Consider the following 461,373-nt stretch of genomic DNA (forward strand, 5'->3'; position numbering starts at 1 on the left):
ATAGGAATCCAGATGATTACCGCCTATCTTCAGGACAACCTCCATCGTACTGAAAAGTCCTGATGAAATTAATATGAATAAAACTAATTTCTTCATTTTTTGCCTCACTTAACATATCATTACAAAATTGCAGGAGTATCGCATGTTTGGATTCTTAGGTCTTAATCCATTGATGAAGCAGAGCGATCTCCTGCCATTTGCTCATATCCTCATATAGAAAATCTGGACTTTGACTTTTCAACATATCATAGGATGCAAAGCCCGTTGCCACGCCAATACTGACAACTCCGATTTTTTTAGCGCATTGAATATCGTAGATACTGTCACCTACGATAAAGATATTATCTTTATCAAATCTTACTCCAAAATATTTTTCCGCTTCGATGATGCTCGCCTCTGCTGCATCCCATTTCTCTCCATATGCGTCACCGAAGCCGCCCACTGAAAAATAATCACATAACCCAACGGATTGAAGTTTTATCTCCGCTCCACTTTTAAGATTACTCGTTAATAATCCGCTGAAACAGTCATTGCTATTTTGAAGGAATTGAAGCAGCTCTTTAATTCCAGGCAAGATTCGTTTATTTACATTATGATCCAGAATTTCTTTCAGGTTTTTGGTATAGAGTAATTTGATATTTTCAAGATCTTCCATGTTCAAGCCATTACTCGATAGGATTCGATCCAAAATGACCGAATCCATTGCATGACCGATTCCAGCCTTGGTAAAAGCGTCCTCAATTCCATACAACTTGTGAAAGGTTTCATTCAGTGCTCTCGTTCCGTCAGCACCACAGTGCATCAAGGTACCATCCAGGTCCCATAAAATCAATTTTTTCTTTTTTGAACTCATTATTACTAACCGCCGAATTTCAAATCTAAAATGGATGAGATTCTATCGAGCAACACTACAGCGCAGGACAGAATGCTAAAATAGAAGGCGGTGAATAACTCACCGCCAGATTTAACATATAATTTAGGAACGTACTAATTGAGGATTTCATATTGCTGGGCAATATCTCCAATTTCTTCTGCTGTCGCACTTATGCTGACAACAAACTCCATCTTGTACTTTTGGGAGAGCTCATCCAGCCGTCTAAGAAATTCGGGCAGGTCAGCAATTGTTACATCAGCATGTTTCAATATGCTGTCTATAAAAATCACTTCTATATCATGATCTGAGCTGATAATTCCATATAGGAATCCGATATATTCATCGCTGTTAGTTATGTGCTCATATTCCTCCATGCATACAACTCGGATCTTATACTTCAAGTCATACATGAGCCTATGATTCTTATTGATAAAAACTACGCTGCCTTCACTCTTTGCAACACGATCATTGGCCAGCTGTATCATACTCTTTGTTTTACCGCTGCCTTTATGACCGATCAATAACTTAACCACATTAATCGCCCCCTCATTATTTATTTGTTTGATTTCATTATACACTAAGTAATATGACCGGGCAAGACGAGAACGTCATTTACCCTTTATTTTTTAATCTTAGTTGACCACAGGCGGCATCAATGTCGCTGCCCAGCTCTCTTCTCACGGTAGCTTGTATGCTTCGTCTTTCAAGAATCTGGCGGAACCGTTCAGCCTCAATCCGCTCGGAACCAGCCAATCCTGTCTCAGCAACACGGTTTAAGGGAATCAAGTTTACATGACAGTTGATCCCCCTCAGCTTGGATGCCAGTTCCTCTGCGCAGCCATCACTGTCATTCAAATCTTTGATCAGAGCATACTCGAAAGTGATTCTCCGACCAGTCATTTCGATATGGCTGACACATGCTTTCAGCAATTCGGCCATTGGATACCTCCTGCTGATGGGCATGATCCTATTTCTAATAGCATCATTGGGTGCGTGAAGGGAAACTGCTAAATTAACCTGAGGAAAATCCTTTGCAAAATCAAGCATCTCAGGCACCAGACCGCAAGTTGATACGGTGATACTTCTCATTCCTATGAACAGCCCATCCTTATCATGGACATTGATTAAAAAATCAGACAGATTTTTATAATTATCAAAGGGTTCTCCTGTACCCATCACCACGATATTACCGACCTTTTCTTCGGTATCTTTTTCGATTTCAAGAATCTGATCTGTCATTTCTCCGGCTGTGAGATTACGCTGCAATCCATTCATCGCGGAAGCGCAGAAACCACATTTCATTCGACAGCCTGCCTGAGAGGAAATACAAACTGTGTTGCCAAATTTATATTTCATGAACACACTCTCAATTGAGTTTCCATCAGCAAATCCAAAAAGATATTTTCTTGTGCCATCCTTTTGAGAGTTCTGAACCTTTACAATATGAAGTTGGTTTAACTCTGCATCTGCTTTTAGCTTTTCTCTCAGTTCCTTGGACAAGTCTGTCATTTGGTCAAAACTTTCAACGCCTTTATGGATCCAGCTGAAGATTTGCCTAGCACGAAACTTTTTTTCACCAAGCCCTTCCAGATAGGATTCAAGTTCTTTTTTTGTCAAGCTTTTAATATCAGTTTTCATAAATCTCCTGTGAACTCCATCCGGTTGCAGCTTAGTCTACGGCAGACCTTTCCATGATTAATTTTACAATATCACGGCTGTACCTAAATTTTTCCGGTGCATCATCCGCATTGACCGCAATCAGTGGTATCGCTCGCTCGTGAAGGGATCCATTGGAACGAAAACCATCCAGTTCCAGTTCTTCACCTTCAAAATCCGCAAAGGTATATCCTTCTGCTGCGAAAACAACATAATCACCAATCATATCCTCCGGTAGGTTATATCGCTTCATGGCCTCTGCCCTGGGACTAATCATATCAATATAGGGTTCCGCTTCAAGAAATTTTATCAACCTCTCTTCTTCACTGTTCGAAGCTCCCGAAGAGCTCCCTGCGGGTTCCTGATTCAGAAAGAGGAATTGCATCCCGATTTCTATCACAGCTCCCTTCTTGCTTGGTTGATCATAATGGGGTGTTTTACACATTGCGTTAAATCCCTTGCTGCGAAGTTTCTTTTGCAGGTTGATTAAATGTGGTTTCCCATTGATTCCAAAGCCGCCGGTGATATAAATCTCCCGATCAGGGTCTAAATCATAAATTTTGCCGAGCCAATCATCGATCTTTTTCATCTGAAGAGTTGCTTCCGGTGTGTCAGGTGCAAAATTTCTCATCATATAGTCGTTTGTTGTACAGTAGATCATGTCTATGGTATTTTTTTTAATCAGCTTGTAACATGCTTCCAAGATCCAGGTCGCTGCCTCCAGACTACCTGGCTGCGGCGGTGCCTGCATGTCCAAAAACCTTACAAGAATGTCTTTTGTGTTTTCCAAACAGATTCCAAAATCTACATTTCTTCCCAAACTTTCTCCAACCTCACTTCTTGCAGACAAGAGTGCTGTGGAAGCACCTTTGTTCCTCATAAAATCAAATACAGTCTGTGATTCAATAAAGTGATATTGGGACTTTCTTAGCTCTTCTCTTGGATTTAAATCCCCTGTTCTCTGTTCCGGATTGATCAGTACACTGCCTGTTATTCTGTGCTCACAGGGAAATTTGCCTGTGAGTATTGATGCGTGATTGACATTGTATATTGTAGGAACGGCTGCTTTTACGCATTTACAGAATCCGTTCTTTGCAATGCGATATATATTGGGCGTTCTTTCCAGGGAGATATACTCCAATGAACAGCCCTCAATCACGATAATCAGAAGTTTTTTCATTTCTGAATATCCCCTTTTCTCCATGTGTTTCATGTAAAAAATCCAATTTATCATGGATTTATTTGGATCAATATAACACAAAACCATATTGAACGCAATTTAATCTAAAGATGTTTTTCCAGGAATATTGTATACTTGATTCAAATCCGCATCTACTTACCATGCCCCCTGCCGATTGTGCAATGCTCAAACGGATCTTCCAGACCGATCATCAGCCACCCAAGGTGACATCCTGGACCTGATACCAATCCAACGCTTTAAAAAATTGCTCTGGTACGAAGTCCGGCCACAGCTCGTCCAGCACATACATATCGGCGTAAACAGACTGTATCGGAAGAAAGCCGCTTAGCCTGCGCCTGCCTCCCCAGCGAATAATTAAGTCCATTCTGGAAATATCCTTTGATGCCAATCCGCCTTGATGATTCAAATCCCATTCCCAGCCATAGTTTACGAGAAAATTGACTTTGATACTGCCTTCTCCGAATTTAACCCGATTGGTAAATGGGATCAATTCTTCAGGAAAACAAGGCGAGTCAGCATTTCCCACCACCAGAAGCTCCGCATCCCTGTCTGCAAGATCCATTACCGCATCTACACAGGCCTTCTGAAACGCTTCCTTCTGGACGGCTGGTCTCTTTGTGTTGTCGGTTGTAAACCCGTAGAGAGTAAGTTCTTTTACCCCCAAATCCCGGCACAGTTCATAAAGTTGGAATCCAGGGCTGACACCATAGTGGTATCCATCCTTTTTTTCCATTCCTTTTCCTACTGCCCATCTACGGTTACCGTCAGGTATTACACCGATATGGTCGGGAATTCTTTTAAATTTCATTCCCTTTTGCCCCCCGATTTCTGTCATATCTCTAATGGTACACGTCACCCCCTTTCTGCACAATTTCTCTTATATTATTTTCTGGGTTTTGCTCGTTCATACTGCTTGGGCCAAGAAACATCACAATTCAGCTCATGTGCCGCATAAAAAGGCCAGTATGGATTTCTTAGCAGCTCACGCCCCAGATAGACAAGTTCTCCTTTTCCCTCCTGCAGTATACTCTCGGCTTCTTCTGCTTTTGTAATCAATCCGCCGCAGCTAGTCGGAAGGGAGGTAAGTCTTTTTATTTTCTCTGCATGTGAGGTCTGATACCCAGGATAGGTTTTCGGAACAACTGCAACAACCCCGCCGGTACTTACATTGACCGCGTCAATTCCCTTATGCTTCACCAGATTCAGCATTGCCGCCAGATCTTCCGCTTTATTGCCTCCCTCCTGATAATCCTCTGCACTGATACGAACCTCAATCGGTTTTTCAGCAGACCATACCTCACGAACCGCATCCAAAACTTCCCCCAAGAAACGTACCCTATTCTCATAGCTGCCACCGTACTCATCGGTCCTTTTATTGGTTAGCGGAGACAGAAACTCACTGAGCAGGTAGCCATGCGCAGCATGGATCTGAATCAGGTCAAATCCAGCTTTATCCGCCCGTATTGCCGCATTTTTGAATTCCATTACCGTATTAGCAATATCCTGCTTCGTCATCTCTCTTGGTACCGTTCCTCCCTCCTCGTAGGGAATAGGGGAGGGTGCTTCAATCTGCATACCCTTGGCTTCGCACTTCCTTCCGCCATGATTGATCTGAATTGCTGCCATTGCGCCTCCATCGTGGATAGCTGACACAATTCTAGACAAGCCTTCGATATGAGAATCATCCCATATTCCCAAATCGTTTGAGGTCAATCTGCCTTCGGGCGCTATTCCTGTTGCCTCTACTGTAATCAGGCCTGACCCCCCTACCGCTCTTGATCCGTAGTGTACCACATGCCAATCGGTAACCAGGCCAGTTTCAGGTGCGCAATACATACACATTGGCGGCATGACAATCCGGTTTTTGAAGGTTAGGTTTTTGATTTGATACTCGGTAAAGAGCTTTTTCATAATGAGTCATTCCCCCTTTACGTTTTAATATATTATAGCCAGTTTAGCGGGTTTGTAACAAATTTTCTGACATTAATCTATCTCTATTTCTGTAACAGTTCCTTTCGTTATGAAAGTCCGCTGTGTTTTCGTGAATTCGGAAGTCTATATTATTTTGACACAGGTTCATCGTGATTTGTTCCCTGTATAAAGACTTAGTGTAAAATTAGGACGGGAAAAATAAAGGAAATAAAAAAATAAGAGTGGCCTCATATGTTATGATGTTAATAACCACAAAAACAAATAACGGAGGCACTCTTATGAACAATAGTATAACTGAAATTGCAGAATTAATCATCAGGAGTTTTGAGGAAAACTTCGAAAAGATGTTGATGGAAAAGAAGGATATCTCCGAATTTGTAATTGAGACTAAGAAAATACTGGACCAAGTAGGAACGATTCTAGCGAAGGAAGCGCTGGAAATGATGGATTCTCTTGTGAAAGGAGATTCTCGTCGAAAGCAGAACTGGTATGTTCATGAGAAGGCTGCACCCAACACCCTTGCGACCATATTTGGTGAGGTTCATTATCATAGAACGTACTACAAGCATAAAACCGAAACGGAATATCGATATTTATCGGATGAACTGATGGGAATCGACTCCTACGACAAAATGGATGTTGCCTTGAAATCCAGACTGATTGAAGAAGCGATTGATACCCCGTACGCAAGAAGTGGCAGGAAAGCTGCCGAGACACTACAGATTTCAAGCCAGAGTGTTATGAACGCCATAAGGGAACTAGGCCCGGTCAGGAATAACGAAGTGAAAATTTCAAGATCAAAAGAAACGCCTACAATTCTCTACATTGAAGCTGACGAAGATCACGTTGCGCTTCAGGCTGGCGGCTGTTCAGAACCAAAGCTTGTGTATGTGCATGAAGGCAGGACACAGGTCGGAAAAGAAAGGTGGAAACTGCAGAACCCGAGATATTTCGGTGGAATGTACAGGAATCAGAAGAACTCTGGAACGAAGTAGCAGATTACATTGATACCGCCTATGACTATGATAAGATTGAAAAAATATATTTGTCCGGGGATGGAGCAAGCTGGATAAAGTCAGGAGCAACCATAATCAACAAAAGTATTTTCGTACTTGACCGATACCACCTGCACAAGGCGGTAAAAACAGCAGGAGCGCATATTGAAAACGCTGAGAGGGAAATATGGAGAGCCCTTAAAAGAGAAGACAAAGAATACCTAAAGGTCGTATTTGAAACCATCCTGGATGCAGCAGAAACAGAGACAAAGGCACAATCGGTGAAAGAAGCAAAGACCTATATCATGAATCATTGGGAAAACATTAAGTATCACTATTCCAAGGATTATTCGGGCTGCAGTGCCGAAGGGCACATTAGCCATATCTATTCAGATCGGCTCAGTTCCAGGCCGCTGGGATGGAGCCTTGAGGGAGTCGATCAGATGGCAAGACTCCGAGTCTTTGCTGAAAACGGAGGTAATCTATTCGATCTGGCGCTAAGAAAGAAACAAGAACGAATCAGAGAGACAAGAGCCATTGAACTGGACTTAAAATTATGCAGAAAAAAGATACGAAAAGTCAGTGGAGAGACAATCGATAACCTGCCTGCTCTAAATTCAGGAAAGCGCACTCAACTGGCATTAGCATTACGAGGACTCAGGGGAATTTAATACAAGGTTTTAACAATGGGGAAACTCCAGCTTTATTTTTCCCGTCCTAACTTGACGCGATCGTATAAAGATTCCACCTTGAACAGTTCCAAAAAACGTGTTAGAATACCGGTAAAGAATAAAAGACAGTTCGAAATCCATCCTGTCTCTAAACAAAACTAGGAGTTGCTAATTTGCCGATAAAATCAAGCGCTTCAGAGCGCTTTTTTTTTACATCTGGGGACAATTTCCCATCAGATGAAATGGAGAGTGCAAAGGGGGCCTCCCTGCCCATAAAGTAGCGTGCTCAGGCTGCTTGCAACGTTTGATCGGATGGTTCTTCGCTTCTTTTATGTATGAATGAAAGGAGCATTTTTTATGCCTGGAATCAAATTTTTAACAACAAAACAAATTACCATTTCCGCTATCGTTATCGCGGCATACATTGCCGTAATGTTTACCACTCAAAGTTTTGCCTTCGGCCAATATCAGATTAGAATTGCCACGAGTATCTACGCTCTGGCAGCCATTTATCCATTTTTGATTCTGCCCATGGGGCTGGCTAACTTTTTAAGCAATACTTTGATGGGAGGCCTTGGCCTCCCTGATATGATCGGGGGATTCATTGCAGGAATTCTTACAGCTGGGAGCTGCTGGTATATGAAAAAGATCAGCGTTTATCTTGTCGCCCTTCCAATTCTGCTCGTCCCCACTCTTTTGGTTCCAATCTGGCTGTCTTATCTGCTTCAGGTGCCTTATCAAGTACTTGTTATAAGCATCGGACTAGGCCAGATTCTTCCTGCTGTAACAGGGGTTTTCATCGTAAAATATTTAGAAAAACCGCTGACAAGACTCACCAATTAACTAGAATAAATCGGTGCCCAAGAAACTAGACATTCAAAACAATGAAAGGAAATCAGAATGAATCAGATTAACGGGATTACACTTTTAGGAAATCAGAAGGTTGACTACCAGTTCTCCTACACTCCCGAAATACTGGAGACCTTTGAAAATAAGCATCAGGACAATAACTACTTCGTGAAATTCAATTGTCCGGAATTCACAAGTCTTTGCCCCATAACCGGACAGCCCGATTTTGCAGTCATTTACATCTCCTATATTCCTGATGTTCTGATGGTGGAAAGCAAATCCTTGAAACTATATCTTTTCAGCTTCAGAAATCATGGAGACTTTCATGAGGACTGTATGAATATAATTATGAAGGATCTCATCAAGCTGATGGATCCCAAGTATATCGAGGTATGGGGGAAATTCACCCCCCGCGGAGGGATCTCTATCGACCCATACTGCAATTATGGCCGAAAAGGTACCGAATGGGAGACCCTTGCGAAAAATCGGCTGTATCAGCACGATATGTACCCTGAGAAGGTCGATAACAGGTAAATCAGAAGAGGCATACAGTTAAGCTTGAGAAGGCTCCGGAGAGGTTCCGGAGCCTTCTCCGATTCGAATCAGTTTCTTAATAGTGGTCTGTACAGCGAAACAATCAGCCGCTGATGGTTTTAATTATTTATTTCCGCTGCATGCTGTAAATATGGTACCGATTCGACTCTTCAGGTCAAAGTATCCATGATTCATTAATACGATTGGATCTACTTTCAGTCCGTCAGGCTTTTCGCCAGACAAACAATCCTCCTTTGCATAGACCGCAACGATCTCCCCAAGGAACATGGTGAAATCAAAGATAGGGATGGTTTGAGTTACTTTGCAAAGGTAATTTACCGGACAGGCACAGATCATGGGTGCAGTTCCCGCTTCGTCATAGAAGGATTCGAAAACCTGAGACTTATCGGCTTGGTTTCCCGAGACTGTGCCGCAATAATCCGTTTTTTCAACCTGATCAGAGGATGGAATATTCACCGAAAAAAATCCGCTTTCCAACACTCCCTTTGTCGTGCAATGGGAGTTTTTCAGTGAAATATAGAGAACCGGTTTCTGGCTGACAACACCGTATGCTCCGATTGTTGCGTAGTTTGGCTTGCCATCAACAATTGCACCAGCCAGGACAGCGATATAAGGGCCAAAAGGTATGTTTGAGATCTTTTTTTTCATGATATTTTTTCCTTTCTGTTGATATAATTGTTGCAACATTAAGGAAATTATAGATGAGATTATTAAAAAGAAATAGACTTTTTCTTATCATTCAGTTATCATATAGATAGAGTATGCCCCTCAAGGCGTACTCTCTTTTTGTTTTGCATGATTTCATAAGGAATAGGATTTTGTGCTTCTGACTATTTGCCTTCAAATTTGATCGTCGGAGCAAAGCGAGCGGTCCCCTCCGGAGAATTGAATAAAAAGCGCCGTGCCTGTGTGTGAACCCGGCGGAAACCGTCCGAGCAAAGCGAGCAGCCCTTCCTGAGAATTGAATAAAAAGCGCCGTGTCTGTGTGTGTACCCGGTGGAAACCGTCGGAGCCACATGGATACTGTGAGCGACCGTGTTTCCTAGGGAACACACCTGACAGGCGCTTAACCTTTTTATTAAATTCTTTCTACATCAATCCCCGTCTTATGTCCATTCAGATCATAAACAGTAAGCTCCGCGGCCGCCTCAATCAGATCCACAGCGAGGGTTTCCTTCATGATGTAATCCTTATGCTCTGCCAGCGCAGCCTGAACCTCTTCATCCGCCTGATAAGCAATCTTGATCTGATCCATCATTTCAAAATCCTTCTGTTTTCTCAGCTGCTGAACCTTGGAGATCATCTCTCTGGCCAGACCTTCAGAAACCAGCTCCGGCGTTATAGTAGTATCCAGAATCGTAAAGATATTGTTTTCCATGGATACCGTGAAGCCTTCCTTAGCCGAAATTTGAATATCGATAAAGTCTCTCGCAATGGTGGTGTCTTCTCCGTCGATGCTTATGACAGCCTCGCCGTTTTTCTCCATCTGTTCTACGACGAGCAGCGGATCTGCCTTGGCGAGGGCTCCTCCAAAGGCTTTAATCTTCGCTCCAAGAGCAGGACCGGCAACCTTGAAGTTTGGCTTTAAGCCGAAGTTCATATATTGATCTAGCTGCTTCTCAAAAACAACCTCTTTCACATTCAGTTCTTCCGTGATCAGGTCCATCATATCGCCGATGAGGCTTTCATATTTGCCGTCCACAAGAATCTTTTGAAGCGGCTGTCTGACCTTGATTCTTTCTTTTTCTCTTGCACCTCGTCCAAGTCCAACCAAGGTTCTCACAAGATCCATTCTGGCTTCGACGTTTTCATCGATATATTCCTCTTTCGCCACTGGATAGAAGGAAAGATGAACTGATTCTTCACCTGTGAGCTTTTGATACATCTCATCGGTTATAAACGGAGCAAAAGGAGCAGCCAGCTGCGCCAGACCCACAAGAACTTCATAGGTGGTTGCGTAAACTGCCTTCTTATCATCGGTGAGTTCTTCTCCCCAGAACCGTCTTCTGGCTCTGCGGATATACCAGTTGGAAAGATCCTCATTGACGAAGTCCTGAATCTTTCTGACGGACTTCATATGATCATATCGGTTCATTTCCTCTGTGACATCCTTGACCAGACCATTGAATTTGGATAAAATCCAGCGATCCAGCTCCGGTCTTTGACTGTAGTCAATTGCAAATCCCTTCGGATTGATCTCATCCTGATTGGAATAAAGTACGAAGAAATTATATACATTTTTCAAAGTTCCAAAAAACTTGCTTACAACTTCGATCAATCCGTCTTCGTCAAATTTTGTCGGTGACCAAGCGGGTGATACGTACAGCAGGTACCATCTGGTTGCATCTGCGCCGTATTTGTCAAAGAGCTGGAAGGGATCAACGGTGTTGCCCTTTGTCTTGGACATTTTTTTGCCTTCTTTGTCAAGAATCAGGTCGTTGACAAGAACATTGCGGTATGGCGCTTTGCCCTTAATAAAGGTTGAAATCGCCAGCAGGGAATAGAACCAGCCTCTTGTCTGATCGATTCCCTCACAGATAAAGTCTGCAGGGAAAAGTTCCTCATCAAATTTCTCCTTGTTTTCAAAAGGATAGTGATGCTGAGCGAACGGCATTGCTCCGCTGTCAAACCAGCAGTCCATAACCTCAGGGATTCTGGACATGGTGCTTCCGCATTTTTCGCACTTGATATGAACATCATCCACGTAAGGACGATGTAGCTCAATGCTCTCGTCTATGGTCTCGATGGCCTTTTCTACCAGTTCTGCTCTGGAGCCGATGGATTCTAGATGGCCGCATTCGCATTTCCAGATATTGATTGGCGTTCCCCAGTATCTGTTTCTTGAAATGGCCCAGTCATTGACGTTTTCCAGCCAGTTGCCGAAACGCTTTTCCCCCACGAAATCCGGGAACCAGTTCACTTCATTATTATTTGCCACAAGCTGATCTTTCAGCTTCGTCATTTCAATGTACCAGCTGGGCTTTGCATAATAGATCAGAGGAGTTCCGCATCTCCAGCAATGGGGATAGTTATGCTCCATCTTCTCCTTAGCATAGATCTTGTCCTCGGATGCCAGCCACTTGATGATGTCCACATCAAGATTGGGGTCGAGAACAAATCTGCCCGCCCATGGAGTTTCTGTATAGTTTCCCTGCTCATCCACAGGATTTGGTACAGGAAGATCATATCTTCTGCCTGTATTGTAGTCGTCTTCTCCGAAGGCAGGAGCGGTATGAACGATACCAGTACCGTCTTCAATGGTGACATAGTCAGCACAGGTCACGAAAAAAGCCTTTTTATCCACCTGAATAAAGGGCATGAGTTGTTCATATTCGATGTGCTCCAGTTCTTTTCCCTTCATTTCCGCAAGGATCTGATAGGATTCTGCACCCAGCACTTTATCTGCCAGAGCCTTTGCAAGATAGTACACCTTGCCTTCTTGCTCTGCTTTAATATAGTCGATATCCGCACCCACGGTCAGGGCAACATTTGATGCCAGCGTCCATGGAGTTGTGGTCCATGCAAGGAAGTACTCATTGGCATCCTTGCGCTTGAACTTGGCAACAACCGTATTTGTTTTTACTTCCTTATATCCCAAGGCCACTTCATGGGAAGCAAGTCCCGTTCCGCAGCGCGGACAATAAGGAAGAATTTTATGTCCTTCATAGATTAAGCCGGCCTTGAAAAATTCTTTTAAAATCCACCAGCCGCTTTCAATGTAATTGTTGTCCAGTGTAATATACGGATTGTCAAGATCGATGATATAACCCATGCGCTTCGTCATTTCCCGCCACTGGCGTTCATAGGTAAATACCGATTCCTTGCACTTCAGATTGAATTCTTTGATTCCGTACTTTTCAATGTCCTGCTTTCCAGACATCGAAAGTTGTTTCTCCACTTCTATCTCAACGGGAAGTCCGTGGGTGTCCCAGCCGGCCTTTCTCTTGACTTCAAATCCCTGCATGGTCTTGTAACGGCATACGGAGTCCTTCAGTGTTCTTGCGATCACATGGTGGATTCCAGGCCTTCCGTTGGCGGTTGGAGGTCCTTCATAAAATACAAATGAAGGTTTTCCTTTTCTGGTCGATACACATTTGCCCAGCAGATCTTCTTTTTCCCACTGGTCTGCCTGCTCATTCTGTAGATGAGCAATGGCTTTTTCCGATAAATTTTCAAACATTCTGCATCATCCTTCTTTACCCTCCTTTGACAAGGTCCAACACGGTTTGCAAAGGCAAATTTGCCCACTGACGTTGCCTTTTTTCCCTGGCTTTAGCCAGAATGGAAAAACGGACAGCGTAGCAAGCATAGCTTGCGTAGGAGGCACTGCCGTTGTTAGCTTTTCGTTGGAATAGGATCACTATGCCAGCGAAAAGCTGCCTAGTCATTGAAAAAATTTGCCGTCTGCAAACTCATTCAGTTGACTTGGGAACCTGAGCGGATGAAATTGGAGCACCGGCAAGGCAACGGCTTTGCCTCCGACTCGCTTCGCTCCCTGCTGTCTGTTTTGCCGATCCAAGCAAGCTTGGGGCAAAAAGACCGCAGGACGCAGCGTTACTGGGCGTAACGCAAGGGCGAGAACGTTGCAGGCGCTCAAATTTCGCGTGTTGTACTTTGTCAAAGAAGGGTATATATCAATAATCATTAACCTATTAAATCTTTAACCCTTTCATTTTAATCTCTTTCTTCATATTATGTCAAGAAAATATACAATTCAATCAGTTTCATTGTACTGATTGTAACGATTGCGAGCTTTTGATCTCAGACTTTACAAACCAGAACTGGAATTAAAGATCGAAGAAGTCGGATTTTTTTCTGATCCGGCTCATGATGTCATAGATTACATCGGTACGATAGCCGAGTGAAGAAAGTCTCCTGCCAATTTTCGCAATGGTTTTATCATCGATTTCCCTGGGGATGTTTTCTCCGCCTTCATCAAAGCTTTCTCCGTTACTGCCGGAATTGATGAGTTCTGCTGCTGCATAAAATGAACTCTTTGCATGCAGAATTTTCTGCGCCTCTTTCATTGCTGCTTCTTTTTCTGCATCCTTGCCGAAGCCTTCCTTAACGATTTCTTGTATCAAGGCGGGGTCAAGTCCCTTATCTTTGAGCTCCGCGGCAACGCGTCCAGGACCGCGACCTTTGCCCATTGCGTACCGAAGATAATTTTCACAATAACGGAAATCATCAAGGTAACCAAGTTCTATCAATTCTGCGATCGCAACATCGATTTCCTCCCTGTCAAAGTCTCTTGAAGCTAGATGCTGTCTAACTTCATGAACACTTCTGTCCCTCCGGTTTAAAAACAGCAATGCTGTATCGCGGCAATCAAAGGAACTGATTTTCTGGCTTCCGTTATTCTCCTTATTTTTTTCAATCCTCTTTCTTTCAATACTCATGTTGTCAGATATCCCTTTCGACTGTCACAATGCAGTTAGAACTTTATTCCCATTTTAAAAGATGAGCTGATCTCCCACTCCCGCTGGAATACAGCGGCTGCCCAGCCTCAGTTTGAGTCCGCAGATACCTTCCATGCCAGTGCAGTGTACCGGTATGACATACTCCATCTCTTCTGCAGCAATCTGATCCAGGATTTGATTTAAATCATCACCCTTCGTATGATACAGATGCATACCTGCCAGCAGTCCAAGGATCTTTTCGCCTGGGAACAGCTCCTTTGCATAGGAAATACATGGAATCACACCGGTATGGCTGCATCCAGAAAAAATAAAAATCCCCCTACCGGTTTCTCGATCCCCTTTTAATCGTATTGCCAGAAACTGCTCGTGATTCATCTCATCCGGTCTTAATTCGCCATCCTGCCCTTTGATATAAAATTGCTCTGTGGGAGTGAAAACATCTGTCTTAGGTATGGTTCCGGAGATTACGATGTCATTTGTCAGCCAAAGGGGTCCCTCTGTAAGGATTAATCTACCTTGCAGCATTTTCTTTTCCTCTTCTGTCCAGCGTATCCCACAGCTTTCTTCATCCAGCTTTCCATCCTCCATACCATATGTAGCTCCAAAAGCTTCCTTATGGATATAAATTGGTGCATTTTTATTCAATTTGCAGAAGGATGGTATCCCGCCTGTATGATCGTAATGACCGTGACTGATGACCGCCGCGTCTGCTTGTGTAAGGTCAATCTTTAATTTATCTGCATTATCAAGATATAACTGAGAACCTCCCATATCAAAAACCAGCGTCTTCTCATCCGTCTCAATATAGACTGCCAGCCCATGCTCTGCCATGCATTCCGTATGATTGGTTCTGTTTTCACTTAGTATTTGGATTCTCATCTATAACTCTCCTTCTTTTTTTGCCATGGATGGCATGCTTAGGCCTACAACACCGATGATGATCAATACCGTACACAGAATATGATAGAATTCCAATGGTTCTCCTAAAACGATCACACCCGCTACAATGGAAATCGCTGTGGAAAGATTTCCGAATATCGTCGCTTTTACCGCCTCCATATGAGCAAGCATGTAGGCCATAAGCATAGCTGAAATCAAGGTGGACGGAATCCCCAGATACAATGTCGCCAATATAAAGTCCGAATGGGTCAGGGGATCAAAGTAGCTTCCCAGCGTTCCATTCTTAAGACCAAATAAAATCATTGCAAGATTAAACAGGATACAGCCTCCGGCTGTGATAAAAAAAGTGATTTCAAACGGTTGATAGATCTTTCTCACATATCTCATCATCACATTGCTGATTGCCATAAAAATGCTCGCCAGAAACAGTATGACAAGACCGATCAGATTGACAGTAAGGTCTGTGGATCCCAGCACAAACATCAGGATAACAGCTGCCACTGAAAGGCAGACAAAGATATTCTGCTTCCAACTCGTACTCTCCTTCAAAAAAAAGCCTGCAATGATCTTTGCCAAAATCGGTATGATCGCAAAAAGAATCCCGCTTTCAATAGAAGTTGCAAACAAAAGTCCTATGGTCTGTAAAATCATGAAGCCAACATAAAATCCGGCGGTCAAAGCAAGCTTGATACGTGGCTTCTCCTTCAGATTAATTTTGACAACCCCGAAGAGAACAACAACTAAGGCCGCAAGAAATGCAAAATTAAATCGGTAGGTCAAGGTTTCCAGAGGCGTTGCTATGGAAACGCAGGTTTTTACTCCAATAAATGAGAATCCGACGATAAAGGAAAATAGTACGGCGCTGCCATAGACCTTGATATTTCCAGGCGTTTGTCCCTGCTCTCCTTCTGCTGCCTTCCTCTTTTCGGTTTTAATTGAAATTGACTTCTTGCTCATTATAATACTACTGCCTTTCTTTTAATAACTGCTTGATCTTACAGGTCAATATTTTTGTTCCTTCTGCCTGATTTTACAGGACAAGGTTTGTTCATTCTGCTTCATTTTATGGAATGTGACAGTTCGCTTTCGATATCATTCCTGGATCGTTTCAAGGTCGTTGATCTGGAGCCAGAATAATTGTCTGGGATATGGCATTACCGCTTTTACAGCAATATGCAGCCTTGATCTCGGAAGAAATCTCATTGAAACCAATGATGTATGAACATTTGCGATCCGCGTCTTCTTGCTGGTGCCGCACTTCCTGAAGAAGCGTTTCTTTCGTTGCAACAGAAAAGGTACGCAATCCTTCCGAAAGACCTGTCCCCAAATATTTCACATAGGCTTCCTTCCTGACCCAGATCTCGTAAAAGCCCGAAAGGCCATTTTGAAGTACATATTGATATTCTTCCTCGGTAAAGAAGCGTGCTGCAATTCCTTCAAAGTTTTTTCTGTGGCGGATGACTTCCAAGTCAAAGCCCACTTCTTCCTCTGCCATCAGACAGCTCCACCAGTTTCCAGAATGACTGACAGAAAAAAAGATATCGTTGCGCCCTTCAAAATAGGGTTTGCCCCTGGAGTCCCGCAAAACAGTGATTTTTTCCCGTTCAGCCGATGCTAGAACAAGCCCTGCCCTGCAAATGAAATCCTTAAGGGCCAGAACAGCCATATGATTACTATATTCCGTGGAAGGGAAACGGTTTTCAGTATTTTCCGTATCTTTATTTGTTTCATCGATAGGATACAAGTACAAATGCATGTTCTACCTCTTATGATCTGATGTTATTAGAATGAATCATACAAAATTAGGAATGATTCAATATCCCCTAATTATACACGGATTTCCTCTTATTTTACAGTACATTTCAATATTATGCCACGTTCAACCAAAAGAAAAAGAGCTGTTTCCCCTCGCGCTATGAGAGAAACAGCTCCACTATTCAATTTAATACTATTCTCAATTAATTGGATAGACAACTACGTTGTCTATCCGCGGCGTTGCCGTTTTGCCGCAGCTTTAGCTGCAATGGCAAAACGGACAGCGTAGGGAGCTTCGCTCCCATAGGAGGCAAAGCCGTTGCCGAGGAAAACAGTATCGTATTGTTTTCAAATAATTCTATGTTTTATTTGAAAACAGTATAAGAGATTATGAGGCATTTATGCACTTTTTTCAAGGCGATCACCGCTGATGCTCTGTGCTCTGATGGATTCTTCCGAAGGAACCCACAAAGTTCCTTTCTTCTCCTTGTATTTACCTACAATCCAAAGGATAAAGAACATTGGCACACCAAGAACTGCTGTAAGCCGTGCAGTGTCATCAAAGAACTGAGCGATGATGACGATGATGCACAGAATTGCCGCGATATAGCTGCCCACTGGATAGAAAGGAGCTTTGAACTTCAAATTCGTAAGGTCGAAGCCTCTTTTCACAAGCTGCTTTCTGAAGTTGATATGGCTCACACAGATGCCGATCCAGGCAAATAGTACCGTGATAGCACTTGCAGATACCAGTAGGACATAAACCTTGTCCGGGCTGATAAACTTGCTCAGGAATGCTGCGCCGCCCATACATCCCGTAAGGATAAGTGCAGGCACCGGGACGCCTCTCTTATTGACGTTTGCGAAGATCTTCGGTGCTTTTCCCTCCTTAGCCATAGCAAATACCATTCGGCTGGATGCGTATAAACCTGCATTGGCACAGGACAGCGTTGAGGTCAGTACAACAAAGTTCATTAACGTTGCCGCTGCAGGAATGCCAATCTTTGAAAACACAAGAGTGAATGGACTGATTTCCACGGTTCCCTCTTGCCACGGAATTAACGCTGCAACCATGAAGGTTGAACCTATATAAAAGATTGCAATACGAACGAACACTGTCTTGACTGCTTTGGGGATCGTCTTTTCTGGATTTTCACCTTCTCCGGCTGCAATTCCAACAATTTCAGTACCTAGGTAGCAAAATACTGCTGTAAAGGAAACAACCAGTGCTGCGCTGATTCCTTTGGGGAACAGTCCGCCTTCAGAGCCCACAAAGTTTGAGAATCCAATTGGGCCTTCTCCTCCCATTACGCCGGTCATCATTCCAATGCCAACAATCAGAAAGGACACAACTGCGATAACTTTGATGGATGCAAACCAAAATTCCGCTTCTCCATAAGCTTTTGCAGACATCAAATTCAGCCCCAGAACAATAACAACAAAAATGATACTCCAAATCCAGCTCGGGACATCGGGGAACCAGTATTTCATAATGAGTGCCGAAGCTACGACTTCAATTCCTACAACCACAGCCCAACTGAACCAGTAACACCAACCAATGGAAAATCCAAAAGAGGGGCTGACATACAGGCTACTGTATGTTTGAAAGGAACCTGCACATGGCAGATAGGTCGCCATTTCTCCGAGACTCATAATGATAAAATAGATCATTACTGCCACGAACAGATAGGCGGCAACAAGACCGCCGGGTCCTGCTTGATTTAATGCATAACCGGTAGACAGAAACAATGCTGTTCCAATCGATCCGCCGATGGCAATCATGGTCAGGTGCCTCTGCTTCAAGTTTCGTTTCAACTGACCCTGACCAACTTGCTTTTCTTCCATCCTATTATCCTCCTGAAAAATTAAGATATTGATTACGCCTCTTTTATAGAGCAAGAACTTTGCCATAATATTTCATGAGAATAAAAATGTCGTAATACTTTTTCAGAATTCACAGAAAGCTTTGAAAAATCAAAAGGATTGGACCAGTGAAAAAGCAGGATATCCAAAAGGAAGTAATGTAAATAAAGAAAACCCGCAATTCTGCGAGCGTTAGGAATGAAAAATTGTGCTGACTCAATGCAATATTCTTCAAATTTCTCTGGAATAGGCCTCTCCGAACATCAGCAATTCCCGTTCCTGATCTGTAATTCTTTCTCTCCTGTAGATCACCATCGAGGAGACGAGAAAGATGATCCCCAGCACGATCCAAGAAAGGACAAGTGCCCATTCATAAGGCCAAAGGAGGGAGTTGGGGCTAAAGGGCGTGTACCAAAACAGAAAAAACAGAGCGGTAACCACAGCGCCAATTCCAACCAGCTTTCCTTTTTTTACGGTATAATGTTTCCTCAGCCCCGGTTCTTTTTTTCTGATCCGCAAGTAGGAAATCGAAACCATCAGATAAACGATAACGGTTCCAAAGGCTGCCGCATCCACTAGCCATACCAGTGCATTTTCACCTAAGAGAGGAGAAAAACAGCAGATTATACCTACAAAAACAATGGAAACCACCGGGGTCTGAAAGCGAGGATGCACCCACCCGAAAAAATTGGGAAGCATTTTCGATCTTCCCATAGCAAAGAGCATTCGAGATGCACCCACGATAAAACCGTTCCAACTTGTAATAATTCCGCAGATTCCTCCGATAATCAGAAGTTTTGAAATACTTGCAGACTCATAGGCAAACGCCGCTGAATCAGCAGCAGGTATCAGTAGCAGTCCCCGAAGTTCCGGTGGAGAAGATACCGAGGTTCCAAGTATGATAAGGATATACCAGGCACTTGCACATGAAATAGAAAAGATCAGTACCTTGGCAATATCCCGCAAAGGCATATTCATTTCTTCTGCTGACTTTGAAACTATATCAAAGCCCAGATACATGGACGGGGCCATGAGAAGAACCACACCGATGCCTTTCCAATTTGTGATGGCCGGAGTCATAAAGCGAATGTCTCCAAATGAAATGCCCCCTAAAACGTAGATCATACCGATTACGATCATAACAAGAACAAGCAAAATCTGAAATACCGCTACCGGTTTCACTCCCATGATATTTAGGGCAGTAAGAATTACTGCACCAATCATTCCGACGGCAGACCAAGACAAGTACACGTCAAAGCCGGCAACACTCCAAAGCAATCCCAGCTTGGACATCGGATGAAGATAATCAAATGCTGTAGACAGAGCGATCCCCTCCCACGCTGCAACGCTGATATAAGCGAAGGATATGGTCCAACCGGTAATCCATGACCCCACATAGCCCAAACCTCGATAGGAAAACGCCAGTTCTCCTCCGGCAAGAGGAAATGCAGAAGTAAGCTCTGCATATGTCAATCCAACGAAGATGCACAGTACTCCACCGATCAAAAACGCGGCCATAGCCCCAAGAACGCCAGCTGCTTCAATCCATTGCACAGGAAGCATAATCCAGCCCCAGCCAACCATGGTTCCGAAGGCCATGGCGAAAATTTCCACTCTTCCAAGGGATCGCTTCAGGATTTGACGCTGTGACTTTCCATGCCGCTCATTCTTCATTTGATGAACCCGTACGATCCGGATGTTCTTTGATTCCATACTCCGAAATCTTATTGAATAAATGCCGCGTACTGATATCTAGTTCTTTTGCAGTCTTTGTTATATTAAAGAGGTTTTTCTTCAGCGCATTTTGAATATATTTTGATTCAACCCCTCTCCGGATATCTTTCAAGGAACGATTTCCTTCAAACAGTTCCTCCAGCTCCCCTGATTCACTTCGATAAACCAAATTGGAAATGCTGTCAGCACTGATTTTTCCATCATCAGATAGGACTGCCATTCTCTCAATCATGTTTTTCAATTCACGAATATTACCGGGATAATGGTACCGCATCAGAAACGATGATACCTCATCATCCATCGTAATCTTTTCCAGTCCAAGGGAAATTCGAACCTTATTAAGAAAGTAACGGATCAGTTCCGGCAGGTCTTCTTTCCGCTGTCTAAGAGGCGGAATCTGGATAATGATGGTACTCAGGCGATAGAAAAGGTCTTCACGAAAACGTCCTTCTTTGATCTCCTTTTCCAAATCCTTGTTCGTTGCAGAGATCAATCGGAAATCCACCTTAATATCGGTATTACTGCCGATTCGATTGACTGTTTTTGTTTCGATTGCTCTGAGAAGCTTTGCCTGTGTGGATGGCGGCACATCTCCGATTTCATCTAAAAAAAGAGAACCCGCCTCCGCTGCCTCAAACCGGCCAATCCGTGTGGATGCTGCCCCTGTAAAGGAACCTTTTTCATGACCAAACAGCTCTGATTCCAATAGGCTATCTGAAAAAGTATGACAATTGGTCGCATAAAAATGGTTTTTACTGCGATTGCTTCCTCTGTGGATATATTGAGCAATAACTTCCTTGCCGGATCCCGATTCCCCTAACAAAAGAATATTCGCATCGCTCTTTGCTGCCTTCGCTGCTATATTCAGAACGTCTGCAAACACTCTGCTCTTAGTATTCAGCATATATTCCCCTGAAAGTGAGTCAGATTGAGAAGCTTCCTTATTCTGAATTTGCGAAAGCTTTTTGATATTTTGAATTTCTCTCAGAAGATCTTCCGGATCACTTCCCTTGATCACATATGTAAACGCTCCCTGCTTCATGGCTTTTACTGCGTTTTCTATGGTGCCATATGCTGTGAGAATGATAAAATTCATATCGGGCCTTACAGCCTTCACCGCTTTCAGTAAAGCGCTACCATCCATTTCCGGCATGATCAAATCAGAAACAATCAGATCAAAATCTTCTGATTTCAGCAGTTCCAAAACCTCTTTAGCCCGAATACATTGGGTTACATGATATCCCTCAGCCTGCAGTACCATTGCAAGAACATCGCAATGAGCTGCTTCATCATCCACAACTAAAATTTTAAGATTTTCATCCATTACGAGTACCTCCGTCAGAGGGAAGCTTTATAGTGAAGGAAGTCCCCTTGCCGATCTCGCTTTCCACACTGATGCTTCCATTTAATTTACTGATTTCATTATATACAATATACAGGCCAAGTCCACCGCCGCTGTGATTTTCTTTTGTAGAAAAGAACGGATTAAAAATATTCGCCCTGATCTCTTCTGGAATGCCTCTTCCAGTATCGGTGATCATCACCGTTACTGCATCCTTTTCCTGACTGCAGTCTATACTGATTCGTCCGCCATTTTCCATGGCGTCCATGGCATTGATAATGATATTAATCAAGATCATTTCTAAGGATTCTAACACAGCGTAGATTACGATCTCTTCCTTGCAATTCAGTTCAATCTCAATATTATTCTTGATCAGTGTATGCTCTTCAAAATCCAGAATGGAGTGGATTGCCTGTCTCAGATTGATTTCTTTCCAGGTCTCATTGGACATCCGGGAAAAGCGAAGGAGATTATCAATAATATCATTGGACCTGTCTACAGCAGTTTCCATCATACGAATTGCCTTGCCCTTTAATTCTTCATCATTTCCGGAACTTTTTTTAAGCAGATGGCAGTAATTGCGGATCAGACCCAAAGGGTTCCTGATTTCATGGGCAACACCTGCCGCAAGCTGCCCCACCGCAGTCATCTTGTTATCCTGAAGCATTTGGCGATAGAGCGCACGCACCTCCGTAACATCATTCATCATCAGCAGTACCCTAGTCATCCTGTCAGCAAAATCCTGCATAGGAAAGGTAAACACCTCGAAGATACCATCTCTGATCTCGATTTCACCCTTACCGTTAGCACCGGTTGAAAACGTATCATTGATCAATCTACTCATGGTTTCAAACGAATGCTCATGAGTCCCAAAAATTGAATTCAGCTCCTGGCCGATAAGATGATATCGCTTTCGATTTAGATAACGGCACACCGCTTCATTTAAATTGATGATCGTGTAGTCGGAACCAACCTCAATCATGAACATGGTGAGGCTGTTGTAGGTAGTCTGAAGATCGTTCTTGCTCTCTGTGATCATATCCATTCTTTCTTTCATTTCAAAGTACATGATACGATAGGATTCATAGACGATATAAGCAAGACATATGAAGGTAATAACAAAAATGAATATTACAATTTCAACTTTTTGAGAGTAATCCGGTTTGAGACCGGAGCGAGAGTAATTGTAATATAATAGAATGGATATCGATAGGATAAGAAATAAAACAAACCCTGCCCTGGCCTTCATTTCTTCTGAATTCTTTCCAGAATTCTGCGATAGCCATCAGCGCCGTAGGTAAGACATTTATTGATACGGCTTATGGTTGCCGTGCTTGCTTTTGTAATTTCTTCAATTTCATTATAGGTCTTATGCTCATGAAGCAGCTTTGCTACATGCCAACGCTGAGAAATTGCATGAATCTCGTTGATTGTGCAGATATCTTCGAAAAATCGATAGCAATCTTCCTCCGATTCCAGTGCAAGGATCGCCTGGAAGAGCTCGTCAATTTCCTCGTTTTTAAATCTGGATTCATAACTCATTTTTATAATCTCTCCCTTCCCAATGGGACATTTTCTAGTAAAGCACCGACTATTCTCGAACCAAAGCAATCAGAGATGTATTTTATGAATCAATCAATTACTTTAGTACTTTATCACTTTACAGCACAATTATAACATTATCGTATTTACTTGACAACAGCATTTTTTTCCATTAATATCTAATCATAAAAGGGAGTAGTTTTAAGTTTATTGATCAACAACCGACACGCGCGTGTCTGGTCATAAGCCCGCTAGGTAACAAGACTTTTAACATAATTTACAGCTTTTTGCGAATGTTATGTTTAAGGTCTTTTTTTTATCGAGAAAATTCACGATCTCATTATATATCAATAGACATGAATATGCAAAGAGTCAATCATACGAACATAACGGAGGTATATGAAAAATGTTTGAGCAGCAGAAAATTCAAGATGTATTCAAGGAAGTAGATGTAGAACCAAATATAGGCCTGAGCGACAAGGAAGCAAAAGAACGCCTGGAGAAGAACGGTCCCAACGCATTTCAGGAAAAGAAAGCAAAAACGAAGCTGCAAATGTTCCTGTCACAGCTTCGCGATCCAATGATTTATATCCTGTTTGGCGCCGTAGTGATTTCTTTATTTTTGAAAGAAGTCAGCGACGCGGTTATCATTCTGGCCGTCATCCTTTTAAATGCAGTGATAGGAATGGTTCAGGAATCCAAAGCAGAGAAATCTCTTGAAGCATTGAAAAAACTCTCCAGTCCCACAGCTCTTGTCAGAAGAAATGGCGTTCCTATTGAGGTTCCGGCAGCTGATCTTGTTCCTGGAGATATCGTACTCCTGGAAGCTGGCCGAATTATTCCTGCCGATCTGAGGCTCATCAACACCGTCAATATGAAGGTTGAAGAATCTGCCCTGACAGGAGAATCAGTTCCGGTACAAAAAGATGCTGAATTCATTGCCAAAGGTGAAGTCACTCTGGGTGACCGACTCAATATGGCCTACCTGTCAACCAGTGTTGCTTATGGAAGAGGGGAAGGCGTCGTTGTTAAAACCGGTATGGAGACGGAGATCGGAAAAATCGCCAAGATGATCAGTGAAAGCGTTGATGAAATGACACCCCTCCAGAAACGTCTGGGAGATCTGGGCAAACTGCTTGGTATCCTTGCGGTAGTTCTGTGCGTTACCCTGTTTGTGGTAGCTCTTGTTCAGGGCCGAGATATTATGGAAATGCTCCTGACTGCCATTTCACTGGCCGTTGCGGCAATTCCTGAAGGTCTGCCTGCTGTGGTTACCATCGTGCTGGCACTTGGTGTACAGCGCATGGTCAAGGTTCATACGATTGTAAGGAAACTTCCCGCAGTAGAAACATTGGGCTCTGTCAGCATTGTCTGTTCCGACAAAACCGGCACCTTAACCCAGAATAAAATGACCGTTACAAAGGTCTATGTTGATGATACTTTAAAGCAGGTCGATGGACTGAATTATGATACTGACAAACTGTTCATCGATGGATTTGTACTTTGCACGGATGCTTCCATCGAAGGAAACTCCAGACTTGGCGACCCAACGGAGCTTGCCCTTCTCGATATGGGGCTTTTCTACGGAATCAATAAAAAATCTCTGGAGGCATCGGATCCTCGCATCAATGAACTTGCCTTTGACTCTGACAGAAAAATGATGACGACAGTCCATAAAGCTTCTTCCGGAAAGGTGATTGCCTATACAAAGGGGGCCATGGACAGAATTATCAACAATTGCAATGAAATCATGATAAATGGAACCATTCGCCCGATTACTGACGAGGACAAAGTAAAAATTCAAGCAGCTGCAAAGGAAATGGCTTCCATGGCGCTGCGCGTTCTCGCTCTGGCCATCAAACTGGAAGATGACTCTGCTACAGAATCAAACCTCGTCTTTGCAGGTCTTGTAGGAATGATCGATCCGCCAAGACCGGAAGCAAAGGATGCAGTTACAATTTTCAAGGGTGCATCTGTGACAACCATTATGATCACAGGAGATCATATCGATACCGCCTATGCCATCGCCAAGGAGCTAGGTATTGTAGAAAGAGAAGATCAGTGCATCACAGGGGATACGCTGAACCATATGTCTCAGGAGCAGCTAAACACCGCGGTACCGAATCTCAGAGTATTCGCTAGAGTATCGCCGGAAAACAAAGTCATGATTGTGAACGCCTTCCGGTCTCACGGACATATTGTTTCCATGACCGGTGATGGGGTAAACGATGCTCCCTCCCTGAAGGCCGCTGACATTGGTGTTGCAATGGGAATCACAGGGACTGACGTTGCCAAGGGCGCTGCGGACATGGTTCTGACCGATGATAATTTCGCAACCATTCAGAAAGCCATTGAAGAAGGGCGAAACATCTACAATAATATTAAAAAGTCGGTATTGTTCCTGCTTTCCTCCAACCTGGGTGAAATCATTACTATGTTTGTTGCGATCATTGCAGGCTTAGCATCACCGCTGAAAGCGATCCATATTCTCTGGGTCAACCTGATCACAGACTCACTTCCCGGTTTGGCTCTGGGCGTCGATACGGGCGATCCGGATATCATGAAGCAGGCTCCAAGAGATCCAAAGGAAAGTCTCTTTGCGAACGGAGGACTCGCAATTACAATATTCTTTGGCTGTGTCATCGGTGGAATCACTTTGGGCGCATTTCTGGCAACGCCGATAGCAATGCTTCTGGATGCAGGTCAGTCGATCACTCTGGCAAATCTGAAAGCTGTGATGGCAGATGAAAGCATATATGTACAATGTCAGACTTACGCATTCACAACTCTTGCGGTATCGCAGCTGTTTAACGCTATCGGCATGAGAAATCTGAACCGTTCCGTCTTCCGCTTCAATCATCTGGAAAACAAAATGATGATTATTGCGTTCGTCATTGGAATACTGCTCCAGGTAGCAGTAACGGAAATCGATGTACTCATCGAGGTATTTGGAACGATGGAACTGAGCATCAGGGAATGGCTCTCACTGATCGCACTATCCACAGCACCCATTTGGTTCCACGAACTGTTCGTTCTCATTAAGTTTATAAAGAAAAAAGCAGCTTAATGGTGAACCACCTAATAAATAAAAAAATACTTTGAAACTATAAAAAAAGATGCTCATCACAACTGCCTGTGCAGCGTTTGAGCATCTTTTTTGGCGATTTATTTAGGGGAAACACTGGTTAAAATTCAGGAGCTAACTCCGGTTAAAGCAGTGCTTCAGTTATGTTCACGCCGCTGCGTGTTAAGCCGATAAAAAGGCTGATCACTTGCAACAGCGCTGCAGACTAAGCTTGTCCTCTTTTTAGATATCATTGTTACAGTTGACGCAGAGCGTCTACAAGCGCGGTTTTTTCCTTCGCTTTTGCATCCTTTGTTTTGATGATTCTAGCTGGCACACCTGCCACAACGGCATTTTCCGGTACATCTTCTATAACGACGGCTCCTGCTGCTACGACAGCACCTTTTCCCACACGGATTCCTTCCAGAACCACTGCATTGGCTCCAATGACAACTTCATCCTCTACGATGACCGGCAGTGCACTGGGCGGCTCAATGACCCCCGCAAGGACGCAGCCTGCACCAATATGGCAGTTCTTCCCCACAGTAGCTCTTCCTCCCAGGACCACGTTCATATCGATCATGGTGCCGTCGCCGATTTCCGCTCCGATGTTGATGACTGCTCCCATCATGATTACTACATGCTCTCCGATTTTCACATGCTCTCTGATGATGGCGCCGGGTTCAATTCTTGCATTCATATTTTTTACATCAAGCAGCGGTATCGCCGAATTTCTGCGATCATTTTCCACGACGATATCTTCTATTTCTTCCGCATACTGTTCCAACACCGGCTTGATATCAGACCATTCTCCAAAGATGATCCTGTCATTGCTGCCGAATACTCTGCAGTTTTCGAAAGGGAGAGGGTTCCGTTCCTTTATATAAACCTTAACAGGAGTTTTTTTCTCTGCGTTGCTGATATACTGAATAATTTCTTTTGCATTCATTCTGTCACCTCTTTTTTAAATAACACGTCATTCATATCGTATAAGTCGGGGTTCTGACCTGCAGCAAATTTTGCTGCCTGAACCGCTCCCGTGGCGAAGATCTGCCTGGAGTGAGCCTGATGAGTAATCTCAAGGATTTCATCCTCACCCGCAAATAGGACGGTATGCTCTCCTGCAATGGTTCCTCCCCTTACAGAGTGAATTCCGATTTCATCACCCCGCTTGCCAAAACCCTCTCTGCCGTATTTCTTTTCATACTCCCTGCCTTCTTCCACTGCCTGCAAGAGCATTTTTGCTGTTCCGCTTGGCGAATCCAGCTTCATTTTATGATGTTTTTCTATAATTTCGATATCGAAAACATCCCTTAAAACCGGCGTGATCTGCCGGAGTACCTGTTGAAACACAGTGATGCCCAATGAAAAGTTCGCTGTATAAACGACCGGTACCGTTTGAGACAATTGTTCAATTTCCTTAATCTGCTCCGCAGAGTATCCTGTGGTCGCAAATACCACCGGAGTATGATTTTTCTCTGCGTAGGATACGATCATATCAAGATTGGAGGGATGGCTGAAATCGATGATAACGTCAAGCTTACCGCCTATTTGGCCGAGTTCACTGTTATATTCAGGACTGACGATTCCCGCGCATTCCACTCCACTGGTTTTTTCGATTGTTTCCTTGACAAGACGGCCCATTCTGCCATATCCCACAAGCCCAATTTTTAATGTTTCCTGTCTGTCTTTTTCCATTCCCATTTCCTTTTCTATACTAGACCGCCGTCAGCAATCTTTTCTGGTCATAAAGAATCTGCATTGTTTTAATCAGATATGCTCTTGCATCTTCATCCATTTCGTAAAGAGGCAGGCGATATTTTCCGACACCCATATCCATCACATTCATGGCTTCTTTGATTGGGATCGGATTTGTCTCAATGAACAGCGCATTGATGAAATCCAAATATTTCAGCTGGATTTCCTTTGCAAGACTCACATCACCCTCAAGATATGCAGTCACAAGTCGATGCATCTCACTGGGAATGATGTTTGCAGCTACAGAGATGACACCAGCGCCACCAACTGACATCAAAGGCACGATCATATCGTCATTTCCGGAATAAAGCGCAAAGTTTTCATCTGCAAGCCTTGCGATTTTTGCTACGAAGGAAATATCCCCGCTTGCTTCTTTTATCCCTGCAATATTCTTATGCTGACTGAGCTCTTTCAATGCCTCGTAACTAAGGCTGCAGCCTGTTCTTCCCGGAACATTATATAAGATTACCGGGATGGAAACCGCATCTGCGATTTCAGTGAAATGATGGATCATACCGGCCTTGTTAGTCTTATTATAATAGGGGGTGATGACCAAGAGGCCGTCAGCTCCCATCTTCTCGTATTTGATGCTCTGCTCTTTGGCAACCAGCGTATTATTGGAGCCGCTTCCCACGATGATAGGAATTCTTTTCTCGGCGGCCTCGATGGAAACCTCTACAATCTTATCTCTTTCGGTAACCGTAAGAGCCGGAGTTTCCGCAGTAGTTCCCAAAATGCAGATCCCGTCGGTACCTTCTTCGATATGCCAGTGAATCAATTCACGGATCTTATCGTAATTCACGCTTCCGTCTTCGTGAAAGGGCGTAATTAACGCTACTATCGATCCTCTAATCATAGGTATTTCTCCCTTCTATTCTTCAAAACACCCCTGCCCGACCTTCACAGCCGGACCGGTCATCATAACTTCATCATCATTCCTTTGATTGATATGCAGTGTACCAAGTGGGAGCCGCACGTCAGTTTCCCTGCTGCATTTCCCTTCCAAAGCACCGATCACAACACTGGCACAGGCACCGGTTCCGCAGGCATAGGTCATTCCTGCTCCCCGTTCATAAGTCATAAGTTTCAATGTTTTCTCATCGATGACCTGAACCATATTGACATTGGTTTTTTCGGTGAAAATAGGATGTTCACAGAGATCCTTGCCCAATCGCTCCAGATCCTCTTCTTCCAGATCCTCAAGCCATACAACGGTGTGAATGGTTCCCATAAAGCAGCTGCTTACTGTAATCTGTCTATTTTCTAGTGAGATGTTCTGTTTCAGGAACGTTTCTTTCTCTGTTTTGATCCCGCAGCGCTCTGGATCAAAATCTGGTTTTCCCATATTGATTTCAACCAGAAAAGGATCCCGGCAGACCACTTTGACTCCCATGATTCCTGCCAGCGTAACCACTTCATACTCCTCGTCAAGGCATAGACCTTCATCGAAGCAAAACTTGGCAAAACACCGAATCCCGTTCCCGCACATGGGAGCACGGCTCCCATCACTGTTATAGTAAACCATCTCCATTGGATTTGTTTTGACGATGATCAATCCGTCAGCTCCAATCCCCAAGGTTCTGTGGCAAATCTGCATCGCCAGCGCCGGATAGTCCCGATCACCTGCGGTCTTTTCTGAAAGTATGATAAAGTCGTTGCCGCAGCCGTGATACTTGGTAAAAGCAATCATGACTAGAGACCAAAGGCTTCGCACAAAGCGATAACTGCTTTTATTTTTTCATCTCTGTTCACGGTCACAGAAATCGAAATTTCAGAAGTTGTGATCTGATAATACATGATGCCTTCCTGTGCAAGAATGGAAAAAACCTTACTGGCTACGCCTGTTGCTGTTGCCATTCCCACACCTACCAAGGACAGAATGGAAAGGTTCGGCTGCTTCTCAATGGTAATTTCGCTCAGCAGTTCATGACTTTCAATTGCACGGTCCAGATCCTTGGATTGAGCATCTGTGCAGCTGAAGGAAACGGTGCATGTATTGTCTGCTGAAGTCTGCTTTGAGATCATATCCACATTGATATGCAGGTCAGCTAGAAGCTGAAACAGCTTGGCGATAGCAACACCGTCATTGGCAATCCCTCTCAGTGAATAGATCGAACAATCGTCCGATATACTGATACCGGTAACCGGCATGTCTTCAATATAAATGCTATCATTCATAACGTAAGTTCCCTTTCTTTCATTACCTTCCAAAGATTTACCAATATATACTTTCACATTATATTTTTTAGCGATTTCAACGCTTCTGGTTTCCAGTATGCCAGCACCTGTAGATGCCAGCTCCATCATTTCGTCGTAAGTAATCTGATCCAGCTTTTTTGCTTTCGGATATATTTTGGGGTCCGCTGTAAAAATCGCATCTACGTCGGAGTAGATCTCACAATCCCAACCCAGCTGAGCCGCTATGGCTACCGCAGTGATATCAGAGCCGCCCCGGCCCAAAGTGGTAATATCGCCGCCTTCGCTGATGCCCTGAAAACCTGTGAGCACCACGACCTTGCCTTCTCTCAGAAACTGTTCGGTACGCTCCGTATTGATTTCCTTGATCTTTGCTTTTGAGTGATGATCTGTCGTAATAAATCCGGATTGAAATCCGGTCATCGATACAGCCGGAACACCGAGGTTTTGTAGCGCAATGGCCAGAAGTGCTACGGTTTTTTGTTCCCCAGTAGCAAGCAGTGCATCCAGCTCTCTTTTGGGAATCTCGCTTCCTGCTTCATGGGCTAGGGCAATCAATTCATCTGTGGTGCCTCCCATGGCACTTGCAACAATTACGATTCCGTCACCCTCTTTTCGGAAGGATGCAATATGTTTTGCAACTGCACGAATTTTCTCTATACTATCCAGGCTAGTTCCGCCATATTTTTGGACTACGTTCATATGATAACCTCCTCGTTTGCTTCTAAACGCAACTGATCACTGTAGCTTTCTCTTTTTATCACGATTCGAGCCTTGCCGTCCTTGACGAAAACCACTGCCGGCCGGCTGATTCGGTTATAGTTGTTTGCCATGGAATAACCGTATGCCCCGGTTCCGTATACGATAAGCAGGTCTCCCGTTTCTGCTTTTGGGAGCATTGCATCTTCAATCAGGATGTCCCCTGATTCGCAGCATTTTCCTGCTACAGTATATCGATACTCTTTTTCACGATCCATTTTTTCTGCAAGATCACAGTCGTATCTGGCATCATACAGGGCAACTCTGATGTTGTCCGTCATTCCGCCGTCCACAAAAAGATATTCCTTATTGGGGGTTTTCTTCATAAAGCCTACCTGATAGATGGTATTTCCTGCTTCGGCAACGATGGATCTTCCCGGTTCAATCATGATCTTTTTCAGGTGCAGGTCATATTTTAGAAGCTCTTCTTCGCACTTCTTTATGATCCTGCTGCATACCTCCTGTACTTCATTGGGTTGATCCTCTTCGGTATAGCGAACACCAAATCCGCCGCCGAAATCAAGGCATTCTATTTCTATTTTATGATCTCTATTCAACTTTTTGATATATTTAATTAAGCGCTCAATCACCGCATCATATGCTCTCAAATCAAAGATCTGCGAACCGATATGGGCATGAAATCCTGTAAAGGTTGTAAATTTGCTGTTTTTCACAAGATCAAGCATTTTCAAAATAGTCTCTTCATCATGAAACATAACACCGAATTTGGAATCAAGATTCCCCGTAATGATATACTTATGGGTATGAGCCGTAATTCCCGGGTTAATCCTGATCATAACCTCTGTACTGCACCCTTTTGAATCTGCCAGCGTCACAACTCGTTCGCACTCCATAAGGCTATCCAGCACGATGGTTTTGCAGCCTAAGTCCAAAGCGAGCTTTATTTCTTCGTCCGTTTTATTATTTCCGTGGAAATAAATCCTCTCCATTGGAAATCCGGCCTGCTTCGCCATATAAAGCTCCCCACCGCTAACAACGTCAAGACTGAGCCCATTTTGGTCCAGCATCTGTAGTAACGCTTTACAGGTAAATGCTTTTGATGCATAGATAACTTCTGTCTCGAATTGATCAGATCGAAAATAGGTTTTATAATCAGACATCTGTTGATCCAATTCCTTCTCATCATATACAAACAGCGGTGTTCCGCACGCTTTTGCCAGATCCGGGACCGATATGCCCCCTATTTCAAGAATTCTGTCTTTACCATTTCTTGCTTCACTCATTTTGACACCTCACGATTGCTTCCTTTGCTTTAAAGTATGTTTTATATAATAGGAACGACAATACACAATTTCCTATATTTTACTTTATTTTACTGGTTATGTATTATGAAAACCGCTCCAGCGGCTTTTTTAATTGAAAATAATAAAAAAGCCAGTAAGCTCCCTTACTGACTCAAATAGCAACAACGCACACCAAAAGCGGCAATGATGTATTTAACTATCGTCATTAAGGATAGCGCGCCTACCACATCGTAGACAGTTTCATGGCTGTTTACCATGAACCCACCCAGCTATTATGCCTAATACCCGGGTTCGGCGAAGGCTGCCTCTGATATGGATCTTCGCCTGCCGGCTACCCATATCTTCTTCTACTTCGCGACCTCTATCAACATTAATTACTTAAGTTTACTCTATAATAACCGAGATTGCAAGATTTTTTTTCATAACTTTTTAAATTAGGAGATCGCTTTTATAGCTAGGTTTGTTTGGCTGTATGAACAACGTGGCTGTGAATCGCAACATTTTGCCTATTTTTCTTGTTATGGGTTGACGAATTTACAATCCTCATCTATAGTTTCAATCAGAAGAGTGTTTCCTTTTTTAATGCAGCACTCTCCTTGGATCAGTACCCATTCGCCTTACCCTGACAGAAATGAGGAATCATAATGATTGAACAGTTAAAAAAATACAGGCGGGATCTGCACCAAATCCCCGAACTGGGCTTTGAGGTCCACAAAACAAGGCAGTATATTGTCGATCATTTAAAACAATACGATTGTGAAATCACAGAGGTCTGCGGCGGTGTCTGCGCGTTCTTTCAATCCAATACAGAACAGGACAGCGGTGCCTCACAGAAAAGTGCCATTGCCCTGCGCAGCGACATGGATGCACTGCCGGTTGCAGAAAAAACCGGTGCCGCGTATTGCTCCCTTCATGAAGGATCCATGCATGCATGCGGCCATGACGGGCATATGGCCATGCTGCTTGCAATGGCTGATGAGCTAAGCAGAATCATCCAGTCCCTTCCCCACAATGTACTGCTGATCTTTCAGCCTGCGGAAGAAACCACGGGTGGCGCAGGAGACATGGTTGCAGCCGGAATTCTATCAAAATATAATGTTAAGCGTATCTATGGATTCCATCTGTGGCCAATGCTTGAAAAGCACCGAATCGGCTCCAGAGCAAAGGAGTTTATGGCTAAATCCAGTGAAATAGACATTAGAATACATGGAAAGAGCGCGCATTGTGCTTATCCTGAGCAGGGAATTGATGCGCTTGCTATTGGCTGTGAATTGATCAACGAGCTATACCAGATGGAAAAAACGGAGTTGTCTTCAGAAGAATTCCGTCTCTTGAAGTTCGGTAAAATGATCAGCGGCACTGTCAGAAATGCAATTGCTGCCGAAACGGTGCTCGAAGGTACGCTCCGTTGTTTCAGCGAGGATACAGGTTCTTTCTTATCCAGCAGAATGATAGAAACTTCTGCTATGCTGGAAAAAAAATATGGATGCAAAATTGATTTCCACCGAACCGACGGCCATCCCCCTGTCATCAATGACACGCCGTTATTTGAAGAAGCAAAAGAACTGCTCGCGGAGTTTGGCTTCCACACGTTTGAAGTTCCCTTTATGCTCGCTGAGGATTTTTCCTTTTATCAGAGAGCAGTTCCCGGTCTGTTCCTTTTTCTTGGAACAGGCACAAATATACCGCTTCACAACAACCTGTTTGACTTTGATGAGGAAGTGCTGCAAACCGGCGTAAATGCATACCTAAAAATTCTTAAGGAAGTTTATATAGGTAAATGATTTATGAATCAATTGTAATATCTTCAAAGACGACAGGTATGAGCTCTTTCATTTTTTCTAATAAGGGAATGGTAATTTCTCTCATTTGTGGATGTGCACGTTTTGAAGTTCTCAATGAAAAAAAATGTCTCCATTCCCTTAAATTCATAGATACTATAATTTCGGTTTTAAGACTATTGGGTAATACGCATCTCGCCTCTTCTGGCTTTGCTCCTAATTGAATTAATGAGTTATATGTATTCTCAATTTGATGCATTGTACCAACCCATAGCTCATACTTTTCAAATTCATCTACCCAGTAGTAAGGTTTAATAAATGTCAGCTCATTTCCAAATTTATCGTTATGATAATTACAATATCTGGTACTTTCTTGACTATAACTGGCTATACGGTGCCTTACAATTTCATGACTAATACCTCGATCACAAATAATCCTAACAGAAATTTTTTCATGTTCAATAACAGACTCATGCCCGCTCCTCAAAATTTTAGAAATAAATCCTTCTGCTGAATCTATAACAATTTTTTCTTCACTCTTATAACAGACTCGCCCTATCTTTTCAATAGATCTTAAGATCTTTTTTCCATCTATTTCATCCAAAATTTCAAAACTAGCTTCAATGATTTTCAACTTAGTTATCCTCCTCTCTCTTATCTCTCAGCAGAGGCAACTCAAAAATATAGCAGATATCTCCCGGTTCAGAATAGTTATCGTAGTTATATATTAATGCCGGAGCATAACACGCTTGAACATTACCATTACTAATTGCAGCCATAGCCACCCCAATCGTAGAGATCTTATTATTTAGTGGCACGATTAGCACATTGGTGTCCTCAAGACCCTCCAATTTTTTCAATATAGCTTCAGAAGTTTCAAATGGATCATTGCATTTTACCTCAAAACAATCCAAATCGACATAATTAGTCGCCATTTGTTCAACAAGCCTTGCATAATGCTCATTAGCTTCTCGATCTTTTTGAGTGGTGGCATTATCCGATCTGCCAAATCCTAATGAAATAGAATTTGGTTCTAAAGTATTTATGATACCAGTGGCTCGTTCATATTCATATCCTACGATGAGAATCAAATGTGTTTTTCGTGCTGGCAAAATATTTCCTGCATACCCCAAAACAGAACGTATTTCCAAAATTCCCTTACTTAACCATTTATTCTTCATTTTATCATTCGAACTGTACTCTCGTGCATTAATGTATGCGCATTGAATATTAGCTAATGGGAAGATAAGTCGAAGTAAACGCACTGTAATTAGCAACGATTCATGAGTAAATGTCGTAATATCTAACAATATGGAGTTTACTTTTTTCTTTTCCGAAATGGTTAACAACGCATTTTTTATTTGATCCGCCGTATAAATGGGATCGGAATGAAGAAGTTCAACAAAAGTACCCCTTTCACCTATGATTCCTTCCATTTTTTCACTATTAGAAGTAATGTGATCAAGACAATCTTTATTATAAAACACCAATGCCGTCGTAAATCTTTCTATATCAATATTCTGTATAAAAGATAAACAACGCAGTTCGAAGCTACTACAGCCTATAAATAAATCAAAAGGCTGACTTAATCTTTGTTCTATTTCAGTTACTTTATATTGATATACCATTATTGAACCTCTTTTTCTACATATCTAACGAATTAGCCATTGGCTCATCGTTAGGCGTAAATAAGTTAAGTTGAACATATTCCATCTCTTGTAATGCGCCACTTCGCTCAATTCGGGCTAGCAAACTTTGTGGATTTCGAATTCCCTCTTGCAGAACAGCGTTTTTTATGAATAAGTACCCCGAAAATCCGGTAGGGTCTAGGTTCCATATGGGTGCTAATCGCTTATTCATGATGTACAATTTTGTTCTCCCACCACTTCTTCTGTTTTTTCTACCGATTGTTGATCGATGAAAAAAACCGAAATTTACACCAATGTCTAAAATTCTTTCTACGTCCTCAGTTAGATTATCCGATATTGCTATAGAGAATACCCTTCTTTCTGAACGTTCCGAAAGAAGAATTTGTCTAAACAATCCACCTAACCCCTGAACCAAATTGGACAATCTTTCTAGATCCTCTTTAGGAATTGCACTTTCGTGACCTTCCTTCTTATATCTTTCAAGCTCAATAAACAGAAAGTTCTCAGCTTCATCTCGCACTACTCGGTTTTGAATCGAAGGGGAAATTGATTCTACTTTTCTGTTTGTATCAATTGCCAATTCTTTTGAATACATTATATGTGCCGGTTCTAGAAAATATCTAACAATACCAGAGGATAAATGTACAAGCTGATCAAATCCAGAATAACTATATGTTGAACTTGATTTGCTTTTCCCTGCTAGACTTTTAATATAATCAGGTCTTGCATATCTGTAAGCATCATCATCTCTGTAATAGCCTTTTCCATTACCGTCGTCATATTTTTTTCTGTAATCAGTAGCGATAGTTTCAACCTTTTTTTCTTGCTCCTCATCAACAGGAAAAAAGAGCTCTGGCTTTACATTAATATTATAAAGAGCTAGGCGTCTAGCAACAATGCTTTGTATTCTTTCTTTGTAATTTGACTTTCCACTGTTTGCAGTATACACTGTTGCCATATCAATTTCTGTAAAATCGTGTGGTGAGTCTATTGTTGATCCTGTAACTGTGTAATAATTTTTATAATCATATTGAGAAGAAACCTTTAAACTGATTCTTCCACTAGTTCTAGTCGCAATCCAAGAGTTTAAAATTCTTGTTTGAACATCAGTCAAAAAATGAGCATCATCAATCAATAAGTAGATAGTTCCTTTTGGAAATCCAATAATTGAAGATAAACTTGAAAGTAATGGAACTAGAAAATCTTGATAATCATAAAGCGGACCATCATACATTGGTAAATGAGTATCAAAAGCTAACTTCTTTGTATACATAGATGCTTTTGAATAAGCACTATTCATATAACATTTAATTTGGCTTAATATTTCAAATGTGCTATTTATTTCACCTGACTCCCAAGTAATATCACAATCAGTTAATGGCGAAAGAACATATTTGCAGTATTGAATCAAACTTGTTTTATCGATGCTCTCGACAGCTTTAAGACTTTTCAAAAGGCTATCGAACACTTCTGTTGCAATTTGAGATACCATAAGATGTTCATTAAAGATCTCGCTGGCGTGGCGTTCGTCAAGACGTTTAAGTTCAGTCTTAACCAAACTCCAATTTTTTATAGGTATATATATACCTATAAAAGGTAGCTCTGAAAACACACAATCCTCTACCAGACATTGACAATCAGCTTGTAAATATCTAAACATCATACTTTTACCTACCCCACGGGGGCCGGTAAGAAACACATGACCCGGATCAATCACTTTAGGGAAGTCAGTAAAAACATCTACAAAAAGAGAGACGGTTGTCTGTGCATCTAGATTTTCAGGAGTAGTTATTTGAAATGGATTCTTTGCAGTTTCTTTAGCACAAATCATAACTATAACCTCCATCCTTTTCCTTTTAAAAACTCTTTAACTTTTTCTCCAGTGTTCTGGTTGCAATCAATTACTATTTCATTAGTAGGATATCCATCTTCCTTTAGAGAATAAGTAATGACCTCTGATTGAGTTAAATCAAATTCGGATTCTATTTCAATGCGAACCTTAATTTCTGTCAGGGGCAAGTATGGCGCCAAAAACCGCATACAATATCGCCGTTCTTGCTCCATCTTCTTTGTTCTGTAAAATATTTCATCAATTAGAAGTATTGACTGGTTTTCCTTAGTATATTCATTTGTAACTGCATTTGAATCTACGTAGTATTCTAAAGATAAATAACAAGTCTTATTAACTTCATTATTAAAAATATTTACTGCATGTAGGCACTTTGAATAAGCATGATATATTATACTCTCTTTAGGTATAGATTCTAAATCAAATGCTGTTTTGTCATATCTCGAAGAATCATCCGCAAGTTCGTCGCCAAACCGAAGCAATGCGGCAAGAACCGGTTCTCGTATTACCTTATTAAACCAAGTCCCATCAATACGAAGGCCTGCTCTAGAAATTGTATCTTTATCACCGTTAATATTACCGCTATGTACTTGCGCTATTTTCAAGATAATTCTTTGCGTGACAGTGTCAGGAATGATGTCTTTCGCAACATCCCTAAATATAGTTTGAAAACTCTTTTCATGACCTTTTCGTCCAAATATATTTCCAATATCATGAATTTGTATTGCACATAGCAATACAAATATTTCACTCGGGGATGGGCGATCAAATCTAAATTTTTTTATTATTTCAATTACTTTTTCGATAACTTTTTCAACATGTCCAGTTCCATGCTGATTTAGATAAATCACAGGGTCTTGCTGCACTACATCTTCTAATTGTTTTATCTGATCGCAAATATCACACTCAGAAGACCCACTTAATGCGCATAATTGATCGTTAATCCCTTGCTTCCACTCGTTTACTGATTGAAGTAATGCTCCGCTTTCAACATTCTTATGATATGGAATGAGAGCATTTTTCAAATCCAAATATTTCTCAGGATAAGATTTTTCTCCCTTCTCAGGATAATAAGCTGGAAATAAATATTCATCTTGGCTTTTCAACCACTCCTCTATATTTTTATAATCCTCTATTTTTAAAACTATCTCATCCATTTCGATATTCTCCATTCATAATCATACTGAATATTACCTTGGCAAGTAACGGAGGAACTGCATTTCCAACTTGTTGTTGTTGAAATCCAAGAGAACCTTTAAACTCATAGGAATCAGGAAATGACTGTATCCTCGCAGCCTCCCTTACAGACAAGCCTCTGTTTTCCCATGGGTGTATTAACATTGCTTTTCTATAGTTTCCAATGGTTATAGCAGGTTCATTAGAATTAAGTCTATGATAAATCCCTTGATGACATCTATTTCTGTCAGAGTAGTTCCCCATTAGTGATTCGGGGATGTCTTTCCAGTTGCCTCCTTGAGGGATATAGGAATATCGCTCTATTATATGCAGAGCATTTTTTGTTACAAGATGTCCTGAACAACCGCTCAAATTATTACGAAGTAACGAAGCATACTCTGATACTTCCTTACATTTATATTGCATGTAATCATTGTTAGCACCATTTGATAATTTAGGTAAATCATAAATCGCTTCCTGAACATTAACTGATACATCAGTGATAGGATGAGGTGAATTAAGTTTATAGCCGTGTTTTGATGCAATTAAAAAAAATCGCATTCTACGTTGTGGCACTCCATAATCTGCAGCATTTAATATATACCAAACAGTTGTATAATTTTTATTTTCAAAATCCGTGACAAGCTTATGTAAAAACAATTTGTTTTCAGTGTTAACAAAACCATAAACATTTTCAAATACAACCCAATCAGGCTTCCAGAGATCAACAATCCTAAGAAATTCGTCTAGCAACCAGTTTGATGGATTCTCCCTATTACGAGTCCGTTGATTAGATGATGAAAAGCCTTGGCAGGGGGGGCCTCCAAATAATATTGTCCGATCATCATTATTGGAAGACTCTATATTGATACTACGAATGTTTTTTATATCATCAATAATTACTTTGGTATGTGGGTGGTTAAAAGTATATGTTGCTGCCGCGTACAATTCCTTTTCAACAGCTAAAGCGACTTTCACCCCTGCCATTTGTGCACCTAGCGACAAACCACCTGCGCCTGCAAATAAATCCACTCCGATAAAATTTGATTTAGAACTATTCATTTTTTCTCCTCCAGAACTCAAGTTTTACAGATCAAATTCCTTATCGTGTCTTGTCAGGAGCAATTTATACCATAAGCCTTATTACTCAAGCTAGAACTTTCGGATTTTCTTAATTAGCTTCATCTACAAAGTGATCATGAAATCCATCTAATTATGATCAAAAGTTCACTTGCAGTACATCCCTCCAGTCTGGTTCTGTCCTTGTCCCTGTGGTTCCCGCGTTATAGAATATCCTCACTGGGTAACTGTATCAAAATAAGATATCATTTCATTGGAAATATTAAGAGTTTCATTTATCACAATATTTTTACAATTTTTCTTGTGTCTTCGCTCGTGCAAAGACACCCTGTTATTATTTCAGCAGTGCAACCGCGGCTTCAAGCTGCCGGTCCACAGTATTCTCATCCGAACCTTCGTCCGGTGCATCTTCGGCCAAAGCCTCAACAACCACGTCCGGCGTTATCCCTACTTTGTGGATGACACTTCCATTTGGGGAAAAGTACTGCATGATGGTCAGTTTTACCGCATCTCCATTGGAAAGCTTCTCAATACTCTGGATGATTCCTTTTCCGTAAGTGGTGGTTCCGACGATTTTCCCACCGCTGTGATCTTTAATTGCTGCAGTGACGATTTCGGAAGCGCTGGCTGTGCCGCCATTCACCAATACTACATAAGGCAATGCTGTAGCTCCCGCATTTGATTTATAATAGCTCTTATTACCCTCTCGATCCTCAGTATAGGTCACAATGCCTTCGTTAAGCAGCATATCCGCCACATCCACGCTGACATCCACAAGGCCTCCTCCATTATCTCTCAGATCGAGAACGAAACCTTTGACGCCTTTGACCTCAAGATCCCTGAGATGTTCTTTAAACTCATCCGCAGTTTTCTCTTCGAAGGAACTGATCCGGATATAGCCTATATTATCATCCAACACCTCTGAACGAACCGTTTTCATCACGATGTTGGCACGAGTTATTTTAAAGTTAAGTTCCTTGCCAGCCCTAAGCACTACAATGTCAACTTTTGTACCGGGCTTTCCGCGCATTGCAGCTACCGCCTGGTCAATACTGGAGCCGTCGTAAAGATCTTCTCCTACGCCAATGATTTTATCTCCTGATTTGATCCCTGCCTGATCTGCAGGAGAGCCATCGATGGGAGCAACAACGTTGATCAGACCCTTATCATCAGGTGCGATGGTGACGCCAATTCCCTGATATTCGCCTGTGGTGGAGATCATGATTTCTTTGTATTCTTCTGCTGTAAGATAGGAAGAATACGGATCTCCGATTCCCCAAAACAGGCCTTTGTACATGCCTTCTTTTAGCTTTTCTTCATCTACAGGCACGTAATATCGCTTCTGTATGTACTGCTCCAGCTCTGCGAGTTCGCCATATTTCTGTTTCATCTGTCTGTAATTGTTGTACTCATCTTTTGTAATAGGCATATATCCGCCGGAGGAGTATCCGACAAAGAATATCGCGCCTCCGGATGCCAGTGCTCCAGCAAGCACTGCAATTACAATTACAAAGATTAAGTTTCGCCTTTTCATCATGAACATAGTAACCGTCCTCCATGGAAGTACTTTTATTTTAATATGTAATTCCCTTTAATACAAACTGTATTTTTGATTCACCATTCCATTCATTAATATCCGGATATCCCACAAGATCAAGAAGTGTGCCGGCAAGGAGCTGATCACAGTATGACTGCGCACTCTGAAAGAGGATGCATGGCAGCCCTCTTCCTACTGCACCTGTTCCTGAGAAACGCACATGCTGCTTCTCGCTTCCCATAAAGCTTACTTTGCTCGGCTGAATCCCTTTGACGCGAAACAGCGGTCTCTCATTCTCGCATCCGAAGGGGGCGAGCTTTTCCAGTTCCAGAGCCAATCTCATATCGATCTGCCTGCCGTCAATGTCCACATCAACTGAGAGTTCCTCATCAAATAGATTCTCATTTTCCTGTAGGATCATTTGAACTTCATGGTTCAGTGCTTCCCTGAGTGTCGGCAGATGACCGGATTGCATTAAAAATCCACAGGCACCTGAATGTCCTCCGAATTTTAGAAAAAGGCTCTCATTTTTTTTCAACAGATCATAGAGATTCAATGAACTGATGCTTCTCCCTGTTCCTTTGAGAAACCCATCTCCTCCTGATTCAGTAACGATAATTGTCGGTCTGCCGTATTCCTCTTTGATCTTGCCGGCAACGATACCGGCGATACCCTCATGGATCCCATCGGGATCAATGACATAAAACAGGTCTTCCGTCAACTTTTCTGTTATAAGTTCCTTGCATTTTTGAAAGGCTTCTTCCTGTATTCGTTTCCGTTCTTTATTATTTTTGATCATTTCTGCTGTATGCAAAGCAATAGCAGACTCGTCTTTTGAGATCAAAAGCTCCACACCGATCCTCGCGTCCATCATTCTGCCAGCAGCATTCAGGTGTGGTACTATAATATATGCGATGTTTTCTGATTTTATCTTATCAGATGTTAATCCTACATCATGAATCAATTTTCTAAGCCCCGGCCTTTTACCTGCTCGGATCACATCCAGTCCATATTTTGTCAGGGTTCGATTTTCATCGACCAAAGGTACGATATCCCCGATGGTAGCGATGGCAACTAAGTCCAGAACTTCCGTCAGCACCGACTTGGGCAATTTTGCTTTTCGTTGTATGCCTTGGGCCAGTTTGAATGCCACGCCACAGCCCGCCAGCTGTTTGAAGGGATAGGAGCAGTCCACCTGTTTAGGATTGATCAGAATGCAGTCAGCCGGCCTGTCATTAATATTATGATGGTCCGTAACGATAAAATCTATTCCCATCCCTTTCCCGTATTCCACTTCATCATAGGAAACGCTGCCACAGTCTACGGTGACAATCAGTTCTCCTCCATCGTTTTTTATTTGGTCAATGGCATCCTGATTCAGACCATAGCCTTCGTCAAATCGAGAGGGAATGTAGTAGGTCAGATTGGTCGTTAGTTGAGACAGCACTTGCATCAGGAGGCTGACAGAGGTCACGCCATCAGCATCATAATCTCCGTAAATACAAATCCTTTTGCCTTGATTGATTGCAGACAACAGGAAATCCACCCCTGCTTCCAAATTTTTCAGCAGGAATGGATCATAGGTAAGACTTGGCTTTACGGCAAGGAATTCCATCAATTCATTTTCGTCTGTGATTCCTCTATTTCTTAAAATCTCAAGGATAATTGGATGAATGCCGTTCATATTACAACCAATTCCTTGGGTTTTGATATTCTCCGTTGACACGAACCTCAAAGTGAATATGCGGACCGGTTGATTGTCCCGTAGATCCAACCAATGCGATGGCCTGACCTTTGGCTACCACATCTCCGGTGCTTACCAGCAGCTTGCTGTTGTGGGCATACAGTGTAACGATACCGCCCCCGTGATCGATCATCACTAGATTACCGTAACTGTTGTTCCAGCCGGCTTTTATGACGGTTCCGTCATTGGCTGCAAGAACATTGGTTCCTGCTGCTGCTCCGATATCCATACCGGTATGTAATTTATTTACTTTAAGAATCGGATGCATCCGATACCCAAATTCCGATGTAACCCTGGTGCTGCTTTGTGACGGCCAGGCGAATACGCCTCCGACGAAGGCCTGATTTCCCTGGAGTTTTCTGATTTCTGCCACCAAGCGATCCGCTTCTGCATTGAGTTCATCCAGCGACTCCTCAAGTGCGTCATTGTCACTTTCCACCTGAGCTTTTAAGCTTGCCACCTCACCTCTGGATACTTGGAGGGCAGACTGCTTGTCCGCTTCTTTTTGCTTCTCCGAAAGAAGCTGTGCCTGAAGAGTTTCCAGCTGTTTTTTCTGGAGTTCTATTTTTTGATGCTGCTCCTCCATGAGTTTCAGGATATCCACATCATTGTCAAAGATACGCTGAACCATATCCATATTGGTCATAAAATCAGTGATGTCATCAGAACCCAGCAGGATCTGAATCATCCCCACATCACCGTTTTTATACATGGCCCGCAGTCTCTTTTCAAGACTTTCGTTTTGCTGCGCCATCTCCTGCTCAACCTGCTGAAGGTTCGCTTTCACCGAAGAGATATTCTTTTCGGTTTTATTAATGTCGCCCTGAATACCAGAAATCTCTTTCTCCGCTTCGTTGATCTGGCTCTCTAGCTGCTTGATTTGACTGTTCAACTGTTTTTCTTTGTTCTTGCCATTTTTAAGCTCTGATTTCGTCTGGTTGATCTTTTTATTGATATCATTCAGATTCTGCTGCTCATCAGCATAGGTCATCCCAATGGTGATTGCAGAAGCGGTTAATGCAAATGTTATTACATACGAAACCAATCTCTTCACTATGTACTTCCCCCTTTTTAACGTACTACAAATCCTCTTACGTACTATAAATCTACTCTTACGTGTCTAAAAATCTTCTCATAGAAATGATGCTTCCACAAGCACCGATGCTGATGCCCAGTGCCGTAAAAATCCAAATCAGCCTTACCGCAAGGAAAGCTCCCGGTACCATTGTTGTTGAAAGGATCACAAAGATCGTCGGCCCCAGAAGTTCCATGGTTTTATAATAGATCAGGCTGACAATCCCAACAGAGATTGCTGCCGACAGAATGCCGATGAGAATCCCTTCAATCAGAAACGGCCCCCGAATGAACCAGTTGGTAGCCCCTACGTATTTCATGATGCTGATTTCCCGTTCCCTTGCAAGCACTGTCAGTTTGATGGTATTGGAAACAACAACAACTGAGATGATGACCAGAAAGATTATAATGATCATTGCACCAAACTGAATAAAGCGCGTCACCTTCATCAACTGATCGACAGTATCTTTATAGTATTTAATATCTTCAATCCCATCAAAGGTTTTTACCTTTGCAACAACTGCATCAGCTGCTTCCAACCTTGATACTTTAATCAGAATTGAATTGGGAAGCGGGTTATTTTCCAGCCCATCCAACAGATAGGCGTTGTCTCCCCACTTTACTTTCCAGTTTGCCATAGCTTCTTCATCGGACAAGTAAACAGCTTCTGTTACGCCGTCTGTACTGTTCAGCGATGCGATGATTGCGGAAGCCTGCTCAAATGTCGTTTCGTCCATCAAATAAACTTGAATGGTATCAAACTGCTTCTTGGCACTTTCAGAAGCCATATTTACATTTACTACCAAAATGAAAAAGAGACCTAAGATCAATAACATAGCGGTAATGGAAAACATGGATGCAAAACTCATTGCTCTGTTTCTGAATGCTTGCTTAAAGGCCTGTTTAAAGGCGTATCCCCAACTATTTAACATGGCTGCCAAACACACCTCCCGCCGGTAAACAGGAAAGCAGCCGCTCGTCCTCATATGCCCCGTAACTTCCACTGGCATCATCACGAACAATGCGTCCCTTATCGATCGCTATAACACGCTTACCCATTTTATCAACAATATCCTTTGCATGGGTCACCATCACAATGGTGGTTCCGCGCAGATTTATCTGTTCCAATAGCCTCATGATTTCCCATGCTGTATCCGGATCGAGATTTCCGGTGGGTTCATCCGCAATGAGCACAGTGGGATTATTTACAATTGCACGTGCAATCGCCACTCTCTGCTGTTCTCCTGCAGAAAGCTCGTGAGGATATTTACTTGCCTTCGAACTGATGCCCACCAGGCTGAGAACCTGAGGCACCTGCCTGCGTATAGAACGCTGGCTCATATGTACGATTTCCATTGCAAAGGCGACATTTTCAAAGACCGTTTTTTTCGGCAGTAAGCGGAAATCCTGGAATACAATGCCTGTACTGCGCCGAAGTTTTGGGATATGTCTGTTTGCAAGATTGGTGATTTCCATACCATTCATTATAATGCTGCCTTTATCTGCATTGATTTCCTTCAAAATCAGTCGAATAAAGGTGGATTTCCCGGCCCCGCTGGGTCCTACCAAAAAAACGAAATCACCCTTGTTTATTTTTACACTCACGTCCTGAATGCCGATATTTGTTCCATAGGACTTTGTCACATTATCAAAAGCTATCATTTTTCTCTGAGTCCTTTCCCGTTATGTATCTTTTTTTGCTTGAAATGACCGATTTTGCAGTGCAAATCGCCATGTCCCCTGCCAATCCATGCTTCCTCAAAATTATACACAAACTTACATAATATTATAATACATAACGGGATAATATTGAATACTTTCTTACATTACAAGTTCATTACAATTCCGATGTAATTTTTTCCTGTTTTCCAGCATTTTGCAGATTTTTATTCCTTTCCGGAAACTTAAAGCAGCGTTGGTCTAATGGAAGGCGCACAGCTGGCTTAGGAATTTTTCTGTGCGGCAAGAAAGCCGCGTCTCCTCAATGAAACCATGGCGCACCAGCTGCTTCCTATAGTTTTATCTTTGATACAATTTCTTGAAACGGTTCCTTTAATATTTTCTTTACATCATTCAGCGTAAAGGGGATCTTGCAGTTATATTCCGCCGCATAGATGCTTTCCGCATTGATCATCGGAACAACAACCGGATCTTTCAGCTTTAGAAAATCCCACATCTGGTTTCGGTTCACACCTCGATTCAGCTTATTGACTACATATAGTATTTCCATTTGCCTAAGTTCGAGAGCTCTTATTCTGCAAAGTGTTTCATAACCCTTCAACATCTTCGACGGAAGAGGATCAATCACCGTAATAATCTGATCCATACTATGAAGCAATGCAAAGTCCTCTTCTCCTGCACCCGAGAAATCGCATAGAATGATATCTCCCTTTGCATGACAAACCAGCCGCAGCTTTTGTTCGAAGTTCAGAAGAACCCCTTCTTCTTCCGGAGCGTTGAGGATCCAGTTTATGCCCTCGTCCATGTTCCGCGCTCCCCGAACAGCCCGGTTTTCTTCCAAAGCTTTGTAGAAGTGAAAATAAGGTCTTCCCGCAAAACGCCTGTCCATTCCGTAGGAATCAAACAGAGTACCCATACCCAATTCAACCACTGCTGGTTCATGCTTTCCAGTGTTGGCAAGATATCTGGCGAGGCAGCCCGTTAGAAAGCTTACGCCAGCCCCGCCTGAAATGCCAATCATTCCGATTTTTAGCTTATCCATCGCTGCATAACGTTCTTCCTCCTCCGCTTCTCTTGAGAGAATGCGTTTCAAACTGGCAACGGAATCTGTCTTTAAGTTAAATTCATTCAACGTGCTGCGTTCCTCCCTCCGTACATCTGCATTGAACTGATGCATTGAACTAAACCATCATTTTCTTTCTCTGTGTTTCCAGTATATAAATATTTATAATATATGTCAATATTTAACATTTGTTTGCAAAAAAATAAAACCCTTCGCCACAGCATTGCTGCGGCTTGCGGGCATTACTAAATGGATAAAAATTCAGGGGCTAACAAGGAGACGAAATCCCTTCCGCGAACTTCGCCTATTTGGGACACAATGTTCCAATCGATGCTAACCCCATGATTTACCAGCAGCACTTTTACTCTTGGTACTGCACTTTGAGCTCGATTTGATCCGGCAGGAATCCAAGGTCTGTTTCGGCTACCTGTATCGGATAGGTCAACACCTGGGTCAGTGCGGTTCCCGGCTGTGGGTCTCTAAACACTGTATAGACGCTCAGTGTTTTTATTCCATCCTCCTCTGAAACAGTCATCTTATCGATGGCAATCTCATAACCGGAGGTGGGTTTTTCCCCTCTCGTAGCAATCACATAGATCTTGTCATCGACAACACAGGCCAGCGCTCTTTCAAGCCCTCGATACTCTGGGATGACTTGACTGGCAATCTGTTGAGGGATATCTGTATCCCCTAAAATCTTGTAGCTCACCTTATCATCACCTTCAAAAATAAACATCCCTGCCACGATTGCGGCAACTGCAACTATAATAACAGCAAATAGAATTGACATTTTTCCGCTTGGTTTACGCATCTTCTTTATTGCGCCTGATTTACTCACAATCAAAACTCCCTCCTGCCATAAATTTTTATTAAAATCTATTCAAAGAGGGAGCTTAATATTCGTACTATTTTTTTCTCTGCCGTAGGAAACACTGATTTTCAGAAGGTGCTTTCATTAGTTAGCGACAAGAATGATCAATGTTTTTTACAGGCTTTTCACTGCTGAGACGATATCTGCCGCCGTCAGGCCGTATTTAACAAGAAGCTCGGCAGGCTTCCCAGATTCCCCAAAGGAATCCTGAAGTCCTACAAAGGCTATTTTCGTCGGGGCGTTTTGAACAACCACCTCGGCAACTGCAGAGCCTAGCCCTCCCAGTACGGTATGCTCTTCCGCAGTCACGATACCCTTTGTCTCTTTCGCAGCTTTGATAATGATGTCCTTGTCAATGGGTTTAATGGTGTGAATATCGATGACTCGCAGGCTGATTCCTTCTTTTTCGAGGGTTTCAGCTGCAATCAGGGCTTCATTCACCATAATACCGGTAGCAATCACTGTATAATCACTGCCATCTTTAACACAATTGCCTTTGCCGATCTGAATATCGCTGTCCGCCTCATACAGACCGGGCACCGCTGCTCTTCCGAGTCTTACATAAACGGGTCCATCTAACTCTGCTGCTTGCTGAATCAGAAGCTTAGCAGACATACCGTCTGATGGGCTGATTACCGTCATTCCCGGAATCGTACGCATCAAAGCAAGGTCTTCAATGGACTGATGGCTTCCGCCGTCTTCCCCTACAGTTACACCTGCATGCGTTGCACAAATCTTCACATTCGCCTTTGTATAACCAATGGAGTTTCTGATAATTTCAAAAGCTCTTCCTGCTGCAAACATCGCAAAGGTGCTCGCAAAGACAGTTTTTCCTGAATGAGCGATACCCGCTGCTACTCCATAGAGATTCTGCTCTGAAATACCCATATTGAAAAAGCGCTCCGGATACTTACCTGCAAACACTGCCGTCATTGTCGATTTTGAAAGGTCCGCATCAAGAACCACGATATTTTGATTTTTTTCACCAAGCTCAGCGAGAACTTCTCCATAAGCCTGTCTGGTAGCCATTTTTTCTGACATTACCACTCACCTCCCAGTTCTTCCACTGCTTGTTTGGCCTCTGCTTCACTCGGGGCTTTGCCATGCCAGCCGGCCTTGCCTTCCATATAGGATACGCCTTTTCCCTTAAGTGTCTTTGCAACGATCACGGTAGGTTTGCCCTTTTGTGCACGGGCTTCCTCGAAAGCTTCTGCGATCTCTTTCAGAGAATGTCCGTCAACATGAATCACATGAAAGCCGAAGCTTTTAAATTTCTCATCTACAGGATTTACTGTGATAACTTCTTCATTTTTTCCGTCTATCTGAAGACCGTTCCAGTCCACGATTGCAACGAGATTATCCAGCTTATAATGTGCCGCTGCCATAGCAGCTTCCCAAATAATTCCTTCCTGCAGCTCACCGTCACCTAATAATGCAAAGATTCTTCCTGGATTTTTATCGAGCTTATTTGCGATTGCCATCCCAACAGAAGATGAAAAACCTTGACCAAGAGATCCTGTCGACATTTCAACTCCGGGAACCTTTTTCATATCAGGGTGTCCCTGAAGGATGGAGCCGAATTTACGGAAACCGCTGAGCTCCTCAGTTGGGAAATATCCTCTATGTGCAAGTGTAGCATAGAGAACAGGCGAAGCATGGCCCTTTGAAAGTACAAATTTGTCCCGGCCGTATTTTTTGGGTTCTGCTGGATCGACATTCATTTCATGAAAGTAGAGCACTGTCATGATATCTGCTGCGGAGAGGGAACCACCTGGATGCCCGGAATTCGCATGAAATGTTTGTTTGATTATATCAACCCTGATATCCCGTGCGACCTTCTCCAATTGTTGGTAGTCGATATTCATTCTCATTTTCCTCCTTTTAATTTGCTGAGTAGGACCTTTATCATGAAAAGCGGCAAAGCCGCCATTCTTTTATATCTGCTTGGCTGCTGAATGAATCGATAAAGCCATTCCAGCCCATGGTTCCGATAAAATTCCGGCGCTCGTTTCAGGGTTCCCGCCCAAACGTCAAGACTGCCGCCCACACCGATGGCAGCTTTCACATTCAGCTGATTTCTATGGGTGAATACAAATTTCTCCTGTTTGGGAGATCCCAGTGCTGCACAAAGAAAATCTGCACCTGAGGCGTTGATTTTGCTGATCAGCTCCTGTTCATCGGCTTCTTTGAAGTAGCCGTGATGGACTCCAGCAATCTTTAGATTTGTATATTTCTCCTTGATTTTTTCAGCAGCGAGCTCTGCAATTCCCGGAGCACCCCCATCTCCCGGTTTGCTGCCCAGGAAAAAGACTGACTGTCCTGTTTCCTCCAAATATTCTAAGATGGAGCTTAGAAAATCAATCCCTGTAACGCGCTCAGAAAGAGGCATACCCATGATTCTGGATGCATAAACCAAGCCGATTCCATCAGGGATAACCAGATCTGCCTGTTCAATGATCTCTTTCAGTTCTTTGTCTTTTGTTGCATTTACGATAATTTCTGAGTTTGGCGTAACGATTTGACTGCAGCCCGCCGAGCTCATGAGCTTGCGGAAGATTTCCATGGCCGCAGGGTATTCCACCATATCCACCGGTATATTCAAAATTTTGATTCGTCTGTTACTTGGCATCCTTACCATTCCTCTTCATCATTTTATTCTATAAAAATATTTACTTATTTATTAGTTTTTTTATTAATTCTTCGTTGGTATCCAGCTTTTGTATGAGCAGCTCAATTCTCTTTTTTACCTTATTTCTAATGGCCTGAGCATTGGCGACTGTCTTTTCAAACTCTTCCAGAAAGAACTCACTTTTGAAGTCATACATTGAGCACATGGCCTTCATATCCATAGAATGCATAAAAGAGTTGATCTTAGGATCGTAGGAAACTGCGATCATCGGAACATCCATGATCGCTGCATGTATCAGCGCATGAAGGCGAACGCCCACCAATACATCCATATTCCCGATAATGCTCAACATCTCGTTGGTCAGATACTTATGCTTGATGCAAAATACTTCCCTGCCAAGTCTTCTTTCCAGTTCCTCGATCACAGCCATGTCTTCAGAAAAATGAAAGGGGATTAAGACAATTTGCGCCCGATGCTCGTCGATGAGTCTCCGTATAGAAATACAAAGTTCATCTACAAAGTTACTGTTAATCTTCTTTTCTCTGATGGCAAAGCCCACAGTAAGTCTGCCATCCTCGGCACTGAAACCTTCCTCCTTCAGAATGTTTCTGCCCAAAGACAGATCTGCTTTCTTCACCCGGAGAACTGGATCAGCCGTAACATGAACTAGGTCAGCTTTAACGCCAATCTCAATCAGCAGCTCTTTTGATGCCTCATCTCTCACAACAATTCCGTCGGCATGTTTCAAGGTAGCTGCAGTGAGACTTCGATTTATTTTTGATAAAATCGGCCCGATTCCCTGACTATAGATAAAGACCTTTTTACGGAAGAAAAAAGCTGCCCACATAATCATTAAATAATAGAGTATGCTCTTTTTACTTGTTACATCCTGCAAGAGGCTGCCTCCTCCGCTGATCAGCAGATCGCATTTTCGCACCGCATTCAGAATGGAGGATATCGATTTTCGATTTACGGAATTCACACCGTATTTCTGGACAGTGGATTCCGGATTCCGGGAAAGCACCGTGATATCAATATCATTTAGTTTGCTGCGAAGATTGTCCACCACCGCCTGGAGGATGGACTCATCTCCGATATTGTTAAATCCGTAATATCCGGAAATCAGTATTCGAACCATTTAAAACGTCTGCCTTTCCAGCTTCTTATAGAGCCTGTGTCCTATTTCAAAAACAATGATTCCAACGATGCCGATAAAAATACCAAACAGCAGTGAATAGCCTGTTCTCGCTAAGCCCAAGTAGAGCGGACTTCTAATATGCATAAAGGTATTTGCAGGCGAAGTCATACCGATGACAGCGGCTAGTCCGAACAATATAGGCCAGAGCTTAAATCGCCGTACGGAGACATATACAAACATCATTACCGAAGGGAACGCAAACAGAAATTCCTTGTTTCTTGGCCGTGCAATGAGATGATCTTCCAGCATGTTTCTAAAGAGCATTTCCAGATTGGACACCTCAACGGAGGATTCGTTCCCGGTCCTGCTGATATAGTAATAACCAAGGATGAGCAAGCAGCTACCCAGCAATACCATCCAAACCTTGATACTCGCGTTCATCATATCACGAAGATCAAGATATTCCAAGGATCCCGGGTGCTTCTTGCTTCCTCCGAAACCGTAATATGCCAGGTATGCAGCCGCAAAGAAAGCCAGTGGCAGCAGCTGTGCTGCTTTTACCCCGCGGAAGATATCGATTTCAAGAAGATAATTAATGGATGAGATCGGAGCTGCAGTCATGATACCACCGATGACAGAAATGGCAATTCCGATGAACAGCGTTGCAATTCCCAGCCCTGCAAGCTTGACCAAAGGGGTTTCCTTGTCTAATTGCTCTGTATATTCTCTGCTTTGCTTTACGATATAAGCGATTGCCAAGCAGGGGAAAATAACTGCCGCGGCAAAGGATGTGATTAATTCCGCATAGCTTGGGAGCACAAGGAACGCTCCGGAAGCGCCCAGAGCACCTAAAACCAGCAGTGACAATTTTACTCTTCTTCTCATTGGAAATATTGTTTGAAGCAGTAGAATTGCAGCAGCTACGCAGCCGTAGGCAATTGCCAGCTTGAGAATTCGGCTGACCTGATAATCATCCATCACCGATGCCTTGTCCCCAAACTGAATCCCGTGCTCGTTCAGTCTTTCCTCCAGATTAGAGAACATGGTTCTATATTCTTCCGGGTCTGTTACATAGACATGCTGATCTCTAAATTCCTTAATAGGCTTATAGTATATGAGACGAATGTTCCGTTCCACGACAGCGCGGAACAGTGTGTTTTCAATTTCCTTCGCCCCTTCATATCCGTAGTACTGATATCGGTTCTGAATGTAATCCCAGACACTAAAGATACGAACTGCATCATATCCCGTCTTTTTTACGGTTTCATCCACCCCGAACTGCAGGATGTTCTGACGTTGGGTGGTATTTTCAATGAGCCCCAGCGTAACATTGTTTTCCTCCAGATAATTTTTCACGGTATCGATTCCATCATCATAACCAATGATACTCTCCCCGCCCACAATCATATATTCAGGAGCAACTCCCATTTTCTTATAGCTATTGATCACTGCTCTTTCATAATCCGCATCATTCCAACCTTCGTAGCTGGCAGTTCTGGGAATAATGTCCATTCCAGCTGCCTTTACAATATCCAGCTTTGAGGGCAGAATTCCAAGATTGAGATACATCAGCTTAGAACTGATGATTTCATCCTTCTCAGTAAAGCCTTTCTTACTGATGCTGCTCATATACTTATATTTTTCCGTATAAAGGGTTTCTTTAGCCGTGCCGTCGAGCACGATAAGCCCCCCGTTATCACTTTCATAAGCAAAATATTTTTCTGCCTGATAACGGTCGCTGACAGCATTTGTAACAAAATCAAAGGCTTCTTTTGATGCCGCTTCTATCAAAACGTCATATTCGTCAAACCCATTATCCTTCAGTTCTTCAATAAAACCCTCCGGATATTTTGCTTCCCAATCCGCTTCCTTCATGATTTGGTACATGATCTCTGCACTGACAGGCATATCTGTATTTTCCATCAAGCTGACCATGTTTTCCTCAGCTAGTCCCACTTTTGTGATGCCCATACCTTTAAATTCTTCGAGCCACCAGGATACATCATGATCTGATTGCTTCGCCATCGCTTCAACTTCATTATAATCTAATACAATATCATACGTTTTGTTTTGACTTTCTACTGAAATTCTACCCCCGATTGCAACAAACGAAACAAGAACGGCAAGTGCGACAATAAGCAGCAAGACCTTGTTTTCCCTGATTAATAATTTCATCCCCTGTGTTTTCCTTCCTAAAATTATGTATGTATTCAATGTTAATACACCGGTTGGTCAGCCGATGCTATAACATTGTACCTTTTTTTTCTCTTATAGTAAATAGGATGAGAACAAACAGAGAATTTTAATAAAAAATTACTAAAAATCTCAAAAAGCCTCCGGTTTTTCTCTAAAACCGGAGGCTTTTCTACAAATAATTTGATGCTTCAATTCTATTGGATTCTAATTTTTTGACCAGGGTAGATTAAATCAGGAGTTAAGAGATGATTGATCTCAGCAAGCTCCTTCCATGTCCAGTTGTATTTCAGTGCAATTTTCCAGAGGACATCGCCCGGAACAACGGTGTAATAAGCGGAACTCATTGACAAAGTTCCTGCATCCGCAGGAGCCTGTATGATTGACAACCCAGTGCCTTCTCCTGCTTCTTTGTATCCGCTGCTGCTCAGGGATTTGGGGATCACGAATTCATCTGCAAGCTTCCACGTTTCCCAGTTTTCCGGATCAGCCTTCTGCATTGAAGTAACCTTGATCCCATCCTTAGAAACGGTCACAAGGTTGACGGTCTGCTGATCTTCGTCATCGTGATACGAGTCTGTGAAATACTTTGATCGATCAAGATAGTCATAGTATTTATTGCCCACTGTACCTCCGGTAATATAGGTCGTGCCTTCACCGAGAGGAACCTTTTGATCGTTTTTGACCGTGCCTCTGATATAAATATGATCGTGACCGTTCAAAAACAAATCCACCTTCATATCGTCGATGGCATCGATGAGATACGGCCGTACTTCCATGGGATCATGGTTTGAGGTATAAGGACCTGCATGGGCAACCATGATTCTCCACTTTTTATTTGATTGTTCAAAGCATGCTTTCGCCCAATCCAGCTGCTTTTGCAGGATTTCAGGCTTTTCCGCAGGAGGGGTTACTTCGGTGTTAATGATTACAAAACATGCATCACCGTATTCCATTGCGCCAATGGTGTTGTCAAATGAGGTTCCCGCATCTCCACCCGGCAGATTAAAACGCCCTGCAAAGTTTATGAAGTTCCAGTCGCCCTTCATTTCATGGTTGCCAGGTATGGTAATGCTGGGGTATTTTGAGAAGTAGTCACCCATAACTTCGAAGCATGCATCCCATTCACTTGATTTATATCCGTCCTGCGTGATGTCTCCCGCAGTAAGAAAGAATTCCATCTTTTCGAGCTTTGTCAGTGCAAAATCCATTGACTTCTGGAACGATTCATAGTCTTCCGTGCTGACAGACTGCGGATCTGAGACGAACAGGAAGGAGAAAGCATCAGCAGCCTTGTCAGACGGGGCCTTGAATTCCTTCTCCGGGCTCATAAACGTCTTGCCATCACCGACAGAGTAAACATAAATTGCATCGGGCTTTAGATCTTCGAGCGTCACTTGATGGGTATTTTTTTCCTTCCACCCCTTGGTGACAGCAGTCAGAAAGCTCTTACCCTCTTTTGACGTCCATTCAGACGAGCCTTTTATTTTATATTTAATTACAGTTGCATCAATTTCCGGAACTGTCAGCCAGCTAAAGCGCAGCGATCCCTGTTCAGAGCCTACTGTCATCGTTATCTGAGAAGGTTCTCCAAGAATTCTGCCATCATCTACATAAACCGAGACAGGGAATTCGCTGTAATAAGGGTAAGTAACTGTACCTGCGGCTGTTTCAGCCTTAATATAATAATAAACATATTCGGCTTTATCTGTGGGAAGCTGCGCTGTATACCTCCCATCTGTCGCCAGGTTCATTTTAACATGGTCTGTAAACTTCGTTCCATCAGGGTCGTAACCGTAATACAGGCTGACGGAGTTTACTGTTTCGGGTGATAACACCTTGGCCGCAATCATTGTTTTCTCATGAAGCTTGGCTGTATTCATCGGCGAGCTGATGATGTTTGTTGACTTTACCACATAATTAGCTGCAATACTGGTAACTTCAGAGGAAAAACCTTTCAGCATGGGATAGCCGCCGGTTGCAGTGGTTTTCCAATCCCAAACATTGCTGAAATCCCATCCCAGATCAAGGTAAGTCTCTTTGCTGCAGATCTTTTCTGTAGAAGCAGGTTCAAAATATACGCGGTTTGGCCTTTCAACGGGACCGTTTCCGATCATTTGCGTTCCTTCCCATGCATAATTGTTGTTGATATTAATCCCGCTTTCATCGTTAAGCTGGCCCACAATACGATCCGTATCTCTGACACCGGTTATCACCGACTGTGCTGCGACGCAGTTTTCAAGACGGTCTCCCGCATTAAAAGATCCAACGATTCCACCTGCCATTCCGTTTGAAGCATTGGATGTGACTGTTCCCAGTGCAAAGCATTTGCCGATATAACCTCCGCCGTCCTGTATTCCTGCAATTCCGCCTACGTCGTAGGGTGCAATAATATCAGCATTGATAAAGCAGTTTTCTACTCTGCCCATTACAGGTCCTTCCCCCTCTTTTACCTTACCTGCAACAGCACCGCCGGTATGAGAGTTGGATAGATTATCGACAACGATTTTGCCCGTTACAACACAGTTTGTAATGGTACCATAGTTAACGCCTGTCAGTCCTCCGACATTTTGCTGTCCAATGATGTCACAATTGATTAGAGCAAGGTTTTTAATATATGCAGGCTGGTTTTCATTTCCGATATAACCGAAGAGGCCTACATATTTTTTAGGGTAATGTACTTTTAGGTTTTTAATCATATGAAATTGACCATCAAAAGTTCCAATAAAGCCTGCTTCTTTTTCAGAAGCGATGGGAATGAAATCCTCAAAAGCTGACATGTCAATATCCGTTGTCAGAACATAGTGGCCGTCACGTGGCGCCCCATCTTTCCAATCACCTGACATATACATGATATGCTCGGGTTTGCTGACCTCGTATACGTTCTTTACAGCATTATACAAAGGTGCTTCAAAGGCAATTCCCGGTTTGCTGTCTGCACTTGTGTCTGCGGCAAATACCGGAAAAGAACTGAGAGAAAAAAGCATTAAAGAAGTCAGAACTGCGCTGATGACTTTTTTCACTTGCATATTTTTTCCTCCTTAATAAATAACACGGTGAAGCGCGGCATTCGGCCGTCCTTTACCGTCCCTAAGCTGAGGCTGATAGCATGCATGCGCAAAAAGTAATTACTTAACGCAATCACTTTTCAATGGGAGTTTCTGACGAGTAGAATGAATGTTTTTAAATGGGATAAGAATTCATTATTTTTTCACACGATTCGACGAATCGGCGATTTTTTGTGCTTGTTCATATCAGCTCCGCAGGCCTAAAACGTGCTGTTTGACTGCACAAATCGTTGATACAAAATTACTGTAAACGTTTACGAAACTTTTCAATATTACCTTACATCAATTCATTAGTGATGTCAAGGAATTTGTCTGAGGGGATTATTCAGAAGCGTTGTTCAAATAAAAAGGGCAATCGCGTGTTTATTTCACACACAATTGCCCGACCTAACATAAATGTTTCATGTGACAAGGAACCGTACATTCCTTACACTCTATTGTATTGTATAGGAACCTCTGACCATAACGTATGCTTCTGTCAAAGCCAAAAGGCCCCTCCCGTCGTTTCGAGGTATGAGCAACAGATGATTTAGGCCGATGCGCTGGCCGGTCATCAAATCAGCTCCTCCGGTAACATCAGAGACACCGTTGGCGCCATTATCAATGGCGGTGGCTTCTCCGCTTCGCAGAATGATCTCGGTACCTTCTCCGCCGATCATTTTCTGCCCTTCAATCAATTGAACTGCTTTATATGTCCCCGAGGATACACCTGTGTTTTTCAGCTGTGCAATTTGACTATCTACATAACTTTTTGTGACCACCGGATCACCTTCCGATCCCGGAGAATCTGCGGCGGCTGCCGCATATACCGTCAAGGCAAACACTGAAACAATGATAACCAACCCTGCTACAACTCTCTTCATCTGTTCCTCCTAAAAATCTATCATCCCTAAACTGATTGTGAGCGCTTCATTTACTTCTGCTATGATATCTTCATCGACTTTTCCGATTCTTTCTTTGAGCCGTTTTTTATCAATGGTTCTGAGTTGTTCTGTCAGCACGACCGAGTCTTTGTTTAAACCGTGACCCAACGCACCAATTTCAACATGTGTAGGCAACTTTGCCTTGTTTATCTGGGAGGTAACCGCCGCTACAATAACTGTAGGGCTGTATTTATTTCCAATATCATTCTGCACAATAAGAACCGGCCTTACTCCACCTTGTTCTGAGCCAATGACGGGACTTAGGTCTGCAAAAAAAATATCACCTTTCTTAACGATCAAGTCATTCACTCTCCACTAAATATTTTTCATAGCTTTCAAGATCTCTCCTGTCCTGATCAAGTCCTTCTTCGGAAAGACTGGCATTCAGAGTTCCCATTTCTTGATATCCAGCCGTGATTTCGCTGATTCGCTCCATCGAAAAGCTGTTTCTCATAGTTGTAAAATCAAACATTTGCTCACCTCATACATTTTCTGCAACATCCATTTTCCATAACAAAGAGTACTATTTTTATTATAATTCCTGATGAGTCAATGTGTCAAATGCCTTATTTCTCCATTGGTTCGTGGGTATCTAAAATGCTTTTGATCGCCAGTGCCGACATATCAGCTATATCTGTAGCGATTAAACCATACTCTCCCATTCGGTCCGAAGCAAGATCTCCAGCCAACCCATGGAGATAAACTCCAGCCACAGCGGCTGATTCACTGTCGAGACCCTGGCCTGTGAGAGCGGCAATGATGCCTGACAGCACATCTCCGCTGCCTCCCGTGGCCATTCCGGGATTTCCTGTAGTATTAATATATGTTTTGCCCTCCGGTGTTGCCACAACACTTCCGGCACCTTTCAGCACCGTTACCGATCCAGTGCGTGAAGCCAATTCCATGGCGGACCTCAGCCTGTCCTCATTGATCTCAGCCGCTTTCCGTTCCAATAACCGGGCTGCTTCCCCCGGGTGGGGGGTAAGGATCAATTTGGCCCGAGCCTCCTTCATGATCTCAAGTTCTCCTTTTAGGAGGTTCAAACCGTCTGCATCGAGCACCACAGGCTTATCGGTAGCTCGTAATATTTTTTTAATCAGTACACCATCCTTCGCATCAACTCCCAACCCCGGACCGATGACAATTGCCGTATATTGCATCAAGTCCTCAAGTAAACGCTCTCTGGATAAGCAGGTGGCCTCCGGTACTCCGATCTGCAGGATGGGAAAAAGCTCTTCTGGAACAGAGACTCTTACAAGGCCCGCGCCGGTTCTAAGAGCTGCTCTTGCGCATAATACTGCTGCTCCTGCCATGCCCTTTGATCCTGCATAGATCAAAATTTTTCCGCAATCACCCTTATGTATATCCCTATCACGTTTCTTAATGAGAGTATTGACATAAGACTTAGTAATTAAACCATTATTTTTCATTTTTCTCACCCCAATTCAAAATAAAATAGATTCATTCTTAAATCTCATGATAGAATTCCCCGGTAGTTCCTTTTATAACCATGCATTTCTTTATCCCTGTAGAAGAACAGCCGCGGCAGACAGCATTTTCGGACTGAATCACTCCCGAAAGAACACTGCCCCGCCGCGGCTGTTTTAAATCTGATTCCATGAGACTCATGGTTAAATCCCCAAAATAAATGATGCCAGTGCAAAATATGTCACTACGGATACCATATCCGTCAAAGATGCGATCATGGGGCTGGCCATCAGCGCAGGGTCGATTCCCACTTTTTTCGCAAAGATAGGAAGCATGCTGCCGATGGTTTTTGCCGCAATGACAATCAGCATCATCGATCCGCAGACGGTCGCTGCAATCATCGTACTCTGTCCGTCCATCCAGAAGATTCTGGCGAAGTTCAGTGCACTGAGCACCAGACCGATGAGAAAACTAACCCGCAGTTCTTTCCATAGAACACCGAGCGCATCGCTGGTCTCCACATCTCCTAAAGCAAGGCCGCGAATGACAAGAGTAGCGGATTGCGACCCGGAATTTCCTCCTGTACCCATCAGCATGGGCATGTAGGTTACCAATACGATGACCTTGGAAAGGCCTTCTTGGAAATTGGAGATGATGCTTCCCGTAATCACATAGGAACACATCAGAACAAACAACCAAGGCAGACGATTTCTCACGTGATGCCAAACACTCATATCCAGATATTCCTCGGTGGAAACAGCCATACCGGCCATTTTATGGAAGTCCTCCGTAGCCTCTTCATCGATGACATCCAAAATGTCGTCTACGGTGATGATTCCCACAAGCCTGTGCTCATTGTCTACAACAGGAATCGCCAGGAAACCGTATTTTTTAAATGCATCGGATACATCCTCCTGATCATCCAGCACATTCACATAGATAATATCTTCATGCATCAGATTGCCTACTTGAACCTCATCATCAGAAACAACCAGAGTTCTGAGGGATACGATGCCCAAAAGTCGTCTTCCTTCATCCTTGATATAACAGGTGTAGACCGTTTCCCGATCCATCCCTTCTTTTTTGATGTAAGAAAGGGCTTCCGCTACGGTCATATTTTTTCTAAGACTGATGTAATCCGGCGTCATCAGACTGCCGGCACTGGTTTCCGGGTAATTCAAAAACGTGTTGATGAGCCTACGCTCTTCTTTCGTAGACTTTTCAAGAATTTTATCCACTACATTTGCAGGCAGTTCTTCCAGCACGTCGATCATATCGTCGAAGGCAAGCTCGTCGATGATATGCTCTACTTCCCTGTCGGTGATAACCGATATAATTTCAATTTGATCGTCGATAGGAAGGTACGCAAATACCTCCGCAGAAACGTCTTTTGGCAGTGTTCGAAACAGGATAATCGCTTTTTCGATTCCCAACTCCTCGATAACCTCTTCCAGAATTTCTGCGATATCAACGGTATTATTCTTTAAAATTTCATCTCTTGCTCTGCTGTATTTTTTCGCGTCTAACAGTTCAAGAATGGTCTGGATGATTCCATCCATTACAGATTCGTTCTCCATGGGACTTACCTCCTTTATTCGCTTCGTTGATTTGAGTACAAATCAGTGTCACTGCAGGAAAATGTCAGGTCCCAGCCTAACCGTTATGTAGCATTTCGGAGAACTGCCTTAAAGGCACTTGAAAGCAACGGTGAAAGCAAGGACTTTACTATTTTCAATTATGATATTCATCCGCTCGTGACTCGGTCCTAAATCCATTACTTTCACTCCTTTTCAGATAATTTTGTGCGATGCCGCCGCTGCAGACTCTTCCCCCTGCTCAGCAGGTCCAAGATACTGCAAAATAAAATAATGGTTAGTTTTCTACACTAACCATTAAATTATAACTTATTTTTATTTTATTTTGCAAGCGTTTTAAAAATAAAATCAGATGACCATGATCCTATACTTCTAAAACAGCACCTGTATTGGCAGAGGTGACCAATTTTGCGTATCTTGCCAGATATCCTGATTTCACTTTGGGCTCAGGCTTTACATATTGGGCTCTTCTTGTTTCTATCTCCTCGTCGGACAGTTCGACGGCAAGCTTTCTGCCCGGGATGTCAATGTGAATGATATCTCCATCTTTCAGCAGACCAATCAACCCTCCACTCATAGCTTCCGGTGAAACGTGACCAATGGATGCTCCTCTGGATGCACCTGAGAATCTTCCGTCAGTAATCAGGGCAACGTCTTTGTCTAGACCCATACCCGCGATGGAGGATGTAGGCGAAAGCATTTCTCTCATACCCGGTCCACCCTTGGGTCCCTCATATCGGATCACGATGATGTCACCCTTCTTGATCTTTTTATCCCAGATTGCGGCAGAAGCTTCTTCTTCGGAATTAAAAACTACCGCAGGTCCGGAGTGGGCAAGCATTTCTTCGGCTACAGCGGATTCTTTTACCACTGCACCGTCAGGAGCAAGATTTCCTCTCAACACCGCAAGTCCGCCCCTGTTTCTGTAGGGTTCATCGATGGGCTTAATCACGCTGTAATCCGCAACGGGAGTGACTGAAATATTTTCGCCGATGGTTTTTCCGGTAACCGTGATACAGTCCTTGATAATCAGATCTTTTTTTGTAAGCTCATTCATAAGTGCAGGAATTCCTCCCGCTCTATGAAGATCTTCAATATGATGATGCCCGCTGGGGCTCAGTTTTGCGATATAAGGGGTCTTTTCGCTGATCTGGTCAAAGAGTTCCAGATTCAGCTTAATTCCCGCCTCATGAGCAATTGCAGGCAGATGAAGCACTGTATTGGTGGAACCTGCCATAGCCATGTCGACAGTGATGGCGTTGCGGAAAGCATCCACGGTCAGAATATCTCTCGGCTTAATGTCCTTCTCTACCATCTCCATGATTTTCACACCTGCCATCTTTGCCATTCTGACTCTTTCGCCAGTATCAGCCAGTGCAGTGCCGTTATACGGAAGGCCCATTCCAAGGACCTCAGTGAGGCAGTTCATGCTGTTTGCCGTAAACAAACCGGAGCAGGAACCACAGCCCGGACAGGCGTTGAGTGCAACCTCTTCCAGTTCATCCTCAGTGCAATCACCATTGCGATACGCACCGATCTTTTCCATAATACTGTTAAAATCCAGTACGTTCCCATTGGAATATCCGGCTCTCATGGCACCGCCGCTAATGACAACAGCAGGGATATTCAGCCTTGCTGCGGCCATCAGCATACCCGGAACAATCTTGTCGCAGTTGGGAATCAACACAAGACCGTCAAAAGCATGTCCCTTTGCCATGGCCTCAATGGAGTCAGCAACCAATTCTCTGCTAGCTAAGGGATATTTCATTCCGTCATGCCCCATAGCGATGCCGTCGCAAATTCCGATAGATGGGAATTCAACAGGTGTACCTCCTGCCAGAGAAACGCCCTTTTTTGCGGCCTCAGCAATCCGATCCAGATGCATATGCCCCGGCACGATTTCATTTTGGGAATTGACGATCCCGATCAGAGGCCGATCTATTTCTTCACGAATATATCCCATTCCATAAAATAGCGTACGCACTGACGCGCCGGAAGGGCCGCTCTTAATCTTGTCACTGTTCATTTCTGTTACCTCCATTCATAGCAACAGGCTGACGTCCACAATTCTCGTCTGATACGCATCGTTTTCAAAGAGAGCACCAGTCAACCCATTCTATATAGATTTAATGTCTTATTATCTGACAAATCCGAATAAATTAATGGATCTATTATACATGAAATTGCCAATGTGGTCAAAAGGTTTTCCATTGAGAATAACTATGCTGAATTTTGATAACTATGTTGCTTTTTGATGAATTTTTTGATTTTTCAGTTTATTAGGTGTAGAATATCTTGGAAGTTCTTTACGATTAAACGGAGGTGAGTAAATTTGAAAAGAAAGATTTTATGTTTTTCCCTAGCTGCTCTATTGGTATTCGGAAGTGTTGGCTTTGCATTTGCGGATACGGTCTATACTGTCAAAGACGGTGATGCTTTGTGGAAAATAGCAAAAAAGTATGAGACGACCTGGCAGGCATTAGCAGAATACAATAAGCTTGCGGATCCAAATCTGATTTACACAAATCAGAACATAACAATACCAGGCAATGTGCAAAAGCAGGAGCCAACTCCGGCAACAGCTCCCGCTCCAGTTACTGCAGAACCGATTTCTGCCCCAGTGCAGGCAGAACCAAAGGTTCAGATTCCGGCTCAAGTTCAGTCTGACTATGACAAACTACTTGCTGCTGTAGATCACCAGTATGCTTACAACATCGCACTGGAGTTGTCAACAAATCCGAAATACTGGTCTTCCAGTATCGGAACCAGAACAGCAGGCAGCGATGCAGAGCATAAGGCGGCAGATTACCTTCTTTCTGAAATGAAGAAGCTTGGTCTTACCGACACGGAAAAAGTAGCCACAGATGTGACCAAGTGGCAGTTCAACGGCGCTTCCCTCTCGCTTGCAGGTGACAGCAAGATCATTCAGCCCCACTCCTATGCTACAGCTGCTACTCCAAAAGACGGAATTACCGCAGAGATCGTCTATGTGGAAAAAGGAACTATGCACGATTATGACGGCATTGATGTGAAGGGTAAAATCGTTCTCATTGATTTGGATCAAAGAGCAGATTGGTGGATTACCTATCCAATGCTCGAAGCTGAGTTTCAAGGCGCTGCCGCTATCCTAAGTGCAAATGTAGGCGGTTTTGCTCAGGTTAGCAAGGATGCCCTCAATTCTCAGGATATCTGCGGACCTACCAGTATTCCCTGTGTCAGCATCAATGTGAATGATTCCGATTACATAAAAGCGAAGCTGGGAAAAGGTCCGGTGAACGCTACACTCAAGGTGGATAACGAAGTATCCGCAGGCGGTACTTCCTATAATATTATGGGAAAAATCAAAGGCAAAAGCTCCGAGCAGCAGATCGTGATTGGCGGACACTACGATATGTATTTCAAGGGCTTCCAGGATGACAGCTGTGCCGTCGGCCTTGTCCTTGCTATGGCTAAGGCGATGAAGGACAGTGGCTACGTTCCGGATAACGACATCGTATTCGTCATTCATGGCGCCGAGGAATGGGGTACCACTTACAGCTTGTTTGACTGGACAACCGGGGCATGGAATATGATTAACAAGGCTCACCCAGAGTGGGTTGGGAAAACCCTGGCATTCATCAACTTTGAGCTTCCTGCTTATGAATTTGCCGATTATACCAGCGTTTATTCCGCTCCGGAGATGTATCGGATGATTGATTACTACGTAAATGAGTATCCGCTTTCACCGAACCCAGTTAACTGCTTCCCAGCAGGAGTTAAAACTGCCGGGTATCAGACTTATACTTACTCCGATGATTTCTCCTATTATGCAGCCGGTGTGCCTTCCACGGTAAATGGCTTCCTGCTCCAGGAGGATATGGAAACTGTATTTCCATTCTATGTGGATCGTTACCACACTCAATTTGATGATCCATCAACGTATAACAAGGATGTAATGGAGTTCAACATCAAGTTCTACGGTGCACTCGTTTCTTATATTGACAAGACACCAGCGCTCTATCTCGATTACACATCACAGTATGACAGACTGCTCGCTGCCTTTGACGAAGAATTCTGCAAAGCAGCAGGCGGAGATTCCGAAGCTTATCTGTCAGCACTGAACGAACTGAAAACAGCAGCCGAAGCAGCGACAAAGAAGATCTTGGATCTCAATAAGGAATATAACAGTGCGGTCATCTCCGGTGCAGACCCATTGAAAATAAGTCAGCTTGCTTCGGAAGCGAAAGCGCTAAATAAGAAAAATCTTAAGGCGTTCAAATTTGCACAGGATCAGTTCCTTGGACTGATGTATGAGCGACCTGTCGTGCCTCACGAAGCGCCTCAGGAAAACATTCAGCTGATGCAGTCAATCATCGATTGTCTGAATAAGGGTGACGCAGTAACAGCAGCAGACGAATATGCTTGGCAGGTAAATAATATCCTTGAGTGGTACAGTATGTATTTCAGCCCTGAAGTCATCGCTCAGCAGAATGATATGTTCTGGGGCAAGGACAATCAGGATAACCTTTATTGGGGTACCGGAAGGAATTTCATACCAGCGAATGTTGAAGCAGCAACCAGAGGTCTCATGGAGAAGTACGATACAGCAGGTGCAGACTTCTCAGCGGAGATCGGCGTTTATCAGAAGGCCATCGATGCTCAGAACCTTATCTACAGAGAGAAACTTGTCAAAGAAACCGCAGCGATGCGCGATCTTGCAAAAATGCTGAAATAATCAGTACTACTCTAAACTAAGGCTCAATTAGTTGGCACCTTGAGGTCTGAAGCCTTGAAAACGATTGCTTCTCTTAAAACCAAATTACTGCGAGGTGGGGAATTCCCACCTCGTTTTATTGTTTCTTAAAATCAAATTGTTCAAGAATACTAAAGTTCCTGTATAAGAAACCGATAATATTATATTACCCATTATTCATGCTGGTTCAGTTAACATACTCCAGATATAATCTATGAATTGAGCAGAAAGTGATGAAGATGTACAGAAAAATGTCTGTAAAAAATTGGTTTTACCGTTTCGATAAAATAATTAACAGGATACCGATTCTAATTGCAATAAGAAAAGGTCTCACCTATATGATACCTTTACTTTTATTGGGCTCCTTTGCTCTATTGATTAATAGTCTCCCCATACCCTTCTACCAGAGTTTTATGGCTCAAAGTTTGGGAGAAGACTGGGGGCTGCTTCTAACAGTGATTCATGACAGCACCTTTGGAATGATGTCTCTTTTCATGGTGATCTGCATCAGTTATTCCTACGCCAATGAGATCGGGCTAAAAAAAAATACCAGCCCAATCATAACTGCGTCAGTATCCCTCGCATCCTATCTTGCAATCAGTGAAATCAGTATCGAAAATTTTCATATTTCAAGTTTCGGTGCCTCGGGTATTTTTATGGCGATCGTGGTATCTGCCAGTTCCTCCGTTCTCTTTCTGAAATTTTCATCGCTCAATGCATTCAAATTGAAAGCCTATACGAATGGGGCAGATGCGGTTTTCAAGCAAGCGCTTTCTTCCATCTTTCCCGCCGCCGTAACCGTTGGAATCTTTGCTGCTATAAATGTCACTTTATCCAATGTCTTTCACATTGCCAGTATACAGGAGTTTTTATCCACATATTTCAGTACGCTTTTTACGAGAATTGAATCGCCTTTCCTTAGTGGTTTACTATTCGTCATTTTAATTCATCTCTTTTGGTTTTTCGGAATGCACGGCAGCAATATATTGGAGCCGGTGACCCAAGCGGTTTTTCAACCTGGAGTTGAGGTCAACCAAAGACTTATAGAAGCCGGACTAACACCCGATATTGTTTTTACCAAGACTTTTATTGATTCCTTTATTCTGATGGGCGGATGCGGAACTGCTATTTGTCTTGTAACCGCAATCCTCCTAGCCGGTAAATATAAAAACCAAAGAGAGCTGGCGAAACTGTCCGCACTCCCTCTGTTGTTTAATATCAATGAACTGGTGGTCTTTGGGCTGCCAATTGTTTTGAATCCGATTTTTCTGGTTCCCTTTCTTTGCGTGCCTGTTCTTTTGACCTTTACGGCATTCTTTGCTGTCTATTATGGTTTTGTACCGTACACAATTCACGCGGTTGAATGGACAACCCCGATCCTGCTGAGCGGATATATGGCGACACAGTCTATCAGCGGCAGTATCCTTCAGCTGTTCAACTTCGTTCTGGGAACTGCTTGTTACATCCCCTTTGTGAGACTGTCAGAAATGGCATCACAAGAACAGATCAAGCTCAATCTGAAAAAGGTCTATTCCGTATATAAGGAAAATGAAGAGCGAGGTTATCCCCCTGCTCTTTTATCCAGACATGACGAGATTGGTAATCTGTCCAGATTTCTGGCTTCTGATCTCGCAGATGATCTAAAGAATGAAAATTTAAAGCTCTATTATCAGCCTCAAACTGATTACAATGGAAAAATTTTTGGAGTGGAAGCGCTGCTCCGCTGGAATCATCCAGTCTATGGTTATATCTACCCGCCATTGATCATCGCTTTAGCAGAGGAATCCAGCATCATCGACAATCTGGGACGATGGATCTTCAACAAAGCTCTTGAGGATCTCGGCAAACTTAGAAATGCCGGTTACAGTGAAATCTCTCTGTCGGTGAACGTTTCCGCAGTCCAGCTTGAAAATGAAACCTTAATCTCATGGCTGAAAAACAAAATAGAAATGAATCAATTGCCCTTCCACTCAGTAAAAATCGAAATCACAGAGCAAATCGCCTTGGCTGGCAGCCACAAGATAATGGACCAAATTGACTCCATAAAGCAGCTTGGAATCAAGCTTGCCATGGATGACTTCGGTATGGGACACAGCTCTTTGAAATACTTGAAAGAGTATGAATTTGATACCATCAAGCTTGATGGAAGTTTAATCCGCGAGGTGGTTAGCAACAGCAACTGCAGGAATATCATCTCATCTATTGTTTATCTTTGCAACTCTTTAGACTGCTCTATCATTGCAGAATACGTAGAAGCAGAAGATCAGAAAAATATTCTCTACCAGCTGGGATGCGAAAAATACCAAGGGTACCTATACAGTGAACCCCTTCCCTATGAAGCACTGGTACAATATCTTATCAGCAACACCGGGAAGAAACGCTGACAGAGTTCAGCAAGTTCTAGTCTGTTATAAAGGTTCTATGTCAATTATTTAGTGGTTTTACATCAATCAAAAGGCCCGTCTGATTACGCCTGCTGCGTATTCAAACGGGCTTTTCTGACTTTATTATATTTTATACAAAACCAAAGAGAGAAGGAAGCCATAAGGACAAGCCCGGGACATATGTGGTTATAATTAATGTGGGAATCCAGGCAAAAGCGATATAATACATTGTCGGTTTCATCATCTCGTTAATGGGAGCATTTCCAATCCGGGAACCGAGATAAAGGAACGGTGCAGTCGGCGGTGTAACACAGCCAAGACCCAGGTTTACCCCCATGATTGCAGCAAAATGAACAGGATTAACGCCAAGCTTCATTACCACCGGCAACAAAATCGGTGTACAGAGCAAAATTGCGCTGGTATCGTCCATAAGCATCCCGATGATGATCAGGAACAGGTTGACAAACAGAATTAAAACAAAGGTATTGTCTGTAACAGAAGTCATTGCCTTTAAAATCATCTGCGGAACATCTTCCATTATGTAGAGTCTCGATAACATCATAACCGATAACAGCATGATCATGACAACTCCAGCTGTGGTTCCTGCAGTGACCAGAGCCGACTTGAAGCTTTCCTTGTTTAAGCCCTTGTAGAACCAAATTCCGACTGGGATTGTATAAATAACGGATACTGCCGCAGCTTCCGTAGGAGTCAGAAATCCGCCATAAATACCGCCTAGTATTATGATGGGAGCAACCATTGCCGGCAGCGCACGGGAAGTTCTCTTGCCCAGAGTTTTTAAATATACTTCCGGAGGCATTGGATCTCTCAATTTGATATCCTGATTCTTACGAAGCAGCCAAAAGGTTGTACCGCTGAGGAGAATCACTAGGATAATACCGGGAATCACAGTAGCCAGGAAACAAGCCAGAACAGATTGACCGCCAATAAACGCATAGACAATCATATTCAGGCTGGGCGGAATCAACAGGCCAAGTAACGAAGCACTTGAAATTAACGCTGCGGATACACCTCTGGGATAGCCAGCGGCTGCCATTCTGGGAAGCATAATCGTTCCGATGCAGGACAAGGTAGCAAAACCACTTCCCGAAATTGCTCCGAAGAGTGCACAAGATATAACCATAACGGCACCAAGACCGCCTTTGACCCGACCTACAAACATTTCAACCCAATTGATCAAGCCTTCTCCGATTCCGCTTCTCTCCATTAAATTTCCTGCTAGAATAAAAAGCGGAATAGCCACTAGAATCAGCGAACTGACTTTACTGAACCCATATGGCAACAAAAAGGTATAGTCATAGCCGCCGCCCACTACAATAACTAGAGTAGAAGCAAAAAAGGCAAAGGGAATCGGAACTCCCAGCAGCAAGATTACGATGAGTACTATGACTGCAATTGCTACAAGCATTTCGTTACACCCCCTTGATATCGTCTGCCGGCGGGTCTTTTGAAATTGTCTTGGTGATGTACTTGCCGACAAAAGCTTTTGCTTCATCATATAGATATACCAAATTATAAAAGGTTGCTATAACAAGACCAAACAACAGTGATGACTGAGAAATCGTAACAGGAATTCTCCACACAGGAGTTTTTGTCCCCATGACGATGGTCCATTGAAACAGCTGCAAAGCCCATAGGAGAAAAACAAATCCCAATATGAGCGAAAGTGTGTTGCGAATTAATGCCAGCAGGGCTTTATAAAATCCCTCAGGCATCATAACGACGATGACATCCGCCTTGATATGACTGTTTTCATAGCTTCCATATGCTGTACCCATCATATATAACCAAAAGGCACAAATGATAAGTATTTCTTCATATCCTAAAAAATTAATATTCAGAGCCCTGGTAATTACCGCTGCAAAGGTGATAATTGTCACAAGGCAGGACGATACAACCAGCCCGCCGCGAAGAAACTTTGCAAGTCCTCTCCAAAAAGCTGTTTGTTCCAAATGATTCATTGATAGCCTCCTTTCTCGCAAAGACTCACCAAAGGGAAGGTCCGGCCTTCCCTTTGTCTTTTATCAGGATTGTTGCTGAAAGTTGATCTTTTCATAAAGCCTGATACTGTCTGCTGAGAAGAATTATTATTGTGCGCTTTCCAGTTTTTCGACTTCAGCTTTCATACCATCCATCAGTTCTTTGCCCAGAAGTTCTTCCATCTTGGGCCATGATTTCTCACGAACGAAGTTTGCGTATGTATCGACCTCTTCCGGAGTAAATTCAACAACCTTTACACCGTAATCATCAGCCAGCTTTTTCTTATAATTTTCTTCATTTTCCTGTGCCAGGTCAAAACTCTTTACGCTCTGCTCCTGAAATACTTTGACTACTGTCTCCGCATCTTCCGGAGTCAGTTTTGCAAGCGTCTTTTCACTGACAACATAACTGGTTGCTTCTGCATGGATGTAGTTTACATACATAAATTTGATAACCTGCCCAACCCAAGCATAGTTGATATTCGGTGTTCCGCCAACCCAGCCGTCTACTACCTTTGTTTGAATGGCTGTAGGAACTTCTGCGTAAGGAACGGTGATTGGGTTAAATCCCAAATCTTCCTGTGCAACACGGAAGGTTGCCATTGCAGGGCTTCTAGTTTTAACTTTTTTATTTGTTCCCGGTGTAGTCATGGCATTGGGTTCAGACACAAACGCCATCCCTATGAATCCTTCCAGTACAGTACCAAGGAATTTGACTCCGTTTTGTTCCGTCAGGCCTCCGATTACACCGGAAAGGTATGAATCGGGCGCATAAAGGATTTTTGCTTCGTCAAAGCTCTTTGCATAATATGGTACATAAGCAGCTCCCAGTCTGGCATCTAGAGCATCAGGTATTGTGATCTGTCCCAGATCAATGGTTCCTCTTACGATTTCTTCATAGACGGTTTCATAGCCTCCCAGCTGGCTTGCCGGAAAGTATTCAATTTCAACTCGTCCATCAGTTCTTTCCTTTACGAGTTCGCAGGCTTCTTCATTCAGCCCTGTCGCAATATGCTCCAGAGGCGCATCGGATGCCAATCTCAAAACGATGGGCTCGCCGGAACCTTCGCTTCCTGACACATCTCCTCCGCCACTGCCTCCTTTACTTCCTCCGCAGCCTGTAAAGCCAGTAAGCACTAATGCCAAAATCAAGAGCATTACAATCCATTTTTTGTTCTTCATCTTTTTCTCTCCTCCTATAAAATAAATCCATAAAGCGTTTTGCCGATTCAGCTCTTTATCTGAAAGAAAAAATAGTAATCTTTTAAATAAAAAAAAATCAGCTTATGAATTTAAGCTAATATTACGATTATTCTGAAAATTTCGCAATACTTCAAGCCCATGCTTAAGATTGCTTTAAACGAAATTTAAACTTACCCTAAAAAAGGAGGAGAAAATTTTAAATAGATTTAAGCCTATTTCAAAATTTAGATTGTAACTCTACTATAGATCTCTCTCATAACGATCCCGATACAAGACGATTTTTTCCCTTGTTTTTTGGTCGGCAGGGAACGCCAGGCTCCCCCCTGCAAAGACAAGGGTATTGGCAGCCAATGCGAGAACAGCACAATAGCTAACACTAGAGCTAGTATTAGCAAAGGTTACTGCCAGTACAAGAATCCCGGTAAGTACCCCGCAAGCCGCAGCTTTTCCATTGGACCTTTTCCAAAAAAGCGCTCCGGCAACGGGTATAAAGATTTGCGCCGTACCACTCATTCCAATGGTGCCTGTATTGATGATCATTACAGGATTATTGAGCAACAAAATATAGGCTGCAGCAGATATGATCAAAACAGCCCATTTCCCCACTGAAGTAAGCTTTTTCTCCGAGATATCCTTATTGATATAGCGTTTATGTACATCGATGGTATAAATGGCTGCAACAGCATGTATCTGGGAATTGGCGGTAGAAAGTGCCGCTGCTGCCACACCGCAAAAAAGCAAAGCACACAGAACCTCATCACCATATTTCAGAAGCATGATGGGAATGATTGCATCTGACTGATATGCATCTGGAATCAACAGAATTCCTGCACTGCCCGCCAGCATCGTACCCACACATTGAATCGCAGCAATGGTGATGAACAGCGGTATCATATTGAAGATTCTCTTATTTTCTGCCGAATAAAATCGAATCCACATAGGAGGTCCCATCAATGCCCCGATGGGAACGGTGACGAACATGCTAATCCAAAGAAGCGCTCCCGCATCTCCCTTGGGACCTGGAAGCACCACATTTTTTTCGTTGATTGCAGTAATGGTTTGAAATACATATTCTGCACCGCCCGCTTTATTCACGAGGAAAAATCCGATAAATATCATGGAAAGAAACAGACAAGTGCCATAAAAAATATCCGTCAGAGCCACAGCCCGAAGGCCTCCCGCCCAAAGGTAAATAATGATGATCAAATAGAATATCAAACCCGATATTCTCCATGGAATCATGCCGTCTGATGCAACCTCAATAATATATGCGCCGCCGGAAAGTTGAATCTGCAGATATGGTATTGTAAAAAGGATCATAACGGCAGTAACGATAAAGCTTAACGGTTTATACTCATAGATATCCTGAAAGAAGTCAGTTGGCGTGATATATCCGTTTTCTTTTCCGTAAAACCAGACTCTTTTTCCAATCACCATGAAAAGGATACCAAACAAGGCATCCCATCCGATAGCAGTCATGTAAACAGGCCCCATCTCATAAAAATATCCACCGGCGCCGAGAAAGGCAAAAGCACTCATCCAGGTGGAATAAACTGTAAAAATCAGCATTACAGCAGGCATCTTTCTACTTTGCAGGAAGAAATCTTCAATGGTGGGCACGGACTTATTCCTAGCTAGCTCAGCAAAGATCAGCGGAATAAAAGTGAACACAAACACGATCATTAAAACAGGGGTAGATGCTTGCATAACGATACCTTTCCGAAATTTTCAGAATTATTTTACTTTATTATAGCATGGCTTTCCATTATAATAAAGTAGATCTAGACAGGCGTATCACCCATGGATTTTGAGCTTAGAAACTGGATATATCTGTTATTGAATCATCAGTGTATGCGCTGTAATTGCAGGAGGGCAGATTTTGTACTTACCCAGTTTGATCTTTACATTTATCATACTGACCCTTTTGATGTCTTTTGTCTATTTTTATATGTTTGCAAGAAGTCAGGAACGTTACATCAGATATTGGGGGTTATGCTGGGTGGCTTATTCCTTAAGCCTGCTTCTGTTAATTCTGTCCATCAACAAGAACATACCCGAACTTTTGGAAATCCGAAAGATATTTGATTTGGCCAACATTTTATTTTTGCTATTCGGAGCATATGCCTTCATGCATACACAGATTCCTACCTACTGGTATCGTTTTTCTCTTTACCTTACCATGTGGCTGCTGCTTGGAGTCTATTACGACTTTGATCATCTTTCAATCTACCTTCCCATGTCTATGTATCAGACCATCGTCACAGCAATGATCAGTTTCATCGTATACAAATACTGGTCCATTCCTCCCTTTGAAAAAGGGCTTTCTATCAGCGTCTTTATTCTATGGGGTGCCGGAAAGGCCGTCCTGTCGATCTTTGAAACCTTTTATCAGGATCTTTCGACCCTTTATCTGACAGAAATTATTTTCTCTAATATATTGAACTTCTCCATTTTTATTATTTATCTTCAAAAGACAAAAGACGAGGTAAAAATGGCGGATCGCCTTTATCGGATCATTGCAGAAAATGCAACGGACGTTATTTTTTATTACGCGCTAAAGCCTCAGCCTGTATTTACTTATGTTTCCCCTTCCGTTGAAACCTTAACTGGCTATACGCCCGAAGAGTTTTACCAAAATCCCAGATTTTATTTTGAAATTGTGTCGCCGGATCACTTTGATGAGGTACGATCTATTTTTGACGGCAGCCTGTCTCCAAATCGGGAAAACATATTTTTGATCAATCATAAAAATGATTCCGTATTCTGGGGAGAATTCAATATTTCCGTGATACGAAAAGAGGGCATCCCCATTGCCGTTGAAGGCATTATACGGGACGTCACTCGAATGAAAAATGCAGAGATTCAGCTTAAATCCGCCAAGCAGTCCCGCGATCTGCTGCTCTCGTACATATCACACGAACTAAAAACTCCCATCACCGCAATTTTGGGTTATATCAATGCACTCAATGACGGTACCATCTCCGATCCTGACGAAAAAACATCGGCTATGGAAATCATTTCTTCAAAGGCTCTGCTGCTGGAGCACCTGATTGCAGACCTGTTCCAGCTATCCAAGCTGGAGAGCAATCAGTTCTCATTTAATTTTATGCATCTTTCCGCACTTGATTTTTCTAGGCAGATGATAGAGCAGCATCTGCTGGATATGAAATCTGCCGAAATCAAACCTTTAATCCATACGGACATTCCTGCCCTTCAGGGTAAAAACATCATTGCAGATCCAAAGCGAATTGATCAGGTCTTCTCAAATATAATCTACAATGCAATTAAATATACGAAACCCAAGGATAAGATTAAAATCACCTTTGGTACGGATCCTTTTGCTAGAAATTATATTGTTACCATTACAGACAGCGGAGCCGGAATCCCCAAAGAGGACCTTCCTTATATCTTTGATCGTTTCTTTAAAGCTCACACACCGACCCGTTCAGGGATACAGCTTGGCAGCGGGCTAGGACTTACCATATCAAAGGAAATCATCAATGCACACAAAGGTTCCATATCTGTAAAAAGCCATCCTGGCAAAGGAAGTACGTTTACATTTTCTATCCCTCTTTATTATGATTAACGAAAGGAGCCAAACCCATGGCTGGCGAAAAAATATTAATTGTTGACGATGAAAAACCCATCAACGATCTGATCCGTTCCTATATAACCAGAGAGGGCTTTATCCCATTTTCCGCCTACAACGGTGCAGAAGCTCTTGTTCTCATTCAATCTGAAAAACCGGATTTAATCATCCTCGATATTATGCTTCCCGATATCGAGGGAATTGATCTTTGCCTTGAAATCAGGAAGACAAATAACAGTCCCATCTTGTTTTTAAGCTGTAAATCAGAGGAAATCGACAAGATTATAGCGCTTTCTGTAGGCGGGGATGATTATATCTCTAAGCCTTTTCTTCCAGGCGAGCTTATCGCAAGGATCAAAGCGCATCTGCGAAGGCAAAAGACATCCATAAATGCAATGTCGGCTCCTAAAGAAGAAATACATGAATTTTTGGGTCTTGTAGTGAATATGCAAACAAGAGAGGTACATGCAAACGGACAGCATACAAATCTCACGGCAAAAGAATTTGATATTTTGAAATTACTTATTGAGAATCCAAAAAGAATTTTTACAGCGGATCAAATTTTCGAGTTGATATGGAAGACAAACAGTCTGGGCAACGATGCAAGAACTGTTATGGTCTACATCAGTACGCTTCGAAAGAAACTGGAAATCAGCCCGGAAGGAACAAAATATATTCTGAGCATAAGAGGTGTCGGCTATAAGTTTAACCACAAATTGCTGGAATCGCGTTAAGTTACAGGATAAGGTGCTCTTGCAATGTCGGATAAGATGATCAAGATCTGCAGGAATACGATCATCTTGGGCTCCTGCCCCAGTTCTCCCTGTAGGCAAGGTAAATAACAATGCAAAGGTACAACCACCAAAAGATCATGTACGCATAAAGAAACGGCAATCCAAATATAAATGGCCTCGCCATCTTGCCAACAATCAGAATCCCTGGAAATTCTATGGCGCAAAATCCGATCAGAATCATCATCCATATTATTTTCATTCTTCTCGTTATTTTGCTTTTCAAAATACCTTGCCTCCAAGAGAAAAGTCGTTTCACTTTCTATTCCATCACGATCAATCCGTTCTTAAACATTATGCAATGATCGCTTTCTCATTACAATAGATTTTACTCGAGTTTTTGATATTATTTTAGTCGCAATGCTGCGATTCATAACCAGTCAAGGTAAAGGGCTATGAAGCGTATCTTTTATTTGACGGGCAAATGCCGCAGCTCTCTCTTCTATTCCTTCTATTTTCAGCAAGCTGCCCGGATCATTAGCGGTTTCAAGCATAGCAAAACGACTGGGCAGTATAAATGTTTTGTTCATATTCAGTCCGCTGATCAGCTGCTGTGCCACGATATCCCCGCCACTGTATCCTGAGACAATCAAGCCAAAGAGATATTTATCATAAAAGCTCGTCATCTTTAGAAGAGCGGTAAGACGATTAATAAAAGCTGCCAGGTTGGCACTGATGGCATCGTTGTAATTTGGGCAGATCATAACTAATGCATCGCATTCCAAAATGGCGGGATAGACCTGTTCAACGATTACACCGCCATAAATACAGTTTCCCGATTCACCGAAGTATTTGCAGGTCTTATACGGACAACCGATACAATCCATAACCGCACCATTTTTCAGTGATACTTCGGTGATAGAGCAGTCTTTCAGATGGTGCTCAACAAGCTTCCATAAATCCAAAGTATTGGATCTGGAGTAATTGCCTGCATGGAGAATAAGGATGTTCGGTTTATCAGGTTTAGGCGGATTAAAATCAGCAATCTTATTTACCAGCTCCCTGCCGGAATACATATACGCTTCCAAATGATCTAATTCCAGATTTCGAGCGGCTACATTGAAGTTCCTTAGTGATCCTGTTCCCTCGACCAGTGCCTTGCCAGGAAAAGTGCAGCCTGACTGGTTGGCACTAAAGGCCAGTTCCCTTCCCACCGATTTGGTAAACAGCTCGGTACTGCCATCGAGGATGATCCCTCCCACGCTTCCTTCAAAACAGTTGCGTTCCTGCCTGATTCTCTTTAAAATTCCATAATACTCAAGGTTTATCCCCGATTCTCCCAGCGAAATGGCAAACAGGATTTTTTTCTGCTTGAGCGTTCGAAACTCCTCTGCTGTTGTAATGGTTTCATAGGTATATCCCTGAAGGCTATATTCTAAAATAGCGTCCAGCCGCTTTGTTTTGCTCTTTTCACTGCAGTAGGGTCTAATCAATGTTATATCAGCCATCTTATCTCCTCCATGATGTCACTTTGTATCAGACGATTTTTTCCAGTTCCTGGTACGCAAATAGGATCCTCTGATACAGCAATTCAGGAAGAGGCAGAAGCTCTGGTACGGGACCGACCTCGGTCATACGATTTCTACAGCCCAAAAAGACATCGCCCCAGCAGATTGAGCTGTAATGCCACTCTCCTCGCAGTGTGAGCAGAAGAGAAATTGCTCCGGAGGAGAGTGCAGGTGCAATATATGGTTTAAAGCCTATTTCACGAACCCTCAGATTTGCTTCCACAGTCAATCTGGTAAGCTCCTTCGACAGCTCATCATCGTAATTCTCGATACTGTTTGCGATAACCAAATCCTTTCCATGGGGACCAAACGCGCGGCCATCTGTCAAAAATGTATGAAACTTGGTTTCCCGCTTGGCGTAATAGGCGGCTCTGCTGTTCATAACACCCAGTCCGTATCCTTGGATTTGCGACGGATGCATTCCTCTGTTATCAAATAGGCCTGCTTCATCCGTGTTGCTCTCTATATATGCGACTTTGCACAGAGGATCTACCGGATCAGAAACCACCGCAAAAATTCCGCGAAAGCCTTTGATTCTTGCCAGCCTTGCATATTCTCTGATGATTTCTCGGTTTGCAGTAAATTGAGCCATCCGCACATCTTCAATACCGGAATCAAGAGCAGGAACCGATCTTGAAGCGCAGAATACGAAGAGATCGCAATCAAACAAGTCCTCTTTCTCAAACACGATCACTTCCGGCAGCGAATTTTGGCTATCTGGATAGCCAATCTGGTTCATTTCATATTCATAACGGATTGTGATATCACCCGGGCTATAAATACCAATCTGGGAAATCACATCACTCCCCAGCAGCTTTAACCCTGTCAGCAGCGTCCCGCCAACATCTCCCAGACCAACTAGATTGATCCGATATTTGCCTTTAGGAGAAAACAACGGTGCACTGCTGAACGCACCATGGTGCTTCTTTGATTCCTTTTTTAGATTCTCTAAATGATACAGCATTATAATTCCTTTCCCCATGGAGACTCTGACTAATTCCGTATACGAATTCCATGTGCAGACTTCATTCAATCAGCGATTCCCTACCGATTGACGATAAGATTTTCGAGGCGTTTGAGATGTTCCATATCACTAGCGATATAGGCCGATGGTGCAAGATTCATATCGTAGTTCATATGCTCACCCTTGTCCGGATATCTGGGAAACGCAACCGCTTCACTTAGTCTGTTTAGTGTCAGGTTTCGTTCGAACACTTGCTGGTACTCCTCCTCTAGTACCGTAAGGAGCTGGGCAGCATTTTCCAAGCATGTCATAGAAAAATAAAACAGCGCTTCCTTTGAGGCATTCATTAAAAAGCCGGGTGCAGCATAGGGAAGAATCAGATTGACCGAAGGGATCAATCCCGCATTGCTTCTGCATTCTCTTCCAAAACCGTCTCCTCCGATAAAGGGATATAGGCTTGATTCATCAAACCACGCACCAAGGCTAGGCATGAAATAAACGCTCTCAACGCTTCTACCCTGAAGGGTCATCAAATCTTTGCCCCTGCCTGACAAAAGTCCCACGATAATCTTCTCAACCTCGACTCCCTCTTCTTTAAAAATCGGGTCGAGCTCCTTGATTCGATAACCCTTATGAAGAAGATCATCCACCAGAATGACTGGTCTTTGAAAAGATCTGATGGTTCTGACCTGGGTGCTTAGGGGGGAGTAATTTGGAAATTCCTTAATTTTAAAACCTCTAATCCCAGGTTCAAACACTTTCTCCGTATGAAGTGATTTTGTAACGGTATTGGGAACCGCCAATCCGTGCAAGACCTTACCAAAGGGAACGCACATCGATTTTCCGAGCTTCCTTCCTGCAGGTGTTGTAAAAAGTTCTCCTTGTTCCCGATTGACAGCAGTGATTCGATCCACGATTCTATGATTTGTCATCCCAGCGTCAAAGGACAGCACCAGATTGCCGGGGAAAAGGCGGGTGACCGCTCCCTGCAGCTTTCTATGGGCATTTTCCGCAGCCTCCAGCACTCTTCTTCTGTGATGAAACGGCTCTTTCAGTATGGTTTCGATATCCCGAAATAATGCTACCGGAAACTTCATATCAACTGCAAAAACAGGTTCCCCCATCTGTCCTCCGATCTCTTGAAACCCCTGACGTTTCAAGAGATCGGAAATATCTGATTCAGTTCCTCCCAGATGATCGTGATAGATCGCATAGGTAAAATCATTTTTTAAGCAGTACGCAAGTGCCTCTGTCAGTACCAGCTGCTCTGGATTTTTTACCGGTGCATCGCTGCAAGCAGCGATACCAGCCAAAACAATGATTTTTCCCGAAGTAATTCTTCGGATGACTGTAGCCAGGTTGAGATCTCCAAATTCACTGTAAAGATCGGCCATACCAATTTCGTGGAACACTGCCGCAGCAATGGGAAGTCCTTCACGTTCGCCATCTCTCAAAATGACGCAGCTCGTATCTTTCCGCTGCAGATATGACCTAATTTTGACTTTGTCCTTCCGATCAGAAAACGCTGTGCTTAGAAGTTCCTCCACAGGAAGTCTATCGTCCTTGGAACGGATTTCAGGTTCAATCCTTCTGGCGGAAAATACCTGCTTAAATTTGGGTTCTCGCAGATACAAGCTGTTTTCATAAATGTAGCTTTGGGCTAAAGGGTCAATTTGATTGGAAATGTCCCTGTTTCTATCAATATTTTCTCTGATTCTTGAGGAACTGATCTCATCCAGTTCCACGGGAAGTCCCAATTCGATCACTGATCCACTGATCATAGAATATCGGTCTGCTGATCCATCCTCCAGTGGTTTCCGCTCCATACTTCCATCGGAACCGGGGCGTGGAAAAACGATATGATGGAAACTGTGAACCGAGTCTGGTGAAGGCTCCGCGAGATAGGATGATGCATTTTCAATAACATCGCTTCCTACAACGAGATAGATTTCCTTTTGAGGAAACAAAGCCCGCAGCCGAATTAGATCGTGCGGATTTCCGATGTTCACCGGAATATGGTCTGGAAATAGGTAGACATTTGTTTCTTCTGCCACCGACATACTCACAATCTGCCTTCTGATCAGCTTGGGCTGAGTTTTTTTCGACCAGGAGAACTCATCCACCGCAAGATATACAGAAAATCCTCGCTTTTTTATTTCCTCTACGATCCCCTTATGCCCTTTGGAAAACGGATCAAAGCTTCCGGGAAGGAAGGCGATCCTCTCCTCTGTTGCAAGGTCCCAGCATCCCTTATGAAACTGATAATCAGAAAGGAAACGATAAATATGATTTAAAGCCGAAGCATTTCCAAAAAAGGTCAGTTCCGTTTCCTCTCTCTCCATAAGCAATGTAAGCAGCTTTTTATAGAGTACGGAAAACAGATCAAATTTATCATCTATCGTCAGACTTTGTGCTCCAAAAACCTGTTGCCCGATGACCAAAAACGCCTCCTGGCTCACCGCATCACGATAATCAGAAAGCCCTTTCAGAAGAAGTCCAATCATTGTCTCCCTTCTCTTTCGGAAACATTCTTCACTTTCCTGAAATCGATCTCTATAAGCCGGATAATTTTGAAGCATCACGCCAACAGTATCCAAAGTGACAGAGCAAACCCTGTCGCTGTTGCTCCAGAGCAATTTCTTAAAATCCAAAATCAACTCGTCCAGCTCAAAGGGATGCAAATAAAGCGCCAGTTGACCAAGATATTCGGGAATGTATTTAGAAAATTCATATGCGCCTATCTCCAAACCTTTGCTGAGCTCCACCGCAATCTCATTTCGCTGGGTCAAGTTTAAATGAGGAATGACAGTAAGCAGCGCACTGCCAGCGCTATGACGTACAGCAACCCGCTCACTGACCTTGATGAGATTGGAGAAATGAGCAGCAATTTGCAGAAGAAGACCTTCTCCAGCATCCTGAATCTGGTCCAGAAGGAGTTCAATATTAACGTGTTTAATGACCCACGGCGTTGCCGCTTTCAAATTTTCAAGAAAGATGCGGGAAGCTGTACCGGCACCATTCTTGAGCCCATCTATTTTGGGGGAACCCGCTTTCTCATCCGTTAACATTCCTCCGCACAAACCAATGTTTTCCGATATTTTGTATTTAAGAAATTCAATGCTCTCACCGCTCTCATTCACAGCAATCTTCAACACATTTTTGATTGAAGCAGCCCCCTCCTCTTCCAAGCAGTCCATAACAGCTGAGAGGCTGCGGATTACTCTAAATGCGGAAATCTGAACTTCAATTTCATCACATTCCGCCATCCGAACTGCGTAATTCAACAGCATTCTTTTATCCTCCGCAGTGCAGAATTCAAGAGGCAATGCCAACGCTGAATCCAGCAGTACAAATGCAGCCGGATCATTTTCTCTTCCTCGATAGAGTCGAAGGACAGCATCCAGATAACTTCTGCAATCCCCTTTGCAGCGCTCCAAAACTGAAGTGATAATCAGCTTTAAGGTAAACCAAAGCCACCTTCTGTGTTGTTCGGTCACCTTATGATCCGGATTGACTACTAGATCCAGATATTTTTCCCACAGTTCCAGGCTCGTCAAATTGTCTGGCTCCTGCCGAACGCCTTCCGGAAGTTCCTTCCGGTATTCTTCATCAAAATTTACGATGATGTTGCCCATAAGGTCAGCGCACTGTCTTCTGATATCGCCTTCCCTATGCATCAGCAGTTCATAGAGCAGAGCCATGGATTTCAGCTTTTGCTTCTGGGTCATATACGTAAAGTATTCATGTATGATGTTAATGTAGGCCCGCATGTTCTTCCAGTTTTTTTCACTGCGCGCTGCTTCCAGCAGATTCCCAAAGGCAGTCTCGCTGTTCAGTTTATGCATTACCATGATGTTGTGCTGGATGGCAAGATGTTTCAGCCTCTGCAGTACCTCCTCGGGCTCTAAAAGCACCGCATCTTTAACGACTGTTTTTTCTCCTTCCTGAGCGAAAAGATCGGTTTGAATCCCCATTCCCACCATAAAAGCTTCAAAGTCATGAAGTTTTGCATACACCTTTTCATAACGGTATTTTTTCATAGCATCAACATGATCCAATTTATTTAAAATAACATCGAACGACTCAGCCAAACTATAAAAACAAACCTCTTCCGCATGATTGCTGTCCCTTACACTCTTAACCCTAAAATCTGCATAGATCAAAATGAGCGATTCCACAGAAAGATTCTCCAGCTCCAGATCCCATGTTGAATGGTTGGCAGCGATGTGACCCATTGCGGGCATATGATTTTTCTTAAAATATCGATCCGTATAATAATAATGGAGATATGGTATCCTTCCGGATTCTTCAGGTCTGCAGCCAAATTTTCCGATGTCGTGTCCTAATGCTGCGCCGGACAAAAGTGCAAGATCCACCGGAAGCCCTTCACGCAGCAGCTGTTTGCCGATATACATAGACACATGGTGAACCCCTGCAATATGCGCCAGAGTTTGAAACGGTGTAATCTCTGAAGCGATCCTCATAAACTCATATACATGCTGATCGCCAAAAATCTGAAGCAGCCTATAATATTCCCCCGCGGTTTCCGTTTCATCGACTTCCTTGGTTGTTAAAAAAGCAATGTGCATCAGCGGGTCAAAGGGACGGTTCCGTGCCTCATATTCCAGCAGATATCTTAGCACTCTCAGGTAGAAGATCCTTCCCGGTTCAAAAGATCCCGGGGAAACCGGCATACTGCTTTCAGGGAACATCTGATTGAGTGTATGCGTAAAGATATAGTTAAGCCAGCCTTGTTCAGGCATCGGCGAAAGCACGCAAAGAATCTTTTCACACGCCTCCAGCACAGCTTTGCAGCTAACCCTGTCTGCTTTTGCCAACTGAATGATTTGATTTTTCCAGTCTCCTTCACGTAGGAGCTGCTGCATTTCCTTTTTGGTCATTCCTGCGGTTTTCAGGAATTTTCGGTCTGTCAGCCTTTCTATCAATGCGTCATAAATATCCCGCGTCTGTTTTCTCTCCATTGCTGCCCTCCGATCATTCAGAACACGGCTACCAAAAAGTGCCGCGTATGCGATACCGAATACTGTATACGATTATTATGCCGCCTGTCAAATAGATTTACAACAGCAACAGCTTAAGCAATTTTAAGACAATTCTGCGAACTCATCAGGAAAAAAACAGGAGAAGTTACCCCTTTTTCAAAAGTTTTTTTTTATTTTTCTGCATCCATCATCCGACACTTTTACAGATTATGTAAGTTGCTTCTTTTGTTTCTTAATAACTCGTTAAAAGTAGTTCATGTAAAACGTCTTAGGCATTGAAATCTCAACGATACTATAAAAGTTTAAACCATGTATACATAATACTTAAAACGCTTGATTTTCGAGGTCTTACAAATAATTACAATTTTGAATTGTCACAAGATTTAAACTTATTTTTTCGTGTTGACAAGGTTATTTGGGTTAGAATATGATGACATTATAAAGATTCGCAATATATTTTTCTGCGATTTGCATAACCGGCAAGGTGCTTGCGAAATTTTTCCAAGTGTGACTGCCAATTTTTTTCATCATCTAGTATTCAGTCAGAAATTTTTTGAGAATAAAACGCGTTTTATAGATATTTCAAACCCGAAAGAGAAGGTAAATAGGAGGTTTTATTATGAATCAGGAAGGATACAATCCTTATATAGCGGCGCAGACTCAATTTGACCGTGTTGCCGATCTCATTGATCTGGACCCCTCTGTCCGTCAATTACTGCGGCAGCCGAGCCGTGAAGTCCATTTTACGATTCCCGTAAAAATGGATGACGGTACAACAAAAGTATTTAACGGTTACAGAATCCAACACAATGCTGCTCGCGGACCGGCAAAAGGAGGTATCCGATTCCATCCTCAGGAAACAGCCGACACCGTGAGAGCGCTCTCCATGTGGATGACCTGGAAATGCGCCGTTGTTGATATTCCCCTTGGAGGCGGCAAAGGCGGCGTTATCTGTGATCCTCATAACCTTTCCAAGGGAGAGCAGGAAAGACTCTGCCGCGGTTATGTTCGTCAGATTGCGAGCCTTATGGGTCCGGTTCAGGACGTTCCAGCACCAGATGTTATGACCAACGGTCAGCATATGCTTTGGATGCTGGACGAGTATGAAGCGATCCACGGCGGTCACTATCCAGGCGCCATCACCGGAAAACCCGTTGGTCTGGGCGGTTCTTTGGGCCGAACTGAAGCAACTGGTTACGGCGTAATTTATTCTCTTAGAGAGGCATTGAAAGCCCTTGACATCCAGCCTGCTTCTACTACAGCAAGCATTCAGGGCTTTGGAAATGTAGCTGAGTATGCTGCAAGACTTTACTCCACAATGGGAGGCACTGTAATTGCGATCTCCTGTTGGGATCAGCATGACGGCAAATCATACACATTCCGTAATTTAAATGGTCTTGATATCGAAGCAATGATATCCATCAAGGATTCTTTCGGTACGATCAATAAAGAAAAAGCGATTGGTCTTGGCTGTGAAATTCTTGAAGGAAGTGAATGGATCGCACAGGATGTTGATATCCTCCTGCCCTGCGCTTTAGAAAATCAAATTACTGTGGATTCCTTTGCTAAAATCAGTAAAAAGGTAAAGGTGATTTGTGAAGGCGCCAACGGTCCTACCGCTCCGGATGCAGATGCACTGATTCAGGAACGAAACATCTTCCTTGTACCTGATTTCCTTGCCAATGCCGGCGGTGTTACCTGCAGTTATTTCGAGCAGGTTCAGTGCAATATGAACTATTTCTGGCCAAAGGACGAAGTGCTTGAAAAGCTGGATTCCAAGATGACATCCGCGTTCCAGGCCGTTTACAAACTGTCTCGGGAAAAAGATATCTATATGCGCAATGCCGCTTATGTAATCGCAATTAATCGTGTCGCAGAGGCCGTCAAGCTCCGCGGCTGGGTATAATAAATAAAGTTCAGCAAGTGTTATGACCGGTTAAGGCTGTCTCAATGCAGATTCAAATGCTTCGAGACAGCCTATGGCTGTTTTTGATTCAGAATAAGATATCATTCCAGATTAGGGTTTCTCCGGGGCGTGTCTGAAAACTGATTTTCCGGGGTTGCCAAGCCACTTCTTTGACACAGGAGGAAAAAGTATGAGAAATGATCCACAAGAAATCTCCGTTGATTTCCTGCGGGAGCGGGCAAAAGAGTTGGAATGCCTGTACCGGGTTGACGAAGCCCTCAACGGTGATTCCCTGCCGACAATTCTAACTGAAATATGCAGGGTTATGCCGAGAGGCTTTTGTAATGTACGAGCATGTACCGTGGTAATCACACTAGACGAGTGTGTCTATTCTTTCACTGAACCTTCCGATATCTGCGCTAGTTCAATTCGTTCAGATATTGTTGTAGGTGGCCGCGTTCGCGGCAGTATCGAAGCCCGATATGAAGAATATGCCCTGAATACCCCCGTTTCCTCCTTTCTCGTACAAGAGGAAAAGCTTCTGAATGCTGTGGCTAGTAAGATTTCTAATAAAATATGTGTCCATGAAATGGAGCCCAACGAAACCAGAAGCAATTGGGAAGCAATTGTGCTCTTTCTTCAAAATACAGATCCTACTATGCTCCTTCATGTTTGCGAGAAGATGCTCACACTACTGGCTAAGACAGACCAATCCTTTATCATTGAGATCTTCCGAGAAATGAATTGGACCGAATACGACTATAAAGGGGAAATTAATTTTCCGAGGGGCGATATCCCTGCAATGGATGTTATTCTTCTGAGCAACAGTGTTTTTCATGTTGCAAAGACCTGCTTAAAGGATGATGAGATATTCGATTATATCAACCTGTGGATTTACCAGGGAAAGACCTATGAATTAATCAAACTGGTTGACAGAAAGGACTCTGATGTAAAAGATATTTCAAAAGCGTTGATTCAGTACCTTAAAGCGGTTCGCTCCACCGAAATGTCAAGCAAAGCGACGAAGCGCTGGCTGATCGTTGAGCTTGTGAGAAGATTCCTGACAGATCATGCTAAGATGATTGAAAATGCGAGACGTAATCTCAGTGTTGAAGATTTCTGCGAGCTTCTTGACACAGTGATCTGTTCTCCCAAAAGCGCAGGAAAAATTGGAGGAAAAGCCACCGGTTTTTTCCTGGCAAATAAAATAATCGAAGCACATCTGAAACAGGACCCCGGGTACGCAAACATCAAGAAGCTTCGTACTTGGTATATAGCTTCCGATGAGCTGGAAAGTCTGCTCCATAATAATTATCTCGATGAGCTTAACGAACATAAATACCGGGATATTCTCGAAATAAGAATCAGCTATCCCAAGGTGGTTCACTCTATTAAAAATGCACGGATGTCCCCTTATATTCTCACAGAGCTGAACCATATTCTTGACCAGTGCGAAGACAGGCCTCTGATCATTCGATCCTCCAGCCTGTTAGAGGATCAGCGAAACACAGCTTTTTCCGGAAAATACAAAAGTCTGTTTTTGACTAATACAGGAACCAAGGCAGAGCGAATGAAGGGCTTGATCGAGTGCGTTCTGGAAGTATACGCCTCCATGTTCAGCCCTGATTCCATCCAATATCGAAAAGAGCACGGACTTCTGGACAGTGCAGAGCAAATGGGAATCATGATACAAGAGGTTGTAGGACGGAGGGTCGGACCTTATTACTTTCCTCTCTTCGCAGGGGTGGGTTTCAGTAACAATGAATATCGTTGGTCTCACCGGCTCAAGCGTGAAGATGGTCTGCTGAGAATGGTTATGGGCCTTGGTACTCGTGCGGTTGACCGTGTTGGAGATGATTTTCCAATTCTGATTTCTCCCGGTCAGCCCAAGCTGAGAGTCAACCATGTTCTTCAAGAGCTGAAAAAGTATTCTCCGCAGATGATGGATGTCCTGGATATGGAGAATAATCGTTTTGTTTCGGTACCAATTGCCGATATCATGAAGGAGTATGGAAACGAAATACCAAACCTCAGCCAAACAGTGTCGGTATTGAAAGACGATTTTATTACAGAATATAACCGACTGCTCACCGATTCTGAAAAAGATCAGTACGTGGTGACTTTTGACGGTTTAATCGACAAAACGCCTGCGATATCTCAGCTAAAATCAATTATGTCACTCCTGGAAGATAAACTGGGATATGCTGTAGATATTGAATTTGCCAGCGATGGTGAAAATCTCTATATTTTGCAGTGTCGTCCTCAAAGTAAAAACCGAAACAATCTTCCTGTCGCTATACCCGCCAATATCTCTCCCCAAAATACCATCTTTACCGCCGATAAATATATCTCGAACGGAAGAGTTACTGGTATTAAGACGGTGGTATATATTGACCCGGAAGAATACGGCAAGTTAGAACGTCACCAGGACTTGATCCGCGTAGGCAGTGCAGTCAGTGAATTGAACCATATCTTGTATCGTAGAAGCTTCATTCTTATGGGACCGGGCCGCTGGGGCAGCCGGGGAGATATCAAGCTTGGAGTACAGGTAACATATTCAGACATCTGCAACGCATCCATGCTGATCGAAGTTGCTCAGAAGAAGTCAAGATATCAGCCCGAGCTCTCCTTCGGAACACACTTTTTCCAGGATCTCGTAGAGGCGGATATCAAGTATCTGCCGCTGTATCCTGAAGATGACGATGTATTGTTCAATAAAAACTTCTTCCATAAAAACACAAACTCTTTGGATACAATGCTTCCTTCTTTTGCGGATTTATCCGATGTAGTCAAAGTGATCAACATCTCTGAAAACTATTTCAGAAAAGAGCTGGTGGTCCTGATGAATGCTGATTTGGAAAAAGCAGTCGCTTATCTGGAGCATCCTCAAAAGCCGGACAGAAAGCATTCAGACACCTACTTCGATGAATATGAACGCACCGGAGGCAAAGATGACGATGGATGGAAATGGCGTCACTATATGGCAGAAAAAATAGCTGCATCACTGGATTTCAAAACATATTCCATCAAGGGAGTCTACCTTTTCGGGAGCACCGGATCCTGTACTGCAAAACATAACAGTGACATCGATTTACTGATCCATTTCGTTGGATCATCTGAACAAAAGGAACGCCTTGATGTACTCCTTCGGGGCTGGAGCAACGCGTTATCGGAAATCAACTACCTGAAGACCGGATATCAATCCGACGGCTTACTGGACGTTCATTATGTAACTGATCGGGATATTGAAAAAGGCGATTCCTATGCGATAAAAATTAACTCTGTATATGATCCGGCAATCCCCTTGCGTGTTCTTGCGGATTAATAGAATTGCGCCTTGAAGGTGATCCTGAAATTACGTTCATCATACCCCCCCTTCCACTATATGATATAGAGAAGGGGGGGTTTTGCTGTTACAAACTCCCCTTCCCAATGACAACGGAAATATTCTCTGAATTTTTGGAATTATTGGATTTTAGTCTTTTTTAAATTCTTTCTCCCAGCCGTCACTATTGTTTTCCATTTTATTACATACACATTTATGGCGCAAAAAAATCTATGTAAATTTATTACATAGATCCAGCTGTTTGCACTCAAAATAAAAGTTGTTAATATTTCAACATTTTCTTGAAAAAGTTGCCCAATTACTCTCATCAACCAGAGTGATGTATACAAAATACTCCTCTGAAACTGTTGATTTCAGGCGTTTTCAGAATATTGGAACTTTGCCAAAACAACGATTTTTAGATGTTTCTTTGTTGACTACATTTTATCGTTATGTTAATGTATGGGTGAAAAGAAAACTTACTTTTTATTACAGTTTAAAAATTATAAATAGGAAAGAGGAGTAAAAAAATGTCAATTAATGTACAAAAGTATTTAGACGACGTTAAGAAGAGAAATCCTGGCGAAGCTGAATTCCATCAGGCAGTTGAAGAAGTTCTTGAGTCTATCGCTCCTGTACTGGAAAAGAATCCTCAATATGTTGAAGCAGGTATCGTAGAAAGACTCCTGGAGCCTGAAAGACAGATCATGTTCAGAGTTCCTTGGGTAGATGACAACGGTAAGGTTCAGGTAAACAGAGGTTTCAGAGTTCAGTTCAACAGTGCCATTGGGCCTTACAAAGGCGGACTTCGTTTCCATCCTTCCGTATACCTTGGCATTATTAAATTCTTGGGCTTCGAGCAGATCTTCAAGAATTCCCTCACAACTCTTCCTATCGGCGGCGGCAAAGGCGGTTCCGATTTTGATCCAAAAGGAAAGTCTGATGCCGAAGTTATGAGATTCTGCCAAAGCTTTATGACTGAGCTTTGCAAGCACATTGGTGCTGATACCGACGTTCCTGCTGGAGACATCGGCGTTGGCGGAAGAGAAATCGGCTTCATGTATGGACAGTACAGAAGAATCAGAAATGAATTCACCGGCGTTCTGACAGGAAAAGGAATCGGCTGGGGCGGATCATTAGCAAGAACAGAAGCAACCGGTTACGGATTGATTTACTTTACTAGAGAAATGCTGAAGGCAAACGGAAAGAGCTTCGAAGGACAGAGAGTTGTTATCTCCGGTTCCGGTAACGTTGCGATCTACGCCTGCCAGAAGGCACAGTCCTATGGCGCTAAGGTAGTTGTTGTTTCCGATTCCAACGGTTATGTCGTTGACGAAGACGGAATCGACGTTGCTACCGTTCAGAGACTGAAGGAAGTTGAAAGAGCAAGAATCAGCGAATATGTTAAGACAAGACCCAATGCAAAATATGTTGCAGGCGGAAGTGTTTGGGATGTTAAGTGCGATATCGCTCTTCCCTGTTCTACTCAGAATGACATCAACGAAGAAACAGCTAAGACATTGGTTGCCAACGGATGCTATGCAGTTGGAGAAGGCGCGAATATGCCTTGCACAAACGAAGCTGTTAAGTACTTCTTATCCAAGGGCGTTCTTGTAGGACCTGCAAAAGCAGCAAACGCTGGCGGAGTTGCTACATCTGCTCTTGAAATGTCTCAGAACAGCCAGAGGCTGGAATGGACATTCGAAGAAGTTGATGCCAGACTCGACCGCATCATGACAAGCATCTTTAAGGCTTGTGACGACGCTTCCAAAGAATACGGCCTGAATAATAACTATGTAGCTGGCGCTAACATCGCTGGTTTTATGAAGGTTGCCAAAGCTATGCTCGCTCAAGGTGTTATCTAAAATACAATTGATCGAGTATCAATGAAAATCCAAAACAAGAAATATTAAAAGGGCAGGAAACCTGCCCTTTTTCTTTTGATTCTGCTATTTGTATCTTTATGAAGATTGGTTCGAAAGCTTACATATCAAAATTTCGAAAAAGAATTTCTCCCATGCTGCACATTGCTCTTCCTCTCCCATGTTTCTTTGCCCTGTAAAGCATCTTGTCGACGTCAACAAGCAAGTCCGTACATTGAAGCTGTCCGCCTACGGGTTCCACATGGATCACTCCTGCACTGAACGTGACTGGTATTTCAACCACATCTGCGAAAAAGGACTCCAGTTCATAATGGATGCGCTTTAAAATTTGAAGTGACTGCCTTTGATCCGTCTCAAAAAAAATAAAGACAAACTCTTCACCGCCAAATCTGCCGAGCAGATCATCTTTTCGGATGTGACTGCGTGAGATGTCAGAAAACACCTCCAAAACCTTATCACCCATAAGATGTCCGTATTGGTCATTGAGTAGTTTGAAGTGATCAAAATCAATCATGCATACCGTTGCACCACCAGTATTTTTTTTTGCTTGCGATAATTCCTTCAACGCTGCCATTAATGTTGCTTTATTCATAGTTCCGGTAGCATGATCCAGCGAAAGCTTTGCTTTGAGGTCGTTGACCTGCCGATGCAGACCTGTCAGTTCAACGAAGGAAAGTGCCGCATATTCTTCATTGAACCATGTTATCTGGGATCCAATTAACTGAAACCGTTTGCTGATACATTCCCTTTCATGAATAAAAGAATATTGGATTACATTATCAGCTACCCTTTCGTTGTGTAAGATTTGTCTTGTTATGTTTCTTAATCCACAGTCCAGGCAATCTTCTTTCTCGCCGCATCGGTCTCTTCCAAACTCCAGCATTCTACAGCGAAATGCTTCACCAAAAGAGCGGTATGACACATCACGTATTTCCATGTGAAGGCTTTGGAACATCTGATTGTTTGCCAGAATCAAATCCATATCCTTATTCACGACAACCTGAGGAATCGCCGAATTTTGAAATAGCTTATAAAAGAACATACTCTCACTCATAATTGATTCCAATCTATCGAAGCTTTCTCCCCTGCCGCATCAGCAGTTGGTTGTATTATAATGTATTCAATTGGCATAATTTGCCCATAATAAACATTACTCTATTTCCTTGTATTATATAACACGTATTTCTTGTTGTAAATAACAAGTAATACTTTTTACTATTTACAATTTTAGCTTGTTAAAATGAGAGCGGAGGTGTACAGATGGAAAATTTAAAAAAGCTCCGAGCAAAGGTCGGCATTAGCCAGCAAAAGCTAGCGGGTGAACTGGGGCTCACTCAACAGAGTATCCACAGTTACGAGAATGGTGTGTATGAGCCGGATATAGCTACACTCAAACTGCTTGCAGCATATTTTGACACTTCCGTCGACTACCTGATCGGAAACACAGATATCCGGCGCAGAATCGAAAAGTCAGACAGATTTGAATTGAATTCTGAGGAAGCAGAACTTATTAAAAAATACAGAGCTCTGTCAAAAAAACACAGAAAGAGCCTGCAGCTCATCCTTGACAGTCTCCTGTGATTTGGTATTCTTTCATGACATTGACATGACACATGACATATTAATAAAACAAATTAAATCCATTGATCTCAATAAAAATCCCACTTCATTACTATGAAATGAAGTGGGATTTCATCTTTTGCAGCCCATGCTTCCTATTTTAAAAATGCTTTTATCAGAAAGCGATTCTATTTATTAGAAGCTTAGACAATCATTCTTGATATCGATGGTAATGTCCTCTCCTGTATGAATCTCTCCCTTGATTAGTTTGGAAGCAATTTCTGTCTCAATATGCTTTTGCAAATATCTCTTCACCGGCCGAGCACCATAGGCAGGAGAATACGCTTCTCTTGCAATATACCGTTTGGTGGAATCTGTTAGAATAACTCTGATTTCTCTGTCCTTCAGCTTCTCTTGAATATGAACCATGGAGATGTCAATAATCTTCATAATCTCTGCTTCCGTCAGCGGAGAGAAAATCACAACATCGTCAATACGATTCAGAAATTCCGGTCTGAAGTGTCGTTTCATTTCATTTTCAACACGTTCTTTGACCTCTTCGGAGATTGTGCCGTCCTGTGAAATATTCTCAATGAGGTACGGGCTGCCAATGTTTGAGGTCATGATCACGATGGTGTTTTTAAAATCTACAGTTCTTCCCTGATTATCCGTCAGCCTGCCGTCATCAAGAAGCTGAAGCAGGATATTGAACACATCTGGATGAGCCTTTTCTATTTCATCAAAAAGAATGACGCTGTACGGCCTTCGCCTAACTGCCTCCGTAAGCTGACCGCCCTCATCGTAACCCACATAACCGGGAGGCGCTCCTACAAGACGCGAAACAGAGTGTTTCTCCATATATTCAGACATATCGATCCGAATCATGTTTTTCTCCGAGTCAAAAAGCGCCTCCGACAGTGCCTTTGCAAGCTCCGTTTTCCCTACTCCAGTGGGGCCCAGGAAAATAAAGGAACCGATTGGTCTGTTGGCATCTTTCAAGCCAGCTCTCGCCCGCAGAACTGCCTCAGAGACAGCGGTAACTGCATCCTCCTGCCCGATTACCCTTTGATGCAGCACTTCTCCCAAGCGGAGAAGTTTTTCCTTTTCTGCTTCAACCAGCTTGCTGACAGGAATCCCAGTCCACTTGGAGACAACCTCAGCGATCTCCTCTTCCGTGACCTCTTCTTTCAGCAGCCGTTTCTCCTTCGCTCCTTCGTTAAGCTCCATTTCCTCTGCCAACCGTTTTTCAAGTTCCGGAAGGGTTCCGTATTTCAGCTTTGCAAGCTTTTCCAGATCATATTTCCGTTCCGCATCTTCAATTTGAAGCTTCACATCCTCAATCTGCTGCTTGGTACCCTTCAAATCCGTGATCGACTTCTTTTCATTTTCCCACTGTGCCCTCATGGCTGAGTTTTCTTCCTTCAGCTCTGAAAGTTCTCTCTCAATATGCTCCAATCTGGCTTTTGAGCTACTGTCTGTCTCCTTACCAAGGGCCTGTTTTTCAATTTCCAGCTGCATAATCTTTCGCGCAATCTCATCCAACTCTGCAGGCATACTGTCAATTTCTGTGCGGATTTTCGAAGCCGCCTCATCCATAAGATCAATTGCCTTATCCGGCAGGAAACGATCACTGATATATCGATCTGAAAGCGTGGCGCAAGCAATGAGTGCATTGTCCGTTATTCTGACACCATGATGGATTTCAAAGCGCTCCTTTAGCCCACGCAAAATCGATATGGTATCTTCCACCGTAGGCTGATCCACCAGAATCTTTTGAAATCTGCGTTCCAACGCTGCATCTTTTTCTATATTCTTCCGATATTCATCCAAGGTTGTAGCCCCAATACAATGAAGCTCTCCCCTGGCCAATTTGGGCTTTAGCAGATTTCCTGCATCCATGGAGCCTTCCGCTTTGCCTGCACCTACGATATTGTGTATCTCATCGATAAACAGGATAATTCTTCCTTCAGATTTCTCAATCTCATTCAGAACCGACTTCAACCGCTCTTCAAACTCTCCTCTGAATTTGGCCCCTGCAATAAGCGCCCCCATATCAAGCGCATAGATCGTCTTATCCTTCAGCCCTTCCGGTACATCTCCGTTTAAAATTCTCTGAGCAAGCCCCTCGACAACTGCAGTTTTACCCACACCAGGCTCGCCGATGAGCACCGGATTATTTTTGGTTCTTCTGGACAAAATCTGTATGGTATGACGGATTTCAGAGTCCCTGCCTATGACAGGATCCAGCTTCCCTTGAGCGGCCAGTTCAACCAAGTCTCTTCCGTATTTATTCAGAGCCTCGTAATTATCCTCCGGGTTTTGACTTGTAACTCTCTGATTTCCTCGAACTTTGGACAATGCCTGCAGAAATCCCTCTTTGGTAATATTGTACTTTCTGAAGATACGGCTGGATGGAGTATTCTTTTCTTCCAGAAGTGCAAGATACAAATGTTCTACGCTGGTATACTCGTCCTTAAAATCAGATGCGATCTTCTCTGCCCGGAGCAGCAGCTGATTTAATCTTCTGGACGAATACATATTATCGTTTCCACCCTGAACCTTTGGCAGTCGATCCAACTCCCCCTGAAGCTCAGAGGCGATTTCTCCGCTGTTTGCTTCCATTAAGTTGATCAGTTTCGGAATTAATCCATCCTGCTGCAGCATCAACGCCAGATGCAGATGTTCACCGTCCAGCTGCTGATGGCCTTCCTGTACCCCTATATTTTGGCAGTCCATTACAGCTGACTGCGCATTCTGTGTAAATCTCTCGAAATTCATTAAAACACCCCCTCGTTATTTTTAGCATCGGCCCACAAAGTATAACAAGATTATCAAAGGCAAACCTCACTGATTCAGGAATGTTGCACCTTGTTAAGCAATGCGCTATCATTTCTTTCATTATATACCACCAGTCATCGGATTTAAACATAAAAATTAGCACTCTCATCATAAGAGTGCTAACATGTGTATTTTTTTCTGATCAGCAGAAGCCTACTTCACTAGGCCAATCCATAGATACTAAATACGAACCTTAAAACAAAACCTACTGCAGGAACCAAGACCTTTTCTGTAACATCAAACATCATCAGCAGAAGCAATATTACAAACCCATTATTATAAAGCTGATAATAAAACGATCTTTTTCGGAGATCAAAAACTTCTGTTATGATACCGAAACCATCAAGGGGCGGCACTGGGAGCAAGTTGAACAGCATCAACACGATATTGATCATAATAATATTATAGATCAATTCAACGACAACACTACCCATATAAGTTCCCATAAATGCTGGATTCCATATTATCATCAATTTAAACACACCTGCAAAAAGGATTGCAAGTATAAAATTCATTGTGACCCCTGCCAGATCTACGATAACACCATCTCTTCTCATATTTTTAAAGTTCATCGGATTTACCTGTACCGGTCTTCCCCAACCAAACCCGATAAAAATCAGCGCAATAAACCCAAAGGGATCTACGTGGGCAATCGGGTTGACGGTGACTCTGCCCTGCAGCTTAGGAGTTTGATCTCCTAAGGCATATGCTGCCGCAGCATGGGCGAATTCATGAAAGGAAAGGCCAATCAGAATTGCAGGCAAAAGATACAGTTTCGCCATGAACCAGCTCGTGGGGTTATCGAATTGTCCACTCATAAATGACTGATATGCCATGTAGAGAAGAAAAAACACCGCTAGTGGGTTGCTACGTATTAATCTCAAGTCATTTCTCCTTTTGTTTTATGATTGATCAGCGCTATTCATCGTTTTTGCGTGAATATGGTTCACAAATTGCCTTGCCGATCTTCCGGATCTGCCGGTCTGCCGAGCATCCCAGCGAATTGCTTCCTCTGTTAATGATGCTTCACTAATAGATAACCCTTCTTGAAGAGCCAACCCTTTAACGATTTCAAGATATTCTTTCTTATCCGGCGATGTGTAGGTGATCACCAGTCCAAATCGGTCGGCAAGCGAGAGCCGCTCCTGCATTCCGTCGTTTCCATGAACCTCGCCGTTGTCCCCTCTGTCCCACCAGGTCTCTTTAATGATATTTCTCCTGTTGGAGGTTACATAAATCAGTATATTAGAAGGTTGAGCCTCTACACCCCCATCAATAACGGATTTAAAGTGCTTATAGCCTAGTTCCGTTTCATCAAAGGAAAGGTCATCGATAAAAATAATAAATTTGCAACCTCGATCTGCTGCCATTTCAATGATGCGATAAAGATGATCCACATTGTTTTTATTCAGTGAAATCAACTTCAATTTGTCACCGGCAAATCGATTTAGAAGTGCTTTTACGCAAGAGGATTTTCCTGTTCCGCGATCACCGCTCAGCAATACGTTATTTGCTTTGTAGTTTTTAATAAAGAACTCCGTATTTTCAATGAGTGCATCCTTCTGCCTCTCGTATCCCACTAGCTGTTCGAACGTAATTTTGTCGTAATTTCTTACACCAACAAGACCCTCATCCCAGACAAATGCCTGATAGCTTTCAAAGATACCACAGCCATACTTTTCATAATACTGCCGAAGGCCATCAACAGTTGCTTGCGGATCTTTAAGTTCCAGCGCGTTCTTTAATAGATTACGGTTCGTACCCGGTCTGCTCTTTCCCATCATCTTCATGGTACAAACTCCAGTGTCCGAGTCCAAAAAGATCTTTCCAACCCTTTCCCATTCAAGTTGATAAAGTTTCTTTAGCACATCGGTTTCACGGAGAGCCAACGCGCGAATATTCTGGTCATTGTGACCTTTTTCCGATAATAAGCTAAAGCGGTTCTCGCTTTCAGCGATCAATCTGCAAATATAATTTTGCCAGTATGTGCCTTCTATCCCTGCATCATCTGCAGTTTCAAGAAGGCCTCTCTGAATCTGATAGTATTCGGACTCCATGTAAGAAATATATTCATGGTAATCGAATTCATTAAATATTTTAACCGCTGCCTGAACTAGCATATCGCTTCTGATGTTATTATATAAAATCAGGGTGTCCAGATTTATTTTACTCATTCTTAACTCCTTTCGCCCAAGCTTCTGCAAGCTCAGGCAACCTGTCCTTTATTCCAATATTTTATCACATAATCCACTTACTTAAAATAATATGATAGTAAAATTTGAACGAGAGGTGATTTTTAAGTTATGGTTCACAATAATTGTATGAGCCCTAAATTCCCACAAGCGCCCAGCCTCCCAACAGAATATGTATGTGTAGAGGTATATACGGTAAAATCCGGTGATACCCTATATTCCATTTCGCAAAAATACGGGGTTTCCGTAGCAATGCTAATGGAGGCGAATCAAATACTTAACCCTTACAATCTGAGATACGGCCAGAAAATCTGCATTCCGGGAAGACGATCTGATAGCGGCTACCATGGCCAGAATCCAGAAATGACATCCCCTGAGAACATGACAATTCCCATGCCGGAAATGTGCCTTGATGACATGACCATGCCGGAGATGACTTGTCCCTCACAGCCACCAATGACCATGCCGGAGATGACTTGTCCCTCACAGCCGCCTATGACCATGCCGGAGATGACTTGTCCCTCACAGCCGCCTATGATGCTTCCGGAAATGGAAATTGAACTGGAAATTGAAATTCCGGCACCTTGCCCTGCTTGTCCGGAACCTATCACGTGTCCTGCACCGGCACCGTGTCCGCCATGCCCCGCTCCGCCAGCTTGCCCAACTTGCCCGGCGCCAACACCTTGTCCGCCTTGTCCGGCACCGGCTCCGGCACCTGCGCCAAGACCAACTCCGGCTCCGGCTCCAAAACCAACACCGGCTCCGAAGCCAACACCACCCCCGACTCCAAAACCGACTCCGGCTCCAAAGCCAACACCGACTCCGGCTCCGGCTCCGGCTCCAAGACCAACACCAACTCCAGCACCGACTCCAGCACCTGCGCCAAGACCAACTCCGGCTCCGGCTCCAAAACCGACCCCACCTCCGGCGCCAACTCCAAAACCGACTCCGAAGCCGACTCCGAAGCCGACACCCGCTCCTGCGCCTATGCCAACACCGGTTTGCGACGGTATGGTATATACGATCCAGGCGGGAGATACTTTTTACATGCTCGCAAAACGATATAACATACTGCTTGAAGATATCCTCTATGCCAATCCGGGAGTCAATCCCTATAACCTGCAAATAGGGCAGCAGGTATGTATCCCGACTCATTTGGCATTACCGGAACAACATAACGGTGTATGCAATGGTATCATTCATACAGTCCGGCCCGGAGATACCCTCTACATGCTGGCGAAGCAATATAAATTAACTCTAGATGAGATCATGAACGCTAACCCCCAGGTTGACTGTTACATGCTGCAAGTAGGCATGAAGCTTTGCATTCCAACAGCGAGAGGCCAAAGTGCCGCTCTTCCGACGCGGAATCCTGCTTTGCCACTACGAAATCCTGGATTACCGCTAAGAAATTACGCTATCCCTACATCATCCATGCCCGGTGCTCCAACAATGCCTGGAACAGGAACTCCTGCCATACCGTCAATGCCATCGATGCCCTCTATGCCGACAACCCCGATGACACCTACGATGCCATCCATGCCGAATATGCCGATGAGGCCGACTCCATTTATGCCGAATACACCGACGTCACCGGCTGGCCCGAATATGCCGGGGACTCCAACCACTCCTATGACTCCAACGATGCCGAATATGCCGAACATGGGACCAGCGATGCCGAATATGCCAAACATGCCGAACATGGGGCCGGCGATGCCGAATATGCCAAACATGCCGGCAGCACCAACGACTCCAGCGATGCCGAATATGCCTGGAATGGGTATGCCTTCCATGCCTTCTATGCCAACCACTCCCAGCACACCGACAGCGCCCAGACCCACAATGCCAACAGTGCCAACAATTCCCACACCAAATATGCCAAATCAAATGCCGATGCAGCAGCCATCCAGAGTGCCGGAAGCAGCTCCTGCATGCGCTGGAACAATCCATACGGTTGCAGCGGGAGATACGCTTTATATGTTAGCACGAACTTACAATGTCACATTGGATGCATTGATGAAGGCGAATCCCACTTTGGATCCCTACAATCTGCGAATTGGAATGCAGCTTTGCATCCCTGCCCAGGAAGACGGGACGAACAACAATAATAATAACAACAATATGAATGGAACCCCTGGCAACATGGGATATACAGCAGGCGGAAACCGTGTATATGCCACACAGCGCGGCGACACGCTTACAAGGATTCTGGATCGGTACGAAATTTCATTCGGCGCCCTTCAAAGCAGCAATCCGAATGTTGATTTTTCCGGACCCCTTGAAAATATGACCCTTACCATCCCTAGCGAGGATCATTACAAAACCTGCCCGATGGCCGGGGCCTATATCGTAAAAACCGGTGATTCCTTAGATTCTATAAGCAAGAAATTGCTCGTTATTACAGACGGCTTGCTGATATCAAATCCAACGTTGACCATTGAGGATTTCAGCATACCAGGAACGAAGGTTTGCATCCCAAGCTGATAAAATAGCCAGAGCATTCATAATAATGATACTCTGGCTTCTTTTTTAATTGATCATCCTATTTCTTCCTCAGAAGATCGTTATCGGTACAATGGATATGCGGAGCACAGTTCCTGAACAATACTCTTCGCTTTTTCAGTTGAAGCAGCGTCGCCTGGGTTGTTGAGAAGCAGACCAATGGCTTCTACAACCTTGGTGATTTCCTGTTCTTTAAAACCGCGGGTTGTCATCGCTGGTGTTCCCAGTCGAACCCCGCTGGTGACAAAAGGACCATTGGGATCATTTGGAATCGTGTTCTTATTTGTTGTAATTCCGGCTTCATCAAGTAATTTTTCCGCCTCTTTTCCAGTAATATTTTTATTGGAAAGATTCAGCAGGACAAGATGATTGTCGGTTCCTCCGGATACGAGCTTGAAGTCTCTCGCAAGAAGTTCTTCCGCCATCTTTTGCGCATTCAGCAGAACCTGCTTCTGGTAAGCAACAAATTCCTGGGTGGAAGCCTCCTTGAAGCACACGGCCTTTCCTGCAATAACATGCATTAAAGGGCCTCCCTGAATCCCTGGGAAGATTGCCTTATCGATGAGTTTTCCGTACTCTTCCTTACCGAGAATCGCTCCGCCTCTTGGTCCTCGCAATGTTTTGTGCGTCGTTGTAGTAACTACATGGGCATGCTGCACAGGATTGGGATGGAAGCCTGCTGCAACCAGTCCGGCAAAATGCGCCATATCAACCATAAGCAATGCGCCCACTTCATCTGCGATTTCCCTGAACTTATCGGCTTCTATGATTCTCGGATAGGCGCTGGCACCTGCTACGATCATCTTGGGTTTATTTTCGATCGCCAGCTTCCTTACCGCATCAAAATCAATTCTTTCTGTTTCAGAATCCACTTTATATGGAACAAAATTAAAATATTTTCCAGACATGTTTACAGGACTTCCATGAGTAAGATGTCCTCCATTGGATAGATCCATGCCTAATACGGTATCTCCGGGCTCTAACAACGAAAAGTATACCGCAATGTTAGCACTGGAGCCTGAGTGGGGTTGAACATTGGCATATTCCGCTTTAAAAAGTTCCTTTGCACGTTCAATGGCTAAATTCTCTGCCTCGTCGACGTGTTCGCAGCCTCCGTAATATCTCTTTCCCGGATAGCCTTCCGCATATTTATTTGTCAGCGCACTTCCGCATGCTTCCATAACTGCGCTGCTAGTAAAATTCTCTGATGCAATCAGCTCGATTTTATTCTCCTGCCTGGCCATTTCCCTACGGATCACAGCACTTATTTCAGGATCAACTTTATCCATATTATTAAAATACATTTGCGTTCCCCTTTCGTCATAATGGTATCATTATATAGAAAATTTCTATAATTATCAAGTTTTTTTATCGTTATTCGATTTAAAAAGAAAGATCAGAAAAGCTTTTAATCACCTCGACCAGGCAATCGTTATACAATAAAAAACTGCGGCTTTCGCCGCAGTTCATTCTCTGAAAATGCCTCACCGGTAAGGATGGTGAATGAGGCATCTTCTTTATGGAAAACTCCTCCGTTTTAATGGGCCATAAAACGGGTGAGAAACTCCTTTGTTCTTTCTTCCCTCGGTCTTGTAAACAATACTTCCGGCCGTTCATCTTCAACAATAATGCCTTGATCCATAAATACAGTTCTTGTCGATACATCCCGGGCAAAAGCCATTTCGTGTGTTACGATAATCATTGTCAGCCCTTCCTTAGCAAGCGCTCGCATAACATCCAAAACCTCTCCTACCATTTCCGGATCCAAGGCGCTGGTAGGCTCATCAAAAAGTAATACTTCAGGCTCCATTGACAATGCTCTGGCAATGGCTACTCTCTGCTGCTGCCCTCCAGACAGTTGATGAGGCTTTGCATTGATGTAAGGAGCCATTCCCACCTTCATAAGGTACTTGATGGAGCGTGCTCTCGCCTCATTCTTTGGCAGTTTTAATATCTTTCGAAGTCCAAGCATGCAGTTATCTAAAACGGTCAGGTTGGAGAAGAGATTAAACTGCTGGAACACCATTCCGACCTTTGACCGATAGTCCGCAGTATGGGCTCCTGTAGCAGGTATGTGCTTTCCTCTGTGCAGTACAAGTCCGCTGCTCGGCGTCTCAAGCATATTGATACACCTCAGGAGGGTTGACTTCCCTGAACCGGAAGCTCCAATGATGCAGATCACATCTCTTGGATAAGTTTTAAAGTCGATGTCTAACAAAACCAGGTTATCACCGAATTTTTTTCCCAGATGCTGAATTTCCAGAATTGGTTCACTTTCCGAAAAATGATCGGCACATCTTCCTTTGTTGAAATCTTCATGATTTTCTATCGCTTCCATATTCATTTCATCTCCTTCTTTCAAAGCCTTTTTTCATGTCAATGACTGCCGAGCCGTTGCCGTAGGTATCATCCATAAAATCGGTAACCAACTGATAACTTCTCGGTCCCTGGAGTTTTTTCTCCATCAGTCTGAGCAGCCTTGACAGCGTAAATGTCATGAACAGATAAATCACACATGCGATGAGGAACGGCTCGAAGAACCGCCAATAAGTTCCCGTTACAGATTTGGTTGTAAAAAACAGCTCACTGCATGCAATTACATTGAGTACAGAGGTATCTTTAATATTGATAATTAGATTGTTTCCGATCTGTGGCAAAATGTTCAGCAAGGCTTGAGGAAGTATGATGTTGACCATCGTTGCTGTATGGCGAAACCCCAAAGCCTTTGCGGCCTCAATCTGTCCGTTGCTGACGGACATGATCCCGCCACGCACCGTTTCTGCCATATATGCGCCGGTATTGACCGACACAACGATATAGCCGGCCAAAATGGGATTCAGATTGAGCCCAAACAAAGCGTCTGAACCGTAATAAACCACCATAGCCTGAACCATCATAGGTGTCCCGCGGAACACTTCCACATACACCGCCAGAAGAATATTGACAATTTTCAAAGTGATTCGTTTCCATAAGGGATCTGATTTCCCCATTTCAATGGTCTGAATCATGCCGACCACAAACCCTATGATGCAACCGATCAAGGTACTGATGACAGCGATTTGAAGGGTAAGGACTGCGCCTTTTGCAAAAGCAGAACCATATTGATCCAGGAACAGCACGATCCATTCCCATGAATTTTGTGGTGCTGAAGGGCCCATACATTCAACACTCCTTTCGTAATGCAAAGCAGAGATCATTTTGTATGCTAAGAAAGCACTGATTTAATGGATTGTGTGTACAGAATAAATCAGCGTTTCCAAAAGTTTTAGTTTGATAAAGGCTGTACCGCAGCAGCTTGCGCCATCATAGCCTCCCTGTCTTCAGGGGTAATTTTTGATACGAAAGAATTCACTTCGTCAAGCAATGCAGTATTTCCTTTTTTGATTCCGATTCCCATGTCGACATCTCCCGGTTCTACCGCAAAATCCCCCTCAGAAAGATCTAAGATCACGAGGTCCGGATTGGACAACTGTGCAGAAACTGCTGTCGGCATATCGACGACAACAGCGTCGGATTTTCCCGATGTTACGGAAAGAACAACAGCTGTTACGTCAGCAAGAGCAGGTGTTATTTCAGCACCAGCTATCTGCGGAAGCATGTCATACCAGTTAGTGCTCATCTGCGTCGTTACTTTTGCACCAGCTAGATCCGCCAAAGAATGAGCGTTTTCATACGGATTTCCTTTCATCGTGATTGCTACGATATCCGCACTATAATATACATCAGAAAAATCAATCGACAGTTTTCTCTCATCCGTCATGCACATGCCTGCAACGATTGCATCGATTTTATCTGTCTGAAGTGCAGGAATCAATCCATCCCACTCAGTTTTATGTATTTGAAGTTCGTAACCCAGTTCCTCCGCTAGTTTTTTTGCGACGATTACGTCATACCCGTTTGCGTATTGTCCCGACGCCCCAAAAATGGGTACGGCACCGTTGGAATCATCGGACTGTGTCCAGTCAAAGGGTGCATAGTTGCATTCCATACCCACTCTCAGTACCTTTTGAACGTCCACATCTTCTTGTTCCCCTCCACTGCCTGATCCAGAGGTTCCACATGCAATCAGCCCAAAACAGACCGCTGCTGTTAAGAAAATCAATAAAATAATAGAAATTGCTTTTTTCATGGCTGCTACCTTCTTTCATCCTCATTCCTTTTATTTGACGCAGGGCAATGTCGAATCCATTCCGTTTCAACATTTAACAGTGTGTCACTGAACTAAAAAAAAAAGACGCCAACCCGTATTACGGCTGACATCTTTGTCAATAATATTGAATTCATTATAGGGATTCTCTGTTGACTTGTCAATACTTTTCTGAATATTTTGTCTTTTACAGCCCATGCTGTTATCTAAGCCTTGAATTATAAGAGATCGGAAAGCAATCTGGAAACAGACTCTTTAAACTTAATCATCACCGGCCTGCTTCGGTAGAGATGCTTGGTTAATTCATGAGAGTGCATCATATCCGTTTCAAAGATTGCTTCCAGCTTGTAAACCTCTGCTGCATCATAGATAAATGCATTGGCTTCAAAATTTAGTTTGAAGCTTCTAATATCAAAATTTGCTGAACCAATGGAAGCAATCTCTCCGTCTACACAAACGGTTTTCGCATGTAGAAAGCCATTGTCATAAATATAAATTTTCGCACCCAGATTCAGAAGGATCCCCACATATGAATAGGTGGCCCAGTAAACAAACATGTGATCCGGCATGCACGGGATCATGATTCTTACATCCACACCGGACAGTACAGCCATTTTCAGGCTTTCAAGAATGCTGGCATCTGGCACAAAATATGGAGTTTGGATGTATATGTTTTTCTTCGCCGAAGATATCATCTTCAGATATCCCTGCTTAATTTCTTCCTTCGACGAATCAGGACCGCACGAAACAATCTGAATTCCTGTAGTTCCCGCTTGAAAGGGCTCATCATAATAAGCTTGTGAGAGCACCAGTTTCTCCTTGGATGCAAATCTCCAGTCAAGAATGAATCTTGCATTCATATCCTGCACACAAGAGCCCATGAGACGCAAATGAGTGTCTCTCCAGAAACCAAACTTCTTCTTTTTTCCTACATATTCATTTCCTACATTAAAGCCGCCCAAATAACCCACTGCACCATCAATTACGACTAATTTCCTGTGGTTTCTGTAATTCAGCTTAAGGTTCAGATATTTGAACATGGGTGGGAAGAAGTAAGCATACTGCCCACCCGCCTCCTTGAAAGGTTCCAGGTGTTTTTTCGAAATTTGACGACTTCCCATTGCATCAATCAAAAATCTCACTTCGACTCCTTCTCTTGCCTTAGCAGTAAGTGCATCGATGAGGAGACGGCCCATGCTATCATTCTTCACGATAAAATACATGATGTTGATGGATTGCTTTGCATTTCGAATATCCTTCAGCAGGCTTGCAAACTTGTGATTCCCATCAGTCAGCACCGTGATCTTGTTGTCCTGTGTAAAAAATGACTCGCTGTAACTTTGATGGAGCCTGATCATATCCTGCCATTTCTTGGATTCGGGATTTGAAAACACAAATTCACTACGCTTGATGGCTGTGATTTGCTCATTTAAAGACGCATTAATGATTGCTTCCTCATATTTTGTCATCCTGAAGATTCTCTGCCGTGCGATATTTTGTGAAAACAAAAAATAAAAAATAATCCCTGCCGCAGGAACGAGAAACAGAATCATGATCCAGGCCAGAGTAGCAGAGGGGTTTTTCCTTTCCAAAAATATAATCGTCAGTGCGATAATAAAATTGATCAGGAAAAGCCCCGTTATTAATGCAGACATATCTAAAAATGCAATGGAGAACATAAAGCCTCAACTCTTCCGTATGGTTTGCTAAAACCTGATTGGATTCATTAAGTTTATAGAAATATTACCGAATTCTGTTCGAAAAGATTCAGACGATCTTACTAGTCGGAGCGACTAAATAGTAATCAGAGCGTCCAGCTTTTCTTCGAGAACGTTTTGTGGCAATGCTCCGGAAATACGCTCCTTTACCTCACCATCTTTAATGAAGAATAGAGTAGGGATGCTCATTACTTTATTTGCAATTGCCAGCTTGCGCTGCTCGTCTATATTGATTTTGCAGATTTTTGCCTTGCCTTCATATTTTGCGGCCAATTCTTCAATAACAGGTCCAATCATTTTGCAGGGACCACACCAGTCTGCATAAAAATCAACAAGAACAGGAACCTCAGCTCCCATCACTTCACTTTCATAGGTCTCGTCCGTTAGATATACAATGTCCTTCATAAAATACCTCCATATTAATACCATTACTGGCAGGATGAACAAATTGATGCAATTATAATCTCGGCCTAGCAGGGAGAATCCTCTTACAGCCTGGGTTCAGCGGGAGCAATTCGTTTTATGATCGTCACCGAATATTCCGGTTTAAAGCTCCGCCTGTACCTTACATTAACGGCAATGGATACAGCAAGGAGAAAAAACGCAAGAATAACAGTGAAACCGCCTCCGTTCATACCCGGAAATAGCATTCCTCCAAGGAGCAAACCTGCAAAAAATGATGCTACAGGCAACACGTAACCCACAAGAAACTCTTTGATTGAAAACTTCTTGATTACGTTCACATCCACCATGTCTCCCTTTTGGGCTCCCACAGGATTGAACGCATCTACGATGGAACCTGGATGCATATGCTTATTGCAGGAACCGCATCCGGAACACTTTTTATGCTTATAAAGCATCACCTTTGCCGTGCTCTGGTCAATAACATCCAGAACATCCGCCATTTTTTTCATAAGATTTTCCTCGTTACTTTTACCAGAGCCGCAAAAAAACTTACGGCAGTTATAACTTATCTTGATCCTTATTTTATTAATTATACCACTGGCGAGGGCGGATAAACAATGTTTTTCATCTATTGAACATATCCTGCCTGCGCCTCTGTATGTTCTCCATTAATGGAAAATCTCAAGATTATCACAACCAATTTGTGAAAAAGGGATATACAGGTTTGTGTCATAGGAATTTCCATACTCATTGATCTTTGTGATGGGGATATAAATTTCATCAGAGGATAAATTGAAACCTTCGATCTTATCATAGATCTCTTGAGCGATATCTTCATTGATTCCTTCTTCATATGCTTCCTTGATCACCTGAAGCACCAGTGGTTTATAATCAAATCCTTCCCGAAATACATCTTTCAATTTCAACGGTTCCAAAGTGTCAGCATCATAGCAGGAGTAATCCATCTCCTGGGCAAACTGTTCCATCACATAGAAATTCATGCTGCTCGTGACGTTGATATAATTCCCATATTGATAACTGCCTACATAGATTTCGCAGGAGCCTTCTTTGTCGTCATTGCCATTTAACTTCGCTAGAGCTTTGTAAGATGCATTAATTTTCTCCAGTTCCCGCGGATCGGTTTCGCGCATATCTCTTAGTTTTTTCTGCATCCCTTCCGGCAATGATGCAGAGTATCTCCAGGAACGAGATACACTGACATTTCCCACCTTGAATGATTCATTACCAGAGACTTCGTTCACTCTGCCCTTGCCAATCAGCGATTTAACAGTCGGTTCTGAAGAAACGTAAAGCTCTTTCTCTGAACCTTCTTCATAGAAACGCTTGGCAAAAGAGAGCACATTTCCCAGATCGCTATAGTTAATGACAGTTGTAGCAGCAGCACATTGTGTATCAAACTGCGGAGTTCGATAGTCAAACACAAGAGTTAATCCAAAGGGATAGACGCCGAATTTCTGATCTCCTGAAAGGCCTTTGAACGCTTCAACCATCTTTATGTTTCCGCTGAGCATCCTTGGAGAATAGCCCTCCGAATCTGCGCCTGATTCCGAAAGGTAGCCGCTCATATAATGATTGATCCTTTCAGATGGATCAACGTTGTCACAGAACAGATCAGCCAGTTTAAACTCTTCACCGGTGTTAAGATCAAAATTCAGAGTTTCCATTTCTGAAACATACCGTGCAGTCTCATAAAATGCTTTGTCATTGGAATTCCCTTGGTTTCCCTCTGGCTGCCAGACAGCACTTTTTTCAAGCATAACCGATAAAATGTTGTTGAAATTTCCCAAAGTGCTTGCATAAATTTGTTCTGAGGCTACGGTATATCCATCCGGCACGCGAATCTTGACTCCCCGGTACGGAGGCAGATCCTGAATTCGAAGCTGATCATAAACCGATTTAATTTTGTCATTGATCTTCTTTTGCACTTCAAGATCTTTTAAACCGCTTATCCTCAGGTACGTATAGTCAAATTCCTTGCCGTCCCCTTCCTTTACTTCATCGATGGTCAGAGGATTGTTCACGATATAATTGATCATTAGCGGAGCATTGATTCCTGTGGAAGGAACCGTCCGTTCCCAGCTTTTTTCTCCCTCTTGCCGCGTGGTTTCCGGCCTCCCCCCGCAGCCCCAAAAGGCAGAGGCGAGGCATATGCTCAACAAAATAACTCCTGCAGCTCTCCTAATTTTTACCCAATCGAACATATCCGGCCTCCTCAGCAGTTCTCTGCCCCTCCTCACCAAGGATCCATTTGAGCAGCTTTCTGGCATTACTTCCTTTCGGCTCATCAGCCCGGAGTACTGCGTAATATGCAGTGCGCACAGGATAGCGCCCGTCACTTATGGTCGTCTTATCGGGATATACTCCATCTACTTCAAGCAGCTTTACGTTCTTATTCTGCCACATATCGGTCACATAATAATAATAGGAATATCCGATAGCTTCTTCTTCATTGTTGTAAACCGCTACCTGATCGACGAGCATTCCCATCTCTGCTACAACTTGTTCCATGGGCGGACTCATGAGTTTCTCTCCATCCATGACAAGATCCAGCATGCCAGTCTGACTGCCTGAGTTTTCCGGCCTCTGATAAGCGATAATCTCTTTGCTGCCGCCGCCGACCTCGCTCCAGCTAGTTATTCTCCCCGTATAAATATCTTTAATTTGCTGGAGAGTAAGCCCTTTGACCGGATTCTCCGAATTTGTCAAAAATACGAAGCCTTCGCTAACTACAGGCACAACATCAAGCTCAACATTTTTCTCCCGCGCGTAGGAAAGTTCCTCTTCCGATGGGGATGTGACAAAGATAATATCAGCCTTTCCATCAATGAGATTGACATATGCTTCATGGGTTTTATTATGTTCAATATATTGTCTCGCCTCTTCCAGGTCCACACCCATAACTGCCGCAGCAAAAGCTTCGGAAAGCGGTATGGTGGCGGTAGAGCCATCTACTCTGGGATAATCCTTGGCCGCGAGATGAAGCCGACCCTTTTCCAGAAATCCAAAAGCATCTCCGATTCCCCCTTGGCCACAGCTGCTTATCATAGTCGCTGTCAACGCTGTCAACAGCAGACTTATGATCAATTTTCTAACATTCATCCTCAATTCCCCCTTTGATTCCACGAACAGCCATCTTTTCCCCTTATTCTCTTCAGGGTTTTTTCCAAGCTGTATACTTTACTGCTACATTCTACCATTTATAGATATTTGAAGTCAAAGGAAACTAGGCGCCAGTGACAACGAACATCTCTATGATCTACAAAACGGGCAGACTTGGGAAAAATCAAAGCAAGCTCCGGAAAACCGGAGCTTGAAACATTTGTTCATATTCATAGATAACACTTCAACCCAATCTCTGGGAAAAGATGTCTCCACAGAAATTGTTTTAGGTTGTACTTACAGCCATTTGGAATCGCCGGACTGATTCTCGTAACCCGGATGATTGTCAAAACGGACAACACCTACCTGGACTTTTCCCTCCACCGCTTCCGTTACCCTGGCATGTCCGATGGTTCCAAAACCACCGCATAGCTCGATCAAAATGACACCGTCCTCATCAGCAAGTTTTTTTGCTTCTTCACAGGCCATGTCATAACCTGAAACACCGACCATGATCATCAATCCCTGTCCGAGATCCATTTCCATCCTTCTCGCTTCAGTGATACTTGCACTTACAAACATAAAAACTACTTTTCTCATAAATTCTTCCCTCTTTCCTTCTTAAGCGGTGATTGGCATCGATCGATAAAGCATAGCACCACCTTGTCAACCGATATGACCATGAATCAACGATATATGCCGTATGGCAGCGTGACAGATTTATTTATCTCTGTCTTGACCGGGACTTTTCCTTTTTAACGAAATGAAAATACCAACGGTACAGACACAGGTAAACACGATGAATGAAATGTGCATTGTCTGAATCAGCAATCCCGGATCTGCTTCTGCAAGGGTAACTTCCCCCATCTGTTTCGCAACAATAAAGGTTACGACCGCCATGCTCAGGCTGTGTCCTATGGATCTCATGGTCGCCAGGATAGATGAAGCCACACCATAATCCTGCTTTTCGACACAAGCCATAACCGCATTGGTGTTTGGCGATGAAAAGAATGCAAATCCAATTCCCACAACGACCAGATTCAGTATAATCAAGGGGAAAGGATATTGTCCAGAAATGAAAATAAAGGAAAACAAGCCAAGGGCACAAAGTCCCATCCCCAGTGAAGCCAGTTTGAACGGAGAGATTCGATCCGACAGCCTCCCTGCATATGGTGATAAAATTGCCATCATTAACGGCTGGCTGATGAGTATCAGCCCCGAAATCTGAGAATCAAAGCCCATTACAACCTGCAGATAGATGGACAATAGATATCCCAGTGCAAAGGTTGCTCCATAGTTTAAAAGTGCGGCAAGGTTTGAAAAGGTGTAACCAATATTACTGGCAAAAAGCCTCACCTCTACTATGGGTGATTTGACTTTTAATTCATGCAATACAAAGAGCACAAACAATACAATTCCTACCACAATGAGAAATTTGGCATAAGAAAGCGTCGAAACTGCCGACAGTCCAAACATAATTAGGGTGATCATTCCAATATAGAGGATATTGCCTAGTATGTCAAACTCCTGATCTTCACATTGTGGTTTTGTTGCCGGGAGTTTTTTCGCTGCGATTAAGAAGACGATCAAGCTGACAATAGCGGTCAGGATAAAGATCGACCGCCATCCAAAATAATGATTCAAAAAACCGCCGACCACAGGCCCAGCAGAAAGCCCAATATAGGTGGATGCAATAGAATACCCCAGAACCTTTCCTCTTTTTTCCGAAGAAAAAGCGCTGATCAGAACCGCTGTATTGGTACTGAAGATCATTGCCGCTCCAATTCCCTGAACGATTCGCAGCGTCAAAAGCATTTGAATGGAATTAACAAAAGCTGAGCCTGCAGAACAGAGCGCAAAAATTAATATCCCTGCAACGAGGATCCGCTTCCGTCCCGTTAGATCAGCCAATCGACCGAAGGGAACCGCCAGTACAGCTGCAGCCAGAATATATCCTGTCACAATGTAGCCGATCAATGTAGCACTGGCTTGAAACTCACTTCCCATAGCCGGTATGGAAAGATTCAATGCACTGCCAGTAAAGGTCGTGATGAATGCAGTAATAACGACAACTAAAATCGTTGCTAGCTGCGTGTTCTTTGCTGTGATTTCTTTTTTCATTTTACTTCGTCCTTTATGATGTCATCGGCGGACTAACATGCCGTACTCGTATAACGTTCTTATCGTGACGAAATACAGACTCCGCTTATATAGTATATGACCTTTTGAACGAATAAATCAAGTAAATAAAGGACAATTTCTCAATGTCGCAGGAGAAATTTGCTCCTATTCAGAGGTTTACTCCCATCGACGCTGAACAGGCACAAAAAACGACATCAGCAGCCGTAGCCGCAAACAAAACAGCCTGCCCCTTTGGGCAAGCCGTTTTGCTTTTATGATAAGACAAGTTTCTTATCGTTCCATTTTTATTTATGATCATGCTTTGATTGTGACATCTTTTATTTATGATAGTGCACATGCAGCAGTTCATGGGTTCTGTCTTTCAGGAGCGTGTTATAAAGGTCCGGAATTACAGGGTTTTCATCTGCATGGCGAAGCTGAGTCTGCTTATCGGATGCATAGATAGATTCCGCTCTCAGTCTTTTGGTATTTCGCAGTCCGAAAGGCTGACCGGCACCGCCGATACAACCACCGGGGCAGGCCATCACTTCAATGAAGTGGTAGAAAGCTTCTCCGGCTTCCATCTTTCGAATCAGCTGTTCCGCATTGCCCAGCCCGCTGACCACCGCAATCTTTAAGACGGTTTCTCCGTCCTCTAGAGGAAGGTCAAACTCCTTGATTCCTTCCATTCCTCTGGCTCCGCAGAACTTGACATTATTGATGCTGGCATGGCTCTTATCTTTGATGACCTTTCTAATTACAGCTTCGGTTACTCCCCCGGTTACGCCGAAGATCAACCCAGCTCCGCTGTACATTCCAAAGGGCATATCAAGGGCTTCGGGTTCAAGCTCTTTAAATACTATTCCCGATTCGTAAATCATATCTGCAAGTCCTTTTGTCGTTAGTACGATATCAACATCCTTGCTTCCTTCTGTTACAAATTCAGCACGGCCTGCTTCCGCTTTCTTTGCTGTGCAAGGCATAACGGATACAACGATGGTTTCTTTTTCGTCATCCTGGTACTTATCTTTTGCATACGCTTTGATGACAGAACCAAACATCTGCTGAGGGGACTTACAAGTTGAAACCTGGGGCATTAGTTCAGGGTGCTTTTCCTCAACATAACTGACCCATGCCGGACAGCAGGAAGTAAACAACGGAAGTTTTGCGCCGCTCTCCAGCTTACCCAAAAACTCATTGGTTTCTTCAATGACGGTTAGATCCGCTGAAAATGAGGTGTCATAAATCTCATCGAAACCAATTTTTCTCATGGCAGCAACGATCAGAGGCATAACATTCTCTCCCTTGCTGATTCCAAATTCCTCTCCCAGAGCAACCCGGACTGCCGGAGCGATTTGCGCTACAACTCGTTTCTTATCATCATAAATTGCCTTCCATACAGAAGGTACGTCGTTTTTAATAGTAACCGCTCCTGTTGGGCACACAGCTGCGCACTGACCGCAGTTGACGCATTCTGTTTCAGCAAGCGGCATATCAAAGGCAGGACATACTTTTAATTCATAGCCGCGAAGAGCAAAATCGATGGCTCCCACGTTTTGGGTTTCGTTGCACATACGGACACAGTCGCCGCACTGAATGCACTTATTGGGATCTCTCGTAATGGAAGGACTGGAATTGTCAATTTTATATTCGTCTTTCCATGCCTTATCCGTTTTATCAAACTTAATCTCTTCAATACCGAACCGAATTGCAAGATCCTGAAGCTTACAAGTGGTATTTCTTGGACAGGTAGTACATTCTCTATTATGAGATGCAAGATACAGCCTTAAAATGTTCTTTCTATACTTTTTCAATCTGGGAGTATTGGTTTTAATCTCCATACCGTTTTTCGGCGGTGTGGAACAAGCTGTTATAATATTTCCTCGCTGATCCTCAACCATGCACATTCTACAGGAGCCGTATACCGACAGTTCAGAGTAATAGCACAGAGTCGGCAAATCAATTCCCGCTTTTCGAACCACACTGAGAATATTCTTTTCTCCGGAAAAGGGAACCCGTTCACCGTTAATCACCATAAATTTATTTGCAGTAGTCACTTTGTTCACCTTCCTCTCTTAATTCTCAACGATTGCCTTAAATGGGCAGGAGTCAATACATCTTTTACACTTAATACAAGTAGCCAAATTTATTAGATACGGTTTTTTACGCTCCCCTGTAATGGCATTTACCGGACAGACGGTCTGACATTTTGAACAGCCTTTGCACTTATCCGCATCAATAACAATCCGTTTTAGGCCTTGGCAGCTCCCTGTGGGACAATACTTGTCGATCACATGAGCTTCGTATTCATCTTTAAACTCTCTGATGGTGCTCACTACCGGCGATGCTGCCGTTTTACCCAGTCCGCAGAGAGCCGTATTTGTAATGGTATCTGCAAGATCCAGGAGCAAGTCGATCTGGTCGATGCTGCCCCTGCCGTTTACGATATCATCCAGGATTTCATTCATTACATGAGTACCTTCTCTGCAGGGAACACATTTTCCACAGGATTCATGCTCGGTGAAATTCATGAAGAATTTCGCAATGCTAACCATGCAGGTGTCCTCATCCATTACCACAAGCCCGCCTGATCCAATCATTGCGCCGGCTTTTGTCAGCGAATCGAAATCAAGACTCATATCCAGGTGCTTCTCCGTTAGGCAGCCGCCGGAAGGTCCGCCGATCTGAACCGCTTTAAAGGATTTTCCATTTCTAACACCTCCGCCGATATCGAAGATAACTGTTCGGAGAGGTGTTCCCATAGGAACTTCAATTAATCCTGTATTGTTTACATTTCCAGTAAGTGCAAACGCCTTCGTTCCAGGGCTTTTCTCGATCCCGATCTTTCGATAACCCTCTGCTCCATTGAGAATAATATAGGATACATGAGCAAAGGTTTCTACATTATTCAAGACGGTGGGCTTTCCAAAAAGTCCCTGCTCAACCGTACGCGGCGGTTTGACACGAGGCATCCCTCTATTGCCCTCAATAGATGCCGTAAGTGCACTTCCTTCTCCGCAGACAAATGCTCCCGCCCCCAAGTTAATTCTGATTGAGAAATTGAAACCGCTGTTAAGGATGTCTTCTCCCAGGTAACCAGCTTTTTCTGCCTGTGCGATCGCCACCTGTAATCTGTGGACTGCGAGGGGATACTCTGCACGGACATAGATATATCCGACCTGCGCTCCGGTAGCAATTCCGGCAATAATCATGCCTTCCAGCATCTTATGGGGATCACCTTCCATAACGCTACGATCCATAAATGCACCCGGATCACCCTCGTCACCGTTACAAACAATATACTTTACCGGCTCTTTCTGACTTTTTACCTGTACCCATTTTTTACCTGTTGGGAAACCGCCGCCGCCTCTGCCCCTCAGTCCTGACTTTTCAATTTCCCTGCAAATCTGATCTCCGTCCATTTCAAAAAGTGCTTTTTTAAGAGCCTGATATCCTCCCGCAGATACATAATCCTCAATATTCTCCGGATTGATGATTCCGCAGTTTTTGAGCGCGATTCTAGTCTGCTTTTCTAAGAAGTACCGTCCTGATTCGGGTATCAAATACTCTTCAACAGGCTTACCACCAATCAGATGCTCCCGGACAACACGCTCCACCTTATCTGAAGTCAGATGCACATATCTGATTAAAGCACCATTCTCATCAATTACATCGACAATGGGTTCCAGATAGCAGCTTCCGATACAGCCGGAGATGGTTACTTCCGCATTCAAGTTGTTTTCTTCGATATATTTTTTGAATTTTGCTTCCGCCTTTTTTGCTCCAGAGGCGATACCGCAGCTACCCTGTCCAACTACTATTTTCATATTACGCCTCCTTTGCTTCTTTCTCTCTGATCTGATTCAAAATATCCAAGACCTTCTCTTTTGTAAGGTTTCCGTAGGTTTCCTCCCACGAGGCATTCTGGATCATCATAACAGGTGCAAGACTGCAGCATCCAAGACATGCCACATTGTTAAGTGTAAATAGTCCGTCCTCTGTCGTATCTCCATCCGCAATATGCAATTCATCGCAAATCGCGGCTTCAATTTCCTGTGAACCGCTGACGTGGCACGCTGTCCCCTGACACAGCATGATGAGATTTTTGCCGATAGGTTGTAATCTGAATTGGGTGTAGAAAGTCGCTACACCATATATCTTTGCCTGTGTATTGCCTGTTCTTTTGGATATGTAAGCGATGACTTCCCTGGGCAAATACCCGTAAATATTCTGAGCCTGTTGAAGGATCACAATCAGGTTTCCCTGCATGTCCTTGACCTTTTCGATAAACAAATCCAGCTCAGTAAAGTCGAACCCGCTCTGACATCCGCAAGCACATTGGCTTCCAGTATCTTGTAAATTCATAGTATTCCTCCTTATCGTTTTCGAGTTCACAGAATCATAACCGTTAATTATTTGACGAGTAAATTATATCTGTTGGCAGCAAAATTGTAAATAAGAAAATAATCACAAAACGTTTAATTTTGAGTATTTTTTTGTAATACCGGTTACATGTACAGCAAACAAATACATTTTTTAGTTTGAGTCGTTTAACTCCATATCCTTCCATTTGTGAATATAATGTCAAATCGATCTATTCCTGTGATCATTTAGACGAAATTAATCGCTTCCAGTTTTTAACACGTGCTCCCGCGAGATCCTAGCAAGGCCTTCTGAATCACTGAATTTCAAGGTGCAATAAAATACCGGCATAGAAGCAGCTGCTCCCATGCCGGTAACCCTTTTCTTTGTTCTTCATTTGTCTATTTGTTTGCAAGTTCTTATAGGCAAATAGATTTACCACCGCAACATAATCTTATCTTATCTTATTTTTAATAAAAAATAGCATCGAAAGATTTAAAGCGGGAGAATATTCTTTCCGAACTCATTATTAACCACCTGTGCCACACAATTGTAAACAGCAGATGCTCCGCAGATAATGCCAACCCAACCTGCCGCACTCTTGATAGCATGGCTACCTGCAAAATCACCGACAGCAAGCATGAAAAAGAGAACCGTCAGGGTAAAGAACACAAACTGTGTTGCACGGTTATGCTTCAGGGTTCCAATAAACATAAATGCTGAGAAGATTCCCCATAATAAAAGATAGTAGCCCATGCTCTTATCATCTGCAGCTGTCATAACTTTCGCAGGGTTGAGCCAAATTACGATCAGCGACAGCCAGAAAAAGCCGTATGCGGTAAAAGCGGTTGCTCCAAAGGTATTATTCTTAAAGAACTCCATAATTCCCGCAATGATTTGTGCCGAGCCGCCAAGTGCAAATCCCATGGCCACAATTACAATGGAAAGCGGAATGAGATCTGCATTATGTAAGTTCAGCAGAATGGTCGTCATTCCAAAACCGAGAAGACCAAGGGGTGATGGATTAGCGATGTTTGACAGATTTTTTCCAGTACTCATAAATTCCTCCAAATGAATGATAATTTTTGAAGTAAGCCGTGCAAATTCAGGGCATTGTTCTCCAAAAGTCAACTACAAACAGATTACACATTAACATAAATAGACGAAATTTGCAAACATATATTAAATAAGAAGGAATTTTATTTTATCAAGACGAATGAATCGAATTTTGTAAACAATTATCTGCTTTCTCTTTCTTTATTATTTTGTAAACGAAACGCTATAAATAAAAAGAAGCCGTACACTAATTCTTCACATTAGCACAACAGCCTCTTTTCACAGACTTATTTTAGTCTTCTCCCTAAGGAAGCTCTGATTTGATAGAGTGTGCGCAGATGGTCGTAAAATTAGCCGATCAGAGGCGCACACGGAATGAATGAGCGTTTCCTAATGAAACAGCAGGAAATATCCCAGAACAAGAATCCCCAAAACAATCCGGTACCAGCCGAATACCTTGAAGTCATTCCGCTTAATATAACCCATGAGGAATCTTATCGCAAGGATGGAAACCACAAAGGCTACTACCATTCCAACAAGCAGAATCATCAATTCTTCACCGGTAAAGTCAAATCCAAACTTTACAAGCTTCAACGCACTGGCACCAAACATGACGGGAATAGACAGAAAGAATGAATATTCTGCTGCAATAGAGCGGGATGTTCCAAGCAGAATCCCTCCTAGTATGGTTGCACCAGAACGGGATGTACCCGGTATCAATGACAATACTTGAAAGACTCCGATCATAAGAGCAGTTTTATAGCTTAGCTCCTTAAAGTTCTCTATCCTGGCTCTTCTTCTCCTATTGCGGTTTTCGATTACAATAAAAAGTACACCATACAGAATCAGTGTGACTGCTACGGTTTGATAATTATAAAGATGTGCGTCAAGCCAATCATCCAGCGGAATTCCGATCAATGCTGCCGGAAGCATACCAATAATAACTTTATACCAGATGGACATGGTGTCCTTTTTCTGCTGCAGGGATTTACTCGGTGAAAGGGGGTTCAATTTATGAAAATACAACAGGACTACTGCCATGATAGCGCCTAGCTGTATGACAACCCGAAACATCTCCATGAACTCCGGTGACGCTTTTAATCTAATAAATTCTTCTACAAGAATCATATGTCCTGTGCTGCTGATAGGAAGCCACTCCGTGATCCCTTCCACAATTCCAAGTAATGCTGCCTTTAATAATTCCTGAAACAAGTTCTTTTACCTCCGTTAAATATGTTTGTAAATTCTAGATAAGCTCCAGACAATCTACGTTCAATTGATATGTGACATCCTTCCTTTCAACGATCACCGAGATTTCCCTTCTCAGCTTCTCATCTGCCAGAATTTGAGTGATCAGTTCTCTGGTGGGATTCACTGCATAGGGGTTTCCCACCAGCTTTAGCATGGAAAAGTCTCCTGCTGTATCGCCATAAGCATAGCATGCTGCTAGATTCAGACTGTGTTTCTCGGTCATTTCGAGCACCGCTTTGTGCTTGCTTTTTGAATCCCACATGGGCAGAATTGAGCCGCTGTACGCACCGTCAGCGCCAATCTCATAAACGGTACCTCGATAGTCATCCATCCCATATAAGGCTGACATTTCAGAGACCAGCTCTATTGGTGAACCGGAAATTGCGATAACGGTATGGCCCTGATCTTTATGCCATTTAATTCTGTCCCGTGAATAAGTGTAAACCCGCTCACCTTTTTGTTCAATGACTTTTTTTGCAATATGCTGAATATGGTACGGGTTTGTAAGTTTTACCGTCTCAGTATAGATATCCACCATTTTCTGCAGATAAAGGTCATAGTCCCCCAGTCGCTTATTCCATTGACGAAAGGCGGGTTCCACATCCCGATACCACTTGCTGTTGTCAATCAACTCGTACCGGATCATCTTCTTAAACATTTCACTAATGAGGCCTTCTCTTAAAATTGTTCCGTCAATATCAAAGAAAGCCGCTATATTACCCATAGATTTCCCTCCTTCGTCAATTGCTCCATTTACTTTTCCCCTTTTCAGATAAAAACAACGCTAGATCTGAAAATAGAATCAGCTCCAATAGATTCTGGCACCAAAGGGAACCAGCCCAAGTTTGGAAAGTTTAATATGCTGAACCCCAAAAGGTATTCCAACTATTGTAATACAGAAAAGCACCCCGACCACAAGGTGTGCAATGGCCAATTCCCATCCTAAAAGTACGATCCAGATTACGTTGAAGATCAAACCTCCCGCGCCGAAATATCCAATATCAACATCCCTTCCAAAGGGCCATAGAACAAACCCTGCAATCTTGAAACATTGCAGTCCGAAAGGAATGCCAATCAAGGTTACACACAAGAGTAATCCTGCGATTAGCCACACAATCGCCCCTAATATGCCTCCAAAAACCAGCCAGATAACATTACCGATGATATTCATTAATAGTTCCTCCAAAGATTCTTTCCTTCAGCCTTGAACCTATTATAACGTATCTTCTAGGAAATTTCGATGCTGAAAACACACTTTTCCATGCGCAAAGGTACCTTTTATCAATAATTACAATGATTTTTTGACATTGAAAAAGCTGCACCAGCACTGTGCAGCTTGATTTTGTGTCAATTTTATGATTAATACTTTTCTTTTCCGAACAGTTTGGTTTCTATGCCCTTGTTATAGATGTTCCTGCTGAAACCGGAAACTGACCATTCTTATTGTATTCCTTCTGTGAACCTCAAATAGCTCACTTCCTTTGACAATCTGACGTTCGCCGCAGTTTGACATAATAACCTCAAGATTTTCCAGACCGTCTTCATCCTCTGCATATCCGGTTATTGTTACCCAATGCCAATTATCTTCTTTCAAGGAGTGAGCTCGATGAAACAGGATCAAGAGCGCTATGGGGTGTCCTTCATCAATACATTCCTTCATGTAAGCTACAGCGTCTTCAGTCTTATTGAACTTCAGACAGTAAACCGGCTCCAGATAGATTCCATGCTCTGCACAGAATTTAACGAATTGATTTCCAAACTTGCGTACATAGGGGTATCCCATCACGCCCGGCGTCATATACCGATACATTTTCTCCATGGCACTGAGATACTCCCCTTGGCTGAAGCTCTCTCGGTTGCCATCATATACAGAATTCATAGCCGAAAAATTCGATGCATAATATGCTGCCAGGTTTGCTCCACTTGTGCAGCCGCAACCCGCCCTTTGTTTCATAATTTCCGTAAACCACTCTTGGTTTCCGCCATATCCAACCATTGATTCTTCATGAAAAACAACGGGAAATTTTAATTCTTTTATTTTCATAACAAGCTCTTCTCTTCCAAATTTTTTATCGCCCATCTTTTCACTAATTATAACATAGAACGACAATTTTCCGCAAATTTTCATCGGTCCATTTTATGTATATTTTCCTGATCACCGAGCAAAACTAGAGGTCATCAGAAGGAGGTTCATGATATGGCAGAGAGATTCACAGTAAACGCAAAAATTTCCAAAATCAAGAAGGATCACGAGGGGAATATTTCCGATGTCATGCTTGAAAATGGAACAATTCTCCCCATCAATCACGCAATCCTACAGGCAAAAGAAGGTCTGATAGACGGTGTCATAGCCATACGTGGCAAGGATGGCGGCGAGTTTCTTCGCACAGATCCAAACTCCTATCCCGTCGACAATCTTCTGGATCTGCCTACGTTTCGCTGATATCTATCTAAAACGAAAGCGGCTGCAAGTAAATGAAGCCGCTTTTTTGTATACAATTGAAAAAAATCTCAAAGTACTATCGGATGAAGTTGGTCATAACCCATGGTTCTTTCTCCGGCATCATCTGATTTGCTGTTTTTATTGATTTCAGCATCCAAGCCATATTATCTCCAAGCGTACGCATGATTTGCAGTCCTTCCAGATCTTTGCGGACATCGTCTGGAGTAAACCCATGCACCATATTCCAATACTGAGAAGAAACCAGCGGCATACGAGATATGGTAAAGTACTTATTCAGCCTGTCGAAAGCAGCGGTAGCACCGCCTCTTCTGCAACTGACAACTGCTGCTGCCGGTTTATTGGAGAACTTATGGGAGCTGGAGAAAAAGACACGGTCAAGCAGGGCGCAAAGAGCCCCGTTGGGTCCTGCATAATATACTGGTGATCCGATGATAATTCCGTTGGCTGCAATCATACGCCCAGTCAATTCATTGCAGATATCATCGTCAAAGGTACATCGCCCAAGTTCTTCACAGCGTCCGCAAGCAATGCATCCGTGAACTGGTTTTCTACCGATATGGAAGATTTCCGTTTCAATTCCTTGCTTCTGCAGCGCGCCAGCCACCTCTGACAGCGCAGTAAAGGTACAGCCTTCTTTATTGGGGCTGCCGTTCACTAATAATACTTTCATTTTTTTTCCTCCTATGGTTTGTTTCTTGCATCATGGTTTGTTTCTTGCACCATGGTGCTTCATAACTTCTTTATTTGATTCTATTGATTTCTAGCTTCTTCCGCAAGTGCCATTCCATAGTCAATCAATTCCTGGGGAGAAACCAGTCCTTTTTCCAATGCCACATAAAGATCCATTTGCTCCATTCCCTCAAACTGTATCACTGCAGTGTAGAAATAGTCCTTGTCCGGAAAATAATACAGGGATTTGCTGGTTTCGAAAATAGAATATGAGTCTTTTCGTTTTCCTTCCTTATCTACGTTGGTCGGGTCACCGGCCTTCGCCGTTTCTGGTTCCGGTATGAGCTTAAATTGTTTTTTCCCTTTTGTCTCCTGGATATCCTCCAGCATTTCTTTCATCGTGGGAAACTTCTGCTGATTCAAGATATACCAATTATTCTGATACCTAAAATATACCTCTTCATTCTCAAGCCACAGCGGAATTTCCTTTCTCTCAGTATAATCCCTATTATAGAAATAGAAAGTGTAATCCGGTTGGGAATTCATTGCACTATCGTTAGATATTTTCTCAGCGGTATTGATGGCATCCTTTATTTCACTCTGATAATCATATAACACCATCGGGTTTTGAGAACTGCCGGTGCCCGGATCGGCTTCCAATCTGAATTCACTGCTTTTTACAATGTGATTTGTCAAAAAGTCGAGTTGATCCCAGGAGCCTCCATTGATCAATGCACTTGGATAAAAGAATACATAGGGTGCAGTGAAAACCGCAAGTGCCAATGCCAGCAACTTTTTATTTCTCTGCTCGATATCCATCATCCCTTGAAATACCAGCTTTAAATTGCCGAAGTAGATCAGAATTCCAGTAACCGCCGTCGCAAAGGTTACAAAGAGAATCGCATACCAGTTGTCAAATGGGTTCCACGAAACAGCATTCAGGTACTCGTACCAAACACCGGATCCAGTCGTTGAAAGGAATAAGATTCCGGCACCGATGAAATCAGCTCCAAAACCGATCATCCAGATTTTTAGAATGCTTTTTTTATAGATACCCTTGAGGTTTGTGAGCTTTAAAACTCTGGCGCTAATCAATAAAACCAAACTGTCAATGATGAAATTGACTGGAAGGATAATGATCCACGCAATGGGAAAAACAATTAAAAACCAGATAGGGAACATGACATTATATAGTTTGATATCCTTTTGCATATTAATCTCCTTTTTATCCCTTATAACCCCTACCTTATTAACGGAATGCCTTATGCTTGTAACGATAAGCCAATTGTACATTTCTTCGGAACAGCTTATAGGGCAAATCAACACCGGTAAGAAGCGGCAATATCTTTTTTTTATATTCGTGCTCACTCATATCCAGAAGGGTGTCGAATCGAAAGAGCTCCATCAGTTCTTTTTGACGGTCTTTCGCCAGAGTATTTCCCGTTTGGAGAGGTGCGGCCATATGCTTTCTATTCCAAGGGCAAGCTTCCTGACAGATATCACATTCAAAGAAATAGTTATCCTTCATCTCATGGATAGCCTCTGGAAAATCCTCTTCTTCCAGTAGATTGGACAAACATTTCGACCGGTCAAGCCTTCCCCGTGAAACAGCATGAGTCGGACAGCTGTCTTCACAAAAGCTGCAGCTCCCGCAGCAAGCTTCCTGCATCGGGTAAGTCTCAGACAGGTCCGCATTGGTGATGATTCCACCAAGGGCCTGAAAACTCCCGTACTTCTTGTTGATCAAAAGGGTGTTTTTCCCAAGCCATCCTAAACCAGCCTTAATCGCTGCAGGTTTTAAAGGAACACAATCCTTCTCCAAAACTCCATCGTAGATGATTGCTTTAAAGCCATTGGAGATCAGATAATCCCGAAGGGGATTTAGCGGCTCTACCACATTGAAATAAAACCCTGACAAAGTAAGCCTGCTCATATTGCCATGAAGCTCCAGGTCCAGATCCGGCAGTCGAAAGCCACCAATATAAACGCTTGTGACAATGAGACATTTGGCTTCCGGCATCAGGTCTTTCGGCTGTCTTCCTTTATAAATTTCCTCCGGCTGCAGTGGTTTTGCATCAATGAAGCGTATTTCGTTTAATCCGTTACTCCTGGAAATATCCTCCAGAGCTTCTTTCATTTGTCCCAACGTTTCTTTACTGTCTTTACTGCCATCTAAATTCTTTCTGGATTCCTCCACAATTCTCACCCCTTATCAGAAAGTGTACTACGGCCTGCCATGCTGACACGGCACCCCAGCCTGACATAGCCCGCAGCCCAGAATATAGTCTCCCCGTTCAATATCCTGCGGCCAGAGGTTTTCACCGAAGAATTCCTCATAAGCATCGCACAGATCCTTGTCATGGCCTTCTTGTGCGATTGCATTTGTTGGACAGCGACGCATACAAGCCCCACAGCTGCCATCCTTATAAAATAAGCACCATTCATAAGGACTCAGATATGCTCTTTCGGTAGGGTTCAAATTACCTTCAACGATTAAACTCGTGAAGCGAACTGCCTTGCCTTTCTCGGTAATCAAACCTTCCGACAAGCCAAAGGTACCAAGCCCGCTAATGTAAGCAATGTGGCGGTGTGACCATTTGGAAGCAATTCCAAGATGGCTGGTTCTAACAGTTGAAAATTCAGGGAGCAGATCGATGGATACGCTTCGAATTCCCAAATCCTCCAGCCGCTTTGTAAGCTTACCGTTAAACTCCTTCATTAACGGTTCCCATTCGCCCCTTGAAACAATCCATTCTCTAGCAGGCACCGTGGTTTCCCTTGCCTGTGCTGCTTTTGTTTCCATGGTCTGAGGAAATGCCATAGAAACTACGCTCAAGCTGCTCTGTAGTATCGATTCGGGGTATTTCAGTTGAAATGCTTCCTTTGGGCTCCAGTGGAACGATCCAATGTGCTGCTTCAAAAATTCGAAATAGGGATCATCCCCTCTGGCAAAGCCTATCAAAGGGCGATCCCACATAGGTTTTCCGGGTCTTTTTAAGGTTGAAAAATTATTCTTCTCAAGTCGATCATATACTTCTTGGATCGTATCTTCCATCATAAGATTGTCCATAAGTAGCTCCTTTCGCCTTCGCTCTCTCATCATTATAAAATATTCCTGCGCAAATGAAAAGAGGCTCCGATTCTTTCTGAATAAGAAGCCCTTCTCTGCATATAAACTTTCAACTTTCACATACACCCGGAATGCCGTACTTGACGCTACCATATGTATTTTCTGATTGTAATAAGCTTATCCTCAAGATTTTCTTTCTGCTTAATCATATTACCAGCATACTGCTCCATTACCTCTTGCTCTTGAATATCGAACCATTCCGAGTCGTCATAGTCGTCATCATTGTCCGCAACTGCAGTCTTTACGGTTGGCTCCTCTGGCAAAGGCTCTACCTTAGCATGCTTCGAGCTCCAGACTTCTTCCCGACTCATGTCTTTTTCATCTCGCGAATCATCCCATTCATCCCGTTTCCGGTTATTCCATCCATCTTCAGAATCATTCCAATCATCCTCTTCTTGATCGTCCCAGCCAGTCTTTTCTCGGCCGTTCCAGTCATCCTCTTCCTGATCGTCGTCCCAAAACCCAGTCCCTTTTGTGTCAACAGATCGAATGGGATATTCAATGGGGAATTCAATGGGGAATTCAATAAAAGCATTGGCGAGGTTATCGGTTTGATGATCAGAGATGGATTCTTTTAGCCTGATCTCGAAGATATATTTTGCATCGGGATCAAGATGATTAAGCGTAAAGTTCCCATCCTGATCTGTTTGCACGCGGATAACCTCATCTAATTTGTTCTTTTGTAGTTGATCTTCCGATCCATCCTCTGCATGAGATACTCCAGCTTCTGTTACAGGCACCACTTTACGAATACTGATTTCAGCAGATTTCACCGCCTCACCTTTATGATTGATTATTGTACCCTGCATGCCATCCCTCCTCTATTTCCCTGTCAAGAATTGATTCAACTATATTTATATGCGTGTTGTTCGGGAAACGTGAGTATGGAATGTTAATGCCGCCTTATTTTTTTGCGCGAACAAAAAGAATCAGAAGGTTCATGAATAAAAAGGAAATGAGGATCATCATTAGTACCGCAATATGCTGAAGCTGCTGCGCATAGCAACCAAGTGGGGAAGTATCGAAGATTCTGCCGAGTACTTCTGTCTCTTTCCATTTTGTAACGGTCTGAATCATTCCAAGAAATTGAAACAGGATCAGCAAAGCAGCAGAAGCCATTAGAAAAGACTTTCCTGCAAGCTTGCTCAGAAACCGTCTTTGCATCCGCATCAGCTCCCTCAAATACTGATGCGCAAAAAGTGCTTTTAACTCTTCCAAATCAGACATCCATTCCCTACTGATCCGTTTCAGCAGGAGCACACAAATTCCGGTACAACTGATTCTCAATGCCGTTATCATAAGTTCCCCCAGCAATCCCATGATTTTATGAAATGAGAAGAACGTGTAGCTTCCCTCCGATTCTGTCAATGATTTATATAAATATTTCGCCTGGATTTCATCTCCTGCTTGTTCCGCTTTCATTAAAAAAGAGGCCGGATCTTTTTCATCTGCAGCTGATACAGGAATATAGATCCTGGCTACAGGTTCCGTACTTTTGATTCCCCCTGAATCCTCAATTACCCCGATAACCGTAAAATGCTCCCTTTTCAGTGTGAGTTCATTGCCGCAGATATCTGTACTCCCAAACAAATTCACTGCGGCAGTTCGATTTAAGACAGCGAGACGCCGTTTTTCTTTCTGATCCTTTTCCGTGAAGAAAGAACCGCTGACCATCTGATAACCAGTAAGGAAAGGGTAGGAAGCATTTGTTGCATTCAAAATCACAGACGAACTGTTGTTCAATGTCTTGACGGAAACTTCTGACTCGATTTCATAAGAGATGAGAAGTGGATCTCCATTTCGTTTTTCAAGTTGATCCCCACTCAACCTTGCAGTATTCGCAGCAACTGGTGCAACCAGAATCAAGTGGTCCCAGTTCTCTTTTCTTACGAAGCCTGGCAGAATAAGCAATACAATGAGCATGCCTAAAGCAGACAGCCATAAAAGCCGTATGCCGTCAATCTTTAAAGAAATCGCCTTCATTTTCCAGAACCACCGTATCCCCTTCCTTTAGCTCCTTGTCACATTGAACAACAATGGGTTCAAAAAAGGTGATCCCTTCTGTGACTACAGTATCATCAGTATCATTATCACCGATGTAAACCCTTAGCTTTGAAACATAAAATTCCTTGCCTAGCAACCCCTTGCGCTGTTTGATCTGATAAAGAAAGTATCCGCTGCTATCCCGGTTAAGGGCTCCGTTTGGAACTAAAATCCGGGCTTCTGGACTCTCTTTTTCAAATACCACATCAAAGGAGTCGCCATCCTTGATTGCCTCACTTCCAAGATGTGCTCCCTTATTAAGAGCCTCTTCAAGAACAAGTCCGGTATCAACCTCTGAGCTGTCATCAACTCCTGATTTCTGCTGCATCTCAGGAATTTGTATACGAACTTTCTTCTTATCTGCTTCTGAGGAAACATCAAGCACAGTTCCCATAAACTCCAGAGAAGCGTTCCCAACTTTGCAGCTGTCTCCCTTTTCAATAAAATCATTCTCAAGAGGGATGGCGCACTCGATACCAAATGTCAAAGGGGTACCATAATTTCCCACCTTTTCTCCTTGATTCACTCGCTGTCCTTTCTGAACGAGCAGATCGGTCACAACACAATCTTCCGGTGCAAGTACCGTCAACGCAGCTTCATTCTTCACATCTGTCAGATCCCTCAGAAGCTTTTCTCGCTTTGAATAGAGGTCTTTTCTGCTCCTATCCTCCTTCTCATATTCGCTTTTTGAGATTGCTCCTGCTTCGTATAGCGTTTTTAGCTTTTCACAAGCTTCTTCAGCCTCTGCAAGCTCAGAATCCACCTGCTGGATTTCATATTCTTTTTCGCGTGCAGCTGTTACTTCCGTATCGGAAAAAGACAGCCGCAGAAGGGGTTGGTCTTTGACAACAGATTGTCCTTTCTCAACCAGAATTTGTTCAACGAAACCAGCTGAACCTGCATACAGTTCCCCTTTTGTACTCCACCCAGCAATTCCTTTTACGTTTTCGACCTTATGGAGTCTCCCTTTAACCGGAGAATCGGCGCTGACTGTAGGAAGGCTGTACTGATAAATTGTCTTTGACAAGAAAGTAAAAACAAGGAGCAGTGCGATCAGAAATGCACCAACGTTTTTTATATTCATTCTCTGTTTCAATGCGGATTTGTATCCTTTCTTCATTCATGATCTTTGCGAGCGATCTGTTCCTTTTCTCTAAAATGTACCATATTGTAATATCATGCAAGCTATTTACTGGACGACAGCTCAATCCCCCGTTCTAAATCCTTCTGCCCCAAAGCGAGAAACCAAAGCGGCACAAGCATATAAACCGTTGATGCTGCAAAAATCAAACCGACATTTTCTGCTGGAAGATAGGACAGGAACACGGAAAGCGGCTGTCTGTAATATTCTTTGAGAAAGATAATCACCTGCTCTACCACGTTCCAGTACTCAATAAACACCAACATCACTAAAGCTGCCATGCCAGACTTCATCTGAGGAAGTACGATGGACCAAAATACCCTCAACGATCCCGCACCGTCAATTCCGGCCGCTTCCAGACAATCCTTTGGGAGCTTTTTCATGCTCTGTCGCAGAAGAAAGGTACCAAACGGAGAAAAGATGCCAGGCAGAATAATAGCCAGATAGCTTCCATTCAGTCTCATCTGTTCCGCCATGATATAGTTTGGCACAAGGACAGCCTGCAATGGCATCAGCATGATGATAATATAGATCAGGAAGACCTTTTCCTTATGCCGCCATTTCCAGACAGTGAAGCCGTAGGCAGCTGCCACCGAAACCAGTAGATTGCCCAGAACAACGGGTACCGTTATCTTGATCGAGTTGAGAAGAAGCATCAGAAACACAGGTTGTATTACTAGAACATTCTGATACTGCTCCAGCGTAATTCTACTTGGAATCAAAGGAATCTGGATGTATTTCTCCCTGATACCGTTTATAATGTCAAACACAGACAGCTGTGTTGTATAATGAGCAACGATATCATTCATCGGCATGAGAGAACCGACCACTGTGATCAGAAGCGGCATTGCAGACAGCACCCCCAGAACTGCTAAAACCGTCGTTAAAATCAGATCGGTGCACTTCTGTTTTTTCATTCCTCACCCCCCCTTTCCAAGCGCAGCAAAAGCAGTACCGCCATGGTGATCGTCATAACAAGGATACAAGTGGCAGCAGACAGTTTTTGATAGTTCAGTGAATAGAACATATTGTTCATAAAGTGCTGCAGCATGTAGATACTTTCATGGGGATAATTGCCTGTGATCAGGTAAATCTCTTTAAAGACCTTAAAGGAGTTGATGACGGACATGATGGCAGTAAGCACCAAAGTTGGAGACAGCCCGGGTAGCGTGATCTGTAAAAAGGTGGTCACTGGCCCGGAACCATCCACAGAAGCCGCCTCATACTGTTCCCTTGGGATATTGTGGAGCCCTGCAAGAAATAAAACCATATTATATCCGAGATTCTTCCAAACGAAGATCAGCAGAAACACATACCTTACAGCTGAGGTTTCAAGCCATCTGACCCTGCCGAACCCCAAAGAAATCAATATGCCGTTGAGGTAACCGTCATCCAGGAATAAAGCCTTCCAGAAGAAAATTGTCGAACCGGAGGGAATCACAAGCGGGATCAGGAAAAGAAGAACAAACAGTTCTTTTCGTCTACCGTTTCTTAAGATCAGGATCGCCACAAGCAATGACAAAAGCATTCCCAGCGGTACGCTCATCCCGATGAAAGCAATGGTATTCTTTAGACCTAATAAATATGCTTTATTATGAAACAGACCCGTAAAGTTATCAATTCCTGCAAAATTCCCGCGGGCCGGGCTGTCAGTGAACGCAAACCACAAGGACACCATAAAAGGCCATAAATAGAACAGCAGCACCCCTCCGAAACTTACCAGCAAAAACAACAGTCCTGTATCGTACTTTTTCCGCTTCGTTTCATTCATTGCCCTACTCATTTAGATATAGTTCTACCTTTTTCTGCAGCGCTTCTGCCACCTCTCCGGAAGAACTGCTCCCATCAAAGAACCTGCTGGTTTCCTTATGGATCATCTCTTTAACGGTGTCATCCTGAATCGGCCAATAGTTTAATGCGTCAGAAAGGGACTCTACTGTATCAGCATACCGTTTTACCAGTTTTTCCTGCTCTGCTGTCAATGATTTAGCCTCAGAGGATGCTTCATTGCCATAATTGCTTGTGATAATTTTTAATGCAAGTTCTTCACGGGCAGCGTTATTGACTGGAAGCCCTATGATCATCATCTGCGGATCACTCTGTATCTCTTCGCTCAGCAGGTATTTTAGGAACGCCCATGCAAGGGCTTTATTCGAGGAATTTGAATTAATCCCTAACGCATTGAAATACTGAATGCTCTTATTTCCGTTATGCCCCGATAGCAGCCCGAGGATCTTATCATTTTGTTCGTCACCGGGGGTAATTCCTCCACCAAAACTAAAAGACTGAAAACCGTCTTTGACCCGTTCTTCTCTCAGAACTTCTTCTCTTAGGGAATTGTTTGACTTTGATTTGAAAAAGAATTTTTCGTTCCGCATCTTCTCAATGACACTCATATCAAACGGAACCCCCGAATCACCTGTTTCAAGTTGATCCGCCGACGTACCAGGGCGAAGATATCCATCCGCACCGTATTGTTTTACGGATTCCAGCAAAGAAGCAAACCTGCCGTCATTGAGATTGACCTTGCGGTTTTCAAAGTCAATGTACTCATTATAATCACAGCGCATCAACTCTTCCAGCATGACCTGGTCTGCGGGCATGCCAAGCATTCTAACCGGATCAGATGAATCAGAATTCTCTTGCAGAAAAGAATCTTTCTCAATTTGGAATAACTCATGATAAGAAATTTTATCTGCCGCGGCTTTTAACCTGCTTTCATCATCTCCGTGAAGGAGAGAGCTGTCGTATGCAATATAATCAAACCGATAATCCAGCGGCATTAAGTACTGGCCACCTTTATACTTCATCGCTTCGATAATATTGCTCCGATAATCCTCTTTTGCAAAATCCTTGTCCGCATCCATGTAATTCTGTAAATTTTCCAGAAGTCCACTGTCTGCATACTTGTAGAAAGGCAGGATATCCATTACAAGAAGATCCGGACCGCCTCCGCCCATCAATTCGGTATTGATCTTCCCTATGTAATCTGCTGTTTGCTGGGAATTATCCTCATCGGATCCCATTACGATTGCAATTGTTGAATTCGAATCCTCAGAGGTCTTAATCTCCGGCATTTTCCCAAAAGTTTCCACATTGATCTTTGTCCCTGGATGTTTTTCTTCAAATCCTTTCGCGGCTTTCTCAAAAAAGTCTTTATATATCATCGGATCATAGCAGGAAACTGTAATTTCTCCCGACAGCTCTTCTTCCAGCAGCTGTTCAACAGAAGCCACCTTTGACTGACCACATCCGGCAAGAGAAAATATCAGCACGAAGATGCAACTCAATGCAATTCTTTTTTTCATAACAACCTCCATCACAAAATGTTTATACTGGAGATCTTACGCTATGATTCTGTATCCTTTCTGAATCCTATCTGTAGTTTATCTGAAGCAAGGAAGTTCCATTTTAAAAACCACATCTGTCCCTTCATTTTGAAGTTCGAAGGGTACCTCTAATGTATCAAGGATTCTTTTTACAATGGTGAGTCCCAAGCCGCTGCGCCCTTCCCCCCTACTTCTGGCCTTATCCGCACGGAAAAAAGGATCAAACAGTCTTTGCTTGATTTCATCATCAATGGCAGCATTGGTATTCTTGACAATAACTCGGCAGGTTTCAGAAGTGGTTTCTGACAGCCCTGAACAGTCCTGTTCAGGTCCTGCCGCAGACCGCTCCCAACTGATAAATATCTGCTCTCCCTCAGGGGAATTTTGAATTGCATTCATCATAACATTGGAGATCACATTGGAAAACATGACTCTGTCTGTGAAACAGCTGGCAGTCGCTGGGACATCTACCATAATGCTCTGTCCCTTTTTCTCTGCCAGAGGTTCATATTCAGGAAGTAAGCTGCTGATCACATGCAATATGGCAACTTCCTCTCTTTGGGGAAGCAGGCTTTGATCTGACAGGGTTACGATCTTTAGGATTGCTGTAATAATTCTATTCTGGGTATTCATCATATTAAGACATTCCCGTAAATACTTAGGGTGGTTTTTATAATCCCCTATTCCGGCAAGCATCCCTTCCAGCAAGGCGGAAGCTGCTGCTATGGGAGTCTTCAGCTCATGGGAAGCTGCAGAAAAAAAATATCTCTGATTTTCCTCCATCTCTTTCTCGCGTCTGATCTCATTCTCCAATTCTGAAATTGTCAGTTTCAGTTTTTCATACATACGATGAACATCCTTTGCAAGCTGCCCAACTTCATCGCTTCTATGATCAGGGTGAGAAACAGTTTCCAGATTGGCCATTCTTGTTGCATCTTCTGCAAGGCGCTTAATGGGGCGCGTGATGCCTCTGGCCAAAAATACAGCTCCCAAAACGCTGAAGCAAAGAAGCAATGCCGTAACCATGAAAACCTTTCCTGCAAAGGTTTTTTTAAGATCTGCACGTTCTGTGCTGTCCGACATGCGCAGCAGGAGATCATCGTCAAGGTTCATAACCATGCTGGTGCCATAAATAGTAGCTGATGCCCCAGAAGTCGCCCCGCTGTTATCCTTTTTGATATCGATTCGTGTGTTACTGCCAGCACTTTCGCGAATGACGCCCTCAGCAGAGTCCAGCGAAGTACCGAAAAGTACAGAGGGTTCCGCGTCAAGGGGTTCTTTCTGTGTCGTCGTATAGACCACAGTACCTTCCTTTGTCTCGATACGGAACGAGTAGGATTGGTTTTTATCGTGAAAGGAATCAGCAATCTTTACAATCTTTTCCATGCTTCCTTCCTCGAGCACACTGGTCTTCAGTGGTTCAAATACTGCAGTGTACTGACGAATCTGAAGATAATTATAGTAATCGATAAACTGCTGCGCAAAGACAGCTGCCGCAACCAAGATTGTTATGACAAGAAAAGCAAGCGTATATAAAAATACCTTTCCAAAAATCCCGATTCGAACCATGCTCACTGCTCTCCTTTCAAACGATAGCCTACACCCCTGACGGTCTTGATAATATTTTCCGGCAGCTTGCCTCTAAGGTTCTTGATATGAGTATGCACAGTCCGTTCATCACCGCCGTAATCATAACCCCATAGCTTTGTTAAAAGAGATTCATGAGAGATGACCCTTCCGTTGCTGCTGGCTAACATATTCAGAATTTCAAACTCTTTCAGAGTAAGAGGTACTTCTGCTCCATCGTAGTACGCTTTGAATTCATCTATATTCAAAGCCAATTTACCGATGCAGATTTCTTTTTGAAGCAAGCCGCATCTCCTTAAAATCGCCTCAACTCTTTTAAGCATAATGTTCATAGAAAATGGCTTGACAACATAATCATCTGCTTCATTCTGAAAAGCAGTAAGCTGGCTTCGTTCGTCTGACATTGCCGTCATCATCATCACCGGCGAATTGCTGATTTTTCTATATTCTTTTAGAATCTCCTGCCCGCTTATTCCGGGGAGCAGGATATCCAGAATCAACAGATGATAATTCTTATTGAAAATCATCTCAAATGCCGTATCTCCATCCCTCGCAGTATCTACAAAATAGCCCTCATTCATCAGAAAAGATTTTAACGTCTCACAAATATGTTCATCATCTTCAACAACCATAATTTGTATATCCATGACAATCACCCCCGTTTATGGTAGCACAGGAATCTGTAGATTTGCTGAAAATCAGATGAATTCTTACAAAAAAGTGGCAACAGCACTCGGTCAGGGCCTAGGAAACAAAAAAATACTGCTGCCATACAGCCATCTTAGCCTGTATGCAGCAGGTTTCATTTTAAAAAATAAATAATACCTCTATGCTCCGTAATAGATATCTGAAAATTCTATTACGGTTGCATTAATCAGTTGCTCACTTGGTTTTTCCATAACATAGGTCTGTTGTGCCAACGTTCTAATATTTGTCGTAGGAAATAAAAGAGAAAAGGTACTTCCCACTCCGACCATACTATCAAGTTTAATCTCTCCCTCCATTAAAGAGACAAGCATCTTAACAAGATAGAGTCCAATACCGGTACTCTCTGTATATTTTCCGAGCATTTTTTCTCCTCGACCAAATCGTTCAAAGATATAATCTTTTTTGTCACTAGGAATTCCAATTCCGCTGTCTTTCACTTGAATGCAGATATTTTCTCTCCCTTTTAAATCAACTTGAAATACCCTTACCTCAATGGTCTTGCCCTCTGGCGTATATTTCACCGCGTTTGACAGTAAATTGAGGAGAATTCTTTCATAAATTTCAACATCTAGCTCCATGATTGCCTGCTCCATGGCGGAAGAAAAGGTCAGCCGTATTCTTTTCCGCTCGGCAAAAACACTGATTGACTCGGTAATCATTCTCGTTATTTGAACCAGATCAACATCCTTTTTATTGAGTCGAAAATATCCCGAGTTGACTCTGGTATTGTCCAAGATGTTATTCACAAGCTTCAATTGCTGATAAGTATTCTGTCTTATTTTATTAATATATTTTGTCACCTTGTCCGTAAGGTCATTCTTGCACATGATTTCCAGTGCCTGGATAGAAGAAGTGATAACAGACAGTGGTGTCTTAAGCTCATGGGACATCAAAAGAAGAAACTCATCCTTCATTTCAATCATCTTAGACAATTCGTCATTTTTCTCTTCAATCTCCATTCTCTTCACGACGTGATCTGTCACTTCGTTCATCATACATAGAATATAACGGACAATTCCTTCATCGTAGACTGGGGTAAAAATGCAATTCCAATAATGGTCCCCGTAAGGGGTAGTGGTTTTAATTTCTTCCCACCGCTGGATTGCACCGGTTTCCGACATGATTTTCCACTGACGCTCCAAATTGCTTCCGTTGTAGTCTGGAGCGATCTCCTTCATACACAAACCCAAAACATCGGTTTTATGGTATTTCTCATCAATAAATGCAAGAAATTTCTTACTTCCCTTCAGCAAGCGAAAATCAGGACAGCTGTAAAGCCCAATGCAAATATCATTTTCTTCCATTAGGTTTTCAACGAAAGACTTATCCGCATCAAGCATATAATTCAGTTTTCTTCTAATAGAGTATACTTTTTGACCGGATTCTAGTAAAAGATAAAAAATAGTGACCTCAATGGCCTCACTATACTTAGTTAACAGAAAAGCGTTCATAGATCCTTCCTGCTCCAATGCAGAAAGGTCAAAGCTGCTTCCCAGCAGCGCTTTGAGAACAATAGAGATGCCTTTTTGATCGATGTCTGATTTTGTATATCCCGTCATTTCAGTGAAGGCTTCCCCAAAACCACAGATCAAACCACCGTCAGCCAATAAATATGCGCCGCTTTTCATTCCGGAAGAACGAATACCATTTACCATCAGAATCAATTACCTCCAAAAATAAATTGATTGTCAAAGGCAACGGAAACTGACATGCCTTTCCGACAAAAAAAGGCAATACTTCTTCAAGTATCACCTCGTTGACTTATTCAAGCTATAAATTTCAGATCGATTCAAGCAACAAGTTATATTATTGGAAGAAATACAATTGTAATACATCGAATATTTTGAATCTAAATTGGAGACCGGAGTACTCTGCAGACAAAAATCTCGACGAGATCTGGGTCAAACTGTGTACCTTTGTTTCTCAGGAGCTCATCTACAGCCTGAGCCTGACTCAAGGTCTCCCTGTATGACCTCAGATTCGTCATAGCATCATAGGAATCTGCAACAGCAATAATTCTGGATATGAGCGGTATCTCGTCCGCCTTCAATCCTCTAGGATATCCCATCCCGTCATATCTCTCATGGTGATGCAGAACATACTTTGCAGTCTCAGCCATTTCAAATGAAGTACATAAAATCCGATATCCTATCTCCGGATGCCTCATTATCTCATTCCACTCAGCTGTAGTAAGCGGCTCGGTTTTTTCAAGGATCTGTTCTCGAATTGCGATTTTTCCTATATCATGAAATAGTCCACTCACTTCTAGATGATTGAGCTCAGTCTCCGGCATCCCCATTGCATTCCCCATCAGTTTGCATAGCTCACTAACCCGGTTGGCATGGTTCAGATCCTTTGTTCTTCTACCCACATGAGTATATAAAGTTTTATCAATGATATCTACGATCTCTTTGGAACCGTCGATCATTTTATAATCATACATATAGTTTCACGCCTTCTCATTAACGATTCTCTTGTTTTTCAATACCCCTAGAATTAACATGATGGAAGCTAGCATCGCTGCCATCACAAAGCATAAAGATAACTGTTCTGCACCCAAGAATAAAAATGCGATAGCAAAACTAGTTAATAGCAACAGAATGATGCGTGCTTTACGCTTATAAACTTTCTTTTCTAACTGATCAAGCCGCTTGTTAGAGTCTTCAACAGGTGCAAGGCTAAAAACGATTGTAAACGCTAATGCCAAAACAATTAACACAGAATATCTGTTCCAAGGCAGCAATTTCATACTAAACAGCACGAACAGCGTCAGCGGAATCGATAAGAGGTAACAAGAAAGTGGGCTGTTAGTGTGGTATCCCCCCGCGTATGACCGTATAGGATAGTATACGGTCAAAAAAACCACACTTTGCCAAAACATCCCTACAGCCAGTCCAATAACTACAGTTGTGAGAATGTTTAGTAGAAACATGATCCCCTGTCTAATCCCAAACTCATAAAGATCCTTGTCATCCTGCGGTACTGTCCCGTTGTTGATCAGTGAATTTACAATTTTCTCTGAAACATTGGTTATCATTAGAATTTCCGCAGTTTTTCTGCGCCTTTCGGTAATTCAGGCTGATGTGCCCAAGCCATGCATGTAATGCCTACATTTGTAGCAGTAACCAGCAGTGCAAGAGCTGCGATCATCCCAGAAAATTTAACCATTAAATTCTTCATAGCGTATCCTCCTTTCCAAACAAACGTAACTTTAGCGTTTATGCTATTAATTTACCACAAAAAAAGCATCGTGCCGCGTCATGTCGAAATTGATATGGCTTGATGTAGAAAACTAAGATTTACTTAACCAAGATTTTAGTTAACATACAGTAAAAGGGATACGCAAAAAATATTGTCAGCGTAATGAATATCCATGGTTCCATCATACTTTTGGATGGTTTTTTTGATGCTATCTAAACCAATGCCATGGTTCTCATTGTCCGCTTTCGTCGTCAAAAGCTTGCCGTTGGACCCCTTAATTTCACCTTTATAAGGATTCTCAACCTGAATCAGTAATCGGCCCTTGTCAAGTCTGATTTTAACGTTAAGGTATCTGTTTTCGCCAACTCTTGCGGCTGCTTCAATGGCGTTGTCCAGCAGATTCCCCAGAATAATCGTCAGATCAAATGAGGGAATTCCGATCGAATCATCTGGAATTCTAAGTTCAAGCGTAGTTCTGATTCCTCTTTGCTCTGCATCTTGAAATTTAAAGTTAATGATACTGTCAATCACGGTATTGCCGGAAGTGGCAAGGTTTTGCTTCGCACCTAAATCCTCCATTATGTTCTCAATATAGTCCAGCACCGCGCCGTTTTTTCCCTCTTCAGTCAAGGTTTGAATGGAGAACATATGGTTTTTTAAATCGTGCCTTATGGTGCTGGTAGTCTGAACAGCAGTTTTAATCAACTCAAACTGCTTCTCATAATATTTGTTTTGCTCCAAAGCCAACATGCTCTGCATTTTTTCAGACATCGCTGCGGTAATGGCGTCATAGAGATAAAACGCTGCAAAATTAATGAGAAACAATAGCACAACTCCCGCAAAGATATGTCCAGAGTGAAGCCCCTCAGCGTAAAACAACAGCAAATGAAGATACAGAGAGGCCATTGGAATCAATATAATGCAAAGCCAGTTTGAGTTGGGTACCGATTCTCCTTTCCTGATGTTTTTGAAATTCCCTAAAATGAGCGCAGCTACAAAAGATAATAATCTGCACACGATCAAACCGTAGATAGAAACAGATGCATTTTCCTTTAGTGGAGAAAAAGCAGAGCTTTCAAATGGTAAAATTCCTATAAATTCTATTAGTAACAAAATTAAATAGGTCAGTAATGCAGACAGTACTCTTTTTTTAATTGTAGCTTCATAATTGAAGGTTAGGAAAAAGAATGCAACAATATTAAAGAGGATAAGGACAGCAGGTATATTCACGGTAAAATAGGTAATGGTTATCAAGGCACCATATGTAATATAGGATAGTCTCTCAATTTTTTTGCTGGTTCTATTTACATCAAAAAATACCTTCATCAGTTTATAAATCGTATAAACTAAAAAGATATTCGTCGTAAGGTAGACCCACTGGTACAAGCTAAATTGCATTACAGTACGCCCTCCTTTTCAAATTTCAATTGCATTTCTCTAATCATTTTTCTCCTAGCCTGACTGATCGGGAGCACCTCCATGTTAGACATGGTTACCTCGGAATAAAGAAATCTCTTCACGTAAGTATAATTCACAATATAGGATTTATGAATATACATGAAGTGATATTTCGCAACCTGCTCGTATACATCATCCAGTTTTCCATAAAACACTTCCTCGTCATCGCAGGTAACCATTTTTACCTCACGGTTATTGCTCTCAAAATACAGGATGTCACCTACCGGTTTTCGATATGTCTCGTGGCCCTTGCGAAATACAAAAATACCGCCTAATTTATTAGACAGTTTCATGCCAAGCCGTGTATCTTTGATAATGTCTTCTTCTGAAACTGGCTTCTGTAGGAAATGCATAGGTCTAACATCAAAAAGATCTCTGAAATAGGTATCTTTTCCGGATACGTAGACGATCTGCATCGTCTGGTTGTCCAACTCTTCCCTGATTCTCCTTCCCACCTCAACTCCATTAATCAGCTTCAATTCGATATCTAAAAAAAGGAGATCAAAGCCTTCCCCACATTCCACAAATCGGATCAGCTCTTCACCCGAATAGAAAACTTGTGTCTCGATTCTTTCATTGTTTTCTGCTGCATACTTTAAAATAACGTTTTCAATCTGCGAACAAATCACTTGTTCATCATCACATATTGCGACTCTAAACACGCAATTCTCACCCCCTATTCTGCTAAACTATAAGAAACGTGCGGTTGACAGAAATCATCATAATGTTACACCTCTCTCGAATATACACTGATTCAAAAATTATAACAAGTCATTTTTTGTCGAAAAATTGCTAACATAAAAATTTTCTTCCTTACTTGATCCCTTATTTCGACATACAATCGAAATAAAAGAGGAAGAATTCCCTGCATGATGCTGGAATTCTTCCTTGCTTCGATTGGATCTATTACGTTTGTCCTCAATACTTATCAAACTCGTCATCCGCTAATATAATTCTTGGACGAGTGATTTCTTCATTGATTGATGAGGCTGTGCTGGCAGGAGCTGTCAGCCTCATTGTTTTTCTGTCGCCAAGGATTGATGCTTCTTCCCTCAGGTTGAATTTTGCAATCATCTCCTTGAGAAGCTCGGCCTGTCCAGAAAGTTCTTCACTGGAAGCTGCGCTTTCTTCTGCCGTAGCTGCTGTGCTCTGCACCACCTGTGAGACAAGGTTAAGTCCTGCATTGATCTGCGAAATACCGGTTGCCTGTTCATTGGAGGATTCTGAAATATCCGATATAATAACGGCAGTTTTTTGAATGCTTTCAACAATCTCTACCAAGGCTGCGGCGGTTTGATTCGCAATATCGGTGCCTTTGGATGATTTTTCTTTTGAATTACGAATCATTTCCGTTGTCTCTCTTGCCGCTTGTGCGCTGCGGCTTGCCAGATTCCTGACTTCTTCTGCCACAACGGCAAAACCTTTTCCATGCTGACCGGCTCTGGCTGCTTCAACTGCAGCATTGAGTGCCAAAATATTGGTCTGGAACGCTATATCATCAATCACTTTAATGATTCTGGAGATATTATTTGAGGATTCATTAATCTCTTCCATTGCAGACAGCATTTCTCCCATCTGGCGACTTCCAGTTTCAGCATTATTCATGGCCGACTGCGCTAGTTCATTTGCATTTACTGCGTTAGCGGCATTATTTTTTGTAATGGCTGATACTTCTGCGATAGAAGCAGTCAACTCCTCTACGCTGCTAGCTTGTTCGGAAGCTCCTTGAGACAGAATCTGGCTGCCGTTTGCCACTTGCTTTGATCCTTCCGCCACCTGCTCTGACGCTTGATTGATATTAAGAAACACCAAATTCAGAGACGTAATGATATTGACAAGAGATTCCTTGATTGAAACAAAGTCGCCCTCATAGCTGCCTATGATTTCCACATTCAGATTCCCCGAACTGATGGAAGCAAGAACCGACGAAATCTCATCCACATATTTTTTCAAATTTTCAATTGTCGAGTTCAATGCAGTTTTGATTTGCTCATGCTCTCCTTGATACGCTCCTTGCATTGAGACATTCAGATTCCCGCCAGCCATTTCCTCAAGTACTGCCAACGCCTCCTGCACCGGTTCTGTAACCGCATCCAAAGTTTGATTGACTCCTTCAATGACCTTGGCATACTCTCCGCTAAATTTCGCAGCGTCGCCTCGCAGCTTTAAATCGCCTTCTACTGCCGCTGCAGATAATACAGTTGTTTCATCTACCAGAGCTTTGATATTCTCCATCATCATAATCAAAGTCGGCACTAGGGTATCATTTTCGCTGCGCTTCCCTATTGCTTTTAATTCCCCAAGATCACTTAAATCCCCTTTGGATACTTGATCGATAACAGAGATTGAACTTAGTAGACTTTCTCTCATTAGGTTCAGTGATTCTGCAATCTTTGCGTAGATCCCGTAATAGCTGCCCTCTACCGATCTTGAAAAGTCGTTCAGGCTCATCTGTTCGAGGACTTCACTTGCTTCTTCCAAACCTCTTAAACCCTGGATACAAGAATTGATGCTGATTTTTATTTCATTAAAATCACCATAATATGACTCAGTAATTTCTTCCGGAATTTCTCCGACCCCGATTTTTTGTATATATTCGGCAGCCATATACAGCGGGTTCACAACCGCGTCTAGCGTCTGGTTAATTCCTTCCACAATTCTGGCAAAATCGCCACCGTGGGCGGAAGCGTCAGCACGTACAGAAAGCTTTCCTCCAACTGCAGCGTTGGAAAGCATTGAAGTGTCATCAATCAAGCGCCTAACTGCTGCGATACAAGTATTTAAGCTCTCTTTAATCTCATCGAAATCCCCCTTGTATTCTGCAGTGATCTCAGGAGGGATATCACCTCTGCTGATCTGTTTCATATAATCTGCAGCAACGGAAAGGGGCTGCACCACAGCATCAAGCGTCTCGTTGAACCCCTGAATAATTTGCTTGTAGATTCCTTGAAATTTTTCTTCCTCGCCCCGGAGGCTAAGATTACCTTGCGCAGCCGCACTGGTTAAGGCAGCAGTTTCATTTGACAGGTCATTCAAAGTATCAATCACCGAACACATACTGATGCCCAAAATGTCCTTTTCTGATCTAGGTGCTATATTCTGAGGCAGTATCCCTCCAGCAATCAGCTCCGCAGCTTTGGCCTGCTGTTTGACATTATCAATCATTACACCAAAGGATTCATATAAATCACCTATTTCATCCTTGAGGTTTGTCCGTACATCAACGTCCACATCTCCAAGAACCAGCTTGTCCGCCACTTTTTTCAGTTCAATGATAGGAATAGAAATCCGCCTGCTAAAGATCAAAGCGACGATGACACCGATCAGTACGACTGCCGCAGACAATGCGATTAATGTAAATCTGAGGGATTGAATTCCCTTGAGAGCTACGCTTTCATAGCTTCCCACCCCTAGTGTCCACTGAGTGCTCGGAATGGGTGATAATGCGGTAAAACGATCTTCTCCATTAAGCTCATATTTGGCCATACCTGTATTTCCCAGTCCAACTTTTTCAAGTGCAATTCCGAAGTTTTTTAAAGATCCGTCGGATTCAATTTCACCCAATGCATTTCTCGCTTCCAATACAAATGCAGGATCAGGGTGGGCATAAAAGGTGCTATCTGGGCCAAGTATAAAATAGTAGACTTCTTCATCGCTTACCAAATTAAATATTTCCAGCAGTTTGCTGCCGTCTCTCCGTCCAATCAGCGCTCCTACAACCTGCTCACCATCAAAGATCGGTGCAGCTTCCATTAATACTGGTTTTCCGGTTACTTTGCTGACAATTACGTCAGAAATGCTGTTTTTTCCCGCCAGAGCCTGTTTTATGTATTCTCTGTCTGATAGATCAGAGACATCATTTCCTTTGATATAATGGGCCATACCATCAGGAGTAACAATAGCCATATCCAAATAACCCAGTGTGTCAATCTTTGAGATCAGTTCATTTGTCTGCGATTCCCAATCCATCGTAACAATTTGTGTTTTTTCCGCTTCACTTGACAGCACAGCCAGATCTCTTTCAATCATCAAGCTGATACGATTTGCATTTTCTTTTGCACGCTGCATAGTTGATTTTTCCGTTTCACTCAATAAAGCACTTGAGCTTGTACGAATGGAAACCACACTCAGAATAAGAGATACCGCGATGAGTAAGCCCGCAAGGATCAAAGCAATTTTTTTTGTCAGATTCATTTTCATGTCAGTTCGCCTTTCTTTACATGTTAGTATCTATAATAAGCCTTTTAGGCATTTCAGACTGTATTGAGTTATATATACCACATGATGTTATAAATGAAACCTGAGCTCTCATCTTATTTTATTAGAATTGATTTCCAAAAATTTCACAGAATTTGACCTTTAGTTATTCATTTTCAGTTCATCCCTTCAAAGGCAGTTTAAACCAAAATATAGCTCCGCCTTCCTTTCGGTTTGCAGCTCCGAGTTTTCCCTTATGCGCTTTAATGATTGACATACATATTGATAATCCAATACCCATACCCCTTGAAGAATCAGAACTTCGATCTCCATTAGGAATATAGCTTTCAAACAAGTAGGGAAAATCCTCCTCATTGATCCCTTCTCCTTCATCAATCACTTCGAAAGCGGCATAGTGATTTTCCTTTCTGACGCTGACTTCAACGGATGAGTCCGCCGACGAATGTTTGAACGCATTTTCAATTAAATTAAGAAGGACCTGTTCAATCAAGGTTCCATCCATGGGAACGATCAGCAATTCATTAGGAATTTTGACCGATATCTTCCGTTCAGGAAATCTCTTTCTTATCTGGCTGATCGTATCAGCCACAACTTCCTCCGCCACTTCCGAAGTTTTCGTAACAGTCATAGTTCCCTCATTAATCCTGGTCACTGACAAGAGGTTTTCAACCATCCTGATCAGCCATTGAGAATCTTCCTTGATATTTAAAATTAAATGATCGTGTGTTTGTTTATCCAGGTTTTCACCACTTTCCAAAATCGTGGAGCTAGCACCGAGGATTCCTGTCAGCGGAGTTCTTAGATCATGAGAAATTGCACGTAGAAGATTGCTCCTGCTCTTCTCTTTTTCGGTTTCGATTAGGATTTCCCTTTGATCATCCGACAAATACTGTCGTTCCAAAGCCATTGCTACTTGAGAGCCAAGCATTCTCAGGAACAGACGGTTGTTTTGATCAAGTTTCCCTTTTGTGCATGAAACACCAATAACACCAAGAACCTTTGCTTGTGAAATAATTGGAATATAATGACCGGCAGCACCGATCAGTGTATCCGTACCGGAACCAGCACGTTTCTTATTCTGAAACACCCAATGGGCAACAGCTCTTTCATCGTCATTTTTCAGTAAATCAATGTCAAGGTCTGTCGCTGACCCCATAAAAAATCCTTCCGACTCTTGCACAGGATCTTGTGTATAAAATACGACCGCACGATCATAAATATTTGTTATATATTCGTTAGTCAGTGCTACAATATTCTCTAATCCTCTGGTCACAAGAAACTTTTTATTAATTTCATAAAGGATTTTCGTACGATGTTCTCTTTCAACGGAAAGCCGCATCTGCGATTTGATCCTTACCGTTAGCGTACTTGTAATGAACGCTGCCAGAAACATAATTAAAAAGGTGATTGGATAGCCTGGCTGGATTGCATTAAACGTATAGTATGGAACAGTAAAGAAGAAGTTGAATAATAGAACACTTAGTATTGAGGCGGTTATGCCAAAAATATGGCCGATCGTAATTCTCGCAATAATTAAAACCGAAAGAATATATACCATTATTATATTCTGGTCTCCGATATCTGCCGCCTGCAGCCCCATGGAAAGTAAAGTCGCCATGATGAGTATTCCAGTTGTCTTAATCAGGTCAGACCATGAAAAGTACAGATTTCCCGTTATTTTAATTCGATTTTTCTGATGATACATTTTCTGTGGAATATCCGGAATGATATGAACCTCGATGTCTGGCAACAGAGAAAGCAGTTTATCCTCCAGGTCTATCTCGAATAGAGTTTTTATTGTTTTCTTTTTTCTGACTTTCCCAATCACAAGATTCGTAATTCCTGAGATTTTTGCATATTCCGCAATGGTATCGGCTACGTCGTGACCATTCAGCCGAACGGTCTCCGCCCCCAACCTTTTTGCCAGATCCAGGTTTACCTGAATCTCTTTTTCATCGCTTTTTGCTTTACTATCTACGTATACAGCAACCCATGGGGCATGAAAAGCTTCCGCTGTTCTTGCAGTCCACCGGATCGATCGATCTGATGCTACTGATGCATTGATACAAACCAGAAGCTTTGTGCTGATAATTTTTTCCTGAATTTTTTTTTCATTCCGGTTATCCTCACTGATCCGGTCAGCAACCTTTCTCATTGCAATTTCACGTAAAAGCCGTAAGTTTTCTTTCGAAAAAAAGACCCGCAGCGCGGTTTCAGCTCTTGTCGCACGATAAATTTTCCCATCTTCAAACCTTTTAATCAATTCATCCGGGGAAAAGTCTATTATTTCGACTGTATCCGCCTCGTCAAAAATATAATCTGGAATCGTTTCCCGTACAGCAACTTTGGTAATCTTCTGCACAACATCGTTCAAGCTTTCGATATGCTGTATATTCACTGTTGTATAAACATCGATTCCGGCATTTAGAAGCTCTTCAATATCCTGATAACGTTTCTTGTTCCGTGTACCAGGCGCATTGGTATGGGCAAGTTCATCTACCAGAATCAGATCCGGTTTTCTTTTCAGTGCTGCATCCAGATCAAATTCCTTCAACAGAAGATTTTTATACTTAATTTCCATTGGTGGCAGTGTGGACAAGCCATCCATCATCTGCATCGTTTCAGGCCGGGTATGCGGTTCGATATAACCCACTAGAACATCAATGCCGCTATTCATTTTTTCGTGTGCGTCATCCAGCATGGAATATGTCTTGCCAACTCCCGCTGCATATCCAAGAAAAATCTTCAGTCTTCCTTTTTTCTTATTTTCTCTGAAACGAATTTTTTCCAAAATTGTATCCGGATTCGGACGATGTCCATCTTGATCAAACACTCCCTATTCACCACCTTTAATACGTATTACTATGATAAGTTTAGAGATGACCGTCCAGCATTAAATTCACTTTCAATACATTGACAGAAGGTTCTCCCCAAAATCCCAGAAATCTACCTTTCGTACATTCCTTAACAACAGCTCGTACGTCGGATTCCTTAATCCCCCTTTCTCTTGCGATACGAGGAATTTGATATTCGGCGGCTGCCGGCGAAATGTTCGGATCACAACCGCTTCCGGATGCAGTAACAAGATCTGCGGGAATGTCAGACTGATTCTTCGGATCAATCGAACGCCACCATTCAGTTCGTTCCTTAACAAGCTTCGCTTGCTCCTTGCTTGCGGGAGAAAGATTCGTTGTTCCCATCGGTCTGCCAATCAGATATTCGGGTTTGGTAAATTCCTGTCCGATCAGCACAGAACCATATTCTTTTGAAGTATCGTCGTTCAGTGTTACTTTCAGGATACTTCCGTCAGCTTTTTCACGAAATGCTGTTTGTGCGATTCCAGTAATCAACCCAGGGTATATTACTCCGCAAATCAATGTGAAAAGCAGGAAGCTCAGCAGCGCCGGTTTTAATGTTTTTATCAATAGACTCATTTTATTCACCTCACACAAGACCAGAGACGGTCAAAAGGATATCAATCAGTTTGATTGCGAAAAACGGGGCAATGAAACCACCGAATCCGTAGATCAGCATATTTCTTTTCAGCAGGTTTCCAGCCGACATTTCGTGATACTTGACACCTTTCAGCGCGAGCGGAATCAGTGCGATAATAATCAGGCCGTTATATATGATTGCGGAAAGGATTGCACTCATTGTGCTGGTCAGCCCCATAAAATTCAATGCAGCGAGCTGCGGATAAATGTTAAAAAACAACACAGGAATGATGGCAAAATACTTGGCCACGTCATTTGCGACGCTGAACGTAGTAAGGGCCCCGCGCGTCATAAGCAGTTGTTTACCAATCCGTACAATATCGATTAACTTTGTTGGACTGGAATCAAGATCCACCATATTCCCAGCCTCCTTTGCCGCCTGAGTTCCGGTGTTCATGGCAACTGCAACGTCTGCTTGTGCCAATGCGGGAGCATCATTCGTTCCATCTCCGGTCATTGCAACCAAATGTCCCTTCGTCTGGTAATCGCGAATGAGTTCTAGTTTTGCTTCTGGCGTTGCTTCTGCCAGAAAGTCATCCACTCCTGCTTCTGCGGCAATTGCTGCAGCGGTCATAGGGTTATCTCCAGTGATCATGATGGTTTTGATTCCCATTTTCCGTAAATCGTCAAAACGTTCTTTTACACCATTCTTAACGATATCTTTCAAATAGATTACACCCAAAACGGTTTTGTTTTTTATGACCACCAGCGGTGTACCGCCTTCTTTTGCCACTTTCTTCACAATCTTTTCGCATTCCTCAGGATAAAATCCTCCGTTGTCGTTCACGTATGCTTTCACCGCTTCGGCTGCACCTTTGCGGATTTCATTCCCCTGATAATCGATACCGCTCATTCTGGTTTTCGCTGTAAACTCGACAAAGGTCGCACCAAGCTTCGAAAGATCCCTTCCTCTCAGCCCGAATCTTCCTTTTGCAAGAATTACGACACTCCGTCCCTCGGGGGTTTCGTCTGCAAGAGAGGAAAGCTGAGCAGCGTCTGCCAAATCTGACTCAGATATTCCATCAAGCGGAATAAATTCGCTTGCCTGCCTGTTTCCCAGCGTAATCGTACCCGTTTTGTCAAGCAATAGAACATCAACATCCCCTGCTGCCTCGATGGCACGACCACTCATTGCTAAGACATTCGCCTGATTAAGCCTGCTCATTCCTGCAATACCAATGGATGATAGCAGCGCTCCTATCGTAGTCGGGGCAAGGCAAACCAGTAACGCAATTACATTTGTAACTGAAATTGCCGCTCCCGCTCCCATTTGTTTACTTACGAAACTGGAGAACGGAAGCAGAGTTGCCGTAACCACAAGGAATATGATTGTCAAAGCCACAAGAAGGATTTGAAGAGCAATTTCGTTAGGAGTCTTTTTTCTGGAAGCACCCTCAACCATTGCAATCATTTTATCAAGGAAACTTTCTCCGGCTTCTGCAGTGATTCTGATTACAAGCCAGTCGGAGACTAAGGTAGTTCCGCCGGTTACAGCACTCCTGTCGCCTCCCGATTCCCTGATGACCGGTGCTGATTCTCCAGTTATCGCACTTTCATCAACAGAGGCGGCGCCTTCAATCACTTCCCCGTCCATAGGGATCTGTTCATCCGATTTTACATAAACGAGATCTCCCGTTTTTAAGCTGCTGGAAGAAATCTCAACGTAGTCATTCAAATTTTCTGCGGATTTTAATTTCCTTGCTTTTACGTCTTTCCTCGCACTCCTGAGGCTGTTTGCCTGGGCTCTGCCCCTGCCTTCAGCAATTGCTTCGGCAAAGTTGGCAAATAAAACTGTAAACCAAAGAATCAGAGCGATTGCAAGGGTGTATCCCTGACTTTCATCCTTGATTCCTATAAACGCCAGAAAATAAAGCACAGTTGTAAGGATCGCTCCAATATACACCACAAGCATGACAGGGTTTTTCACCTGAATGCGGGGGGATAGTTTGACAAGGGATTGCTTGAGCGCATCTATCATAATCTCATAATTTTTTTCATTCTTTTTCATATCATTTCACCTCAATTCAAGGTTGTAAAGTAATCTGCTATCGGTCCAAGTGCCAACGCCGGCAAGAAGCTCAAAGCGGCAATGATGATAATAATACCAATCAATAGCGAGACAAACATAAGGTTGCTAGTAGACAATGTCCCTTCACTTACAGCAACGCTCTTTTTACCCGCCAGACTTCCCGCCAGATAAATTACCGCAATTAAAGGAATATATCGTACAAGAAGCATAATGATTCCCCCTGTAACATTTGTAAAAACAGTATTCGCGTTGAACCCTCCAAAGGCGCTGCCGTTGTTGTTCCCTAAGGAAGAGAACGCGTAAAGAATTTCTGAAAATCCGTGCGCTCCCGTATTCGTCAGCCAGCTTGCAGCTTCGGGTACTAATACGGCTGCTGCTGTACCGAACAATGTCATGAGCGGCGGTACAAGCACAATCAAGCAAACCATTTTCATATCATAAGGCTCAATCTTCTTTCCTAAATATTCCGGTGTTCTCCCAACCATTAGTCCTGCAATAAATACTGTCAGGATTACAAATGCAATCATCCCATATAATCCGCTTCCGACACCGCCAAATACGATTTCTCCAAGCTGCATCAGGAACATTGGAATCATTCCACCAAGCGGAGTAAAGCTGTCATGCATTGAATTTACTGAACCATTTGACGCTGCAGTCGTTGCTACGCTCCAAAGGGCCGAGGTTCCGATCCCGTGTACAACCTCTTTCCCTTCCATGTTTCCTGCTGCCATGACTCCGTCAAACAGCGGTGCCGTAAACTGTTCACATACGATCGCACCTGCAAGTGCTGCAATAAATAAAACAATCATTGCAATGTAGACTGCCCTTCCCTGCCGGTGGTCCTTCACCGCTTTCCCAAAGGATACACAGAGAGCTGCGGGGATGATCAGAATTGCAAGAAGCTCAAGGAGATTTGAAAACGCCGTCGGGTTTTCTAAAGGAAATGCGGAATTCATTCCGAAAAATCCTCCACCGTTGGTGCCGAGCTGTTTGATGGCAATCTGACTTGCTGCCGGGCCCAGCAGAATCGTCTGGGACACTCCGCTTTCATAGCTTATCACTTGATGATAAGGTGCCAGAGTTTGGACCACTCCCTGTGAAACAAGCAATATCGCCAGCACAAGCGAAAGCGGAATAAGGACATATAATGTTGACCGTGTCAGGTCTACCCAGAAGTTACCGATTGTTTTTTCTTGTTTCACTACAAAACCTCTGATCAGTACAAACAAAACCGCAATTCCGATTGCAGCAGATAAAAAATTCTGGACGGTCAAACCAATGCTTTGTGTTAAATAGGATAGCGTTACTTCTCCTGCATACGCCTGCCAGTTTGTGTTCGAAACAAAGCTAGCTGCAGTGTTAAATGCCAGATCCCAGTCTACCTCCTCCAAATGTTCCGGATTCAAGGGTAAATAGTTTTGCAGCATTTGGATTCCGAAAACAAACACAAGGCAGATGATACTGAACAAAACTACCGCAGCGGTGTATTCCCGCGGCTTCATTTCGTATCTGTCACGAATCCCCAACACTCTATAAATCCCGTTTTCAACAGGTGCCAGTACCGGAGTCAGAAAAACTTTTTGTCCAGTCATGACCCGATAGATATAAGTCCCCAGCGGAACGGAAAGTGTAATCAGCAACAAAAGATAAATTGTCATCTGGATGATAATTAAACTCATAGATTCTCACCTCTAAACAAAACATAAAATAAATAAACCAGCAAACCCACTGCTAGGCAGGCTGAAACCGCTAGAATAAAATTCACAAATGATCACTCCATTTCTTTTTTTCATTCTGATAAAGATCATATTTCTATTTACAACTTGAATATATAACTTAATAGATTAATAGGGTATAAAGGAAAATGCTTATTGCATTAAGATTGTATAAAGATCTGGAAATGTAACCATTTATTAAATTGTAATTCAAGGAACCTCTCTCGAGTAAAAAGGCAAGTCAACAAGCTTATTACTCCAATAAAAAAGAACCATTTCTGGTTCCTTTTTATTACATATTAAGTTCAAACAAATTTAATTCGAACAAATTTGTTATATATTTCCCAATAGGCATCCATCCCTGTCACAGAACGATGCAGATAAAGTATTCTTTGCCCTCGTCAGATATTTTCTGAAGAGACCGCTGAACCTTGAATCGGATGTGATCAGGCACATTGGTCAGCTTATTCTCCATCTGCTCTGACACCATTTCATGCAGTGATTTTCCGAAGAGATTCGTTTCCCATATCTTTGCAGGATTGTTTTCAAATTCGGTGAGCAGGTAACGAATCAAATCCTCGCTTTGCTTTTCGCTCCCCACAACTGGTGATACTTCTGTGGTAATGTCTGTTTTAATAATGTGCAGTGAAGGTGCTTTCGCTTTCAGTCTGACGCCGAATTTATTGCCCTGTTTAAAGATCTCTGGTTCCTCTAAAACCATTTCGGAAAGCTTGGGCTGTACGATGCCGTATCCCGAATCATCAACCTGAACCATTGCATCTTTCAACTTATCATAAGATTTCTTCGCCTGAGCGAATTCCTTTATCAGTCCAAAGAACTGATAATCATTGGCCACTTCCTGACCAGTTAGCTCTTGAATCACTTTATAGAAGAGCCCTTCAACTGGGACAACTTCAACCTCAATATCTCCGGTACCCAGATCCATATTGTTTACTGCGATGGCCTGCACTACATCACCGTCTTCCAGACCGGCAATTGTGCTCTGGATATCTCTAATATTATCAAATGTCTTGCTCCAGTCCTTGATATTCTGAATTAAAGTTGCTTTAATCCAGTGCTCGTTCGGCAAGCCATCAATAAATCCGGGAAGTCGGAATTTGATTTGTGCCGCAGGGAATTCAAACAGTGTTTCGCTCAGAATCTGATTCAGCACCTTAGTGCTCATTCGTGCGCAGTTTGCAGCGATAACCGGGACTTCGTATTTTTCTTCCATGAGACATTTCAGCTCTCTCGTATCTTCCGCATCAGGATCCAATGCGTTTAATACAATGACAAAGGGTTTTTTCAGTTCCTTCAGTTCCCTGACGACTCGCTCTTCTGCTGGGATGTAGCTGTCTCGGTCGATTTCTCCAATCGACCCATCTGTCGTAACAACAATACCTATGGTAGAATGATCAGCAATAACTTTTCTGGTGCCAATTTCCGCGGCTTCTTCGAATGGAATCTGTCTTTCCTGCCAAGGCGTGCTTACCATCCTTGCTTTTCCGTTCTCCTGATGGCCCAACGCATTCTTAACCATATAGCCGACACAGTCAACCATTCGCACCTTAAAGTTGATATTACCCGGAAGCTCAATTGATACCGCCTCAGCAGGAACAAACTTCGGTTCGGTAGTCGTTATGGTTTTTCCCGCTCCACTCTGGGGAAGCTCATCTACGACCCGCTCTTTCACATAGGTGTTTGTCACATTTGGGATCACAAGCAAATCCATAAATCGTTTGATAAAAGTTGATTTCCCTGTCCTTACCGGTCCTACAACCCCTACATAGATGTCGCCCTGAGTCCTCTCAGCTATGCTTTCATATATATTTAGGTTTTCCAATGCACTAACCTCCTCTACCTTTCATTCTACTCATTGGCAGTAAAAATCTACAAATCACAGATTTGTGATTTTCTTGTATCAGTCCTCCATCCGCCAGCTGCGCAGACTGGGCGGGCTAATATCTGTACAATATATTAGAGGAAGTATTTCTTTATTCATAATTTTTTCAGCTAGTACTACAGATCTTATAAAAATAGAGAAACGCCTCTCTTCGATTCAATAGAATCGTCAAAAGGCGCCTCTAAAAATGTTTTTAATGGTACAGCAAGTTACATTGCTTTAAACCATTTCTGAACCAGAGATTACATCTCATTTACCGGATAGAAAATCTCGGTCCATTTCTCGAAGCCATCAGCAGCTCTTTCATAATTATGACTGTTGATTGCTTCCTGCATGGCTTCATAGTACCATTTGCCCTTCTGCAAATCCTTAAATTGAATTGCATCCGGAAGGATATTTTCCTCTTGCACGCTGCGTTCCAATACATTATTGACCAAAGTTACAAATTCCGCTCTTGTAATGTACTGATCCGGTTTGAAAGTGCCGTCTTCATATCCTTTTACCCATCCCTTCGCTGCTGCGGAGAGGATATACTTTTCAGCCCAGTGTCCGCTGACATCTGAGAACTTAACATCACCAGGCTCGGACAGTGCGTCAAATCTTGATGCAACCGTCGCCAGTTCTGCCTTTGTCATAAATGCTCCAGGTCTGAAACTTCCGTCAGCATAACCTGTGAGAACCTGACCGTTTGACAGGGTCCCAATATGCTTGACTGACCATCTGCTTTCTGCCACATCGCTGTAATCTTCTTCGGTTGTTCGGATCGTTTCTCTGTAAGTCGGATCCAATAGTCTGAAGAATACGGCTGCAACTTCTTCTCTGGTGATATTCCCTTGTGGTCTTACCGTCTCATCGGGATAACCTTGAATGTAAGCATAATGATCAACCATGTTCAGGAGCGGCCCTCCGGGTACTTCTTCGTCTGTAATGGTAGTGGTGTTATCCTTATCTCCACCGCCAGAACTTCTTCTTGTAACATTCAGAGTGCCCTTTGCATACAAGATATCATAGTTGGATGTCACATTTGTCTCTCCATCCATGATTACCGCATCTTTTGCGATATTATCAGAAGTTCCTCTAGATGTCTGAGTTCCGATCACAGTAACGCTTATGATATTATCTCCTGCAGCAACTGTTCCTTTCGTCACGCTGTACCCACTGTCGGTTAGAGGCGTCCCATCGTATCTCTTGCTCTTGCTGTTGGCTGTAATTGTTATCTCTCTCGGGTTAATCCTGATCATCGCGCTTCCCGTTACCGACTTGTATCCCGGTTTGGTTACTGTGTACGTTACGGTTCCTTCCCCTACGTTCGTCATGGAGTTTTCCACATCGTACGTTACCGTTGCTCCTGACGGTGCACTCACTTTGATTCCGTGCCCCGTTCCGTCGTATACGCCTTCGTATCCTTCTGAACTTACTTCCTGATCCATGTTCAGCTGGTTGATCACCAAGCTTCCCTTGACATAGGTGATTTCATAATTGGAGGTGTTTTCTCCGATTTCTGCCTCTCCTACTGTCGTTTCGTAAGTTCCAGATTCTGTCTGCGCTTCCGATACGGTTGCACTTGTGATGCTCTGTCCTTCTGCCAGTGTTCCTGCTGTGATTTCATAGCCCGGTGCTGCTACGTTCAGCGGCGCTCCGGTCCAGTCAAGCACTGCACTCTTTGCAGTTAAGGTGATCGGTCTTGGGTTAATGATAACAGTTCCTGTTCCCGTTCTTTCAACATAATTCGGATTTAACACTTTTACATAAACGATTTTTTCTGCTGTCACAGATGTGAACGTTGGTAAAATCTCACTCCAGTCCGTTTCATTCTGGCTGTACAAGATTGTATTGCCATTCTCAGGAAGACTGCCTACAGTGATACTATATGCCTTAGCATCGTATACGTTGTTGTAGTTTTTGACATTGAGCTCTGCTCCTGTTCCTGCTGCGATGCTCAGATTTGCTTCGATGTAGCTCAGTGTGTAATTGCCGGCCCTGAAGCTTCCGTTGTCCTTAAGCGCCAGGCTTCCCTGGTTGATCTTGTATGTCCCGACATCTTCTCCTGCTTCTCTTTCAAGTTCGCCTGTGAAGGTCAAACCTTCCACACTGCTTGTGTAAGTCAGTTCAGGATCGGCTGCTCCGTAGGCTTTGCTCTTTGCATCTGCCGTTACGGTCACAGTTGCCGGGGTGATCGTCAGGTTTGCTTCCACATACGTTACCGTATAGTTTGCTCCTGCACTCAGGCTTCCCTGGTTGATCTTGTATGTCCCGACATCTTCTCCTGCTTCTCTTTCAAGTTCGCCTGTGAAGGTCAAACCTTCCACACTGCTTGTGTAAGTCAGTTCAGGATCGGCTGCTCCGTAGGCTTTGCTCTTTGCATCTGCCGTTACGGTCACAGTTGCCGGGGTGATCGTCAGGTTTGCTTCCACATACGTTACCGTATAGTTTGCTCCTGCACTCAGGCTTCCTGGTTGATCTTGTATGTCCCGACATCTTCTCCTGCTTCTCTTTCAAGCTCGCCTGTGAAGGTCAAACCTTCCACACTGCTTGTGTAAGTCAGTTCAGGATCGGCTGCTCCGTAGGCTTTGCTCTTTGCATCTGCCGTTACGGTCACAGTTGCCGGGGTGATCGTCAGGTTTGCTTCCACATACGTTACCGTATAGTTTGCTCCTGCACTCAGGCTTCCCTGGTTGATCTTGTATGTCCCGACATCTTCTCCTGCTTCTCTTTCAAGCTCGCCTGTGAAGGTCAAACCTTCCACACTGCTTGTGTAAGTCAGTTCAGGATCGGCTGCTCCGTAGGCTTTGCTCTTTGCATCTGCCGTTACGGTCACAGTTGCCGGGGTGATCGTCAGGTTTGCTTCCACATACGTTACCGTATAGTTTGCTCCTGCACTCAGGCTTCCTGGTTGATCTTGTATGTCCCGACATCTTCTCCTGCTTCTCTTTCAAGCTCGCCTGTGAAGGTCAAACCTTCCACACTGCTTGTGTAAGTCAGTTCAGGGTCGGCTGCTCCGTAGGCTTTGCTCTTTGCATCTGCCGTTACGGTCACAGTTGCCGGGGTGATCGTCAGGTTTGCTTCCACATACGTTACCGTATAGTTTGCTCCTGCACTCAGGCTTCCCTGGTTGATCTTGTATGTCCCGACATCTTCTCCTGCTTCTCTTTCAAGCTCGCCTGTGAAGGTCAAACCTTCCACACTGCTTGTGTAAGTCAGTTCAGGATCGGCTGCTCCGTAGGCTTTGCTCTTTGCATCTGCCGTTACGGTCACAGTTGCCGGGGTGATCGTCAGGTTTGCTTCCACATACGTTACCGTATAGTTTGCTCCTGCACTCAGGCTTCCCTGGTTGATCTTGTATGTCCCGACATCTTCTCCTGCTTCTCTTTCAAGCTCGCCTGTGAAGGTCAAACCTTCCACACTGCTTGTGTAAGTCAGTTCAGGGTCGGCTGCTCCGTAGGCTTTGCTCTTTGCATCTGCCGTTACGGTCACAGTGGCCGGGGTGATCGTCAGGTTTGCTTCCACATACGTTACCGTATAGTTTGCTCCTGCACTCAGGCTTCCCTGGTTGATCTTGTATGTCCCGACATCTTCTCCTGCTTCTCTTTCAAGTTCGCCTGTGAAGGTCAAACCTTCCACACTGCTTGTGTAAGTCAGTTCAGGATCGGCTGCTCCGTAGGCTTTGCTCTTTGCATCTGCCGTTACGGTCACAGTTGCCGGGGTGATCGTCAGGTTTGCTTCCACATACGTTACCGTATAGTTTGCTCCTGCACTCAGGCTTCCCTGGTTGATCTTGTATGTCCCGACATCTTCTCCTGCTTCTCTTTCAAGTTCGCCTGTGAAGGTCAAACCTTCCACACTGCTTGTGTAAGTCAGTTCAGGATCGGCTGCTCCGTAGGCTTTGCTCTTTGCATCTGCCGTTACGGTCACAGTTGCCGGGGTGATCGTCAGGTTTGCTTCCACATACGTTACCGTATAGTTTGCTCCTGCACTCAGGCTTCCCTGGTTGATCTTGTATGTCCCGACATCTTCTCCTGCTTCTCTTTCAAGCTCGCCTGTGAAGGTCAAACCTTCCACACTGCTTGTGTAAGTCAGTTCAGGATCGGCTGCTCCGTAGGCTTTGCTCTTTGCATCTGCCGTTACGGTCACAGTTGCCGGGGTGATCGTCAGGTTTGCTTCCACATACGTTACCGTATAGTTTGCTCCTGCACTCAGGCTTCCTGGTTGATCTTGTATGTCCCGACATCTTCTCCTGCTTCTCTTTCAAGCTCGCCTGTGAAGGTCAAACCTTCCACACTGCTTGTGTAAGTCAGTTCAGGATCGGCTGCTCCGTAGGCTTTGCTCTTTGCATCTGCCGTTACGGTCACAGTTGCCGGGGTGATCGTCAGGTTTGCTTCCACATACGTTACCGTATAGTTTGCTCCTGCACTCAGGCTTCCCTGGTTGATCTTGTATGTCCCGACATCTTCTCCTGCTTCTCTTTCAAGCTCGCCTGTGAAGGTCAAACCTTCCACACTGCTTGTGTAAGTCAGTTCAGGATCGGCTGCTCCGTAGGCTTTGCTCTTTGCATCTGCCGTTACGGTCACAGTTGCCGGGGTGATCGTCAGGTTTGCTTCCACATACGTTACCGTATAGTTTGCTCCTGCACTCAGGCTTCCCTGGTTGATCTTGTATGTCCCGACATCTTCTCCTGCTTCTCTTTCAAGCTCGCCTGTGAAGGTCAAACCTTCCACACTGCTTGTGTAAGTCAGTTCAGGATCGGCTGCTCCGTAGGCTTTGCTCTTTGCATCTGCCGTTACGGCCACAGTGGCCGGGGTGATCGTCAGGTTTGCTTCCACATACGTTACCGTATAGTTTGCTCCTGCACTCAGGCTTCCCTGGTTGATCTTGTATGTCCCGACATCTTCTCCTGCTTCTCTTTCAAGCTCGCCTGTGAAGGTCAAACCTTCCACACTGCTTGTGTAAGTCAGTTCAGGATCGGCTGCTCCGTAGGCTTTGCTCTTTGCATCTGCCGTTACGGTCACAGTTGCCGGGGTGATCGTCAGGTTTGCTTCCACATACGTTACCGTATAGTTTGCTCCTGCACTCAGGCTTCCCTGGTTGATCTTGTATGTCCCGACATCTTCTCCTGCTTCTCTTTCAAGTTCGCCTGTGAAGGTCAAACCTTCCACACTGCTTGTGTAAGTCAGTTCAGGATCGGCTGCTCCGTAGGCTTTGCTCTTTGCATCTGCCGTTACGGTCACAGTTGCCGGGGTGATCGTCAGGTTTGCTTCCACATACGTTACCGTATAGTTTGCTCCTGCACTCAGGCTTCCCTGGTTGATCTTGTATGTCCCGACATCTTCTCCTGCTTCTCTTTCAAGTTCGCCTGTGAAGGTCAAACCTTCCACACTGCTTGTGTAAGTCAGTTCAGGATCGGCTGCTCCGTAGGCTTTGCTCTTTGCATCTGCCGTTACGGTCACAGGAGCTGGTGTAATTTTCACCGTCTCACTTCCGGTCACGGTGGTGTAGCCAGGTTTGGCGATCTGATAATAAACGGTATACTCGCCCACGTTCTTGTAAGTCGGTGCAGTTACATCATATGTTCCTTCAACCGTTCCATACTTGATCGCGGCTCCGGTTGACATTACTGTAATGCCATGGCTGGATCCATCGTATACGCCTTCATAACCTGAAGAACTGTAGCTTAAAGTACCTTTCGTTACTGTCAGGGTTCCAAGGGTTTCGGTGAACGTGTAGTTCCCCTTGTCGGCTCCTGCTGTTGTCACGGTGTTGTTTGAGTTTCCAACTATCGTCTGTGTTCCTGTTGCCGTTGCGGTAACAGTATCACCTACGATGATTCCGCCCAGTGTCACGGTGCTGTTTGTCAGCGGTGTTCCGTCATATACCTTGCTTGCACTTCCCGTTTCTACAGTTGCTGCCTTTGGTGTAATTGTAACCGTTCTGCTTCCTGTTATGGAAGCATATCCCGGTTTGGTGATCTGATAGTAAACGGTGTACACACCTACGTTCTTGTAAGTCGGTGCTGTAGTACCATACGTTCCTTCAATCGTACCGTACCTGATCTCTACTCCGGTTGACGTTACTGTGATGCCATGGCTGGATCCATCGTATACGCCTTGATATCCGGATGCACTATAGCTGATTGCACCTGTAACTGTAACTGTAACTGTCGCCGGCACTGATTTGACAATTGACTCCTGGCCGCTTATCTCAACAGTAGCCACCGCGCGATACGTAAATGTATATGTCCCTGGTGCGATTGCTGTGAAATTAACCTTTCCGTCAGTAATGCTTACCGATGCTCCTGAAGGACCTGTAATCGCTGATAAATCTTCAATTCGAAGATCTGTTACGGCTCCTCCGCCCTCAGTTATCTTTGCGTTCACATCATTTGACAAAACATTAATATATGCAGTCTCACCTACTGAAGTTGTTGCTGTATCTGCAACAGCAATCGGAGCAAGCGGCACCACGGGTTTTGGAAATATTGTCGATCCCGTTGTACCTGTTTCGTTCAACGTGTACGTATATGTTGCGCTAACATTGGTATAAGCCGAGCCATAAGTTCCCTCATTTGCGATCACGCGATAAGTGATCAGGTTTGGATCATTCTCAGGCCCAGTACTGATATTGTTTACTGTAATTGTAGTTGTTCCATCTGGATTCACTGTTACAGTAGCTGTGGTAGGTCTTACACTGCCAGGCACTACAGTAAAGCCTGCCGGAACAATGTCCGTCACGGTTCCAGTCGCTCTGGCGTTAATGTCATTTGCGATACTGGAATAGGCATTCTTGATAGCATCTGCTGCTCCAGCAACCTGAGAGATGGATGTATACTGAGAAGAATATGCAGTCCTGTCGGTAGCCTTCGTATATACAACGGCTCCAAAAATTCCTGTATTACTCCTAGTGTAATATCCATCGTCAGCCAATAGGGCGTCTGCGCACTTCATGTCTGCAGAGCCAGATCCATATCCTATCAGCAGGCCAACCGTATATACTATATTACCGGCATCCTGCAATGCCTTTCCTGCCACAACTGCCTCGTTAAATTCATTATTGTTGGTGGAACTACCACTACCGCCCGAGTCGGCATTTCCATTACCCCATCCTCCGGAAGTAATTCGGTAAGTCGGCACACCATCCGTCATGAAGATAACATAACTATCAGCACTACGTCCGCTGACATGGTCACCATTACTGTTTCTGACATCTGAAACTGCTTTTGCAGCCATGAATCCGGCTTCAGTATTGGTTCCCCCATCAGGACGCAAGCTGCTGATTATGCTTTTTGCTGTTGAAGCAACATCAGTATAATACTTATGGCCATTGTTGCTGCCAATGCTATCCTTCCAGCCTGCACTGCCTGCAAATCGATATACGCTAGCTAATTCAGAAAACTTAACAATGGAGACTCTGACATTATTGGCGTTTCCAGCAGCCGTGTTTTTCGCCATAACACTGTCAATAAAAGTATTAGCAGCATCTATGGTCATCTGCATTCTGGTTCTGCCATTACTTGTGTCACCCATACTTCCAGATACGTCGAATACTAAAGTAATATCGACCGGCTTAACCGTTTCAATTTCATCGCCTGCCAGTTCTAAGGTTATATCATAATTGCGATCTAAACCCGGAACAGGCGTAGCTGTCTTCCTTACTGTAACACCATCACTAGCGTCTGCAAATGCATTTGCAGGGACAAGACTAATGCACATTATCATAACCAGAAAAAGTGCTAAGGCTTTTTTGGGTTTCATAAATATCCCTCCTTTATCTTATCCCTATTTACAAATCAGACTGTTCCTCAGATGTGCTCTCAGGAATGGCAACCACGAAACCTTCTAACGGCTTGTATTCCAGTATGATAGAGGTCTGCTCTTCGTTCAGTGTGATGCTGTTAACGTCGCTTGCAATCTCGAACCAATCTTCCGTCAGAACGTATTGTTCAAGGTCGACCACTTGTCCGATTTCCAGCCCTTCCACCGTCTGTACCTCATCTACCTGCTGATTGCCAACATTCAATCGATGTGTTATTGTCAGCACAGCTGCTGTCGGTTCCACAACGATCGCTGGTTCGGTAACCACCTCTTCCTCGATCACCGGAATCTCAACTACTGGGGGAAGCTCCTCTTCAGCAGGTGGAAGTGGCTCCTCTACGGATTCGGCTGCTTTGTAAATAAATGTAATCAGGTTTTCATCCCGCACTAAAGTAATGTTCTTTGTGGATTCATCAACCGAATAACCTTCAATTACAACAGCATCTTCACTTACTTCATCACCGACCATCTGGTCCGTCACCACTTTGTCCTGTAACAGTTTTTCTCCTGCTGCCGTTTCATATTCGACCACATATGCAGTCAAATCCGACTCCGCCGGTACTTGTTCAGGATCTTCAGATGGTTCAACAGCTGGCTCCTCCACAGAAGGATCTTCAGATGGTTCAACAGCTGGCGCCTCCACGGAAGGGTCTTCAGATGGATCGACAGCTGGCTCCTCAACGGAAGGATCTACTGACGGTTCGCCAATAGGACTTTCTGAGGGTTTACCTGCTTGATCGATTACTGGTTCGTCCGTAGAAACTTCCTCCATTGAGGTTGGCTCCCTTGGGTTGTCCTCAGTCGCGTAAACCGATACTGGCATGGAGTAGCTGGCTATTATCGATACGGTAACCAAGGCCATTACGAATAGCTTCGATCTTTTCTTACAATTAAAAAAAGCCATTCTTTCATTTCTCCTTTCATTAAAATAATAAGTAGGAATGAAATATATGGCAGTCGGACGGCCATGGCAACCCGATTCGGATTGCTTTAGACTCCTGACTTTGCGTCCCCGTTTTTCAACGGGTTTGCCGTTTCAATATTCTCCTCTTTTATAGAAACCATCAATATATGCTGCTGCATATACATTCGGTTACTACCATGTAGAGTTCATTTAATTTGTACAGATTATATTTAACATGAGGCTATTATCACATGGACCGGTCACAAAGTAGTCATAAATTCATAATTTTTACCAGTTTTTTTGTATTCTTGTGACCAGAGCCATTGAAATCTTCCACGGAATATTTTCATTAGCATCAAAATTGCGAATTCTTCTTGTTTCTATAAATAAAAAACCACATCTTCCATCTCTGATTCAGTACATGAGAATGAAATATGTGGCAGCTGGACCGCCATGGTAATTTAATATACTGTAGGCTCCAAGCTTTGCGTCACCCACTTTCAAGGGGTTTGCCTTTTCAATATTACATTGTGTTAAATTGTCTCCAAACTAGATATCCGTCAAGGCATTGATGTAATTTAGTACTCATACACCTTATTAAAGTCTGTAGAATTTTTAGTCATTGAAACTTTTGGATTTTTTTTGATTACCTGAACATCATAGGTGGTATCGATGATGATCCATTCTTTATTTTTTTGATCATAAACCTCATTCCATGCATGATACCCAACCGCATTTTTCGGTGCATAGCCTTTCACAAGCTTTGCTGGTGTACCCTGGCTTCTCAGCATTGCTGCATATAGGGAAGAAAAGTCGTAGCAGATTCCCTTTTTTTCTGCTAACGTCTGATCGATTATAGGAACATATCCGCTGGGTAGTTTGGATAGCTTGTCATAATCGTAGGCATTGTTATTGACCATGAAATCCCAGAGTACCTTTGCTTTTTTTTCAACCCCATCAATATCCTTCGTCAATTCAACGGCCTTCTTCACTGCTTTCGAATCAATATTCCAGTCGATGTTCTGTGTCGATGTCAGATAGACAGATTCAGGATTTGATATTTTGACATTAAAATCTTCTGCTGCAATCAGTTTATATGAATTTCCCGAAGTATTCTTATAGAGACTTACCTTGTACTTCCCGTTTCCGAGTTGCAAAGGAAAGCTCTCCGTTTTTCCCACACTGTTAATATCATATGTATATTTCTTATCGTCTTTCTGAATAATGACTTTGGTCTTACCTCCACCATCATAGGTGATATGTACCACACCGCTGCCCAGATCCTTACTGTCAAAATATTCTGCTCCGTAAACTGCCGATGTTCCGGCAAAAATCCCTATTATGACCAGCGCCGTTGCTAGCATTAATCTAACTCTCATCTACGTCTCCCTCTTTAAACTCTATCTCTTAAAGCCGCAGACTACTTTCCACTAACTCCAGCAGTTGAATTCCTGCCCATCCTCACCCTGATTGCTGGAGACTGCCTCCATCATCAACTTGATCATTTCCAGTTCACTTCTAAACCGCTGAGTCTTCTCCCCTTCCGTCCAAGAAATCGTTCCTTGCCACGTGGAATGTTGTTGAAACTGGATTTGTATCGTAAAAGTAGCCTTACAATCTTCTTTTTTTATTTCTTCCATTTAAGAGTACCCCCTATTAGATTCTATGCTTCCATTGCCAGCCATCAAACATATACTACTGCTTATAAACATTCATCATTATTATGGTACGGCTCAGTCACAATTTGGTCATATACTCCATTATAGAAGGTAATTATTAAAATAATATTAATATTTATTTCTGATGATCTTTCAATCCGAAACCCTGCTGTTTAAAATCTCACCGATGATGCTAATCATCTCAAGTTCACTTCGAAATCTCTTTGTTTTGTCTTCTGACATCCATGTTATAGTTCCCTGCCAGGTGGAATTCTGTCGAAACTGAACATGCAGGATCAGGGATGCTTGCTTTCCCATCATTTCTTCATGGGTAACATTTCTGATTCCTTGGGGTACCTTTTTTGCTTTTTGTCCCTTGTGATCATCAAATGTTCTGATTTCGTGGGTTGCTTGAGGGAATTCCACATAGTCAAAGAAATCATCAAGTCTTCCCAACAACTGTCTTATACCCTGAAACTCCAAATTAAACCCATAATACTCATTATATAAGACCCCAGAAAAGTTATAAGGTTCGGCCTGTTCAACGATCATCTTGAATCGTGCAATACTGCTGGATACAATCTTATTTTCAAACTGAAACATATTGCTCCTCCAATTCGATAGGCTCAAGCGTTTGTAGCTGTCCGTAAACCTCTACCGCATCATCGATTCCGCTGCAATTTATTTTCTTGACAAGCCTGTCCAGCACCATGTTGCTGTTTTCGTAGGTTAGGTTGGAAAGCATCAAAAGAAATTGTGTTCTCCCATATCTTGCCACCACATCATCCTTACGCAACGCATACACGATGGAATTCTTGAGTTTTTCAAAGGTCGTATCCAGATTATTTTTAGGAAGACTTTTCCGATCTTTACCGGTGACAGTTAATAGGGCAATAAAAATAGATTTACCAGACCGTAATGAAGCTCTCGCTTCCAGCTGATAGATCATTTTAAACTCTTCATAATTACAATAAATAGCTCCATTTATATCAGCCACTTCCTTCAGGTCATCTTTGATCATGGAGATATCCTGCGCAGATGCATCCCCCTTATCCACTGCCATATGATACAGCTTTGTGATCTGATCCGAAGGCCTTACCCCCAGCTCATCATAATACAACTTGTTCACGTAGTTGTAATGCTCAATGGCCTTTCCATGGTTTTTGGATTGAATCAGAGCTTGGATCAATAAAGCATGGTTCGTCTCCACAAAGGGATCTATGGATATGGCTCTACGGCACAATTCTTCCACCGCACTGCAATCTCCCTCATCCAAAAGAATGGTACTGTACCGCTGAACTGCTTCCATATAAATACGCTGATAATAGACCGCTTGGGGGAGAATCCATTCCTTATAAGCTGATTGCGGCATAAATCCGCCTTTATAGAGGCGAATGATTTTTTCCAGATGCATTTTCTGGGTTACTAAATCAAGACTGTTTTGCTGTAGTGCCTTATAAGATTCTTCCAGTAAGTCTGCATCCACAATACATAAAAAGCTCTTGTTCCAGGCATAAGCTCCGTGTTTGAATACGATGGTATCCATATCCTTCAATCCTAGGGAATTCCTTAATGCAACCCTGAGACGGTATGCAAGATTTTTCAGCGCATTTGCAGGATCATCAACTTCATCGTCCTCCCACAAAACCTGAATTTGTCCATCCATGGATATTTCATTATGACGATTAACCATAATGTACTCCAAGAGACTCCAAACCTGCTTCCCTCTGATACGATCACCTGACAGTATCTGATCTCCGTATCGAAGGCAAAAATCTCCGAGCATTTGAATTTCTAGTTCCTGATTTCTATGTAATTCAACGCTAGTTTCCATAAACCGCTCCCTGAATAACAAATACGACAAATAAAATGTATTAATTAGTGACTATTTACTGAATATGGATTTGTATGTAAGATGATAATATTATCTATCATTTTTTGTTAAAAATCAATTGAATTTTGGCGATTTCATACATTCTGATCCCAAATATTTCTACAGGAAACGACAGCGGGAAATAAAAACTTGTTTATTCTTGTCTTTTTTCTTATAATGCTAGTATAGACGGGACGTTGCTTAATAAGTAACAGGCTATATTGGAACGGAGTGCGTAAAGTGAGAAAACCGTCAACCCGGCTCATTATTACCAGATGTTGATCATCCATGCTAAGCTGATTCCTGCCACCTGATAAATACAATGGAGGGTTAAACCATGCAATTCTCATATCGGGATCTTGCAATTTTCTGCGAACAGATATCCATGATGATACAGTCAGGCATCATGCTTCATTCAGGAATGCAGATGATAGCCGACGATACCTCAAATACAAGAAAAAGGACCATTTATCAGCACGTATCTGATCATCTTGCAGAAGGCGAAATGCTGCATAATGCATTGAAGAGTACAGATGCTTTTCCTGATTATATGATCTCTATGACAGAAATAGGAGCCAGATCCGGAAAACTGGAGTCAGTCATGAATGCGCTGGCTGCATATTATGATCGCCAGCATGCCATGAGGGAAAATATTAAGAGTGCTGTATTTTATCCCCTTATACTTATTACCATGATGCTTATGGTTCTTATTTTTTTATCAGCAAAAGTTCTTCCGGTCTTTGAGCAAGTATTCAAAAGTTTGGGCACACAACTGTCCCCAGGTGCAGCATACATCATGAAAGCTGGAGCTATGTTCAATAACTATTCCGTCTTACTGGCCATGATCTTGATTACTTTGGCTTTCGCAGGGTTTTTCTTTTCTAGGACGGAATCCGGCAAAGCACTACTTCCAATTTTATTGATGGGCAAGAAGATTTCCGAGAAATTTTCACTTGCTGCATTTACTTCCTCCATGGCACTTATGCTTTCCAGCGGTCTTGACCTGGATCTTTCGATCCAATTGTCTGAAAAGGCCGTCTCGAATAAAGCAATCGAAGAAAAAATACGAAAGGCTCGTACCATAATGGAAACGCAGCCAGTCTCTATAGTAGACGCCATGCAGCACGCGGATTTGTTCTCAAGCACAATGACCGGACTGCTGTCAACCGGCTATCAGTCCGGTGCTCTCGATACTGCCATGGAATACATCGCAGGTCTTTACGAGGAAGAATATGAGTCAGCTTTGATGCGAAAAGTTTCCTTAATTGAGCCAGTCTCCATCTTTGTTCTTTCCGTACTGATCGGTTCCATATTGGTTTCTGTCATGTTTCCCCTTTTGGGCGTGCTCTCCACCATTGGGTAAGAACGCTAGGAGAAGAGAATTATGGTTCGAGAATCAAATACAAAACAACGTTATCACAAAGACGGAAGAGTTCTTGTTAACAAAACAAGCAGTCAAAGCTTCTTACGAGGGTTGGTTCTGCCTGTGACTTTGTTTCTGTTGCTCTTTCTGTTTTTATTGTTTGGAATTCAAAATATTGCCACCGGATCTGACCGGGAAAGCTTAAAAATTCTTAAGGATGCCGTTGTTCGGGCAACGATCCAGTGCTATGCAATTGAAGGAATGTATCCACCGGATGTCGCGTATCTGGAAAATAAGTATGGCATCGTCTACGATCATAATCGCTATATTGTTCATTATGAGATCTTTGCCGGAAATATTCTGCCCGACATTACCGTCGTTGATATTGGCAGATGATAGGAGACACTATCGATGAAATTTAACTTAAATAAAGAACATGTATCCTTAGATTTCCTCTTTATTCTGGCGCTTCTTTGCCTTTTTTCCTTTGGATCCCTTATGGCAGTTGTCATGGGCGCAAATACTTATATGAAAATAAAGGATGCTTCTGATTCAGCTTTCGAGCTGCGAACCCCTTTGTCTTATATTAGTATGAAAGTTAGGCAGCACGACGAGATCAACTCTGTAGCCGTCGTCCAAAAGGAAGGAATCAATACTCTTGTTTTGGAGGGTCTGGACGGAGAGGAGCTCTGTCAAACATGGATCTATGAATACCAAGGAAACCTCTGTGAAGTATATCTGGAAAAAGATACTGCTTTTAAACTTGAGGATGGCATGGCGATTCTTCCCAGTCATGGGTTAACGCTTGAAATGTTAAATGGGATCCTTACGGTTGAGGCAGAAGATCATAACGGAAAAACCCAGCGTCTTACCCTTTCGCTGCGGACATTCCAGCAAGGGGATCTATCATGAGAACAAAAGGAATTTCAAGATCTCAGCTTTTTCTCATCGAACTGATTGTAGTCGTTTTGTTTTTTTCATTGGCCGCTGCAATGGTCATGATGGCGTTTGGGAAAGCCCATGAATTATCTGCCGGTTCTGAAGCACTCAATGGAGCGATATCAGCCATCCAGAGTACTGCCGAAACAGACAAAGGAAAACAACCGGAAGAAGTGTCACAAGGTACCGAATCAGCCTACTATGATAAAAGTTGGAAGAAGACTGATCCTGCGAGTGCTGAATACCTATTAAATACTGAAGTAAAGCTTGAAGCTCGGCCTGCAGGTTTTATGGCGGTATACCGTTATGCAGCCAGCTATGCATCTGAAAACACAAATACGATAATATACAAGCTTGAAATGAAAAAATATTATTCCGGCTCATCGTACACCATTTCTGCGGGAGAGGTGAATTGATATGGAAAAGAGATTTAAGATGGGCGTGGGCCTTGGTGGCCCGTCCATCATCATGATTTTTGTTGTATTGAGTCTGACAACGTTAGGTGCTCTTGCGCTGATGACCGCTCATGCAGATTGGAACCTTACGAAACGAACTGCTGACAGTGTTACCGCATATTATTCGGCAGACAGCAAGGCGGAAGAACTCCTTGCGGAAACTGATTTTGACCTTAAATCCGGTTTACCGGTAAAAGATACTTTTATTCTACCTGTTCAGGAAGGGCAAGATCTTCTCTTGAAGCTGAAGTTCAGTGGAGTAAATTATTCTATCGTCGCCAGAAAACTGACCATAACCTCCCAGTGGGATTACGACCAATTCAATGTTCAGTTCAATGACCAAGTGGCCGAATAAAGTATGGTGATGTAGGCACGATGATATGACTGTCATTACTTACACAATAACTCAATGACTTGGAAAGAAGGTGCTCCTTTTGGAACTCAAAAAAATATTGGAAGACGCAGTTAAAGATCACGCCTCGGATATTTTCGTAGTAGGCGGCAAGGCGTTGTCTTATCGTACCAACGGAAGTATCGTATCCATCGGCGAAAAGCTTCTCCCGCCGGATACGGAGGAGATCCTTCAACAGATTTATGGATTTGCGGGCAGAGATATTAGTACCCTAGAAAGAGATCATGACGATGACTTCTCTTTTTCACTTACAAATGTAGGCCGGTTCCGCGTGAACGCATTTATGCAAAGGGGTTCCAAGGCAGCGGTTCTCAAAGTGGTTCTGTTCCAACTTCCTGATTCGGAAGTTTTGAGGATACCAAAGCAGGTCATTGATCTTTACGAGCGGACAAAAGGGTTTATCCTTGTAACCGGTCCAACGGGCAGTGGAAAGTCTACAACGCTGGCCTGTCTCATCGACAAAATTAATAAAAACAGGGAAGCCCATATTATCACCCTAGAAGATCCACTTGAGTTCCTGCATAAACACGATAGGAGTATTGTGTCGCAGCGAGAGATTTACATGGATACGCCCAGCTACGAAAGAGGGCTCCGTGCTGCGCTAAGAGAAGCACCCAATGTAATCCTTCTGGGCGAGATGCGAGACTTTGAAACCATATCCATTGCAATGTCTGCCGCAGAGACAGGTCAGCTCGTATTCTCCACCCTTCATACCGTCGGTGCTGCAAATACCATTGACCGTATTGTCGATGTATTTCCTGCAAACCAACAAAAGCAGGTACGGATTCAAATCTCCATGGTGCTGCAGGCGGTTATTTCACAGCAGTTGATCCCCTCTACCAAGGGAAATCTTGTTCCTGCCTTTGAAATCATGATCTGCAATAACGCCATCAGAACGATGATCCGTGAGTCAAAGACTTACCAAATCGACAGCACGATCTATTCCTCCGGCGACACAGGAATGGTTAGCATGGATACCAGTATTTTTAATTTATACAGCGAAGGCTTGATTACTGCGGAAAATGCATTGGCGCACAGCCTGAACCCCGATGCGATGAAAAAGAAGCTAGGGATGAAATAAAACTGAAATGGCGAAAGCAAGCTTCTCTATTTCGCTCCTGTATCAAAAGAAACCGGCCGTATGCAGTGTTGCCCTACTGCATACCGTGCCGGTTTTTCATCATTATCAGAAAGGATTAAAGGACTCCACATTGGTATCTTAGACGCTAGGGCTATTCCACTGTTTCTGTGATTCCAAAGAGATTGAAAGTTTTTCCTTCCGTAATTTTCACAGGAATGATTTGTCCAACCATATCCTCCGTACCCTTAAAATGAACAAGCTTACCGGATTCTGTCCTACCGGTAAGGATTTGGGGATTGGTTTTGCTGGGTCCCTCGACGAGTACACCTTCAACCTTTCCTTCATAGGTCTTGTTGATTTCTCCCGTTATTTCGTTGAGCTGATCAACAAGACGGTTAAACCGCTCATGTTTTTCCGCTTCCGGCACCTGATCCGTATAGTTTTCGGCAGGAGTCCCTTTTCTGATGGAATAAAGGAACGTGAATGCAGAATCAAACCGTACTCTGCGAATGAGATCCATTGTCTCCTCAAAATCTTCGCTAGTCTCCCCCGGAAAGCCTACAATAATATCTGTCGTGATGGCTATATCAGGAACCGCAGCTCTTAATTTTTCTACCAACAGAAGATAATCTTCCTTTGTGTACTTACGGTTCATCCTTTTTAAAACTGCGGAACTGCCCGATTGCACCGGCAAATGAATGTAATTAGCAAGACTCTTGCAATCCCGAAACGCTGCGATGAGCTTGTCAGATAGATCTTTCGGATGAGAGGTCATAAATCGGATACGATCAATTCCTTCGATCTCATTAAGCTGATAAATCAAATCAGCAAAATCGGCAGAAAAATCGCTTCCGTTCCCATAGGAGTTAACATTTTGACCCAGGAGTGTAATTTCTCTCACACCGGAAGCAGCAAGGCTCCGAGCTTCAGCTACAATCTCCTCAGGCCTTCGGCTTCGCTCTCTTCCTCTGGTAAAAGGCACGATGCAGTAGGTACAGAAATTGTTGCAGCCGTACATAATATTGACAAAGGCTTTGAATGGATACATTCGCTTTGCAGGGAGACCCTCGATGATCTCCCCTCCGTCTTCCCAAATATCAACGATCTTACTTCTTTCGTTCAAAACATTGGTCAATAGTTTCGGAAACTCATGAAGATTGTGGGTTCCAAAGATAAGATCCACCCAGGGATATTTTGTTTTCAGGGTATCGATGATATGCTGCTGCTGCATCATGCAGCCGCAGACAGCAACGACCACATCCGGTCGTTCCTCTTTCACCTTTTTTAATTGACCAAGTGTTCCAAAGAATCGCTTATCTGCATTTTCTCTCACACTGCATGTATTAATAATCGCAACATCTGCTGCCCTCTTATTTTCATTCTCTATATATCCCATTTCCGCAAGCATTCCGGCAAGAGTCTCGGAGTCATGCTCATTCATCTGACAACCAAAGGTCTGAATATGGAAGCTTTTATTTAAATTTGTGTGTTTTTCCATGATATCCTCTTTTGTATTCATACGTATTTTACAGAATGGCTCTAACGCTGATCAAAAGTCAACAGCACTGGCATGTTTCTTTGCCCTTTCAATCCGTGTTTATCTTGTCAGCCAATGCTAAGATTATACAATAGAAATACAGCAAGCGCCACAAATTTCACCTATTTTCGAACAAACGGAAGAAATCAGTTCAGAAGAATATCATTGACGGATTCCATGGAAAGCATTAAACTGTTAATACCCTCCTTTGACAAAGGAGGGTATTATACAATAGGACGAATCCTATCAATACAAATAGTGAAACGAGATTACAAATTTTAAAGGAGGGATTTCATGAACGCAGAGCAGATAAAGCATTATCTCGATCTCAACCATGAGGACAATATCAGAAAAGCAAAAGAGAATTTGAAGGGCGTTATTAAGGAAACACCTCTAATTTACAGTGATTTTTACAGTAAGGAACATAAATGTAATGTCTATATTAAGCCGGAAAACTTTCAGATCACCGGCTCCTTTAAAATCAGAGGCGCTTATAATAAAATCGCGAACCTGACGGAGGAAGAATGCAGCAAAGGAATTATTTGTTCCTCGGCAGGGAATCACGCACAGGGGGTAGCCTTCTCAGCGCAGCGGCGCAATATCAAGTCTACCATTGTTATGCCCAACGTTACACCTTTATTAAAAATCGAAGCAACGAAAGGCTACGGTTCCGAAGTGGTGATTCACGGAGACGTATATGACGAATCCTACAGCAAAGCTATGGAACTGGCCGAGGAACACGGTTACACCTTTGTTCATCCCTTTGATGACTACGACGTTCTCTGTGGTCAGGGGACCATCGGTTTGGAAATTCTTGAAGAACTGGAGCACGTGGATGAAGTGCTGGTTCCCATCGGCGGCGGCGGACTGATCAGTGGCATCGCCCTTGCAATCAAAGCCGTGAAGCCTGAGGTTAAGGTGATTGGAGTCGTTCCGGTAGGCGCTATGTCAATGAAAATTTCTGTGGATGAAGGCCGGATTACAAGACTTGCCTCCGTCAAAACCAGTGCAGAGGGTGTTGCCGTAAGACAGCCCGGAGAGCTGACCTTTGAAATCGCCAGAAAATATGTGGATGAAATCATTACTGTTTCCGAAAAGGATATCATGGAAGCCGTTTTGATCACACTTGAAAAGCACAAGATGATCGCAGAAACCGCCGGAGTGGTTCCTCTTGCAGGTTTAAGAAAACGTGCTGCCTCAGGGAAAAACATCGTTTGCCTTATCAGCGGAGGCAACATTGACGTAGTTACCATATCTTCAATTATCAATCAGGGTATGATCAGCAGAGGCCGAATCATGTGCTTCTCTGTGGAGCTGCCGGACAAGCCGGGTCAGCTCGTTAAGGTTGCCCAGATACTAGCAGAACACAGCGCAAATGTTATCGAGCTCGTGCACAATCAGTTTAAAGCGCTGGATCGCTATTCCAACAAGGTCGTGTTAGAAGTCACAGTGGAGACCAATGGTCATTCCCATATCAAGCAGATCATTGAAGCACTTGAAGACAATAATTTCACAATCGGCCGGGTTTATTAACCAATCGTAATGGTGCATAAATCATGATCAGATTTCTTGGGTGAACTCATAAAGAGATTCTCCGGTCTGTGTCATGATTTTTTTATTCCTGCTTTAGCTTATTTGTTGATTCTCCGCTAAGAATCATGTCAATATAATAATAGAATTTTTCACAAAACCCATTGCAAATTCATACTATATATAAACTTATGAAAAAGGAGGAGAAAACAAAATGGCTAAATCATTATTTAAACTGATAGTGAGCGCTTCCGCAAATATTGATACCTTTACGAAACCTGCTCCTGTAGAATATTTTTATCGTTTAAATCCCGCAAACAGAACTAGTGGTACACTGACGATCCCTGCGGCATCGTTTACCAACAGCACTGGCGGAGCTGTTACGTCAATCACAAAAGCAACTACTGACGATGGTTATTACCAGTTGTTTATCAACGGTGTTTTACAGCAAACCGCTATGTATACGATCGCATCAACCCAAGTAGTCATCACACAGACATCACTTGTTCCCACCAGTGCACCAATCACGCTTGCTGTTAATAACTTTGCACCAACTTCCACCGCTGTCATAACGGTGACGACGTAAACACACATCGATAAGTTTCAAAGCTTAATATAGAAGGCTGCCTGACGTTTTTCGTCAAGCAGCCTTTATTACTTCATACTTAGCTTACTTTCTTATTAGAGATTTTCCTGTATTTTCTCTATTTCAGCTGTGATCAAATCAATATCGGGATGCTTTTCTGCATACTCAACAAGCTTCCTCAGAATCCATTTTTTGCATATCTGAAACACCCCATTCTTAAGTGAACAGGGAAGATCTTTAATCCTTTGTTTAGCAGTGTCTGGTTCCTCGCCGATCAACCAGTGTGCACTGGCCAAATAGATCTGTATCCTATCATTGGTGCCGGAACCAAAACTCGTATCACTAAGACAATTCTCAAATGATTTTAATGCCTCCGAGAAATTTCCTCGCCAGAATTTATATAAACCAACGATAAAATCCCTGAATTCGCTTCTTTCTTCGAAATAGCTGCCAAACATAATCCACCGGTCAGAATACAAATCCGCCATTCTTTCTGGCTCATCATCCAGTAACAGTGTGATGATGCGATTGCAGGCCGCCTCATGGAATGGGTCCCTCAAAATGGTCTGCAAATAAGCAAAGAACGCCTCTCTTGACTTCCCTGAAGCTGCAAACCGATCCCCTGTTTCTAAATGGTATTCCGGCGATTCATCGGCGTTCACTACAAAGTCTGCCTCTTTGTTGATGCAGCTTCGACTGTCCTTTATAGGGATTCGATCCAGCCATTGTTCTAATTGCTTCATCATCTTTCTCGACCAAAATAAGAGAGTCAGGGGTTCCGGTAATGCAATCCCCGTAAGGGATACCAACTCATCGACGCCTTCTGTTCCATAGAAGAGATCCCGCTCCGCCAGTTCTTTGAGGATTTCCTCTTTTTCTTGTTCGGCTTTCCCATTCAGCAGAAGTACCAATAATCTTTTCGCCTCTTCTATCCTTCCCATCCACAAAAACTGATCCAAAATTCCTTCTGTTATCTCCTGTTCCTGGGGTGTCAGGGGTTCTCCGCAGCTATGTTTGAATTGATGTTCAGTATGATGATCTTCATGGTCTTGTTCTGAATTGCAAACCGTACGAAGTTCAGTGGTTTGCGTGAGGCATTGATAAATTCTGCGGAGTGCGGTCTTTACTGATATTTCTACCGATCCATCCGCCTCGATTTCTGAAAGTTTACAGCTTGCCGCTTCCCATTCCCCTTCATATAGATATGTCTCCAATTCCTGCTGTAAAATTGGAACATGGAATCTTTGTTCCATACGAATTGAATCAAGATAGCGTTTTGCTTCCACATGATTCCCAAGAGCCTTCAGACAGGAAGCCTTAATGAATGCTGTCTCGCCGGAATCAAGATACGTCTCCGCATCATCAAGACACTTTAAGACTTTAGAATATTGATGATAACGGAAAAGTACATCCATCAATATCAACATAGAATCCAGCTCTTTCTTTGAAGCCGCCTCATCATAAATCTGTTCGAATCCTTCTTCATCCCCATATTGAAGCAGCAGTTCACCTATTTTTCGTAGTGCAAACTCTTTTTTAAAACCCATATGAAACATTTGATAATAGCATATTGCTGCTTTTCCCCTATTCATTAGTTTCTCATGAAGCCACCCCAAATGCTCCAGGATGACAGGTTTGTCTATCTCAGTTCCAACTGTCTTCAAACTTCTGCTATGAAAAAGACTTAATCCTCTCTCGTACTCCATGATTGCTTCCTGATATTCTCCCCGCTGTTTTCGCAGTTCTCCCCGCAGAATCACTAAATCCAAATAAGCAGGGTACGTGCGAATTCCCTCTTCGATCATTTCATCAGCTTTAGGATTCTCCTCCGTAAGATAGCACCATACAAGGCATTTATAAAGATGGGGGGCATAAAAATAATCCGAAAGGACAGTTTCTCTCGCCGCCTCCAGATAATGGGCAGCTTCTTCCGTCTGACCTTGATTCATCAGCACAATGCCGGTTCGATAGAGAAGGTAATGGCTTTGTGGGTTTTCCTCCAGATCTTTTGAAAGGAGCAGTGCTCTTTCCGCATCAAATAAAGGGTAATCAAATTCCGTAGATCCATTTTTATCTTCTCTGACTTTTTCTATTCTCAGATTAGAGTCTCTCCTGTTTCCTATGATCTCATCGGGGATATATTCATAGGAACGTCCTTGGTATCGGTATTCCTGCCGATTTCGTACCAACCGCAGGGAATCCACCGGCGATACAATCCCATTGCTTTGTGCATACGGCTCAACATAAACCAGATATTCTTCCGCATTGGGGTTATCCAGCATCGAATAAAGCTGATTCCAATGTTCATCCGACAGTCTCTCATCGGTCTGTAGGAAGAATACCCACCGACCCGAAGCCTGCTCCATACAAAAGTTCTTGATTTCGCTGCGGTTTTTATTCCATTGGACCGAATACACCGTAATTCCAGCATTCCTGCTCAGCTCTACGGTTCGGTCTGTCGACCCCAAATCAATCAATATGATTTCCTCTGCACGCCCCCTAATCCAGCTTAAATAGTCACGAATCCCCGCTTCCTCATTATGAACCACTGCGCAAATGCTCAGATTGACTTTGTTTTTCATTTCTGACCTCCAAGCAGATAGGATAATTCCCCAAGGGGTTCAAGAATCTTCTCGTTCTCTATGTCAAACTGCAGTGCTTCCTGATAAATGGTCAGCGCCTCATCATAGCGCCCCAAACGATATAGGACTAAGCCGTAGTTCTCTAGTAATTTTAATTCTTCGCTTTCCAATTTCAATTCTTGCCGGGCTTTCATCATTTGATATCCTTTTTGGAAATACATTTCTGCCAGCTCTATTTCTTCCAGTTCAAGGAGGGGAACCCCCACGTCGTTGTATCGCTTAGGTTGATCGGGTTCCATCAGAAGACGTTCCAGCCTGCGTTCCAGCATATCTTCCATCCTGCTTCTACTGGGACGATCTCCCTCACCATCTAATATGATCATCCGTGTGCCTCTTTCCTCAGCTTGTGGCTCACTCATTTGCTCACCCCCCTTGTTGCTTCCGATTCATATTCGTCTTGAATCCTCTTCAGGGATCCGCGCGCGTCTTCAAAATGAACTACCACACTCTGGCAGACGATATATAAACTTTGAAAAAAGTCGTGATGAATTTTAAAGATTTCCATCATCTTTTCTCCCGTATCAATGAATCCCAAATGGTTCATATGATAGTAGCTTGAAAACACCACCTGCTGACAGAAGCTGCGGCATAGGGTGTCATCTATAAATCTCTGGTAAATCTCCATGTTTTTTTGATAAGCAGATTCCAAAACCTGCCTGCTTCCCTCATCTGCTTTTTCCGCAATTCGCAATATCCGGCAACAATCAAGCTTCCCCTTGTTCGCCAGCTGCGCCAACTCACGAAACATCAGGATATAAGAATCAATGCTCTGAATGAGCCGTATCAAGTTTTCCTTCTTCTCACTCCGATTCAACAAGGCTCTTTTCTCTGCGATTAGCCCGTAAACCGGATAGGGCAAGGGAGTGTTGCAGAACGTATCAATCACCTCAGAAAGTGTTTTGCAAACCGTTCCATGGATTTTGGCGCCTCCTTCCGTCGCATTGATCATTGTTTTTTCGGGGTGTGCAGCAATCTTCCGCTCAAGCCCAATTCGAAAGTCCTTCCAGAGTTTTGTAGAAGGGATCATACTGCCGTCATTTCCCTCGACTGATACGATTGGCATCGCTTGGAGTTGTTCCTTGCTCTTCCTCCCTTTTTCCTCGTTATACACCGCTCCCCTGCTGTGTGTGATGCCATCTGCACCGTAAGCATAATCCTGGCCCACAAAAACGATGGGATCTGCTCCCAGGAGTACAGCGAGTTCAAATGCCAGGTGAGAGACGTTTGCGCCTGCATCAATTGCACTGCCATCTCCTAAATAACCATTGATCCATTGATTGATTGCCTCTGCATTGCGAAAAACTGGAATTTTTTCACCGGGGAATGAAGGAAATACCCGCTTGTCGACGAGGCCAAGACAGATCAGTGCCATATCACTTGGATAAGACACGTCCTTAAAGTGATAGAAATAGGTATATTTGGTCCGTTCGACGATTGTTAGAATATCTGGCTTAATCTTGTTTTTCAAAAGAGGCAGAATCGCAGATTCCGCGCATAGGATCAGACCTTTCCCATCAATGCGATGCAATTCATCAATGTTCTTGTCCAGAGATGGTCCGTTTGCAACAATAAATGCCGGAATTCCTTTGTATTTTTCTCTCAGGCATTCGATACTCGGAGTTTCAATGATTGTACGGCTGTTTGCAAGCAGGTTAAATAAACCAACAAGATTATCATAATGATCGTTTCCAATGTAGAAAACAAACAATGCCAGCCTGGAAAACACAAAATTATTGATCCTCTGGTACACCGATTTAAAATTACGGTTTGCAGCATGGGTAAATGCAAGGACTGGAGAAGTGCAGCTGACAAATACGATGCTGAAAAAAAGCTCATCAAATACACCGGAAAAATCCTCGATATCACCCACTAAAAGAATGAGTCTCCCTGTGCTAAAAAGGGGCTCAAAATCAAAATAATGAAGCATTGCCTTTAACAGATATAGATTTTGTTCGAAGAGAATAACCACCGTGTGAGGCTGTTTTTTTTCAAACAATTCGAAGAGGGGATATCCGAAGCCAGAGCCAAAGAGAAAAATCCCACCGGCCCCTTTCACAGGAAGGTTCCTGCACCATTTTTCCGCTTCTTCCCGTGGGCGCTCACTGTTGATCAGAAAGCTTCTTCCCTCCTCATGATATCTGCAAACCGGGTAACCCTCCGAGTTCCAGCTGATCTCGACCTTTTCCCATACTTCCGTTTCGTCAAGTGCTTCCATCCGTTTCCGAAAGCCGGGAGCCAGGTACCCGAGATTTTTTTTGTACTGTTCCTGTCGTTCACCCTCACGGGCAATCTTTATTTCCATTAATCTGGGCCAACTCCTTTACTGCAGGACAAAGAACAAATTCCATCAAATCTGTCATTCCAATCATGTCCTGATGATTGATTCTATTAAGGAGCTCCTGCAGAATAGATACGATTCTGCTGAAATCCTTTCCCGACGTGCAGGAGCACCAATTCAATTCAAACAACTGCTCAAGGTCTTCCATGCTGCAATCAAACAGTTCCAGTCCAAGAGAATCATTTCCGTTTCGGAAAGCTGAGACAGCGGCAAGTGCTGTGCGATCATACCGGTCAAAAACATGATCGAAGGGTTCATTTGAATTCATCAGCTTCACCTTCTCTGTCAAACAACTCCATCCAATTACTCATTTGGTAGGCTTCTAAATTTTTGATTGTATAATAGACCATAGCCTGCATGCTTCCATCGAAGTTCTCAATAACCTCATCTTTTTCCTTGATCTCATCCTCTGACCAGAGGAGTCCCGCAAGCCTCTCAGATGCTATTCGGATCTCCCGAAAGATTTTTCTTGTGTCTGATAGCTTCACGGCCAGCGCAATAGTCGCTGCCGTACGTTCCTTCATTTCTTGTGACAGCTCCACAGTGGTGCCACTGACTTTCAATCGTTTCATTGGAATACCTCGTTATACTCCTCTACTGCGCGGTTGAATTCCTTCATTGTACCAATATCGATCCAATACTCTCTGATCGGAAATACAGCAAGCGGTGCTTCTTCCTGAAGCATATTTTTCAGCAACTGATCCATATCATAGTATTGATTCTTTGGAATTCTCTCGATGACTTCAGGATTGATCGTATAAATCCCTGCATTTACAAGGCTGGAATAAACCGGCTTTTCTTCAAATCCGATCAGCCTGTCTCTGCTTGCCTTTATCACACCATAAGGGACCTGATAGTCATAACTCCTTACCGCAACGGTAGCGTGAACCTGATGCATCTCATGAAAGTTGAGCATTTGATCCATACTTAATTTTGTCAGGATGTCGCCGTTCATAACCAGGATTGGTTTATCCGTTCTGACAGGGAGCAGACTCAATGCTCCCGCAGTACCAAGCATGACTTCTTCCTGGATGTACCGTATTTCCACACCCCACTTGGTTCCGTCACCGAAGTAACCCTGGATTTGTTCCGCCTTATAATGAACGGACACGCAAAAACGGCGAAACCCCTGTTCGATCAGATTGATCAGCATTGTTTCCAGAATAGGTTTTCCGCCTATATTCAACATCGGCTTTGGACAATGCTCGGTCAGAGGACTCAGCCTCTTTCCCAGACCCCCTGCCATAATGAGCACCCAATGATCGAACTTCTCCGGCTGAATCAGATCATCAAGCCGCTCAATTCCGATCACGATCCCCGAATCATCCACCACAGGCAAATGTCTCAGTTTATTAATTTTTAATATCTGTAAAACACTTTTTTTATTTTTCATAGCCGGAATGGTAACCGGCCTTTGATTCATTATTTCTATTACAGAGCGGTTTAACCCGATTCCCTTCAGTAAACCTCTACGAATATCCCCATCCGTTACGGTACCCAGCAGTTTTTGCTCACGGTCAACAACAAAAGCGATTTGCATTCCGTTTTTGTCTATCATCTCTATCGTCTTCTGAATTTCAGTGTCGGCAGGGATTAATATTTTCTTCCACTCATCCATATCTCTTGCAGCTCCTTGGAATCCCTCAAAGAGTGCCCTTTCAAGGCCAAGATCCCTACTTACATAATATTGATCCCGCCGCGATTTGGTGACCCTTCAGAGAATCTGCTGAGTCTGGCGCATTAATCCGTCTGCATAATCCAATATTTGTCTGAAGTCGTGATAAAAGATTCTGTCGGCTAGAAACTCCATGAGTTCAAAGTCTTCCTCGGAATCGATATCCAATACCGCTGTGTCTCTCATCAGAATTACATCAAAGGTTCCATCCAGCGGGGAATCCTTTAGCCGGTTCATAAGGGAATCTCTTCGGTAGCAGTAAATAGACGCATTCATGTCATATACAGCTGGAGCCTGCTGCCGAATAGTAAACGCTCGCTCAAAAATCCGCCCTGCTTTCCCCTCTCGTATTTCCACCATATTAAAGTAGGGATTTCGTCTGGACGGAACCACGGAAAATACTACGTCAGTGATAAAACCAGCTTCAGCATTAGCATCATTGGCAATATCAACGTCAGCTTCAGCCCTACAAAAGATTTTTTCGATGGCGTTCTCCATATCCTCAAGGGTTCTAAGCGGGGATGTGATATCCAGATCCAGGATCAAATCATAACGCAGATTCCTCTCTTTTTCCATCTGGAGTGCAGCATGCCTGATCACGGAAACCTTCGATGCCGTATCCTGTGACAAGTCCTCAGGCCGATGAATACAAGCCAGTTCAAACCTGTCCGCAAGCCTCAACAGTTCCTCACTGTCGCTGCTCACGCAGATATCGATGTGATCGTTTGCGTGGGCTTCCCGATATAATAAAGCCGCCGATATCGTATAAAGAACCAGCGGTTTTCCGATGAATGGTTTTATGTTTTTGTTCTTGACTCCTTTTGATCCGGCTCTGCCGCAAATGGTGATTAATAGCTTCATGGCAACTCCTTTCCCAGCGCCAACCCAAGTATCCTCAAAGACGCTTCAACATTATTCAGGGGCTTCTTTTCAAGAATATGATCCAGAAAAAACTTCATCTCTCTATCATAGAGATCATCCATCGTCTCTTGAAAGGAGATGTCCGTAAGGATTTTCGGTGTCTCTGACTGAATCCCTCGAAACGAAACGGTATGGGAAATCAAATCGCCTGTTATGTTTCCTCCCCTTGTGAAAAGTTCGATTTCTCTTCTGGGAGCCCTACCGAAGTAGTCAAGATGCAGTTCCACCGCCAACGCTCCATAATCGGCAATATAAAAGGCAGCATCCTCACTGTCAATCTCCAAATGAGAATACTTACCGCGCATACAGAAGACATGCTTTGGGAAGCCAAAAATCATCGTAAGATAATCCCATTCGTGAATCAAATCTAGGGCTACCCCTCCCCCCAATTCTTTTTTTGCACTGTAACAGCCACGATAATCCGTTTCAGGACGCCAATCCGGCAGATAACTGGAACAGATCACCCTTGCACAATAGATTTGCTCCTCAATGGCTGCGTTTTTGAGTGTGCGGATCACCTCCGAGTAACGAAATGGTCCCGCTACATAATAAATGCCGTCAATCCCCAGATTTAAGTCTGATACACGCTCATTCACGTCGGTAAAGACAGGCTTCTCGATGAACATATGCTTGGTTCTGCCTGCCATTGCAGCGATGGTGCTGTAGTGAAGCGATGAGGGATTTGTTATAAATGTGATGTCGTAATCCTGATCCAGCAGTGCAGGATCATTGACTTGCTTCGCAAGCAGCCGATCCAATTGCTGTGCAGAAATGCTCTCATACTTTGATTGCCCTGAGATTTCATTTCTCAATGCATGGATTTCAACGGACAGCTTTCTCTCTTCACAAAGTCGTAAAAGATTGGCAAGATGCTTCCTTCCTATGGAGCCAAGACCGCAAAAGCAAACTTTCATAACATAATCACCTCGATTCATGCTAAATGATTTTTCTTCAGCCTTTGCATATTTCTTTGTCTCATCGAATGACCCTGGCAGGAACCCCCACCGCAGTACATCCATCTGGGAGATCAGAAATTACCACAGCCCCCGCACCGATCATCACATTGCTTCCAATTGAAATCCCTTGTATCACCTTCGCTCCCGTTCCCAGCATACTGCCAGAGCCGATTCGTACGTTTCCCGCGGTTGCGGCTCCCGATGCTACGTGAACAAAGTCACCGATCCGGTTATCATGTTCTACGATCGCACCGGTATTGATCAGCGTCTGCTTTCCGATGAAGGAATCTGCATTGATGATTGCTCCCGCCATTACAATAGATCCCGCCCCCATAACCACACCGGTTCCGATCTGCACACTGGGATGAACTACTGTATCATAGTCAACATCGGGGTAACTTTCAAAAATCCGCTTCCGTGCAAGATTATTCCCAGCTGCATTGACGAATCGGATCTCTTTCGTCGTGCGAAAATCGTTAATTCTCTGAAGCGTTCCAAGGATAGGATAAGTCCTAAGGCTTTTTCTGTCATCATTGTCATCCAAAAACCCTATGATACTAAGCTCCTCCCCACTTCGGATTCTGCACAACAGAGCATCCAGCACCACTCTGGCATTTCCGCCGGTTCCGATGATTATGATCCTCTTCATTCCAATTCCTCGATTCTTTTATACCATCCGTTTATACAACCGTTTGCACGCTCGTTTATATCAATCCCTCAATCCTGTTGATCAATTTCAGCGTTTCTGCATCCTCCTCAAAGGTATATCGTTCCAAACTCGAATCTCCTTCCATTTTTCGTAAGAAGGCTTCAATTTCTTCCAAATAGGCATTTTCAATAATAAACTCTGCATAGCCCGGTTTCGTCTCTGCATTCAGATACGTATCAACTCGTTCCATTCTTTGATTTTGAAGATTAAAGGTAACCAGACTGTCTGGTGTTCCTCTCCACTGAATCAATAAATCCTCAGAATACACCGTGAGTGCCCTGATTGCTTTTCTTGAGACGATATCGGTCAACAGAACGCCTTTGCTTCCATTCTCATGCAGCATTACGATCATATAATTGTCCGGATAGTCCACCGGCAGTGAGGACAGATGATCTTTCCATACCATGATTTCTTTTACCGCTCCGAAGGTTTTGAGAATCCATGGCAGCTCAATTGCCAGAATTTCACGACAGCCGTTTGTTTTGCTGCTCCATGCAAAAAATTCGCGCTTCTGATCCCATGGATGCCAGTCAGGTAAATATTGGCCCACATGATAATGATAATTTAGCTTGTTCTGGTGCTGCGTTACGAGCTTCTGAATCAGTTCGATTTCCTTACGGTAAAGCTGGGTAGAGGACAGGTATAGTGTTTTCCCGCTCATCCTAGACTCTTTCAGGATCTCGTCGTACCGGTTGGGAAGCAGATTGATTTCACTGAAAATATGAAGCCCGCGCACCGCGCACTCCATGATGATATTCCCATGACTTTCGGGAGAAGTACATACAAAAGCAGCATCTGGACTTTCTTCTGTCAACGCGGTCTCTAAATCCGCATACACCTTGATATGGTATTCCTCTTCCGCCCGCTTCCTCCGCCCCTCATCCGACTCAACCGCACTAACTTTTATCTGCGTATAATTTTTTACGAGCAGCTCAGTCCGCCTTCTGCCCATTGATCCCATTCCAATGACAATTACCTTCATTCCCTGCATGTTACTCCTTTTCAGCTTTCAGTCGCGCTTTCCCGTGACTGCAATAAGTTCATCCTCTTCAAAGTCTCTGGATGCGATCTGTCCGATTACTTCGTACCACAGCATTGGTGAGATTCCGTCCGCCGGTCGCTTCACGGTTAGATTCTCTGCGGAGAAACGTTCTCCCTTCCTGATCTGTCTTGCAGCTACAATACTTTTTCTGGCAATCCTGCGGTTTTCCCGTTCAGAGTCCGTCACCTGCTTTCGTCCGTTCCCCAGAGCTTTTTCCACGTTTCTGATGCAGCTTATCATGATGCGAAATTCGTCGGGCTCCATGCTTGCCTTATGATCCGGGCCTTCCATATTTCGATCCAGGGTAAGATGCTTTTCGATGACGGCGGCCCCCAATGCTGCAGCAGCTATTGGGATTTCCATTCCCAGCGTATGGTCTGAAAAGCCTGCGGGCATTTCAAAGGTTTCCCGCAAGGAAATCATGGCGAGAAGATTCACATCCTGCATCGGTGTGGGATACTGCGTATTGCAGTGAAGGACTGTGATATCCTTACAACCCTTGCTGTTTAAAATATCAATTGCCGCTCTGATTTCTGCTGTCTCACTCATGCCTGTAGATAGCACAATGGGGCAGGAGTGCTGTGCAATCACCTCCAGAAGCGGCAGGTTGGTGATTTCTCCCGAAGGAATCTTCATTCGGTCAACTCCAATAGAATAGAGGTATTCTGCGCTTTCAATATCAAAGGGAGCTGACAAAAATCCAATTCCTTTTTCTGCGCAATATTGTTTTAAATCAAGAAAGCATTCAAAAGGAAGTTCAAGTTTCTTGACCAGATCAAGCATCGTCTCGCCGGGATGCTTTGCGTCCTTTTGGTATTCAGCCTTATCCGCACATGCAGAAGCAAGACTTTTGCTGCGAAAGGTCTGAAACTTTACATAATCAGCGCCAGCTTCTGCAGCTGCGTCAATCAGCTTTCGTGCAAGATCCATCCTTCCATTGTGATTCACGCCCGCTTCCGCAATAATCAGCGTCTTCAAAGCCACATCTTCCTCCTTCAGCAATTCCATAATATTGTTTTGAATCCCGCTTGAATTTCTTGCTGTGAATCTCCCCTCCCGATTTTCACTCCTGCGCAGGCAGATCGAAAAACTTTTTTTTGACCAAGGATTTATAATCTGGAATCGACTTCAAAATGGCTGTAATCTGCTGAGCACTGTCTCCCAGTCCGTATGGATTTACTGCGTCTGTACAGTCCATTTCAAAGGCCAGACCAATGGCTTTTTCAATTTCGCGCCGTTCTGGCTTGCAGCAGATAACGGAAGATGCGAAAAGCCTGCCCTTCTGCCGATCCCCGATGTTAACGGTAGGAATCTGAAAGGAAGGTGTTTCATAAACACCGCTGGAAGAATTTCCAACCACCATATCAGCTTGCGACATCAGGCTTAGATAAAGCAAATCTCCAAGGTCAGGGAAAACGGAAACATTGGATCTAGAAGACGAAAAGTCCTCAAGCAGGCGAATGAGTTCACGGCTGCCGGGATCTGCATTGGGCTTTGTAAAAATCAGTCCCACATCTGGTCCTAGTTCATGAAGCACAGTCAGCAGTTCCCAAAATTGTCTGCCGGGCTCCTGCTCCTCCAGCGTGGCTGGATGGAAGGTGATCAACAAGTTTTTGGATCGAAACGTAAGGCGCAATTTCTCCTCCAGCTCCCTCCTACCCATAAGCTCCATGCTTTTGATCCTGTCAATACCAGGACTTCCCACATGGAAGATGTATTCCGGGTTTTCACCAAGCTGCCTCACGCGCTTCCATGAGAATTCATTTGTAACGAAATGAAGTTGCGCCATCTTCGTTATGCTATGCCTGATGGCATCGTCGAATGCGCCTTCTGTAAGATCGCCTCCCGCAATATGTGCAATCGGAACTCTGGCAATCATTGCCGCCTGCGCGGCAGATAGAATCTCAAAACGATCTCCCAGTAGAATCACCAGATCGGGTTCAAGCTCCTGAAATGCTTCTGCAAACCCTATGATACCAAGCCCCATGGATTTTGAGGTGCCAATGGGCGTATCGCTGGAAAGCAGCATTTCCACCTTTCGGTCGATCCGAAACCCATCACCCTCGATTCTCCGGTAAGTCAATCCGAACTCAGGAGACAGATGCATTCCTGCTGCAACGAGCTGGAGCTGAAATGACGCCTCTGCGCGGAGCTTCTTCAGTAATGGTACAAATAGGCCATATTCCGCTCTGGTGCCTGTTACAATGCAAAGTTTGCGTCTCATATCTCATACCTTCCAAGATGATATAGCTTGAGGTGCTCCAGATCAGTAAACCAGCGCACAGTTTCTTCTAGTCCTCTGCGAAACCCCTCTCTTCCCCCATATTCTGGCTTCCACCCAAACAGTCGAACCGCCTTGGAGATATCTGCATAAAGCCGTGTTACTTCGCTTTTTTCCGGTCTAAAGCGAGCGGAATCCGACTGGATTTCAACCGATACGCCCATGATCTGCCCAATCATTTCAGCCGTTTCTCCAATGGAGATTTCAAATCCGCTGCCGATATTAACCACTTCTCCGATTGCATGATCTGACTCCGCAACCTGAATAAAGCCTCGCACGGTATCCTTAACGAAATTAAAGTCTCTTGTAGGTGATAATGCTCCCAGATTAATCTTCTGGCTTCCCTGAGCAAGCTGTGTTATGATGGCGGGGATCACTGCCCGAGCTGACTGCCTCGGTCCATAGGTATTGAAAGGACGGATGACCGCCACCGGAGTGGAAAAGGAATCGTAAAAAGACAGGGCAAGCTGATCAGCTCCTATCTTGCTTGCAGCATAGGGGGACTGACCCCGCAGAGGATGATCCTCTGGTATGGGCACATATCTTGCACTGCCATACACCTCGCTTGTGGAAGTATGAATGACTCGTGCAGCCTCCCACTGGCGGGCGGCCTGCAGAACATTGAGCGTACCAGTAATGTTGGTCTCTATATAAGACGCCGGCGATTCATAGGAGTAAGGAATGGCAATCAGTGCCGCAAGATGAAATACGACATCACATCCCTTCATTGCTTCCTTTACCCGATACGAATCCCTGATATCTCCGCTTACCATTCTTATTTCATTTCTGATCTTATTGGAAATAGAATCAAGCCATCCTGCGGTATTCAAAGAATTGTATAAAACAAAAGCTGTGACACAAGCCCCTCGGCGAACCAGTTCTTCGGTCAAATGGGATCCGATAAATCCGTCAGCTCCAGTGATCAGAATTTTTTTTCCTTCCAAGTTCATTTGATCCCCTCCAATGCAAATCATCTTATCAAGGAAGCACCGACTCCTTCCGCGCTTCCTTATATCTTTAATTCATTTTATGTTTTGCTTTGACTGTTATAGAACTCTGCCCAAAAGGAAATGATGATTCTTATGATATAAAAAAACCGCGGCAAGGGAAGTTTTCACAACCTACTTGCAGCGGTGTATTGACGCATCATCTATCGTTTATATCAGCCAATTTCAATTTCTACAAACAGCAACTCGTATTAAAAGTGCTCTTCTGTCTCATGTTTTTTCTGTCTCGTCATTAGGTTTTTTACAGCCTCTCTGGCATCTGCTCCACCATTGATGACATTGTAAATCTGCTCGGTAATCGGCATTTCAATGCCTTCCTTTTGAGCCAGCTGGTAGGCAGCTTCAGTAGTATAAATCCCCTCTACTACCATCCCAACCTTTTGGGTAGCTTCCTCAGGCACCATCCCTTCACCGATCATGATTCCGCACCGCCTGTTCCGGCTATGCATACTGGTGCAAGTTACGATCAGATCGCCGATTCCGGTCAGACCAGAAAAGGTTCCTAAGTTCGCTCCAAGCTTTACGCCAAGCCTTGCAATTTCAGTGATACCTCTCGTCATGAGAGCGGCCTTCGCATTGTCCCCGTAGCCCATCCCATCAGAGATTCCAGCACCAAGGGCAATGATATTTTTCAAGGCTCCGCCCAGCTCGACGCCTATTACGTCAGAGTTCGTATAGACTCTCAGGCTGTCAGTCATAAAGATATCTTGGATATATTCCGCAACCTCAAGTTCTTCAGAAGCTGCGACCAACGTAGTCGGCATACCTCGTCCGACCTCTTCCGCATGAGACGGGCCGGAAAGAACCACATACCTTGCATTAGGCAGCTTTTCACCGGCGATTTCAGATAAACGCATCAGGGTCTTTTGCTCAATCCCTTTTGCTACATTAACAATAACCATTTCAGGCTTCAGAAACGGTAGTGCGTTTTCCAGCGCACTTCTAAAGTGCTGCGCCGGTGCAGAGAATAAAACCACGTCCGCCCCGTTTAATGCGTCTTCTGTGGTATATGAAATCTGTACACCTTCCGGGAGCTTTACTTCAGGAAGATATCTAACGTTTTCTTTCTTTTCTTCCAGATCCTTTAGATGTTGTGCGTTGACGTCCCATATTTTAACAATATGCCCGTTGCCGCTGAGACTGACGGCCAGAGCGGTACCCCAGCTTCCTGCCCCGATGACAGCAATCCTGTTGCTCATTTCGTTTCCTCCTGTTTCTTCTGGAAATTCCGATTGAATGGAAGTATGTTCCTATAATCAGCGTTTCCCTAGATTGATTTTCGGTTCCTGACCTTTGATCAGCCTTTTGATATTTGTCCGATGCTTAAAGATTACAATGGCCGCCATGACAGCAGTTGGAATCATATAATCGTGATCGAAATACCACGCTGCAAAGGGAAGCAGAGCCGCAGCAACGATAGATCCTACAGATACACGCTTAGAAACAATTAGAAAGATCAGCGCCGCTGCTGCCTCAATAAAACCAAGCATAGGATCTAGTGTTACGAGAACACCGAAGGCTGTGGCAATTCCTTTTCCGCCGCGAAAACCGAAAGCCATAGGCCAAATATGCCCGATAAAGGCCGCCATTCCGCATGCCATTGCCAAATTTTGGCCTCCTATGTATCTTCCGATGGCAACAGCAGCAACACCCTTTAAAATGTCAATGATCAAGGTTGCTACTGCATACTTTTTCCCCAGAACCCGCAATACATTGGTGGTCCCGGCATTTCCGCTGCCCTCTTTCCGAATATCGATACCCTTCATTTTACCAATGAGAATGGCCGGAGAAATGTTGCCGATAAAATAACATACGATTACAGCAACTGCAAATATGAGATTATTCAAAGCTCTCCTCTCCTTTTTCACGAAATACAAATTTTACAGAGGTACCTTCAAAACCGAATGCCTCACGGATCTTGTTTTCCAAATATCTTGCATAGGAGAAATGCATCAGCTCCCGGTCGTTGATCTTAAACGAGAAGAGCGGCGGTTTTACTCCTACCTGAGTCGCATAGTAAATCTTGAGTCTCTTACCCTTGTCGGAAGGGGGCTGTTTCATCATGGTCGCATCTGCAATCAAGCTGTTGAGCTGTCCTGTAGGAATTCTCAATGCGCGTTTTTCCGATACGTATTTTACCATATCGATGACATTGTTCAGCCTCTGCTTTTGCAGCACGGAAATGAATACAGATGGGGCATAGGACATAAATGTCAATTCCTTCGCAAGGTCCTGCTGATACTCTTTCATGGTGTTGGTTTCCTTTTCAATAAGATCCCACTTATTCACCACCACAATAATTCCTTTTCCTGCTTCGTGAGCGATACCGGCAATTTTCTTATCCTGGTCCGTTACACCTTCTGCTGCATCGATCATCAGAAGGCAGACGTCACAGCGTTCGATGGCAGCAATCGCCCTTATCACACTGTATTTTTCGATATCTCCCGTAACCTTGCTCTTTCTTCTGATACCAGCAGTATCGATCAGAATATATTGATCTTCCCCCCGTTGGAACGGAGTATCAATAGAATCTCTGGTGGTTCCTGCAATGTCACTGACGATAACTCGCTCTTCTCCCAGCAATGCATTGATCAAAGATGATTTCCCTACATTGGGTTTTCCGATGACCGCGATCTTTGTCGTATCGTCATCTTCATCGGCTTCTTCCTTGGGTAGTTTTTCGATGATCAATTCCAATACATCCCCAAGATTAAGCATATTGACAGCTGAAATCGCTATTGGCTCACCCAGTCCCAGTTCATAGAAATCGTAAAAATCCTCCGGCAGCTTTGATGAATCTACCTTGTTAACGATCAGTATGACTTCCTTTCCGGTTCTCATCAGCATGCTTGCCACTTCTCTGTCGGAAGAGGTCAGTCCGTCCTTGCCATCAACCATAAATAAAATGACATCAGCGGTATCCATGGCAATTTCCGCCTGGATTCGCATCTGCGACAGGATCACATCCGTCGTATCCGGCTCAATACCGCCGGTATCGATGAGCGCAAAATGATGGCCTTGCCACTCGGCTTCAGCATAGATCCGATCTCTGGTCACGCCGGGCGTATCCTCAACGATAGATACTCTTCTTCCGACGATCTTATTAAAAAATGTCGATTTGCCGACGTTCGGTCTGCCGACTACGGCAACAATTGGTTTTGACATTATATTATCTCCTATTCAAATGGATATGTTAGAATGAGTATATTAGACGATTTATTCAAAAATTGCTTCCGCAAATTCTGCCGGGTCAAATACCTTCAGGTCGTCCATTCCTTCTCCAACACCAATAAATTTTACAGGCATCTGGAATTCATCGGATATGGTAATGACAATACCGCCCTTTGCGGTTCCATCCAGTTTCGTCAAGACAATTCCCGTAATCTCTGTAATCTCACCAAACTCTTTTGCCTGTGATACTGCATTTTTTCCTGTAGCAGCATCCAACACTAAAAGTGTTTCCCTGTATGCGTCCGGGTATTCCCGTTCAATGATTTTATTCATTTTCTCAAGCTCGGTCATGAGGTTTTTCTTGGTCTGGAGTCTTCCCGCGGTATCGCAAATTAAGACGTCGGTCTTTCTTGCTTTCGCAGCTTGGATTGCATCGAAGATAACGGCAGATGGATCTGCTCCCTCTTGATGTCGTATTACATTTACCCCAATACGATTTCCCCAAACCTCTAGTTGCTCGCCTGCGGCAGCACGGAAGGTATCCGCTGCTGCCAAGAGCACTGATTTTCCTTCTTTTTTGCATTGGTTCGCAATTTTGGCAATGGATGTGGTCTTGCCGCCTCCATTCACGCCAATTACCAAAATGACCAGTGGGGATTCCTGACTCAGCATATGTTCTTCCCCCTTATCAATCAGCTCTTTCACAATCGCCTTGATACGGGCTTTTACTCCTTCAGGATCCCTGATGTTCATCTTCTTAATATCTTCTCTCAATTGAGCCGTAATCTTCATGGTAGTTTCCATGCCGATGTCTGAAGTGATCAATACCTCTTCAAGCTCATCCAGCATATCTTCATCGATTTCCGGCCTCATGAATATCACATCTTCTATTTTTTCCTGAAGTCTTCCGAAAAAAGATTTTTTTATTCCAAAAGCCATATTATATTCCTTTCAACTGTAATATTTACTTTTCATTGCAAATCAACCTATGAGGAACTCATCTCCCAGCCTCAATGAAATAATTCTCGAGATCCCCTGCTCCGGCATGGTTACACCATACAAAACATCGGCATATTCCATGGTCGCCTTCTGATGGGTAACAAGAGCAAACTGAATCTCATCAAAGTTCTTTAGATAGCTCGCAAAACGGTCTATATTAGCGTCATCCAGAGCTGCCTCAACCTCGTCCAAAATACAGAAAGGAGTAGGCTTGGCTCTGAGTACAGCAAACATTAATGCAATTGCTGTCATGGTCTTTTCCCCGCCGGACATTAGATTGATATTTTGAAGCTTTTTCCCAGGGGGCTGAGCAACAATTTCAATACCGCATTCCAGGGGATTATTTTCATCCTCCAGCCGAAGCTCTGCGGCACCTCCTCCGAAAAGTTCCTGAAATGCTTTTTCGAAATTCAGCACAATCTTGTCGAAGCTCTCTTTGAAACTCTGCTTGATGGTCTTATCCATATCATCAATTATCTGCTTCAGCGAGTTCATGGCACCCAGAATATCGCTTCTCTGCTCACTCAGGAAGTCATACCGCTCGCTGACCGATTCAAATTCCTTGATGGCGCCAACGTTGACTTCTCCAAGATCCTTGATTCTGCTTTTAATCTCACGGGTCTCCTTCACCGCTGCGGCAAGATTGAAGTCCTTCTTTCTGAATTCGATGGCCTGCAAATAAGATACTTCAAACTCTTCCCAAAGCTTGTCCTTATACGTATCCAGCTGGGTGTCGTATTTTGCCTGCTTAATTTCAAGGTCGTATTTCTGATTCTGATATCCAGCTAAAATCTGATCCATCTCGTCTTTCTTTTTCGTAATCTCGTCGAGATGCTTTGTAACAGAAGCCTTTTCCTCCTGAATTTCCCGAAGATACCGTTCCATATCAAGCTTTTCCTGTTCCCTGGCTCGGATTCCGCTTTCCAATCCGTTGTCGCCTTCCAGAAGACTTGATTTTTCTGCCTCCAGCGTCAGAATCGTTTCCTCTTTACTGTATCTTTCCTCTTTTATTTCTTTTTTATAGTCCTCGATGCGTGAAAGCAGCTGATCCACATGATTCTTCCGGCTCTCTGCTGTTCCCACTGCAATCTTGGCTCTGGTAATCTCTTCATTCACTTCATCCAAAGATGATTTTTTCAGCTCGAAGTTTTGAAGCCCCGTATCAGTGATCTTTTCAATTTCAACGATGTCTTCACTCGCTTGCTGTACCGTTGTTCTAATTTCATTGATCATTGACTCAGACGCACTTTTTTCACTGTCTATGTTATTCAGTTCTCTCCTGCTTTTTTCCTCTGCCAGTTCCAGCTCGGAAAGCTGCCCAGACATAGCCGCAGCTGAATTTTCCTTGCTCAGAAGCTCCAGCTCTTTTTCCCTGTGCTCAAGATCAAGCCTTTGCAGCGTATCCTGTCCTGAAGCAATTGCAGCCCGCAGCTCGTCTAATTCATTGCTGCCCCGGTTCTTTGACAGCTCCATGCTGTTAAGTTTCTCTCCCAGCTGCTTGATCTCAGCCTTTCTTTCCAGCAGGTTAGCAGTATTGTTTCGGAAGGTTCCTCCCGTAATAGCTCCACCGGAGTTGATTACTTCGCCCTCCAGCGTTACAAAGCGAAGACCGCCGCCTCCAGCATTTTTTGAAAGCCGTACAGCATGATCCAGCGTATCTACGATGATTACCCTTCCCAAAAGGTATTCCATGACTTTCCTGTACTTTTCATCAAACTTGATGCACTGTACACCGAAACCCTTGAAGCCCTCCGAATTTTTCAGCCTCTGATCATAGCTTGGACTGGAATCTCGCATACTTTTGATCGGCAGGAAGGTTAGCCTGCCTGCTTTATTTGCCTTCAGTGCCCCGATAGCGGCCTGCGCGCTGTGATCGTCTTCACAGACGATATTTTGTAGAGCTGCACCCAATGCAGTCTCAATTGCTGTTTCAAAACCCTGAGGAACCTCGATGAGTTCAGCCACAACTCCGTTGATACCAGAGAGCTTGGATTTCATAATGAATTTTACAGCATTATTATATCCCTCATAGGAGCTTTCCATTTCTTCGATCATTTTTTTCCTGGTAGAAATCTGGCCGATGGAAATTCTCAGCTCTTCCAGTTCTTTTGCGAGACTCTTTTCCCTGAGGATTCTTTCATTATGGCTGCGGATGTGATCATGCCGCTGTTCGGTAGCCTTTTGAAATTCATCCTTTCGTACAGCCAGCTCCTGGACAGCTCGAAGATGACGTTCTGCCAGACCATTGCGCATCGCCTCAGCTGATTCTCTGTCTGCAAGAACTTGCTCTCTTCGTTTTTCCAGCGTCCCTTGCAGACTGAGCAGACTGTTAATCTCACTGTTTTTACTGCTGATGCTGCTGTGAAGCTCATAAATCCTATTTTTCTGCTGATCGATGGCGGCTGCATCAGTATTGATGGCGGCTGACAACTCTGCCTGCTTCATAAGTCGCTGGTCAAGGTCGTTTTTAAGAATGGATAATTCTTCATAAAGCTTGTCCTTGTCAGCTTGAAGTGTTGTCTCTGATTCAGCTTCCTTCTCCAGTTTGCTGTCAATGACTGAGATTTCATCCTTCAGCCTGTCGATATCCTTGTCAATTGTAGCCAGTTTCTCTCGATTCAGCTGGTTTTGATTCACAAGTTCATTAATCTTTTCAACACTAATAAGAAGCTTATCTCTTGTTTCGTTTCCAAGTCTTCCAAGCTCCTCATTTCTATTTCTATATTCCGTCAGTTCCGTATCAATGGAGGCTTTATCCTCCTTCATTTCCTCAATCTGGCTTGCAAGTTCTGCAAGATCATCTTTTATGTATTCATTCTTCAGCTCAATATTCTCAATATTTTTCAGCGTGACATTAATTTCAAGTTCCTTGTATCTATCACGGAGAATCAAATATTCCTTCGCTTTTTCACTGTCATTCTTAAGCTTGCCGATCCGGGATTCGATCTCTGAAATAATATCATTGACACGTTCCAAATTACCGGCAGATGCTTCCAGCTTTCGCTCCGATTCCATTTTCTTTGTTCGATATTTCACAATTCCGGCGGCTTCCTCAAAGATTTCTCTTCTGCTTTCCGGCTTGTTGCTTACAATGTCAGCTATTTTTCCCTGACCGATAAGCGAATAGCCATCCACTCCGATCCCGGTGTCCATAATCAGCTCTCTGATATCCCTGAGCCTGCAATGATTGTTATTGATGGAATATTCGCTTTCACCTGATCGGTACATTCTTCTGGTAATAGCCACCTCAGCGTAATCGATGGGAAGAATCCCCTTACTGTTATCAATGACCAAAGTGACTTCTGCCATCCCGCGGGACTTTCTGCTTGCAGTTCCCGCAAAGATGACCTCTTCCATTTTTCCGCCTCTTAGCATTTTGGGGCTCTGCTCACCGAGAACCCATCGAATTGCATCAGAGATATTGCTCTTGCCGCTTCCATTGGGACCTACAATACAGGTGATCCCCTCATGAAATTCTATACTGACAGGATCGGCAAAGGACTTGAATCCATGCATGTCGATTCTCTTAAAGTACAATATCTCCACCTCGTTCCAATGCTTGTTTTGCAGCGTGCTGCTCTGCCTCTTTCTTGCTCCGTCCGGATCCGCTGCCGATGACACTGCCCTGGAAGATTAAATTGGCGTAGAAGGTCTTATCGTGATCAGGACCTTCTTCTTTGTCGATGACATAATTGATTTCTGCCTCACCATTGGCCTGGAGTTTCTCTTGAATGGCGGTTTTGTAGTCCATATGAAGCTTACCGGATACAGCATCCTCAATGAGACCGGAAAGCATGCGAATCACATAATTTTTCACGGTATCCCAGCCGCCGTCCAAATAAACCGCTCCAATGACTGCTTCCATTGCATCAGCCAAGATGGAGTTGCGCTGCCTTCCTCCGCTGTTTTCTTCCCCTCTGCCAAGTTGAAGGTAATTGCCAATGCCCACATGCATTCCGCAGGAAGCCAGAGAGCGCTCGCAGACGATTACTGCTCTCAGCTTAGTTAATTCTCCCTCCTCAACATGTTCCAGTCTCCGGTAGAGATGATCGCTGATCACTGCATCCAGAATGGCATCACCAAGAAACTCCAAACGCTCATTATTTCCGGTTTGAACAGCTCTGCCCTCATTCAAGTAAGAGCTATGTGTCAAAGCATTTTTCAAGAGATTGATATTCTTAAACTCATATTGAATTATCTTTTGAAATTCCAACTCATTCACTGATTATTATTTCCTCCAATTCAAGTACTGAATTTTGTATCATCTGAACCACATTGGTTTCCGCATAAGGAATTCCCTTAAGGATTGTATTTTTAACTGCGTTGGCATTGGAAGATCCGTGCATCTTTACCACTGCACCCTTAACACCAAGAATTGGAGCCCCACCGTATTCAGAGTAGTCAAACTCTGATTTCAGCTCTTTGAGCTTACCAGCCAGCAGCAATGCTCCTACCTTTGACAACATACCGTCCGTAAACTTGTTTTTAATCAGCTTTAGAATATTCCAGGCAAGTCCCTCTGTAAGTTTCAGAATAACGTTGCCAACAAATCCATCGCAAACCACTACATCACATGCGCCCTTGGGAATATCTCTCGCTTCAACGTTGCCGATAAAATTGAGACTGCTTTTAGTAAGTAGCTCGTAGGTGGCTTTTAACACCGTAGTTCCTTTCGTCTCTTCCGTTCCGATGTTGACCAGACCAACCGCAGGCTTTTTGATATTGAGCACTTTCTCCATATAGATACTTCCCATAGCAGCAAATTCAAGCAGATTGTTGGGTTTGCACTCTGCATTTGCACCCGAATCCACGAGCAGTGATACACCTTTACCCAAAATAGGATAAGTGCTTGCGATGGCCGGTCTGTCAATACCCTGGATTCTGCCCAGAATAAATAATCCCGCCGCCATAATTGCTCCTGTGTTTCCTGCGGAAATGAAAAGATCCGCGTCTCCACTCTTGACCAGGTTAATCCCTTTTACCATGGACGAGTCAGTTTTCGTGCGTACCGCTTTTACAGGCGCATCTTCGTTTGTAATGACCTCACTGGCATGTACCACTGTGATTTGCTCTTTGTTGTATTTATATTTTGTCAGTTCGCTGATTATCTTCGTTTCGTCTCCCACAAGAATGATTTCATGCAATGTCTGAGCCGAAGCTTCTACCGCACCCTTTACGATTTCCGCAGGCGCGTTGTCACCGCCCATACCATCTACTACGATTTTCACTGGGAAAAACCTCCTTAGTTTTCTTTTATAAAAAGTGGCGTAGCCACTTGTTCCAGCAGTTTCTGCTTGATAACGAATGTACACATAGGGACATTTTCCTCGTTATACTATTAGTTAAAATATAACACATTATACCTGTGAATGCAATTCTTACGCAAATATGGATCGCGTCAAGTTAGGACGGGAAAAATAAAGCTGGAGTTTCCCCATTGTTAAAACCTTGTATTAAATTCCCCTGAGTCCTCGTAATGCTAATGCCAGTTGAGTGCGCTTTCCTGAATTTAGAGCAGGCAGGTTATCGATTGTCTCTCCACTGACTTTTCGTATCTTTTTTCTGCATAATTTTAAGTCCAGTTCAATGGCTCTTGTCTCTCTGATTCGTTCTTGTTTCTTTCTTAGCGCCAGATCGAATAGATTACCTCCGTTTTCAGCAAAGACTCGGAGTCTTGCCATCTGATCGACTCCCTCAAGGCTCCATCCCAGCGGCCTGGAACTGAGCCGATCTGAATAGATATGGCTAATGTGCCCTTCGGCACTGCAGCCCGAATAATCCTTGGAATAGTGATACTTAATGTTTTCCCAATGATTCATGATATAGGTCTTTGCTTCTTTCACCGATTGTGCCTTTGTCTCTGTTTCTGCTGCATCCAGGATGGTTTCAAATACGACCTTTAGGTATTCTTTGTCTTCTCTTTTAGGGCTCTCCATATTTCCCTCTCAGCGTTTTCAATATGCGCTCCTGCTGTTTTTACCGCCTTGTGCAGGTGGTATCGGTCAAGTACGAAAATACTTTTGTTGATTATGGTTGCTCCTGACTTTATCCAGCTTGCTCCATCCCCGGACAAATATATTTTTTCAATCTTATCATAGTCATAGGCGGTATCAATGTAATCTGCTACTTCGTTCCAGAGTTCTTCTGATTCCTGTACATTCCACCGAAATATCTCGGGTTCTGCAGTTTCCACCTTTCTTTTCCGACCTGTGTCCTGCCTTCATGCACATACACAAGCTTTGGTTCTGAACAGCCGCCAGCCTGAAGCGCAACGTGATCTTCGTCAGCTTCAATGTAGAGAATTGTAGGCGTTTCTTTTGATCTTGAAATTTTCACTTCGTTATTCCTGACCGGGCCTAGTTCCCTTATGGCGTTCATAACACTCTGGCTTGAAATCTGTAGTGTCTCGGCAGCTTTCCTGCCACTTCTTGCGTACGGGGTATCAATCGCTTCTTCAATCAGTCTGGATTTCAAGGCAACATCCATTTTGTCGTAGGAGTCGATTCCCATCAGTTCATCCGATAAATATCGATATTCCGTTTCGGTTTTATGCTTGTAGTACGTTCTATGATAATGAACCTCACCAAATATGGTCGCAAGGGTGTTGGGTGCACCTTCTCATGAACATACCAGTTCTGCTTTCGACGAGAATCTCCTTTCACAAGAGAATCCATCATTTCCAGCGCTTCCTTCGCTAGAATCGTTCCTACTTGGTCCAGTATTTTCTTAGTCTCAATTACAAATTCGGAGATATCCTTCTTTTCCATCAACATCTTTTCGAAGTTTTCCTCAAAACTCCTGATGATTAATTCTGCAATTTCAGTTATACTATTGTTCATAAGAGTGCCTCCGTTATTTGTTTTTGTGGTTATTAACATCATAACATATGAGGCCACTCTTATTTTTTTATTTCCTTTATTTTTCCCGTCCTAATTTTACACTAAGGCAAATATGTCGGTATGCTCTGCAAAAAAAAGAGGTCAAAGTTGATAAAGCCCCCAAGCCATTGATTCTTTCTACTGTTTGGGCTTTTGATTTCCAAACCATTGATTTCATCCGGCCTGAGAGCTCCTATAACTGACAATTTAATATTTTATGTCTTTCCTGATCAAGGTTCAGGTTCAGCCGATACCAAATACCAGGAAGGCACCGCCCAGAATGATATAAGCTGCAATCAGCTCTGCACCCTCCAGCCAGTTTACTTTATGATCCATGAAAACCGTGGCAGCAATCACGATGCTGATGATGATTCCCAGCAGTTCCATGGGTGTATAGACATACTCCATGGTATTTCCAAGCAAAGCGCTCAAGATTACCATCAGCGGCGTTACAAACATTGCGATCTGCATACTGGAGCCAACTGCAATTTCAATACTGATGTTCAGCTTTCCTTTGACTGCCATCATGATTGCAGAGGCGTGTTCGGCAACGTTACCCAAAAGTGGAATTAAAATAATACCGATAAAGGCTTCCCCAAGGCCGAACTGTTCCGCTGCACCTTCCACGGTATGAACCAGGATTTCACTCATCACAGCAACACAAACGGTAGCTCCAATCATAACAGAAAGACTTTTTTTGAACGACCACTCGGGAGCTTCCTTTTCGCCATCCTCATCCTCGTCCTCATCATCAAAGATATCTCGATGCGTAATCAGTGAAAAGATTAATCCCAGTAAGTAAAGTACGATCATAATGACAGCCAGAGCCAGACTAAAATTCGAAAGAGAGTGCTCTGTGATCCCTCCGCCTCCCGAATATTTGAAAAAAAATGGAACAACGATACTGAATGCAGCAAAACCCAGCAAGGTAAAGTTATTGTGCGTAATATTTTTATTAAAAGGTAAAAACTTGTATTTTAAGCCTCCAATAAAAATACTCATGCCCATTACAAGAAGAATGTTTCCCAAAATCGACCCAGCCAGGCTGGCAAGAACCAGCGAATACATTCCTGCTTGAACAGCAAAGCCGCAGATTAGAAGCTCGGGTACATTGCCCATCGTAGCATTTAAAAAGCCCCCTATTTTCGGCCCGGTGTAAAGGCTGATCTGTTCGGTGGAATCTCCAAGTACCGCAGCCAAAGGAACAATTCCAAAACAACAAAATAAAAATACAAGTCCGTCGTTCAGCTGCAGCCCGAAGCGTGCGACAAGTGTAATCGGGATGAAAATCAGCAGCCAATACATATACTTCATATCATGCAAATCTCCTTTCACAAGATTTACCCTCCTTTATTTGCCTTTGCAAACCGTGTTGGACCTTGTCAAAGGAAGGTACCGTAGCCATAGTATTCCTTTCTGATTTAATTTGCAATAAGTTACCCTGAATAATACATTATACAATACAACAACAACCCAAATGTATTCAGAATACATCCAAGATATAATCAAACAAAAAGACTGCCAAACAGGCAGTCGATTTTTAACCAATGTTATTTTTGTTCCATCTTTTACTTTTAAAACGGCATGGGAGGCAGTCGTTACCTATTCTTCTGAAAGTGCCTCCAGCTTTAAAATAGATACTTCATAGGCCGTTTTGACCCACGTATTACCATCGTTATCCCTTTTTCGATACTCACGGCTTTGGATTCTTCCTGTAATTGAAATTTTTGTTCCAACGGAGAGATTGCTGGCATAGCCAGCATTTCTTCCCCACGCAATACAGGGTATATAGTCCGATTTGTTATACATCCGGTTGACCGCAAGCATAATATCGCAGATTTCTCTTCCCAGAGGGGAGATACGTCCAATGGGTTTCTTGCAGATAAATCCTTCCAGAATGATCCTATTTTCGTGCTCTAGCCTCAGACTTTCATCACAGCGCTTAAAATCCCTGGCAAAAATAACAACGTTAAGTTTATTTCTCCCATCCTGCTCTTCATTATAGGTCCTGATCTGTCCCAGGATCTCAACAAAATCTCCCGGTTGAAATTCCAGATTCCAAATAAGCCTTTCGGACACAATGATCTGAATGACATCCTGATAGCCGCTCTTTCTGTCAACACCCACAGAAAAGCTGTAAAATGTTTCCCCATAAGATTTATGGCTAATGGCAGGCGGAGACAAAACAACTCCAATCAACAATGCGCAGTTCGTCTCCAGTCCCTTTTCTTCCATGCCCTCCATCGCTTTTCCCCCTTTATCCATCCTTGTTTCCTTATCGTGCATCCGCAGCATCGGTTAGCTGATGCTAAATGTTGATAAACACTTTCAGTCCCTACAGTTTATTCAACAACAATTCCGATATTACTCTTTTTTCAGGGATAGAGGGGCAATGATTAAATCAGGATGTACTATTTCTCCTCTTTGCCAGGCAGAGCCAAGTCCTTAATCACTTCTCCCGCAAGGATCAAACCCGCTACAGAAGGTACAAATGCAACACTGCCGGGAACCTGTCTCCGGATCGTGCATTTTCTTGCCGTGTCAGGCGGACAAATACAATGGTTTTTACAACTGTTGCTTTCATCTTCAATTGGAGTAAGGGGCGGCTCCTTTGAATAGACTACTTTCAAATGTTTAATTCCTCTCCTTCGCAGTTCCGTGCGCATTACTTTTGCAAGCGGACACATAGAAGTCTTCGAGAGATCTGCAACTTCCAATTTTGTGGGGTCCAGCTTATTTCCTGCACCCATACAACTGATAATCGGTACTCCCAACTCCATAGCTTTCTGGATCAGAACCAGTTTCGACGAAACGGTATCGATTGCATCTATAATATAGTCATACACACTAAGATCGTAATCATCCACGTTATCAGCACCATAAAATGTCTCATGAGCTTCAACCTGAGCCTTGGGATTAATCTCAAGAATACGCTCTTTCATGACCTCGACCTTCTTCTTTCCAACTGTCTTCCTGGTCGCGATGAGCTGCCTATTGATGTTGGTAAGACAGACTTTGTCATCGTCAAAAAGATCTATAGCGCCGATGCCGCTTCTCACCAAGGCTTCCGCAGCAAATGTACCTACACCGCCAACACCGAATACAGCAATTCGTGCATTCTGCAGTCGATCCATCCCCTCCGCTCCTAAGAGCAGCTCTGTTCTTGAAAATTCATTTAACAAAAAAAATCCTCCTTCTTTTGCACTACAACATCCACTTCGTTGCCGAAGTGGATGTTGATTATTATTAGATTAAGGAGCAGATAATGAAATTATTCTATTTTTATTTTCTACGCCAACTGCAATTATAACCCATCTTTCATAAAATTTCGAGTCATAATATTTGTATCTGTTTTATTTCCATCTACCGCAGCATTGGATTACCCATACTGCAGTTGTTTGACTTGTATCACACATGTATCAGGCTTTACTCGCTAAACAATGGAGTTGAGAGATATCGCTCTCCTGTGTCAGGCAGAATAACTACAATAGTTTTTCCAGCATTCTCCGGTCTCTTTGCAACCTCTGTCGCTGCATAAACTGCTGCGCCAGAGGAGATACCTACAAGCAGCCCTTCTGTCTTAGACAGAATTCTTCCGGTTTCGAAAGCGGCTTCATTTTCCACAGTGATGATTTCATCATATATAGACGTATTCAGCACATCAGGTACAAAGCCAGCGCCGATCCCTTGAATCTTGTGGGGTCCCGGTGTTCCTTTTGAAAGGACCGGTGACGCAGCAGGCTCAACAGCGATGATCTTGACATTGGGATTCTTTGATTTCAAATATTCCCCAGCACCAGTAATCGTACCACCGGTACCGATTCCAGCAACAAAGATATCTACCTGACCATCAGTGTCCTCCCAGATTTCAGGGCCCGTGGTTGCCTTATGAACCGCTGGGTTCGCAGGATTGACAAATTGTCCGGGAATAACGGAATTCGGTGTTACTTCCGCTAATTCTTTCGCCTTCTCAATGGCGCCCTTCATGCCCTTAGCACCTTCGGTAAGAACCAATTCTGCGCCATACGCTTTCAAAAGGTTTCTTCGTTCAATGCTCATCGTTTCAGGCATGGTTAATATGGTTTTATATCCTCTGGCAGCAGCCACTGATGCCAGACCGATTCCTGTGTTTCCACTGGTGGGCTCTATAATAGTAGCCCCCTCTTTGATCAGCCCATTTGCTTCGGCGTCATCAATCATCGCTTTCGCGATTCTATCTTTCACACTGCCTGCAGGATTAAAATATTCTAGCTTCGCGACTACTTTCGCGCCTAATCCGACTTTCTGTTCGTAGTTGGTAAGCTCCAATAACGGTGTTCTTCCAATCAAATCGGTTAAACTCTTATAAATCTTTGCCATATCCAAACTCCTTTTCTTATTTAATATTTCATACTATTCATACCGTTTCTATATGATTATCTTGTAGTTTCATTATAGCTGCATTTTTTTCCTTTGTCAATAAGTTATTTGAAATTATTTCATACTTTTTCTATATGATTATGGTAATATATTGACTTTTCCGAAAAAAATAAGTATTATAAGAAGAAATGAAACCGTTAGAAATGGAGTTACGACAATGACATACGATTTTGATGAGATAATAGAAAGAAAAGGAACGAACTGTATTAAATATGACTTCGCCTGCGAACGAGGAAAGCCGGAAGGGCTCCTTCCCTTGTGGGTGGCCGATATGGATTTTCGCACTCCTCCAGAAGTGGTAGAAGCGCTGGCAAAAGCAAGTCAGCACGGAATATTCGGTTATTCTGAAGTAAAACTCCCGTACTTTGAAGCTGTTCATAACTGGCTGACCGAGCATATTGGCTGGGAAACAGAAGAGGGCTGGCTGGTGAAAACCCCGGGGGTGGTCTTTGCAATCAGCACAGCAATTCGAGCGCTTACAGAAACCGGCGACAGTATCTTAATCCAACGGCCGGTATACTACCCCTTTACCCATGTAATTTTAGATAATGACAGAAAGCTAGTGAACAATCCCCTTGTATATGAAAATGGACGGTACGAAATTGACTTCGAGGATTTTGAATCAAAGATCAAAGAGAATGATGTAAAGCTTTTCGTCCTCTGTAATCCTCATAATCCTGTAGGAAGAGTATGGACAAAGGAAGAGTTGATCCGCATGGGAGAAATCTGTGTCCGCCATCAGGTAACGGTTGTTTCCGATGAAATCCATGCCGATTTCATTTATCCGGGCCATCAGCACCTTGTGTTCTCTTCTTTAAAACCGGAATTTGCCGACCTTACCATCACCTGCACCGCTCCAAGTAAAACCTTTAATTTGGCAGGACTGCAAGTCTCCAACATCTTTATTTCCAACAAAGGACTCAGACGTGAGTTCCGCAAAGAAATTGGTCGAACTGGTTACGGTCAGTTGAACACCATGGGCCTTATTGCCTGTCAGGCTGCATATGAGAAGGGAGCTCTGTGGCTTCAGGAGCTAAAAGAATATTTGATCGGCAACCTCTCTTTTATCCGGGAATTTCTGAACAGAGAATTGCCGGAAGTCGTTTTGGTGGAACCGGAAGGAACTTATCTTGTATGGCTTGATTTTCAAAAGCTTGGTTTAACCGAAAAAGAACTTGAACATCTGATTGTGGACAAGGCCAAACTATGGCTGGATGAAGGTACTATGTTCGGACCGGAAGGGGATGGTTTTCAGCGTTTTAACATCGCATGTCCAAGGGCAACACTTGAGGCAGCTTTCCATCAGCTCAAGAATGCGATTCGCAATGAATGAACGCGAAGGACGCGTCACTGACAGCTTTAAGATAAAATCGAGGCAGGCATTTCAATAAAATGCCTGCCTTTTCATATTTGGATATATCATTTTGGCTCCGCCTTAAAAAGCCTGTTTGTAAAGCCTCATTGCCTTGCTCTCCACCAGTGATTCAAACTGAGGAACAATTTCCTTGAAATGATCTGCAGCAATGTGCTTTTCCAGAGCCTCCATGCTCTCCCATTCTTCAAGGAAGGTCAAAACGGAAGGGTCTTCAAAATCCTGATACAGATCATAATGAATGCACCCCTCATCTTTTGTATTGGTTGCCTCTCTCAGTTTTGCTGCAAGAGCAAGAAATTCTTCGATTTTATCCTGCTTGATCTTATTTTCCGCTACTACCTTAATCATTTGTTGATCACACCTTTCCTTTATTTTACATAGTCAGATTTTTGTGTTTTTGATACCATCAAAAATTATAATTTTTGATGGTATCGGCCATCTGGAGTTTTCGGTCCTGCTTGCTTGTAAAACCAAATTTCTCACTGGGCACTGAATCCGCATAATAATCGTCAGCCACAAGGTTTCTGCGATTATTATACCATAGCACAAATCGGCACGATTATCAATTGGCTACCTGTTTTCCCGCATGGTCGATATGATAATTCTCTTTCATGATCAACTGGCTGATGGGTACGATGGTATATCCATCCTCCTTAAGTTTAGAAAGAATTGCAGGGAGGTAGTTCTCCACATATTGGGCATTGTTGTGAAACAACACAATAGACCCCGGCTTTACATTTCTCGTTACTCTCTCTACGATCTGATCCGCTGTGATGTCCTTCCAGTCTAAGCTATCAACATCCCACTGAATCACCTGATAGCCGTTGGCTTCACAGGTTTCCACCAAGCTGTTGCTGTATGCTCCAAAGGGCGGACGAAATACCGTGGGCTTCACTCCGGTGATCTGCACAATGGCATCCTCCGCACCCTTTAGTTCTCTGGTAATATCCTCCTCTGAGAGCTTTGACATGTTGGGGTGGGTGGAAGAGTGATTCCCAATCTCATGACCTCTACTGTAAATTTCCTTAACATCATCAGGAAATTTTGTTGCCCAGAATTCAACCATGAAGAATGTTGTTTTCACATCATACTGATCCAAAATATCTAGGATTGGCTTGGTATGCTCATTACCCCAGGCACAATCAAAACTAATAGCAATTTTTTTCTCCTGGGTATCAACTGAATAGATCGGAAGCTGCCGTTCCTCTCCGAATGCGGCCTTTAATCCGAAGCCATAGAGTCCGGCCGTTACGACAATGGCCGCGACAGCCAAAACAGCCGTTACCTGAAATAGGAGCCGGCTCCATTTCTTTTTCATCTTATACCTCCATGCAGCAAATACCTTTTTCAAATATATCGATCTCATAATTTGAAAACAGTATAAGCAATTCCTTTTTCTTTTGCTACAGTTTATTCCGCCTACCGGCCTGCCATGCATGTTTTAGCCCATCTCTCTTGACAGTGTTTTTCATCCAAACTATAATCAAATTATATGTAATCGACGACACATGTTCCATTTTCATAGTTTCAGCATAAGAAAGGATAGAACGGTGCACCCCATGAGGAAAGTTTATTCCGATATTCTTACAAAGATCAAACAGGGACAGCCTGCCGCTATAATGACCACCTTGCCAAAGGATGGAGGCAAGGCAGAGAAAAAAATATTCACCAATCAAGAAGATGTCCCTGCTTCCTATAAAGATATTCTTGCATCAGGAAAACCGACAGTTATCCGTGAAGCAGGCAGTGATATTTTTATTGAGCCAGTCCAACCGAAGGATCGATTAATCATTTTGGGCGGTGGTCACATCGCAATGCCGCTTGTAAAATTTGCTTCAGAGATCGGCTTTTCCGTAACGATTTGCGACGACCGGCCTGCTTTTGCAAATGAAGGGCGTTTTCCTCAGGCAGAACGAGTCATCTGCGAAACCTTTGATGACTGTTTTGATAAGCTGGAGGTATCAGAGTTCGATTATGTGGTAATCATCACCAGAGGTCATCGTCACGACACCTTATGTCTGCGAAAGCTCCTGAGCCTTCCTGAGACGTTCTATCTGGGAATGATCGGTTCCAAACGCCGTGTGGAGGGAGTAAAGGAAATGCTCATCGAGGAAGGGTTTGATCAGGATCGCATACAGCGTATTTTCACACCCATAGGTCTCAGCATTGGTGCTGTCACACCCGAAGAGATTTCCATATCAATCCTTGCTCAAATTATAAAAGAAAAACGCCTAGGCAGGCCGGATCACCGCCCTGTTCAGTGCTCAGACCTCGATCCTGAGGTCATCAAGGCTCTTGCGGGTCAAACATCCGCATCTTGTTCCGTGGTAACGGTTATGTCTTCCAAAGGCTCGGTTCCCCGTGGACCGGGCGCAAAGATGATTGTATTTCCTGACAGAACCATCATCGGAAGCATCGGCGGCGGATGCAGCGAATCAGACGTGATTTGGGACGCAATGAATATCATCGGGACAGGTCGGCATTTGATCAAGAATATCGATCTGACTGGAGATGTAGCCGAAAGTGAAGGAATGGTCTGCGGCGGCATCATGGAAGTTTTGGTAGAAGACTATACCCAACTTTGACAAAGCAGGTATCATAGATGAAATAGTTTGGGCCAGTCATTACCCAAACTTTCAACAGGTCAGCATACGATCAGAAAGGAAGGAAGAAAATGATAACAAGAGAAGAAGCATGGGCTCTTTTGAACGAATATAATAAAGACCCATTCCATTTAAAACATGCCCTGATTGTTGAAGGCACTATGAAGTACTTCGCAAAACACCTGGGCTATGAAGAAGAAGCAGAATTTTGGGGGATTGTCGGCCTTCTCCATGATCTTGATTTCGGGATGTATCCAGATCAGCACTGCATCAAGCAGGAAGAGATCATGCGGGAACGAGGTATTGATGAACGAATCATTCATGCCACTGTGAGTCATGGATATGGACTTACCGTAGACGTGAAACCGGAACACGAGATGGAAAAAGTACTCTATGCAACGGATGAACTCACCGGACTCATCGGTGCCGTGGCTCTGATGCGCCCTTCCAAAAGCGTGTCTGATCTTGAACTGAAATCGGTAAAGAAGAAATATAAGACTTTAAATTTTGCTGCAGGCTGCTCAAGAGAAGTCATCGAAAATGGCGCTGCCATGCTGGGCTGGGAGCTTGACCATCTGATCCAAGAGACGATTTTAGCGATGCGAACCTGTGAAGATTCGGCAGATCTATAGCAGACTCGCATCGCTCAAATTAAAATCACTTAGTTCTATTGTGCAAGTTGAAACAGGATACCAAAGGAATCGATAAAAAAGCAAAATAAAAGTTTGAAAGGGCATGTACGCTTGACGAGTTGCAATTCGTCAAACGTACATGCCCTTATATTTTCATCACGCATTACAGGGTTTCGTTCATACTTCCGGTACGATATCCTCCCAGATCCAAAGAGATATAGGTAAATCCGATCTCCTTGAAGCGTTGATTGATCTGATTTCTGATCTCACCATCCAGAATCTTGCCAAACTGATCTTCCGTGATCTCAATTCTGGCAAGGGTACCGTGATGACGGACTCTCACTTGACGAAAACCGAGATCAAGCAGCAGTTGTTCCGCCTCGTCCACCATTTTCAGCTTTTCAGGAGAAATAGTCTCTCCATAAGGAAACCGTGACGACAAACAGGCAAAAGACTGTTTTTCCCATGTGGGAAGATCCAGCTCCTTCGACAGCTGCCGGATTTCGTCCTTGGAAAGCTCTGCATACCGCAGCGGACTCTTGACACCAAGTTCCTGAACGGCTGTCAACCCCGGTCTGTAATCCCCATTGTCGTCCATGTTGGAGCCTTCTACTACTTCTTTTATCCCGTTCTCTTCTGCAATACCCTGCATCTTGGAAAAGAGCTCGTGCTTGCAAAGATAGCAGCGATTGACCGGATTCTGTGAGAACCCATCAATATCAAGTTCCTCAGAATCCACAATCAAATGTTTGATTCCATTTGCAGCAGTAAAGGCTTCCGCTTCCTTCAGCTCCCTCTCCGGAAAGCTGCAAGATCTTGCTGTGACCGCAACGGCGTTATCTCCCAGCACATCATGGGCAACCTTCAGTAGAAAGGTAGAATCCACCCCGCTGGAAAAAGCAACTGCTACACTTCCAAGGCTTTTAAGATAATCCTGTAATAGATTGTATTTCTCTTGTAAATTTTTCATTGTATCCCTCTTGTTTCCGTTATTTTTCCCCAAGACCCTCCAGATAAGCCTCAGCGGTGCTTACAATCAAGTCCACATCTGCCAAAGCCCCTTTTCCTGTATCTCCGCAGGCCAGATGACTGTTCTTGGGTTCCACAAAACGATATCCCAACTCCGCCAGATATTTGATATTCTTCTGGACGGTTGGGTTCTCGTACATATTCGTGTTCATTGCAGGGCAGACGAAAACCGGAGCATGTTCAAGGGCCATGATGACAGTTGTCACCATGTCATCTGCAATTCCGCCTGCTATTTTTCCGATGACATTGGCTGTAGCAGGTGCCACAAGGCAGAGATCTGCCTTCTTTGCCAGCGAGATATGCTCCACCCGGCTGGGTTCATAGTCAGCAAACATATCAGTGTGAACTTTGTTTTTTGTTAACGTCTGAAAGGTAAGGGGTGTAACAAACCGCAATGCACTGTCGGTCATAATTACTTCAACGTTGTATCCGTCCTTTGTCAGCCGGTTGGCAATCTCTGCAGCCTTATAGACCGCGATACTTCCGGTCACGCACAATAGTACATTTTTCATTGTTCCGCCTCCTTTTCAGCAAGTAGTGTTCCCACCTCTTCTACGATGGCCTGCGCAATCTGCTTCTTAGTAGAGTAGCAATCGTAATTTCCATCAGGCTTGAGCAGGTAACCAACATGCTGATCCTCCGTAATATCTGACAGATCATTCGCCAGCACCATATCACATTGATTTTGATGTAAAAGCTTTAGAGCAGTGTCGATAAGAACCGGTTTTTCGACGTTACTCAAAAGTTTAAAACCGACCAGAATCGTATTTCTGTCAAGCTTCTTAATTTCGCCAATGACCTTGGGTGTTCTCGTGAGCAAAATGGCCAGATCCTCAATTTGAGAGCTAATCTTTCCTTCTCCTCCAGAGAAAAGAGGAGCAGCTTCCTGTCCTGAGCGAATGGCTCCTACCGTCGTAACCTGCTTGACCATATAGTCACTGACAGCCATGGCATGGATCACAGCGTCAATCTTTTCAGTGGTGAGCAGTCTTGTCAGCTCATCCAGTAAGCCTGAAACACCCGCCACTCTGACAACTTCCACACGGCTGTCCTCTGGAACTATTGTATTTCTATCGCAGAGGTAATAGATTTTGCCGATCTGTATCTTATTAGACTCTAGAAACGAATTTGCAACAGTAAGACCCAATCTTCCGGAAGAAAAGTTTGAGATAACTCTGACCTCGTCGATCTTCTCAGAAGTGCCTCCTGCTGTAATCAGTATATTCCTTACCATTTTGCACCTTCCATGTTGCTAAACAGTGTGTTGATTCGAAACTTTTTGGGAATCACCTCAATTTCAAGGGGGAAATCTGCTCCCTTTTCCCCATCAACATCGGTTCCAACATTTTGATCCGATTCTACGTACAATTTCTTCGTTTGAAAAAATACAACGTTTTTATTTTCAGTATGCTGGCCTGTCATAACATTGATGAGTAGTGGAGCCAAGTCACGAATCGGCATTTCCTTGAACAGCATAACGTCAAGCAAACCATCGTTGACTTCGGCCATGGGTGCAATTCTTTTGAATCCTCCTGCAGACCTTCCGTTCATTACCAGCATAAAGTAAATTTTGTCTTCCGCAGTATAAGCATCACTGGTAATTTTAACATGAATCGGCTTTAGATTGGGGATTTCACTTACACCCTTTAAGTAATAGGAAATGACACCCAGAGTATTTTTAATGTTGGGATCAGTCTTCTGACTCACATCCACCAGAAAACCCATAGCCGCAACATTGACAAAGTACCGATCGTTGACTTTACCGATATCGGTGCAGGTATATCGTTCTTCAAGCGCGATTTTAACCATGCTGTCGATATCATGAGGCAAGTCGAAATAATATGCAAAATCATTGGCGGTCCCCGATGGAAAAATTGCGATAGGCAGATCAATCTTGTGTTCCAGCATGGTATTGATCAATACATTGATCGTTCCGTCTCCACCGGCAGCGATAACCTTCCGATATTCCTTCGGATTGAGATCTCTCATAACTTCATTGAGGATCCCTTTACGATCGGCTCTGACCGGCACAACATAAAGCTTTCGCTTTTGAAACTTTTCAATGATCAGATCCAGATTGTTTTTAAATAAACCGTTTCCCGCATGCGGATTATAAAACAGAAGAACTTTGTTCTTTTTCACGGCTTAATATCCCCCTAACCTTCCCAATTAAATAAAGAGAGCCGGCAAACAGAATAACATCATATTGATCCAAACCGGCGGCGTATCTGCAAGCCTCCTCCGGATCAGATACAGCAGTACACTGTTTTCCTGCTTTCCGAAGCGCTTCACACAATACCGAGGCAGCCAGCTTCCGTGGGCTGTCCGGTTCTGTTGCAATAAACTCATCCGTTATTAATCCAAAGAGCTCAACCAGCTTGTCAATTTTTTTGTCAGCCAGCATTCCCGCAACCATGAGAATTTTCTCTTTTGGGAAATGCTCCTTTACTGCCATCGCTAAAGCTGCGGCTCCTGCTTCATTATGAGCTCCATCAATAATGATATAGGGATTGGTGCTCATGATCTCAAAGCGACCGGCCTGTTTTGCCCTCAGAAAACCCAGATAGGTTTTCTCTTTATCCAGATGAATTCGTTTTTCTTTTTTTAATACTTCAAGAACGGTAAGTGCACAGATCGCATTCCCAATCTGATGCATGCCCAGCATGGAGATGGTCAGCCCTTCGTAGGAAGTGCCATGGACTATGGCATCAAACGTATAACCAGAGCTTTTTTTCTCTCTGATCTGATACACCGCATCCGCTGCATTGTATACCGGTGCTCCCTTGCCCGCAGCGATTTCCAGGATTGCGCCTCTTGCAGCTTCATCATCTACGAGAAGAATCACTGGAACGCCAGGTTTGATAATACCTGCTTTTTGGATTGCAATCTTCTCCAGTGTATCCCCCAGATATTCTGTGTGATCAAAGGAGATGGAGGTAATCACTGATGCAGCAGGTCTGCTCATCATATTTGTGGAATCTCCAATGCCTCCAAGGCCGACCTCTAGAACTAGAAAGTCCATCTCTTGTTCAGAGAAATAGAGGAAGGCGATTGCAGTAATCAGTTCGAATTCCGTAGGGGATTCCATCCCCTCCTGTAGCATTTGATCAACCTTTTCCAGCGTCATCTTCGTATAGCGGGTTAAATCTTCCTCCGAGATTTCAGCGCCGTCAAATTCAATTCTTTCCGTAAAGCGCTCCAAAAACGGAGAGGTGTAAAGACCTGTCCTATAGCCGTTTTCCCGAAGCACAGAATAAAGGTATCTGCAAACAGATCCTTTTCCGTTTGTTCCTGCTACATGAATAACATTCATGTGCTCTTGCGGATTGCCGAGCAGCTCCATCAGTCTCCTCATTCGTTCCAAGCCGAGCCGGCTTCCGAATTTCTGGAAACTGTGAATCTTATCCAGCGTTTCTTGATAGGTCATTCTTCTATCCTTTTTGAACGTATGATTCAGCGAAACTCCGATCAAATCAATCCTATGATTCATAAAGATTAAAATCATCGGTGTTTCCCTGTTCTTTTCTTAAAATACTTCTTTAGGCTACAGCTTTTTTTCCACCAACTGCAGGCGTTCCGTTACCTTAACGAGCATATCTTCATATTTCTGAAGCTTCTCCCTCTCGTCTTCAATCACCTTTGCAGGCGCTTTGCTGACAAAGCCTTCGTTGGCAAGTTTTCCGCTGATTCTGGCGACTTCTCCGGTAAGCCTTGTCGTTTCCTTTTGAAGACGCTCGTATTCTGCTTTATAATCCAACAAATCATCCAGTGGAATATATATTTCCACATTACCGATCACCGCAGACATCACCTCTTCCGGCACCTGTGTTTTGTCAGTAGTGAAGTGAATTTCTGTAATATTAGCGAGGCTCTTGATGTAACGTTCGCCGCCCTTGATATCTTCCATTTCTCTTCCTGAGGAAAGAATCACTGCACGCAGCTTTCTTGAAGGAGCCGCCTCCGCTTCCGCACGAATATTTCTGATGCTGCGGATCGCTTCCATAGCAAGCTCCAGCTTCTTCACTTCCGCGTCGAAGGTCAGCGCACTGTCGTAAATCGGCCAGCTTTCCTTGATCAGGAAGCCTGCATCAGTACCTGCAGCATCTGCACTAGCTGAATTTGTCTTCGGCAGGAAGCTCCAAATTTCTTCTGTAATAAAAGGCATGAACGGATGCAGCAGCTTCAACATATCTTTCAGCGCTCTCACAAGCACATACCTAGCGACCTTCTTGTCCTCTTCATCATCACCGTATAGTCTGCCCTTGACCAGTTCAATGTACCAGTCGCAGTATTCGTTCCAGATCAGCTCGTATGCCTTCTGGGCTGCCAGGGAGAGTTCAAACTTATCCATATTGGCAGTGGCTTCTTTGACTGCTTCGTTTACCTTGGCAAGAATCCATTTATCTTCATCCTTTAAAGCAAGGCCGGAAGCGTCGTTTGCAATCTCTTTGAAGTTACCTTCTTCATCTTGAAGATTCATGATCACAAATCGCGATGCATTCCAAAGTTTGTTTGCAAAGTTTCTGCTGGACTCAAGCTTATCGGTCTTAAATCTCATGTCATTTCCTGCGGTGATTCCCGTCATCAGCATAAAACGCAGCGCATCTGCTCCGAACTGATCGATGATTTCCAGCGGATCAACTCCGTTTCCGAGAGATTTGCTCATCTTACGGCCTTCTGCATCACGGACCAAGCCGTGAACATAGACGTATTTAAAAGGCACTTCCCCCATGAGTTCCAGACTGGAGAAAACCATTCTGACAACCCAGAAGAAGATGATATCGTAGCCTGTTACCAGTACGTCTGTCGGGAAGAAATACTTCAGATCTTCCGTTTGTTCAGGCCAACCAAGAGTCGAAAAAGGCCACAAAGCAGAGCTGAACCAAGTGTCCAGCACATCCTCATCCTGTTTGAGGTTTGTGCTCCCGCATTTGGTGCAGGTTTTAGGTGCTTCTGCGGAAACGATCATCTCGCCGCAATCCTGGCAATAGTAGGCTGGAATTCGGTGTCCCCACCAAAGCTGTCTGGAAATACACCAGTCTCTGATATTCTCAAGCCAGTGAAGATAAATCTTCTCAAAACGCTCCGGTACATGGACCAGATCCTTTGTTTTAGCCGCTTCTATTGCAGGTTGTGCCAATTCGTGCATTTTAACAAACCACTGATCTGACAGCATCGGTTCGATTACTGTATCACAACGATAACAACCGCCGATGGGGATGATCTTATCCTCGACCTTCACCAGATAACCGGCCTCTTCCAGATCCTTGACCCATGCCTTTCTGCAGTCAAAGCGATTCATTCCCTCATATTTACCTGCCAGCTTATTCATAGACGCGTCAGCATTGATACAGGAAGGACTTTCAAGATTGTGACGTTCTCCCACTTCAAAATCGTTGGGGTCATGAGCCGGCGTAATTTTAACAGCACCGGTTCCCTTTTCCGGATCAGGATAGGAGTCGGCAATGACAGGAATTTCGGTTCCAACCAAAGGAATAATGACATTCTTTCCTACCAGATCCTTGTATCGTTCGTCATCGGGATGGACAGCGATTGCAACATCACCGAACATGGTTTCCGGTCTGGAGGTGGCAACGGTGATCCCTTCGCCTCCGTCTGCGCCCGGATATCTGAAATAATAGTACTTTCCGGTTTTATCTTCGTGCTCCACCTCAGCATCCGACAGTGAGGTTCCGCAGCTGGGGCACCAGTTGATCAGACGGTTTCCTCTATAGATCAAACCTTTATTATAGAGCTTAATAAATGTATCGATGACCGCCTTGTTACATCCTTCATCCATGGTAAAGCGTTCCCGCTCCCAATCGCAGGAATTTCCAAGCTTTCTGACCTGCTCTGTAATCTTGCCTCCATAAACCGCTTTCCACTCCCAAGCTCTCTTCAGAAATTCTTCTCTTCCCAGCTCTTCCTTGGTGATTCCCTCTTCTGTTCTGATCTTGTCAGCAACCTTAACCTCAGTAGCGATACTGGCATGATCCGTTCCGGGAAGCCAAAGCGCACTGAAGCCCTGCATTCTCTTCCAACGTGTCAGGACGTCCTGCAGAGTCTGATCCAGGGCATGGCCCATATGCAGCTGCCCGGTAATATTCGGCGGGGGCATAACGATGGTGAAAGGCTTCTTATCAGGATCCCTTTCCGCTCTAAATGCGCCGCTTTTTTCCCAGGTCTCATAGATTCTATCCTCAAAATCTTTGGGATTGTACGTTTTAGCCAGATTCTTTTCCATAGTGACACCTCTTATTATTTCATAAACTTCATTTTTACGATTTCATAAACTTCATTCAACGAAAGATTCTTCTCTGCAGCAATTTTTGCGCAATCTTCATATTCCGGCTGGACTCGCTCCAGCCCGGAGACGCTAACCAATTTCACACGCACCTCTCCAAGCTCCGTTTGAACGGTACTAATTTTTCGATCAAGAGTAATCCGCTCTGTTTCCCGAATGCGGATCCCTATGGTGGCGGTTTCTTTGAAGATAAGCTCGGACAGTTTCTCCGAATCCTCTTTTTTGCAAATCACTGATAACATCGTTGCAGGCCGGTTCTTTTTCATCTGAATCGGTGTGAAATATGCATCCAGCGCACCTGCATTCAAGAGCCGTTCTGCGGTATATCCTAAAGCCTCACCGCTGGTATTATCGATATTGGTCTCCATCAGGATCACCTGATCCCGAAGTTTGCCATCCTTTTCAATGGATCTTGTTCCCAGAATGGCCCGAAGGGCATTCAATCTTCCGGTGTCTGTTTTTCCAAAGCCGTAGCCCACCGATTCAACCAGCATTTCCGGCATTTTGCCGCAGCCTTCCGTTATGGTCTTCAAGATTCCAAATCCAGTTGGCGTAACCAGTTCTGCCTGAATATCCTCCGTCACAATAGATATTCCGCTGCCGCCCAGCATTTTGATCACCGCCGGTACCGGTACCGGAAGTCTGCCGTGTCTGCAGTGAATAAAACCCTGACCTTCATGTACTGGTGAGCAATATATTTTATCGACCTGAAGCATGTCGATACAGATAGCAGCCCCGACGATGTCAACAATGGAGTCGATTGCCCCTACCTCATGAAAATGAACCTCTTCCACCGTTTTTCCGTGTACTGCAGCTTCCGCTTTGGCGATTTCCGTAAACACTGCAATGGCTATTTCCTTAGCCCTCTGACTGATTTCGCTGGACTGGATGATATGGCTGATGTCACCCAAGCTTCTTTCCCTGTTGTCATGGCCGTGACTGTGCTCAAGGTCACAATCAGCATGATCACTGTGGCCATGGCCGTGGCTATGATCATGGCTGTTTTGATGCTTGCCATTTTCATCACGACTGTGATTATGGCTATGATCGTGGTTGTGCCCATTACAAGGAATGTCTCCATGATCATGCACACATTCGGCTTCACCGTTGAGGCGCACCGTCACATCGGTTCCACTTATGGAAAAGCGGTTCACTTTTTTAATCTCTATCTGATAACCTTTGACTCCGAGCTTTGCGATCTCCTTAATTACGGCTTCCGGGTTCAGGCCGAGATCGATCAGCGCAGCGATGCTCATGTCGCCGCTAATTCCAGCAAAGCAGTCAAAATAAAGGATTCTTTCCATTCCAATCTCCTACATGCAATTTTACAATTGATTGATTTTTGCGGCCAGATGGCCTGCTCCAAAGCCGTTGTCAATATTAACGACAGCAACGCCTGCTGCACAGCTGTTAAGCATGGTCAGCAATGCTGAAATGCCTCCAAAGTTTGCTCCATATCCGACACTGGTTGGTATGGCTATGACAGGCTTGTCCACAAGACCGCCCACCACACTGGCAAGCGCTCCCTCCATCCCCGCTGCAACAATGACCACATTGGCAGCCCGAATTCGATCCAGCTTGCTGAACAATCTGTGGATTCCTGCAACACCTACATCATAGATCCGATCCACTTTATTTCCCATCACTTCAGCGGTAAGCGCTGCCTCTTCCGCTACTGGAATGTCAGAGGTTCCAGCGGTAACCACTGCAATGATTTTATCCGAACGAAGAGTTTGATTTCTTTGGACAACAATCACCCTAGCCTCTGGATGATATATCGCCTCCGGAGCAACCTCCGTCACTTTGTCATAAACCTCCCTCGAAGCTCTTGTAGCCAAGATATTGGCATTGCTCTCCATCATCCTGTCCATGATGGCTGCCACCTGATCCGGAGTTTTCCCTTCACAATAGATCGTTTCGGGATGACCTGTACGAATATTCCTGTGTTCATCTATATTTGCAAACCCGATATCCTGAAAGGGCAATTCCTTCAGCTGCTCCACAGCCGCTGAAATGGATACCTCGCCCTTGGCTACCTTGTCTAAAATACTGGTTAAGTATGTTTGATCCATGTTTCTTTCCCCTGTCCCCTTTCATTCCAGTGAATATCCGCATCTGGTAAGTCCTTCCACACACAGAGTTTCAGAGTCACTGAGTACTAGAAAATTTTATATGATATCCGGTAAAATGTCAAAATATATCTATTTTCTGATCTGCAGGCTAAGTGGGAGCTCCAATCCCGAACGATCCATCAACTTATCGTCAAGGAACAGCTCCATAGGTGCTCCATCAGCAATTATTTCTCCCCGGCTCATGATGATAACTCTGTCACAGAGATCAAGTACCAGATCCAGATCGTGGGTCGCAATCAATTTTGTATGGGGCAATTTTTCCATGGCCAAAATGAAGTTTCTTCTGCTCTTGGGATCCAGATAGGAGCTGGGTTCGTCGAGAAGCAATACTTCCGGATTCATAGCCAACACAGCGGCGATCGCAACGTTTCGTTTTTCTCCGCCCGAAAGCTTGTGAGGTGCCCTGTCTTTAAGATGTCCGATCTTCATGATTTCTAACGCGGTATCGGCCATCACCGTTATTTTTTCCGGTGGATAGCCGAAGTTTCTAGGGCCGAATGAAATGTCATCATATACCCTGGCCATAAATAGCTGATCATCTGGGTTTTGAAACACAAAACCGACCTTTTTGCGAATTTCTACTAAGGTCCCTTTTCCGACTGCCGTACCATCGATCTCAATTTTCCCCTCCATCAGGTTATACAGCCCAACAATCAGTGCCAGCAAGGTTGACTTTCCTGCACCATTTGCTCCCACCACTGCGACATTGGTTCCTTTTTGAATATCAATTGAGACATGATTCAATGCCCGGTGTCCGTCCGGGTAACAGAAACCGATATTTTTTATTGTTATCACACCGGCACTCCTTCCATATCTTATATCTTCACCGCATTTCCGCAGTGATTCGCTTTGTATTATTGATTATTATTGACCGAAAAGTCTTCCGACTATCAAACTGAAATTGCACCACCGTAAGATAAAAAAGCAAATGCAGAGTCCGAAACAGAATATCAGATCCGAGGTTCCTGCGTTGCGAGACCCCGCAAAATGATAATCACCGTCAAAACCCCTGCATTTCATTGCGAGATAAACTCTTTCTGCCCGGCCATAGCTTCTCAGCAGAAGCTGGCCTAAAAAGGTTCCCATATGGTCAAGCGCTATTCCGTTCTGCCTGATGGATCTTAAATGATAAGCATTCATCATGCCAGATGCCTCAGATATCAGAATGGACAGATAGCGAACGGTCAGCATCAGCTGCATGACGAAAATTTTGGGCACTCTGATTCTAACAAGCTGCCTTGCAAGCTGATCCATCGGTGTTGTAGCAACCATAATCAAAACAGCCATAACCGTAAGAACTGTCTTAAGAAGAATGGACAGAAAGGATAGAAGGCCATAGGAAACAGGAATACCAATGAGTATGAATGCCGTCTCTCTGTCTAGAATGGGATTGGACAGGCCCGCAAAAAAAGAAAAAGGCAGTGCGATCAACAATCGTGAGAGCACTGATTTATATGGAATTTCTCCGATTGCCATCATCAGGATCGGATAGATAAAAAACGGAATCAATCCGCTGATTTGATGACGTTCAAAGGAGATTACAACCACCAGAAAAAAGATGGTTGTAATCATTTTTGCCATAGGATGGATCCGGTGAAGTACCGTAGACCCGTCCGACAGCTCCTCCAGAGACTGTATTTTATTGAGTGAATCCGTTAGCTTTGACATTTTACCTTCTTCTTCTTCGATCTTGTAATCAGATAGCCTGTCAGGGCTGCAAGTCCAAGAGTGATACTGCCTCCCACAATTCCTGAGACAGAGGTTCCGGCTGCAGCGCTTTCCTCACTTCCGCCCTTAAACCCGTAATCCGGCAGAAATGCAAAGAGTTGCTGTATGCCTGCCGCCGTATTATGCGCGGCACTGTCAGATTCAAGTTCTGCCGTGCCTGCAACTCCCTCCATGGACCATTCCAGTCCGTCGGGGTTTCCGGATGCAAACAGGGAAACAAAACCGCCGATTACGATTGCAGCTGCCAAAAGAATAACAATGACCCTTTTGCTCTGCATCTTCGGGTTAGGGACCTCCTCATTGTATCCGTCAAGAAGCACGGGATTTGACTTTAATACAAAGCTGAGCACCGCAGCGGTTGCAATTCCCTCGCCAAGTCCGATTGCAAGGTGGATGGGCTGCATGAGCAGCACAAAGGATCCAAAGGGAAGCTCAGTAATCCCTGAAATCAGCGTCTCCAAAACCACAGCGAAAGCCCCCAGCTGCAAACCGACGACCACCGCCGAGATGGATGCAGCGCTTATCCTTTTTGCTGTAAAATTTTTATGAATCATTGCCTTATAAATAAAAGGATACGCTATGTAACATGCAAAAAATCCCATATTGAAAATATTACAGCCCAGCGCCAGCAAGCCTCCGTCAGCAAAGAACAGCGCCTGTATCAGTAGTACTGCGGAAATAACCAGAAAAGCCGCATGAGGGCCCAATAAGGCGGCAAGCAGAATGCCTCCACCGATATGTCCGCTGGATCCTGTGGCAGGAATGGTGAAATTAATCATCTGGCCTGCAAATACGAAGGCACCCATCACTCCCATTAAAGGAACTTTTTTATCATCCAGTTCTTCTTTTACTTTTTTTGCCGAATACCCGATGGCTCCGGCACTCACTGCGAGCATTACGCCGCCTACCGCTGGCGTAATCAAAGCATCTGCCATATGCATACTTGACACTCCCTTTCTTTACAACAAAAAATACCATGGGGACAGGAGCCTGTTTCAACAGCTCAGCTAATCGCCTTCATGGCACGGGTCTTTCCGGAAAAAGCGTATTTTCAAATACTCGTTTTGCGTGGGGAAAGATTCCACTTGCAAAATACTTGGAGTGCCTTCATGACACTTAATTACAACATGATTATACACGGACGAACTTTTACTGTCAACGGCACGGCGCCCCAATTTGCAAATTTACGGCTCCGCGATCCGCCCGAAAGAAATCCGCATTAAATAAACGTTACCTGAATCTCCGCTTCATTGAAATCTTCCTCGGAATTGTCTGCTGTTGCTTCTTCCTCTTCTTGAGCAAAATAGCTCTTTAAAAAGGACCTGCGATGAAGGAGGCACGTTCCATAGCAATTGATCCCTTCATAATGAGCTTTCGTTCCATATCCTTTGTTTTGATCAAAGGCATACTGTGGAAACCGCTCATGGTATTCCTTCATCAGCCGATCCCTTGTCACCTTTGCAACAATGGAAGCGGCAGCGATAGAAACGCTGATACTATCTCCCTTTATAATACCCTTTTGTGGGATTGGCATATCCTTCAAGGTCAGGGCATCGATTAATATGTAGTCGGGTTTCACTGACAACCCATCCAAAGCCTTTCTCATAGCCAGCTTGGTGGCTTCCAGAATGTTAATTTCATCAATGACATAGTTATCAGCAATGCCGATGCCGTATGCCACCGCGTTTTCAAGAATTGAATCGTAGAGACTTTCTCGCTTTTTTTCCGACAGCTTCTTGGAATCATCCACCCCGAGAACCTTGAAATCCCAGGGCAAAATTACTGCCGCGGCCACGACCGGTCCTGCCAATGGACCTCGTCCGACTTCATCGACTCCTGCTATAAATCGAACACCGGTCTGATACAGCTCCTGCTCCACCCGCATCATCTCACCAAGGCGTTCCCGTGCTTTCTGCTCTCGTTCTTCTTTTTTCATACTACGTACCTCATAAAGCTGAGTAAGCATTGCTTTTTGCGCAAAACATCCACGGATGATTCCGCATTCATAGGCTCATCCCAGATTCACAGCCCTTGCTGCGTTCACATACTAATCCCGAGGAGCACTCTCCAAGGTAATTCTGCCTATGGCTCCCGCACGAAATTCATCCAGAACAGTCCTTCCGGTTCTTTCGTAGTCAATCCGTTTTCCCGACTGGATAAAGCCTCGCTTTTCAGCGATCTTTTCCATCGTTTCCAGCCCGGTTTCTCCGACTTCCTCAAGCTTGTACCGCTCTTTCAGAAGTTCTGGATAATCCTCCTGTAGTACCTTGATCAACTCCAGCGCAAGGCTCGCCACATCAAGAATCTCATCCTTGATGGATCCGCAGAAAGCCAGATCAAGACCCGCTTTTGGGTCCTCAAATTTGGGCCAGAGAATTCCAGGTGTATCCAAAAGCTGCATACCATTTGCGATGTTGAGCCATTGTTTTCCTCTTGTAACACCCGGCTTATTCCCTGTCTTAGCACTTTTTTTCCCTGTCAAACGATTGATCAGCGATGATTTTCCTACATTGGGTACGCCCACGATCATCATACGAAGAGACTTTTTAAGAATCTTGTCCTCATTTTTTGCGTCCTGAATAGAGGTAAGAAGTTTCAACAGCTGCGGTATGCCATTTCCCGTCATGCAGTTCATTTGCAGTACTTCAAACCCTTGTTTTTTGAAATATTCAACCCATGCTTCATTTCCTCTGCCGTCGGCAAGATCACTCTTATTCAGAATCATAATTCGGCGTTTACTTTTGATCAGCTCATCGATGATGGGATTTCTGCTGGATACGGGAATCCTCGCATCCACTACTTCAACGACAATATCCACCATCTTCAGATTTTCCTGAATCAGTTCTCTGGTCTTCTTCATATGTCCGGGATACCAATTAATATGCTCCATCATTTCTTACCTCCTTTCTATCACGAAAATGCGGTGTGCCCTCTGTACTCCCTTTTTTATCGAATAGCAATATCACTCCTATTCGATAAAAAAGGGAACCTACAGGCTCCCTAATTTGCTTTATTTATTATCTTTGCTCTTAATCTTAGCTGCTTTTCCGGTTCTTTCACGCATATAGTTGAGCTTCGCTCTTCTTACGTCTCCGGATCTTACTACTTCAATCTTGTCAATTCTGGGAGAATGAAGCGGGAAAGTTTTTTCAACACCTACGCCGGAAGCAATTCTTCTGACAGTAAATGTTTCTCCAAGTCCGCCGTTCTGTCTCTTAAGAACAAAGCCTTCAAAGATCTGAATTCTTTCTCTTGTGCCTTCCTTGATCTTAATGTGTACCTTTACTGTATCACCAACGTTGAACTTTGGGATATCTTCTCTCACATAGTCCTGTGCGATCATTTGCATTATATCCATATTATTTCCTCCTTTCCTCATAGACGTTCTTGGTATCCATCCTCTTACCCATTATGATTTTCATAAAAAAACGCAATTTAGGTAAGTTCTATATCCAGAGGACCGCCCGTAATACACCGTTTAATATCTTAACACAGCCATTGATATAAATCAAGCTGTTTTTCAAAGTGTTTCGATCTATTTTTTCTTTTTATTACATAGTGCTTCACTTTACCCCATAGTTTAAGAAACGCTGATTGCATGGGGTGTGCGCTTGTAATGAATCATTGCTTCCCTGAGTTTAAGCCCTTGGATGCGCTCTGTCATATACTTCCTTGATCCGATTCTTAGATACAGACAGATAAATTTGCGTTGCGGTGATGTCCTCGTGTCCCATAAGTTCCTGAAGGGATTTTAAATCCGCTCCGTTCTGAATCATATGTACTGCAAAAGAATTTCTCAGAGTCTGAGGAGTCAGCTTGTTTTCCAGTCCCGCAAGAGCGGCATACTCCTTGAGTAATTTCCAAAGCCCCTGCCTCGTAAAACGTCCACCGGTATAATTGACAAAAAGTGCTTTTTCAGAACTGTTTTCATCTTTTAGCAATTTTCCCCGTACATCATAAATATATTCCTCAACGGCTGCTCTTGAGGGCCGTCCCATGGGAATAATCCTTGCTTTTCCATGTTCTCCGGTGCAGGTAACAAAACCCATTCTAAGATTAACCTCGTCCAGATTCATCTCCACTACTTCGCTCACGCGAATTCCGGTAGCATAAAGCAGTTCCAAAATCGCCTTGTCCCGCAAACCCTTCAAAGACTTGTCCGGTGAAGAAAGAAGTATTTCAACCTCCTCAATGGTCAAATATTCGATGGATTTTCGTTCAATCCTAGGGGATTTTATATTTACGGTCGGATTTACTGCCACATGATTTTGTTGGAGCATAAATCCATAGAACGCACGCAGAGATGCAATTTTCCGATTAACCGTCGCAGCTGATTTCCCTTCATTTTTCAATTTCAAAAGAAATGAAACAACCTCTGTGTTACTGGCATCGGAAAGAGAAAGCCCCTGCTTGTCCCGGATCATATCGGCAAATTCCTGAACATCACGCTTATAAGCGTCCAGTGAGTTTTGTGCCATTTTCTTTTCTGCTGATAGGTAGTTCATAAAGTCATTGATAAATCCGTTCATTTGGCTCTCCGTAACTGATTGATTCGCCGCATCTTATGCTGCATCTAAAGTATATCGCAAGAGCAGCGTGTTTACAACAGGGTGGGGCGAAAAACATGTACTAAAATCCTTGTCTCACTCATAATTTGTAAAGAAGTACAAAGGAGGGTTCCCTATGAAACGTAATACAGTAAATAAAGCTTCCGACCTGATTATGTCAAGCCCAGCGAGCTTCGTCGCAGCTTTGTTTTTCTTTGTTTTGGGCTTATCAGCGGGAGTATTTACAGAACTTATGATGACCAGCGCAGAGAAGGAAGGTATGATTTCCTATCTTGACAAGTATTTCTTTCTGTCAAATCCGAAGGATCTTGCCTTTACAGATATTTTTATGAACTCAGCCGGAAACAATCTCGGACTTCTGATTATCATATTGCTTTCCGGTATGGCTGCTATCGGCTTTCCCATTGCTCTGGCTGCCCTCGTTTACAAAGGGATGGCTTTGGGCTTTTCTGCGGCTCTGCTGATTGATTCCATGAATTTCAAAGGAGTCGCAATCGTATTTACGTCCATGATCCCCCAAAATCTACTGATTATCCCCGCCATGATCCTAGCATGCGTTGCGGCTTTGAATATTGCTTTTCACACCATATCCAACCGAAAATTTGGAATCAAAAAGAGCTTGGCAGAAAGCTCAGGCTCTTATTTGTTTCTCAATCTTTTATTTGCAGTTGCCATCTTAGGAGGCTGCTTTATTGAATCGTTCCTTTCGCCATTATTGACTCGGTTAATAGTATAGCGGCGATGGTTTTTGCATCCTCGATTTCATTGCTGAAGATCATTTGCTTGAGTTCAGCCAGCTCATATTCAAAGATGTCGATGGCTTCATTTTCATCAAATTCTGTCTCTCCCGGAGAAAGGTCTGTGGCTAGATAAAGGTAAATCACTTCCGTGGAATAGCCGATGGAGGAATAAAAAGAGGTTACAAACTCAATCTTTCCAGCTGTATATCCAGTCTCCTCCTTCAGCTCCCGTGCTGCCGTAAGGCGGTGATCTTCACCCTTTTCAATCTTCCCAGCCGGCACTTCCAGTACAGCCTTTTCTGCTGCCTTCCGGAATTGTTTCACAAGAACCATCTTTCCTTCAGCGGTAATTGCTGCAAGGGCGACGCCGCCGTTATGCTCCACAATTTCCCGGTAAGAAGTTTTTCCGTCCTTCACCTCAACCTTGTCCTTCCGGAGATTCAGAATCCGGCCTTCATAGATCCTTTCACTCGATATGGTCTTTTCTTCAACGATCATAGTCTCTACCCCATTTCCATTCTCCAATTATTGTTATGGTGCCCTTAAAAGAATACCCAAATCAGCTTAACGGCAATCTCTATTTCGTCATGGCTTTTGACTTTTGAGCAGCTGCGTTAAACGCATCCTGCACATTGCTGTAAAATCCGTTGCCTTGGAGTACTTTCACCGCTTCGATGGTAGTCCCTCCCGGCGAGCAGACATTCTCCCTCAGTGTCACTGGATCGACTCCAGTCTCAAGAACCATTTTGGCTGCGCCCAGTACCGACTGAGCCGCAAAGACCAACGCCTTTTCTTTGCTCATGCCCCCTGCAACAGCTGCATCAATCAATGCTTCAATGTACATATAAGTATAGGCCGGACTGCTTCCACTGACACCGATCACCGTGTCAATCAGGTTTTCCGAGACAACTTCGGCTTTCCCCACGGATCGAAACAACTCAGAAACAGCGTCAAATTCGTCGTCGGTTATGCTGCTATTTCTGCAAAGCGCGCTCATTCCCTCATTGACCATTGCGGGAGTATTGGGCATCACTCTGACGATTTTGATACCGGAAGCATCAACAAGCTTTTCCATATAGGAAATACTGATCCCGGCTGCAATGGATACAAGAACTTGATGCGCTTGATATAACCCTCCAATTTCTGGCAGGAGACTATCGAAAATGCCTGGCTTAACAGCCAGTACAATCGCATCTGCGTTTTTCATCAGTTCCTCCAGGCTTTCGCAGGGTGTAATCCCCTGTTCATCAGCAAGTGCCTGCAGCTTTTCCGTATCCTTATCGTAGGCAAAGAGATTTTTCAGCTCTGCGGGATGCGCTGTCATGTACCCTTTGATCAGCGCCGTACCCATGTTGCCCGTTCCAATAAAACCAAATTTCATATTCCTACCTCCCCTGGCAGAAAAAGATTGTTCCCTTTTCGGTGCCATTGATTGCATTCACCAGAATATCCTTTTTCTTGCCGTTTACAAGAAGCATTGAAATACCGTACTCATTAACTCTACGGGCTGCCTGTATTTTCGTAACGATACCTCCTGTTCCAAAGGCACTTGTTCCTCTGGAATCGATCTCGGTAAGCAAACCATCAATGTCATAGACTTCTTCGATGAGTTCTGCATCCTTATGATCCTTGGGATTTTTATCAAATACGCCGTCAATATCGCTCAGAATGATCAGCAGGTCGGCATTCCACAGATTTGCTGTAAGTGCGCCAAGCGTGTCATTATCTCCAATCTTGATCTCATCTACACTGACGCTGTCATTTTCATTGATGATTGGAATAACGCCTTCGTCAACCAGAGTAAATAATGTATTTCTGATATTGAGCGTTCTGATGTGATCACCAAAATCTTCTCTCGTTAGGAGCATCTGTCCTACATGAAGTTCATAATCAGCAAAATACTCCTTATATGCATTCATCAGTTCGACCTGACCGATTGCGCATAATGCCTGCTTATAATTAATGTCTCCTCTGCGGCTCCATTTATTGATCGCTGCAACACCGCAGATTCCTGCGCCTGAGGAAACGATGATTACCTGCTTCCCCTCTCTGTACAAACCTGCAACCTGCTCAACGATATTATGAAGCGTCTCCTTATTTACAAAACCTTCATCATCAGATAACACATTGCTTCCTATTTTAATTACAATTTTTCTGCTGTCTTGAATTAAATCTCCAATTGCACTCATTCTTAAACCCTTAATTCTACCTCTCCGCCAATTTCATCACTGTATTGATCTACAATCGGCTTGATATATTCTTCAATCAGTTCTACCGTCTGATCTGCTGATCTTCCAATATAGTCTTCCGGCTTTAGAAGATCCTTGATTGCTTCCAAGGAAAGACCAAAAACTTCGTCTGCAGCAATCCGCTCCAACAGATCGTTGTTCAGTCCCTCGTCTTTGACTCTGGCTCCCGCAGCCATAGAGTGTTCCCTGATTCTTTCATGAAGTTCCTGCCTGTCTCCACCCTTTTTCACAGCTTCCATCAAGATGTTCTCTGTGGCCATAAAGGGAATCTCATTCATAATATGCTGCGTGATTACCTTTTCATGAACCACAAGACCGGTGGAGATATTTCTGCAGATATCCAGAATCCCGTCAGTTGCCATGAAAGCCTGCGGGATTACGATTCTTCTGTTTGCCGAATCGTCCAGCGTTCTCTCAAACCACTGAGTGCTTGCAGTGTCTGCCGTATTTCCGATGCAGTTCATTACAAACCGGGCAAGAGAAGCAGCGCGTTCACTTCGCATCGGATTTCGTTTATACGCCATTGCTGAGGAACCAATCTGCTTGGTTTCGAATGGTTCTTCAACTTCTTTCAGATGCTGCAAAAGTCTGATATCATTGGTCATCTTATGAACGCTCTGCCCGATGCCGCTGAGCATGGAAAGGACCATAAAATCGAGCTTTCTGGTATAGGTTTGTCCCGACACCGCGACAGCTTTTTTAAAGCCCAGACCATCCACCACCATGGAATCCAGCTTTCTGACCTTTTCCATATCTCCGTCAAAGAGCTCCACAAAGCTGGCCTGTGTTCCGGTTGTACCTTTGACTCCAAGAAGCGGAAGGGTTTCAATCAATCGTTCACATTCCAGATAGTCAAAATAGAAATCCTGAAGCCAGAGGGAAGCTCGTTTTCCTACGGTAGTTAGCTGGGCAGCCTGAAAATGAGTGAATCCAAGACACGGCAGATCTTTATATTCCAATGCAAAACGGCTCAGCTGATTCATCAGGTTTACCAGTTTTTTGCGAATTACTTCCAAAGCTTGCTTCATCACAATAATGTCTGTGTTATCTCCCACGTAAGCACTGGTAGCACCAAGGTGAATGATCGGCTTTGCTTTTGGGCACTGCAGACCATAGGCATAAACGTGGGACATTACATCATGTCTCGTTTCTCTTTCTCTCTTTTCCGCTTCTTCATAATTAATCTTATCTTTAAACTGCTTCATCTCATCGATCTGTTCATCCGTAATCGGCAGGCCCAGGGCCTTTTCCGCCTCAGCCAGAGCGATCCACAAGGTCCTCCAGGTACCAAATTTTACGTCGGAGGAAAAAATGCGGGCCATCTCTTTGCTCGTATATCTAGTGATCAGCGGGTTTTCGTATCTGTCCGTACTCATTTCAATATCTCCATTTTCATTCTATTTAAAAAAGCATATTAATGTTAACAATAAATTATATACTTGTTGCTATCTAAAATCAAGAATCCTAGCTTTTGTTTCTGATAAAATGCATCGGAATGCACCAATTATGTAAAAGAGACTGCGCGAATGCGCAGTCTCTTTGAATTTTCCGTACAGAAACCTATCTCGGCTCAATAATTAGCTTGATTGCAGTCCTTTCTTCGCCGTCTATCAGGATATCGGTGAATGCGGGTATGCAAATCAGATCAATTCCGCTTGGTGCAACAAAGCCTCGTGCAATAGCAACTGCCTTGATCGCTTGATTCAGAGCTCCTGCTCCGATCGCCTGTATCTCAGCCCCCCCTTTTTCCCTCAAGACGCCTGCCAATGCTCCTGCTACTGAATTAGGATTTGACTTCGCTGATACTTTTAGTACTTCCATTGTTGTAACCTCCCTAAATACTTGTTATAATTTCCCTTTTGAATAGGTTTTGCTCTACTATATTCTTTGTTCTTGTGCTTATTCCTTTTTTTTCATGCGAAAAATCGTTCGACAGCAAAAAATTTTTTTATTAATTTTTTGTCGAAGACTTGCATTTCATATCACAATTAGTTATAATGTGTTCGTGGTTATCCCCCTGATAACCTCATTAATCTCTAATCCCAATACCCCTTTTGAACAAAACAAACTGCTCCCCTGCAGTTTGTTTTGTTTTTTGCGCTTTCGTGCTAAAATGAAACAGAAGCCCTATTTTCCAGTGTTCAGAAGGCACTATTACCTCGAACTAAGCAAGAAGAGCAGAAAACTTGTGGATTAAAGCCACTGGGTAAGGGGTATCTAACTACCAAACAGACGATGAATTTTTATGAGATCACCAATAAGTTACAAAAAATATTAATAAAAATCAATACATAAAAAAAGGAATATAAAATATGTACTGTATCAACGAAAGCTATCAGGAAGATTTTTATGAATCCAATATCTACCGATTTTATTTCGGGGATCTGAATGTCGGTGTTATCGATATTGAAACTACAGGTCTAAGCCCAGATCGGAGCCAATGCATTCTGGGTGGTATCGTGCTGCCAGAGGAAAACGGAAAAAAGGCGTACCAGTTTTTAGCCGAATCCAAAGAAGAGGAAGCAGAAGTTCTGCGTACTTACTTTCAGAAGTGGAAGGATCTTGACGTGGTCGTAAGTTATAACGGAGATCATTTTGACCTTCCCTTTTTAAGCAGGCGAGCAAGATATAACCGCATTCCCCGAGAAGAGCTTCCGATTTTTCTCAGCATAGATCTATATCGAATCCTGGATCAGCATTCACCGTTCAGAAAGATGCTTCCAAATTTAAAACAGAAAACTGTAGAAACGTTTCTGGGGCTTTGGTCAGACCGCAGCGACGAAATCTCCGGTAAAGAAAGTGTTGAATTGTATTATCGATATATGCGAACCGGTGACCCTCAGCTTCGTGACACAATCCTGCTTCACAACAGAGATGATCTGCTTCAGCTCTCCCGCCTGATCAAGGTATTTGACAAGCTGGATCTGCACAAGATCGCTTTTCATACCGGATTTGCTGTTTCGTCAGGAGAAAAAAGAGCCTATATTAAAAAGCTGGTGTTACAAAAAAACATTCTTACCGTTTCCGGGATACATAAAAATACGTCGCTGGACTATAGAAGCTACCATGAGAGCCACGAAGCGCTTTTTTCAGCTAAGCAGAAAGATTTTTCTGTTCGCGTGCCTTTAAAGAACATGAATGGCTATTATTGCGTGGATTTGGAGGATTTTCCGTTTCAACTTGGCGAATTGGAAAAACATCCCGGTTATCAAAGCGGCTATCTGCTGATCAGCAGCCAGGATGAAGTGAACTACGGAGAAACCAATCATCTTGCAAAACTAATTCTGCGCGAGATTCTCAAAGAGCTGTAGTACGGCTTTTCCTGAAAGCAACATCCATAGAGGGGCTTCCTTTCTTCAGAAAAGATTCCTGCATAGAAAACTGTTTCCAAGCATAAATTGGTTGGTAATTTGACTGTCGATTTGTGTTATAATAATTGCACATACGAAACAAAATCCGATGGGTTTTGTACGAATGCAATTATTGTATCGGTGTGCAGCAAACCGGAGCTGCGGTTTGCACGGATGATAGAATAATCGCACATAATCTATTAAATATTAAAAGGAAACCAACGTTATGAGAACCCGCGCAAGATTGGATTCTGTTTTTGAGAGGGCCTTTCCCGTGCCCTTTGACGATAATTCCAAATTTGTTTTTTTTGGCGATGTGCACAGAGGCGATGACAGCCTTTCTGATGAATTCGGGAGAAATCGCCATATCTACTACCATGCGCTGAATTATTATTATCAAAATGATTTTACTTATGTCGAGGTCGGTGACGGTGATGAGCTTTGGGAACATCCTCATTACGAACATATCCGTTCCGCACACGTCTCAGTTTTTGAGCTTCTAAAGGGCTTTCACAAGTCCAACCGGCTGCTCATGCTCTTCGGCAATCATAACATGCAGCTGCGGGATCCAAAATATGTAAAGGAAAATCTATATCACATATACGACGAGTACTTGGATCTGAAGGAAGATCTGTTTCCCGGCCTCTATGTGCACGAAGCATTGCTAATGAAGCATCGTAACAGTGGTCAGGAGGTTTTCGTGGTCCACGGGCACCAGGGTGACCTGATCAATGACCAGCTTTGGAGAGTATCATACATTTTAATACGCTACATATGGAAGTTCCTGCATGTCATGGGTGTAAAATATGCCGCAAGTCCAGCCAAAAACCGCACAAAAAGGCACAAGATTGAAAAGAGCTACAATAAATGGAATGAGCAGCGTGATATTATGATTATCTGCGGCCATACCCACAGACCAAAATTTCCTTCTGCTGGTGAAACATCCTATTTTAATACCGGATGCTGCATTCATCCCCGGGGAATCACATGTCTTGAACTGATGTACGGAAAAATCATGCTGGTTTCTTGGAATATGCATAGTAAGAGGGATGGCACCGTTTATATTAAAAGAACCCTTGTCAAAGGACCTGAGCCCATTGCCAGCTTCGCATCCAATGAAAAGCGAAAAGAAGCAGTGAAAAAGCAGGCGAATGTAAAAAAGGCGTATCATATTTTTAGGAGCCTATTTTAATCAGAAGGAGAATGAATATGTCAAATATTATTGAAATCACGAGACAAATCAAGATCGACAGTACGCAGATGAGCCTTCTTGGGGGTGATCTCAGAAATCAGGCTCTTGCTGCGATTGCAACTGCCCTTGAAGAGAATAAAGAAAAAATCTTCGACGCGAATAAAATAGATCTGGATAAAGCAGCAAAAGCAGATCTTGCATCTCCCATTGTCAAGCGACTGAAATTTGACGAACATAAGCTGGCAGACGTAATCGCTGGCATCAATAGTCTGATCACATTAAAAGACCCTCTATGGAATAAACTCATGGAACGGGAGCTTGATACAGGGCTGACTCTGAGCAAGGTCACCTGCCCCATCGGCGTCATTGGTGTGATTTTTGAGTCAAGGCCCGATGCTCTTGTTCAAATCGCAACCCTTTGTCTGAAAAGCGGTAACTGCGCTATTCTCAAAGGAGGAAGCGAGGCTGCGCACACCAATAAAGCTCTCTTTGAAGTCATATACTCTGCCGGAACCAACAGCGGAGTGCCGAAAGGGTTCCTTACTCTCATCGAGAACAGAGCGGAAATAGATGAGCTGCTGAAATGCCATGAAGCCATTGATCTTCTGATTCCCAGAGGCTCCAATGAATTCGTTCAATACATCATGTCCAACTCCAAGATCCCCGTAATGGGTCATGCAGACGGTGTTTGCCATATCTACGTTGATGAAGCAGCCGACATTAAAAAGGCAATCCCAATTATTGTGGATGCAAAAACCCAGTATGTTGCTGCCTGTAATACTGTGGAAACGCTGTTGGTTCACAAAGAGAAGGCTGGGGAATTGCTCCCGCTGCTGAAAGCTGCTTTTGACGAAAAACTAGTAACCATCAGAGGCTGTCAGAAAACCAGGGAAATCATCTCCTGCGAAGCTGCTGCAGATGTAGATTTTGATACGGAATATCTGGACTATATCATCTCTATTAAATTGGTTGACGGCATCGATGAGGCAATCTCCCATATTAACCGATATGGTTCTCACCATACGGACAGCATTATTACAGAGGATGCCGCTGCAGCAGAAAAATTTATGCTCTTGGTTGATTCAGCAGGCGTATATCAAAACTGTTCCACCAGATTTGCGGACGGCTTCCGTTACGGCTTTGGCGCAGAGGTTGGCATCAGTACCGGAAAGCTGCATGCCAGGGGTCCTGTAGGTTTGGATGGTCTTGTTACCTACAAATTTAAACTATATGGAAACGGCCAGGTAGTTGCTGATTATGCAGATGGAAGAAGCTCTTTTCACTTTAAAGATCTTTAATCGTATTCTGAATTAAATAAAATACAAAACCCCTCGCTTCGAGTTGTAGATGAAGTACGCATCTCCAGCTTTACAGCGAAGGGTTTTTTTATGATACCAGCTTTCCTCACCGGAATCGGATTTTTCTCACCGGATTCCCTGATGGTTCACAACGTATTCCCTGATGGTTCTCACCGCATTGTCAAGATGTATGCTGAGAGGAACCTCTTCTACACTGACCACATGTATATTGCAGCGGTTGATGGGAAGGAGTACCTTATATGCACGGCTTTCACCGATGGCTTGTGCCATTTTGGGGCTCAATTCCCCCATCATAGAATTCGCATTAATAATAGCAATCACGCCCACCACAACATCTACGGATTTCATATTGTGTGCGATGGCATTCTCTCCAGTGGCGCCATCGTCTGCCCCTGCCCGCAGCATCTGTCCTGTTGCGGCCGAGTTTGTCCCCAAAGCCAAAATCTCAACATTGGGTAATGCAGCCTTTAATTTTTCAACGATTGCACGGCCAATCCCGCCGCCCTGCCCGTCTACCACAGCTATTCTCATAAATCAACCTCGTCTTTCTAGTACATCGTATTCTAAATAATTGTTAGAAACTGCAGGATAAATTTAATTTTAATACGCTGTACTATATGAAATTATTATATTGGATGATTTGCTAAAAATCAATCTTTAGGGCAGTAAAACCGACTGATTCTGGACTTTTTTACCGTTCCATGCTATTCTGATACTGAATTCAAGGCATTTTCAATCTCATTTTAATCGTTTTTTAATTTTCGTTAAAGGAGCTTTGAAGGTTTGTTTCTTATAATAAAACCATAATCAATCATATAGGAGGATAAAATTATGGTAACTTTAGAACAAGTAGAAAAGCTTCGTGAATATGCGGATATATCCTATGATGAAGCAAAAGCAGCCCTGGAAAACACAGGTGGAGATATTCTTCAAGCGTTGATCGATCTGGAACGGCAAGGCAAAGTAAAGCCACCCCAGGGCGGCGGCCAGTATCGTTCGGGAAGCAGTGCAATTGTATGCAGCCAGCAGACCGAAGAAAGCAGCTACAATAACAGTCAGTCGTCCCACAGCACCGGAGAAAAGTCGGCATTCAACAAAAACATGAGACGTTTTTTTGCCTGGATGGGAGATGTGCTTCACAAAGGTAATGTAAATTCCTTTGTGGTAGAAAAAGACGGTAATTCTGTCATGAGACTTCCCATCTCCGTTTTAGTTCTCCTGCTTCTATTTGCATTCTGGGTGGTGGTACCGCTTCTGGTAGTCGGCATGTTCTTTGGCTTCCGTTATCTCATCACAGGTCCGGATATCAAGGGCAGCCGCGTCAACGATGCCATGAACAGCGTGGCTGACGCAGCAGAAGAAATCAAAAAAGATATTAAAAATTAGCCGGAGAAAAGCCGGCCATAATGGAGGGCATTTATGCAGGAACGAATATTGATCGTGGAAGACGAAGAAAAACTGGCGCGGTTCATCGAGCTGGAGCTCAACTTTGAAGGGTATGTGGTGGAAAAGGCTGCCGACGGCAGGACTGGCCTCTCAATGGCCCAATCAAAGGAGTATGATCTGATTGCACTGGATGTTATGCTTCCTGGCCTTAACGGTTTTGAAGTGCTCAGAAGAATCCGCCAGACCTCTTCCGTTCCGGTCATCCTGCTGACTGCCCGAGACGATACCATGGACAAAGTTGCAGGGCTTGACGGAGGTGCCAATGATTATATCACAAAGCCCTTTGCCATCGAAGAACTGCTTGCCAGAATCCGTGCAGTATTAAGAAATTCAGGCGCGGCCAAAGAAAGCGTCAAAGCAGCGGAACATACCATCACAGCAGGGGATCTCAAGTTGAATTTAGACAGCAGAGAAGTCTGGGTTGGAACTACACCGGTGGATTTGACAAAAAAGGAATTTGATCTTCTGGCTTATCTCGTACAGAATAAAGGTCTGGTCATGAGCCGGGATCGTCTGCTTGACAGTGTTTGGGGCTATGATTTTGTCGGAGAAACCAATGCCATCGATGTATATATCCGCTATCTCCGTGCTAAAATCGAAGAGCCCTTTGGCTTAAAAATAATTCAGACCATACGAGGAGTAGGATATATTATCCGTGAACAGTGATATGGAAGATCAAAAAAACAGTGGCGGCAATTCGGCAAACGACAAAAATGCTGATCCCAGCCCATCCGGTAGAAATCAAGCAAACGGCAATGCAGCAGAAAGCACTGGCAGAGCTAGCTTCTCTCTTGTAATGAAGCTGAATCTGCACACAATTTTATATACATTTGGGGTATTGTTAACGGTAAATATTGTGCTTTGTCTTGCTGTAATGTCTCTCACTCTATGGAAAGCGGAGGATCGTACTGCCGCTTTGATGGAGGAATTTTCTCCCCGGGATACTACAGTAATGGAATTTAGATTTGTACCCGCCGATCCGGACTCGGCGGGTATCCGTCTCTTGAACGAGGTAAACAGGTTTACTCCCCTTTCGAATTATCAGGTTACTCGATGGATTTGGTTTGATACAACCACCAAACATCCTCTGAAAACTTTGAAATACAGGATGGTTTTTGAGCAGGAAAAGACTGCTGTAATCTACCCTATCGGTATGATTTTAGCAGACTACCTAAGACTTTTATACGCCTTGCTGATTTTGGAAGCCCTGATTCTGTTAACCGGAATCGCTAAGGGACGGCGCGAAATACGAAGAATTCTCAGACCTCTGCTTGTTATGACCAAACAGGCACAAAACCTCAGCGCATCAGCTGCAGGAGATTTGCAGGCCAATGAAATGAAACGGCTTAGAGAACTGGCCGGAACAATCAGCAATATCGACGCAACAAAGCTGGATAAACGTCTTTCAGTAGATGGCACGCAAAATGAACTAAAGGATTTGGCCAACGCCATTAACAGTATGCTGAACCGTATCGATGAAGCATATCGTTCGCAAGTACGCTTTGTTTCTGACGCATCCCATGAACTTAGAACTCCTATTTCAGTGATACAGGGCTATGCAAATCTGTTGGATCGCTGGGGAAAAAATGATCAGGCAACACTTCAGGAAGCCATCGATGCCATTAAGAGTGAAGCGGAGAGCATGAAGGATTTGATTGAGCAATTACTCTTCCTTGCACGGGGAGACAATGAAACCCTTCATCTCGACCTTGAAGTCTTTAATTGTTCTGAAATGATAGAAGAGATATTCAAGGAGACACAGCTGATCGATACTCTGCATACGTTCCGCATGAAAAATGACACATTAGCTTTTGTCAATGCAGACCGTCAGCTCCTGAAGCAGGCGATGCGGATACTCATTGAAAATAGTATTAAATATACTCCTGCAAACGGAGAAATCGTCGTATCAATCGCAGATGATTTGGATTTGATAAGAATTTCAGTACAAGATAACGGAATCGGCATTGATCCGGAAAATCTCCCCTATATCTTTGACCGTTTCTACAGGTCTGATGAATCTCGTGCCAGAAAAACCGGGGGATCCGGCCTTGGTCTTGCTATTATGAAATGGATCATCGATCGTCACGGCGGTACCATCGAGGTTATCAGCCGTAAGGATATCGGTACCAGAACCACAATCTTGCTCCCCAAGGTTACATTACAAGATTCATTTGAGCAGACTCCATAACAGGGGCCTGCTCTTTTTCAATGTCATGTAATATTTTTTTCTGTATCGAGTATTTTGCTCTTTTTCTATGTTTACTGATTCTTCACTTTTTTCTGTTGACAACCCTTGTTGTGGATGCTATAGTGAAACCATTATAGTTAGTTAATCCTAACTATTTATTTGGAGATTTGGTTAGTTATGCCTAACCGCGATCCGTATCATAAATCTATGCAGAATCAAACATTAAATATTGAAAACGGAGGTTAATATGAGTATCGTAATTATCGGGGGACACGACAGAATGGTCTGTACTTACAAAGAAATATGCAAGAAATACAAATGTAAGCCAAAAGTATTTACACAGATGCCCTCAAACATGAAAAACTTGATTGGAAATCCTGACCTATTGGTACTTTTCACAAATACAGTGTCTCACAAAATGGTTGAGAATGCGGTGAAAGCGGGTGAAAGAAGCGGAGCTAAGATCGTTCGTTCTCACAGCAGCAGTGCTTGTGCTCTAAAAAGCATCCTTGACGAGCATCTCTGCACCAATTGCGGCATGTGTCCTAATACGGTAAATTAAATGATAATAATTTCTAACTTAAACTAAAATAATGATCCCTTCTCAGTCACTGATAACTTTCCATTCACTTTGACATTTAAAAAAAGCGTGTTATAATGATAGCATTACACGCAAAACATATAGGTTTACTATGGAATATATGCATTTTAAGGAGGCGATCAATTATGACAAAACGCAGCTATGGAAATCATTTAGGATTTCAGACAAAAGCAGTACATTCTGGAAATGATGTAGATGGTGAAACCGGTGCGATCCGTCGTCCTATCACAATGGCAAACAGTTATGCTCTTCCCGATGATCCTTCAGAATTAAATTGGAGCAGCTCCGGAGGAAAGCCCATCTATACCCGCAATGGCGGTGCAAATCAGAATTATCTGCAGGATAAGCTGAAAGCACTTGAAGGCGGCGAGGATTGCGTCGTACTGGCCAGTGGCGTAGTTGCATTATCGGGCCTTTTCTTTGCCCTTCTTAGGTCAGGAGACCATATTGTCTTCTCAAATATTACCTACGTTGCTGTCTATCGTCTGCTGAAAGAGCTTCATCCTGAGAAGTATGGGGTAGAAACAAGCCTGGTTGATACCTCTGATATTGAAAAAATCAGAGCAGCCATCCGACCCAACACGAAGTTAATCCATATTGAGACGCCGGGGAATCCCACAACACAAATCAGTAACATAGCTGCCATTTCAAAGCTAGCGCATGAGAATGGAGTACTGCTGTCCGTGGACAATACGTTTGCTTCCCCCTATACGCAAAGACCACTTGAACTTGGAGCGGATCTCGTTATAGAAAGTCTTACAAAGTACATCAATGGTCACGGTGATGCAATGGGCGGTGCGGTAATCGGAGCACGACTCCTGATTGAAAAAATACGTTCAGATTCCATGGTGAATCTAGGTGGTACGATCAGTCCCTTTAATGCTTGGCTTATCATGCGGGGTGCAGTCACTCTGCCGCTGCGCATGAGGGAGCATAACAGCAATGCACTTGCCATTGCCGAATATCTGGAGAAAAAAGATGGAGTTCGATTTGTCGCCTACCCCGGTCTAGAAAGTCATAAGGGACATGAAGTTGCAAAAAAGCAAATGATGAATGGCTTTGGCGGAGTTCTTTCCTTTGGACTCAATGCTGATCATGACACACACAATCGTTTTGTGTCTGCCTTGCAAATCATAACCTCAGCAGTTTCCTTGGGCCATGACGAAAGTCTTATTGTTTTCCTTGGCGAAAATGACGAGCGCCAATACTTATATCCCGAAGAATTCCATGGAGGTTTTTTCCGCTTCAGTGTCGGAATTGAAAACGCTTCGGATTTGATTCAGGATCTGGACCAGGCGCTAAAAGCAGTGGGCCTAGATTGAATACGTTTTACCGGTTCTGCTCCAACCGCAACAATTTTTCCTTAAGCGGTATCCCTCCCGCATAACCGACAAGGGAGCCATCAGAACCAATCACCCGATGACAAGGAATCATGATTAGGATTGGATTTTTGTTGTTTGCCATTCCTACTGCACGGCTTGAACCTGGATTTCCAATTTCTTCTGCGATCTGTTTATAAGAGCGAGTTTCACCATAGGGGATCCTCATTAATGCTTCCCATACTTTCTTTTGAAAGAGAGTGCCATGAGGCTCAAGTGGTACATCAAATACGATACGCTTTCCTGTCAGGTATTCTTTGATCTCAGATGCTGCTTGATCGGTCAAGCCTGTTTTGTTTTCTTCCGTATGAGGCGGGATGTGATTTCCATACAAAATTTTAATAATTGAACTGTTGCTGGCTGCGATTGTGATCTCACCAATGCTCGTTTTGTAAAGACCATAGGATCTATCCTCTGATTCCTTTGTTTTTTCGATCGCTTCTTCTCTATATGCTTTCGGCGTCATTCCGGTAGATTTGCGGAAAAAGGAGAAAAACGCAGACAGGCTCTCAAAACCAAGAGAAAATGCAATTTCTATCACCGGCAGAGTTGTTTTTTTCAGCTTTTCCTCTGCCGCTTTTCGTCTTAATAAGTTCCTATATTCTGTTGGGGTCATACCGTACTGCACTTTAAATATTTGGGTCATTCGATGCTCGGAAACACCAAGACACAGCAATTCATCGTATAATTTCTCCTTCTCGCAGAAGAACTGTTCAATTATGTTTTTCGCCATTAACCCTACCTCTTTCACCGGTTCATATTCCAAAAGATCTGGGCGACAGCGCTTGCATGGACGAAATCCCGCTGCAGCAGCGGCTTCACTGCTTGGGAAAAATACGATGTTTTTCCTTAATGGCGTTTTTGATTTACAGGAGGGACGACAAAATATCCCCGTTGATTTCACCGCATAAACGAACATGCCATCCGTATTGGCGCTATTATTGGTCAACGCCTCCCATTTTTCTTGATCCGTCACTTTCTCACCTTCCTTATCCTGCAGTTCAGCTCATGCCATATCGGTTGATTCTACCTGTCCTATTATATCAAATTAGCGTAATGAAATCTTACGGAATCTGAACATTCAATTCCTTGCGTATTCTTCGCATCAAAGAGAAAGGGCTCAAGATCTAAGATCCGAGCCCATTGCTATACAAGGAAACACTTATCAAATCAGTGCTTCTTTAGATTTTAATTCGTTCTAGGGGTCATAGCTTGTGTCTATAAACCTAGTACGGACAGCTCGGCGGGAATCCGCTTCTTACTTTCGTCCAGATTTTTGTTCCATAGTTCAGTGTGTTTGCTACCTGATAGATCGTATTCGCATCTGCAACTACCAATGACATGCTGCCGATATAATCATCGTTGGTTTGCGGTACGTCAACCCATTGGCCTATGATGCTATCTCCTACCCTATAGCCAATATATATATTTGAGAAGGGATAGGCTCCTAATGCACTGACGGACGCCCAGAAAATTTGGATGCTATCGCCTAAAATTACCTGGCGAAGATAGGTTGTAGAACCGTCATCTCCCAGCCAAGTTCCGGTTAAATCAAAAGAGTCATCCATTATGGTCATATTAAGTTGCCTCCTTACTGCCGATAACTCGACAGTTAACATATTATATTCGTCCCAAACGAGTTTGGTACTAGAGGCAGGGCTGACGGACGCTTTCGGGTTCGAATCCCTATCTAGTATAAAAAAAATACACTCACCGTAAAGATGAGTGTATTTTTTTGGTGCGCCCATAGGGATTCGAACCCCAGACCTTCGCATTCGTAGTGCGCGACTCTATCCAGCTGAGCTATGAGCGCATGTCCCTGTCTAACAGAGTACATCAATTATTATATAACAATAGTACTGGGATTGTCAAAAGAAAAATCTATTATTTTGTATAATTATTCCGTCTTTCTTCGACAGCGAAATTGTCTCTAATTTAAACAAAGATAAATTGTACGAGAAACATATACACAGCTGTCCCTCCGATAATACTTAGAAGATTGTTTTTGCGCCAAAGATGCAGTCCTACAACCACTGTTACCGCGATCAATTCCGGTATACCATGAGGCGCATTCATCATACTGACGTTTTTCAGGCAGTAAACGATCAACATCCCCATCACAGCAGGGGGCAGCACATTTCCGAGATAAACAATCACCTTTGGAATTTGACCGGATCTGCTGAATAAAAGAAAAGGAGCGGCTCTCAAACCAAAGGTCACAGCAGAAATTACAAGGATAATTAGTGCAGATGCTCCAAAAGTCAACGTCATTTTTCAAGGTCCTCCTCTCTGGTTTTCTCCTCCAGCTTCGGCTCAATTGTTTTCCGCATCAGCATTAGAGATAGGACAATCAAAACCATGGACGGTATGACAAGGTTGCCCGGACCCACAGCAAGCAAAGCAGCCACACTGCAAAAAACCCCTGTTATAGCGGGAATATGGGTGTGATAAAGCTTCCATTGGTCAATAAAAATAACGATAAACAGTGCCGTCATAGCAAAGTCCATTCCATGTGTATTGAACGTGATCAGCGAGCCGGCCAAGGCGCCGATAACAGAACCTGCAATCCAGTAGGATTGGTTAAGAAACGCTACACAGAGCAGGAATTTTTTGTCGTCTACATTCTCAGGCGGCTTGATTCCGCAAAGAAGAGAGTACGTTTCATCAGTCAGAGCAAAAGCCATATACCACTTTTTAAATCCCATCTTGCCGAAACGTTCCAAAAAAGACAGCCCATAAAAAATGTGGCGGAAGTTTACCACCAGTGTCATAATCGCAATTTGTATCAAGCCTAAACCGCCGCTGAAGAAGCTTACTGCAATGAACTGCATCGCTCCTGCATAAACAAACAGGCTGATAAAAAATGCCCATATGAAATTATACCCTGCATTCTGGAATAATAGGCCAAATGCAATTCCTATGGATAAGTACCCAAGCATAACTGGTATTGTATATGGAAAAGCTGTTTTAATTGCGTTCTTCATTGTATTTTCTCTTTCTAATTTGCGTTCTAAATTATCTTTCTCTTATCTTATTGGGAATGCTTTTAGGCTGCTACCAATGCCTGTCTCCAACTTTATTGTGCATAAGACCCTGTTTTATAGTATACTAATGAAAGCAGCTTTTTTCAATGTGTTTCTTGAAAGGGGATTAAGAGCAGTGAATAATATAAAAAAAGCAGGGATTATAACAGGGGCAGTCGTGGGAGGCGTAATTGGAGGAACGATATCGGTAATCGGTAAGGTAACCAAAAAGAAGTTCATCGACGAGCTGGGAGAAAGTGTCGTTGATTCAACGATATTAACTGGTGGTATTGCAGGCGAAATCGCAAGCGGTACAACCCACCTAATATCCGGAAAGATACAAAATCAGCAGGATAAGCTGGAGGAGGGCAAGACAGAGCTCAAATCTGCCGGAAGCCAAGTAGTTCATAATTTTGTGAACAATGTAAAAACAGTGGTTGATAACAGCGGAGAGATTCTGGAAGGTGTCAAGGAAAAAGACGGCAAGAAAATCCTGCGCGGCACGAAAACTCTTGCAAAAGTTGTTGCAGTAGGAGCCATAACGGTAGGAGCTATCAAGATTAAACCTGAGGATGATCTCACAGAATCTCCTAGCGAAGCAGTTCTCACAGAGAGTTCGAAAGCCGATACTACTTCCGATACAGGAGTACAAAAAACCATCTAACATAATAAATTAAGGACAGCAATTTGCAGTAATGCATGCTGTCCTTTTTATATCCTCAGTCAATCAATGTTATAATTAATCTGATCATTATCTTATATAAATTTACAGTTTTACAGCAAGTCGTTTGCTGATTCCTAATTAATAGACTGTTCCTCACAGTTTCTGATTTTTTTCATGCCTACTTCTGCCCTGGCCTGAGAATTCAGTAAATGCACCAGGATCTTATCTGCCGCTTTATTCTCATTTCTTTCCTTGATGGCAAGATAGATTTCATAATGCTCTCCAAGGATTGCATCTAGATTATCATTACAATAAACTGTCACTTTTCTTGTTTGGTGAACATATTCCTGATATGATTTCAGGATCTGAATCAAAAATCTACTTCGAGAAGCGTCGTAGATAATTTCATGAAATCTCTTATTGATTTCCATTACACGTTTCCCATCTTTTTTCTTCGTGTAAAATTCCATCAGCTCATACTCGTCCTGAAGGCTCTTGATCTCCTCATCAGTAATTTTATTCACTGTCCATTTAACCGCTAGAACCTCAACTGCAGTCCTTACAGCATAAACATCGTTGATATCCTGATTTGTAAATCCAAGGCAGAACGATCCTCTATTGGGGATTGATTCGATCAGCCCCTCCGCCTCCAGCTGTTTGATTGCTTCGCGCACCGGAGTCCTGCTCACCCTTAGTTCTTCTGCAATCTGATTTTCCTTGATCCTTTCGCCGATCCCATATTCGCCTTTTAAAATTCGGTCCCGGATCGTATTTGCAATTTCGACGGTAAGCGAAAAAGCATTTAGAAAGGTTACTTCAGCCATTATCTATCACCCCTATAATTCTATTATATGATTACTGATTTGTGTCAGTTCTGCTATGTTTTGTGGATCACACCAAAGCAGTTACTCCGATAGGAATAACTGCTTTGGTGCTTCTGTTTGATTTGTAGTTTATGAGAAAGTTAGTCTATTGGTATGGTTGAATTACTCCTGCGCCGAACCAAATATCGGCTCATTCTCGACTGCGCCTCTTTCTCCTAGTGGAGTCTTCAGGTACCACCATTTAAAGATGATATTCGCAGCAACGCATACAGCTCCAATTAAGAGGAAGATTCCAACGAAGGTCCAATGCTGGCCTCCCATGAGCATAGCTGGTCCTGCAGACCATGCAAATAATTCGATGGGGGTATTCAAGGAACCAACGATAGCAGTATCCGAAAGTGTCTTGGATTTATTTTCCGGATCTACAATTCGAAGCAGTGTCAGACCGATGGCAAATACACCTGTGGCATAGCCATAAACAAAGATAGATCGTTCAAACCAACTTTCATTGTTCATAGCAGGTCCCATAACCCTCATCATGAATACAACCACCACAATACCGGACAGCGCCAGCAAGGAAAGGGGCAGTGCATATTCCACAACTACAGGAAGCTTAATGGAGGCCACACCGAAGAATACAAGGTAATCCGTAGCAGAACTCCCCAGTCTTGTAACGATTCTATCATCAACATATTTATACACGCCCTTTTTTCCCTGTCCAAGAGCAACGTACATAATCAGTGCAAGAACAAATGCGATGGTGAAGGTCGGAAAGCCAAGTGCCCATCTTTCTTCGATATAGGTATTTAATAGATAACCCAGACCGGAAGGGATCAAAATCAACGCCATATGAAATGCAAGGGGATCTAGGGCAATTGAGGAAATGGTATCGGATCCGATCGCAGTTCTGTTTTCCTTTTGGACAAGTCCCGTTTTCAGATCATCTGAAATCTTGGAAAAGTCCTTGACATATTGGGTGTATCCCTTTCTCGTTGCCCATTTAATAAAGATAAGTCCGCCGAAAATACCTGCGAGAATACCGATTGTTGCAGCGGTCATCCCAAGGTCTGTTGCATCCGCAAAGCCTAACGCTTCGAAAGAGCTTCCTACGGCAGCGGCGGTCCCGTGCCCACCGTAGAATCCCGCAACCAAAAGCATTCCAAAACCGTTGTTCACCTGTGGAGCAACCTTTGAAATCACCAGGATAGAAAATGCGATGGGCAGAGAAAATTGAATCGCCATGGTCAGAATTTTATAAGACGCATATGCTCCCATTCTGTTCAGATCCTTTTTCATGCTTCCCGGTGAAAATGAAAATCCATTGATACCAACAGAAGCAAATACGAAGATCGTAATTAATCCCGCATAAGATCCTATGGTTTCGGAGAAGGGCAGAACATTCAAAAAGTTCGGGCCCAGCGCCAGTCCGAGAAATCCGGCAATCAAACTGGCAGGAATAAAAGTCTCTTGAATAAATTTGATTTTAGCACGAAGGAATATTCCAATGAGAATAAGCCCGCTTGCACAAGCGAAATCCACGAGTAGTGTGTATATCGTCATGTCTTAGATCTCCTTCTTCCTATTAAATTTTTATAAAATGATCCGATTTCGTTGTTGTAGCCGATGGAGCCGGGTCTATTTTCTTATCTGACAGGTTCAAGATATCTTCCGGTCTAATCCATTGTCTGCCCTGAATAGCGCTGGTTTCTTCATGAGTAAGATATCCTTTGTAAGCTGTTAAGCTTCTTCTAAGAAATCCATCCTTCATGCACGCTTTTTCTACTCCTAGATTCATGATGGAACGAAAATGGGGCAATACCGAAGCCGCATAGGCTTCCGACACAGATCTTGCAATAGAACCGGGAATATTGCTCACACCGTAGTGCACAATACCGCTTTCAATATATGTGGGGTTTTCATGGGTAGTCTCATGAAATGACTCGATTGCTCCGGGAGTATCGTTACTGATATCAACGATAACCGATCCCTTCTCCATCAAGGAAAGCATTTCCCTGTCGATGAGATAGTCCGTACATCCTTTGGGCCATTTTACACTGTTTATGACCAGATCGATTTCGGGAAGCAGTTTCTTGATGTTTTCTTTTGTTGAAAACTGAGTGTTGACCTGCTCGTTATAAATTCTTCCGATATCTCTGAGGGTCTCCATGCTGATGTCCATGACTGTACACCATGCACCAAGGGAATGCAGCACCTGCAAAGCAGATTTTCCCACCAAACCGCCGCCAAGAATTAAAACCTTGATCCCAGGTGCGCCAGCCAGACCGCTTACGAACTTCCCTTTTCCTCCGTTGTTGGTTAACATGGAGTGAAGTCCCATTAAAGCCCCTTGTTTTCCAGCAGCTTCACAGTTGACGGAACCAAATCGATGGGAGTCCTCTGCTGTAAACGCAATACACTTGCTATCCAGCAATGCCTGCACCTCTTCAGGATGCGCAGCCGGATGTATGCACGTATATACAATTTGTCCTTCTCTCAGCATCTGGTATTCCGATGCTTCAATTTCTTTTACTTTAGCCACAAAATCACATCGTCTATAGATTTCCTCTGCCGTCTCAGCGATTTCTGCACCTGCTGCGAGATAGCTTTCATTGGTAAACCCGGCTTTTAATCCGGCATCTTTTTCAACGATTACGGTATGACCGTCACCTTTTAATGTGGTTACTTCTGAAGGGGTCGCAATAACTCTGTTCTCCCCGATCTTAATATCCTTCAGTACACCAAATAACAATTCTGCATCACCTTCTCTTGTCTTTTTTTTCGATACGTACCGAATATTTATACATAGCAAAGATGATGCCAAGATGTTTTTTTTGAAATCTTTTTCCAATAATAAAGAATGTTGATTTTTCAATATTCCTAAAGACTCATGGCGAAAACTTCTTATAAAAAAATAACAACACAAGAGATACATTTAACGTTTCCCATCTTGTATTGTTATCATTTGGGCACTTCATTCCATCCCCTAAGAGATGATTGTTATCATTTGGGCACCCTTTGTTATATTTTGGGCACTTACTTTCCTTTGACAAGGTGCATCCGCTCTAGGAGTGTTATAATTTGTCAAGAGCAGTACTATTCTGAATTATATTTTTTTAGCTTGTTCTGGAGCGTCTGCCTGGGTATTTCAAGTAGTCTAGCAGCTTTTGAAATATTTCCCCCAGTAAGTCTCACCGCTCTTTCTATCATATCTCTTTCTACTGACCCTAGGATCTGTCCAAGTGGAGTAATTTGAATCTGTGGGTTTTTATTGTCATCTGAGAACTCCTCTGCCCTGCTTGCGATATGGTCCATCCGAATGATGTTTTCAGAGAAATCAGCAATATTCATTGCATATTCCACCAAGTGCTCTAGCTCTCTGACGTTCCCGGGCCAAGAATGATTCTTAAAGTATTCGTAGACTTCCTTTGAAACCATTTTGATGCTCTTTTTCAAAGAAGCATTATATCGATTGATAAAAAAGTTCAATAAGATCTGGATATCTTCCGGTCTATCTCGTAGAGGTATCATTTTCAAGGTGAGTACTGACAGTCTATAATATAAATCCTGTCGCAGCTGACCGATTTTCATACAGTCCTTCGGATGCAGATTGGCTGCGGATATGACTCTGACATCAACCCTCCGTTCAGATTTATCTCCCAGGCGTCTTACAAATCCGTCCTGAAGGACCCTGAGGAGTTTCGATTGCAAATAGATCGGCATTGAGTTGATTTCATCAAGGAAAAGACTGCCGCCTTCAGCTAGTTCAAAGAGCCCCGGATTGTCATAAGCTCCAGTAAAGCTGCCTTTAGTGGTCCCGAATAAAAGGCTCTCCAGAAGGTTGTCAGGAATTGCAGCGCAATTCTGAGTGATAAAGGGCTGATCTGCTCTGTTGCTTGCATTATGTAACGCATGGGCAAATAGTTCTTTACCCGTTCCTGTTTCTCCAAAAAGAAAGACCGGGGCAGAACTGTCCTTTATTTTATTGATAAAGTCCTTCTGATCAAGCGTCTCTTTATTCGCAGTAATGATATCATCTAATGTATAATGGGCTCTGTTGGAATACAGCTTCTTATCCACATTCTGAAAATGCTTAAATTGTTCAGGATCCATCATAACAACGCTGCCCGGTGCTTGTTTCTGCTTGCCCAAATCTTTTGAAATTTCTATGGAGCCAATGATCCTATCATTGGCTTTGATCGGCAGTGAGATATTTTTTGTAAAAACCGTATTTCCGGATCGGTCCATTACCCCCTGCCGTCTGTTGTATATGGGCATGCCCAGCTCCATGGCTTTGATCAAGGTGCTATTCTGATCATTGATGTTGGGAAATACTTCAGACAATTTCTTTCCCACAACGTCCTCAAGATCATCCTTCTGTTCGGGATTAAAGACAGGATTAAACTTCACGGAAAATAAAATATCACCAGAGGTATCAATGATGGTAATCCCGTCTATATACTCCATATCGGTTAAAAAGTCGGTTTTTCCTGTGGTCATTGCTACTACCTCCAAACAATCTGCCAGACGCTCGCGAATCGAAAAAAGTTCTCGATCACACGCCTTGATTTAAAAAAACTCCATGATTCCACGAAATTGAACAACCTCAGCAATCAATATATTACTCATAGAAGCAGTAATCAGTCAAGTAAAATCTATATCTTTCCCGCTAATGCCGCAAATGTTTTCGAGAAATGGCATAAGAGGTACCCAAATCGGGTACCTCTTAGAGATATTATTTCGTGCCATGCTTCCATTATAGATTGGTCTGCCTACCCCCACAACATCTCATCCGTAGGCACCTTGTTGTCCTTCATATAATATCCCACTCTCGAGATATTGATCAAATGTTTGTAGTCCAAATTTTCCGAAATGCTATTGTTCCCCCAGGATCCGCAGCCCAGTGTGTTGGTGGGGGTAAACCCATTGAAAAAACTTCCGCCCGCACTAGTAGCACTGGCTTGGTTGATCACAAATCGACTGACTTCAATATTTTCAGCTGCATATTCAATGTGTTCAACCTGATTGGAATGGATAGCAACGCTATGCCCCTTCCCGTCCTTTTCCAGATTCGCTCTGGCGATTTCAACAGCCTCTTCGAAAGAATCATACCGATACAGCGTCAGCACGGGGCACATTTTCTCTCTGCCCAAAATATCCTCTGTCCCCTCTGCATCAACGATGATGACAGTCCGATCCTTTGGAATTTCAATTCCTGCCAGTTCCCCGATCCTCTGAACCGATTGTCCTACCACACCCTTGTTCATTTCACCGTCCACAAACATGGTATCTCGCAATTTTTCTATGCTTTCATTATCCGAGATATAAAATGCGCCATTCTGAATAAACTCATGAATAATTTCTCCATATGATTCGGCGGGAATGATTGCCGACTGTTCTCCAGAGCAGATGATTCCGTTATCAAAGGTTCTCCCTATAATAATTTTCTTCACGGCATCCTTGTACTCTATCGCTTTATCAATGATGCACTGAACATTGCCCGCTCCTACACCAAGTGCCGGTTTTCCGCTGCGATATGCGGCTTTGACCATGCCCATCCCCCCAGTGGCAATTACCACATCTGCACATTCAATCAGGATTCTCGTATGCTCTCTGGATTGCTGATCCAGCACCTGAATCAGGTTTTTCGGAGCGTTTATCTTCTCCAGATTCTTGTTGATCAGCTCAGCGGTCAGGGAACTTGCTTTCAGCGACCTGTGATGAGGTGTGATTATGATCGAATTTCTCCCCTTCAAGGCAAACATGGCATTGGACATGGGTGTGACGATTGGGTTTGTAGTAGGTGTAATCGCAGCAACAACCCCCATGGGCTTTGCTACTTCTGTGATACCCTTCTCTTCATCTCGATGGATGATTCCAACAGATTTCTTATCTTTCAGATGATTCCAAATCACTTTGGCTTTCATTTGGTTTTTGATAACCTTATCCTCATAGATTCCCATTCCCGTTTCATCCACGGCAATTCTAGCAAGAAGCTCTGCATTATCGTAGACCGTTTTCCCAATGACCTTTACAACTTCATCCACCTGCTCCTGACGATACTTCTCATATTCTTTCTGCGCAGCTCTCGCCCGCTGGAGGTATTCACCGATATATCGTTCACTCTCTGTCATTTTCTTATCCTTCCGTTTCTTATACCGTTCCAGAAATCACGATTTCTCCTATGCAAAGGTTATCTTTTTACTGGCTAAGTCAGTCCTCTTCGGTCGTCTTCTTATGCCATCTTTTTCAGGAAGTATTCATTTTGAATATAATGATAGCCTGCATCATATGCAGCCAGATTCATATCCGCAGCTGATTTATTGAAATTCCCTCTGATAGCGTCTCTGGTTGATTGATATTGCAGCTTGGGCAGCAGCTTTGTTAAAGCGCCCAGCATCACAATGTTCACTGCAAAGGGTTTAAAGCTCGTATCTGCAATCTCAGAGGCAGGAATCTCATAAACCTTTTGTGCATCCTCCGGGTCTACGGTTACCAAAGAACTATTTACCAAAACCACGCCATCCTTCTTCGTCTGCTTTTTATACTGCTCATAGCCGAGCTGATTGAACGCAATGAAAATGTCTGCCTTTTCTACCTTCATATAATCAATTTCTTCATGATCGGAAACAACTACCTCCGCTTTACAGGCGCCGCCTCTCGCCTCCGGACCGTAGCTCTGGGTCTGGGACACATTGCAGCTTTCATTGATTCCATAAACCTTTGCCAAAATAATGGCAGCGGAGATAACACCATGACCGCCTGCACCGACAATTCTAATATCTCTTCTCACGTTAAAATTTCCTCCTATTCTACGTTGATGCAGCCATCGGGGCAAAGCATCTCACACAATTTACAACCAACACACTTTTCTGCCTTCGCCGGATAAGGTATCAGCGAACCAAAGCTCTGTCGTTCCTCCGACATAGCAAATACGCTTTTAGGACATGCTTTGATGCATATCTCACAGCCTTTGCAATAGGCTTTGTCGATGGATATCTTCATCATTCTCATACGGTCACCTTCTGCATTGTTCTAAGCTGTTCCTTCAAGTTTTTTATTTTATCGGTGTATTCCTGCCTGCCGCTGTCCGCCTTAAAGTTTCCGATGGGGATTTTCCCCTCCGGCCTTTCAAATGACCAGCTTTTGCACAGAATTGTATTATTCTTGATCGCCTCCATCATATTCCAGGGATCACGTTCCTGAAAAACACTCTTTCCTGCCTGGACTGGGCATTGAGATAGTACCTCGATAAAAGAGAAACCATTATGCAAAATCCCTTCCTTGATTGCCTTTTTCAACTGGTTTGGATGAGAAACTGTCCACCTTGAACAAAAGGTGGCTCCTGCGCTCATGGCAATACCACATCCATCGATGGGCTCATCTAAGGCCCCGAAGGGGCTGGTCTTTGTCCTTGATCCCGCAGGAGTGGTCGGTGATTTCTGACCCCCAGTCATCCCGTAAATAAAGTTATTCACCAGGACAACGGTAATATTGATGTTCCTGTTTGCGGCGTGGAGCAGATGATTTCCGCCAATGGCGAGACAATCCCCATCACCGGTAAAAACGATGATGTTTTTCTCCGGTCTGCTAAGCTTCAGCCCCTCCGCAAAGGCAATGGCTCTTCCGTGAATCGTGTGCATCACATCCATATTCAGATAGGGCGGAATCCATGACGAGCAGCCGATTCCGCTGACGCAGGCGGTATCCTCCTTAATTCCCAGTTCATCGATGGCGTGGATTGCTGCATTTAGAATGATCCCGTTTCCACAGCCCGCACAGAAAATATACGGAAGCGAATCTTTTTTGATATATTTTTCAATTAGCTGATTCATTGTTTGCTACCTTTCTCGCTCATCATTTCTCTTTCCGCGCATATTAGACTATGATCCCTTTCCTTCGTACCTGCTGGAAGGGTTCTATTCCTTGCCGTCTCTGTTACAATAATATCCAGAAGTTCTGTTGGCTGGTGGATGATGCCTCCTAATTGCGGTACCGAAATCACAGTACTTTGTTTCAGGCACCGTTCAATTTCAAGACAATATTTTCCCATATTCATTTCCGGTACAAGGATGGTTTTGATGTGACCCGCCAGTGCTTTCAGCTCTTCTTCCGGGAACGGCCATACAATATTAATTTTGATAAGCCCTGCTTTGATTCCTTTTTCCCGGGCAATTTTTACCGCACGTTTTGCAGATCTGGCGACCGTGCCATAAGCGATTACCGCTATCTCCGCATCTTCCAGAAACTCATGATCAATATCGACCAGTTCCACCTGATTCTTTCGGATTTTATCAATCAGATTTTCAACAAAAACCCCGCTTTGATCCGGGATATGTCCGATCCTTCTTCCTTTTTCATCATGCAGCTGCCCTTCCACCAATACGTTGTGCCCTTCGAAAAAATTAACCGCATAGGGAATGTTTTTTTCATTCCGCCCGAAAGGTTTGTCACAGTGTTTCACTGTTGTCCGGTCTTCAACTTCAATCTGCTTCGGTATCTGAATCTTCTCTCTCATATGCCCTACAATTTCATCCGCAAGGAGGATCACAGGAGTTCTGTATTGTTCTGCAAGATTGAAAGCTTTTATCGTAAAATCGTACATTTCCTGCACCGAAGCCGGTGCAAGGCAGATCATCTCATAGTCCCCGTGGCTTCCGTATTTTGCCTGGTAAATATCCTGCTGCGATGAAAAGGTGGGCTGTCCTGTTGCAGGACCACCCCGCTGGACATTGACTACAACTACGGGAGTCTCTGTTTCCACCGCATATCCCAATGCCTCCTGCTTCAGGGTGAATCCGGGTCCGGAAGTTGCGGTCATGGATTTCTTTCCGCCCCATCTGGCTCCGATAACAGCACACATTGCCGAAATCTCATCCTCAGCCTGTAGAAAGGAACCCTCCTCCTGCAGCAATAAGGCTTCCGATAAATATTCTATTATTTCTGTTGAAGGAGTGATGGGATACCCTGCAAAAAATCTGCATCCCGCGTGAATCGCAGCCTCTGCACAGGCCTCATTCCCTTGTAATACTTTTTCGCCGTGCTTGATAACGTCAATTTTCCTCAGCATTTCTGTCCTCTTTCATCAGCATTTCTGCCCTCTTTCTTCAGAATTTCTGCCTTCCTGTTTCAGCATTGACAGAAAGGGAACACCTTGATTCTGCTTATGCAATCAATGCTTCCGTATATAAGAATAGCACTGGGAAATAAAAAAACAATCACTACGCCCCCTTATATCCGTGCATTACTGTATTCTTAATGAACATATTATTACGTAATGAATTCATACATTTATTATTGTATACAATTTCAATTGGCTTTGAGGATAAAGAAAAAAGCCATGCCCAGCATGGAATGCATCAGCATGACTTAATACCTACACTATCTAAAAAACACGGTTTGCAATGGTAATTTTGCTCATCCGTTCTCCTCTTTTCATCACAGAAATCATTACTAGCTCGGCTTATGCTCTTGCAGTGTGAGCGGCAGCTGCCCAGTGCTTCCATTTCGCATGACGGTTATTGTCACCGTATCCCCGACGCTGTACTTTTCGAGAGCCTGGCTCAGTCCTGTTGTACTGGTGATCTTCGTATCACCTACAGACACAATCATGTCGCCTGCCCTAAAACCGGCACTCTCTGCATTAGACCCCGATGCAACAGACTGGACATATACACCAAGCTGACGCACCCCATACAGCAATGCTTTCTGGGCGGTGGTAAGGTCTATGAAGGACATTCCTGTCTCAATTCTCCCCTTAACGTAGCCGTTTTCCATCAGTTCACTTGCTACCGCCTTTGCAACATTGATGGGGATAGCAAAGCCAAGGCCTTCCACGTCAGAACCTGAAGACTTTGCTACAACGATACCAATCAGCTGTCCACGGTCATTGAACAGCCCACCGCCGGAATTTCCGGGGTTGATTGCGGCATCGGTCTGAAGCAGGCTCATGGTCTTGCCGTCAATAGAAAGCGCTCTGTCAAGTGCGCTGATGATGCCTTGGGTGACGGTTCCTCCCAGCTGGCCTAGTGGATTTCCGATCGCGATGGCCGTATCGCCGACCTCGAGTCCCTCCGAATCCCCAAGCACTGCCGCTGTAAGTCCAGATGCATCTATTTTCAACAGAGCCACATCGGTTTTACTATCGGTACCAATAAGAGTTGCTGTATATGTTTTTTCATTTTTAAGACGCACAGTAATCTTGTTTGCACCATCAATCACATGGTTGTTGGTCACAAGATAACCATCGCTTGAAACGATTACTCCGCTGCCGGCTCCGTTGGTTACATACTGCTGCATCCAGCTGTCTGTTGTAACGGTTTCCGTACGAATTTCAACCACAGAATCGGCTGTCAGTGCCGCTACCTCAGCTGTGGAAAGCTTGCTCCCAGCAGAGGATGCAGTTGTCGTCAGCAAAGCAGTCTGATCCGCTTTTGTATTCAGGGACACCTGCGGGGTAATATCGATTCCGTTAGAGAAATAACCTGCAGTGGCCAGTCCCCCTGCATATCCCAGCATAGAAGAGATTGTAATACAAATGGTAAGTACGATTGCGGCACTTTTCGCTGTAATCAGGAACCTTCTTCTTCTCACTTTCACACCTCCATATATTCTTTCAATAAAATAGCAAAAGGTCATCCTTACGATAATATAAGGATAACCTTCTTTTATGAAGAATTGATGAAGAGTCAATGATGGTTAGAAAAAATTACCTGACTTCACTGACAAACGCTGAATTTGCTCCAGACAATGCACTCACTCAACCTTCGCAACCGAATAGAGTTCTCGCAGAACCTCCTGGCCCGACGGAAACGGATTCATTATGGTCCAGATACTGATTCCTGCGAGACCATACTCGTTGATCAATTCGAGCTTCGCCCTTAAGCTTCTTGCATCTTCAAACCAAACCTCATGCTGACGCCCCTGTTCATCAACATAGGTATAAAACGGTGACTGGGCTACTTCATCAAATTGAATGGGCACACCATACCTGGCGGCTCTTGCACGAGCTTCAACATTGGAAATGGTTTCAGCTCTGGATTCACCCCTTACATAGGGCAGTGTCCAGTCATATCCGTAATTGGGTATTCCCATCAGAATCTTAGAAGGACTGATCTCTGTAACACCATAATCCAAGACTTCACGGACCTTATTCAGCGGTGCAACGGCCATTGGCGGTCCATATGTATAGCCCCATTCGTAGGTCATCAGCAGTGCCAAATTAGCAGCCTGCCCCATCCCCGCATAGTCGTGACCCCCGTAAAGCAAGCCCGGCTGTTCTGCATAGGTCTTCGGAGCCAATGCAACTGTGACGATGAAACCTTCCGGATTCAGTCTTGCCGCCGTGTCCCTTACGAGTGTCACATATTCATCTGCATCTTCCCGGTTTACAAACTCAAAGTCAAAATCAACTCCATAAAAATCTTTCGCGTTTACCGTCTGATAAAGATTTTCGATCAGCCTGCTTCTTGCCTCCGGATTATTTAGAACTTGACTTGCCAGTTCATTGCTGAATTGCCCCTGCTCATTCAGCGGTGTTAGCACCAGAAGGGCCTGAACACCATGATCTCTCGCAGTTTGTAAAACCCGTGCATCATTGAGTGGAATCAGATCTCCTTGAGGAGTAAAGCCGTAGCTAAATGAAGAAACATAGGTAAGATCGGGCATCCACTGTTCCAAAGTCCCCTGATTAATAAACGGGTAAGCATATCCGTTCACGATAATGGATCCGTATTGAGAAGCCCTAATATTATACCAAGGCATAGTTCCACCTCCTTACCTACAGAATATGTCGGCAAAAGATTATTTATGCCTTGTCACCTTGTTCCTTACCTTTGAAAGCGCTGTCTGCTTATGACTTGCGGTTGCTCGATCTAATCCTGATAGCTGAAAGATGAAAATCCCAGCTCGGCAGCTGGCTTACCCGCTGCTGCAAAGGCGGTGGCTGACATCAGTGCCAGAATGATCAAAGTAACGGTTATAACTTTCATAGCAATTCCTGACCTCATTGTTCCTTTCCTCGTGTCAAATTGATGTGACACAGTATTCCTTTTTACACCTTTTGTATTAATAAGACGTATGGTACGCAAGGAAAGTTCCCCTGCTCAGAAAAAAAAATACATATGATTAGTTGACAAACTGAACATATGAACATATACTCATATATAGAAATACAAACACGACTATTCACGAAAATATAGAAAGAACAAATGAGGTAATTCTTATGAGTGAAAAAATCAATTTGGATCGCTGCGACTGTACTGTGATCCACGAAGGCGTTGTAAGTATGGTTAAGGAGAGAATGCCTGACGAAGAAAAGCTTTATGATCTGGCAGAACTTTTTAAGGTATTCGGTGATTCTACAAGAATCCGAATCCTCTGGGCCTTGTCCGAGTCTGACATGTGCGTTTGTGATATTGCAGCGCTGCTGAACATGAGTCAATCGGCTATCTCACATCAACTCAGAATTTTAAAACAGACGAGACTGGTTAAAAACAGGAAAGACGGTAAGGTTGTCTATTATTCCCTCGACGATTCCCATGTCAAGCAGATCTTTGAAATGGGACTGATCCACATCTGCGAGTAAGACTTCCATTGCCAAGAGTCCATTAATCAAAGGAGGAATGAATCATGTCAAACAATAGAAAAGAATATATCCTGGAAGGCTTGGATTGTGCAAACTGCGCAGCAAAAATAGAAAAGAAAGTAGGAGAAATCAGCGGCTTACAAGATGCATCCGTAAACTTTGTAACCAAAACGCTCTCTTTTGAAGTCAATCACACAGAAGATACAGAGGGGATTACCTCTCAGATTAAAAATATCGTCAAGAAATTAGAGCCCGATGTAAAAGTAAAAGAGAAAGCTGCTCGCAGAAGCAGTAAAAGCAGTCCCGCCGGGCAATACGAATCGCTAAAGAGCAATGCACGTCACGCTCATGAAGGACAGTGCTGCAGTAATCATGAACATGGAGAACATGAGGAACACAGTCATGCTCACGATCACGAGGAACACAGTCATGCTCACGATCACAACGATCATGGGCACGATCACGACGATCATGGACACGATCATGAGCATGGCGAAGGCGGAAAAAAGGAATTAATCAAGCTTGTCTTAGGAGCCGCGATCTTTGGTATCGCAGTGATCTTTCAGTTCCAGACCGCAGTAGAATTTGCACTCTTCTTTATCAGCTATCTGATTGTTGGCGGTGAAGTCCTGCTGAAAGCAGTTAAGAACATCTTCCGAGGCCAGGTCTTTGACGAGAATTTCCTGATGACTGTTGCAACCATCGGAGCCTTTGCCATTCAGGAATTTCCCGAAGGTGTCGCAGTGATGCTCTTTTATCAAATCGGCGAATATGTGCAGGGCATCGCAGTAAATCGTTCCAGAAAATCCATCACAGAGCTCATGGATATCCGACCGGATTATGCCAATCTGAGGGTCGGAAATGATACGAAACGAGTGGATCCAGAAGAAGTAGCAGTTGGGGACCTGATCCTTGTCAAGCCGGGCGAAAGAGTTCCTCTTGACGGTAAAGTTGTCGAGGGAAGGTCAATGGTTGATACTTCAGCACTCACGGGAGAATCGGTTCCCCGTGAGGTCGAAACCGGCAACGAGGTTCTCAGTGGCTTCATCAACAAAAATGGAGTCCTGACCGTTGAAGTTTCAAAAGAATTCGGGGATTCTACAGTCACAAAGATCCTTGATCTTGTTCAAAACGCCAGCAATAGAAAAGCGCCGACAGAGAATTTCATTACAAAGTTTGCACGGTATTATACCCCTGCAGTCGTAATCATCGCGGCAGCACTGGCAGTCATTCCCCCTCTGGTCATGGAAGGCGCAACCTTCTCAGAATGGCTGTACAGAGCTTTGGTATTCCTTGTAATCTCTTGTCCTTGTGCTCTGGTCATTTCCATTCCTCTCGGATTTTTCGGAGGAATCGGAGGAGCTTCCAAGCGAGGCGTTCTTGTAAAAGGCAGCAACTATCTTGAGGCTCTGAACAATGTTGACATCGTCGTCTTTGATAAAACCGGTACCCTAACAAAAGGGGTTTTTAAAGTTACCGAAATTGAAGCAAAGAACGATTTTCAGAACGACGAGCTTTTAGAGTTTGCAGCCTATGCGGAGAGTTACTCAACCCACCCCATAGCAGTTTCCATACTAAAGGAGTACGGAAGGGAAATCGATCAGGATCAGATTAGCAGCTATAACGAAATTGCTGGTCATGGAATCAAAGTGAATGTGAAAGGGCGCGAAATCCTTGCCGGAAATCGAAAACTGATGGAATCAGAAGGTATATCAGCAGATCTGATCGATGCAGCAGGCACTGTGGTCTACCTTGCAGCAGACAAAAAATTTGCTGGTCATATCCTCATATCCGATGAGATCAAAGAAGACGCAAAGGAAGCAATTGCTGGCTTAAAGCAGTTGGGTATCAAAAAGACCGTTATGCTCACAGGAGACAGCCGCAGCATTGCAGAAAAAGTTTCTCGTCAGCTGGGGCTGGATGAATTCCATGCCGAATTGCTGCCAAATCAAAAGGTTGAGGAAATTGAAAAACTCGATCAAGAAAAATCAAAAAAGGGAAAATTGCTCTTCGTCGGTGACGGAATTAATGACGCACCTGTTCTTGCAAGGGCTGATGTGGGAATTGCTATGGGAGCTTTAGGATCTGATGCCGCAATCGAAGCTGCTGATGTGGTCATTATGACGGATGAGCCCTCAAAAATTGTATCCGGAATTAAGATGGCTAAGAGAACCAGAACCATCGTTTGGCAGAACATTATCTTCGCCATGGTGGTCAAACTCATCGTTCTGGGTCTTGGAGCAGGAGGGGTCGCAACCATCTGGGAGGCAGTCTTTGCAGACGTAGGTGTGGCTTTGATCGCAGTGTTAAATGCAGCAAGGGTTCTAAATGTAAAGGATATTTAAAGAAAAAGAACCGGCTGAACGGGTCTTCAAGGACCTGCTTCAATCGGTTCTTTTCTACTTGTTTAATTCTTGCCCTAATCTTTATCAGCCTTTTCATGACCGTATTTGGCCTTTCCCTGTATTTCAGGAACAGGTTTTTGATCATTCTTCGGAATATGGAGCTTATGGTTGCTTTCTGTTCCATGAGGCTCCTTGGGATCTGGTCTTCTCATCCCTGCCTTTGCCATATTTGCCCCTCCTAAACATCATCGTTCCGAATAGACTGCTTTTTTGCATTTCTATTCTGGTTCTGATTTTCTCTTGTCAGCGGTGTCTGACCGTTTGCTTTTTTCTTTCTTGCTTCCTTATTATCGATCTGACTGTCTTTTGCCATAGGATAACCTCCTGTTTCATTCATCAGGAATATTGTTTCCTTTGTTGGTTATTTTTATCCGGTGATGGCTATTTTATCATGAATTCTCCCATATTTTTTACTGCTCTTTCCCTTTATTATTTACTGCCAACTTAACGCAGAACAAGATCGGCAATCTTTTTCAGGCTCTCATAATCATAAGAAGTGATGCGTCCATCCTGTACATAATAGAGCTGTTTTCCAATATACAAAACACGTCTTGCATAAGGGATGTCGTTTCCATATACACCGGAAGGCTCCGATTGCAGAATCCCCTTCAGCGCCAGTTTTCTTCCTTCATAGCTCATAATGACTGCTCCCTGCTGATAGTCCGTTTCTTTATCTTCTAAGTTGAGGTAAGCGTCCATTGCGACATTCTGTTTAGATGCATCAATCATAACTGCCTTATGATTATAAAGGGCTTCCGATCCGCTGCCTGAATCTCCCACTACATAATTAGAGATTTCTCTCGGCTTACCCATATCAGAGACATCGAACAGGGAATACTTGATGCCACCCTGGCGAACTCCTACAACGACATCTTTTCCATTACTGTCTTTTCGGAAAATTTCATAGGTGTCTGCGCCGATTCCCAAGAGCAGGTCTTTTCCCACAGGATGGAGATAATTACTGAAACCTGGGATCTTCAGTTCCCCTGTTACAACAGGCTTGCTTGGATTGGAAAGATCAAAGACAAAGAGCGGATCAATGGTTCTGAAAGTCACGATATAACCCTTATCACCCATGAATCGCACAGAATAGATCGTTTCTCCTTTTGCAAGTCCCGTTACAGCACCAATCGTATTCAGGGATGAATCCAGTACATACAATGCATTTTCATTGCTCCAGGTGGTGGTGGCAACCCGAAGGTTCCCCTCATATTCATCCATTGCAAACTGATTGATTAAATGACCCTTTACTTCACCGGACCCGGCATATCCAACTTTCATTCCCGCAATTTCGAATTGAATGATCGTGCTGCTGTCATCCGCTCCGCTTGCTGCAAGATACAAGGAAGAATCATTCATATACATGGTCATGCCATAAGCAGTGATGGCTTCCACTTCGGTCTTTTCTTGATTACTGACATTGATTGCCGATACGATCAGATAACCATCAGCAGGACGTCTTGGCATAATCATCACATCATCAAGCTTCATCTGTATCTGTTTGGGCCCAATTACCGTATCCCGCATCATAGGCAATGCAATTTCTCCCGAGGAATATAGATTGGTCACAAGATAGATGATATCCCCGTTTTTTCTACTGGACTGATAAGAGCCTTCCATTTCGTGACCCTTTAAATATAATGGTCTGGCAGGATTAGAGATATCATAAACATCAACAAAACTGTAATTTTTTACGGAATAATATGGCGGCATAATACCAATGGATCTGTCGGCTGCCGCATCCATTGGCTCCGTCAGGACTCCCTTTTTATCATAAAGCACATTTGAATTTTCCGATCGAGTCCCTAAAACCGCAAGCTTGCCATCTGCCACATAGATTTCACTGACATACTTATCAGTCGATAACTTGATTGAAGTTTCGTCTTTCAGACTCCCTTGATCTGCTTTGATAATACGAACCACGTTATTCCCACCGATATAGATATATTTCCCATCGGTTTTCACCACATCAGCCTCGTCAATGCCTTCCACCTGTACATTTGTGGAGGAATAATTCTGATCACCAGTGTCGGAAGCGCCAAATACTTTTGCAGTAGTATCCATACTGGGTGCAGAGGAACCCATACTCGGTATGGACGCAGATTCCCGTTCGACGGTCGCACCATCCCCGCTGGCATTTGACGAGCCATTTGTAACCGCTGCTTCTGCCTTATCGTTAATCGCATAATAATACTCTCTGCTTGCAGCCAAAGCCTTTTTCAGCTCAGTCATTGTTCCTGCTTTTACCACTTCACCGATTTTCTCCTCAACCTGCTTCACCAGTTTTGGCTGGGATTGAAGATCTATCGCTCGATCAGAAACCGCAATGACTCTATTGTAATAAGATACTTTTTTACCGAGAACCTGCTCGCAGATCACCCGAAGCGGAACCATGGTACGCCCATCCATAATCGTGGAATTAGAACCGATTGAAATTTCCTTACTCCCAAGAAGCTCTTCCACAATGTATTTCTTTTGATTGATTGGAAAGCGGAAACGCTTCCCGTCATAGCTTATGGTTGCTTCTCGTTTGGTTTGATCATAACTGACATCCGCACCAAAAAACTCCGAAACAGCCCGAAGCGGCAGCAGCGTATTTCCGTTCACAACAGTTGCGCTGATATCAGGATTTGCTGAATCCAGCATATGGATCTTATCATTTGAAAGAATTAATGGACTTCCGGTATACAGATAAATGCTGCCTATTGTGTGCTCTGAGTCATCTGGTGAGGCCATGGCCAAAATACTTCCAGATAACAGGAATAGGGCAACGAGCACTCCGCAGATGAATGTTTTCATACGCATTGCAGTGTTCTCCTCTCTTTCATTTCCGATATTGTTGATGCCTGATTATTGATTCATGCATTCCATTGTTTGACGCATGATCCTTCCAAATTGTTCCTAAACGAATACTAAAATCAAAAACGCCCCAAAAGAATTTCTTCCGAGACGTTTTATTCATTCATCGACGTTTCATTTCATTCATTTACGGAATGCTGGATCATGAGATTTTCCTGATTCCTCGCGGATATTATTCGCTGATCTCCTCAAGAGATTTTCCCATGGTTTCCTTTCCAAACAGTGCTACAACGATAGCGACTGCGGCAAAGACTACAGTGAGCAAAATAAAAATATATCCGTAACCTTTTTCTTCTCCATAGAACCTGATAAGGATTGGAAGGATAAGAGGTGCAACGAATGCGCCAATTCTCCCAAATGCAGCCGCCCATCCGGAGCCGCTTGCTCTTGCTACTGTAGGATAAACCTCTGGTGTATATGCATATACGCAGCCCCAGGCTCCCAAACTAAAGAAATAAAGAAGACATCCAAAGAATAGAACCTGTCCTGTCGATCCTGCATGACCGAATAACCATGCTGCCAATGCAGTACCAGCAAAGTAGATGGCAAGCACCCATTTTCTCCCAATTCGTTCTACAAGGTAAGCCGCGCTGAAATATCCGGGCAGCTGTGCCAGGCTCATAATCAACGTAAATTCAAAGCTCTTGACCAGATTAAAGCCCTGGGCTACCAAAAGAGAGGGTGTCCATAAAACAAAACCGTAATATCCAAAGTTAATTCCAATCCAAATGGTCCACAAAACCAAGGTACTCCGAATATATTTCTTTGACCACAATTCAACTAGAGACAATCTATTTTTAGCCTCTTTACTGGTTTTAGAAGTTTCTTTTTTGAGTTTAAATGGCTCAAACCCAGCCTCGTGTTCCATAACGGCTACAAGACGGTCTGCTTCATCGCCTTTTCCAGCCTTTTCAAGATAACGGGGAGACTCAGGCATCACCATCCTTAGATAAGCAGCAAAGAGAGCGGGAACGGCACCAACCCAGAAAGCAGCGCGCCAACCGTATGCAGGGATAATCAGATAGGCTACCAGCGAAGCTAGAATCCAGCCCCATGCCCAGAAACTCTCCAAAAGAATAACGTTTCGGCCACGAATCTTTGTCGGGGAATATTCACTTATCAGCGTTGATGCAGCCGGAAGTTCTCCTCCTAACCCAAAGCCTGTACAAAATCTCAGTACCAGAAGCATGGGATAATTGGCTGAGAAGCCAGCCAAACCGCTTGCAACCCCAAATATAATCAACGTCCACACCACTACTGTTTTGCGTCCCCATCGATCAGCAGCCATCCCAGACAAAGCTGCACCCAGGATCATTCCAAGCATTCCCGAGCTTCCCAATAACCCAATTTGTTCTGGTGATAGGTTCCAGTCCATTCCGATTGCAGCCATCACTCCGGAGACCATTCCTTGATTCATGGCATCAAACATCCAGCCGATTCCTGCAAGCAGTAATACTTTTCTCAGCATAGGTGTTGAAGGAAGGCGGTCAATACGATTAGCAATTTGATACATTTCATTTTCTCCTTTTTGACGTGTCTTCTTTATAATGATAGGTTTACATATGTATATATAGCTGTCTTGTCACCTGCATCAGTCTACCATACTAATATGAAACAATCAAGTAAATATTATTACGGTTTGCCTTTGGTGAAAAGAAAAACAACAGCCGATAACGGCTGCTGTCTTTCTTTTCGTTCCTATATAAATTGAATCTTATTTTGAGTTATCCACAGTCTCTTCTTTTGGAAGGGTGAAATCACATTCTTCCAGAGGAACTATCTTTGTCTTGTGTTTCCACTTATACCCGAAATAGAGACCAGGAATAATAACGATTAAGCAATAATTAGTGATGAAATCAAACCATGTAAATGCACCTTCTTCAAATACCCATACATTGGCTCCGAAGATAACGATGGTAATGGAAATCATAGCGAAAATTGGTGCAAATGGATAAAACAGAGCTTTGTATTTCAGTTCATCAAGACTGTGTCCCTGCTTCACCCAGGCTTTCCTGAATCTGTAGTGGCAAATTGCGATACCCAGCCAAATCATAAACCCAGAAAGGCCGGAAGCGTTATAGAATATGTAGTATGCTTTTCCTTCTCCAATCATAGAAGCAAAGAATGCAAGAGCTCCAATCAGACCAGTTGCCCATACAGCATACACCGGAACTCCCTTTCTATTAACCTTTGAGAAAAACTTCGGCGCATTTCCTCTTAGGGCCATTGCGTGGAGCATTCTGGATGAGGTATAAAGACCGGAGTTACCACAAGATAGTACCGATGTAAGAATAACTGCGTTCAGAACAGACGCTGCTGCAGCAAAACCTGCGTTTTTGAATACAATTACCATTGGGGAAGCTGCAATGTTGTCAATTCCACCGCCCAGCAGCTGAGGATCAGTAAACGATACCAATGTACCAACTACAAAAATGGAACCGATGTAGAATAACAGAATTCTCCAAAATACGCTTTTGATTGCCTTTGGCACGTTCTTTTCAGGGTTTTTTGCTTCTGCCGCTGCAAGACCGACAATTTCCGTTCCCTGGAACGAGAAGCCTGCAACCAGAAATACCATCATCATAGCAGCAAAGCCCCCGACGAATGGAGCTTTCCGGCCATCACCAGCATCTAAAATCCAGTTCTGGAAGCCCATAGAATGACCGTTCATGATACCAACGATCATTAAAACACCTACAATTAAGAAAATTGCGATGGTTACTACTTTGATTCCTGCAAACCAATATTCTGCCTCAGCAAAGGATTTTGCTGAAATAAGGTTGAGTATCATCAATAATGTAAAGGATATCATAGCAACAACGGTTACAGGGACATTTGGCAGCCAGAATTTCACGATCAATCCCGCTGCAACAAATTCAGCTGCAACTGTGATGGACCAAGAAAACCAGTAGTTCCAGCCTACTGCGAAACCAAAAGCAGGGTCAATAAATCTGTTGGCATAAGCCTCAAAAGAACCAACCAGGGGAAGTTGGGTAGCCATTTCTCCAAGTGAAGTCATCATAAAAAATACTATAAGGCCCATAAGACCAAAGGCAACCATTGCACCGCCCGGACCTGCACTTGAGATCGCACTTCCGCTGGCAAACCATAAACCAGTTCCGATTGCTCCGCCGATTGCGATCATGCTAAGCTGTCTGGGTCCGATACCGCGATGCAGTTTGGTATCTTCACCATGTTTTTCAGTACCCATAAATTATCTCTCCTTACCTAAATAAATTCAAAATAAATTCTCATAAAAGCTGTTGACTAAAGAAGCGATTGACCTGATTCGTTTTGTTTTTTCCACTCACCTCCTGAACTTAGTCAATAATACCCAGAAAAATCTGAATTTTCAGATTTTTAATATTATGAAGTATTATGGAGACCAATTCGATTATAGCACTATGGATAGAAAAATCAACAGAAACAAATTTCGACACGAAATTGTGCTCAATTATTTGCATGTTATAAAGTGCAAGGAACCCTTAGTGTAAAATTAGGACGGGAAAAATAAAGGAAATAAAAAAATAAGAGTGACCTCATATGTTATGATGTTAATAACCACAAAAACAAATAACGGAGGCACTCTTATGAACAATAGTATAACTGAAATTGCAGAATTAATCATCAGGAGTTTTGAGGAAAACTTCGAAAAGATGTTGATGGAAAAGAAGGATATCTCCGAATTTGTAATTGAGACTAAGAAAATACTGGACCAAGTAGGAACGATTCTAGCGAAGGAAGCGCTGGAAATGATGGATTCTCTTGTGAAAGGAGATTCTCGTCGAAAGCAGAACTGGTATGTTCATGAGAAGGTGCACCCAACACCCTTGCGACCATATTTGGTGAGGTTCATTATCATAGAACGTACTACAAGCATAAAACCGAAACGGAATATCGATATTTATCGGATGAACTGATGGGAATCGACTCCTACGACAAAATGGATGTTGCCTTGAAATCCAGACTGATTGAAGAAGCGATTGATACCCCGTACGCAAGAAGTGGCAGGAAAGCTGCCGAGACACTACAGATTTCAAGCCAGAGTGTTATGAACGCCATAAGGGAACTAGGCCCGGTCAGGAATAACGAAGTGAAAATTTCAAGATCAAAAGAAACGCCTACAATTCTCTACATTGAAGCTGACGAAGATCACGTTGCGCTTCAGGCTGGCGGCTGTTCAGAACCAAAGCTTGTGTATGTGCATGAAGGCAGGACACAGGTCGGAAAAGAAAGGTGGAAACTGCAGAACCCGAGATATTTCGGTGGAATGTACAGGGAATCAGAAGAACTCTGGAACGAAGTAGCAGATTACATTGATACCGCCTATGACTATGATAAGATTGAAAAAATATATTTGTCAGGGGATGGAGCAAGCTGGATAAAGTCAGGAGCAACCATAATCAACAAAAGTATTTTCGTACTTGACCGATACCACCTGCACAAGGCGGTAAAAACAGCAGGAGCGCATATTGAAAACGCTGAGAGGGAAATATGGAGAGCCCTTAAAAGAGAAGACAAAGAATACTTAAAGGTCGTATTTGAAACCATCCTGGATGCAGCAGAAACAGAGACAAAGGCACAATCGGTGAAAGAAGCAAAGACCTATATCATGAATCATTGGGAAAACATTAAGTATCACTATTCCAAGGATTATTCGGGCTGCAGTGCCGAAGGGCACATTAGCCATATCTATTCAGATCGGCTCAGTTCCAGGCCGCTGGGATGGAGCCGTGAGGGAGTCGATCAGATGGCAAGACTCCGAGTCTTTGCTGAAAACGGAGGTAATCTATTCGATCTGGCGCTAAGAAAGAAACAAGAACGAATCAGAGTGACAAGAGCCATTGAACTGGACTTAAAATTATGCAGAAAAAAGATACGAAAAGTCAGTGGAGAGACAATCGATAACCTGCCTGCTCTAAATTCAGGAAAGCGCACTCAACTGGCATTAGCATTACGAGGACTCAGGGGAATTTAATACAAGGTTTTAACAATGGGGAAACTCCAGCTTTATTTTTCCCGTCCTAACTTGACGCGATCCAAGGAACCCGAAACAGTTTACAAATTCACAGCCTTCCCTTATACTGTTATTAGATTCATCCCGATTGGAGGACAAACTGTGAAGGAAAAAGAAATTCAAATATCATCCATTCTAAACCAAACGGACTACAATGCGCTTCGAAATTATTTCATGTATCAGAAAAAACCTGCAAGAACCAAATTTATCGTTTCAATTGTTCTTTTCTCATTTCTCTTACTAATTATAAGCGGCACGCCATACTCACTGCCATTCTTTAAACCACTGGGGATTTCCGGCATTATAATTGTAACCCTGATTTATTGCTGGATCAGTTTTGAGGTACGAAAATTAGAGATAAATATAAAAGACATGTTTCATAAAGCGCAGGAACTTACCCTAAATGTTTCAGGCATTTCGGCAAAATGGGGGAAGGCTGCAAATGCAGCAAAATATGAATGGACTGCTTTTGAATCCGCAGTCGAAACCGATGTCTATTTTTTTCTTTTTCTCGAGAGGGATTATGCACTTACCATTCCTAAAGTTGAACTTAAGGAACATTTTGTTACTGAAATCCGAGAAATGATCTCAACACATATGAAATTGAATTCGGAACTATCTGGATTTAAAGCAAAGGGCTTATAACTAAAATATGCAAAAACGAGATACAAGCAATTAGAGTTAACGTTTTTATAATTCATCATTTGAACGCAAAAAAGGTGCTGCTCATTATGAGTCCAGCACCTTTTTTAAATTTATTAAGCCTTGATCATTTTAGGACATTGTTCTTTCTGCCAGTTCAGCATCCAGTTTTCTTTGACGCATGCATGCTTCGTATTCTTCATCCGTCATCTTCTCCATTGTGATACCGGTAATTCCGTAGAACAGAGAGACGAAAGGATTAATGATGTTAAGGAAGCAGTAAGGCAGATATTCCAGCGTGGGAACGCCTAGAGTAGTCGACTGGTATGTACCACAGGTATTCCATGGTACCAGCGGAGAGGTTAGCGTTCCGGAGTCTTCCAGCACACGGGACAGATTCTTATTCTTCAGTCTTCTGTCTTCATAAGCTTCTTTGTACATTCTACCCGGGAGCACGATGGAAAGGTACTGATCGGATGCAGCAATATTAACAACGATACAGGTTATGATTGTAATTCCAACTAAAGATCCTGTTCCCTTTGCAAACTTCAGCAGATGTTCGCAGATGATCTTAAGCATATTAGTTGAATCAAGAACGCCGCCGATGCACATAGCACAGAGTATCAGACCCACTGTATAATACATATAACTGAATCCACCTCTGGTAAGCAGATCATCTACAAACTGATTACCGGTCTCGGAAACATAGCCGTCATAAGCCGTAATTGTAACTAATTCTCCAAAATTCGCACCCTGGAATGCAACGGCACAAAGTACACCTAACAGAACTCCGACAAATAAGCCGGGAAGTGCAGGTACTTTAAAAACAACCATTGCGATTACAAGGAGCGGAGGAATGATTAAGATCGGTGTAATCGTAAAATTCTCACGCATGGTAGACATTAGCATGTCAACCTGACTCATATCAACATTTTCTCCACCGTGGCCCAAACCAAGTACACCAAATATAATCAGCGTAATAACCAGTGACGGCCCTGTTGTCAGAATCATATGTCTGACGTGATCGAATAGCTGGGAGCCTGCCATAGCGGGAGCCAAATTGGTCGTATCAGACAGAGGTGACATTTTATCTCCAAAATATGCTCCGGAAATAATCGCCCCCGCCGCCATAGGCATCGAAATCCCCAAACCGGTTCCGATACCAATCAGTGCAATACCAACGGTTCCGGCAGTAGTCCAGGAGCTTCCTGTTGCAAGAGAGACGATGCTACAAATCAAACAGGTAGCAACTAAAAAGATGCCTGGGCTCATGATCATCAAACCATAGTAAATCAATGCAGGTACAATCCCGCCGGCTATCCATGTTCCAATCAGCATGCCGATGCACAGCAAAATTAGGATGGCCTGCATCGATCTTCCGATATTATTAATAATACCTTTTTCCAGATACGACCATTTAAATCCGTTGAGATACGCTATTACAGCGGCAAAGGCGGCGGAAATGATCAGTGCGATGTGAACATATCCTTCTGTGACGATAATTGTAAATATTAGCGTCGCCATCAGGACCAGCATTACTAAAAGAATTTGCCACATTGGAATTCTTTTACCCATTGTTTCCCTCCTTAGAAAAATAAATGCCTCTTCTCCACCCAAAATCACAATTTAATAAAGTCCGGATCTTTTATACGTAAGATTGTCATACTTCGCAATAAAAATAATAGATAAATCCTTAAACATGGCTCTCTACATAAAATCCGAAACCTTTCATAAATCTTCATCGATGGATAAAAAGGCTAACATTTGTTTACGTATGAATTATAATAAAAAACAACCTCAATGTCAATATTAAGTAGTCAGAGATTACTTCAATATTCAGAATATTACAGTAAAATTTAACAATTTAGGATTCTTTCACATATAAAAAAATCGCCCCACTTTGTATTTGTTTTACCAGTGAGGCATCTCATGTTTTGTTTTCCCATTTTACCAATATAATCAGCAAAAGGTAAATTCTATTGATTAATTTGATTTTTTATTACTTGTTTCCCAAGCTCTGGCAAGGCTTTAGAGGGAAGATTACCATAATCTACAGTATCGCTAAGGCCTGCAACTTCTTCCTTACCAAGCTGAACAAGGGTCTTTGAAATCATATTTCCGACATCTCTTGATTTCATGTTACCAAAATCTACATTATTATCTGTCATTTTCACAAACCTCCTTCCGTGTTTTATTATCGCCCAGATATTTGCAGGTTATGACAGGATTATTCAGCCAAATGAGACAAGAATAGAAAACAAAAAAAAGTAAATACTTTTTAAAGGAGGTGATTTTTACGAATAATTCAGAATCATTTGAGCAAAATAAAGCCAGCAGAGATAACTTTAGTAGCATACAAGACTTTACAGCATCACATTTCCCCGCTGAGGAAACTCAACGACAAACAAAACGACAGCAAGAGATTCAAAACCGAGAAGATCGGGATAATTTCAAAAACATCGCAAATTTCACTGATTCGTTTCTGAGCAAAGCAAAAGGAAGCGGAGTAGAGCAATAGCAATCATAGTATCTCATCTCAGTTCCATTCATTGATAGTAAATTATTTACTATAAATTATAACTGAATAACAGGAACGGAAGCAGTTGATCAGACTGCTTTTTGTTTTACTGCGAATAATCAACTCAAAGCAGGGCAAAATGTTTAATAAAGAAATCAGTAAGGATGTGATCATATGAATAGCTTTAAGGGAATAACTTCTCATGAAATTTACGACATTCATCAGTTATTGACTAGAAAAACAGTCTCTGCAACAAAGTCTTTCTCAATGTCAAAGTTGGTGAAAGATGAAGAACTAAAATCAATTCTGCAGCAGGATTATTCCTATGCAAAAGAACAGATCAAGGAACTTGAGAGGCTGCTCCAAATGTCTGCAAGATCGTCCTCGGCTAGCGGAAACAATTTGAAATCAATACAAACCTCTGAGCTGGCATCATCTGGGATTCTAAAAGAAGTGAAAGAGAAAGAAATCCCCGTCAAACAAAACTAATTACATGATAAAGTTAAAAGTGAAATCGGTTGGCTGAAGCCGTACTTGCTTAGCCGATTGTAGAAGGATACAACTCGAAAGGAGAATTAGCGTTATGAAAATAATTCAAAATCTGGCTGGACTGGGGGACATGAGCGAACAGATCATAGCAGCAGATTTTCTTCTGAATGCGAAAGCAACAGTCAGAGATTATGGTACCATTTTATCTGAATCTTCTTCGCCGGAAATAAGGCAAGTACTTCGAAAGCAGCTGGATGCTGCAATCACTATGCAGGAACGAATTCAAAAATATATGACAACTCGAAACTATTATCAGATTTACAGCCCATCTGAATTGATCCATTCGGGAAGAAAGAACAACAGCACTTACATGGATTTACAATAAATAAACGAATCAATAAATGATGCATATCTGATCTTCATACAGCATATATTAGAAATCGGTTGTCCTTCTGGGATGCCGATTTTATTTATGCCGGAAAGGGAGTGGTAGTCTTGGAAGAGAAGGATAAAACCTTCGAGCTGTCAGATGAGGTGATTAACGAATGCCTCATTTTGCTGTAACAATTACACGCGGCTCGATTCCTTGATTGCTGCCGGTATCCCCGGCGGCTTTTTATTTGTCCGAAACAAGAAGGCTGCCGGAGCCATAGTCTCCGGCAGCCTATCATTTTATACTCAATACTTGTCATAACCTGATTCGTCAAGGGATATTCGCTGTTCTGAAAAAATTACTGTTTTTGACTCGTGACCGATATCCGGAAGCCTTTCCATTCCGAAGCTAGATCTCAGTTCTTTTCTCAGTTGAAATCTGCCCATCATCTGCTTCAGCAATTCCGCTTGACTGGATAACTCTTCACTAGCCGCAGCACTCTCCTCCGCTGTAGCAGAGTTGTTCTGAACAACCATGGAAACCTGTTCGATCCCTTTGTTTATCTGAGCGATTCCCGAGGCCTGCTCATTGGAAGCGGATGCAATGTTTTCGACAATGCCTGCAGCCTTTTCGATTGCGTCCACAATTTCAACAAGAGCAGCAGCGGTATCGTCAGCAATTTTTGTTCCAGCCTGCACCTTATGGATGGATCCTTCAATAAGGCCTGTAGTCTCTCTGGCAGCCTCTGCACTTCGTGCAGCCAAGTTTCTCACTTCTTCTGCAACCACAGCAAAACCCTTACCGTGCTGTCCCGCTCTGGCCGCCTCTACCGCTGCATTCAGGGCAAGGATATTCGTTTGGAACGCAATATCATCAATGACTTTGATAATTCTCGATATGCTGGCAGAGGAATCGCTGATTTCCACCATGGATTTCAGCATGCTCCTCATTTGATCATTTCCTTTTATTGCGTTATTTCTTGCGGTTCCTGCCAGTTCATTGGCTTTGCCCGCATCGATTGCATTCTGCCTTGTCTGGGAAGCAATCTCTGCAATGGATGCAGTCAATTCCTCTATGGAACTGGCTTGTTCGGTAGATCCCTGAGAGAGTGTCTGGCTGCCGTCTGAAACCTGTCTTGATCCGGAGGCTACCTGTTCTGCTGCTTCGTTGATATCGCCCATTACCTCACTCAAAGTCGATAAAATATGGTTCAGTGAGTCCTTGATTTCTATGAAATCTCCCCTGTAATCCGCAGTGATGGAAAGATTAAGATTTCCATCTGCCATCTGCGTCAATACACCGGAGATCTCACTAACGTAGCTTTGGATGATATGTATGGTTTCATTCAGAGTATTCTTCAGGACTGCGTGGTCGCCCTGGTAATCACCTCTAACGCTGGAGCCCAGATTTCCATGAGATATTTCCGTTAGCACAGCCAGTGCTTCGTTTACAGGAGCAATTACTGCGTTGAGCGTATCATTGATTCCGTTGATTACCCTGGAATACTCACCTTTAAATTTACCCGAATCACCTCTGGTGTCCAGCTTACCCTCGATAGCAGCTGAAGACAGCATTGATGTTTCTTCAACAAGGGCATTGATGTTCTCAAGCATGATAATGATAGCCGGCATCAATGTGTCGTTTTCACTTCGTTTTCCAATTTCCTTAAATTCTGGCAGTTGTTTCAGATCCCCTGCGGCAATGTTGTTCAATGCATCAATAATCGTATTGATCCTCTCTGATACCATGTTGACTGAATCAGCAATTTCTGCATAGATCCCCTGATGAACTCCTTCCACCTTTCTGGTGAAATCATTATATTTCATTGCTCCTAGCACATCTCTGCCCTCGGCCAATCCTCCAAGACCGTCGATGCAGGAATTGACACTGTTTTTGATATCATCAAAATCTCCGTAATATACTTCGGTGATTCTTTCTGGGATCTCTCCCCTGCCAATCTTATCCATGCAGGAAGCTGCAACCTGAAGGGGATTCACAACCGAATCAAGTGCACCGTTTACACCTCCGACGATGCGGGAGTAGGAACCCTTGAGCTTGCTGACGTCTGCTCTATATGAGAGTTCTCCGTCTGCTGCTGCACCTGTCAGCTTCTCTGTTTCGGAAAGAAGCGTGTTCAGCGATTCTCTCACCATATTCAGGTGATTGATTAATACACCGTAATCTCCTTGATATAGATTTTCAAGTTCCGTCAGTTCATCACCGTTCGCCATCTGCTCTATGAAGGCCAGGGCAATGTTCAACGGTTCAACAATTGCATCCAATGTATGATTGAATCCGGAAATGATATCCTGGTAGCCGCCTTTGAAGCGTTCTGTATTCCCACGCAGCGAGAGGTTTCCTGCAGCTGCGCCACGGGTAAGAACCTCTGCCTCTGATACCAGGTTTTTCAATTCTAAAACAACCTTGCTCATACTCTGGGATAAAATGTCGGCTTCTGATTTGGGAACAATATCAATAGACAGCTCCCCTTCAGAGATCTTTCTCGCATGTTCCGATTGCTCTCTTATGTTGTCCACTATCTTTTCAAATGCATCTGTTAAAACACCAACTTCATCCTGTGAAGTCCTGATCAGCTTGACATTCGTATCTCCGACAGCCAGTTTTTCGGCAACGGCAGTCAAAGCTACAATCGGTCTGGAAATACGCTTTCCAGTCAAGTACGCAGCAGCGGTGCCCAGTGCGATTACTGCAAGCGCAGTGAGGATAACCGTTATCAGCAGATCTTTCATTAACCGCTGATTCTCCGCTTTGAAACCGTCGGATATCACCTGAATATTATCGATGTAGTTTCCGGTTCCGATTTCCCATTGAAATGGCTCAAACAGATATGCATAACCTCTCTTTAACGAGGCTTCCTCTTCACCGGGCTTCGGAAAGTAATAATCCAGATATCCGCCGCCTTCCTTAGCAAGTTTAATAAATTCCTTGATAACATATTTCCCGTTCACATCCTGAAACTCGATTCTGTTGGTGCCCTCTGTTTCATTGCCAAGAAGCACAACGTTCTCACCTTCCAGTGTGTCTGCCCAGAAATATCCATTTTCTCCGTACTTCATATCACGCAGAGTATCTGCACCTAGCTTCTTTGCCTCCTCGAGGGTAATCTCTCCATTCTCATATCTGCTGTAGACGTGTTCCAACATGGACACAGCACTTTCTACTTCAGATTGGATCAGCACATCATAATCATCGTTTAGTACCTCGTTGATCGCCAGCAGATTTTCGTTTGACTGCTTCAGCAGATTAAAGGTGAAAATACCTCCAACCACCAGAACAGACAAAACAGTGATCAAGACAGCACTGATAATAATCTTCGTACTGATCTTATTGATCTTTCCCATTTTTCTTCTCCTTCTCTATACACATATACACCCATAGGCGTAACCTCAAGCCAATGTTCCCTATTTACAGGTGTACTTATTTATCGAACTGATTCGACAAAACTTTAGTCATTTCAAATATGTTCCATGCAAAACAGGCTGATGCCATCTCCATTAGGAACCCCGCAGATCTCTTTGCCGATAAAAAATGTGAAATAGGAATACTGGAATTTCCCATTTCACATTTTTTTCTTGCTTCAACAAGATTTCAGCCTGATCGAAAAAACAGTACGATCCTCGCTGCTGCATGCTGCGATGCTGCCATTGTGAATTCTTATGATACTCTCGGCAATAGCCAATCCCAGTCCCGAACCGTCAGCTGGCCTTGCCCTCGATTTATCCCCGCGATAAAATCGTTCAAAAATATGGGGCAGTTCCTGATCCGGGATAGGTTCGCCATAATTTATAAAACTTACTGCAACAATCCTTTCATTGCAGTAGTCGTCGATAAGATCGATATTGCTGCCAGCGTTTTCATGATTTCTGCATATTTCTGATGTAAGTTCCACATCTATGCAGCCGCCGCCTGCGCCATATCGTATCGCATTTGATATCAAGTTATCAAAAACGCGCTTAATCAGCAGTGGATCTGCTTCCACAGAATACCTCTGATCCGGTAATTTCAGTCTGAGCTCGAGCCCGGCCTTTTCCAGCTCGGGCATAAAATCCGTTAATGTTTGTGATAATAGTTCCCCGACACTAAATGTGGCAAGGTTTAATTTCAACTCTCTGTTGCTTAATTTTGTATATTCGAACAGTTCCTCTATCAGTACTTTGAGATTTACACATTGATTGTATGCGGGTTCAATGTATCTGCTTAATTCTTGGAATACATCTTGGGTCTGATCTTCCTGCGATATGGCCTGTGCCTTATATTGAATATTCGCCTTTTTACTTTGCTCGGTAAGATTCCGAAGAAGCTCAAGATACCCCATTACCGAGGTCAATGGGGTTCTTAAATCGTGAGACAGATTTGTGATCAGATCATTTTTAACTTGCTCCTGCCTTCGCTCTTCCTCCAGACTTTCTTTTAAGCGCCATGCCATATCATTTATCGTTTGTGCCATTTTTCCCAGTTCATCATCAGTGTCAGCAGGGAGATTCACATCGAACTTACCTTCTGCGATCTGGGCAAGCGATTCCGTGATTGTTTCCAGATAGGCAATTTTTTTCTTAAGGAAAATGACAAAAAAAAGTAGTGTCAAACCTGCAAAGATCAAAATAAAAAGCAAAACAAACCAAAGCACATGCTCATTGAAAAAAATCGCAAAATCCATAGAGAAGGAAGCCAGAAGCATCAGGATGCATAGAAAAAAGATACAGCAGCCTGCAATACCAACGCTGGCAAGCAAAGCTAGAATTAGTTCTGCCCGAATCGAAGTTTTTTTACCTTTCAATTTTATACCCAACCCCCCAAACGGTTTCGATCACCTTAGGCTCCTTTGGATTGTCTTCTATTTTCTCTCTCAACCTCCACATATGAACCATGACCGTATTATTGGATTCATAATATTTCTCTTTCCAGATCTGCTCAAAGATCTTTTCCGCATTAAAAACTGCTCCGGGGTTGGAAGCAAGAAGCAGAAGAATCTCATACTCTGTCGGCGTAAGGCTGATCTTTCTGCTGCAATTGGTTACCGAATGGTTCTTTTTATTAATGAACAGTCCCTTTATTTGCAGCACATCCTCTTCGCTTTTTTCATATGTTCTTAGATTGAAATGCAAATGCCTTCTGAGCTGCGATTTTACTCTTGCCGTCAGCTCGGCGGTATTAAAGGGTTTGGTCATATAGTCATCTGCGCCGATGGTAAGACCGAGAACTTTATCCACGTCTTGAGATTTTGCGCTGAGCATTATGATCGGCAGATTTCGATCCATACGGATTAGCCTGCAGGTTTCCAAACCATCTATCCCAGGCATCATAATATCCAGTATCACCAGGTCTATGGGTATGCGTCCAAGCAGGTCCAGGCCCTCCACTCCACTGTCGGCGGTGTAAACCTCATACCCCTCCTGGCTCAGGCAGATCTCTATGAGCTTCCTGATTTCTTCTGAATCATCAATCACCAATATCTTCTGCTTTTCCATCTTTTAAAAACACCTTTCTTACTCCCGAATCTGCATTGGCAGCTCCACCCAGGAGGCCAGCTCTCCATTTCTCTCTATTTTAATAGTGGGTGTTATATCCAGCGGTATCCTGGAAAAATTCTCCGCATCATGCCCTGCTATTGCTATCCGGATGCGATGTCCTTTCTGGATCATTGCTGAGGAAGCATACAAACCGATTTGCACTTTCGTCTTGCTCCCCGGCGTTAAAAGTTCTCCGTCTTTACGCTGATAGGAATGTTTGGGGCCTATTGCAGTAAATCCGAACGCCTCTTCCACGAGCTTCCTGTGCAAAATTCTAAGCTGACCCTCGGTAATATAAGTTACGGTTCCATCTGGTCCTTCATCTTCAAGATAGACAAAGAGCGCGCCATCCTCAGCATCGGAAGATAGATTGAGCGTAACGACAGGCTGTCCCGTAATCTCTACAGCATGCTCCAAAGGTTCACTCGTATAGGTAATGAGCTTTTGATCCGCTTCCTTTCGGTTTTGGTATTCAATCCTTCCCCCTCCCAGATTTGTCAGCCAGCGATTGTATTCTCCGGTAGAGGCAGTAAAATCTACGCGATACAGATCACTTCCCGTGTTGTTTTCGGGCCTTGTTTCTTTCAGTTTGCCTCCCTCCGAAAGGTAGAACCGCTTCGTCTGAAAGCCCTCTATAGGCCAAGTTTCACTTGCGTTCCATTCCCCAGCTCCCATGGTGTAGTATTTTATATGCTTCACAGCGGGCGCTGAATTCTTGGAACCAGAGTCGAAGGAAGCAAAGTTAGCGGCACCGGAGGTTGATGCAGAGGACGCAGCTTGTGTTTTAAGGTACTGATCAAAGAATTCCGTAACAGCCTGAGCCTGCGCCTCTTCCATTTCCTCACGGCTGGCGGTGCTCGCAAGATAAGGATCACAGAAATATCTTCCACCATGGCTCCAAGGCCCGATCTCCAGTGTTTGATTGTTGCTGTAGGTCAGAAAGCGTTCAATGGCTCCATTTACCGTACCGGAATCCATCCATCCCACCCTGACATAAAGCGGGATATTAGATGCCTCAATTTGACTTTTATATTGAAACGGGCTGATTGTATCTGGAGTATAGCCCTCAGCGAGCAGATCATCCCGATAGGTGATTTTTTTTAATGCCTGGAAGATATCGACCGTGCGATGTTCCTTCACAGCATCTTTCAAATCCTTACCGTGCTTGTCGCCGTCGATGGGAGAAATTCCTTTATAATATAAACTTCCTATCTGATTTTCATCCATCTTTGCAGTTTCTTCACCCCAAGCTTTCATAAGCCTTTCATTAAAAATTCCTCCCGGCATAACCGCCTGAGAATAAACATCAAAGTCCGGATATAAAGCTGCAGCTGCCTTTAATGCAGGATGGCCTGAAGCCATAGCAAGCTCGGCTGTATTTCCGCTGTAGGAGATCCCATAGGAACCTATGCAGCCGCTGCTCCAGGGCTGCTTGGCGATCCAGTCGATTACCCGATTCATATCCCCAACCTCTTCTCTGGACCACTCCATTTCTCTGTGTCCAAAGGATGCTCCGGACCCTCTGGCATCAACCTTAACCACTGCATAACCGTTTTTCAGAAAAGTCATTTCAGCAGTATCAGGCACTTCCTTTGCAATTCTGAGGTTTAATAGTGCCCGCAGCAGAAAGCTTCGCTCACTCTTTGCGATGTATCTTGTGGTTTCCATGATTGCCGGAACCCGCTGCCCTCTAGAGGCTTCCTCTGGCAGATGATACCAAACCGCTAGTTTCGTTCCATCATCCATTTCAACATAGCACGACTGATCCACTCCTGGCAACAATTCTTTTACCGGCAGAAATCCTGCCACCATAAAAACGAGCAATCCAAGAACCGCCAGCCCCAGACAGACAGCCCCGAGCCTTTTTAGTATTTTAAAGCCCATGAATCTTCCTCCTAAGATTTTTTATCATGGAACCATCTTAATACAACCGCTCTCTGTCGTTTTGACTTTTTTTTTACTTAATTTTTAAGATTTTCTTACGATTTTAAAATGAAACCAGACTTAGGATAGCAATGAAAATATTGCTTCACATATTGCATTTCAATTGGGTTATCTTATTAATGAAGGAAGGTGATGTTTTAATGAATACATCAATTGAAACTCCACCCGAACACTTAAACGACCTTAAGGTCGAATTCGCCAATGAAACCGGATCAGATATGTCTCATTATAACAAAATGGATAAGGCCAGTTTAACTTCACGGCAAAACGGTTATGTAGGAGGCTATATCGGAGGAATCATGACGAAAAAGCTTACGGATATGGCAAAAGCACAGCTTAATGGAAACAGGTCATAATCAAGTAAGCCAATCATAAGAATCCGGCAGAAATCCTTCTGCCGGATTTATCCATTTTATCAGCATTTACTGATTTAAGACTATAAGTGGATTAATTCTGGAGTTTTGATCCCCTGTTAGCCTTACTTCAAAATGAAGGTGTCTGCCTGTGCTTCGGCCCGGATAGGGATCTACTCCAGGCTCACCACCTTCCAGTCCGATTGTTTGTCCCTGAACGACCCGTTCGCCTTCTTTAACAAAAGACTGGGCAAGGTGCGCGCTTAACGTATAGAAACCTGCATCGTGTTGAATTAATAGATACAATCCATAGCTCTTTTTATCGATCTGCACTCGCAGCACTGTTCCATCGGCAATTGAAATAACCGGATCGTTTTTTCCAGTACTAATATCAATTCCCCCATGAAAATCATCCTCACCATAAAGAATTCGCCCTCCATATTGGCAGGTAATCGTGCCATTTAATGGCCACGGATATGTGGTGCTTATTTGAATTGGGGAGCTATCTATGATTGGAATTCCATTGCAATCAGCAATGTTTCCATCTAATGCGTCAGCACGCTTTATTTCATCCCAATGAAATAAGCTTGATCGAATCTCAGCGGGTGAAGTCAATATAGAAATTACCGCTCCAATACTGATACCAAAGAAAATTACGATCCCCACAATCACATAAGAAATCATTTTTCGTCTCTTTCTGCTTGGTGTCAAGATCATCGCAAATCTTTCAAATATGTTCATTGATAGAATCCTCTTCCCTTACTTGCTGAGACTTTGTTCTCCTTATAGACATATTATTAACTTTGTAAGTGTATGCCCTATTTATTGTCAGCGAAAGGAATTGGATCTTTATTTTCCCTTTGGCTCCGCGCCGAAGCGATAGGCAATGAAGTGATCTTACCCTTTAATTTCCAATCAAAAAAACTCCAATCCTATTGAGATCAATAGTTTTGGAGCTTATCTCTTTTGGAGGCGAAGCCAAGATCAGAACTAGGATTTGCCTACAAAATCTCTTTGTTAAAATGTCCTCTTGTGTCTGATTCCTGATGAAAGACAGCTTTATCCAGCGAACCGTTTAATTTGTTTAAAGCCTTATGAATGGTTTTCACTACCTGATCTTTTGACTCAACTGTGAAGTTTAATCGGAATGCCTCGATTCCTTTTATGCTTTGCAGCTCATCTAAAAGATTCAGTGTCTTCCCGTTCAGGATCGTAGTTGTACAATCATCATGCGTTATGACAGGAAACGTTCCGTGCTCATCTTTTAACTCATAACTCGAGCTTTTGCAGCTACCGCATTGATTCATTTTTTTCAGCGGACAATATTTTGTAAACATCAAAGGAGCCTTGCCATATACGATCATTTCCAGTGCAGGATAGCCGTCATTTTCTTGATAATAGGCATCCATTAAATCTTCAATTTGCCGCTTATTAAGTTCATAGGATAACGTTACACGTTTCGCACCTAATCGATATAATTCATAGCAGCTGGCAGAATTAACAACATTGAGAGAATAGTCCGTGACAAAAGGATTCGTTTTTCTATAGTGATAAATTCCGCCGTATCCTCCGATCAGCAGCTGCCCTTCTTTTTCCTGATAATCATTCTGGTTTCTTCTAACAACGTTTTCAAAATAAATTTCCTGAATCCCACAGCTCACGCAAGCATCATACTGTTCCTTCGTCGTTACAGAGGCCGTAAGGTATGGTTCTTCCGGGGCAAAGGTTATTTTTTCTTTTGCGTTCATAGCCTTGGTTCTTTTCTTTTGGCTGTTCAGCTTTAAGTCATATAGCCCCTGCACAATATCTCTTCTTGCCGCATTTAACAGCTTCACCGGAATAAATGCATTGCATTCCTCAAATTCCACATGATTCAGTGCAAATATCGTCTCATTTAATCTTGAAAACTGCTTGATTACCTGCTCTTTTGTTGTTGGGTTATTGATTGCTGCGCCCAGTATTTCCTCGCTTTCATATAAATAATGAAACCCTAAGCCTGAACCATCTATGATTAGATTTGAGTCTGGATACGCATACACTCGGAGATCCAGGTTAAAACGCTTAAATTCTTTTTCCAGTGATGATTCTAACTCTTTGTAATATAGATAATCCTTCGTTATATATACGAGATCACCCTTAGACACCTGTTCTTTGATTTTGATATAGCAGACGCTATCTGCTTTGTTGATCAAATTGCCATCTTTATTGTACAGTTTTACAACCGTTAAATTGACATCTTCATTGTTATGACTGATTCTGATGATATCATTTTGATTTAACGTACGCGTAAGTCTGATTTCAACCATGTCATTGACAATCTTGCTGATTCTGCCAATTTCTCTACCAAAGTTATTCGGTCTTAAAACGTTTGTAATATCTTTCTGATCTTCGTGAAACAAATATCCTTTCGTAAATGTTCTGTTGAAGGTTTTGCTCAGATTTTCTTTCTCTTCTTTGGTGATTTTATGATCCAAGGCCATACGATATTTGGATACAACATTGGCAACGTACGCAGGCTCTTTCATCCGGCCTTCTATTTTTAAGGAATCAATATCTTTCAAATCATTAATATAATCAATTGTGTTTAAGTCCTTCGTAGATAGAATATAATTTTTCCCTAAAGAGGTTTCAGTTCTCCTATCAATTAGTTCATATTCCTTCCGACAGGAGCCAACACATCTGCCGCGATTTCCGCTCCGATAGCCTATAAGTCCCGACATGAGACAGTTTCCGGAATAAGACACGCATAACGCACCGTGAACAAAGATCTCGATCGGTATTTGTGCGATTTTTTTGATCTCTTTTACTTGTTCAATCGGAACCTCACGGGACATAACAACTCTATCAGCCCCAAGCTCTTTCAATAATAATGTACCGTCTAAATCATCTATTCCCATTTGAGTGGAACAATGTGCTTCCATATCAGGAAAGTTTTTTACGATGTAACCCAAAGCAGCCAAATCCTGAACGATAATTCCATCAACACCAATTTCGTTTAATTCGTTCAACTGCTCTTTCATCTCTAAAACTTCGTTTTCAAAAACGATGGTGTTCATTGTAACATAGATTTTAACATTCCGGAGGTGCGCATACGAAACAGCCTCTTTTAACGATTCCAAGTCAAAATTAGATGAGTATGCACGTGCACCAAATTTCTGCATTCCTAGGTAGATTGCATCACAACCATTAGAAATTGCAGCTTTTAAAGCTTCCATATTTCCTGCTGGCGCTAATAGTTCCGTCATTTTTTTCCTCCATATTATTCGCTAACTAGTACGGCGTAAATCAATTCATCCTGGGTTTTCTAAACCAGTTATTTATGATACGAGTATACTAGCGCCCAGTGCTTCTAACTGGCTGCAAAGTTTTTCTACAGTTATGAGCTCATTCTTTTGAAAAGCCAATGTAATATTGGCTTCTAATTCTTGTTTTTTCTTGTCTATTTCTAAATACTTCTGATCAAAATATTTGTCATATACCATTTTCCGAAAAGATCGTGTACGCATACGCCTGATCGTATTGTCTTCTACAAGTAAAACATAATCCGCACAATTCGCTACAAGATAGAAATCGTGGCTTACCATGAGTACAGCTCCTTTATATTCAGAGATGGCTTTTTCCAAAGCCATCTGTGCGTAAAGATCCAAATGGCTGGTCGGCTCATCAAGAATCAGAAGCTGCGCATTTGTAGCTGCAATCATTGCAATCTGGAGCAAATTCTTTTCTCCGCCGGATAACTGCCCTGCCTTCTGCTTTAAGGTATCACCTTCCAAACAATAGTTTCCGAGGTATGCACGAATCTTTTCCCTTGTCTCGAAACCAAAGTTTTCCATAACCTCATATACTGTTTTCCCTTCATCTATATTCTCGCCCTGAAGCTGAGATAAACATGCATAGCTTGTATTCTCATCGATATGGATGGAAGGATGGTGATTCTTTATGATATCCCGCATTAAAGTCGTTTTTCCCGTACCATTCGCTCCAACGATGGCCACTTTTTCACCAGCCAGCAATTCAAAACTGATCTGTTTCAACAAGCTTTCATCAAATGAAACCTGATAATCTGTAATGCTTAAAACAGGATGCTCTGAGATAGCTTCTATTACAGGAAGTTCAATCTTCGGCTCACGAATTTCAAGAAAAGGTGCCTTAATTTGTCTTGCACGCAGCCGTTCAAGCTGTGTTTGCTTTGCATTTACAGCGCTTCCAATAACAGGATTGACAAGTATCGTAGCTCTTTTGCGCAGAATATTAACCATATTCTGCGTGCGCTCAATTTCTTCCTGTTCGGAGGTATTCTGGAGTTTCAGCTTTAGTTTTTCCTTTAGCTGGGACGAACGATATTCTGTATAGTTACCATCATATTCCTGAAGATCACCGTTCTCTAAATGTAATAACTTGTTAAAGCAATGATTCAATAAATATCTGTTATGTGTAACGACTAATAATGTACCATTATAACCATTAATCAACTTGCAGAGTCTATTTAAGTTGTCGAAATCAAGAAATACATCCGGCTCGTCCAGAACGAGAAGATTTGGAGATAATAACATTTCTCTCATAATCTGAAGTAATTTATACTCTCCGCCACTAAGCTGCGATAATCTTGTTTCTTCTAATTCACGCATGCCCGCTACGAATAGCTGCTTACGGATGTTGTTTGCATAATGATCTCCATCCATGGACTCAAAGGCATCTAAAAGAGTCTGATATTTCTCAAATAGCGGTGCTGCATCTTCAGCCACTGCCATTTCTTCACACACAGCTACTGTCGCTTGCTGATTTTCCACGAATCTCTCACTGAGATATTCAAAAACAGTACATTCCTGCTCTTTATCTCTCACAGCAAACTGACTGGCATAACCAATTCGACAGCGTTCATCTTTGATGATCTTACCATCGTACAAATACTGATCAGGATGAATCATCATATCAACAAGAGTTGATTTCCCAACACCATTGCTTCCAATAAAAGCGCAATGCTGCCCCACTTCCAGTGTAAATGAAATCTCTTTATATAAATCTTTTGCAGGAAAACCAAAAGAAAGTTTTTCTACTTGAATCATTATCTTTAACCTCTTTTCTAAAAATTGGCCGATCAGATGTGCGCTCATCAGATGAAATCTTCGCTTTCCTAAGTTTGTCCCAATAGAATTCTAACAATTCACACCGCCAAGCGCAAGAAAAGTCGTCAAAACAGTGACATCTGTTTTTTATTGGTTTCATTAAGTATCGATTTATCTGAAAACAATAAAAAAACTCTAAGCCCATCAAATTCAATGTGATTAGAGTTTCAACTTTGGAGGCGACACCCAGATTTGAACTGGGGAGTAAAGGTTTTGCAGACCTCTGCCTTACCACTTGGCTATGTCGCCGCATTCTATTGATTGATTCGCTTATTAGCTTCTCTTTCGGTTTCAACCGCTTTAAATTCTATGCTATTGATTCCTTAAGAATTCCTGTCAATCGAACCTTTTATTTCATTCGTGATATAAATGCGCGTGCCGCGAAACACGCGCATTTATGGATTGGCTAGGGTAGAAGGATTCGAACCTTCGGATGATGGAGTCAGAGTCCATTGCCTTACCGCTTGGCGATACCCCAATGCTATGTGGCGTAGTTCAGTAGCTTTTTCAGATGACTGCATCTAAGCTTTATATGGGGTGGGTGATGGGATTCGAACCCACGAGTGCAGGAGCCACAACCCTGTGTCTTAACCGCTTGACTACACCCACCATGCTTGCGTAAAATTTTCTGCGCTTACATATCATTACACAGTATTGATATGGCGATCCGGATCGGGCTCGAACCGACGACCTCCAGCGTGACAGGCTGGCATTCTAACCAACTGAACTACCGGACCGCATTTTTTAAAAAATGGTGGGCGCAATAGGGCTCGAACCTATGACCCCCTGCTTGTAAGGCAGGTGCTCTCCCAGCTGAGCTATGCGCCCTCCTCATTGCTTAAATGTTGTCCATAAAAAAATATGGTAGCGGCGAGTGGAGTCGAACCACCGACCTTCCGGGTATGAACCGGACGCTCTAGCCAACTAAGCTACACCGCCACATTCAAGCCGACATTAATACGTCGCAAGAAAGATAGTACCATTTCTGGGCAAGTATGTCAAGCAGTTTTTCTGGCTAAATCCGTCATTTTTTTCTTTCCTTTTATTTGGTACCCATTGTTACATTTCGCGCTGCAGATACGGGTTATAAATAAAGTAGGAATTCGTGCCGAGGGTCTTGGACTTTTGCATCGCCAGACTGCTGTGCTTGATCAGCTTCTTTTTATCAATTTTCTCGACATTTGTATATTCTATACCAATACTGATACTAATGTCAATATGTATTTCATCAATAAATCGGATTCCTTCGATTTCTTTTATAATTCGCTCCGCAATTTGTTCCGGATACTTGGCGGAAGTCCAGTTGGTAATAAAGATCAAGAAGGTATCTCCAATCAGTCTGGACGGATAGCAAATATGCTGAGGAAGCAATCGCAGGACATCTGAAACTTCCATCAGTACCCTTTCTCCAATCTCATATCCCAGATTCTCATTTATATCCGAATAACCGTCTAAATCAAGCATCAGGAGCGCCTGATTTGGATTCTTATACAATAGCGTATCCAAAACCTCATAAATCGCACTGCGGTTTGGCAAATGGGTCAGGCTGTCAATACGGGAAGAAAGCCGCAATTCTCGTTCGCTCTTCTGCAGATTATCTGCCAGACTGTTGATGCCTGAACATAGTTCCTGAAATTCACCGTTCCCACTGCAGGAACACCGAATGGTAAGATCGCCGTCAGTCATCTTCTTTGTACAGCTGCTGATCTGTTTCAGTGGTCTTGTCAGAACAAGACTAGTGTAGTAACCGCCTGAAATTGCAAGCAGTGCCACGACCAAGCCGATTGCAACCATTATCTCTTTGGACTTATGGATATCACTATAGACTGTATCTCGTTTTACAGAAGCAACCGCTATGCAGCCCAGTTTATCAACAGTTTTATACGAACCAACATATTTGTCTCCTTCTTTTTCAAAGTTTACTTCCCCGCTTTCAGATTTTAGTTGTCCGCTCCGGAATTCCTTGATCAGCTGGTCAAGTGTATTTTTATTACGATAGTCTTGATAGAGCATACCCGAGTTAGCCTTATTATATTGAAAAACAAGCATACCGTTCTTTTTAATCAAAAATGAGTAATCATTATCATTGATATCAAGGGTATCTAAGTATTCCTGCAGCGGGTCCATCTTTAAAGTCTGTTTGAGAATCCCAATAGTTTTACCATCTTCAGCTTTTATGGGAACTGCATAGTCAAGGATGTCTGAGGTTTCATTGATTGTCACAATACCGAGGTAAGATTCTCTTCCTGAGATCATTTCATTGTATAGCTCAGTCTTTCTCAAATTCATTCCCTCTTCAGATGGAATGGTAGAGATCAGAACGTTTCCTTTAATATCGATAATCGCTCCACTGATGACGGGAAAACTGATATCATCGAGCAGCCGCATTCTTAACTGCGTGCGCTCCTGAAGATCAAGGGACTCGGTATCCTCCGCCGACTCGTGGATCAGTTGCATTACGAGTGACAGCTTCGTCTTTTTTTGAAGATCCGAACGCAACGCATTAGAATAGTCCGTCAGCCGATGCTCCATCATCCTGGATGTTCGGCAGAGGCTTTCCATTTTGGAATCGATCGTTGCAGTTTGTACATATTGAAGCATTACATAACTGATTAGGAGGGTTGGCATGATTGCCATTATGATAAAGGTAAACCAAATCTTACGCTTCATACTCAGAATTCCTCCACAAGATTATTACGACATCGCCGTACACTTTATTATATCACAATCTCTTCTTGATTTTCATATATTACAACATAGAAGTTTTCTTCTAGCTAATTTTAGCAATCGTTGAGGTAATGATAGTCACTTGAAAGATATCAAACGATTCAAATACACTGCCCCTTGAAAAAAGGCTGTGGTCTCGGTTCTTACCGCCATCGGTACCGAGAGACATTGATTCTGGACCTTGGTCTGTCTAAAGGAGCTTCAGCAGAAGCACTTCAAAAAGTCCCACCGGAGATCCAACAGCCTATTTCATCTAAGGGGCAGTGATAGCGTTCCAACGCTGCGATACCCGGGAAATGTTCATAACATCAATATGACTGATTAAAAAAAGAAACCCTTGTCTCTTATGGGCTTTGCTCACGATGACAATTCCCAACTAGACCGGGCTTCCTCTTTGTTTTTTGCAGCATCCTGCGTCAGAGCGCTTTTTTAACGATGCACATTCTCTACTTTCTACTTTCCAGAAACTCCAGAATTTCAAATGCATTGGTGTCGGGCTTAGCTTTTTCAAAAACCTTAAGAATCATTCCCTCTTCGTCGATGATATAAGTCGATCTTGCAACACCCATAGAACTCTTTCCGTACAGCTTTTTCTCCTGCCAAACATCATATCCCTTAATTGCAATCAGTTCAGGATCTGAGAGTAAACGAAAGGGAAGTTCATATTTCTCAGCAAATTTCTGATGTGATTTACTGCTGTCCTTGCTGATTCCAATTACAATAATATCTTCTGAACGAAACCCATCATAAGCCTCTTTGAAAGCGCAGGCCTGCTTTGTACAGCCCGGTGTATTATCCCGTGGATAAAAATATAAAACAACCTTCTTGCCTTCAAAGTCGGACAGGCTTACAAGCCTCCCATCCTTGTCCTCCAAAGTAAAGTCCGGTGCTTTCATTCCCTCTTTTAACATTGAAAACCTCCCTTATGGTTTAAAGTAGATAATACCAAATCAAAAATAGAACTGACAGGTTAAACAGCAGCGCAACAGGCAGCAGGAGCCGAAACTTCCATTTTCGCGTCTTATGGCGAAACAGAATAGAGCCCAGCAGGCTTCCAAATCCTCCCATCACAAAAGCAACCGTAAGCAGCGTCTGTTCACTGATACGCCTCATATTTTTTACTGCCAGAAACTTGTCAGCACCCATCAATAAAAAGGTTCCAAAATTCCATCCAATTATGATATAGATCCATTCTTTCATATCAATCCCAGCATCTCCATTTTTATAACTTTAAATTCACTTTTTATCTTATGATAAATCTCAGTGATTCTCAAGGTATTTATTCGGCAGCATTCCATGATAAAGTCATAGTTGGAGATCGCGGTCTCAATCACACTTTGATCCAGTTTTCCACTGTCCATCTGTCTCTGTAAGATATCTATCACCACTTCTTTAGAAAAACTTTCCTTGTAGCTTCTTTTACCGGCAAGCGCGCTCATCATATCCGAAACTGCCACGATCCGATCATTCATCGTCAACTGGTCTGCTTTTAGTTTCAAGGGATAGCCTCGACCATCCAATTTTTCGTGATGTCTGTAAGCAACTTGGTAGATTTCATCCTGAACCCGGCCTTTTAAGATGTCTCCGGTGATCTCTATGTGCTCTCTCATGATCCGCATCTCTTCCTGGGTTAAGCCGCCAGGCTTTTCAAGAATTTCAAGAGGAGTGGCAATTTTACCAATATCATGAAGATATGCGCCCAGTTCTATTTTCTCCAGGTCTTCTTCCTCTAGCCCCATAAGCCTGCCCAGTTCCAGGCTGATGCTGACAGTTGAAACCACATGAGTAACCGTAGTCTCACTTCGGAAGTCGATGGAGTAAGCGATCATGTGAATAAACTTCATCATCGTTTCTCCTGAAAAGTCTGCATGTTTCAGCATCTCTTTCAGTTCTCCCAAATAGGACCCATTTTTAATACATTCTCCCAGATCAATTTGTTTGTTTGCCTTTTTAAAAAGCGAGATTGCATCACGGCCAAATCGGTACTCCTGGTGATCCAGGTCGTCCATCGCTTGCTGTAAGCTTTGAGAACTCTGCATTAGAATATCCATGCGGTCAGCAAGATGGATCATCACAGCGATATCTCTGATTCTTTTTTCCGCATTGACTTTTTCATAGTGATTATCATTGAAGTGGTGATAAAGAATGACCTCAGCCCAATTGCTCAGCGGTGACATATATTTCATGAAAAGATATCCGTAAATGGAATGGTCGAATACATCATCGGATTCGAACCTCAGCATGTTGTTGATCTCTTCGGTTTTGTATGCACCGATATCGTGAAGCGAGGAAACGATGACGAGCTCCTGCATCTCTCGCAGGGAATAAGCTCCCGATGCCTGCATCATTTTATATACGATATACGCTACTCGGTGTCCATGGTCGACCAATCTAACGTCGATCTGGTCCAAGGCTCTGAGCATGACCGACATGACACGCCCGATTGTAAGATTGAGCCTTTTCATAAGTTGATCTCCTTATCCTAACAAACTCTATTTATGATTTCATATTATCATAATTTGGATGGAAAGTATAAAGATTTTAACGAATTTTGTCATAATATGTCATATCAAAACAAAAAACCCTATCGATATGATCAATCCTAGGGTTTCCTGTTCGTATTTCCTATTTCGCTATATGATTTTTATCACAGTTTGAACACGGTGTCATTCAGAACGATACTGTCGATTCCTTCAGGATCAAGTAGTTCCCTCATCTTCATATTGATTACATACGCCTTTCCGTCGATCGACGTTCCCCAACCCAAGGAATCATCCTTTGTGAGAACAGTCCCATCCTTAAGATTTACAGACGAAATTTCAATGAGATCTCCATCGGAAGGATTCGGTGGTACCGAATCGTATTTTTTGATGTAATCACCGCTAATTTTAACGTTGAGTGCAATGGGAGATATGGATACCGAATCCACTCGTACTGTCTCGCCATTAACTACAATGTCTTTTCCAACTTTAAAGTTCTTAGAGACGTCATGATAATTCAATTTCCAGCTTAGAATCCATTCCCCCTCATGATCAGGAATCATTTCACCACTTTCCATATCATAATATCTCAAATTCACAAATTTAAGTTCGATCTCTTTATCGTTGATATTACTGTTAGCTTCCATGGAAAGCAGCAGCGTCCCCTTATTATCACTGGGATCATCATCCGGCAGCAAGTCGCAGCTGTATCCCATACCCGTAGCCCCTTCTACCTTAAGATATATCATATCGAACCCTGTCTGCGGATGCAAAACCTGCCCTTCCGGCACGGTTACATCAAGGAGGATATACATGTTGCTCGCATCGCCGATGGTCTGCACTGCTTCAATGGTAACACCTCCATTTTCATCTTTCACCCCTACATTCATCCCAGCACCGGAAAGATCCCCCTGATTTTCATCACTTATTTCGAAATAATTAGAAATTCTGCTGTCCCATTGAAATAGTTCCGCTGCAAAAGCCGTTGATGCAAACACGCACAAAGCAGCAAGTGATGCGAGGAGAATTCGTTTTCTTCTCCCGGGAAAACGCACCTTTTCATAATTTGAAGGGCGGCCATTCACCGCTTCGGCCTTCATCCTTGTTTGAATCTTCGATAAGATTCTCTCCCGTTCCTCTTCAGATAGCTGATCCTGGAGCAGTTCGGATCCATCACTGAGATTGGTGGTTTCCATTTCGTGAATGTCCTCCAAGAGCTCATCAATTCGAATCGCCTTGTTTTTATCCATTCCCCCTGTATTATTCATAACGAATTCCCCTTTCTGTCAATTCCAGACGTAATCGATCCTTTCCCCTGTACAAATGGTTTTCCACTGTTTTGGGGGTTAACCCCAGGCGAACAGCGATCTCCTTAATCTTAGCAAAATAAAAGTACCTAAGAATGAATACAGACCGCATGGGCTCCTCCATATGCTCAACCGTATCATGCACAATATTATCATTTAGCTTCCTTGCATAATCCCCTTCAATATCCACCTCTGCCTGCAAAGCAACCTCCTCAATAGGAAGATGTTCTCCGGCTTTATTCATTGCTCTTCTCTTATCCAAAGCCTTATGCCTCGCAATTCCGTACAGATAACTTTTCAATGAATACCCTGCTCTTTTGTCAAACCTGTTTGCTGACTTCCAAAGCTCAACAAAACTGTCAGCCACAGCCTCCTCCACATCCTCAGAAGTGCAGTCAAACAATATGTTTTTACAGATTGTTCTGACGGGTCCGCCGTAAGCGTCAAGCGCCATACGCACCCCCTCTTCCGGGATTTCTTTTAGATGACGCAGGATGATATCTTCATAAATCTCCTTCATTCCATAACTCCTTACCTTTATACCTGACCAGATACAGTCTATGTTTCCTGAAAAACGTCTTTCACTTAACTATTCGATCAATCATTCTGTTTTCACTCACTGAAAAGTAAAAAACACGGATGAGTTCCTTACTTTTTTTAAAAACAAATAAAATGAGGATCCTTTGATCCTCATCTTCATCCGTATTTCTTTCTTCTCTTATTATGATACATCAGGCTGTCCACATAATGCATAAACTGATCAAAACTTTCAAAGTTTGAATCATAGAGTTCCGCGCCAATGCTGCAGTCAAGGACATACTCTTTATTGGAATTCTCGTTGTGCTTTCGAAAACTGTCTTTAATCCGATCCACGGTCACATCAATTTTTTCTCTCGTATTGCAGTCTAAAATGATCAGAAATTCGTCTCCGCCGGTTCTGGCGATGATGTCGGTTTTCCGTAAAACACTTTTAATAAGCTGAACTGTTGTTCTCAAAGCGTAATCTCCTTCGAAATGACCGTGCTCATCATTAATCCGCTTCAATTCATCGATATCCAGTACAATCAATCCGAAGGCTTCATACCGTTTCTGGCGTTTTCTTCTATTGATGCAGTACTCAAAGGTGCTTCTTGTCCATGCTCCGGTCAAGTCATCGATATGAACCATCCTTTGCTGTAGAAAGATATAGACAACAACAAGGGAATACGAAGCACTGCTCCACATGAGAAGCGCACCGTAGAAGTGCGCCTGAACAAACCCGCCGATCAAAGGGAGGATTCCGAACACCAGCATTGGGGTATACTCTTCCTTGACAATTTTCCCTCTATGCATACATACAAGGAGAAATGCATATGCGATATAAAAGTATACGATGCTCACAGAAAGCACAAACAGAGGGCCTCGGTGATACACGTTGGTGCCATCTATGTAGAACACAAGGCCATAAACCGGAGATAAGACCGTTATGACAAAATTTATGAAAACCGGGATCGTAAACAGATAATGGCTTCGATGCGTTAGCTTCCGATCCGGTATACACCAATTGGATATTAATAGATACCAAAAATACGTAAGAACAGGAGCAAGAGAATATAGGATCACATGGAGCGCTGTGGACAAGGGTGCTGCCCATACTGCCATGCTGCGGTTCAACACACAGGTTGCGGTCTCAAGAAGCAATTCAAATATGACAATCTGGCTTGTAATTAAAAAAACTTTGTTCAGGCGATCACTTCGGTCAAGCCTCCTAAAAGCGATTAAAACCACAATTCCAAGCATCGCAGCAGCCATCAGATTGTTGTCAATTCTCAAGTATTTTTCCATGCCCAGGATACCACCTAAAATCATATTCCAACACGATTGTCAATTATAAATATTGTATCAACTTGATCGCATTTCGTCAATATTCTACCAACAATTGAATATAATTTGCCCAGGTGTCGAACGTTTTTCTTTTCCATGGATATCAAAATTCTTTATTTCTTGCCTTTTGATACAAAACGACCTCTGAGTTTGTAATAACCGCCAAGAACCCCTGCAACAGGTTTGAAATAGAATGGCTCCATGGATTTTGACACATCCTTAAGATGCGCTCTGATGGGAATATTTTGAGGGCAATGCCGCTCACATTTTCCGCAATCCTTGCAAAGAGATGCATAGGACGGTTTTCCACCGTCCATTCCAGCAAGCATTCCCATATACTGCATTCCTACCGTTTTGTCTTCATAAATGGACTTGTCATTGTAATAGCTGAAACAGACAGGAATGTTGACACCGGCAGGGCAGGGCATACAATAACCGCAGCCGGTACATCCTACTTTGAGCTTCTCATTCAGAGCCTTTTTGACTGCATCAATACACTCTTTCTGCTTTTCCGTAAGCGAACCGGGAACGGATGAATCGGCCACCCGCAAGTTTTCCGAAAGCTGGGCTTCCTCATTCATTCCCGATAGGAGAACGGTGACCTCCGGATGGTTCCAGACCCAGCGCAATGCCCATTCTGCAGGAGTACCGCCAATACCGGAATTTTTCCAAATGGCATCGATATGCTCTGGCATCTGTGCTGCAAGCAGGCCTCCCCGCAGCGGTTCCATTACGGAAATTCCCAGACCTTTTGCAGCAGCATGCATCAAGCCTTCCCTGCCGGCTTGTGCATTTTCATCCATATAGTTATATTGGATCTGGCAAAAATCCCAGGGGTAATCGTCCACAATATCCTTGAAATCGCGGCCCTCTCCATGGTAAGAGAAACCAATTCTCCGGATTCTCCCCTCCTGCTTTGCCTTCTCAAGAAAGCTCTCGATTCCAAGCCGTTTCATTCTGTCCCAACCCTCTTTACTGTTCAGCGAATGAACGAGATAGTAATCGATATAATCCGTCTTCAGACGTTTCAACTGTGTTTCAAGAATGTTCTCCATATCCTTTACAGAGTGAACTAAAAGCGGCGGGATTTTGCTAGCAATCATCACCTTTTCCCGATATCCTCCCGCCAGAACATTGCCCAGCACCGTTTCGCTGCTTGGGTAAATATATGCCGTATCAAAATAATTTACACCGGCTTCTATGGCGGTATAAATTTGCCGTTTGGTTCGCTCTTCATCGATTTTCCCATTCAATTTCGGGAATCTCATGCACCCGTATCCCAGTACAGAAATTCGATCTCCTGTTTTTCCCATTACTCTATATTGCATCATAAACTCCTTTTCTATTGATCTTCAATGGATGATTACGCCTTAGTCGAAAGGGGGGCACTGTTTCGAATCATATCCCAGATCGCATCCGTTTCCATGCATAATCGTTCTTCGTTCAGGGGGATCCCTGTAAAATTATATAACTTTGCCAGTGAGAGCACCGCCCCTGACACCAGCGCAAGCAGCACTTCCATTGGCAAATCCTTTAGTGCATTTTCCTCTTGAGCTCTGCGAAACAAGCCTTTAATCGGTTCCATGATCTGCCCGCCATGTTCTTTTGTGGCCTGGGTAATCAATGGCGAATTTGCATACTGTTCCCCAAAGGACAGCTCCTCTGGGTGCTCAATAACATAACAAATAATACTTTTCAATGCCTCCCGAAAGCTCTCCCGTACCGATTGATCTTCTTTGCAGCATCTCATCATAGACTCAGTCATCCGCTGCTTCACATAGATGTAAAGTTCATTTATCAACTCTTCCTTGCAGGAAAAATAACGGTAGATTGTGCCTACGCCAATATTGGCCTTTTTGGCAATTTGGGACATGGGAGTCGCATGAAAACCCTGCTCTGCAATCAAAGATAATGTTGCTTCAAGTGCTGCCTGCCTTTTATCTGTGGTGATCTCTTTCATTTTAACCTCTCAAAACAAATGCTCAAATGGAGTGCATTTAATTGCACTTCCCGGAATGAACGTTCACTCCGTTTATAAGAAAATATCATGCCTATCAAAAAATGTCAAGAGTCCTTTGACCGCCTTCTTGTACATTGTTCCCCTGCGATCACTCGAGAATCTTCAGCTTCATCTTTTTATCTTTTTTCATAAAAGCCAGTGCTTCCGTCAATTCAAAGACATCCTTAAATCCTCGGAAACGATTATTCACAGACGCCACGGTCAAGGTAATCAGCGGAAATTTCTCGATTTGGTTCCGTCTGTTTGCGGTCATGATGTAGCCCTTAACCACGTCATCATGGCTGTAGTATTTTAAGACTTCATCTTCAAATACTGACACAATCCTTTGAAAAAAATCCTCCTCGACATGCAAGCCTACAATCACAACAAAATCATCTCCGCCAATATGTCCAATGAACTCACCGCTGTCGAGATTTTCCATGAGAAGGTTGGCTAAAAGTTTTAGCACCATATCACCATTTTCGAAGCCGTAAACATCATTGTATGCCTTAAAATTATCTATGTCAAAATATGCCACGCTATAAGGTCCACCATCAAAAACACAGCGGTGGAGCTTCTGCTCAATGATGAGATTCCCTGGCAATCCAGTGAGGGGATTTTGATGCTTTGCAGCAGCAACCTCTATTTCCGTGGTCTTTCGCAAGAGATCTCGAATGGTCACCGTCCCGAAAAACTCACCATTCTTTGTAACCACAATAAAATCGTATAGCTTTTCAAGCTCCCGGGACATGGCGATGGAAGACACTACATTGACAGGAGTATCACAATCAACTGATAGAAAATCCCGATCCATCACATGTGAGATCGGTTTATTTTGATATAGTGCAAAACCATATTGTCCGCTGAGTTTCAAAGCGAGCCGCTCTTTGGTCACAATTCCCGCTGGAATTTTATCTTTCAATACGCATAGACCGATGCAGGAAGGGGAGTGACGGAAAACATCGAAAACATCGGGAACAAGCTCTGACGGCGATATGGTTTCTGTGACTGTGCAGAGGTTTTTAATAGGGGTATTAAAGATGCTGCTCGTAATAGCATCGTACTTTCTGGAATTTGCATTCTTAATTTTCGTGATGATTTCTTGCCTGATTTCCTTTACCGCACAGTCCGGCTGCTGGATATAATACCCCTGACCGTACTGCACGCCCAGCACGATGAGTGCCTCCATTTCCTCTGCTGTTTCGATCCCTTCTGCAATCAGATGGATATTTGAAATCTTGGAAAGTTCAACCATGCCTTTTACCAGAGCCGCTTTGAGCCCATCAGAGTCGACATTGCGAATCAGCTTCATGTCAAGCTTGATATAGTTGGGGTTTACATCACTGATGAGATTCAAGCCGGAATAGCCAGCTCCGGCATCGTCGATGGCAATTCTATAGTCCTGGCTTTTATAATGGGATACGGTGGCAATAAAGCCCTTTAGATCTTTAATAATATTCCGTTCAGTGATTTCAAAAATGATATTGCTGGGGGAGATTTGATACTGATTCAGATACTCCTTCGTCAATCCTTTCTGGAACGTTTCATCGTGCAAAACATTTGGATTGACGTTGATAAAGAGCTTTTTGTCGTAGGGCGGAACCATAAAGCGGAAGGCAGCTTCAAAGGCTTTTGTTCTGCACAGCTGCTCAAGCTCCCATAAACAATTGTATTTCCCTGCTAGAATGAACAGTTCCTCAATGTTCTTAATGTTCGTCACACATGTAATTCTGCTCAGCGCTTCGTGACCCAACACCTCGCCGTCACGAAGAGAGATAATGGGCTGAAACACTGTCTTGATCTCTCTGTTACTGATAATATTGTTTAAATCCTGCGTCACGTTGTCCATAATGGAGATCTCCTTTGTTTCTTCTTCCTATAGTTTAGCACAAAGGGATATCTCCGATGGAAAAGGACAGGTTAAGAATTGGTTAATTCCATGTAAAATTCTCAGCAGACAAGTCAAAAGGCAAATATCATACAGCCTATTTTAACAGAAACGGCTTTTTCCAGAATCCATTCGTTTGTTGTTGTATCATCATAATAGAACTGCGCGCCCTTTGTTGGATCTTCTCCGCGCAGCGCCGCCTTTGCAGCCATTATGCAGGACTCTTTTGCAGGCTTGTCAATCCAGCCGTTGACCACAGGCGTAAATTGATCATACCCTCCGATGTTCTGATAGATTACTCCTTCAATAGAGTCGGGCCATACTCCGCTTTTCACTCTGTTCAGAACGACTGCGCCGACAGCCACCTGAGCCTCGTAGGGTTCCCCCTGCGCTTCAGCAGTAATCAGTCTTGCAAGGAGGTCAAGTTCCTGGTCTTCAGATGAAGCCTCCTCTTTTTCGTTTTTGGATCCAGCCCCGGAAGCATCAGGTATTTGAGCGCTCTCTGAAATTGGTTGAGAAGTTGTTATTTGATCCTCTAAAACAGCAGCACCTTGATTCGAAAATTGGGATTCGGTGTTCTGTTTCTGTTCTTCTCTGATGCTGCCGCCTCTGGACGCAGGAGCTGCGTCCCTTTGCTGCTCTGCAAGATAAGCTATGTATCCTTCTGGCTCCAAATCCGTGTGATTGTCAGTGCTGGTGCTGCTTTTCAAGCCGTCTTCTTTGCTTTTTCCTTCCGCTAAGGCAGCGCCTTCCGCAGACTCTGTTTCGGAAAGCGCAACCGAATCTTTAGGTTTTTGTTCTAGGATTCGGTCAGTCTCTTCCTCTTGACCAACTAGCGTACCGCTCAGGTTCGTACGGACTTGATCATTTGCTGCTACACCAATGGAGATACTCAGTGCAAGCAAGCTTCCGGCAACAAGCAGTTTTATTTTAATTGATTTATTTTGCATTGATTTCCCTTTCACGGTTTTCTTACTATTTTAATATGTTCTAATCCGCGTTTCCATTGGTAATTCCGGGAACTACATGAAAATTACGGATAAAGAAAGCTGCACATTTCAGATGTTTATTACTTTGTCATCTCAAGCAACACAGTCAAACGCTCCAATAATCTTCCTTTCGAAACATCATCCAGACATCTGTATTGTGTGAGCAAAGCTATTTCTTCGTGAGAGAGCTGCAAATCGCAAGCGGTTTTACTATCATTTAAAGCCACATAGCCTCTCAGAAGAAAGTCAACAGAGAGATGATAGAAGTCTGCAAGCTTGACCAACATTTTAAGATCAGGCTCATTCGATGCAGTCTCATATTTCGTATACGTAGAAACACTGATTCCAAGCTGCTTTGCAACTTGCGACTGCGTTAAATTCATTGATACCCTTGCATTCCTTAGGTTCAAGTTGAATGCCATTTCTTCACCTCCCAACTTTATTTTATATTTTATGCAAATTTAATACAAACAATATGACAAAACGTCATCCTTAAGTTGACAATTCGACAAATAATGACTAAAATGGATATAATATGTGACATATCGTCATATTAATTTACACTACGGATTTCAATTTCGATTTCCCATCATACTACTAGGCATTCTGTGTTTTCTTCCGGTAAGCAGCGCAAAAAACGATGCAGCACGGACTTTCAGATTTCAATTCTACCGAGTCATGCAAAGCATACGCATATAATACGAATTCCCAAATAATGGGCAACTAATCAGATCAAAAGGGTTAAGTGGAGATAAAAATGAATTCGGCTAAATGCAGAAAACGACTGGAGACATTAGTTAAAGACAATCTCATAGTGATCATGCCGATTCTCTTAATCGGTTTACTTTTTATTACCTGGCTCTATTACGATTCGATTTCAAATGAAATCGACAAGGAACAGGAGAAAACCAGGATAATGGCACACGGTGTAGACGTACAGCTAAACAGTAGTATCCAAGCTTTAAAACAGATCGGAATTCTTCTCAGCTATCATCAAGCAGACGAAAATTCAAAAAACACAGAACTGCTCCTCAGACAATTCGAGGAAAACCAGACGGTGTTCCAATCGATCCAGCTTGTGGATAAGCGGGATGATAGCCAATCACCTGCTAGTATTACCCTTTCATCAGAGAAAGCTGCCATCACAATTTCTATGCCTTCGGGCGAAATGGAGCTGATTGGGATCATTGATTTTCCTACAATTTGTTCTGAAATGTTAACAAGCCAGGGTATCGGCGACGATACCCTTAGTATTGCCCTTATACAAGGAAAAAACAGTCCCGTAATGCTTAAAGATTTTTCCAATCGAACAAAAAAACAAAATCGCTATTACGAAGAACTCATTTCCAGAGCAGCAAAAACGAAAGCTTCGGATGCCTACTTGAGATTTCCGGGCAATGGCGGTATCGTCACCACTGCAGAGCTGAAGTCTGTTCCTTGGACACTGATCTGCGTAAGAGATCCAGCGCGCATTCACTACGTGGTAATCCCTCTGATCGTCTTCCTGCTGGCAAATTTAGTGATGATTATCCTATACCTCTCCATGAGTATGCGGCGCTTCCGAAAGATAAGGCGCACAATCGAATTAAAAGATGTCAAATTAGAGTTCCTGGAATATCACGACAGATTGACCGGGGTGGAGAACAGAGCATATCTTTATCAGAAGCTCGATTTGAAAAGCTATCTGGGATCTGCAAAAAATATGGCTCTGATTTATATCAATGTTGACAGTTTTAAAAATGTCAATGATACATTCGGTCATTCTTTCGGGGATGAACTGCTGATTAATGTTTCCGGAGTACTAAAAAACTGTATGGCTGATCCCTGCAAGTTGATTCATCTTGGAGGCGACGAATTTGCATGCCTGATACCTGATCGTGATTACAGCGAAGTTTTTGACATGATACAAAATATTCGTAATCAATTTATGGACTCCATTATTTGCTGTGACAGAAGCATCTATATTTCCATCAGCATTGGTGTAAGCATGTATCCAGACCACGGAAAAGATTTTGATACACTGCTACGATATGCAGACATAGCACTTCATTCTGCAAAAGCTCAGGGAAAAAGTGCATTTGCATTTTATGAACCCTCTATGAATCTTGCGATTGAAAAGCGATTAAAAATTGAGCAGCACCTTCGCAGCACTCCTGAACTTGATGAGTTCTACATTGTGTTTCAGCCTCAGGTAAGCACCAAAAGCGGCACGATAAGGGGCTTCGAAGCCCTGCTGCGATGGAACAGTGATACCTTAGGCAATGTGGATACCGGAGAATTCATTTCTGTTGCTGAAGATACGGGAATCATCGTTCCCATAGGAGAATGGGTGATTCGGGAGGCCTGCAGCCAGATCGGCAGTCTCAATAGCGCGCGAAATACAAGCTATACACTGGCCGTTAATGTATCACCCATTCAATTAAAAAGCCCAGGTTATTCTTCAAATCTCAAAAAAATCCTCGAAGAGACCTCCTTTGATCCTAAATTACTTGAGATTGAAATCACAGAGAATGTCTTTATTCATCATAAGGACGGAATGATTACCGAAACATTGGAAGAGCTGCTTCGCATCGGGGTGCGTGTCGCACTTGACGATTTCGGCACAGGCTATTCCTCACTCTCTTATTTAAACAAGCTTCCCATTCAAACCTTGAAGGTTGACAAGAATTTTATCAGCAATCAAAGGGATCCAAGGACAAGAAGCATGCTCGAATCGATCATCATCATGGCGCATAAGCTTCAGCTCTCTGTCATCGCGGAAGGTGTGGAAAAGAAAGAAGAACTTGCGCTATTAAAACGACTTGATTGTGATTTTATTCAGGGCTATTACTTCAGCAAACCCGTACTTTTTGAAGAGATCTTTTCACTAGATATTCTCTGAGCTATTGGCATATCTTTTCATCAGATGCGCTCTGATCGCCTTCTTTCCAAATCGGAAAGATTCTCTTTACGGCAATTTTGCGGAGGACATCGGCTGGAATCACCACTGCCGCACCACAGATTGCAAAGATAAGCTCCTGCATCGCCAGACTCCCCGTGCGGAACATGCTCCCTCCGAAATAGATCAGTACAATTTGTACAACTGCTATCATGGACATAATCAGGATAAATGCCGGATTTCTGCTAAGGTACGCTGTCAAATTGATTCTTGGAGTTCTGGCGTTAAAGCTGTTGAATAATCCGCAGAAAATAAACAAGGTAAAAAATGCGGAATAAAAACAGATCGGATTCAGGTGATAGTGATAGAACGCTTTCACAAAACCAACGGACAGAAACAGCATGCAGATCGTGATTGTAAAAAGACCTGCAAATAAGATTTGGTTGATCATCCCTCCGTTTAAAACCGGCTCCTCTCTCGATTTGGGCGGTTCCTCCATATACTCTTCCAGCGGCGGTTCTCCCGCAAACGCAAGGCCTGCAAGCGTATCCATAATGATATTGACCCAAAGCATTTGAATCACTGTGATGGGTGTTTCAAAGCCGATGAAAGGCCCCACCAGCGATACGCCAACGGCGCATAGATTCATCGTCAGCTGGAATACGATGAACTTCTGAATACTTTTAAATATGGTTCTGCCGTATAGGATGGCCTTTGCAATGGAGGCGATGTTATTATCCATAATGACAATGTCCCCTGCCTCCTTCGCAACCTCCGTTCCATCTCCCATAGCAAATCCCACATCTGCAAGCTTCAGTGCCGGGCTGTCATTGATGCCGTCCCCTGTCATCCCTGCCACCAGCCCCATTTCCTGAGCCAGTGTTACAAGCCTGCTCTTGTCGGTGGGAAGCGCTCTTGCGACAATTCGAATTTGCGGAAGCACAGTCTTTACCTCTTCATCTGAAAGCCGATTCAGTTCTGCACTGGTTATAACGTTGTAATGCTCTTCCTTCTCCACCAGACCGCATCCTTTTCCTATGGCAACAGCCGTCTCTTTATTATCTCCAGTAACCATAACTACCTGAACGCCGGCATTGGTCACCTGCCTTACTGAATGGCGGGCCTCCAATCTCAGCTCATCGCGGATTCCAACAATCCCGATTAAGATCAAGTCTTCCAGGCTGCTTTTATCCAGCGGCCATTTGTCCGATGCTGCCACGACCAGCATTCTGACTGCCTGATTTGCCAGATCCCGACGGATTTTTTCAAGTTTCTGCAGGTTGGATAAGGCCTTGATCCTTCCCTCCTCGTCATAGTATCTTGTGCATTTCCAAAGCAACAACTCAGGTGCCCCTTTTATCAGAGAAAGGTCCATCGGACCACAGAGCCTTGCAGCAGAAAATTTATCCGTACTGTTAAAAGGGATGGAATCCAGTTTGATATATTCATCCGGTTCCCGGTAGATAGGCAGCACATAGTCCAATAGAGCCCGATCAGTCATATTGCCCCCCAGTGATTCGTCGCCGGCTAATACCGCACCGGTATTAAAAAAGCTGGAGATTGTCATCAGATGAAACAGTCTGGATTCTCTGTTCAACGGGTCATTGTTCTGATAAACGTTGCCGTCACCGGAAATAAAGTGACTGACAGAGAGCTTCCCCTGTGTCAGCGTTCCAGTCTTGTCCGTAAACAGGATGTTCAGACTCCCTGCGGTCTCAATTCCCACCAGTTTACGCACCAGAACATGGTCCTTCATCATTCTCATGGTGTTGGAGGATAGTACCACGGTGATCATCATCGGTAACCCTTCCGGCACAGCAACCACAACGATGGTAATCGCCAGAGTTAACGCATGCAGGATATGCTCTGCCATTAACGGAAAGCTTGTCAGCTCCCGGAGGATCAACTGAGGCATGAAGTGATTGTTCAAAACCACATTACTGAAAAGATCGGACATTGCTACAAGAAAAGCTGCGATGTAACCAAGCCTGCTGATGGTACCTGCAAGCTGTCCAAGTCTCACTTTCAGCGGGCTGTCTCGAGTTTCCTCCTGCATTGCGGCTGCCATATGACCGTAAAAAGTATGGTTGCCGACCCTTGCCACCTCCATGATGCCTTCTCCCTCGTCCACGACGCTTCCTCGGAATAATTGGTCAAAGGACAGCAAGTCCCAGTTTCTCACTGCATCAGGTACTGACGAATCACGCGAAGGCAATTTTGCCACCGCCTTGCTCTCACCATTTAATGCCGATTGATCTACTTTGAGGCTTCCCGATATTAATATCCCATCCGCAGGAATTCTCTCCCCTGCCTGAAGCAGCACGATATCCCCTGCCACGACCTCAGAAATAGAAGCAGAGACGGGTTTCCCGGAGCGCATCAGTCTGCACCGGATCTGCTCTGCTTCGTCCATCAATTTAGCAAAAGCCGCTTCACTTCCGTATTCAGAAAGAGTGGAAACAAAGGTAGCAAGAAAGACTGCAATGGCAATACCCACTGATTCCATCCAATTTGCATTTCGAAAAAGAAAAATGATATTCAATGCCAGCGCAGCCAAAAGAATTTTGATGATAGGATCACCAAAACTGCTCAGATATTGACTCAGGAACCCCTTTCTCTTTCTTTTTTCCAGTTCATTGCTCCCGTTGGCCCTTCTTGATTCAGCCACTTCGGAGGGATTTAATCCACTGTGTTTACTCATGGTCGACTCCTCATCATACGTTTTAAAAAATTAACTGTCATCGGGCAACATACTTTTTTAAACCCGTGTACGTTTCCTTAGATCTTATTCAGAGGAAGTGGACAATATGTCAGAAAAACAATATGGATCAATCAATTGAAAAAGCCAAGACCGCAGTCTTAGCTTTTTCAGTAATGAGCATCATTTCGGATCTAAGTTCATAGTGCTCTACGAATAGATTGATTTACCGAAACTTACAGTCCCTATTTGTAGTAAACCAGATCCGCTTCCTCAGGCTTGATCATCTTTGTCTTCTTTATGAATTTGTAACCAAAGTAGCAAATCAGAAAGATAAACAGACCGAAGTAGGCAACGAGAAAGCCCATGAAGGTAAAGTCACCATAGGCATAGAACTGACCCAAGATGATGCATACACAAAGAACAGCGGAGAGAATGGGTCCAAAGGGATACCATTTGGCTTTATATTTCAGATCCTCAATCCGATGTCCCTGCGCAATATAAGCACGTCGGAACGCATAATGAGACATCGCAATAGCCAGCCAAGCGATGAAACCAGTCAATGCAGATGCATTAAGCAGCCAGTAGTAGACTGTATTCAGCCCGTACTCAGCGGTAAGGAAGCAAAGAGCTGCAACTAGAGTGGTAAGGTTCAATGCATAGATTGGAGTTCCCCTTTTATTAACTTTTTTAAAGATCTGGGGAGCTTTACCCTCTTCAGCGAGAGAATATAACATTCTGGTGGAACAATAGAGACCAGCATTCCCACAAGAAAGCACCGAAGTAAGGATTACTGCATTCATCAAGGAAGCTGCAATTGCAAGTCCTGCTCTTTCAAACACAAGGGTGAATGGGCTATAGATCAAATTTTCAACGCCGGTCTTAGATAAATTTGGATCGGTGTACGGCAGCAGAAAGCCAATCAGCGCAACCGCACCGATGTAAAAGATCATAATACGCCAAAAGACGCTTTTTATGGCCTTCGGAACCGTTTTCTCCGGATGCTCCGTCTCTCCGGATGCAATTCCCACGATTTCAGTTCCTTGGAAAGAGAATCCGGCAAAAAGGAAGCAACCCAATACAGCCAGACCGCCTCCCACAAAGGGTGCCTCTCCTACGGTCCAGTTACTGAAACCAGGTGATTGCCCCCCCATGATTCCCAGAATCATCAGCACTCCCATGATGAGGAACACGACAACTGTAACAACTTTGATGCCAGCAAACCAAAACTCGCCTTCTCCATAGGCACGAGCAGAAAAATAATTCAGTAAATATACAAGAACAAGAAAAATTGCACTCCAAAGGACACTATTGGCATCAGGCATCCAGAATTTTACGAGAATGCAGCTTACAACAAGCTCGACCGCGACTGTAATCGACCAAGAAAACCAATAATTCCATCCAACGGCAAACCCAAATGCCGGGTCCACAAAACGTGTGCAGTAGGAAGAAAACGAACCTGTAACAGGGATTTGGGTTGACATTTCACCAAGGCTAGTCATTAGAAAATAGACAAGTGCACCAGTGATAATATAGGCTAGTAAGGCTCCTCCAGGACCCGCGGCAGTAATGTTATAACCCAATGCAACGAATAGTCCGGTACCGATTGATCCTCCAAGTCCAATCATGGTTAGGTGTCTTTGCTTTAAACTTCTTTTTAGGCTGGCTTCATTTTTAACGTCTTCCATCAGGTAACCTCCTTTAAATCATAAAATTCGATTTACTTTTTATGGTTCCTATTCAGAAAAACTAGTCCATCTTATCTGCTGTTTTATTTCGCTATACAAACGTTGCTTTGACTGCAGCTTCATCCAGCTCACCGTCATCAGCAGCAATTTGAAACCACACACGATCCAGCGCATCGCTGATTTCCCGAGACAGCGGCGGAGCCTTTGGATTCTCCAGCATCTCCGATACGATTTCTCTGGCGTGGTCAAAGCTTGTTTTCGCCCCCCTTTCCTTCCATTTTTCGCAGTTCTGGCGGTCGATTACCGCTGAGGGCAAATAGGGTTCTTTCTTGAACCATTTTAGCGTATGCCTTGTGGAAAGATAATCACCGTGTGAGCCCATTTCGGCAATCAGATCCGCGGCAAGGGTTTCTTCAGAAAAATCCATTCCCCTGGTGATTCTATGTGCCATTCCGCAGATTTCATTGTCTATGACCAGCTTTTCAAGGCTGAAGGTATTACAAAAATCCAACATGCCAGGCCCCGATATGATATCGATTCCAGCCAATGCAGCAAGAATACCGCTTACAGCACTTTCCAGTCCGGCTTGCGAATCACAGCGCTTTGCATCACTCAGGCAAGCATAGGTATGGACAGGCATTCCGTAATATTTACCCATCTGGGAACAAGCCCCTGCAATCATGCTGGTTTCTATTGAATTCAGGGAAGTAGTCATATTCTTCATGTCGAAAAACATCGGCGCACTGCCGTAGATCATGGGATTTCCAGGATTAATCAGTTGGGTCAGCACAATACCGCTGAGGGTCTCAACAGTATGAAGAAGAACGGAGCCGGCAAGAGTAGCCGGAGAGGCTGCTCCAAGCAGCGGAACTGAAATGGTTTCTATGGGCATACCATATGTGGCAGCGTCCATTAGATTACGACAGCTGACCTCAGTCCATTTCAAAGGAGGGATGGATGTAATATCAAGAACGGCTCGGGGTTTTTCCCGAAGTTTTTCAAATCCTCCGGCATCAGCAGCCAGAAGTGCCCGAATGGCTTTCACTCCGTCAGCGGAGTATGCACCCGTGATGAAAGGTTTGGTAGAATGTTTCAGCAATGCGTAAACTCTGAAACTATCCCCAATGTTCTTTGGTATGTCATAAGGAGTGAGTGCTGTTGCCAGCAGATCCACATGTGGCAGTGCTTCGCAGACTTTAGCAATCTTAACAAGATCCTCAGAGGCAGCTTCTCTTACTGTTTCTCCGTCAGACTCCAGCATACGAATTCCGGATGAACCCGGGTCAAAATAAACGTTTCCTTGCCCTAATACGGCTGATGGCTTTCCGTCTCTGCTGTAGAGCGTGAAAGAGGAGGGTGCATTCTTCACCGCAGTCTCAACCATTTGAGGAGGGATTTTCACAATTTTTGTCTGGAAGTCTACCTTGGCACCACTTCGGTCAAAAATCTTTAAGACTTCCTCACCTTGGAAGTAGACTCCCGTGTTTTCCAATAGCTCCAGGGCCTTTTCATGCATGGTAGAAATCTGATCATTTGAAAGCATTCTGAGCTGTGGCTGATCCTGGAATGAGAATTTCTCCATAATACCTCTCCTTATTTTCTGAAAAGTCTTACAATTACTCGACTTAATCATATTCAAAAAAGATTGGTGATGATAGGAAATGTTTTTGATGTTCTTGTAGTATTTATTGTAAAAGTGCCTGTTTCACCTCTTTTTAGGGCCATAATTATAGCAATATTTTATTGCTTGATTACAAATTATTTGTAATCAAAATGTGACTGGTACCACTTCCGACAGGAAACGATCTTTCGTGATAAAAAATTACAGCAGGCTGTCCATTCAGCCTGCTGCGCCTTTTGTTGCAAAAGCATCAATAAATGCTCCGACGATGTTAGGATCAAATTGTGTTCCTGAATTTCGAATAAGTTCACCGATGGCCTCTTCCTTTGTCAGCGGGATTTTCCGATGCGGTCTGATGGTTGTCATGGCATCATAGCTGTCCGCCACAGCGATAATCCTAGCATACAAATCAATATCCAAGCCCTTCAAGCCTTGGGGATAACCGAGTCCGTCAAATCGCTCATGATGCTCATAGACCATCCGTCTGCACTCCATCAAAAACTGTGTTGAATGAAGGATGCGGAAACCTATTTCTGGATGCTGGCGCACCAGATTCATCTCGAAATCGCTGAGTTTCCCCTCTTTGCGAAGAATGTCCTCCGGAATGCCGATCTTTCCAATATCATGGAGCAAACTGCCATAGATTAGGTTCTGAAGTTCTCCTTCCTGCAGACCCAGTTCTACTCCGATCAGGACTGCATAATCCTTCACTCTGTCACAGTGTCCCCCTGTATACTGGTCCTTCGCTTCGATGGCATTGGCAAGCATTTTGACGGTCTCATAGTAAAGTCTCCTATTTTCCGCAAGCGCTCTTTCCAGTTCTGCCTCTCTGGCATAGTCCTCTTCCCGCAGTTCATGAATGGTTCTGACCATCTGATCAAAGCTTTTGCTTAAATACTCCAGTTCATCACCTGTCTTTAAGTCTGTCTCAACAAAATAGTTGCCTGCGCTGACCTGATGCACGGCTTTTGTTATAATTTCGATTGGCCTTGATACGCTGCGAGCCAGAAATATGCTCAAAAGAGCCGACATGACGAGCCAGACAAGGCTAATGCTGAACGTGTATCGTTCCAACTCGTTCAGTTCCTTGAGAAGGTGCTTATCGTTGTAAATAACCTCAATGATGTTCTGCTGATTTGTTCCGATGGCATTCTCTATTTTATAAGGAATGTACCGATAGTAGCGATGGTAACCGTCCCTTTTTTCCGACTGATCGATGGAGGTTTCTTCATCCAACGCCCTATGCAAAATGCTAAGTTTCTTAGAATCCATCTTGATCAGTCCACCAGAGGGATCATAAATATAAGAATTACCGTCCCGATCATATACCGTTACCGATTCAACAAATTCATGATTTTTTCTGATCTTTTTTTCAATTGATTCAAAGCCGATTCCTTCATATTTTTCTGTCATGATCTTCATGTTCAGACCTGCTTCGAAGATATAACGTCCGTCTCCGCTGGGCAGATAGCTGTAGCGCATCACACGGTTATCTCTGACGGAAAAAGAAAGTCTGTCGGACAAGTAGATCCCATTCTTTCTCACGCTGTCAAGAAACGCTACAAATTCCGGTATCCCTTGAAAGGAGAGTCCCTTATCGATGGGATCGGTCGTCATAATGACACTGTTATTCTCATCAATCACATAGTAATTCACTCCCGGAACAATAGCGTGCCCAGGCAGTTTCAGTGATCCATCCCTCATGTAACGGAAGTGCATATCATAAAGGGCATTCCGGATCTGTTCATCAAACTGAAGCTCAAGCATGGAATAGTTTACATCTGCATCCTTCACCGCAAGAAGCACCTGTTCTTCCACCATAAATTTTTCCTGCTCAAACTTGTTCAGAAATACCTGCTCCGTATATCTAAATTGGATAATACTGTATAGTCCTATGCTGATGAAGCACAGAACATAGATCAGTATTGTCAGTTTAATTTTAAACGGTTTCTTTCTCATGATTTTTGACAACCTCTTTGCACGGGAGGATTTTACCAAATCATACCATAAAGCTTGTCGTATTTCATCATATTTTGACGAAATAAATTATTTCTTCCGTTTTTTCTGTTTTCTTCCTTCTGCAGAAAGGCGGCAGATTCTCACCCGATCTGCCGCCTTTTTTAAATGAATTTTAGATTTATAAATTTACTTTATAGGATTAGCCTTGCCACAAGACCTTCGAGAATTCCCCAGAAAGAGAAGTCCTGCCCGCCGTAGACCAGCATCCAGTTATTGATTGTGTTCCCAAAGAAGTAGGAGCCGAAGCCTACAAGGAAGATCATAATAATACCACTCAATGCTGCGCCGACAACTGCTCCTCTTACTCCTCCTGTTGCATTTCCAATAATGGCTGCCGTTCCGATTTCAAAGAAACAGGTAACGGTCAGCGGAATAATGATCGTAGGGAACATTCCCGCTGTCATGATGATTGTAATGGTGGAGGTAATCATTGCAACGATAAATCCAATAATCAGCGCATTGGGAGCATAGTTAAAAATGACCGGGCAATCCAGTGCGGGTATGGCTCCGGGAACGAGTTTCTCAGCAATACCCTTAAATGCGGGAACAATCTCAGCAATGAGCATCCGAACCCCCAGGAGCATGATGGTGATACCAACACCGAAGAATACCGACTTCGTAAAGATATATGTAAACGCCCCTGTTGATCCTCCCGCATAGCCCCATACCTCACCGGGGTTAAGCTTGTTGGACAGTAGAATGAAATACATGACCACGTAGGTAATACAAATTACAATAGAGCCGGTAATGGATACTTCTCTGAGGAATCCCAGTCCTTTGGGAATCTTCAAATCTTCCGTTGACCTTGACTTGTTTCCGATTGCCTTCCCAAGGTATCCGGAAATAACGGATAAAATCGTCGTTGGGTGTCCGATGGTGAAACTATCATCTCCGGTAACCTCTTTGACCAGAGGTCTCATCAGATTGGGTGATATGACCATATATGCTGATGTAAAGACTGCCGCAAGAACCACCAGCTTTACTCCCGTAAGTCCGGCATCCACACCGGCCGCAATGAACACATAGGGAAACCAGTAGAGCATGTGTCCCGTCAGAAAGATGGATTTCCATCTCGTAAAGCGCGCAAAAAACAAATTAAATGCGAAAGCTACCAGCATTACGATACCGATCTGGGTACCATAAACCGTCATATCAATATCCGGTGACCCACTGGCTGTTGGCATCATTGTATTAAATGCTCCCGAAAGACCATCAATTGCTCTGGTTACGATAATGCCGGTACCTTGAGACAGTACAAAGAACCCAATGGCAGTCATCAAAGTTCCCCTAACGATTTCGCTGGTAGATTTTTTCTGGAGTATCAAACCGATCAAGGCTACGATTGCCAGAAAAATTGCACCCTGACCAAAGATTTCATTAATAATGAAATTAAGAACACCCATGGTTACCCTCCTTATGATTTCGATAAAAATAATAACGTTTTCTCTCTGATTTCTTCCTTATTCATAAAATTTGAGATCGGTACAACCGGCACTTTTGTGCGGCTCATGATTTGTTCAGCCAATTCGGCCGAGGTGAAGATAACATCGCATGGAGCAGTAGTGCAGGTTCCTATGTCTCCGCAAAAGACCTCTGCTTCCAGGTTGTTCTCCCTAAGAATGTCTTGGATTTTCATCCTTAAAAAAAGGGAGGATCCGCAGCCAAAGCCGCAGACTGCCTGAATTTTCTTTATGTCCATTCTTTCCTTCCTTTCTTACTTGCTTATCTTACTTGCTTATCTTTCTTGCTCATTTGATTTTAAAACTCCAGTAAGCAATGGATGCGAAACCTTCCTTAGCGATTCAGTATCGTTATGACTTCATCTACAGTGGCAGCACAGGCCAAATCACTGATTCGAGATTCCTTAGAAAGTAATTCCGCTATTTTGGTCAATCGATAGATATGCGAAGTCGGGTCCATGCTGCCAAAGCACAAAACAACGGAAACCGGATCATTCTCCGAGCCAAAATTTACAGGGGAAGCTAAGGTGATCAGCGACATATCATTGCGGATGACCCCTCTGCCGGGCGCGGCATGCGCGATGGCAAGCATTGGCGAAATGACTACGTAAGGTCCGTATTCTTTCACTGATTCAATCATATAGTCCATATATTCCGGTTCGATGCTTCCTGCTTCGGCAAGTACGCTTCCCGCTCTGCGGATGGCATCTTCCCAGGTTGCTGCCGGTTCTTTTACACGTATGTGATTCTTCTGGAGTATCTCTTCCAAAAACAACCCTCCCCTCTTGACTTAAATGTCTCAAACGATTTGCTTTCTTACACATCCTCATCCTATCATCTGGCACACCGGGTTCATAGTACACTTTCTTTCACAGTTCTCGGAAGGAAATTTAACTTTACTCCATAGAATGGGAATAGTTAAAATGGTAGTAGCATAAGTTGGCAACGATGCAGGATTGACCAAGATCGTTGGGATTGCCAACGCTCCAGGATCGACAAAGAGAGTTGGGATTGCCAACGATACTGCATTGGTAAAATACTGTGTCGCCCAGTGCCGAAGGAGGGCATGATAACTTGGTGAATAAGAAAACCTGCGAATTATTGACCATATTGATCGGTTCTCCTGGTCAGAGCTTCAAGTATGACGATCTGTCACGCCAGCTTTCGGTGAGCACCCGCTCCGCTAGAAATTACATGCAGGACGTAACTGCCTTTCTTCGAGAACAGGAACTGGCTCATCTCGTTCAGGTAACAAGCAAGGGCATTTCTTTTCTGGGGAGCAATAGCGATGGCAGCCTGATTGCATCCCGCCTTATCGACAGGGATTTTTACCTTTACAAGCTCTCCTCCGAAGAACGGATTTGTATTATTGCTTTGAAGCTTCTACTAACTGACAAAGCCTGTACCCTCTCTTCATTAGAGAAGGAATTCAACGCAAGCAGAGTAACGCTCATGAAGGATATGGAACAGGTTCGCCATCTTCTCAGCCGTTACAAGATTGCTGTTCACTCGTCAACAAGCCAAGGTTACCGCCTGATAGCAACAGAAAAAGACAGGCGGGAATTGATTACAAGAATTGTCTTTCATTCAGCGGAGTCGTTTCTACAGCTTGGAGGGAAAATCAATATCTATGCTTTTTTCATGAATGAAGTTTGCTTCAAAGACCCTGTTTATCAAAATTTATCCGAAATCTTGCAAAATGCTGAAGATCACTTTTCAGCAATCATATCTGATGCTCGTTTCGAGGAAATCCTGTTTACACTTAAGTTGGCTGTAGCCCGGATCAAAGGAGGATTTCTGATTGCTCCGGATGAAGCGGAAGAAGAATCGGTCCGCAGGCTAAGTTCTTTTAAAGTTGTAGAGTTTATCGAAGCCCGTGTATCTGCAGCTGTCGGGATTATATTTCCCTATAACGAAAAGGTCTGGCTTACCCGTAAATTGTATGAATGTCATTTTTATAATCTAAAAAGTATCGAGGATAATTCCTGCATGCAGACCCACCTGGTCCTGATCAATTTTTTGGATCAAATAGGAAGAGCGCTATCGATTCCTCTTGCCGAAGATGTACAGCTGATCAGCCAGCTGAGCAACCACCTTAAGGATATGAAAAAAGCTTACAAGAACGGGGTGGTCCTGTATAATGAATTTCGCGATCAGATCCTATCTGAATACAGCGCATATTATTCTCTTGTGCAGAAAAACTGCTGCACACTGGAGGAACATTTTGGCTATCGCTTCAGCGATGATGAAATTGCGTATATTCTACTTTATCTTGCAGTCAGCGTGGAACGCTATTTCGAAGAGGATACCATTCCGCGAGTCATCGTGGTATGTCATAGCGGCATTGGGACAGCAAATTTTCTGGTTGAACAGCTGAAAGCCAACTTCAACCTGAGAATACTGGCTTCCACTGCCTCCCATAAGCTATCCGATACCGCCAAAGATCGTGATTTCGATCTGATTATTTCCACCATTGTTCTTCCGGATATGACCCATCGCTCCATCAAAGTCTCTCCAATGCTCGATGATAGTGACATCATCGGGCTGCAGCGAATTCTATTGGAAATAAAAAAAGAAAAACGGAGGAAGCGGCTGTATCAAAGAAAGCTCCAGGAAGTCAATCATATAGAATCGGAAGGACGCATCCGTAAGTTGAAAGAGGTTTTCCCGTTGCAAAACATTATTTTGGATGCGGAATGCAGCGATTGGCAAGAAGGGATCAAGCTGGCAGCTTCCCCGCTTCTTGCTGGGGGCAGTATTATCGAACAGTATCTCAGCGCCATTGAAGCATCGGTTATTGCCAACGGAGCTTATTTCGTTTTCTGTCCCGGCGTCGCCCTTGCGCATGCCGGCCCGGGGGACGGGGTCAATCGGTTTGAAATCTCATTGGTACGGCTGAGTACTCCGGTTTGTTTCGGTCATAAGATCAATGATCCGGTGCATTATATTCTCTGCTTTGGTTCCACAACCAATCCTGAAGATGCAAATATTATCCTGAAGCTAATGAATTTTATCAGTCTGGAAGGAATGCTTGAGGAACTGGATACTTATAGAGATGAAGCTCTTTTATACAGACGTATCGTTGGATGAAAGACAAGTGCTGTGCATCAACGAATGCTAGCGATCCACGAGAATTAAGATATGGACATAGGAATTTTGATCTAAAAAGGAATAGAAGACAATTAATCTATAATAGGAGGAAGAATGGCGATGATGGAACAAGAAAACAAAAGCAAGTGTTTTGACTATGCTGCACACCTACTGAATATCTTAAACCGTGCTTTAGAAACACAATGGGAGTCCATTGATCAAAGCGGCTTTTCCATGGCAACTGCCATAAAAAATGGCTGTTCCATTTTTGTATTTGGTGCGTCCCACGCTGGGATCATTGCACAGGAGATGTTCTACCGTACAGGTGGCTTGGCTGTAATGAACGCCATACTCCCTGCAGAGTTTATGCTGAATACCCGCCCGGTAACCCAATCCAGCGACATGGAACAATTAGAGGGCTATCCCTCTATCATTCTAAGCAATACTCCGATTCAGGCAGGCGATGTTCTGATCCTCCATTCCGTGTCAGGTCGGAACACCGCAGCAATCGAGATGGCTGATGCAGCACGAAAGCGCGGAATCTTCACCATCGGCATCACGAATATGACCTACACCAAAGGCGTCACTTCACGTCACAAGAGCGGAAAAAAGCTCTGCGACCTTTGCGATATTGTCATTGACAACTGTGGTGATTTCGAAGATTCCAGCATGCTTTTAGAAGGGATGAATCAGAAAATCGCACCTACTTCAAGCGTCATCGGCTGCGCCATCGTTAATATGCTTCTGATCAGAACCGTAGAATATCTGCTGGAGTTTGGTGTGGAGCCTCCCATTTTCCGCAGTGCTAACGTCGACGGCGGCTCTGAATTTAATAAGCTCCTATTTGAGAAATATAAAGATCGAATTCATTATATGTAGAATCTAAGCCCAGTAATGCAGCAGGGTGCCCAAAGATAAGCGATAACCGTCTGCCGACGGCGCTTTTCTTTGAAGCACCCAGCTTTTCATTTGTCGATATTCAGGAGTCCAAGGCCTTGGCACCTTTCCATATCAGATAGCCACTGCCTCTGCACTTCTAAAATTAGTCTGCAATAATTTCCTTTGCCATGTTAATAAAATCGTCCTTGTCGACAGCAAAGCCGTTATCCATGAGGTTGTAGGAAATCCCGTCCTGCATCCATCTCAGATACTGAACCTCTGTCACTTCAACTTTCTCAGAACCCTCGCTGAGCCACATTTTTTCCTGATCTACGAGTTTCTGTTCTTCTGCTGTGGGAATATAGCCTTCGGGAGTAACCTTAAAGGTTACTTTAGAATAGATCAGATCCATATCTCCCAAGGAAACCGTTTCTTCATTCATTCCAAGTTCAGTGTCGTTGATGCCTTCCGTTTTCGGGTCTGCACTCAGACTGATATACTGTTCCTTGGAAGCACCATCCTTCGTATAGTTGAAATTGATTCCCTCATATGCATTTACCGTATTTTTGTCTCCGTCCAATGCCTTGGTGCTGGATACCGAGGCATCTTTAAAGTAAAATCCGTTTGAGAAGGAGTCCACATAGTTTGGAACGTAGTTCACTGCCTTTTCTACCTGCTTTGCCGTAGGAAACTCATCAAAAACATCTTTTGAAGTACTTACCAAGCTGCTGATCTGTGTCGCTGCAAAGCTGGTTGCAGCAGTTAAGATGACGATCAAGGAGGCCACTACCACCGGCTTCATCCCTTTTATTCCCATACCTTTAAAAAATCCTTTATTCATTTCACAATACCCCTTTTCTTTCTCATTAATTTCAGCATGTATCCTGTCCAGCAGGAATTCCGGGACAACCGCTTCCCGCGCCTTGTCCTGTAGTACTTCAGCAATCCTTCGATCAATGACCGGATTCGTAGCCGGCTTTCCCATAATACTCCTCCCCTTTCACGTTTAAGCGCTCCAGATTATTTTTTAATATCTTGCGGGCAAAATACAGTCTGGATTTTACAGTGCCTTCCAGACACCCCATGACTTCCGCAATCTCTTTCGTGCTCAACTCACCGTAATAATAAAGCATCACTGCTGTCCGTTTCTTTTCATCCAGACGCTGGATCTGGCGGTAAAGCAGTTCAGACATTTCCTGCTGCAGATACATCTGCTCACTACTGATTTCCCGGTTCCAATCCCCTTTCTCCGGCAGATCAGAAACGGGAATGTTTCTATTCTCCAATTTGGAATGTCGCCATGCGGTGCGGACCAAGAGTCTGTAAAACCATGTTTTGAAACGTTCCGGGTCTTTTAGCCCCCGGATTTCCAAATAGCATTTAACAAATGCTTCCTGTGCCACATCCTCTGCCGTCGCCTGATTTCCGGTAATCAGGTACGCAGTTTTCACCGCTCTGGCTTTATAACGATCGAAGATTCTGCTGAAAGAGTCCGCGTCGCCGTTCTGGATCCCTATAATCAGTTCGGATTCATTCATGAAATCCCCCTCCTTGTTTGGTGCACCTGTATATAAGAGCACCGGGATTGGCAATCGGTTCAAAATTTTTTTCCTATTCAGCATAGCATGTTTTCTCGATCAAAATAGGCGATCCTGCTATAATTAAAAATAAATTAATGCTTTCTTAAGTATTTTGATAGAAATCAACTGCTGCGTTGCGAAATAATTTGTGTAAGAGGCCAATTACAAAATCAGGATCCTGCACAGGAGCGTGTAATGAAAATAACAGAAAAGAATTTTATTGAGCAATTAAATAGAAAAAATGAAAAAGCCCTTGATTACGTATTATTGGAATACGGCTGGATCATCCAGACCGTCACCAGAAAACACCTGCACAATTTGCCTGAGCTTCAAAAGGAATGCGTCAACGATGTTCTCCTTGCTGTATGGGAACACATCGAAAGCTATGACAGCAAGCGAAGCACCTTTAAAAACTGGCTTGCCGGGGTATCCCGTTTCAAAGCACTGGACTCCATGAGAAGGCATCTCCGCTACTCCTGCGAGGAGTCACTGGAGACAACGGAAGCATTTACCGGTGTTCAAACGGATGCCCCATTCCTGGAGCGAGAACTATCGGAGGAGACAACAGCACTTCTTTCTTGCTTAAATCCATCCGATCAAACTCTTTTTATCCGACTCTTTTTTCAGGAAGAGACGGTTCAAACGGTCGCTGCCGATATGGGGATTCGCACGTCTGCACTCTACAACCGTATTTCAAGGGGAAGAAGAAAAATTCAAAGGGAGTATTTACAAAATAGAAAGGAACGAATCGAATGAATCAGATATATTCCATGTTGAACGATATCAAAACAGATCCCGATTCCTATGAAAGAGAAGAATTATCCGAGGTAGACCAGAAACGCATATTGAAGGATCTTAAAGCTTCCGGCAGATTAGACAATGGTTGTACACAGCCGGAAGCCGCCAAAATCAGAAGTCGATTCCACCAATCCGGTACCAACGAAATCGGTAGCCATCTCCAACAGTCCGGCACCGGTAAAGCAAGTCGAAGCAGCTTTCTGAAAGCTGGAACCGGCAAGCTAGCCTCAGCAGCAATCTGCGGATTCATTGCAGCAATTATGATCGGAGGAATCGCCTATGCGGATGAGATTCAAGCCGCTGCGAAGAGTGCAAGCTGGCAGATCGCCAGTTATCTCGGCATCGAAAAAGAGCTTGACGACTATGTTACTGTTGTGAGTACCTCCCGCAGCAGTAAAGGTTATACAGTTACACTGAACGAAGTAATTCTTGACCATGATGAGCTCCTCGTGTCTTCCACCGTACAATCGGGTGAAAAAATGGATGATGGCCTGCACGCATCCGCCAACATTTACATCAATGGCAAAAGAGCGTCGGAATCCGCCGGGGGATCACTCAGAAAGATTGACGAACAAACTTTGGAATCAGTGATCAGTTATAAGCTGAACGAGCAGTATACTGCTGATCCACTTGATTTTGAAATCAAATATGATTTCACCAGCCCTGAAGGGAAAGAAATCAATGGGAACTGGGATTTTCGTTTCAAAGCAAGCGGTACAGCGTTGGCAGCCGACACCATTCATATTCCGCTGCAGGTCTCCTATAGACTACCCAATGGAGAATTGATCCAGCTTACGGAATTCACAAGCAATAGTATCGGAAGCAAGATCTATTTCCAATCAGTGGAACCATCCAAAGAGGAAGGACGCTCTTATGACATGAATCTGGAAGGTACCGATCAGATGGGCAACAAAGTTATCTTCTATCTGAGCTACAGAAATCAAGAGAGAGGTGCCTTCAAGCTATCCGAGCCTCTTTTAGATTCAGCTGAGGTACTATCGCTGCAGCCTTATGCGGTGGCATTTCCGGAAAAGAGCGGCCGGTTGAGCAATGATTTCAAACCCGTTGGGGAGTCATTTGATCTGAGCTTGGATCGGTAACCCTGAAAGAGGAAATCGTACCCGCTGAAGGAAAAAGGGGATTTAAAATAGAATCATAAAATCCTATTTTAAATCCCCTTTTTCCTGTAAACAAATGTATCTAAAGAGATGACCTGATGGGTACAGCAGGTTCATTCACTTTATCGCTTAACTGATGAATCTGTTTTTCTGGAATATCTTCAGGCATCAATGATGCCATAATGATACTCGTCATAATAAGTCCTGCCCCAATAACACCTTTCATCGACAGTACCTCTCTCAAGAGAAAGTAAGATGCTGCGGCAGTGAAAATCGGTTCTGAACAGAAAGACATAGCGACATAGGTTGCCGGGACCTTTCTTAAGGCTATATTTTGCAAAAGATACGCAATGCAGGTACAGCCCACCGCCAAATATATGATGACACCCCATCCGATCATCGGGATGCTTCCCAGACTTGGAATGTCTTCAAAAATCAATGCAAAGATCACACAAAAAAGCCCGGTGAATCCGGTTTGCATAACCGTGACCGTAAAAGGATCATTATCCTGAAGATACTTGGAACTAAAGACCAACATACAAGCACCAGCGATTGCACACAAGATCCCAAAGAACTCACCTAAACCGAAAGTGAATCTTCCGTCACCGCTGCAAAGCAGATATAATCCTACGATAACAATTGCAATAGGCAATGCATGTTTTTTATCCAGTTTCGATTTCAATACAAAATATGATAGAAACGGAGTAAAGAGTACTGCAGTGGACATCAAAAACCCTGCGTTGGTTGCAGTCGTATAGATCAATGAAAACGCGCTCGTTATAAAGGCTGCAGCGGTACAGGCTGAGATGATTAAATAGGGAATGATCTGCTTTCTGGTCATATTCGCTTTCAGTCTCTTAGCGAAAAAGGGCAGAAGCAATAAGAAAGCAAGTAAATATCGTACTGCCAGACAAAACAACGGAGGAACAACCTCCAAACCTATTTTCATAATGGGATTGCCTACACCCCAAATAAAACACTCCAGTAAAAGGAGTGAACCGTAAAACACTGTACTTTTTCTTTTCATTTATTAACCAGCCTTCCCCCGCAAGCAAGCATTCCAATGCAGTGCTCTTACTCCACTCTCTGCTTGCATTCCAGCGCTTCCTATACTATAATACAATACAGGTTATAAGTAAAACGAGATTTTCCTTTATCGATTTAAAGAAATACTTATATGGTGATTTTTATGAACAATCAAAAGTATGAAGCCTTTATTAAAACCGCTGAGCTGGGGAGCTTTAAAAAGGCTGCTGAAGCCCTCGGGTATACCCAAGCTGGGATTAGCTATATCTTGAATACACTTGAGAATGAGTTAGATGTCCCCCTATTCATCCGAGATTACGGAGGCGCGCGGCTAACTTCGGACGGAGAGCAGCTTCTCCCCTGGATTCGTGACGTCTGTAACAGCGAGCGCAGATTGCAGGTGAAACTCAATGAACTGAAAAGCCTTGAATCCGGCACCATTCGTGTTGCAGCCTTTACAAGCGTCTCCATTCACTGGCTTCCGGGAATGATCCAAACTTTTTTGAAGGATCATCCAAAGGTAGAGTTCGATTTGCGCTGGTCAGATGATATTGATGAACTGGAGCGGCTGATTCGCAGAGGCGATGTAGACTGCGGCTTTCTCATTCTGCCATGTAAAAGCAACCTGGAAGTGATCCATTTGAAAAGTGATCCATTTCTGGTGATCCTTCCGGTAAATCATCCGCTGGCCAAGGAACCCTTTTATCCGATCTCCTCTCTTTCCGAATACCCATATATCGAGCTGAAAGAGGGTGTCTACTCCGAAATGAATGAAGTGTTTTCCCGCCATGGAATCAAGCCGGATGTTTTCATGACTGCTGAAAATGATCATGCTGTCATGGCTCTGGTAAGCAAAGGCTTCGGCTTCAGCATCTTTCCGGAGCTGAGCCTCCGAGGACCAACCTTTCCCCTGGTTCATAAAGAGCTTGAGGTTCAGGCCTACCGCGAACTTGCCATCGCCATTCGCTCCAAAGAAACTGCTTCTGCTGCCACGTTGGACTTCATCAGCTCAGTGGAGCAATGGGTTAGAGATTTTTATCACAGAGAGCCTACCTTATAAAAAGTTATAGGATTGGCTAATGAACTCACTTCCCCAATGAAACAACACCCTTCCCGGCTTTGGAAGGGTGTTGTTTCATTTGAGGAGAAGAAAAATGTACAACCTATTGTAATTTGTAAGGAATCAGCTATTTGATGATGTGAAGTGATTTTTTGTCAATGGTCAAGGCTACAACAAATAAGAAAATTGCTCCTTTGATTAATTGCTGCACTGCAGTGTCAAGGCCTAGCATAACCAGTCCATTGTTCAAGATACAGTAAATCAGCGTACCAATCACAATATTTGAAAATCTAGCCTTTGCACCTCCTGAGATTGGAAGGCCACCAAGCACCAGAGCAATCAGGATCTGTGTCTCCAGCTGGTTTCCCGCCGTAGCAGTGATCGAACCTACTTTTACAACATTCAGGAATGCTGCAAAACCTGTTAATCCACCGGCTGCAACAAAAATAAAAAATTTGGTCAAATTTGTTCGAATTCCTGAAAATCGCGCTGCCGTTTCACCTGCGCCGATGGCTTTCAAACAAATGCCGACTTTTGTAAAGCTGAATATTGCATAGACAAGCAGCAACGCTGCAGCCGTCAATGTAATCTTTAGCCAAGTAAGGTTTAATCCTGTAATGCTGGTTACGGCAGCTACGGGTGCATCGGTTGTGATGTAAGCGCAAAGCCCCCTAAAAAGATACATGGTGCATATTGTAACAATGAAGGATGGAATCTTACATTTAACATGAAAGAGACCGTTAAACGCTCCAATGGCAGCTCCTGCCATAATCCCTGCAGCCAAAGCCAGCGGAATACTATAAAAGGACAAATAGCTGATTACGATGGAAGCTATCCCAAGAATTGAGCCTTGAGAAAAATCAAGCCCCCCAATTGTCATCACAAGGAATACCCCTGTAGATGCTATCATCAGTACATAAACTTGGCTCAGGATCAGATTAATACTTTTTGCTTCAACAATTCTCATATCTGTCATCACAGCGAAGACTGCTATGATGATCAGCAATCCAATAAGCGGAAAAAAGTCGTGAAGCTGTGAACTTCCTATAGCCCCCTTTATTCTCCTTAGTTTGCCGATCAAAATATCTTTGTATGTCAATTCTTTTGTTTTCTCTGTCATCTTCTCACCCTCTAAACCATCTTCCGAATAAGGTCTTCCTCATTCAGTCGCTCGTTCCTGTGAAATTCTCCATTGATACTACCGTTTTTCATGATAATGATCCGGTCGCACATTCCTAAAAGCTCCTGTATTTCCTCTGAAATCATAATGATTGATTTCCCCTTTTCTTTTAGTTGACTCATCAGAGCGTAAATATCAGCTTTTACCTTGACATCGATACCTCGGGTTGGGCTGTCAAGGACAATGATATCCGAATCCTTTCCAATCCAGCGGGCAAGAACAACCTTCTGTTTATTACCTCCGGACAGATTGGATACAAATTGATCGATTCCGGTCATCTTGACACTGATCATACGGGCATAAGTCGCAGCAAAAGCATCCAGCTTTCTTTTCCTGATGATTTTCCGGTCTGCAAGCTCATGCATTGATGGAAGGACAATATTATCCCGAATGGTGTCATATACTATAATGGATTCATTGTCACGGTCCTTTGAAGCGTAAGCAATACTATGGCGAATTGCACCGGGAATCGATTCGATTCTGGTTCCATCGCTAAGTGACACAACTCCCTTTCGATCATAAGAAGCACCGAAAATCGCCTTTCCGACTTCATGCATCCCACATTCGCTTAAACCGCCAAATCCTAGAATTTCACCTTTATGGAGATCAAAACTGATATCACGAATCTGCCCCGGAACAAATATCTTCTTAACGGAAAGCACCGGATCATTGCTAATCGAACTGCCGTAATCGGTTCGGTAATATTTCCCTGCGATTTCGCGTCCAACCATCAGTCGTTTCAAATCATCTTCACTCACCTCACTGCTTCTCACGGTGTCGATATACCTTCCGTCCCGCAAAACAGAAATACGATCCGAAAAGTCGATCACCTCTGATAAGTCATGAGAAATAAAGATAACTGTATTACCTTCAGACTTAATCCGCTTCATATGTTTGTAGAGCTCTTCTCTTCCAATCTGGCTAAGCGCTGTGGTGGTTTCATCTACCACCACGATTTTAGGATTGAAGTAGGTTGCTTTCACTATTTCGATCAGTTTTCTGTCTTCAAAATAATAATGATCAATCATAGCTGTACTGTTGATTTTACCAAATCCATATTTCTCCAGCAGTCTTGACGCTTCGCGGTTCATTGCAGCTGTATTTTTAACACCGAATCGGACGAAACGGCTTTCTCTTCCAAGGAAAATATTTTCTGAGACAGTCAAACCAGAGAGGGTTCCCATCTCCTGTACGATAATCGAGACCCCTTTATTATTTGCGTCAACTTGATTTTTTACATGCAGTTCTTCCCCATCAAGAAGAAACCGTCCGCTGTCAATGGAATGGATCCCGCATAGCATGGATACGAAGGTCGATTTACCGGATCCGTTTTCTCCAATCAGCCCGTGAATTTCGCCTTTTTCAAATGCTAGAGATACATCATCAACCGCTTTCGTGATTCCGAAGGATTTGCATATACTTTCGGCTTGTAATAAAATTTCACCCATTTTAAATCCCTCCTACTTCACTACTACGCCTTTTGCAGGCCTGGTGGTAAGAGCAACTATGGTGAGAAGTGCCGCTCCTGTCACAACATTTTGGATGGTGGTCGGAGCCCCCAACGCTATAAATCCATTGAATATAATTGATATAATAAACTCGCCGATGATCATCGCCGGCACTGGTGTTCCATATTTTCGAAACGCTAAACCAAAAAACGTACCCATTAGTGGTGTAAAATTACGGCTCATGGACGCCATCCCCGTAGTTGCAGTCATTGAAGTTCCAAAGCTCACAGATAAAATAGCCATGATGCCGACGAAGAAGTGAAGCAGAACAAACCCTAGAATTTTATATCGGTTAACATTGATTCCCATATTCTTTGCAACATATTCGTCGCTCCCGATTGCGTAACAGTAGGTACCAACCTTTGTATATTTTAGTATGAAGAAGGTTAAAAGAAAGGCAATCAGTGCCAATATCATATTACCTGGCGCTTTTCCAAAGAACTGCAGCGAGGAATCCAATGATTGCTTCTGCCCACCCGAGGCAAAATAAGCAAGGCTTTCAAAGACCAGCATCAATCCCACAGTTACGATCATAGATGGAATTCTTAGCTTTGCATACAAAATACCATTGCAAAATCCGATGAGCAGTCCGCAGCTCATTGCTCCCACCAATAAACCCACATAGCCGAACTGCTTCGCCATGGTTACACCTACAATAGCCGATAGGACTACATTCGCCCCGATACTGAAATCGAATAGTCCCATAACAACTATGAAGTAAAAACCACAGGCTCCCACTGAATAGATAATACTGGATTGAAGATAGTAATACATCTTTTCCGGCGTTCCAAAATTATCCGGTGATAGTATTTTAAAGATGCCCCAAAAGAAAAATGCCAGGAGCAAAAGCAGCAGTATGCCGTAGAAACGGCCAAAGAATTTATTATTTTTCATTTCCATTAATCGCATTCCCGTATTCATGTGCACCATTCCTTATCCATATTAGATCTGAACTTGAGATTAAAATTCGGAGCCGCAAAGAACTGCGGCCCCAAAATCTCATACTAATTTTATTGTGCGTGTCTTTTCTGTACATCTGCAATGGACAGTGCTCCTGCTGTCTTTGCCAGATCGTCAAAGCTCATTTCACCCATTGCTTTGAGTTCATCGGCATTATAGGGGAGTTCATCCACAAAGTACTTCGCGTAGTTGGAATAATCCTCAGAGGAGGATACATAAAGATACGGGAACAGAATCTCATAGAAGCTGTCCGTTGATGTAGGGTATTTTTCGGTGATTGCATTATATGTCATCATAAAAGCAAAAAGTGGATCACAGTAGTGGCCGCCTGATTCTGCTGCCATTCCGCCGCTCGCAAGCTGAGCATCCAGATCCGGGAGGAAATCTGTTGATACGACATTGATTTTACCCTTCAAACCTAGTCCTTCCACTCCTGCCAAAGCTCCAATTAGTGTATCTCCTCCGCCTCCAGCTACAATTAGAGCATCGGCGTCTGGATTCGCAGACAAAATGGATTCAGCTGTTGACCTTCCTGTGTCAGAGGTGGTCCCTCCATATTGGGGTTCAAGAAGAACAACTTGATCACTGGGGTTGGCCTTATTCCATTCCTCAACTCCCTTTTTATATCCTTCCCACCTCAGAAGGAATGTAGCGTCACCTGCCTGCCAGCCTTCAAGCGCGATTTTGCGGGAACCCTTTTCACAAAGAATCTTGACCAGATTCATACCGTTAGCGATTTCATCTTCATGAACTGCACCAACGTAGTACTCGGATTTTTTTGCCAGCGCATATTCATCCGGATTGGTCTTTTCGTCGATAACACGGAAGAATTGAGATACATAGACCTGATTTTCTGTACATGTGTTGATGACAGAGGTCATTTCAGCAGAGGAGGAATTACAGATGACAATACCATCACAACCTGCTGCTGCAAGGGTTTCAACAGAAGCCGTTACCTGCTCTGAGACATGCCCCTGATCCACATACATGACTTCTACATCCAAGGCAGCAGCAGCAGCATCTATAATCTGCTTGCACTGACTTCCCAGCGTATCCGTGGAACTCCAGATGGAAACCCCAATTTTAATCTTGTCTCCACCATTGTTCGAACCGCCGGAATCAGTTCCCGAGCCGCCGCATCCTGTCACCATACCCGCTACCAGAAGTAAACACAGGATCATACTTAGAATTTTTCGTTTCATAACACTCTCTCCATTCTAAAATAGATTGGCACCAGACATCGCATGCGATGGCCAGATGCATTAGGGGAATGAAATATTTATTTCATCGGGAGCCTCTGCTTTCTGAGGCTAATCTCCGATAAAATCCGAAGGATTCTCTTTCTGTGTCAATGCTACGCTTATTCCAGGGGTAGACAACTCCCCGGATGCAAAACGAGTATAACATATGGCCGTAATTTTATCAATACAACTTATATACATTTTTGGTTTTTTTATAGGATTAACCCGGTATATTTTTTTTACCTTCCCACAAAATGACGTTTTTTTAGGAATTATCGATGTTATTTTACGATTCTTTGTCAATCTAGCTGTGTTTTTATGTTTATTACAGAAAAGTTGAGCTTAATTTGCATTAATTTGTGCATACAACTTATCAACCTCCGATTATGAAGGATCAACGCCAGGAAAATAACAAGGAAAATAACAAGAAAAAGAACCGAACTCGAATGAGCTCAGTTCCCTTGATTATGCCTTATTATTTATGTTGATTCACTCTATCTTCCACGGTAGTACCGAAGGAGTTTCTTCTTTATATTGCAGAATGTTAAGAAGTTTTTGCGCAGCCAGCCTTCCCAGCTGCTCCTTAGGATTCGCCAGAGAGAGGAACTTCACTGCGGATAGCTGTGCCAAAGTGCTGTTATCAAAACTTGTAAGCTCAATCTGCTCAGGGGTAGAAATCTCATTTGATTGGAGAACATTCAGCACCTTCATCGCGACTTCATCATTATAGCAAACAGCCGCCGTGCAATTTTCCAGGGTGCTCATAGTGAGACTGGATAACAGTTCATCACAGTTTTCAGTGGTAAACCAGAGTACATGGTCATCACTGACTGGCAAATCCACCGAACGCAAGGCATCAGCGTATCCCGCATAACGCCTGTGTCCTTGAATGTCATCACTTTTGAAAAAACCAGCAATATTTCGATGACCTTTTCTCAGCAATTCCTCACACACTTTTCGTCCCCCTGCCCGATCATCTGCTACCACATAGATGGGCTTTTTCAAGTCAGGGTAAAAGCCGTTGATAAATACAACGGGAATTCCAAGCTCTTTAAAGCGGGCATAAAGATCTATGTTGGGGTTTGGAAGTGCCGTCTTCGTACCTTCCACTATGATTCCATCAATGGGTTTTTGGAGAAACTCTGTAAGAATCCTTCGTTCATTATCCACCCTGTTCCTGGTTGCAGATAACATGGGAGTATAGCCGTTTTCCGATAGGACTTCATCAATACCATGCAAAATAGCAGGAAAGATATATTCACCGATATAGGTTGTTACCACTGCGATATTATGTGTTGCAGCTCTTTTTGGTACTGCGCTGCGTACATAGGTGCCGCTACCTCGTATGCGGCTGGTGAGTCCTTCCTTTTCAAGCAGGCTCATTGCTTGACGTATTGTTTGCCGACTGTAACCGGTTTGATCAACCAGTTCATTTTCACTAGGAAGCCGTTGCCCTTCCGTATAGACTCCCGTTTGAATGTCTGTCCGCAGCTTGTTTGAGAGTTCTTTATATTTGTGTTCGCCCATATTCTCTTCCTTACTACATTTTGTCCCAATTGTACCATACAACTTTTATGCTGTAAATCGTTATTCAAAAGAAATGATTGAATTAATTTAAGATTTCATACCCTAATTACATCAGCCTTGAATGTGTACAGAATAGAATTGAAAAGTAGTCATTGTAGAAAAAACCAAAAAGACCCAAATGTCGCTTTTGTATTTTTCTTGACGAAACCGCTGATATTCCAACGTTTACTCTTCCTGCTTTCAGAGCTTTCATATATAAGATCGCTTATTTATAATAGATAATCTTTACGCGTAATGACAATTCCTATCGTGCCGAGTTCTTTATTATATTATGATAATAATAACATATTCTATGCAACATCTATGTTACTAAGTGCGAAACCACAGCCTGCGGCAGCGATAAAATTCTATCATCTTTAGGCCTGAATCATAGAATGAGGCTCATTTATAATTCCAATTCATTAAACTTGATTTCATAACAGAATTCAAGTTTTCTGTAGTAATCACGCTCAACAAAATCAGAGGGTTTTACCTTCGCTGCGGCATCTGTGAAGTATGACAAACCGGCTATTTTCAGCATAAGGTATACAAACTGTGAGCAGAACATGATATTGGGCCGTATTGAAAATTTCGTTACAAGCCCCACAAGATTATAAGCACTGCCCTTGCTGTTGATTTCCATGATCTTATCCAGAACGATCATTTTCTGTAGTTGGGTTGCCCGGATCCGATAAACCAGTACGGATGCATCTTGCTTCTTTCGAAAGGATGCGAGGTACTCTTTATTCAAGCCTGGAGGCGACACATTTTCTCCACCGTTGTAGCTGATGATCGTTTTTAGTTCCTGATCAAAGCTCAAAGAGACGTGATTAAATGTTTTCTGTGTAAATACCGAAATGATTTCGCTGGCAGGGCTTCCAGTGCTGGAGAGTACGACATACAGGTTCTCATCATCCATACTTTTTCTGCAGTCTTCAAAATATTCTTCCGTGAGTGTGTTTCGATTTAGATATCTGCTATAACTATGTCTCGGAAGATCTTTCGCTATCTCACTTAAATTTTCCGGTCTCAATGAATCGGCGTTCTTCTGGAGATTTTCTTTCATGCTTTCCGCCCGGCTGTGCGCCTCTTTTAGCAATTCAAAGCTGATTACAGCCGCATCCTTCCCTAGAGCAAAGAACTGCAGGTTGAGTGAATAGAGGTATGTGAGATATGCAACGATTACCGGAGCAAAGATAACCAGTATGGCGGCGAATTTCTTTAAAACGAATACCATTCCCGTCAGCTCTCCAGCAAAACTAAACATCACCAGAAATACCTGCTGTGCCGACAATAACAATAAATAGAGGAGTATCAGCATCCATTTTACGCTTCTTCTTAGTTTTGAAGTCAGTGTATAGAAAAGTAAGAACATGGCTTCTATTGAATAAAGCACGGCATAGACGGCCAATGATTTTATGCTGATCAGATAGAGAAATATTAATAAAATTAATATTTGCATCGCATTTCTGTATAATATTTTTATGTTCATCTCCACATCCCCTTTTATCGTTCCATTGGCAACTTGGCCAATTTATTGGCTTGAGTTATCATCTCGAATAACAATATTGTTGAATCTATCTCAATTATTATAAAGGACAAGCCTGCATATTACAAATCTATTTGCGCTCAAATCAAAAGCGACGCTTATGTCTTTATCGTTTCACCAAAGCAAACGACACTCGTGTCTCTATAAACTGATTTAAAAATGAGAGTTTCGCTCCATCATTCTGAATTAAATCAATCCTTTAGTATCATATCTTTTTTTTAATAATATATTGATTATTATGACATGAGGAGCAGTGACTATATGAACAACAGTTTTGATCCCGAGTGTATTACATATAGCCAGATGAATTTGATCTTTAACGTCAGAATTGCGTGGAGGAGACTGGTAACCTGGACGAGAGCCTACCAGATCAGTCGATACGCCGGAATTGGGACAGAAGAAGAGTTGTTTTGTCGTCTGTATCATGAGGTACAAAATTTTAGTGATATGATTCAGATTATTTTCGGACGTGAAATTTCCAGAAGAAATGCAGGGTATCTATTACAATATACGATTATCCTCAGAGACTCAATATCAGCGCATATTGCAGGGGATACGGAAGCAATCCAGAGAAACCTAGAACGCTTTTATAATGCGATCCAGGAAAATGCAGCCTTTCTTGCAGATATCAATCCATATTGGAATGAAGAACAGTGGCGTATTATGCTGGAAACCTATCTCCAATACACAATAGAAGAAGGCAACGCATTCGCATCTGGTATTTATCAGGAAGATATAGCGTTATTAGATCTTCATACAAATCTTACAAATATCATGGGTGACGTATTTGCCAAAGGAATATATGATTATATTACCTCAGGTCAGAATTACATAGGGGCAGATTCTCCTCAGGTTATCCGGGAGTGCTTCACCTTGGAGCAGGTGAATGGAATTTATGAAATAAGGATGTTCTGGTTTGAACTGATCACATGGGTACGCAACTATATGCTCAGCCGCTATGCTGGTATCGGGAATGCCGATGAAGTTAAGGATAGGCTTCGGGAGGTTCCTGCAGCTTATGTGAGGAATCTAAGGCTTTTTTTTGGGAATCATCCGGCAATAGATGCCCTTGATATTGAACTGAATGAGTTTATTGATCTTCTTGATGAATTCATTACAGCCCAGCTTGCTGGCAATACAGAGGATATTGGCCGTATTACACAGCTTTTATATCAGAATGCCTCCGAACGAGCAGCTTCTGTCTCCCAGCTTTCCCCTTATTGGGACGAGAAAGAGTGGGAAGCCAGGCTGTTTAATAACCTCAGGGGAACCCTTGATGAGTCAACAACTTTTCTGACAGGGGAGTATGCGAGAAACTTGGATATTTTCAGCACGCTGATGGATCTGGCAGAAAGCAGCAGTGATTATTTTGCCCAAGGCGTGATCAACTACATCAGAGATCAACAACAAAAACAACCATCATCATCATTATCGCATCAGCAGCAGTAATCAACAACCATCAAATACCATCAACAACCATCAATAATTTAGCAGAAACTGATTTTGATTTGCTTCTGCAAACGATTCAAGCACGCTTCTAGCTGTTTGATCAACGCTAGTTTTGTATCAAAGTCAATTTCTGTTCCTTCATGAGATACATTTGCCGCCATGCCAAAATAAATATTGATATCGGTCGCCCGCTCAATCAAAAGAACCGCTAACTGGGAAGCGGCATCTGTCTCGCGGCAAAGATCGAGCAAAATCATAGGATCCTCGAGATATGCTGTGCAGAGTTCCAATACCTTTTTCAGCGTGAGAATTCCCTCTGTCACATAATCAACTCCGTCCATCTGCGACATATACGGAACGTTTCCGCCGCTGCTGTCCGAAAGCATACGCAGCGGTTTATTCATGTATTTGCTCACGGCATGCGCGGTACTTCCGCCGCACACTACTCTAATTCCATTCTTGGAAAAGAACAAATTCATGATACTATCATCCTCGTTTTTGTTTTCCGGTGGTCCAACCATCATATTGACAACCTGGCGGCTCCTGATTTTTACCACAAGCACTGAAGTATCGTCATCCAAAGAATTTTCGCTCAGTACCTTGCATCCATCTGCGATTCTTGCCGCGATCCTTGGAGCAGACAGTTCATTGGCTTCAAGCCTTTCCAGAAATTCAGCAAGATCATTGGTGCCCCAGCCATTTTCTGCAAGTTTTCCAATTCCTGCATTGGTTACGCCGTCCGTCATCAGGACAAGGATGTCGTTCTCTTGAAGCGGAACACTGCTTTCGTGGATTTCCTTTTCACCCACAAAGCGCACCTGAGTCTCATATACAAGCCGCTTACCATTTCTCATCACTATGGCACTGGGGTTATCGTACTGTACCAAATGAGCAACATTCCGCTCTAACTGCAGTACCGTAAAAGTAGAATAAGCCAGCTTTCTTGTCCTGCAGATGGGAAGGGAAGCAGCCACGGTTCCGACACATTCATCCAATGGAATATCGTGAGAGAGCATCGTACCCAGAATCGTAGCGGTTAAAGTGGAAAGAATATTCGCTTTCACGCCACTTCCTAACCCGTCCGAGAGAACAAATACCTTTTTATCCTTATTTTCAAACAGCCGAAAGAAATCCCCGCAGATAGGCTCACCGGTTTTATTAATACAAACGCAGCCCGTTTCTATAAAATGCATCTGTCGTTCAAACATGCTTTTCTCCTTCCTTCGGATTCACTCACAACGATTCTTCATCATCATCCATTAAAATAGTTCCTTTCAGATCATGAATAGCAATCTGGGTTTCTGCCGCTGTTTCTCCCAGAATGGACGCGATTTCATGCACAATGCGAAGCTGTTTATCTACAATATCATCTGCCATAGCTGCTGCCTGTATTTTCTTTTTCATGATAAAATTTTTCTTCTGACGTTCCGCTGTGATGTCTTTCATGATACAAACTACCATACTGCTTGCTTTATCAAAGACAAAGATCTGATTCAAATAAGCATTGTATTCTGCGAGGTATGTATTTTTCTCATAATGATCCTTATCGCTTGTTAGAAGATACACAAAATCAAACTCATCGAGAATGCGAGATACCGGCTGGCCATTAATATCCTCTTGCGCTAGTCTGAAAATATTACAAGCAGCGCTGTTAATATGCTGAACCTTCAAATCCATATCCACTGCCAAAATCGCATTCGGAGTGATGTTCATGATCTGATTGGAGAAAGATTCGGCACGCTCCTTCATAAAAGGCAGGCACATGTTGATCTCCGCTTTACCGTATATCACTGCCACCGCTTTATCTCGGCAGGATTCATAGCCGCACATGCTGCAGTTTAATTCATCCTCTTTACTGCGCTTGCCCATCTTGTGCAGTATTCCTTTGATCTGAGCTTCAGAAGGTTCGGATCTGCAACCTTTCTCCGAACTGGTGAACACCTGCTCCATCAAAGTATCGCTGCTAATATTATAATCTTCGTCATAGCCAGGAGGCAAAACATTCTGGTCCATTCTCATTTTCGAACAGAGCAGAGAAAACCCCTTTTCCCTGAAAGAAGGGCCTCCGATGCAGCTCCCTTCACAGAGGCTCATTTCAATGAAACAACTGGACAGTGCTCCACGTTCGACATCTCTTATCGCTTCCACACACGCTTGGAATCCGCTGACCGATAGGTAACTATGACGATCCCTTCGACTCATAGTAGATAAGATCCCACCGTGAGTCGGAAAATTCCTGGAAAGATATTGTTTTTCTATTTTAAGATCCTCTTGCTCCGTCTGAATTCCCGCTTCTTCAAAAAGTACTGCCAGTTCCTCAAAGGTTATAGTGTAGTCAACGAATGAACCATGTTGATACCGCTCTGCTTTTTTAGAGATGCAGGGAGAGATGAATACAATCAACGCATCGGGAAAGCGTTCCTTAAGGATTCTGGAATGGATTTGCATGGGAGTCAGCACCGGAGCAAGATTGGGAATGCAGCTGCGATAGTATTTCCGGATCAATAGATTCACAGAAGAGCAGCAGGAGGATATCATAACCCTTTCCGGCTGCTCCTCAATCATTCTCTCATACTCAGATTTGACGAGATACGCACCTTCCGCCGTTTCATAGGCATCAGTAAATTTTAATTTTAGCAAGGAGGTTCGAAGTGCTTGAAAGGATACAGAAAAATAAGCAGCAAACGACGGTGCCACACTGGCAATCACCTGTCTTCCATTTCGTATTGCTTCCCTTACCGTTTCCGTTTCGCTGATTGCTCCTTTTGTTTTCTGCGGACATACAATGGTGCAAATCCCGCAGAGGATACACTCCTCCGTCAGGATCTGCGCATAATGATTCTTTACCTCAATTGCCTTCACCGGGCAATATCTGACACATTTATAACAGTTTTTACAATTTACCTTTTCAAATTGGAGAATGTTCATATTTGCCCCCTTATTATAAGCAGGTTTTCAGCACCCTCGCCTTAAACAGATCTGCAACATTGCCCATACCAACACCTGATATGATTTCTTCATTTATTTTTATAGTTACTCCGTCCCCGCAGCCGCCGAGGCAAAAGGCTGGATGAAGACTTACCTTCCCCTCCAGCCCATTTTGACCAATCAAAGATTTTAGCTCTTTCATTACGTGATAGGAAGATCTTTGGTGGCACGAGCTGCCGATACAAACATATATAATCATTTGTGATAACTTGCCTTTCTGTAGTTCATTCTAGTTTTGCGTTCGTTTCTTTCGGTTGGTACTAAAGTGCATTTTCATCAAATATGGAAATGGCATCCGCAATGGTCTTTTCAATCGCCAGGTGGCCATAATCACCCACCAGCTTTTTATCCTTTGAGCTATGAGAGAGGCAAGCAGGTCCACCGATGCAACCCCCTTCGCAAATCATTCCTTCGATAAAATTCTCAGAAAGCACGCCCTTATTTGCTTTCAGCAATGCTGACTTGCATTCCGATATTCCATTGCAGGAGATCGGTTTATAATCAAACTGCTCCTGCGTAATTCCATGTTCCTTCAGTGCATGTTCAACAGCGGTTGCAAGACCCCCGGAGTGTGCGAAAATACGCCCGAAGTAAGAAGCATTGTCAAGAGGAGTCTCTGGAAGTGCCTCAAGTTCTATGTCCTTAGCGCTGAACATGGCCTGCATCTCCTCAAAAGTAAGAACACAGTCCACGTAGTCTTTCACGGCTTCATTCTGCCGTTCTGCTTTTTTAGCAATGCAGGGACCAATAAAAATAACCTTCCCAGTGGGATCCATCTGCTTAATTACTTTGGAGATTTGCGCCATGGGAGACAGGTTGTGAGAAACATGATGATTGAGAGCCGGATAATTTTTTTCTATATAGCTGACGAAAGCAGGACAGCAAGAGGATGTCAGAAATCCCTTTTCTGCAAGTTCCTCGGCTTCCATAGATGCAACCATATCTGCTCCGAGAGCCGCTTCAATAACGGAATGAAATCCGATCTGTTTAATGGCAGTGACCGCTTTTCCCGTAGTGATTTCCGGAACATTAGCATATTGGCTGACCAAAGATGGTGCTACAACTGCATAGATCTTGTATATTTTATTGTGATCTGATTCACGGATCATGCGGATTGCCTGGGTAATGTAGGACTTATCCATAATTGCTCCAAAGGGGCAATGATAGACGCAGGCACCACAGGAAATGCACTTATCATCCTTGATGACTGCTTTCTTAGTGTCTTTATCGATGGAAAGGGCATTTACCTTACAGGCATTGACGCAAGGACGTGTTTGTTTGACAATTGCGCCGTAAGAACAATGAGAGACACAACGGCCGCACTCGATGCATTTGCTTTTCACAATTTCGGCTTTTCTGTTCACAAAGGTAATCGCATCCTTGGGGCAGGAGTTCGCACATTTGTGTGCTATGCATCCACGGCATGACTGGGTGATGTGAATTCCTTCAACAGGACATTCATCGCATGCGATTTTTAAAACCTCCACCATATTGGTTTTTTGTGCATCTCCGCCAAGAGCCAGTTTCACTCGCTCTCCAACGATCGCCCGTTCTTTGTAGATGCAGCACCGCATCCGCTCTGCACCCTCTGGTATTATTACCGATGCCAGATCGAGAATATTCTCAGCAGTCAGTTCATTATCAAAAGCAAGTTTGGCAATTTCACGGAGCACGTCATGTTTCAATTGCTGTACATCATTATCAAAAAAATCCATAATGTGCACCCCCTTTCTATTTCATTGTACCGATCTATTGCCATAAGATGAAAGCTAAAAAAGGCATACTGCTACGATACAGTATGCCTTTATGGAATAACAGGCTGTTTTTCTTTACGGTTTCATACGGAGATCATGTCCCTTACCCGATAAAGATGACTCAGAAATTTACGGTCCGTATCCGTCATTTGGTATGCCTTTGGACGAATAATAACATCTCGATAAAGGTTATCTTTCACGAAAACATGCTTCTGCACTAAATGGTATCGCTTTAGCATCTCTTTTGGGATAGGTGATACCCACATATACGTATTCCAGACATCAGAGAGCACATCAAACTGGCTGCCCCGATCATAAAGCTCAATACTTTTTCCATTGCTCACGTTATGCATCGGTTTTTGAATTTCGCTTGTAGACAGCAATGGAATCGTATAATCACCATGGACAATTTCAATAAGATCAACAAAATTCTCAGGTTTTAATTCTTTCTGTTGCGCCAAAGGGCCGTTTTCGGACATCAGCGCCAGATAGTCAAATTCGAGCAGCATATCACCATATAAATCCAAGTCTGCCAGAAGTTTATTATAATACCGCTCGTATTCCACCGCATACCGAATGATACCCAAGCTGTGTTTGCGAGATGAGATATTCTGAATAGTCTTCATAGAATTGGTTTCATAAAAATTGATCTGAAGTTTTTTTGCACTGGCAATCTCGCTTGAAAACCGGGAAAAGGCAGTGGAAATATAGCTGGCCCGCGGCACGGAAATTCCGAAGTAATGGATCATCTCCTCAGCTTTGTACCTTGCTTCAACCATTTCAAATTTTTCAAGAATCTCCTTTGTGGAAAGCAGAAAATCATTTCCCTCTTTTGTGAGTGAAACACCCTTGGAAGATCGTCTAAAAATGGTAATCCCCAGCTCCTTTTCTAAGCTGATAACCGCTTTACTCAAATTGGGCTGATTCATAAATAAATTTGCTGCAGCTTGGGTCATGGATCCCGTTCTGGCAATCTCAGCCACATATTTCAGATCTGATATATTCATACTATCTTTCCTTTTATACTAGTACAGAGGAAACTAGGTTTGTGACATTTAAGCTTGTCTATTTTCCCAATAGCACTAGCGCCGCTTCAAGTGAATATTTTTGTCTTGCTATTAACGGAACAGCTTAATTACGCCAGTGCTGTTCAAATGACGGAGCAGAGACAAGGTAATGGGAAAACCAAACAATCCAATGACACCAAAGAGCTGAACACCGACAAACATGCTGATCAGGGTTACAACCGGATGGAGTCCGATCTGGCTACCAACAATTTTAGGTTCCAATATATTTCGAATGACTGTAATGGCTAGATACACCGCAAGCAACCCGATTGACATGGAGTAATTGCCCTGTAAGGCTGTGATAATCGTCCAGGGGATCATGATTCCCCCTGTCCCTAAAACAGGCAATATATCAAAAATAGAAATCATCAATGCAATCAATATCGAATTTTCAACACCGATGATAGTTAGCCCGATCGATAATTCAATAAAGGTGATGGTCATAATCAGTGCATAGGACCGGATACAGACAAATAGCGTTCCTACGATATATTCCTTGATCTGAATCACAAGTTCTTTGCCTTTTCCCGAAAACTGGCGCAGAATAAAGCCCACCAGCAGATCATAATCTCCTGCGATAAAGAAGGAGGAGATCACCATCAGAAGCATTTTGATGAAGAATACCGGCAAGGATGAAGCTATGCCTGATATACCACCGACAGCCATAACAGAAAGGCTGGAAATCAAATCTCCCAATGACTGTATGAAGTGATTGAAATATTCGTTGATAATCGTGATCAATGCCGGATCCATCTGGTAAACTTCCTTTTCAATCAGCTTATACATGGAGATCAGGTAAGGTTCCATCTGAGTGGTATAGATTGCCGGCAATCGAAGTACCAAATCCGTAGCGGTTGAAAACAGCTTGATCCCGATTAAAGCAATAAACGTACCGATGGTACAATAGAACAAAAGCACGAAAAAGAAGGCAACAGGCTTATAGGGAATGCGCAGCAAATCGGAGAAGAACTTCGCAGGCCGCCTTAGGATATAGGCAATGACGAAAGCCGCTATAAAAGGAGCGATCAATCCAAGCCCATATTGAAGCAGCAGATAAACCGCTCCTACAATAAACCCGTAATACATAAAATTAACTATAAACCGAAATCTCTTTCTATGATCCATATCGCTTCCTCCGTTTATGCCATGAAAAAAAGTGGCTGACGCCACTAATCAGGAAATCCCTGTTGTCAATTGAGCCTCTTTGCCTTCATTATAGAGGATAAAAACGAGGAAAGTCAATTGTTTTTCCCGTTCCCTTCCAATCGCTCTGATTGGCCTTCTGCTTATGAAATTTATCAGTTTCCGCGCTGCAGTTTATCGATCTTTCTGCGCATCCTCAATTTCAGGGGAATAATCCATCAGAGAACCTTCCGTCATCCTAGATAGCCCGTAAAGTTTCTCATTGATCATATCCCAGAAGCAGAACGGCAGATGATCTCTGTGACCCCTGTGGAGCACTACACATTCATAGCAGTTTCCATGATGAGGACATGGCTCCTTGCAGGAACAGTGATCAACACCGCTTTCCTTCACCTTCTTTAAAAATTCCATTTTCATTTCCAAGGCTTCTTTTTTTAGGCCTTGAGTAGAAAGTTCCTGCTGCTTTTTTACTATTTCATTATTGTCTATTTTCATAGATATTAGCCCCCTACTATGCAAATTATCTTGTTTGTGCTGATTTGTAACCGATATCGATAGAATACCTATCCTTAAACTTATATCATTTCGTAAGCATATCATGAACACTGCTAAAGGGCAAGGAAAAAGCAGGTTTCGATACAACAGCCTGCCGTATTATTTAAATTAATAAGAGCTGTCATCGCCTGTTCTTTTTTTCTGCTTTTAGCATAGTCATAAGTATGTCATTAAAATATTCAATCAGATTTAGGGAATCGTTGTAATTTGAAATCGACTTTTAAGAGAGGTTTTCCATGTATTTTTATGAATGGGGCGTTGATTCTGCACAAAGTGTAACGGAAGATACATTTCAGTGTGTAATCCGAAATTTGGGTTATCCAAGATTCTGGGGACGTTACCTCACCAGAATCTCCGGTGTTTCAGAAGGGCTGACGGAGCAAGAAGTCTTCTTTATTCACAGTAAGGGAATAAAGATCTTACCGATTTACAATGCGTTTCGGGAAGCAATCGGATATTTGCGGGGGATTGAAGCAGCAGAGGATGCAGTGTTCCATGCGCAGTCATTGGGGATCCCCATAGGGATACCCTTGTTTGCCAACATCGAGCGTTTCTTTGGAATTGATAAGGAGTGGATTCTTGGATGGACAGAAGCTATCGTAAGAAGGGGATATGTCAGCGGCATCTATCATGACCCGGTTACAGGCGATTTTAACCAAGCCTTTTGCGGTGCGGTGAACCAAAACGAAAAGGTAAAGCAGCTTACAGTATTATGGAGTTCTGAACCCGAAATGGCTCCAAGCGGAGCGTGGGATTCACCAAATTACCGCCCAGCCGTACCCGCTTGCGGCGGAAACGTGCCGATATGGCAATACAGCCGAGATACAACCCAGTGTCCTGTAGACATGAATTTGGCAGAAGATTCGTTCGTTAATCTGTTGTGGTGATTACACCATTACCCTTCAGAATTTACTGTAATTCAGGAACAACAGCATCGACGAATATTTTTGCAATGCGCGCATCAAATTGACTTCCTGCGTGCTTCTTAATTTGATTGATCGACTCTTCTTTTGATAAAGCCCTGCGATATGGTCTGTCACTGGTCATCGCATCATAGCTGTCTGCAATCGATACAATCCTGGACAAGATCGGTATTTCTTCGCCGCGCAGACCTTTTGGATATCCGGTTCCATCCCAGCGTTCATGGTGGCACAAGGTTACTTCTGCAAGCTCCTGCATATCCTCGGAAGAGTTTAATATTCGAAAACCAATCTCAGGATGCTTTTTAATCTCATCATATTCTTTCTGTGTTAACGCCCCGGCCTTATCCAATATGCTTCCTTCCACTCCAATCTTGCCGATGTCATGCAGCAATCCAACTGCTTTCAATTTATTTAGCTCCATTTCAGACAGCTGTAGTGCTTTTCCTATGGATTGGCTAATATTGCTCACTCTTTGCGAGTGCTTTTCTTCTCTGGGACTTTTTTCATGGAGTGTATTGATGACTGTTTTTATGATACTTCCCCGCAGCCCTTCACTTTCTACAACTTTGTTCATATACATTTGATTTTCAGCACTTGTCATTACTTCCTGCGTGCTCTGATTGGGATCTTTTTTTACATCCCAGCCAAAGGAAATATGAATGCTGACATCATTGATCAGCACTTGGGAACAGTTTTCCCGGATGCGGTCAACCAGCAGAGCTGTCTCATCCAAATCTGTTGAAGGCAAGAGAATCACAAATTCATCCCCGCTCCAACGAAAAACAATATCATCTGGTCTGCATTCTGAACGAATAATACTAGCAATTCTCTTTAATAGTAAGTCACCCTGTTTATGTCCAAATGCATCATTGAACAGTTTAAACCCATTTACGTCTCCAACAATAATAGATAGCGGGAGATTTTCTCTTTTATCTAACTTTTGAATTTCTTCCTCAAAGTACCTTCGATTAAACAACCCTGTCAATTGATCATGATAGCTATAATAGAGAATTTCTTCTTCAGCACGTTTCCGCCTGGTGATGTCTTCCAGCATTAATATATGCTTCTTCCCTTCAGTGGGATCTGCCTCTACTTTGGAGACAGTCAAATTGGCCCACACATAGCCTGAATCAGGTCGGAGATATCTTTTGTTAATGTTGTAAGAACTGATCGCGCCTCCAAGAAATGAATCCCACAATTCCACTTCCGCTTCCAAATCATCAGGATGCGTAAATTCCATCCAATTCATTTCATTGATTTCATCAATGCCTCGACCGACGATGCGAATAAACTTATTGTTTGCCTGATTAATTTTATGGTTTTCCGTATCTACCAGCGCGATTCCAATAGGATATTGTTCAAAAATAGTTCGAAAGCGTTCTTCACTCTCCTTCAAGGTTTGCTCAGTTTCCTTCGCAGCCGCTTCCGCTTCCATTCGCTGCGTGATATCTCTATCTGCCGAATAATAATACCGGCCCTCTTTGATACAGCTCCACTCAAGATAGCGATATGAACCGTCCTTATGCCGGAATCGGGGAGTAAAGCCGATATTTTTACCAGACTCCTCAATCTGTTTCATCACTTGATAATACTCGTACAGGTCATCTGGGTGGAGATAATCCTGATAACGCATTTCTTTCAGATCCTCTTCTGTGTAACCCAGCAGGCTCTTCCAAGCTTTGTTATAGCGATAAAAATTTCCTCGGATATCTGTTATACTGAATAAATCTGAAGAAATATCAAAAAACTTATTGATCTCCCTGCTCTTTTCCTCCAATTCCAGGTTGAGCTTTTCAATTTCGTGTTCATGCTGAATCCTCTTGTTCAATTCCCTCTGGAGCTCCAAATTATTCTTCGCATACCTTGAAATCATCTGTGCATTTTGAAATAGGAATTTGCTGACGCTTTCAAATTGCACTTTTGACATTCTTTTTACTTTTGCCAATCCTCTCCGAAAGACTTCATCAGCAAGGCCGATGGACGCAGCATATGCTTCCAGCGGCTCAATTGGCTGATCTTCATCAAAAACCTGTCCAATCAGCCAATTGGCAATATGCTTGCCTTCTACAATAATACTGGCTCCGGCATCCAATAGTCCACCACTGTAGCATCGATGAAGAATGGGGCCGTCTTCATTGGTTTTACCGATGATCGCATCAGAATTCTTGCAGTGAATAAAGCCTTGCTCCGTTCTTCTAATCTCGTTACACAAGTCGCAAAATCCGCTGGGCTCCGTAATGGGAGTTCCATCTGGCTCTGTAATGATGGAAGCAACACCGGTTGCTTCCGAAAACAGGTCTTGGATTTTTTGAAGTTCTTCGATATCAAAATAATCGGAAAAGGAGTACTCTGACTTTTGAAGTTTACACTCCGTATCATGATTCACTGCGTATTCCATTTCTCTCACCCTCTAAAATTTATCAAAATCCAATAATTTTATCTCACTGGCATAGTCTCGCAAACGGAACCTGCCCACCATTTCTTTGAGCATTTCAGCCTGTCCGGACAGTTCCTCACTGGATGCAGCGCTTTGCTCCGCCGTCGCAGCATTATTCTGTACAACATGGGAAACCTGATTCAGACCGGTATTGATTTGTGCAATTCCCATGGCTTGTTCATTGGATGATTTTGCGATGGTAGTAATAACATCTGCAGTTTTTCCAACACCTGAAACGATTTCCTTCAATGCCTTTGCAGTACTGTTTGCAATTTCCGTCCCTGCAGAGGACTTCTGGATGGATTTTTGAATCAGATCCGTGGTCTCTTTGGCTGCTTCAGCACTCCTTGCGGCAAGACTTCTTACCTCCTCTGCGACCACCGCAAATCCCTTGCCATGCTGTCCCGCTCTCGCAGCTTCCACCGCAGCGTTGAGTGCAAGAATATTGGTTTGAAATGCAATATCATCAATCACCTTTATTATTTTTGAGATATTATTTGATGACTCGCTGATTTCATCCATGGCCAGAAGCATTTCTGCCATATGCTGGTTGCCCTGCTCTGCGCTGATCTTTACAGTCTGTGTCAGCTGATTTGCTTCATTCGCATTGCTTGCATTTTCTTTTGTCAATGCCGCCACCTCGGTAACAGAGGCATTCAACTCTTCTACAGTGCTTGCCTGCTCTGCAGTTCCCTGTGATAATGTCTGGCTTCCATCAGAAACTTGCTTTGAACCAACAGAGACCTGGTCAGATGACGTATTAATGTCACCAAGCAGCGTATTCAATGACTCCAGAATTCGATTCAAAGAATTGGAAATATGAATAAAGTCTCCTTTAAATTCCTTGACATTGCTAATACCAAGATTACCGTCTGAAATCGCTCCCAAAATCTCTGATATTTCACCCACAACATCATTCAGGTCACTGGCGGTATGATTGACCGCACTGGAAAGTACTCCAAATTCGCCCAGATAGTCACCCTCTACGGAAACATTCAGGTTACCCTCTGAAATTTCACGCATAACATTTGTCACTTCCTTGATGGGTTTCACCACTGATTCCAACAGCAGGTTTACACCGCCCACAAGTTCTCCCCATCCACCACTAAATCCGGAAGTATCTGCTCTTTTATCGAGTTGACCTTCCTGGGCAGCCTGGATCAGCATGTTGGTTTCATTCAAAAGACCACTTATCATATCAATGCAGTTATTTAGATTATTCTTAATCTCATTGAAGTCTCCATGGTAAACATCTGTGATTTTTGCAGGAATATCTCCCTTACTGATTCTGTCAATATAATCTGCCGTAAGGTTGATAGGTCGGACAAACGCCTCGATTAGGTTATTGATACCCTGCACCAGGGTTCCCCAATCTCCGCTGAATTTATCTGCATCGCCTCGTTTATCCAGGGTTCCTTCCTGAGCGGCAAGGATCAGAATATTGGTTTCTTCAAGTAAGGTATTCATCACATCAATACAACTGTTTAGATTCTCTTTTATCTCATTAAAATCACCATTATATGTATCAGTAATCTTCTCAGGAATATGACCCTTGCTGATGGCTTTTACGTACTCCGCTGTCACGTTAATCGGAGTTGCCATTGCATTGATCAGATTATTGACCCCTTGAATCAAGGTTCCCCAGTCTCCGCTGAATTTTTCTGAGTTTCCTCTGACATCAAGCTTTCCATCCTGCGCGGCCCGTATCAACAAATTGGTTTCCTCGAGCAGCCCATTCATCGAATCAATACATTCGTTCAAGCTGTTCTTTATTTCATTAAAGTCACCGTTATATTCATCTGTAATCCGATTCGGGATTTCTCCTTTACTAATCTGTTCCATGTACTCTGCAGCAACATTCAGCGGCAAAATGACCGCATCCAAAGTTCCATTGACACCGGCGATGATCTCTTTATAGCCTCCTTCAAATCGATCAGCATCGCCTCTTACTTCCAATCTTCCGGAAGCAGCTGCTGCCGTAAGCAGTTCAGCTTCAGCCACCAGGTCTTTCAATGTAGCAACTACAGCTGCCATGCTGATGCCAAGTACATCAGCATCCGACCGCGGCTTGACTTCAATGGTCAGATCTCCCATAGCAATTCTCTTTGCTGCATCGGTCTGTGTCTTCGTATTCTCGATCATCTTAGCAAACGCCACCGTAAGATCTCCAATTTCGTCTTTCTGTTTCGTCTCTGCAATGACATTGACATCACCAATTGCAAGCTTGTCTGCTATTTTCTTCAGATTTACAATGGGTCTGCTAATCATCATACCAAGATAGACTGCAGCAAGAATTCCCATCGCTGCAATCACAATGGAAGCAATTAGAATAGTGTTTCTAAGGGCAACTGAGCCCTTCAATACATCCTCTTCAAAGCTGCAGACTCCCAAAGTCCATCCGGTGCCGGGAATGGGTGCAAGGCTTGCCATTCGATATTCCCCATTATAATTGTATTCTATTGATCCTTCTTTCGCCAGGCCCAGCGCCTCTAGTTTCAGCCCAAACTCTTGCAAGCTTCCTCCGGTTTCAATATCAGCAAATATATTCACCTGATCGAGGACCATATTTTTATCAGGGTGGGCATAAATAACACCTTCTGGACCAAGAACAAAAGCATAGCCTCTTTCTCCTGAGCCAAGCTCATCTGTGATTGCACTTAACGCATTTCCGTCCCTTCTCCCCACAAGGACTCCTATCACACTGTTTCCAGATTGAATGGGTGCAGCGTACATGATAACCGGCTCACCGGTTACTTTGCTGACAATAACGCCTGAAATATTGGCTTCGCCTTGAAACGCCTTTTTCACGTATTCCCGATCTCCTAGCTGTGCAACTTCTCCACTCAATGCATAGCGGGCAGTACCATCGGGGGATACCACCGCTAAATCCAAATACTCAAGCCTCTCGGCGTCGGCTGCCAAGATCTCTCTTTGAAGCTCCCAGTTCATTGACTGCGTATCGGCTCGATTGGCGACCTCATTCAATATGCCAAGCCGCATTTGGACAACTGCATTCAAACGAGCTGCACCATCTTTAGCATTTTGCATTCCCAGTTCCTTCTGCTGCTGAATTAGTGCATTTGTGCTGGATCGTACTGACAAGACTCCTAAAATCGACGCCACGATCAGGATTAGTATACAAACAAATAAAGCAATTTTTTTTGATAGATTTAATTTCATTTTTTCCTCCTAAAACAAATCTTCCATACGATGAGTGATGAGTATTTCTTTTACAATTTTTCTCAGCATGACCAATTCTTCTTTTGGAACAAAAGCAGAGCAGCCTTCCCTGAAGGCTCTATCCAGGTCTCTCTCAAAAATATCTTCAGAGACGATAATGAAAGGAATTTTTTTATCCATACTGTTTCGAACTTCCAATGCCCCAAGAGCGCTGAAGCCCGGCATTGAATTGTCGCTGACAATCAAATCCCATTCCCACTCATTTAATGCATTTCTCATGGATTGCTGATTTGCTACCACTTTGTGGAATCGAATTGATACGTTCGCCTTTTTTATCTCTCGAATATTCAAATCCGCCGAATAGCGCGAGTCTTCTACTAAAAGGACCGATATTTCTTCCATTTTCCCCTCCCTTAAAGTGATCATCTGAGTCTTTACGATATTTTTATCCATATGGCTGAATCACTTTCCAGCCGAGATTTCATCAATATTGTATCGAATGATATTAGAGATGAACATGCATAAAAGATGGTTTCTACCATGAAAAACGTCGGCTTTGTGAGATTTTTATCAATCCCTTAAAGCTGTAAGTAAGATTCCACTGGGTTTGTTCTGATTTCTCACCAATAAAAAAAGTGGCTTCGCCACTTCCGCTAAGGAACCCTAACAGCCTTTGGCCTTTGGCCTCCGACTCGCTTCGCTCCCTGCTGTCCGTTTTTCCACTGCAGCTGAAGCTACATTTCCCACTATATTAAAAGAGGATGTTTTGTAACTCATCCTCTTTTCTCTAAAATAGTAACGGTTGGATCTGATACTACTTCCTATAATTTTTGGGCAACACGCCTGTATTCTTTTTAAAAAGCCTTCCGAAATACTCGGGATCTTTAAAACCAAGGATCTCTGAAATCTGATAATTTCTTAGTTTACCTTCTTGAAGCAGTTTTTTTGCTCTCTCTATCTTTACCATATTAATATATTGCAGCAGTGTTGTTCCGAATTTCTGTTTAAATGTTTCACTTAAATAAGATTTGTTGATAAAAAGCTTCTCTGAAAGAAGCTTGACGGAAGTCTCTTCATCCACATGGGTGAGCACATATTCACAAGTTTTGGATATAAGCTCACTGCTGGGACTGCCCATTAGTTTGTTTAACAGTACGATTAGCTCCCTGAGAATCCCGTTTGCGCTGTTTTGAAGCTCTTCTACAACTTCGCTTCCCGAATAGAAATCTGCTTCCAATTGATCCAAATCAATAAAGAGCTCCAGCCACGGGTAGGTCTGCCTGAGCGCTCCAATAAGCTCATGGGTAGTATTTTTCAATGCATCCATAGCTTTGAAATGATCGTAATGATATAGATGACAAATCCGGCCAATTAAATCCACAGCCTGGTCTACTGCTTTGAGGTTTCTGCTTTTGATGTTGTGAATCAGCTGCTTTTTATCCTCTGTTAGGCTTATGGCATCATGAGCATAATCTTGCAGTTCTAGATTTTGCCGCTCCTCTTCACGCAGATTGCCCAAATATCTTCCAATTCTGCCAAGCAATTCAGCCAGGCTTGCTTCCTCTACTGGTTTTCCTATGTAATCAAAAGCACCATATAAGATCCCTTGCCGTGCAAAGTGATATTCAGTAAAGTCACTCAGCAAAACCGTAACAGGACATAGCTTTCTTTCCGAGATCTGTCGTAAGAGTTCAATCCCGTCGACTCGGGGCATTCTAATATCTGTGATTACAAGGTCAAAGGAGTTGTTTTCTAATTGTTCCAGTGCATCCAAACCATCTACTGCTTCGGCCTCAATCATGAATCCCGATGATTCTCCCCACAGCTTTAACCGTTTCACATCTCTCCGCATCACTTCAACATCGTCAACAATCATCACCTTGAACAATAGATTCCCTCCCAACGTTTCGTTGATTTTGTTCTTCTTATTTTGGAAGTGTAACGTATATCGTCGCCCCTTTACCAGCTTTTCCTAAAATCCGTACTCTTCCGCCATGTTTCTTGATGATTTTCTGAACGGTAGCAAGCCCAATTCCCGTTCCCTCATATTCCTCGGCAGAATGAAGTCTTTGAAAAATTCCGAACAGCTTTTCCGAGGATTCCATTGGAAAACCGACTCCATTGTCATTTACATAAATCGTAATTTGATTTGCTTCAATGGTATGTCCAACCTTAATGACTGCAGTGTCGGTATTGCGGGTGAATTTCACGGCATTGGAAATTATATTGTTCACGACTTGTTTTAATAGAATTTTATCCCCTTCTATCTTGGGGATTTGTGTCTCCATGATGAGCTTGATACGCCGCTCCGGTATTGCAGCAGTCAGCTCATTGAAGGTTAATTCGAATAATTGATGAAGGTCGATGGTTTCCCGATATAATCCAAGACGCGACGCTGTTGAATATTGAAGAAGCTTGTTAATCAGTGCAATCATGTCTCTGCTGATATTTTTGATGTTGCTAAGGATGTCTTGGATTTCACCCTCTATTACTTCCGGATAATCCTCCATTAAAATCCTACTGTATGCATCTATGGCTCTTAACGGAGATTTCAAATCATGGGATACCGTATAGGCAAATGCTTCCAGCTCATTCACCGACTTCTGAAGTTCTGAGGTTCTTTCTTCTACCCGCTGCTCCAGTTCCGTGTTAAGCTTAAGTATTTCGTAGCTTGCAATTTTTTGTTCAGTAATGTCCCGGGCAATTACCAATGATCCGTCTGTATTATTATAATGAATTGGGACTGCACTTACCTCCACGAAAACAGAAGTACCATCAAGCCTTAGGAAAATCACCTCATTGGGAGGCATCGATTTTTTCTCCTCCAGCAGAATTTTGACCCGTTCTCTGATGATCCCATGGTAATCTGGGTGATAGCGGTCCATTACATTTGTATTGAGCAGCTGCGCTGCAGATTGCGCCCCAAAAACAGAAACTGCGAACTCATTAATGTATCGAAACTTACCTTCCGATACAATGAAGATTGCTTCCGGTGCGCTTTCCACTAAAAGGCGGAAGCGTTGCTCGCTTTCATACAGTGCTAGGTTGGCTACAACTCGATCGGATATGTCATGTATTATGGAATAAAGATAAGTTTTTTCTTTCAAGGTGACAGGGCTGCTATGCACCTCAACATCTACAGCTTCCCCCGAGGCTCTTCTATGCTGAAATAAAAAATAGTTTCTTTTCTCCAGGTAAGCCTTCTCCATTTCAGCTTTTGTTTCATCGGGATTGAGCGTATTAATCTGCTCGATGTTCATTGACTTCAAGGTCTCTATTGTCCATCCATAGAATCTGGAAGCTGCTGGGTTTGCATCAATAATACTTCCGCTATGAGGATCAATAAGGAGCATAATATTGTGGCTGTTATGAAAGATACTTTTATATCGTTCTTCCGCATCCATGATCCTGGTTTGTGCTTCTTTCCGTTCCTTTTGCTGTAATATCAAAAGGCTAAGGATCACAGTGGCTATCGGATATACCAATAAAACCGGTATTGTGATTTGTTCTATGATTTGTAATGCCGTATCCCATGCTAGAACAAATGCATCTACTAGCATCAAAAGGTGAACTACAACTCCAAAGAGATAGATATTAACCCACCGTAGTCTTCCATATTGGGGTATAAAAAAGTGCCTCCATAAGCCTCCAACGCAAACTGATGTAACAATCGTTGCAATGCCCATCAGAAGTCCTGCTCCACCCAGCGCAATCCGATACAGGACCAATATAATCGATGCAATGCTTGCTGGTAACAATCCAAATGTCAGTGCAGATGTGCTAATTAGAATCGTGCGGGTATCAAAAAATATACCGGGCTTTAATTCATAAGGAAACGTCATTATGATCAATCCTATGAAACCAATGAGAATACCATTCATCCACGGTACCAGCTTAACCCATCCAGCTGGTATGTTATAACTAATTTCATAAATAATGATTAAAGCCAATAGCAGTGCTGCGTTATTGATTAAACCCATTATAATCATGCTTCAATATTCCTTTACTATTACAACTTATACTACTTATTTTCCATTATTTGATTTGCATGTTTTTTTAGAATTACTGCATTTTGGTCTTTCTATTATAAAATTACCATTTGAGTATTGCAACATATTTTTATCTATTTCGACAATATTCGACGTTAAGATTGCAAAAGAAAAACCACCCATTGGGTGGCCGTCTTCAGTGCTTCTGGGATTCAAGATATTTCTGCAGCTTTTGCGCTTGCTTTCCTTCTGAAAGCGAGTAGTCGCCGAAAAACTCCTGCAAATCCTTATCCTCTATCTTTGCAGAATAAGCTTTGAAATCCCGTACTCGTTCCTGCGTGTCCAGCAAAGCCTTTTTCAGATAGTCTACGGTTTGCATCTCCATTTGATTCACCTCCATCTAATCGCTAAAGGATGCTCTGGTTTCATTGTCGATCTTTGTACGTATGAAACCAACCAGTGCTTCACTATTAGTATGGACAGATTAACCGCAATCATGTGCTGCACATTTTATCGATGGACTTGATTTTCTTGATTTTTGCTCATGCACAGGGGTTCTATTGTTTTTACTTATATATAATTCTTCTTTTTTATTTTATCAATCAAATCTTCGTAGGGCTTACCTAACCTTTCACGCTTCACATAATTCTCAAGGAGAACCATTGTAAATTGGAACTTGGTCCGATACTCTTCATGCATATCGGTATAGTCAGAATCAAGGATACGTTCTAAAATTGTGAATCCGTTGTCATCCTTAATTGATAAATCTGGTTTGTACTTTAAAAGGACATCCGCACAATCCCATCTCAAATAATCCACTGCCTGCATTAGCGGGGTAATCCCATTTGTCTTAAGGTCTACATCTGCTCCCGCATACAGTAACATGTCAGCTACCTGAGGTGATCCAGTAGTTACATTCCCCTGAAGCAAACTAGTCTCATTATAAGGAATATAGTTTGGATCTGCGCCTTTACTTAATATATCATGGATACCCTGAATAGATTCGGTGTATTCTTCCACATTACCCTGCCAGTATGCCACATTCGACCCCGTCACTGCATTATATAGCTGTCCATTTAAGGTAAAAATTTGTACAAAGCGAAGTTTACTATCCCATTGTACCTCAGCCCCGCTATTTTCGGCTATAAATCTAACCGGAACCACTGTATGTCCATTAATAATTGCTGGTGCGATCAACAGTGCTTTCTCCTGGTTATTCACCTTTGCAATTTTACTCGCTATCGTTAGCTGAATGTTAAGTCCTTCCTTCTCCGCAACAATAGTTTTCGTCTGATTATCCCATTTCACGTTTAACCCAAGTCTTTCAAAAATGGGGCGAAACTCAACCAAAGTGTTCCCATTTTCCATCTGCGGCTCAAGAGATAAATTGACAAAATCATAATCAACAAGGACACGAATCGGTTTAGATTCTTCTGCAGATGACTGAAAGGTCATCACAATTAGAAACAAAAGGACCAAGAAAAATATATAAGTACTTTTTTTACGCATAGGAACCGCCCTCTCCTTTTCGTTCAAGTCTGTTCTTGACTTATATCGCCATCATCAATATGAGGAAGAAAAAATAGTCTGAACTTTTGTGAATTAACAGATATACTTCAGCATTATTTTAATCAATCCGTAGCCAGACAGTAGAGAGATCACTCCTCCGAAAACAATCCAGCCTGCTACAGTGTAGTTTACTTGGTAAATATCCCATCCATCTGACAAAATCATCAGAAAAAACATTCCGATCGCATAACTTTTTAAGATACAAAGTGATCCAAGAACGAATATTGCCAATAAAAGGATACCATAGTTTTTTGTGATCGAGTTCATATCAATACCCCCTAGTCTTTTACGACTATCATACCCCATTTATTTCCATATGGCAATGAAAATAGCTTTACAAGTTCTAAACAGGACAACACCTGAATAATTTATTAATAATTAAATCTCATCGGAAAGGAGGGTATAAATTGAAAAAATATTTAATCCCCGTTATCATTCCGATCATACTGCTGCACGTTGACAAAATCGTAATCGTATTCAGCTAAAAGAAAAGGTAATTTGCGACTAAAATCGCAATTACCTCTTACATAAACCAAATTATGATTATACCCATTTAATACGATGAACAGATTGCTTCAACAGAGCACCCATTCCCTTCTTGTACTTATTGTTATCTCCCCAAAATTATCTCAGATATGTTTTTTATCTTATATTTAACAATAAAAAACCATGGAAGCGTTTTGATTCCATGGACATTTACGTGGTTGCGGGAAAAGGATTTACACAGATGTGCCGATTTACATTCGATCTGCACATCTGCCGTCCTGAGAGACCTCTTTCAGGCCTCTTGGACCACCCCCCTAAAAACAGTCCACGACTGTTTTCTTTACGGCGGGTGCCTGTTCAGGTTACGCACCTAACCTTATTTGTGAAACAAATATCTGGTAGGTGCCATACGGGAATCCCCCAGCTTCAGCTGGTTGGGATTCTTCCGTTCAAATCCTCTTCCCATGGTATTGAATGAACTTAGCGGCAGAAATAAAAAACGACAGAATATTATCTGTCGCTAAGTTCATGGTTGCGGGAAGAGGATTTGAACCTCTGACCTTTGGGTTATGAGCCCAACGAGCTACCAGCTGCTCCATCCCGCGATATTAAGTTTTCGGCAATACTGCCATCGTTCAGTTGACAATCAAGGTGTTGGTGCCGGAGACCGGAGTCTTAATGTTCGGTACCGACCGAGGGATATTAAAAGACAGGCGTTATACCTGTCATAATAAATATGGTTGCGGGAATAGGATTTGAACCTATGACCTTTGGGTTATGAGCCCAACGAGCTACCAGCTGCTCCATCCCGCGGTATTAAGTTTGCGGCAATTACCGCTTTTGTTCAATTATCAATCAGTATGTTGGTGCCGGAGACCGGGGTCGAACCGGTACGATCGGTAAAGATCGCAGGATTTTAAGTCCTGTGCGTCTGCCAATTCCGCCACTCCGGCATTGTTGGCTCCAAGGGTGGGGCTCGAACCCACAACCTATCGGTTAACAGCCGAGTGCTCCACCATTGAGCTACCTTGGAATACCAATCCATCATCGCTGACGACAAGATTTATTATATATCAGAACGAGCAGTAATGTCAACAACTTTTATCATTAAATTCTTAAGTTTTTGTCTTTTTTTCAAGAGGAAAGGCCCAACACCTCTGAAGGCGTTGCTGATACTTGGTTCCTGGCCATAGACCCAATGACTCAAATGCTATCATTTTTGCTGTATCTAGTCAAAAAGACTGAGGAATGAGTATAAAATCGCTCCCCAGTCCCTAAATTATTTGCAGCTTCTACAGTTATGCAACCTGATCGGCTCCTGCTCGGAACGCTTTGATATTAATTTCTTCAAATCCCGGTTTCACGTTGTGCCTGATAACCTCTTCCCAATCGATACCAGGAATGTCCATTGCCTTTGTAAGCGCTCCCAGAAGGACGATGTTCATCGTCTTGGAGTTTCCCAGCTCAGAAGCGATTTCTCCGGCCTTAAAGACCGATGCCTTTGCTTTATGTACCAGCTCTTCCACAATACCCTCTGGATATTTTGCAATACCCTGCTGCACAGGTACCGATGGAATTTCAAAATCATTGATAACCATCTTTCCACCCTGCTTCAGGTATTCGATCCAGCGCAGCGCTTCCATTGCCTCAAAGGCTACAATAACGTCCGCTTCTCCTTTTCCTACGATGGGGGAGTATACCTTTTTGCCGAAACGAATCTGTGTACTGACATTTCCGCCTCTCTGGGACATCCCGTGAATCTCGGACATCTTTACGTCATACCCGGCTTGTGACAGCCCTTCCGAGAGAATCTTGCTAGCCAAAATGGTTCCCTGTCCGCCAACGCCGACAAGAAGGATATTCTTTACTTCACTCATTTATTTCACCTCCCGAATCGCATCGAAGGGACATACCTGCTTACAAATGCTGCAGCCAGTGCAGGAATCCGGATTGATTACGATCTGATCTCCCGAGTTAATTGCAGGGCATCCTGTTCGGACACAGGACTTACACTTTTTACATGTTTCCTGGTCGATTTCACATTTTTTTGGTGTGAGGTCAAACTCTTTTTTATCCTGCTCGCTGAATTTTTTCAGAATGCAAGGCCATTTTGCGATGATCACAGTAGGCTCATCCTTGGCAAGACCATAAGAAAGTGCATGATCCATTGCTTTCAAATCGAGGGGATTCACGGTTAGGACGTTTTCTTCCTTCATACCGATGGCTTTGCAGAGCAGAGGAATATCCACCTCTACGGCAACATCTCCCATTAAGGTGAAGCCTGTTCCCGGATTTTCCTGATGTCCTGTCATTCCCGTGATTCTGTTATCGAGAATCACAGTAACACTGTTTCCGTTGTTATAGACCACGTCCATCAGACTATTGATTCCTGTGTGGAAGAAGGTGGAGTCACCGATAACAGAAACTACCTTCAGATCCGACCCATTCTTTTTCAGAGCCTGTGCAGCTCCATGGCCTGCACTGATGCTTCCGCCCATGCAGATACAGGTATCCATTGCTGAAAGCGGCGCTGCAGAACCAAGGGTATAACAGCCGATATCTCCTGTAATGATGATGTTCTTTTTCTTCTTCAAGGCGTAGAAGAAGCCTCTGTGAGGACATCCGGCGCAGAGCGCAGGCGGTCTTACCACAGCTTCCTTTTCTGACTGGATCGTCTCAGTGGAGATACCGAAGATCGCTTTGCGAACGATATCCGTATTGAGTTCATCCATCTCTGGAATCAGTTCTTTCCCAATACAAGGGATGCCTGCCATCTTCAGATGGTTTTCAATATAGGGATCCATCTCCTCGATCACATAAAGCTTCTTAACCTTGCCAGCAAATTCTTTGATCTTTGCCATTGGCATAGGGAAGGTCATACCCAGCTTTAAATAAGAAACGTCCTCTCCGAAAACTTCTCTGGCATACTGATATGCCACACCGGAGCTGATGACACCGACTTCCGTGCCATTATATTCTGCTTGATTAATCTCAGCGTTATTGGAATACTCCTCCATGCTCTTTAAACGGTCGATGAGTTTTCTTCTCAGCGCCTTTCCGTTGGCTGGAGTTGCAACATATTTGGCAATCTTTTTTTCATAGGGGATGAGCGCAGACTCAACCCGATCCTCCAGGCTGACAAGACTCTTGCTGTGACAGACTCTTGTAGTCATTCTCAGCATAACCGGTGTGTCAAATTTTTCGCTGAGTTCAAGACCAAGCTTCATATAATCCTTGGACTCCTGGCTGTCTGAGGGCTCCAGCATGAGAACTCTTGCAGCAGTTGCATAGTTTCTGTTATCCTGTTCGTTCTGTGAGCTGTGCATTCCGGGATCGTCCGCAGAAACAAGAACACAGCCTCCCGTTACACCTGTATAGGCAAAGGTAAACAGCGGATCCGCAGCAACATTGACACCCACATGCTTCATCGCAGCCATGGAACGCGCTCCGGCAATCGAAGCACCAATCGCTGCTTCTAAAGCAACCTTTTCGTTGGGTGCCCATTCACAGTACAAATCATTTTTATACTGTACCATATTTTCCAGAATCTCCGTGCTGGGAGTGCCCGGATAGGCAGAAGCAAAGGTTAATCCAGCTTCATAGGCTCCTCTTGCCACGGCTTCGTTTCCCGTCATCAGTCGTTTCATTCATATCCTCCCTTATTCACAATACTTCGGTTATCCTACTTATGTCCGCCAGATTTAATTAATTCGGCTTTCTTTCTGTACTTTGTCTCGTTTTCCTTATCCTTGCTTTCCGCATAGATTTCTGCCAATTCCTCCATAGACTCAATATGGGAAGGATTCAGTGCCAGAACATTCTTAAAGTTTGTGACAGCATCCTTACGATTTCCCGTTCTCAAATACGCTACTCCAAGATAATAGGACATAGGCCACCAATCTTTAAATTTCGTATTTACAAAGGGCTCCAGGATATCAATCCCTAGTTCATATCTCCCGGCAAGTACCGCATTGCAGCCTTCTTCGATCTTTACCGGCTGCTCAAGCTGACGCATTCGTTCCATAATTTCTTTTCTATCTTTCAGATTGCCGTTTCGTTTGAGAAACTGCTCCCAGGCAAGTTTTGCTTTGATATAGAGTCCCATATTGAGATATGCATAACCAAGATAATAATAGGACTGGTTGTATCTCGGGTAAAAGTCAACCAAGAGTTCGAAATATTCAATGGATTCGGCTTTAAAACGTCCGATATACTCTGCATTATTGCTGGAAAGGTAAAGCTCTCTGCAGACTCTTGCATAGCTATACATGGCATGAATATTGGTAGGCAAAATGCAAAGTGCTGCTCGGAAATGTATCGCAGCTGCATCTAAATCCTTCAGTTCCGCCAAGTCTCTGCCCTTTTTTACGAGCGCATTAACAATTCGCTTTGGCGCAAATCCGGAAAGCATCTTGACATACTGTTCTGTGTATTGAAACTTGGGATCGATACCCATGATCCAGGCCAGGTTTTCCTGAAGGAACGGAATCTTGATCCCTTCTCCACCCTTAAACCCTTCCAAATCCTCTTTGCGAAGAGGAATCGGAACACCTTTCATATATTCGAGATTTGTTCGTTTGATATAATCTTCACTGAATTCATCAAAAACGAAGGTCTTCGTGTATTTCTTGAGATATTTTCCGACTCGATCCGGACGCTCCTTGATATCATACTCTTCCGGGGTTTTCTGGGGTGCTTCAATCTTGTCTTCCTTTTTCTTTAGAAATTGCATCATTTCACCTACAGGATTTCCCATCCCTTTCTCTCAAATTTTTTAACCGCATCCGGATTGAGGGTCTCCTTCATATCCAGTGTGAGCAGCTCTTGCATTGTATTTTTAATATCAGGAATAAAGCGTTCTTTCCAGCCTGCATAAAGTAGAAAAATCCGGTATAGGTCTTCCTTCTTATGTGACTTGTGCTGAAAGCCTTTCAGATAATAATAATCGGCAAACTCCTCGTAAAAATCAAAGGGTGCCAGCTCTAGGCTGTCCATACAAAAGTCCAGCGTTCGGCGAAAGCCACCTCTATTATAATATAAATCCAAAAGATTCTCCATCTTCTTTAAACGAACCAAGTCCAGTGCAGTCATGTAGTTATTTGATATAATCTCGTAGGGCGCTTTGCTCCTGTAGATATAACCGTGTTCTTCTGCCTGTTCCCGGATGGGAGCTCCTTTGATCAGTTTTAGAAAACCCAGCTGCAACTGATGGGCTTTCAATTGGTACACATCATTGAAAGAACTTCGAAACGATGCATAATCCTCATAAGGAAGCCCGGCGATTAAATCTAGATGTAGATGAATATTTCCCAATGCTTTGAGACGCTTCACATTTTCAGCAAGCCTTGGAAAATTACTGTTTCTGTTACATGCTGCCAGTGTTTTTTCATGGGTTGACTGTACGCCGATTTCAAATTGGAACAATCCCGGCCTCGCCTGAGCCAGCAGCCGGATGAGTTCCTCGTCTACCAGATCCCCACAGAGTTCAAAGTGAAAATTAGTCACGCCGTTGTCGCTGAGAATCAGATATTGCAGAATCTCTGCGCACCTTCGCCTGTCCCAGTTGAAGGTTCTGTCGATGAATTTTACTTGTTTCACCTGCTTATAGATAAAATAACTCAAATCCGATCTGACTCGTTCCATAGGCAGTGTTCTTACTTTGCGCTCAATTGAGGAAAGGCAGTAGCTGCATTGAAAAGGACAGCCTCTTGAAGACTCGTAATACATGACTTTGTCGTCCTCGCAGACAAGACTTAAATATGGAAAAGGCACTGATTCAAAAACCAGCGGCGGCGCCGGCGGATTGACAAAGATTTTTCCGTCAATGCGGTAAGTAAGACCTCTGATTCGCTCAAGTTCTGGCGTTCCAGATATCATGCTTTCTGCGAATTCGCTAAAGGGCCCTTCTCCTTCACCGGAAATGACAAAGTCCACAAACTTATGCTGCCCCATGAAAGGAACCACATCATAACTGACCTCAGGCCCCCCGAAAAGAATCTTTTGGTCAGGTTTGGCCTTTTTTAAAGTCTCAGCCAGATAGAGCGTCTTTTCAACATTCCAGATATAACAAGAAAAGCAGATCAGATCGTAATCTTTCCGCAGCAGCTCTGTCAATATGTAATCGTCATCATTGTTAATCGTGAATTCCTGAATATCGATATTTCGCCTGCTGCTCTCCGCACTGGCATAGAGGTACTTCAATGCCAGATTGGAGTGCACATATTTCGAATTCAGCGTGGTAAGTAATAGTTTCATATCCGGTCTCCGTAGCGGTTATTTCACTGCATCAGGTTTACCCGGCATGCCCTACAGCATACGGAACCGGTCATCCTTCAGCGAATCTGCATGGTTCATAGCGTTTCGCAGCTGGCTGAGCATCAGGTCCTTGTCCTGAGGAAGATCTCCTTTCAGTGACACGTAGTTTGATGCATGATTGCTGCGGAATACACAGGTTTTTTTCACATTTGCATGTTCAAGAAGCAGCTCTGTCTCCTTTAGAACTTCCAGGGGGGAAAGTAATTCGAGACGTCCCTCTGCAATATCACGGTGCATTTCAGCACCGGGCTCGGTGATTAATGTCAACAGTCCTACATAAGAAGCTTCCATTTCGCTAATCATGGTTCCTGACTCGATGGCATGATCCTCCCAACCTGCCTTACCTGCAAGGCCTGAAATAAAAGTCACAGATGCAGGGATATCCGCTGTCTCAACTCGTCTTACCGATTCAATAATATCTGCTCTTGTTGCTCCCTTGTTCACTGCTTTCAGCACACGGTCACTTCCTGATTCCGCGCCGATATAAATGATTCCGATGCCATGCTCCCTTAACTCCACAAGATCCTCGTGGGATTTTCTCAGAATGTCCTGAGGAGAGCCATAAATCCCGACTCTTTCGCATTCAGGGAACAGCTTCTTGATGTAATCCAGAATCACAAGTAATTCTTTGTTCTGCAAGACCAAGGCATCTCCGTCTGCGAGAAAAATCCTGTTGATCCTTCTATAATTCTGTCTGGCCATATCCAGATCTTCCAAGACCTCTTTAACGTTTCTGACTCTGAATTTTTTTTCCTTAAACATAGTGCAGAAGGTACATTTGTTATGGGCGCACCCAATTGTAACTTGTATTATAAGGCTGTAAGCCTCACTGGGCGGTCTATAAACACTGCCTTCGTATCTCATTATGATAACTTCCTTTCTTCGCGCTCTCAATTCTGTCAGGTTCTCACTTGCCTGCGCTTTTATTCTGCCCATTTCTCGCTGTTATTCGCTTACATTCTCTCCGGCGCTTCCATACCGAGAAGTTTCAGTCCATTCTGGATCGTTTGCTTGGCAGCATAAACCAGAAGCAGCTTCGCCTGTTTCTCCTCCTCATTTTCCACTAGAATATGCTCGTCGTGATAGAACTTATTGAAGCTCTGGGCTATATTTACGATATGCCTTGTAACGACGGAAGGTTCGTATTTTTCTCCCGCATCCAGTACTGCATTCGGGAATCTGTAAACCAGCTTCGCCAGCTCGTAAGCACTATCCCCCGAAATATAGCTCATGTTGGCTTTATCTGGGGCTGCAAGAGCTTTGGTTGTGCTTTCGCCGCCATTTCGCAGAAGGCTGGCTGCTCTCGCATGGGTATACTGAACATAAGGTCCTGTTTCACCTTCAAAGTTTAGTACTTTATCCCAGGAGAATACATAATCCTTGATTCTGTTATTGGAAAGCTCCTGGAAGATAACAGCACCAATCCCGACCTGCTTTGCAGTGATATCCAGATTGTCCGTATTGACGTTCTTTTCCAGAATAATCTCTTTTGTCTGATTCACTGCACGGTTTAATACCTCTTCCAGAAAGACGACTCTGCCGTGTCTTGTGGACATGGTTCCTTCCTCAAGGCTCACCAGTCCAAATGGAATGTGCACGCAGTCCTTTGCCCAATCCAATCCAAGAAGCTCAATAATCTTGATCCACTGCTGGAAATGAAGGTTCTGCTGAGATGCAACGATATATAAATTCTTATAGAAATCGTAATTTTCTTTTCGATAGACAGCTGCGGCAATATCTCTTGTAATATAAAGCGATGAGCCGTCCTTCTTGGTAATCAGCGCCGGTGACATGTTATACTCTTCAAGATCAACAATCTGAGCGCCTTCCGATTCCTTCAGAAGGCTGGCATCCTTCAGCATACCTATGACACGATCCATCTTGTCGGAATAGAAGCTCTCTCCCGCATAAGAATCGAATTCGATACCGAGCATCTGATAAACACGGTTGAATTCTTTCAGACTTTCGTCCCGGAACCACTGCCAGAGCCTTGTCTCTTCTGCCTCTCCGTTTTCCAGCTTTGTAAATACATCTCTCGCTTCGTTCTCTAGAGAAGGGTCGTTTTCTGCTTCCTCGTGGAACTTCACATAGTAGCCTAAAAGGGTTTTAATGGGTTCATTAGTTACATCAGCTTCATTCCCCCATTTTCTGTAGGCTACAATCATCTTTCCGAACTGGGTGCCATAGTCGCCCAGATGATTGATTCTTACCGTGTCATAACCAAGAAAATCATATATTTTATAAATGGAGTTTCCGATTACGGTGCTTCTGATATGTCCGATATGGAATGGTTTTGCAATATTTGGGGAAGAAAATTCAACGATTACCTTTCTGTTCTGTCCCACATCGCTGCTGCCGTATCGATCCTGATCTGCTGCTACGCCGGATACGAGCTCCCTCACGAAAACATCTCTTGAAAGGAACATATTAACATAGGCATTGACGCTCTCCACCTTGGCAAACAATTCACTGTCCTGCAGTTTTTCTGCAATACCCTGTGCAATCATCGGCGGTGCTTTTCTCATTACCTTTGCAAGTTTAAAACATGGGAATGCATAATCACCCATTTTGCTGTCTGCAGGGATTTCCAGCATATCCTTGATTTCTTCCCGAGTAAGTCCTTCGAGGGCTTCCGCCAGAACTTCGGCTATTTTCTCTTTAAAATTTATCATGAATCCATCCTCCTTAATAATCGAGTTTCATCTATTTATATAAACCGATCTGCATCAGTTTCCTGCAATTCCGTAATAACAGGAATCCCTTTTTCCTTCAGCAAGGCCGTGAGCATTCCATCCCCATCGATCAACACGCCGGAAAATGTCCCATCGTAAATTTTACCGCAGCCACAGGACGGACTTTTGGCCTTCAAGATTGCCAATTGAATGTCCTGTTCCAGCTCTTTAGCCGTTTCTTCTGCTTTCTGAAGACTCTTTTCAGCACCTATTAAAAATTCTCTTGTGACGTCCTGCCCGTCTTTGGATATGACTTTGTTGCCGATTTGCTCTGACGGAGACCTGGGCGTTTCTAGACCTCCCATCTCTTCTGGACACACCAAAAGGCAATCCTTATCCTTCATAAATTTCTTTACCCAGTCGCAGTCGCTGTTGCCGCCATTATATCGGCAATTAACTCCCGCCAGGCACGCACTGATTAAGTACATCTTCTTTTGTATCCTTTCCTGAAAATCGGTGAGCATATCTGCTTGCGAAAACGCTCGGATGTTTTCTTCACCAGAAATGTTCACCTTCTGGTCTGTTTATCAACTTGGATAATATAGCACGGACATTGATCGATAGTTTTGGGGCTTTCAAGCATGAAAGCGTCCGAGTGCTCAGCACAGGTGAGTGATGCAGGCTTGCTCGTAGGAACCGTCCGAACCCGCGAATTATCCTTTGATTATAATCATTAAATTCGAGGGTGAGCGGTTTTGAGAGCAAATCTGCATCACGACTTTGAGCACGAGCGGTTTCCGGAAAGAAACCCCAAAACTACTTTAGTTCTACAACCGTAACTCCGTCTCCGCCCTCGTTATAAGCACCCTTACGGTATTTTGAAACATGCTTGTGATGCTTCAGCAGCTGGTGGATTCCTTCTCTGAGGATGCCTTCACCCCGGCCATGTATGATCGTGACTTCTTTTAGTCCTGCAATATAAGCGTCGTCCAAATATTTATCCACATCCATCAGCGCATCATCCAGAATGCTCCCCCGCACGTTGATGCTCATGGAGATATTCTGAACCTTGCTCCGGTAAAGAGTACCGTAGCGGGATGTTTTGTTCTCCTTTTTCTTGGTTCCATCTTGAATAATAGAGATATTGTCCAGATTGGCATTAATTTTTAGAAGTCCAACCTGAACCATCAATTCATTCTTATCATCGGGCAAAGTTAAGACGTTGCCCTTTTGATCCAGGCTCAAAACCTTTACCCTGTCTCCGATCTTTAATTCATCGGCTCTGACAGGATTGGGATTTTCCGCCGTAACGATCTTTTCTCTATATTTGTCTGAGGTTTCACGCAGTTTGCGCCTTGCGTCCTCGTATCTCTTGTTTCTATCTCCTGAATTCTGCTGTTTTTCCAGTTCCCGCAGTTCCTTTTGAACCTGATCCGCAAGTTCCTTTGCTTCTCTGAGCATATCCCTTGCTTCTTCTCTGGCTTTGCTGAGGATTTTCTCCTTTTGCTCCTCCATTTTGGCTCTTTCCTTGTCGAACTGCTCCTTCTGCTTCTTCATTTCCAGATTCATCAAAATGGCTTCATCGCGTTCCGATTCAGCCAGCTTGCGATCCTGCTCAATAGTGGTAATGACCTCCTCGAACTCAATATCACCGTTTTCCAGCATCCCTCTTGCATGCCTGATCACCACAGGTTTCAAACCCAGTTTTTCAGAAATCTCAAAAGCATTCGATTTACCCGGGGTCCCGATGGAAAGACGATAAGTAGGACTTAAGGTTTCCACGTCAAATTCCATGGATGCATTTTCCACGCCTTTTGTTGCAATGGCATATTTTTTCAGCTCGGTATAGTGAGTCGTAGCGATGGTTTTGACGCCCTTATCCCTGAGATGCTCCAGAATGGAAATTGCCAAAGCGGCGCCTTCCGTGGGATCAGTCCCTGCTCCAAGCTCATCCACAAGAACCAGAGTCTCTTTGCCGGAATTATTCACGAGATCCACGATATTCTTCATATGGGAAGAGAAGGTACTCAGACTCTGCTCAATACTCTGCTCGTCACCGATATCTGCAAAAACCTTCTGAAACACTGGCATTTCCGTACCATACCCCGCCGGAACGTGCAGACCCGATTGGGTCATGAGGGCAAAGAGCCCCACCGTCTTCAAGGTAACCGTCTTCCCCCCGGTGTTTGGTCCGGTAATCACCAGCGTGTTGAATCGTTTTCCGATTTCAATACTGATGGGAACAACCTTGTCCTTGTGAATCAGCGGATGTCTTCCGTCTTTGATTCGCAATGCTCCCTCGGTATTGATGGTAGGGGCTGCTCCCTTTAGTTTTACTGAAAGCCTGCCCTTAGCAAAGATAAAGTCCAGCTTCAATAGAATATCCTGATTGTTCAGCAGCTGCTGAGAAACTTCTGCCACAGAGGCAGAAAGCTCTGCCAGAATACGCTCGATCTCCACCTTTTCTGCAAGTTCAAGTTCTCTCAACTCATTGTTTAAATTCACCACAGCCTGCGGCTCGATGAACAAAGTAGCGCCGGTTGACGACTGGTCGTGTACGATTCCCGAGAATCTGGCTTTATGCTCCTGCTTGACCGGCACCACATATCTGCCCTGCCTCATGGTCACGATGGCATCCTGAAGAATCGTTCTGTTGTCCGCCGAATTTAAAATCTGGTTGATCTTGGTACGAATCGCTTCATTCTGACGCAGAATACTTCTCCTGATATTTTTTAGTTCCGTGCTTGCAGCATCGGCCATTTCATCTTCAGAGATGATACAGCGATCAATATCGTCTTCCAGTCTCTTCTGCACACTAAGCACCTCTGCCAGCCCCTTGATAATGGGAAGCTCCGGCAGATCGCTTTTCAAAAACGTCGAAGCATTCCGAACAACCTGCAGATTGTACAGAATTTCAAGAAGCTGCTTCATGGTCAAAGAACTGCCCTTGTCCGCCTGATAAATGCTGTTTTTGATATCATAAAAACTGCCCAACGGCAGTGCTCCTTTACGCATAATAACGGAAACCGCTTCCGTGGTTTCCGCCAGCAATTCTTGAATCAGATACACATCAAGGGAAGGCTTCATTTCTGCCACCGCTTTTTTCGTGATGACGGATGCTGCCTCTGACTGCAAAAGCTCCAATATTTTATTGTATTCTAAAACACGATAGGTTTTTTCGTTCATTCTTTATCCTTAATACCCGCTGAAATCCTGGCAGTAGGTGGTTCGTTTATGTATTTGCACTTTAAACAGTAAAGCATCCCATTCAGAATCCTATTTTTACTCCACCATCTTTTTATAGCGTTCCAGTTCACCCTTAAGGCGAATATTCTCCATTTGAATGTCAAAGAAGCTATTTTCCATATCCTTGCACTTAGCTTCCAGCTCCTTCATAGCAGACGACTCTACGGCCTTATCTTCCTGCTGGGTTTTAAGTCTGCTGGACAGTTCTTCATTTTTACTGAGAAGCGCAGTGTATTTTTCCTCCAGTTGCCTGTAGGTAGTGGTCATTCTGTCAAGATCCACAGTCTTCTCGTTGAAAAGCCTCTGCAGCTCCTCTCTCTGTTCAATGCTCGCCTGGGCATCCTCTTTGTACTGCAGGAAACTTTTCTTTGCTTCATCCCAAAGCTGTACATAGTGTTTGGAATCTTTCTCAAGCTGTTCGTTTTGCAGCTTCAGGCCGCTGAGCCTCTCCACAGCTGTAAAGTAATCATCCGCAACATTGACGGCGGATAAAACCGCAAGCGATGAAATGGAGCCCGCAGGCAGAGCTCTGGAAATCTCATGCATTTTGGTATTGACGTAGTCGGCAACCCGCATGATATGCTCCCTGGGCGTATTCCCTGCAATGGTATATTCCTGCCCGTAGATTTTAACCGTTACTTTGTTGTTATCCTCCATGCTTTTCCCCCCCTTGGCGGCTAAAGCCGCTCCGCTAAGGAACCCATGGTTCCCTTCGGCGCTCGCTTGCGCACCTAACAACATTTGCGAAACAAATGTCTGGTTGGTGCAATACAGGAATTCCTCGGCTTCAGCCGAATCGGAATTCTTCGGTTCACGAGCTGAGCACCCTCCTTAAATAACCTAGCCGCTTTAAATTTTTTAAAGAAAGCGCTGATTGACCGATCAGTATGGATGCCCATTCGTTGTGCTCACGGAATAAATCAGCGCTCCCCTTATTACATTTCCCGAAGTACAGCGTCCAGTTTTTCTTTTAACGCATCCAATACCTTCTGGTGTACTTTCACGACCTCGTCGTCGGTAAGCGTTCTGTCCGCCGCGCGGTACTTCAGCGCAAAGGCGGCACTCTTTCTTCCCTCCTGAACCTGCTTTCCTCGATAGACATCAAACAGAGAAACACTCTCCAAAAGCTTGCCACCTATTTCTTTAATAATGCTCTCAATTTCGGCCACATAAACCTCTTCCTTGACCAATAGTGCGATATCTCTTGAAATCGCCGGATACTTTGGAAGCGGCTTATAGAACTTTGTAGTATCCGCATTGCGTATGACCTGATCAAAAGCAAGTTCACAGCAGAAGACTCTTGTTCCAATTCCGTATTTTTCTGCAACATCAGGATGAATTTCACCCATGATACCCAATTCTGTATCTTTATAGTTGATTCTTGCGCACCTGCCCGGATGGTAAACACCGTAATCGCTTTCCGGCACATATACCGTTCCCCGGATTCCCAAAGATGCAAACAGTTCCTCAAGCATACCCTTCAGGGTAAAGAAGCTTTCGCCTTCTCCATAGCAGCCAACGGCCATGGCGTCTCTTTCATCGGGGAGTGCTTCTTCTTCATCCAGGTTTTTAAAGAAGGTATTTCCAAGTTCAAAGGCTCTGACCGAACTGATGTTTCTGGAGTAATTTCTTCCCAGAACGTCCATCATATTGGGCGTCAGGATCGTCCTCATGACACTGTTTTCTTCGCCGAGAGGATTGATCAGGCGCACGAAATTTCTTTCCCAGGAATCTTCATCGATCCGTACATTGTCCACCCCTCTTGGGCTGACGAAAGAATAGGTTTGAATCTCGTTGGCTCCCATTGCGGTCATAAGTTCTCTGGCTCTGTCTCTCAGGGTACGTTCCCTTGACTTCTTTGCTTCTGCATTCCCTTTGGGCAGCGTAACCGGTAATTTATCGTAGCCATAGATTCTCGCAATTTCTTCTACAAAGTCGATTTCCTCCTGAAGGTCCTGTCGGATGGTCGGAGGAGTGACCTTCATGTTATTACCCAGTCTGGATACCTGCATTTCAAGGCTTTCCAGTATTTCTTCCATCTCCTTGCCGGAAAGATCCGTACCCAGAATGTTGTTAACCCGTTCTACCCGAACCGCTACCGCATCATTGTCTATCTTCGTGGGATAAACATCCACAGATCCCTTGATAACGGTTCCCGCACCCAGAAGCTCGATCAGTTTACAGACCCGATCTGCTGCTGTTTCGCTGAGATTTGGATCGATTCCTTTCTCAAAGCGGGACGAGGCTTCGGTACGCAGAGCAAGCTTCTTGGATGTTGCCCTGATGCTATCTCCGCTGAAGTTTGCTGCTTCAATGAGGATCGTCGCAGTGTCTTCCTTGATTTCGGAATTCAGGCCACCCATAACACCTGCAATCGCTACACCTCGTTTGCCATCCTTAATCAGCAGCATATTGCTGGTCAGCTTCCGCTCTGTTCCGTCAAGTGTTGTGAAAATCTCACCTTCCTCTGCGGTATCAACAACGATTTTACTGTCTGCAATATCTCTGATATCAAAAGCATGGATTGGCTGGCCATATTCCAGCATTACATAATTGGTGATATCAACAATATTGTTGATCGGTCTCATACCGGAATAGATCAGTCGTTTTTGCAGCCACCAAGGGGACTGCTCTATCTTTACGTCCTTTACGATTCTTCCTACATAGCGTCTGCAAAGCTCAGGCTTCTTGATTTCAATCTCGATGTAATCCTTGGCCTTGCCTTCTTCTTTCAGGCAGTCGGTCTCAGGATATCTCAGCGTTCCTCCAAAGGTCGCAGCCGCTTCTCTTCCCATCCCGATCATGGACAGACAATCCGGTCTGTTGGGTGTGATTTCAAAATCAACCACCGCATTTTTCAGCCCCAGCGCCTCTACAATGTCCTGACCCAGCAGGTATTCCTGATCCAGAATCCAGATTCCATCCTTCAGTGCCACAGGGATCACCTTATCTTCGAAACCCAGCTCCCCGGGAGAGCAGAGCATGCCGTTTGACTCAACGCCTCTCAGTCTGCCTTTCTTGATCACTTTATCACCAGGCAGCTTCCCACCGTGAAGAACGACAGGAACGTAAGCTCCCTCGAAAATATTTGTAGCTCCTGTAACGATCTGAAGAAGCGCTTCTTCTCCGATATCAATCTGAGTGACGAGAAGCTTATCCGCATCAGGATGCTTTTCGATATCCACAATCCTTCCGACCACTACATTCTCAATTCCCTCTCCAAAACGTTCCACTGTTTCAATATTGGAGCCGGACATGATCATTCTTTCACAGAACTGTTCGACATCTACTTTGATGTCTGTATATTCCTTTAACCATTCTATAGGTACTAACATATCATTTTTCCTCCTAGTTAAAATCGACTTTTGATTTGAATCGCCATAAGCAAAACAGGATCATTTAAATTGCTGAATGAACCGCATATCGTTCTCATAAAGCAGTCTAATGTCGTCAATTTCATATTTTAGAAGCGCAATTCTCTCTACGCCCATACCGAAAGCAAAGCCCGTATATTTTTCCGTATCCACATGGCCTACCTTTAGCACGTTGGGATGAACCATACCGCAGCCGAGAATTTCGATCCACCCGCTGCCCTTACAGAATCTGCAGCCGGCGCCACCGCATTTGAAGCAGGAAACATCCATTTCTGCGCTGGGTTCTGTAAACGGGAAATGATGGGGGCGGAACTTGGTTTTTACTCTGGAACCAAAGAGCTGCTTGGCAAAGGAATTCAGCGTACCCTTCAGATCTGCCATGGTAATGCCCTCATCTACATTCAGTCCTTCCACCTGATGGAACATTGGCGAATGAGTGGCATCCGCTGTATCACATCGGAAACAGCGTCCCGGTGAAATGATTTTGATGGGGGGATTCTCTTTCATCAGCGTTCTTGCCTGAACAGGAGAGGTCTGTGTACGAAGCAGCGTATTCTCTGTAATATAGAAGGTATCTGTCATATCCCTTGACGGATGATTCTTTGGTGCATTCAGAGCATCAAAGTTGTTGAACACCGTCTCAACTTCAGGACCCTCCGCAATACTAAAGCCCATGCTCATAAAGATTCGAGAAATTTCATCTATAGTGATGGTGATAGGATGCTTCACGCCCAGGCTTACCTTGGTTCCTGGTTCCGTCACATCAATTTTCTCCTTTATAAATTTATCCGCTTTCTGGTGCTCTTTCATCGCTGTAAAGGTTTCTTCAAGCAGCGACTCAATCTCTGCACGTACTGTATTGGCAGCCTTTCCAAAATCTTTTCTCTCTTCCGGGCCTAAAGAACCCATGGAACGCAGGATCTCCGTAAGCTGACCCTTTTTTCCCAACACCTTGACTCTGATGTCTTCCGCTTCAAGGATTGAGGAAGCCATCTGCAATTGTTCTTTCGCTTCCTGCAAAATTTTCATCAATTGACTTTGCATAAACCTATCTCCATTTCTATAATTAATTTTTCTCTTATTTGCGTCTATCTATCATGCTCAGTTCAAAGCACATTCTTGTGACGCTGCCTTACCGATTCATACATGAGAATCCCTGCTGCTACTGCTGCATTGAGTGATTCGATGGTTCCCTCCATAGGGATTTTAACCTGTAAGTCAGAATCTTTTATAAATTCATTGCAAACTCCGTTTCCCTCATTGCCGATGATCACGGCAGCATCTTGTGCAAGATTCACATCGTAATAATAATGGTCGGTGTCCAGCGTGGTACAGATCATTTTCTTGTTATAGTTACGGAGCAGGCGAATGGTCTGCTCCGGCGTTTCCGTCATAAATACCGGCAAGCGAAACAGCGAACCTGCCGCTGCTCTGACAATCTTGGGTGAATAGATATCAGCGGTTCCCTTCAGCAGTATGGCACCCATATATCCTGCTGCATCCGCAGTTCTCAGAATCGTTCCAATGTTACCCGGATCCTGCAGTCGATCTAGTACGATAAGGTTTGTGGCGGAAGCGCTTCCAAAAAATTCAGCTTCACTGTACTTTTTCTTTTCTACCACTGCCATAATGCCCTGAGGTGTTTCTGTATCGGACAACTTTCGAAAAAGCTGGGAAGTTAAAACAATGATTGGAGCTCCTGCTCTTTCTGCTTCAAATTCAGCTTCTTTGGCGATTGCAAGGGCTTCTGCGGAAGTCGCATTCCCTGTGGCATCGCGATACCTTCCATAATCTTCGCTTAAAATCAGCGTTTTGATAGTTCCGCCTTCTGCCAGTGCCTCCCGAATCAGATTGGTGCCTTCAATGAGATATTGACTCAGCTCATCCCGATGTTTTTTCAGCTTCAGCTGTGAGGCGCCCTTATAAATTCGGTTATCCGGCGAAGTTATTACGTTCATGTCACACTCCATGGTTCGGTCTGAATCATCCTCATTCACAATTTCCGATGATTCTTTCTCCCTAATTATAGGCCTTTTCAAACAATACAATACGACTAAATTTGCAATCGTATTAGAAAAAGCCGGCTTTTACCCCGGCTCACCCTTCAAATCTTAAGTTAGAAGCTTCCCATTTTATCCTTGCTCAGGAATGACGGGATATCAAATGCACCGGTGACTTTCGATTGGAAAATATCATCCTTGGGATGATTATCTGCATCCTCCCCTGACGTGTTTCCTGCGCCATCTTCCTCCGCGGCATGAGCCTCTGCCTTGTCTCTGCTTGGCGATAATATGTCTGCGGGTCTGTCTTCAAATCCGGTTGCAATAACAGTTATGATAATTTCATCCTTCATTTCTTCCTTTACGGATGCGCCGAAGATTACGATTGCATCCTTGTCCGCAGCCTTTTCGATCTGATCCGCTGCTTCATTGACCTCCAGCATTCCCAGATCGTAACCGCCCATAATGTTAAGCAGGATCGCTTTCGCTCCGTTGATGGAAGTTTCCAGGAGTGGGCTTTCAATAGCCGCTTTTACTGCATCTGCAACACGAGTTTCGCCTGTACCTCTTCCCACGCCCATGTGCGCGATGCCCCTGTCGCTCATGACGGTCTTCACATCTGCAAAATCCAGATTGATGAGTCCCGCTTCTGCGATCAGATCAGAGATTCCCTGAACACCCTGTTTTAATACTTCGTCAGCCATTTTAAATGCCTCCAGCATGGAGGTATTCTTCTCTGCAATTTGAAGCAGTTTATCGTTGGGGACAACGACCAGTGAATCGACATATTTTTTCAGAAATTTGATCCCAAGGTCTGCATGATCTCTTCTTTTTTTTCCTTCAAAGGTGAAAGGCTTTGTTACAACTCCTACCGTAAGGATTCCCAGATCCTTGGCGGCCTTTGCGATAATCGGCGCAGCTCCAGTTCCAGTTCCGCCTCCCATTCCCGCTGTAATAAAGACCATATCAGAGCCGGATATGAACTTAGTAAGGTCGTCCAAATTTTCCTCAGCAGCCTTTTGTCCAACTTCGGGATTTGCACCTGCCCCAAGTCCTTTTGTAAGTTTTTCTCCGATCTGTAACTTCGTTTCGGCTTTGGAACCGGCCAAGGCCTGCTTGTCCGTATTAATTGCCATAAACCGTACGCCGTTCAATCCTGTTTCTATCATTCTGTTGACAGCATTGCTTCCTCCGCCGCCAACCCCTATTACCTTTATCTGTGCTGTGCTTTGCTCGTTCACCTCGAAATGTAACATAGTCCCGCAACCTCCCGTAACCTAAATTATGTTCATTATGTTTATTTTATCATAAACTGCCATAACATTTCGCATGCTATGATTCGATATTTCTTTCCTTGCGGCAACGCCGTTCGACAATGGATTTATAAGCAAGCAAACCGCTCCTGCTGTCCAATATACTCAGGAACGGTTCCATACAGCAATATCGGTTACACCAAATGCGCAATCCATTGTGATCATGATCCTACCAATCCAAGGGTTTCATAGGATCGGCCAACTGCGTTTTGAGCCATGTCTGCTTATAAAGCCGAAATTTTCGCAGGGCACCTAATCTGTTATAATACTCGCAAACGCAAGATTACTGCGATTATTATACCACAAGCACTACACCAATGCACCTATTTCTTATTGATATCGCTATCTTTTTTTAACATGTACTTATCAATTAAAAGCCTTCTGATCACCGCCAGATTATTGAACAATCTTCCGCCGAAAACAAAGATTGCCGCATAATAGAGAGGTACTCCCAGTCGGTCTCCCAAATATGCCAGCAGTCCGGCTAGTATGGCGTTGGTAATAAACCCAGAAATGAAGATAAAGTTGTTGTATTTACCCTCAAGTTGGGATCTGGCCGCCCCAATGATTGAGTCGATTGCAGCCAAAAGGCCCATGGTGATATAAAACGAGTACTCAGTAGGATAAGAAACATTCAAGGTAAACCCAAGAACAATCCCCCCCAAAAGTCCCAAAATCATTGCAATTAACAAATTTATTCCCCCTCACTCACCTTGGTCGTATATTTATAGTTCTGATCTTCAGGATATAACGGTATCGTAAGCTCGTCTCTTATGGTAACCTTGAAAATAACACCATAGTCCTGCAGCAGCGTCCCATAACCATCGGGGCCAATCAGAGCTGCTGCCATTCGCTTGGAATCTCCAATGGCTCGGATTTCAAAGGGCCTGGCAAAAAACTGTCCATTAATCCTCACAGTATAGCCCGAACAGGAGATGGAGGTTGTATTTGTTACCCGCTGTCCATTCACCGCCAGCACTTCCGCACCGGAACGATTCAAATCATTTATGATGGTAAGAAGATCCATGTCGTGGACCAATACGCTGTTGGGGTCTTCTCCCTCATAAAGATCTCTGGTTCCGTCATCCACGATCACGACAACGCCTTCACCCTTGACTCTGGTTTTTGAACCGATCAGTTTATAGTAATTCAGCTCATCCAGAAGTTTGTCCTTAATATCTTTATCATCGTCATTCAGTACTTCTTCATACTCAGCAAGCTTTTTTTCTGTTTCCTGTACCAGCTTTTCAATTCTGGCCGTGTCTTCAATTTCGCTTGCGATGGTCGTTTGATAATCGGTTATGGTTTTTGCCGAAACGTAAAGCTGCAGCCCGTTGGTGATCTTCGACTGCACTACAATAAAAAGCCCAACAGCGACACATAGAAAAAAGAAAGCGATCGTTCTCCATTTCATCCAGATCACCAACCTATTCTTCCACTACAGACTCTGCATACCGATATTTGATAATCCCGCTGTATCTGGGTACTTTCAGTTCATCCTGTTTATCGATGTTAATTCTCAACCCGTAATTTTTCATCTGTTCAATGATCCCGAACCGAATTGTGATGGTTGATTCAATGGTGTCTGGATTCCCAATGGCTTTTATGATATAAGGCGGCGCTGTAGGAACGGTATTAATATTTACATTGTCCCCAGCCAGGCTGATTTCTGTTGTCGCAATGATCCGCTGACCATTGATGGAAATCGCTTCTGCACCAGCATCCTTCATCTTGTTAACCAAACTGAGGAGCAGCTCATACCGGAGCATGATCACGCTGTATTCATTTGTAAATTCTTCTGTGGGAATCGGATCGTCTACCGTGATCACAACTCCAGGGCCCTTCACATCTACAACTCCCGCAGCTATTTTATATTTTTCTAGATCTGAAACAATTCCCTTTAAAAAGAAGTCTTCATCCGCCTTTTCTTTCTCGATCTTGTCCAGTCTTGCTTCCAGCTCATTTAATTCCTGAACTGCTGCATCTTTTTCGACTCTCACCTGCTTCAGCTGCTCCAGATATCCCTGGGCCTTTGCTACCGGAACCAACCCCCCTGGATCAGACCCCTGTGTCGTCGTGATCTGAATGGAAATTACCAGCCCGATGAACATGGCCAGAAGTCCAATCACAACCATACCGCTGTATTTTTTCATCTGTTCCTTCACTCCTAATCTATATGATCTCAAATCTCATCAATCGTCGAACGACTTATGTCCAAAACAACCGATATAGCCGCGGTGCGCAAAGCTCCGATCGCCTGATAACAAGCTTATTCAACCAGAGGGCTGAAAGAGAAATACTCATCACTTCCCATTTTGATTACACCACGCTCAATACCCTTTGTGTATAAATCATACAGCACTTCCTGTAAAGAGTCCAGATTGTCCATAATATTTTCTGGAGTTCCCTCACAAATAAGCTGATCATAAATATAAGCCTTGATGGAGATGCTGGTAATATCGATCTTCTTGAAAAACAAATCATGCTCCTTAACTTTTCGAAGAAGCTTCAGAGTATCCGTTAACGAGGCATTCTCCTCCACCTCAAGCGGAGTTCCCGGTTTCATGTTCTTCACCGTCATGCCCATAAGCAAGGTCAGCGTTGGCTCTACATTCGATTTTCTAAGAACCATCCCTTCCCCATCAATGATGATAAAGCTGTTGCTATAGGGAATTGCTGCTTCCTCTTTTCTTTCATCAACGATAATCACAACCTCGGCGGGAAGCCTTTTTTTCAACTTGACGTTTTTGACATATGGGTCTTCTAAAAGCTTCTCCTTCATTTGAGAAAGAGGCGCTTCAAATAAATTAACCCCCGTCTTCGCGCCCGCCAGGCTGATGATTTGTTCCGCTGTATAGTAATTATTATTTTCTACCGTAATTTTCTGTATATCAAACAGGCTTGATGTAAAAAAGAAGTATAAACCCGTTGCAAATGCAACAGTGATCAAGAATTTCAATAGGTAACGTTTTTTCTTCCTCTTCTTTTTTTTCCTGCCCTTGTCATTTTCTTTCATATGTGAATTCCTCAGAATGTATGATTTTCCTCATTGGTCTCTCTCTTGATATCTGCACCGATCTTACTGAGCGCTTCTTCAAAATGGTCATAGCCTCGATCAATATAGTTGATATTTTCCACAATGGTCTCGCCGGATGCGCCCAAACCTGCAATTACCAAAGATGCACCGCCCCTGAGATCCTTTGCCATCACTCTTGCTCCGGTGAGATTCTTTACTCCGGTAACAATGGCCGACCTACCGTCAACTTTGATTTTAGCTCCCATTTTCCGCAGCTCCTCAACATATTTAAACCTGCTCTCGAAAATGGTCTCTGTGATGAGACTCGTACCTTGCGCTACCGTCATCACAGTAAGAAATTGGGATTGCATATCCGTAGGAAAGCCTGGATACGGAAGGGTCTTTAACATTTCAATCGCTTTTAGCTTAGCTGGAGCCCACATCTCTATGGAGTCCTTCCTTTCCTTGATCCTGCACCCTGCTTCCCTGAATTTGGAAAGCGTCATACCCATATGTTCCGGTATGGCATTTCTCAGCACGAGATTGCCTCCCGTAATTGCCACTGCCGCTAAGATGGTCCCTCCCTCGATTCGGTCAGGAATGACCTTATGTTCCACCTGGTGATATGACTGTTTTCCCAGAATTACGATTTCGTCTGTTCCAGCGCCTTTGATCTTCGCCCCGCAGGCGTTAAGATAGTTTTGTAAATCAATGATCTCCGGTTCCTTTGCCGGATTTATGATCCTGGTTTCTCCTTCGGCAGCAGTAGCTGCCAGCATAACGTTTTCTGTCGCCCCTACGCTTGGGAAATCCAAAAGAATTCGGTTTCCGATCAGACGATCTGCTGTACATTCAAGATAGCCATGGGCTTCTTTGATCTCAACGCCAAGCTGCCGCAGTGCGGACAAATGAATATCGATGGGCCTCAGGCCTATTTCGCAGCCTCCCGGATAACTCAAAATTACTTTTCCGCATCTAGCAATCATGGGACCCATTAAAAAAACCGAGGATCTCATTTCTCTCATCAGATGCTCCGGTATTCTATACGAATTGATGGGATTGGTATCGATAATTGTGCCATCCGCTTCTTTCGTAATTTTGCATCCAAGATCTTTTAGAATAGTTAGCATTGTCTGAACATCCGATAGTTCGGGACAGCTTTTGATTTTGCTTTCGTTTCCCGTTACGATGGTCGCTGCAAGAATTGGTAGTACTGCGTTCTTCGCACCGGTTAACTCATACTCGCCTGTCAGCTTCCTTCCACCGTTGATACGAAATTGTTCCACAAGAATTACACCTCCGCAGAATAACATATTCCGCATAATTTAGTAAGCGAATGCCTGAAAACACAAAGCCTGGGCGTTGCATCTATCAGACACTATTCCATAATATGAATTTCCGCAAAAGGTGTTACTCATATCCCCAGATGGTCATAAATCACATCAGTAGCATCCATCCTTCCAGCTTTGCCGCTGGCGGCAGACATACTATTCAGCGCTTCCTTATTATTTTTTAACCGCATAACAGTGCCGAGGAGCTTTTCTTCCGTCAAATCCTTTTCTTCCAGAATTACCGCTCCGCCCTTATCCGCAACCACTTTGGCGTTAAAGTACTGATGGTTCCCCGTGACGTTGGGAGACGGTATCAGAATTGCGGCCTTACCGCAGGCAGTGATCTCCGAAACTGTCAAGGCCCCCGCTCTGCTGATTACTAGGTCCGAAGAAGATAGATATTCATGCATGTTGTCCACATATTCCAGAACCTTGATATTCCCAGACAGTTCGATGCCCTGTTCCTTAATGGATTCCAGAACCTTATGATAGTAATTCCTGCCGGTGATAAAAAACACTCTGGCATCCGGAAGCCCATTGAAGGCTTCAAGCACATGAATCATCGTACTGTTGATCTTCCCTGCACCAAGGCTGCCTCCAAAGCACAGGAGCACGAACTCATTGGGCTTGATTTCCAGTTTATCCCTGCTATTACCCATTCCGCAGGTCAAGAAACTTTTACGGATCGGATTCCCTGTAACGATTAGCTTACTTTGATCCTTGAAGTACTCCTTGGATTCAGAGAAACTTACAAATACTTTATCGACATATTTTTCCAGAAGTTTATTTGTTACTCCGGGAAAAGCGTTTTGCTCGTGAATAAAAGTTCTAATCCCTTTTTTGTGGGCAGCTCGTACCACCGGTCCGCAAACATAACCCCCGGTTCCTATGACAAGATCCGGCTTAAAATCGCTGATAATTTTATTAGCTTGATGGTTTCCTTTTGCCAGATCCAAAGCCGTTTTGAAATTTTTCCATAGTTTTTTTCGGTTAAAGCCGCTTACAGTGATAAAACGGATTTCATAACCGCTTTTCGGCACAAGATCCTTTTCCATACCGCGTTCTGTTCCTATAAACAGAACTTCCGCATCAGGATGCTTTCTCCTTATTTTATCTGCAATGGCGATGGCAGGATAAATATGTCCTCCTGTACCACCGCCGGTCATGATTACCTTCATTCAATTACCTCACTTATTCATCGTGCCGAATGCCTTGATATATTCAGCAGAATACCCATGGAGCCCATGAAGAGCATCAGGGCGTTTCCTCCATAGCTTACAAACGGAAGGGTGATTCCCGTTGGCGGCATGGATGATGTTACAACTGCAATATTTAGAACCACCTGAATCGCCAGCATGATGGTAATGCCAGAAGCAAGAAGGGTACCGAACATATCTGGAGCATTGAGAGCGATATGAGTGCCCCTCCAGATCAGGATAATATAGCAGGCGATCAGCGCTAGACATCCAATATATCCTAGCTCTTCACCGATAATGGCAAAGATAAAATCATTCTGCGGCTCCGGCAGATAGAGGGTTTTCTGGATACTTTTACCAAGTCCGACACCGAAAAGCCCTCCCGACCCTAAAGCCAGCAGCGACTGAATTACCTGATACCCATCTCCGAGTGGATCCTGAAACGGATCGAGAAAGCTGGTGAGACGCTTCAATCGGTACCCGCCTTCATCAGTGAGTATCATAAAGGTAATTCCCACAGCTCCGATGCCTAATATTCCGCCCAAATACATGACATTCAATCCCGCTACAAACATGATGCCGATGATAATGCCGCAGACCGTAATCGCAGTGGACAAATTGGGCTGAAGAATAATCAGTCCGAAAAAGGCTCCGCAGAGTCCCAGCATCGGCAGCACCCCTTTTGTAAAGGAGCGAATTGTCTTAGGATCTTTACTTAGGTACCACGATACAAAGATGATTGCAGCAATCTTAGCAATTTCCCCCGGCATAATCGTAAATTCACCAATACCGATCCAGCGTGTCGCGTAATTTCTGGTTACCCCCAAAGGTGTAAACAATAAGGCCAGCAGCACCAGATCTGCAATCAGGATTGTAGGAGCAAATTTTGCATAGATTCTGTAGTCAAAAAGAGCGCAGAACATCATAGCACCAAGGCCCAGCATCGCCCATACAATATCCTTCTTTAGATAATCGTACGGATCTCCCGAGTCATTGATAGCATTATAATAGCTGGAGCTGAAAACCATGATCACACCGAAGACCACCAGGCCCAGCACAACGATGGTTAAAACAAAATCCCCCGACTTCATTCGGGACTTTTTTTTACCGGCCATTTATTTCTCCAAATCCCTTACACAATTCTTAAAATGTTCTCCCCTTTGTTCAAAACAAGTGTACATATCCCAGCTGGCACAGGCGGGTGAAAGAAGTACTGTGTCCCCTGCCGTTGCCAGTTTATATCCAATTTTAACACATTCATCCATGCCCTTTGCCATGGTGATGTTTGTAAAGCCCAATCGCTCCGCCGTTTCCTTAATCTTTGGCGCGGTTTTTCCAAGCAGTATCATATGTTTCACGCGGCCTTGAAATGCGTTGATAAATTCTTCAAAATCAGAACCTTTATCGTATCCTCCTGCGATTAGGATGATGTTTTCTTTCATGGCCTCAATGGCCTTAATGGAAGCATCCGGGTTCGTTCCTTTTGAATCATTGACAAATCGTACTCCGTCCACTTCTCCTGAGAATTCAAGGCGATGCTCAACCCCTTCAAAGGACCTGAGCGTCTTGCTGATCACCACAGGAGCAATTCCTGCAAAATACGCGATCGCTGCTGCTGCCAGCGCATTTTCAAGATTGTGCGCGCCAGGTATTTTCAGTTCATGAATTCCGCAGATCTCGATGTTCTGCCCTTGCTCATTTCGAATCACGATGGTGCCGTCCAGAACGAAACAGCCCATTTCAAGGGTACCCTTTCTGCTGAACGGAACAACTTTTGCTCTGCACTGCGCGATCAGTCGATACGATTCTGCATCGTCATAGTTTACAACAAAATATTGATTCTCATCCTGATTCTGAAAAATTCTGGCTTTTGCCTGCGCATAATTTTCCAGAGTTTTATGCCGATCCATATGATCCGGCGTAATATTCAACAGAGCGGAAACCTCAGGTTTGAAATGCTTTGTAGTCTCAAGCTGAAAGCTGCTGGTTTCCGTCACAAGCCAATCCTCTTCCGTGGTGCAAAGAGCCTTCGAAATTACTGCCACGCCCACATTGCCTACAACATAAGTCTTTCGTCCAGAATTTTCAAAGATCTCACCCACCAGTGTCGTTGTCGTTGTCTTTCCGTTTGTTCCGGTAATGGCAACATACTTCCCTTTTCCCACCCGGTATGCAATCTCAAGCTCTCCAATTACCTCGGCTCCCGCTGATTTCGCCTTCTGTACAAACCCTGTATCCGTTGGAACTCCAGGGCTGATCACAACCATATCAAGATCACCGGTATTATCTGGCTCTTCACCGAAATAGCAGGTGACGTTTTTATTTTTCAAAAATTGTATCAGCTGCCCGCAGATTTTATCTTCATCCTTGCTGTCATAAACAGATACCACAGCCCCTAGCTTAAGAAGCGCCTGAGTTGCCGCAATTCCGGATTTTCCCATTCCGACCACCAGAATTTTTTTATCTTTCAGTTCGTTCATAATATCCCCTCTTTCTTCCGTTTCACATTCCGTTCGGCGGAATTAATACTAAAATCCATGAATCAGAGATTCATAGATTTTTGTCGTACTATTTCCGGATCATACGATCAAAAACCCTACGACACAAAGCAGGAAAGTTGCAAGCCAGAATACGCCCACTACCTTTGTTTCCTTCCAACCGCTGAGTTCGAAATGATGATGGAGAGGCGCCATTTTAAAGATTCTTTTTCGTCTGGTTTTATAGCTGACAACCTGCAGGATCACGGAAAACGCCTCTGCCACGTAGACACCGCCTGCGATAGGGATTACCAGTTCAATATTCATCATAATAGCCGCAGCAGCGATACCGCCGCCCAGCGCAAGGGATCCTGTATCACCCATAAACACCTTGGCAGGGTGTCTGTTGTAAAGAAGAAAGCCGATACATGCACCCGCTAAAGCAGCACAGAATATCGTAGTAGTAGTGAATCCGTAAGTGGAACCAACCAAAGCAAGAAATAGTGCTACAATCATAGTAACTCCGGAAGCCAAGCCATCCAGACCATCGGTGAGATTCACCGCATTTACCATGGAAACCACAACAAAAGCGATGAACGGAATATAAAATATGCCAAAATCCAAGTATTGATTTACAATTGGAATATATACTGTTGTTCCGTAGACTGAAACTCTCGATTGATAATATGCCAGTCCTACAGCAATCAGAATCTGAAGTGCAAGCTTTTGCTTTGCGGTCAGTCCCAGATTCCGCTTCATCGACACCTTTACAAAATCATCCAAAAATCCCAGTGCGCCGTACGCGACAAACGCCGTCAGAATGATCACCATATCCCGGTTTGCTCCGCCTGCGGTTAGACAGGTGATGACAACGGCTCCGATAATGGCCAAGCCTCCCATGGTTGGCGTTCCTGATTTAACCATATGTGATTGTGGTCCATCTTCCCGAATGCTCTGCCCCGCCTTAATTCTTCTCAAAACCGGAAGCAGCATCGGCGTTCCCACAGCAGCTATAACAAATGCGATTGCGGTCGTTATTCCAATTTGTAAATAATCCATGCTTAATTCATCTCCATTATTTTTTTGACTACCTGATCCATAGCCATTCCTCGCGAGCCCTTCAGCAGTATGACGTCGCCAGATGATATCATACTACCAATATCGTCCATCAGCAACTCCTTTGTTTCATAATAATGGATTTTGTCCGCTCCAAGTATTTCCTTAGCTCCTGCAGCAATGTATTTTGCTTGACTGCCGACTGCAAACAGCAGATCCACAGAATGATCTGCAGCGTATCTGCCCACCTGTCGATGGAATTCAGCCGCATTTTCACCAAGTTCAAACATATCTGCAAGAATTGCTATTTTCCGAAAACCCTTGGTAACAGTCAGTACATCGATTGCGGCTTTCATAGAATCCGGGCTTGCATTGTAGGTATCATCTATGATCTTCATGCCGTTTTTTCCCTTGATATTCAGCCTCTTATCAGTAATTTCCAATTTCAGAAGACCTGCCGCCGCCTCTTTCATTGTGATGCCGCAAAGAACACCCGCTGCAACAGCCAATGCGCCGTTATATGCGTTATGTCTTCCCGGCACCTTCAATCGGAAGCTCTGGACAGCCTCTTTAAATTCTATGGTAAATTCTATGCCGTCCTCGCCGTAGTCATTGATATTGGAAAGGATAAAGTCACTTCTCCCCGTCTCTCCCGTGGTAACGGTCCGATAGTTGCCCGAAACCATATCTCTGGATAGAAAATCGCTGTCCTCATTTACAATCAGTGTTCCCGCCTCATCAAAATAATTCGTGATTTCCATCTTTGCCTTCAGTATATTCTCTCTGCTCCCAAGATTCTCTATATGAGAAATACCAATGTTGGTAATAATGCCAATATTGGGGCGGACAATATCAGAAAGCAGGTCAATTTCTCCAAGTTCGCTCATTCCCATCTCGAAGATTCCGGCTTCCGTGTCCTCTGGCAGCGAGAGAACTGTCAAAGGCAGACCGATGTGGTTGTTCAGATTCCCCACATTTCTGAATGCTTTATACTTTTCCGAAAAAATCCAATAGAGCATCTCTTTTGTAGACGTCTTTCCAGTGCTCCCCGTTACGCCGATCTTTATAAGCGAAAGCTGGGAAAGATAATAAGCTGACAGATCCTGAAGTGCCTTTGTCGTATCCCTCACCAGAATCAGGTTGATATTGCTGTATTTGTCGGAGCTTATTTCCGGCTGACGCGACAGAACAATTGTCCTGCAGCCCCGTTCCAATGCTTGAGGAATAAAATCGTGTGCATCATGCTGTTCTCCGATCAAAGGAAAGAACAGTTCTCCGGCCTCCACCTTTCTAGAGTCGGTGGATACCCCTGTTGCCGTATCCGTGGGCTCTCCCTGCAGCAATCTTCCCCCAATGGCTGCTGTGATTTCTTCTATTGTTAATCGTTTCATATTATTCACCGTTTTCTATAATCGTTTTTACAGTCTCTCTGTCATCAAAATGAAATTTCTCTGTACCGATGATTTGGTAGGTCTCGTGTCCTTTCCCCGCTATTAATATTATGTCACCTTTTTTATAGATGGAAACAGCTTTTTTAATCGCATCGTATCTGTTTTCTATAATTTCGTAATTGCATCCTGTTTCATAAATTCCGGCTTCGATGTCTGCTGTGATGCTTTCCTGACGCTCCGTTCTGGGATTATCGCTTGTAATGATACAGTAATCGCTGTACCTTCCAGCGGCTGCTCCCATCAGGGATCGCTTTCTCTGGTCTCTGTCTCCGCCGCAGCCAAAGACACAGATCAACCTGCCTTTCTTGAAGTCATTGGCAGTTTTCAGGACTTTTTCAAGGGCGTCTGGCGTATGGGCATAGTCTACGATGACGATGACTTCCTTGCTGTTGGCAACCAATTCAAAGCGCCCCGGTACCCCTTTGAGTTTTTCCAGACCGCGCTGGATTGAATCATAGGAATATCCCCCTTCTCTGGCACAGGCCAGAGCCGCAAGACCATTGTAAATTGTGAAGATTCCCGGAGTATTCAACCTGAGAAGGGTGGTCTTCAAACCACTTTCCGTCACCTTGACGAGAGATCCTTTCTCTGTTGTCTCAAGAATTTCTCCGCAGTAATCAGCTTTTCTATCCTTCAGGGAATAGCCCACTGCCTTCTTGCCGTTTTGTCTCAGTTCCTCATAGAGCCGTTTTCCATAATCATCATCAAGATTTACTATGCAGGCTCCCTCTGTTAAATAAAATAGTTTCTTCTTCGTCTGATAGTAATCCTCTATATCTTTGTGAAAATCCATATGATCCATTGTCAGGTTTGTAAAGACAGAAGCATCATAACGGATGTCATCAACCTTTCCGAGCGCCAGCGCGTGAGATGAGACCTCCATGACACAGTTCTCAATCCCTTCGTCTCGCATTTCAGCAAACATCCTCTGGAGATCACTGGATTCAGGCGTGGTATTCTGCGCTTCATATTCTTTGCCGCCCACGTAATAGCCGATGGTACCCAGAAGACCGCAGATGCGGGCATCTGCCTCAATGATGCTTTTCAGCATGCAGGAAATTGTGGTTTTTCCATTGGTTCCGGTAATTCCGTACAGGTGAAACACAGCGTCTTTCGCACCATAGAAATTGGCCGATATCCTGGAAAGTAGTTTTCGACTATCATCGGTTCTGACAACCGGAACCGCCTTGATGTCGATATCTTCTTCGCAAATGATGACAGCTGCACCCCGAAAGGCAGCATCCATCGCATAAATATGTCCGTCTGTATGATAACCCTTGATACAGATAAACGCATATCCTTTTTCAACCTTATTTGAATTATATGCCAGACCTGTAACCTCAAGATCGTCCAGGTCAGCATCGTACGGTACATCTGTTCCGTATAGCAAATCCTTGAATTTCACCTTGCCGTTCCCCTTCCTGCTGATGCGCAGCTTTTCCGAGGTTAGGAAGCTGTTCACAGTGATTTCATCAATCACTGCCAATCAGTCTTATCACCTCTGAAGAGCTGCCTCGATACAGTTCTCTGTCCGGCACAAACTTCGGTTAACGGCTGCCTATATTACTTTCCTTAATTTCGGTATAGGCAGACCGTTCCTCCCTTTTGCAGCTTTTCACCGGGCTTTGGATACTGATCAACGACGTTAAAATTGTCATCAAGGGCAATATCACCGGCCGGCGAAACGGTATAGAGAAGGGATGCTTTCCCCAAAATGTCCATCGCATCGCGGTATGGCATATTGGTGACATCCGGCACGGTTACGTATCCGCTTTCAATCGCCTGCTTTTCTTCCTCATTATATGAGGGTTGTATATTCAAATATCTTAAGGTTTCTTCTAATACTAATCTGACGCCTGGCGCTGCAGTCTGGCTTCCGAATTTTACGCCTTTCGGATTATCCACGATCATGAGAATTGCGATACGAGGGTCATCCATTGGAGCCATCCCGATAAAGGATGAGAAGGTTTCCTCGCTGTAGCCGCCTCCTTTGGCTTTGTTTGCTGTTCCGGTTTTACCGCCGATACGGTAGCCGGGTACCTTCGCAGTAGCTCCGCCGCCCTCATCAACAACCGCTTCCATGATCAAGCTCATTTCATCGGCAGTCTTTTTCGAAACAACCTGGCGTACCACCTTTGTCTTAAAGCTCTGAATTACATTGCCGTCGCTATCACGCAGCTCCTTGACAATTCTGGGCTGCATGAGTTTCCCCTCATTCCCCAGCGCTGATACTGCTGTAATCAGCTGAATCGGAGTCACAGCAATACCTTGCCCGTAAGACATGGTTGCAAGCCCCACCGGTCCTGCCGATGCCTCATCTTGTAGAATCGCATAACCTTCACCCGGATAGTCAATTCCAGTTTTATCTCTGAGCCCGAAAAGCTCCATGTAGTCAAAATACTTTTCATACCCGACCCGCTGTGCAAGCTGGACGAAAACTGGGTTGCAAGAATTTCCTACAGCCTGCACGAGGTTCTGCGCCCCGTGGGGATTGTAGGATCGCCAGCACCTAAGTTTCTGCCCTGCCACAACAATAGACCCTGTGCAGACAAACCTGTCGTCCAGTGAGGTTACCCCTTCTTCTAACGCGATGGCAGTAGTCAGCAGTTTAAAGGTGGAGCCTGGTTCATAGGTATCACTGACCAGCGGATTTCTCCACATTGCATTCCAGTATTCCAGCTTCTTTTCATCGGTCAGGCTATCCAAGTATGCAGCGCCTTCTTCTGTGGGCGGCACTCTCGGGTTATTGGGATCGTAATCAGGAGTTACACCCATAGCTAAAATATCACCGGTCTTCGGATCCATTACAATGCACATGACTCGATCTGCGGAAGTGTTCGCCTGAACCGTATCAAGTGCTTTTTCCACGTAATGCTGGATCACTTCGTCAATGGTCAGCACAAGGTTAAGTCCGTTTTCAGCCTGAAAATATTTTTCTACTCCATAGGACAAGCTGTCGCCATCCCTGTCGGTATTTTTAATCCATCTTCCCGGAATCCCGCTCAAGTACTTGTCATACCTCATTTCGATACCCGCAAGACCCCTATTGTCATCCGTTGTGCTTCCCAGTACATGGGCCAAAAACGGTCCCATGGGGTAATATCTTTTTACATCTTCTGCAATTTCAATCCCCTTCAGACCCTTCTGCCTGATCTGATCTGCCTTTTCTTTATCAACGTACTTTGCTACTTTCACAAGACTTCGGTTCTGGCTGATGATTTTTAATACCTGTTCTTGATCCATTTCCAGAATTTCTGCCAGTGCAGAAGCAGTCTTCTCAAGGTTCTCCTGTGACTTTTCTTCCGTTGCAGCGCTTTTTACTACTCCTGGTCTCGCCCAGATACTGTTTGTTACAGCGCTGATCGCCAGTTCCTTGCCATTTGTATCGTAAATAATACCTCGCTTGGCAGGAATAGGAACATCTCTCGTCTGCTGCTCAACGGCCATTTTTGCATAACGTTCACTGGCTACAACCTGAATCCAGCCCACGCGAAAAGCAAGGGCCGTACACATGAGGCACGTTAATACAAATACCAATACCAATCGTCTTTTGTTCTTGTTCGTCGTAGGCGACATGTCTGCTTCTCCCTTTCTTGCTCAACATACAAACTTGCTGGACTTACAAAGCTTGTCGTCCGGGTCTTATGAAAATTACTATTTTGATTAAGACATAAGCCAAAAGCCAGATTACATAATCGTTTCATCATGAAGTTATCTGGCTCATCCTTAACAATATGCAGTTATTTATATCAAACACATCTATTTTGAAATCTGAAGATCCTGTAAGTTTCCTGTAGTTGTCAGTATTCAGCGAATGATCTTATTTATTTTCAGTTCATTTTAATTATACAGCTTCAAAATCAATTATATGCCTGTTCCTTGAGTACCAATGCAAAATCCTTGATGGTCTCTTTGTTGGTATCAACGAAAACCAACTGCTCCGAACCAGGATATTGCATTCCTAGCTCTGCAACGGCTCGCGCTTCAATAATCTGGATATTGGACGCACTTTCTATTTTAACGTTCAGATTTTCAATCTCGCCCTGAATCACACTGTTTTCTTTAATCATCGAGTTGATGTTGTATTTAATGCTTGCTGCGTATGCTGTGGCAATAATCAGTCCAACGCAAAGTACACCTGTGAATACCGTAAGTGACAGCATTCTAAATTTGTCTTTTGCATTGATTCCCGAGCTCTGACTCTTAGATTTTATGGGTTCTTTTTTAATTGTCTTTGGCTTCATATCAAGGCCATATTTCTTATAGCTATCTTGATATTCATACCACTTTTCTGCTGCCATCATAAGAATCTACCTCAATTTCTTTTCTATTACCCTCAATTTCGCGCTTCGTGCCCGGGGGTTCATCTCTAGTTCCTGCGGCGAGGGAAGAATCGGCTTACCGCTGATTTTCTTTACATCCGGCTTTTTCCCGCAGGTACAGATGGGGAATTCTTTCGGACAAGTGCATGGATTGACCCTTCGCTGAAATGCTTCCTTGACAATCCTGTCTTCCAGAGAATGGAAGGTAATGATACAAAGTCTGCCTCCTTCACCCAATACGTCAATGAATTCTGAAGCAGCACGTTCCAGCTGACCAAGCTCGTCATTTACTTCAATCCTGATTGCCTGAAAGGTTCTTTTCGCAGGATGAGGTCCTTCTCTTCTCGCAGATGCTGGAATTGCAGCTTTAATCACATTTACCAGTTCCCCAGTGGTCCTGATTCTCTGCTTCTTCCTCTCTTTTACGATGAATTCGCTGATACGCGAAGCCCATCGTTCTTCCCCATATTTTTTAATGAGCTCTGTTAGCTCCTTTTGCTCATATTCATTTACGACGATGTCTGCAGTCAGTGAGTCATCCCTGCTCATACGCATATCCAATGGGGCATCCTGCATATAGGAGAAACCTCTTTCAGAATTATCCAGTTGGAAAGATGACACGCCTAAATCCAGAACTGCACCTTGAATTTCGGAAATCCCCTGCTCCTCCAGAATACTTTTGATATTGGAATAGTTGTCACGAACATAAATTTTACTGCAGGAATGGCCTTTTAGCCGTTCTTGCGCTGCATTGATTGCATCTTCGTCTCTGTCAATTCCTATAAAAATCCCGTTTTCCCCTAATCGTTCACAGATACCAGAGGCATGACCGCCTCCTCCAAGGGTACCGTCTACATAGGTTCCTTCCGGGCTGATATTCAAATTTTTAATTGTTTCAGAAAACAGTACCGAGGTATGTTTGAATTCCATTGATTTACCTATATTCCAAACTCGGCCATCTTATCGGCGATATCGTCAGGTCCGAGGTTGGATCCTTCGTTATAGTTGTCCCATTCCTGCTTGCTCCAGATTTCGATCTTGCTCAATACGCCTATTGTTACCAATTCTTTGTCTATTTTTGCATGTTCTCTGAGATTTTGCGGAATGGTGAGTCTTCCTTGTTTGTCCACTTCGCACTCAACCGCACTGGAAAAAAAATATCTGACGAAAGCTCTTGCGTCTTTATTGGACACGGGGAGGCTGCCCAGCTTATCTTCAAAGCGGCTCCATTCCTCCATAGGATAGATGTAGAGACAATTGTCCAGCCCCTTGGTCAAAATAAACTTACTGCCAAGTTGATCTCTAAATTTCGACGGGACAATGATTCTGCCTTTTGAGTCTATGGAATTTTGATACTCTCCAATAAACACTTGACAATTCTCCACTCTAAGTTTGAATGTAACACCACTATACTCCACTTCACTCCACTTTTCAACCACTAAGAATCAAAAAATTGGGAGTTCCTAATATATTTTATATAAAAGCATTCAGAAAATACGGTGTTTTTTTCTATCAACTACAAGATATTGTGTTTTGCATCAAAAATGCCAACAAAATATCGGCGCTTTAGAAACTCGATTATCCCCGAAACTCCGTCTACAAAATTAACTCCTAAAACCCACTGTTTCCAACAAGTTCACGCTTTATTCGACACATAATACAATTTATTTTGTCGAAAGCAGTCTCATTTTATTAGGAGATTAAAGGTTCTCTCTGCATCATAGATATAGGGGGTACCCCTTCCAAGACATCTTGTCTTACCAAAAAATTCCTATCAGATAATCAACGCTACATACCAAGTGCTTCAAAAGTCGCTTGTCATAGTTTCTGGTAATCTTAAGGTTTCGTAATCACAGCCTATTGTATCTATAGCATATTAATATAGCAAATACGCTGCACAACATAAACGTGCTATCTAAATCGATAATCTAAAACCAAAAAGAGGAACAATTATGAGTAATATTGCTTTACAATTAGATCGAACTACCGATGGAGAAATCGCGGTATCAGAAAATATTATTTTTGATACAATTTCCTTTTTATCCGGAAACATTGATTATAATACTTCAAATGGGATTATTACCTTCTTCGAACCTGGAAGATATGTATTTAACTGGCTGATATCAACACAAGCTTCATCCTCCACCAACGGAATTGTAATCGCATTGATCTCTTCTCAGGGAGATTCTATTGTAGGAAATTCGCCAATAAAAATAGATGAGGTAACGGGTATCGGTATTTTGGAAATTTTATCAGCGCCGGTCACAGCGTCACTTGTCAATGTTAGTACGGATGCTATCTATTTATATACAAAGGTTCCGATAAAATCAACAATTATCATTGCCCAGAATGATACTACTACTGGGGCTACTGGTCCCACCGGAGATACTGGGCCTATCGGGAGCACTGGGCCCACTGGAGACATTGGTCCTACCGGAGATACCGGCCCTACTGGAGACACTGGATCTACTGGAGATACTGGTCCCACCGGAGATACTGGGCCTATCGGGAGCACTGGACCCACTGGAGACATTGGTCCTACCGGAGATACCGGCCCCACTGGAGACATTGGTCCTACCGGAGACACTGGTCCCACTGGACCCACCGGAGGTACCGGCCCTACCGGAGACACTGGACCCACTGGAGACACTGGACCCACTGGCCCCACCGGAGATACCGGCCCTACTGGAGCCACTGGACCCACCGGTCCGGGTGTACCCCTGCAGTTGTTTCTTTATCAAATTGCCTCTGCGGGAGACACAGGAGAATTTACACTCGGTTCAGCAACTTTCCGCATGGAATTTATCTCGACCAGTACTATGAGTCTATCGATCTATGCTACAATACCCACTTTAACCATTGACCTATTCTTATTCACCATCAGTACAGGCGGCACGGAAGCCTTTTCACATGGGAATTATGTGCTCACCCCAACCGCTCTGTTGGTGGCCCCTACGATATCCACTAATTCAGAGGGAACCACTACTGTCTTGCTTCGACAACAAGATCCGGATACCTTTTTATGGACACTGTATAAGGTTCATATTTTTGCTTCCGGTGGCGGTCTCAGCACAACAGTATGGGCCGAAGAAATCTATACGAATCAGCCTCTATGAAGTGATAGCTTATAATAAAATAATCCAGCGATGAACTTTTCCTCGCTGGATTATTCTTATCTTTATTTTGTTTTAGCTTCAAAATTGGATATATCCTCTGGCAAAACCTTCTTCCAACAGTAGCTGACCACCCGCCATAACGGCTGCCAGAGCCATCAGTAGAATGATCAAAAAAACTGCCCATCCGTCGTATATCAGCCGCTCCTGCTTATTGATCAGATATGCCGCAAGAACTTCAAGCCCAAGAAGAATCAATATTGCCGGCCAAAGTTTGAAGATAAAGGGATAGGAGATAACTGCGGGTTGGAACAGATGCAGGAAAAACAACGCCCCTACAAGAATTAATGTCAGTCCCAGGGTTAAGGTGCCTACCCTCCTACTCCTCATCGCTATCCTCCTGTTCCTTAAAACAAACCGCTTCCCGTTCCGCTCCCCCTGCGTTTCCCTTTATCGGGCTCTCATTTTCTATTTCTCTCTTCTTTCCCATAATTAACCCAAATCCAGCCCAAATGATCAGTACCCCAACAACCAGCTGAGGAATCATGCTTCCGAAACTTACAATCAGATTGTAAACTTCCTGAGGCAGCAGATTATAAGTCCAAAGCGTATCAAGAATTACATTGTTCCAGATTGCGTAGATTCCAATTATAACCAGAATTGTGCCGATTAGCAGATTCTGCTTTCCAAGAATGTTCCAGTTGAATCTTTCCAGTTGTTCCACCGTAAAAAGGAACCGATCTTCCTGGTTGTAGAACTCCGCATCGTCTTGAAAGACCCTATTGATACAATCAAAAAATGCGTAAAACCATATTACCGGAGCGAGAAATGCAATGGCTCCAATATTGATGAAAGATGCCAAAGCCCACACGATAAAAAACAAACCCATGAACGAGACGCCCATCTTCATAAAACCATTGTACATATGCCCTGCTCCTGGCAGAAAAGCGAAGACGATAGTCCAAAACTTACTTCTTTTTGTAATCAACTTACAATACCTCCTTTAAATCGGTCATACCCTTAAAATCAATCAGTCTATCAGAAAAACCTCTGAGGTTTTCCGTAATTCTCTCTACAGCTTTAAAATCTCCATGGATGGATTGCCCAAGAGAAACTCCGTAATTCAGTGTCCCAGAGAACAACAGCATGAGGGCAATGCAGGCTGCAATACCTACTCTGAAGCTATAAGCATAAAGTTCGCATATACCGTTTTTCTTTCCGATGGAGTGTGAAACCCGCTCTATCCCTAAGGTTTCCATAACCTTTCTGCTGAATTCCGGTGGAAGTCGGAGCAGCTCGTTCTCCTTGTAACGTTCCCCCAGGGCTTCTGCACAGTGCACGCATTCCCCTATATGCGTCAACATTTCAATCACTTCGTCAGAGGCTAATCGTCCCGCTCTCAAGTCATCAATCCGCTCTGGCGCTAAGTGCTCATTCCTGTTCATCCGAATTCCTCCTTCCATAGTTTGCGCATCATCGATCTTGTTCGATAGATCTGCGTCTGAGTGGTTTTAAGGTTTTTTCCTGTCGCTCGTGAAATATCCTGAGCGGTTTTATGTTCGCAAAAGTAGGCTATTGCGATGGATTGATAGGGTTCTTTCAAGCTCCGGCTCAGATCCAGAACTCGTTTTTCTGTGTCTCGGCTGACAATCACCTCATCCGGCTCAGGTCCTTTGTCTCTTACCAAATCAAAGGTCTCTCCCGAATTTGGTATACTTCTCCTCGCCGCGCTCTTGAGATAATCTCTGCATTTATTTGAAGCGATCGTCACAAGCCACGCTTTCATGTTGTCTCCCTGAAACGTATCCAGATGTTTATAAGCCGACAAAAAGGTATCCTGTGCCAAATCCTCCGCTTCAAAGCGATCTCCTGTCATTGAGTTGCAGATGGTGAAGATCAGCCTGCCATATTGTGCTATAGATGCTTCCAGCATCCTGTTTTTCTTATCTGTTGGGATCATCCTCACCCTCCTCTCTCAATCCCCATGCGCCGGGGTCGCTCAAAATGCAGCAATCAATTTCGAATCGATTCGCTTCTTATTTCAGACGCCCCCTTATTTAACCCCTTCTGTCTAATATAACGATGAATTGCGGGGATTGTCTTCAATTTTTTTGTGGCACTAGAAAAAAAACATCATATAATGTAGCATAGCCTCAGTCTACAAAAGCATACACGGTTTGCAGGGGCACATTTGCCCACTGCCTGAGTTAGCCTCCCTGCACCATAGACCGATATGCCTTGGGCGTCTTCCTTGTCAGTGAACAAATTTGCCGCCTGTACACTCACCTTGTTATAAAGACCTGAACAGATGAAATTGGAACGCTAACAAGGCCGCAGGACGATGCGCTACTGACTGTAACGAGAGGACGAGAACGCAGTTAGCGTTTCAATTTGACCGTTCAGGCGTGTATTCTTTTGTAGACTGAGGCTAACTGATTGCCTTAATATCCTCATTCTGTTCCCAAATATGCCGTTTGATTCTTCGGGAAACAGATCAATACGATCTTCCCATCGAGCATACTCCCGCCGGGCAACAATTTGCTTGCAGATCGGAAATCGCATTACATAGTAAAGTAAATATAGATCATTTGCTATGATACAATCATAAAGAGAGGTTATCAGTTATGAAACAACAACGCATATCCGATGCCGGTCTTCTTGCAGCCAGAGATTGTCTGGGTCACACCTGTGGGACGAATTTTGACACGGATGACATTGAATTTGCCAGCCAGCAGAACTATTTAACGTACCTCGATAAAGTTTTCTCATTCAATAAGGATACTGCAAGCCCGATTCTTTACAATTTGAATACAGGCGGCAGAAACAGCAGAAGATTCAAAACGGAGCTGCTCCTTGACGGTTGCAGCGTCATTCCTTGTACTCTTTCCAGCAATGCAGTATTTAACATTGAGAATGCTTTTGTAGTCGTTGAATATTTCAATACAAAACCCCCGGGAAACATCAATGCTTCCCAGGTCACGTTGGATGGCTTTCCAGTCGATTCCCTGCAATATTCCAATGGCCAGTACACAGCAAGAACCGCAAATGTACTTCCAAGGGTTCAGAAAGAACGCTGCCTTAATGCTGGGCTTCCCACAAAGGCGTTTTTCCTGATCACCAACGTGGGTCCCTGGGATCTGCGTGCGACTTACGTTTTAGAAGGTACCGTAAATACGAATGGCAGACTCTGCCGATTCCGCCTGGAGATTTCCAATGCACCAAACTCCCCCAATACGACGCTCCAGCACAATTGTCCCAGCAACTTCTCAGTACGTAAACTGAGCCTGCCCTGTGCTATCAATGGCACGGCTCCGGAGATCTTGTTCCAGTTCAGTGCCAAGATCAGCCTCATTAACCCTGAAATTTATGTTACCTGCGGCAGACCTCAGATGATGCTCGAAGATGATGAATTTGAAGGGGAAAGACACGGCTGCTGGCCTTGTCCTGATGTAGATCCTTGCAACGAAAACGTTCTGAATGTGGCTCTTGTTACCAACGTTGCAGTTGAACCGACCTTATACGTTCAGACCGTACGCAGAACCTTATTCTGCCTCAATGCCTGCGAAGCACTTCAGCCCTGCCAGGGTTCTCTTGTAGCTGCTGAGATCGAGGAAGATGAAGAAGACTGTGATGATGTAAATCCAAATCCCTGCAGATGCGGACGAGGAGGAAATATCGGCGGAACAGGCTCCTGCAGACCACCCCGGCCCAACACAGACCGTCTCGGCTGTAATACGCAGCAAATACCTGCAACAGGCGGTGCAGTAACCATTGGTCCCGGAAATTGTAATGACTGCGTCTGGGGAAATGACCTTGTACCTTGCCGGTCCTGCGGCGGCAGAGACAGCGTTGCCGGAATCAGTGACTGTCGTGGCGGTGTTGCCGGAATCGGCAGCGGCTGTGGCAGAGTTGGCGGCGCCAGTGACCGAGGCAAAGTCCGGTCAGCGTTCCAGTTCAACGGAACAAATGGTTGCAGCTGGTAAATTGAACCATCACTTGCCCTCTGGATTGAGTGAGCTGGTAAAAGAAAAAATCAGGGCAGAAGCCAATCCTTCTGCCCTTTTTTCTTAGCCGAGGTCTGTATCGTCTGTCTTTCAGGCACAAACACTTACTTTGTTTTTATTGTTCCCGTTTTTCCATGAGTGCTTCAACACTCTTTGTCATCTGTTCCCATTCCATGATCATGGCATTACAGTATGTTCTGCCCTCTGCAGTAATCCGATAATACTTTCTGGCCGGTCCCCCGGAAGGAATGTCCTTCATATAAGTTTCCGTATATCCATCTCCTTTGATCCTTCTTAAAATCGCATAAATGGATCCGTCATATACTTCAGGAAAAAACTCCTGAATCAGCTTCATAATTTCATAACCATACATGTCCTTCAATGTTAGCTGTATGAGGATGCACATTTCCAAAACGCCTTTCTTCATCTGTGTATCCATAGGCTGCGCTCTCTCCTCATCCTTAATATCTTTGACTGCGGCCTGAACTCCGGTCAAACTTTAGGACACGTGTCTGGGCAGCCAGATCATGAACCGTCTTTCGATCTTCCGAAATACAGCCCCAGATGAATGAGATCACATTCAAAACCCCTGAAAGAATCGAATTGGCGATCCCTTTGATGAGCAATTCTCTCAGCAATGCATCAATGAATGTAATTTTCTGGTCATTCAGCTTTACAACTTTGATTCCTAGTAGCCATTTCCCGGGGGAATATCCATTAGATGCCCAAAGGATGATTGTAGTGAAAAGATTGGAAACCCCAAGAAGGATCACCAGCAGAACGATGTTGATAGAAAAAAAGCGAGGAAATGCACTACCGACTAGCATCATATCTCCCATTCCGATATTATGAGGCACAACCGAATTGAGCATATTAATATTACCAACGCGCGTGAAAAAAACAGGAGCAAACAGTACCAGCATCAGACCTACTCCGATCACACCGAGCACCAATCCATCTAGAATATATGCGCCCAGCCTCTGACCCATAGATGCCAGCACTCTGGTGTCCACAGTCCGGTCAGGTTCTACCACCTTATCGAAAATCTTACTTGTCTTTTCATTGATATTTCTTTGGAAATCCGTATACGGTCTTTGTCCATGCTTCTCATACTGAAAATCTCTGTTATGTTGCTGGCCTTGCTGGCCTTGCTGCCCGTTTTCAAACTCGGCACTATCCTCCAGAATCTTCCTTGCAATTCTAGCTGGTGAGCCAATCTCCCCTGATATATGCTCATCTGTTTTCCCGTCTGTCTTACCCTGAGTGAAGATATCGCCATAATCAGACAAGATCTCTCTGACATCTCCCTCCGGCATCCGTCCGGTCAGTGCATTTTCCAGTTCATCTAAAAATTCTTTCCTATTCATTTAAACCTCCGCAATTCTTACTTTCTATGCCAAACTACTGTTTTAAGAACGATAGTTTAAGAAAATAATATCACACTATAGTTTATGAATCAATAGTAGCAAACTACAGGCGTACCGACAGAAACGTTTTCGAAGAGAGTCTTCGCCAGATAAAAGGAAGCATTGACGCAGCCGTGGGAACCTCTGGTCAAATAAATATCTCTTCCGAACTGTGAGCGCCAGGAAGCATCGTGAATTCCGATATCGTTATTGAAAGGCATCCAGTAAGATACTCCAACTCGATAGTTATGCCCCTTCAGAACGGCATTTTTTATTTTATACTTCAGACTATAAATTCCGTCCGGTGTTTTATATCCGCTGCTCACATTTCCCGTCACTACCGCTCCCTGAGCAACTAATACACCCTCATCAAAATACCAGAGGTACTGCCTTGAAAGATCGATTTCGATGTAGGTAGTTCCAATGTCATTCAGTCCACGGGCAGCGCCCTTTTGTAAATATTTAGGTTCCTTGTAGAGCGTTTCGCACCGAACGACAGCTTCCGCCAGTTCTTCAACTTCACCCTTAATGTCTACCTTCCAGCCGAAATCGCCGCCGCCGACGATAATTTTCTTTCCCGATGCGGTTATGAATTCTCTTTCCTTGCCAAGGGTATTATAGTGGGCAGCAAGCTCTTTTAGGAATTGCTTCATTTTGTCATGGTTGAAAAGGATGTTCAATTCATCGTCAAACTCGATCCATTGGCTGATTTCTTCCGAATCAACCGTCTCACTTCCGTCCTGATACTGATAAATGATTTTGGAAGCCAGATAGCTTTCTACTTTTGCCTTAGTATTTGCTACCTTTGTAGAATTAGAACGCAATTTCGGATCAATATAACACTGTTTGTCATCCAGATCAAGTATGCCCTTGCCGTTATTAGCCGCATTTTTAATGTAAAAGAGCAATAACCCCTTATTGACCAGATTCCCATTGATCTCTTTTATCACCTCATAACTCCCATTCCCATAGCGAAGGGTTGCATTCTGCGGCCGGATTACTCTGGACTCATCCATGCATCCAAGGGTTTCAAATTTGTCACTAAGCAGCAGTTCATCATAAGTGAAAGCATTGCCGAATTCCAATGCTTCTGTTTGCCAGAATGAAAAAGCCCAAAAGATTTTATTTTGTTCGCTTTTAAGCAATGTACTGCTGTTGTCCACATTGGGAATCAAACCAATTTCCGTTCCTGAGATCATTTCTTTTCCATTTCCTCTTTCCCTCAGCGTTAGCACATACGCCGAGGCCGCCTCCGATATTTTCCGATCCGCTGAAGCAGTATTCAGAAGAGACACCTTAATTCCGTTAATCATCGTACCAGGATAAAAATGGCTTTGAAAGAAAATGGTTGCCGAAAGAAAGAGAAGGGCCAGGAACATAGCGAAATAGAATATAAAACCATGTTTTTTATCGGATTTTTGAATCGCTGACATCTGATACATATTCCCATTTCGAAATTACGATGCGAGAACAAACCCCGTATCGCAGAAATATAAATTAATAGCCAAATTAATAATCAACTTTATAATCAACTTAATAGCCAAATTGTTAATCGAATGAATCCTTAAAGCTTAAAGGCTGACCTTTACCTCTGTTCTGAGCCGCATACTTTCCGCCGTTACCTCACAGTCAAAGGCCAATATTTCAACCCCTTGAGCCGCTGCGAATCTCAATGCATCACCAAAAGCGGGATGGGTCGCGTCGTTAGGCATAAAGCAAATGATCCCTTTCATTTGTATTACAAAAATGACGTAAGCTTTAAAACCATGCTCCGCTGCATGGCACAATTCCATTATATGTTTCACACCCCGCTCTGTGGGTGCATCAGGGAACCTGGCGACTCCCTCATCTTCGAGGGTCACCCCTTTTACTTCTAAAAACGCTTTGTTCCCCTTATCATCTTCAATATAAAAATCAAAACGAGACGCCTTATAGACCGCTTCCGGCTTGATCACGGAAAGATTTGGGCTTAGTCCGGGAAGCGCAATGCGTCCTTCTGTCAGAGCTTCTCCTACAACGCGATTGGGAGCATGAGAGTCAATATTGATCAGCCGGGAAGTATGCGGGGGTTGGCTTCGTTTTTCAACGGTCACCAAGGAAAACCTTGTCTTCCTCATGCCTCTGTCTTCGCCGTGGTCTTCCAGATAAATCCGGGCACCATCATATAGCAATTCTCTTAATCGTCCGGTATTTTTAACATGCACTGTTTCCGTAGTTCCATCCATCTGAACCTTAGCAAGGAACCGGTTTGGACGAGATAGAAACTCTGCTTCTTTTATCTTTTTGTAATTCATCCTTAAATCATTTTATCCTTTCCCAATGAAGCGCTGAGTGAATGACATCGAACAAAACAGAATCAATCAGCACTTCCTAAATGTCAAACTGATTGATCATCCCAGCGGCCATCACATCCGCCATTGCGAGCCCCTGCTCTTCAATTCTATCGAAAATAATGCCATCATTTATAAAATCTCCGGTCAATCTGGCGGCCAACTCCTCCCCGGTCATTTTGAGATGTTCATAGAGCAAGTTCTTCCATTCTTCTTCAGACCAACAAGGATTGATGCTTGCGAGAAATGCAGCAATGCGATCTGCATTCGAATACCAGAGTCTTGCATACTGCTCCGTTACTTTTTCATTGCCCTTCATGGTTTGATCCACAATTACAGCTGCTATTTTTAAATGATCCTCCAGCAGACTCCGAAACGTCTCAGCTTTTTGCTTACCATAAAAAACTTCAAGCACTTTTGAAAAATCCGAGGGATTGCGAAGGAGTCGGTTCGTCGTAACTTCAAGATCAGGCAGCCCTGACAGCGAGCTGATAAGAAATAGTCGCGTCCAATACATATGCTCCGTCCATAATTTACGGAGTTCGTTCATCAGATTCATCTGGCCGTAATTCGCAAAATGATATTTCCAATAGCCTGCCGCAGTACTCACCATAACCAATAACACCCCTCATCCTAATCCCGCACTACTAATGCGCTTATTTCTACATGATATGCATCATGATTCCATTTATAACCAGGGGTTCGCTTTGGTTCTGCTGAAAGCGTCAGCTTTTATTGTTAGGCTTTACACGCAATGCGATCAGCTTCTTCACATCCGCAAGAATCTCCTCGCTCGTTACCCGAATCATCAGCCAGCGTCCGCCACAGGAAAATGGGGTATTCTCATAAAGTTCCCGTATATACGGAGTAAATGCTCCGATGGCAACTCCGGCCTCTGTTTCAGCGGTTTCCTTAGCTCCAATCACCACGAGAACAATAAAGAACCCCTCCATCGGATATATCGTGCATAGTGACTTTCCGCTCTTCTGATATTTCACATTCCATCCCGGCTGTGCAGAGCAACTGCTATATGCAGCCTTCGCTTTTGCATTATAGACATCCTCAAGATAACTTCGCAGCTGAGTGTACAGCGGTTCACCGCCTCCAATAAAAGACTGAATCTCCTGAGTCTCAGGTTCTCTGCTACTATCAAATAGCCTGCTCCATTCCATGTTTATTCCCCCTTTTTTCTTTTGTACTAGAATCATCATTTCCCCAAGTAAGTTTCTTAGGAAGCGCTGATTGAATGAAGTCATATGGAATCAAAGTCCTATGGAATCAATCAGCGCTTCCTCTGATATATTATATCAGATTTGCACTATTTGGCAAAATCTTGAATACACTTAGTACTATTTTTTTTAGATCGTGGTTTTAATTTGAAAATAATAGAATATTCGATTTACTGGTCATATTTTATAGTTTTTTAATAAAATTTAATGGTATAATATATCCAAGTTGACAATGCATATACATGGAATGGAGGTACGCACCATTGAACACGTTTACATCGACAGCATTGGAAGAAAATTTAAAAAACACACAGAACACTGAGCTCCAGATTCCCGCTGAACAGCAATGGTTTATTCAGATTTCAGAAGCCAAGTGGGGAATTCATAAACGAGCAGAGGAATTTATCATTGAACTGAATCACAAATATGTAAACTATCAATATGTCATAGAAACGCTTCACAATATCAGCTTGAATGACCTTTGGTTCTATAACGATTTAGATGAGTCGGAAAGAGCGCTCAAGGTGCTTTCGAGTATTTTCAGGCAGCTGATTCGTTCAGAGCTCAACGAGCCGCAAAGAGAGCTGCTGATCAAAACAGTCATCAAATTTATGGAGCGTCTGGTATCACTGGAAGGGTTCCCCAGGTCGATCATTACAGAATGCCTTCAGCTGATCTGTGAGGATATTAATGTTCATGAGCTTCCATATCTTTATAACTCCGGCTACTTCAAAACATATTTTGATAAGCTGGCTCAGTTTCCAGACTATCGTGACGTGGTCTTCCATATGACCTATAACATTCTTAAAAAATGCATTCAATATTGGGAAAATACAGCAGATATTAATACCTGGATGAGCCAGAAGAATCTTTTGTTCTCTTCTTTGGATCAAGAGGCATTCATTGAAATCGGAACACCCTTCTTTGACCGCCTGAGAATCGAACTGAATTCGGCGTCTGATTGGAAGAGTCTTTACGGGCTTATGTTCTTCAATGATATTTCTAACTATTTTCGTAAATTTACCGATCGGTTTGATTCCGCATTGGAGAAAATATACTATCTGCATTTCCTGCTGCAGCTGCCAGGCATGATCTATCTCAAGGATCACCTCCTTTATGACATGAACCGCTATCTACGAAATGTTCTGTCAGAGCTTAACGAGGATCAGATAGAAGCATTCCTTAATACCATCACAATACTGTTTCAAGAGCTGAAATTCCGCCACGCGGGTACCGTACTGGACTGTATCCTCACCTTGGGAAAAGAGTTGATCCACACAGGAAATGAAAGTATTATCTCTCATTTTGTCAGAGGTCTGATTCGCTCCGGCTTCCACTATCCGGGACAGATCACCGTAAATTCCGACTGGCAGATCAAGGTCAATGCAAATCATGTAAAGAATATTAAAGTGTGGCTGGAGCTCATCGAATATTCACCCTACGAGACACGGGAACTGCTGGAAGCTTTGATCGTCAATCTCAAGCTGGGCGGCATCTTTATCTCCGACACAGACCTCTTCCAAAGGGAGGTCACAAAACTATTAAATACAAATATAGAGCCGGTTTACAGAGAGATGAAGCAGCTTGCCAGGATTTTCCCCGTCTATTTTCGTGAAATCGGAGCGGAAGGACGTCTGCGGGAAGTCACCACCACTGTGGATGAAATGTCAAGACGGCAGGACCGGCTCATTCATTTTCTGCGAAAGCAGGTCCATACGGAAAGCAATAACACTCATATAGAACTAACTCGCAGGATCATCGGATACTGGCTTGAGGGTGATTCTACCCTGCTGAAAGAGCTTGTACCGGAGGATGTCTACTACTCCCTTGATCCAAAATCAGAGTGGTACCTTCAGGCTCATGAGGTTATGAAGGAACTTCTGAACATAATGGGAGAGCCCTTCAATGCTCTTTGGAGCTGGGACGTCGATCAAATCAAACTGGTTCTTGATTCTCTTTCCTGCGGATCAGATAGAGATCGAAAACGGATTCTGCTGCTGTTTGAAATACATTCCCTGCTTCTGGAGAAATATTCTCTGGAGTCTGAGGATATCGTAATCATGCTAAAAAATTACCGATTTTTCAGCCCCAGCGAGCTTCAGGAGCTCGGCAATACACTGGAAAAGAACGACGCTGAGTTTTCCCTGCTGATCATCTATCGTTTTATGCGTCGTCTTAAGGACGTCATCTTGGACCCAAAAGAAAGCATTGCTCTGGAGGATATTTATTATAAGCGACACATCGCCATCGGAATTCCTTCCATGTACGGTCAGTATATTGAAGCGAAATTTGAAGCATTGGGCCTGATGTTTCGCCTCGAACGGGCGGCTTCCAAGCTGATGGCCGATCTTCTCCAGGGAATTAATCTGGAATACATTACTCAGAAAACGTTCCGCCGAATTCTGGATATTCTGCTTCTATTCCGAGAAGGACTGGAGCTGGACGGTATTACAAATCAAGGCTTCAACTCCAATATCGGCATGTTTCAGTACAGCCTTTCCTCTCCCAGTTTTTCTCTGGATCAATATATCAATCTCTTCCAGTTCATGGCACAGGATATCAAGCAGATCATCAGTGAGTATTTCATTGATGTTTACGAGCGGCCACTGAAGGAAATCGTGCCTCAAATCCTTCAGTCGAACCGCACGCTTACCGCTGAGGAACTCAAACAATATGCACACATGGAATCCGAGAAGTTCTTCCGTGCAAACTTATCTTCAGCATTTCTCGTGCAGGATCTGGACAATTTCATTACAAATATCCTGAGCACCATAAGGAGTATGGTTGAGACTTACTCCGATGAGTTTATTAACAATGTCATGACCTATGATCCGGATTTAATCCTCAGCCCTCTGGGGAAGGAAACCCTCACCATGGATAATCCCGTGTTTCTAGGCGCGAAAGCATATTTTCTGAAAAAGCTGATTTCTCTTGGTTTTCGTGTTCCACCTGGCTTTGTCCTTACAACTGAACTATTCCGCCATAAAGATACCGTGATCCACCATCCTCAGATGAATCAGGAGCTGAATCAGTATATATCCTCTGCCCTTAGCGAAGTGGAGCAGAACACGGGCACAAAATATGGAAGTGCTGAGCAGCCCTTGCTTTTCTCCGTACGATCCGGCTCTTCGCTGTCACTTCCCGGTGCTATGAAAACGTTCCTGAATGTTGGGTTGAATGACGAAATCACAGAGGCCTTTGGCAAAAGAGAAGGATACCAGTGGACTGCCTGGGATTGCTACCGGCGGTTTTTTCAAAGCTGGGGTATGTTTTTCGGAATTGAGCGGGACGAATTCGATAAAGTAATGCAGGATCAGAAGACGAAATACGGTGTGGCATTGAAGATTCAGTTTACCCCCGAGCAAATGAGAGAGACCTGCAAAGCATACGAAAGGGTTCTCCTTGATCATGAGATCCATATTGAAAAGGATCCCTTCCGCCAGCTTCGTCAGGCCATCTTATGCGTCATCGATTCCTGGTCAGCCAAGAGCGCTATATCTTACCGGAATCATATGCAGATTGCGGATGAATGGGGAACGGCGGTCATTGTTCAAAAGATGATTCTTGGAAATCGTTCCTCTTCCTCGGGAACAGGAGTTGTTTTTACCAAAAGTCCTTTTAACGGCAAGAGTGGTATTAATCTTTATGGAGACTTTGCTCTGTGCAGCCAGGGAGAGGATGTAGTTTCAGGCCTGGTAAATACCCTACCCATCACGGAAGCACAGCGCAAACACTACGATGGAGATGCTCCGTTTTCTTTAGAATCCGCATTTCCCGATCTCTACGAAAGGCTTCTTGCTTCCGCCAGACAGCTCATCGAAAAGCATGGTTTCGTTCATCAGGAAATCGAATTCACCTTCGAATCAGAAAACCCTGACGACCTCTACATCTTGCAGACCAGAAATCAAAATCTCAAGAAGAAAAGGAAAGCCAGTATCTTTACCTCAGGCTCAGAAGAGATGAAACTCGTTGGGAGCGGTATCGGCATCGGGGGAGGTGCACTGTCTGGTGCCATCGCGTTTACTATGGAGGATATTCAGCGGATACGACATGAAATGCCCCATGGTAAAATTATTGTGTGCAGGCCAGACACAGTACCGGATGATATCCCTCTCATCTTTGAATGCGACGGACTGATCACCGCCAAGGGAGGAGCCACCTCTCATGCTGCCGTCACTGCTGCAAGCCTTGGAAAGGTCTGTATTGTAAGTTGTAAAAGCATGCGGGTGAACGACGCAGATAAAACTTGTATTTTTAGTGACCGGAACTACACCGCGGGAGATATGATTTCCATCGATGGAAATTTGGGCTTGATCTATGAGGGAGTTCATGAAATCCAGGTTGTTTAACTTGTATGAAAGGGGAATGAAATGCAGACACAAATTACTACCAAGAAAATCTTAGGAATCAACGGAATTGGCCGGATCGGAAAATTGACACTCTGGAACCATTTAAATTTGAAGCATTTTGATACAATCGTAATCAACGCTGGCCGATCGTTGGGCAAACGAGACAGCGACGTGATCCATTACCTGACTACTGATTCCACCTATGGCTCTTTAGACCGTTTTTTATATGGACACACGGGCAAGAGGTGCGCCGTCACCAAATTAGCAGAAAACCTCTTTGATTTCGATGGTACCATCATCAAGGTACTCACGAAAGAAAGAAATCCGAGGAATATTCCCTGGAGCCGGGAAGATGTCCGGCTTGTGGTGGACTGCACCGGAGCTTTCTTAGATCCCTCCCTGCCCGCTGATTATGCAAAGGGCAGCCTCAGAGGCCATCTGGAAGCAGGAGCGGAAAAAGTCATTGCCAGCGCGCCATTCCAAATCAAGGAAACTTCACAAAGAGTGCCTGATGACAGCGCTATGTTTGTATACGGAGTGAATCATGCAAATTATGATCCACTGAAGCATCACCTTATTTCCGCAGCCAGCTGCACAACAACTGCTCTGGCCCATATGATCAAACCGCTCCTTGAAACGGAAGAAACGGTAAACATCATCACTGCATCCATGTCCACCGTCCACTCAGCCACCAACAATCAGAGCATTCTGGATGGGCCTCCCAAAGCAGGCACCGATGATCTGCGAAGAAATCGCTCTGTCATGAACAATATCATTCCAACCTCCACAGGTGCGGCAATCGCTCTTGAGGAAATCCTACCGGAAATCAAAGAAATCGGATTTATGGCAGATTCCATCCGTGTTCCAACCAGCACGGTATCGTTGATATCGCTGAATCTTACCTTCCGTACTCTATTGAATGACACAGGAGATCCAGTAATCAACAAAAAATTCATCAATGAAATATATAAAAAAGCAGGGGAAGGATCGCAAAAGGATTTGCTCCTCTTCAGCGAAGAACAGAATGTTTCCTCCGATCTGGCAGGCTGTCAGGCAGCAGTCGTCATTGAGGGACATGAAAACCACACCCGCACTGGTTTCTTTTCCATAGATGCAGATGCTCTTCGGGGCTTCGGTGTCAATACTGCTCAGGATTTGAGCTTTCCCGTAACACATGCAAAGATTTTCGGATGGTATGACAATGAATTCGGCTGCTATGTCAACTGTCTCGGCAAGCTGACAAAATACATCGATAAGAATATGATTTAGATAAGAATATGATTTAGATAAGAATATGATTTTTGTTCTTCGGCTGTCACATTAGTGAACTATCGCTTGTGTGGCAGCTTTTAATTGTTGGCAGCTTATGCAAAAAAAACATTGACACATATAAAGTTCAATGTTAATATTAATCGTCTATTTTGTATTTTTAACATAATATACTTATTTAATATTACCACATGTACTCGTATTTGTCAATTGTTTTTTTTGAGAAAGGGTGAAGAAAATTGAATGGTGAATTTAGCCTGATCCCCACCGCTGCTGTCGAAAAGCTGGCGGCTGCCGAAATTATACGCTGTAACGAGCTCACCAGCCGCTTCGGCCTTGCGTTAAAAGAGTCCGAGGCCTTAGAATTGGCCAAAACCCGATCGGACGTATTGGAAGCAGTAGGGCGAATAGAATTCTCTGGAGGAGTCATCAATAAAATCATTGAGGAATTCTGTGATTCTTCCTATCTGAATCAGTCAAGCTACGCTGAAACGCTCAATGCTCTGGTAGAAGCTTTTTATTACTTCAAGAGCGAAACCCTTGACGAAATGGATGACGACGAACTCATTTCCATTATGAAACAGTCCTTTGAGCAAAGCTGCCGGGGCTCTGTGGATTTGCTCATGTCAAGGGATTTGGAAAATCTCTCTCGACGAATCCGTTTTGGACTTACAGACCTGAACGATTTGAGCAAGGATTTATCAGGAGTCTTTGAAGAAGATGGAGAGCCAGAAAGCGAAGAAGAAGCATCTATGGATTGGTACAGCATCTTTGAGGTCTGGGATGATGGATTGGAATGGTAAATGAGACGGATATCATGACTAAGGAGGAGGATATTTTGAACAATCGCAATGAATTAGCAGAACAAACAATTCAGTTACAGGTTTCCAAAGGGCTGGATGCTTCCACATTTTTTCAAGAGGTTGTAAACGAAGGCTCTCGCCGTTCCCTTCTATCGCAAAGAAAATTGGAGCAGCTCCCTTATCAGATTCTTGAGCTGCTCACTACTGCTTTCAACAGATATACAAGCGGCTTCAGCAGCTCGGTTCCCCTTGAGACCGGGCAGAAAATTCAACAATCGATCTTCTTTACCCTCGGTTATTATTTGAAGAGACGTCCTCTTTCCGATGAGGTCTTCAGCAATTTGGAAACTTGTCCTCTGGACGAATTATACCAAAAGGGAAAGAAGCAAATCGAGGAGGATTTCTTGACAGCAAAGGAGCTTCTGGCTGCCATCCAAAAAAATCTTCCCTACGATGACGTACTTGCCTACAGCGATACCCTCAAGAAGGGAATTCCTCTGTTCTTTGCAGCTTATGACGCAGACTACGGAGCGCACGAAAACCCCGGGTCGATCGACTATCCACTAAGCAATGATCCGATGGTACTGACAGGGCTGGAGTATCTGATGGATTATCTGAAAAAAATCCAGCTAGAGAATCTATTTTGCAGCTATTACCCCTCTTCGGAAGTTATCTCACTGATTCGGGGAAGTGATCCTATGTATCGAGAGCAGCTCTTTAATATATTCGACTTGGTTTTGGCTAATTCTTTGGCTTCTCTACTGGTTGGCAGGAGCGCTTTGAACTTGAGTATCAGCGATTATGACCGGAAGTTTTTGCAGTACGAGCTTAGTTCCGTAAGCAGGGAGCAAATTGAACTGCTGGTAGACCGAACAGTATTTCGGTTATTCACCGAGCTGTCCATTGCAAGAAAGGATATGGATCAATATATCAGAGCATCCGTACAAAAAATGAAAGGACGGCTTTGGCAAGCCCTGCAAACAGATAGTCTTTCTCTCCTTTTCCCTTCTTTAAAGGACGAAAATGTTCACCAGACAATCCTATTCAGAGACAAGGATTATTTGGATCACTCTCAATTTCGTATCCTTTATCAGGAAATTCTATCATGCAGGTATGTGCAAGACAAATTGATGCTATTGAAGGGCGCTCCCTTGAGTTTTACAGACCTGGCAGATTTATTAGACAGCGAATGCTTTTGGGAAGAAGAATATGATTCTGTTTTTTCGATCCTAAATGAAGTTCAGCTTGCACTGCTACTGAAAACCATGGGATTGAAAACAGAAATAAATTGGGATGATGCGTTTGGAGAATATGATAAGGTACTGAAGGATACGAGTGAAGTTCAAATGCTGCCACGCCAATGGCACCACTCATTTCTCTCTTATCTCAACAAACTCGAACCGGAAAGGATAAACCAGATTGCCGCGTTTTCACAGAGGCTCGAGATTTGCCAAACGCTCTGAGGCAGACCACTGGTATTTCCCTCTAAACATTGCCGAGATAAACATACTTCAGGTGCCTTTGCGCGACTTGTTTCAGCGTTTGCAGTGTCTCATACGGGGTAGGCTCCCTATCGGTCAGCTCATACCTGGGAAAATATCTTGAAAGATGCAGCGGCAGCTCCGGCGAAAGAGAAGCAAGCCATTCTGCCATCTCCTCCATTTCAGAAACAGCATCATTGAATCCCGGAATGATAAGCGTAGTGACTTCCACATGACAGCTGGATGCCGCCTGTTTTATGGAAGTCTTCACCTCCTTCAGTCCTCCCTTGAGAAAATCCTCATAAAGATCCGCCCGGTAGGCTTTGAGGTCAATATTCATGGCGTCGGTCAGCGGTAAAAGCTTGTCCAGCGGCTCGCTGCCGATGAAACCGTTGGTCACAATCACATTCAATAAACCATTCTCTCTGGCTAGTTTTGCAGTATCATACACATACTCATACCATATGGCAGGTTCATTATATGTGTAAGCAATGCCGATATTTCCCTGCTGCTTGAGGGATAATGCCTTGTCAACAATCTGCCGGCTTTCCGCAGGATAGGTATGAACCTCCTCCGGTTTGACCCTGGCGATGGTGTGGTTCTGGCAAAATGGGCATTTCAGGTTGCAGCCGATGGAACCGATGGAAAGAATAGAGCTGCCGGGATGAAAGCGGTATAAGGGCTTCTTTTCAATGGGATCCATACCGATGGAAGAAATCTCGCCGTAATTCAGTGAGTATAGCGTTCCCTCCCGATTCTGCCTCACGCCGCAGATGCCTCGTCCCCCGATTCCAAACCTGCAATTATGAGGGCATAGAAAACATCGGACCCTGCCTTGATCCAGCTTTTCATAGAACATTGCTTCCTTCACCGGCACTTCTATCCCTCCCTATCAAAATCAAACCGATCAATAATTAGTTAAAAAAACGTGCTAAGGAAACGCGGATGTAACAGAAGGTGCACAGATGGCTACGGACCAGATGTGCACCTAAGAATCAGTGTTCCTCTATAGATAACGGATCACTTCAAAGCGTTCCAGATCAAAGCTCTCAGAACTCATGATTCCGGCCTTCTGAAGTGCAATGGTAACCTGCTTCTCAGGCGTATCGACTCCCTCCAAATCCGGGAGAAGAAGTCCCCTTCGAAATCCATTGGTTACGATCACACCATATCGTTTCACATCCAATTCCTCAAGACTGTTTATTTTCTGAGGTGCTCCCAGAACATCAACGGAATACACCAGTTCTTTGAGTTCCTCTTCCTTCACCGCGGGAAAACGTGGATCTCTGAATCCGGAGTTGATGGCATTGTTGATGATTTCTTCCGCTACATTGACCATGGTTGGCCCAACAGTACCCATACAGCCCCTCAGCGCACCACGCTTTTTAATGGAAACAAAGGCTCCTGCTCTCTTCATCTTCATTTCACTTCGCACCCAATCAGGCACGCGAATTTTCTTTCCATCGCGAATATAGGTTTCCAAAGCTTCCCTCGCCAGCTTGACATAATCGCTGTTTTTTAACTCCATTCCCCCGTACAATTCAGAATACGGGTCGGCGCTCTGCACATTAGCGGGACGTCTTTCCTCCTCTGCCTGTCTCTCCGTTTCCCGGCTGTTGGAGATTTCTCCGCCGGAAACACCTCTGCCCGTGTAACGTCTCCCCGACAAACTCCTCCTGCTGCGCGGATCATTTCGCCCTGACGATTGTCTGTCGCTGCTATTCCGTCCCAATTCTGCAGCTTTTGCACCACCGGGATACACGTAGGAGTTTCCGTATCCTCCTGATCCCCTTTCGCTCGGCATTCGATCACCCACAATTCTGTCGCTAGGACTTACCCTGGCGATGAGATACCCTACACCAAAAGGTCCTTCATAGGAATAGACTTCCGACGTTAAGTTCATTCCCTTCAGCGCCCCATACATTATGATAACCGAACGGGTTCCGCATTCTCCCGCATTCTCAAGAAAGTTCTCTTCCGTTTCCAAAAGTCCTTTATAATCGTTACTCCTGACTTTGCCAACCAGATATTCATCATATTCTTTTCCCTGAGGATGGAACCCGGCAGGCGCGTCTTTGTTCAGCTTGTGAGACAGATCTCCGCTGGCAATATAAACAACCCTTTCATCAGACTCAGCAACAGCTTCCTGAATTCTGCGCCCAAATTCATATAACTCCTCAAACGGGAGAAATGGTGTTGAAATACAAACGAGCTTGAAGTCGGGCAATTCCTTCTGGATGAACCAAAGGGGCACAAGGGCACCATGATCCAGACGGTTGCTGATGCCATACTGCTTTTTCAGAATCGTGCTGAGTCCTCCCGCACCAATAGAGGATTTCGATGCCTTTTCAGCAATCAGTTCAGCAAGCACAGTGTTATTCTTGAATGACAACTCGATTTCGGGACTACCAAAATCAGAGAAATCTCCTGATAATGTCTCCTGATCATATACATAGACATAGTCCTTAAAGCAAGGGGCGTGAGGGGTAGATAAAATAATGGTGGTCGGCCTGTCTTTTCCGATTTCCCTCGCCGCTCTTTTCATCGCTTCAACAGTGGTATACGCTGACCTCTCCCGTCCTCGTCCGACCCCCTGCACGACTACCGGGGGATGAGGCAGGATGTAAGCATTTACGATTTTCCCCATGGCATATTTCTCCTTTCCCAACAGATTATTCACTAGTATTCCAACTTATACTGCTGCTGTATGAAATCTACGTCTTAATTTATGACAGAATCGCTGATTCATTCAGAAGTCCAGTTTTCGGATTTCTTCCAGATAATCATCGTTGATTTCCGCTTCTGCAAAGGTGGCCATATGATTCATAACAGCGCAGGCGCCTCGTACGATCTGAAAGGCCAGCGGGCATCCGCTGCCCTCTCCCAGCCGAAGGTCAAGGTTTAGCATTGGTAAAAGCTCTAATGCTTTCAACGCACAGCCATACCCCTGTTCTTTGGAAACGTGGGACGCAATCATAAATTCTTTGGACAGAGGCGCCAGTTTTGCTGCTGCCAGAGCTGCTACGATGGAGATAAACCCGTCGATGACCACCGGCAGCCGATAGATGGCAGCGCCAAGAAACGCTCCCGTCATTGCCGCCAGATCAAACCCTCCGACTTTGGCGATGACGTCGATGACATCTAGATTCTCTTGACCGCAGAAATGGTACCGCTCGATTACTTCGTCGATAATTTCCTTCTTCCGGGCAAAGCTCTCATCGGTAATGCCGCCGCCCTTGCCCACGGTTTCCGCTGCTGTTAATCCGGTCAGTGCAGATAATATCGCTGAGCTCGTGGTGGTATTCCCAATCCCCATTTCTCCGATTCCATAGATAGTATAACCGGCTTTCTTAATCTCACCCGCCATTTCAATGCCGATGGAAATGGCTGTGATGGCCTCATCCCTTGTCATAGCAGGCTCCTTAGCAAGGTTGGATGTGCTCTTTCTAATCTTCCTATCTACAATTTTATCTGTTACCCGAAGCGCTTCTTCCAGCGGTTGATCGGTCAAAAGCTCTTTTGGCAGATCTGCATTAACCCCCAGATCCACCACAAGCAAATCGCTGTCAAAATACTTTGCCAAGGTTCCCACCCCGGTCAGTCTTCTGGTAAAGTTGATGGTCTGGGCTAGTGTTACAAACTGCGGTGCGGAAGATACCCCCTCCTCAACAACGCCGTTATCCGAACACATGATGACAATGCAGGATTTATCCGCTAAATTATGTATCTTTCCGCTGATCCCCGCAAACTGAACGGCAATATCCTCCAGCTTTCCCAGACTTCCCGGCGGCTTTGCAAGACTGTCCTCTCGTTTTCGTGCTTCCTCCATGACTCCACGATCCAGATCCTTTATGGTACTGATTAATTCAAACAATTCCTTTTCGCTCATCCTTTTTTCATCCTTCCGTTCCAGTTTCTATCATTAGAGAAACACTGATTCATTCCTTACGCATGCTTGATTAAATCTGCGCTTCCCAAGATTATGTTATCAATCCTTTAGCACTCTATCCCATTGCTTCAGACTTGTGTCCCTTGACGCTTTTATAAAACGAACTGCCGCTTCCGGGTTTGAATAAAAATGAATATGGGGATAGCCAGCCCAAAGATTCCCTTCCGTAATCACACAATCCCAGGCGGTCTTCCGCAGCGGCTTTTCCGCGTGCATTCCCGCTCCTGTGTTGGTGCTGTCCCAATAATGGAATTCATGACCCCTGATCTGTCTCCCTTTGATACAGAGAAGATTATCCTCCGCAGCAGTCAGTGTAATATAACCGAAGCGAGTTAATTTCTCAGTGGGATAGCTTTCTCCGGCGATAACGCCCGCCAGAGGGTAGCTGTTTCCATCTGTGCCTTTTACCATTTCATGAAGATACATAAAGCCGCCGCATTCTGCGATGCAGGGCAGACCATTTCCGATGGCCTCTTTGATATCAGCAAGCATAGATTTGTTGCATGAAAGCTTCTCAAGATACAGCTCAGGATATCCTCCACCCAAAATTAATCCGCTGATTCCCTGAGGCAACCGTGGATCTTCTAAGGGGCTGAAGGGTACGATTTCAGCACCCAGCTCCTGCAGCAGCTCCAAATTATCCTGATAATAGAAGCAAAAGGCTTTATCCTGTGCAACCGCAATCCGCACAGAGGCTTCAATCATAGAAGGTGCTTCCAATCCAGCGAAAGGAGATTGCCGTGCAAGAATGTCTCCTCGGCTGGCAGGATACGCTCCCCAGTTGGCAGGTGACACTCCCCTGCTGTCAGGAAGCTCTTTCCAACTGATCTGGGGCGCTTCCCTTGCCAATGTCAATATCCGATCCAAATTGATGGTCTGCTCCATTTGCTCTGCCAGTCTGCTGAGAATTTCTTTGAGATTTCCGATCTCCTTTGCGGTCACAAGACCAAGATGCCTGCTTTCCAGGCTGCAGTCCGTCATAACCGGAAGGTAGCCAAAAACTTCTATCCCCAGCTCCTTTTCTATGATTTCCTTTACGTCCCCGTAGAGCATGGGAGCCAGACGGTTTAAGACAACCCCTTTTATCTGATGGTTCTGGCGAAATTCTAAAAATCCTTTGATCAGTGCGGCGATGGAAACCGACATGCCTTTGCAGTCAACGATTAGAGTCACTGGGGTTCCCGTTTTTACGGCCAAATCATAAGAACTAGCATCGGTGGATTTTCCTGCAAGACCATCGTAATATCCCATAACGCCTTCCATCAATGCAAGGTCAGCTCCTTCTGCGTTCTTGCAAAGAAGATATTTCACCATCTCCTCATGGCAAAAAAAGAGGTCCAGGTTTCTTGACTTGACACCCAGAGCCTCCGTATGGAACATAGGATCGATATAATCGGGACCGCATTTAAAGGAGGCTAAGCTCACTCCTCTGTTCAAAAACGCCTGAAGCAGACCGCAGACGACGGTGGTCTTTCCGCTTCCGCTGCCCGCAGCAGCAATCATAATCCTCGGTATTTCAATTCCCATTAATTTATTTTGTTGTTCGGCTTGATCCTTCATCATTGTTCCGATCCCTCATTCAACGTTTCATATGATTTAGTATCCATCAATTGATCAGTTTTTCTCAATCGTTTGGCAGGTTAGTCTCGCGCATTTCCCCGCTGATAATAAAAACCGGGTTCTGCCCCATCATCAGATGACTGTTTCCCGCCGCCTTTCCGTGTGCTGCAAAGATCTGTACGATATCCACACCCTCAAATCCCAGACGGGAAAGTTGGTTCAGGGCTTCGCTGACCGTTTCAAGAGTAATTGCATTGATCACCACCCGGATCTTTGGATTTTTCTGAATCAGCACTTCCAGAATCGCAGCGAGGTTGCCCTTTGATCCCCCGATAAACGCACGGTCCGGCGGCGGAAGGCTCGTAAGTGCCTCCGGTGCCATTCCAGGAATGACCCTCAGGTTCCATGCACCCATTTGCTCTGCGTTGGTTTTGATGAGACCAATTGCTTCTTCGTTGCATTCCACTGCGAAAACAGCTCCTTCTCTGGCGGTCAGAGCCATCTCCACCGCTACGGATCCGGTACCTGCTCCGATATCATAAATGACATCGGTTTTTCTCAGCTCAAGTTTGGACAGGGATATGCTGCGAATCTCGCTCTTTGTCATAGGAACTGCTCCCCGGACAAAGAGATCATCAGAAAGCCCGTGGGTCTCCGTTTCTCTGTGAATCAGCTTTTGATTCTCCACAATCATGACAGAAAGCGGATCGAAGTCCTTCGCGGAGAGTTCCCTTGCTGTGCCTCGTTCAATCTTCTCATTGGGATAGGACAGACGCTCACCCACAGAAACCTTTACCTCTCCCAGACTATGATCGGTAAGAATTTCACAGATTCTCCTGACGGGATAATCTCCTCCAGTGAGGAAAAAGACCTTGTTGTGATTGAAGATCGCTCCTAAAAGATTGGCTTCTCTTCCGTGAAGACTCACGATCTTCACATCCTCCCATGGAAGTTTCAGCTTTGCACAGAAATACTGGAGTGAGCTGATGCCCGGGATAAACTCCACCCGGCATTCGTTCCAAAAGTCGGCTTCAGCCAGGGATTCTGTGTCAGCGATCATGGCGTCAGCGATCACGGACCCGGAACAGTTGCCCTTCCTCGTTTCTATAGCCTCATTGAGTTTTTTCGCTCCGCTGTAAAATCCCGTATCCCCGGAGAAAATCACTGCGGCGGTATCCCAATCCTGATGTGAGGAGAGATACTCCAGAATGCGTGCAGGGGCAATGGCATAGCAGACCTCACCCTGATAATCGGGAAACGCCTGAATCATCCGTTCTGCACCGATGAGCACCTGGCTTTTTTCTACCGCCTTTCGTCCCTGGTCTGTGATGGTCTCAATATTACCCATTCCAATCCCAACAAGATAAATTCGTTTCATCGTCCCTCTCCCTACAATTGTTTTCTTTAGACGCCGAAGAACCGTGCCGCAAGCTCCAGCGTTGCCTTGATATTCTCTTCAGAATGTGCATTAGAAATAAACATTGCCTCAAACTGAGCAGGAGCTAGGTATACGCCGCCCTTCAGCATATGCTTGAAATAATTCCCATAAGCAGCGGTATCCGAGGTCTTTGCGCTGGCATAATCCGTTACGGGCTTTCCGGTAAAGAATAGAGACCCGATGGAACCAATGTGATTTACCACACAGCCTGCCTTTGCCTCTGAGATGATTTCTTTCAGACCGTCACAGAGCATTGCCCCCAAGCCATTGATATGGTCATATATTTCAGGATGATTTTTTAGTTCGGTAAGCTGTGCGATCCCCGCTGCCATGGCAACAGGATTTCCGCTCAAGGTACCCGCCTGATAGACAGGACCGCAGGGAGCAACCATTTCCATGATCTCACGTTTACCGCCGTACGCCCCTACCGGCATACCGCCGCCGATGATCTTTCCGAAGGTGGACAAATCGGGCTTGATGCCAAGGAGGCCCTGAGCCCCGTCGATACCCATACGGAATCCTGTGATCACTTCATCGGCAATCAGTACTGTCTGATTCACATCACAGATCTCCCGAATCTTCCTTAGAAAGTCACCGTCAGGAAGAACGACTCCCATATTGGCTGCGATTGGTTCCAGAATTAACGCTGCAATCTGACCTTTATTTTCTTCAAAAAGGCGTTCCACGCTTTCAAAATCGTTATAAGTCGCAGTAAGGGTGTCCTGTGCGCATCCCTCGGGAACGCCTGCGCTGTCCGGAATACCACTGTTCATCAGACCGGAGCCTGCTTTGACCAGCAGAGAATCACAGTGGCCGTGGTAACAGCCCTCAAACTTGATGATCTTGCTTCTGCCTGTATAACCTCTGGCTGTTCTCAGCGCGCTCATGGTGGCCTCTGTGCCGGAATTGACCATCCTTACCATCTCCATAGAAGGCACCAGTTCACACACCAGCTTTGCCATGGTCACTTCTGCTTCTGTTGCCGCACCGTAGCTGAGTCCCTTTACAATGGCTTCCTGAACTGCCTTTAATACCACCGGGTTATTATTGCCCAGAATCATTGGACCCCAGGAGCCGATGTAGTCGATATATTGGCATCCATCCACGTCATAAATATAGGCACCATCTGCCCGTTCGATGAATCTCGGCGTATCCGAGACCGCTTTAAATGCTCTAGCCGGGCTGTTGACACCGCCCGGGATATAGTTCTGTGCTTCCTCAAATAATGCGATTGATCTGTTCATATGATTATCCGATTCTCCCTTCACCGATCATCCTTGCGATTTCTTTTGCAAAGTAAGTAATTAAAATATCCGCTCCGGCGCGGTAAATGCTCACTGCAGTCTCCGCTACAATGGCATCCTCGTCCACCATTCCTGCATGGGCGGCGGCTTTGATCATGGAATATTCACCGCTGACGCTGTAGGCTGCTGTGGGTACGGCAATCCTGTCAGAAACTTCACGGATAATATCCAGATAGGACAGCGCTGGCTTCACCATGATAATATCAGCCCCTTCGTCCAAATCAAGATAGACCTCCTTCATGGCTTCCTTTCTGTTGTGGAAATCCATCTGATAGGTCTTCCTGTTTCCTTTGAATCCATCAGAACCTGCCGCCTCCCGGAAGGGGCCGTAAAAGGCCGACGCATATTTGGCTGCATAAGACATGATGGGAATGTCTTCATATCCGGCTGCATCCAGCTCCTGCCGAATTGCTCGCACTCTTCCGTCCATCATGTCGGAAGGAGCCACCATATCCGCTCCTGCCATAACCTGAGACAAAGCCGTTTTCGCAAGAAGCGGCAGCGTTTTGTCATTGTCCACACTGTCACCCTTGATGATTCCGCAGTGTCCATGGGAGGTATACTCACACATGCAGACATCTCCGACATAATAAAGCTCCGGAAAATCCTTCTTTGCGGCCCGCAGTGCCTGCTGTACAATACCATTCTCATCATAGGCCTGACTGCCGCATTCGTCCTTGTGCTGCGGTATCCCAAAGAGCAGAATGCTGGTGATGCCTGCTTTAGCAGCTTCTTCCAGTCCGTAAGCGAGGGTATCCGGGCTGTAGCGTTTCTGTCCCGGCATCGCAGAGATTTCTGTCACAATGCCCTTCCCCTCTTCAACGAAGATCGGGTAAATCAGTGAAGACTTGCCGATTCTGGTCTCCCGCACCAGTTCCCGCGTCCTTCCGTCCATCCTAAGTCTTCTTGGTCTCATTCCTGTATCCATTGATATCCTACCTTTCTAACGGCTGCAGCAATTGTGACGCCGTTTCTGGATTGTTTCCGTATGATCAGCTCTCCATGACCGCCAAGCACCGCAGCCCTTTCACAGACGTTATCCACGCCAGTGATGCTTGCGACGAACTCAGAAGCCGTAAATTCACCCGGTACCCTGGAAAGCTCTTCCGCAGGATAAAATTCAATTGGAACATCCAGCCGCCGGGCTAGCTGATTGATTGCATGTTCCTCTTTTTTAAGATCAATCGAGCAAAGTCTTTCTATTGAAGCTGTCGAAAGTCCATGCTCTTTGCATACGTCATAAAAAAATTCCTCCGCCGTTTCTGCCAAAACGCCCTTTCTGCAGCCAATCCCAAGAGTAACCGCGGCGGGAATCAAGTGAAGTGTCTTCTCAAAAGGCCCCTCTCGCTCCCACAGGGAGATTCGAAACCCCATGCGCGGAATTTTCGCTGGGGAATGGGGGGGATCAGAAGTGTCATTTAGTCTTGATGAATCAGCGTCGTCATGTCCTCTGAATTCATCCAGCAAACCCTGTGACGCCAAAGACTCTGACAGAAGCACCAGCCCGTCTGGCAGAGTGCCCTCTATCGGGTAATCACTGACAACACCGACCGTCTCGCCCCTCAGCAACGCTGCGGAAATGTCTTTTGCAAGATCCATGCTTCCAATTTTTAAGCGATTTTTCTTAGCCCATTCATCCACAGCGAAGCAGCCGTTCAAATCCGTTGCCGTGGTAATCACAGGCACTGCTCCAATGACCTGGGCAATGGAGCGAGTCAATTCATTGGCTCCTCCAAGATGCCCGGAAAGTAACGAAATGGCAAAATGCCCTTTTTCGTCGATGACAATCACTGCAGGATCGACCGCCTTATTTCTGATATAGGGCGCGATAGATCTAACCGCAATGCCGCAGGCACCAACGAACAGAATGGCATCCTTTGTTTCAAAGGCCGTTTTTGTCCATTGATCCAGCTTTTCAGTGAAATACTCCAGCCCTTCCTCCTCCGCAAACGGAGCTTTTCCGTAGCCATCACAACTATGACCCAGCTCGTTCAGCCCGGTCTTCAGCCCCCTGCAGATCACTGCACCCGATTTTGTAAACGAAATGATTGCGATATTCATAGTGAAGCTCCTGTATCTGGCAAACACCGTTAACCAGCAACATTTGTTTGCCGTCCAAAACATGGAGAGATAAGGCGTTAGGAGTGTCAAAACCACTCCTGTTTGCAGATGCCCCAGTCCACTACGTTCTGGGCTTGCATTGATAGAGCAATGCATTGCAGATGGCCGCAGCCACGTTGCTGCCGCCTTTTCTTCCCTTGGCTACAATATACGGAATTTCCAGCTCCATGATCAGTTCTTTTGACTCCACTACGTTGACAAAGCCGACCGGTACACCGATGATCAGCTCCGGCTTTAGTTTTCCTTCCCGAATCAATTCGTAGATCCGCACCAGTGCAGTGGGGGCATTCCCGATTGCCAGGATCAGCGGTCGATCCAAGGCTGCTGCCTTGTCCATGCTCGCCGTCGCTCTGGTGGTTCCGGCGGCTTTCGCTGTTTCTGCAACATCCGCATCGGACATGAAGCAGAATGCTTCTCCTCCCAGACTTTCCAAAGTAGCTTTGTTGATGCCTGCTTTTGCCATCTGCGTATCCGTGACGATGACAGCTCCTTTTCTCAGTGCTTCCATCCCTTTCCCTACAGCACCCCCTGAAAACTTTAAATTGCTCAGATACTCAAAGTCTGCTGTGGTATGGATCACCCGCTTAATCACCGGTTCCTCCATGGGGTCAAGTTCCACTTCTCCAAGCTCTTCCCCAATCATCTCAAAACTGCGTTTTTCGATTTCTTCGGGCAGTACATTCTGTAATTTTACTTTCATAGCTTATCCTCCGAGGCCGTTGCTCACACAGCGGACTTCCATTGGTATTTCAATATAAGTGTTCATAGTTAATAGACGATTTAGTCCGAATATTTCTTTCCCGTATCCGGGTGGAAGTCAATGCTTTCAAATCAATATTTTCAGATCGATGTTTTCAGATCAATGCTCTCCAAATCCAACACGAGTCGATTATTTTTCGATACCCCTTCGGGCTGGGATTCCCTTATCAAAGGGATGCTTAATCTTCCTGATCTCAGAAGCATAATCTGCGCAGTCCAGCATCCACTGGGCAGGCTTTCTCCCTGTGAGAACCACTTCCATCTGGTGCGGCTTATTCCTGATGAAGTGCTCCAGCTGTTTAGAATCCAGAAGGTTCCTGGCGCAAGCTCCGATTGCTTCATCCAGAATCAGCAGATCGCAGTCTCCCTTTTCTGCCAGCTCCCTGACCAGGGCTAGATTCTCATCATGAATCTCTCTGGTTTTGATCTTTTCTTCTTCCGTCATTGTAAAGGAAAACCCTGCGCCATCTTTTCCCCGAAGGACGATGATTCCCGGAATACTCCGCAATACCGCCAGTTCTCCCGTTTCCTGATTCTTTAAAAACTGCAGGATTACAACCCGCATTCCCGATCCGGCTGCCCTTGCGGCCAGACCCAGCGCCGCTGTGGTCTTCCCTTTTCCATCTCCGTAGTAAAGATGGATCAGACCTCTGTTTTCGTCCATAAAGTATCCCTCTATTATTTTACACCCTCATCCAGGATTTGATAAAGCTGTTTCATATCAATATTTTCTCGAATCCCCTTTGCGAGGAGATCATATTGCTGTTCTTTATAGGTGTGTACGTTTAGACCCAAAAGTTCACTCTCGTCAAGGCCTTTCAACTGATATAGTGATGATACCAGAGTTTTGGCCACATCCTCACTGTCAAAGATCCCATGAATATAGGAGCCATAGATATTTCCGCAGCACATACCGATGGGTTCTTCCGCCGGCTTGCCTGAGATCTCTTCCAAAATCGCCAGCTGTTGCCCTGTGGTCGATGTGCCGGAGCCCAATACACCATCCTTGCTCTGAGAGCTCTTTCCATTTTCCTGTTCCTGTTCCATTTTCGCGAGCAGATCAGGAATTACAACGGATTGTCCCATATGAATCTCATAGCCTTCAATCTCCACTCCCGCCAGATCTCTGAAAATTCCAGTGACTCCCGGAAGAAATCTGCCTTTCACCCGAGTTCTCGTCTTCTCTTTTTCAAAAATGGTTCGCAAGGGAAGCAACCCCATTCCCGCCATGGAACCTCCTGATTCCACGCCGTATGGATCGGAGAGCTCCGCCCCCAGCATCTGGTACCCTCCACAGACGCCAAAGACAGGCCCGCCTTGAGCTGCATGCTTTAGAACCAGCGCCTCCAGACCGTTCTGCCTCATCCAGAGCAGATCTTCCATGGTATTTTTCGTACCGGGCAATATAATCAAATCCGGGTTTTTCAGTTCCGCTGCAGATTTCACATAACGCAGCGTAACTCCCGGAACATATTCAAGCACATTGAAGTCAGTAAAATTTGAAATTCTGGGCAGACGGATCACCGCAATATCGATCAGACCCACCGTCCCCTTTCTGGTAAAACGTTCCGTCAGGCTGTCCTCATCCTCAATATCCACGTGAAGATATGGAATCACGCCAAGAGTCGGTACATGGACTAAGCTTTCCAGCATATCCAGTCCCGGCTGGAGAATGTTCTTATCCCCCCGGAATTTGTTGATGAGAATTCCTTTGACCATCGCCCGTTCTGATTCGTCAAACAGCATCATCGTACCCACAAGAGACGCAAAAACACCGCCCCTGTCGATGTCCCCTGCTAAGAGCACCGGTGCCTTGGCAAGCTTTGCCATGTACATATTTACGATATCATTTTCCTTAAGATTGATCTCTGCCGGGCTCCCCGCCCCCTCCAAAACAATGATGTCATATTGAGTGTCGAGTTCTCCGTAAGCCTTCATGATCTCCGGGACGATTTCCCTTTTCCGGGTATAGTACTCCTGAGCGCTCATGTTGCTGTAAACCTCTCCGTTTACGATAACCTGAGAACTGGTGTCGTTGGTGGGCTTCAGCAGGATGGGATTCATCAGCACCGAAGGCTCGATGCCGGCAGCCTCTGCTTGAACAACCTGGGCTCTTCCCATCTCAAGCCCCTCCCTTGTAATAAAGGAATTGAGCGCCATATTCTGGGCTTTAAAGGGTGCGACCCGATAACCGTCCTGCTTGAAAATTCGGCACAGTCCGGCTGCGATCAGACTTTTACCTGCATTGGACATGGTACCCTGAACCATAATTGCTTTTGCCATAGATGATCCCTCCTATTGTATGGAAGTATTGATTGCTGAAAATGTGCTTCTTCAATGAAGCAGGATTTCCTTATGGAGCACTGATTCAATGGAGCGTGTCCACGGAATGAATCAGCGTTTCCTTAGATTACTGTTTTGATAAATTCTGCAATACGGCCACAAAGATTTCATTGTCCTCGTGTACTCTGATGCAGATACGGTAATAACCCGGCCCAAGTCCATGATAATTATCACAGTTGCGGATCAAAATACCATAATCCAGCAACTGTTCATGGAGTGATCTTCTTCTCGGAATCGGGTCCAAAAGAAAAATATAATTGGCATTGGCAGAGATCACTTTTATCCCGCTTTCCTTTAGCGCGCTAATCAGATACTCCTGCTCCTGCCGGATTATTCGTTTGGATTCTGCAAGATAATCTTGCTCCTTCATCGCCTGAATCCCTGCAAGCTGTGCCGGCGTTGATACGCTCCAGGGCTGACCTGCTTCCCGAAGGGCCTCCAGCAAGGCACCATTGGAGATCAAACAATAGCCCAGCCGAAGTCCGGCCATGGCATAGGTTTTGGTAAAGGCTTTCAGAATCATAAGATTCCGTGAACCCTGAATTCGATCTTTGACGGAATAACGCTCCGGCTCCTCTAGTAATTCATTGAAGCATTCATCAACTACAAGAAAAATCCCAAGCTCCTTGCACCGTTCCAGCACCCGGCAAAGAAACTCTTTAGACATCAGCTGCCCGGTAGGATTGTTGGGGTTGCATAGGAACAGCAGGTCAAGCTCTTGATCCAAGGCGTCGATCAGCCCCTCGTCTGCTTGAAAGTCGCTGTCGGCGGAAAGAGGGTAACGAATGACCTCGCAGGAAACCGCATAGAGCGCTTCCTCATATTCTGCAAAGGTCGGCGCGAGAACCATGGCCTTTTTGGGCTTTATGGCATAAACCATACGGAAAATTAGGTCCGCAGCTCCATTTCCACAGAGAAGCCACTCCTTCGGTACGTCTTCATATACTGCCAGATTGGCGATGAGCTCCCGGCAAAGAGGATCAGGATAAATATCAAACCCCTCTATCGCCTCCGTCAAGACTTTCTTCACTCCAGCGGGAAGGCCCAGAGGATTGATGTTTGCGGAAAAATCCAGGAGTCTGGGCGCAAGGGCAAGAGAGTCAGTCTGAACAGAGTCAATCTGAACAGAGCCCGCCTGTAATCCTTTAAGGGCTTTTCTGGCCGAATAGATATCGCCTCCGTGAACCAGCTTTGGTTCTGATGCTCTCTTCATTTTTTCTATCGTTTGATCCGTCGGTTTCATATAATCCATAATGCAGCCCCCATGCTGATGATACAAATAAGAAATGTCAGATAAGCTGTAGCATACAGCAGCCGGTTTGCTCTGGGAATATCGTCGTATTCAACAGATTTCAAGGGATCACCGATGGTTTTCTTCGGGTAGAGTTTTCCGAAATAGTAAGCATCCCCTGCAAGCTGTATCCCCAAAGCCCCTGCGCAGACGGATTCGGTTTGAGCGCTGTTGGGGCTGGAGTGGTTGTACCGGTCACGATGAAAAATCCGAACCGCATTTTTATAGTCAAACCGCAGAAGAGCCGAAGCAGCAATCATGAGACAGGCAGCCACGCGGGCCGGTATGTAATTTACCGCGTCGTCCAGTTTTGCGGCAAATCTGCCGAAATAAAGATATCGATCGTTCTTATATCCGATCATGGAGTCCATGGTATTGATAGATTTATACAAAAAACCAAGAGGCGCGCCGCCCATTGCCATAAAGATCAGGGGGGCTACCGTTCCATCTGAGGTGTTTTCTGCAACGGTTTCCACCGCAGCTTTTGTCACTTGAATCTGATCCAGACTGTTGACATCCCTGCCTACTATCATCCCCACCATCTTGCGGGCACCTTCCAGGTCCTCCCGTACAAGTTCCCGATAAACCTTCATGCTCTCCGTTTTCAGGGACTTTACAGACAGGATTTGATAGCACATCAGCGTTTCTAGTCCTATCCTGAGCCATGGGCTGACGACTTCCGCAGCGCGAAGAATCAGAAATGGCACCCCCGTGGAAAGCAGGATGATGCAAACGGCCAGCACTGCCCCTCCATAAAGTTCTCCCTTTTCAGTCTTTGGAAAGAGCCTGCGGATAATTCTCTCTCCCGTTGCGATGGCATTTCCAATCAGACAGATGGGATGAGGAAGCCAATGGGGATCTCCGAAGATCAAATCCAGAAGAAAGCCCAGGCTCAGTGCGATCATCAACGGCAGAATCCCGTGGTGTAATAATTCAGTTGTCATCCTTCCACCGTCCTTTCCTAGCAATCATTCCTGGATATTCAAGATACATTCTACAAGGCTGTCAATGGATGCCTGCGGCGCCACGTAGGTTTTCATCCCATACTTGCGTGCTTCCTGAGCCGTTTGCTCGCCGATGCAGGCGGCCTGCACCTTTGAAAAATCTGCACCCTCTGCCAGCTTAACAAAGCCGCGTACCGTGGAGGCACTGGTAAAAGCAACATAGTCAACGGTTTCATCGTACCATCGGAATTCGTGATCCGGAGCTTCAACGGTGTCGTAAACCGGCAGATCCAGATAGTTCAGCTTCGCTTCCTTTAATGGCCTGACGACTTCATCGGTGCCGATTTTCGCTCTTGGCACCAGAATCTGCTGCTTCACTCCCGCTGCTTGCTCATCCGCAAGCACACGATGTGACAGCGCTTCTCCCAGCGCTCTGCCCTCATAAATCTCGGGAACAAGATCTACCAGAATACCTATTTCCTCGATTGCTTTTTGTGTCGCGCTTCCGATGGCAGCGAATTTCAACCCCGTCAACGACCGGATATCCACCCTTAACTCGCGCAGCCGCTCAAAAAAGATTTTTACACCAAAAGGGCTGGTAAAAGCAATCCAATGGTAATTCTTTATGTTTTTCAATGCTTCCGACAAAGCAGTATTGTCCAAAATGACATCGGTTTCAATGGTGGGAACCTCCAGCACTTCAGCACCCAGCTCCTGCAGTCTTGCAGTCAATGCCGAGCTTCGTTCCTTCGGTCTTGTAACCATGATCTTTTTTGTGCCCAGAGGTCTGTCCTCCGCCCAATGAAAGTCTTCCGCCAGGCTGCAAACCTTCCCCACAACAATAATTGCAGGCGTCTGGACTTGCGCCTTTTCCGCCTCGTCTACCAGATGCGTTATGTCTGAAATGACACGTCTCTGGCGTGCAGTGGTACCGCGCTCCAGTACTGCTGCAGGCATGGAGGGGTCCATTCCCGCATCCATAAGACCTTTGCAGATGGATGGCATGGATGCAACTCCCATGAGAAAAATCAGTGTTCCTTTCAGCTCGACCAATGAGGGATAATCAATGTCAGCCTGTGCGGCATTTCTTGTATGCCCGGTAATGATGTGTACCGAAGAGCAGAAATCCCGATGGGTAACAGGAATACCATGGTAAGCCGGAACCGAAATGGCAGACGTGATTCCAGGAATGATCTCAAAGGAGACTCCATGCTCACAAAGCAGCTCTAGCTCTTCTCCTCCTCGTCCGAAAAGGAAAGGGTCTCCTCCTTTCAGACGAACCACACGGTTTCCAGCCTGCGCTTCCTCAAGCAGAATCCGGTTGATTTCGCCCTGAGGTACAGGATGGTTTCCTGAAATTTTCCCTACGTTTATTTTCTTTGCCTGCCGCGGGATCATGGCAAGAATCCCCTGCCCCACGAGCTGATCAAAAACAACAACATCGGCTTGCTCCAAAACAGACTTTCCTTTCAAGGTGAAAAGCCCCGCATCCGAGGGTCCTGCTCCCACGAGCCACACTTTCCCTTTTTTAACGCTTTTGCACTCAGTCATTTTCTTACACCTCTGATTTCAGCCGAGTGGCCAGCGCGCTTCCCAGCTGCTCTCCATCGGTACTTCGTCCTGCTATCTCACCAGTAATATACCGGTTTTCTTCTTCTATATAATACAGGCCTGTAAGCCTGATGCTCTCTCCTTCAACTTCTGCATAGGCCGCAATGGGCGAACTGCATCCACCATCAAGGGCTCTTACAAAAGCGCGTTCCGCCAGTGCTGCTAATTCTGCATTCCGATCGTTGACGCAGTTAAGATAGCTGTAATCCTCTCCGGCTCGTCCCTGCACAACCATGATGCCCTGCCCTGCGGCGGGAATCATCTCCCATGGTTCAAAAACTCTGCTGATCCGATTCTCCAGATCAAGCCGCCTGAGTCCCGCAGAAGCAAGGATTAAAGCGCTGTAGTCTCCCCGATCCAACTTCGCAAGTCGCGTCAGAACATTGCCTCTGACACCGGAAACCGTCCGCTGCGGATAAAGCTTTTGCAGCTGAAGATTTCTTCTTGCACTGGAGCTTCCGATGGGTTTTCCCTCTACCGCCACGCTTTTGGGCAGTACCAGTGCATCTCTCGGGTCCTCCCGTTTGGAAAAGGCTAAGAGAGGAAGATCCTCTGGCGTCTCCATAGGCATATCTTTCAAACTATGTACTGCGAAATCAATTCGCCCATCCCGCAAAGCCTGGTCCAGTTCTTTGACAAAAAGACCCTTCCCGCCAATTTTATCCAGACTTCTGTCCAGAATCAAATCTCCGGTGGTTTTCATGGTAATTAATTCAAGCTCCAGCTGCGGATGTGCCCTTTGGATGATCTCCATAACCAGCTCCGACTGTACGACAGCCAGCTTGCTGTCTCTGCTTCCGACTCGTATTGTTCCAGACTTCATGGATGGTCCCCCTATCGTTTTATTCTAAATGCGTTTCCAAACATTGGGCGATGACTCTCGTAGCACGCTTTGCCAGCCCGTGATCCTTTCCGTCAGCGGTCACACCGACGGTTACTCCATTCTTTCGGATAATGCCCGGAAAATAAAAATCACTCTTATCTTTATCATCAGCTACGTTGACCGGGATTCCCCTGTTTTTACATTCCAGATAGATTTCATGATTGATGCTGCTGTCATTGGTTGCAGCCAAAACATAATCGGCGCTGCTGATGTCCTCAGTTTCCCAGCATTTTCTTCTCAGCGTAAGACGATGGTCCTCTTCCAATTGAATCACTTCAGGATGTGCTTCTTCTGCAATCACCGTCACATTACAGTCGAAATTCATGAGGGTTTTGATCCGTCTTCCGGCAATTTTTCCGGCACCGACAACGGTGATGCTTTTACCGGAGATCTTCGTAAAAAATGGAAACCAACTGCCGGTGTCTTGCTTCTGCTGCTCTGGCGTTCGTCGTTCATTCTGCTTTTCAGCCACCGCATTTTCAGTATCACCCTGCTGCGTTTCATCTGACGCTTCTAAAAGCTGTGTTGAATAAGGCATGAAAGCGTCTCCCACCGTCAAGCCACAGGTTTCATCAAGAAACTCCACAAGGTCTTTCAACGAAAGACCCTCTTCCGCCTCTGCCCTGCCGATGACCAGGAGCTGCGCTCCCGTTTCCACTGCTGCCTCATACTTCTCATTGAAGCCGCCGGCCTCACCGGAATCCTTTGTTACAAGGTATCTTGCATTGATCTGACGAATCATCGCCGCATTCATTTCAGCAGTGAAAGGCCCCTGCATCAGAATCAGCTGTCTTCCCGCAAACCCCAAAGCAGTGCAGCTTTCCAAAACACCGTTCATAGGCAGCACCCTGGGAAAAAGCCGATGCTGATAGTCCTGAATGTTCGTATAATGATGCAGTTCCTTGCTTCCAATGGTCATGAGGACTTTTCCCGGATTTTCATCCAAATAGTTTGCCGCCGTTTCATGGCTATGGAAGAACAGACAGTTTTGGCGTTCCATCTCGAGGGTACGTCCCTCAGCCCGTACGACTCTCAGATATTTGCAGCCTGATTCGGCACAAGCCATTCTGATGGATTCACTGACCACCCGGGCATAGGGATGGGTGGTATCGATGACAAAATCAAAACAATGTTCTTTCATCAAAGCAGTCATTTCTGACTGGGTCAATCTTCCTGCATGGATATGAATTCCATCCAGTCCATCCTGCAGCAGCTCTTTTCCGTACTCTGTGGCGACGCATGCGAAAACAGACAGACCGTTTTCGTAGGTTTGCCGTGAAAGCTGCCGGGAAAGCGCCTCCAAAAGCGTTCTTCCTTCTGTTGTGCCTGCAAAGACCAATAATTTTGTCATTCTTTTTCCTTCTTCTGTTGATCTTGTTATCTTTATCTTTTTTGCGAACCAATATCTTTTGGTTCACCCGTTATTTGGTTAACCCTTTATTAATTATCTTATGATTGGGTTATCCTATATCGATTTGATTCCTTTTATTGGTCGATTCTATATCCTCTGGGGGTTACCATCTTGCCGTTGATTTCTTTCGTTTGAGAATTGCCGATAAACACCGTTGTGAACATATCGACCTGAGCATCTCTGAGCTCGCTAAGGGTCAGTAACGTCGCCGACTCCCCTTCTCTCCCGATATTTCTCACATAACCGCAGAGATTATCATTGGTTCTATGTTTTAAAATGATGTCGCAGGCCTTTTGAAGGTAATCCTTGCGTTTGTGGCTGGATGGATTATAAAGGCATATTACAAAATCAGCCAGTGCCGCACATTCAAGGCGCTTTTCGATTCGTTCCCAAGGTGTCAAAAGGTCACTCAAGCTGATCACTGCAAAATCGTGAATTAGGGGAGCGCCCAAAACTGCCGCTCCGCTGCAGGCTGCGGTAATGCCTGAGATGATTTCGATTTCAACAGGGTCATATTGCTGCGCCACTTCATACATTAAACCCGCCATACCATACACTCCGGCGTCTCCACTGCACACCATGGCTACGATCTGACCCTTCAGCGCCTCTTCAATAGCCATACGACAGCGCTCCGCTTCCTTTTTCATCGGAGTGGAAAGCAATTTCTTGTGCTCAAATCGTTCTCTGACCAGATCTACATAGACCTCGTAACCAGTGATCACATCACATTCCGCCAGGGCATCCAGTGCCTTTTGCGTCATTTGATTCCATTCTCCAGGGCCGAGACCCACTACATAGATTTTCATAAAAGCCTCCGTTGATCTTCAATCTATTATTTTCAGGATTTCAGCGTATCCCTGTTTGCTGCATCATACACTGCATCCACGCATTCTTTCCATAATGAATTTCGCAGGGTATCTTTCAATCCAAAGAGCAGTTTGCCCACTGTTTTTTCTACCGCCCGTTCGATCTCCGTCCGGATTTGCTCTTTATGAGCCTCCGGCATTGGTACGCTTCCAATCGGCTGATCCAATCGTTTGGATACATCTTCCACAGTCATTCGGACAATATTTTGGATCTCCGGGATGACCTCCCGGAACGCATTCCATTGTTCCAGTTCCTCAAGATATTCACCTAGTATGATTTTGGCATCTTCTGCTGCCCTATCATATTTTGAACGATTTTCTTCTTTCGCGAGATGATCAATATCAAATAACTCTATTTGCGGCAGGCTTCCGATCTCTGGTTCAATATCCCGTGGTACGGCAAGGTCAATCCATATGCTGGGTTCCTGACTAAGATATCCGTCTATTTCAACCACTTTCAATGTATAGTGAGGGCTTCTGGTGGCACTGATTACAACCTTTGCACCGGCAAGTTCCTGGAGCCTCTCCTCATATGGAACGGTTACGCAGCCTTCCGGTACGATAGATTGTGCCGGTTTCTGTCCATGAATCGCTTTTCTCTGTGTCATCTTCACGGAAGCACCATTGTTCGTCAGGGTTTTACAGATCATCTGGCCCATCTTGCCGTTTCCGATCATAAAGCAGGATACACCTTGCAAATTGCCGAGTTTCTCCTTGAGCAGAGCCAGCACCTGCAAAGCTGTGGAGCCGTCTGCTTCCGCCAGCTTGATCTTTGATTTCACACGCTTTGCAGCGCCGATGGCTGTCTGGAACACCCGCTCCACCATGATATCGGTGCAGTGGTTTGACCTTGCAAGGAGCAGCGCCTCCCTGACCTGCGTAATGATTTGATCTTCTCCGAAAATCTTTGAATCCAGGCCACAGGCAACTTCCATCAGATGCCGTACCGCCTCTTCTCCGTGACGTTCTATAAAAAGCCCGCCGTACTGCAACGCATTAAGACCTTTCACGTCGCAGAGCATAGCGAAGGGAGATGGGCATCCCGCTTCCTCTGAAGGGCTGATGTACAGTTCCGTCCTGTTGCAGGTGGAAAGAAGTACACACCCCTCAAGGGCATACCGGGTTTGAAGCTGTTTCATTGCCTCAGCCGAACCCGCTTTGGTGAAGGAAAACAACTCCCTGTATTCAATTGCTGCCTTGTTGTGGTCGATTCCGACCATCTTTATATTAAAATCCGGATTCATATCGCTCTCGTCCTTTATGCTGAGTTATTTACCGTTACTGTTATTACTGATAGCCTGTGACCATTTGTAATCTTGATTTATAATCATGATTTATTGTCACACCTTTATGACTCGGTTTTACTTGCTTCTCTGAACTCGTGGGTAAACGCGGGATCATAGAGCTTGGAACGCTCATAGCTGTCTCCCAGAAAGTCACCCACCAAAATCAGAGCGGTCTTCGTAATTCCGTTCTCCTTCGCCATTTGAGGCAGGGTGTCAACCGTTCCCCGGAAGACCTTCTCATCCGGCCAGGTCGCTTTGTATACGATGGCCGCAGGGGTATCCTTCTGATACCCGCCTGCCAGCAGTCTCTCTCTCAGAGGTTCAAGAAGTCCTGTGCTGAGAAAGATCACCATGGTTGCTTGATGTGCCGCCAGCAGTGAAATCTCTTCCTTCTCAGGTACCGGGGTCCGCCCCGCCATTCTTGTAATAATCACTGTCTGGGATACGTCAGGTAATGTATACTCCGCTTTCAATGCCGCCGCCGCCCCGAAGGCAGAGCTCACCCCCGGAACCACATCATAGTAGATCCCCCCTTCATCAAGAAGATCCATCTGCTCTCTGATGGCACCGTAAATGCTGGGATCTCCCGTATGAAGACGTACCGTCATCTTTCCTTCCCCTTCAGCCCGTTTCATCACTTCTATCACTTCCTCCAATGTCATGGAAGCGCTGTCGTGTATTTCGCATCCGGGTTTGGCGATCTCCAGGTGTTCCGGATTTACCAAAGATCCGGCATAGATAATTACATCCGCTTCTGTCAGAAGTTTCTGCCCTCTAACGGTAATCAGATCGGCTGCTCCCGATCCAGCTCCAACAAAATATACCATAGCTTCTCCTTCTTCTTTCTAATCTTTAAGACATAACAATTTCATTGCTGACTTGTTTGCTCCTTCTCATCTTTGACCACAAGAATGGAAAAATAGCCCGCATCCTCATCCAGCGATTCGAGGTTCGGAAAAACTCTCTCACCCTCCATGCCGCAGCGTTCCACCATCTTGACTTCAGCCGTGGTCTCTAAAGCACTGATCAGAGTCTTGATCTTGCCGATGGATTTGCCCGACTTCATCAAAACTCTGGTACCCTTCAGCTGCAGGGCGTCTTCAATCCCTGCATAAGACGCCGGAATGATGTGGAGCGCCTCTGAAGCTTCTGTCAAGCCCTCATTCAATTTCGCTGCTACAGCACAGAAGGATGGAATCCCCGGAATGATCTCCGTATCATAGCCCTGATGCACAAGCCGGTTGTGAACATAGATATAGGTAGAGTAGATAGAAGGATCTCCCAGCGTCAGGAACGCCACATTCTTTCCCTGCTCAAGTACCTCAGCCACATCTCTTGCCGCTTGGTCGTGACTTTCTTTGAGCTTTTCTTTGTCTCTGATCATGGGCATGGACAGCTCCAGAAGCTCCTTATCCGGCAGCTGTGGAACTGCGCCTTTGGCAATATCAAAAGCGATGTTTGCTTCGCCTCCGGAAGAAGGGATGGCAATGACATCACACTCCAGGATAAGCCGTACTGCTTTCAAAGTCATCAGTTCCGGATCTCCGGGCCCAACTCCTATTCCATATAGTTTTCCTCTTCGTGTTTGTTTCTCCTGAAAATTTGTCATTTGTCCCTCATTCCTCTGGTTTTCATGCAGAATTTATCATTTTGGGAAACCATCGATTTCAGTATGGCTGCATCCACAGTCTCTCCCAGATACCCGTAAAAATTAGAAAAGATCACTGCACCGATTTCCATCTGATGATGGACTCGTTCTTTGATATGGTAATCCAGCTTCTTCAGAACGGAAGCCAGTGTTATTTCTCTCATTTCCGCCTCATCCAAAACTGTGATGGCATCTTCTGTCGTCACACATTCCATCAGCCTTTTCAAGACTGCCGGAGGAGCTCCGGCCAACGCTGCATGGGCAGTTAAGATTTCCATCCTGGCATCGCCATATTTTGAATGGGTATTCATAATACCTGCTGAGGTTTTGATCAGCTTTCCGATATGCCCTGTCAGAAGAACACCTTTGAATTTCATTTCTTCCGCATAATCCAGAGCTTCCCCGATGAAATTGCTGCATTTTACAGCCGCAATTTCTTCCTTGCCTAAATATTTCTTCAGAAAGGTTTCCCCATAGTTACCCGGTGTAATCACCAAATACTCGGCACCCTCTGCTTTTCTCACATTCATTTCTGTCTTTATGGTATCGATGAGAGCCTGCTCGCTCATGGGTTCAACGATACCGCTGGTTCCCAGAATTGAAATACCTCCAACGATTCCCAGTCTGGGATTATACGTTCTTTTTGCGATTTCACTTCCCTGGGGAACCGAAATCTCCACCAGAAGGCTTCCGGCATAATCCAGTTCGTCGCATACAGCTTTTACCTGCTCCAGGATCATGGCCTTTGGTACTGGATTGATTGCAGCTTCGCCGATGGAACAGGCCAGACCTGGCTTGGTGACCCTTCCCACGCCGTCTCCCCCAGTGATAACGATTCTTGATTTGGCTGAGGCTTCGTTTCCTGTATTGCTGCCTGTGGCTTTAACGGTCTGATCCTCATCCGCCAGCTTTGATACTCTTGCACAAACCAGAATTCCGTTAGTGATGTCCGGATCGTCTCCGGCGTCCTTTTGAATACTGCAGCTTGCCCATTTCTCACCCAGTTCTGTCAGTTCGGGCTTCAGCTGCAGGGTCACACCCTTTGGTGTGACCAGAACGATATCCTCATGATCATGAAGGGAAGCACCAAGAAGCAGCGCCGCGGCACGCTGGGCAGCGGCAGCAGCACAGCTTCCCGTGGTGTAACCGCATCGAAGCTTCTTATTGTCCTTCATCACATATCGTTCCATTTTTTCCACATCCCTTAAGGTTTGTTTTCCGATTGTTATTTGCGGTCATTCCTCTGCTGTCGATTTTTATAACTTCATCTCTTGCGCAATATGTTCCAGATAAATCCTTCGGATTGCAGGAAATTCCCCCAAGCCTCTTAAGATACACTCCACTTCATAGCCTTCCTTTTCAAACGCTGTTTTCCAGGAGTCCTCCTCATCACTTGCCATGTCATTGACAGCATGGTCACCAGCTACAACCATAAGCGGCAGCAGCATGACCTTTTTCGGTGCGAAGCTCTTCACCTGCTTCAGAACCACCTCCAGATCCGGATATCCTTCCACGGTTCCGACAAAGACGTTTGGATACCCCTCATCCTTAAATCGATAGTCCATGGCTGCATACGCGGCATTGATGGGATGCTCCGATCCATGGCCCATGAGAACCAACGCATCTTCTCTGCCCAGCTTGGGGAGCTCACTCATGATCCCCTGGATTACCGCAAAGTAGTCATCAGTATCATAAAGCAGCGGTTTTCCGATCGTCAGCACATCGATCTGATCAGTAAAAGCAGCCGCATCTGCTGACATTTTGTCATATTCATCCCCGGGAATCACATGGGTTGGCTGTACAAAAACCTCACGAAAGCCTTCCTCCACAAGTTTTTTCATCGCTTCCGCTACGTTATCAATTTTGATCTGATCCCGCTTTTCCAGTACCCTCAGGATCATACCGCTTGTGAACGCCCTTCTGATTTCATAATCCGGATAAGCGGCGGAAACCTCTCTCTCAATGGCGCCAATGGTTTTTTCTCTTGTAGTCTCATGGCTTGTTCCGAAACTTACGACTAATATTGCCTTTTTCACTGATTTCATTTTGCACCTCGTATTATCTTTTACAAACTCTGTGGCTGACGTCTACCGCTTATTCATCTTAATGTATCTCTGATATGTTTCTCCAGATGATCAGTGGATCGGGGCAGGGGCAGCTGCCTGCTCAGAATCCCTGCATCGCATAAGGATTCGTATATCTTAAGTATTGCCGGCTTTTCCAGATTGGTACGCATCAGCAACGCTTCATTGGTAAAGATCTCTTCCGGCGTGCCCTGAGAAAGGATTCTGCCATCATCCAGTAGCACAATCCGCTCTGCCCAAAGCAGTGCGCGATTGACATCATGGGTTGAGAGAATCACGGTGATACCTTTTGCACTCAGTTCATCAATAATTTCGTCTACCATGGCCGAATGCTTCGGATCAAGCGCCGCCGCTGGCTCGTCGAAAATGATCACCTCAGGGTCCATCACCAGAATATCTGCAATGGACACTCTCTTTTTCTGTCCGCCGCTAAGAAAATGGGTAGGCTTTTCTCGAAATGAAGTGATGTTCAGTTCTTCTATCACCTGATCCACCCGCTCTTTGGCCTCTGCTTCCGCCACACCCAAGTTCAAGATTCCAAAGGAAATCTCCTGAGTGACACTTGCAGAAAAAAGTTGATTGTCGGGATCTTGAAATACAATTCCCACTTTTCGCCTCAGATCAAGAAGACCTTTTCTGGAGTAATCTACGGGAACACCGCCAAACAGAACCCTGCCTGAAGTGGGTTTATGGATTCCGTTCAGCGTGAGAAAAAGCGTGGACTTTCCGGAGCCATTTGCCCCCATGATTGCCAGCCGCTCTCCTTTTAAGACCTTTAAATCAACGCCTTTCAACGCTTTTGTTCCATCCTCGTAAGTATAACATATATTTTCCAGACATAAAACGGCTTGCTGTCTGGCATATTTCTCTTGATCATTCATTTTTACCCTTTCCCCCGCCTTGATCCGGCGGAGTCAGACAGCCGGTCCCTTCGGCAGCGTATGATTTGGCCAAACCTTATAGTACCACAGCAAGAATCAGCATTACAGCCAGATATCCTGCAACACCTGCTGCATCCCGCATTTCTGCAGGCCGATATTCGTTTAATACTCTAATATCACCGTCATAGCACCGTGATTCCATAGCGTCATATAACAGAGAAGATTTCTTCAGAGACCGGATCAGCAGCACCGCCAGCAATTGGCCTACGGATCTCAGCTCAGTCATAAAGTCTCTATTCCCTAACCGGCATTTCTGTGATGTGGAAATGGCACTTGCCATATCCAGGAGTACAAAGATATACCGATAAATCAGCATCATCAGTTCTACCATAAGCTTCGGGCAGCGGAGTCTCTGCAGCAGTGCAAGAAGGTCAATCATCGTGGTGGATAAGGTAAGAAAATACAAACAGGAAACCGAAGCCAGCGCAACAACAACCAATAAAACACCTTCCAGCAGAGAATTCTGACTGACCACAAGGTAAACACTGCCAACGGGGATGTTAAACAGATTCAACGGCTGTTCTGACAGATTAAACACGATGGCCAAAGTACTGAGGGCCAGAAAGCTGAAGGGAATCATCAGCAGCCCAATATAACGCAAAACGGAGATCCTACCGGACAACACGGTAAGACCTCCCATGATCATTAAAATGATACCGGAAATGACAAACGATCGCGCGCCGACGCAGATGAGCAGGCTGCCGACAGCGAATGCGGCTTTTACAGCCGGATTTTTATAACGCAGTTTGGACGAATATGCGAGTTTGTCAATGATAAACATCTATCAAACACCCTTCTGATATTTTTTTCTTGCTACAAGATATCCAAAGCCAAAGCCAAAGATCCCTGCTCCGATTCCTGCTTGCAGACAAAACAGCAAGGATTCTGTTTCTCCTCCCGGCGGTTCCAATAAGGAGGATGCCCAAGGCTGATAATTGGGGTTGATTGCGGTAATAGCATCTTCAGCCGCACCGTCTGCTCCGCCGAATTCGGAGTCTTTGATCAGAAGCAGCGGCGTTACAGCGATGGCCACAACCAGCAGCAGTAAAACAAGAATGACAGTTATGTTCTTCTTCATATCAGTTTCCTCCCTCTAAATATCTCAGCTCGGTCAGCTCCGGTCTTGCATAAGATTCAAGGCCTTTCATCACCACAACAGCCAGCAGTCCTTCTATAATGGCCAGCGGGACCTGCGTCACTGCAAAGATCCCCAGGAATTCAACAAAGGATGCCTGGAAGCCGCCAACCTCAGACGGGTGCGCTAGGGCCAGCTGGAAAGCGGTTACGCTGTATGTAAAGAGATCGCTTAGCCCTGCTGCGAGAAATACACCTACCGATTTGGGAACATTCAGCTTCTTGCATAGAATATAAATTCCGTAGGCGAGAAACGGACCTGCAATGGCCATAGAGAACGTATTGGCTCCCAAGGTAGTCAATCCGCCGTGGGCGAGAAGAATCGCCTGAAACAACAGGATGATGACACCGATGACACACATAGCAGTTGGTCCGAAAAGAATTGCACCTAGGCCCGTTCCCGTGGGATGGGAGCTGCTCCCTGTAACAGAAGGAATCTTCAGTGCAGAGAGTACAAAAGCATAGGCGCCAATCATAACGAGAATCAACAGAGCCTTGCGGTTCTGTTCAATGGTTTTTTTAATAGAATTCAGTCCGATGATCAAAAATGGAATACAAAGGACACCCCAGATCACACAATAGTTCAGCGGCAGATAGCCTTCCATGATATGCATGGCGCTGACACTCTCAACACAGCCAAAAACAAGCGTAAGTGCTGCTGTAGCTGCAATCAAGAATCTTTGCTTTTTTGATTTCATAAAAACCTCCAAAAAACAAGTTTGCCTATTCACGGCCATCGCCGGAATAGGCATAATAAAAGAAACGAGTTACGTTTCCGTTTATCACACCTTCCCTTCGTCCGTAGGATAGTGTAATAGCCCAGACTCCTTCTGTTTCTTTTCTCTCACAGTTCCAGCACAAGTTTCAGTGTACTGCCGGTATGCTGCTAGAGCAATTAGCGAAGCATCTGGTATACGGTAAATCATTAGGCAGGTTTTCTGGCTCAAGGATCATTATCGTTGTCTGCCTTCCCGATCAAACTCAGTGGCATCTCAGACACGACTCCCCTTTTACAGCGGCGGTCCCGCGCGGGATTTTCACCCGGCTTCCCTATTATCCCACCTGCAAAGAAGTGGGCACCTATTGATTGCTTAGTTGTCGATGTTAGTGTATCATCTTGCCACATCCCCGTCAATGGAATGTTTCCAGTTTTTCGTACATTCTCCGCCACGCCTCCGCTACATTTTCCGCCATCTTGCGCCATTCTCCGGCAGTGCATTGACATTTGGGGCCCACCCGCCTCATAATAGAAAATAGCACCCCTGATATTATCACAGGGACGAATAGGCGAAAATCCATCGATAGGAAGGAAGTTATTATGGCGAATTTGAAACAAAAACCACTGAATGGAAGATATGTGCCCCAAAAAGCGATTCTCACAGCAATTCTTGCCGCAGGGCTCTTTGGAATTTGTTCGCCGATATCCAAGATCCTATTATCCGACCTTGCTCCCACAATGATGGCAGCGCTTCTTTATTTGGGCGCAGGTCTTGGAATGGGAACGGTTCATTTTATAAGGCAAATTCGTCAGAGGCAGCAGCTGGAAGCAAGGATTACGAGGAACGAACTTCCCTGGGTCATCGCCATGATCCTCCTTGACGTTGCTGCACCGATTTTCCTCATGTTAGGGCTGACATTAACCCCGGCGGCCACAGCCTCCCTGCTGAACAATTTTGAAATCGTCGCTACTGCAGCAATCGCAATGATATTCTTCAAAGAGCCTTTGAATAATAGAATGTGGTTAGCAATTGTTCTGATTACCCTCTCCTGCATGGTACTTTCTGTGGAGGATTACAGAAGCCTGGCCCTTTCCTCCGGCTCTTTTTTCGTTCTGGCGGCCTGCCTCTGCTGGGGCGTTGAAAACAACTGCACCAGAATGCTCTCTATCAAAGACCCTTTACAGACGGTTATTATAAAAGGCTTCGGTTCGGGAACCGGTGCCCTGATCATTGCCATGTGTGCAGGAGAAGTAAACGGCAGCATCCCTTACATTCTCCTGGCGCTGTTTCTCGGCTTTGTTTCCTATGGTCTCAGTATTTATTTTTATATTGCGGCACAAAGAGAGCTGGGCGCAGCGCGCACCAGTGTATACTACGCAGCAGCGCCCTTTATCGGGGTTTTGATCTCCTGGATCGTTCTGCAAGAGGGACTCACCCAATCCTTTCTTGTTGCTCTGCTTATCATGCTGGCCGGAACCTATTTCGCAATTACGGAAAAGCACACCCATGCTCATGCCCACGAAGAGGGCACGCATGAACACAGGCACAGCCATAATGACGGTCACCACACCCATGTGCACGGCGATCATATCATCGGGGAACATACCCATGAACATGCCCATGAAGCCATAACCCATTCCCATACCCACACACCAGAAATTCATCATCAGCACACCCACCAGCATTAGTGTTTACCAGCGGTTTCACATCTTTTACCACAACATTATAACAACACAAATGAAAAATAAGGGCTTGTTTTTTTCATATCGCCACCGTATAATGTCAAAAAAGACGCACAATTAAATAGAGGGGGGCTGGAGCAAATCCGGCTGAGATTTAGGCTATCGCGCCTATGACCCTTTGAACCTGTTGGGTAATGCCATCGTAGGGAGCAGCGGAGAAATTCCATTTTTGTCGCTCAGCGAAGGCTGTGCGGCTTTTTTGTATTTTGGCATGGATGAATAAAACACGATAGGTTCTATCATTGATGCAAGCAAAAAAAAATGGAGGGTAACATGAAAAAAAATCAATGGAAACTCAGAGACATCCTGATGATGTCGATTCTCGGCGTACTGTTCGCAGCAGTATATTTAGCTGTATTCAGCGGAGGTATGGTCCTTTCAGCGTTGCTGACACCAACCGGTCTATCCACCTTCAGCTTCGAGCTGATTTACGGTGTCTGGTTTATGGCTTCGGCTGTCGCTGCCTACATCATTCGAAAACCTGGCGCAGCATTGACCACGGAAGTACTTGCTGCCGGAGTTGAACTGCTGATGGGGAATGCGGGGGGTCTTGTGGTGATTCTGACGGGCTTCATCCAGGGTCTCGGTTGTGAACTTGGCTTTGCTGCGTTCCGCTACAGGAAGTTTAATCTCCTTTCGATGACCTTGGGCGGAATTCTGGCTGCCTCTTTTATTTTTCTCTTTGAGCTTTATTATCTGCAAAATTATCTTCTCGCGCCCGGCCTTCTATTTGCAAAACTTATGGTACGGTTTCTGAGCGCAGCACTGTTTACAGGACTCATTTCGAAGCTTTCCTGTGACGGCCTTGCACGGACCGGTGTTTTGAAAAACTACGGAATTGATCGTTCCAGACAGGAAGTATTAATTGAAAGAGAAGAGGAGTTCGTTCATGAGTAAGATTAAGATCATTCTGGATTGGTTTCCCAATACCAATCACACCGGCTTTCTGGTGGCCGAAAAGAAGGGATATTTTAAAGAAGCAGGGCTAACGGTGGAGCTATCCGGAGATGTACACGGGGTTTTGGATCTCCACGGTGCGGATATTGTTCTGGGGCCGCAGATTTCCATATTGGAAAAGATTGCACAAGGGGTACCCCTGACTGCCGTTGCCACTCTTACGCAGCGCTGCGACTCGGGCATTGTATCACTAAAGGAAAGCGGAATTACTTCTCCCAGGATGCTGGAGGGAAAACGCCTCACCCATTGGTCCCCCTCCTGGTTTCACGGAGTAATCGGCGAGGTAGTCCGTCTTGACGGCGGAGATTACAGCAAGGTAAAACTTGTTCCCATGGATGTGGGCGACATTGTCTCAACCCTTGGCAAGGATGCAGATGCCACCTGGGTCTATGAAAACTGGGAGAACCAAGAATTAATCGAAGCCGGCAAAGAGATCAACTATTTCGCGCTGGCAGATGTGGACCCCCTGTTTGATTTTTGCGCTCCAAGCCTTGCAGCAAGCAGACAGCTTATTGAAACTCGGCCGGAGGAATTAAAAGACTTCCTTGGAGCTCTTGACCGAGGATATATTGACTCTGCGCGATCTCCTGAAGAATCGGTACTACTGGTCCGGGACAGCCTTCCAGCCGTCTCAGACGCTCTGCTCATCCGCAGCCAGCATCATCTGTCAAACATCCTTTTGGATGAGACAGGCCATTGGGGTTACATGGCTCCCGAACGTTGGGAGCGAATGGCCAACTGGCTCATTGAGCATGGCTACTATGATGTCAGAAGGAACACGGAATACACCAATGCATTCCTTCCCGGCCGAGGCTGAATATGAGTGAAATTATCTTTACCGATGTAGCCTTTCGCTATCAGGAATCCGGTAATTTTTATGTTTTGCAGAACCTGAATGTTCGATTCCAGTCTGCTCACATCACTGTGCTGACAGGAGCTTCCGGCTGCGGCAAGAGCACGCTGCTCTATCTGGCGGCTGGGATCTATCCCGAAAACGCTGGAGTACTCAGCTCCGGCTCCGTAAAAATCGACGAGGATGATCCCAGCGAGCTGCCTCCCAATCTGCGGTGCAAACGCGTAGGGATGATGTTTCAGAACCCCGCGCTGCAATTCTGCATGGATACGGTTCGGAACGAGCTTGCCTTTTGTCTGGAAAATGTGAGAACCCCCAGAGAAGAAATGGATCCCAAGATAGACGAAGCCCTGCATTTTTGTTGTATTGAACATTTAAAGGACCGCAAGCTGCTTACCCTATCGGGAGGGGAAAAGCAGAAGGTCATGCTTGCGTGTCTGGCTGCCCTTTCACCAGCATGGATTCTGCTGGATGAGCCGTTCGCAAATCTGGACGACCGCTCTGCGCGGGACATCGCCGCAAAATTAGCTCGGCTCCATCACGAGAAAGGAACCGGAATTCTGGCGGTTGATCACCGTTTGGAGAACTGGCTGGGTATTGCTGAGGAAGTCAAGGGAATGGACAAGATGGGAAATCTCATCGCAGAGGGCCTTACACGTACGGCCCATGACGGCAGGCACAAGAAAACCCCACATGAAGCTCAGCCCGAGCCGCTGCTGCAGCTCAAAAATATCACAGCGAGTTATTCCGGAACACCGGTGCTTCGTGGACTCAATGCGGATTTCAGCCGAGGAAAAAGCTACGCGCTCCTCGGTGACAGCGGCAGTGGAAAAAGTACACTCTTCGACGTACTGCGCGGCTTGGTTCCTTTTAATGGAGCGGTTTTTTACCGGGGGAGCACTGTCAGAAAAAAGGATCTGGGACGTCCCGGTCCTATGGGATTTGTTACACAGAACCCCCAGGATCAATTCGTAGCGGACACGGTATATGATGAGATACTGACAAGTTTGAAAAGTAAGGGGAACAGAACTGCTGCACCGAATGCTGAAGAAGACCAGGCGGAAGCCATCCTTCGCAGCATCGGATTGTGGGGGTACAGGCGTGTGTCTCCCTACATGCTCAGTCAGGGCCAGCAGCGGCGCCTCGGTGTGGCGGCAATTCTGGCCTGTGCCTGTGAGATTTTAATATGTGACGAGCCCACCTATGCGCAAGATTGGAACAATACTATAGCGATCATGGAATCTCTGGAAAACGTGATGATATCCCAGGGCACAACACTGATTTTCTCAACCCATGACAGAAAACTTGCCGCTGACTTTGCCGATAAAATCTTTGAATTGAAGGAGGGGATTCTGCTTGAATACGATCAATCCGACTTTTAAAGCCCTCGGTCTCCTGATGCCTACTTTTTTCCTTGCCGCAATGCAAAAGCCTTTTCTAAACCTTGCGGTTTTTTCTCTCTGCCTTTTTTTGCTTGCAGTCAGCAATGTTAACGTCAAAATATTCGCAGCAACCATGATCCCCGTGCTGCTTACATCTGTGGGCACCTTTTATACCGGCTATCGTTTTCAGTCCGGCAACGGCATGCCTGTCAGCGAGCTGTCTTTTCTTCTGGCCGACCGTGCGGCTTGGAACGGACTAACTCTCTCAAGCCGGGTTTTGGCCTTCGCGGGTCTTGGCCTGCTGCTCGCACTTACCACGGATCGTGTTCGGTTGGTTCAGTCTCTGAATCAGCAATTGAAACTTCCGCCGGTCTTCGCTTACGGCCTGTTGGCAGCCTGGGGGATTCTTCCGGTTATGATAAGAGAATATCGTCAGACAAGAGCTGCCTTCAGAGCCAGAGGTTTGCGCGTCCTTCCTGTCTCACCTTCCCTTTTAAAGCCCATGCTTGTCAAGGCGGTGCGCTGGACCGAAGCGCTTTCTGCAGCAATGGAATCCAAAGGATTCGCGGGAAACGCGTCTCGCACTGTTTACCGCCCTGTTCCAGTGAGACGCAGAGACTATCTATTTCTTTTTATTGTGGCCCTGGGCTGTGTCGGAATTGTTTTTTTCCCTTAATCAGACTCACAACGGCGGCTTGGGTATCCTTTGCAGCATTAACATTCCTACCTGGTTCAGCCGCTACATTTGCAGGCGGATCGCAGGCCACAAAAAAGCAACGGCTGCGGAGAGTTAACCCGCAGCCGTTTTCAATTTACGATCTGTCTGTTATTGTAATGTAACTGTTATGATGCAGCTGCTATGCTACAGCGATTATCATACAGTCACATTTATCTCTTGTTTTTCTGCTTTGCGTGTTTCATGATCTGTTTCATCTCACCCTTGCTTCCAAACATGGATTCAATCTTCTTTTGCTCAAGCTGCCTGAAATTTAGACCTTCATAACCAGCTTCCCGCTGAAGTTTTCGAAAGCTCTCCAGCCGCTCTGCTGTAAGTTCACCATTCTCAATAGCCTTTCGCACCGCACAGCCAGGTTCTGCATCGTGAGAACAATCACCGAATTTGCATTGCTCAGCCAATTCTTCTATATCGATAAAGGTTCTGGAAAGATCAGCCGATTCCAACTGAAGTTCCCGCATTCCTGGTGTGTCGATGACAATTCCTCCATCCGGAAGGAGAACCAGCTGACGATGGGTCGTGGTATGACGCCCCTTGTCATCATCTTCCCTGATTTCTTTCGTTGCAAAGATTGCCTTTCCTGCCAGTTTGTTAATGAGGGTTGATTTTCCTACTCCCGAAGAACCGATAAATGCTACTGTATTTCCCTCCCGGATATGAGAACGAATTTGTTCAAAACCGCTGCCTTCCATGCTGGAGCAAACGATAATATCAGCACCTACGCTCACCGTCTCGGTTTGAAGTTTTTTGGATTCAAGATCTTTGCATAAATCCGCCTTCGTGAGTACGATAACCGGTTTCGCCCTGCTATCCCACGCTATAGAAAGATAACGTTCCAGCCGTCTCAGATTGAAATCTGCGTTTAGTGACATACAGATAAAAATAGTATCGATGTTTGCAGCTACGATCTGAACGCTGTTTGACGTTCCCGCAGCCTTTCTTTCAAACACGCTTTTCCTGCGCAGCACCTGATGAATGATACCGTTTCCAGACCGGTCACTGGTTCTGTCAACCATGACCCAATCCCCTACCGCCGGAAAATCGGAATGATCATAAGCACGATAAAGAAGACTGCCCGAAATTTCTGCCTGCAGTTCTCCCTCTTCACAGACAACCTTGTAGAGATCTCTGTGCTGTTCTGTGACTCTGGCAAGATACAGCCCTTCGTAAAGCGTTGCTTCCTGGGAAAAACGATCGTTCAGTCCGTAGTTTATTAAATTTGTATATTCCATTGATATCCTCCAAAATTGATTCTAAGAATTTCCTTCAAACCTTACTATCAAATATTTAGCCAACGAGACTTTTTGGCTTTGCGGTTTCGTTTGAAGAAAATGACTTGTTTGATTGATTCCTTTGGAGGGCTGTCAGCCTCTATTGATCTTCACCCTCCCGGCAGAAGACTATCGCGGCATCCATTGTATTAAACATAAAACATGTTCTCCTTTCCTTCGGTTATTGTAGTTCCATAACAGAACTTTGTAATAATGGGTTAAATTCCATTGATTTCAGTATATCATAGTTTTCCTCCAGATGGAACCAACACATGGCGGTCAGTGTACGCCCGCTGAATCTGTGCGTTGGAACAGTGGATATATTGTGAATTTGATCTTGCAAAATTTCTAAGATACCGCTATAATGTTGCATACGAAACTGTTTGCCATCCAACAGTTTCGTATGCAACATTATGATATCAATTGGTAGGAATTAGGGAAACGCTGATTCCTACCGTCCACACATTTATACAGCGCTTCCTTACTGTTTTCAAATAAAAACATAGAATTCGGCTTTACAACGTTGTCTATATATTTCATTGAAAATAGTATCAGGAAGCATTATGAAGAACGGAAAGGGAAAAAGAAAAATGAAAAAGGAAGGGATTGGACTTGAACTCTGGTCGCTGAACAATTTGATTCGGCGTTACTTTGAGTCTTGCTCCCATAAAAAAGAGATTGAACGGATTACTGGCAACAACGGCTGGATCATCGGTTATCTTGCCGATCATGCAGATCAGGAGATCTACCAGAAAGATATCGAAGATTACTTTACTATTACGCGTTCCACCGCGTCTAAAGGCCTGAGCCTGATGGAGCAGAAGGGCCTGATCCAAAGACAGACCGTCACCCAGGATGCACGTCTGAAAAAGATTGTGCTGACTGAAAAAGCACGGCAGATCAGCAAGATCATGCAGGAAGACGGAGAAAAAATGGAACGAACCCTGATCAGGGGATTCACTGAGGAAGAAAAAATACAATTGTTCTCTTATCTGAAGAGAATGAAAGACAATATTTCAAATCAGCAGGAAAACCATTGAGGAGATTTTCATGATAAAAAAACTTTTATCCACCATACGAGAATACAAAAAACACATGATTCTCGCACCGGTTTTCGTAACGCTTGAATCTGTGCTTGAAATCATGATTCCAACCCTGATGGCATTTTTAATCGATTACGGAATCAATCAGAATAATATGAGCTATGTTTTGCTCATGGGTCTTGCCCTAACCGCTTTGGCTGCACTCTCACTGCTAACCGGCATTTTCGCAGGACGCAGCGCGGCCATTGCTTCATCAGGATTTGCAAAAAATCTACGGCGGGATATGTTCTACAACGTGCAGAGATTTTCCTTTTCCAATATTGACAAATTTTCGACTGCCAGCATCATTACCAGGCTGACCACTGACGTCGCCAACGTTCAGAACGCATGTCAGATGCTTGTACGCCTAGCTGTGCGAGCGCCCATGATGATTGTGTTTGCTCTGATTTTTTCTTTCAGGATCGATGCAAAATTATCCCTGATCTTCCTTGCCGTCATACCCGTTCTCGGCATTGGCCTTTGGCTGATCATGTCAAATGTTCATCCGATTTTTGTGCGGGTATTCAAAACCTACGACCGGCTGAACAACTTTGTTCAGGAGAATCTCCACGGAATTCGCGTGGTCAAATCCTATATCCGCGAGGATTACGAAGAGGAAAAGTTTGCGGGCGTTTCCCAGTCGATCTTTCAGGATTTCACCAGAGCAGAAAAAAGACTGTCGTTCAATATGCCGCTGATGCAGCTCTGCCTATATGCTAGTATGATTCTCCTTTCCTGGTTCGGTGCAAAGTCCATCGTAGCAAGCGGGAATAATGCAGCGCTCGGACTTTCAACGGGAGAGCTGACGAGCCTGATTACCTACTCCCTCCAGATTCTTATGAGTCTGATGATGCTCTCTATGGTCTTCGTCATGGTCATCATTTCCAGGGCATCAGCGGAACGTATCACAGAAATCCTGAGCGAGGAAAGCGATCTAAAAAATAAAGATCAGTCGGTACCCACCGTCAATGATGGTTCTATCACCTTTGAAAACGTAACATTTGCCTATGCGAAAAATACCGATAAACCTGTTCTAAGCAATATCAATCTTACCATTGAATCGGGTGAGACGGTAGGGATCATCGGCGGCACCGGCTCCTCTAAATCAAGCCTTGTGCAGCTTATTCCACGCCTCTACGATGTCGTGGGCGGTAAAGTGACCGTTGGAGGCATCGATGTAAGGGATTATGATCTGGCTACACTTCGCCATGAGGTTGCAATGGTGCTTCAAAAAAATGTCCTGTTTTCCGGAACCATCAGAGAGAACCTTCTATGGGGAAATGAGAATGCCACGGAGGAAGAAATCATCCATGCGTGCAAACTTGCCCAGGCGGATGGCTTTATCCGTGAATTTCCCCAGCAGTATGACACCTACATCGAACAAGGCGGTTCCAATGTATCCGGCGGACAGCGCCAGAGACTCTGCATTGCAAGAGCGCTTTTGAAAAAGCCCAGAATCCTGATTCTGGATGACTCAACCAGCGCTGTGGATACGAAAACCGATGAGCTGATTAGACAGGCGCTCCTGCAGCACATACCCAAAACCACAAAAATCATCATCGCTCAGCGCGTTTCATCTGTCAGCGATGCTGATAAAATCGTCGTAATGGATGACGGCAGGATCATGGCATCCGGCTCACATCAGGAACTTCTCAGAGACTGTGAAATTTACAGAGAAGTTTACGAATCTCAAAACAGAGGAGGTGCTCTTCATGAATAAAACAATGGTAAAAGAACGCTCTTCTGCGGCAGCAAAGCGCCCGGCGCATCATTTTAAGCCCGGAACCTTAAAACGTCTGCTTTCTTACATGCGTCAATACAGGCTCCGTCTGATTTTCGTCGCTGCCTGTATCCTGCTGAGCGCAGCAGCAGGTGCAGCGTCCTCCCTCTTCCTAAAAACGCTGATCGATGGGTACATCCTTCCGCTGGTAGGCCAGGCGCATCCCGATTTTTCCCAGCTGTTCCGTGCGCTCCTGATGATGGGGGCGATTTATATCGCAGGGATCCTTTGTACCCTGTTCTATAACCGCGCCATGGTTATCGTCGGCCAGGGCACGCTGAAGCAGGTCCGGGATAAAATGTTCCGGCACATGCAGACGCTGCCGATCCGTTATTTTGATACCCATACACATGGTGACGTCATGAGCCGCTATACTAACGATACCGATGCACTTCGTCAGGCAATTTCACAGAGTCTGCCCCAGATGCTGTCCTCCCTGATCACCGTAGCGGCGGCATTCTTTGCTATGCTCTACCTCAGTGTCGGTCTGACGCTGTTTGTCGCCGTATTTACTCTGGTACTGCTGAGCGTCATAAAATTTCTTGTTGGGCGGAGTGGCTCCTTTTTCATGAAACAGCAGGAAGCTCTCGGTGATGTGAACGGCTATATCGAGGAAATCATTCATGGTCAAAAGGTTGTGAAAGTTTTTTGCCATGAAGAACAAGCAGAAGAAGAATTCGATCAAAAAAATGAGACGCTCTGCAACAGTGCCACAGAGGCAAACAAATATGGGAACATCACCATGCCCATCGTCGGCAACCTGGGCTATCTGCTCTATGTACTCCTTGCCATCGTCGGCGGAGCAGCTGGAATCGCGGGATTTCCCAATCTCAGTCTCTCCGGCATCAATGTCCTGACGATCGGCACAATCGTATCCTTTCTCACCTTATCACGGAGCTTTATCAACCCCATTGGCCAGATTTCCATGCAGTTTAACATGGTGATCATGGCGCTGGCTGGTGCGTCGAGAATTTTCGAGCTCATGGATGAGGAAAGTGAGCAGGATGAAGGATACGTCACCCTTGTGAATACAAAATCAGAAAACGGTGAAATGCTGGAATGTGCTGAGCGCACCAACAACTGGGCCTGGAAGCACCCCCACGGAGACGGTACGATAACCTATACCCCTTTACGGGGAGAGATTCGCTTCTATGATGTGGACTTTGGTTATGTTGAGGATAAGCTTGTTCTTCGCAATATAACACTTTACGCCGAACCCGGCCAGAAGGTAGCCTTTGTCGGAGCGACCGGTGCCGGAAAAACAACAATCACAAATCTGATCAACCGTTTTTATGACATAGCCGACGGTAAAATTCGATATGACGATATCAACATCAATAAGATCAGAAAAGCAGACCTTCGCCGGTCCCTCGGCATCGTTCTGCAGGATGTCAACCTGTTCACGGGAACTGTAATGGACAATATCAGATATGGAAAGCTGGACGCAACGGATGAAGAATGCATTATCGCTGCGAAGCTGGCCAATGCTGACGGGTTCATTCGAATGCTGCCGCACGGGTATCAAACTGTACTTGAGGGCGATGGCAGCGGATTATCACAAGGCCAACGGCAGCTGATCTCCATCGCTCGTGCCGCTGTCGCCGATCCTCCTGTTATGATTTTAGATGAAGCGACTTCATCCATCGATACCAGAACGGAATCCATTGTTCAAAAAGGGATGGACGCGCTCATGAAAGGAAGGACGGTATTCGTCATCGCCCATCGCCTTTCCACAGTACGGAATTCCGATGTGATTATGGTACTGGAGCAGGGAGAAATTATAGAACGTGGCAGTCATGATCAGCTGATCGCGCAAGGGGGCAAATACTATCAGCTCTATACAGGCGCATTTGAACTTGATTAGGAGCCGGTTTCAGGGCGCAACAATCAAGGGAAGTGCTGATTTAATGGAGTGTGCGCAGATGGTCGAGGAAATTTTTCGATTGGCAAGGAAAAAAACGCAACGTCCCTTCGGGACTCCGACTCGCTTCGCTCCCTGCTGTCCTTTTTTCCATTCTGGCTGAAGCCAGGGAAAAGAGGCAGCAACAGCGGCGCTATTGCGAGGCTTTTTGACACCGCCATGCGAAAAATTAACCGATTAGATGTGCGCACGGAATAAAAAAAAAGCGATAGGCATTGTTTTGATGCTTATCGCTTTTATTTTGTGATGAGAATTATCAGTTATACGGAATAATGCTTCCTATACATTAAACCGGAACAGGATTACGTCTCCGTCTTTTACGACATATTCTTTTCCTTCCGATCGAATCAGTCCTTTTTCTTTGGCTGTGGCAAGATTTCCGCCGCACTGAACCAGTTCGTTATATGCAATGGTCTCTGCCCGGATAAAGCCGCGTTCAAAATCCGTATGTATCCTGCCAGCGGCCTGGGGTGCCTTCATTCCTCTTCGGATCGTCCATGCGCGAACTTCCTGAGGGCCTGCGGTAAGGAAGGATATGAGATCCAGCAAATGATAAGATGCTTTTATGAGCTTGTCAAGACCGGATTCTGTGATTCCAAGTTCTTCGAAAAATACAGCCTTTTCGTCCTCATCAAGTTCAGCAATCTCCGCCTCAAGTTTTGCGCAGATTACCACAACATCGGAGTCTTCCGAAGCAGCAAACTGACGAACTGCTGCGACATATTCGTTGTCGGTCTGTGAAACCGCCTCATCTTCAGAAACATTGGCTGCATAGATAATCGGCTTGAAGGAAAGCAACTCAAGGGACTTTACAAACTCCCGCTCCTCATTGGTAAGTTCAAGGGTACGGGCCGACATTCCGTTATCCAGTGCCTCTTTGATCTTCTTAAGAATATCCAGTTCACTCTGAAGTCCTTTCTCCCCCTTCAGATTTTTTTGGGTCTTTTGAATACGACGATCCAAAACTTCCATATCTGACAAAATTAATTCCATATTGATGGTCTCTATATCAGAAAGCGGGTTGATCTTGCCGTCTACATGAACAACGTTGGGATCGTCAAAGCATCTCACAACATGGATAATAGAGGCAACTTCTCTGATATGTCCCAGAAATTTATTGCCCAGTCCCTCTCCTTTTGATGCTCCCTTTACCAGTCCCGCAATATCGTAAAATTCAATGGTGGTGTAGACCGTCTTCTTGGAATCGTACATTTCATGTAAGACTTTGAGACGTTCATCGGGAACGGTAACGACTCCTACGTTTGGTTCAATGGTACAGAACGGATAATTGGCCGCTTCTGCTCCGGCCTTCGTAATCGCATTAAAAAGTGTGCTCTTCCCAACATTGGGAAGCCCCACAATACCTAATTTCATAAATATCTCCTCTAGTAAAAAATTCTATCTTTGTATCTGTATTTCCGTCTCATATAAATATAGATGATGAGGAAAACTAAAAACACGGCTGCACTGAAAACCTGTGCCTGTCTCAGCGGCCCCAGCATCAGACTGTCGGTCCGTAATCCTTCGACCAAAAACCGTTCAAAGGAATAAAGGATTCCGTATAAAAGAAAAATCTGTCCTTCAAATTTTCTGTTGTTATCGATATAAATCAGCAGGAAAAACAGCAGGAAGCACCAAATTGATTCGTATAAAAAGGTTGGATGAACCATCTGACCATTTACGGAAATTGCCCAAGGAAGATCAGTAGGTCCGCCGTGGGCCTCCTGATTAAAATAGTTGCCCCATCTTCCGATGGACTGAGCAAGGGCTACAGCCGGAACGGTGAGATCAAGAAGATTCAATGGTCTGACATCCCATAATCTGCACAAAATTGCAGCGGCCAGAAAACCCAGAATCAAACCGCCATGGATGGCGAGACCACCGTTTCTGATATTGATCATCTTATAAAAATCTCCTGCATAAAAATCCCAATTAAATAAAACATAATAGAGCCTTGCTCCAATCACACCCAACGGAACAGTGATTAGTACAAAGTCCAGTGTTCTTTCTGATGAAATCTTGTGCAGCGGTGCTCTTCGATAGACGATCAAAACAGCAATCACCATTGCTGCCGCAATGATAACCCCATACCACATGATTTTGATCCCGAAAGCAGTAAAGGCGATCGGATTTGGTGTCGGCATGCTTCTATCCTCCTTATCCCTCTTAATAGCCGCTATGGCATAATTCATACATCCAAATATAGCTTTGATTTTTTCTCAATTCATAATATTATACAATAAAATGTTTCTGATGCACAGCATATCTTCTATTTTTCCCCAAACAACGTGATAAATTTGGCATTTTTCATAAAAAATTAAGAAATAGTGAAGGTAAATTATGCTATAATTATTGCAGGATAAAAGAACGACGGTAATACAATTCCTGTTCGCTTCTATTCTCGGGGTATTTTGTGGGGCATTTCATCATTTTTGAAGATAATTGATAATCTCAGTCGTTTTAGTTTAATAGACTGATTGCTTTTTCGCGCGTCGGTTTATTATATATAGTATCTATTCTTAGGAGGTATTTATGTTTCGGAAAAGAGTTAATGAGACGGACAGTGCAGGGGAAACTACGAACAAAGTAAAGAAACCGCGAAAAGCTATGTCCAAAAAAAAGAAAAGAAGAATTATTGTTGGCACGATAGCAATCCTTGTAATTGCTGCTATTGTAATCGTCCCCAAACTTATGGGAGGAGAACCTCCCGCGTTAATGGTAACCACAGGCTCAGCTGAGAAAATGGATCTCCAGCAGGCTGTTTCCATAAAGGGAACCATTCAGGGCTCTGAAAAGGCTGACGTAGCCACTTCGCTGAACTCAGAGATCCTATCTATTTTGGTGGAAGAGGGCGATATCGTACATAAGGATCAAGTGCTTGCTGTGCTGGATTCAAAGGATCTCGAGGATGATTATCAAAAAGCTCAGACTGCTCTCAATCAGTCTAAGTTCAATTATGAAGCGGCAAAATCACTCTATGAGGAAGGTGCCATATCCAAAGAAGATTTTGTCAAAGCTGAAAATACATATAAGAGCGACCAAATCACTGTGAATTCGTACAATATCTCTGATAAGGTCAACATTAAAAGCCCCATAGCAGGTACCGTTACAAGGGTCAATGTCAATATCGGCCGCTATGCAAACGACACAGAAAACAAAGAGCCGATGTTTGTAGTAGAGGATCTGCAGAACTTGGAAATGAATGTTCGAATCAGTGAATTCGACATCAGCAAAATCAAGGTTGGTCAGAAGGTTGAGATAACCTCCGAGGTGCTTGGCAATCAAGCTGTGGACGGTGTCGTTTCCCGAATTTCTCCTACGGGAGAGCTGAAGGATCAATCTTCCAAAGAAATGGTTATCCCGGTTGAGATTGATGTCAACAAAGGCAACACGAACTTGATCGCCGGCGTAACTGCAAAGGCTACCATAGAAATCGAAACCAGAAGCAATGTATTGACTGTGCCCATCGATGCTCTTTTAGAGGATCCAAACACCGGTGATAATTATGTCATGGTTCTCGACGGCACGAAGCTGAAGAAAATTGCTGTTGAACTAGGTCTGGAAGGTGATTTCAATGTGGAGATCGCTTCCGGAGAGCTTTCCGAAGGTGATAAGGTAGTACTGAATCCAACATTTGATATGACCGACGGTATGGATGTTACCCCCGCACCAGAAGTGTAAGGGAGGCCGCTATGACAGAAGATATTATAAAAATTGAAAATATGACAAAGGTCTATGCCAATGGTGAAATACAGGTAAAAGCATTAAAATCCATCGACTTAACCATACAAAAGGGCGAGTTCGTCTCTATCATGGGTTCTTCTGGTTCCGGAAAGTCGACCTTGATGAATATTCTTGGCTGTCTTGACCGTCCTACAGAAGGTCATTACTATCTTGAGGGGATTGATGTAAGAGAAAAAAGTGATAACGAGCTTTCTGCTGTACGCAACAAAAAAATTGGATTTGTATTTCAGTCCTTTAACTTAATCTCCCGTACCAGTGCCTTAAAAAATGTCGAATTACCAATGGTTTACGGAAGAATTGATGCGGATGAGCGGCACGAACGAGCGTTAGAGCTATTGCGCCAGGTCAACCTGGAAAACCGGGCAGATCATATGCCAAATGAACTCTCAGGCGGACAAAGGCAGCGTGTGGCGATCGCAAGAGCACTTGCGAATCAACCGCAAATCATTCTTGCGGACGAACCCACCGGTAACCTTGATTCTGAATCTTCCGTGGAGATTATGGATATTTTTACGAAACTGAACCGTGAGAACGGAAATACAGTTATCATCGTTACCCACGAACGAGATATCGCCGAATTTACAGACCGCATCATCACCTTTAGAGACGGAGAAGTCCTCACTGATGAACGGCTCAGGGCAAAGGAGGCGATCCCATGCTGATCTTCGAAAATATCCTGCTGGCCCTCACCGCCATTAGAAGCAATAAGATGCGTTCCTTCCTGACCATGCTGGGCATTATCATTGGAATCAGCTCCGTTATTGCCATTACGTCCATCGGTGCCAGTGCAAAGGGCGTTGTCGGCAAGGAATTTGAATCTTACGGAATGAATAATATGTATCTTTACATCAACTGGGCGATGACTCCTGATGGAGTAGATTACGAAGATCTTTTCACCCCGGAAGACATTGAAGCGCTTGCCGCAAGATATCCAGACGATATCCAGTATATTGCACCTTCTATTTCTGCCAACAGTAAAACCAAGATCGGACGAACAGAAGGAAAGCTTAATATGACAGGAGTCGCAGCAGATTACAACAAATATAAGAATATGAAAATGCTGCATGGAAGGATGATCAATAAAAGCGATGTTGACGGACAGAAAGATCGGATCGTCATTGATAAGAAAGCCGCATTGTACTTTTTTAACAGCGAGAATCCAGTAGGAAAAACCCTTGGAGTTATCATTAATGAAGAGATGAAGGATTTGACTATCGTGGGCGTTTATGAGATCGAAGCGAGTATCTTTGACGGTATGCGCGCAAGCGATTCCTATTCAACCTACGTTCCCTATCCGATTCTTGAGTATTCTGACCCTGCGACTTCCTATCTGGAGCTGTATACAAATGAAAAGAAAAATCAAAATGATCTGGGAAATGAATTCAGCCAATATCTAAGCCGTATCAAGGGTAAGGATCCTCAGTTTTATACCTTCGAATCGGCGGAATCCCAGATGGGTACCATCAATAATATCCTCGGTACCCTTTCCATCGCCATCGGAGCCATAGCAGCCATATCCCTTGTGGTTGGCGGCATTGGAATTATGAATATCATGCTGGTATCCGTGACCGAGCGTACTCGCGAGATTGGTATCCGTAAATCGCTGGGAGCACGCACAAGTGATATCTTGATGCAGTTTCTCATCGAATCCATGATCATCTCCGCCATCGGAGGAATCATCGGAACCGGTCTGGGTGTCGGTATTGCTGCGATAGGAATGAGTTTCGCGCATATCTCAGTTGTAATTCAACCATCCGTAATCGTTCTTGCGGTCGGCTTTTCCGCGATTGTGGGCGTTTTCTTCGGACTATACCCTGCAAGAAAAGCAGCAAAGCTGGATCCTATCGAAGCACTGCGTTACGAGTAAAATCCAGTCAAAGCACTGTGTTATGTATCAAAAAAAAGTCTGTCATTGAGGTCAGCTAAGCTGCATCCTCTGGCAGACTTTTTTATCTTATTCTCAAGTTCAGCAATAGCTTCTTATCCAAGCATAAAATGAACGGCAAACAGTGCGGATAGAACATATAAAAACCAATGAACTTCTTTTCCCCTTCCCGTTAAGGCGGCCAACAAAACGTAGCTGATAAAACCAAAAGCCATACCGGAAGCAATTGAGAACGATAGTGGCATCATAATAATGGTAAGAATGCATGGAATCGCCTCTGAAACATCATTCCAGTTGATCTCGTTTAGGGAAGCGCACATCATGATGCCCACAATGATCAGTGCCGGTGCTGTGGCAGCAGAGGGAACGCTTAAAAACAGCGGTGAAAAAAAAGGAGCAATAAAGAAGCATAACGCCACGACCACGGCAGTCATTCCCGTTCTTCCTCCTGCATTGACGCCAGCTGCACTCTCCGCGTATGTTGTCGTGTTTGAAGTTCCAAGCAGTGCTCCGATGATGGTTCCGCATGAGTCAACGACCAGCGCTCTGCTTCCGTTCTTTAAATTTCCGCTCTCGTCGATCATTCCAGCACGGGAGGCAATTCCGACGAATCCACCGATGGTATCAAAGAAATCAATAAAAAACAATGAGAATATGGGCAGAAGCAACGAAAGCCTAAATGCACCCATCAGATCAAGCTGAAAAGCCACCGGTCCCAGCGACGGTATCTTATCAAAAATACCATAGGCGCCCGCATGAAATGCTGTCACAGGCGCTCCCGTTGCAGAATCCTGCACAAACAAGCCAAGAATGGTTGTGAAAATGATTCCGATGAGCAGATTTCCCGGAACTCTCCGGATAACCAACACTGCGGATAGCACCAGTCCAATCACCGCAAGCAGCACCTTAGGATTGGCCAGATTTCCAATTCCAAGGATTGTTGCCGCATCATCGGTCACGATCCCCCCGTTGGTGAGACCAATAAAGGTTATAAACAGCCCTACTCCCGCTGTGATAGCCGCTTTGAGGGAAGGTGGTATCACCTTGATAATCAGCTCTTTGATTTTTGTAAGCGTAACGATGAGTGCCAAACACCCGGAAAGAAAAACAACACCCAACGCCGTTTGCCACGTCAGCCCCATCACACCACAGAGGTAGTATGTAAACAGAGCATTCAGACCCATTCCCGGTGCCAGAGCGAAGGGATAATTCGCCAGAAGTCCCATTAGAAGTGTAGACGCACCCGCTGCAAGGCAGGTTGCCGTCAATACTGCCCCGTAGTCCAGTCCTGTCCCCGTTTCCGGCCCTGCAAGAACCATTGGGTTCACAATAATAATATAAGCCATGGTAACAAATGTAGTCAGCCCAGCAACGATTTCGGTACGCAAATTGGTTTTGTTCTCAGGAAAATTAAAAAAGGCAGAAATAATTCCTCGATTGTGTTCCATATTCTTCTCCAAATCTAATTGATAATTGTTTTCAAGGGATAATTTCATTATATCATGCGACGCTTTTTCTGATCATACAAAAAGCGCCTTGACATGGAGACTCACACATAAAGACCTACCGCGCGGCGAGAAGTCTACCAGAGAATGTCTATGACAGGCGCTTCATTTTTTTATTGCTAAGTAATGCTCATCAAAATCTTTAGTTCATGCTTTCCTTATAAATCTCAACAGATGCACTGGCGCCGATTCGGTCAGCACCTGCTTCAATCATTGCAAGAGTCTTTGCAAGATCTCTGATTCCACCGGAGGCCTTGACCTGCAGTTCATCCCCCACTGTTTTCTTCATCAATGCTACGTGATGAGCCGTAGCTCCGTCCTTAGAAAATCCCGTTGACGTTTTTACGAAGGCTGCTCCCGCTTCTTTGGCGAGTTCACAAGCCTTGACGATTTCTTCATCGGTCAGGAGACAGGTTTCCAGAATGACCTTTACGATCGCGTCAAATTCCATTGCCGCTGCCACGACTTCTGAAATATCCTTCTTAATATAGTCAAAACGCTTTTCCTTCAGTGCTCCTACATGGATGACCATATCAATTTCCTTTGCGCCCTCTCTGCAAGCCCATTCGGTTTCAAAGACCTTGGCTTCCGTACAGCAAGCTCCCAGAGGAAAGCCAACAACCGCCGCAACCTGAACAGAAGTCCCGTCCAGGAGCTTCTTTGCAAGGGGTACGTAGCAGGAATTAACACAAACAGCGAAAAAGTCATATTCTTTTGCTTCTTTGCACAGCTTCGTCACATCCGCCTCTGTTGCTTCTGGTTTCAGTACAGTATGATCAAAATATCGGTTTAACTTCTCCATTTTAATCTCCAATCCGCCGCCCAAGTCGGCAGCTCAAACAGGAATGAAAGGTCTTGCCTTTGCTTCCTTTCAAAGGTCTACTTGGCTTCAATCCGCCTTTCGAAAAGTCAGCGAACTATTTCAATATTTCTCCCAATGCACCGTTATTGAGCCCTGCTGCATTGCCTTCGTCGGTATCAAGATGGATTTCACTCTCATGGCCTTCTCCGGAGCGAACCAGTACATTATTAAATACAACGCCTCTCTCTCCGCCAAACTGAATGCTTACAATATCTTTATCCTTTACGCCTGCTTCAAGTGCTTGCGCAGGAGACAAGTGAATATGTCTCAGCGCAACGATGGCACCATAATCTAATTCCACTTCACCGGCAGGTCCAATCAATTTAATACCCGGTGTCCCTGAAAGTTTTCCCGATTCTCTCACCGGTGCGGTAATGCCGATAGCTCTTGCATCGGTCATTGCAAGCTCTACCTGGGTTTCAGGACGTGCGGGACCCAACACACGAACGCCTTTCAGAGTTCCCTTCGGACCAACGATATCAACCTTTTCCTCACAGGCAAACTGACCTGGCTGCTTCAGATCCTTTGTAGGAGTCAGTGTATGGCCTCTTCCGAATAATGTTTCAATGTCCTCACTCTTGAGATGAAGGTGTTTGTTGGATAATCCTACTTCTGCTTTATAACCCATTTTATTCTCCTTTCGTAGACACAATTTATATTTTTTTCCAAACAGTAACAAGATCAACCCCTAATGAAGATTTGATGCTCATCAGTGGCTGATCGGTGGTTTCTTTCGTTATATCTCGCAACCTTCCAGACAGGTTATGTATGGGAGGTTTCTGTATTTCTGATCGTAATCCAAGCCGTACCCTACAATAAATTTGTTTTCCACTTCAAATCCCGTATAGTCTGCCTTAATATCAGCTTCTCTACGCTCGGGCTTGTCCAGCAGAGTACAGATCTTCAATGTCTTCGGCATTCTTCCCATCAGATAATCCCTGAGGTAATGAAGCGTAATCCCAGAATCGATAATGTCTTCGACGATAATCACGTTCTGATCTTCAATACCGGTATCAAGGTCTTTTAGGATCCGTACGACACCCGAGCTCTTTGTAGATGCTCCGTAGCTTGTAACAGCCATAAAATCGATTTTTGTATCTACTGTAATTTCTCTGATCAGGTCACTCAAAAACAGTACCGCACCCTTCAGAATGCAAACTACCAGAATTTCTTCACCCTTAAAGTCCTCGGAAATCTGCTTTCCCAGCTCTTTGATCCGCTGCTTCAGCTGTTCCTCGGTGATCATGACCTCTCCAAATGTGCTTTGATTCTCCATTTTAACTGTGCTCCTCTTTCTTTTTTGCTTCTTTTTCAACTTCAAAGTCTACATCATCAATTATGTTCTTTCCTTTGAATTTCTGTGTGGGTTTCACCACTCCGGTAACGCCTCCCCAGTACTTATCCAGCTCATCCTTAAAATACCAGATGATAAACGTCCATAAAACGATATCATCCACGGCACCGAAAATAAGAATGGGTGCAGGGATTAGGTCAATCGGCGAAATCAGATAAAGGATCCCTGCCACGATGATAATTTTCTTGCGCAGCGGTACTCCTTTATCCTTCAAAAATGGCCAGATCGCCTTAATCCTTCTCATCAGAACCTGAAAGAATATAAATTGCATATCCGTTAAACCTCCTCTAAGAGACGATCCAACTCCTCAAGCAGCTTATCATAGCCCGTTCTCTTTAACGTCGAGACGGGGATGACCTTATCTTCCGGTGAAAGTCCCAGGGTTTTCCTGATTTCACCGACGCATTTCATCATTTCATTTCGGGAGATCTTATCAGCCTTTGTAGCGACGACGATACCGTCAAAGCCGTAATGCCTGAGCCACTGATACATCTGCACATCTTGTGCGGATGGGGTGTGACGGATATCAACGAGCTGTACTACCTTTAAAAGGCCTTCTCTGCCTGCAAGATATCCTTCGATCATTTCTCCCCAATTCTCCGTTACAGATTTGGAGACCTTGGCATATCCGTATCCAGGCAGGTCCACAATGCGAAACTCCTCATTGATTTCGTAGAAATTAATGGTTCTTGTCTTGCCGGGGCTACCGCTGACTCTCGCCAGATTCCTTCTGTTCACCAGCAGATTTAGCAGGGAAGATTTCCCTACATTTGAGCGCCCGGCAAAGGCGATCTCTTTTTTATCATCTTCGGGATACTGGTTCTTTTTGACCGCAGTTGCCACCAGCTCCGCTTTTTTTATAATCATTCTGCTTCTTTCTCATGATCCGAATTCTCCATGGGGGCGGAACCTTCGTTATCATTTTTTACCAGTGCATGATCCAGTGCTTCTTTTACATCGTGAATCAGTACAAACTCAAGCTTCTTTCTTACATTGGCGGGAATTTCTTCGATGTCTCGTTCATTTTCCGCAGGAAGTAATACTTTCTTGATCCCTGCTCTGTGAGCAGCAAGTACTTTTTCACGAATTCCACCTACCGGCAGAACCTTACCGCGCAGTGTGATTTCCCCAGTCATGGCCACATCCTTTCTCACCGGTGTATTGGTGAGGGTTGATATGATAGCGGTACACATGGTTACCCCTGCCGATGGTCCATCTTTTGGGGTTGCTCCTTCCGGGATATGGATATGAAGATCATTTTCCTTATAGAAATCCTCTTTGATCCCCAGTTCTTTGCCGATAGATCTGATATAGCTGACTCCTGCCTTGGCGGACTCTTGCATTACATCTCCCAGCTGACCGGTTAGAACCAGCTTTCCGTTGCCTGGGATCAGAGTGGTTTCAATGAACAGTGTATCACCGCCTACGATGGTCCACGCAAGTCCGGTTGTAACACCGATCTCGTTCTCTCCCTCTATGATGTCATATCGATATCGCTTCTTTCCCAGATAGGATTCAATGTTTCCTGCTGTAATCCGGAGTCTTGTGGCATCCTCTTCCACAATCTTTCTAGCAACCTTTCTGCAGAGATTGGCAACCTCCCGCTCCAGATTTCTAACACCTGATTCTCTGGTATAGTGATTGATAATGCTTCGAATCGTGCTCTCGGATATAGTAATGTTCTCTTCCTTCAAGCCATGTTCCTTGGTTTTCTTCGGTATGAGATACTTTTCAGCGATCTTCACCTTTTCTTCTTCTGTATAACCGGGAACATGGATCACTTCCATTCTGTCCAGCAAAGGTCTTGGAATGGTTTCCGTGGTATTGGCAGTCGTTATAAACATAACCTTGGAAAGATCAAATGGCACTTCCAGATAGTGATCAGCAAACTCCTTATTCTGCTCAGGGTCTAATACTTCAAGCAGTGCGGATGCGGGATCGCCTCTGAAATCAGCGCCGATCTTATCTACTTCGTCAAACAGGAATACAGGATTGTTGGTCCCCGCCTCTTTGATAGCAGACATAACTCTGCCGGGGATCGCTCCAATATAAGTTCTTCTATGTCCTCTGATTTCTGCTTCATCCCTGACACCGCCCAGCGACATTCTTACAAATTCTCTGTTAACGGCTCTTGCAATGGATCTTGCAACGGAGGTCTTACCGACACCAGGAGGCCCTACCAAACACAGAATGGGTCCCTTCATACTCTTGGAAAGCTTCATTACAGCAAGATATTCGAGGATACGATCCTTGACCTTCTCCAGCCCATAATGATCTTCATTGAGGGTCTTTTCAGCGAGTTTGATATCAATGGCTCCTTTGGATGCTTTATTCCATGGTAAACCTAGAATCCATTCAATATAGGTTCTGATGACGCCGCCTTCCGCAGAGGAAGGCTGTATTTTAGACAGTCTCTTGATCTCTTTTTCAACTTTTTCATTTACCTTGGGAGAAAGCTTCAGCTTCTTAAGCTGCTCCATCCAGGTGCCGATTTCATCTTCGATTGCCTCATCGTATCCCAGCTCCTCCTGAATGGCGCGCATTTGCTCCTTGAGGTAATATTCACGCTGAGTCTTATTGATCTGGCTTCTGACTTTTATATTGATATCCTGTTCAATGGTCAGGATCTCGATTTCCTTATTTAATATCTCATTGAGGATTTCAAGACGGTCTTCCGGATCGAATGCCTCCAAAATTCTCTGTTTTTCTTCAGTTTTAATTTCTAGATGGGATGTGATAACGTCTGCAAGCCTGCCTGGCTGATCTACAGAAGCAACTGACGGGAAAATGTCCTGGGAAACCTTTGGGTTTAAATCCAGATAGGTTTCAAAATTGCCCAGAGCGGAACGCATCAGTGCAACTACTCTGGAGGGCAGTTCATCAAACTCCCGTTCTTCAATCTTTTTCACTGCACATTTAAAGTAGGGGACTTCAAAAACCACTTCTTTGATCTCGCCTCTGCTGATACCTTCCACCAGGACTCTGATTGCATCTCCCGGCAGCTTAAGCATCTGCTTGATCTTTGCGATGGTTCCTATCTTATAGAAATCCTCGTGGGTGGGCAGATCTGTTTCCGCATCCTTCTGCGCAGACAAAAACACAAGTTGATTCATCATCATTGCTTTTTCCAGAGCACTGATGGATTTCTCTCTGCCAATATCAAAATGAAGCACCATATACGGAAAGATTGACAGACCTCTCAGAGGAATCATCGGCATGGTCTTTATGGAATTATCCTTGACGTCATCCTCTTCCTCAAGGATTTCAATTCCATCCTCAACTTCGTCCGCAATACTGCTGAGCGCTTCTGCGTCTTTCTTTTCTGTTGCCGCTTCCGGCTCTTCTATTTTTTTCTTTCTTGTTTTCTTTATTTTTTCTTCAGTCATATTACCCTCCTGTATCTTCTAATCCCCATATAACCCACATGATTGTTTTCGAGTAATAACAGACGATATTGTTATAAAGAGAAGGCGGCATTAACGCCGCCTGACTTACGATGCAGATTCCTCGCTCTTCTTGTTTCGTTTTGACTCAACAAGCACTAAAGCAGGTCCTGTGTTATAATCAATGGTTCCCTTGGTGATAATGCACTTTGTTATGTCTTCCCTTGACGGAAGCTCGAACATGATATCCGTCATAACGTGCTCCAGTATACTCCTGAGACCTCTTGCACCGGTTTTTCGTTCAATTGCTTTTTCTGCTACCCGAGTTATGGCATCATCCTCGATCTCCAATTCCACGCCATCCATCTGGAACAGTTTTTTATACTGCTTCAGAATCGCATTTTTCGGTTCCTTGATGATTCGAACCAAAGCTTCCTTGGTCAGCTCATCCAGCGTAACCATGACGGGGAGTCTGCCTATGAATTCTGGGATCAGCCCGTATTTCAGCAGATCCTCAGGCTGCACCTTTTTTAGAATTTCGGAAGCCTCAATCTTTGTTGCCTTAATATCAGCGTTAAAACCGATGGTTTTTTCTCCGATTCTTCTCTGTATAATTTTATCCAAGCCATCGAATGCACCTCCGCAGATGAAGAGCACATTGGTGGTATCAAACTGGATGAAATCCTGATGGGGATGTTTCCTTCCTCCCTGAGGCGGAACACTGGCAACAGTTCCTTCCAGAATCTTGAGGAGTGCCTGCTGCACGCCTTCTCCGCTCACATCTCTCGTTATGGATGGATTTTCAGATTTTCTCGCAATCTTATCAATTTCATCCACATAGATGATGCCGCGCTGTGCCTTTTCAATATCATAATCCGCCGCTTGAATCAATTTTAAGAGAATGTTCTCAACATCTTCTCCCACATAACCGGCCTCCGTCAAAGCGGTAGCATCGGCGATGGCAAAGGGTACGTCAAGGATCTTTGCAAGTGTTTGCGCCAGAAGCGTTTTCCCTGAGCCTGTGGGCCCGATCATGACAATGTTGCTCTTTTGAATCTCAATTCCGTCATTGTCGAGCTTGTTTAAGCTGTTCACTCTCTTATAGTGGTTATATACCGCTACCGCCAAGGCTTTTTTCGCATCATTCTGATCGATTACATAATCGGACAGGATGTTCGCGATTTCCTTTGGCTTGGGCAGCGTAAACTTTTCTGATCTGTGTTCCACATCATCAATGGAACTTGCAAACTCTTCTTTTATAATGTCCTGACAAAGCTCAATGCATTCATCGCAGATGTATACATTCGGCCCTGCCACAAGTCTTCTGACTTGATCCTGCGGTTTTCCGCAAAAGGAGCATTTCAATTGTTTTGTAGCATCATATTTACTCATAAGCCACCCCCCCTTACTCTCTGGATTTCATTACCTTGTCTATAATCCCGTATTCTACTGCTTCCTGAGCGCTCATAAAGTTATCGCGATCGGTATCTTTGGCAATACGTTCCAGGTTCTGACCGGTATTCTCACTTAGAATTTGATTCAACTTATCTCTTGTTTTCAAGATCCATTCCGCATGAATCTTAATATCCTCGGCCTGACCCCTGACGCCGCCAAGAGGCTGATGAATCATGATCTCGGAATTTGGCAGAGCGAATCGTTTGCCTTTTGCCCCTGAAGACAGCAGGAAGGCTCCCATGCTTGCCGCCATACCCATGCAAATCGTAGCCACATCAGGCTTGATATACTGCATCGTATCGTAAATTGCCAGACCGGCAGTTACGGAGCCGCCTGGACTGTTGATATAAAAGTTAATGTCCTTCTCAGAGTCCTCTGATTCCAGGAACAATAGCTGAGCAACGATAAGGCTTGCCGTATGTTCATCAACGGCATCCCCTAAAAATATAATCCTATCTTTGAGCAGTCTCGAATAGATGTCATAAGATCTCTCTCCTCTATTCGTCTGTTCAACTACCATTGGAACTAGTGTCATCTAAGTTTCCCCCCTTAATTATTGCACGTTGAAGCATTTGTGCCTTGTGCTTTCAGTCCGCATCATCTTGATTCAATTCCGCAGGCCGATGCAAGGGAATGAAAATCTGAAATGCTTAGTTCGATGGGAACTCTGATTTATTGTTAAAAGGCGCATGACCTGAATCAATCAGTATTTCCCTGGGTTGTTTCTGAAAACTGCAATGAGTTTTCAGAATACAACCTAATTATATATTACTCAACTATCGCATTTTCAAACATAAAATCAACGGCTTTTCTCATTTTAATATCTTTTGAAAGAAGTGCATAGTTATCGGCTTGCAGCATTTCCTTAAGTTTTTCAACTTCCATCTTATACTGTTCTGCCATAGCCTTCAGTTCTGTTTCCACTTCTTCATCGCTGGCCTCCAGCTTTTCAGCTTCTGCAACTGCTTCCACTACAAGTCTTGTCTTTACCTTCTTGAAAGCATCTGCTCTGAGTTCGTCTCTGAACTCCTTGGCATCCTTCTGAAGGTATTCAAAGTACTTTTCCAGGTCAAGTCCCTGATATCTTAACTGCTGGTCGAATTCTCTCATCATCTCGTCGATCTGCTCTTCTACCATGATCTCTGGGATGTCGATCTCATTGGCTTCATAAACCTTCTCCAGCACGGCGTTTTTCGTTTCATATTCAGCCTTGGAAACCGCAGCCTTTTCCAGTTTCTCTCTGGAATCGTTCTTCAGCTCTTCCAGTGTGTCAAATTCGCTTACATCTTTGGCAAACTCATCATTCAGCTCGGGTTTTTCCATTTCTTTGATCTCGTGAACCTTGCACTTAAAGATCGCGTCCTTGCCGGCAAGATCAGCGGAATGGTACTCTTCCGGGAACGTTACTTTTACTTCTCTTTCTTCGGATGCAACGGCGCCTACAAGCTGTTCTTCAAAGCCGGGGATGAAGGTGTTGCTTCCCAGTGACAGAGGCTGTCTTTCTGCTGTTCCGCCTTCAAACTGTTCTTCTCCGACGAAACCGGCATAATCAATCAGCACAGTATCACCATCCTGAGCGGGACGGTCAACAATTACCAACCTTGAATTTCTCTTCTGAAGTGTCTCAAGCTCTTTTTCTACGTCTTCTTCCGTTATATTGTGTTCAACTTTAGCAACCTTTACTCCCTTGTAATCCTTCACTTCGAATTCAGGTTTCACAGTAACTGTGATGGTCACTTTAAATCCCTGGCCCTTCTCAATTTTGTCAAACTCAGCGGAAGGTCTGTCGACGGGATCCAGATCCAGCGCATCCATAGCCTCCGGATATCCTTTTGAAAACATATTATTAATTGCATCTTCAAAAAATACATCTTCGCCATAACGAGCTTCGATGAGCTTTCTGGGTGCTTTTCCCTTGCGGAACCCATCAATAACGTATTTTCCCTTTGTTGCCTGGTATGCGTCGGTCACTGCTTTATCAAACTCATCAGCGGTGAATTCCATTGTGAATTTGACCTGGTTCTTTTCCTTCGAAATAAAAGTTGATATCATTTATTAAATCCTCCTAATAGTATAAGCACCGATAAGACCAATGGATACCCATTGGTCTGGAATTGCACAATGTGCGCATATAATTATACCGTCAATCCTTAATAATGTAAAGCATTAATTGGATTTCTGATTCCTGCCCTGATTTCACAAAAACAAATACAGCGGCGACTCATTGAAACAAATTGATCAAAAAGCCGCCGCTCTTATTGTTAGCGTTACGATACAATACCGGTAAACAGATAGAATGCCGCCAGGAGTGCCGTCACCGTCACCAGAATAATGGAAAATACGAAGGCCATGGGAATCACCTTTGTCTCTTCTCCGAATTTATCGATGGATGCCGCAGCATTTTGAAGCTTGGCAGGGGAGATTACACTTGCCAGGCCTCCGCCAAACGCAAGACCTCCGATGATCAGAATCATCGCCGGTGTGCTGAGCCCGAGGTTTTTGCTTGTAGCAAGTGCGTATTTTCCAAACATTCCAATGGTGGAAGCTTCACTCCCTGTGATAAATCCGCCCAGCAAGCCGATATATGGTACAACCACAACGTAGAATTGGTTAAAGGCTTTCGCAGAAGCATCAGCCAGAATCTGAATCATGCTGGGATGATCAAATGCCTGGGTCGCCATATTGAAGCCGGACATATTCATCACTTCTCCGATACTGAAAAATATAGCAGCAGCGAAGGCCGGCCTTGGTGCGCGCTTTGCCCACAGCTTAAAGGTGGTACTCAGCTGCTCCTTGGTGGGCTTCAAAATCGGAATGGAGAGGAATACGCTGACAAAAATCCAAGTATATGCATTCCATAAGAATCTTGTGGCGATGGGTGTGCCGTTGGCAGAGAGCCCATTAATGGGCATGGTGAATTCATAGTAAAAGAATTCGAACAGATTCTTGGGAAGATTCAGCGCAAGGATCAGCACAATCAGAATCACCCAAGGGCTTACCGCTTTCCAAAGCGGCATGGAAGCTTCGAGCTCAAGCTCTTCTTTTGTCAGCTTGCTTCTATCAATGATTTTCTTTCCTGTAAGCTTAAGATACGCAACCATAGCAAGAATCACCGCTGCTCCGCAGAACACACCGGTCAGCGGGACAAGGTTATCCATTCTGCTGGTAAGATATGCGACGACGGCAATGATAATGCCTGCGGTAATACATGGCAGAAATCCTTTTTTCACTCCGTTCCATCGGTCTGCGATCCACAGCATACAAAATCCGATCATGACTGCCGTAACTGGGACAAACAGGCAGAAAATCTCCGCGGCCATTCCCAGAGTAATCGGGGTTGCCGCTGGATCTCCGGCAAGAAGAAAACCGTTTACCACATCTACAAGAACGACGATAGGCGCTCCTAAAAGGGCATATGTACAAAGTGAGTCATATCCGATTGCCGGCAGTGCAATGGCACTGTAGGTCGTGTAACCAAGGGCTAGAAGAATTGGAGGAAGAAGGGATACCGGCGTTGCGCCCACCGATACCATCAGTGTTCCAAAACCAACATTGATCATGATGATCTGAATTGCCCGATTGTCAAGGGCGATGGTTTTTATAAATACAATAACCCGTCTCAATGCGCCCGATGTCTGCATCAGCGCCATCTGAAGCAATGATGCTGCAACGATCAGGGAGACAGCAAAAGATTTAATGAGTCCTGCAGCACTTGAGCGGACGATCACTTCCAAACTCGTGCCAAAAAAAAGAAATGCAAGTATGGATACTGAAATCCACCCTGCTACGCCTGTTATATCTGCGGGCTTTTTCCAGATTAATAGCATTGCTAAAATCACAAGGATCGGCAGCACAGAAATAAATAAAGATACCATATATTACCTTCCTTTCAGGAACATCTGCCTCAATCCGAGACGGTTCCTAAGCTACTTGCGCGCGTTCTGCGCGCACCCTACGGAAGCTATTATATAATATCTTTAAACTGTTTTCAAATAATTCTTTAAACCGATTAGTTATAATAATTAGAATGATTAAAAATGCGTTTCAATTTGAATTCTTAGGGATCATGTTAAAGTTCATGCTCCTCAAGCAGCGACAGCCCCCTTGCATATTTGCTTCTGTCCTCGGGAATCAATTGATATTTTTCTGCCAGCAGTTCTCCCATTTTTTTAATATCTTCCTGATCACCGCTAAACAATTCGATCTCAAGCTCACAAATCGGCGTGGTACCATAATCGGTCACAATTTCACCTTCATCGATGGCAACCTCACAAATGCTCTTTCCGGTGTCAACCCGAAGTCTGCTCCGTAAGAATCTTGTCTCCAGCAAGCTGTTCAGAGGTTTCCCGTTGAGCAACGCAATCATGTCACGGCCGATATCGCTCTCTTTGAAGATCTCAGGATTGGGGAGAATAAAGCAAGCTTCATCCTTCACCGGTACGTTGATTTCTTCTCTTGTGTGCAAACCGTCCTCGCTTGCACCTTTCCATTTTAAAGATGCGACGATACGGGGGCCCTCCATGCGCACGCGGAATGCGATGTCATTTTTAGAAAGGATATGATCATCGGTATCAAAATAAGCCGCCTTCATGTAAACCTTTTCTCTGGAGTCCTTTTCCTCGATGCCGGAAAGATACTCATCTTCCCAAATGTTTCTGGCGATTTCCCTATCCCCTATGACATACTTCATTTCTATTTCCATATCTGTCTTCCTTACTTCCCTAGCACCGCCCGAAATTAAGCTTCAAAACGATGCTATCATCAGGGCTATATTATCATGAAGTCATAGCATCAGGTGTTTTGCCTTGTCAATTGATGCTATTGTTTAAATATAGTAACATATCCAATTTAAAAATTCAACTTAAAAAGATGTCTTGAAATTCCAATCCCAAGACACAAAAAGTACCGTACATGAGACGATGCTATATACGGTACTTCTGGTACTTTATCGCAACACGATCTAGTACTTTTATTTCAAGCAGGTTTCAATCGCTTTTTCATAAATTTCAAGTCCTGCTTCCAGCTGTGCATCTGTTACACACAGCGGGCAAAGGAAGCGGATTACGTTACCGTAGGTTCCGGCGCTTTCCAGCAGCAGTCCGTGCTGAACCGCTTCGTTTACGATCGCGTTCACCAAGTCTGTATTCGGTTTCTTGGATGCTTTATCCGTAACGAATTCAACACCCATCATCGCGCCAACGCCTCTAACGTCGCCGATAATATCATATTTATCTTTCCATTCATTGAATTTCGCCATGCACTTTTCAGCAATCTTCAGGGCTTTTCCTGGATAGTCTTCCCGTTCCATCACTTCGATGACCTTAAGAGCGGAAGCGCATGCAACAGGATTTCCGCAGTAAGTTCCGCCAATGGTTCCGGGTGTAACGGCGTCCATGATCTCTGTTCTGGCAGTTACAGCGGAGATGGGCAGCCCGCCGGCGATGGATTTTGCACTGGTCATGATATCAGGCGCACATCCTGCTTCTTTAAAGTATTCTGATGCAAACATTCTTCCCGATCTGGCAAATCCAGTCTGCACTTCGTCTGTAATCATCATAATACCGTGTTTGTCACAGATTGCTCTGACAGCTTTTACCCATTCAATAGGAGCCGGCACAAAGCCTCCTTCGCCCTGAACAGGTTCAAATACGATGGCTGCAACATGCTGCGGCGGAGTTGCTTCAACAAACAGCTCTTCCAGCTTTCCGATATAATAAGCAACTGCTTCTGCTTCGGACATTCCGGCAGGTCTTCTATAGACATTGGGGAACTCTGCTCTGTAAACGCCGTCAGGGAAAGGTCCCATTCCGATGGCATACGCCTTTTTCGCTGTCATGGTCATGGTCATGAGTGTCCGTCCATGGAAGGCACCTGTGAATACGATGACATTCGGTCTTCCAGTGTAGCCTTTGGCGATCTTCACAGCATTTTCATCTGCTTCTGCACCACTGTTTACAAACATTGTCTTCTTGTCATCTCCTTTAACAGGGACGATACTATTCATCTTTTCAGCAAGCTCTATGTATCTTTCATGAGTGGTGATATTCATCATGGCATGGAAATATTTTTCACTCTGAGTTTTTACTGCATCGATCAATTCAGGATTGCTGTAGCCGATATTGAGTACACCTACTCCTCCGATCCAGTCAAGGAAGACATTTCCATCAACATCCTCAAACATTGCGCCTTCTCCTCGTGCGATAACACATGGATATCCGCAGCGGATCGCATTGGGCATTGCCTTCGCTCTCCTGTCGATGATCTCCTTTGCCTTTGGTCCCGGTAATGGTGTTGCGACTTTAGGTAATGCATCTCTTAACATTTTAATATCCTCCTTTATCTTATCCTGTCCGGCTCTCGCCACTGACAAAATTCAGGGAAGCACTGAATCAGTGTTTCCTTACACTGGAAAATCCCGAAACCTGATTCGGAGATTTTCGTTGTTATTCCACACACTGCTTCCCGCAGCGTGTGCTGAATCAATGAATCGATGGACTACTACTCCATAAAACAGTCCGCCGACATCGGCCTTGGCTGTTACGCGCCTGCATAAAGCACCCGGCTGTAACTCAACGGCATAAAACCAACGCTATCTTAACAGCATACAAAATTCATGCCGAATCATTCAAATTTTTAACAAAATGATTATTTTTAGAATTATTGAAATTTCAATGTTCTTTCATACGTCATACGACAAGTCAATTCCCAGTCTCTATCATACAGGAACTATTTTTCTCATGATTGAGAAATTTAGTGCTGATTTAATTGATATCCAGTTCAGAAAGCTTCCGATACAAGGTTGCTCTGCTTAAGCCCAGATCCTTTGCCACAAGATCCTTAGCATTGCTGCTTCCCGAATACTTTTTCAGCTTCCTGGTGATGATTTCCTTCTCATAGAACTTCACCTGCTCACTGAGCGGAAGATCGCTCTCCTCAATATGAATGGTGTTGGCGTCATTTTTCAGGAGGCGGCTGGGAATGGCATCGATGCCGATCTTGTCACCAAAGGCCATATTGGTTCCGTATTCGATTGCATTCTCAAGCTCACGGACATTGCCGGGCCAGTCGTATGCTTCATAGATGTACTCCACTTCTTCAGTGAAGCCAATAATCTTTTTATTCATAAAGGTATTGTATTTATTCAAGAAGTGATACATTAGCGGCTTGATATCCGTCCTGCGTCCTCGCAGAGGAGGTATGGTCAGCGGGATAACGCTCAGTCTGTAATAGAGATCCTCCCGGAAGGTGCCATCCTTGATCATGGTTTCCAGATCCTTATTGGTTGCCGCAACGACACGTACATCCACGATAATGACCTTGTTGCCGCCCACTCGTTCAAACCGCATATTCTGAAGGACATGCAGCAGCTTTACCTGAAGGTGAAGGGGCATATCTCCGATCTCATCTAAAAAGATGGTTCCGCCGTTGGCCAGTTCAAATTTCCCGAACTTCCCCTTTTCATTGGCTCCAGTGAAAGCACCCTTTTCATAACCAAAGAGCTCGCTTTCCAGCAGATTTTCAGGAATGGCACCGCAATTAACCGTGACAAAGGGCCCCTTCGCTCTGGAACTGGAATAATGGATGGCTTTTGCAAACATTTCCTTTCCCGTTCCGCTCTCTCCCGTTATGAGCACGGTCGAATTTCCTCTGGCCGTCAGAAGCGCCTGGTTTTTCGCACGCCGTATGGCCTCACTTTCACCCATAATATCATCAAATGTATATTTCAGTGCTCTGGTATTAATGTTATAAACGAGCTTTTGGGCTTCCTCAATATCGCGAAAGGAAATAACCACTCCGGCAACATCCCTCTCGGAAAAATACGGTTTTGCAGTAACAATAAAGTGATAGCTTCCCCGTTCGCTGTTATAGACTTCTTCATTTTCCGTATAGCCGGTACCTGATCTCAAAACTTCAAGGGCGGGTGTTCCTCGCATAAATTTGCTGATATGGCTTCCCACAATATCATTCTTCGTCGTCTTGAACAATTCCTCCGCCATGCTGTTGCAATGCCGGATATAACCCCTGCTGTCGATGGCAAAGATTCCCTCGTGGGTAGTTTCCAGGACAGTGGCCATCTCGCTCATACTAAGTTCAACATGATTCAGCGCCTTCTTCTGCATGGCTTTTGCGCCAAGTAGATCCGCCATTTTTTCCACAAAAGAAACCATGCTTCTGTTCTTGTCAAGCAGGATCGCTCTCTGTTTCTCGTTTAATGCTACCAGTCCGATGATACCGATAATCTGATCTGAAACCTTAATCGGTGTGCAGATTTCCGCAAGCTCATAGCTTCCAAAGGCATCCACTGAGGTTCCGTAATTTTGATCACTTTGGGCATCTGCAATATTCATGGTCATACCTGTCCGTAAAACCCTGGCATACAGATAATTCCCGTCTATTTCTCCCGCCTCTTCCTTTTCTCCGATTCTCTGCGCATAGACTGATGTCCCTCCCACGATCGTCAGCTGATTGTCTACGATTTCGACCTCAACTCCAACAGCAATGGCAATTGCCTCTGCTACCTGCTGTACACTTGGCGCGATTTCTTTCAGTAAAGACATCTTTTCCCCCTTAATTCACAAAGAAATTACTCTCAAATAGAATTATACCAAAAAATTTTCTTAAGCAAAACAAAATTGAGACATTTTTCTTATTTTTAATACAGGAGCTGTGTGGTCTTTACATCCGCAGCAATGCCTTAATACGGTCGTTCAGCATTTGTAGCGCTACGATATTGTATCCACCCTCTGGAATGATAATATCCGCCTTCTTTTTACTAGGCTCAACAAATTCCTCATGCATGAGCTTCACTGTGGTCAGATACTGATTGATGACGGAATCAAGGCTGCGTCCTCGCTCCCTCACGTCTCTCATAATTCTTCTAATGATCCTCACATCAGGATCGGTATCAATAAAGACCTTAATATCCAGCAGGTCCAGCAATTCTTTGTGTTCAAAGATAAGTATCCCTTCAACAATGATCACCTTTGCAGGCTCTACCCCCACAGTTTCATCCCTGCGGTCATGAATGACAAAGTCGTAAACAGGACGCTCAACAGAGCGCCCTTCCTTAAGTTCTTTGAGATGTTCCACCATAAGATCTGTTTCAAACGCATCCGGATGATCGTAATTCAATTTTTCTCTCTCTTCAAAGGGGAGATGGCTGCACTTCTTATAATAGAAATCATGGCTCAATATGGTAATTTCATTATTGAACTCTTTTTTAATCCGTTTTATCATTGTGGTTTTTCCGGAGCCTGTACCTCCGGCGATTCCGATCACGATAATCTCTGCCATTGTTCTTAAGCCTCTTTCGTCGCAATTGTTGTTCCCAGCTTGATAGAGTTCTTTTCCAATTCAATCAAGCTGTTTGAAATTTCATTGATTCGTTCTTGTGTTGTATTTTGATCCACCGCAAGGTGGGTATTATATAATATTGTTTCCAATTCATCCCGCAATTTAGACAGCTGACTTTTCACCTTGTCGAGCTGATCTTCTGTTGCAATGAGATTTCGTGTGTCTTCCACGCTCAGCACCGTATCAAGCTCCAGATCGTACTCTGATACATCCTCGATGGCGGTACAGTCAAAGCCTAAGGTCTGTTTTACAGTATAGGCAAAGTTTTTCTTGGACATTTCCTCGCCATGAACCAAAAATACCCGTTTCGGTGGTTTTACAAAGCCAGAAAGCCATTCCAGCAATCCGTCTCTGTCAGCGTGCCCGGAGAATCCTTCCAGATTATGGATCTCAGCATTGATGTGAATCTTCTCTCCGAAGATGGTCACATCTTTGTCCCCGTTTACAATGGATCTGCCTAAAGTGCCTTCCGCCTGGTAGCCCACAAAGACAATACTGTTCTTTGGATTCCACAAATTATGCTTT

At 44.0% G+C, this 461,373-nt stretch carries 382 protein-coding genes, 11 tRNA genes, 5 pseudogenes and 4 riboswitches (2 of these 402 running past the window's edge); of the genes and pseudogenes, 70 read left to right on the top strand and 328 right to left on the bottom strand.

Translation table 11 applies throughout. The features are described 5' to 3' along the window. From FRZ06_07835 to namA, 7 genes are all read right to left on the bottom strand, one after another. Positions 1-96 carry the 5' end (the start) of a DMT family transporter gene (locus FRZ06_07835; GenBank protein ID QOX63262.1) on the bottom strand. It extends 852 nt beyond the left edge of the window, so only the first 96 of its 948 coding nucleotides appear in the window; its start codon is at positions 94-96; the stop codon falls past the left edge of the window. A gap of 58 nt (positions 97-154) precedes the next feature. After that, positions 155-853, bottom strand: a complete 699-nt coding sequence (locus tag FRZ06_07840) for an HAD family hydrolase (protein QOX63263.1) — start codon at positions 851-853, stop codon at positions 155-157. A 134-nt stretch (positions 854-987) separates the two neighbouring features. Next, positions 988-1,407, bottom strand: a complete 420-nt coding sequence (locus FRZ06_07845) for an ATP-binding protein (GenBank protein ID QOX63264.1) — start codon at positions 1,405-1,407, stop codon at positions 988-990. 79 nt (positions 1,408-1,486) lie between these two features. Beyond that, on the bottom strand, positions 1,487-2,512 hold the full coding sequence (rlmN, locus tag FRZ06_07850) for a 23S rRNA (adenine(2503)-C(2))-methyltransferase RlmN (protein ID QOX63265.1): 1,026 nt from the start codon (positions 2,510-2,512) through the stop codon (positions 1,487-1,489). A gap of 31 nt (positions 2,513-2,543) precedes the next feature. After that, a complete protein-coding gene (locus FRZ06_07855; GenBank protein ID QOX63266.1) occupies positions 2,544-3,797 on the bottom strand; it encodes a hypothetical protein in 1,254 nt (417 codons plus the stop codon). A gap of 124 nt (positions 3,798-3,921) precedes the next feature. Continuing rightward, positions 3,922-4,539, bottom strand: coding sequence for an undecaprenyl diphosphate synthase family protein (locus FRZ06_07860; GenBank protein QOX63267.1), 618 nt, complete (start codon positions 4,537-4,539; stop codon positions 3,922-3,924). 74 nt (positions 4,540-4,613) lie between these two features. Further along, positions 4,614-5,642, bottom strand: coding sequence for an NADPH dehydrogenase NamA (gene namA / locus FRZ06_07865; protein QOX63268.1), 1,029 nt, complete (start codon positions 5,640-5,642; stop codon positions 4,614-4,616). Positions 5,643-5,899: 257 nt separating this feature from the next. On the opposite strand from namA, the gene FRZ06_07870 reads away from it, so the two are divergent. The 4 genes from FRZ06_07870 (at position 5,900) to queF (ending at position 8,712) form a co-directional block, all read left to right on the top strand. Next, positions 5,900-6,658, top strand: coding sequence for a hypothetical protein (locus tag FRZ06_07870; protein ID QOX63269.1), 759 nt, complete (start codon positions 5,900-5,902; stop codon positions 6,656-6,658). Continuing rightward, entirely contained in the window at positions 6,589-7,329 is a 741-nt protein-coding gene (locus tag FRZ06_07875) for a hypothetical protein (protein ID QOX63270.1), read from the top strand. Before FRZ06_07870 ends, FRZ06_07875 begins: the two co-directional genes overlap by 70 nt. 339 nt (positions 7,330-7,668) lie before the next feature. Beyond that, positions 7,669-8,172, top strand: a complete 504-nt coding sequence (locus tag FRZ06_07880; GenBank protein QOX63271.1) for a QueT transporter family protein — start codon at positions 7,669-7,671, stop codon at positions 8,170-8,172. Between the two features lie 57 nt (positions 8,173-8,229). After that, complete coding sequence (gene queF / locus FRZ06_07885; GenBank protein ID QOX63272.1) at positions 8,230-8,712, top strand: NADPH-dependent 7-cyano-7-deazaguanine reductase QueF; 483 nt, start codon at positions 8,230-8,232, stop codon at positions 8,710-8,712. A 123-nt stretch (positions 8,713-8,835) separates the two neighbouring features. Here queF and FRZ06_07890 read toward each other — a convergent pair whose 3' ends face one another. The 11 genes from FRZ06_07890 to FRZ06_07940 all read right to left on the bottom strand — a co-directional run bounded on the left by FRZ06_07890 (position 8,836) and on the right by FRZ06_07940 (position 23,289). Further along, positions 8,836-9,384, bottom strand: coding sequence for a flavin reductase family protein (locus FRZ06_07890; protein QOX65876.1), 549 nt, complete (start codon positions 9,382-9,384; stop codon positions 8,836-8,838). A gap of 427 nt (positions 9,385-9,811) precedes the next feature. After that, on the bottom strand, positions 9,812-12,913 hold the full coding sequence (locus tag FRZ06_07895) for an isoleucine--tRNA ligase (protein ID QOX63273.1): 3,102 nt from the start codon (positions 12,911-12,913) through the stop codon (positions 9,812-9,814). 607 nt (positions 12,914-13,520) lie between these two features. Further along, complete coding sequence (locus FRZ06_07900) at positions 13,521-14,132, bottom strand: regulatory protein RecX (GenBank protein ID QOX63274.1); 612 nt, start codon at positions 14,130-14,132, stop codon at positions 13,521-13,523. A 54-nt stretch (positions 14,133-14,186) separates the two neighbouring features. Then, positions 14,187-15,032 (bottom strand): MBL fold metallo-hydrolase, encoded by an 846-nt coding sequence (locus tag FRZ06_07905; GenBank protein QOX63275.1) that lies wholly within the window; start codon positions 15,030-15,032, stop codon positions 14,187-14,189. Further along, positions 15,033-16,010 (bottom strand): DMT family transporter, encoded by a 978-nt coding sequence (locus FRZ06_07910; GenBank protein ID QOX63276.1) that lies wholly within the window; start codon positions 16,008-16,010, stop codon positions 15,033-15,035. Between the two features lie 151 nt (positions 16,011-16,161). Next, complete coding sequence (locus FRZ06_07915) at positions 16,162-16,809, bottom strand: 4'-phosphopantetheinyl transferase superfamily protein (GenBank protein ID QOX63277.1); 648 nt, start codon at positions 16,807-16,809, stop codon at positions 16,162-16,164. Positions 16,810-17,207: 398 nt separating this feature from the next. Continuing rightward, on the bottom strand, positions 17,208-18,719 hold the full coding sequence (locus FRZ06_07920) for an amino acid permease (protein QOX63278.1): 1,512 nt from the start codon (positions 18,717-18,719) through the stop codon (positions 17,208-17,210). Between the two features lie 183 nt (positions 18,720-18,902). After that, the gene (locus FRZ06_07925) at positions 18,903-20,384 is read right to left on the bottom strand and encodes an APC family permease (protein QOX63279.1); all 1,482 of its coding nucleotides are present in this window, start codon (positions 20,382-20,384) and stop codon (positions 18,903-18,905) included. After that, positions 20,335-21,729: a sigma-54-dependent Fis family transcriptional regulator gene (locus FRZ06_07930; protein QOX63280.1), complete on the bottom strand. Its 1,395-nt coding sequence runs from the start codon at positions 21,727-21,729 to the stop codon at positions 20,335-20,337. Before FRZ06_07930 ends, FRZ06_07925 begins: the two co-directional genes overlap by 50 nt. Further along, positions 21,722-22,996, bottom strand: a complete 1,275-nt coding sequence (locus FRZ06_07935; protein QOX63281.1) for a hypothetical protein — start codon at positions 22,994-22,996, stop codon at positions 21,722-21,724. The genes FRZ06_07930 and FRZ06_07935 overlap by 8 nt, the downstream gene beginning before the upstream one ends. After that, a complete protein-coding gene (locus tag FRZ06_07940; GenBank protein ID QOX63282.1) occupies positions 22,993-23,289 on the bottom strand; it encodes a TrpR-like protein YerC/YecD in 297 nt (98 codons plus the stop codon). The genes FRZ06_07935 and FRZ06_07940 overlap by 4 nt, the downstream gene beginning before the upstream one ends. 406 nt (positions 23,290-23,695) lie before the next feature. Here FRZ06_07940 and FRZ06_07945 point away from each other — a divergent pair, with 406 nt between their 5' ends. Next, on the top strand, positions 23,696-26,356 hold the full coding sequence (locus FRZ06_07945; protein ID QOX63283.1) for a cation-translocating P-type ATPase: 2,661 nt from the start codon (positions 23,696-23,698) through the stop codon (positions 26,354-26,356). Between the two features lie 253 nt (positions 26,357-26,609). On the opposite strand, the gene dapD is transcribed toward FRZ06_07945, so the two are convergent. Genes dapD through lysA form a run of 6 tightly spaced genes read right to left on the bottom strand, consistent with a single transcriptional unit; the run spans position 26,610 to position 32,310 of the window. After that, on the bottom strand, positions 26,610-27,302 hold the full coding sequence (gene dapD, locus FRZ06_07950) for a 2,3,4,5-tetrahydropyridine-2,6-dicarboxylate N-acetyltransferase (protein ID QOX63284.1): 693 nt from the start codon (positions 27,300-27,302) through the stop codon (positions 26,610-26,612). Then, positions 27,299-28,051 (bottom strand): 4-hydroxy-tetrahydrodipicolinate reductase, encoded by a 753-nt coding sequence (locus tag FRZ06_07955; protein QOX63285.1) that lies wholly within the window; start codon positions 28,049-28,051, stop codon positions 27,299-27,301. The genes dapD and FRZ06_07955 overlap by 4 nt, the downstream gene beginning before the upstream one ends. A 19-nt stretch (positions 28,052-28,070) precedes the next feature. Further along, positions 28,071-28,967, bottom strand: coding sequence for a 4-hydroxy-tetrahydrodipicolinate synthase (locus tag FRZ06_07960; GenBank protein ID QOX63286.1), 897 nt, complete (start codon positions 28,965-28,967; stop codon positions 28,071-28,073). A 15-nt stretch (positions 28,968-28,982) separates the two neighbouring features. Beyond that, the gene (locus FRZ06_07965) at positions 28,983-29,825 is read right to left on the bottom strand and encodes a diaminopimelate epimerase (GenBank protein QOX63287.1); all 843 of its coding nucleotides are present in this window, start codon (positions 29,823-29,825) and stop codon (positions 28,983-28,985) included. Further along, the gene (locus FRZ06_07970; protein ID QOX63288.1) at positions 29,804-31,009 is read right to left on the bottom strand and encodes an aspartate kinase; all 1,206 of its coding nucleotides are present in this window, start codon (positions 31,007-31,009) and stop codon (positions 29,804-29,806) included. Before FRZ06_07970 ends, FRZ06_07965 begins: the two co-directional genes overlap by 22 nt. Beyond that, entirely contained in the window at positions 31,006-32,310 is a 1,305-nt protein-coding gene (lysA, locus tag FRZ06_07975; GenBank protein QOX63289.1) for a diaminopimelate decarboxylase, read from the bottom strand. Before lysA ends, FRZ06_07970 begins: the two co-directional genes overlap by 4 nt. A gap of 665 nt (positions 32,311-32,975) precedes the next feature. Between lysA and FRZ06_07980 the strand changes: the two genes are divergently transcribed. Further along, positions 32,976-34,115, top strand: a complete 1,140-nt coding sequence (locus FRZ06_07980) for an amidohydrolase (protein ID QOX63290.1) — start codon at positions 32,976-32,978, stop codon at positions 34,113-34,115. A 1-nt stretch (position 34,116) separates the two neighbouring features. On the opposite strand, the gene thyX is transcribed toward FRZ06_07980, so the two are convergent. The 23 genes from thyX to ilvD form a co-directional block, all read right to left on the bottom strand. After that, positions 34,117-34,746 carry an FAD-dependent thymidylate synthase gene (gene thyX, locus FRZ06_07985; GenBank protein ID QOX63291.1) on the bottom strand — a complete coding sequence of 210 codons (630 nt, stop codon included), beginning with the start codon at positions 34,744-34,746 and terminating at the stop codon, positions 34,117-34,119. Position 34,747: 1 nt separating this feature from the next. Further along, positions 34,748-35,740 (bottom strand): hypothetical protein, encoded by a 993-nt coding sequence (locus FRZ06_07990; GenBank protein QOX63292.1) that lies wholly within the window; start codon positions 35,738-35,740, stop codon positions 34,748-34,750. Positions 35,741-35,756: 16 nt separating this feature from the next. Beyond that, positions 35,757-37,592 carry a hypothetical protein gene (locus FRZ06_07995; GenBank protein QOX63293.1) on the bottom strand — a complete coding sequence of 612 codons (1,836 nt, stop codon included), beginning with the start codon at positions 37,590-37,592 and terminating at the stop codon, positions 35,757-35,759. A gap of 2 nt (positions 37,593-37,594) precedes the next feature. After that, positions 37,595-38,767, bottom strand: coding sequence for a hypothetical protein (locus tag FRZ06_08000; protein ID QOX63294.1), 1,173 nt, complete (start codon positions 38,765-38,767; stop codon positions 37,595-37,597). Next, complete coding sequence (locus FRZ06_08005) at positions 38,760-39,848, bottom strand: DNA cytosine methyltransferase (GenBank protein QOX63295.1); 1,089 nt, start codon at positions 39,846-39,848, stop codon at positions 38,760-38,762. The genes FRZ06_08000 and FRZ06_08005 overlap by 8 nt, the downstream gene beginning before the upstream one ends. A 352-nt stretch (positions 39,849-40,200) precedes the next feature. Next, entirely contained in the window at positions 40,201-41,409 is a 1,209-nt protein-coding gene (locus FRZ06_08010) for a S41 family peptidase (protein QOX63296.1), read from the bottom strand. A gap of 31 nt (positions 41,410-41,440) precedes the next feature. Beyond that, positions 41,441-43,087 carry a single-stranded-DNA-specific exonuclease RecJ gene (gene recJ / locus FRZ06_08015; protein QOX63297.1) on the bottom strand — a complete coding sequence of 549 codons (1,647 nt, stop codon included), beginning with the start codon at positions 43,085-43,087 and terminating at the stop codon, positions 41,441-41,443. A 1-nt stretch (position 43,088) separates the two neighbouring features. Then, complete coding sequence (locus FRZ06_08020) at positions 43,089-44,201, bottom strand: peptidoglycan DD-metalloendopeptidase family protein (GenBank protein ID QOX63298.1); 1,113 nt, start codon at positions 44,199-44,201, stop codon at positions 43,089-43,091. Between the two features lie 58 nt (positions 44,202-44,259). After that, positions 44,260-45,153: an ABC transporter permease gene (locus FRZ06_08025; GenBank protein QOX65877.1), complete on the bottom strand. Its 894-nt coding sequence runs from the start codon at positions 45,151-45,153 to the stop codon at positions 44,260-44,262. Then, positions 45,143-45,883: a cell division ATP-binding protein FtsE gene (ftsE, locus tag FRZ06_08030; GenBank protein QOX63299.1), complete on the bottom strand. Its 741-nt coding sequence runs from the start codon at positions 45,881-45,883 to the stop codon at positions 45,143-45,145. The genes FRZ06_08025 and ftsE overlap by 11 nt, the downstream gene beginning before the upstream one ends. Positions 45,884-46,232: 349 nt before the next feature. Further along, on the bottom strand, positions 46,233-47,033 hold the full coding sequence (locus FRZ06_08035; GenBank protein ID QOX63300.1) for a hypothetical protein: 801 nt from the start codon (positions 47,031-47,033) through the stop codon (positions 46,233-46,235). Between the two features lie 292 nt (positions 47,034-47,325). Then, positions 47,326-47,802 carry a protease complex subunit PrcB family protein gene (locus FRZ06_08040; protein ID QOX63301.1) on the bottom strand — a complete coding sequence of 159 codons (477 nt, stop codon included), beginning with the start codon at positions 47,800-47,802 and terminating at the stop codon, positions 47,326-47,328. 147 nt (positions 47,803-47,949) lie between these two features. Then, positions 47,950-48,876: a transketolase family protein gene (locus FRZ06_08045; protein QOX63302.1), complete on the bottom strand. Its 927-nt coding sequence runs from the start codon at positions 48,874-48,876 to the stop codon at positions 47,950-47,952. Continuing rightward, on the bottom strand, positions 48,876-49,706 hold the full coding sequence (locus tag FRZ06_08050; GenBank protein ID QOX63303.1) for a transketolase: 831 nt from the start codon (positions 49,704-49,706) through the stop codon (positions 48,876-48,878). The genes FRZ06_08045 and FRZ06_08050 overlap by 1 nt, the downstream gene beginning before the upstream one ends. After that, positions 49,703-50,464: a WecB/TagA/CpsF family glycosyltransferase gene (locus FRZ06_08055; GenBank protein QOX63304.1), complete on the bottom strand. Its 762-nt coding sequence runs from the start codon at positions 50,462-50,464 to the stop codon at positions 49,703-49,705. Before FRZ06_08055 ends, FRZ06_08050 begins: the two co-directional genes overlap by 4 nt. A gap of 40 nt (positions 50,465-50,504) precedes the next feature. Continuing rightward, positions 50,505-51,602 carry a polysaccharide pyruvyl transferase CsaB gene (csaB, locus tag FRZ06_08060; protein ID QOX63305.1) on the bottom strand — a complete coding sequence of 366 codons (1,098 nt, stop codon included), beginning with the start codon at positions 51,600-51,602 and terminating at the stop codon, positions 50,505-50,507. Then, positions 51,603-53,777 (bottom strand): hypothetical protein, encoded by a 2,175-nt coding sequence (locus FRZ06_08065; GenBank protein QOX63306.1) that lies wholly within the window; start codon positions 53,775-53,777, stop codon positions 51,603-51,605. Between the two features lie 215 nt (positions 53,778-53,992). Then, a complete protein-coding gene (locus FRZ06_08070) occupies positions 53,993-56,824 on the bottom strand; it encodes a LysM peptidoglycan-binding domain-containing protein (GenBank protein ID QOX63307.1) in 2,832 nt (943 codons plus the stop codon). 473 nt (positions 56,825-57,297) lie between these two features. Next, entirely contained in the window at positions 57,298-57,726 is a 429-nt protein-coding gene (locus tag FRZ06_08075) for a hypothetical protein (GenBank protein QOX63308.1), read from the bottom strand. Between the two features lie 9 nt (positions 57,727-57,735). Further along, positions 57,736-58,086, bottom strand: a complete 351-nt coding sequence (locus FRZ06_08080) for a type II toxin-antitoxin system PemK/MazF family toxin (protein QOX63309.1) — start codon at positions 58,084-58,086, stop codon at positions 57,736-57,738. A gap of 266 nt (positions 58,087-58,352) precedes the next feature. Next, positions 58,353-59,216, bottom strand: coding sequence for an NAD(P)H-hydrate dehydratase (locus tag FRZ06_08085; protein ID QOX63310.1), 864 nt, complete (start codon positions 59,214-59,216; stop codon positions 58,353-58,355). Positions 59,217-59,417: 201 nt separating this feature from the next. Next, positions 59,418-60,773 (bottom strand): magnesium transporter, encoded by a 1,356-nt coding sequence (gene mgtE, locus FRZ06_08090; protein QOX65878.1) that lies wholly within the window; start codon positions 60,771-60,773, stop codon positions 59,418-59,420. A gap of 400 nt (positions 60,774-61,173) precedes the next feature. Continuing rightward, positions 61,174-62,835 (bottom strand): dihydroxy-acid dehydratase, encoded by a 1,662-nt coding sequence (ilvD, locus tag FRZ06_08095; GenBank protein ID QOX63311.1) that lies wholly within the window; start codon positions 62,833-62,835, stop codon positions 61,174-61,176. 306 nt (positions 62,836-63,141) lie between these two features. Here ilvD and FRZ06_08100 point away from each other — a divergent pair, with 306 nt between their 5' ends. Further along, positions 63,142-65,523, top strand: a complete 2,382-nt coding sequence (locus tag FRZ06_08100) for a M28 family peptidase (protein QOX63312.1) — start codon at positions 63,142-63,144, stop codon at positions 65,521-65,523. A gap of 251 nt (positions 65,524-65,774) precedes the next feature. Continuing rightward, entirely contained in the window at positions 65,775-67,925 is a 2,151-nt protein-coding gene (locus FRZ06_08105; protein QOX63313.1) for an EAL domain-containing protein, read from the top strand. A gap of 130 nt (positions 67,926-68,055) precedes the next feature. On the opposite strand, the gene FRZ06_08110 is transcribed toward FRZ06_08105, so the two are convergent. The 4 genes from FRZ06_08110 to FRZ06_08125 form a co-directional block, all read right to left on the bottom strand. Next, positions 68,056-69,354, bottom strand: a complete 1,299-nt coding sequence (locus FRZ06_08110; GenBank protein QOX63314.1) for a TRAP transporter large permease — start codon at positions 69,352-69,354, stop codon at positions 68,056-68,058. Positions 69,355-69,358: 4 nt separating this feature from the next. Then, positions 69,359-69,907 (bottom strand): TRAP transporter small permease, encoded by a 549-nt coding sequence (locus FRZ06_08115; GenBank protein ID QOX63315.1) that lies wholly within the window; start codon positions 69,905-69,907, stop codon positions 69,359-69,361. Positions 69,908-70,033: 126 nt separating this feature from the next. Then, positions 70,034-71,107 carry a hypothetical protein gene (locus FRZ06_08120; GenBank protein ID QOX63316.1) on the bottom strand — a complete coding sequence of 358 codons (1,074 nt, stop codon included), beginning with the start codon at positions 71,105-71,107 and terminating at the stop codon, positions 70,034-70,036. 261 nt (positions 71,108-71,368) lie between these two features. Further along, entirely contained in the window at positions 71,369-72,835 is a 1,467-nt protein-coding gene (locus FRZ06_08125; GenBank protein ID QOX63317.1) for a sodium:solute symporter family protein, read from the bottom strand. 172 nt (positions 72,836-73,007) lie between these two features. Between FRZ06_08125 and FRZ06_08130 the strand changes: the two genes are divergently transcribed. Beyond that, a complete protein-coding gene (locus tag FRZ06_08130) occupies positions 73,008-74,714 on the top strand; it encodes a PAS domain S-box protein (protein QOX63318.1) in 1,707 nt (568 codons plus the stop codon). Positions 74,715-74,731: 17 nt separating this feature from the next. Then, positions 74,732-75,451: a response regulator transcription factor gene (locus FRZ06_08135; GenBank protein QOX63319.1), complete on the top strand. Its 720-nt coding sequence runs from the start codon at positions 74,732-74,734 to the stop codon at positions 75,449-75,451. Between the two features lie 61 nt (positions 75,452-75,512). Here FRZ06_08135 and FRZ06_08140 read toward each other — a convergent pair whose 3' ends face one another. The 4 genes from FRZ06_08140 to FRZ06_08155 all read right to left on the bottom strand — a co-directional run bounded on the left by FRZ06_08140 (position 75,513) and on the right by FRZ06_08155 (position 82,962). Continuing rightward, a complete protein-coding gene (locus FRZ06_08140) occupies positions 75,513-75,734 on the bottom strand; it encodes a hypothetical protein (protein QOX63320.1) in 222 nt (73 codons plus the stop codon). Between the two features lie 154 nt (positions 75,735-75,888). Beyond that, positions 75,889-76,956: an NAD(P)H-dependent oxidoreductase gene (locus FRZ06_08145; protein ID QOX63321.1), complete on the bottom strand. Its 1,068-nt coding sequence runs from the start codon at positions 76,954-76,956 to the stop codon at positions 75,889-75,891. Positions 76,957-76,984: 28 nt separating this feature from the next. Continuing rightward, positions 76,985-77,980, bottom strand: a complete 996-nt coding sequence (locus FRZ06_08150; GenBank protein QOX63322.1) for a lactate dehydrogenase — start codon at positions 77,978-77,980, stop codon at positions 76,985-76,987. Positions 77,981-78,060: 80 nt separating this feature from the next. Next, positions 78,061-82,962, bottom strand: a complete 4,902-nt coding sequence (locus FRZ06_08155) for a hypothetical protein (GenBank protein QOX63323.1) — start codon at positions 82,960-82,962, stop codon at positions 78,061-78,063. A 640-nt stretch (positions 82,963-83,602) separates the two neighbouring features. On the opposite strand from FRZ06_08155, the gene FRZ06_08160 reads away from it, so the two are divergent. The 3 genes from FRZ06_08160 to FRZ06_08170 all read left to right on the top strand — a co-directional run bounded on the left by FRZ06_08160 (position 83,603) and on the right by FRZ06_08170 (position 90,079). Further along, positions 83,603-84,889, top strand: coding sequence for a Glu/Leu/Phe/Val dehydrogenase (locus FRZ06_08160; GenBank protein ID QOX63324.1), 1,287 nt, complete (start codon positions 83,603-83,605; stop codon positions 84,887-84,889). Between the two features lie 190 nt (positions 84,890-85,079). Then, entirely contained in the window at positions 85,080-88,214 is a 3,135-nt protein-coding gene (locus FRZ06_08165; protein ID QOX63325.1) for a pyruvate, phosphate dikinase, read from the top strand. Positions 88,215-88,744: 530 nt separating this feature from the next. After that, positions 88,745-90,079 (top strand): NADP-specific glutamate dehydrogenase, encoded by a 1,335-nt coding sequence (locus FRZ06_08170; protein QOX63326.1) that lies wholly within the window; start codon positions 88,745-88,747, stop codon positions 90,077-90,079. Between the two features lie 118 nt (positions 90,080-90,197). On the opposite strand, the gene FRZ06_08175 is transcribed toward FRZ06_08170, so the two are convergent. Beyond that, a complete protein-coding gene (locus tag FRZ06_08175; GenBank protein ID QOX63327.1) occupies positions 90,198-91,151 on the bottom strand; it encodes a GGDEF domain-containing protein in 954 nt (317 codons plus the stop codon). Positions 91,152-91,357: 206 nt separating this feature from the next. Here FRZ06_08175 and FRZ06_08180 point away from each other — a divergent pair, with 206 nt between their 5' ends. Further along, positions 91,358-91,678 carry a helix-turn-helix transcriptional regulator gene (locus tag FRZ06_08180; GenBank protein QOX63328.1) on the top strand — a complete coding sequence of 107 codons (321 nt, stop codon included), beginning with the start codon at positions 91,358-91,360 and terminating at the stop codon, positions 91,676-91,678. A gap of 174 nt (positions 91,679-91,852) precedes the next feature. Here FRZ06_08180 and clpB read toward each other — a convergent pair whose 3' ends face one another. The 3 genes from clpB to FRZ06_08195 form a co-directional block, all read right to left on the bottom strand. Beyond that, positions 91,853-94,435, bottom strand: a complete 2,583-nt coding sequence (gene clpB, locus FRZ06_08185) for an ATP-dependent chaperone ClpB (GenBank protein ID QOX63329.1) — start codon at positions 94,433-94,435, stop codon at positions 91,853-91,855. A gap of 221 nt (positions 94,436-94,656) precedes the next feature. After that, positions 94,657-95,379 (bottom strand): site-2 protease family protein, encoded by a 723-nt coding sequence (locus tag FRZ06_08190; GenBank protein ID QOX63330.1) that lies wholly within the window; start codon positions 95,377-95,379, stop codon positions 94,657-94,659. An 18-nt stretch (positions 95,380-95,397) separates the two neighbouring features. After that, on the bottom strand, positions 95,398-96,669 hold the full coding sequence (locus FRZ06_08195) for an ATP-binding protein (protein QOX63331.1): 1,272 nt from the start codon (positions 96,667-96,669) through the stop codon (positions 95,398-95,400). 129 nt (positions 96,670-96,798) lie between these two features. Between FRZ06_08195 and FRZ06_08200 the strand changes: the two genes are divergently transcribed. After that, positions 96,799-99,171 carry a LysM peptidoglycan-binding domain-containing protein gene (locus tag FRZ06_08200; protein ID QOX63332.1) on the top strand — a complete coding sequence of 791 codons (2,373 nt, stop codon included), beginning with the start codon at positions 96,799-96,801 and terminating at the stop codon, positions 99,169-99,171. Between the two features lie 80 nt (positions 99,172-99,251). Here FRZ06_08200 and FRZ06_08205 read toward each other — a convergent pair whose 3' ends face one another. From FRZ06_08205 to FRZ06_08295, 19 genes are all read right to left on the bottom strand, one after another. Beyond that, entirely contained in the window at positions 99,252-100,493 is a 1,242-nt protein-coding gene (locus tag FRZ06_08205; GenBank protein QOX63333.1) for a serine hydroxymethyltransferase, read from the bottom strand. Positions 100,494-100,726: 233 nt separating this feature from the next. After that, a complete protein-coding gene (locus FRZ06_08210) occupies positions 100,727-101,527 on the bottom strand; it encodes an amino acid ABC transporter ATP-binding protein (GenBank protein ID QOX63334.1) in 801 nt (266 codons plus the stop codon). Positions 101,528-101,534: 7 nt separating this feature from the next. Beyond that, the gene (locus tag FRZ06_08215; GenBank protein QOX63335.1) at positions 101,535-102,347 is read right to left on the bottom strand and encodes an amino acid ABC transporter permease; all 813 of its coding nucleotides are present in this window, start codon (positions 102,345-102,347) and stop codon (positions 101,535-101,537) included. 107 nt (positions 102,348-102,454) lie between these two features. Next, positions 102,455-103,318: a transporter substrate-binding domain-containing protein gene (locus FRZ06_08220; protein QOX63336.1), complete on the bottom strand. Its 864-nt coding sequence runs from the start codon at positions 103,316-103,318 to the stop codon at positions 102,455-102,457. Between the two features lie 236 nt (positions 103,319-103,554). Further along, on the bottom strand, positions 103,555-105,015 hold the full coding sequence (gene cls / locus FRZ06_08225) for a cardiolipin synthase (protein ID QOX63337.1): 1,461 nt from the start codon (positions 105,013-105,015) through the stop codon (positions 103,555-103,557). Positions 105,016-105,129: 114 nt separating this feature from the next. Further along, positions 105,130-105,459, bottom strand: coding sequence for a thioredoxin (gene trxA / locus FRZ06_08230; GenBank protein ID QOX63338.1), 330 nt, complete (start codon positions 105,457-105,459; stop codon positions 105,130-105,132). Positions 105,460-105,542: 83 nt separating this feature from the next. Then, positions 105,543-105,968: a SoxR reducing system RseC family protein gene (locus FRZ06_08235; protein QOX63339.1), complete on the bottom strand. Its 426-nt coding sequence runs from the start codon at positions 105,966-105,968 to the stop codon at positions 105,543-105,545. Positions 105,969-106,127: 159 nt separating this feature from the next. Beyond that, positions 106,128-107,681: a DUF4163 domain-containing protein gene (locus FRZ06_08240; protein ID QOX63340.1), complete on the bottom strand. Its 1,554-nt coding sequence runs from the start codon at positions 107,679-107,681 to the stop codon at positions 106,128-106,130. After that, positions 107,659-108,579, bottom strand: coding sequence for a hypothetical protein (locus tag FRZ06_08245; GenBank protein ID QOX63341.1), 921 nt, complete (start codon positions 108,577-108,579; stop codon positions 107,659-107,661). The genes FRZ06_08240 and FRZ06_08245 overlap by 23 nt, the downstream gene beginning before the upstream one ends. 297 nt (positions 108,580-108,876) lie before the next feature. Then, on the bottom strand, positions 108,877-109,179 hold the full coding sequence (locus FRZ06_08250) for a hypothetical protein (protein ID QOX63342.1): 303 nt from the start codon (positions 109,177-109,179) through the stop codon (positions 108,877-108,879). 120 nt (positions 109,180-109,299) lie between these two features. After that, positions 109,300-110,700 (bottom strand): MFS transporter, encoded by a 1,401-nt coding sequence (locus FRZ06_08255; protein QOX63343.1) that lies wholly within the window; start codon positions 110,698-110,700, stop codon positions 109,300-109,302. A gap of 338 nt (positions 110,701-111,038) precedes the next feature. After that, positions 111,039-112,736, bottom strand: coding sequence for a ferredoxin (locus tag FRZ06_08260; GenBank protein QOX65879.1), 1,698 nt, complete (start codon positions 112,734-112,736; stop codon positions 111,039-111,041). A 39-nt stretch (positions 112,737-112,775) separates the two neighbouring features. Next, on the bottom strand, positions 112,776-114,527 hold the full coding sequence (locus FRZ06_08265; protein ID QOX63344.1) for a 4Fe-4S dicluster domain-containing protein: 1,752 nt from the start codon (positions 114,525-114,527) through the stop codon (positions 112,776-112,778). Between the two features lies 1 nt (position 114,528). Beyond that, the gene (nuoE, locus tag FRZ06_08270) at positions 114,529-115,065 is read right to left on the bottom strand and encodes an NADH-quinone oxidoreductase subunit NuoE (protein QOX63345.1); all 537 of its coding nucleotides are present in this window, start codon (positions 115,063-115,065) and stop codon (positions 114,529-114,531) included. Positions 115,066-115,557: 492 nt separating this feature from the next. Next, positions 115,558-116,121: a hypothetical protein gene (locus tag FRZ06_08275; protein QOX63346.1), complete on the bottom strand. Its 564-nt coding sequence runs from the start codon at positions 116,119-116,121 to the stop codon at positions 115,558-115,560. 387 nt (positions 116,122-116,508) lie between these two features. Beyond that, complete coding sequence (locus FRZ06_08280) at positions 116,509-117,330, bottom strand: undecaprenyl-diphosphate phosphatase (protein QOX63347.1); 822 nt, start codon at positions 117,328-117,330, stop codon at positions 116,509-116,511. Positions 117,331-117,364: 34 nt separating this feature from the next. Beyond that, positions 117,365-118,093, bottom strand: coding sequence for an HAD-IB family hydrolase (locus FRZ06_08285; GenBank protein ID QOX63348.1), 729 nt, complete (start codon positions 118,091-118,093; stop codon positions 117,365-117,367). A gap of 78 nt (positions 118,094-118,171) precedes the next feature. Further along, the gene (locus FRZ06_08290) at positions 118,172-118,540 is read right to left on the bottom strand and encodes a YccF domain-containing protein (protein ID QOX63349.1); all 369 of its coding nucleotides are present in this window, start codon (positions 118,538-118,540) and stop codon (positions 118,172-118,174) included. 231 nt (positions 118,541-118,771) lie between these two features. After that, entirely contained in the window at positions 118,772-119,413 is a 642-nt protein-coding gene (locus FRZ06_08295; GenBank protein QOX63350.1) for a hypothetical protein, read from the bottom strand. A gap of 153 nt (positions 119,414-119,566) precedes the next feature. Here FRZ06_08295 and FRZ06_08300 point away from each other — a divergent pair, with 153 nt between their 5' ends. Continuing rightward, a complete protein-coding gene (locus tag FRZ06_08300; protein ID QOX63351.1) occupies positions 119,567-119,812 on the top strand; it encodes a DUF3892 domain-containing protein in 246 nt (81 codons plus the stop codon). Between the two features lie 76 nt (positions 119,813-119,888). Here FRZ06_08300 and FRZ06_08305 read toward each other — a convergent pair whose 3' ends face one another. From FRZ06_08305 to FRZ06_08470, 34 genes and pseudogenes are all read right to left on the bottom strand, one after another. Further along, positions 119,889-120,503 (bottom strand): flavodoxin family protein, encoded by a 615-nt coding sequence (locus tag FRZ06_08305; protein QOX63352.1) that lies wholly within the window; start codon positions 120,501-120,503, stop codon positions 119,889-119,891. Between the two features lie 725 nt (positions 120,504-121,228). Further along, a pseudogene (locus FRZ06_08310) lies at positions 121,229-121,714 on the bottom strand (hypothetical protein). A 37-nt stretch (positions 121,715-121,751) separates the two neighbouring features. Then, positions 121,752-122,699, bottom strand: coding sequence for an epoxyqueuosine reductase (locus FRZ06_08315; GenBank protein ID QOX63353.1), 948 nt, complete (start codon positions 122,697-122,699; stop codon positions 121,752-121,754). Between the two features lie 27 nt (positions 122,700-122,726). Continuing rightward, positions 122,727-123,572, bottom strand: coding sequence for an epoxyqueuosine reductase (locus FRZ06_08320; GenBank protein ID QOX63354.1), 846 nt, complete (start codon positions 123,570-123,572; stop codon positions 122,727-122,729). A gap of 146 nt (positions 123,573-123,718) precedes the next feature. Further along, positions 123,719-124,441, bottom strand: a complete 723-nt coding sequence (locus tag FRZ06_08325) for a hypothetical protein (GenBank protein QOX63355.1) — start codon at positions 124,439-124,441, stop codon at positions 123,719-123,721. A gap of 94 nt (positions 124,442-124,535) precedes the next feature. Next, positions 124,536-125,615 (bottom strand): ABC transporter permease, encoded by a 1,080-nt coding sequence (locus FRZ06_08330; GenBank protein ID QOX63356.1) that lies wholly within the window; start codon positions 125,613-125,615, stop codon positions 124,536-124,538. Continuing rightward, a complete protein-coding gene (locus tag FRZ06_08335) occupies positions 125,590-126,771 on the bottom strand; it encodes an efflux RND transporter periplasmic adaptor subunit (GenBank protein QOX63357.1) in 1,182 nt (393 codons plus the stop codon). The genes FRZ06_08330 and FRZ06_08335 overlap by 26 nt, the downstream gene beginning before the upstream one ends. Before the next feature lie 89 nt (positions 126,772-126,860). Next, positions 126,861-127,733, bottom strand: coding sequence for a carbohydrate ABC transporter permease (locus tag FRZ06_08340; protein QOX63358.1), 873 nt, complete (start codon positions 127,731-127,733; stop codon positions 126,861-126,863). Beyond that, positions 127,730-128,587, bottom strand: coding sequence for a sugar ABC transporter permease (locus tag FRZ06_08345; GenBank protein QOX63359.1), 858 nt, complete (start codon positions 128,585-128,587; stop codon positions 127,730-127,732). Before FRZ06_08345 ends, FRZ06_08340 begins: the two co-directional genes overlap by 4 nt. A 4-nt stretch (positions 128,588-128,591) precedes the next feature. After that, complete coding sequence (locus FRZ06_08350; GenBank protein ID QOX63360.1) at positions 128,592-130,139, bottom strand: carbohydrate ABC transporter substrate-binding protein; 1,548 nt, start codon at positions 130,137-130,139, stop codon at positions 128,592-128,594. A gap of 63 nt (positions 130,140-130,202) precedes the next feature. Beyond that, positions 130,203-131,714, bottom strand: coding sequence for a HAMP domain-containing histidine kinase (locus FRZ06_08355; GenBank protein QOX63361.1), 1,512 nt, complete (start codon positions 131,712-131,714; stop codon positions 130,203-130,205). Between the two features lie 2 nt (positions 131,715-131,716). Continuing rightward, positions 131,717-132,379 (bottom strand): response regulator transcription factor, encoded by a 663-nt coding sequence (locus FRZ06_08360; protein ID QOX63362.1) that lies wholly within the window; start codon positions 132,377-132,379, stop codon positions 131,717-131,719. Positions 132,380-132,559: 180 nt separating this feature from the next. Beyond that, entirely contained in the window at positions 132,560-134,095 is a 1,536-nt protein-coding gene (locus FRZ06_08365) for a PAS domain-containing protein (protein ID QOX63363.1), read from the bottom strand. A gap of 194 nt (positions 134,096-134,289) precedes the next feature. Then, positions 134,290-134,883, bottom strand: coding sequence for an HD-GYP domain-containing protein (locus tag FRZ06_08370; protein QOX63364.1), 594 nt, complete (start codon positions 134,881-134,883; stop codon positions 134,290-134,292). Between the two features lie 6 nt (positions 134,884-134,889). Beyond that, positions 134,890-135,477 (bottom strand): accessory regulator AgrB, encoded by a 588-nt coding sequence (locus FRZ06_08375; protein QOX63365.1) that lies wholly within the window; start codon positions 135,475-135,477, stop codon positions 134,890-134,892. Then, positions 135,477-135,620 (bottom strand): cyclic lactone autoinducer peptide, encoded by a 144-nt coding sequence (locus FRZ06_08380; protein QOX63366.1) that lies wholly within the window; start codon positions 135,618-135,620, stop codon positions 135,477-135,479. Before FRZ06_08380 ends, FRZ06_08375 begins: the two co-directional genes overlap by 1 nt. A gap of 135 nt (positions 135,621-135,755) precedes the next feature. Continuing rightward, on the bottom strand, positions 135,756-137,039 hold the full coding sequence (locus tag FRZ06_08385) for a GHKL domain-containing protein (GenBank protein QOX63367.1): 1,284 nt from the start codon (positions 137,037-137,039) through the stop codon (positions 135,756-135,758). Continuing rightward, complete coding sequence (locus tag FRZ06_08390; GenBank protein QOX63368.1) at positions 137,039-137,761, bottom strand: response regulator transcription factor; 723 nt, start codon at positions 137,759-137,761, stop codon at positions 137,039-137,041. Before FRZ06_08390 ends, FRZ06_08385 begins: the two co-directional genes overlap by 1 nt. Positions 137,762-138,017: 256 nt before the next feature. Beyond that, entirely contained in the window at positions 138,018-141,299 is a 3,282-nt protein-coding gene (locus FRZ06_08395) for a HAMP domain-containing protein (protein ID QOX63369.1), read from the bottom strand. Between the two features lie 178 nt (positions 141,300-141,477). Next, positions 141,478-144,150, bottom strand: a complete 2,673-nt coding sequence (locus FRZ06_08400) for a sensor histidine kinase KdpD (GenBank protein ID QOX63370.1) — start codon at positions 144,148-144,150, stop codon at positions 141,478-141,480. Between the two features lie 40 nt (positions 144,151-144,190). Further along, entirely contained in the window at positions 144,191-144,751 is a 561-nt protein-coding gene (locus FRZ06_08405) for a potassium-transporting ATPase subunit C (GenBank protein QOX63371.1), read from the bottom strand. Positions 144,752-144,761: 10 nt separating this feature from the next. After that, complete coding sequence (kdpB, locus tag FRZ06_08410; GenBank protein QOX63372.1) at positions 144,762-146,819, bottom strand: potassium-transporting ATPase subunit KdpB; 2,058 nt, start codon at positions 146,817-146,819, stop codon at positions 144,762-144,764. 11 nt (positions 146,820-146,830) lie between these two features. Then, positions 146,831-148,519, bottom strand: a complete 1,689-nt coding sequence (gene kdpA / locus FRZ06_08415) for a potassium-transporting ATPase subunit KdpA (protein ID QOX63373.1) — start codon at positions 148,517-148,519, stop codon at positions 146,831-146,833. After that, the gene (kdpF, locus tag FRZ06_08420; protein QOX63374.1) at positions 148,516-148,605 is read right to left on the bottom strand and encodes a K(+)-transporting ATPase subunit F; all 90 of its coding nucleotides are present in this window, start codon (positions 148,603-148,605) and stop codon (positions 148,516-148,518) included. Before kdpF ends, kdpA begins: the two co-directional genes overlap by 4 nt. A 314-nt stretch (positions 148,606-148,919) precedes the next feature. Continuing rightward, positions 148,920-150,398 (bottom strand): stage IV sporulation protein A, encoded by a 1,479-nt coding sequence (gene spoIVA, locus FRZ06_08425; protein QOX63375.1) that lies wholly within the window; start codon positions 150,396-150,398, stop codon positions 148,920-148,922. 302 nt (positions 150,399-150,700) lie between these two features. Further along, the gene (locus FRZ06_08430) at positions 150,701-152,872 is read right to left on the bottom strand and encodes an S-layer homology domain-containing protein (protein QOX63376.1); all 2,172 of its coding nucleotides are present in this window, start codon (positions 152,870-152,872) and stop codon (positions 150,701-150,703) included. Between the two features lie 29 nt (positions 152,873-152,901). After that, a complete protein-coding gene (locus tag FRZ06_08435; protein QOX63377.1) occupies positions 152,902-153,309 on the bottom strand; it encodes a hypothetical protein in 408 nt (135 codons plus the stop codon). Between the two features lie 29 nt (positions 153,310-153,338). Next, the gene (locus tag FRZ06_08440) at positions 153,339-154,622 is read right to left on the bottom strand and encodes a hypothetical protein (GenBank protein QOX63378.1); all 1,284 of its coding nucleotides are present in this window, start codon (positions 154,620-154,622) and stop codon (positions 153,339-153,341) included. A 29-nt stretch (positions 154,623-154,651) separates the two neighbouring features. Beyond that, on the bottom strand, positions 154,652-158,203 hold the full coding sequence (locus tag FRZ06_08445) for a VWA domain-containing protein (GenBank protein QOX63379.1): 3,552 nt from the start codon (positions 158,201-158,203) through the stop codon (positions 154,652-154,654). Positions 158,204-158,231: 28 nt separating this feature from the next. Further along, positions 158,232-158,429 (bottom strand): hypothetical protein, encoded by a 198-nt coding sequence (locus tag FRZ06_08450; GenBank protein ID QOX63380.1) that lies wholly within the window; start codon positions 158,427-158,429, stop codon positions 158,232-158,234. 783 nt (positions 158,430-159,212) lie between these two features. Continuing rightward, a riboswitch (cyclic di-GMP riboswitch) is annotated at positions 159,213-159,306 on the bottom strand. Positions 159,307-159,602: 296 nt separating this feature from the next. Then, positions 159,603-159,691: riboswitch (cyclic di-GMP riboswitch) on the bottom strand. Positions 159,692-159,745: 54 nt separating this feature from the next. Further along, complete coding sequence (locus FRZ06_08455; protein QOX63381.1) at positions 159,746-160,546, bottom strand: transglutaminase domain-containing protein; 801 nt, start codon at positions 160,544-160,546, stop codon at positions 159,746-159,748. Positions 160,547-160,597: 51 nt separating this feature from the next. Beyond that, positions 160,598-160,807, bottom strand: a complete 210-nt coding sequence (locus FRZ06_08460) for a hypothetical protein (protein QOX63382.1) — start codon at positions 160,805-160,807, stop codon at positions 160,598-160,600. A gap of 171 nt (positions 160,808-160,978) precedes the next feature. After that, positions 160,979-161,428, bottom strand: a complete 450-nt coding sequence (locus FRZ06_08465) for a hypothetical protein (protein ID QOX63383.1) — start codon at positions 161,426-161,428, stop codon at positions 160,979-160,981. Next, positions 161,415-162,659: a transcriptional regulator gene (locus FRZ06_08470; protein QOX63384.1), complete on the bottom strand. Its 1,245-nt coding sequence runs from the start codon at positions 162,657-162,659 to the stop codon at positions 161,415-161,417. The genes FRZ06_08465 and FRZ06_08470 overlap by 14 nt, the downstream gene beginning before the upstream one ends. Before the next feature lie 376 nt (positions 162,660-163,035). Between FRZ06_08470 and FRZ06_08475 the strand changes: the two genes are divergently transcribed. From FRZ06_08475 to FRZ06_08500, 6 genes are all read left to right on the top strand, one after another. Beyond that, positions 163,036-164,061: a type II secretion system F family protein gene (locus tag FRZ06_08475; protein QOX63385.1), complete on the top strand. Its 1,026-nt coding sequence runs from the start codon at positions 163,036-163,038 to the stop codon at positions 164,059-164,061. Between the two features lie 111 nt (positions 164,062-164,172). Then, positions 164,173-164,457, top strand: coding sequence for a hypothetical protein (locus tag FRZ06_08480; protein QOX65880.1), 285 nt, complete (start codon positions 164,173-164,175; stop codon positions 164,455-164,457). A 15-nt stretch (positions 164,458-164,472) separates the two neighbouring features. Beyond that, positions 164,473-164,973: a DUF4860 domain-containing protein gene (locus tag FRZ06_08485; GenBank protein ID QOX63386.1), complete on the top strand. Its 501-nt coding sequence runs from the start codon at positions 164,473-164,475 to the stop codon at positions 164,971-164,973. Then, on the top strand, positions 164,970-165,416 hold the full coding sequence (locus FRZ06_08490) for a hypothetical protein (protein ID QOX63387.1): 447 nt from the start codon (positions 164,970-164,972) through the stop codon (positions 165,414-165,416). Before FRZ06_08485 ends, FRZ06_08490 begins: the two co-directional genes overlap by 4 nt. A 1-nt stretch (position 165,417) precedes the next feature. After that, a complete protein-coding gene (locus FRZ06_08495; GenBank protein QOX63388.1) occupies positions 165,418-165,810 on the top strand; it encodes a hypothetical protein in 393 nt (130 codons plus the stop codon). 79 nt (positions 165,811-165,889) lie between these two features. Then, positions 165,890-166,948: a PilT/PilU family type 4a pilus ATPase gene (locus FRZ06_08500; GenBank protein QOX63389.1), complete on the top strand. Its 1,059-nt coding sequence runs from the start codon at positions 165,890-165,892 to the stop codon at positions 166,946-166,948. A 151-nt stretch (positions 166,949-167,099) separates the two neighbouring features. On the opposite strand, the gene miaB is transcribed toward FRZ06_08500, so the two are convergent. After that, entirely contained in the window at positions 167,100-168,446 is a 1,347-nt protein-coding gene (gene miaB, locus FRZ06_08505) for a tRNA (N6-isopentenyl adenosine(37)-C2)-methylthiotransferase MiaB (protein QOX63390.1), read from the bottom strand. Positions 168,447-168,779: 333 nt separating this feature from the next. Between miaB and FRZ06_08510 the strand changes: the two genes are divergently transcribed. Next, entirely contained in the window at positions 168,780-170,018 is a 1,239-nt protein-coding gene (locus FRZ06_08510; protein ID QOX63391.1) for a threonine ammonia-lyase, read from the top strand. A gap of 211 nt (positions 170,019-170,229) precedes the next feature. Then, on the top strand, positions 170,230-170,601 hold the full coding sequence (locus FRZ06_08515) for a DUF4183 domain-containing protein (protein ID QOX63392.1): 372 nt from the start codon (positions 170,230-170,232) through the stop codon (positions 170,599-170,601). 95 nt (positions 170,602-170,696) lie between these two features. Here FRZ06_08515 and FRZ06_08520 read toward each other — a convergent pair whose 3' ends face one another. The 28 genes from FRZ06_08520 to cysK form a co-directional block, all read right to left on the bottom strand. Further along, positions 170,697-173,183: a glycosyltransferase gene (locus tag FRZ06_08520; protein QOX63393.1), complete on the bottom strand. Its 2,487-nt coding sequence runs from the start codon at positions 173,181-173,183 to the stop codon at positions 170,697-170,699. After that, entirely contained in the window at positions 173,180-173,602 is a 423-nt protein-coding gene (locus tag FRZ06_08525) for a tetratricopeptide repeat protein (GenBank protein ID QOX63394.1), read from the bottom strand. The genes FRZ06_08520 and FRZ06_08525 overlap by 4 nt, the downstream gene beginning before the upstream one ends. Continuing rightward, complete coding sequence (locus FRZ06_08530) at positions 173,599-175,545, bottom strand: motility associated factor glycosyltransferase family protein (GenBank protein ID QOX63395.1); 1,947 nt, start codon at positions 175,543-175,545, stop codon at positions 173,599-173,601. The genes FRZ06_08525 and FRZ06_08530 overlap by 4 nt, the downstream gene beginning before the upstream one ends. Further along, a complete protein-coding gene (locus tag FRZ06_08535; protein ID QOX63396.1) occupies positions 175,523-175,849 on the bottom strand; it encodes a hypothetical protein in 327 nt (108 codons plus the stop codon). The genes FRZ06_08530 and FRZ06_08535 overlap by 23 nt, the downstream gene beginning before the upstream one ends. Further along, a complete protein-coding gene (locus FRZ06_08540; GenBank protein QOX63397.1) occupies positions 175,836-176,153 on the bottom strand; it encodes a hypothetical protein in 318 nt (105 codons plus the stop codon). The genes FRZ06_08535 and FRZ06_08540 overlap by 14 nt, the downstream gene beginning before the upstream one ends. Next, a complete protein-coding gene (locus FRZ06_08545) occupies positions 176,150-177,199 on the bottom strand; it encodes a CBS domain-containing protein (GenBank protein ID QOX63398.1) in 1,050 nt (349 codons plus the stop codon). Before FRZ06_08545 ends, FRZ06_08540 begins: the two co-directional genes overlap by 4 nt. Positions 177,200-177,295: 96 nt before the next feature. Next, complete coding sequence (locus tag FRZ06_08550; protein QOX63399.1) at positions 177,296-178,117, bottom strand: acylneuraminate cytidylyltransferase family protein; 822 nt, start codon at positions 178,115-178,117, stop codon at positions 177,296-177,298. Further along, positions 178,114-179,196, bottom strand: coding sequence for a Gfo/Idh/MocA family oxidoreductase (locus FRZ06_08555; GenBank protein ID QOX63400.1), 1,083 nt, complete (start codon positions 179,194-179,196; stop codon positions 178,114-178,116). Before FRZ06_08555 ends, FRZ06_08550 begins: the two co-directional genes overlap by 4 nt. After that, the gene (locus tag FRZ06_08560) at positions 179,153-179,782 is read right to left on the bottom strand and encodes an acetyltransferase (GenBank protein QOX63401.1); all 630 of its coding nucleotides are present in this window, start codon (positions 179,780-179,782) and stop codon (positions 179,153-179,155) included. Before FRZ06_08560 ends, FRZ06_08555 begins: the two co-directional genes overlap by 44 nt. A gap of 55 nt (positions 179,783-179,837) precedes the next feature. Then, positions 179,838-180,833 carry a Gfo/Idh/MocA family oxidoreductase gene (locus tag FRZ06_08565; GenBank protein QOX63402.1) on the bottom strand — a complete coding sequence of 332 codons (996 nt, stop codon included), beginning with the start codon at positions 180,831-180,833 and terminating at the stop codon, positions 179,838-179,840. Positions 180,834-180,851: 18 nt separating this feature from the next. Continuing rightward, a complete protein-coding gene (neuB, locus tag FRZ06_08570; protein ID QOX63403.1) occupies positions 180,852-181,892 on the bottom strand; it encodes an N-acetylneuraminate synthase in 1,041 nt (346 codons plus the stop codon). Between the two features lie 55 nt (positions 181,893-181,947). Next, positions 181,948-183,108: a UDP-N-acetylglucosamine 2-epimerase (hydrolyzing) gene (gene neuC, locus FRZ06_08575; protein ID QOX63404.1), complete on the bottom strand. Its 1,161-nt coding sequence runs from the start codon at positions 183,106-183,108 to the stop codon at positions 181,948-181,950. Then, complete coding sequence (locus FRZ06_08580) at positions 183,105-184,115, bottom strand: SDR family NAD(P)-dependent oxidoreductase (GenBank protein ID QOX63405.1); 1,011 nt, start codon at positions 184,113-184,115, stop codon at positions 183,105-183,107. The genes neuC and FRZ06_08580 overlap by 4 nt, the downstream gene beginning before the upstream one ends. A 248-nt stretch (positions 184,116-184,363) precedes the next feature. Next, the gene (locus FRZ06_08585; protein QOX63406.1) at positions 184,364-185,371 is read right to left on the bottom strand and encodes an NAD(P)H-dependent glycerol-3-phosphate dehydrogenase; all 1,008 of its coding nucleotides are present in this window, start codon (positions 185,369-185,371) and stop codon (positions 184,364-184,366) included. 57 nt (positions 185,372-185,428) lie between these two features. Further along, positions 185,429-186,007 (bottom strand): glycerol-3-phosphate 1-O-acyltransferase PlsY, encoded by a 579-nt coding sequence (gene plsY / locus FRZ06_08590; GenBank protein QOX65881.1) that lies wholly within the window; start codon positions 186,005-186,007, stop codon positions 185,429-185,431. Positions 186,008-186,011: 4 nt separating this feature from the next. Then, positions 186,012-187,337 carry a ribosome biogenesis GTPase Der gene (locus FRZ06_08595; GenBank protein ID QOX63407.1) on the bottom strand — a complete coding sequence of 442 codons (1,326 nt, stop codon included), beginning with the start codon at positions 187,335-187,337 and terminating at the stop codon, positions 186,012-186,014. A 51-nt stretch (positions 187,338-187,388) separates the two neighbouring features. Continuing rightward, positions 187,389-188,282, bottom strand: coding sequence for a signal recognition particle-docking protein FtsY (gene ftsY / locus FRZ06_08600; protein ID QOX63408.1), 894 nt, complete (start codon positions 188,280-188,282; stop codon positions 187,389-187,391). A 42-nt stretch (positions 188,283-188,324) separates the two neighbouring features. Next, on the bottom strand, positions 188,325-191,879 hold the full coding sequence (gene smc, locus FRZ06_08605) for a chromosome segregation protein SMC (GenBank protein QOX63409.1): 3,555 nt from the start codon (positions 191,877-191,879) through the stop codon (positions 188,325-188,327). Beyond that, complete coding sequence (locus FRZ06_08610) at positions 191,869-192,564, bottom strand: ribonuclease III (GenBank protein QOX63410.1); 696 nt, start codon at positions 192,562-192,564, stop codon at positions 191,869-191,871. The genes smc and FRZ06_08610 overlap by 11 nt, the downstream gene beginning before the upstream one ends. Then, positions 192,557-193,570, bottom strand: a complete 1,014-nt coding sequence (gene plsX, locus FRZ06_08615) for a phosphate acyltransferase PlsX (GenBank protein ID QOX63411.1) — start codon at positions 193,568-193,570, stop codon at positions 192,557-192,559. The genes FRZ06_08610 and plsX overlap by 8 nt, the downstream gene beginning before the upstream one ends. A gap of 225 nt (positions 193,571-193,795) precedes the next feature. Continuing rightward, on the bottom strand, positions 193,796-194,278 hold the full coding sequence (locus FRZ06_08620; protein ID QOX63412.1) for a hypothetical protein: 483 nt from the start codon (positions 194,276-194,278) through the stop codon (positions 193,796-193,798). Further along, a complete protein-coding gene (locus tag FRZ06_08625; protein QOX63413.1) occupies positions 194,242-194,535 on the bottom strand; it encodes a hypothetical protein in 294 nt (97 codons plus the stop codon). Before FRZ06_08625 ends, FRZ06_08620 begins: the two co-directional genes overlap by 37 nt. Continuing rightward, positions 194,466-194,933, bottom strand: a complete 468-nt coding sequence (locus tag FRZ06_08630) for a hypothetical protein (protein QOX63414.1) — start codon at positions 194,931-194,933, stop codon at positions 194,466-194,468. The genes FRZ06_08625 and FRZ06_08630 overlap by 70 nt, the downstream gene beginning before the upstream one ends. Further along, on the bottom strand, positions 194,852-195,181 hold the full coding sequence (locus tag FRZ06_08635) for a hypothetical protein (protein QOX63415.1): 330 nt from the start codon (positions 195,179-195,181) through the stop codon (positions 194,852-194,854). The genes FRZ06_08630 and FRZ06_08635 overlap by 82 nt, the downstream gene beginning before the upstream one ends. 282 nt (positions 195,182-195,463) lie before the next feature. After that, the gene (cax, locus tag FRZ06_08640) at positions 195,464-196,534 is read right to left on the bottom strand and encodes a calcium/proton exchanger (GenBank protein QOX65882.1); all 1,071 of its coding nucleotides are present in this window, start codon (positions 196,532-196,534) and stop codon (positions 195,464-195,466) included. A 288-nt stretch (positions 196,535-196,822) separates the two neighbouring features. Continuing rightward, entirely contained in the window at positions 196,823-197,455 is a 633-nt protein-coding gene (locus FRZ06_08645; GenBank protein ID QOX65883.1) for a single-stranded DNA-binding protein, read from the bottom strand. A 176-nt stretch (positions 197,456-197,631) separates the two neighbouring features. Beyond that, complete coding sequence (locus FRZ06_08650; protein ID QOX63416.1) at positions 197,632-198,402, bottom strand: tRNA threonylcarbamoyladenosine dehydratase; 771 nt, start codon at positions 198,400-198,402, stop codon at positions 197,632-197,634. Positions 198,403-198,646: 244 nt separating this feature from the next. Then, complete coding sequence (cysK, locus tag FRZ06_08655) at positions 198,647-199,579, bottom strand: cysteine synthase A (GenBank protein ID QOX63417.1); 933 nt, start codon at positions 199,577-199,579, stop codon at positions 198,647-198,649. A 217-nt stretch (positions 199,580-199,796) separates the two neighbouring features. Here cysK and FRZ06_08660 point away from each other — a divergent pair, with 217 nt between their 5' ends. Then, positions 199,797-200,972 (top strand): pyridoxal phosphate-dependent aminotransferase, encoded by a 1,176-nt coding sequence (locus FRZ06_08660; GenBank protein ID QOX63418.1) that lies wholly within the window; start codon positions 199,797-199,799, stop codon positions 200,970-200,972. Positions 200,973-201,074: 102 nt separating this feature from the next. Here the strand turns inward: FRZ06_08660 and FRZ06_08665 are convergent, their stop codons facing one another. Next, positions 201,075-201,362, bottom strand: coding sequence for an antibiotic biosynthesis monooxygenase (locus FRZ06_08665; GenBank protein ID QOX63419.1), 288 nt, complete (start codon positions 201,360-201,362; stop codon positions 201,075-201,077). 214 nt (positions 201,363-201,576) lie between these two features. After that, on the bottom strand, positions 201,577-202,332 hold the full coding sequence (locus FRZ06_08670; protein ID QOX63420.1) for a polysaccharide deacetylase family protein: 756 nt from the start codon (positions 202,330-202,332) through the stop codon (positions 201,577-201,579). A 190-nt stretch (positions 202,333-202,522) separates the two neighbouring features. Here FRZ06_08670 and FRZ06_08675 point away from each other — a divergent pair, with 190 nt between their 5' ends. Together FRZ06_08675 and FRZ06_08680 are read left to right on the top strand one after the other, a co-directional pair. Further along, positions 202,523-203,599: a xanthine dehydrogenase gene (locus tag FRZ06_08675; protein QOX63421.1), complete on the top strand. Its 1,077-nt coding sequence runs from the start codon at positions 202,523-202,525 to the stop codon at positions 203,597-203,599. A gap of 89 nt (positions 203,600-203,688) precedes the next feature. After that, positions 203,689-204,249, top strand: coding sequence for a hydrolase (locus tag FRZ06_08680; protein ID QOX63422.1), 561 nt, complete (start codon positions 203,689-203,691; stop codon positions 204,247-204,249). Positions 204,250-204,412: 163 nt separating this feature from the next. Here the strand turns inward: FRZ06_08680 and larE are convergent, their stop codons facing one another. The 15 genes from larE to FRZ06_08755 all read right to left on the bottom strand — a co-directional run bounded on the left by larE (position 204,413) and on the right by FRZ06_08755 (position 219,971). Continuing rightward, positions 204,413-205,219: an ATP-dependent sacrificial sulfur transferase LarE gene (larE, locus tag FRZ06_08685; GenBank protein QOX63423.1), complete on the bottom strand. Its 807-nt coding sequence runs from the start codon at positions 205,217-205,219 to the stop codon at positions 204,413-204,415. Between the two features lie 19 nt (positions 205,220-205,238). Further along, positions 205,239-205,790 carry a bifunctional phosphopantothenoylcysteine decarboxylase/phosphopantothenate--cysteine ligase CoaBC gene (coaBC, locus tag FRZ06_08690; GenBank protein ID QOX63424.1) on the bottom strand — a complete coding sequence of 184 codons (552 nt, stop codon included), beginning with the start codon at positions 205,788-205,790 and terminating at the stop codon, positions 205,239-205,241. After that, positions 205,787-206,512 carry a phosphopantothenate--cysteine ligase gene (locus tag FRZ06_08695; protein QOX63425.1) on the bottom strand — a complete coding sequence of 242 codons (726 nt, stop codon included), beginning with the start codon at positions 206,510-206,512 and terminating at the stop codon, positions 205,787-205,789. Before FRZ06_08695 ends, coaBC begins: the two co-directional genes overlap by 4 nt. Then, entirely contained in the window at positions 206,506-207,420 is a 915-nt protein-coding gene (locus tag FRZ06_08700; protein ID QOX63426.1) for a YegS/Rv2252/BmrU family lipid kinase, read from the bottom strand. The genes FRZ06_08695 and FRZ06_08700 overlap by 7 nt, the downstream gene beginning before the upstream one ends. Further along, positions 207,389-208,783: a bifunctional folylpolyglutamate synthase/dihydrofolate synthase gene (locus FRZ06_08705; GenBank protein QOX63427.1), complete on the bottom strand. Its 1,395-nt coding sequence runs from the start codon at positions 208,781-208,783 to the stop codon at positions 207,389-207,391. The genes FRZ06_08700 and FRZ06_08705 overlap by 32 nt, the downstream gene beginning before the upstream one ends. A gap of 39 nt (positions 208,784-208,822) precedes the next feature. Continuing rightward, complete coding sequence (locus FRZ06_08710; protein ID QOX63428.1) at positions 208,823-211,522, bottom strand: valine--tRNA ligase; 2,700 nt, start codon at positions 211,520-211,522, stop codon at positions 208,823-208,825. 14 nt (positions 211,523-211,536) lie between these two features. Then, entirely contained in the window at positions 211,537-212,886 is a 1,350-nt protein-coding gene (gene larC, locus FRZ06_08715; GenBank protein ID QOX63429.1) for a nickel pincer cofactor biosynthesis protein LarC, read from the bottom strand. A 21-nt stretch (positions 212,887-212,907) separates the two neighbouring features. Next, positions 212,908-213,654, bottom strand: coding sequence for a nickel pincer cofactor biosynthesis protein LarB (gene larB, locus FRZ06_08720; GenBank protein ID QOX63430.1), 747 nt, complete (start codon positions 213,652-213,654; stop codon positions 212,908-212,910). A 129-nt stretch (positions 213,655-213,783) separates the two neighbouring features. Then, a complete protein-coding gene (locus FRZ06_08725) occupies positions 213,784-214,509 on the bottom strand; it encodes an ABC transporter ATP-binding protein (GenBank protein QOX63431.1) in 726 nt (241 codons plus the stop codon). A 69-nt stretch (positions 214,510-214,578) separates the two neighbouring features. Further along, complete coding sequence (gene cbiQ / locus FRZ06_08730; protein ID QOX63432.1) at positions 214,579-215,382, bottom strand: cobalt ECF transporter T component CbiQ; 804 nt, start codon at positions 215,380-215,382, stop codon at positions 214,579-214,581. Continuing rightward, a complete protein-coding gene (locus FRZ06_08735) occupies positions 215,370-216,383 on the bottom strand; it encodes a cobalamin biosynthesis protein CbiM (GenBank protein QOX63433.1) in 1,014 nt (337 codons plus the stop codon). Before FRZ06_08735 ends, cbiQ (FRZ06_08730) begins: the two co-directional genes overlap by 13 nt. Before the next feature lie 278 nt (positions 216,384-216,661). Next, the gene (locus FRZ06_08740; protein ID QOX63434.1) at positions 216,662-217,408 is read right to left on the bottom strand and encodes a ribonuclease HII; all 747 of its coding nucleotides are present in this window, start codon (positions 217,406-217,408) and stop codon (positions 216,662-216,664) included. 81 nt (positions 217,409-217,489) lie between these two features. Further along, a complete protein-coding gene (gene ylqF / locus FRZ06_08745) occupies positions 217,490-218,335 on the bottom strand; it encodes a ribosome biogenesis GTPase YlqF (GenBank protein ID QOX63435.1) in 846 nt (281 codons plus the stop codon). 117 nt (positions 218,336-218,452) lie between these two features. Next, positions 218,453-218,800: a 50S ribosomal protein L19 gene (locus tag FRZ06_08750; protein QOX63436.1), complete on the bottom strand. Its 348-nt coding sequence runs from the start codon at positions 218,798-218,800 to the stop codon at positions 218,453-218,455. A gap of 280 nt (positions 218,801-219,080) precedes the next feature. Continuing rightward, on the bottom strand, positions 219,081-219,971 hold the full coding sequence (locus FRZ06_08755) for a tyrosine recombinase XerD (GenBank protein QOX63437.1): 891 nt from the start codon (positions 219,969-219,971) through the stop codon (positions 219,081-219,083). Positions 219,972-220,125: 154 nt separating this feature from the next. On the opposite strand from FRZ06_08755, the gene spoIIM reads away from it, so the two are divergent. Beyond that, complete coding sequence (spoIIM, locus tag FRZ06_08760) at positions 220,126-220,746, top strand: stage II sporulation protein M (protein ID QOX63438.1); 621 nt, start codon at positions 220,126-220,128, stop codon at positions 220,744-220,746. On the opposite strand, the gene FRZ06_08765 is transcribed toward spoIIM, so the two are convergent. From FRZ06_08765 to FRZ06_08785, 5 genes are all read right to left on the bottom strand, one after another. Further along, the gene (locus FRZ06_08765) at positions 220,700-221,248 is read right to left on the bottom strand and encodes an NUDIX hydrolase (GenBank protein QOX63439.1); all 549 of its coding nucleotides are present in this window, start codon (positions 221,246-221,248) and stop codon (positions 220,700-220,702) included. The two genes, spoIIM and FRZ06_08765, sit on opposite strands and share 47 nt — an antisense overlap. A 79-nt stretch (positions 221,249-221,327) precedes the next feature. After that, positions 221,328-222,131, bottom strand: a complete 804-nt coding sequence (gene proC / locus FRZ06_08770; protein ID QOX63440.1) for a pyrroline-5-carboxylate reductase — start codon at positions 222,129-222,131, stop codon at positions 221,328-221,330. Positions 222,132-222,135: 4 nt separating this feature from the next. Then, on the bottom strand, positions 222,136-222,939 hold the full coding sequence (proB, locus tag FRZ06_08775; GenBank protein QOX63441.1) for a glutamate 5-kinase: 804 nt from the start codon (positions 222,937-222,939) through the stop codon (positions 222,136-222,138). Positions 222,940-222,941: 2 nt separating this feature from the next. Next, positions 222,942-224,375, bottom strand: a complete 1,434-nt coding sequence (locus FRZ06_08780) for an adenylosuccinate lyase (protein QOX63442.1) — start codon at positions 224,373-224,375, stop codon at positions 222,942-222,944. 184 nt (positions 224,376-224,559) lie between these two features. Then, positions 224,560-224,820: a stage V sporulation protein S gene (locus FRZ06_08785; protein QOX63443.1), complete on the bottom strand. Its 261-nt coding sequence runs from the start codon at positions 224,818-224,820 to the stop codon at positions 224,560-224,562. Positions 224,821-225,311: 491 nt separating this feature from the next. Here FRZ06_08785 and FRZ06_08790 point away from each other — a divergent pair, with 491 nt between their 5' ends. From FRZ06_08790 to FRZ06_08800, 3 genes and pseudogenes are all read left to right on the top strand, one after another. Next, the gene (locus FRZ06_08790; protein ID QOX63444.1) at positions 225,312-226,310 is read left to right on the top strand and encodes a hypothetical protein; all 999 of its coding nucleotides are present in this window, start codon (positions 225,312-225,314) and stop codon (positions 226,308-226,310) included. Between the two features lie 265 nt (positions 226,311-226,575). Next, positions 226,576-227,457 (top strand): annotated as a pseudogene (locus FRZ06_08795) (serine/threonine protein phosphatase). Positions 227,458-227,558: 101 nt separating this feature from the next. After that, positions 227,559-228,839: a glutamate-5-semialdehyde dehydrogenase gene (locus FRZ06_08800; protein QOX63445.1), complete on the top strand. Its 1,281-nt coding sequence runs from the start codon at positions 227,559-227,561 to the stop codon at positions 228,837-228,839. Positions 228,840-228,965: 126 nt separating this feature from the next. On the opposite strand, the gene FRZ06_08805 is transcribed toward FRZ06_08800, so the two are convergent. Then, positions 228,966-229,391, bottom strand: a complete 426-nt coding sequence (locus FRZ06_08805; GenBank protein ID QOX63446.1) for a DUF3842 family protein — start codon at positions 229,389-229,391, stop codon at positions 228,966-228,968. A 300-nt stretch (positions 229,392-229,691) separates the two neighbouring features. Between FRZ06_08805 and FRZ06_08810 the strand changes: the two genes are divergently transcribed. The 5 genes from FRZ06_08810 (at position 229,692) to FRZ06_08830 (ending at position 234,417) form a co-directional block, all read left to right on the top strand. Continuing rightward, positions 229,692-230,246, top strand: a complete 555-nt coding sequence (locus FRZ06_08810) for a DUF4342 domain-containing protein (GenBank protein ID QOX63447.1) — start codon at positions 229,692-229,694, stop codon at positions 230,244-230,246. A 33-nt stretch (positions 230,247-230,279) separates the two neighbouring features. Beyond that, the gene (locus FRZ06_08815) at positions 230,280-230,972 is read left to right on the top strand and encodes a response regulator transcription factor (protein ID QOX63448.1); all 693 of its coding nucleotides are present in this window, start codon (positions 230,280-230,282) and stop codon (positions 230,970-230,972) included. A gap of 1 nt (position 230,973) precedes the next feature. Further along, complete coding sequence (locus tag FRZ06_08820) at positions 230,974-232,494, top strand: sensor histidine kinase (protein ID QOX65884.1); 1,521 nt, start codon at positions 230,974-230,976, stop codon at positions 232,492-232,494. Between the two features lie 247 nt (positions 232,495-232,741). Next, the gene (locus FRZ06_08825; GenBank protein ID QOX63449.1) at positions 232,742-233,056 is read left to right on the top strand and encodes a DUF2325 domain-containing protein; all 315 of its coding nucleotides are present in this window, start codon (positions 232,742-232,744) and stop codon (positions 233,054-233,056) included. Positions 233,057-233,220: 164 nt separating this feature from the next. Next, positions 233,221-234,417, top strand: coding sequence for an aminotransferase class I/II-fold pyridoxal phosphate-dependent enzyme (locus FRZ06_08830; GenBank protein QOX63450.1), 1,197 nt, complete (start codon positions 233,221-233,223; stop codon positions 234,415-234,417). 7 nt (positions 234,418-234,424) lie between these two features. Here the strand turns inward: FRZ06_08830 and FRZ06_08835 are convergent, their stop codons facing one another. The 5 genes from FRZ06_08835 to FRZ06_08855 all read right to left on the bottom strand — a co-directional run bounded on the left by FRZ06_08835 (position 234,425) and on the right by FRZ06_08855 (position 237,458). After that, positions 234,425-235,450 (bottom strand): methylated-DNA--[protein]-cysteine S-methyltransferase, encoded by a 1,026-nt coding sequence (locus FRZ06_08835; GenBank protein QOX63451.1) that lies wholly within the window; start codon positions 235,448-235,450, stop codon positions 234,425-234,427. Positions 235,451-235,700: 250 nt separating this feature from the next. Next, positions 235,701-236,051: a hypothetical protein gene (locus tag FRZ06_08840; GenBank protein ID QOX63452.1), complete on the bottom strand. Its 351-nt coding sequence runs from the start codon at positions 236,049-236,051 to the stop codon at positions 235,701-235,703. A 159-nt stretch (positions 236,052-236,210) separates the two neighbouring features. Next, positions 236,211-236,287 (bottom strand) — tRNA-Arg (locus FRZ06_08845). A gap of 122 nt (positions 236,288-236,409) precedes the next feature. After that, positions 236,410-236,745, bottom strand: a complete 336-nt coding sequence (locus FRZ06_08850) for a branched-chain amino acid transporter AzlD (GenBank protein ID QOX63453.1) — start codon at positions 236,743-236,745, stop codon at positions 236,410-236,412. Next, on the bottom strand, positions 236,742-237,458 hold the full coding sequence (locus FRZ06_08855) for a branched-chain amino acid ABC transporter permease (GenBank protein ID QOX63454.1): 717 nt from the start codon (positions 237,456-237,458) through the stop codon (positions 236,742-236,744). The genes FRZ06_08850 and FRZ06_08855 overlap by 4 nt, the downstream gene beginning before the upstream one ends. A 175-nt stretch (positions 237,459-237,633) precedes the next feature. Here FRZ06_08855 and FRZ06_08860 point away from each other — a divergent pair, with 175 nt between their 5' ends. Then, positions 237,634-238,161 carry a hypothetical protein gene (locus tag FRZ06_08860; protein ID QOX63455.1) on the top strand — a complete coding sequence of 176 codons (528 nt, stop codon included), beginning with the start codon at positions 237,634-237,636 and terminating at the stop codon, positions 238,159-238,161. A 134-nt stretch (positions 238,162-238,295) separates the two neighbouring features. Here FRZ06_08860 and FRZ06_08865 read toward each other — a convergent pair whose 3' ends face one another. The 11 genes from FRZ06_08865 to FRZ06_08915 all read right to left on the bottom strand — a co-directional run bounded on the left by FRZ06_08865 (position 238,296) and on the right by FRZ06_08915 (position 250,745). After that, on the bottom strand, positions 238,296-238,985 hold the full coding sequence (locus tag FRZ06_08865; protein ID QOX63456.1) for a GntR family transcriptional regulator: 690 nt from the start codon (positions 238,983-238,985) through the stop codon (positions 238,296-238,298). Positions 238,986-239,147: 162 nt separating this feature from the next. Continuing rightward, entirely contained in the window at positions 239,148-240,545 is a 1,398-nt protein-coding gene (locus FRZ06_08870; GenBank protein QOX63457.1) for a sodium:glutamate symporter, read from the bottom strand. Positions 240,546-240,567: 22 nt separating this feature from the next. Next, the gene (locus FRZ06_08875) at positions 240,568-241,734 is read right to left on the bottom strand and encodes an alanine dehydrogenase (GenBank protein QOX63458.1); all 1,167 of its coding nucleotides are present in this window, start codon (positions 241,732-241,734) and stop codon (positions 240,568-240,570) included. Between the two features lie 344 nt (positions 241,735-242,078). Then, positions 242,079-243,482 (bottom strand): AAA family ATPase, encoded by a 1,404-nt coding sequence (locus tag FRZ06_08880; GenBank protein ID QOX63459.1) that lies wholly within the window; start codon positions 243,480-243,482, stop codon positions 242,079-242,081. 272 nt (positions 243,483-243,754) lie between these two features. Next, positions 243,755-245,116, bottom strand: a complete 1,362-nt coding sequence (locus tag FRZ06_08885; GenBank protein ID QOX63460.1) for an aldehyde dehydrogenase family protein — start codon at positions 245,114-245,116, stop codon at positions 243,755-243,757. 101 nt (positions 245,117-245,217) lie between these two features. Next, complete coding sequence (locus tag FRZ06_08890) at positions 245,218-245,820, bottom strand: 2-oxoacid:ferredoxin oxidoreductase subunit gamma (GenBank protein QOX63461.1); 603 nt, start codon at positions 245,818-245,820, stop codon at positions 245,218-245,220. Then, positions 245,790-245,996, bottom strand: a complete 207-nt coding sequence (locus FRZ06_08895; protein QOX63462.1) for a 4Fe-4S dicluster domain-containing protein — start codon at positions 245,994-245,996, stop codon at positions 245,790-245,792. Before FRZ06_08895 ends, FRZ06_08890 begins: the two co-directional genes overlap by 31 nt. Continuing rightward, positions 245,993-246,817, bottom strand: coding sequence for a 2-oxoacid:ferredoxin oxidoreductase subunit beta (locus tag FRZ06_08900; protein ID QOX63463.1), 825 nt, complete (start codon positions 246,815-246,817; stop codon positions 245,993-245,995). The genes FRZ06_08895 and FRZ06_08900 overlap by 4 nt, the downstream gene beginning before the upstream one ends. After that, entirely contained in the window at positions 246,814-248,052 is a 1,239-nt protein-coding gene (locus FRZ06_08905; protein QOX63464.1) for a 2-oxoacid:acceptor oxidoreductase subunit alpha, read from the bottom strand. The genes FRZ06_08900 and FRZ06_08905 overlap by 4 nt, the downstream gene beginning before the upstream one ends. Before the next feature lie 383 nt (positions 248,053-248,435). Then, positions 248,436-249,620: a PDZ domain-containing protein gene (locus FRZ06_08910; protein QOX63465.1), complete on the bottom strand. Its 1,185-nt coding sequence runs from the start codon at positions 249,618-249,620 to the stop codon at positions 248,436-248,438. A 117-nt stretch (positions 249,621-249,737) separates the two neighbouring features. Then, positions 249,738-250,745 (bottom strand): glycoside hydrolase, encoded by a 1,008-nt coding sequence (locus FRZ06_08915; GenBank protein QOX63466.1) that lies wholly within the window; start codon positions 250,743-250,745, stop codon positions 249,738-249,740. A 460-nt stretch (positions 250,746-251,205) separates the two neighbouring features. On the opposite strand from FRZ06_08915, the gene FRZ06_08920 reads away from it, so the two are divergent. Next, positions 251,206-251,568 (top strand): winged helix-turn-helix transcriptional regulator, encoded by a 363-nt coding sequence (locus tag FRZ06_08920; GenBank protein QOX63467.1) that lies wholly within the window; start codon positions 251,206-251,208, stop codon positions 251,566-251,568. Between the two features lie 44 nt (positions 251,569-251,612). Further along, the gene (gene cadA, locus FRZ06_08925; GenBank protein QOX63468.1) at positions 251,613-253,913 is read left to right on the top strand and encodes a cadmium-translocating P-type ATPase; all 2,301 of its coding nucleotides are present in this window, start codon (positions 251,613-251,615) and stop codon (positions 253,911-253,913) included. Positions 253,914-254,417: 504 nt separating this feature from the next. Here cadA and FRZ06_08930 read toward each other — a convergent pair. The 3 genes from FRZ06_08930 to FRZ06_08940 all read right to left on the bottom strand — a co-directional run bounded on the left by FRZ06_08930 (position 254,418) and on the right by FRZ06_08940 (position 260,043). Further along, positions 254,418-256,778: a hypothetical protein gene (locus FRZ06_08930; protein QOX63469.1), complete on the bottom strand. Its 2,361-nt coding sequence runs from the start codon at positions 256,776-256,778 to the stop codon at positions 254,418-254,420. Positions 256,779-257,004: 226 nt separating this feature from the next. Further along, positions 257,005-258,345, bottom strand: a complete 1,341-nt coding sequence (locus FRZ06_08935; GenBank protein QOX63470.1) for an MFS transporter — start codon at positions 258,343-258,345, stop codon at positions 257,005-257,007. 201 nt (positions 258,346-258,546) lie between these two features. Then, positions 258,547-260,043 (bottom strand): amino acid permease, encoded by a 1,497-nt coding sequence (locus FRZ06_08940; GenBank protein ID QOX63471.1) that lies wholly within the window; start codon positions 260,041-260,043, stop codon positions 258,547-258,549. Positions 260,044-260,422: 379 nt separating this feature from the next. Here FRZ06_08940 and FRZ06_08945 point away from each other — a divergent pair, with 379 nt between their 5' ends. The 3 genes from FRZ06_08945 to FRZ06_08955 all read left to right on the top strand — a co-directional run bounded on the left by FRZ06_08945 (position 260,423) and on the right by FRZ06_08955 (position 262,494). After that, on the top strand, positions 260,423-260,752 hold the full coding sequence (locus FRZ06_08945) for a hypothetical protein (GenBank protein QOX63472.1): 330 nt from the start codon (positions 260,423-260,425) through the stop codon (positions 260,750-260,752). Further along, on the top strand, positions 260,671-261,810 hold the full coding sequence (locus tag FRZ06_08950; protein ID QOX63473.1) for an ISLre2 family transposase: 1,140 nt from the start codon (positions 260,671-260,673) through the stop codon (positions 261,808-261,810). Before FRZ06_08945 ends, FRZ06_08950 begins: the two co-directional genes overlap by 82 nt. Positions 261,811-261,951: 141 nt before the next feature. Then, on the top strand, positions 261,952-262,494 hold the full coding sequence (locus FRZ06_08955) for a YcxB family protein (GenBank protein ID QOX63474.1): 543 nt from the start codon (positions 261,952-261,954) through the stop codon (positions 262,492-262,494). A gap of 129 nt (positions 262,495-262,623) precedes the next feature. Here the strand turns inward: FRZ06_08955 and nhaC are convergent, their stop codons facing one another. Continuing rightward, entirely contained in the window at positions 262,624-264,066 is a 1,443-nt protein-coding gene (nhaC, locus tag FRZ06_08960) for a Na+/H+ antiporter NhaC (protein ID QOX63475.1), read from the bottom strand. 401 nt (positions 264,067-264,467) lie between these two features. After that, a complete protein-coding gene (locus tag FRZ06_08965) occupies positions 264,468-264,659 on the bottom strand; it encodes a hypothetical protein (GenBank protein ID QOX63476.1) in 192 nt (63 codons plus the stop codon). Positions 264,660-265,183: 524 nt separating this feature from the next. Here FRZ06_08965 and FRZ06_08970 point away from each other — a divergent pair. Both FRZ06_08970 and FRZ06_08975 read left to right on the top strand, forming a co-directional pair. After that, a pseudogene (locus FRZ06_08970) lies at positions 265,184-265,375 on the top strand (spore coat protein). Positions 265,376-265,592: 217 nt separating this feature from the next. Then, entirely contained in the window at positions 265,593-265,883 is a 291-nt protein-coding gene (locus FRZ06_08975; GenBank protein QOX63477.1) for a spore coat protein, read from the top strand. Positions 265,884-266,176: 293 nt separating this feature from the next. Here FRZ06_08975 and FRZ06_08980 read toward each other — a convergent pair whose 3' ends face one another. The 4 genes from FRZ06_08980 to FRZ06_08995 all read right to left on the bottom strand — a co-directional run bounded on the left by FRZ06_08980 (position 266,177) and on the right by FRZ06_08995 (position 273,286). Beyond that, positions 266,177-269,233, bottom strand: a complete 3,057-nt coding sequence (locus FRZ06_08980; GenBank protein ID QOX63478.1) for a HAMP domain-containing protein — start codon at positions 269,231-269,233, stop codon at positions 266,177-266,179. 236 nt (positions 269,234-269,469) lie between these two features. Next, a complete protein-coding gene (locus FRZ06_08985; protein ID QOX63479.1) occupies positions 269,470-270,669 on the bottom strand; it encodes a HAMP domain-containing histidine kinase in 1,200 nt (399 codons plus the stop codon). Further along, on the bottom strand, positions 270,659-271,360 hold the full coding sequence (locus FRZ06_08990) for a response regulator transcription factor (protein ID QOX63480.1): 702 nt from the start codon (positions 271,358-271,360) through the stop codon (positions 270,659-270,661). Before FRZ06_08990 ends, FRZ06_08985 begins: the two co-directional genes overlap by 11 nt. An 18-nt stretch (positions 271,361-271,378) precedes the next feature. After that, positions 271,379-273,286 carry a CocE/NonD family hydrolase gene (locus tag FRZ06_08995; protein QOX63481.1) on the bottom strand — a complete coding sequence of 636 codons (1,908 nt, stop codon included), beginning with the start codon at positions 273,284-273,286 and terminating at the stop codon, positions 271,379-271,381. A gap of 200 nt (positions 273,287-273,486) precedes the next feature. Between FRZ06_08995 and FRZ06_09000 the strand changes: the two genes are divergently transcribed. Beyond that, the gene (locus FRZ06_09000; protein QOX63482.1) at positions 273,487-273,702 is read left to right on the top strand and encodes a small, acid-soluble spore protein, alpha/beta type; all 216 of its coding nucleotides are present in this window, start codon (positions 273,487-273,489) and stop codon (positions 273,700-273,702) included. Positions 273,703-273,768: 66 nt separating this feature from the next. Here FRZ06_09000 and FRZ06_09005 read toward each other — a convergent pair whose 3' ends face one another. From FRZ06_09005 to FRZ06_09105, 21 genes are all read right to left on the bottom strand, one after another. Then, positions 273,769-274,440, bottom strand: a complete 672-nt coding sequence (locus tag FRZ06_09005) for a M23 family metallopeptidase (protein ID QOX63483.1) — start codon at positions 274,438-274,440, stop codon at positions 273,769-273,771. A 260-nt stretch (positions 274,441-274,700) separates the two neighbouring features. Then, positions 274,701-276,944: a U32 family peptidase gene (locus FRZ06_09010; protein ID QOX63484.1), complete on the bottom strand. Its 2,244-nt coding sequence runs from the start codon at positions 276,942-276,944 to the stop codon at positions 274,701-274,703. Between the two features lie 72 nt (positions 276,945-277,016). Beyond that, entirely contained in the window at positions 277,017-278,765 is a 1,749-nt protein-coding gene (locus FRZ06_09015) for an ABC-F family ATP-binding cassette domain-containing protein (protein ID QOX63485.1), read from the bottom strand. A 234-nt stretch (positions 278,766-278,999) separates the two neighbouring features. Beyond that, positions 279,000-279,074, bottom strand: a tRNA-Cys gene (locus FRZ06_09020). A 154-nt stretch (positions 279,075-279,228) separates the two neighbouring features. Next, positions 279,229-279,303 (bottom strand) — tRNA-Gln (locus FRZ06_09025). Positions 279,304-279,358: 55 nt separating this feature from the next. Continuing rightward, a tRNA-His gene (locus FRZ06_09030) sits at positions 279,359-279,434 on the bottom strand. A gap of 51 nt (positions 279,435-279,485) precedes the next feature. Continuing rightward, a tRNA-Asp gene (locus FRZ06_09035) sits at positions 279,486-279,562 on the bottom strand. Between the two features lie 15 nt (positions 279,563-279,577). Next, a tRNA-Val gene (locus FRZ06_09040) sits at positions 279,578-279,653 on the bottom strand. Between the two features lie 34 nt (positions 279,654-279,687). Then, positions 279,688-279,764, bottom strand: a tRNA-Met gene (locus FRZ06_09045). Between the two features lie 120 nt (positions 279,765-279,884). Then, entirely contained in the window at positions 279,885-281,495 is a 1,611-nt protein-coding gene (locus tag FRZ06_09050; GenBank protein QOX63486.1) for a diguanylate cyclase, read from the bottom strand. A 503-nt stretch (positions 281,496-281,998) separates the two neighbouring features. Beyond that, a complete protein-coding gene (locus FRZ06_09055; protein ID QOX63487.1) occupies positions 281,999-282,463 on the bottom strand; it encodes a thioredoxin-dependent thiol peroxidase in 465 nt (154 codons plus the stop codon). Positions 282,464-282,482: 19 nt separating this feature from the next. Then, on the bottom strand, positions 282,483-282,752 hold the full coding sequence (locus FRZ06_09060; GenBank protein QOX63488.1) for a DUF1294 domain-containing protein: 270 nt from the start codon (positions 282,750-282,752) through the stop codon (positions 282,483-282,485). Beyond that, positions 282,749-284,017, bottom strand: a complete 1,269-nt coding sequence (locus FRZ06_09065; protein ID QOX63489.1) for an HD domain-containing protein — start codon at positions 284,015-284,017, stop codon at positions 282,749-282,751. Before FRZ06_09065 ends, FRZ06_09060 begins: the two co-directional genes overlap by 4 nt. 182 nt (positions 284,018-284,199) lie before the next feature. Next, positions 284,200-285,300 carry a hypothetical protein gene (locus FRZ06_09070; protein QOX63490.1) on the bottom strand — a complete coding sequence of 367 codons (1,101 nt, stop codon included), beginning with the start codon at positions 285,298-285,300 and terminating at the stop codon, positions 284,200-284,202. Further along, the gene (locus FRZ06_09075; protein QOX63491.1) at positions 285,293-285,859 is read right to left on the bottom strand and encodes a sigma-70 family RNA polymerase sigma factor; all 567 of its coding nucleotides are present in this window, start codon (positions 285,857-285,859) and stop codon (positions 285,293-285,295) included. Before FRZ06_09075 ends, FRZ06_09070 begins: the two co-directional genes overlap by 8 nt. A 176-nt stretch (positions 285,860-286,035) precedes the next feature. Further along, the gene (locus FRZ06_09080) at positions 286,036-287,163 is read right to left on the bottom strand and encodes a diguanylate cyclase (protein ID QOX63492.1); all 1,128 of its coding nucleotides are present in this window, start codon (positions 287,161-287,163) and stop codon (positions 286,036-286,038) included. A 152-nt stretch (positions 287,164-287,315) separates the two neighbouring features. Next, on the bottom strand, positions 287,316-288,530 hold the full coding sequence (locus tag FRZ06_09085) for an aldo/keto reductase (GenBank protein ID QOX65885.1): 1,215 nt from the start codon (positions 288,528-288,530) through the stop codon (positions 287,316-287,318). Between the two features lie 35 nt (positions 288,531-288,565). Then, positions 288,566-289,162: a TetR/AcrR family transcriptional regulator gene (locus tag FRZ06_09090; GenBank protein QOX63493.1), complete on the bottom strand. Its 597-nt coding sequence runs from the start codon at positions 289,160-289,162 to the stop codon at positions 288,566-288,568. A gap of 148 nt (positions 289,163-289,310) precedes the next feature. Then, entirely contained in the window at positions 289,311-291,050 is a 1,740-nt protein-coding gene (locus FRZ06_09095) for a GGDEF domain-containing protein (protein QOX63494.1), read from the bottom strand. Positions 291,051-291,163: 113 nt separating this feature from the next. Further along, a complete protein-coding gene (locus FRZ06_09100) occupies positions 291,164-292,039 on the bottom strand; it encodes a cell wall hydrolase (GenBank protein ID QOX63495.1) in 876 nt (291 codons plus the stop codon). 119 nt (positions 292,040-292,158) lie between these two features. Beyond that, complete coding sequence (locus FRZ06_09105) at positions 292,159-292,500, bottom strand: helix-turn-helix transcriptional regulator (GenBank protein ID QOX63496.1); 342 nt, start codon at positions 292,498-292,500, stop codon at positions 292,159-292,161. A 335-nt stretch (positions 292,501-292,835) separates the two neighbouring features. Between FRZ06_09105 and FRZ06_09110 the strand changes: the two genes are divergently transcribed. Further along, a complete protein-coding gene (locus FRZ06_09110) occupies positions 292,836-294,959 on the top strand; it encodes an EAL domain-containing protein (protein ID QOX63497.1) in 2,124 nt (707 codons plus the stop codon). A 1-nt stretch (position 294,960) separates the two neighbouring features. Here the strand turns inward: FRZ06_09110 and FRZ06_09115 are convergent, their stop codons facing one another. The 7 genes from FRZ06_09115 to FRZ06_09145 all read right to left on the bottom strand — a co-directional run bounded on the left by FRZ06_09115 (position 294,961) and on the right by FRZ06_09145 (position 305,211). Further along, positions 294,961-297,657 carry a calcium-translocating P-type ATPase, PMCA-type gene (locus FRZ06_09115; GenBank protein QOX63498.1) on the bottom strand — a complete coding sequence of 899 codons (2,697 nt, stop codon included), beginning with the start codon at positions 297,655-297,657 and terminating at the stop codon, positions 294,961-294,963. 242 nt (positions 297,658-297,899) lie between these two features. Next, a complete protein-coding gene (locus tag FRZ06_09120; protein QOX63499.1) occupies positions 297,900-299,342 on the bottom strand; it encodes an amino acid permease in 1,443 nt (480 codons plus the stop codon). A 91-nt stretch (positions 299,343-299,433) separates the two neighbouring features. Then, entirely contained in the window at positions 299,434-300,975 is a 1,542-nt protein-coding gene (locus FRZ06_09125) for a hypothetical protein (protein ID QOX63500.1), read from the bottom strand. 207 nt (positions 300,976-301,182) lie between these two features. Next, complete coding sequence (locus tag FRZ06_09130; protein QOX63501.1) at positions 301,183-302,922, bottom strand: HD domain-containing protein; 1,740 nt, start codon at positions 302,920-302,922, stop codon at positions 301,183-301,185. Between the two features lie 191 nt (positions 302,923-303,113). Then, on the bottom strand, positions 303,114-304,385 hold the full coding sequence (locus FRZ06_09135) for a PTS ascorbate transporter subunit IIC (protein ID QOX63502.1): 1,272 nt from the start codon (positions 304,383-304,385) through the stop codon (positions 303,114-303,116). Between the two features lie 11 nt (positions 304,386-304,396). Further along, the gene (locus FRZ06_09140; GenBank protein ID QOX63503.1) at positions 304,397-304,681 is read right to left on the bottom strand and encodes a PTS sugar transporter subunit IIB; all 285 of its coding nucleotides are present in this window, start codon (positions 304,679-304,681) and stop codon (positions 304,397-304,399) included. Positions 304,682-304,776: 95 nt separating this feature from the next. Continuing rightward, positions 304,777-305,211 (bottom strand): PTS sugar transporter subunit IIA, encoded by a 435-nt coding sequence (locus FRZ06_09145; GenBank protein QOX63504.1) that lies wholly within the window; start codon positions 305,209-305,211, stop codon positions 304,777-304,779. Positions 305,212-305,516: 305 nt separating this feature from the next. On the opposite strand from FRZ06_09145, the gene FRZ06_09150 reads away from it, so the two are divergent. Continuing rightward, positions 305,517-307,532, top strand: a complete 2,016-nt coding sequence (locus FRZ06_09150; protein QOX63505.1) for a PRD domain-containing protein — start codon at positions 305,517-305,519, stop codon at positions 307,530-307,532. A gap of 120 nt (positions 307,533-307,652) precedes the next feature. Continuing rightward, the gene (locus FRZ06_09155) at positions 307,653-308,411 is read left to right on the top strand and encodes an SIS domain-containing protein (protein QOX63506.1); all 759 of its coding nucleotides are present in this window, start codon (positions 307,653-307,655) and stop codon (positions 308,409-308,411) included. 163 nt (positions 308,412-308,574) lie between these two features. On the opposite strand, the gene FRZ06_09160 is transcribed toward FRZ06_09155, so the two are convergent. Together FRZ06_09160 and FRZ06_09165 are read right to left on the bottom strand one after the other, a co-directional pair. Next, positions 308,575-309,396, bottom strand: coding sequence for a hypothetical protein (locus FRZ06_09160; GenBank protein ID QOX63507.1), 822 nt, complete (start codon positions 309,394-309,396; stop codon positions 308,575-308,577). Then, the gene (locus FRZ06_09165) at positions 309,365-309,949 is read right to left on the bottom strand and encodes an RNA polymerase sigma factor (GenBank protein QOX63508.1); all 585 of its coding nucleotides are present in this window, start codon (positions 309,947-309,949) and stop codon (positions 309,365-309,367) included. Before FRZ06_09165 ends, FRZ06_09160 begins: the two co-directional genes overlap by 32 nt. A gap of 237 nt (positions 309,950-310,186) precedes the next feature. Between FRZ06_09165 and FRZ06_09170 the strand changes: the two genes are divergently transcribed. Together FRZ06_09170 and FRZ06_09175 are read left to right on the top strand one after the other, a co-directional pair. Then, positions 310,187-310,747: a sigma-70 family RNA polymerase sigma factor gene (locus FRZ06_09170; protein ID QOX63509.1), complete on the top strand. Its 561-nt coding sequence runs from the start codon at positions 310,187-310,189 to the stop codon at positions 310,745-310,747. After that, positions 310,744-311,889, top strand: a complete 1,146-nt coding sequence (locus FRZ06_09175) for a DUF4179 domain-containing protein (protein QOX63510.1) — start codon at positions 310,744-310,746, stop codon at positions 311,887-311,889. Before FRZ06_09170 ends, FRZ06_09175 begins: the two co-directional genes overlap by 4 nt. Positions 311,890-311,989: 100 nt before the next feature. Here FRZ06_09175 and FRZ06_09180 read toward each other — a convergent pair whose 3' ends face one another. Further along, the gene (locus FRZ06_09180) at positions 311,990-312,934 is read right to left on the bottom strand and encodes a DMT family transporter (GenBank protein ID QOX63511.1); all 945 of its coding nucleotides are present in this window, start codon (positions 312,932-312,934) and stop codon (positions 311,990-311,992) included. A 162-nt stretch (positions 312,935-313,096) separates the two neighbouring features. Here FRZ06_09180 and FRZ06_09185 point away from each other — a divergent pair, with 162 nt between their 5' ends. Next, entirely contained in the window at positions 313,097-313,993 is an 897-nt protein-coding gene (locus FRZ06_09185) for a LysR family transcriptional regulator (protein QOX63512.1), read from the top strand. Positions 313,994-314,120: 127 nt separating this feature from the next. On the opposite strand, the gene FRZ06_09190 is transcribed toward FRZ06_09185, so the two are convergent. The 6 genes from FRZ06_09190 to FRZ06_09215 form a co-directional block, all read right to left on the bottom strand. After that, positions 314,121-315,113 carry an ABC transporter permease gene (locus tag FRZ06_09190; GenBank protein ID QOX63513.1) on the bottom strand — a complete coding sequence of 331 codons (993 nt, stop codon included), beginning with the start codon at positions 315,111-315,113 and terminating at the stop codon, positions 314,121-314,123. A gap of 11 nt (positions 315,114-315,124) precedes the next feature. Then, complete coding sequence (locus FRZ06_09195; protein ID QOX63514.1) at positions 315,125-316,621, bottom strand: sugar ABC transporter ATP-binding protein; 1,497 nt, start codon at positions 316,619-316,621, stop codon at positions 315,125-315,127. Between the two features lie 12 nt (positions 316,622-316,633). Then, positions 316,634-317,602, bottom strand: coding sequence for an ABC transporter permease (locus tag FRZ06_09200; GenBank protein ID QOX63515.1), 969 nt, complete (start codon positions 317,600-317,602; stop codon positions 316,634-316,636). An 89-nt stretch (positions 317,603-317,691) separates the two neighbouring features. Further along, positions 317,692-318,843 (bottom strand): sugar ABC transporter substrate-binding protein, encoded by a 1,152-nt coding sequence (locus tag FRZ06_09205; GenBank protein QOX63516.1) that lies wholly within the window; start codon positions 318,841-318,843, stop codon positions 317,692-317,694. 528 nt (positions 318,844-319,371) lie between these two features. Then, the gene (locus FRZ06_09210; protein ID QOX63517.1) at positions 319,372-320,409 is read right to left on the bottom strand and encodes a GntR family transcriptional regulator; all 1,038 of its coding nucleotides are present in this window, start codon (positions 320,407-320,409) and stop codon (positions 319,372-319,374) included. A 445-nt stretch (positions 320,410-320,854) separates the two neighbouring features. Further along, positions 320,855-321,940, bottom strand: a complete 1,086-nt coding sequence (locus FRZ06_09215; GenBank protein QOX63518.1) for a hypothetical protein — start codon at positions 321,938-321,940, stop codon at positions 320,855-320,857. A 318-nt stretch (positions 321,941-322,258) separates the two neighbouring features. On the opposite strand from FRZ06_09215, the gene FRZ06_09220 reads away from it, so the two are divergent. Next, positions 322,259-323,446: a hypothetical protein gene (locus tag FRZ06_09220; GenBank protein ID QOX63519.1), complete on the top strand. Its 1,188-nt coding sequence runs from the start codon at positions 322,259-322,261 to the stop codon at positions 323,444-323,446. Between the two features lie 38 nt (positions 323,447-323,484). Here FRZ06_09220 and FRZ06_09225 read toward each other — a convergent pair whose 3' ends face one another. The 7 genes from FRZ06_09225 to FRZ06_09255 all read right to left on the bottom strand — a co-directional run bounded on the left by FRZ06_09225 (position 323,485) and on the right by FRZ06_09255 (position 330,893). Beyond that, positions 323,485-324,654, bottom strand: a complete 1,170-nt coding sequence (locus tag FRZ06_09225) for a SpoIIE family protein phosphatase (GenBank protein QOX63520.1) — start codon at positions 324,652-324,654, stop codon at positions 323,485-323,487. A 25-nt stretch (positions 324,655-324,679) separates the two neighbouring features. Further along, positions 324,680-326,374, bottom strand: coding sequence for a PAS domain-containing protein (locus FRZ06_09230; protein QOX63521.1), 1,695 nt, complete (start codon positions 326,372-326,374; stop codon positions 324,680-324,682). A 13-nt stretch (positions 326,375-326,387) separates the two neighbouring features. After that, positions 326,388-326,633 (bottom strand): (2Fe-2S) ferredoxin domain-containing protein, encoded by a 246-nt coding sequence (locus tag FRZ06_09235; GenBank protein ID QOX63522.1) that lies wholly within the window; start codon positions 326,631-326,633, stop codon positions 326,388-326,390. 61 nt (positions 326,634-326,694) lie between these two features. Beyond that, a complete protein-coding gene (locus FRZ06_09240) occupies positions 326,695-328,149 on the bottom strand; it encodes a 4Fe-4S dicluster domain-containing protein (protein ID QOX63523.1) in 1,455 nt (484 codons plus the stop codon). A 122-nt stretch (positions 328,150-328,271) separates the two neighbouring features. Beyond that, positions 328,272-329,195 carry a LysR family transcriptional regulator gene (locus tag FRZ06_09245; GenBank protein ID QOX63524.1) on the bottom strand — a complete coding sequence of 308 codons (924 nt, stop codon included), beginning with the start codon at positions 329,193-329,195 and terminating at the stop codon, positions 328,272-328,274. 111 nt (positions 329,196-329,306) lie between these two features. Next, positions 329,307-330,380 (bottom strand): sporulation integral membrane protein YtvI, encoded by a 1,074-nt coding sequence (gene ytvI / locus FRZ06_09250; GenBank protein ID QOX63525.1) that lies wholly within the window; start codon positions 330,378-330,380, stop codon positions 329,307-329,309. Between the two features lie 192 nt (positions 330,381-330,572). Further along, a complete protein-coding gene (locus tag FRZ06_09255; GenBank protein ID QOX63526.1) occupies positions 330,573-330,893 on the bottom strand; it encodes an LPS biosynthesis protein in 321 nt (106 codons plus the stop codon). 296 nt (positions 330,894-331,189) lie between these two features. Here FRZ06_09255 and FRZ06_09260 point away from each other — a divergent pair, with 296 nt between their 5' ends. Continuing rightward, positions 331,190-331,840, top strand: coding sequence for a DUF1906 domain-containing protein (locus FRZ06_09260; GenBank protein ID QOX63527.1), 651 nt, complete (start codon positions 331,190-331,192; stop codon positions 331,838-331,840). 22 nt (positions 331,841-331,862) lie between these two features. Here FRZ06_09260 and FRZ06_09265 read toward each other — a convergent pair whose 3' ends face one another. From FRZ06_09265 to mraZ, 40 genes are all read right to left on the bottom strand, one after another. Further along, positions 331,863-334,274, bottom strand: a complete 2,412-nt coding sequence (locus FRZ06_09265; GenBank protein ID QOX63528.1) for a PAS domain S-box protein — start codon at positions 334,272-334,274, stop codon at positions 331,863-331,865. A 12-nt stretch (positions 334,275-334,286) separates the two neighbouring features. Further along, positions 334,287-337,493, bottom strand: a complete 3,207-nt coding sequence (locus FRZ06_09270) for a HAMP domain-containing protein (GenBank protein QOX63529.1) — start codon at positions 337,491-337,493, stop codon at positions 334,287-334,289. A 9-nt stretch (positions 337,494-337,502) separates the two neighbouring features. Continuing rightward, positions 337,503-337,946 carry a response regulator gene (locus FRZ06_09275; GenBank protein QOX63530.1) on the bottom strand — a complete coding sequence of 148 codons (444 nt, stop codon included), beginning with the start codon at positions 337,944-337,946 and terminating at the stop codon, positions 337,503-337,505. A gap of 361 nt (positions 337,947-338,307) precedes the next feature. Beyond that, on the bottom strand, positions 338,308-339,381 hold the full coding sequence (locus FRZ06_09280) for a response regulator (GenBank protein ID QOX63531.1): 1,074 nt from the start codon (positions 339,379-339,381) through the stop codon (positions 338,308-338,310). A gap of 37 nt (positions 339,382-339,418) precedes the next feature. After that, positions 339,419-341,482, bottom strand: a complete 2,064-nt coding sequence (locus FRZ06_09285; GenBank protein QOX63532.1) for a PAS domain S-box protein — start codon at positions 341,480-341,482, stop codon at positions 339,419-339,421. A gap of 196 nt (positions 341,483-341,678) precedes the next feature. Continuing rightward, a complete protein-coding gene (locus FRZ06_09290; GenBank protein QOX63533.1) occupies positions 341,679-341,867 on the bottom strand; it encodes a rubrerythrin in 189 nt (62 codons plus the stop codon). Positions 341,868-342,052: 185 nt separating this feature from the next. After that, a complete protein-coding gene (locus FRZ06_09295) occupies positions 342,053-342,991 on the bottom strand; it encodes a hypothetical protein (GenBank protein QOX63534.1) in 939 nt (312 codons plus the stop codon). Between the two features lie 93 nt (positions 342,992-343,084). Then, complete coding sequence (locus tag FRZ06_09300) at positions 343,085-343,318, bottom strand: hypothetical protein (GenBank protein ID QOX63535.1); 234 nt, start codon at positions 343,316-343,318, stop codon at positions 343,085-343,087. Positions 343,319-344,066: 748 nt separating this feature from the next. Continuing rightward, positions 344,067-344,142: transfer RNA gene (locus FRZ06_09305), tRNA-Met, on the bottom strand. Between the two features lie 132 nt (positions 344,143-344,274). Next, positions 344,275-344,350: transfer RNA gene (locus FRZ06_09310), tRNA-Met, on the bottom strand. 51 nt (positions 344,351-344,401) lie between these two features. After that, positions 344,402-344,490, bottom strand: a tRNA-Leu gene (locus tag FRZ06_09315). 5 nt (positions 344,491-344,495) lie between these two features. Beyond that, positions 344,496-344,570: transfer RNA gene (locus FRZ06_09320), tRNA-Asn, on the bottom strand. Positions 344,571-344,835: 265 nt separating this feature from the next. Then, a complete protein-coding gene (locus FRZ06_09325) occupies positions 344,836-345,414 on the bottom strand; it encodes an indolepyruvate oxidoreductase subunit beta (protein ID QOX63536.1) in 579 nt (192 codons plus the stop codon). After that, a complete protein-coding gene (iorA, locus tag FRZ06_09330; GenBank protein ID QOX63537.1) occupies positions 345,415-347,184 on the bottom strand; it encodes an indolepyruvate ferredoxin oxidoreductase subunit alpha in 1,770 nt (589 codons plus the stop codon). Between the two features lie 35 nt (positions 347,185-347,219). Further along, positions 347,220-348,293 (bottom strand): tetratricopeptide repeat protein, encoded by a 1,074-nt coding sequence (locus FRZ06_09335; protein ID QOX63538.1) that lies wholly within the window; start codon positions 348,291-348,293, stop codon positions 347,220-347,222. Further along, on the bottom strand, positions 348,278-349,792 hold the full coding sequence (locus tag FRZ06_09340) for a DUF4080 domain-containing protein (protein ID QOX63539.1): 1,515 nt from the start codon (positions 349,790-349,792) through the stop codon (positions 348,278-348,280). The genes FRZ06_09335 and FRZ06_09340 overlap by 16 nt, the downstream gene beginning before the upstream one ends. A gap of 51 nt (positions 349,793-349,843) precedes the next feature. Then, positions 349,844-350,716 (bottom strand): B12-binding domain-containing radical SAM protein, encoded by an 873-nt coding sequence (locus FRZ06_09345; protein QOX63540.1) that lies wholly within the window; start codon positions 350,714-350,716, stop codon positions 349,844-349,846. An 89-nt stretch (positions 350,717-350,805) separates the two neighbouring features. Continuing rightward, a complete protein-coding gene (locus FRZ06_09350) occupies positions 350,806-352,524 on the bottom strand; it encodes an arginine--tRNA ligase (protein QOX63541.1) in 1,719 nt (572 codons plus the stop codon). Positions 352,525-352,559: 35 nt separating this feature from the next. Further along, positions 352,560-353,012, bottom strand: coding sequence for a DUF523 domain-containing protein (locus FRZ06_09355; protein ID QOX63542.1), 453 nt, complete (start codon positions 353,010-353,012; stop codon positions 352,560-352,562). Between the two features lie 328 nt (positions 353,013-353,340). Beyond that, positions 353,341-355,710: an endonuclease MutS2 gene (locus tag FRZ06_09360; protein ID QOX63543.1), complete on the bottom strand. Its 2,370-nt coding sequence runs from the start codon at positions 355,708-355,710 to the stop codon at positions 353,341-353,343. Positions 355,711-355,806: 96 nt separating this feature from the next. Further along, positions 355,807-356,511 (bottom strand): cell division protein ZapA, encoded by a 705-nt coding sequence (gene zapA / locus FRZ06_09365; GenBank protein QOX63544.1) that lies wholly within the window; start codon positions 356,509-356,511, stop codon positions 355,807-355,809. A gap of 194 nt (positions 356,512-356,705) precedes the next feature. Beyond that, positions 356,706-359,105 carry a phenylalanine--tRNA ligase subunit beta gene (locus tag FRZ06_09370; GenBank protein ID QOX63545.1) on the bottom strand — a complete coding sequence of 800 codons (2,400 nt, stop codon included), beginning with the start codon at positions 359,103-359,105 and terminating at the stop codon, positions 356,706-356,708. A gap of 60 nt (positions 359,106-359,165) precedes the next feature. Continuing rightward, the gene (gene pheS / locus FRZ06_09375) at positions 359,166-360,188 is read right to left on the bottom strand and encodes a phenylalanine--tRNA ligase subunit alpha (protein ID QOX63546.1); all 1,023 of its coding nucleotides are present in this window, start codon (positions 360,186-360,188) and stop codon (positions 359,166-359,168) included. Between the two features lie 62 nt (positions 360,189-360,250). Further along, on the bottom strand, positions 360,251-361,141 hold the full coding sequence (locus tag FRZ06_09380; GenBank protein ID QOX63547.1) for an RNA methyltransferase: 891 nt from the start codon (positions 361,139-361,141) through the stop codon (positions 360,251-360,253). A gap of 119 nt (positions 361,142-361,260) precedes the next feature. Next, positions 361,261-362,400: a cell division protein FtsZ gene (ftsZ, locus tag FRZ06_09385; GenBank protein QOX63548.1), complete on the bottom strand. Its 1,140-nt coding sequence runs from the start codon at positions 362,398-362,400 to the stop codon at positions 361,261-361,263. A gap of 380 nt (positions 362,401-362,780) precedes the next feature. Further along, a complete protein-coding gene (locus FRZ06_09390) occupies positions 362,781-363,149 on the bottom strand; it encodes a DUF1290 domain-containing protein (GenBank protein QOX63549.1) in 369 nt (122 codons plus the stop codon). A 2-nt stretch (positions 363,150-363,151) separates the two neighbouring features. Continuing rightward, positions 363,152-363,871 carry a DUF881 domain-containing protein gene (locus FRZ06_09395; protein ID QOX63550.1) on the bottom strand — a complete coding sequence of 240 codons (720 nt, stop codon included), beginning with the start codon at positions 363,869-363,871 and terminating at the stop codon, positions 363,152-363,154. Between the two features lie 13 nt (positions 363,872-363,884). Next, complete coding sequence (locus FRZ06_09400) at positions 363,885-364,610, bottom strand: DUF881 domain-containing protein (GenBank protein ID QOX63551.1); 726 nt, start codon at positions 364,608-364,610, stop codon at positions 363,885-363,887. Between the two features lie 116 nt (positions 364,611-364,726). Beyond that, positions 364,727-365,473 (bottom strand): FtsQ-type POTRA domain-containing protein, encoded by a 747-nt coding sequence (locus tag FRZ06_09405; protein QOX63552.1) that lies wholly within the window; start codon positions 365,471-365,473, stop codon positions 364,727-364,729. Positions 365,474-365,484: 11 nt separating this feature from the next. Next, positions 365,485-366,759: a UDP-N-acetylglucosamine 1-carboxyvinyltransferase gene (murA, locus tag FRZ06_09410; protein QOX63553.1), complete on the bottom strand. Its 1,275-nt coding sequence runs from the start codon at positions 366,757-366,759 to the stop codon at positions 365,485-365,487. A 128-nt stretch (positions 366,760-366,887) separates the two neighbouring features. After that, positions 366,888-367,982, bottom strand: coding sequence for an undecaprenyldiphospho-muramoylpentapeptide beta-N-acetylglucosaminyltransferase (murG, locus tag FRZ06_09415; GenBank protein ID QOX63554.1), 1,095 nt, complete (start codon positions 367,980-367,982; stop codon positions 366,888-366,890). 17 nt (positions 367,983-367,999) lie between these two features. Continuing rightward, on the bottom strand, positions 368,000-369,115 hold the full coding sequence (ftsW, locus tag FRZ06_09420; GenBank protein ID QOX63555.1) for a putative lipid II flippase FtsW: 1,116 nt from the start codon (positions 369,113-369,115) through the stop codon (positions 368,000-368,002). After that, positions 369,116-370,480 (bottom strand): UDP-N-acetylmuramoyl-L-alanine--D-glutamate ligase, encoded by a 1,365-nt coding sequence (locus FRZ06_09425; GenBank protein ID QOX63556.1) that lies wholly within the window; start codon positions 370,478-370,480, stop codon positions 369,116-369,118. Between the two features lie 99 nt (positions 370,481-370,579). After that, positions 370,580-371,536 carry a phospho-N-acetylmuramoyl-pentapeptide-transferase gene (locus tag FRZ06_09430; protein QOX63557.1) on the bottom strand — a complete coding sequence of 319 codons (957 nt, stop codon included), beginning with the start codon at positions 371,534-371,536 and terminating at the stop codon, positions 370,580-370,582. 2 nt (positions 371,537-371,538) lie between these two features. Further along, positions 371,539-372,924 carry a UDP-N-acetylmuramoyl-tripeptide--D-alanyl-D-alanine ligase gene (locus FRZ06_09435; protein ID QOX63558.1) on the bottom strand — a complete coding sequence of 462 codons (1,386 nt, stop codon included), beginning with the start codon at positions 372,922-372,924 and terminating at the stop codon, positions 371,539-371,541. 1 nt (position 372,925) lies between these two features. Then, on the bottom strand, positions 372,926-374,470 hold the full coding sequence (locus FRZ06_09440; GenBank protein ID QOX63559.1) for a UDP-N-acetylmuramoyl-L-alanyl-D-glutamate--2,6-diaminopimelate ligase: 1,545 nt from the start codon (positions 374,468-374,470) through the stop codon (positions 372,926-372,928). An 86-nt stretch (positions 374,471-374,556) separates the two neighbouring features. Next, a complete protein-coding gene (locus FRZ06_09445) occupies positions 374,557-376,560 on the bottom strand; it encodes a PASTA domain-containing protein (protein QOX63560.1) in 2,004 nt (667 codons plus the stop codon). 284 nt (positions 376,561-376,844) lie between these two features. Beyond that, a complete protein-coding gene (locus FRZ06_09450; GenBank protein QOX63561.1) occupies positions 376,845-377,288 on the bottom strand; it encodes a hypothetical protein in 444 nt (147 codons plus the stop codon). Positions 377,289-377,294: 6 nt separating this feature from the next. Then, entirely contained in the window at positions 377,295-378,236 is a 942-nt protein-coding gene (gene rsmH, locus FRZ06_09455; protein QOX63562.1) for a 16S rRNA (cytosine(1402)-N(4))-methyltransferase RsmH, read from the bottom strand. Positions 378,237-378,244: 8 nt separating this feature from the next. After that, complete coding sequence (mraZ, locus tag FRZ06_09460) at positions 378,245-378,676, bottom strand: division/cell wall cluster transcriptional repressor MraZ (GenBank protein ID QOX63563.1); 432 nt, start codon at positions 378,674-378,676, stop codon at positions 378,245-378,247. 990 nt (positions 378,677-379,666) lie between these two features. Here mraZ and FRZ06_09465 point away from each other — a divergent pair. After that, positions 379,667-380,014: pseudogene (locus FRZ06_09465) on the top strand (collagen-like protein). Between the two features lie 486 nt (positions 380,015-380,500). Here the strand turns inward: FRZ06_09465 and FRZ06_09470 are convergent. Genes FRZ06_09470 through FRZ06_09485 form a run of 4 tightly spaced genes read right to left on the bottom strand, consistent with a single transcriptional unit; the run spans position 380,501 to position 382,379 of the window. Beyond that, positions 380,501-380,809, bottom strand: a complete 309-nt coding sequence (locus tag FRZ06_09470; protein ID QOX63564.1) for a hypothetical protein — start codon at positions 380,807-380,809, stop codon at positions 380,501-380,503. After that, entirely contained in the window at positions 380,799-381,407 is a 609-nt protein-coding gene (locus FRZ06_09475; GenBank protein ID QOX63565.1) for a hypothetical protein, read from the bottom strand. Before FRZ06_09475 ends, FRZ06_09470 begins: the two co-directional genes overlap by 11 nt. A 1-nt stretch (position 381,408) precedes the next feature. Beyond that, positions 381,409-381,864 (bottom strand): hypothetical protein, encoded by a 456-nt coding sequence (locus FRZ06_09480; protein ID QOX63566.1) that lies wholly within the window; start codon positions 381,862-381,864, stop codon positions 381,409-381,411. Then, entirely contained in the window at positions 381,861-382,379 is a 519-nt protein-coding gene (locus FRZ06_09485) for an RNA polymerase sigma factor (protein ID QOX63567.1), read from the bottom strand. Before FRZ06_09485 ends, FRZ06_09480 begins: the two co-directional genes overlap by 4 nt. A gap of 664 nt (positions 382,380-383,043) precedes the next feature. On the opposite strand from FRZ06_09485, the gene FRZ06_09490 reads away from it, so the two are divergent. Further along, positions 383,044-384,402: a hypothetical protein gene (locus tag FRZ06_09490; GenBank protein QOX63568.1), complete on the top strand. Its 1,359-nt coding sequence runs from the start codon at positions 383,044-383,046 to the stop codon at positions 384,400-384,402. Positions 384,403-384,538: 136 nt separating this feature from the next. Here FRZ06_09490 and FRZ06_09495 read toward each other — a convergent pair whose 3' ends face one another. From FRZ06_09495 to FRZ06_09520, 6 genes are all read right to left on the bottom strand, one after another. Beyond that, positions 384,539-384,862 carry a PadR family transcriptional regulator gene (locus FRZ06_09495; GenBank protein ID QOX63569.1) on the bottom strand — a complete coding sequence of 108 codons (324 nt, stop codon included), beginning with the start codon at positions 384,860-384,862 and terminating at the stop codon, positions 384,539-384,541. Between the two features lie 22 nt (positions 384,863-384,884). Beyond that, complete coding sequence (locus FRZ06_09500; GenBank protein QOX63570.1) at positions 384,885-385,790, bottom strand: DUF1700 domain-containing protein; 906 nt, start codon at positions 385,788-385,790, stop codon at positions 384,885-384,887. Positions 385,791-385,879: 89 nt separating this feature from the next. Next, positions 385,880-387,271 carry a L,D-transpeptidase family protein gene (locus FRZ06_09505; protein QOX63571.1) on the bottom strand — a complete coding sequence of 464 codons (1,392 nt, stop codon included), beginning with the start codon at positions 387,269-387,271 and terminating at the stop codon, positions 385,880-385,882. Between the two features lie 129 nt (positions 387,272-387,400). Then, positions 387,401-388,123: a DNA/RNA nuclease SfsA gene (sfsA, locus tag FRZ06_09510; GenBank protein QOX63572.1), complete on the bottom strand. Its 723-nt coding sequence runs from the start codon at positions 388,121-388,123 to the stop codon at positions 387,401-387,403. Between the two features lie 76 nt (positions 388,124-388,199). Next, positions 388,200-388,784: an acetylglutamate kinase gene (locus FRZ06_09515; GenBank protein QOX63573.1), complete on the bottom strand. Its 585-nt coding sequence runs from the start codon at positions 388,782-388,784 to the stop codon at positions 388,200-388,202. A 100-nt stretch (positions 388,785-388,884) separates the two neighbouring features. Next, positions 388,885-389,331 carry a DUF3788 domain-containing protein gene (locus FRZ06_09520; GenBank protein QOX63574.1) on the bottom strand — a complete coding sequence of 149 codons (447 nt, stop codon included), beginning with the start codon at positions 389,329-389,331 and terminating at the stop codon, positions 388,885-388,887. Between the two features lie 299 nt (positions 389,332-389,630). On the opposite strand from FRZ06_09520, the gene FRZ06_09525 reads away from it, so the two are divergent. The 4 genes and pseudogenes from FRZ06_09525 (at position 389,631) to FRZ06_09540 (ending at position 397,272) form a co-directional block, all read left to right on the top strand. Then, positions 389,631-393,737, top strand: a complete 4,107-nt coding sequence (locus FRZ06_09525; GenBank protein ID QOX63575.1) for a pyruvate phosphate dikinase — start codon at positions 389,631-389,633, stop codon at positions 393,735-393,737. Between the two features lie 21 nt (positions 393,738-393,758). Beyond that, positions 393,759-395,006, top strand: a complete 1,248-nt coding sequence (locus FRZ06_09530; protein QOX63576.1) for a glyceraldehyde-3-phosphate dehydrogenase — start codon at positions 393,759-393,761, stop codon at positions 395,004-395,006. Positions 395,007-395,245: 239 nt separating this feature from the next. After that, positions 395,246-395,683 (top strand): annotated as a pseudogene (locus FRZ06_09535) (hypothetical protein). A gap of 119 nt (positions 395,684-395,802) precedes the next feature. Beyond that, complete coding sequence (locus FRZ06_09540) at positions 395,803-397,272, top strand: hypothetical protein (GenBank protein QOX63577.1); 1,470 nt, start codon at positions 395,803-395,805, stop codon at positions 397,270-397,272. A 22-nt stretch (positions 397,273-397,294) separates the two neighbouring features. Here the strand turns inward: FRZ06_09540 and amrS are convergent, their stop codons facing one another. The 26 genes from amrS to FRZ06_09670 form a co-directional block, all read right to left on the bottom strand. Next, on the bottom strand, positions 397,295-398,149 hold the full coding sequence (amrS, locus tag FRZ06_09545) for an AmmeMemoRadiSam system radical SAM enzyme (GenBank protein QOX65886.1): 855 nt from the start codon (positions 398,147-398,149) through the stop codon (positions 397,295-397,297). Between the two features lie 147 nt (positions 398,150-398,296). After that, positions 398,297-399,937 carry an AmmeMemoRadiSam system protein A gene (amrA, locus tag FRZ06_09550; GenBank protein QOX63578.1) on the bottom strand — a complete coding sequence of 547 codons (1,641 nt, stop codon included), beginning with the start codon at positions 399,935-399,937 and terminating at the stop codon, positions 398,297-398,299. Positions 399,938-400,039: 102 nt separating this feature from the next. Then, positions 400,040-401,179, bottom strand: coding sequence for a nicotinate-nucleotide--dimethylbenzimidazole phosphoribosyltransferase (gene cobT, locus FRZ06_09555; GenBank protein QOX63579.1), 1,140 nt, complete (start codon positions 401,177-401,179; stop codon positions 400,040-400,042). 99 nt (positions 401,180-401,278) lie between these two features. Next, positions 401,279-402,766 carry a cobyrinate a,c-diamide synthase gene (locus tag FRZ06_09560; GenBank protein ID QOX65887.1) on the bottom strand — a complete coding sequence of 496 codons (1,488 nt, stop codon included), beginning with the start codon at positions 402,764-402,766 and terminating at the stop codon, positions 401,279-401,281. A gap of 97 nt (positions 402,767-402,863) precedes the next feature. Further along, positions 402,864-404,177 (bottom strand): precorrin-6y C5,15-methyltransferase (decarboxylating) subunit CbiE, encoded by a 1,314-nt coding sequence (gene cbiE / locus FRZ06_09565; protein QOX63580.1) that lies wholly within the window; start codon positions 404,175-404,177, stop codon positions 402,864-402,866. A 26-nt stretch (positions 404,178-404,203) separates the two neighbouring features. Next, a complete protein-coding gene (gene hemL / locus FRZ06_09570) occupies positions 404,204-405,481 on the bottom strand; it encodes a glutamate-1-semialdehyde-2,1-aminomutase (protein ID QOX63581.1) in 1,278 nt (425 codons plus the stop codon). A gap of 4 nt (positions 405,482-405,485) precedes the next feature. Further along, a complete protein-coding gene (hemB, locus tag FRZ06_09575; GenBank protein ID QOX63582.1) occupies positions 405,486-406,469 on the bottom strand; it encodes a porphobilinogen synthase in 984 nt (327 codons plus the stop codon). Next, positions 406,454-407,758 carry a cobalt-precorrin 5A hydrolase gene (locus tag FRZ06_09580; protein QOX63583.1) on the bottom strand — a complete coding sequence of 435 codons (1,305 nt, stop codon included), beginning with the start codon at positions 407,756-407,758 and terminating at the stop codon, positions 406,454-406,456. The genes hemB and FRZ06_09580 overlap by 16 nt, the downstream gene beginning before the upstream one ends. Further along, the gene (locus tag FRZ06_09585) at positions 407,724-408,362 is read right to left on the bottom strand and encodes a precorrin-8X methylmutase (GenBank protein ID QOX63584.1); all 639 of its coding nucleotides are present in this window, start codon (positions 408,360-408,362) and stop codon (positions 407,724-407,726) included. The genes FRZ06_09580 and FRZ06_09585 overlap by 35 nt, the downstream gene beginning before the upstream one ends. 189 nt (positions 408,363-408,551) lie before the next feature. After that, a complete protein-coding gene (locus tag FRZ06_09590) occupies positions 408,552-409,085 on the bottom strand; it encodes a cob(I)yrinic acid a,c-diamide adenosyltransferase (GenBank protein ID QOX63585.1) in 534 nt (177 codons plus the stop codon). Between the two features lie 14 nt (positions 409,086-409,099). After that, on the bottom strand, positions 409,100-410,704 hold the full coding sequence (locus FRZ06_09595; protein ID QOX63586.1) for a cobyric acid synthase: 1,605 nt from the start codon (positions 410,702-410,704) through the stop codon (positions 409,100-409,102). Positions 410,705-410,831: 127 nt separating this feature from the next. Further along, positions 410,832-412,016 carry an aminotransferase class I/II-fold pyridoxal phosphate-dependent enzyme gene (locus tag FRZ06_09600; protein ID QOX63587.1) on the bottom strand — a complete coding sequence of 395 codons (1,185 nt, stop codon included), beginning with the start codon at positions 412,014-412,016 and terminating at the stop codon, positions 410,832-410,834. Next, positions 412,004-412,960 (bottom strand): cobalamin biosynthesis protein CobD, encoded by a 957-nt coding sequence (gene cobD / locus FRZ06_09605; protein QOX65888.1) that lies wholly within the window; start codon positions 412,958-412,960, stop codon positions 412,004-412,006. The genes FRZ06_09600 and cobD overlap by 13 nt, the downstream gene beginning before the upstream one ends. Before the next feature lie 63 nt (positions 412,961-413,023). Further along, entirely contained in the window at positions 413,024-414,550 is a 1,527-nt protein-coding gene (gene cobA, locus FRZ06_09610) for a uroporphyrinogen-III C-methyltransferase (protein QOX63588.1), read from the bottom strand. Between the two features lie 4 nt (positions 414,551-414,554). Then, positions 414,555-415,433 (bottom strand): hydroxymethylbilane synthase, encoded by an 879-nt coding sequence (gene hemC, locus FRZ06_09615; protein ID QOX63589.1) that lies wholly within the window; start codon positions 415,431-415,433, stop codon positions 414,555-414,557. Positions 415,434-415,452: 19 nt separating this feature from the next. Further along, positions 415,453-416,844 carry a precorrin-6A reductase gene (gene cobK, locus FRZ06_09620; GenBank protein ID QOX63590.1) on the bottom strand — a complete coding sequence of 464 codons (1,392 nt, stop codon included), beginning with the start codon at positions 416,842-416,844 and terminating at the stop codon, positions 415,453-415,455. A 134-nt stretch (positions 416,845-416,978) separates the two neighbouring features. Beyond that, positions 416,979-417,710: a precorrin-3B C(17)-methyltransferase gene (gene cobJ, locus FRZ06_09625; protein QOX63591.1), complete on the bottom strand. Its 732-nt coding sequence runs from the start codon at positions 417,708-417,710 to the stop codon at positions 416,979-416,981. A 32-nt stretch (positions 417,711-417,742) separates the two neighbouring features. Then, on the bottom strand, positions 417,743-419,014 hold the full coding sequence (hemA, locus tag FRZ06_09630; GenBank protein QOX63592.1) for a glutamyl-tRNA reductase: 1,272 nt from the start codon (positions 419,012-419,014) through the stop codon (positions 417,743-417,745). Between the two features lie 104 nt (positions 419,015-419,118). After that, entirely contained in the window at positions 419,119-419,883 is a 765-nt protein-coding gene (gene cobM / locus FRZ06_09635) for a precorrin-4 C(11)-methyltransferase (protein ID QOX63593.1), read from the bottom strand. 41 nt (positions 419,884-419,924) lie between these two features. After that, a complete protein-coding gene (gene cobI, locus FRZ06_09640) occupies positions 419,925-420,665 on the bottom strand; it encodes a precorrin-2 C(20)-methyltransferase (GenBank protein QOX63594.1) in 741 nt (246 codons plus the stop codon). Continuing rightward, positions 420,662-421,879: a cobalamin biosynthesis protein CbiD gene (gene cbiD / locus FRZ06_09645; protein QOX65889.1), complete on the bottom strand. Its 1,218-nt coding sequence runs from the start codon at positions 421,877-421,879 to the stop codon at positions 420,662-420,664. The genes cobI and cbiD overlap by 4 nt, the downstream gene beginning before the upstream one ends. 81 nt (positions 421,880-421,960) lie before the next feature. Next, positions 421,961-422,749, bottom strand: a complete 789-nt coding sequence (locus FRZ06_09650) for a sirohydrochlorin cobaltochelatase (protein ID QOX63595.1) — start codon at positions 422,747-422,749, stop codon at positions 421,961-421,963. Between the two features lie 53 nt (positions 422,750-422,802). Beyond that, complete coding sequence (locus FRZ06_09655) at positions 422,803-423,669, bottom strand: energy-coupling factor ABC transporter ATP-binding protein (GenBank protein ID QOX63596.1); 867 nt, start codon at positions 423,667-423,669, stop codon at positions 422,803-422,805. A gap of 76 nt (positions 423,670-423,745) precedes the next feature. Beyond that, entirely contained in the window at positions 423,746-424,510 is a 765-nt protein-coding gene (gene cbiQ / locus FRZ06_09660; GenBank protein ID QOX63597.1) for a cobalt ECF transporter T component CbiQ, read from the bottom strand. Between the two features lie 3 nt (positions 424,511-424,513). Further along, the gene (locus tag FRZ06_09665) at positions 424,514-424,807 is read right to left on the bottom strand and encodes an energy-coupling factor ABC transporter substrate-binding protein (GenBank protein ID QOX63598.1); all 294 of its coding nucleotides are present in this window, start codon (positions 424,805-424,807) and stop codon (positions 424,514-424,516) included. A gap of 1 nt (position 424,808) precedes the next feature. Next, entirely contained in the window at positions 424,809-425,561 is a 753-nt protein-coding gene (locus FRZ06_09670; protein QOX63599.1) for an energy-coupling factor ABC transporter permease, read from the bottom strand. Between the two features lie 212 nt (positions 425,562-425,773). After that, positions 425,774-425,962, bottom strand: a riboswitch (cobalamin riboswitch). A gap of 219 nt (positions 425,963-426,181) precedes the next feature. On the opposite strand from FRZ06_09670, the gene FRZ06_09675 reads away from it, so the two are divergent. The 5 genes from FRZ06_09675 (at position 426,182) to FRZ06_09695 (ending at position 431,192) form a co-directional block, all read left to right on the top strand. After that, on the top strand, positions 426,182-427,270 hold the full coding sequence (locus FRZ06_09675) for an EamA family transporter (GenBank protein ID QOX63600.1): 1,089 nt from the start codon (positions 426,182-426,184) through the stop codon (positions 427,268-427,270). A gap of 109 nt (positions 427,271-427,379) precedes the next feature. Further along, positions 427,380-427,490: riboswitch (TPP riboswitch) on the top strand. A gap of 107 nt (positions 427,491-427,597) precedes the next feature. After that, positions 427,598-428,221 (top strand): hypothetical protein, encoded by a 624-nt coding sequence (locus FRZ06_09680; GenBank protein ID QOX63601.1) that lies wholly within the window; start codon positions 427,598-427,600, stop codon positions 428,219-428,221. After that, on the top strand, positions 428,214-429,098 hold the full coding sequence (locus FRZ06_09685; GenBank protein QOX63602.1) for an ABC transporter substrate-binding protein: 885 nt from the start codon (positions 428,214-428,216) through the stop codon (positions 429,096-429,098). The genes FRZ06_09680 and FRZ06_09685 overlap by 8 nt, the downstream gene beginning before the upstream one ends. Positions 429,099-429,100: 2 nt before the next feature. Then, positions 429,101-430,516: an ABC transporter ATP-binding protein gene (locus FRZ06_09690; GenBank protein ID QOX63603.1), complete on the top strand. Its 1,416-nt coding sequence runs from the start codon at positions 429,101-429,103 to the stop codon at positions 430,514-430,516. Further along, entirely contained in the window at positions 430,491-431,192 is a 702-nt protein-coding gene (locus FRZ06_09695; GenBank protein QOX63604.1) for an energy-coupling factor transporter transmembrane protein EcfT, read from the top strand. The genes FRZ06_09690 and FRZ06_09695 overlap by 26 nt, the downstream gene beginning before the upstream one ends. A gap of 212 nt (positions 431,193-431,404) precedes the next feature. On the opposite strand, the gene rsgA is transcribed toward FRZ06_09695, so the two are convergent. Beyond that, complete coding sequence (gene rsgA, locus FRZ06_09700; protein QOX63605.1) at positions 431,405-432,484, bottom strand: ribosome small subunit-dependent GTPase A; 1,080 nt, start codon at positions 432,482-432,484, stop codon at positions 431,405-431,407. Between the two features lie 629 nt (positions 432,485-433,113). On the opposite strand from rsgA, the gene FRZ06_09705 reads away from it, so the two are divergent. From FRZ06_09705 to FRZ06_09715, 3 genes are read left to right on the top strand one after another with little or no spacing between them, the layout of a single operon-like run. Continuing rightward, the gene (locus tag FRZ06_09705) at positions 433,114-433,563 is read left to right on the top strand and encodes a MarR family transcriptional regulator (GenBank protein QOX65890.1); all 450 of its coding nucleotides are present in this window, start codon (positions 433,114-433,116) and stop codon (positions 433,561-433,563) included. A 10-nt stretch (positions 433,564-433,573) separates the two neighbouring features. Continuing rightward, the gene (locus FRZ06_09710; protein ID QOX63606.1) at positions 433,574-435,325 is read left to right on the top strand and encodes an ABC transporter ATP-binding protein; all 1,752 of its coding nucleotides are present in this window, start codon (positions 433,574-433,576) and stop codon (positions 435,323-435,325) included. After that, a complete protein-coding gene (locus tag FRZ06_09715; GenBank protein QOX63607.1) occupies positions 435,318-437,249 on the top strand; it encodes an ABC transporter ATP-binding protein in 1,932 nt (643 codons plus the stop codon). The genes FRZ06_09710 and FRZ06_09715 overlap by 8 nt, the downstream gene beginning before the upstream one ends. A gap of 336 nt (positions 437,250-437,585) precedes the next feature. On the opposite strand, the gene ychF is transcribed toward FRZ06_09715, so the two are convergent. Together ychF and FRZ06_09725 are read right to left on the bottom strand one after the other, a co-directional pair. Next, complete coding sequence (ychF, locus tag FRZ06_09720; GenBank protein ID QOX63608.1) at positions 437,586-438,680, bottom strand: redox-regulated ATPase YchF; 1,095 nt, start codon at positions 438,678-438,680, stop codon at positions 437,586-437,588. Positions 438,681-438,691: 11 nt separating this feature from the next. Beyond that, a complete protein-coding gene (locus tag FRZ06_09725; protein ID QOX63609.1) occupies positions 438,692-439,450 on the bottom strand; it encodes a prolipoprotein diacylglyceryl transferase in 759 nt (252 codons plus the stop codon). Positions 439,451-439,838: 388 nt separating this feature from the next. Here FRZ06_09725 and FRZ06_09730 point away from each other — a divergent pair, with 388 nt between their 5' ends. Genes FRZ06_09730 through FRZ06_09740 form a run of 3 tightly spaced genes read left to right on the top strand, consistent with a single transcriptional unit; the run spans position 439,839 to position 442,917 of the window. Then, on the top strand, positions 439,839-440,987 hold the full coding sequence (locus tag FRZ06_09730; protein ID QOX63610.1) for an efflux RND transporter periplasmic adaptor subunit: 1,149 nt from the start codon (positions 439,839-439,841) through the stop codon (positions 440,985-440,987). 11 nt (positions 440,988-440,998) lie between these two features. Then, entirely contained in the window at positions 440,999-441,712 is a 714-nt protein-coding gene (locus FRZ06_09735) for an ABC transporter ATP-binding protein (GenBank protein ID QOX63611.1), read from the top strand. Further along, positions 441,706-442,917: an FtsX-like permease family protein gene (locus FRZ06_09740; protein ID QOX63612.1), complete on the top strand. Its 1,212-nt coding sequence runs from the start codon at positions 441,706-441,708 to the stop codon at positions 442,915-442,917. Before FRZ06_09735 ends, FRZ06_09740 begins: the two co-directional genes overlap by 7 nt. 113 nt (positions 442,918-443,030) lie before the next feature. Here FRZ06_09740 and FRZ06_09745 read toward each other — a convergent pair whose 3' ends face one another. The 16 genes from FRZ06_09745 to FRZ06_09820 form a co-directional block, all read right to left on the bottom strand. Next, positions 443,031-444,383 (bottom strand): NCS2 family permease, encoded by a 1,353-nt coding sequence (locus FRZ06_09745; protein ID QOX63613.1) that lies wholly within the window; start codon positions 444,381-444,383, stop codon positions 443,031-443,033. Between the two features lie 199 nt (positions 444,384-444,582). After that, positions 444,583-445,242 (bottom strand): deoxyribose-phosphate aldolase, encoded by a 660-nt coding sequence (deoC, locus tag FRZ06_09750; protein QOX63614.1) that lies wholly within the window; start codon positions 445,240-445,242, stop codon positions 444,583-444,585. 115 nt (positions 445,243-445,357) lie between these two features. Continuing rightward, positions 445,358-445,930 carry a phosphate propanoyltransferase gene (locus FRZ06_09755; protein QOX63615.1) on the bottom strand — a complete coding sequence of 191 codons (573 nt, stop codon included), beginning with the start codon at positions 445,928-445,930 and terminating at the stop codon, positions 445,358-445,360. 108 nt (positions 445,931-446,038) lie between these two features. Then, positions 446,039-446,578 (bottom strand): hypoxanthine phosphoribosyltransferase, encoded by a 540-nt coding sequence (hpt, locus tag FRZ06_09760; protein ID QOX63616.1) that lies wholly within the window; start codon positions 446,576-446,578, stop codon positions 446,039-446,041. A 1-nt stretch (position 446,579) separates the two neighbouring features. Then, complete coding sequence (locus FRZ06_09765) at positions 446,580-446,927, bottom strand: DUF1232 domain-containing protein (GenBank protein ID QOX63617.1); 348 nt, start codon at positions 446,925-446,927, stop codon at positions 446,580-446,582. Positions 446,928-446,932: 5 nt separating this feature from the next. Further along, a complete protein-coding gene (locus FRZ06_09770; GenBank protein ID QOX63618.1) occupies positions 446,933-447,523 on the bottom strand; it encodes a YihA family ribosome biogenesis GTP-binding protein in 591 nt (196 codons plus the stop codon). Further along, complete coding sequence (gene lon, locus FRZ06_09775) at positions 447,520-449,874, bottom strand: endopeptidase La (protein ID QOX65891.1); 2,355 nt, start codon at positions 449,872-449,874, stop codon at positions 447,520-447,522. Before lon ends, FRZ06_09770 begins: the two co-directional genes overlap by 4 nt. Positions 449,875-450,147: 273 nt before the next feature. Further along, positions 450,148-451,431, bottom strand: a complete 1,284-nt coding sequence (gene clpX / locus FRZ06_09780; GenBank protein ID QOX63619.1) for an ATP-dependent protease ATP-binding subunit ClpX — start codon at positions 451,429-451,431, stop codon at positions 450,148-450,150. A gap of 13 nt (positions 451,432-451,444) precedes the next feature. Next, complete coding sequence (gene clpP / locus FRZ06_09785; GenBank protein QOX63620.1) at positions 451,445-452,029, bottom strand: ATP-dependent Clp endopeptidase proteolytic subunit ClpP; 585 nt, start codon at positions 452,027-452,029, stop codon at positions 451,445-451,447. Between the two features lie 233 nt (positions 452,030-452,262). Continuing rightward, positions 452,263-453,546, bottom strand: a complete 1,284-nt coding sequence (locus FRZ06_09790; protein QOX63621.1) for a trigger factor — start codon at positions 453,544-453,546, stop codon at positions 452,263-452,265. Positions 453,547-453,761: 215 nt separating this feature from the next. Then, positions 453,762-455,369, bottom strand: a complete 1,608-nt coding sequence (locus FRZ06_09795; GenBank protein QOX63622.1) for an L-lactate permease — start codon at positions 455,367-455,369, stop codon at positions 453,762-453,764. Between the two features lie 194 nt (positions 455,370-455,563). Then, complete coding sequence (locus tag FRZ06_09800) at positions 455,564-456,196, bottom strand: CYTH domain-containing protein (protein ID QOX63623.1); 633 nt, start codon at positions 456,194-456,196, stop codon at positions 455,564-455,566. A gap of 267 nt (positions 456,197-456,463) precedes the next feature. After that, complete coding sequence (locus FRZ06_09805; protein ID QOX63624.1) at positions 456,464-457,816, bottom strand: aspartate aminotransferase family protein; 1,353 nt, start codon at positions 457,814-457,816, stop codon at positions 456,464-456,466. 439 nt (positions 457,817-458,255) lie between these two features. Further along, on the bottom strand, positions 458,256-460,052 hold the full coding sequence (locus FRZ06_09810; GenBank protein QOX63625.1) for a PAS domain-containing protein: 1,797 nt from the start codon (positions 460,050-460,052) through the stop codon (positions 458,256-458,258). Positions 460,053-460,170: 118 nt separating this feature from the next. Then, the gene (locus FRZ06_09815; GenBank protein QOX63626.1) at positions 460,171-460,788 is read right to left on the bottom strand and encodes a uridine kinase; all 618 of its coding nucleotides are present in this window, start codon (positions 460,786-460,788) and stop codon (positions 460,171-460,173) included. Positions 460,789-460,793: 5 nt separating this feature from the next. Further along, positions 460,794-461,373 carry the 3' end of an MBL fold metallo-hydrolase gene (locus tag FRZ06_09820; protein ID QOX63627.1) on the bottom strand. It continues 1,070 nt past the right edge of the window, so the window shows 580 of its 1,650 coding nt (coding positions 1,071-1,650); its start codon lies off the right edge, out of view; its stop codon occupies positions 460,794-460,796.

The organism is Clostridiales bacterium, from assembly GCA_015243575.1.
Classification (GTDB): Bacteria; Bacillota; Clostridia; order Peptostreptococcales; family Anaerovoracaceae; genus Anoxybacterium; species Anoxybacterium hadale.

Bases quoted from the DNA above. Each gene is read 5' to 3' on its own strand.
- FRZ06_08340 (QOX63358.1), bottom strand. From the start codon at position 127,733: ATGAAAAAACAGAAGTGCACCGATCTGATTTTAACGACGGTTTTAGCA.
- cobI (QOX63594.1), bottom strand. From the start codon at position 420,665: ATGACAAATTTTCAGGAGAAACAAACACGAAGAGGAAAACTATATGGA.
- FRZ06_09325 (QOX63536.1), bottom strand. From the start codon at position 345,414: ATGAGTGAAGTAAAGAATATCCTTCTTGTCGGCGTTGGCGGACAGGGA.
- FRZ06_08670 (QOX63420.1), bottom strand. From the start codon at position 202,332: ATGAAAAAGAAATGGAGCCGGCTCCTATTTCAGGTAACGGCTGTTTTG.
- clpX (QOX63619.1), bottom strand. From the start codon at position 451,431: ATGAGTAAATATGATGCTACAAAACAATTGAAATGCTCCTTTTGCGGA.
- FRZ06_08665 (QOX63419.1), bottom strand. From the start codon at position 201,362: ATGATTAAGGTAGTAGCGGAAAATAAGATCAAGCAGGATAAAATCGAA.
- FRZ06_08385 (QOX63367.1), bottom strand. From the start codon at position 137,039: ATGCAATTTAGCTTGTACCAGTGGGTCTACCTTACGACGAATATCTTT.
- FRZ06_09275 (QOX63530.1), bottom strand. From the start codon at position 337,946: ATGGATAAAAATATCGTAAAGACTCAGATGATCACTTTAAGGGAGGGG.
- FRZ06_09105 (QOX63496.1), bottom strand. From the start codon at position 292,500: ATGGCATTCAACTTGAACCTAAGGAATGCAAGGGTATCAATGAATTTA.
- FRZ06_08595 (QOX63407.1), bottom strand. From the start codon at position 187,337: ATGTCAAAACCAATTGTTGCCGTAGTCGGCAGACCGAACGTCGGCAAA.
- zapA (QOX63544.1), bottom strand. From the start codon at position 356,511: ATGTTGTTAGGTGCGCAAGCGAGCGCCGAAGGGAACCATGGGTTCCTT.
- nhaC (QOX63475.1), bottom strand. From the start codon at position 264,066: ATGGGTAAAAGAATTCCAATGTGGCAAATTCTTTTAGTAATGCTGGTC.
- FRZ06_09740 (QOX63612.1), top strand. From the start codon at position 441,706: ATGCTGATCTTCGAAAATATCCTGCTGGCCCTCACCGCCATTAGAAGC.
- FRZ06_09265 (QOX63528.1), bottom strand. From the start codon at position 334,274: ATGGAATACGCAGTGAATCATGATACGGAGTGTAAACTTCAAAAGTCA.
- FRZ06_09290 (QOX63533.1), bottom strand. From the start codon at position 341,867: ATGGAGATGCAAACCGTAGACTATCTGAAAAAGGCTTTGCTGGACACG.
- FRZ06_09400 (QOX63551.1), bottom strand. From the start codon at position 364,610: ATGAAAAAATACAGCGGTATGGTTGTGATTGGACTTCTGGCCATGTTC.
- FRZ06_08750 (QOX63436.1), bottom strand. From the start codon at position 218,800: ATGGATATAATGCAAATGATCGCACAGGACTATGTGAGAGAAGATATC.
- FRZ06_09125 (QOX63500.1), bottom strand. From the start codon at position 300,975: ATGATTAAGTCGAGTAATTGTAAGACTTTTCAGAAAATAAGGAGAGGT.
- FRZ06_08920 (QOX63467.1), top strand. From the start codon at position 251,206: ATGAGTGAAAAAATCAATTTGGATCGCTGCGACTGTACTGTGATCCAC.
- FRZ06_08705 (QOX63427.1), bottom strand. From the start codon at position 208,783: ATGATTTTAATCTTTATGAATCATAGGATTGATTTGATCGGAGTTTCG.
- FRZ06_09335 (QOX63538.1), bottom strand. From the start codon at position 348,293: ATGGGAAATCCTGTAGGTGAAATGATGCAATTTCTAAAGAAAAAGGAA.
- FRZ06_08485 (QOX63386.1), top strand. From the start codon at position 164,473: ATGAAATTTAACTTAAATAAAGAACATGTATCCTTAGATTTCCTCTTT.
- FRZ06_09100 (QOX63495.1), bottom strand. From the start codon at position 292,039: ATGCAAAATAAATCAATTAAAATAAAACTGCTTGTTGCCGGAAGCTTG.
- FRZ06_08210 (QOX63334.1), bottom strand. From the start codon at position 101,527: ATGGAAGCGATAGAAAATCATGAAGATTTCAACAAAGGAAGATGTGCC.
- FRZ06_08395 (QOX63369.1), bottom strand. From the start codon at position 141,299: ATGAAAATGAATCTGACAAAAAAAATTGCTTTGATCCTTGCGGGCTTA.
- FRZ06_09095 (QOX63494.1), bottom strand. From the start codon at position 291,050: ATGGACAACGTGACGCAGGATTTAAACAATATTATCAGTAACAGAGAG.
- FRZ06_09485 (QOX63567.1), bottom strand. From the start codon at position 382,379: ATGATCCCAACAGATAAGAAAAACAGGATGCTGGAAGCATCTATAGCA.
- FRZ06_09495 (QOX63569.1), bottom strand. From the start codon at position 384,862: ATGGATACACAGATGAAGAAAGGCGTTTTGGAAATGTGCATCCTCATA.
- FRZ06_08740 (QOX63434.1), bottom strand. From the start codon at position 217,408: ATGCTTACTCAGCTTTATGAGGTACGTAGTATGAAAAAAGAAGAACGA.
- FRZ06_08660 (QOX63418.1), top strand. From the start codon at position 199,797: ATGACATACGATTTTGATGAGATAATAGAAAGAAAAGGAACGAACTGT.
- FRZ06_09470 (QOX63564.1), bottom strand. From the start codon at position 380,809: ATGAGGAGTAGGAGGGTAGGCACCTTAACCCTGGGACTGACATTAATT.
- sfsA (QOX63572.1), bottom strand. From the start codon at position 388,123: ATGAATTACAAAAAGATAAAAGAAGCAGAGTTTCTATCTCGTCCAAAC.
- kdpA (QOX63373.1), bottom strand. From the start codon at position 148,519: ATGAGTTTAATTATCATCCAGATGACAATTTATCTTTTGTTGCTGATT.
- FRZ06_08155 (QOX63323.1), bottom strand. From the start codon at position 82,962: ATGGAGAGAAAACAGACGCGGGATATTTATGACGCATTGATAGAAAGG.
- FRZ06_09240 (QOX63523.1), bottom strand. From the start codon at position 328,149: ATGGATTTTTTTGATAATGATGTACAGCAATTGAAACATGACGTGCTC.
- FRZ06_08840 (QOX63452.1), bottom strand. From the start codon at position 236,051: ATGACCATAATGGATGACTCTTTTGATTTAACCGGAACTTGGCTGGGA.
- FRZ06_08360 (QOX63362.1), bottom strand. From the start codon at position 132,379: ATGGATATACAAATTATGGTTGTTGAAGATGATGAACATATTTGTGAG.
- FRZ06_07945 (QOX63283.1), top strand. From the start codon at position 23,696: ATGTTTGAGCAGCAGAAAATTCAAGATGTATTCAAGGAAGTAGATGTA.
- cls (QOX63337.1), bottom strand. From the start codon at position 105,015: ATGTTCTCCATTGCATTTTTAGATATGTCTGCATTAATAACGGGGCTT.
- FRZ06_08375 (QOX63365.1), bottom strand. From the start codon at position 135,477: ATGATAACCAATGTTTCAGAGAAAATTGTAAATTCACTGATCAACAAC.
- FRZ06_09065 (QOX63489.1), bottom strand. From the start codon at position 284,017: ATGAAAAGGCTCAATCTTACAATCGGGCGTGTCATGTCGGTCATGCTC.
- FRZ06_08695 (QOX63425.1), bottom strand. From the start codon at position 206,512: ATGGTAAGGAATATACTGATTACAGCAGGAGGCACTTCTGAGAAGATC.
- FRZ06_08300 (QOX63351.1), top strand. From the start codon at position 119,567: ATGGCAGAGAGATTCACAGTAAACGCAAAAATTTCCAAAATCAAGAAG.
- FRZ06_09790 (QOX63621.1), bottom strand. From the start codon at position 453,546: ATGATATCAACTTTTATTTCGAAGGAAAAGAACCAGGTCAAATTCACA.
- FRZ06_08980 (QOX63478.1), bottom strand. From the start codon at position 269,233: ATGGGAAAGATCAATAAGATCAGTACGAAGATTATTATCAGTGCTGTC.
- cbiD (QOX65889.1), bottom strand. From the start codon at position 421,879: ATGAAGGACAATAAGAAGCTTCGATGCGGTTACACCACGGGAAGCTGT.
- FRZ06_09005 (QOX63483.1), bottom strand. From the start codon at position 274,440: ATGAACATATTTGAAAGATTTGCGATGATCTTGACACCAAGCAGAAAG.
- FRZ06_09655 (QOX63596.1), bottom strand. From the start codon at position 423,669: ATGAATGATCAAGAGAAATATGCCAGACAGCAAGCCGTTTTATGTCTG.
- FRZ06_09075 (QOX63491.1), bottom strand. From the start codon at position 285,859: ATGAAGGAGATTTATGAAGATATCATCCTGCGTCATCTAAAAGAAATC.
- FRZ06_09580 (QOX63583.1), bottom strand. From the start codon at position 407,758: ATGCATTGCTCTATCAATGCAAGCCCAGAACGTAGTGGACTGGGGCAT.
- hpt (QOX63616.1), bottom strand. From the start codon at position 446,578: ATGGAGAATCAAAGCACATTTGGAGAGGTCATGATCACCGAGGAACAG.
- FRZ06_08540 (QOX63397.1), bottom strand. From the start codon at position 176,153: ATGAAACGATTGAAAGTCAGTGGCACCACTGTGGAGCTGTCACAAGAA.
- FRZ06_08975 (QOX63477.1), top strand. From the start codon at position 265,593: ATGAAAATAATTCAAAATCTGGCTGGACTGGGGGACATGAGCGAACAG.
- FRZ06_09130 (QOX63501.1), bottom strand. From the start codon at position 302,922: ATGAGAAAGAAACCGTTTAAAATTAAACTGACAATACTGATCTATGTT.
- FRZ06_08470 (QOX63384.1), bottom strand. From the start codon at position 162,659: ATGGAAACTAGCGTTGAATTACATAGAAATCAGGAACTAGAAATTCAA.
- amrA (QOX63578.1), bottom strand. From the start codon at position 399,937: ATGGGGAAAATCGTAAATGCTTACATCCTGCCTCATCCCCCGGTAGTC.
- FRZ06_08110 (QOX63314.1), bottom strand. From the start codon at position 69,354: ATGCTTGTAGCAATTGCAGTCATAGTACTCATCGTAATCTTGCTGCTG.
- FRZ06_08945 (QOX63472.1), top strand. From the start codon at position 260,423: ATGAACAATAGTATAACTGAAATTGCAGAATTAATCATCAGGAGTTTT.
- cobT (QOX63579.1), bottom strand. From the start codon at position 401,179: ATGAGCGAAAAGGAATTGTTTGAATTAATCAGTACCATAAAGGATCTG.
- FRZ06_08585 (QOX63406.1), bottom strand. From the start codon at position 185,371: ATGAGCAACAGGATTGCTGTCATCGGGGCAGGAAGCTGGGGTACCGCT.
- larB (QOX63430.1), bottom strand. From the start codon at position 213,654: ATGGATCAAACATACTTAACCAGTATTTTAGACAAGGTAGCCAAGGGC.
- nuoE (QOX63345.1), bottom strand. From the start codon at position 115,065: ATGAATTTACAAGATACTGGAAGCCAATGTGCTTGCGGATGTCAGAGC.
- FRZ06_09770 (QOX63618.1), bottom strand. From the start codon at position 447,523: ATGATTATAAAAAAAGCGGAGCTGGTGGCAACTGCGGTCAAAAAGAAC.
- FRZ06_09230 (QOX63521.1), bottom strand. From the start codon at position 326,374: ATGAACATTCTCCAATTTGAAAAGGTAAATTGTAAAAACTGTTATAAA.
- FRZ06_09430 (QOX63557.1), bottom strand. From the start codon at position 371,536: ATGGATTATTTACAAATTGGAATAACGACCGCAATCGCATTTGTTATA.
- FRZ06_09210 (QOX63517.1), bottom strand. From the start codon at position 320,409: ATGGGCGAACACAAATATAAAGAACTCTCAAACAAGCTGCGGACAGAC.
- FRZ06_09345 (QOX63540.1), bottom strand. From the start codon at position 350,716: ATGAGATACGAAGGCAGTGTTTATAGACCGCCCAGTGAGGCTTACAGC.
- FRZ06_08245 (QOX63341.1), bottom strand. From the start codon at position 108,579: ATGAATGTTAGAAAATTGATCATAAGTCTGCTGTTGACAGCGTTGACA.
- FRZ06_08265 (QOX63344.1), bottom strand. From the start codon at position 114,527: ATGAAAATAGTAGTTGGACAGGGTAGCTGCGGTATCGCCTCTGGAGCA.
- FRZ06_08930 (QOX63469.1), bottom strand. From the start codon at position 256,778: ATGCGTATGAAAACATTCATCTGCGGAGTGCTCGTTGCCCTATTCCTG.
- csaB (QOX63305.1), bottom strand. From the start codon at position 51,602: ATGGTTCGAATACTGATTTCCGGATATTACGGATTTAACAATATCGGA.
- FRZ06_09085 (QOX65885.1), bottom strand. From the start codon at position 288,530: ATGCAATATAGAGTAATGGGAAAAACAGGAGATCGAATTTCTGTACTG.
- FRZ06_08870 (QOX63457.1), bottom strand. From the start codon at position 240,545: ATGACGATATACACACTACTCGTGGATTTCGCTTGTGCAAGCGGGCTT.
- FRZ06_08465 (QOX63383.1), bottom strand. From the start codon at position 161,428: ATGTTTCAGTTTGAAAATAAGATTGTATCCAGCAGTATTGCACGATTC.
- FRZ06_09165 (QOX63508.1), bottom strand. From the start codon at position 309,949: ATGAATGAATCCGAACTGATTATAGGGATCCAGAACGGCGACGCGGAC.
- spoIIM (QOX63438.1), top strand. From the start codon at position 220,126: ATGAAACGTAATACAGTAAATAAAGCTTCCGACCTGATTATGTCAAGC.
- FRZ06_09200 (QOX63515.1), bottom strand. From the start codon at position 317,602: ATGAATACGGGAATGCGATTAATGGAAATGAAAAATAATAAATTCTTT.
- ytvI (QOX63525.1), bottom strand. From the start codon at position 330,380: ATGGATCATAGAAAGAGATTTCGGTTTATAGTTAATTTTATGTATTAC.
- hemL (QOX63581.1), bottom strand. From the start codon at position 405,481: ATGAACAGATCAATCGCATTATTTGAGGAAGCACAGAACTATATCCCG.
- FRZ06_08115 (QOX63315.1), bottom strand. From the start codon at position 69,907: ATGAATCATTTGGAACAAACAGCTTTTTGGAGAGGACTTGCAAAGTTT.
- FRZ06_09405 (QOX63552.1), bottom strand. From the start codon at position 365,473: ATGAAAGAAAATGACAAGGGCAGGAAAAAAAAGAAGAGGAAGAAAAAA.
- FRZ06_08780 (QOX63442.1), bottom strand. From the start codon at position 224,375: ATGAGTACGGACAGATACGAAAACCCGCTGATCACTAGATATACGAGC.
- FRZ06_08355 (QOX63361.1), bottom strand. From the start codon at position 131,714: ATGGTTCGAATCGGGATTTTTGGAAAGGTATTTTTATATACGCTTGCT.
- FRZ06_09445 (QOX63560.1), bottom strand. From the start codon at position 376,560: ATGTCGCCTACGACGAACAAGAACAAAAGACGATTGGTATTGGTATTT.
- clpP (QOX63620.1), bottom strand. From the start codon at position 452,029: ATGACACTAGTTCCAATGGTAGTTGAACAGACGAATAGAGGAGAGAGA.
- FRZ06_08680 (QOX63422.1), top strand. From the start codon at position 203,689: ATGATAACAAGAGAAGAAGCATGGGCTCTTTTGAACGAATATAATAAA.
- FRZ06_08260 (QOX65879.1), bottom strand. From the start codon at position 112,736: ATGGTGATTAACGGTGAACGGGTTCCCTTTTCCGGAGAAAAGAATATT.
- FRZ06_08065 (QOX63306.1), bottom strand. From the start codon at position 53,777: ATGAAATTATTAATCAGGGAAAACAAGGTCTTGCTGCTTATTGTCGCA.
- cobK (QOX63590.1), bottom strand. From the start codon at position 416,844: ATGACAAAATTATTGGTCTTTGCAGGCACAACAGAAGGAAGAACGCTT.
- FRZ06_07990 (QOX63292.1), bottom strand. From the start codon at position 35,740: ATGGTATATCAATATAAAGTAACTGAAATAGAACAAAGATTAAGTCAG.
- rlmN (QOX63265.1), bottom strand. From the start codon at position 2,512: ATGAAAACTGATATTAAAAGCTTGACAAAAAAAGAACTTGAATCCTAT.
- lon (QOX65891.1), bottom strand. From the start codon at position 449,874: ATGCCGATGATTCCTCTGAGAGGTCTGTCAATCTTTCCGTATATGGTG.
- FRZ06_08515 (QOX63392.1), top strand. From the start codon at position 170,230: ATGGCTAAATCATTATTTAAACTGATAGTGAGCGCTTCCGCAAATATT.
- FRZ06_08545 (QOX63398.1), bottom strand. From the start codon at position 177,199: ATGGATGAGTGGAAGAAAATATTAATCCCTGCCGACACTGAAATTCAG.
- cadA (QOX63468.1), top strand. From the start codon at position 251,613: ATGTCAAACAATAGAAAAGAATATATCCTGGAAGGCTTGGATTGTGCA.
- FRZ06_08195 (QOX63331.1), bottom strand. From the start codon at position 96,669: ATGAGTAAAATAAATCTGGACACCCTGATTTTATATAATAACATCAGA.
- FRZ06_09800 (QOX63623.1), bottom strand. From the start codon at position 456,196: ATGGAAATAGAAATGAAGTATGTCATAGGGGATAGGGAAATCGCCAGA.
- FRZ06_08530 (QOX63395.1), bottom strand. From the start codon at position 175,545: ATGGAAATAAAGATTGCCCGTGAGGGTGAACGACAGGAACAGTACAAA.
- FRZ06_07905 (QOX63275.1), bottom strand. From the start codon at position 15,032: ATGAGAATCCAAATACTAAGTGAAAACAGAACCAATCATACGGAATGC.
- FRZ06_09350 (QOX63541.1), bottom strand. From the start codon at position 352,524: ATGATAAATTTTAAAGAGAAAATAGCCGAAGTTCTGGCGGAAGCCCTC.
- FRZ06_08915 (QOX63466.1), bottom strand. From the start codon at position 250,745: ATGCCTTGGTATAATATTAGGGCTTCTCAATACGGATCCATTATCGTG.
- FRZ06_08815 (QOX63448.1), top strand. From the start codon at position 230,280: ATGCAGGAACGAATATTGATCGTGGAAGACGAAGAAAAACTGGCGCGG.
- FRZ06_08735 (QOX63433.1), bottom strand. From the start codon at position 216,383: ATGCATATGGCAGATGCTTTGATTACGCCAGCGGTAGGCGGCGTAATG.
- clpB (QOX63329.1), bottom strand. From the start codon at position 94,435: ATGAATTTCGAGAGATTTACACAGAATGCGCAGTCAGCTGTAATGGAC.
- FRZ06_08160 (QOX63324.1), top strand. From the start codon at position 83,603: ATGAATCAGGAAGGATACAATCCTTATATAGCGGCGCAGACTCAATTT.
- FRZ06_08345 (QOX63359.1), bottom strand. From the start codon at position 128,587: ATGAATGAAACGAAGCGGAAAAAGTACGATACAGGACTGTTGTTTTTG.
- FRZ06_08150 (QOX63322.1), bottom strand. From the start codon at position 77,980: ATGCTGTATCATTTAGAGAATCTAAAAAAGGAATCAAAGAAGCACCAT.
- FRZ06_08295 (QOX63350.1), bottom strand. From the start codon at position 119,413: ATGAAAATAAAAGAATTAAAATTTCCCGTTGTTTTTCATGAAGAATCA.
- FRZ06_08520 (QOX63393.1), bottom strand. From the start codon at position 173,183: ATGAAAAACAAAGTCAATCTGAGCATTTGCGCAGTGGTTCATAATGAG.
- FRZ06_08475 (QOX63385.1), top strand. From the start codon at position 163,036: ATGCAATTCTCATATCGGGATCTTGCAATTTTCTGCGAACAGATATCC.
- queF (QOX63272.1), top strand. From the start codon at position 8,230: ATGAATCAGATTAACGGGATTACACTTTTAGGAAATCAGAAGGTTGAC.
- FRZ06_09595 (QOX63586.1), bottom strand. From the start codon at position 410,704: ATGGCAAAAGCAATTATGGTTCAGGGTACCATGTCCAATGCAGGTAAA.
- FRZ06_09175 (QOX63510.1), top strand. From the start codon at position 310,744: ATGAATCAGATATATTCCATGTTGAACGATATCAAAACAGATCCCGAT.
- FRZ06_08940 (QOX63471.1), bottom strand. From the start codon at position 260,043: ATGGGTACTGAAAAACATGGTGAAGATACCAAACTGCATCGCGGTATC.
- ychF (QOX63608.1), bottom strand. From the start codon at position 438,680: ATGAAATTAGGTATTGTGGGGCTTCCCAATGTTGGGAAGAGCACACTT.
- FRZ06_08445 (QOX63379.1), bottom strand. From the start codon at position 158,203: ATGAAACCCAAAAAAGCCTTAGCACTTTTTCTGGTTATGATAATGTGC.
- FRZ06_08380 (QOX63366.1), bottom strand. From the start codon at position 135,620: ATGAAGAATTTAATGGTTAAATTTTCTGGGATGATCGCAGCTCTTGCA.
- proB (QOX63441.1), bottom strand. From the start codon at position 222,939: ATGAGTGCAATTGGAGATTTAATTCAAGACAGCAGAAAAATTGTAATT.
- proC (QOX63440.1), bottom strand. From the start codon at position 222,131: ATGAAATTTGGTTTTATTGGAACGGGCAACATGGGTACGGCGCTGATC.
- FRZ06_08495 (QOX63388.1), top strand. From the start codon at position 165,418: ATGGAAAAGAGATTTAAGATGGGCGTGGGCCTTGGTGGCCCGTCCATC.
- FRZ06_08895 (QOX63462.1), bottom strand. From the start codon at position 245,996: ATGAGAATGATGAAGATATCCATCGACAAAGCCTATTGCAAAGGCTGT.
- FRZ06_08830 (QOX63450.1), top strand. From the start codon at position 233,221: ATGACAAAACGCAGCTATGGAAATCATTTAGGATTTCAGACAAAAGCA.
- FRZ06_09685 (QOX63602.1), top strand. From the start codon at position 428,214: ATGAGTAAGATTAAGATCATTCTGGATTGGTTTCCCAATACCAATCAC.
- FRZ06_08200 (QOX63332.1), top strand. From the start codon at position 96,799: ATGGTTCACAATAATTGTATGAGCCCTAAATTCCCACAAGCGCCCAGC.
- FRZ06_08370 (QOX63364.1), bottom strand. From the start codon at position 134,883: ATGTATGATTATAAAATGATCGACGGTTCCAAAGAGATCGTAGATATC.
- FRZ06_09245 (QOX63524.1), bottom strand. From the start codon at position 329,195: ATGAATATATCAGATCTGAAATATGTGGCTGAGATTGCCAGAACGGGA.
- FRZ06_08135 (QOX63319.1), top strand. From the start codon at position 74,732: ATGGCTGGCGAAAAAATATTAATTGTTGACGATGAAAAACCCATCAAC.
- cobM (QOX63593.1), bottom strand. From the start codon at position 419,883: ATGGTATATTTTGTTGGAGCTGGATCGGGAGCAGCCGATCTGATTACC.
- FRZ06_09650 (QOX63595.1), bottom strand. From the start codon at position 422,749: ATGAAATCAGTGAAAAAGGCAATATTAGTCGTAAGTTTCGGAACAAGC.
- FRZ06_08865 (QOX63456.1), bottom strand. From the start codon at position 238,985: ATGGCTGAAGTAACCTTTCTAAATGCTTTTTCGCTTACCGTCGAAATT.
- FRZ06_08855 (QOX63454.1), bottom strand. From the start codon at position 237,458: ATGAAGAACGCAATTAAAACAGCTTTTCCATATACAATACCAGTTATG.
- FRZ06_08275 (QOX63346.1), bottom strand. From the start codon at position 116,121: ATGAGTACTGGAAAAAATCTGTCAAACATCGCTAATCCATCACCCCTT.
- FRZ06_09355 (QOX63542.1), bottom strand. From the start codon at position 353,012: ATGTACTTAATCAGTGCGTGCCTGGCGGGAGTTAATTGCCGATATAAT.
- ylqF (QOX63435.1), bottom strand. From the start codon at position 218,335: ATGATGGAGCATATTAATTGGTATCCCGGACATATGAAGAAGACCAGA.
- FRZ06_07910 (QOX63276.1), bottom strand. From the start codon at position 16,010: ATGAGCAAGAAGTCAATTTCAATTAAAACCGAAAAGAGGAAGGCAGCA.
- FRZ06_08005 (QOX63295.1), bottom strand. From the start codon at position 39,848: ATGAATAGTTCTAAATCAAATTTTATCGGAGTGGATTTATTTGCAGGC.
- deoC (QOX63614.1), bottom strand. From the start codon at position 445,242: ATGGAGAAGTTAAACCGATATTTTGATCATACTGTACTGAAACCAGAA.
- FRZ06_09815 (QOX63626.1), bottom strand. From the start codon at position 460,788: ATGGCAGAGATTATCGTGATCGGAATCGCCGGAGGTACAGGCTCCGGA.
- FRZ06_09120 (QOX63499.1), bottom strand. From the start codon at position 299,342: ATGGAAGACGTTAAAAATGAAGCCAGCCTAAAAAGAAGTTTAAAGCAA.
- FRZ06_09360 (QOX63543.1), bottom strand. From the start codon at position 355,710: ATGAACGAAAAAACCTATCGTGTTTTAGAATACAATAAAATATTGGAG.
- FRZ06_09050 (QOX63486.1), bottom strand. From the start codon at position 281,495: ATGAAGCGTAAGATTTGGTTTACCTTTATCATAATGGCAATCATGCCA.
- FRZ06_09665 (QOX63598.1), bottom strand. From the start codon at position 424,807: ATGAAGAAGAACATAACTGTCATTCTTGTTTTACTGCTGCTGGTTGTG.
- FRZ06_09090 (QOX63493.1), bottom strand. From the start codon at position 289,162: ATGAAAGAGATCACCACAGATAAAAGGCAGGCAGCACTTGAAGCAACA.
- namA (QOX63268.1), bottom strand. From the start codon at position 5,642: ATGAAAAAGCTCTTTACCGAGTATCAAATCAAAAACCTAACCTTCAAA.
- FRZ06_08455 (QOX63381.1), bottom strand. From the start codon at position 160,546: ATGAGAGTTAGATTAATGCTAGCAACGGCGCTGGTCATAATAGGGATT.
- FRZ06_09600 (QOX63587.1), bottom strand. From the start codon at position 412,016: ATGGATTATATGAAACCGACGGATCAAACGATAGAAAAAATGAAGAGA.
- FRZ06_08220 (QOX63336.1), bottom strand. From the start codon at position 103,318: ATGAAAAAAGCAATTTCTATTATTTTATTGATTTTCTTAACAGCAGCG.
- FRZ06_08820 (QOX65884.1), top strand. From the start codon at position 230,974: ATGGAAGATCAAAAAAACAGTGGCGGCAATTCGGCAAACGACAAAAAT.
- FRZ06_09735 (QOX63611.1), top strand. From the start codon at position 440,999: ATGACAGAAGATATTATAAAAATTGAAAATATGACAAAGGTCTATGCC.
- FRZ06_09425 (QOX63556.1), bottom strand. From the start codon at position 370,480: ATGAACGAACTGAAAGATAAAAAAATTCTGGTGGTCGGAATGGGAAAA.
- FRZ06_09340 (QOX63539.1), bottom strand. From the start codon at position 349,792: ATGAAACTATTACTTACCACGCTGAATTCGAAATATGTGCACTCCAAT.
- FRZ06_08755 (QOX63437.1), bottom strand. From the start codon at position 219,971: ATGAACGGATTTATCAATGACTTTATGAACTACCTATCAGCAGAAAAG.
- FRZ06_08125 (QOX63317.1), bottom strand. From the start codon at position 72,835: ATGCAAGCATCTACCCCTGTTTTAATGATCGTGTTTGTGTTCACTTTT.
- FRZ06_08990 (QOX63480.1), bottom strand. From the start codon at position 271,360: ATGGAAAAGCAGAAGATATTGGTGATTGATGATTCAGAAGAAATCAGG.
- FRZ06_09585 (QOX63584.1), bottom strand. From the start codon at position 408,362: ATGAAAGTAAAATTACAGAATGTACTGCCCGAAGAAATCGAAAAACGC.
- FRZ06_08850 (QOX63453.1), bottom strand. From the start codon at position 236,745: ATGACGTTGACTTTTGGAGCATCTGCACTAATTATCCTTGTAATTTCT.
- rsmH (QOX63562.1), bottom strand. From the start codon at position 378,236: ATGGAATTCAAACATACCTCGGTACTGTTTTCTGAAACAATTAAAAAT.
- FRZ06_07840 (QOX63263.1), bottom strand. From the start codon at position 853: ATGAGTTCAAAAAAGAAAAAATTGATTTTATGGGACCTGGATGGTACC.
- FRZ06_09715 (QOX63607.1), top strand. From the start codon at position 435,318: ATGAATAAAACAATGGTAAAAGAACGCTCTTCTGCGGCAGCAAAGCGC.
- larC (QOX63429.1), bottom strand. From the start codon at position 212,886: ATGGAAAGAATCCTTTATTTTGACTGCTTTGCTGGAATTAGCGGCGAC.
- FRZ06_08550 (QOX63399.1), bottom strand. From the start codon at position 178,117: ATGAAGCTATTAATCACCATTTGCGGCAGAGCCGGATCAAAAGGAGTC.
- recJ (QOX63297.1), bottom strand. From the start codon at position 43,087: ATGAACGGCATTCATCCAATTATCCTTGAGATTTTAAGAAATAGAGGA.
- amrS (QOX65886.1), bottom strand. From the start codon at position 398,149: ATGTTCTATGAAAAGCTGGATCAAGGCAGGGTCCGATGTTTTCTATGC.
- cbiQ (QOX63432.1), bottom strand. From the start codon at position 215,382: ATGTCAAAGCTAACGGATTCACTCAATAAAATACAGTCTCTGGAGGAG.
- FRZ06_08800 (QOX63445.1), top strand. From the start codon at position 227,559: ATGTCAAATATTATTGAAATCACGAGACAAATCAAGATCGACAGTACG.
- FRZ06_08045 (QOX63302.1), bottom strand. From the start codon at position 48,876: ATGTCAGAAAAAATGGCTACCAGACAGGCTTATGGAGAAGTTCTCGCT.
- hemA (QOX63592.1), bottom strand. From the start codon at position 419,014: ATGAATCCGGATTTTAATATAAAGATGGTCGGAATCGACCACAACAAG.
- FRZ06_09000 (QOX63482.1), top strand. From the start codon at position 273,487: ATGAATACATCAATTGAAACTCCACCCGAACACTTAAACGACCTTAAG.
- FRZ06_07860 (QOX63267.1), bottom strand. From the start codon at position 4,539: ATGAAATTTAAAAGAATTCCCGACCATATCGGTGTAATACCTGACGGT.
- iorA (QOX63537.1), bottom strand. From the start codon at position 347,184: ATGAAACGACTGATGACGGGAAACGAAGCCGTGGCAAGAGGAGCCTAT.
- FRZ06_09015 (QOX63485.1), bottom strand. From the start codon at position 278,765: ATGATTCAAGTAGAAAAACTTTCTTTTGGTTTTCCTGCAAAAGATTTA.
- FRZ06_07980 (QOX63290.1), top strand. From the start codon at position 32,976: ATGATTGAACAGTTAAAAAAATACAGGCGGGATCTGCACCAAATCCCC.
- FRZ06_09520 (QOX63574.1), bottom strand. From the start codon at position 389,331: ATGGAATGGAGCAGGCTATTTGATAGTAGCAGAGAACCTGAGACTCAG.
- trxA (QOX63338.1), bottom strand. From the start codon at position 105,459: ATGAAGGACATTGTATATCTAACGGACGAGACCTATGAAAGTGAAGTG.
- FRZ06_09810 (QOX63625.1), bottom strand. From the start codon at position 460,052: ATGTCTTTACTGAAAGAAATCGCGCCAAGTGTACAGCAGGTAGCAGAG.
- FRZ06_09675 (QOX63600.1), top strand. From the start codon at position 426,182: ATGGCGAATTTGAAACAAAAACCACTGAATGGAAGATATGTGCCCCAA.
- FRZ06_09450 (QOX63561.1), bottom strand. From the start codon at position 377,288: ATGATGGCAGCAGAAAAGTGGTATGAATATCAAGATAGCTATAAGAAA.
- FRZ06_08290 (QOX63349.1), bottom strand. From the start codon at position 118,540: ATGAATATCATCGGTAATGTTATCTGGCTGGTTTTTGGAGGCATATTA.
- FRZ06_08180 (QOX63328.1), top strand. From the start codon at position 91,358: ATGGAAAATTTAAAAAAGCTCCGAGCAAAGGTCGGCATTAGCCAGCAA.
- FRZ06_09195 (QOX63514.1), bottom strand. From the start codon at position 316,621: ATGGGTGAAATTTTATTACAAGCCGAAAGTATATGCAAATCCTTCGGA.
- FRZ06_09205 (QOX63516.1), bottom strand. From the start codon at position 318,843: ATGAAACGAAAAATTCTAAGTATGATCCTGTGTTTACTTCTGGTAGCG.
- FRZ06_08785 (QOX63443.1), bottom strand. From the start codon at position 224,820: ATGGAAGTACTAAAAGTATCAGCGAAGTCAAATCCTAATTCAGTAGCA.
- FRZ06_09115 (QOX63498.1), bottom strand. From the start codon at position 297,657: ATGAGTAAACACAGTGGATTAAATCCCTCCGAAGTGGCTGAATCAAGA.
- FRZ06_08010 (QOX63296.1), bottom strand. From the start codon at position 41,409: ATGTTCATGATGAAAAGGCGAAACTTAATCTTTGTAATTGTAATTGCA.
- FRZ06_09110 (QOX63497.1), top strand. From the start codon at position 292,836: ATGAATTCGGCTAAATGCAGAAAACGACTGGAGACATTAGTTAAAGAC.
- FRZ06_09190 (QOX63513.1), bottom strand. From the start codon at position 315,113: ATGACAGAGAAAACAAAAGAATTGACATACAAAGATATTTTGATCGGC.
- FRZ06_08905 (QOX63464.1), bottom strand. From the start codon at position 248,052: ATGCTGAGGAAAATTGACGTTATCAAGCACGGCGAAAAAGTATTACAA.
- mgtE (QOX65878.1), bottom strand. From the start codon at position 60,773: ATGGATGGAATCATCCAGACCATTCTTGAACTGTTAGACGCGAAAAAA.
- hemC (QOX63589.1), bottom strand. From the start codon at position 415,433: ATGAAGTCTGGAACAATACGAGTCGGAAGCAGAGACAGCAAGCTGGCT.
- FRZ06_08900 (QOX63463.1), bottom strand. From the start codon at position 246,817: ATGAATCAGCTAATTGAAAAATATATCAAAAAAGATTCGCTTCCGTAT.
- neuB (QOX63403.1), bottom strand. From the start codon at position 181,892: ATGGAATTGCTGAAGGAGGAAGATGTGGCTTTGAAGACGCTGATTATT.
- FRZ06_08710 (QOX63428.1), bottom strand. From the start codon at position 211,522: ATGGAAAAGAATCTGGCTAAAACGTACAATCCCAAAGATTTTGAGGAT.
- FRZ06_09170 (QOX63509.1), top strand. From the start codon at position 310,187: ATGAAAATAACAGAAAAGAATTTTATTGAGCAATTAAATAGAAAAAAT.
- FRZ06_09590 (QOX63585.1), bottom strand. From the start codon at position 409,085: ATGGACGAAAACAGAGGTCTGATCCATCTTTACTACGGAGATGGAAAA.
- cax (QOX65882.1), bottom strand. From the start codon at position 196,534: ATGAAGTATATGTATTGGCTGCTGATTTTCATCCCGATTACACTTGTC.
- FRZ06_09710 (QOX63606.1), top strand. From the start codon at position 433,574: ATGATAAAAAAACTTTTATCCACCATACGAGAATACAAAAAACACATG.
- FRZ06_09060 (QOX63488.1), bottom strand. From the start codon at position 282,752: ATGAAAGAATGGATCTATATCATAATTGGATGGAATTTTGGAACCTTT.
- FRZ06_09080 (QOX63492.1), bottom strand. From the start codon at position 287,163: ATGGAAAAATACTTGAGAATTGACAACAATCTGATGGCTGCTGCGATG.
- FRZ06_09180 (QOX63511.1), bottom strand. From the start codon at position 312,934: ATGAAAAGAAAAAGTACAGTGTTTTACGGTTCACTCCTTTTACTGGAG.
- rsgA (QOX63605.1), bottom strand. From the start codon at position 432,484: ATGGAATATACAAATTTAATAAACTACGGACTGAACGATCGTTTTTCC.
- FRZ06_08055 (QOX63304.1), bottom strand. From the start codon at position 50,464: ATGCCAAGTAACAGACGAATCAAAATTTTGAATATACCGGTGGATATG.
- FRZ06_08025 (QOX65877.1), bottom strand. From the start codon at position 45,153: ATGTTAAATAGTTGGGGATACGCCTTTAAACAGGCCTTTAAGCAAGCA.
- FRZ06_08810 (QOX63447.1), top strand. From the start codon at position 229,692: ATGGTAACTTTAGAACAAGTAGAAAAGCTTCGTGAATATGCGGATATA.
- FRZ06_08120 (QOX63316.1), bottom strand. From the start codon at position 71,107: ATGAAGAACAAAAAATGGATTGTAATGCTCTTGATTTTGGCATTAGTG.
- FRZ06_09690 (QOX63603.1), top strand. From the start codon at position 429,101: ATGAGTGAAATTATCTTTACCGATGTAGCCTTTCGCTATCAGGAATCC.
- FRZ06_08825 (QOX63449.1), top strand. From the start codon at position 232,742: ATGAGTATCGTAATTATCGGGGGACACGACAGAATGGTCTGTACTTAC.
- FRZ06_07995 (QOX63293.1), bottom strand. From the start codon at position 37,592: ATGATTTGTGCTAAAGAAACTGCAAAGAATCCATTTCAAATAACTACT.
- FRZ06_08325 (QOX63355.1), bottom strand. From the start codon at position 124,441: ATGCAGGGTACAATAATCAATCATAAAGGTGAGGCGGTGAAATCTGCT.
- FRZ06_08105 (QOX63313.1), top strand. From the start codon at position 65,775: ATGAAGATGTACAGAAAAATGTCTGTAAAAAATTGGTTTTACCGTTTC.
- FRZ06_09140 (QOX63503.1), bottom strand. From the start codon at position 304,681: ATGGACATAAAGAAAATTCAGGCAGTCTGCGGCTTTGGCTGCGGATCC.
- FRZ06_09530 (QOX63576.1), top strand. From the start codon at position 393,759: ATGCAGACACAAATTACTACCAAGAAAATCTTAGGAATCAACGGAATT.
- FRZ06_09215 (QOX63518.1), bottom strand. From the start codon at position 321,940: ATGAACATAAAAATATTATACAGAAATGCGATGCAAATATTAATTTTA.
- ftsE (QOX63299.1), bottom strand. From the start codon at position 45,883: ATGATAGCTTTTGATAATGTGACAAAGTCCTATGGAACAAATATCGGC.
- FRZ06_09805 (QOX63624.1), bottom strand. From the start codon at position 457,816: ATGTTAAGAGATGCATTACCTAAAGTCGCAACACCATTACCGGGACCA.
- FRZ06_07960 (QOX63286.1), bottom strand. From the start codon at position 28,967: ATGATTAGAGGATCGATAGTAGCGTTAATTACGCCCTTTCACGAAGAC.
- FRZ06_09670 (QOX63599.1), bottom strand. From the start codon at position 425,561: ATGAAATCAAAAAAGCAAAGATTCTTGATTGCAGCTACAGCAGCACTT.
- FRZ06_09540 (QOX63577.1), top strand. From the start codon at position 395,803: ATGGTAAATGAGACGGATATCATGACTAAGGAGGAGGATATTTTGAAC.
- FRZ06_08285 (QOX63348.1), bottom strand. From the start codon at position 118,093: ATGGGTAATATAGCGGCTTTCTTTGATATTGACGGAACAATTTTAAGA.
- FRZ06_07935 (QOX63281.1), bottom strand. From the start codon at position 22,996: ATGAAGGCCAGGGCAGGGTTTGTTTTATTTCTTATCCTATCGATATCC.
- FRZ06_08510 (QOX63391.1), top strand. From the start codon at position 168,780: ATGAACGCAGAGCAGATAAAGCATTATCTCGATCTCAACCATGAGGAC.
- FRZ06_08645 (QOX65883.1), bottom strand. From the start codon at position 197,455: ATGGAAGAAAAGGGACTGGAGACGAACTGCGCATTGTTGATTGGAGTT.
- FRZ06_07870 (QOX63269.1), top strand. From the start codon at position 5,900: ATGATGTTAATAACCACAAAAACAAATAACGGAGGCACTCTTATGAAC.
- FRZ06_09295 (QOX63534.1), bottom strand. From the start codon at position 342,991: ATGCGTAAAAAAAGTACTTATATATTTTTCTTGGTCCTTTTGTTTCTA.
- FRZ06_09255 (QOX63526.1), bottom strand. From the start codon at position 330,893: ATGAAAATAGACAATAATGAAATAGTAAAAAAGCAGCAGGAACTTTCT.
- FRZ06_08320 (QOX63354.1), bottom strand. From the start codon at position 123,572: ATGGACAATCTTATGATGGAAGATACGATCCAAGAAGTATATGATCGA.
- ftsY (QOX63408.1), bottom strand. From the start codon at position 188,282: ATGGCTTTTGGAATAAAAAAATCTTTTTTCGGAAGACTTCAGGAAAAA.
- FRZ06_09235 (QOX63522.1), bottom strand. From the start codon at position 326,633: ATGATTATATATGTTTGTATCGGCAGCTCGTGCCACCAAAGATCTTCC.
- FRZ06_09680 (QOX63601.1), top strand. From the start codon at position 427,598: ATGAAAAAAAATCAATGGAAACTCAGAGACATCCTGATGATGTCGATT.
- cbiE (QOX63580.1), bottom strand. From the start codon at position 404,177: ATGAAACGAATTTATCTTGTTGGGATTGGAATGGGTAATATTGAGACC.
- cobJ (QOX63591.1), bottom strand. From the start codon at position 417,710: ATGAAAATCTATGTAGTGGGTCTCGGCCCTGGAGAATGGAATCAAATG.
- FRZ06_08405 (QOX63371.1), bottom strand. From the start codon at position 144,751: ATGAGTCTATTGATAAAAACATTAAAACCGGCGCTGCTGAGCTTCCTG.
- FRZ06_08525 (QOX63394.1), bottom strand. From the start codon at position 173,602: ATGAGTGAGCCACAAGCTGAGGAAAGAGGCACACGGATGATCATATTA.
- FRZ06_09155 (QOX63506.1), top strand. From the start codon at position 307,653: ATGATGGAACAAGAAAACAAAAGCAAGTGTTTTGACTATGCTGCACAC.
- FRZ06_08565 (QOX63402.1), bottom strand. From the start codon at position 180,833: ATGCAGGGAATGAAGGTAATTGTCATTGGAATGGGATCAATGGGCAGA.
- FRZ06_08365 (QOX63363.1), bottom strand. From the start codon at position 134,095: ATGGTAAATGGTATTCGTTCTTCCGGAATGAAAAGCGGCGCATATTTA.
- FRZ06_08235 (QOX63339.1), bottom strand. From the start codon at position 105,968: ATGAAAAAAATGGCGGATGTTCTGGATGTTATTGACCAGAGCACGGCA.
- FRZ06_08620 (QOX63412.1), bottom strand. From the start codon at position 194,278: ATGGAGAGCCCTAAAAGAGAAGACAAAGAATACCTAAAGGTCGTATTT.
- FRZ06_07895 (QOX63273.1), bottom strand. From the start codon at position 12,913: ATGTTTGAAAATTTATCGGAAAAAGCCATTGCTCATCTACAGAATGAG.
- miaB (QOX63390.1), bottom strand. From the start codon at position 168,446: ATGGAAAAACACACAAATTTAAATAAAAGCTTCCATATTCAGACCTTT.
- dapD (QOX63284.1), bottom strand. From the start codon at position 27,302: ATGAATGCAAAAGAAATTATTCAGTATATCAGCAACGCAGAGAAAAAA.
- FRZ06_09160 (QOX63507.1), bottom strand. From the start codon at position 309,396: ATGGGAAAGCCGGCTACGAATCCGGTCATTGATCGAAGGATTGCTGAA.
- FRZ06_07940 (QOX63282.1), bottom strand. From the start codon at position 23,289: ATGAGTTATGAATCCAGATTTAAAAACGAGGAAATTGACGAGCTCTTC.
- FRZ06_08885 (QOX63460.1), bottom strand. From the start codon at position 245,116: ATGACAGAGAGTGAACGATATATCGGTGAATACCTCCAGCGGGCGAGA.
- cbiQ (QOX63597.1), bottom strand. From the start codon at position 424,510: ATGTTTATCATTGACAAACTCGCATATTCGTCCAAACTGCGTTATAAA.
- FRZ06_09285 (QOX63532.1), bottom strand. From the start codon at position 341,482: ATGATTATAATGGGTTTAATCAATAACGCAGCACTGCTATTGGCTTTA.
- FRZ06_08580 (QOX63405.1), bottom strand. From the start codon at position 184,115: ATGAACTTGGAAGGAAAAAAAATTCTGATCACTGGAGCTGACGGATTT.
- kdpB (QOX63372.1), bottom strand. From the start codon at position 146,819: ATGAAAAAGAATGAAAAAAATTATGAGATTATGATAGATGCGCTCAAG.
- FRZ06_08995 (QOX63481.1), bottom strand. From the start codon at position 273,286: ATGGGCTTTAAAATACTAAAAAGGCTCGGGGCTGTCTGTCTGGGGCTG.
- FRZ06_08460 (QOX63382.1), bottom strand. From the start codon at position 160,807: ATGGAAGAAATAAAAAAAGAAGATTGTAAGGCTACTTTTACGATACAA.
- FRZ06_08205 (QOX63333.1), bottom strand. From the start codon at position 100,493: ATGTATTTTAATAATATGGATAAAGTTGATCCTGAAATAAGTGCTGTG.
- FRZ06_09745 (QOX63613.1), bottom strand. From the start codon at position 444,383: ATGGAACACAATCGAGGAATTATTTCTGCCTTTTTTAATTTTCCTGAG.
- cobA (QOX63588.1), bottom strand. From the start codon at position 414,550: ATGACTGAGTGCAAAAGCGTTAAAAAAGGGAAAGTGTGGCTCGTGGGA.
- FRZ06_08145 (QOX63321.1), bottom strand. From the start codon at position 76,956: ATGGCTGATATAACATTGATTAGACCCTACTGCAGTGAAAAGAGCAAA.
- FRZ06_09500 (QOX63570.1), bottom strand. From the start codon at position 385,790: ATGAATAGGAAAGAATTTTTAGATGAACTGGAAAATGCACTGACCGGA.
- FRZ06_09705 (QOX65890.1), top strand. From the start codon at position 433,114: ATGAAAAAGGAAGGGATTGGACTTGAACTCTGGTCGCTGAACAATTTG.
- cysK (QOX63417.1), bottom strand. From the start codon at position 199,579: ATGGCAAAGATTTATAAGAGTTTAACCGATTTGATTGGAAGAACACCG.
- FRZ06_08790 (QOX63444.1), top strand. From the start codon at position 225,312: ATGTACTGTATCAACGAAAGCTATCAGGAAGATTTTTATGAATCCAAT.
- FRZ06_08075 (QOX63308.1), bottom strand. From the start codon at position 57,726: ATGAAGAGAGTTGTAGCAGGGTTGGTTATCATTGTTTCAGTGTTTGCC.
- FRZ06_09765 (QOX63617.1), bottom strand. From the start codon at position 446,927: ATGCAATTTATATTCTTTCAGGTTCTGATGAGAAGGATTAAGGCGATC.
- FRZ06_08215 (QOX63335.1), bottom strand. From the start codon at position 102,347: ATGGGCCCTTCAGCACCACAAAATTCATGGGAATGGATCGTGCTGTTC.
- ilvD (QOX63311.1), bottom strand. From the start codon at position 62,835: ATGAACAGTGACAAGATTAAGAGCGGCCCTTCCGGCGCGTCAGTGCGT.
- FRZ06_08070 (QOX63307.1), bottom strand. From the start codon at position 56,824: ATGCAAGTGAAAAAAGTCATCAGCGCAGTTCTGACTTCTTTAATGCTT.
- FRZ06_07920 (QOX63278.1), bottom strand. From the start codon at position 18,719: ATGGCAAAGTTCTTGCTCTATAAAAGAGGCGTAATCAATATCTTAATT.
- FRZ06_08305 (QOX63352.1), bottom strand. From the start codon at position 120,503: ATGAAAGTATTATTAGTGAACGGCAGCCCCAATAAAGAAGGCTGTACC.
- FRZ06_09795 (QOX63622.1), bottom strand. From the start codon at position 455,369: ATGGTATCTTTATTTATTTCTGTGCTGCCGATCCTTGTGATTTTAGCA.
- FRZ06_08910 (QOX63465.1), bottom strand. From the start codon at position 249,620: ATGACCTTTTGCTATTTTATTGAAAGAATATATGGAGGTGTGAAAGTG.
- FRZ06_08000 (QOX63294.1), bottom strand. From the start codon at position 38,767: ATGGATGAGATAGTTTTAAAAATAGAGGATTATAAAAATATAGAGGAG.
- FRZ06_09370 (QOX63545.1), bottom strand. From the start codon at position 359,105: ATGTTAGTACCTATAGAATGGTTAAAGGAATATACAGACATCAAAGTA.
- FRZ06_09270 (QOX63529.1), bottom strand. From the start codon at position 337,493: ATGAAATTAAATCTATCAAAAAAAATTGCTTTATTTGTTTGTATACTA.
- FRZ06_08085 (QOX63310.1), bottom strand. From the start codon at position 59,216: ATGAAAAATAATGGTTTAATTACTAAGTCTTATGTCAATACTCTCATT.
- FRZ06_08330 (QOX63356.1), bottom strand. From the start codon at position 125,615: ATGAAGGCGATTTCTTTAAAGATTGACGGCATACGGCTTTTATGGCTG.
- murG (QOX63554.1), bottom strand. From the start codon at position 367,982: ATGAAGGTAATCATGACCGGCGGTGGTACAGGAGGACATATTTATCCT.
- FRZ06_08935 (QOX63470.1), bottom strand. From the start codon at position 258,345: ATGTATCAAATTGCTAATCGTATTGACCGCCTTCCTTCAACACCTATG.
- FRZ06_09730 (QOX63610.1), top strand. From the start codon at position 439,839: ATGTTTCGGAAAAGAGTTAATGAGACGGACAGTGCAGGGGAAACTACG.
- cobD (QOX65888.1), bottom strand. From the start codon at position 412,960: ATGATCGCACTGAGCCTGGGCTTTCTTCTGGATTTGATCTTCGGAGAT.
- FRZ06_09135 (QOX63502.1), bottom strand. From the start codon at position 304,385: ATGGGTGTTCTTAATTTCATTATTAATGAAATCTTTGGTCAGGGTGCA.
- FRZ06_08635 (QOX63415.1), bottom strand. From the start codon at position 195,181: ATGAACAATAGTATAACTGAAATTGCAGAATTAATCATCAGGAGTTTT.
- FRZ06_09220 (QOX63519.1), top strand. From the start codon at position 322,259: ATGAACAACAGTTTTGATCCCGAGTGTATTACATATAGCCAGATGAAT.
- FRZ06_09055 (QOX63487.1), bottom strand. From the start codon at position 282,463: ATGTTAAAAGAGGGAATGAAAGCACCGGACTTTACTTTGGAGGACAAG.
- FRZ06_07970 (QOX63288.1), bottom strand. From the start codon at position 31,009: ATGAACGTAGTCCAAAAATATGGCGGAACTAGCCTGGATAGTATAGAG.
- FRZ06_09185 (QOX63512.1), top strand. From the start codon at position 313,097: ATGAACAATCAAAAGTATGAAGCCTTTATTAAAACCGCTGAGCTGGGG.
- FRZ06_09725 (QOX63609.1), bottom strand. From the start codon at position 439,450: ATGCCGACACCAAATCCGATCGCCTTTACTGCTTTCGGGATCAAAATC.
- FRZ06_07915 (QOX63277.1), bottom strand. From the start codon at position 16,809: ATGCATTTGTACTTGTATCCTATCGATGAAACAAATAAAGATACGGAA.
- ftsW (QOX63555.1), bottom strand. From the start codon at position 369,115: ATGGCCGGTAAAAAAAAGTCCCGAATGAAGTCGGGGGATTTTGTTTTA.
- FRZ06_08880 (QOX63459.1), bottom strand. From the start codon at position 243,482: ATGACCACAGGAAAAACCGACTTTTTAACCGATATGGAGTATATAGAC.
- FRZ06_08170 (QOX63326.1), top strand. From the start codon at position 88,745: ATGTCAATTAATGTACAAAAGTATTTAGACGACGTTAAGAAGAGAAAT.
- FRZ06_07930 (QOX63280.1), bottom strand. From the start codon at position 21,729: ATGGATGAAAATCTTAAAATTTTAGTTGTGGATGATGAAGCAGCTCAT.
- FRZ06_09525 (QOX63575.1), top strand. From the start codon at position 389,631: ATGGAATGGAGGTACGCACCATTGAACACGTTTACATCGACAGCATTG.
- neuC (QOX63404.1), bottom strand. From the start codon at position 183,108: ATGAGACGCAAACTTTGCATTGTAACAGGCACCAGAGCGGAATATGGC.
- FRZ06_08675 (QOX63421.1), top strand. From the start codon at position 202,523: ATGTTCCATTTTCATAGTTTCAGCATAAGAAAGGATAGAACGGTGCAC.
- FRZ06_07955 (QOX63285.1), bottom strand. From the start codon at position 28,051: ATGGAAAAAGACAGACAGGAAACATTAAAAATTGGGCTTGTGGGATAT.
- ftsZ (QOX63548.1), bottom strand. From the start codon at position 362,400: ATGTTACATTTCGAGGTGAACGAGCAAAGCACAGCACAGATAAAGGTA.
- FRZ06_09300 (QOX63535.1), bottom strand. From the start codon at position 343,318: ATGAACTCGATCACAAAAAACTATGGTATCCTTTTATTGGCAATATTC.
- FRZ06_08490 (QOX63387.1), top strand. From the start codon at position 164,970: ATGAGAACAAAAGGAATTTCAAGATCTCAGCTTTTTCTCATCGAACTG.
- FRZ06_08555 (QOX63400.1), bottom strand. From the start codon at position 179,196: ATGGATGTACTGCGGTGGGGGTTCCTGCCAGGGTCATTCGATGAGACA.
- FRZ06_09505 (QOX63571.1), bottom strand. From the start codon at position 387,271: ATGTATCAGATGTCAGCGATTCAAAAATCCGATAAAAAACATGGTTTT.
- FRZ06_08765 (QOX63439.1), bottom strand. From the start codon at position 221,248: ATGATCGTTGAAGAAAAGACCATATCGAGTGAAAGGATCTATGAAGGC.
- FRZ06_09070 (QOX63490.1), bottom strand. From the start codon at position 285,300: ATGAATAATACAGGGGGAATGGATAAAAACAAGGCGATTCGAATTGAT.
- larE (QOX63423.1), bottom strand. From the start codon at position 205,219: ATGAAAAATTTACAAGAGAAATACAATCTATTACAGGATTATCTTAAA.
- hemB (QOX63582.1), bottom strand. From the start codon at position 406,469: ATGGATACAGGAATGAGACCAAGAAGACTTAGGATGGACGGAAGGACG.
- FRZ06_08165 (QOX63325.1), top strand. From the start codon at position 85,080: ATGAGAAATGATCCACAAGAAATCTCCGTTGATTTCCTGCGGGAGCGG.
- FRZ06_08240 (QOX63340.1), bottom strand. From the start codon at position 107,681: ATGTTCGATTGGGTAAAAATTAGGAGAGCTGCAGGAGTTATTTTGTTG.
- FRZ06_07880 (QOX63271.1), top strand. From the start codon at position 7,669: ATGAAAGGAGCATTTTTTATGCCTGGAATCAAATTTTTAACAACAAAA.
- FRZ06_08560 (QOX63401.1), bottom strand. From the start codon at position 179,782: ATGAAGAGGATCATAATCATCGGAACCGGCGGAAATGCCAGAGTGGTG.
- FRZ06_08965 (QOX63476.1), bottom strand. From the start codon at position 264,659: ATGACAGATAATAATGTAGATTTTGGTAACATGAAATCAAGAGATGTC.
- FRZ06_09560 (QOX65887.1), bottom strand. From the start codon at position 402,766: ATGGGAATTGAAATACCGAGGATTATGATTGCTGCTGCGGGCAGCGGA.
- FRZ06_08255 (QOX63343.1), bottom strand. From the start codon at position 110,700: ATGAAAAAAGAAATCACAGCAAAGAACACGCAGCTAGCAACGATTTTA.
- FRZ06_08535 (QOX63396.1), bottom strand. From the start codon at position 175,849: ATGAATTCAAATGAACCCTTCGATCATGTTTTTGACCGGTATGATCGC.
- FRZ06_09490 (QOX63568.1), top strand. From the start codon at position 383,044: ATGAAACAACAACGCATATCCGATGCCGGTCTTCTTGCAGCCAGAGAT.
- FRZ06_09755 (QOX63615.1), bottom strand. From the start codon at position 445,930: ATGGGTTATAAAGCAGAAGTAGGATTATCCAACAAACACCTTCATCTC.
- FRZ06_07925 (QOX63279.1), bottom strand. From the start codon at position 20,384: ATGGAATCAAAGAACATCCGGATCGTACGGGTTCATCAAATGAAGAAT.
- FRZ06_08175 (QOX63327.1), bottom strand. From the start codon at position 91,151: ATGAGTGAGAGTATGTTCTTTTATAAGCTATTTCAAAATTCGGCGATT.
- FRZ06_09395 (QOX63550.1), bottom strand. From the start codon at position 363,871: ATGAAATGGAGAACGATCGCTTTCTTTTTTCTATGTGTCGCTGTTGGG.
- coaBC (QOX63424.1), bottom strand. From the start codon at position 205,790: ATGAAAAATGTACTATTGTGCGTGACCGGAAGTATCGCGGTCTATAAG.
- FRZ06_09225 (QOX63520.1), bottom strand. From the start codon at position 324,654: ATGTTTGAACGACAGATGCATTTTATAGAAACGGGCTGCGTTTGTATT.
- FRZ06_09480 (QOX63566.1), bottom strand. From the start codon at position 381,864: ATGAACAGGAATGAGCACTTAGCGCCAGAGCGGATTGATGACTTGAGA.
- FRZ06_07900 (QOX63274.1), bottom strand. From the start codon at position 14,132: ATGAGTATTGAAAGAAAGAGGATTGAAAAAAATAAGGAGAATAACGGA.
- FRZ06_08050 (QOX63303.1), bottom strand. From the start codon at position 49,706: ATGAGAATGAATATCGACTACCAACAATTGGAGAAGGTCGCACGGGAT.
- FRZ06_07855 (QOX63266.1), bottom strand. From the start codon at position 3,797: ATGGTTTTGTGTTATATTGATCCAAATAAATCCATGATAAATTGGATT.
- FRZ06_09260 (QOX63527.1), top strand. From the start codon at position 331,190: ATGTATTTTTATGAATGGGGCGTTGATTCTGCACAAAGTGTAACGGAA.
- FRZ06_09010 (QOX63484.1), bottom strand. From the start codon at position 276,944: ATGACGGAACTATTAGCGCCAGCAGGAAATATGGAAGCTTTAAAAGCT.
- FRZ06_08805 (QOX63446.1), bottom strand. From the start codon at position 229,391: ATGAGAATAGCTGTGGTAGACGGGCAGGGCGGCGGGATTGGCCGTGCA.
- lysA (QOX63289.1), bottom strand. From the start codon at position 32,310: ATGAGTGAAGCAAGAAATGGTAAAGACAGAATTCTTGAAATAGGGGGC.
- FRZ06_08250 (QOX63342.1), bottom strand. From the start codon at position 109,179: ATGAGAAAAGTAGTTTTTATGTTTGTAAGTGCAAGTATCACTGAAGCG.
- pheS (QOX63546.1), bottom strand. From the start codon at position 360,188: ATGCAAAGTCAATTGATGAAAATTTTGCAGGAAGCGAAAGAACAATTG.
- FRZ06_09435 (QOX63558.1), bottom strand. From the start codon at position 372,924: ATGAAACGATTAACAATAGAAGAAATCACAGCAGCCATTGGGGGAAGA.